The following is a 461,373-nucleotide window of genomic DNA, read 5'->3' as shown; positions in this document are numbered from 1 at the left end:
TTAATAAGTAGACATATATTGTTCGCGTTCCCATGGGTGAACTTGTGTGAGGAACATACTTCCTATCATAATTAGACATCATAACACAACATGAATACCTATTTATAAGCGTTTTTTGAAAACGTAGCAGCATAAGTAAAAGTAGAATGTGATGAATTGGTGGGCAAAATAAACACCATAAAACAACAAGGCACAGCATGTTTAAGAGGTGCTATCAACACGCTTATACTATCCCCCTACTCTAAATAGGAATATTCTAGGGGTCATAAGGAAGATTGAAGATATTGAACCAACACTATAAACTGAATATCTAAGGATGTGAAAAAGATGAACATTAGTATAGAAGTTCGTTTACACACAAAAGGAAATAATTTTTTACAAAGTGGTAGCTTCCCTGTTCCTAATTCCGAATTTAAGAAAGAGCCAGACTGGACTGCTGCAGTTGCGTCATATGAATGGATTCAGCAAATTAAAAGTAGCTATGCTGCTAGTAAGGATTTCCGAATAGATCAAGTGATTTATAATAATGATGTTGATATTACGGAGTTAGTTATGAAGGTTAGATCTATAATTTAAATCCTTTCTAACCAAAAACAAGCCCCTCTCACACGAGAAGGGCTTTCAGAGTGTAGACAAGCCCCTGGAAAGGAGTGTTTTGAATGACAAAACGAGGTACTGATGAGAGGTAAATTGGATAAGATAATATTTTTTTTGAAAAGTGTACGTATGATACATAAAAGTCAAGGCAAAAACAAAGTAAGACAACTATTAAGGTATTGACAGGGAAATGTAAAAAGTCATACATGGCTGTATTAAGAAAAGCCCTCATCGAAGAGGGCTTGAATTACTTATTTGACTAGTTTTTTTTATCAACATCACTATTCTTGAAATATAATAACAGTAAAATATTAACAAATATTATGCCTGCCAAAGAAAAAATCCCTTGCAATAAATATCTAATATTATAAAAAGCTTCAGTTCTATCTTCTTTAGCCAATGGATATATTGATTCTAGTAGACTAGGAATTTGCAAACTTCCAATAATTATGATTAGCATAAAAATTATAACTATATATTTTTTTTTCATTTAAACTTCCACCCTTTATTTATAGGTATATACTTTTTTATAAGATACACCATAAGCTTTTTTTGCCATGCCTGTTCCTTGTTTAGTCCAAGTAAAGGAATTCCATGGCATTTTATATACATCATATAGTTTAGTTTTATATACAGGATATGCTGTGAATTTTAATGATTTAACACTTTTCCCATTTACTTTACTCGGTACTGTAAATTGACCAATAATCGTTATAGCTGTTGTACCCGTAACACTATACCCTAGAGCCCCTGTTAGTGCAGCATTACTAGCACCAAAATTTGCACTAACTGTAGTAGCCACTGATTTTGTCTGACCAATATTTAATACTACTCCTACACCACCAATAGCAGTGGCAAGTCCGCTAGATCCTGTTACATCAGACCCTTTTCGTACATTTTGAACTTTATACTTATTAATTATAGCACGTGCGCTGGGGTTAGTGTCATTTTCGTTAACATTATCCTCTATTAATAACGACTCATCAAGAACAATTAACTCCTCTACATTTGGATCACTTAGATAATCATTAATAATGGAGTTTTGTTCACTAACTGTCATGGAATCATCTACAGTCAACACTGTACTTTCTGTACTCTCTGTACTCTCTGTATCATTGTCATTATAAATTGATTCATTTTTCTCTTGAGCATGTCCCACGCTCGGTAAGATTCCTCCAGCTAACATAACCACTGATAAAACCATTATCATAATCATTGATAATTTCTTAAACATTATGCTCCCCCTTTTTTTATAGTACATATGTATCACCTCTCTAACTATTAATAGCGCATATGTAATATATACTTAACTTTTTATGGTACATATGTAATACTATACTAAATATAAAAAAAGGGAAAGAGTTAAACGAAGAATGTTTGAGTTTTTTAGTGTGGTAGAATAATATTTTATATTGAACTTGATATTATTCATTCTAATTAAAATGCCCCTACTCAATGAACTGTGCCCCATTTTACGGACAGTATAAAAAAGTGCCTAAGCGGCTAATAAGTGGTCCCGGTATTGTACCGGGGCCATTTTCTTTAGCCCCCATTGATAACGATGTTCATTATATTCTTCAATAACTCGATCAATTTCTTCCTTCACATCCGTTAAATTAGTAGATGTTTTATATTCTGCCAAATCCTTAAAGTGGCCAAAGAAACTTTCCATTGGCGCATTATCCCAACAGTTTCCCTTGCGGGACATGGATTGGGTTATCCCAAGTTCCTTCACTTTGCGTTGAAATAGCGGATGGGTGTAATGGAACCCCTGGTCAGAATGAAGGATTGCACTCGGATGGAACTCGTGACACACAGCCTGCTTTAGCTTATTTAAAGTCTCGTAAACGATATCCATTTCTAATGAAGTAGATAAATGGTACGTAACGATTTCTTTTGTGGCGGCATCTTTTACGCAGGATAAATACGCTTTTTGGCCTTTCCCATAATAAAGATAGGTAATGTCAGTAAGCAGGACCTTCCCTGGCACCTCCTGATTGAATTCACGATTAAGGAGGTTTGGACAAGTAAGGTGCTCCTTGGTTGCCTTGGCCATCTTCCGATACGGGTTGGCCCTTCTGATTTTCGCTAGGAGATTATATTTTGTCATCAACCGTCTGATTTTCTTATGATTCATTACGGCCGAGTAGTCATTCTCCATAATCATTTTGATTTGGAGGGCGCCTACTTTTTCCTTTTTACTGATGAAAATATTTCTGATCAATTCTATGTCCAATTCATCCTCTTCTTCACGAAGCTCACGGTAAGGAGCTGCCTTTAACCAATCATAGTAGCCACTTCGACTTACACCAGCCAATTTGCATAGATAAGAAACAGCCTTCTTTAATTGGTGTATTCTGATCGTCCTTTCAATCAGATAGAACTTCTCAGCAGCAGTTAGAATCATTTCTTTTTCAGAGCCTGCCTTTCTAGCTCTTCCAGCTTTTTTAGGAAGTCATTTTCTGCTTCAAGGAATTTGATTCTCGCCTCGGCCTTCCTAAGTTGATCCTCTACAGACTGTGGCTTGGAAGTGGGGCGTCCTGTACTTCCTTTTCCACGGCGTTCCGTAAGGAAGCCTTCCTCACCAAACCTTTCAAAGGTACTACGCCAGCGCTGTAGACAACGTTTGGGTTGTTTCTTTCCAATTATTTCGAGATTAATTCCCTGGTCAATGAAAATTTGAGAGGGGGCTTTCCCCTTTTTATATTCCTTAACAGCTTTTGTCTTAAACTCCGGACTATAGGAAATAGATCGCTCGGAAGCACTAATGATATTTGGATTCTTTTCAAGTTCTTTAATCTGAAATTCAGTATATATATTCTTACTCATATAAACCCTCCGTCCATACTCATTACATCTATTGAAACATAAAAAAACCCGGATAAGGGACACTTTTTTATGTGTGTCCGTTATCCGGGGTATAGTTCACAAAAAGAGTAAGGGCTTTTTTAAATCACATATCAAAGCTCCAAGAAGATTTAACTCCTAGAAGATTAAAAAATTCTAATTCGCTGGTGACTGTATGTTTCTTTATTGTTTTTGTTCCAGCAGGATAGTTCATATAGAACTCGTGGTTTGGTGCCTTATCAAGTTCCCCACTTGCACTGAAACTTTTTGGCTTCATAATTGCTAAGTAATAATAATCGATTTTAGGGTAGTATTTAGCTAAAGGAATACCAACGGCATGATTAACTGACCAAGATAATTTTGAAGAAGTCACACTATATTTGGACATAGTTATACCTGATTCACTAGCTGTTCCAAGTGATTTAGTGCTTGTACATGCACTAGTGGTACAACTATGACTTTCATTTACATCTTTATATAAAGTTAAAGCTGTAGGATTCTTGAACATTGCGTATACTTGTGACTCAGTTCTATATTTATCACTGTATGTTGCGAACCCTCTATTATCACCTTTCAGATAATTTTCACCACTAAAAGGGTTTTTGTTTTTAACAGATTTAAAAGGTATGAAAGTTCTGTAATCAAAGCTAAACTCGTTTGAACTTGGAAGAGCTCTTTGCATACTTTTACTTTCAACTATTGGATCCATAATAGCATCATTTTTCAACGATTCTTCTGTATTTTCAGGTATAGCTACTAAAGTAGCTATAGTACCATCATAAGTCTGTATTTCTTCCATTTCCTGTTTTGATATTTTTAGATTTTGAGCATCTGCTTTCGCTTCTAATTCTTTTTGAGCCTCTGGAGATACTTTATTTTCAACCTGTACTGTATATGTATATTCATCACCTGGTTTTATATTTTCATCTACAAATTTTAACTCAGTTGTCTCACCAATTTTCTACATCTTTAAATATCTCATAAACTTTATCTTCGTCTGGAACTTCAGGCCAATATAAAGTTACTGAATTTTCTTCAACAATAGTATCTAACTTTGTATTTTGAACAGTATCATTTACAAAGTCTTCTTGATTCCCGACTGAAAAAGATCTAGTTTTTGGTAAATCCTTTCTATCTGAAACCTTTAAAGCTATTACTTTGTCTAATTTATTATTATTGTAAATTCCCACCTTATACTTTTCAATGTCGGATTCTAAACTTTCACTAAAAGTATTGCTATTACCCTCATAAACTAAAACATTATCTTTATAAAATTTATAAGTATCCCCCTTTTCTTGAACATTAAGTATTACTTTTCCATTTTCCTTTTCAATTTTTACAGAATCACTAGAATTTGCATACGATGTAATAGGTAATACGATGGATAAACCCATTACTAGTGCAAATCCGCCAAAAAACTTTTTCATACTATTTCCTCCCTTTTTTCAGTTGCTATTATTTGGTAACATAATATTTAGAAAGGGGAAGATAAAAACGAGAAAAATTTCAATAAACTCCTATTTTTTGAAGAGATACATAACTTGTCTAGTTCTTTCAGCAATTTCCGTTTCATTTTTAACTATTTTATTAACAAAAGGAATTTCCTTTTTGGATGTATTGACTATTGTATTTGTATCATCATATGCTTTTATACTCTATCTAATCTTTGCTTCACCATTACAGTTTTTTCTAAACAAAAACCCTAAAAAGTTCAACATTCTATTCCTAATTATTTATTTACTCTTTTCTTTTTTGTTAATATTCATTTTATTTTTATTTACCAATAACGACACAGGTCCACTGTTCATAAGTAATTATTATATTGTTTCAGCTACTACAGGAATTGTATTTTGGGTATTCGATTCCATTTTCTTACAAGATGAAACATTCTTGAAACAAGAATTTTAATTAATTTTAGCCATCCAAATTGGTTTAAAGAATAAAAAGCCCATCTCAATAGAGAAGGGCTTTTAACAATGGAGGAGTACCATTAGGGAATAGTACAATAATATAATTGCCTCCACCTCAATTTCTTTTTATTCATCCTCTTTCATCAAACAATGCAGTGAAGGTGCCTTTACCGGCTTTCTTATCAGCAGAAATTCTCCGTGCCTTTTGGAACTTATACAAAGCCGACTCAGTATTTTTACCAAATTCCGAATCAAGTGAACCAGAGTTAAATCCTTTAGCATAAAGTGCAGCCAGTAGAATCCATGTAAGATTGCCTTTTGCACCTTTTTTGACAGTGACGATAGCAGCCTTAGTCTTAGCTCCCCATTTACCATCTATAACAAGCTTTTTATTGAACTGCATATTAAGTTCTGTTTGTAAAGCTTTGATTAGTGCAGTTTGAGTTTTAGGGCCATTAAATCCATCCACAAAAAGACCAGCTTTATAACGGCTATTTAAGGTTTTATGTATGGATCTTATTTTTTCATCTGAACAAGTATCAGTTTGAACAATAACGTCTTTAGCAATTCCAAAATTGATTTTCTGACCAATTTTTAATTTAGTTGGATCTATGCAAGGATTAGCTTTAATTAAATCTTTAACTTGGATGCCACCCGTTCCATCCTTATGTGCAATGCTCCATAAGGTATCTCCTTCTTGGATGGTGTTTGTGTCAGGTGCTGGAGACGGTGTAACGGGAGTTGTTGATCCCTGCCATTTAATAAGTTTACGATAATCATATAGACAGCATGCTTTCCAGCTATAGCCCGGCATCTCACTGTGAGATGTATCATTTTTACCAATGTTGTCTTTTACAAGTGCAGAATGAAGGTCTGCAAATGAAGCTATTGTTGCATCGTCCATAGTGTCATACCGATAATCACCAGCAACACAGATTCCAAGCGAGAATTGATTGCTATTCCCTACATGGTAGGTCCGACGATCAATATCATGTGCATATACAATCCTAGCTCTTTTACCATTTGGAGTATTAATCACATTCTTAGGCTCAATAATAAATGTATATCCTACTCCCGGCCAACCTAACGTATTTACATGGTAGTCTACGAAACTCCCAGCCTCAGATCCCGCCAAATGTTTTTTTGTTAAGGAATGGTGCCATACCCGGTGAGTGATTGTTTTCGTTCTCTTTGAATAAGTGCCCTTTGATTTTAGTTTCCCTCTCATATCGACTAATTTTTTGAGGAAGTTTAGTAAAGTTCATTTTTCATCGTCTCCTTTTTGTTTTAATTTCATAATAAAAGCCACCCAATGGGCAGCTTATTTTAATCCTTGTTTTTTCAATGCTTCTTCTTGTTTCTGTGCATTCTTAGTTACTAAATATTTATTCTTATACACCCCGTATAACGCAAAACCAAGGGGAACAATCGCTGTTAGGAAGTTAGTGAATGAATTTATCGTATCTTCATTGAACCATTCAACCTGATAACCGAGTGATTGTAAAAATAAAACCAGTGCCCCTAGAGCACCGCCAATCATTGCCTCCTAAATTTAGTGCTTTGCCGAAATGACGGAAACTACATGCCTAAAACAAGCCTTTTTAATTCATTTGCTCGTATCTTAAAAAAAGCTGGAATTCCACCTTTACCTATTCACTCAACACGTCATACTCGTGCAGTATTACAGTTAGAAGCAGGAGCAAGCATGAAATATATACAAGAACGTTTAGGACATTGCAGTATGCAAATTACAGCGGACGTATAGTAAAAAAATAGATAAGGACACTATGGGTAAATTTGAGGAGCATATGAAAAATGTCCTTGAATAATTTTTTTGTTTTTTTTCGGGCAATAATCGGGCAGTTGGTATATCCATTAGAATTAATGAATAGATGCCCGAAAAACAAAGAACCCTCAACACAAATGGCGTCAAGGGTTTCAAAGCTTATTTTGATATTAATAAGTAGACATATATTGTTCGCGTTCCCATGGGTGAACTTGTGTACGGAACATATCCCACTCAATTTCTTTTGCTTCGATGAAGTGTTCAAGTAAGTGATCACCAAGAGCTTCTTTGATGATTTCATTGGATTTTAATGTTTCCAATGCAGCATATAAAGTAGCTGGTAGATCTACGATTCCTACTTCTTCACGTTCTTCTTTATTCATTACATAAATGTTACGGTCAACTGGAGCTGGAGGAGTTAGGTTGTTTTTGATACCGTCAAGACCAGCTTTCAATATTACAGCAAGTGCCAAGTATGGATTGGCTGCTGGATCGACACTACGTACCTCAACACGAGTACTAACACCGCGTGAAGCTGGGATACGAATTAATGGGCTACGGTTTTTAGCAGACCAAGCAACATAACAAGGAGCTTCGTAACCAGGCACTAGACGTTTGTATGAGTTAACAGTTGGGTTTGTTACCGCTGTGAAGCTAGGAGCATGCTTAATGATACCTGCGATAAATTGCTCTGCTGTTTTACTTAGTTCTAATTTTCCTTCTGTATCGTAAAAGGCATTTTGGCTTCCTTTGAATAAAGAAACGTTACAGTGCATACCTGATCCATTAACACCGAACAATGGTTTAGGCATGAATGTTGCGTGTAAACCATGTTTACGGGCAATCGTTTTAACGACCAATTTGAAAGTTTGGATGTTATCACATGCTGAAATTGCATCTGCATATTTAAAGTCAATTTCGTGTTGTCCTGGAGCTACTTCATGGTGGGATGCTTCAATTTCAAATCCCATTTCTTCAAGTTCAAGAACGATATCGCGACGGCAGTTTTCTCCTAGGTCAGTAGGTGCAAGGTCAAAGTATCCGCCTTTATCATTCAATTCTAGAGTTGGCTCTCCAGCTGCATCTAGTTTGAATAAGAAGAATTCTGGTTCAGGTCCAAGATTAAAATCAGTGAAGCCCATTTCTCTTGCTTCTGCAAGGACGCGTTTTAAGTTAGTACGAGGGTCTCCATCAAAAGGTGCTCCATCTGTATTATAAATATCACAAATTAGACGAGCAACTTTACCTTTTTCAGAAGTCCAAGGGAAGATAACCCATGTATTTAAATCAGGATATAGGTACATATCAGATTCTTCGATACGTACGAACCCTTCAATAGAAGATCCGTCAAACATCATTTTGTTATCAAGAGCTTTTTCTAATTGACTAACTGGGATTTCAACGTTTTTAATCGTTCCTAAAATGTCAGTAAACTGTAAACGGATGTACTTAACATTTTCTTCTTTTGCTAAACGAGTGATGTCTTCACGTGTGAACTTTGCCAATTTTAATTCCCCCTAAATAATAATTCATAAATCATATTTTTATTGGAAAAAACGGGACATATCCCCTTGTCGAAGAGATGTTCGATGCTTACTGCCTTGTAATAGCTCAGCACGTAGAAGCTTACGAAGCTCCTCGTCACTAAGGTCGTGTCTTATCTTTTCCGCTTGTTCTAAATCTTGAGTCTTAGGTAAGTTCTGTTCCTTTACAGTGAAAATTTTTTTTATGCCGGCCAGATTGACTCCTTGTTCGATTAAGTCTTTAATCTCAAGTAGTCGATCAATATCGTTTAAAGAAAAAACCCGACGATTTCCATCTGTTCTCATAGGAGTAATTAGTTGATGCTCTTCGTAGTATCGAATTTGACGCGCAGACAACTCAGTTAGCTGCATTACAATTCCGATGGAAAAAAGAGGCATCGAACGCCGAATGTTGTTGCCACTCATTCTTAGCATCCTCCTTTTTTTATCTGATATAATCATATTATATGTTATTAAACTTGTCAAGATGATGTTACATTTTATGACATGTTTTTTTAGAAAAGCAAAATGATTTGTAACTTATCAAATATTATGACTATTATTTTTTCTGTGAATCCAGTTAAACTGGATTCTGAAACGAAAACTGGAAAAATTCAGCTAGTATTCTTATTACAATTGGATCAGTTTTTTATCCAGTAAAGAATTCACAGCAGACAACACGGCGATTTTAACATGAGCATATGTTAATCCACCTTGAACATAGGCGACATAAGGAGCTCTTGTCGGACCATCTGCTGTCAGTTCAATGCTTGCTCCCTGAATAAAGGTTCCTGCTGCCATGATCACATCGTCTTCATAGCCAGGCATATATGCAGGATATGGTGTCACATGCGAATTGATTGGTGATGCATATTGAATGGCCTGACAAAAGGCAACCATTTTATCCCGGTCATCAAATTGGACAGATTGAATTAAATCGGTGCGTTTCGCATCCCATCTAGGATACGTATTCATACCGATTTTTTCCAAAAAGGCAGCAGTGAACATGGCACCTTTAACGGCTTGTCCAACGACGTGGGGCGCAAGAAAGAATCCTTGATACATTTCCTGCAAACTATAAAGCGAGGCACCAGCTTCCGCACCAATTCCTGGTGATGTTAAACGATAAGAGCAAGCTTCGACCAATTCTTTTTTACCGACAATGTATCCACCTGTCTTTACTATTCCGCCACCTGGGTTTTTAATGAGAGAACCCGCCATTAAATCTGCCCCTACATGACACGGCTCTTGAGTTTCAACAAACTCCCCATAACAATTGTCTACGAACACGACGATTTCTGGGTTTATCTCTTTAACGAAAGAAATCATCTCTTTAATTTCATCAATCGTAAAGGAAGGACGTGTAGCATACCCTTTTGAGCGTTGGATTCCGATCATTTTCGTATTCGGTTGAATTGCCTGTTTAACGGCTTCAAAATCAACTGTTCCATGTCCCGATAACGGAACAGCCTTATAACTAATTTGAAAATCACGCAAAGATCCGATACCCGAGCCTCGGATACCGACAATCTCTTCCAATGTATCATATGGCTTTCCAGTTATGTACAGCAATTCATCCCCTGGACGTAATATGCCGAACAGAGCAGTTGAAATCGCATGTGTACCCGAAATTATTTGTGAACGGACCAATCCCGCTTCTGCACCAAAGACATCGGCATAAATCAATTCAAGAGTGTCGCGGCCGATATCATCATATCCGTACCCTGTCGTAGGGATGAAATGAGAATCACTCACTCGATGCGCTTGATAACTTTGTAATACACGAAATTGATTTTCTTCAATTCGTTCATCAACTTGTTTATGTAACGGAGAAATCATTGCTTCTACTTCCTGGGCAATGTTTTTTAACACTTCTCCATGTGTTAACTGCTGATACATCTAAATTCCCCTTTATAATGAATATTTCTCTAGCTGGCCGGTTAATGGATGATCAGCTAGACAAAAACCTTTGCATTCATATCTTTCCGATTCTTCATTAAAGGAGAGAGTGCGCAATATGGTTTCATTTTTCAGCTGTGATAATAGTTTACCCTCACTTGAAGGCAGGAAAACATTATACGGGATCATTTCATCAATCACGTACTTTTCAATTTCTTCCATGATTTGATTCAGGTCTGAATGATCATAGGCACTTATTAATAATGAAGCACTACTAGATGACCTTACAAAGTCAGTGTGAATCCTATCTTTCTTATTATACAACGTTAGCTGTGGAATGGAAGGGACTTCTAAGTCATTTAGCAAATCGTGTACCGTTTTCTCGTGATTAAAGTAATCCGAACTTGAGGAGTCGACAACATGGAGCAATAAATCAGCTTCCTTCACTTCTTCGAGTGTCGAGCGAAATGCTGCGATTAAAGAAGTCGGCAAATCTTGTATAAAGCCAACAGTATCCGTCAGTAGCACGGTAAATCCGCTAGGAAGAATGGCTTTTCTAGTCATCGGATCAAGTGTAGCAAACAACTGGTTCTCCTCGAAAGAATCTGCCTCAGTTAAACGGTTGAACAGCGTTGATTTACCCGCATTCGTGTATCCGACCAGGGCAATTTGAAAGGTTTTATTTCGTTTCCTTCTGTCGCGATACCGTTCACGATGCTTAACTATCCCGCTTAATTGTTGTTTGATTTCATCAATTTTCCCACGAATGTGGCGGCGGTCGCTTTCTAACTTCGTTTCTCCAGGTCCTCTTGTGCCGATTCCGCCTCCAAGCCTGGACATTGCCGTACCCTGCCCCACCAAACGCGGCAATAAATATTGGAGCTGAGCCAGTTCAACCTGCAGCTTCCCTTCTCTTGAGCGCGCTCGCTGAGCAAAAATATCTAAAATAAGCTGTGTCCGATCTATGATCCTTGCTTGCAAATATTTAGAAAGATTACGAATCTGACTTGGAGATAATTCATCATTAAAGATAAATAGATCCGGCTCCAACTCTTCTTCTAAATTCTGAAGTTCCTCCACTTTTCCTTTACCTATATATGTAGACGGATCAACCCTTTCCCTTTTCTGAGTGATTGTCATTAGCACCTCGCCATTCGCCGTCTTCGCTAACGAAGCCAGCTCATCCAACGAATATTCAAAACGTTCGTTAGCCTCTGTTGTTTGGCATCCTATTAATACAGCCGTTTCCTTCATTGATTCATCCAAATCGCGCACCACCTTTATGAAAGATTTCAGTTAATCATAACAAAAAAAATTAAACTTATAAAACTTTCGTAAAAACAAAGATTTTAACCATTTTAAATTATTCGATAACATGCTAAAATCAAATTTGACTTTAACATCAAATTGAAAAGACATAGAGGGAAAAACATATGACATGGGAAGTATTAAGCTTCATAGGTACAATTGCATTTGCTATAAGCGGGACCATTATTGCCATGGAAGAAGAGTATGATATTTTAGGCGTTTATATTTTAGGTATCGTAACCGCTTTTGGTGGAGGAGCAATCCGAAATTTATTGATTGGTGTACCTGTATCAACATTATGGGATCAAAGTTTCTATTTTATCATTGCATTAGTATCTATCACCATCGTTTTTGTTTTTCCTACCATTCTATCAAAGCATTGGGACAGATGGGGGAACTTAAGTGATGCGATTGGTCTTTCTGCCTTTGCTATACAAGGGGCCATGTATGCGGTTGATCTGAATCATCCCATAAGCGCCATTATTGTTTCAGCTGCGTTAACCGGATGCGGCGGCGGGGTAGTCCGTGACGTGCTGGCCGGAAGAAAACCATTAGTCTTTAGAAAAGAAATCTACGCAGTCTGGGCCATCATTGCAGGCTTAGCGTTAGGCAGCGGAGTCTTATCTCAGTCATGGCAGCTATATACGCTCTTTACCGCTATCACTATATTGCGCGTCCTTTCCTACACATATAACTGGCACCTTCCTAATAAAAAATGGGTACCAAAAACATAAATCTGAAAGCCCGCCATTTTTGGTGGGCTTTCGTTTGTCATTCTTTCTCATCATCCTCAAAAATTAAATCTTGGCTGGTTAAAGTGAGTAAATCGACTTTTTCAAACGAATCTTCTATTAATAGCCGCATTGCCTGCGCCCTAATCGACTTTTCAAGAACATTTCGGATATAGCGGCCGTTAGAAAATGATATAGGTCCGCGAAACGAACGTAATATGATTAAATGATCTTTTAATTTTCTCTCAGCATCCCGGTTCATAATATATTCACGTTCCTGAAGCATTCGATCAGATATTTCCATCAACTGATCAATCGTATAATCTGGAAAATCGACAACAAGCGGGAACCTGGAATGAAGGCCAGGATTTAGACTGAGAAAATAATCCATTTCTCGTGAGTATCCTGCAAGAATTAAAATGAATTCGTGTTGTCGGTCCTCCATATGTTTCACGAGCGTATCTATGGCTTCTTTGCCAAAGTCCTTTTCGCCTCCTCTCCCCAAGGAATAGGCCTCATCAATAAATAATATCCCGCCAATGGCCTTTTTAATTAAATCACGCGTTTTTTGGGCCGTATGACCAATATATTCTCCGACCAAATCTGCCCTCTCCGCTTCAATTAAATGCCCCTTCGAGAGTACATTCATTTTTTGAAACAACTTTCCAATTAAACGTGCAACCGTGGTCTTCCCTGTTCCAGGATTTCCTTTAAACATCATATGGAGCGCTTGACGACCAGTCTTCAGCCCTCTTGTTTCCCGTTGCTTGTTGATGTAGATCCAGGCATATATTTCTTTTATCATCCGTTTCATTTCTTCCATGCCAACTAGCGCTTTTAATTCATCTTCAATTTCCTTTAATGCTACATGCTGGTGGGGAATTTCTTGCACCAAAATTTCTTTTTCTTTTATAGGTAGATCCTTTTGTAGCGCTTTTCTATTTTCCGCATTAAACACAATGTTGATTTGCCCGTTATTTTTCATACGGATCGGTTGTTCCAATGCATTCACCTCTCCATCTTGGACCCCTGACGCCACAATTTTCATTCGATTTATGATGGCCATATGCCGTAATGAGCACAGCCTTTAAACTATACCAATCGGGAAATTCCCTTATTACTTTTCATGAATTCCTAAGCTTTTAGAATAATTAGCTAATTTCCTCTTCAAACGGCGACTTAATTAAACAGGATTCTCACCTCTAGAATATAAATACGACAATTTTATCTCCATTTCATCAATTCTTTTTTTGAAAATGTCATTTCCTGCGCTTTCCCGGAAAATAATCCGTCCCTTAATATATATTCAAAACGTGTGCGTAAAATAATCGAATCCTTGAAAAAGATACAAGAGTAGGCTCAAAAAAAAAAACAGGTCGCTATAAGCGAAGCCTGTCTTTTTGATCCATTTATATGATTATTCCTTCACTTCGTAATCAATTTGAACATTACGTTGTGGAGCGAATGTAGAAATCGCATGTTTATAGACTAATTGCTGCTTGCCCTCTGATTCAAACAAAACGGTAAAATTATCGAACCCTTTAACCTGTCCTCTAATTTGGAAACCGTTTAATAAAAATACCGTCACATACGTACCATCTTTTCGTAATTGATTAAGAAACTGATCTTGAATATTTACTGATTGTTTCATGTATTAGTCCTCCTCTTTTCTCTCTAAATTTATGTATTCGCCTTTATTGAAAAGCTTTCCTGCTATAAACCCAGATATTTCATGTATTTTTTTTGAAAAATCTTCTAGATTGGTCATATCAAACCAAATTACATCCATTTTATTCCGGAACCAAGTCAATTGCCTTTTAGCATATCGGCGAGAATTTTGCTTTAAAGCCTCTATTGCTTCCTCTAATGATGCTCTTTCATCAATATAATCATAGATCTCTTTATAGCCAATAGCCTGTATTGATTGGCAATCCCTCAAACCTTGTTCATAAAATGACTGAACCTCTTGAATCAGCCCTTCTTCTATCATCCCGTCGACGCGCTGATCAATACGCTGATATAATTTTTCCCGATCCATTGTCAAACCAATTATGCACGTATCATATTTCATTTCTGTCGGCTGTTCATCCAACTGCTCACTCATCGTTTTTCCTGTACAATGAAAAATCTCAAGTGCTCTGATTACCCTTCTTACATTATTAGGATGAATACGATTTGCACTTTCCGGGTCAACACTCCGTAATTGTTCAAAAACAGGATCGATTCCTAATTCCTTAACTTGTTTTTCCAACATACCCCTGTAACTGGGATCAGATGGCGCTTCTGAAAATTGATAATCATAAATGACCGATTGTATGTATAGACCTGTACCACCGACGATAATAGGGAGTTTTCCTCTGTTTTGGATATCCTCGATACATGCATTAGCACGCTCCTGGAACTCAGCCGCGCTAAATGGTTCATCCGGTTCCTTAATATCAAGCAAATAATGAGGAATTCCCTCTGTTTCTTCTCTCTTGATTTTCGCAGTCCCTATATCCATCCCTTTATAAACCTGCATGGAATCTCCGCTGATAATTTCACCATTAAATTGTTTAGCCAACTCAATGCTCATTTTCGTCTTACCAACAGCAGTCGGTCCGATGATAACGAGAAGTTTTCTTTTTTGTTGTTTCAACATTCTCACTGCCTTATATGATTTTTCCCTATCTTATCATAATCTCGGGGAAAGCAGCCAAACATCTATCCATTATGTCCAAAAGCTATTAGTTTATTCACATCTTCTATCGAAACCACCCTGAATAATATTCACTAAAACAAGGCGATTAATATTTTTTTAAGTGATGCTACTTTTTTCATTAAAAAGGTTTATTTAGACGATAAAGGTGCTTTTCTCTCTGGGGAAAAGATGACTACGCACCCTAAAAGGAGTCGAGAAAAATGATTTATGAAGAAACATACCATTATCTATTATTTAATGTATCCTCTACTGAATTCGATACTTGCTTATATTCGCTATTACATATCGACAGGGAGGGAGTTGTTCAGCGTTCTTTACATCAAATGGCTCAAGGAATAGGCACAACAAAAAAAGATTTATATCAAACACTTAAAAAACTTTCGAACAAACAACATAAGGTTTTCATTCCCGTTGAAAGTAATGGTGAAAAGAAATATATATTCAAACTTGCATGACCGGCCATCTTGACTTCAAAGTAAAACAGACCTCTATTGTAAAAAATATAGTTTCTTCTATAGTAGTGTGTTTCGTAATTTACCAATCCATTCGAAAAGGTTACTGATAATGTCCGCTTATCGGATGACTGTATTTTTCATAAGTAATCTTTCGTAAGGCCAGTCGTATCAAGGGTCCTAGCAAAATAGTTATTAAAGGTACTAAAAGAAGGTTCTGAATGAATGGGATACAAATTATTATGAATAAGGGAATGAAACTTGAGGGATTAAATAAGAGATAAACCATTTTATTAACCACCTAAATCTGTATGTAATGCATTCAATAATAAAAATAGAAAAATAGACCGTATCAAACCGGTCTATTTACTTTCCTATCATTAAATTCTCTATTACAAAAGGAACTAGCTCATTCCTCTATATACAGGTATCATCATCGTAACGGTGGTTCCTGTCTCATTAGACTTTACGGTAATGTCACCATCATACCTGTTAACTAAGTCTTTTACGATAAACAGGCCTTGTCCTCTAACCTTCCCCTTTTGTGCCTTTTTGGTAGAAAAGCCGCTGACAAAAATATTTTCCCGATCTATAGTAGAAATCATTGGTCCGGTATTGGTAACCTCAAACGTATACTTTTCTTCGTTGGCTTTACAGATTATATTCATTCGGCGTTCTTGCTCAGGTAATTCAGTCGTTGCCTCAATAGCATTGTCGATTACATTCGACAACATTTTAATCAAGTCAATTGTTTTGACCATGTTGAAAGAATTAGGAGAAACATGAAGTGTAATATCGATGTTATAATTCTGGGCTGAGAGCTTTTTCGTCTCTAAAAGTACAGATAAGCCAGGGTGATTCACATCCAATTTCATCGATTCAATCGATTGCACTTCTTTTGAGAGACCGGTTGAATAATCTAATGCTTTACCATTTTCACCAAGCTTGAGAAGTCCATGTATAACTTGAATATGATTTGAAAAATCATGTCTTAATGAGCGGACAGAAGCGATAAGTGATTGAAATTCTGATTGATACGTATCCTCAGTATCCCCCACTTCCCGTTTCAATTCTTTTTGATACCATTTTTGAATCACAAAAAAGGTAACTAACAGCATAATAACAAAGCCCCCATTATAAACGAGGATGGCAATACTGCTTTTTAATACCTTTCCGTTAATGGTATTAATATCCTCTGCACTCACATCAATACCTAAAAAACCAATAATGGCACCTTCATGATCTTTTATTGGCACCCCTACAGTCAAATATTCGCCATATACTGGATCCTCCAGTATTCCAGTAATAAAGCTTTTTCCTTCATAGGCTTGTTTGACCTGCTTTTTAGGAACCGTGCACACCCCTCCAATAGGAAATTCCTTTTTAGAATCTTTAGAAAACCCGGTAATCATAGCTCTCGATTCTTTCGGATTATCCACCATCAGGGTATATACATACAAAGCCCCAATTTTTTCCCGTGCATCCTCTAAGTAGGTTTCTATATCCGTATATTCTTGGCTCTTTACTGGGTTATTGAGGAAACGTTTATACGCCTCTATATCCATTGAGTCTGCAATAGACTTAGCAGCTACCAAGTTTTGATTCGCAACAGATTTCTGAACAGAATTTTTAATACTTAAATAAGTAGAAAACATGTTTAGAAGAATAAATAGTATTAATAAAATAATGGTCAAATAAAGAAATGCCCTTAACTTTTTATTTTTCATAGCATTAAATTTACCTCATCTCTAGCAGTTAAAAGTTAACGAACCCATTCTGAGTTTACTATATAAAGGGACAAAGAAATAGAGAAAAATCAAATTACCTCTATAATAGCAGGCTTATAAGACTATATTTAATCAAATAATTACCAGATAATTCACTTCGTTCTTTTGAATTTTTCTCAACTTGCTTTGATCCTGAAACTCTTTACATTTCAAACTACTTTAAATCCAATATAAACTAAAAAAACCATTCCAATTCCTCATATTTTACAAATGAACTAATAAAATCCAACATCTAACTATACGTTCCCCCACCTAAACTATGTTATTAACATTCAAAAAAGCCAATAATATTCTATTGCCTCTTGAAATAAATAATTTTACCCTTTATATGAAAATATTTCAAGAATGAAAAGGTTTTATAAGTACAATACATACCAATTTTCACATTATTTCATTCACCTTTTAGTAACATATTATCTAGATCAACCAAAAACAGACTGTTTCACTCTTGCTGGCACTATTGAACTACTTATAGATTATGAAAAAATCAAATTGAATTTGGCCAGTTCCTTAAGAATGAAGATAGAAACATTTGAAAGAGAACACCAAAAGTTCCCACTCATAGTCGTAGCTCACACCAGAAAAAACATCTGGATTCAATATCTTAATATCAAACAAGAAGGAATCAGAGAATAAGCGTCTGATTCCTTCTTGATACCCACCTTATTCTATTTAATCGTACTAATAACTGCCCGCTCATACATTCTCTTAGTTGCTTGGTAATATAGTAGCTGAAAAAGAAAATACGTACCGATAACTATAGCCGAATAGCCGAGCAAATTAGAACCCAATAAATTACTTAATGCGACGAATGCAAATATCGCATGAACCACCCCAATTACAAAAGGCACAAAAAATAGAATGCGTATCTCAGCACTTAGGATTTTGCGAATTTCTTTTCGTGTTAACCCCATTCGATCAAGAGCATTAATTTGGATTTTTTTATCTTCCAAATTCGTAAATACACGAAGATACATCATGCTTCCTTGGACGATAAAGAATAATAAACTGACAAACAGGCCGATAAAGAGTGTTAACATACTTCCTTGCCTCAATTTCTCATAAATCGGTGCTCTTGTTTGCAATTTATTCTGTTCCGGATTAATAGCTATTTTTTCGATTTTCTCAGATGTTTCTATTGCATCCTCCCAATCTTTAACTTCGTACCCGCGTACCCTTACCTTTTGTTTTAAAGGTACATTATCAGTAATATCGGTATACATCTTATCATCGACAACCATAAGAGTAGTTGCTGATCCGATTGGGGCAATTATGGTTTGATTTCGCTGCCCTACCATAGTTACTTGTATAATCTTTTTGCCATAATGAAGTTCCTTTTGATCCCCCTGTTGTACGAATTGAAAATTTAATGTCGCATAAGGATAAATAAATAACGCTTCTTCTCCCGACAATTGGACAGGGTCTAGTTTCCGAAATGCTGTGACTTTGTTATAGTCTCTTTCCGAGATTAATAATGACTGATTTTCACTAAGTTCTCCTGTACCCAAATTAGGCATCATCTGAGTAACCGGCACACCTGTCACATTGACTTTGTATGGGATCTTAAATCCATCTTTCTTTAAGGTTTTCTCTACTTCTGAAGGCTGAATGACGGAATAGACAGAAGCGTCATTTTCTATCCAGCCGATTGCTTGTGGAATGTTATCCATCCCCTGTTTCTTTAAATCTGCAGTGAACATAAAAAGCGTTCCAGCCGCTGTCAAAATGACAGCGGTAATAATTGAAGTCAAAAAGAATAATCTCGAATAATTCTTAATTTCAAAAATCAGGTTAGTTTGAGTAATTAAATTCGTCCCATTATATAAGCTTTCCTTCTTCCCATACAGCCTTCTGCACAAAGCAACAATACTCTGGCTGAATAAAAAATAAGTGCCTATCAGCACGAAAAATAGGATCGGCAGTACTCGTAGAAATGAATTGTTTAATGTCATAGTAACTGCCAAATAATAAGAAATACTTAAACAAATAACGGATAATGCAATTAACCACTTTGATACAAATGGCATCTTTTTTGGTTTTTGTTTATCTTTTAGTAAATCGACTACCTCTAAATTTTCGATTTGTAACAAAGATAGGAGCGATAATAACTGAAATAATAAAAAGAAACCAACAATCGTATAAACAAAAGCTTTAGGGACCAAGACAAATGCTAATGGTTCTTCGACCGCTAATAAAGACGAAACAATCATTAGAAACAACTTAGAGAATAAAAATCCCAATCCTACCCCTATCGCAATCGATACCAGAGACACAATTGTTTGCTCCATATAAATTAGTTTTCTAAGTTGAGATTTAGACATTCCAAATAGCGTGAGCAAACCAAACTCTTTTTTTCGTGGCTGTATAAAAGCAGCATTAGAATAAGCGATAAAGAAAACCGAAAAAACAATGATAACAATTTCAGCCGCAATAAGAGCAACACGCACAATCTGCCCGCCACTAATATTCGCATTGACAACGTCAGGATGAAAGATAAAGGATGCATAGATAAAAAAGATTGAAACGGAAAAGACAATGCTGAAAAAATAGGCAAGATAACGTTGGGTATTTCCTTGGATATTTCTCTTAGCGAGATGTCGAAGGTTCATGATAGCCACCTCCCAGTACACTCAACGTATCTAAAATCCGTTGATAGAAGCTCTGTCTTACCCCTCCATTGTGAACCTCTGAAAAGAACTTACCATCTTTAATAAATAGAATCCGATCACAAAAACTAGCAGCAGTTGGGTCATGGGTGACCATTAGTATGGATGCCCCTTTTTCCTTCTGAAGCGTTGTGAAGGTATCCATCACCTGCTTGGCAGATTTGGAATCTAAATTACCTGTCGGTTCGTCCGCTAAAATAATGGATGGTTCATGAATCATTGCTCTTGCACATGAGGTTCGTTGCTGTTGACCTCCAGAGATTTCAAAAGTCCGTTTATCTAAAATTCCCTCTATACTAAGAAGATGTGCCAACTGATTTACTCGATCTTCCATTTCTTGCTGTTTATAATGATCTAACGCTAAAGGAAGAAGAATATTTTCACGAACTGTGAGTGTATCAAGAAGGTTAAAATCTTGAAAAACAAAACCAATTTCCCTCCTGCGAAACAAAGCAAGATCACGGTTTTTCAATTCATTAGGGTTTTTTTCATTTAGAATGACTTTCCCAGAAGTGGGCCTATCAATGGTTGCCATTAGGTTCAGCAAAGTTGTTTTTCCGCTCCCAGATGGTCCCATCACCCCAACAAACTCCCCTTTTTGAACATCCATGGTAAAGTTGTCTAACGCTTTATGAAATAAATTTCCTTGCTTTTGAAAATAGGTTTTGGATAGTTGCTCTGTTTTTAATATCGCCATCTATATGACCTCCTCTTTCTAAATTAAAGTATAAAGAATAAAGCAGGAGGCTCACATCGATGTTTATTACATAACCGCCTAACAACCTTACAATTTTGTCATCTTTCATGTAAGGTATTTGTGTTAAAGAGAAATTGCACTGTAGATCCCTCAGAAACAGTCGATTGAATGCTAACCCTATGTCCAAGCCTGTTAACGATTTCCTTTACTAAGTATAATCCCATTCCCGTCGACTCTTGTTGTGTTCGTCCATTTTCTCCTGTAAAAAATGGATCAAACACTCGTTTTAAGTCATGAGGGGCAATTCCTATGCCTTGATCCGTAATGCAAAGGACAATATCACGATCTTTTTCTGTAATGCTGAACGTAATAGTATCCCCCACTCCCTGCCTTGAATACTTCAATGCATTAAAGACAACTTGACTGATGGCAAAGTGAAGCCACTTACGATCTGAATGCACTTGAAAATTCTCATTCTCAGTTTCAAGCTTGGGATAAATGGTCCGTTGAATGAATTGTTTTTTTTCCTCGTTAATTACTTGCTTGACTAAATTTATTAAATCAATCGGCTCGGCCTTTACATCTTCAGAAAAACGCTGTAGCCTTGCTCCGTGTAAAATAATTTCCAGCCCCCTGCGAAAACGGTCATTTTCCTCTCCAAGCTCTTTAAGAAAACCCTTCATCGACTCATCCGAAAATGTCCTTTTCCCTTCTTGAATTAGTAAAGAAATGACTGAAACAGGCGTCTTCATTTGATGAACCCATTGGTGAATCAAAAGCTCATATTGTTCCTTCATTTTTATTTGTTCTTGTAATTGCGTAATAGTAGCCTGGTTCATTTGCTGAAAAAGCTCAATCCATGTTTTTTGTTCCTTTGTCACAGGATTCATAAAGATTTCGACAAATTCAAAAGTCAAACTCGGTTCTTGCTTCATCCTTACTAACTGATTAAGAAAACGGTAATGCCTTATGTAATCAATCGCTAAAAATAGTAACAGCATAAAAATGGAGAGAACAATCATATAGAAGATATTAGATATCGATATCTGATTTCCCGCTTCTAGAATGACTAATACATATGTAAGAATAAGCAAACATCCTAATAGAATGGTATAAAATATAAAATAAAGACGGTCTTTTATAAAGGAAAGTAGATTCACTTATCTTCACCTTGCATTACCTTGAGCCGATAGCCTTTTCCTCTGCTGGTTGTTATGGCATGTTTGATGCCAATGTCTTCGAGTTTTCTCCGTACTCTTGTGACATTGACTGTCAAAGTATTATCATCAACAAATGAATCATCATTCCATAAGGCTTCAAGTAAATCTTCACGAGAAACTATGGTGTCGTAATGTCGAATTAAACAATTCAATAAACGAAACTCATTTTGGGTTAATATCGCCTGATTTTGCTGGTATTCAATCATCGCCTTTTCCGTATAAAGGGTTAATCCATCCATTTCTTTTACCTGTTGATGGAGTGATGATGTTCCCGCATACTCGCCATATGCCCGTCGAAGAGCACTCTTTATTTTCGCTAGTACGACTTCCAAATGGAATGGTTTTGTAATATAATCATCACCGCCATGTTCAATTGCCATGACTTGGTTCATTTCATCAGTCCTTGCTGAGATAAATAAAATGGGAACTTTTGAAATCGTCCTCATTTGGCGGCACCAATGGAAGCCATCAAAAAAAGGTAGATTAATATCCATTAAAACCAAATCAGGCTTCATCTCTTTAAACTCGACAAAGACATGGTCTAACCCCTTAGCTTCAGAAACTTCATACCCGTATCTTTTTAAATAATTGATTAAAATGGCAGCTATTTTGACATCGTCTTCAACCAAAAAGATTTTATACATCTTTTCCTCCTCTAACGAATAGTTCGAAATACCAAATTTCACAAGTCACGAAATTAATATACCTATTCGAAAATACATCTTTTGTTTATGTAATAATTTCCCTTCTACTCAGAAATCATATCAATCTGTTCTTTCTTTGTAAATTCACAATAAAAAACCTTGAAAGGTCAGAGCCAATCAAGGGGATTCAAATAAAATTAGATTTCCTCTGGGATCTTCAGTCCCTCAATGAAAGATTTAAAACTTTCTGCAACCTTATATATATTTTCATCCTGGCTTGATGGATCCGAATACCAACCCTGATCCCAGAAATAAACTCCTTTTTCCTCATCGTTATATATTAGCAAGATTTTACCAGCATACGTGTCATTACCTATGATAATACAATTCTTATGTAAGTCTTTTTTATTCTCCTCATGCCATTTCTGTAAATCAAGCTCTTTTTCCTCAAGATCCAATCCATATAATACATTTAAACAAACGAGAGTGTCTAACGCATCCACATAAAACTTGCAGTTTTGTACAGTAGTGGTACCACCATTATATTCAAGGAGAAATTGTTTATAATCCGCAGGGATTTCAAAACCCACATATTTTTCAAAGTTATTTACTGATTCTTGCGAGCCTTTTCCGTATCCAGTAATATTTACCATTCTATCAACTCCATTTCAATTTTATGTGTAGCAACAGTACTATGAATATATTGCTCTTCACTACATGCTAATCCTGATTCTTCAAAAAATATTCACTTCGAAATTTCAAATTAAGGGCTATTTTGAGGTTTTTTAACATTATAGGTATCTTACCTATTACCTTTCAGCCAAAATTCAGTCTTTTTGCTAAAATAAATAGCCAAGTTGATTATTCTTTACGATGATAATTCACGGAATAAGTCCTGGCGCCCATTAAAGCTTTGACAACGCCACCTAGCTCTTCCCTCGATGAGACCCTTGAAAAATACTTTTTTTAAATATATTAACATAATTTTACTAATCTTTTCAGTATTTTCTGATATTTTTTTATTACAATTCTATGTCAACTTAAGAACAAACGTTGTTAAAAAAGGATTTCTCCCCGCTTAGAGCGAATATAAATTTTGAAAAAATGTGTAGAAGAAGGTCTTAAAACTAGAACATAAAACAAAAGATTTAGTCTATATAGCAAGAATGAAAGAAGCAAAAACACAGGTATTGGTTTTCAACATTCAATTGCTGTATCCTATCCAAAATATCAATAATCACCACACCCCTATTAAAAGGTTGAATGTGACGATTTTATGGCGTGGCGACCAAATATAGACTATTCGAGATTTATATTTACATTATATATGGAGAACATATGAAAATAAAAGGAAGGCCCATATTAGGCGTATTAAATAAGTGCCTTCTTTAATTTATTTGTCATTTTACTAAAACCACAAGTTTGTTTAAGAATGGGGATTGCCGCAGCGCCCCCCCATTCTTAAACTCATGCTCCCGATAACTGAATAAACACCTTTGATTCTCAAATATGGAATTAATTAAATATTAGCTAATCTAATATGCATCTATTAAAACTGTTAATTGAATATATACCTTACAATAGCCATAAAGACTATTCCAGCTATTACTGTAACTGATAAACTCTTCGTCCATAAGGCTATAATTAGAGTTGGTACAATAACAGTAAGTACACTCCAATCAATTGATATTAGAGATTCATCTTCAATGATAATGCTGTCAACGACAAGTGCTGTAAGAATGCAAATAGGGATAAATGAAAGCCATTTAGTTATGGGCACTGGAAGAGTAATATTTCTTACAACCAAAAATGGAATAATTCTTGGAATAAGGGTTACAGTTGCACATCCCAAAATTACAAGAATAATGGTTAAGTTAAAACTCATTTGTCTCTCATCACCCCAATTGTTGCAACAATAATAGTCGCTAAAATAATAGCTATATGAGAAGGAACAAACATACATAGAAGGAACATTGTTATTACAACATACAGGACTAGAGATATGTAAAGCTTAAGTTTGCCTTCTTTAATACTTTGTAATTGTAAAACAAGTAATGTCAAAAACATTGCAGTTAAAGCGAAGTCTAATCCAAATATTTCCGGATTAGAAATCCATTTACCAAAGATCGCTCCTAAAACGCAGGATATGATCCAGGATATATAGGCTGTTATGTTTAATCCATTCATCCATTGATCATTAATCTTTTCACCTTTAATAATTTTGTTAATGGCAACACCAAATGATTCATCCGTAACAAGTGCTCCAATACCAATATTTTTCATTAAAGAATATTTAGTAAAGTGAGGAGCTAGGGTCATACTTAATAAAAAATTTCGTAAATTCACAATAAAAGTTGTTAATATAATGACTGAAATTGGACTTCCTGAAACTAATAATGCACAAATGATAAACTGAGATGCACCTGCATAAACTAATGTTGATAATAAAGCAATTTCTAAAATACTCAGATTTGAAGATACTCCAACAATTCCTGCTGCAATTCCAATACTGATGTATCCTATTAAGGTTGGAATGCAATCTTTTACCCCTTGATGAAATGTAAGAATGTTTTCTTCCATATCAATTACTTTTAACACTTCATTCATACCTCCTCGTTTGTTATATTGTACATTTGTATGTTATAATAAACAACAAAAAGTTTAATGGAGGATTATTTATGGAACCTATTGAAGAGATTATAGCCAATAATCTTGTCAATTTAAGAAAAAAACGAGGATTGAGTTTAGATAAAGTAGCTAATCTTACGGGAGTTAGCAAAGCGATGTTAGCTCAAATTGAAAAAGGGAAGTCTAGTCCAACCGTCACTACTCTATGGAAAATTGCAAATGGATTGCAAGTATCTTTTTCTGTTTTTATGAAGGAAGCTGTAAAGCCACAAATTGAAAAAATAAACATTAATCAACTACCTCCAGTAATTGATAATAATGGAAATTATCTTGTCTATTCTATCTTTCCATATCATCCAGAAAAAAAATTCGAAATTTTTACAGTAGACTTAAAGCCTGGATATAGTCATATATCAGAAAAGCATCTGGGTGAAGAATATATACTGATAAAAAGTGGTGAACTTACAATTGATATACATGGTAAGGAGTTTGTATTAACTACTAATGAAACAATTAACTTTAGTTCTAGTGCTGAGCATAGCTATATAAACTCTTCAAAAGAACTAGTTAGTTTTTACATACTTATCTATTATCCTGACGACATTCATTAATGAATTTCTAAAATAGACGAACGTATATGCTGCCCTTCATAGTTAGTGACTTATGGAATGAAGTATAAAACTTTTAATATTAATTAATCTAAGGTAGATAAAAAAATGCTCACATTTCACTTGAAATGCGGGCATTTTTGGGTTTAGAAGATGCTCATAAAGACTCATTCTTGTTCAATTACTCTTGTTTTCATCTTCAATATAATCCTAACATTAATATAGGAGCTAGCTTTCATGTCGCTTCTTGTATTAAATTATATGCTTTTTTACACCCGAAAGGATAGCTTGGAAACGCACTAAAACCATGAAATTCAACATCGATAGTTCTGGAATTGCTCAGTTTTTATAAGCTCTAAGACAAATAGAAAGACAGTTTAGTATAACAAAAGAGGATTTTTTGATTTTATTAGAGCCCACTTGTGGACATTATTCATATTTGGTTCAACAGGCTTTACTAAATGAAGGGTATGATTTGTTCCAAGTTGAAAATAAATCTGTTGGAGAATTTCGCAAAAATAATTTAGGGATCAATGAAACTCAGATTCAATGGGTGCAAAGGTAGTGTCTTTTAGGGATGGCATAAGCTATTACATCTTCATGCAAGGCGTTACCCCTATTAGACCACAAACGGTATTACAATCCCTATTTAGAACCGTTATGCGATATTGGTATTTAAATATTCAACTTACTCGAAGCAAAAATCAAGTTCAAAAATTATTATAGGTTACTCACCCAGTTTTGAACAAAGCTTTCAAGAAATTGGGTTTTCCTTCTGTTATGAAATGGTTTTAGAATATCCTATTGGGTTACACACGAAAGCATCGACTGAAGAGAAATTATACAAAGCTATATCAAAAGCAGGTGCAAAAAATGTTGCGAAGAAGGCTGCAGAAACACTAGTAGAAGTTATGCCCAATACTGAACATCTCGTTGGAAGGCAGCAGTGGATAATAAAGAGTGAAAACTTCGTTCTATTTATTCGTGTTCGTAGATATGAATGAATAGAACGAATTGGAGGAGGATAAATGAAAGCAATTGTGTATACAAAGTACGGTCCACCCGACGTTCTTCAGTTGAAAGAGGTAAAAAAACCTACTCCTAAGGAAAATGAAATACTGGTAAAAGTAAAAGCGACTACCGTAACAGTAGCAGATATTCGGTCAAGGAGTTTTACAGTTCCTCTTTCTGTTTGGCTGCCTGCTCGAATAACACTTGGTTTTAGACGTCCCAAAAAATCTATATTGGGTTTGGAGTTATCTGGGGAAGTTGAGTCAGTAGGTAAAGATGTCACGCAGTTTAAGGAAGGTGACCAGGTTTTTGCAGCTTCCCAAATTGGTTATGGTGCTTATGCCGAGTATAAGTGTCTACCTGAAAATGGACCAGTATCTATTAAACCCAACAATTTATCTTTTGAGGAAGCCGCTGCCATTCCAATTGGGGCACGAACAGCATTGTTTTATCTTAGAAAAGCTAACATTAAGAGTGGTCAAAAGGTTCTTGTCTATGGTGCTTCAGGAAGTGTAGGAAGTTATGCAGTACAGATTGCCAAGTATTTCGGAGCAGATGTTACAGGGGTATGCAGTACCACGAATTTAGAATTAGTAAAATCTCTGGGAGCCAATCAGGTAATTGATTACGCTAGAGAAGATTTTTCGAGTAAGGGCGAGACTTACGATGTTATTTTTGAAGCGGTAGACAAGAGTTCGTATTCAGCTTGTATGAAATCCCTAAAGAAGGACGGAACCTATATAAACGTCACTGTACCATTACCTGGTGTGCGAATGCTATGGACCAAATTGACAAGCAGCAGGAAATTAATTTTGGGTCAAAATTCACCTGAAAATTCCGAAGCTCTAAACTTCCTCAAAGAACTTGTTGAGACGGGGAAGTTAAAAGTGGTCATTGACAGATACTATGCGTTTGAAGAGATAGTTGAAGCTCATAGATATGTCGAGAAAGGACACAAGAAGGGAAATGTCGTCATAACTGTGGAACATAATAGCAAATCCTAATAAATGGAGCACTATTCTATCAATGATTAGGGCAATGGAATCTGTTTATGGGTTAGGAAACCATTGAAATACAAGAGTGAGTTTTCAATTAAGATAACATCAAGCTATCATTAAGCTAACGGGTGCTTTTCTTGAATAAACACCAATCCGAATCCTTTTCCCTTATTCATTAAGATGCAAAAAAATCCCTACTTTTTAATCGCAAACAGGGATTTTTTCTTTGTTTAAATATTGCGTTTTTCTCAAAGCACTAAACTACATTGAAGAAGAAAATACTTAAACTACTTTAATCGCTTCTTCAATTGTTTCAAATGGAATGATTCATTCACCAACGGTCCACACTTCCTCCAAACTACTTTATTTTTCCTTGGAGGATTTAACACAGTATGTTTAAATCAGCCTTATCCCTACCTCCGTCGAAAACCAAAGATGCTCCTACCCAAGTTTCTTATCCTAGATAGGCTTTAGCATCCACCATGCACCTAACTTCGGTATTTACCTCAAGTGGTCCCTCCTACTTTTAATTTCAGTTGGATTTGAATATACTCACTGAGCTCACTGCTTTAAATTGCCTAGATCCGTTTGAAGAACTTTAACCTCAGAGATTTTTTTGAAAAGTTTTCGTGTTTGAAAGCTTTTATACGCTTATGACACTCAAGATTAAACCAAAAGCACAAGGAAGTAAGTAATATCCACATTCGAAATTTAATTCCCTAGAAATGAAGCATAAACGATAATCCAAAATAAAAAACAATTTAATGAAGTAAAAATTATACTATCTACCTCATTCCTCTCACTTGCGGATCCAAGATTGCCGCAAAATGTATTTTTGATATTTAGAAATGCATTAATAGAATCCCTTTCCTGAATATATCAACGATAAAATAAGAAAAGAAAAAAACTTTATTAAGTAAGGATCTGTGCCTCATTTACTCAACTTTTAGTCTTAAACAACTGGTCAGCAAAAGCCGCAAGAAGTTCATGGTTCCTCTTTGACTTTTTTCTCATATGAACAAAATAATTAGTTTCTAAAAAATCCTGAATAACAACTATAAATTCTAGTAATCCTAATGACATGGAGGACACTTGAAAACGTCCAATTATTATTTGTTTGGTACTAACATTATTTCAAGGAAGTAAAGTGTCTCCTTCTTTTGGTGTTAAATCACAAAAATTGATGCAATAAAATGCTGTTACTGAGGAGGAGGAAGTCTATTTAAATCCCCATGGGAATAAGTGTTATACATAGAATACTTCTAATGTTTTCTTGAAATATTAAGATGAATAATAAATCCCAAATACTATCTTAAATTAATAACTTTAAAGTTATATTCATATCATAAAAAATATATTTGAAATTAAGTGTCTAGAGTCGTATGATAAGTAGTGAAGATTTAAATTTAATACAAAGCAAATTAAGTTTAACGTAAAGGGGAAATAGATATGGTAGATGTAGCTTCAAAAACAAAGCCTGAACAAGAATCATTTAATTTCACTGCAAATCAAGAACAACTGGATATTCTGGATCAGCTTTTAAAGCCTGAGGTTCAGGAATCATTGAATACTTTAGTTGAGCAATTGCCAAAATTGACTGAACTAGTTAGTATCTTGACAAAGTCTTATGATTTTGCTCAATCAGTAGCAACTGATGAAGTATTAAAAAAGGATACGGTTAGTGCGATTACAGAAATCGCTGTACCTGTAGTTGATTCAGTGAAAGGGCTTGCAGCTAATGCAATCGAGGCTAAAGATCGTGCAGAAGAAAACAATGATGTAATCGGTCTTTTCGGTTTGTTAAGAATGATGAAAGACCCACAAGCACAAAAGCTTTTCCGTTTCGCGAGTGCTTTTCTTGAAATTTCAGCAGAACGAAATAGTCTAAAAAAATAAATCTTTAAACTTTCAATTAGTAAGGACGGGGGATTAATATGTCAAAACAAATCGTCATTTTAGGTGCAGGCTATGCTGGATTGCTATCTGCATTAACTGTTCGTGAATATTTTAATAAAGATGAAGTCCAAGTAACAGTGGTGAACCAATACCCAACACACCAAATCATCACAGAACTTCACCGTCTTGCAGGCGGATCAATTTCTGAACCAGCTGTTTCTATACCTTTAGAGAAACTTTTCAAAGGAAAAGATATCGATCTTACCATTTCGAAAGTGGAATCTTTCTCAGTAGATAAAAAAGAAGTAAAACTTTCTAATGGTTCTACTTTATCATACGATGCTCTTGTTGTAGCTTTAGGTAGCCAAACAGGATTCTTTGGTATTCCAGGACTTGAAGAAAATAGCATGGTGCTAAAATCTGTAAATGATGCTAACAAAATTTACAAACATATCGAAGATCGTATTCGTGAATATGCACAAACAAAAAATGAAGCAGATGCAACGATTGTAATCGGCGGCGGTGGATTAACTGGCGTTGAGTTAGTTGGTGAAATCGTTGATCATTTCCCTAAAATCGCTAAACAATTTGGCGTAGACTTCAAAGACTTGAAAATCAAGCTTGTAGAAGCTGGTCCAAAAATCCTTCCAGTATTACCTGATCCTTTAATTGAACGTGCAGTGGTAAGCTTAGAAGCACGTGGCGTTGAATTCTTAACAGGTCTGCCTGTAACGGGTGTTAAAGGAAATGAAATTGCTTTGAAAGATGGACAAACTATCGTTGCTAATACGCTTGTTTGGACTGGTGGCGTTGCTGCTCTTCCTATCGTTGGTGAATCAGGTCTTGAAGTAGATCGTGGTAAAGCAACTGTTAATGAGTATCTACAATCTAAATCTCATAATGACGTATTTGTTGTAGGAGATAGTGCTGTTGCTTTCCCTCCAGAAGGTGGCCGCCCATACGCACCAACTGCACAAAATGCTTGGCAAATGGGAGAACTTGTTGGTTACAACCTATATGCAGCATTAGAAGGCAAAAAACTAGAAGAATTTTCACCTGTAAACTCAGGAACACTTGCTAGCCTTGGTCGTAAGGATGCTGTTGCTACAGTTGGAGCTAATAACACTCCACTTAAAGGTCTACCAGCTTCATTAATGAAAGAAGCAAGTAATGTTCGTTACCTGTCTCATATTAAGGCAATGTTCAGCCTTGCTTATTAAGTGAAATGTTGAACTAAAGAAATGTAATATTGCACTATGATTGAAAGCTTCCATTTTAAATGATTATTTTTAAATGGAAGCTTGGAAATCGAGTATTCCATGAACTGGAACAAGGGGAACGTGAAGTAAAATAAATGATTGCTTGATCGAGGGTCATACTCACAATAGCTATTCTAGATATTTTTTCTCAGTCCCGTGGTCCAGTTCATATAGATTATTAAGGATTTTTCATTGACACGTCTACAACTACACCAAAAACTTCATTAACCCAAGTCTCTTGGCTTTCCTCCCCTACTTCACAAATCCTGAACAGAAGATACCTACATAAAATAACCCCCAATTTAGAGAAATTCCATACATTATCTAAGGATAGAAAGAGACCATTCATCCTTGAGATGAATGGTCCCTTTTTGAAAGTCAATAAAATATAGAAACAATCTTTGCCCCTAAAAGAACCTACTAAATAACTTGGTTGATGCCAAATCTAAGGATAAAACCCTCTGGCAATCTTGCGTTTGTCAAAATCCCGGTTTCCTTTAAGCGATTACTATTATAGGAAGATACTTGCATCAAATCTTCATCCATATAAGCAGGATGAGTCATTATTTCCACACTTTGCCCATCGATTACCCGACCCTTGAGATTTTGAAAATAATCTTCAACCACCGTTTCTCCATAAAAATCATCAAGAAAAACATCTGTAACGGTTTGGACACCAGCAAAATGTTTTCCAGCATTACGCACAGGAAGTTGATATTTCTCTGTCAGATTTTTTACAACCGGCAGAAAATTTTCAATCCCGTGTACATGATGATGGCTGTCTAAATGAGACGGATAAAGACCAAATTCTAAAAATCTTTCAATCTGAGCTGACCATTCTCTTTCCAATTCAAGCAAAGAAATGTCGGCTGGTTCACCATATACCACCCCTTGTTTCTTGAAGTGTCCGGAATCGTCAATTAAACTCGGCACGTCGCTCAACAAAGGTGTCCCCCATGTCAATACCAAGTGTATACCGACTTTCAACGAGGGCGTCCTCTTTGCGATTTCAATCGCATGCTCCGTTGCTTTTGCATTCATCATGATCGTTGTTGAATTGACAATTCCATATTTGTGGCTATCCAAAATTCCGTAATTTACTGATTTAGTTAACCCGAAATCATCTGCATTTACAAGAACTTCAATCATGATAGGTTATCCTGCAATTCCTTTTTTTCAAAAAACTGTGGCAAGAAATCTTTATGCGCTTCAAGCATTTCGTCTAAAATAAGTTTCGCAACCCGGTCACTTGGAACGAGAGGATTAATCGTCATAGCAAGCAATGCAGTATCATAGTTACCTGAGATTGCCGCTTCGATGGACACTCTTTCAAATGACTTGATTTGCTGGATTAGACCACGAATCGCCACTGGAAGCTCTCCTACGTTAATTGGTTTCGGACCATCCTTAGTAATCACACAGCTAATTTCAATAGCCGAACCATACGGAATTCCCTCAATAGCCCCATGGTTGATAGTATTTACCGCTTGAATGTCACACTTATCCGAATGCATCGAGCAAATTAAACGCACTGCTGCATCGCTGTAGTAAGCGCCTCCTCGCTCTTCAAGCTGTGGTGGCTTAATAGCCAGCCCCTTGTCTTTGTATAGCTCGAATAATCCTTCTTCAAGCTTTTGAACCACCTCAGCGCGTGTTTCACCTTTTTCAGCATCCTTCAACTCTTGAGCAAGCACATCTCCTGTTTTGTAATAGTAATTGTGGTATGGACAAGGGAACAAATTTAAAGCTCTAAGGAATTCTGGCTCCCAGCCCATTGCGTGAATATTCTTCATTGTAACGGCTTTAGCTGGATCTGTTATCAGATTAATGATTTGATCTTTCACACTTTTCCCATCAACGAATACATCGAGGCCGTAAACCATATGGTTCAAACCTGCAAAGTCGATCCGCACTCTTGAGGGCTCCACGTTCATTAAATCCGCTACTCCACGCTCCATACCAATCGGTACATTGCAAAGTCCGATGACTTTGGTAATATTACTGTGACGTAACACAGCTTCCGTTACCATACCAGCAGGGTTTGTGAAGTTAATCAACCATGCATCCGGACAAACTTCCTCCATCTCACGAGCTATATCAAGAATAATAGGAATTGTTCTAAATGCCTTGAAAAGTCCACCTGGTCCGTTCGTCTCCTGTCCAATAACTCCGTGTTTCAGTGGAATCTTTTCATCAAGAGCCCTAGCAGCGAGCTGACCAACACGTAGCTGAGTTGTTACATAGTCAGCTCCTTTAAGCGCTTTCTTTCTGTCTAATGTTAGATGAACATCAATCTTTACACCAGCCTTTTCAACCATCCTTCTTGCTAAGTCCCCAACAATTTCAAGCTTTTCCTTTCCCGCTTCGATATCCACAAGCCAAATCTCGCTTACTGGAAGCTCTTCATGGTATTTAATGAAACCTTCAATCAGTTCCGGCGTATAGCTCGAGCCGCCGCCAATTGTGACAATTTTTAACCCCTTACTCATTCTGCTGTCCCCTCCTTCACAGCATCTGCATTTAAAAACTCTTCACGCAGATCAATCATTTCTATCGCAAGATCCCTTACCGTCATGGCTGTCATTAAATGATCCTGAGCATGCACGAGGAGAATTGGAAGGTCAAATTGGTCTCCGCCTGCTTCTGCATGGATTAATTGAGTTTGAAATTTATGGGCTTGTAATAATTCTGTTTCTGCCTCAGCGATTTTCAATCTAGCAGAATTAAATTCTTTTTTCTTCGCTTCTTGCATAGCTTCCATTGCAAAGCTTCTCGCATTTCCACTATATAAAATCAGTTGAAATGATAATTGGTATAATTCTTCTTTTTCCACTTTTATCACTACTTTCTTAAACGTTTAGCGTTTCTGAATCTTTTGTAAGCTCTGTTTTATTTTTTGTGTCTATCTTCACTTGGGCATAAACGAATGGTAAATAAATCACTGTTGAAATGACTAAATTTATAGCAGCTAATACCGCACCCGACATATGTCCCCCTGTAGCAAGAAATCCTCCAATAATCGGTGGTGTAACCCAAGGTATCTTAGCGACAATTGGAAAAACCATTCCGCTACTTACTGCTATATAAGAAATAACTGTTGTAATTACTGGACCGAGGACAAATGGTATGAACCACATTGGGTTCAGAACAATAGGCAATCCGAATAGAATGGGTTCGTTAATCTGGAACACCCCTGGTGCCCCTCCAAGTGCAATCATCTGTTTATAACGTTTTCGGCCGGCAATGATCATTGCAATGATCAGACCCAATGTTGCTCCAGATCCACCTAAATAAACAAATGCATCTAGGAAAGAACCTGCCAGTACTCCGTATTGGTCCATATCTTTGACACCTTGTGCGTATAAATCAATATTTTTCACCCCCGAACTTTCAAAAAGCGGTGTTGTAATTCCACCAAGGATATTTGGTCCGTGTAAACCAATCATCCATAATAAATGAACAAGAAATACTAGTAAAATGGCAAATGGCAGTGAATCTACAGCACTTTGTAAGGGGGAGACAATTACTTTACTAAGCCAGTCATTTAATACCTGTCCATCTGTAACTTTACGAAAAAGTAGTCCGAACACACCAGCAAAAAAGATTGTTGCCATTCCCGGCACTAACTTTGCAAATGAACGAGCTACTGCTGGTGGTACTCCATCAGGTAATTTAATGACTAAATATTTTACTCTTGAAAGTCTAACAAATATCTCTGTTGCTACAAGGGCAACGACTATTCCTGTAAATAAGGCTGTTGCATTAAAATAATTTACGCTGACGAATCCCCACGCTCCGCCTGTAACATCCTTATCATCGATGGTTAAAGTGACATTGCCGATTTGAGGCAATAATAAGAAAAAACAGGCTGCAGAAACCAACATTGCTTCAAAACCGTCATCCCCGTACGATCTTGCTAGTTTATAAGAAATACCGAACACAGCGAATACCGTCATAAACACAAAGGTTCCAAACCAAATATCACTGCCAAGCGTATTCCATGCTGGGCCGAAAATGGCCTCCATCATTCTTCCATAAGGCTTGATGACTTGCCCAAGGTTATTAAACAGGACAGCAAACGACCCGATCATTGTAATCGCTATCATTCCAATCAACGTATCACGAATTGCAAGTAAATGACGGTTATTCCCTACCCTTACAGCTCCAGGCATAATATACTTATCAATAAAAGTCATCATATCCTTATTCTCCTTTTATTAAAGTAGTGGCTTGTTTTAGTACTTCTTCACCATTACATAGACCATAGAACATTGGATTGATGGTTGCGACTGGAATTCCTTTTTCTTTTCCTGCTTCCTGTAACTTAGAAAGAAGATATCGAACCTGTGGACCTAATAAAATGACATCAGCCTTATCCATTTCGTTGTTCACTTCTGCAGAACCAACAGCCCATATTTTACAATCTACTCCTTGTTTCTTTGCACTGTCTTCCATCTTGGTAACTAGCAAACTTGTAGACATTCCGGCTGAACAACATAATAAGATATTCATTGAAATTACCCCCCTTTTTAATAATTGATTATTCTGTATTTTTACAATAAATGAAATCACACATTTTTTGCTCAACCAATGATTTGTCTTTTTCATATCACTCTCCTTAAAAGATAATTACTAAACTGGGTATTATTGCCTCTGTATTTATATTGTAGTTACAAATATAGAAAATATCAACACAAATTTTTATTTGTTACTACAAATTTATTATTTAATGTTGATTATTGAACTTATCCGAGATAATCTTAATGTATATATTGGAAAGAGTTTAGGAGGAATCACTTTGGAAACCATGAATAAAGAAGCGGCATTGCATTCCATAGTTAAGGAATCAATTATCAATCTAATAAAAAACGGCGAATATCAAACGAATACAAAATTACCAACTGAAGCGGAATTTTGTAAAATATACGGAGTAAGCAGGACAACAGTTCGCACTGCTTTACAGCAATTGACTGTCGAAGGCTATATCTATCGTGTTCAAGGCAAAGGGACTTTCGTTTCGGAAAATAAAGTGAAGCAATTTCTTACAAGCACGGTTGAAAAGTTCTCTGAGCAAGTCACGATGCAAGGGAAAAACCCCTCTACAAAGGTCATAAGCTTAAAGGTTATTGAAGCAAACGCTACCCTAGCCAATCTTTTCAAGCAAAACGTAGGTGATCCTGTCAACAAGCTAGAGCGTGTGCGTTACGTAAACGATGTCCCACTTCAATATGAAATAGCCTATCTCCCTTGGTACAAAACGCCTGGGCTGAATATTGAAGCCTGTGAAAAATCACTCTTTAATGTGCTTGAAACACAGTTTAGTTTAAAAGTAAAAAAAACAGTCGAACACTTGGAATTTTCCCTTGCCGATGACTCCATTTCAGATAAGTTAGAAGTCCCTAATGGTTCACCCTGTTTTTCGTTAGAAACATACACATATGAGAATGATGGATCGGTTATTGAATTCTCTAAGACCCTCTTTAGAGGCGACCGTGCACACTTTGTTATTGAACGAAACTATTAAAATATTTAAACACTAAAAAAAGACGGATACTTGCTTCAATAAGGCCATTCGTTTTTTTATATGTAATTCTCTTAATCTAAGGAATATAATATTCCCTATATTGTGCCATATGAAGTTTTCTCATTTTTAATTCATTTAAAAAGGTTAATTCAATATTTTATTTAATCATGGTTTTTCAAATACAAAAACACAGCAATCATTATAAGGATTGCTGTGGCTAATAATATAGACTTTACCAAGATTATTCTACAAAGCTTTAATATAAAAAGGTGTTTATTGCTGAACTCCAATTCATACTTATTTATGATTTCTCAATCCTTCGGAGATGTATACATTCAATTAATAGACTTGTCAGGATATTATCAAACACCGATTTGTTTAATATCGTTAGTCTTAATATTTTTCAAGCGCTTAATATCCAAGCGAATCAATATAGAGATGATCAAAGCAACCACGAAAAAACCTGTGAAAACGATTAAGCTTTGGGAATAGCTACCTGTTGTTTCTCTAATCCATGAAGCGAACATCGGTCCAACAAGACCTGCTGCTGCCCATGCCGTTAAAATATAACCATGAATAGCACCTAACTGCTTTGTTCCGAACAAATCACCGATATACGCTGGAATCGAAGCAAACCCTCCCCCATAGCAGGTATAAATAATCGCTAATAAAATTTGAAAAACAACTGGATTATCCGTAAATGTCAAGAGTGGGAATGCGATGACTTGTATGGAAAAAAATACGGAATACGTATTCGGGCGACCAATGAAATCTGACACAGATGCCCAACCTATACGTCCAAGGCCATTAAAAGCACCAAGAACCCCAACTAGGGCAGCTGCTGCAACGGCACTCAATCCAATACTTTCCTGAGCAAGTGGAGATGCTGCTGAAATGATAGCAATCCCACAGGTAATATTAATAAACAGCATGAGCCAGAGATAATAAAATCGTTTTGTCTTTACTGCCTCGTTTGCCGTTAGTTGCGAAAGATCCTGCAATGGCTTCACTTTTCCCATTTTAATTTTTTCTTTATACCCATCAGGTAGCCAGTCTTTCTCCGGAGGCTCCAAGTAAAGAGATGAAGCTATCATTATAATAAAGTAAGCGGTTCCAAGAGTGAAAAAGGTATTAGCAATTCCAATAGAACCAATCAAACTTTGAATGATTGGTGAGTTAATCAGTGCCGCAAATCCAAAGCCCATAATGGCTAGACCAGTCGCTAGCCCCCTACGATCTGGAAACCACTTCACTAAGGTCGATACAGGGGCGATATACCCTACGCCAAGTCCGATTCCACCGAAAACTCCATATGCAATATAAAGTAAAGGTAATGATTCCATGTTGATCGCTACACCAGCACCCGAAATACCTAAGCCAAAAAAAACGGCTGAGAGTATACCAGCTTTTCTAGGACCATACTTTTCAACAAAATGTCCAAGAAATGCCGCGGATAGGCCAAGAAACAAAATTGCAATACTAAATGTTAAGCTAATATCAGTCAAATCCCATCCGAATTCACTTGCGAGTGGTTTCGTAAATACGCTCCAAGCATACACAGAACCAATCGACAGGTGAATCCCAACTGCCGAGGCAGCAATCAGCCACCGATTCTTTGTTTTTCCCATTTCTCCATCATCCCCTTAACAAAATAAACCGCAAATGATTATCTACCAGTGACAGAATCTGCGGTTACCTACCAGCAGGATCACCGCTGTTTACATCCTCATATCAATGAAGTGCACTTTTACTGGTAAAGTAACAGATTTCTGCCCTAGATATAAAATATCACAATTAAGTGAACTTTCTACAAAAATAGTAATAAATAGATAAATTTCACAAGTTTTTTTGGAGTTTGGATAATTAAGGAGAAACTACCTTTCCTTCAATGCAAAATATCCATTTCGATTTGAAACTTTTTTATGAATAGTTTACCTTCCAAAAAGAGTTTTGTTTACTATAACAATTGATATATGACAAATTTCTCATAAGGATTATGCTCAGATAAATCTGGTAACATTACTTCTTCTTTCATTTCAAAAGCGGTTTGATTTTCTAAGAAAAAGATATAATCTTTTGATCCATAAAATAAAACCAATTCGATTTCCCGTGGTTCCTTTTCGAATGAAAGCAATATATTATTAATGATTTTCATGAAAATTTGCACGGAAAACGGATTAAAGAAATAAAAACGATTGTCTCGCAAATCAATCTCGTAATTTTCTGCCAAACAACAATGAAATTCTATATTATCTTTGTTTTTATTCGTTTTTTTCATATACCTATTTCGGTTTTCAATAGCTTCTATATAGAAAGTTCTATTCATTTCTACTCCAACAACAGAAGCTTGAAATAAGTAATGAATAAAGAAATTCAATCGCCCTTTACCACAACCAAAATCCACAATGCGATCACTACTTTTTAATTGATACTTCTTGAATAATTGTTCTAGTGCGCTATATGGCGTTGGCTCATAACGATGATAATGCAAAGACTTATTAAATTCCTTTTGTTCTCCTACTGTTTTGATGTTTAGCAATTCTTCATAATATGTTTCTTTCATTAATACACACCTGCTTAAATGGAATAGTGATTTTTCATGGATTATTATATAAAAAAATCAATTTAATAGTAAGCCCTGGTTTATGTCGAGGATTGTATTTTTTCATTATTCTTTTCATAAGATGCCTTCTAGCTAATGTTAAAAACCCCGAATAATGAAAGTGCTTATTCGGGGTAAAGTTTATTATATGAATATCTACTCTATCGTTATTTCGACTGTGCTTTTGCTACAAATTCATTGAAATCGGAGATACTTGGGTTGGCCATATAGTGGCCGCCTTCCACCTGGATCGTCTGTCCTGTAATGAATTTTGACTCATCAGATGCAAGGAATACAACGGTATATCCGATATCATCCGCTTCACCGTGGTTTGGCAATGCATTATACTTGGCAAATATATCGAGTACAGCTGGAGGAATATTATCCTTTGCTGCAGGAGTTAAAATAAGGCCTGGTGCCACTCCATTGCAACGAATATGATCTTTACCATATTGTGCAGCGATATAACGAGTCAGGTTCACAACACCTGCTTTTGACGCGCCATAAGCTGATCGTACGGCATCGCCCGCAAACCCAGCCATTGATGCAGTATTGATAATGGAACCTCCACCTGCTTTAATCATGTGTGGAATAGCAAATCTGCTTCCTAATAGTACACTTTTCAAGTTTACATCCATAAGTCGATCCCATTCATCCAAATCTAAATTCACTACATCAAGATCTTTATGTAAGTTAGTTAAGCCAACATTATTAACTAGTACTGTAATAGTTCCGTATTGTTCTATTGTAAAGTCAACAGCAGCCTTAATCGAATCTGCCTGTCCAGCATCTAAAAATACTCCGGTAGCTTCTCCACCTTGTTTTTTAATGCTTTCTGCCGCTTCCTTAGCTCCTGCTTCATTAAAATCAGCTATCACGACTTTTGCGCCTTCTTTAGCCATTAATGTGGATATAGATAATCCAATACCAGATGCTCCACCTGTCACTAACGCTACTTTACCTTGTACTCTCCCCATAATTCTCCACCTGCTTTTCAAAATATAACGTTCTTACTTTTTTTTATTTATGCCCAACATGTCTAGAATGCACCTGCAATAAGTAGATTACAAATAATTATACTCATTGTTCATTTTTCAATATATAAATAGGTGTAACTTGAAATAATGAAATAAAATTCCTGACTACCTTGATATCATTTCGAATAATTATTCTATATGTTTTCTCTATACTAGACTTTCCAAAACAGCAAAAAACAAGCTGAAGCATCAAAATATGCTTCAGCTTGTTTTTCATTTCTCTTCATCTGCATCCCATATGATCCAATCATGAACCTCAAGGATTTCCAAAAATTTCATTAACCGTGGTAGGGCTGGTTCTGCTTCCTCACCAAAATGTTCGCTCATAGCTTCAGAAATCTGATTAACATTTCTTTGGAATTCCATTTGTTGAATAGCAAATGCTCCAAATTTATCTAGCTTGATTCGGCGAACTGAAGGCTGTTTGAAAAAACGAATCGTTATTCTTTCCACAAAATTGGTCCGTTGAATGATCAAAAAGGTTGCTTCCGAAGAATCATGTTCCAAAGTGACGCGTCTTTCCAAATGAGGAACCATTGTTAACAGATTCCTCTTTTGTGATTTGCGTTTACGAAGCATCTTCTTTTTTCCCTTTGCTAGATATGAACCAGAGCAATCCAGCTAGAGCAAGGAATAGTAAGAATGGAATCAGATTGCTTGCTAATTTCGCAGCAGCTGGAACTTGAACTCCTGCTGCAATCAATATTGCAATAAACACACCAATTAATGATTCTCCTGCTATTAATCCAGATGCAAATAATGTACCTCTATCTACTCGTGCTTTTAGTGCTTCTTTTGTTTTCGCGAAGTATTCAACGAAGAAACGTACAAATCCACCAATCATAATTGGGGCACTAGTATGAACTGGCAAGTAAATACCTACTGCAACAACTAGTGAATTTAGACCGAAAAACTCTAAAGTGATGGCAATGGCCGCACCGATAAAGATAAGGGTCCAAGGTAAGTCTCCTCCAAGAACACCTTCAGCAAGTATTTTCATAAGTGCCGCTTTAGGTGCAGGAAGTTCTGCAGATCCCATTGTATAGGCATTATCCATTAGAACTAGGATAAACCCAATCACTGAAGCAGAAGCGACAACACCAATCATCATAGCAACTTGTTGTTTCCATGGCGTTCCACCTACGATATAACCTGTTTTTAAATCTTGAGAAACGTCACCTGAAACAGCAAGTGCTGTACAAATGATTGCAGCCACGGTTAAAGCGGCCACCATTCCAGTTGTACCTGTAAAACCAGTAGCTTTATAAACAATCGCTACAATTAATAGTGTGGCTATAGTCATTCCAGAAACAGGGGAAGAAGAACTTCCGACGATTCCAACAACCCTTGAAGCCACTGTTACGAATAAAAATCCAAAAATCGCAATTGCAATCGCACCGATGATTCCTACATCTGTTATAGGTGTGAAAGCAATGATTAAAATAACAATGATTGTTCCCAACCAAACGTATTTAGCTGGTATGTCTTTTTCAGTACGTATAGAACCAGATTTAAGTTGTCCTTTATTAGCTTTTACGCCTTTAAGAGTATCAAAAACTGAACTGAAAAGAATAGGTAATGTTTTAATTAAAGTGATTAATCCGCCAGTAGCAACTGCACCAGCTCCAATATAACGGATATAGTTATCCCATATTCCCCATGCGTCCAATTCACCGATTGGTACATCAGAAGGGAAAATAGCTGTTGTATTGGTGCTTCCAAAGAAACTAATTGCTGGTATAAGAACGACCCAGGCTAATAACCCTCCACCTAGCATTTGTCCAGCAACACGTGGTCCAATGATATAACCTACTCCCAAAAGTGAAGGAAAGGCATCAAGTCCAACTACTGCATTTTTAAAATTCGAAATTCCTGTTTCAACTTCTGTTTTGAAAAGCTTAAATCCATCACCAAGCGCTTTAACAACTCCACCGATTACTAATCCGGCTCCGATTAACTTGGCACTTGTACCACCTTTTTCACCTGACTTCAGTACTTCAGCACATGCCGTACCTTCAGGATAAGGTAATGTTTCATGTTCTCTCACAATTAAAAGTTGACGAAGGGGAACCATCATAAAGACTCCTAGGAATCCCCCCGTTAATACAACGAAAATGATAAATGCTTGACTCACTTCGATATCCCACATGAATAATGCTGGAATAGTAAATACAGCACCGGCGCCAATGGCCTCACCTGCTGTGGTCATCGTTTGCACAATATTGTTCTCTAAAATTGAATCCCTACGAAAAATCCCTCTTAAAATAGCCATGGAGATTACCGCCGCGGGTATTGAAGCAGAGACAGTTAATCCAATAAGTAGGCCTAAGTATGCATTTGCTGCCCCAAATACGACGGCAAGAATAATCCCTAGAATTATAGCTGTTACAGTTAATTCTGGTAGAGATTTAGATGCAGATACGTACGGGACGAATTTACTTTCTTTTGAATTGTTCGACAATTTAGCCACTTCCTATGTTAAACTTTTAAAATCATAGGAAACATTATATCACTGTAATTTCATAACACGCAATGGGAAAATTCTGCTTATTTAAAATTAGACTATAGTGAATATTCAGATAAGCTCATTTCATTTCAATATTATAGAAGAATAATGCTCAATTAATACCTTCTATCTTCTAGTGTTAAATACAAAACTAATATGGGTACCCATATCGTCAAACTCTGGCTAATCACTACAAAATTCTAATCGAAGTCAATGGTAAAACTGAATTGCTGTTTCTTTTTACGATTGATTTTCAGACTTGAGACGCAATAAATTTCAACAGCAGCTTAGGTTTATAGATCTATTTCTCAGGGACGAACAAAAATAAAGTATATGTCAACAGGCCATGATACGGATTAATGTTTTGGATTTTCACGGAGCTGTTTACCATAGAACAAAAATGGACTATATATCCAATTTCAACCGGAATTTATCCTAACTGGTCTAGTACCTTCCTAGTTCTAGCACAATAAAATTAAACATTACTATTTAATATAACCAATTAAACAGAGTTCAGACGTTTGAAATTATACGCCTGAACTTTTTATATTATTTAAATTAATAGTATTAAATTGAAGTAAAGATTGAGTTATACATGCCATCTTTATGCTTTTATTTTGTAAACACCTTAGGTGAATTAATTATTATATTACTCTTACATCGGATTCCCATTTGCATTTGTTACAAACTGTACAACAATTGATTTTTAACTAGGCTTTTGCACATTAAAATGAATATATACATATCCTGCATTAAACTACGATTTTTAAAAGGAATGATTTACCATGGTTTCATATATGGACTACACTTCACCATCAACACAATTCACTTTTGATATAAATAAAAGTCTCCTCGTAAAAAAAGATAATCAAAACTATATAAATGTATTAGGTGTCAAACAATTGAACACACTTGAAAATACGTCTTTACTAGATATTTTCCTGAGCGTCAACAATGTGGTGGAACCGCATTATCACCAAAATGCTGCAGAACTAGTTTACTGTATTTCTGGAGCTGCAACTGTTTCATTACTGAATCCTTTTACAAAACAAATACAGAATTATCCTATTACACCTGGTCAAGTAGCCAACGTTCCACAAGGTTGGTGGCATTATGAAGTGGCGACTCTTGATGACACACATCTACTTGCTATTTTTAATGCACCAACGCCCGAAGTAATTCTTGGTTCGGATATCTTGAAATTGACACCTCCGGATATTATGGCGCATACCTATTGCATGGATGAAAACCAATGGAAAAAAGCAATTTCACCAGTCAAACCAGCAACATTTATTGGTCCACCTGCTAACTGCAAAAGAGCTAGTGAAGGCGTTACACATCAATATCCGCAGCAGTATATAAATCACTATGAAAACCAAATGTATACAACTCCGGCATATAACTATCAAATTCCACCAAATCCTCAGTATTATTTTTACTAAAAGTTTACTCATCTTCTGATAATTTTTAAAAAAATTTGAAAGACAGGTTTAGAAAAATAAATAGGTGTTATTAAGTGATTTTTTCATTCAAAAAACAATGGAGAACCCTATATAAAAAGGGTTCTCCATTGCTATTAATTACATGACTCTTTTAAAAAGTCGATTTCATATATTTTCGCTACACCCCACTAAATTATAGAGAGGAATCAATTTTTAAATTCTCATATATTATAGAAGAAACTAGTCGGAATATGAAATTTGAAAAAGATAAATCCTAGTATTGAATAATCGTATCCAAGTATGTGCTGGATTTAATAATACTTATTTACACATTAGGTGACCACCATAATATGAATGACCACAAAAATGACCACAAATTTTCTATTCGGAAATGAAAAGTTATGAATACATAGGATTGATAAAATTAAGTAAATGAGTAAAAGTAACTTTATCACTAGATTTTATATTACGCTTCCAATCTCCTTGAATACATTCAAAAAAATCGCATGCTCTGTATTAAAATATACCCTAGCGTGCATTTAGGATTGACAGGATACAGTCTATTATCGGATAACAATATATGGTCTCATCATCTCATAATCCTCGTGCTCTAATATATGACAGTGCCAAACATACAATCCTGTATAGGGACCAAACTTCATGATAATTCGAGTTACTTGTTTAGGATTAGCTCTTACTGTATCCTTCCCTCCTCGTTCTTGTGGTTCGGGTGGCAACGCGGGGCCCGTATAATGGATAATTCTCTCCTTGTTATACTTTTCTACATCGAAATCTCTCCGGTCTAATATTTGAAAATCAATTAAGTGAAGATGAATAGGGTGTGTATCTGTAGTTAAGTTAATTAGATACCATATTTCGGTTGATCCCAATTTTGGATTTTCTGTAATAGGGGCATCCCACGGTTTATTATCTAATAACATGAATTCCCGTCCGTACTGATCCATATTATCATTTAAAGTTAAGTATCTCTCCTTTGAAGCTGACTGTTCAATTATCTTTGGAAAAGGCTCCATATACGACGGAATAACACTGGTATCAATACTTGTAAGAGGAAGAGCGACTCTAAATTCCATCACTATACCTACTGCATTTGCAGGATCTCCATCTGGAAAAGGTGCGGGGGCGTCATTTTTCACGATAATATTCTTTTCCTCAAGATTGGTAAAATCAATGATGACATCTGCTCTTTCTGCAGGTGCCAATATGATTTCTTTGACTCCTATCGGATATTCCATTAATCCTCCATCCGTTCCGATTTGATAAATAAGTTGTCCCGAATCAAGCTTGAACCTATAGAAACGGGTGTTAGATGCATTAAGCAGCCTAAATCGATATTTACGTGGTTCCACTTTTAAAAAGGGCCATACTTTGCCATTCACTAGGATTGTATTCCCAAAAAATTCAGGAACTATCGATGTTTCTAATTCCACAACTGGTTTTTCTGGCTTTCTTGGGTAATAAAGAGAACCATCATAATTAAAGGTTTTGTCTTGAATCATAAGAGGGATTTCGTATTGACCAGCTGGTAAATTTAATAAACTTTCCCGTTGCTCTCTTACAAAGTAAAATCCTGCCAATCCAGAATATACATTGAGTCTTGTGATACCAAGTGAATGATCATGATACCAGAGGTTGCAAGCCCGCATGTTATTATCATATTGATATATTTGCTTTCTAAAATATGGACCCACTTGTTTGAATCCTTTTGTAAACCAAGCCTCCGGGTAGCCATCACTTTCCGGTTCAACACTAGCGCCATGAACATGTACTACCGTTCGTACTTCCGGTACATCCAAATGGGCACCATGTACCGTATAGTCTACCGGCAAAAGATGTTTTTCTGGAAGATTGTTGATCCATTTGATAAACACTTTTTCTCCGCTCTCTACTTCAATTGTAGGTCCTGGATAGCTGCCTTCATAGCCCCATACAGTTGTATCATTTAACTCACTATGGAGTGATTGTTTAAATTCTGTCATATTCACTTCATAATAAGTATGAAATTGATCTTTCCATCGAGCTTTTAAAATAGGTGGGATAGGAAGTTCATCTACAAATTTAGAGAGAAGCATATTTCCGCTCCTTTCTGATCATAATTAACTTCTTTCTAAGGTTATAAAAATTACAAGCATTGTATGACAAATTCAAATTGATTCAATGAGATATTTCTCACAACATATTCAATATACTTAATACAGTAGGGGCTTTAGTAAGTTATTCCACTCCGTTCTGGGAAGGCTCAGTTTTTTTACAAATAGAACCCTCAATGGCTTTTCAATTTGGACTACCCATATTATTAGTAAGGGAAGATAATACTGACACAAATACTGGAATTTAGGCAGGAGGAATTGCCCCACTCAACACATTTATAGTTTGGGAGTCTAAAAATCAATCTGTTGATGAATTCTTTAGTAGTATTCAATGGAGAGAAGCCTTTGCTAATTGAAGTGCAGAGGTAAGAAATGGATATTTTAATCAGACAGAGCCTAAATTCAAGTACAGATGTAGTACACAGGATTAAAAAATTATTTGATTGGAGTACGCTTTTTCAAAGCAAGTCTATCATAATAAAAGAGTGATATAAAACAAGTTGAGATGATGTCTTTGTTTAGCGAACGGTGAACTGGCACTTTAGTACCAAATTGAACATTTTTAATAAGCCGAAAAAATACATATTTTCGGCGTATTTTACATACAAAAAAATATTTCCATAAACAGCATTTTTTAGTTTCCAAAACACTTTTCAAAAGCTCTAGGTAAAAAGAGCATGGGCCAATAAATGTGGTCATTTAGTGGTCATGTCACCAAAATAACGCTGGAGATTCCTTGTAAATAAAGGGTTCTCCAGCGTTTATAATTACATGACCCGCTTGAACATCTTCTCCATCTCATAAATCGAATATGAGATGATGATAGGTCTTCCGTGTGGGCAAGTGAATGGGTCTGTTGTTTGTCTTAGTTCATCTAATAGTGCTTGAATTTCGTCATTCCGCAGATGACGGTTTGCCTTTATAGAGGCTTTACAGCTCATCATGATCGCCGCTTCTTCGCGGAGTTTTTTGATGTCGACTTTTTTCATAGATAACAATTGTTCAATCATTTCTTCAAGGATTTCCTGTTCAATACCTTTAGGAAACCACTGAGGGTGTGACCGAACTATATAGGCATTATAGCCGAACTCCTCTAAATATACGCCAACTTTTTCCAGTTCATGCTGGTATTCATTGATTCGGATACATTGGTCGGTCGAGAACTCAAGAGTGATGGGAACCAGCATATCCTGTAGCTCGTTTTCGACACGTCCGACTTTTTCTTTAAAATACTCGTATTTTATCCGTTCCTGGGCAGCGTGCTGGTCGATGATATACAGGCCTTTTTCGTTTTGGGCGAAAATATACGTACCATGCATTTGCCCGATAGGGTACATGGGCGGGATGCGGCTTGCCGATTCATCGATTTCGATCTCTTCCTCTTGTTCGACTGTATATGTTGTATACCCTTTTGCGGATTCGAAATATGGTCTTCTTTCGCCTTCCGGAATGACCGGGATATACGTGTCTGCCATTTGCTGCTGTTCGTCACTACTGTAAACTAATTCCTCTATTGGTTCGATATTCACGATTTCTTCAACAGGATCTTGATAGTTCTTCTGTTCCTGATTTTCTCGAATCAAGGTATTCTTCAGGAGTGAGGCTTCTTTCTTTGCTTCTTCAAGGACCCGCTTCCCGCTTTCCACGACATGATCTAAATCTAGCGTAGTTTGCTCACTTTTTACCTGTTCCAGCTTTGGTGAGGGGGTATATCCACTTGGAATTAAAGACAGTTTTTTGAACGCAGATTTAATTGTTTCTGACACAAGACTGTACAATTCCTGTTCCTTACTAAGCCTTACCTCCATTTTAGATGGATGAACGTTGACATCGACCAAAATTGGATCCATTTCAATATTTAATAATGCAATCGGGAAACGGCCAATAGGAAGAAGGGTATGATACCCATCCAAGATTGCTTTCACAAGTGCATAGTTTTTTATAAACCGACCGTTTATCATCGTTGATATATAATTTCGTGAGGCACGAGTGACCTCGGGCATAACGATATATCCAGATAGAGTGAAGTCCAATGAACTTGCCTGAATTGGAATCATCTTTTTAGCGATATTCATACCGTAGATTGCTGCTAGTACTTGCCGCACATCCCCATTACCATTCGTATGCAGGATACGCTTATCATTGTGTGATAAACGAATCGAAACATCCGGGTGGGAAAGTGCCAGCCGGTTAGCGACATCCGTAATATTACCGAGTTCGGTATGAATCGTTTTCATATATTTCAACCGGGCAGGTGTATTATAAAACAAGTCGGAAACCATGATATCCGTACCTTTCCGACTGGAAGAAGCTTCGAGTTCCTTAACCATGCCCCCTTCAAGAAGTATACGTGTTCCTACTCCTTCACCGGTGCAGCTTTTCAGTTCGAAACGGGAAACTGAAGCGATACTCGGCATAGCTTCGCCTCTGAATCCAAGCGTCCTAATCCGGAATAGGTCATTCTCATCTTTTATTTTACTTGTAGCATGACGTTTAAAAGCTGCCTCAATATCATCAGCTAAGATCCCATCTCCATTGTCTACAATTCGGATAGAACCAAGTCCAGCCTCCACTAATTCAATCTCTATGATGGTACTGTTGGCATCAATGGCATTTTCCACAAGTTCCTTCACGACTGAGGCAGGGCGTTCAACAACTTCGCCAGCTGCGATTTTATTCGATAAAGCCTCGTCAAGCTGTATGATTTTTCCCAATTTCATCGCCTCACTTCAATAGTTCATTTTAGTTTCTTTTGCAATTTATAAAGCATATTCATCGCATCGAGCGGTGTCATTTCCAGAATATCAAGCGATTTAATGTCATCGAGCACCTTTTTTTCCTTAGGAGAAGAACTTATTTTTTCTTTAGGAGCCTCTTCTCTGAAAAAGGATAGCTGTGCCTCATTGACCTCCGCTTTAGGAACAGTTTCAGTAATTGATTCTTTTGAAACAACGGCTGGCTGTGCAGGCAATTCCTTTGCTTGGCCATTTTCATTTTCTAGCTGTGCTAAAATAGCTGCTGCACGGTCAATTAACTGTTTCGGCAAATCAGCAAGCTTAGCCACATGAATTCCATAACTTTTATCTGCTGGTCCTTCTTTTATTTTATGAAGGAAAACAACATTTCCATTTTGCTCAATTGCACTAACATGGATATTTTTCAATTTAGGTAGCTCCGATGCGAGTACAGTCAATTCATGATAGTGTGTTGAAAAGAGTGTCTTTGCTCCAATTTCTTCATGAATATATTCTATGATGGCCTGAGCAAGTGCCATACCATCGTAAGTGGAGGTCCCACGTCCAATTTCATCAAATAAAATCAGACTGTTTTCAGTCGCATTAGTGATCGCATTTCTTGCTTCGAGCATCTCGACCATAAACGTACTCTGGCCGGAAATCAGATCATCGGCCGCTCCAATCCTAGTAAACACTTTATCAAAAATAGGTAATTCAGCTGTAGTTGCTGATACGAAACAGCCAATCTGTGCCAGAATAGATGTTAGCGCAATCTGACGCATATACGTACTTTTCCCGGACATATTCGGACCTGTAATTAAGAGTAGTTCTCGTTCGCTATCCATAAAGCAGTCATTTGGGACATACTCCTGCGATTGAAGCACTTTTTCGACTACAGGATGTCGTCCTTCCTTCAAAACAATTCTTCGATTTTCTGAAAAGACCGGCTTCACATAATGACGCTCTTCGCTAATAGTCGCAAAGCACTGTAGAACGTCTAGCTCACTGACGCCTTTCGCTAGATCTTGTAAACGCGGGATATAGCTTTTTATCTCTTCGCGAAGATTGAGGAATAAGTCATATTCTAAACTGATGCTTTTTTCCTCGGCTTGTAAAATTAACGCTTCTTTTTCTTTTAATTCAGGTGTGATATAACGTTCAGCATTCGTTAAAGTCTGCTTCCGTTCATAGCGCCCCTCTTCAAGCAGATGCAGATTAGCCCGGGTGACTTCAATATAATAACCGAACACACGGTTATAACCGATTTTCAATGACCTAATCCCTGTGCGTTCCCGTTCCTCTCGTTCAAGCTGAGCAATCCAAGTTTTTCCGTTCCTACTGGCATCTCGGTATGTATCCAGCTCCGTGTGGAAACCATCTCGAATAATATTCCCTTCCTTAACGGACAACGGCGGGTTTTCAACAAGCGCAGTTTCGAGCAAATCTGTCACTTCTTCACATGGATCCAATTTATCGGCAAGAACAGAAATATCCTGATTAGAGGCCATTGACTTTACAATTTCACGGATGATAGGCACCTGTTGCAACGAACGTTTCAACTGGATCAAGTCTCGCGCGTTAACATTCCCAAAGGCGACCCGTCCGGCAAGCCGCTCCAAATCGTACACTTCCTTCAGGCGCTCACGGAGGTCTTGACGTTCGAAGTATTGACATTTCAGTGTTTCAACAAGACTTTGTCTCCGCTCAATTTGTTTTTTATTAATGAGTGGTCTGTCAATCCACTGCTTAAGCATACGTCCACCCATTGCTGTTTTCGTTTCATCAAGAAGCCATAATAATGATCCTTTTTTACCTTTGGAACGGATGGTTTCGGTCAATTCCAAATTTCGTTTGCTATAATAATCAATTTTCATAAAGTGTGACGTCTCATATGCAAGAACCGGCTGCAAATGATCAAGACTTCGTTTTTGGGTACGATATAAATAATTCAATAAACGAGAGGTCGTTGTCATCTGCTTTTCGTCCTTTAATAGATGCAGTAAAGGATCGAACGACTCACTATGTTCCAAATTGTCCTCTAATGATAAAGCGGCAGCGCCCCGTTCCTGAAGTTTCTTTTTCCATTCTTCATTAAAATCAGTAGCAATAACAACTTCGCTCGCACCAAGGATGGCAAATTCATTCAGTACCTCATCAAAGTTCTCAATCAAAGTGACCTTATTTTCACCTGTCGATAAATCGTTGTATCCAAAACCAAACTGGTCATTAGAAAAATGAGTGATCGTCGCAATGTAATTGTTTTCTTTTTCACGAAGACCCTTGCTATCCATTTTCGTTCCCGGCGTAATCAGCTGGACAACTTCCCTGCGTACTACCCCTTTGGCTTGCTTAGGATCTTCTGTCTGTTCACAAATCGCTACTTTAAATCCTTTTTCTATCAATATATCAATATAATTAGCCGCCGAATGATACGGAATCCCGCACATTGGAATTCGGTCTTCACTTCCACCTTCTCGGCTCGTTAATGTTATTTCTAGCTCCTGTGACGCATTCAGCGCGTCATCAAAAAACATTTCATAAAAATCGCCTAAACGAAAAAATAAAAAGGCATCCTGATACTCTGCCTTAATTTTTAAATATTGTTGAATCATCGGAGTATATCCAGCCATTCCTTCAAAACCTTTCCTAACTAAAATCTATTACTCACATATGTCTTTTATTATAACATATGGGAAAGCAACATTGCCTGTATTCGAAATTGCATGGTAAATCCCTGAACCTGTGAGTAAAGCTGATAAATTCACTATTCTCTACAGGTATTAACAAGTAAAACTTAACATTTTATCCGTAAACTTATTGGGACTGGTATATCAATATGCCTGCATAAAGCCTGTCCCTCTTCAAATTAAATAAAACCGGATGAAGGGAATGTCATCCGGTAGTGACTTTCTATATTCTATTCGTCTATTCGTCTTCGAATTCATCTAGGAAATCCGGATCTAAATCTTCGAATTCCTCATCATCGAAATCAGAGCCCCAGTCATCCTCACAGCGGCCATCTGGATTTACAGCGACACAAATTTTTGTTTCGCCGACGACTTCTACAAAGAATTCTCTTTCCACATGGACAATGATTTTTTGTCCACACGGGGAGATGCAAGCTTCTAAACAATTAGGCTGTTGGACAGCTTGTGCAACGATTTCATGGTCATCATGACAATCCGGATCACGGTATTTCAGCGAAATCACGTCGGTATATTGTACTTTTTCAGTAACAACTTCCGTCTTTGAATTATGGTTATAGGAATACCAAACGTTGATTTCGTAGCTGCCGTGAATTTCTACCTTTTTGCCGACTTTCTTTGCATCGTATTTATGGTTGATGATCCAACAACCTAGAATGCTAGAAGGATGATGAGCCGGGCAAATGGTGTGTGAGGACTTTGTGAATTTCCGTCCTTTTGCCACCACCGCTTTAGTAATTATCTCTCTATATTGTGACATGCTAGCGAACCCTCCTCATACAGTTTCCATTCATCCTATGCGTGGTAAAAGTCTAGTGTGCGTAGAATTTTTATTGTTTGAAAACTGCTGTATTGTTTTAAACCTAGGTTATTTTATGCGCATGTTTTGGGATATGTGTCACGAATGGGCACTGTATAAGGATTTACGAGTATAAAAAAGCCCTCCTGAAATCAGAAGGGTTTTAGAAAAGTTTATGAACAGCTTCCGCCGCCAGCCTGTACCTGCGAACCTGTTTCACCGCGAAGGATGTCTCCTTCGGTTGATTCAATAATTAAATCCGTCACCTTATTAGAAACTTGTGAGGAGACCATTTGTAAAAGATCATTTACATCAACTTGGGATTGTTTGAATTCTTGGACAATCGGAAGTTCGTCTAATTGTTTTTCAAGTGCATCAATTTTGGCCTGTACTTGGCCGTACGCTTTCTCTTTTCCATAATGTTGGAAGTTAACAGCCTGCTTTTGCAAGCTTTTGATGCTCGCGATCATTTCACGGATTTTTTGGTTTTCGTTGATGTGAGCTTCCGCCCGTTTAAAGAAATCGACTTCTTCTGTGCTGGCAATCATTTCAGCCAACTCTGCCGCTTTTGTTAAAATATCGTCTTTTGTATATTTCGTCATTTTACTCCACCTCAATCGCTGTAGCTTCTTCAACCATATCCCCATTTAATGACCATGTTTTCGTTCCAGTGATTTTCACCTTTACGATTTGGCCTATGGCAGATTTTGGTCCTTTGAAGTTCACAAGCTTATTTTTCGTTGTATAACCTGCTAACACATCCGGATTCTTCTTGCTTTCTCCTTCTACAAGGACTTCTACAATCTGTCCATCATACTCTTTCATTTTTAACGCACACGTTTCATTAACAAGCGCATTCAAGCGTTGCAGGCGTTCTTTTTTCACTTCCATCGGTACATTATCCTGCATTTTCGCGGCTGGTGTTCCCTCGCGTGGTGAATAAATGAAGGTATAAGCAGCGTCGAAACCAACTTCTCGGTATAAAGACATTGTTTCTTCAAAATGCTCTTCCGTTTCATTCGGATAGCCGACAATGATGTCTGTTGTTAAAGATGCAGTTGGGATCGCTTCTTTAATTTTTCTAACTAGCTCTAAATATTGTTCGCGCGTATATTTACGAGCCATAATCTTAAGCGTTTCCGTACTTCCTGATTGAACAGGAAGATGGATGTGGTCTACTAGATTACCACCTTTTGCCAGGACTTCAATTAAGTGATCATCAAAGTCACGTGGATGACTAGTTGTAAAACGAATACGCGGAATATCAATCTTGCGGATTTCATCCATCAAATCACCGAGACGGTATTTAATATCCGTAAAATCTTTACCATATGCATTCACATTTTGGCCAAGCAGTGTTATTTCTTTATATCCTTGTGCCGCTAAATGACGAACTTCCTGAATGATATCTTCCGGACGGCGGCTTCTTTCTTTTCCCCTCGTGAAAGGCACGATGCAGTAAGTACAAAATTTATCGCAGCCATACATGATATTGACCCATGCTTTCGTTTTGCCTTTACGCACTTTCGGAAGGTTTTCAATTACATCGCCTTCTTTAGACCAAACCTCAATGACCATTTCTTTTGAAAGATAAGCTTCATTTAGAATTTGGGGTAGACGATGAATGTTGTGAGTTCCGAAAATCATATCAACAAAATGATGTTTCTCAAGGATTCTTTTTACAACTGATTCTTCTTGAGACATACAACCACAAACACCAAGCAATAAATCAGGTCGTTCCAATTTTAATGATTTTAAATGGCCGAGTTCCCCGAACACTTTATTCTCTGCATTTTCCCGAATCGCACAAGTGTTAAGTAAAATGACGTTAGCATCATCTACCGTGTTTGTCGGTTGATAGCCTAGGGCCGTGAAGATACCAGCCATGACTTCTGTATCATGTTCATTCATTTGACAACCGTATGTACGAATGTAGAACTTTTTGCCTTCTCCCATTCCACGGAAATCTTCTGGAATCGCAAAATCATCATGATATTCGACTTCTTCTTTACCTCGTTTTTTCGCATCTTTTAAGGACGGCGGAATATAAACGGCCTGAAAGTACTTACTGTAGTCCTTGTCGGATTTTTTGTCCGCTGGATTTTCAGCGTGTACTTGTTGTGATTCTAATCGTTGTTTCTCGTTCATGTTAATCTCCTTTCAAAATAGTTAGTTTATTTGTTTCCCTAACTATTTCAAGACCTGTCTTGTTCTAAAGATTTTTATACGTATTTTCCTTATAAAATTACCAGTAAATATTAGCTTTTAAGTGTGATATATCCACATTAACATAGTATAAAGCTTTTACCAGCAAGAAACAATCATTCTGTCGTGCCTACTTCATTTGTAAGAAAAATTTCACAAACTCGGTAAAAATAATTACTAAAAAAGCTCAATTCACCACATTCCATGTGATGAACTAAGCCTCTTCTTAATAGTTAATTAAATAATTCCTAGTTCCTTTCCGGCTTTTTTTAAAGCATCTACTTCTTCTTTAAAATATTCAAAACCCTTCATTTCTCCTCCTTTTCAGTTGGCTAAGGTATTAAGAGTACCTTACCACACTGTCCCTTGATCATCAGTTCAAAACCCTTTTCAAAGTCACTTAGCGAAAAACGATGCGTAATCATCGGTGTGACATCAACTTTTCCACTCCCTAGCAGGCTCGAAACCTGCTGCCAGGTTGAGAACACTTTTCTTCCTGTTATTCCTTGGACAGTAAGACCCTTGAACACAATATCCTCCGTTATATTAAGCGTGACCGGTTGAGCTGGCAGGCTCAAAATTGATATCCTCCCGCCATTTGTAGCCATTTTAAACCCTTGATCGATGGCCGTAGGATTACCGCTCATTTCACAGACCACATCCACCCCATCCTTATCTGTGAGTCTTGCCGTGATTTCCAGAGGATTTTGCTTGATTGAATGAATTGTGTGCGAAGCCCCCATCTTTTTTGCCAGCTGAAGTCGATAATCATTAACATCAAGAGCGATAACTTTATCTGCACCTGCAGCCTTTGCTACAGCCACTGCCATAAGCCCAATTGGTCCGCAGCCAATGATCGCCACCGTTTTACCAAGCACTTCACCAGCAAGCACAGAATGGACGGCATTTCCCATCGGTTCTTGGATCGTAGCTATATCAAGTGGCATGTCAATCGGATTTTTCCAAAGATTCTTGGCTGGCAAAGCTACATATTCAGCAAAGCACCCTTGTGTATCGAGACCAATAATGTTTGTATTTTTACAAATGTGTAACTGTCCCGTTAAACATTGCCGGCATGTACCGCACACGATATGGGTTTCAGCGGAAACGTAATCACCAACTGAAACATTACTCACCTTCCCCCCTACCTCAATCACTTCTCCGGCAAATTCATGCCCAAATACATATGGTGGATTCACTCTTCCCTGCGACCATTTATCCCAGGTGAAAATGTGAATATCCGTCCCACAGATTGAAGCCATTTTGACTCGAATTAACACCTCATCTTCACGAATATCCGGAATGTCGACAGCTTGCAATTGTGCCCCATATCCTCGGTGATGTTTGACAACTGCTTTCATTTTCCCTTTCAACATATACACTCCCCCTGAAATAGGGCTACATTTTCCTGAATATATTAAAGGTATGAAAAACCGATTAAAAAAATACCAGTATTCCTAATGTACGGGCCATTTTACCTTTATTGACTAATCATAATCTTAGGGCTATCGTACATTTTCACTAATAAGGTCATGATCCCATAGCATCCTGTCCGCTCTTGAATAAGATATCTCGTACAACAAAAATAATTAAAGGAGTGACTTATATGTCATGTTCTGAAAATAATAATCGTCACCACCATGACAGGAATGAAGACGATTTCTGTCGTCGAGTGAGACGCTGTGATAGACGCGATCGTGACCGTGATCGTGATCGTGACCGTGATCGTGATCGTGACCGCGATCGTGACCGCGATTGTGATCGTCACCATCATCATCATCATCACAACAATGACCGTTGTTGTTGTAGAAGAAGGAATCGTTGCAATTTCTTCGGTTTCGGTGGCGGTTTCGGTTGCGGTTTTTAACCGTAACTTCGGCGGATGCCATAACGATTGTTAAGCTAAGCCAGTAATAAGCGTTCTAGCATGAAGCATAATTACTGGAGCGCTTAATTTTTCACAAAAAAGGTTCACCCCATCTATAGGGGTGAACCTTTTCACTTTTACATAAATTCTGCAACAAGTTTATCAAAATGAGCTTGATCTAGAGTTAGATCAGATTTATTTAACGCTTTTTCTGCATATCCTGGTACTAACTCCTGATAAGAAGGGCGTGAAGAATCTTGATAAATAATCCCTGTCACAAGGCTGTCATGCTTCATTAATGTTTGCATGGCCTGTTCTTTATTTGAAGAATCATATCCTTCAATCGTGTTTAATTTTGTTAAGTTTTGTTTGAACCAATCGTACGTATTAATCTTGTTATATGTTACGCATGGAGAGAAAACATTGATAAAGGAGAACCCTTTATGATTAATCCCTGCTTCAATGATAGCAGTCAAGTCTTTTAAGTCAGTCGAAAAGCTTTGTGCAACAAATGTAGCACCAGCCGATAACGCTAATTCCATTGGTGAAACAGCCTGCTCGATTGATCCTTCAGGAGTGGATTTTGTCTTAAATCCAACAGCTGATCGTGGAGAAGTCTGGCCTTTTGTCAAACCATAAATTTGGTTATCCATTACAATATACGTAATATCAATATTACGACGGATTGCATGAATAGTATGTCCCATCCCAATTGCAAAACCGTCTCCGTCTCCGCCTGAAGCTATTACAGTCAATTCACGGTTGGCCATTTTCACACCTTGGGCAATCGGTAGCGAGCGGCCATGAATTCCGTGGAAGCCATATGACTTGATGTAACCGGAAATACGTCCTGAACAGCCGATACCAGAAACAACAGCTAAGTTTTCCGGCTCCAATCCTACATTGGCTGCCGCACGCTGCATGGCAGCCTGAACGGAGAAATCTCCACAGCCAGGACACCAGTTAGGTTTAACATCATTACGAAACTCTTTAAACGTTGCCATATTCGAACATCTCCTTGCATTGTGTGTGAATTTCATGCGGGAGGAATGGGTTGCCATCATATTTTAGGATGCTTTTAATTTTATTAACATGTCCGACATTCATCTTGATAATATTAGCCAATTGTCCAGTCGCATTATTTTCGATTACTACTACTTTCTTAGCCGATTGTACTAAAGATAGAACTTCATCGGTTGGGAACGGATGAATCAAACGAATTTGCGCATGATTCACTTTTACCCCATCCGTTTCTAGTCTACCGATTGCTTCATCAATCGTACCACGGGTAGAGTTAAAACCAAGAATTAGTAAATCCGCTTCTTCATGCGGTGTGTTTTTGTATACAGGTGTATGGAAAGTGTTAGCTAAATTATTCAGCTTACGCATCCGTTTATCCATCTGCGCTTTTCGATTCACAGCCGTCTCAGAAGGTCTCCCTGTCTCATCATGTTCAACACCAGTAACATGGTGAATTCCATTTTTCATACCAGGAACAACACGAGGTGAAACGCCGTCTTCCGTTACTTTATAACGCTTGAAGTATGATTTATTTTCTGGTTCTTCAATTTCAAAATCTACCAATTTACCGCGTCTGATCTCTACTTTGCTGTAATCAAGCGGCTGAACCGTTTGTTTACCTAGCGATAGCTGTAAGTCGGATAAAATGATAACCGGACATTGATATTCCTCCGCGAGATTGAACGCTTCTGCCGTATCATAAAATGCTTCTTCAACAGTACTTGGGGCCATGACGATTTTTGGGATTTCACCGTGTGTACCATAAATCATGGCCATTAAATCAGATTGCTCTTGTTTCGTAGGAAGTCCAGTAGAAGGACCGCCACGTTGTGTATCAACAATGACAATAGGCGTCTCGGTAATACCCGCTAAGCCAATTGCCTCCATTTTTAAGGAAAGTCCTGGACCAGCAGAAGCTGTGATAGCACGAACACCACCGTAGTTTGCACCGATTGCCATTGTGGCTGCAGCTATTTCATCTTCTGTCTGAATGACAGTACCGCCCAATTGTGGAAGTTTTTTGATTAGATATTCCATAATTTCAGAGGCAGGAGTAATTGGGTATGCTGCCATGAAGCGACATCCACCTGCAACAGCTCCTAGAGCGATAGCATCGTTTCCGATCATGAATAAACGTTTCTGTCCGTCTGCTTTTTCTAGCTCCATTGCGCCAAGCTTTTCTCCAAGCAGTACTTCCATGGCTTTGTAGCCAGCAGTAATGGCATCCATATTCTTTTTAACGATTTCTTCGCCTTTACGACCGAAGATTTCATCAACAACATCGTTGAATACGGAAATTTCCATACCAAGTACAGCACATGTCGCACCGATAGCCACCATGTTTTTCATTAATGATGTGCCTAATTCTGCAGCGATTTCCGTAAATGGAACAATATATAATTCTGCCTTTGTATCTTCTGGGCAGACAGGTTTGAATTTTGCATCAGCGATTATGATGCCACCTTCATGTAATTCTTTATAATTGACGTCAATTGTTTCTTGGTCAAAAGCAACTAAGATGTCTAAATCATCAGAGATAGCACGAGTTTCGGTAGTACTTACACGAATTTTGTTATTCGTGTGTCCTCCCTTAATTCGGGATGAGAAATGACGGTAGCCATACAAGTAATAACCTAAGCGATTGAGGGCAATACAGAATATTTCTCCTGTACTTTCAATACCTTCACCTTGTTGTCCGCCAACTTTCCATGAAAGTTGATTGATCATGTCTTACACTCCTTTAGAACGTTCGTATATAAATGCATTTAACCGCACCTCTCGCCAGAACATTAGACTATGTATATAAATCGTTCTATTTAGGAAAGGTGTACTAAACGCTTTCAATTCTATCGGTTAAATCATTAAATTGCAACCTTTTTGCCTCCATTTTTTATATTTTCAGAATATTTATTCATATCTATATAGTCAGAATTAAATTTATCACCTTTTAACGTGGAAAATTCCGAGTGAAATTCTCAAAAAGGAGTCCTTTTACAAACCCAGAAGAATAAAGCCTGTTCAGCTCATTGATTAAGTTATGATAATCATTAAAGGATGCTAATTTGTCTACCATATGTTCTATTCCATCGAAGTCAGACCCAAACCCAATTTGTTTTTCCCCGCCCAAACTGCATATATGGTCTATATGGTTCAGGATATCTTTTATTGAAGCCGAATAACCACTGGATAGGAATTGTGGAACAAAGGTTACCCCTATCACACCATTTTTTTGTAAAAGGGCTTTTATCTGGCTGTCTTTTAAATTCCGCGGATGCGAACATAAATTATTAGCATTTGAATGGGATGCAATTGGAAAATCCGCTCTTTTTAATGTGTCCCAAAAACCAGCTTCAGATAAATGGGATAAATCACACCAAATCGATTGCTCGTTTAAAAGGGTCACAACCTCTGTTCCAAATCGTGTCAACCCACTTCCTCTTGTTTCTAATGCTCCATCAGCCACAAGGTTGGCATAATTCCATGTTAGCCCTACAGAAGAAACACCAAGATGAAGAAGTGTTTTTAGCTTCAATATATCATTTCCAATACAATCGCAGCCTTCCAATGTAAGCATAGCACCGATTTCTTTTTCCTTTAGATTATCGATGTCAGCCTTGCTCCGTATAAATTTCATTTCCGGTTCTGATAAAATCTTTTCATGAAAAATATCAACCATCGCTAAAGCTGACTGAAATCTCATATCTGGGTGGACTTTTTCTGGAATATAAATTGCAAAACATTGGACTTTTCCTCCTGCATCCAATAATCCCCGTTTTGTTATATGTAACTTATCACTGTCCAAAAAAGAAATATCTGGATCTATAAACATCTTCATTAACACATCACAATGCGCATCAAAAATCGCCAAAATAATCCTCCTCCCTTGCTTAACTTTCATAGCTAATATGATCTATTATAAAATGGCTAAGGTTTTTCGTCATTTGAATTTTAGTACAAAAAAGAACCTGCTCGCCAGCCGACAAACAGGGCACCCACATATGAAATTATCTTGGTTCAATGATTAGCTTAATCGCCGTTCTCTCTTCGCCATCAATAAGTATATCTGTAAAGGCAGGAATACAAATCAAGTCAACTCCACTAGGTGCGACAAACCCTCTTGCGATTGCTACTGCCTTGACGGCTTGATTTAACGCACCTGCACCGATTGCTTGAATTTCGGCTGCTCCTCTTTCTCTGAGCACTCCCGCTAGTGCGCCTGCTACAGAATTAGGATTAGATTTTGCTGAAACCTTTAATATTTCCATTCCTAGTCCTCCTTGTTTTCCCTGCCGATTATAACTTGGCTCAATAGTTATAACTCTTTCCACTGCTACTATATTCAGGAAGTAAAACTTGTATGACAAAGAAAACCGGGATTGTCCACCAATTCGATTTATTATTGAATAAAAAAATGGACAATCAGTCATTTGACTGTCTGTCCATTCAATTCATGTGTAAAGCGGATGATCTTCATTGATGAGTATTCGGTCTATCTTTTTAGCCATGCCCGTCTTATCATCAATATCTATGAGCACAGCACTTAATAGGGTACGCCCTTCTTTAGGCACTTCAAAACGAACAGGAAGGCTGGTCAAGAAGCGATGGATGACTGCCCCTCTCTCCATGCCGAGAATGCCATCATACGGGCCTGTCATACCTACATCTGATATATAAGCGGTCCCTTCGGGTAAAACCCGGTTATCGGCTGTCTGGACATGTGTGTGTGTACCTACAACGGCTGTCACTTTTCCATCTAAGAACCAACCCATCGCCTGCTTTTCACTTGTAGCCTCACCATGAAAATCGACAAAGATGATTGGTGTCCTTTTTTGAGCCTCCAACACGAGTTCTTCCGCTTTTTTGAACGGACAATCCAAATCAGGCATAAATGTCCTTGCTTGCAAATTGATGACCGCAATTTCCTGCTGGTTCAATTTAATAAATTTTATTCCTTCTCCGGGAGTTCCCTCTGGAAAATTCGCTGGACGGACGAGATATTTCGCTTCATCAATAAAATTGAAAATATCGCGATTATCCCATGTATGGTTCCCCATCGTTACTGCCTGTGCTCCCCACTGTAGAAAACTACGGTAAATCTTTTCCGTAATCCCCCTGCCACCTGCAGCATTTTCCCCATTAATAACCGTGATATGCGGTCTATACTTTTCTTTTAATTTCGGAAGGTATTCTTGGACCATATCACGGCCAGGAGACCCTACAACATCTCCAATAAATAGCAATTTCATAGTAAAACCCTTTCTAAATCCACATTTCTAATGATAAGAATATTCAATGTATGTATTGTAACATAATATGGAATTATAATTTTGTAAAAACACCCCATAATGGTTCTTTATAAGCAAAATGAAAACGAAGTGGTTTGCACCACTTCGTTTTCATTACCAAATATTATTTGGCATATTCTACTGCTCTTGTTTCACGGATAACCGTTACTTTTATATGACCTGGGTAATCGAGCTCTTCTTCAATCCTTTTCCGGATATCACGTGCGAGTCGATGTGCCGAAAGATCATCTATTTGTTCTGGTTTAACTAGAATCCGTACTTCACGTCCGGCTTGAATTGCAAATGATTTTTCCACTCCATCATAGGATTCGGAAATCTCTTCAAGTTTTTCGAGTCTTCTAATGTAATTTTCCAGCGTTTCACTTCTTGCACCTGGTCTTGCAGCTGATAACGCATCAGCGGCTGCCACAAGCACTGAAATAATGGAAGTTGGTTCTGTATCACCATGATGTGAAGCGATGCTGTTGATGACAGTTGGATGCTCTTTATACTTGGTTGCCAATTCCACGCCAATTTCAACGTGACTGCCTTCTACTTCATGATCAATTGCTTTCCCTATATCATGCAATAAACCTGCACGGCGGGCAAGAACTTCATCCTCACCAAGCTCAGCAGCAAGTAATCCTGAAAGCTGGGCCACTTCAATTGAATGCTTCAGCACGTTTTGACCGTAGCTGGTACGGAATTTCAAACGACCGAGTATTTTGATGAGATCTGGATGGAGCCCGTGAACACCAACTTCAAATGTTGTTTGTTCACCAATTTCACGAATATGTTCATCTACCTCACGTCTTGCTTTGTCAACCATTTCTTCAATACGTGCCGGGTGAATCCGACCGTCCTGAACTAGCTTTTCAAGAGCCAAGCGTGCCGTTTCCCGTCTGATTGGATCGAATCCAGATAAAATGACAGCTTCAGGAGTATCATCAATAATAAGGTCAATACCTGTTAGCGTTTCTAATGTCCGGATATTTCGGCCTTCACGTCCGATAATCCGGCCTTTCATTTCATCGTTTGGAAGATTTACTACAGAAACGGTGGTTTCTGCGACATGATCAGCCGCACAACGCTGAATGGCAAGAGAAAGAACTTCTTTTGCTTTTTTATCAGCTTCTTCTTTGGCACGGGTATCACTTTCTTTAATCATAAGCGCTACATCGTGAGCAAGCTCGTTTTCCATTCGGTCTATAATGATTGCTTTAGCTTCTTCACGAGTTAAGCCGGAAACACGTTCAAGCTCTGTTTGCTGCTTACGTACCATCTCGTCCACTTTGCTTTCCATCTCTTCAATATGCTGTTGTCTTTGGTTTAGAGAATCCTCTTTTTTCTCCAAAAGGCTTTCACGTTTGTCTAACGTTTCATCCTTCCGGTCAAGATTCTCTTCTCTTTGCAATAACCGATTTTCTTGTTTTTGTAATTCGCTTCTTCTTTCACGAGATTCTCGATCAGAATCAGAGCGAACTTTATGAATTTCATCTTTTGCTTCCAACAAGGCTTCTTTCTTAAGAGCATCCGCTTCACGTTTTGCATCCTCAAGGATTTGTTCTGCAGAGCCCTTTGCCCCTGCTATTTTACTCTCAAATTTTGATTTGTGAATAAAATAACCAACAACTGCACCGACGATTAGGCCAAGCAAAGTGAAGATGATTGTCATGGGTTCCATCGTTTCACCTCCCCTTGCTATGAACTTTTTACATAAAATGTTGAACTGTCGGCAAGTACATTGCACATAATTCAATATACAGCACTTAATTTTCAAAATTTTAGTTTGAAAAATTGTAAAATATACATATTAATTGTATAGTTGAGAATTTTTATTGTCAAGCGTTTGTCCCTTATGTATCAATGATTATTCAAGTTTTATTAATATCAATCGCTATTCTGTACAACATTATTATGGAAAAAGACTGTAAACCCGTTTTCACGACCGATAAATTCGCTGAAAATTTTGTACTTTTTTCATTTTACATGACTTCACAAGATATAGAAAAGACCTAAGCAAACAAGCTTAGGTCTTTTTCTATCATTAATCAAGTAATTCAAAATGTTCCTCTTCTGTCTCTTCTGGTAGTTCATGCTCTCCATCAAGGTTATAATGATCTCTGATTTTCTGTGAAATTTCCAGAGCAATATCCTGATTTTCTTTCAAGAACATTTTCGCATTTTCCCGTCCTTGTCCGACACGCTCTTCATTGTATGAATACCAAGAGCCGCTTTTAAGGACAATATCAAGATCTGCACCCATATCAATGATTTCACCTTCCTGAGAAATCCCTTGACCATACATAATGTCGACTTCTGCTTGACGGAATGGGGGAGCTACCTTATTTTTCACGATTTTAATTTTGGTTTTATTACCGACAATTTCATTACCTTGTTTCAATTGTTCAGCACGACGTACTTCAAGGCGAACAGTTGAATAGAATTTCAATGCACGGCCACCTGGAGTCGTTTCTGGATTTCCAAACATAACCCCGATTTTTTCACGGATTTGGTTAATGAATATAGCAATGGTATTTGATTTATTAATGGCACCAGACAGCTTTCTAAGCGCCTGTGACATCATCCGGGCTTGAAGACCCATATGGGAATCTCCCATTTCACCTTCGATTTCAGCTTTTGGAACAAGAGCCGCTACGGAGTCGATAACAATGATATCTACCGCGCCGCTTCGCACTAACGCCTCAGCAATCTCAAGTGCTTGTTCACCCGTATCAGGCTGAGAAAGCAGTAACTCATCAATATTCACACCAAGTTTTTCTGAATATGCTGGATCTAAAGCATGCTCAGCATCAATGAATGCAGCCGTACCTCCAGTCTTTTGTACTTCTGCAATTGCATGCAATGCAACAGTCGTTTTACCTGAGCTTTCAGGTCCGTATATCTCAATGACCCGGCCTCTTGGGTATCCGCCTACTCCCAATGCTACGTCCAATGCTAAAGAACCGCTTGAAATCGTTGAGATTCTTCGATCAGACTGTTCTCCAAGTTTCATAATAGAACCTTTACCAAATTGTTTTTCAATCTGTTTTAACGCCATATCTAAAGCCGCTTGACGATCACTCACTCAATTTCCTCCTCTATATTCAAATAATCGGCTGTCCGATTAAAGATGTTCTTACGTAAGCAATTAATTGAGAACAAGGTTTGTATCTTGTCTCAAAACCTATCTTTACTATATACTCTTTTTACTATTTTGCCAAGCAAAAAGTCGAACATTCATTCGTTTTTTTCTATTGAATTATTCTTTACAAAAAAGTATTTCTCCTGAATAAAATCATCATTTTCATTCAATAACGTCTTTGAAAAAGCATTTTTATAGAATTAACTGTTTTTTCTTTTCCCTTTTTTTACATGAAAGAAACTTCTTAAATCAAACAAAAACAGAGCCTTTAAAAAGCTCTGCTTCGTCTTTTATAAGTCCCTTAATAAATAATGACAGCCGTACTTCACGCTACGAACACGGTTTTGCGCCCTGCTTCCAGATAAATTCAACTCTTTAAAGTGAGTGTCTCCATCACGGTAAGAAATTCCAATGAAGACCGTACCTACTGGCTTGCCTTCTTGTTCATCAGGCCCTGCAACACCAGTAAAACTGATACCTACATCCGCATCGAACTTTTCCCTGGCATTAGAAGCCATTTCCATTGCACACTCACCACTGACTACGCCATTTTTCGAGATTGTCGCATCACTGATGCCCAAAACATTCGACTTCGCATCATTTGTATAACTGACAATACCACCCTTGAACACTTTTCCGGCGCCTGGTATCGTTGTAAGTTGCTCTTGAAACATACCGCCGGTCAAGCTTTCCGCTGCCGCTATTGAAAGCTTTCGGACCGTTAATTCTTTAACAAGTTCTTTTATGAGCGAAGTATTATCACTTCCATAATAAAACTTGCCGACCCTGTTTAAAATTTCTTTTTCCGCTTCTAAAATAAGCTCCTCACATTTTTCTTTAGAAGAGTCTTTAGCGGTAATCCTTAACGTTACTTCCCCTTCAGCAGCCAGTGGAGCGATTGTGGGATTCGTTTGATTGACAAGAAGATCTTCAATCACTGTTTCCAGTTCAGCTTCCCCTATCCCGTAAAACCGAAGAACCTTGGAGTCGATCCGTTCATGCTTTTCAAGTTTATTCATAATCGATTCATAACCATAGCTTAAAAACATTGGTTCCATTTCACTCGGAGGACCAGGAAGCAACATATACGTGATTCCGGATTTCGCCAAGATCATCCCCGGAGCCATGCCATGATCATTTGCCAAGACCTCGCTGCCTTCTAAGACGAGAGCCTGCTTTTTGTTGTTCTCCGTCATCGTCCGGCCGCGTTTTTCAAAGTATGCTTCAATGGATTGAAGTGCTTCATCATTAAAAACGAGTTTTTTTCCTATATGGCGAGCGATTGTTTCCTTCGTTAAATCATCTTTAGTAGGACCAAGTCCACCGGTAAATACAATCAAGTTAGCCCGGGATTCTGCGATTTCTATGGCTTGTTGTAATCGTCGGTCATTATCTCCGACGACAGTATGGTAAAAAACATTGACACCCATTTCGGCAAACTGTTGTGATAAAAATCTTCCATTTGTGTTATTAATTTGTCCCAAAAGAAGTTCAGAGCCTACTGCAATGATTTCTGCATCCATATTTTCAAAACCACCCATTCGTTTACTTAGAATTAACAAATACCTCTTTGTTTTTTATAAAATAATCCAAACCAGACCATATTGTAAAGATTAATGCAATCCATAAAGTGATATTAGCAAACGGCAGCGAAATGAGGGCAAATGGTAGGTTATGCAACAATAATGCTGAAATAGCTACTATTTGTGCCCATGTTTTGATTTTACCAAGCTGGTTCGCTGCAACTACTTCCCCTGTACCAGCTAATACCAATCGTAATCCAGTCACAGCAAATTCACGGCTAATGATAACGATAGCAATCCAAGACTGATCGTACATTAAATCTAGATCAACCAATACAATTAATGCAGCCGAAACCAGAAGTTTATCAGCCAATGGATCTAAAAATTTCCCTAAATCAGTAATCATATTATATTTTCTGGCAAAATGACCATCAATCCAATCCGTAGTAGAAGCGATAATAAAGAGAATAGCTCCCGCTAAATGCGCAACTGGTAATTTGTACTCTCCCCAGGTAAGCGTCCCCCATGAAAAAGGTACGAGCATGATGATTAAAAAAACTGGTATTAAACAGATTCTTGCTACTGTAATCTTATTAGGCAGATTCAAACTTTTAACCTCCAAAATTTACGCCTGCTTTTTGGGCAATGCGTTTTCAATCTAAATAATATGAGGCCTAAGGCCAAGATATTTCCTATGTATAATTTAACTCAAAACCCAATGTTATATGCCAGGCAAACCATTTTCAACCTTTGAAATATAAAGAGAAAAATAGTCATCTAAAGATGACTATTCGGCTTTCGTAAATTGTATCGTAACCAATTGCGTAGCCATTTCAGTCGGCGAAATAGAATACTCCAACTTCTCACCATTCACAAAAATTTCAGTTTCATACGCTCTACCTACATTAATGACAGCCTCTTTCTCATTAGTGAAATCAATTTCCTGGCTTTCGTTTTTATTAATTGTGCCCTGGAATAGTAATTTCCCTTCTCCGTTATTAATGCCAACCCACGGTGAGCCTTTAGAAGTCACCTTTAATTTAAAGGTATCTGTATTTTTCAATTCATACGTACTATTTTTACCGCTAGTGCTGACAACGGCAAGTTCCTGATCTGTCTTTTCATCTACAGCGTCATCTGCATCATCTTTTTTGTCAGATGTATCTTCTTTTTTTACATCTTGCTTTTTGTCTGCTTTTTCTTCTTCTTTATTAAACTCATCACTTTTATTGTATCCAACCGCTTCATTCTGTTTATCGTTCTTTTTATCGTCACTATCAGGCTTACTCATATTACTAGATACTAGCACCCAAATTAAAATAGCAACACCAATAACTAAAACGGCAACCAGGATTTTAGGTAACATTTCTACAACTTTGGAGTCCCCAGCAGGAATCGTTTTCCGGGATTGGACCCTCGAAAGTTGTTCAGGTAGTTCCTCACTATAAACTGAAGGCACTTCACTCTTGTACTGTTCAAAAATCTCTTCTGAATCCAGTCCGACCGCTTCACAATATTGCTTAATGAATGCCCGTACATAAAACTTTCCAGGCATCATACTGTAATTGCCCTCTTCAATTCCAATGAGGTAACGCTTTTGAATCTTCGTTAATTCTTGTAAATCTTCTAAGCTAAGCCCTTTGGCTTCCCTAGCTTCCTTTAATCGATTACCTAACTCAGTCAAATAAAACACCTGCCATTTTAAAAGTCAAAGGAACCAAATTCCGACCCTGAAAACTGGTCTTTTTGGTCGACAACTTCATATGTTATTTCTTCATCTGGATTGTTTCGCAATTCAATAATATAATCAAAGTCTTCGAGAGTATACTCCGTATTTTGTACAAAAACGTCAGGATGTTCGATGACTTTGACAGCATCAAGCCTCATGATTTCGCGGATTAGCTGCCAATGACGCTCATTTGCACGGCGAGTTGAAACAATCCCATCTAAAATAAACAAATTATCATTGTTATATTCATCTTCAATAAGCTGACTGCGAATAGTCTGCTTTAAAAGGGTGGATGACACAAATAACCATCTTTTATTAGCACATACACTCGAGGCTACGATAGATTCGGTTTTCCCTACGCGGGGCATGCCTCGAATCCCGATTAACTTATGACCTTCTTGTTTAAATAACTCGGCCAAGAAATCGACAAGCAACCCTAGTTCATCACGTACAAACCTGAACGTGTTTTTTTCATCAGCATCGCGCTGAATATAACGCCCATGCCTGACAGCAAGACGATCACGCAATTTAGGTTCCCTAAGCTTAATGACCTTTATCGTATCCATCGTATGGAGGATTGATTCGAATCTTTCTATATTCCGGCTATCTTCTGCCATTAGGAGTAAACCTCGCCTACCTTCATCGACACCGTTAATAGTGATGATATTGATGGATAGCATACCCAGCAGGGATGAAATATCCCCCAATAAACCTGGACGGTTGACTTGAATTTCATATTCAAAATACCATTCTTTTTTCTCCACGATAACACTCCTTAAGCCTAGAAGCTTTTACCCAACATTCGAGCAAAACTTATCCATCGTAAATTTCAAGGTCTGTAACCATTAATTATTATTGTCTAGCTTCTATAATATAGTATTTCGTGATAAGTTAAAAGGAAAAACCCTATAAAAGTGTTCATTTTTATATTAGAGGATAGATCAGGTAGTTATCTTCAAGCCAAAGGCCCTGTTATTTAAATAACAGGGCCTTTGGCTTGAAAATTTACTTTGTTCCATTGTTTCCTACTAACTTGACCATAACGCTTGCCATGGCATGTTTTTCATCATCGCTTGCAACCGACCAAAGGTCAGCAAGTACTTTCTCTTGATCGTTTTTAGGCTCAACCTGCTGAGAAAGGTAATCACCAATTTCGAAAGCTAAGTTGTTAACAGCACCTTCTGACAAACCTTGTTGTTCACCTTGATTTAATCTGTCGCCTAAGAAATTTTTCCATTGATCCCAATTGTCTAATACAGACATGAATGGTCACCCTTTCCTTCAAAATAGTACATAGATATTTTGTGAAGGAAACGAAGGAATTATACATGGTATTAAAAAAATCAGGTGTACCAGCCACCGTTTACTCCTAAGATTTGCCCAGTTATATAAGAGGCCTTGTCAGACAGTAAATAGAACACGGCCTCGGCTACTTCCTTCGAACTACCCATACGTCCCATAGGAATATCTCCTTTTATGATTTCCAAGTCTTCGGCACTGAAAGACTCAAGCATAGAAGTGGAAATCGCCCCGGGAGCAACTGCATTGACCCTAATTCCATTAAGGGATACTTCTTTGCTTAACGCCTTGATAAAAGCATTTTGACTGCCCTTGACCATTGAATATAGCACTTCACAAGATGCACCCGTCTGTCCCCAAATGGATGTGACGGCCACGATGGCAGCCTGTTCTTGATACATTAATTTTGGAAGTAGTTCCTTTGATAATTGGAAAGGACTCGTTACATGCAACTGAACCATTTCATTAACGATTTGCTCATCCATGTCGGATATGAGTCCATAATAGCTATTGCCACTGTTAAGAACGATGGCATGAAGGGCAAAAATATTTTGCGCCAGTTTCTTGTATCCGTCCGCCGCGGCTAAATCTGCTTGAATCGGAATAAGTTCAACCTGATATTGTTTAAGCTCTTCAATCAACTTCAGAATCGCTTCCTCGTTGCTGTTGTAATGTAGATAAAGTGAATAGTTCTCCTCGGCGAGCTTTAAAGCAATTTCCCTGCCTATTCCTCCACTAGCTCCCGTAATAAGGGCAAAACGCTTCCCCACATTTACGCCCCCTTTATATATTATTTTGGAAGTACCTGACAGACTGTCATCCGTTCATCGGATATAAATTCCTTGGCGACCTTCCCGATATCTTCAATCGTAAGTTTTTCCAATACCGATACCACATCAAACAAGTTCATATCATTGAAAGCATATCGGGTGAATTGATTCGCAATATATTCCGGTGAATTCAGAGAACGAAGGAAAGAACCGATTTTTTTCTTAATCGTCCTTTGCAGGCTTTCTTCACTCAAGCCGGTTCCAGATTTGGACTTTTGCAGAATTTCCAATAAAGACTCTGTTAGTTCTTCAGGTTTTGTACTATCCCCGCCAATTAATGCAAACCCAAAACCTTGTTCCTGTGTATAGTCATAAGAGAAGCTTTGATCAATCAAACCCTTCTCGTACATTGTTTCGTGCAGAGGAGAACTTTTGCCGAACAACATTTCTAAATAAATATTGGTCGCCAACTCCCTTTTCAATAGTTGTACACCGGATTGATAAACATCGGTAGCCTTGATTCCCACCATCACTTTCGGTGTCTGAACATTCATTTTTAATATTTCCTTATCTTTAGCAACCGTTTCCGGCTCCGCCTCAAATTTACGCTCTACTTCCGGCTGTTCCTGATATTCTTTATTATTTTGATTATCCCGAATCAACTTCATGGTACTTTCAGCATCAACCGGGCCTACAACGAATAACAGCATGTTGCTTGGATGATAAAACGTATTATAACATTCGTAAAGCATGTCTTTCGTAATACCAGCAATAGATTCCACCGTACCGGCAATATCAATTTTCACAGGATGTTGATGATACATGTTTGCAATCGTCCCGAAATATAATCGCCAATCAGAATTATCATCATACATATTAATTTCCTGCCCAATGATTCCTTTTTCCTTCTCTACAGTCTTTTCCGAAAAATAAGGGTCCTGAACAAAGTCGATCAACGTCGTTAAATTCCTTTCAAAGTCGGAAGTGCTTGAGAATAGATAAGCTGTCCGGGTAAACGAAGTGAAGGCATTTGCAGATGCTCCCTGCTTTGAGAATTGCTGAAAAACATCACCATCTTCTTTTTCAAAAAGCTTATGTTCTAGAAAATGTGCAATTCCATCAGGCACCTTCGTGAATTCCTTTTGATTCAATGGTTTAAAATGATTGTCGACTGAACCATACTTCGTTGTAAACGTCGCGAAGGATTTATTGAACTCTTTTTTCGGGAGAATATATACTTCAAGGCCATTCTCCAATTTTTCATGGAAAAGCTCTTCTTTCAATTGACTAAATACTATTTTCTCCATTACCCTTGCACCTCCGCTTCTGTTAGGAAATAGATCGTATCAAGCTGAATTTTTTGACCAACGGCGACGATTTCTTCCTTAGTCGTCTGCTCTGTTTTTGCAAACCATTCGTCGAGTGAGATATCATGGCCGGAAACCACATTATGATATAAAATTTCGACCAGACCTCTTGAAACGTCAATGGTTTCAAGAAGCTGATTTTTAATGACCGCTTTTGTCTGTGCCAGTTCTTCTTCAGAAAAATTCCCTTGCTTCATTTCATTCATTTGTTCATTAATAATATCTAGTGCTTGCTTATAGTTGGCATTTTCAATACCTGCCATAACCATTAGAAGGCCTTTATGGCTTTCGAGCCTAGAGGCTGCGTAATAGGCAAGGCTAGCTTTCTCCCGGACATTGATGAAAAGCTTTGAATGTGAAAAGCCACCAAAAATCCCATTGAATAGTTGTAGTGCATAATAATCCGAATCACCATACGCGACATAGGTTCGATAACCTATATTCAATTTTCCTTGTTTCACGTCAGAATTCTCAATGATTTCTTTTTCCTTACCTACTTCTTTACCTGTATTCCTCTGCAGCCTTGCCGGCACACGATCTGGAAGGAGGGAGACATAGTTGTCAGCTAAGACTTCAACTTCTGCTTCGTCGATATCTCCGATCACATATAAATCAATTTCATCCTCAGTTAATACTTTTTTATAATAGGTAAAAAGGGACTCAGGGGTAATCGTCTCCAAGTCTTGTAGATTCCCGCTCGCTTCTAGAGCATATGGTTCGTTTTTGCACATTTCTTCAACAAGACGTGTAGCAGAATACCGCATTTTATCATCGGAAATTGATTGAATCCGCTGTTTTAATGACCGAATTTCATTAGAGACCGTTTTGTGGTCAAAGGCTTCACCATTTTTCTTTGGATGAAATATCACTTCGGATAGCAACATAAAAGCCTTTTCAAGAAGCGGCGTCGGGTCACTTAGAAATTTTTCATTGACGATATCGATTGTAAAGCTTAGGATTTGGTATTCTCCTTTTTTAGCGACATCGACATAAAACCCTGCTCCATAAAGATCATCAAGATAAGATCGAAGCTCGGGTGTTGTAGGATATTTACTTGTATTGCTTTGTAGCACATATGGCAGTAATGCACGATATGTAACGTTCTCTTTTGTCAATGGTGCTTTCATTTTCAGAACGAGAGTATTCGTTTTATATTTATCCGTGCGGACCACGTGAAGCCTGTAGCCGCTTTTTTCCGTAATTGTATCGGAAGCAATAGACATGAATAATCCTCCTCAATATATAATTCAACTTTATTAGCTTATTGTTTGTAGATAGGTAACCTTTTAAACATCTACTTAAAATATACATGCGAAAGGAAAAATCATGCAAGTTACAGCTATTTTTTTTATTTCAACAAGGACTCCACATATTGCTTAAATCTTTCCTCTCTTTCACAAGGAAAAACCGGTCAGCACATAAAGCGGACCGGTTAATAACTTATCTTTTCCCTTTAATATATGGCTGGCCAGAAGCTTTTGGAGCATCAGCGCGGCCAATGAAGCCTGTTAATGCTATGATTGTTAGTACATAAGGCGCGATTAATAGGTAAACGGATGGGATGTCCTTGAAGAAAGGAAGGCTCGATCCTACAATGCTTAAACTCTGGGCTAATCCAAAGAATAGCGCTGCCCCCATCGCACCGATTGGATGCCATTTACCGAATATCATAGCGGCAATGGCCATAAATCCTTGACCATTAATTGTCGCATGATTAAATTCATTCGAAAAAATAGTAGCATAAATCGCACCGCCGATTCCACCAAATGCACCAGATAGCAGAACCGCTGCATAGCGGATTTTCGTAACATTGACACCCATCGTATCAGCAGCCATAGGATGCTCCCCTACTGCACGAATCCTTAAACCAAATGGGGTTTTATAAAGTACATACCATACGACAAAAGATATCAAAATGGCTATATAGACAATATAATATCCATTTGAAAAAAAGATAGGACCTATAAATGGAATATCACTTAATAAAGGAACATCAATCCTTGGGAATGTTTCTGTAATTCGATCTGTTTGGCCTTTGTCATAAATCAGCTTCACTAAAAACATAGTGAGGCCTACAGCCAATAAGTTGATTGCAACTCCACTTACCGTTTGATCAGCTCTAAAAGTTATACACGCCACAGCATGAAGAACTGAGAATAACAATCCAGCAATCATTGCCGCTAAAACAGCCAGCCATGGAGTCCATTCCCCGAAAACATCTGCAAACATTAAGTTAAAAACAATTCCTGTAAAGGCACCAATGACCATTAATCCTTCTAAACCAATGTTTATGACACCTGCTCGTTCAGAAAACACTCCTCCGAGTGAAGTGAATATAAGTGGAGCAGCTAGAGCAATCATAGATGGAATAATAATTTGTAATACTTGGTAAAAATCCACTTATTTCACCCCTTTCTTAAATCGAGCGGCAATCCAACGAATAAAATAACTGGATGCGACGAAGAAAATAATTAATGCTATGACAATATCCACAATTTCACTTGGTATGCCAGTTTCGAGCGGCATATTTAAGGCCCCTGCCTTCAGACCGCCAAATAATAAAGCAGCAAGAACTACTCCAATAGCCGTATTTGCTCCTAGTAAGGCTACTGCAATCCCATCAAAGCCCATACCTGTAAATCCACCTTTGACCGCAGCATAACCGAAGGTTCCTAAGCCTTCCATGGCACCAGCAAGGCCTGCAAATGCACCAGAAATAACCATGGAAAGAATGATGTTTTTATTAACGCTCATCCCTGCATACTCTGATGCGTGCTGATTGAATCCTACCGCTTTCAGTTCAAATCCCGTTTTTGTTCTTTCGAGAATGAACCACATGATGATTACACAAATAATGGCTACGACTATTCCCCAATGCATGCGGGAAAAATCCGTAATGCTCTCAAAGAAAGGAGACCGTAGTGATGCTGTATCAGCAATTCTTTCAGTTTTATCAAGCTTGTCTGTCATTACATTCCGAATTAAATAATTCGTTACATATAAAGCTGTATAGTTCAGCATAATAGAAACGATTACTTCGTGTACTCGAAACTTAGCTTTTAAATATCCCGGAATAAATGCCCACAAAGCACCTGCAGCTGCTCCCGCTAAGATCGCTAATGGCAAATGGATAATTCTTGGAAGATCAAAGGCAATCCCTACCCATACTGCGGCCAGCCAACCAACAATTAATTGCCCTTCGACTCCGATATTGAACAGACCAGTACGAAAAGCAAAGGCTACCGCCAAACCAGCGAGGATATAAGGAATAATTGTCCTGACGGATTCTCCTACATAATACGAATCTCCAACAATTCCACCAATCATGGAGCCATACCCTGCAATTGGATCATAGCCACTTACTAACATGATGATAGCCCCAACAATTAAGCCAAGGATAACCGCTATCACTGGACTTGTTAATTTAGAAAAATACTTAGACATTTTGTTTTCCACCTGCTTCCATACGCTTGCTGCCAGCCATAAGAAGACCAAGCTCCTGTTCAGTCGTTTCTTTAGGATTGACAATGGCGACGATTTCTCCTTCATAAATAACGGCAATTTTATCGCTCACATTCATGATTTCTTCTAATTCAAATGAAATGAGGAGTACCGCTTTTCCTGCATCACGCTGTTCAATCAGGCGTTTATGAATAAATTCAATCGCCCCAACATCGAGTCCGCGAGTTGGCTGCGCGGCAATCAATAGATCTGGGTTCCTATCAACTTCCCTTCCTATGATTGCCTTTTGCTGATTCCCGCCAGAAAGGGCCCTAGCTGGCGTAAATTCACTTGGAGTCCGAACATCGTAACTTTTAATCAATGAACGCGCTTTTTCAAAGATTCTCTTTGAATTCAAGATACCAGCTTTTGAATAGGGCTTTTGATAATATGTTTGCAAGACGATATTTTCTCCAATGCTATAATCGAGAACCAAGCCATGCTTATGCCTGTCTTCTGGAATATGACCCACGCCTGATTCAGTAATTTTGCGCGGCTTTAGATTCCTAATTTCTTTCCCATTTAATTTTATGGACCCTGCTGTCGTCTTCCTTAGGCCTGCTAATGCTTCAATTAATTCCGATTGACCATTGCCATCTACACCGGCAATCCCGACAATCTCCCCTGCACGAACCGTTAATTCCAAGTTCCGGACAGCTGAAACTCCCCGTGAATCCTTGACTTCTAGTCCGCTAACATCAAGAACAACATCAGAGGGGGAGGCTGCCGTTTTTTCCGTTTTAAATAGAACTTCCCGACCAACCATTAAGCTGGCCAATTCGTTAGGATTCGTTTCATTGACATTCACTGTCCCAATCCCCTGCCCCTTCCGGATGACAGTTACCCGATCACAAACCTCCATAATTTCCTTAAGTTTGTGAGTAATCAAAATGATTGATTTCCCCTCTTTGATCAAAGCCTTCATTATAAAAATCAGTTCCTTAATCTCTTGAGGAGTCAACACAGCTGTTGGCTCATCGAAAATCAGTATCTCTGCACCACGGTATAGCGTTTTTAGAATTTCGACACGCTGCTGCATCCCTATTGAAATATCTGCAATTTTTGCATAAGGGTCGACACGAAGCTGATATTGTTCTGATAGTTTCCTAACTTCCTCACTCGCTTCTTTTAAGTCGATTTTACCTCCTTTGGAAGGTTCTTTTCCTAAAATTATATTTTCTGTTACTGTAAAAGGGTCAACAAGCATAAAATGCTGATGCACCATCCCAATCCCTAATTCATTGGCAATGTTCGGACTGGTAATCTTGACTGGCTTGCCATTTACACGGATTTCTCCCTGCTCTGGCTGGTATAGGCCGAATAAAACATTCATCAATGTAGATTTACCCGCACCATTTTCACCTAATAATGCGTGAATCTCCCCTTTTTTCACTTGAAGGGTTACGTTATCATTAGCGACGATGCCTGGGAATTCCTTTCGGATATTGAGCATCTCAATTACATATTCCACGTATTATCAACTCCTAAAATGAGTGTAAATGATTCTTAATTAGAAAATTGCTGATCCTTACCAATTTGGTTTTCTTGAAAAAACCAAATGAAAAACTACGATTCTATCATAGTTTTTCATTCGATATTTTACAGTCTCCAGGAACTATATGTAGAAAAGAAAGAATAGAGGGCAATTTTGCCTCCCTACTCTCTCTAAAATCACAGCTTATAAACCAAGTTTTTTGAATTCTTTATCCGTACCTGGAACTACGAATTCACCTGATTTAATTTTCTCTGTCCATTCTTCAACCGCTTTTAAAGATTCTTCAGTTACGTTATCTTTTGTATCAGAAATGCCTACACCATTTTCTTTGATACCGTATTCGATAACTTCTCCACCTGGGAAGTTTCCTTCTTTGGCTTTCGTAGAAAGATCTTTAACTGCAACATCAACACGTTTTATCATAGAAGTTAAAGTAACGTTGTCGTCTGTTCCAGGAACAGCTCCTAATTTAGCTTGGTCACTGTCTACACCGATTACATAAATTTCTCTCTTAGGATCTTTTTGTTTTTGCTCGACTGCCTCAGTAAATACACCTTTTCCAGTTCCGCCAGCAGCATGATAAATGATATCAATACCTGAAGAATACATAGATCCTGCAGTAGATTTCCCGATGTCTGCTTTATTGAAATCTCCGGCATATTTAACTTCTACCTTCGCATCCGGATTTACAGATAAAACCCCAGCCTTAAAGCCAATTTCGAATTTCTTGATTAATTCAGATTCAACTCCACCGATAAAACCGACTTTGTTTGTTTTCGTTTGCAGACCGGCAATTACACCAACAAGGAATGATCCTTGCTGTTCTTTAAAATTAATGCTGGCTACATTCTTTTTATCTACAACTGTATCCACAATAGCAAATTGTGAATCTGGACGTTGGTCAGCCACTTCACCAACAGACTCGGCTAAAAGGAAACCGATACCGTAGATAAGTTTGTAATCTTCACGAACAAGCGTATTCAAGTTTTTAGCATAGTCAGCATCCGATTTAGATTGAAGATAGTTGTATCCATCTTTACCTTTTTCCAAATCATTTTCTTTACCGAATTCCTGAATTCCCTTCCAAGCTGATTGGTTGAACGATTCATCATCGACGCCGCCTGTATCGGTAACCATAGCTACTGTGAAGTTATCCTTCTTTTCTTTCCCATTTGTAGATTCTTTATCATCATTCTCTGAATTACCACATGCTCCTAAAAGCGTACCAGCAGCAAGAACAAGTGAAAGAGCTAGACCTAATTTGCGCTTTTTCAATTTTTTACCCCCTAAGATTTATAATTTTTCAGCAGGAATGTTCTGAAAAGTCATTCATGTTTGCGTTTTCACATCTCGGTAAATTTTTTTACATACGTTTGATCAATTTTTAAGAATCGAAACAAACGCTTGCATTCATCCGTATGTAAGAGTTTTGAACTAAACTCGCTTCCGAAGAACATGAAAACTAAACATATTGGCTTTAAAGTAGTTTACAGAATATAGGATAGGCTGGTCCCAATCATCCAGATGCATCTGCTTCAGAACGAGTAATGCGGCTTCTGACGAACATTTCAGGATAGGAGAAACTTTCTCATGATACCCGATCGGCTCAATTTCTGCTACGGCATGCGTAATTTTCCGATTCGCATCTCTTTCCAATATATCAAAAAGAGACTCATCATTACGGTCAAAATTTTCTGAAAGAATTGATTCAGGAATTTTGTCGACACAGTAGATAACCGGCTCGCCATCTGCTGTTCTTACACGTTCAATACTCACGATGCGTTCATCTGGTGAACAAGAAAACCTGCGGATATCCTCGTCTGTAGGTTCTTGAGCCGTCGAGCTTAAGAAAATCGTACCCGGCTTCATCCCTGCCTCTTCAATCATGTTCGTGACACTTTTTAATTGCTCGATACCAGAAGTAAACAGAGGTTTTGGATTGACAAAAGTTCCAACTCCATGGCGGCGAATGATAATGTTTTCTTCTTCTAAAATCCGCAGCGCTTCTCGAAGTGTCGCCCTACTCACTCCCAGTTTTTTGGCAAGATCAAATTCAGAAGGGAATTTTTCATTTTCCTGATAAACTCCTGCTTCAATATCCTGCTTCAGGTAATCAATGACCTGCAAATATAAATGTCGACTATCTGATTTAATTGACATACAGTTTCCCCCAGCTAGTTTCTTAAGACATCAGACCTCTGATGTTGAATCATTCCTACTAATCGAAAATAATATAACATTTTTTTCGATATAAATAAATAGTGTTTTACTATTTAACATAAAAGAATTTAGGATAAATTACCCTCCCCTGTGCCTTTTACTCTAGTAAAGGCCGTAGAAGTTGTACGATTATTCTCCTAAATCAGATAAAATAATTTTTTTATAAATGTAAAATGAAAATCGGTAGCTTTCTTTTCAAGATACTTTTTTCCTGTATAATAGTATTTATCTTCTTTGAAGGGATGAACACATGATGTTAAACATTACAGAATACAGCGTTGAAAAATTGAATGATCCATTCGGAATTTTATCCGGAGAGCGTTTCGAGTATTTCTTGGATATTGAAGTACCGGAAGAAGACGAGCTCTTTTCAGAGAATGGTTTATATATCCGGGTACTATTTGTTGTTGAAGAACAAGTAGGCAAGCTGATTAAATATGATATTTATGAAAAAGGGAACGACGAAGTACTCGATTTTGATTTAGAGGAAGAGGAAGAAGCAATGATTTCTGACTTCTGCCTTAAACATTTAGACGAAGCAACGAAGCAATGATCAATTAAAAAACCGGGCGCCTGCCCGGTTTTTTAATTACCTATGATAAATGAGCTTCATCCTGTTCATCTTTAGATAACAATACATTTCGTGGTTTGCTGCCCTCATATGGACCGACAATTCCTCTTGCTTCCATTTCATCAATTAATCTGGCAGCACGGGTATAGCCAATCCGGAAACGACGTTGCAGCATCGAGACAGATGCCGTCTGCATTTCTATAATTAAGGACACAGCATCCCCGTACAAACTATCTTCGACTTCACCGCTAGAAGTCTCTTGTATTTCATCCGGAATCATTTCTTCATTATACTGAGCTTTCTGTTGCGAAATAACATATGTGACGACTCCCTCGACTTCATGATCGGATAAAAAGGCACCTTGGACCCGAACCGGTTTCGAAGCTCCAGCAGGCAAGAATAGCATGTCACCTCGTCCTAACAGTTTTTCGGCTCCCCCCATATCCAGAATCGTTCTTGAATCTGTCATCGATGATACACTAAAAGCAATCCGGGATGGGATGTTCGCTTTTATGACCCCTGTTATAACATCGACAGACGGCCGCTGAGTGGCAATGATTAAATGGATACCAGCAGCCCGTGCCATTTGAGCAAGGCGTGTGATGGCATCCTCCACATCATTTGAGGCGACCATCATCAAGTCAGCCAATTCATCCACAATAACTACGATATAAGGCAGGAGCGGCTGCTTAGCATCTTCCTCAATATTATACCGATTAATATAATCGTTATAACCTTCAATATTACGCGTACCAGAATGGGAAAATAGCTCATAGCGACGTTCCATTTCACTGACCACTTTTTGCAAAGCCTGAGCAGCTTTTTTGGGATTTGTCACAACTGGGGCCAGTAAATGGGGAATTCCATTATATACATTAAGCTCCACCATTTTAGGATCAATCATCATCATCTTCACTTCATGTGGTTTTGCCCGCATCAAGATACTCGTGATAATACCGTTAATACAAACGGATTTCCCACTTCCTGTCGCTCCCGCTACAAGTAAATGCGGCATTTTATTAAGCTCCGCCTTAACCGCTTCACCCGAAATATTCCGTCCTAAACCGATTTGCAGTTTCGCATCAGGCTTGTCAACTTCTTTCGCCTCTAAAACTTCCCGTAGTGACACCATCGCCACCTCGGAGTTAGGGACTTCTATTCCAATCGCCGATTTACCGGGAATTGGTGCTTCTATACGGATATCTTTCGCTGCTAGAGCCAGGGCCAGATCATCGGAAAGACTGACAATTTTACTGACCTTGACACCCACATCCGGATGTACTTCATATTTGGTTACAGCTGGGCCTAAATGAACCTGTGTGACCCTTGCTTTAACTCCAAAGCTATGGAAAGTGCGTTCAAGCTTTGCCGCGTTTTCATGGATTAATTGATACTCCCCGCTTTGGTCTGTTTTTTTGGGCTGCAATAATAAAGAGAGCGGCGGTAAAAGATATTCTTTATTTTCTATTTCTGTAAAATTCATAGGCGGAACAGCATCATCCTGCTCCTCTGTACTTTCAACTGAAGGTGTCGCTTTAACCGGAAGTACTTCAGTTTCGTCGCCATAGGCTTTATCAGCAAAGCTTGAAATGATCCGTTCCGTTGCCATTTGCTGTGTTTCATCTTCCGACTGAATGGCCTGAACTGTTTCTTCCACCGATTCTTTTTCACGTTTTTTCTTTTTAACTGGATTTTTTTTCTTTTCCTTTTTGTCATCATTCCATGTTTTCATATCGTCTCTGAAAGCAGACCATTGTTTTATAAAAAAGCCTCCAAGACCCATGAAAAATTTACCGAGAGTTTCTCCTAACGTTTTGCCAGTCAATAACACGCCCCCTACAATGATAAAGAGGAATGAAACTATTTTTGACCCCGCTTCATCAAATAAGAAATAAGAAGCAGCAAATAAAATCGCACCGATCATTCCACCGCCAAGATCCTTGGTACTTGTCTTGCCGGTCACTTCCATCCAGAATAATTCCCATGTATTCGAAATGACGCTCGGCTTCGTAAATGGGCCTCCATCTGCAAGCATATTAAACAGAGTTACATGACTAAGTAACAGCATGCTCGCGACAAGGAAATACATTCCTATGAATTGTCGTTTCAGCAAGTAAGGGACTTCTCTTTTAATCATCAAATAGAATCCGGCTGCAATCGCTCCCAGTAAAAAGAGGATATACCATTCTCCCATAAAGAAGCGGATTAAAAAGACCGTCCCTTTTCCGACTGCCCCAAGCTTTGCAATTGCGATGACTGCCAACCCTATTAAAGTCAAGCCAATTAATTCATATTTCAGCGTAATTTTTAATTTCTCTGTACTTTTCTTTTTCCTGCGTTTCTTCTTTGCCATAACATCACCTGATTCTTCATGAAACTATTCTATCCATCCTATTCAACATCCTGTAGTGATTTCCCTTCACAAAACAAATGTTCGCTCACTAATTATACCAAATAAAAATGACCTTGTCCCTTGATACAGCTAAATTACAACTCATAATGACAATTCTTTCATATAATGAATAAAGCAGCCAAGCGGCTGCTAATTTTTTTCTTAGTATATCATAATTTACCTATATTAGCGTTTTTTCTAGCTTTTCAACTGGTCGAAAACATTGATGACAGCACCCGGCTGAATGTGAACATTCATATAATCTTCAGGGTTTGTGCTCACAATTCGATCGATACGAAACGTTCTCCCTCCGTCATGTTCAACCATCACATGAACCCCATTATATATCATTTCAATTAAATTCGCAGTCTTCTCATGATGATGAGGGAAAATGATTTCTTCAGGAACAATGGTGTAGAGTGTCATTGTAGAAGCCCCTCTTCCCCTGCTATTTTTGGCCTTCTCTCATCCATAAAGCTATTTAGTTTTCTCATGGCTTGACCGACTCCACCAACATCATCAATCATCCCAATTTCAACCGCCTCGGCACCAATCACATTCGTGCCAATATCTCGGGTTAGATTTCCTTTAGCGAACATTAGGTCTTTAAAACTTTCTTCCGTGACGTTGGAATGCCTCGTAACAAATTTAATAACTCGTTCTTGCATCTTATCCAAGTACTCAAAGGTTTGCGGCACTCCTATGACAAGACCTGTCAAACGTATAGGATGAATAGTCATAGTCGCTGTTTCAGCTATATAGGAATGGTCACAGGAAACAGCAATCGGAACGCCAATAGAATGGCCCCCGCCAAGTACAATCGACACGGACGGCTTGGATAGGGATGCCAACATCTCTGCAATGGCTAGTCCCGCTTCAACGTCTCCTCCTACTGTATTTAAAATAACTAGCAGTCCCTCAATATTAGGATTTTGTTCAATTGCCACAATTTGTGGAATAACATGTTCATATTTGGTCGTTTTATTCTGAGGCGGCAGCTGCATATGTCCTTCAATTTGTCCAATGATCGTCAAACAATGGATTTTTGAGTCCTGTGATAGTTGCGGGACGTTTGTAGTTCCCAGCTGCTGGATTTTTTCAATCAAAGTCGAATTTTTACCTTCCTGCCGGCCTTCATTTTCATTTGGTAATGGTGCATTATCCACTATGCCAACCCCTTTCTCTAAAGCCTATAGCTTTATTATGTCACGAGTCTCAGACTTCATTCTTCAAGATAAAGAGGTTTCACTTAGATAAAAAAAAACCTGACAATAATTTGTCAGGTTTTTTTTACTTAATACTCCATGATTATTGGTAAAATCATTGGACGGCGTTTCGTTTTTTCATAGAAGAATTGATTTAAGGCATCACGCATTTCCTGTTTCAGAGTAGACCAATCGAAAGGTTGGCGCGATCCATTTTTCTTCACGATTTCACTTACAATCTCAGTAGCTTCTCCAATCATTTTTTCTGATTCACGTACATATACGAAACCTCGTGAAATGATTTCCGGGCCAGCTGCAATACTTTTATCTTGACGGTTCAATGTGACAACGACGATTAAAATGCCATCCTGTGATAACAAGCGACGATCACGGAGTACGATATTACCCACATCTCCAACACCGCTCCCGTCAATTAAGATATTTCCTGCAGTGACTTTGCCGGATAGGCCCATTTTGTCACCTTTTAGTTCGATGACATCACCTTTTTCAGCAATCACGATATTTTCCCGTTTTATCCCTGCAGCAATTCCTACTTTTTGATGGGCATATAAATGACGGTATTCTCCATGTACTGGGATAAGGAATTTAGGATTCATCAAGTTAATCATCATTTTCAGTTCTTCTTGACTGCCATGACCCGTTACGTGCACTTTATATTTACTAGCAGATACTACCTCTGCACCTACCCGGTAAAGTAAGTCGACGGTTTTCGATAAAATAAGTTCGCCGCCCTGTAAGGGGGATGCACTTATCAAGACTGTATCTCCCTTTTTAATCGTTACCTGCTTATGAGTCTGTTTCGCCATTTTTTGAAGCGCTGCAATAGGCTCTCCTTGATGCCCAGTCGATAATACAACGATTTCACGATCATCATACTTGTTAATTTCATTGACCGGGATAATCAGCTCTTCCTCGACCTTTAAGTATCCAAGATTTAAGGCTGTTTCATAGACACGTTGCAAGCTTTTACCCACAACAGCCACTTTCCTTCGACTAGCCGCCGCTGCATTGAAGACATGCTGAATTCGATTAATATTTGAAGCAAAGCAAGCAACAATAATTCTTCCAGAAGCTGCATGGAAGGCTTCTGTAATATCCCTTGACACAACTGCTTCAGATGGCGTATAACCCGGTCTTTCCGCGCCTGTGCTATCAGATAGCAAGCAAAGGACACCCTCTTCTCCAATACTTGCCATTTTACCGATTTCTGGTTTATAAAGATCGGTTGCAGCTTGATCAAATTTGAAATCCCCTGTATAGACGATGGCTCCATCACGCGTATGGATTACAACTCCGACAGAATCGGGAATACTATGGTTTGTCCTGAAAAAGGACACGGCTGCTTGAGGGAAACTTAAAAGAGAATCTGAATCGATCTCAGTAAATGTTGCCCTGCCATTAAAGCCGTCTTCCTTTAATTTTGTTTTGATTAAAGCAAGTGTAAGCTTTGTACCGTAAACAGGTACCGGTAAATATTTTAATACATAAGCAAGCGCACCCATATGATCTTCATGACCATGGGTAATGAAAATACCCTGTACCCGTTCTTTATTATCCATCAAATAAGAAATGTCAGGAATTACCGCATCAATTCCCAACATTTCTTCTTCTGGCAGCATTAATCCTGCATCAAGAAGGTAGAGGTCTTCATTTACCTCAATGACGTACATATTTTTACCAAGTTCCCCTTGTCCTCCAAGAGAAATAACTTTTATTCCATTATTTTTATCTTTACCCAATCGAATATCCTCCTTAAAAAATCGCCGTTCATAATTTCCCAATGATTTCATTATAACCGATGTTCAAAAAACATGACAACACATACCATTTTCTAAGGAATTTTTTTACTTTATTTCCTATTTTAAAAATAGTCCTGCATTTATGTAGAAGGCATCCATTCCCTCTGCTAAGGGTGAACACATGACTTTTATCCTTTTCTAATCGAAAGATAATTAAAAGTATAAACTTTTATCCTATAACTGGAAAGAAAATCGTCTTTATTTTCCAAACAAATACATCTTTATGTAAAAACAAGCCAATCATAAATCGATCAGCTTGTTTAGAAACTATTTATTTTTTTAATACGGAGGCTAAAGATAGGCGCTCTTGTTCAGTCAATGGCACGATTGGCAGCCTGACTGAACCTACGTCAATTCCAAATAACTGAAGAGCTGTTTTAACTGGGGCAGGGCTAGGCGCTGCAAACAAGCTTTTAATAAGTGGTAACAGTTCCTGATGTAGCCTGGCCGCCTCGGCCGTATTCCCGCCGATAAAAGCTTCTATTATTTTTTGTAATTCATTACCGGCAATATGGGAAGCAACGGAAACTACTCCTGCTCCGCCAATCGCTAGTACTGGCAGCGTTAATGCGTCATCCCCGCTGTATAACGCAAAATCATCATCCGTTTCAGCAATGATTTGAGTCATCGCGTTTAAATCCCCGCTCGCTTCTTTTACTGCTACGATATTGGGAATTTTCGAAAGACGGATAATTGTTTCTGGTTCAATATTAACAGAAGCACGACCTGGGATGTTATATACCATTACAGGTAGCGTCGTACTTTCTGCAATTACTTTAAAATGTTGGTAAAGACCTTCTTGATTCGTTTTATTATAATACGGAGCAACAAGCATGATCGCATCTGCACCGTTTTGTTCTGCCTTTTTTGTCAACTCAATAGAAGCATACGTATTGTTGCTTCCCGTACCCATGATGACGGGTACCCGTTTTTCTACAACCTTCGAAACATGACGCAATAAGGCGATTTTTTCCTCCGAAGATAAAGTTGGAGACTCCCCAGTTGTGCCCGAAAGCACAAGTGAATCCGTTCCATTCGTTAATAAGTAATTGACCAATGAAGTCGTTTTTTGAAAATCAACATTTCCCTTGCTATCGAAAGGGGTGACCATTGCCGTTGATACTCTACCAAATATCATCATCTAACACCTCTTTAATTAATAAAACTTGTATGCTTATTATGCTTCACTTTCATGCAAATGAAATGCATAATGAAGTGAATTAACAGCTTCTACTAAATCTTCTTCTTTTACTAAAACCCAAATAGTCGTATGGCTGTCAGCAGATTGAAGAATAGCAATTTCTTTCTCAGAAAGCGCTGTGACAATCTTCGCTGCAACGCCTGGCACTCCGTTGATGCCCGCACCGACTACAGAAACTTTAGCACAATTCCGCTCAATTACAGGTTCATGACCAAGCTCGGCCAAAATAGAAAGAGCAAGTTCTGTCATCTCCTCCGAAACCGTATAAACAACGCCATTTGGATAAATATTGATAAAGTCAACGGAAATGGAGGCATTGGCCATCGCTTTAAAAACTTCTGCTTGTAAATTATATTGGTCTTTTTTCGCGCGTACTTTAATTTGGGTTATTTTAGAAACGTGAGCTATTCCTGTAACTAGTCTTTCCCGTATGTCACTACCCTGGCTTCCCTTATTTACACCTGTGACAAGTGTTCCTAATCCATCACTGTATGTTGATCGGATCCTGATCGGAACTTTTGCCTGCATGGCAATTTCAACAGCACGGGGATGAATGACCTTGGCACCTTGATAAGCCATGTTGCAAACTTCTGTATAAGAAACGACTGATAATGGACGAGCTTGCTCGGCAATACGTGGATCGGCAGTCATTATTCCTTCCACATCCGTAAAAATATCGACCCTTTCAGCTTGTAAAGCCGCACCTAATGCTGCAGCTGATGTGTCGCTTCCGCCACGGCCAATAGTCGTAATGTCTCCGTTTTTAGCTGCACCCTGGAACCCTGCAACAACGACAACGTCCTTCAATTCCAGTTCTTTCACGAGACGGTCACATTTCATTTCCATTATTTTGGCACTAGAATAGTCGGAATTAGTCAAAAATCCCGCCTGAGCCCCTGTATAAGCCACGGCATTAATACCATGTTCTAACAGCATGTTCGTAAATACGACAGAAGATATCGTTTCTCCTACTGACAAAAGTAAATCCTGTTCTCGTTTTGAAAGGCTGGCTTTCGCTCCATTTACTAGAGATAGTAAGGTATCTGTTGCATAGGGATCGCCTTTTCTTCCCATGGCTGAAACCACAACCACCACTTTGTAGCCTTCTTTGATTGCCTTTTCAATATGCCCTCTGGCAAATGAACGGCTTTCCTCATCACGGACAGATGTTCCTCCGTATTTCTGGACGATAATTTTCATAATCCATACACCCCAAATATAAGCCAGCTTCCCGGTTCGTTCGGGAAGCTGACAAAAACTCTCTATCATGTATTGTTCAGTTCTTTAAGAATATATAATTTCTTACTTAACTGTTACCAAACCTAATTTTAAAAGGCTTTCAGCGATTTGAACAGAGTTCCAAGCTGCTCCTTTTAATAGATTATCGGAAACCACCCATAAATGGAAGCCTTTATCTTCATCTAAATCTTTGCGAATCCGTCCAACGAATACATCATTCTTTCCGACAGATGAAGCAGGTGTTGGATAAACTTGTTGTTCCGGGTCATCTTCTAATACAATTCCAGGTGCTGTTTTCATCAAATCTTTGATTTGAGAAGCAGATATGCCTTCTTTTTCAACTTCAATATAAACAGACTCTGAATGACCTGTTACAACAGGAAGCCTTACACATGTTGCGGCTACAGGAAGTTCTTCCATGTGCATAATTTTCTTTGTTTCATTAATCATTTTCATTTCTTCAAAAGTGAATCCATTATCCTGGAATTTATCGATTTGGGGAATGACATTAAAAGCGATTTGATAATGCTTTTCATCTCCTTTTACCGGTAAAATTTTCGGATTGATTTCTTTCTCATCCAGCAAGTCGCGAGCTTGTTCTTTTAATTCGTTTATTGCTGCAACTCCTGCACCAGAAACAGCCTGATAAGTAGAAACAACAACTTTTGATAAGCCATAAGTCTGGCGGATAGGTTCTAAAGCCACAACCATTTGGATAGTTGAACAATTCGGGTTGGCAATGATCCCATTATGCTGTTTTAAGTCTTCTTCATTTACTTCCGGTACGACAAGCGGCACATTTTCATCCATACGGAATGCGCTCGTATTGTCTACTACTATTGCTCCGCGTTTCACTGCTTCTGGTGCCAATTCCTTAGACACGCTTCCTCCAGCACTGAATAAAGCGATATCGACACCTTCAAAGCTTTCAGGTTTTGCTTCCTGCACTTCGATTTCTTCGCCCTTAAATGAAAGTTTGATTCCTGCAGAACGAGCCGATGATAAAAAAATGATTTTCTTAATCGGTAGGTCCCGTTGTTCGAGTGTTGAAATCATTTGTTGTCCTACAGCTCCAGTTGCTCCCACAACTGCAATATGCAATCCCTGTGTCTCAGTCATTTGTCAATACTCCTTTTCTATCTCTAAAAGTTAGTTGGTTGTTAGATTTACTTCTTCTTGTTCAGAATATCATTTATTTTATCACATTAACATTCCAAAGGGTCGCACTTTAACAAAATATTCTGCATCTACCGCTACAAAGTTATGCATATATTACAGTTTTTAGGAACTGGGAGCTTTCTTAGAGCGCATGATCAGTTTAAATCATCCTTAAACCTTTCGACAATAACTGGTTGAATTTGTTCTCTCTCTATAGCTGCAATGATTGTATCCCGAATCATGCTCATTCTGGCAACCATGGAACTTGGTTTGCCTATGGGGTTATCCTGGCCGTAAGGAACAAAATAAATATCTTTTGCGGCCATTAGCCTCATTAAATTGACACCATTTAATCCAAGCGCATCATTTGTTGATATGGCGACCACAACAGGACGGTGATTTCTCATCGTTGCTTTTGCAGCCATAAGTACAGGCGAATCGGTAAGAGCATTAGCCATTTTACTCATTGAATTACCTGTCAAAGGAGCAATTACCATACAGTCGAGCGGTAATTTAGGTCCTAAAGGCTCTGCTTTGACGATTGTATCAACGACACGATTCCCCGTCAATTTTTCGATTCTTTCAACCCAGTCCTCGCCCTTTCCGAAGCGGGTTTCCGTGTTTTGAACTGTCGATGTTACGATTGGTATTACTTCCGCCCCTTCATTTACAATCTTTTCTATTTCTGGAAACACTTCATCATATGTGCAATGCGACCCTGTTAATCCGAAACCAATCCGTTTTCCTTGGAGACTCATATTTTTTTCCCCTTCCTTTTCATGAACTCACCTTGGATCAAAAGTCCAAGTGCATTCGCTAAGATCTGACCTGCTGTTTTTGGAGCAACTATCCCCGGTAGACTCGGTGCCAAAAGTGCCTTTATTCCCCTTTTTTCAGCATAACGAAAATCCGTCCCCCCCGGTTTTGAAGCAAGGTCGATAATTAATGTATGGACGGGCATGTTTGCAATTACTTTGGCCGTAATAATCGGAAAAGGGATCGTATTGATACATATATCAACATTTTTCATTTCTGTAGCAATATCATTTAAATGAAAGGGGGTTAACGCCATTTCACAAATCCTCGCAATATCTTCGCTTTTTCTTGCTCCAACCTTTACCTTTGCTCCAAGGGCTTGGAATGACCGGGCTACACTCATACCAACCCTACCCAGTCCGAGAACAGATACATTCGAGCCATGGATTGTGAAATCCGTATGCTGAATGGCCATCATGATTGCTCCTTCAACAGTAGGAATCGAATTGTAAATAGCCACATCATCACGTTCAAATAGTAGTACGAGTTTGCGGTCCGCTTTCTTAAATATTCCATCAAGGTAATCATTACTAATCCCTGAATAAAAAATGCAATGGGCTGGGGTCTTTTTTATCATTTCTTCGCTCAAAACAACTTCTTCACTGGAAAAAATCGTTTCCACCTTACCATTTGTATCAGTACCTCGGACTGGTAAAATAACCGAATCTAATTCGTTAAAATTTATATCCTCCATTTTTTCCTTAACCGCTCCTGTAAAAGCATGGTCGAGCTGTTCAAAACCTACTAATAATAGCTTTGCATCAAGCTCTGTCAGTTTACGGACAACTTCAAGTTGACGCGCATCTCCACCAATTACAGCGATTTGCATGCCTGTGAGCATTAAAACCGTCACCTTCTTTATATAAAAGATCCTAACATCCCTCGCCTCATGGTAAATATTCCTCAAGAAGCAATTCGGTTTTTGCTACATTCTCTAGTTACCATGCCATCTTATGTTTTTACTTAAAAAACGGTGATAAGAAAAGCAAAAACGCCTTAGCAAATGCCTGCTAAGGCGTTTATTATATTGATGAATAGTATCAGTAGTAACCATCTATGCTATAAATTGGTTTATCCGTCCATATGCTCGCCATCTTTAATGGGAAGTCCCTCCTGAAAATCGATGATGAGCATATCCGTTCCTATTTTTTTAATATGCTCCCATGGAACACGAATTTCACTGCCATTTCTTAAGAGTCCGAACCATTTAACTGAAGGAATAATCAACGTGGTAATTTGTCCAGTTTCATCTACTTCCAAATCTGTCTGACCAAGAACTCCTAATCTCTCCGCTCTGTTCACATCAACAATTTCTTTACCACTCAATTCACTCAATCTCAATACAAGCTCCCCCTTTTTTCACCTTCTATTCAATCTATATCCGAAAAAGGTGAACTTAGAAGGCATTTATCTAAAAATTGTACTTACCGAAGGGTCCTTGTATTTTCAAAAGCTTTTAAAAAAAAAAGCCTGCTCTTCTATATAATAAACAGAAGTTCAGGCTTGTGAATTTTTATTTGTCCCAATTTTCCAGCGGGCTCACCAATGACAAGGAATGTTCCTTGAAGATTTGGTTTGCCATTTCATTGACGCTATTCTCTGTCACTTCATCAATCTTGATAATGATATCATCAAGAGAACGGTGCTCACCCAGCATAAGCTCATTTTTCCCGTTACGGCTCATGCGGCTGTTCGTACTTTCAAGGCTTAGCATTAAGCTTCCTTTAAGTTGCTCTTTACTATTGCGCAATTCCTTTTCCGTGATACCGTCTTTTTTAAGTGTATCCAGTGTTTCCTGAATGGTTTCATACAAACTATCAAGCTGACTTGTGCCTGTCCCCCCATACACTGTCACCAAACCTGTATCCTGGTAGCTGGAATGGTAAGAGTAGACAGAATATGCAAGACCGCGTTGTTCCCTTACGTCCTGGAATAGACGGCTACTCATGCTTCCACCAAGAATATTATTCAAGGTAATCAAGCTGTATGTTTTGTCATTACCAATTTCTAACCCTTTAAAACCAAGGCAAAGATGGGCTTGCTCAGTTTCTTTTTTACGCGTGATCCTATTTTCATGAAATGCCGGCTTCACCAATTCAAGACGCTCTTCCCCTCCTTGGTACGAGCCAAAGTAGCTTTCGACTTCTTGAATCAATTTTTCATCCACATTTCCTGCAATGGAAACGACGACTTTATCAGGTGTGTACATATCGTGAACATATTTCTTTAATGTCTCACTATTGAATGTTTCAAGTGTACTTTCTGTACCTAGTATTGGATAGCCAAGGGGATGATTTTCGTATACCGCCTTGCTTAAGAGATCATGGACAATATCATCAGGTGTATCTTCATACATTTTAATCTCTTCGTAGACGACATTTTTTTCTTTTTTCAATTCTTCCTCATCAAAAGTGGAGTTGAAGAACATATCAGCAAGGATTTCAAGCGCATAGCTAGCATGGTTATCCATAACTTTTGCATAATAGCATGTGTACTCTTTTGAAGTAAATGCATTCACTTGTCCGCCAATACTGTCAAACGACTCGGCAATTTCACGTGCATTCCTCGTAGTTGTTCCTTTGAAAAACATATGTTCAAGGAAATGGGAAACCCCATTCAATTCTGGTGTTTCATTTCGTGAACCTGTTTTGATCCATACTCCAATTGCTGCTGAACGTACTGTTGGAATATTTTCTAATACAATTCTTACTCCATTTTGACAAGTGTATTTCTTAATCAACTAACATTCCTCCCAATCATTCTATGCTGCTATCGTAACCATAACGTTATGGATTCAACCGCTCTTCATCTACTGCTTCTGAAACGGTAACAACATCTAAGTCTTTCTTTTCTATATTAATAATTAACGTTTCCAATGATTTCGCGGTAGATTCTGTAGGATGCATTAAAATAAATGCTCCCGGGTGAACCTTAGAAAGCACCCTTTGTTGAAGTACTTCAGGACTTGGTTTTTGCCAGTCAATCGTATCCACACTCCACATAACAGTCTTCAAACCGAGAGAATCCGCGATTTTTACCGTTTCATCTCGGTAGCTTCCGCTTGGAGGGGCGAACCATTTCATCTTCACACCTGTCACCGCTTCAATGACTTCATTCGTTTTACGAATTTCCTCACGTGTAGCCTGAGAGGAAATATTTTGCATATTCGGATGTGAATAGGAGTGGTTTCCGATTTCGTGTCCCCCACCCTTAATCATCTTCGCCAATTCTGGGTTCTTCTTAGTCCAATTACCTTCAAGGAAAAATGTTGCCTTGACATTATGTTTTTTTAACACAGCCAACATATCCTGTAAGTATTCATTACCCCAGGCCACATTGATTAAAAATGATACGACTGGCTTTTCCGGATGGGCCCGGTAAATCGGAGCCGGGTCGAGATCCTTTAAATGAATCTTTGCTGGAACTTGTTGATATACCAGTTTATCCTTATCGAATCCGCCCTCCTTCTTCATAGCTTTATACGAATCATCAATATTTACCTTTAGGCCATTATATGCAGGAACGGTTTTCCAAACCGAATCTATTCGTGCATCCTGTGGTGCAATCTCATATTTTTTTGTTGATTCTTTTATTTGTAAAAGAAGCTCATCTTCCTGCTTCATTGACGCAACTGAATGATCTGTTAATTGGGTCAAATAAATATGTGTATATGGATTTTGCACTAATAACCATGATATACCTGCAATGGCACTTATCGCAACTATCTGCTTCCATTTATTATTCATTTTTTACGCCCCCTTCATACAAAAATGTATGAAGAAAACGGACAAGGTAGAACATTACATACTTTTATTGAGAATTTCCATATATAACGATGAATCCTTTAAAACAAAAAAGCATGCAGATTCACTAGGAACCGCATGCCGAATTTTCATTTCTATTATGACTGAGAAGGATTAGCTGCCTCTTTTTGTTCTTTAAGGACCGCTTTACGGGAAAGGTTAACCCTTCCTTGCTTATCAATCTCAGTAACTTTAACTAATAGCTCATCGCCAAGTGAAACGACATCTTCCACTTTACCGACTCTTTCTTCAGCCAGTTCAGAAATATGGACCAAACCATCTTTACCATTGAAGATTTCAACGAACGCTCCGAATTTTTCAATACGTTTAACTTTACCTAAGTATAGTTCGCCTACAACGACTTCACGCACGATATCTTCGATAATTTTCTTCGCTTTTTGAATCATTGCTTCATCTGTAGAAGAAATGAATACCGTTCCATCTTGTTCGATATCAATTTTTACGCCAGTTTCTTCAATGATTTTATTGATATGTTTACCGCTCGGTCCAATGACATCGCGGATTTTGTCTGGATTAATAGACATTGTAACGATTTTCGGAGCATATTTGGATAATTGCTCACGCGGTTGATTGATTGTTGCCATCATTGATTCCAAAATGTGCATCCGGCCATGTTTAGCTTGAAGTAATGCTTCTTCAAGAATTTCTCTTGAAAGACCCTCAATTTTAATATCCATTTGAAGGGCTGTAACACCTTTTGACGTTCCAGCAACTTTAAAGTCCATGTCTCCTAGATGATCTTCCATGCCTTGAATATCTGTTAAGATTGTGTAGTGCTCACCTGTTTTAACAAGACCCATTGCAATACCTGCAACTGGAGCTTTCAACGGAACACCAGCATCCATCATTGCTAGCGTACTTGCACAGATACTTGCTTGCGATGTTGAGCCATTAGATTCAAGAACTTCAGACACAAGTCTAATTGTATAAGGGAAGTCTTTATCATTCGGTATAACCGGTTCTAATGCTCTTTCACCAAGTGCACCATGTCCGATTTCACGACGTCCTGCACCACGAATCGGGCCTGTTTCACCTACACTGAAATGAGGGAAGTTATAATGATGCATGAAACGTTTCGACTCTTCAGTTCCAAGACCGTCCAAAATCTGTACATCGCCAAGGGCACCTAATGTACAGATAGAAAGTGCTTGAGTTTGTCCACGTGTGAACAAACCAGAACCGTGTGTACGAGGCAGAATAGTTACTTCAGATGATAATGGTCTAATCTCATCCGGGTTACGGCCATCTGGACGTACCTTTTCTTCCGTAATTAAACGACGGACTTCTGATTTAACCAATTTATTTAGGATTTCTTTGATTTGTTTTAGTTTAGCTTCATCAGTTTCTTCCTCATAATGAGCCAACACGCGATCTTTTACTTCTTTAATAGCATCTTCACGAGCATGTTTTTCCTGAACTTGTACAGCTTTGTTAAGGTCTGATTCACAATGACCTTTTACTTCTGCTTCTAGTTCTGCATCCACTTGGTATAGAGCGATTTGTAGCTTTTCCTTGCCGATTTCAGCAACAATTTTCTCTTGGAATGCAATAACCTTCTTGATTTCGTCATGACCGAACATAATTGCTTCAAGCATAGTTTCTTCTGGTACTTCATTTGCTCCAGCTTCAACCATGTTGATAGCATCTTTCGTACCGGCAACTGTCAAGTTAATGTCGCTTTTTGCAAGTTGGTCAACAGTAGGGTTAATAATGAATTCATTATTAATTCTTCCGACTACAACTCCAGCAATTGGACCTTCAAACGGAATATCGGAAACTGAAAGTGCAAGGGATGAACCAAGCATCGCTGCCATTTCAGAAGAACAATCTTGATCAACACTCATAACCATACTGATAATTTGAACATCGTTCCGGAAGCCATCTGCAAATAGCGGACGGATTGGACGGTCAATTAGTCGGCTTGCTAAAATTGCTCTTTCACTCGGTCTGCCTTCACGTTTGATGAAGCCACCTGGAATTTTACCGACTGCATACAGTCTTTCTTCGTAGTTGACTGTCAAAGGGAAGAAGTCGACATTTCTAGGTTCCTTTGAAGCTGTTGCTGTACTTAATACAGCTGTTTCTCCATAACGGACTAAAACTGCTCCGTTCGCTTGTTTGGCCAATTGGCCAATCTCTACCGTTACATTACGGCCGGCCCAGTCAAATGAATACGTATGTTTTTCCTGTCCCATTTATTAAACCCCTCTCTGAATCTTCACTTAGAGGCTTAGTTTACCTAAACCTGTATTGGATTAAATCATTATATGTGAAAGTAACTGAACTCAAGTTAAAACCAAACTATTCCTATTATGCACGAAAAAAACAAGCATTAACAGTAAAATGAATAAAATTTTCATTCATTCAATTATGTATATCCTAATCATTTATAAATAGAAAAAGACCCGGCTCCTGCCGAGTCCCAAGGACGAAGGCTTAGCCTAAAAATAGAACACGTCCAAATCATTTGATTAACATCAAAAAAGCGGGAAATTTCCCGCCTTCCTGAAAAAATTATCTACGTAGACCTAATTTGTTAATTAGTGTACGGTAACGAGTAACGTCTTTGTTACGTAGGTAAGTTAAAAGATTACGACGTTTACCTACCATTTTAAGAAGACCGCGACGTGAATGGTGGTCTTTTTTATGTGTGCGTAAGTGACCGTTCAAGTTGTTGATTTCTTCTGTTAATACTGCGATTTGAACTTCTGGAGATCCAGTGTCAGTATCGTGAGTTCTGAACTCAGCGATAAGTTCGTTTTTGCGTACTTGTGTAATAGCCATGTTATTATTCCTCCTAAAATTCTGTAAAATCACCTATTACCGAGCCAGCGTCGGAGTCTCGACTAGCCAAGCAATGGTTATTTTCATACATACAATAGAATACATGTTTTTCATTAAAATTGCAAGTATTGTCTATTGCTAACCGTTTATACTTTCAGTTTTGAAAAATAAACTAACGCATTTTGCTTATCTGTTTCAATCTGTGCGACTAACGCTTCAAGTCCAGAAAATTTCTGCTCACTTCTCAACCTAGTATGCCATTCAACCGAAACTTGATTGCCATAAATATCACCCGAGAACTCCAAAGCATGAACCTCTACGGTTGGATACTTCGGCTTTTCTTCATGGAACGTAGGTTTATAACCGACATTACAAACCCCATTATACCATTGGCCGTTTATATTAATCTTGACAGCATATACCCCAGCAGCTGGGAATATATAATCGTCACTTACTTCAATATTAGCAGTGGGGAAACCCAACTTCCTGCCTCGTTTTTCACCATGAACGACATGCCCTTTCGTTAAATAACGGCGGCCTGCCAAATGATAAAAGTCGGAAAAGTTACCGTTACTAAGTGTTTCTCTGATTCTGGTCGAACTTACCTTTTCATCTTCAAGTGTTTGTTTCGCAACAACCGTCTGCGTAAACCTTCCTTGTGCGTATACAGGCAAATCTTCCATCGATCCTTGACCGTAGCGGCCATATGAATAGTCAAAGCCGGCTACAACGTGACGGACATTCAGCCCGACAATATATTCGTCAACGAACTGTTCCGGCAACACCGAAGCAAATTCCTTGCTGAAATGAACGATAAACAGATAATCTATCTCCATCGATTCTATGATATCTATTTTATCTTCGAGTGGTGTAATATAGCGAATATTTTCCGTTTTCCTCCCCAATACTGCGGAAGGATGCGGGTCAAATGTCATGACTGCTGACTTAAGATTCATTTCATCGGCTTTTTGCTTGGCAGTTTGAATAACAATTTGATGCCCTTTATGTATGCCATCAAAAAATCCAAGCGCCATTACAAGCTCCGGAAAATCATCCGATTTAAATTGATGAGGATGCTCTATTGCGATCACTTTCACCTTTCAATCTCCTCTTTCCGACGGCAAAACGGTCTATAATTCTTGTGCCAAAACTTTTACAGGTTTAATTAATCCCTCTTTTGTCGGATGTATTTGATAAATGGCAATAGCCTTACCAGAAGGATCAACCATTACAAAAGGCTGACCTTTCTCAACAACAACATCCTTAGCCTGTTCCAATACCGCACCGTTAAGTACTTTCTTTGCTACTTTATCACTAATCTGAATTTTGGGCAAATGAAATAATCCTCGCTCTAAGGGCAGCAGAAACTCATCTGTTTGTCCGGTTTCCATGAATGCTTCCACCTCAGCGAATGTCATACAGTCTTCAAGCTTAAAACCAGCTGATTCAATCCGCGTTAGGTCTGACATATGTGCTGGAAATCCCAATTTTTCACCTATCATGACAGCAAGCGTTCTAATATATGTTCCTTTACTGCACTTAACACGAAAACGGAAAGAAATGGTTTCTCCTTTGAATTCAGAACGTTCATCGAGAAGGGTGATTTCGTAAATGGTAACCTCCCGTGTCGGTCGCTCCACTTCGATTCCGGCCCGAGCGTATTCATATAACTTTTTCCCGTTTACCTTAACAGCTGAAAACATCGGCGGAGTCTGTTCAATTTTCCCTGTTAATGATTCTAAAACTTCAAGAATTTGTTCACGCTGAATCACTTGAGTAATCCTTTTTTCAGCTACCTTATCGCCGCTTGCATCTTCCGTTGTCGTTGAAAAACCGAGGGTCACTTCCCCTTCATACGCTTTACCTGCTTCTGTCAAATATTCGGCGACTTTTGTTGCCCTACCGATACAAATCGGTAAAACCCCTGTGACATCAGGATCTAAAGTGCCTGTATGCCCAACCTTTTTTGTTTTTAATATCTTCCTTAATTTAAAAACACAATCATGGGATGTCAATCCCTTTGGTTTCCATAATGGTAGAATACCGTTCACACTTTCACCTCATTTTCTAAAAGCGGAAGCACCTCTGTTAACTTGCACAAACAATATGAACTTAAATTCGAAAGGTGTCTTTTGCTTTTTGCTACGTTTTCCTATCATTTCAAAAAAAAGAGATCGACTCCAAGAAGTGCAAAGCACTTATTGAGTCGACCTCCTTTTCTGCTTGCTTATTATTCGTCTTTTCCAGCCGGTTTTTCCTCTGAATTGATTTGTGAAATTAACGATTCGATTCGATTTCCGTAATCAACCGATTCATCAAATTCAAAAAACAGTTCCGGGGTTTTGCGAAGACGGATTCTTTGCCCAATTTCTGAACGCATAAATCCTTTTGCCTTTGCAAGGCCTTGAAGAGTTTTTTCCCGTTGTTCCTGATCACCCAACACGGAAATATAAACAGTTGCCTGTTGTAGATCGCCTGTAACGTCAACATCTGTTACTGTTACAAATCCGATTCTTGGATCTTTAATTTTTCGGCCGATAATTTCACTCAGCTCTTTTTTCATTTGTTCGCCAACACGATTTGCACGAAGGCTCATAATATCACCTCGCTAGCCTAAAGCCAGTCTATATCTGTTATTGTTCGCTCTATTTCCGGAAAAGAATCTAGAAATTTAAGGGCATTTTGAAGTTCTCTCTCAGTAGCCTTCCTTGAAGATGAAACGGTTACGATAGAAATCTTTGTTCGTTGCCATAGATCCTGAAAATCCGTTTCTGCTACCGATATATTGAACTTCTGTTTAAGCCGTGTCATAACACGCTGCAACACGGCTCGTTTTTCTTTCAAAGAATGGGTGTCATAGATGATGCACTCACATTGGACAGAGCCAACGATCATTTACGCTCTATCTCTTCCATTACATAAGCTTCAATTACGTCGCCTTCTTTAAGGTCATTGTAATTTTTAATGGTAATACCGCACTCATAGTTCGTTGCCACTTCTTTTACATCATCTTTAAAACGTTTCAATGCATCAATTTCACCTTCGTAAATGACGACACCTTCACGAATTAAGCGAATGCCGCTATCACGTGTGATTTTTCCTTCTGTAACATAAGAACCAGCGATCGTACCAACTTTAGATACTTTGAAAGTCGTACGAACTTCAGCCTGACCGATAATTTTTTCTTCAAATTCAGGGTCAAGCATCCCTTTCATAGCCGACTCGATCTCTTCGATAGCTTTATAAATGATACGGTGAAGGCGGACATCAACATTTTCTGATTCAGCCGCACGCTTCGCATTCACATCAGGACGGACGTTAAATCCGATGACGATTGCATTAGAAGCCGTAGCTAGGATAATGTCAGACTCTGTAATAGCCCCGACGCCAGTGTGAATAATTTTCACTTTTGCGCCTTCTACTTCTATTTTATTCAGGGAAGCGGCAACTGCTTCAGCAGAACCTTGAACATCCGCTTTTAAGATGATGTTCAATTCTTTAATTTCCCCTTCTTTCATTTGCTCGAACAATGTATCAAGCGTTACACGAGATTTTTCATTACGTTGTGAAGCAAGCTGTCTTTGCGCACGAACTTCCCCAACTTGACGGGCAGTTTTTTCATCTTCAAAGACGATGAAACGGTCCCCAGCCTGTGGAACTTCATTCAAACCTGTGATTTCAACCGGTGTAGAAGGACCTGCATCCTTAACACGACGGCCAAGGTCATTAAGCATTGCACGAACGCGGCCGAATGTATTACCAATAACGATTGGATCTCCGACTTTCAACGTTCCGTTTTGAATAAGCAACGTTGCTACAGAGCCGCGTCCTTTATCCAAACGTGCTTCGATAACCGTTCCGTTTGCTTTACGAGTTGGATTTGCTTTATATTCTTCTACTTCACTAACTAGTAGAATCATTTCCAACAAGCTATCGATTCCTTCGCCATTTTTAGCTGAAATAGGTACGAAAATTGTATCTCCGCCCCATGCTTCAGAAACTAAACCGTGCTCTGTCAATTCTTGCATAACGCGGTCTGGATTAGCGGCTTCTTTATCCATTTTATTAACAGCGACGATAATTGGAACCTCTGCTGCTTTAGCATGGTTAATCGCTTCAACCGTTTGAGGCATAACACCATCATCCGCTGCTACAACTAGGATTGTGATATCTGTAACCTGAGCTCCACGAGCACGCATTGTTGTAAACGCAGCATGTCCTGGTGTATCAAGGAATGTAATTTTTTTGTCGTTAACTTTAACTTGATAAGCACCGATATGCTGAGTGATTCCGCCTGCTTCGCCTTCAGTTACTTTCGTATGACGAATAGAATCAAGCAATGTCGTTTTACCATGGTCAACGTGTCCCATGATCGTTACAACAGCCGGACGTTCGATCAAATCTTCAGAAGCATCTTCAGTCACTAATGACTCAAGGTCAGTTAGATCAACACGAATCTCTTCTTCAGCCAATACACCGTATTCTGTACAGATTAATTCAATAGCATCTTTATCTAATGTTTGGTTAATTGTAGCCATCACACCAAGCATGAAAAGCTTTTTAATGATTTCAGACGGTTCACGGTGAAGTTTTTTACCAAGTTCCATAACAGTCAAAGACTCATAAAACGTAATTTTCTCTGGAAGTTCTCTTTCTTTACGTTTAGTAACAGGAGCCTGTGGTGCTTGTTGTCTTTGTTTATTATTTTTATTTCGGTTATTTCTACCTCTACTAAACTGTCCTGCTGGTTTTTTCGTACCTACAGGTTTAACGGGAGGTTTTTTCTTTAGCTTTTCTTTATTAACTGTACTCTTCTCATCTGCTTCAGCTTCGTATTTTGCAACCGTAGCGTTAGCTTTTGGTTCAGCAGCTGGGCTTTTATCTTCGCTTTTAGGCTTAATTGAATCGTTTAATTTATTTACAGTTGAATCGTCTAATGCTGTCATATGGTTTGTTACCTCTATATTCATTTCTTTAAGTTTAGTTATTACTTCCTTGCTTGAAACGTTCTTTTGTTTTGCATATTCATATACACGCAATTTTGTCATACGTTCACCCCCGTAAAATTTAATCGAGCAGCGTTCGGAGTTTTTGTGCAAAACCTTCATCCAGAACTGCGACGGCAACTCTAGCTTCCTTACCAATCGCATGGCCGAGCATAGACCTGCTTTCGACTCTTTTTAAAGGAACCTGATAAAATGCGCACTTATCAGATATTTTTTTTTCAGTGTTTTTTGAAGCGTCCGCGGATAAAATAACAACTTTGGCATTACCGCTTCTAATCTCTTTAACCACTAATTCTTCACCCGAAATTAGCTTGCGTGCTCGATTGGCCAAACCTAATAGAGACATCCATTGTTGTTGTTGGGTCATGGTGTTAGTATTTCTCCTTATTCACTAATTCAAGCAATTGTTCATAAAGGGAGGAATCGATTTGGGTACTAAGGTGATTAGCCAGCACATTTTTCTTTTTGGCCAGCTCGATAACATCCCGATCAAGAGTCAAATAAGCTCCCCTTCCCGATTTTTTTCCGGTCGGATCAAGGCTGACTTCCCCTTCTTTAGATCGAACGATACGTATGAGTTCTTTCTTCGGCTTCATTTCGCCTGTGGCCACACATTTACGCATCGGGATTTTTTTTCGGCTATTCATCTTTTTTCACCTCTAAATTTACTCGTTATCCTCTTCGAAATCTATATCCTCTTCATTCACATAGCTATCCCTGCTTAAAAGGAATTCCTGTTCTTCAACCGGGTAAATACCCGCTTCACGGGCTTCTGTTTCACTCTTGATATCAATTTTCCAACCAGTAAGTTTGGCAGCTAAGCGAGCATTTTGTCCACGCTTACCAATTGCAAGTGAAAGCTGATAGTCCGGAACGATTACAGTTGTCGCCTTTTCTTCTTCTTTTACGATAACTTCAAGTACTTTTGAAGGGCTTAAAGCATTCGCAACAAAGATAACCGGATTTTCCGACCATTTAACGATATCGATTTTTTCACCTTTTAATTCATTGACGATGGCCTGGACACGTTGTCCTTTTTGGCCTACGCAGGAACCGACCGGATCGACTTCTTCGTTTTCAGAGTGCACGGAGATTTTTGAACGGTCACCTGCTTCACGAGCAACTGACTTAATTTCTACTGTTCCATCAAAAATTTCAGGCACTTCGATTTCGAATAAACGTTTTAAAAGTCCAGGATGTGAACGGGATACAAAAATTTGCGGCCCCTTGGACGTCTTTTCAACTTTTGTGATAAAAACTTTAATACGATCATGAGGTTTATACTGCTCATTAGGCATTTGTTCATTGACTGGAAGCAATGCTTCGATTTTACCTAGACTCACATAGATAAATCGAGAATCCTGACGTTGAACAATCCCTGTCATGATATCCTCTTCGCGATCAATGAATTCAGCATAAATGATGCCGCGCTCTGCTTCACGCACTCTTTGAGTAACAACTTGCTTCGCTGTTTGTGCAGCAATGCGGCCGAAATCTTTTGGCGTTACTTCCATTTCGACAATATCCTCTAGCTGGTAGTTGGGATCAATCGCTCTTGCTTCTTCAACAGAAATTTCCAGACGTGAATCGAATACTTCATCTACAACGTCTTTTCTGGCAAATACACGCATTGTTCCTTTACCAAGATTCAAGTCGATACGCACATTTTGCGCTTGGTTAAAGTTACGACGATATGCCGATATAAGAGCAGCCTCAATCGCGTCGATTAAAACTTCCCTGGAAATTCCTTTTTCGTTTTCTAAAATATAGAGAGCATCCAATAACTCATTGCCCATGGTGATCCCCCTTACGGATATTTAATTATTGATTTGCTTGACTTAAGAGAAGGTAATCGCCAATCTTGCTTTAGCTACCTTTTCGTATGGAATGACGATTGTTTTCTTTCTTGTCTTGATTTTGATTTCAAGCGTCACTTCGTTCCCATCGAAGCTGGTTAAGATTCCTTCAAATTCTTTTTCATCTAAAATGGGCTCGTATGTTTTTATGTAAACATTTTTACCGATAGCATTAAGGAAATCTTTCTCTTTTTTCAGAGGCCTTTCAGCTCCGGGAGATGAAACTTCGAGAAAATAAATTTGTGGAATTGGATCAACTTCATCAAGCTTTTCACTGAGCTTTTCACTCGCTTTTCCGCAATCTTCAAGATCTACGCCTGTTTCTTTATCAATGTAAACTCGAAGGAACCAGCTTTTACCTTCCTTCACATACTCCACTTCAACTAATTCAAGCTGCAATTCTTCAAGAATTGGTAATGCTAATTCTTCTACAACTTCCGTTACCTTTTTACTCATTTGTTTCCTCCATACGTGCGTTGTATGCGCTTGGTTTCGGATTCAAAATAAATGGTCAATACAACACGAAAGAGTGGGTTTCCCCACTCTTGCCATTGGTTCCTCTTAGTATTTCCAATAAAAATATACCATAATCAAGATATTTATGCAAATATCATGTCTGTTTCTTCCTTTTTATCATCAGCTTCTCTTTTAAAATAAAGATAACTGATTTTGTTCAGGCAGAGACTCTAGACAGCCTTGTTTATCAAGGTATTCAAGAATCGTCTTGGATACTTTCCCTCGCTGTTGTAGGTCTTCTTTCGAAAGGAATTCTCCATTCTTACGTGCATTAACGATATTGATGGCCGCATTTGTTCCAAGACCTGGTATTGAATTGAATGGTGGAATCAACTTGTTACCTTCAATTATGAATTGGTCTGCACTAGATTTATACAAATCCACCTTAGCAAAGCTGTATCCGCGCTCACACATTTCTAAGGCAAGTTCAAGAACCGTCAATGTATTCTTTTCCTTAGTAGATGCATCCAATCCTTTTACATTGATTTCTTCAATCTTAGTTTTGATCGCCTGAGATCCCCGCGTCATCGCATCGATTTCAAAATCATCGGCACGAACTGTGAAATAAGCGGCATAATATAATAAAGGTAAATGCACTTTAAAATAAGCAATCCGGACAGCCATTAAAACATAAGCGGCAGCATGGGCTTTCGGGAACATGTATTTAATCTTTTTACATGAATCGATATACCATTCCGGCACCTCATTTTTTCTCATCTCTGCTTCGAATTCCTCGGAGAGCCCTTTCCCTTTACGTACTGATTCCATAATTTTAAACGCCAGAGAAGGATCGAGCCCTTGATAAATCAGATAGACCATAATATCATCCCGACAACCGATAACTTCGCTAAGTGTACATATTCGGTTGTGAATCAGCTCCTGAGCATTACTCAACCATACATCGGTACCATGAGATAATCCGGATATCTGGACAAGCTCGGAAAATGTTGTAGGTTTCGTGTCTTCAAGCATCTGCCTAACAAAACGCGTACCAAATTCGGGAATACCGAGCGTTCCAGTTTTACACATAATTTGATCTTCGGTTACTCCTAATGATTCGGTACTGCTGAATATTTTCATTACTTCAGGATCGTCTGTCGGAACCGTTTTTGGATCGATGCCGCTCAAATCCTGAAGCATTCTGATCACAGTCGGATCATCGTGACCAAGAATATCAAGTTTTAAAATATTATCGTGAATTGAATGGAAATCAAAGTGTGTCGTTTTCCACTCGGAAGTTCGGTCATCCGCTGGGAACTGAATAGGTGTGAAATCATAAATATCCATGTAATCCGGAACAACGATGATTCCACCTGGATGCTGTCCAGTAGTCCGTTTTACTCCTGTACATCCAGCAACAAGACGGTCAGTCTCAGCTCCCCGCATATGGATATTATTGTCGGTAGAATAACCTTTTACATAGCCATACGCCGTTTTTTCAGCTACCGTACCAATCGTTCCAGCGCGGTAAACATACTCTTCTCCAAACAAGACCTTAGTATAGTTATGTGCCTTCGGTTGATATTCACCGGAGAAGTTCAAGTCAATATCAGGAACCTTATCCCCTTTAAAGCCAAGGAAGGTTTCAAACGGGATATCATGTCCGTCTTTTGTATAAGCAATGCCGCAATCTGGACAGTCTTTATCTGGCAGGTCAAATCCAGAACCCACAGAACCGTCATTAAAGAATTCCGATTTTTTACACGTTGGACACACATAATGTGGCGGCAGCGGGTTTACCTCAGTAATTTCAGTCATCGTTGCAACGAACGAAGATCCCACCGACCCCCGTGATCCCACGAGATATCCATCATTCAAAGATTTTTTAACTAGTTTGTGAGAAATCAAATAAATAACGGCAAATCCATGGCCAATGATGCTTTTCAGTTCTTTTTCAAGACGGGCCTCTACGATTTCCGGCAGGTTCTCTCCGTATATCTTCCTTGCCATGCCGTAACTCATCTCACGCATCTCTTCTTCTGCGCCTTCAATTTTAGGCGTGTATAACTCATCCTTGATAGGCTTGATTTCATCTATCATATCAGCGATTTTATTCGTGTTAGTTACCACGACTTCTTTGGCTTTCTCAGAACCAAGGAATGAGAAGGCCCTCAGCATTTCATCAGTTGTCCGGAAATGTACATCCGGCAGCTTATGACGATTCAGCGGGTTCGCTCCACCTTGTGAATTCACAAGGATTTTACGGTAAATTTTGTCGTTTGGATCCAAATAATGAACATTCCCTGTGGCAACGACAGGCTTATCCAATTTCTCACCAAGCTTGACGATATTTGTGATGATTGTTTCTAACGATTTATCATCCCTGATATATTCAAGCTCAATCAAATGCTGGTATACTTCCTTCGGATGAATTTCAAGATAATCGTAAAATTCAGCGATATCTATGACTTCCTCAAAACCCTTTTGCATCATTCCTTCAAAAACTTCCCCTTTATCACATCCGGATCCAACGAGAATTCCTTCACGATACTTTTTAAGTTGGGAACGCGGTAACCGAGGTACACGATAATAATAATCAATATGTGATATCGAAATTAATTTAAAAAGGTTTTTTAAACCAGCCTGTGTTTGCGCAATCAGCGTACAATGGGACGGACGGGAACGCTGATAAGCATTTCCTTTACCCATATTGTCATTTAGCTGATCATGATGGGTAATGTCTTTTTCCATCGCATCCTTTAGCATCTTCAACATAAGGTAGCCTGTAGCTTCGGCATCATATATGGCCCTATGATGCTGGGTCAAATCGATATCGAACTTTTTACATAATGTATTTAAACGATGGTTTTTAAACTCCGGATATAAAAATCGGGCTAGTTCCAATGTGTCCAGAACTGGGTTCGCTGCCTTAGGATATCCCATGTTTTTATAACCTATATTCAAAAAGCCCATATCAAATGTCGCGTTATGAGCAACGAGTATGGCATCTCCTGCCCAATTTCTGAACTTTTCGAGTACTTCCGAGACTTCTGGAGCATTTTCTACAAGATCATCAGTGATTCCCGTCAAATCTATGGTCGTATTGGATAACGGATGATGAGGATTCGCAAATGACTCGAATCGATCAATAATGTCCCCGTCACGAATTTTTACTGCAGCAAATTCAATTATCGTATCATAAACGGCAGACAGGCCTGTCGTTTCTACATCAAACACGACATAGGTGGCATCAGCCAATGCAATATGCGCCTCATTATAGACAACCGGCACGCCGTCGTTTACAAGATTCACTTCGACGCCGTAAAGAATTTTAATGTCATTCTTTTTCCCGGCACTATAAGCTTCAGGGAATGATTGGGCACCTGCATGATCCGTGATGGCAACAGCCTTATGCCCCCACTTGGCTGCCTGGGCAATAAGGGCAGAAGTCGGTGTCACCGCATCCATAGAACTCATCGGAGTATGCATATGCAGTTCGACCCGCTTTTCCCCTTCAGGAGCCTTGTCCTGTCGACCCTGTTTAGAGATTTCATTTATATCATTTGCAATCATAACCAAATCCCGTACAAAGGTATCATTTTGAATGCTACCTTGAGCACGTACCCACATTCCCTTTTTCACACGGGCAAGAATTGCGGCATCTTCTTTATCACGTGAAAACATTTTGACTAATATTGAGCTGGTATAATCCGTGACTTTGAACGTCAGTAAGCTACGGCCACTGCGAAGCTCTCGGACTTCCGCATCAAATACGAAGCCCTCAATTGCAATTCTCCGCTCTTCATCGATAATCTGTTCAATTCTGCGGAAATCAGCATCTTCTTTAATCGTATAACCAATCTTAACAGGTCCTTCGTAGACGCCATCGTCTCCACCTTTTTCTGATTCTTTCTTCTGCATTTCCACTAGGGCAGCAAGTCCCTTTTCCGCGTCTTCCTTTTGTTTTTCTTCTAAAAACTTCTGATAATCAGGATTCGAAACTGTTTCCTTTACTTCCGCATCAAGAGTCAGTGGAGGGAAACCAAACGTTTGATAGATATTCGAAATGAGTCCAGAGTATTTTCGTTTCAACTGACTGGCCTCAGTATCATTTCGTGCACTTACGATAATTTTATATCCGTTTACTGTAGGCTCTTGCTCATTTAGTAGTGACAATAGAGCTGGAGACATGCCTTGAAGCTCGCCTATGCAGTTTTTCCAATACTCTTTAACTAATTGTTCGGTCACTTGCGGGTTAGCTACATTCAAAGTGAATGAGACCTTCGCAATATGGGCGAAGGTGCTTGCTAATTGAGTAGCAAGTCTTGTATGAACACTGCAAGGAATTAACGCAGGTATATTAAAGGCAAAATGCCATGTTTTGGACTCTCTGTCAATTGAGAGCTTATCAATTTCGGCACCAATGAAAAAGTTCACAAAGGCATCCTCAGTCAAGTCCATCTGCTGGAGCAAGAGTTGAAATCTCTCTCTACCGCTATTTGGATTTTGATCCATTTCCTCTCTCCCCTTATCTACTATCTCTTAAGATTTTATTCATTATTATTTCCACGCTAATATCAGTGGTTATTATAACATAACACGGACCTTTCACGAGTATCTAAATGTAGGAAAAGGAAAAGCATCATTCAATTGAATGATGCCTCCTTTCGCTATTTTTCAAAATAATTATCCTAATATTTCGCGAAGTTTTTGAGTTAGTTCAGCTCTTTCAATTTCAAGAACCTCACCAGTTTTACGGATTTTCACTTCGACAATTCCCTCTGAAGCCTTTTTACCGACTGTTACACGGACAGGAAGTCCAATTAAGTCTGAATCAGCAAATTTAACACCGGCACGTTCTTGACGATCATCCATCAGAACTTCCAAGCCTTGTATTTTAAAATCATTATACAATTCTTCTGAAAGTGCAGACTGCGCTTCATCCTTCATATTAATTGGAATCAAATGAACTTGGTATGGCGCTAAGTTCACTGGCCAAACCAATCCTTTTTCATCGTTGAATTGCTCGGCTACAGCTGCAAGTGTGCGAGATACACCAATTCCGTAACAACCCATGATCATCGGCTGTGATCGTCCATTTTCATCAAGGAAGGTCGCGTTCATCGCTTCGGAATATTTTGTCCCAAGCTTGAATACGTGACCAACCTCAATCCCTTTAGCAAATTGAATTTTTCCGTTTCCATCCGGTGATGGGTCACCCTCTTGAATAAAACGAAGATCCAAATAATTGGCTACATTAAAATCACGGTCTGGATTTACATTCACATAATGGTAGTCTTCATCATTTGCACCACAGATTCCATTGACCATTACTTCGATAGCAACATCCGCAATCACTTCTACGTCAGAAGTGACATTGATTGGTCCAAGAGAACCAATTGCACAGCCTAAAACCTCTTTCGTCTCGACTGGGTCTGCCATTTCTACGACTGATGCGTTATAGAAATTCTTCAACTTAATATCATTGACTTCATGATCACCGCGCACCAATACGAGCACATATTTTTCATCCACTTTAAACAACAACGATTTAATCAACTTCGTAGCATCCGTTTTTAAGAATGTTGCTACTTCCTCGATTGATTTTTGCCCAGGTGTATGAATTTTTTCAAGTGCACCCTGTGCTTCTGAACTTTTTTCATAGTTCACACTTACTGGTGCCATTTCAATATTAGCTGCATAATCAGACGTATCTGAATAGGCAATTGTATCTTCCCCTATTTCAGATAGGACCATGAATTCATGTGTATCTTTTCCACCCATCGCTCCTGAATCGGCAATGACCGCACGGAAATCAAGACCGCAGCGACTAAATACATTTGCATACGCCGCATATAATTTTTTATAAACAGCATCAAGGCTTTCTTGATTAGCATGGAAAGAATAAGCATCTTTCATGATAAATTCACGTCCACGCAACAATCCAAAGCGCGGCCTCTTTTCGTCACGGAATTTTGTTTGAATTTGGTATACTGTTAAAGGAAGACGCTTGTAAGACTTCACTTCATCACGAACTAGGCTTGTAATCACTTCTTCATGTGTGGCACCAAGCGCAAATTCACGGTTGTTGCGGTCCTTCAAACGCATCAACTCTGGACCATATGTATACCAGCGTCCAGATTCCTGCCAGAATTCCGCTTGTTGTAAAGCAGGCATTAATAGCTCAACTGCACCAGCATTATCCATCTCTTCCCGAACAATGGCTTCAACCTTTTGAAGCACCTTTTTCCCAAGCGGCATGAAACTATATACCCCACTGGAATTTTGTCTCATAAATCCTGCACGTAATAAAAGCTGATGACTTTTAATTTCTGCATCTGCAGGTACTTCTCTCAATGTAGGGATTAACGTCATACTTTGTTTCATATCTGCACCTCTTCAATAATTCCTTTAAATTAAACTGCCGCCACGGATAATTACATACCGTAGCTTTTATACGGTCATATAATACAAAAAAAGACTTTCTGAGATATTCAGAAAAGCTGATTTAATATACTCATTCTCGATTATACTTACGATTTACTTAGAAAACAAACTATTTCCCCAAAACGTTTAAAAAACTTAAGAAAATGGTGATTTCCATTCCCGTGATTAGAAACAGCCAACAGATAATTCTGCTGGCCTGTTATACCTTATTCGAACATGTTTTATAAGAAGAATCGCTGGATGTCATTCCAAGTAACGACAATCATTAACAACATCAGCAATGCAAACCCGATAAAGTGAACCATTCCTTCTTTTTGGCGGTCAATTGGTTTTCCTCTTAAGAATTCTACCACGAAGAATAGCAGTCTTCCTCCATCCAACGCTGGTAATGGAAGAAGGTTCATAATTCCTAGGTTAATGCTGAGCAGTCCTGCCCATTTCATCAACGTGAATATACCTTGTTTTGCAACTTCTTCTGTGGATTTATAGATTCCTACAGGGCCTGATAGACTGTCGATCGTAAAGCCGCCCGTTACAAGGTCACCAAGAATAATAAAGATCTGTTTTGTCCAAAAATATGTTTCGGTAAAACCGTATTGTATTGCTTTAATCGGTGCTTTTTCAACTGGAGGGTAGACACCGATAATTCCAATTTTCTTGCCATCTCTCTTCACTTCTTGAGGAACAACGGGTACTTCTAATGTTTTCCCGTCCCTATCAACGACAAACTCTATTTCTTGTCCAGGGTTTTTTTGTATGCTTTCCTGAACATCTCCCCAAGATGAGACTTCTGCTCCCTCAATCGATTGAATAACATCCCCAGATTTTAACCCGGCATTTATAGCCGAACCATCTGCAGTCAGTTCACCGAGTTTTGCTTCATCCACAACAACCCCTTGAAACAAACCAATCAACACAAAGATGACAAACGCCAAAACAAAGTTCATCGCTGGCCCAGCTACAATCGTAAGGAAGCGGTGTCCAAGCGACTTTGAGGCAAATTGTCGGTCATAAGGTGCAATCTGATTTTCTACACCATTTTCAACGATTACCGCTTCTTTATGAATGGTAAAGGTTTTTAACGTATCTTCCTCTCCCTCTTCATAACCTGTAAGAATCAGTTTGTGATCAAGGTCGATTACTTCTACTTCAACAAGCCGGATATCAGGATATTTATCTTTATTGTTCAAAATGATTTTTGTAACATACTCTTCATTATCAAAAATTAATCCAACGCGATAACCCGGCTTCAGCTCAATATTTTCAGCATCTTCGCCAGCCATACGCACATACCCACCTAGAGGAAGCAGGCGAATCGTATAAACGGTTTCCTTCTTTTTATACGTGAATACTTTTGGTCCGAAACCGATTGCGAACTCACGGCATAAAATTCCGGCACGCTTTGCAAACACTAAGTGTCCAAGCTCATGGAAAAATACAAGAGCACCGAAAATGATAATGAACGCTATAATCGTTTCTAAAGTCTGCATGTTCCGGTCACCTATCTTTCACTAAAGATTCTATATACTGCCTTGTCATTAAATCTACTTCCTGAATGGTTTCTAAATCCGGAAGTGTTATGACAGAATGCTGATTCAGCGCTTTTTCAATCAAAGTCTCAATTTCCAGGAATGATACCTTTCCAGATAAAAATGCAGCTACTGCTGCTTCATTGGCTGCATTCAACACCGTTGTCATTGTTCCGCCCATTTTACCTGCTTCATAGGCAAATTGCAAACAAGGATATCTGGTGAAATCCATATCGCTAAAATGAAGTTTCCCTGCATCAGCCAAGTTCAGACGTTTACGCCCCACGAGTGGCAGACGGTCTGGATAAGTAAGTGCATATTGAATCGGTACGCGCATATCGGGTGTGCCCAGTTGAGCAATCACACTGGAATCATGAAATTCAACCATGGAATGGATGATACTCTCCTTATGTAGCAATACATCAATTTTATCGTAAGGAAGATCGAATAGCCAGTGGGCTTCAATGACTTCCAACCCCTTATTCATCATCGAAGCGGAGTCTACCGTAATTTTAGCACCCATTGACCAGTTCGGATGGTTTAGGGCCTCTTCCACCGATACACCTTTCAATTCTTCTCGGGTACGATCCCGGAAGCTTCCGCCTGATGCAGTAATGACTAGACGTTCGATATTCTTTTCCTTTTCACCCTGTAACGCTTGGAAAATCGCTGAGTGCTCACTATCAACAGGGAGTAATCTAACTCCAGCTTTTTTAGCTTCATTTATGACCAAATGACCTGCAGTCACCAGTGTCTCCTTATTGGCGATTGCAATATCCTTTTTAGCCTTTATTGCCTGTAAAGTTGGATAGAGTCCTACGCTTCCGATGACGGCATTGACTAATATTGTAGCTTGATCATAAACAGCAACAGCGGTCAGTCCTTCATCTCCGTACATGAACTCGATATCTTTTTTGCTGAAGAATTCACTTTTTAAAACATGATAATCCTCTTTAGTCTGTACTGAAACAAGTTTCGGTTCAAACTCTTGTATGTAAGTTCTGACCAATTCTATATTTTTCCCAGCTGAAAGCGCCACTATTTTGAATTGATCAGGATGAGCCCTCACTACATCCGCTGTTTGTTGGCCAATCGAACCTGTTGCACCCAAAAGGCTGATATATTTCAAATTGTTCATCTCCTAATTTATATAACACTTGCCTATGCCTTTATTTGTATTATAATACATGCAATAAATGCAAAATCGGTAAAATAAATATCAAACTATCAAGCCTGTCCAAAATTCCTCCATGACCTGGAAGAAGCTTCCCTGAATCCTTTACCCCATAATGACGTTTATAAGCCGATTGAACGAGATCTCCCAATTGGCCGAAAATCGCAATGATTAAAGAAATCAATAACAATTGTAATAATGTATAGTCGAGGGAAGAGAAAACATAAAATAGCACACCCACTATCAACGCGGAGAATATCCCTCCGAAAAATCCCTCCACCGTTTTATTTGGACTGATTTCAGGCCATAACTTTCTTTTACCTAGTGACTTACCGATAAAGTATGCTCCTGAATCGGTTGCCCAAATCGTAAATAATGCAAGCAATATATATATCAGACCCAGACCCAACGAATCACGTGTTTCAAATAGATAGTAGAATCCCATGCCTAGGTATAGGATCGTGATCACTAAAAAGCCTGCGTCATCAAAAGTAAAACGATTTTTTGAAACGACTGTATAAAGAAGTAGCAGTAAAACGCCCATTAAGAAAATTTGGACTTTATCGTAATTAATATTGGCTAAAAAAGCGGTATTTTCATTGGGTAGTAAAAGTACCCACAACAAGATATGTGAAAGAATCGCTTCAAAAGAGACCACACGCATATTTTTCATTTTCATCAGTTCATACAAACCAATGGACGCTAGCAGATAAACCAGCAGTAAAAAGGGAATTCCCCCTAAAATAACTATTGGAATGAAGATAGCGGCAGCAACGACCGCCGTAATAATTCGCTGTTTCATTATTCCATTTTCCTCGCCTTCTACATTAAACGCCACCGAATCTTCGTGAACGCTTTTGATACTCCTCAACTGCCTGCAATAAATGCTCTTCACTAAAATCCGGCCATAATACATCTGTAAACCATAGCTCTGTATAAGCCGCCTGCCATAGCATGAAATTACTTAAACGGATTTCACCGCTTGTGCGAATCAGTAAATCTGGATCTGACAAATGCTTAGTCATTAAGTAACTTGTCAGTATTTCCTCCGAAACATTTTCCTTTATTATACCATTCTTAACATCATGAACGATGCTATTCACTGCGGTTACGATTTCTCCGCGGCTTCCGTAGTTTAGAGCAAAGTTTAAAATCATCCCATCATTATTCTTAGTATCTTCCATTGCCCGTTTAACGGCATTTTGAGTATGTGACGGGATGAGAGACAAGTCGCCAATCGTCTCTACTCTTACATTTTCAGAAATAAGCTCAGGTAAAAAGGTCCCGAGAAATTCCTGAGGAAGCTTCATTAAAAAGTCGACTTCACTTTTCGGACGTTTCCAATTTTCAGTGGAGAACGCATAGACGGTTAATGTTTTTACTCCTAATTTATTGGCTACTTTCGTAATTTTACGAACGGTTTTCATTCCTTCATGATGACCGGCCACGCGTGGCAGTGCACGCTTTTTGGCCCAACGGCCGTTTCCATCCATAATAATGGCAATATGTTGAGGAACATCAAACTTCTTAATATGCTGAATCCTATTTGTTACATCGGAAGAAGCATCTTTTTTAACGAAACGCTTCCATAGTGAATACATATGTTAGTCCCCCATTAGGTTGTACTTATCTCTCTACAAAGTTAAAAATATTCGCGCTCTATGTATATCAGCTTTCTGCGAAAAAGAACAGAATCTTTATTATAATATCAAAAAAAAACTTGTTCTCATATTATTATGAAAAAAAATTCTTAATTAGAAGTCAGAAGGGGAGAAATTATCACTTCTTTTTTCTAAATACAGTTTATCATTTGCAATGAAAAATACAAAAAAGGACCACCTCCAACGTTTGCATGCAGCTTACTAACTCAAGGCGTAATCATTATCGGAGAAACCTTATTATAACAGTTTTCTCTTTTTAGCACACCTATATGTTAGAACTAAGACATGACCAGTATGGATTCGGCCCTCTTTATTTTATATTTTAAGAAGAGATTATACTTCCAAAATTTCTTTTTCTTTATCTTTCGTAATCTCATCGATTTTCGTGATATTGCCATCAGTCATCTTTTGGATGTCATCAGCATAGCCGCGTAAATCATCTTCAGTGATTTCACCATTTTTTTCAAGTTTTTTCAAATCGTCATTACCATCGCGACGAACATTACGGACTGCTATTTTCGCTTCTTCCGCTTCTTTCTTGACAACCTTCACAAGCTCTTTTCTACGTTCTTCAGTTAACGCAGGAATGGCAATACGGATGATTGATCCATCATTGGAAGGATTTAAACCTAAGTCAGATTTCAAAATCGCTTTTTCAATCTCACCTAAGACGGTTTTGTCATAAGGCTGAATCACTAAAAGTCTAGCTTCCGGTACAGAAATACCAGCAACCTGATTAATCGGGGTTGGAGAACCATAATAATCAATAGATATTCTATCAAGCAACGAGGCATTCGCCCTGCCGGCACGGATGCTGGCTAATTCACGTGTGTAAGCTCCAATGGCTTTTTCCATTTTCGTTTTCGCATTTGAAATAACTTGTTTCGGCATCTTTTATTTCCCCCTTACAATTGTTCCAAGCGTTTCGCCTAAAACGGCTCGTTTAATATTACCTTTTTCCATAATCGAGAAGACAATCAATGGTATATCATTGTCCATGCAAAGTGAGGACGCAGTCGAATCCATTACTTCTAATCCCTCTTTAATCACATCAAGATAAGAAAGTTCATCATACTTCACAGCATTTTTGTCTTTAACCGGGTCAGCATTATAAACGCCATCCACATTATTCTTCGCCATCAAGATAACGTCAGCTTCAATTTCAGCTGCACGCAAGGCGGCAGTAGTATCCGTTGAAAAATAAGGATTACCTGTACCAGCTGCAAAAATTACAACTCTCTTTTTCTCAAGATGTCTGATCGCACGGCGTCTAATGTATGGTTCTGCCACTTGTCTCATCTCAATGGAAGTTTGGACGCGTGTTTCAATTCCAAGTTGATCAAGGCTATCTTGTAAAGCCAATGAGTTCATGACTGTAGCCAACATACCCATATAATCGGCATTAGCACGATCCATGCCCATTTCACTTCCGATTTTCCCGCGCCAAATGTTTCCGCCACCGACAACTACAGCAACTTCTACATCAAGTTCAGCTACTTCTTTAACTTGTTCAGCAATTGATTTAATTACTGCAGGGTTAATTCCAAATCCTTCGTCACCGGCTAATGCTTCGCCACTGAGTTTTAGTACAACACGTTTATATTTAGCGTTACTCATGAAAACCTCCAACTATGTAATCTTTTCGTTCGTTCATCCTGTTATTCTTGCTACCAAAAGTTCATGACATTTCAAAAAATAGGGAACACTAGAGTGTTCCCTATTCAATCATTTTCTTGCAATTAGTCTTTTTTAACTTGGTTCATTACTTCTTCAGCAAAGTTTTCTTGACGTTTTTCAAGACCTTCGCCTACTTCATAACGAACGAATGATTGGATTTTTCCACCTTTTGATTCTACGAATTGTCCAACTTTTTGATCTGGATTTTTAACGAAAGCTTGTTCGTTCACACAGATTTCTTCGTAGAATTTGTTGATACGTCCTTCAACCATTTTCGCAACGATTTTTTCTGGTTTGCCTTCATTAAGAGCTTGTTGTGTAAGAACTTCACGTTCGCGGTCTAGTTCGCTTGCATCCACTTGGTCACGTGAAATATATTTCGGGTTAATTGCAGCGATATGCATTGATACGCCTTTAGCTGCCTCTGCATCAGTTGTACCCTCAAGAACAGAAAGCACACTGATACGTCCACCCATGTGAAGGTATGCGCCAAATGCGTCATTATCTGTTTTTGTAACAACTTGGAAACGACGTAGAGTTAATTTTTCACCAATTTTAGCAACTGCTGCATTGATATGATCTGCAACTTTTGCTCCATTTTCCATTGTTTGCTCAAGAGCAATTTCAACGCTTTCAGGTTTGTTAGCAAGAAGGAATGCAGCCAATTCTTTAACAAGAGCTTGGAAGCCTTCGTTTTTAGCAACGAAATCTGTTTCTGAGTTCACTTCAAGGATAACTGCTTGGTTTCCTTCAACAACGATAGAAGTTAAACCTTCAGCAGCGATACGGTCTCCTTTATTAGCAGCTTTCGCAATTCCTTTTTCACGTAGGAAATCGATTGCTTTTTCCATATCACCTTCAGTTTGTACTAGCGCCTTTTTACAGTCCATCATGCCGGCACCAGTTTTTTCACGCAATTCTTTAACTAATTGTGCAGTGATTGCCATAATATTTATCCTCCTCAAATTAAATGCAGTTTATTCAGTCTTTACCCATTTTGCCAGATAATACCTGTTTTTATCAATAAAAACAACAAATTATAGCAAATTCTCAAAAAACCATCAACCGGTCAGTCTTATGGACAAAACCCTGATGTCATATTATCTTCATTCCCTGAAAATCAACCGTAACGTTTTTAAAAAAATTCGCACGGGATTTATGTATGCTTATTTAGTGCAAAAAAAAGGGATAAAAGGCATTATCCTCTTATCACCTTTTTTTCTTACTAATTAAGCAACCTTTTTTGCCTATTAAGCAGTTGTTGTTTCAGTTGCTGTTTCTTCGCCTTGTTTAGCTTCTAAGATAGCATCTGCCATTTTACCTGTTAATAATTTAACAGCACGGATTGCATCGTCATTCGCAGGAATAACTACATCGATTTCATCCGGATCACAGTTTGTATCAACGATACCAACAAGTGGAATGTGTAATTTGTGTGCTTCCGCAACAGCAATACGCTCTTTGCGAGGGTCGATAACGAAGATCGCATCTGGAAGAGTCTTCATATCTTTAATACCGCCTAAGAATTTCTCTAAGCGATCCCATTCTTTTTTAAGTTGGATAACTTCTTTTTTAGGAAGTACTTCGAAAGTTCCGTTTGCTTCCATTTTTTCGATATCTTTAAGACGAGTAATACGTTTTTGGATTGTTTCAAAGTTTGTTAAAGTTCCACCTAACCAACGTTGGTTTACATAGTACATACCAGAACGGATAGCTTCTTCTTTAACAGATTCTTGAGCTTGTTTTTTAGTACCAACGAAAAGAACAGTTCCACCGTTAGCAGCTAGTTCTTTAACGAAGTTATAAGCTTCCTCAACCTTTTTAACTGTTTTTTGAAGGTCGATGATGTAGATGCCGTTACGCTCAGTGAAGATATATTTCTTCATTTTCGGGTTCCAGCGACGTGTTTGGTGTCCGAAATGCACACCAGCTTCAAGCAATTGTTTCATAGAAATGACTGACATTTTAGTTCCTCCTAAATGGTTTTGTTTTTCCTCCGCACCGATCATTTTCATACAGAAACTGTCTAAACAGCACCATCTGCTAGAATCACGGGGCGTGTGTATTAACACCATTTCATAATATATCATAATGATACGACACAATCAAGCAAAAATTATCTATTCATGCGAAACTTTAATAAAAGTTCAATTTCTGTTTTGCCGCGATTTAATTTTTTTGCGATTTTTTCTATAGAATGGCCTTGATCCGCTAAAAATTCTACTTGTTCATTTAATGATAATTCATTTAATCCAACCTGTAACATGCCTGAAAATTCTTTTTCATACTCCTGGTTGGACAAAGAAGGGGCTTCTGAAGAAAGGTCCAATCTATCTTCCGATCTTAAGGGAAATCTATACTCCTCATTATCTTCTGGCTGTTTTTTATAGGCTTCGGCAGCTTGCTTTTTTGTTCCCATATGCCGCCCTTCTTTGTAATCGAGCAACATTTTTTTCTCTCGCTTGATTTCGTTATCTCTCGTGGAATTCTTCACTACCGCACGTTCTTGTTCTTCATGCTCACGCTTGGGTTTTAATGCAACTGAATTCGTAAAAGTCTTTACCAACGTCTCGTTATCTTCCTTCATTTCCATTAAATAACCAGACAAAAGTTCTTCCATCTCACTTATGATGGCTTTTTGGTCTTTTTCGAGCTTACTTAAACGATTTTGACGGAGATATAAAATGACAATGGCGAAAATGGTGAGTATGTTTAAAAGAAACAGTAGAAACATAAAAATTACTAACATGGTGCCTCCCCTTAACCCGAATAGTCAATCCTGATTCCTTTATACGGATGAGATTCTTTTTTCACTGTTGTTGTTTTTTTCTCTTATTTTCTTTCTGCCTATCTTTTTTAAGAAACTGCCATTTATCGGCATTCCCTTCTTTTTCATAAAAATGAGCGGGAAGCTTTTGTTCTTCACTTACTACAGTCTTTTGTTTCCGTTCTTGATTCTCTCGAACTTGATGGGCAGCATGATTTTGTTGGATTAAATTTTTTTGTTGATTTTGCTCTTGGATTTTCCCTGCATCTTGGGTTCTCGAAAGAGCAATTTGCATCTCGATCGCGTTAAAGCTCATGACAACCCACCCCTTTCTATAAAAACGGCATTTACAGTACTCTTTCTGACCCTATAACTCAAAATACTGAACAAGGAACTAGCAAGTATTATCGTCATCGTAACCAATTAAGTTGGATGGACCTGAACTGGGCAGTGGATTTTTTTATTGCTGGTTTACTCTACAATTGGGAGGCAAAACACAACTCAAACTACACTTTCAGGCACCAATATAGAATCCTATGTAATTTATATACCTTGTACAGGGTCTATTTTCGAACACATGACGATTTAATCTGGGTGATATTATTTATTATGCACTTAGGGAAGAAATCTTCAACCGTTTCCAGATTCCATCTCTCGGATAAAAAATGGAAAGGAACTCTTTAAAAGCATGATATGAAACCCTGCCTCCATGCCCCTTTACCCTCTCTATATTACTGCTTAATTCTTTTTATCCTGCATCGCGTTTCTTAGTTTATATATCGTCTTAGAATGGATCTGAGAAATCCGCGACGTAGATAGGCTCATTACTTGTCCAATTTCGGTTAAAGTAAGCTCTTCTTTATAAAAAAGTTGTAAAACCAACTGTTCCTTTTCATTAAATGTTTCTATAACTTTGGCTAATTCCACATACAGTTCTTCCCTTAACAGATGTTCCTCAGGTAGATTTGCTTTTTCATCTTTAATATGAAAGTTTGTGCCTTCTTTATCATCTTGCTCTTGAGGATTCTCATCCATTGATAAAACGTTGGCAAAGAAATTCTCATTTAATGCAGCAAATACATCATCTTCCGGAATTTTTAATTCAGATGCAATTTCATTTGGTGAAAGATTTCTCATATATTTCTGCTCTAATTTTTCGATCGCAGACTCAATTTTCTTGGCTTTATCTCTAGCACTTCGCGGGAGCCAATCTTCTTTCCTTAATCCATCTAGTATCGCGCCACGAATTCGAAATGAAGCATATGTGTCAAATTTCAGATCACGTTTTGGATCAAAACGTTCTAGGGCATTGAATAACCCCATCATCCCCAAACTCCTTATATCATCTCGGCTCACATTTTTAGGCAGGCTCACTGAAATGCGTTGGACATGATAAGATACAAGTGGGATATATTTCTTAACCAAAATGTCCCCGGCTTGTTGATCTCTGCAGTCAATCCAATTTTTCCAGCATAACTGTTCCTCTCCGATAGTCAGATTAGACATGGGACTTCCTCCTAACATTGTATACATTTTGTAATCAAAACGGCCCAAGAGGCTCTAGATGCAACAATATTTTGATTGCAAGTGTTCCTGTCTGTCATTTTCAAGTTGCACTTTTTTCTGACAAGTCGTAATCCCTTATTATATGTTTTTTGTCCCTTTATTCACGGTCCGGATATTTAACATACAATCTTTCGAATTAAATTCTATTGTTCTACCGCTATTCCCACCCACATCTTCAGCAACAACATGGATGTGCAAGTCTGCTAATTCTTTCCGGACGGCTTCCACATTTCTGGGCCCTATTCTCATGAAATCCCCTCCAGAGGCAAATTGAAACATTTGTGCCCCACCAGCCATCTTCGCTTTTAAAAAAATCAATCTTGCCCCTTCTTTTACTAAGCGCTGCACTAATTCCTTTACCGCCGTATCTGCAAATTTGGCAACGTTAATATGTCCCGATTTAGCGAGTGAAGAGTCAGGCAACATGACGTGAGCCAAACCGGCAATCTCTTTTTTTTCATCATAAATCACAACTCCAACACATGATCCTAGACCTGAAGTACGGATCGAATAGGGAGGTTTTACAATATTCATATCTGCTATGCCGACTTTTACAACCTTGACGTGTAATAATTCAGTCATTTGTTGTCACTCCTAAAGAGGAGAAAATGATATCAAAAGATTCAGGATCAGGTAACAGAAAGAAATGTCCGTCGATAGATTCCGCAAATAGCTGATCCTTTTCAAGTACAGTATCTATGACAATGGCCGTGTCACTTACTTGTGACAATTCCAATAATCCATAACTGATCGTTGCTCCTACCATGTCGATACTCAATGACGGAACAGATGGATATAAATTCAATTGGGTGAAATCTGATAGAGAAGTTAGATAGGATCCCGATAATATATTCCCTAATTCCTGAAGGCAAGAAAGCGCCAAATCAGTATATGGAGTGGCATCTATTGAAAAGGTTTCATCTCCTGTCATCTGTTGAATGAAGTATTCAGCCACAGGTAGAGAAAGGATGAAAAACATACTACCGGAAGCATCGCCTGCTATTCGCAAGAAAATGCTAGCAACAACTTGTTCAGCCCCACCAGCCATTTCCATCATTTCATCAAAGGAAACCACTTGAACATTAGGAACATTCATATCAATTTTCCTATTAAGAATTGCCGAAAGTGCAGTGGCTGCGTGCCCAGCGCCAATATTGCCAATTTCCTTCAAGATATCGAGCTGAAGGGGATTAATTTTCTCAATAAACGACATATGATTATCCTTCTTTTCTCATATTTTCATTTACTTCAAGACTTAAAGCCTTTTCCAAATTAATTAACACGAGCAGTCGTTTTTCAATTTTAGCCACGCCGCTAATGTATTCTGACGCTGAATGACCAACAACTTCCGGCTGCGGTTCGATACTATCAACTGGAATATCCAATACATCATTGGCAGAGTCTACTATTAACCCCACTTCCATATCATCTAAAATGACAACGATAATCCTTGTAGAGTCGTTGTATTCTAACTCTTCAAAACCAAAACGGACCCGTAAATCAATAATTGGGGTAATTACACCCCTTAGATTTATGACTCCCTTAACAAGCTGAACAGCCTTAGGAACTCTTGTTATATGCAAAAGTTTTTCAATTCCACTAACCTTATCTACTGGAATGGCATATTCTTTATCTTTAATTTGAAATACAATTACTTTCATATCTTGAACGAGATTTGTAGTCGACATCTATTCTCCTCCTCTTATTAAATTTATGATGATAGCAGAGAGTAGCCTTCACGACGCCTGAATGCGAACAACCACTTAAATCAGAACTCATCCGCCCATTGCATAACCACGGTTAAACCCTGCTGACCGTTTCCTCTCTATTTCTCTATCGATCAATGAATCAATGTGTTGCAATCAATGATCAAAGCAACTTGACCATCACCTAATATCGTTGCCCCAGATATCGCAAAAGCAGATGTTAAATAATTACCAAGAGATTTCAAGACGATTTCGAGTTGTCCAATAAATGAATCCACAACTAATCCTGCCAATTTATCGCCTTTTCTGACAATAACCACAGAGAGAAATTCCTCTTCTTCCTGATGCACAGGCACTTCAAAAATTTCCTTCAGGAACAAGAGCGGTAGAACATTCCCCCTGAAGTCAATAACTTGTTGATTATGAGCATTCATGATATCTTCTTTTTTTATAATCGCAGTCTCTATAATAGAAGAAAGTGGAATAGCATATTTTTCCTTTTGGATTTCAACCAGCATTACAGAAATTATCGATAATGTAAGGGGAAGTTGTATAAGGAATATAGATCCTTCGTTCTCTTTGGAATCTATCGTTACAGACCCACCCAATGACTCGATCGTATTTTTAACCACATCCAGCCCTACACCACGTCCTGATACATCTGAAATGGTATCAGCTGTCGAGAACCCTGAAGCAAAAATTAATTCATAGATTTGCTTATCTGTTAAAGTAGCAGCAGCTTCCTTTGTCAAAATTCCATTGGAAAAGGCCTTGTTTAAGACAAGATCTTTATTTATTCCCGCTCCATCATCGTCAATTTCAATGAAAACATGGTTGCCGCTGTGATACGCTTTTAAAAGGATTTTCCCTTCTTCATTCTTCCCTTTCGCTAGACGTTCTTCAGGTGTTTCAATTCCATGATCCATTGCATTTCTTAATAAATGGACGAGTGGATCACCAATTTCATCTATAACTGTACGATCAAGTTCTGTTTCAGCTCCGATGATTTCCAAATCTACTTTCTTATTCAAATCCCTTGCTAATTGACGAACCATTTTAGGGAAACGATTGAATACAGTTTCTACAGGAACCATCCGCATATTCAACACAATTGTTTGCAAATCGCTGGTTATCCGGGACATTCTTTCAACTGTTTCATGCAGTTCCTGGTTATCCAAATCGCTTGAAATTTGATCGAGTCTACCTCTATCAATTACAAGTTCCTCAAATAAATTCATTAATATATCAAGCCGCTCGATATTTACCCGAATAGTCTTACTTGAGGCCGGCTTAGCAGGTGCCTGCTTCTTAGTCTCCTTATTCTCACTTAAAAGCAAGGCGTTCCTTTCTTGGGCCTGGTTATCCACTGCAGCTTTTTTTTCCTCCTTAGCATTGGCAGTGTGTCGTAGATCGTCAAGATTAAGAGCATTTATATCAACTTTTTCCACTTCAGAAATCTTCATGATTTTTTTATGAAGCTCTTCACTCGATTCTTTTGTTACCACTGTAACTGTAAACTTCCGATCAAACTGTTCTTCTTCCAAAAGTTCAACTGGTGGATTGGACTTGATTACTTCACCTGATTTTTCAAGCACCTCATATACCATAAATACCCTTGCTGCTTTTAATAGACAGTCTTCACGCAAATCTATCGAAATTTCATAACTGTCGAATCCTTGTTCTTTGGACTGCTGCAGGACTGTCAATTCAAATTCATCGTACTCACCACTTGTCACTTCTTCCTTTTCATGAACAGTAGATGCAGCTGCAGTCTCTGCGATAGAAGAGAAAACAGGCGACTCCCCTTTTTCAATCAATTGCAGCTGACGAACAACATTCTTCACATCTCTTTTTCCATCGCCACCTTCAGCAATAGACATGACAATTGCTTCTAAATCATCAACGGCTAAAAATATCACATCAAACAATTCAGGGGTAAGAATAATTTGACTGTTTCGAATCGCATCCAACACATTTTCCATTTTGTGGGTCAAGTTCGCTAAATCCTCATACCCCATGGTGGCCGACATCCCTTTTAAAGTATGAGCGGAACGAAAGATTTCGTTAACAATTGAAAGGTCTTCCGGGTTTTTCTCAAGTACCAACAGCTGTTCACTGCACGTTTGAAGATGTTCTTTACTTTCTTCAATAAATACCTCTAGATACTGATTCATATCCATACAATCTCCACCTCCACGTGTTAACAATAGCTAATTATTGCGTTAGCTATTGTTTCTACATCCTCTATGCTATCTATCAAGTTGGTAGCAATCGCCGCTTTCGGCATTCCAAAAACGATTGATGTCTTCTGTGACTCTGCAATCGCTTTTAAAGGACCCGTTTGATTCAACTTAATAATCCCACTTGAACCATCCATCCCCATCCCGGTCATGATGACAGCTATTTTCGCAAAATCAGTAATTTCACTTACTGATTCAAACAGCACATCTACTGAAGGGCGGTGTCCGCTACGCAGTTCGGATTGATCCAAAAGTACTACAATGCTCATCCCAACTTTTCTCACTTTCAGGTGAAAACCTCCAGGGGCAATATAAGCAACTCCTTTTTGGATCAGTTCCCCATCCTCTGCTTCCTTCACTTGAATCCTACATAATGAATTTAGACGGTCAGCCAAGGATTTTGTAAAACCAGAGGGCATATGCTGGACAACAAGAATAGGTGCATCAATTGTTTCTGGGAGTCCCGTCAATACTGTTTGAAGAGCCCTTGGTCCTCCTGTCGATGTACCAATGACTATAATTTTTTTATTCCAATAGGACCATTTATTTATGTTTTTTTCATTTCCCAACATTTCTCTTGTATCTATTTTACTATATTTTCTCCAAAACGATGAATTCCCCTCAATATTCATTGCATTTTTTTGTAGTATGTGAACATTCTCACTGCTGGCTGCCATAACTTTTTCAAACCCGTTCTTTCTTAATTTTGTGCAAATCCAGTGAAATGCCACCTAAAGGTTTAGCCACAAAGTCAAAGGCTCTACTGTACACAGAAGCAAAGGTATTTTCCATTCCTTCTTTCATCGTGCTTGAAAACATGATTTCAGCAGTTGGACATTCATCCATAATCCGATTTAATGCTTCTCTTCCATTCATAACCTGCATCTCTACATCTAAGGTGTCGAACTTTCTCAAATACGCAGAATCATCCACAATCAGCACTTTAACTTTATCCATGTAAGGAGACCTACTTTCCAAGAAGATATCTCTTCATATTGCTAAGGAAGTTGCTTTTTTGTAAAGTCAATTCTCCACCAAATGAATGGCTTGTATATCTCGATGCAATATCCATAAGAGCTTTAGATACATTAGCTTCAGAATCAAAAAGGATAAAGGGTATTTGTCTTGAAACAGCTTTGGAAACAGTTCTATCGTCCGGCAGGTAACCAAGTGCTACACTTTCCAGACCCAAAAATTTCTTAAGTGCATTTTGAAGCCGCATAATCGTTTCTTTGCCTTCCTTATTTGTGAAAACTCTATTACAAACCAGAAAATATGGAATTTCTTTTTTGACGGAATGTATGTATTTCATTGTAGAGTAGGCATCCATTACGGAAGTCGGTTCAGGCGTCGTAATAACGATTAACTCATCAACACATAACAAAAATTTTGCCGAGTCCTGAGTTATACCTGCCCCCATATCAAACAAAATATAATCATAATCCTTCAACAGCAAACTAAATTCTTCATTAAACCGCATAAACTTGTTTTCATCGAGGGAAAAGAGGCTTGTCAGCCCTGTTCCACCCGTAATGATTGAAATACTCTCTGGGCCTGTCGTCATAATATCTATCAAGCTACGACCACTTTCAAAGAAATCAACGATACTGTAAGATGAATGTTCACCAATCAAAATATCTATATTTCCCATCCCGATATCCATATCGAACAACAGGACCTTTTTTCCTCGTTTAGATAAAGCGAGGGAAAAGTTCAAAGAAAAGTTAGATTTTCCGACTCCACCTTTACCACTTAAAATGGCAAGAGTTTTAGCCACTGATTGATTTTGGTGGGGTTCCAGTCTTCTTCGTAAGTTCTCAGCTTGATCTTTCATATTTTTTAGCCCCAAAAGCCATTTTCAATAGCTGTGATGATGTAGCTTTTTCAATATCATCTGGTACATTCTGTCCATTTGTAATATAAGCGGCTCCTAGTTTATGAGCGTGTATAAAATTAAATATAGCCCCGAAAGTAGATGTCTCGTCAGCTTTTGTAAAAATGATCTGTTTAATTGGTATGCTAGCAAACTGCCGATAAATATCTTCCATATCCTTTTGCTTAGAAGTTAATGACAAAACTAAATATGTTTCCATCTCATCTGTAAAATCAATAATTTCACTAAGGTCTTTAACATACTGCGGATTGCGGAAATTCCTTCCAGCAGTATCTATAAATACAAAGTCATAATGAGAAAACCGTTCCGTTGCTTTTTTAAAATCTTCCAAATTATACGCTACTTCAATCGGAACATTTAAAATCTTTGCATACGTCTTAAGCTGATCTATTGCTGCAATCCTGTATGTATCTGTCGTAATGAAAGCCACTTTTTTACCATGCCTAAGCATGGTCTCTGCTGCTACTTTAGCGAGGGTGGTTGTCTTACCAACTCCTGTTGGTCCAACAATATTAATATATTTTTTTTGCAGACCGGGTTTCCCGTTTTGAACCTTCTCCAATATTTCAAATAAGGCTTCTTCTAACCAACCTTGTACTTCTTCGTCAGTGGATTGTTGTTTGAGAGCAAACCATTTTCCAAGTAATTCATCCATGATTTGCGAGCGAAGCTGTACATCCACTTCCTGCTCTGTGAGATAATCATTGATTTTCTGCAGTTTTCCCGGATAGTGTCTATCAGATGTGATTTGTATAGTTTTAATCATATCTTTTAAACCTTCTAATTCTTTTAATAGATCCGTACTTTCATTGTTACCTTCCTGTGTAACAGTGCTGTTACTCGATATTTCTTGTTTCACAGGCAACTTCTTCGTTTTTTGTTTAGTTACCATTTGATTGGGCTGTGAAACTGGATCGATGGCTGCAATGACTTCGATATTCCGTTTTTTGAATAATCCTAGGAAACCACCAATGTAGACAGCTTTTGAACTTAATATAATCACATCACTGCCTAATTCTTCTCTTATTCGCTTCATAGCTTCGGCCATTGATGGTGCCATATATTTCTTTACTTTCAATCGATATTCACCACCCCTACACTTTGTACTTCTACATTCGATTCGAGTTCATTGTATGAAAGAATCGGTACATTAGGAAAATAACGTTCTGTTAACTGCCGGGTATACATCCGTACTGCTGGAGAACAAAGTAGGATTGGTTGATGTTCCATTAACGTCAGCTCATCCAATTTGGCCGCAATTGCCTCCAATATGGACTGAGATATATTTGGATCTAGTGATAAAAAGTTTCCATGTTCAGTTTGTTGTACTCCATCTGCAATGGTTTTTTCTACTTTTCCCGATAACGTGATGACTTTTATTCGATTTTCTTCTACGATAAAGGAATTAGTAATCTGCCTGGCTAAATTCTGCCGTACATATTCAGTAAGCAAATCTGTATCCGTCGACAACTTACCATAATCAGCAAGTGTTTCGAAAATGATTGATAAGTTCCTTATAGAAACTTTTTCCTTTAACAATTTTGCCAATACCTTTTGTACATCACCTATCGACAAAGGATTCGGGGTGACCTCTTCTACAAGAATTGGTGATGATTCACCAAGATAATCGATCAATTGTTTCGTTTCCTGCCTGCCCAAAAGCTCATGAGCATTCGCTTTTATGACTTCCGTTAAATGTGTGGATACAACACTTGGAGGATCTACAACTGTATAGCCCATCATCTCTGCATGCTCTTTCATATCATCTGTAATCCATTTAGCTGGTAGACCAAATGATGGTTCTATCGTATCGATTCCTTCTATTGATTCATCTTCTATTCCTGGACTCATTGCCAAAAAGTGATTCAGAAGCAATTCCCCTTTTGCAATTTCATTTCCCTTAATTTTTAGCCGATACTCATTAGGGTTCAACTGGATATTATCTCGTATTCTGACGACTGGAATGACAAGTCCCATTTCAATTGCCAGTTGTCGGCGGATCATGACGACACGGTCTAGTAAGTCTCCCCCTTGATTGGCATCAGCAAGTGGAATTAGTCCATATCCAAACTCGAATTCGATTGGATCGACACTCAAAAGGTTAACGACACTTTCTGGACTTTTCATTTCATCTGTTTCCAACACTTCTTCCATTTCTTGTATTTCACTTTCATTCGGCTGTGGTATCCTAGAAATCGTATACCCTCCTATGACTAATAACGCTGCAATTGGAATCGTAAATATATCTGAAATTGGCGTGAATAAACCTAGCAAAAAAATTGTTGTTGCAGTCAAGTAAAGCATCTTTGGATATTGAAATAACTGTTCAACAATATCTGATCCAAGATTACCATTCGAGGCTGCCCGGGTTACAACTATCCCTGTTGCTGTTGAAATCAATAAGGCAGGCACTTGACTGACAATTCCATCTCCAACTGATAACATGGAAAAATGAACAGCAGATTCTCCAAAACTCATATCCAATTGCATGACACCAATAATCATTCCAAAAATCAAATTGATGATGACAATGATAATACCGGCGATGGCGTCTCCTTTAACAAACTTACTCGCTCCGTCCATGGATCCATAAAAGTCAGCTTCATTGCTGATTTTTTCTCGTCTGGTACGTGCCTCATTTTCTGAGATCATCCCAGCATTCAAATCAGCATCAATGGCCATCTGTTTCCCAGGCATCGCATCTAGCGTAAATCTTGCTGCCACTTCTGACACCCGTTCAGAACCTTTCGTGATGACGATGAAATTGATGATAACCAAAATGATAAATACAACTAAACCTACAAGCACGTTCCCTCCGACTACAAACGAGCCAAAGGTTTCGACTACACCGCCAGCATCACCATAGGTCAAAATGGCACGTGTCGTCGACACATTCAACCCCAGCCTGAATAATGTCAGTAAAAGGAGCAAGGAAGGAAATATTGAAAATTCCAAAGGCTCTTTCATATTCATCGTAGTCAATAGAACCAACAGCGCAAGAGATATATTTAAAAGAAGTAAAATACTTAACAACCATGTTGGTAATGGAATGACCAACATGGCAACAATCATGATGACGCTCGATATGACAACTAAATCTCTTGCTCGCATGTTCTTCTCTCCTAACTAGCGGGTCACATTTTACTTCTTTACAGCTTACCTTTCGTTTTATAAACAAAGGCGAGTATTTCAGCGACAGCCTTAAAAAATTCCTCAGGAATCGCCTGGCCTATTTCCGCTTGATCATATAAAGACCTTGCCAAAGGACGGTTTTCCACCATGATCACATCGTTTTCTTTAGCAATATATTTAATTTTCTGAGCTACAAAATCAACGCCTTTTGCCACTACAAACGGAGCCTCCGCCTTATTTTCATCATATTTTAAAGCAATCGCAAAATGCGTCGGGTTTGTGATGACGACATCAGCATTTGGCACTTCCTGCATCATTCTCTGCGCTGCCATCTGCCTTTGCTTTTGCTTAATCTTTGATTTAATTAACGGGTCACCCTCAAAATTTTTATATTCATCCTTAATATCCTGTTTGGACATCCGGATGTTTTTTTCAAAGTCATATTTTTGATACAAATAGTCTAATAGAGCAATGAACAATAAAGCCACGGCAGCATAATACCCTACCTTTATCGTAATATCTGCCAATGTTGCCATTGCTTCTTCCACAGAAATCTGGGATAAAATCATAATCTCGTCCATACGCTGCCAAAGTACATAAAAGGCAACTAAACCTACAAATGATATTTTAAGAATGGATTTCAATAATTCAACAATTGCCCTCAAGGAAAAAATACGTTTGAATCCTTTAATAGGATCCAATTTTTCAAGTTTAAACTGAATTGACTCAGTAGAAAACATAAACCCAATTTGCATCACATTAGCCAAAATCCCTGCAATCACCGCTGCTGCAAAAACAGGACCGAGGACAAGCCCCATCTCCTTCAAAACCTCTATCATGGTAATTTGTATATTTTCCTCACTGAATCCTGCAATCGTAAAGTGTTGCAGATATTCTTTCATTAGACCGAGAAGATGATTGTACATATAAGGTCCCATCATCAATAGCACCGAAAACACAGCAATTAAATTCACAGAGGTATTTACATCCTGACTTTTAGCTACCTGTCCTTTTTTCTTCGAATCCTGACGTTTTTTTGGAGTCGCCTTTTCCGTCTTTTCACCAGCGAAAAACTGTAAATCCAGCTGAATCCACACCATGTTATACGCCTCCGATCAGCTGCATTAACTGACGCATCGTCACAAGTAAGAAATTAAAAAGTTGGGTAACAACCGTCATCATCATTCCCATGACTATCACTATAACCGCTAAACCTGCTATAATTTTCACTGGAATTCCGACAACAAATACATTTAATTGGGGAACTGTCCTTGCCAGAATTCCAAGCGTGACATCCACTAAAAAAATGCTGCCCACTACTGGAATTGACATTTGAAACGCAATCATGAATGTCTTACTAAATGCTTTGGCCAAGTACTCTATTAATGCCTGGTCCCCAAAGGGCACAAATAATTGATCAATCGGGATGAACTGATAGCTATAAAAAATTCCATCCAAAAGCAAATGATGACCGTTTGTACTTAAAAGAAATAATAAGGCAATCGTATATAGATATTGTCCCATTAATGGACTTTGAGCGCCTGTTTGCGGATCGATGACATTGGCAATTGAAAAACCCATTTGAAAGTCAATTAACCCACCTGCAACTTGAACCGCTGATAAAATCATATAGGCAGCAAACCCGATGAAAAGCCCTACAAATGCTTCCTTTATGATTAATAAATAAAATGTGACATCCAAAGCTAGAACCGGCGCTTCAATGGTATAGTACATAATCCAAGCAAGGAAAATCCCAAGACCGATTCGATGCTGTATCGGTATAGATCGATACGAAAAAATCGGCATTGCCACGAAAAAGGTTGTAACCCTTACCACTATTAATAAAAATGCAGGAAAGTACGGAAATATATCCTCCATTCTCTACCCTACAAATCGATTCAAGTTACCGAATATTTCATTTGCGTATGATAATAGATGACTTAGCATCCATGGAGCGAGTAAAATAAGTGCCAATAAGACAGCCACAATTTTCGGAACGAACGCCAAGGTTTGTTCCTGAATCTGTGTGGTCGCCTGAAAGATACTTACTAATAGTCCTACAACAAGAGCTATCAACATCAAGGGGCCAGCGATAATCAATACCATATAAATTCCTTTTTCTGCTACATCAATAACAAACTCTGCGCTCATTTTTTCTCACCTGCTTAAAAACTCTGTAATAAAGACTTCACTACTAAATACCAACCGTCAACAAGAATGAAGAGGAGGATTTTAAACGGCAAGGAAATCATGACTGGTGGTAACATCATCATCCCCATCGACATCAGGACACTTGCAACGACCATATCAATAACCAGAAATGGAATAAAAATCATAAAACCTATTTGGAAGGCTGTTTTGATTTCACTAATTGCAAAAGCTGGTACAAATGCGGTCAAGGGAATATCCTGTATCGTTTCCGGCTTATCGACCTTGGCATATTCTAGAAATAAGGCCAAGTCCTTCTGCCTTGTATGGGCACTCATAAATTCCTTAAAAGGTATCGCAGTCTGCTCATACGCCTCTTCTAAATCTATTTCTTCATTAAATAGAGGAGTTAATGCTTTTTCGTTCACTTCCTGAAAAGTCGGTGCCATTACAAAAAATGTCATAAAAAGAGCTAGACCAACGAGGACTTGATTCGGCGGCATCTGTTGTGTAGCAAGCGACGTTCTCACAAAACTGAGGACAATAATGATTCTTGTAAAGCATGTCATTAAAATCAAAATGCTTGGAGCAAGCGATAAAACAGTCATCAAGAGAACAAGTTTGACGGAAGTAGAGACATTAGTGGGATCGCTGTTATTAAAAAACTCCATGAACTCATTCATTGTCTCTTCCTTTCCTTTCAAGCTCATTAAACAGCTTCTTCCTACTATCAGACATTTGATCGAGCTGATTTTTGAACTCTGAGGAAAAACTATTAGTTTCGATTTCTCTTTTTTTCAGCCACTTATTTTTCAATTTCGTCGCAAATTCTCCTGGCTGAATCATTTGATCCATTTTTTCGTTGTAATCTTTCATTAACTGCTCATATTCCTCGGGATTATCTATTTCTTTCAAGAGCTGTATATTTTCGCCAACTCCGACTACTAATATTCTATCGCCCACTTTAACAAGCTGAACCGATCGATTTGCTCCAAGGCTTGTCCCGCCTAAATTCTCTACTGAATTTGCTTTTTGATACGATTTACTTTTTTTATTTATGAACTTTAATATGATATATAAAAGCCCTACCACAAAAATGGTCGCAAAGATCATCCTTAGAAACTCCCAAATAGTTATCCCCACTTGTTCGGGATTTGAAGCTTGTTTGGTAGTTTGGGAGTCTTTTGATTTATCCGTTTTCAAATCATCTGTCTGTTCATAAACATCCTTCACTGTTTTATCAAGATCTTCCGCACTCGCCTGAATGGCCCCTGAGAAGAAAACTGCTATCACAAGTGAGACCTGAAGCCATTTTTTAATAAAAAACAATATGAAGACACCCTCTTACTTCATTAACTTAATGCTTTGTTTATGGCTTCCAATACCCTGTCTGCCTGAAATGGTTTCACAATAAAGTCTTTTGCCCCTGCCTGGATTGCATCAATAACCATTGCTTGTTGCCCCATTGCAGAACACATTATGACCTTCGCTTGCGGATTTACCTTTTTAATTTCTTTTAATGCTGTGATTCCATCCATTTCAGGCATAGTAATATCCATCGTTACAAGATCCGGATGCGTTTCTCTATATTTCTCTACTGCCTGAGCACCATCTGCTGCTTCTCCAACAATTTCAAAACCATTTTTAGAAAGGATATCTTTTATCATCATTCTCATAAATGCTGCATCGTCAACAATTAAAATTTTATTTGCCATTTTTTTGTCCTCCAAAATTATCTAAGTTTTTTTAGTCGATCGCTCTGACTCATAATATCCGTAACACGAACTCCAAAGTTTTCATCAATCACAACAACCTCGCCTTTTGCAATTAAGCGGCTGTTTACCAGGATATCCACCGGTTCACCAGCTAATTTATCCAATTCAATTATAGAACCAGATGACAGCTCTAGAATTTCTTTGACAGAGCGCTTTGTTCTCCCAAGCTCTACGGTTACTTGCAATGGGATATCCATCAGCATGCTAAGATTTTTCGTTTCGGACTCTTGAAGCTGATACGGCTGAAAACTGGAAAAACTGGCTGGCTGAACATTTACCGGTTGTCCTGTTGGAACGGATGAAACTCCAAAATGTTGCGGTTCATTCGGTATTTTGTATGTCGGTTTTGTTTGGTAACCACTTTGTCCATAATTCTCATTTGTCGGCTGATTCGATACAGGATTTTGGAATGATACCGGCTCTTGAGGAGAATTACTCTGTGTTGGGTTGGTTTGTATCTGTTCCATTTTATTTTCATCGGCTTCACTTTCACTTGTTCCATTTAATAGTTCACTGACTAACCCTTTTGCAAATTCTAAAGGCAACAGTTGCATAATGTTGGAATCAATTAATGTACCCACTCGTAAACGGAAAGAAATTTTTGCAAATAAATCCTCATCCGGTATTGCATTTTCACCTTCACCATTTAAAAAGTTCAGTAAATCGATGCTTGGTGGTGAAATATCTACCTTTTTACTGAAAATGGTCGACATTGATGTAGCAGCCGAACCCATCATTTGGTTCATTGCTTCCTGGACCGCACTTAGTTGAATTTCTCCTAGCATCTCTGAAGTATTCAAACCATTACCGCCAAGCATCAAATCGGCAATGATCGCCGCATCACTTTGTTTGATGACAAGCATATTAATGCCTGTAAAACCTTCTGTATATTGCACTTGGATGGCTACATAGGGATGCGGGAATTCTTCCGCAATCTTACCCCTTTCAATTAATGTAACCGCCGGGGTAGTGATATCCACTTTCTGATTCAACAAAGTGGATAAAGCAGTGGCCGAACTCCCAAAAGAGATATTCCCAATTTCACCGAGCGCGTCCAGTTCCATCATTGATAAATAATCTTCTATCGAAAGAAAGTTCACCTCATCTTCTATATCACTCGTACCTTTTAAAAGGGCATCTATCTCGTCTTGTGAAAGCATTTCATCACTTATCATTTTCGTCTCCCCCTTTCAAAATATTAAGAATCTGGATGGCGTGTTTTTTACCTACTTTGCCTGGTTGTCCACTATATTTCGGAATCCCCCCTACTTTAATTGTTAAAGGCTTATCGATTGCATGATTTAAATCGATGACATCACCTACATCAAGCAGAAGGAAATCCTGGATAGCAATATCCGTAGTTCCTAATTCGGAAATAATTGAGAGATCTGCATTCCTAATACGATTTTCCAAAACCTTGATTTCCTCAGGAATTCTTTCTTTTTGAGAATTTTCCATCCAGTAGTGAGCAGATAACTTCGGTATGATTGGTTCTAAAACGACGTGAGGAATACAAATGTTAATCATTCCGCTCGTTTCACCGATTTGCGTATTTAGAGATATGACTACAACTGTGTCATTTGGTGAAACCAATTGTAAAAATTGCGGATTCACCTCAAACTCTGTCATTACCGGTTCGATATCAACAATCGTCCCCCAAGCTTCTTGTAAATTTTCAAAAGCCTTTTCAAATAGATTTGACATGATCTTTGTTTCTATTTCAGTTAAACTGTCGACTTTATTAACGCTGATACCCCGCCCTCCCAAAACTCTGTCCATCATGGAATAAGCGATATTCGGATTGACCTCAAGAATGATACGGCCATCCAGAGGCGGTACCTCAAACACATTCAAAATGGTCATCTTAGGTATTGAACGTATAAACTCTTCATATGGAATTTGATCTGCAGATGCTACGGATATTTGAACATATGTCCTCAGCTGAGCAGAGAAATAAGTTGTAAGCAATCTTGCAAAGTTCTCGTGTATCCTAGTCAAACTGCGGATTTGATCCTTTGAAAACCGAAGTGCTCTTTTAAAGTCGTACACCTTCACTCTTTTTTCTACTTCTTCTTTCTTTAGATCATCTGCATCCATTTCACCTGTAGAAATGGCCGATAACAAAGCATCGATTTCATTTTGCGATAATATTTCCCCGGACATTAGCACTCACCTCCAAAGCTTCCCCTTCTTATTTAATGAAGCAAGGATGTTCTTATTGAAGAATCGAGGAGGTTATATAAACCTTTTCAACTTTTCCTTCTTCCATTAATTCATTAATTCTAGTCTTTAACGTATCCTGAAGTTTTTCCTTGCCCTTTTTACCAGTTAGCTCTGTCGCTTTCATTTCGGACAGTTCGGCAATAATAATGTTTTTCACCTGAAAACTTCTTTTTTCCAACTCTTCTTTTGCTTTTTTATTTTCTGTTTGGACCATAAATGAGATTTTGATATAATCATTACTCGAGAGATTCGTTGTAATTTCAGGAATTTCAACAGATGATTTGATAATTTCATCTATGGAGGGTTTACCCTCTGCAGATGTGGGATCAGATAACTTTGTAACAACCACGACCGCTATTACGCCAACAAGAGTAATTGCCACCAGCATAATCAACATAATCGTCAATAGTTTTTTTTTCATAACCTTTCCTCCTCATCATCACGCAATCCCAGAACATTCACGGTACGATAAAATTGTATAATGGCTTGAATTATTTCTTCTTCCTTCTCGAGCACCACAATTTTCTTCCCATTTGTAAACGTAATAGTCGAATCCGGCAGCGATTCGACCGTATCTATGTACAATGCATTGATATGAAAGCTTTTGCCATTCAGCCTTGTGACTTTAATAATAATATTTAGGAGCCAGAGCAAATAAGCACCTGGCTCCTCCCTCCCTTAACTTATCGTTTTAAGTTAACCAGCTCTTGTAAAATTTCATCCGATGTCGTGATAATTCTTGAATTCGATTGGAATCCACGTTGCGCGACGATCATTTCCGTAAACTCTTCTGATAAATCGACGTTGGACATTTCCAAAGAACCTGATGCAATTGTTCCGCGTCCTTCACCTGCGACATTGATGTTTGCTGTACCAGAGTTTATTGATTCTTGGAATATATTGCCTCCTGTTTTAGTCAATCCGGATGCATTTGTAAACTTGGCAATAGCCAGTTGACCCAAAGTCACAATTTTCCCATTTGAGTAGATACCGCTAATTTCACCTGAAGGCCCAAAATTAAAGCTCTCCAGTTTCCCTTCTTTATTACCATTCGGGTTGACCATAGCTGTAGTTGTTCCTTTATCTTGGTTAAGAGTAGAGAAATCGAAATCTAATTTTATTTTTTTACTATCATCACTGTCATCACCTTTACTAATATCAATTGATAGGTTAACATCGCTTGTCACATCGCATTTACCATCCGTAAAACTAAGAGTAGTTAATGGCTCTAGTTCAGAGTCCGAAGTTGGATCCTGATCATAAACTCCCCAATTATTCTCACCATTTTTCTTGAAATAAATAGTTGTTGTTTGTTCTTTACCTTTTTCATCAACAACTTTTATTTGCTGGCTGAATACGGAACCCTCAATTGCGTCCGCTGCCAAGTTTTCACTTACGGTTACTTTTGTAGTTGTTACAGCAGGTAAAACCGCATTAACGTTTACAGATACATCTCCGATTGTTTTTGATAGTTTTCCGTTTGCATCAACCTTGTAGGCTTGCACTTTCATTCCATTAGAATTTACAAGCGTGCCATTATCATCTAAATAGAAGTTACCAGCACGTGTATAAGATAATACATCTCCTTCTTTGACGACGAAATAACCATCTCCAGATATACCCAAATCAAGATCGCGTCCAGTAGTTTGCAAGCTTGATTGAGTATGAATGGTGTCAATTGTTGCGATAGTTGACCCCAATCCAATCTGCTTAGAGTTGGTACCACCTTTATTTGCTGTCGCGGCACTAGCACCAGATATTGTTTGGTTCATCGTATCACTGAATGTTACACGACTTTTTTTGAAACCATAGGTGTTGACATTAGCCACATTATTCCCGATAACATCTAATTTTGTTTGTAAGTTCTTCAATCCGCTTATTCCTGAGTACATTGAACGAAGCATTAAAAGCTCCCCTTTCATATCGTGACTGCTTCTGTCATTCCACAGCCTAGGCTTCCTATACTAGGTCCGGCCTATTAATCTAATAGTATGGTACCATTGATATTCGTGAAAATTTGAGACGAGGCTTCCTCTCGATCCACAACAGTAATGACTTTGTTATTTTTAGTGCTGATTACGAGTGCCGCGTTATCGATAATAATAAGAGATTCTGTCACACCCATCTTTTTGGCCTCATTTGCTTTATCGGCTATTTTGTCCCAAGTTTGTTGCTCTATTACTATTTTCCTTTGATCCATCCGCATTTTTGCATGTTTACTAATTGTCAGCTTTTCATTAGTAGATATGGCTTCTTGAAAATGCTGTTGAAATCCTTGTTGGATCATTTGCCTTTGTCTCAAGGGAGTTTTTGTTAGTGGATTCATCTGAGCGGAATTTGCTTGAAAACCGAGTTTATCCATTTTTCCGCTCCTTAAGCACTAGCGATTTTGATCAATTGCTCTAATGATAGTTTTGTGCCGCTGTCATCATCCACTTCTATCTGCACCTTGCCTTTATTCATGGATACTGATGTAACAACGGCAGAAAGGTCTCCATTTTCTTCATCATTCCATGTGACACGTTTGCCTATTAATTCACTTGCATTAGTCAAACTGTTAGATGTCGTGCTTGATTGTTTCATTGCCGAAATATTTGCTGGTTGAAGTTTTGTGCCATCTTCTAAAATGAAATAAATATTGTCACCTTTATATTGAATCGATTCCACGATACCTACGCCTTCTTCTATCGCAAGGTTCTCACCGCTTTCATCCAATATATGCCAAGTTACTTCCTTACCAACGAATGAGTTATAGTTCATTAAACTATTTTGTTGGTTTAACCCAATTAGTTCATCTATTTGGGATCCTATATTCATCATTTGTTCCAAAGAAGAAAAAGTGGCCATTTGGGCTATAAATTCTGTATTGTCCATCGGACTGGAAGGATCTTGGTTTTGCAGCTGGGTAAGCAATAATTTCAGGAAATCATCTTTTCCGAGTGAATCGCCTGTTTTTCTGTCTGATTGATAGCTTGATAATAATAGTGACGTATCAATGGTCGTCATTTCTTCACCTACACTTCTAGATTTAACAGAGCTTCTGCAAAGGAGCCTGTAAATTCACTTTCTGTCTCATCATTGCTTTCCCTCTTATTCTCTTGTTGTCTATTTTGTTCATCCGCATCTTTCTGGCTGAATTTCTCTGAGTTGAAAGCATTGTACGCCTGAGATACTTCAATTTTTTCAATTTGGATATTTTGGCCGTTAAAGGCTTGCTTTAACCCGTGAATCTGTTTCTCCAGCATATCTTTTGCTTGCGCTGATGTGGCCAAAATTTTCGCTGTCATCATGCCATCCTTTTGAATCAACTCAATTCTAAGTGACCCTAAGTGTTCGGGATTCAATTTTATTAACAGTTTATTTACACCGTTAGCCCCTGTGAAATTTGCTTTACTCAAGATACTTTCAAACTGTTTAACAAACTCTTCCTGACTGACAGTTTGTCCACCCTTAGCAGCCGTCAAGACGAATTGTTCAAGCTTTGTCATTAGAAATGACATACCCGAACCTTGATAGTTACTACTATCCGCTGTTTTTAAAGTCAGACCGGTACTATTTGTTCCATCTTTACTTACCTTGTCGCTTCCAGTTAATTGTGAGAATGCGCTTTTCACAGTTTCCAATGTTTTATTTTGCCTTTTTTCCAAAAGAAGAGAAAAATCAAGGTTAGTATTTGTTTTATGATGCTGATTAGGCAGCCATTTTTCCAGTTTTCCTGATATCTCTTCAAGCAGATTTTTCATTTGCTTATGGATGGTTGCTTCATCTTGTGTCATATCTTTATTCTCTGATAAAAGATCGTGAAGTTTTACCAACTTTAATAGATTCGCTGTCCCCTCTAATGGGAGCTGTTTCCACTCTTCTTCACTCAACGAAGCAACCTGTTTTAGGATTGTATATAGTTCCATGACATTGGCTGATAACAGGCTTTGTGAATCCAACCTCAAGTCTTCCGGTTCTTGTTCTAAATTGATTTCCTCTATAGTCGTAAAGAATTCTGTAAGAGTCTCTTCATTATTACCGCTAAGCCTTTTTAGTAACTGGAATAGGTGGGTTCTAACATCCCCTTGATTGTTTACTAAAGGATCTTCAGCAACACTTTCTTCCTCAAGGTCACTTAGACTGTTAAGTTTCAAAATATCTAGTAAATCCTTTAGAGTTGACAACCCCTCATTGGAAAGACGCAAGGATTCAGTATCTAATGGACTGCCTGAATCTGCCCCTACGGAGGATTGAAGGACTGAACCAAACCCCAATTTCATCCCCTGGTTTTGCTTTAATTGAACAGTTTGACTTACTGATGCCAAGGGGAATAAAGAATTAATGGCCAAATTCATATATTATTCACCTCCTTTAAAGCTTCCCCTTAAGAACTTTGCTCCGTTAGCCTCTTCGTTAACCTGGCAGCATCTGCTGTTGTCATTTGCTCTAATACCTTCGCTAAAGTATCAGCTTTCATACTTGCCAAGATCTTAACAGCATCTTCATCACTCATTTCTGTAATGATAGGAGCTGACTTCTTTGGTGCCATGGTTTCATAAGTGCGTATTATATCTTTGAAAGCCTTTTTACTCCCATCCTCACTTTCTCTAAGCTGTTTCACTTCAGACTGAAGCTGCTGTTTTTCTGCTTCAGCCTTTTCAACGGCCTTGTCTCGTGTATCAATTATTCCTTCCAGCTTCTCTATCTCTTTTTCTTTGTTTTCTATTTCGGTTTCTAACTTCGCCAGTTTTCTTGAAACTTTCTCAGTGTCTTTGGCTGAGTTTTCTTTTACCTCATCCTTTTGAATCAGTTCGGCGAAGGGGATTTTAGCGGACATCTCCTTAGCCTTTTCCACTACATTAACCCCCGCAACTGAGAAAACTACCATGGCTACAGTTACCGCAAAGATTAGAGGGATGAAGATTACAAGAAACCATTGAAATTTGCTTATTTTATTTTCTTTTAATTCATCTAATCCAGTAGATTCAACTTTTTTACGCATTCTATCACCTAACGCCCTTTGCTAAAGAATTGCCGGATAGATATTTCATCCATTTGTTTATTCTCAGCTTCCTTTATGACATCCAGGAATTTAAGAAACTCATTTTCTTTCATTTTCTCGTACTTTTTGACTTCAATATTTCTTTCTAATAATACTTCCTGCAGGACATTCATTTTGTAACGGGCTTCAATGACTTCCTGTTGACAATGGCTTAAGAGCTTTTCCAGATTGTCCATAAATAACTGATGATGGCGAATTTCCTGAACGGATAATCCATTTCGGAGCTTTTCCTGCTGGAATTCCAGAAGGTCTTCTTTTTTCTTTAAGAGCTTATACAATTTTTCGGCTACTTTTTCAAAAGTTTTTAGAGCAGCATTATATTTAGAAAGTGCGTCCCTTTTTTCTTTTTCCTTGATGGTTAGGATCTTCTCAAATTTATATTGATAAATCATTGCTAATCACCTTTCTCCATCAATTTTACGAGGTTGATAATACTCTTATCTTTGGGTGCTTTTTCATGAGTGCCTTGCTTTAAAAATGAAACGATTTCCGGATATCGATTAATGGAGTTATCAATTTCCTTTGAAGAACCCTTTTTATAGGCACCTATATTAATCAAATCTTCAGACTCAATATAGGTTGATAAACTTGCCCGTAAGTTTTCTGCTGACTTTTTATGCCTTTCCTCAACAATATTATTCATGACACGACTTATACTCTTTAGAACATTGAGAGCCGGAAACTGTCCTTTATTTGCTAAGTTTCTGTCTAAGATGAAATGACCGTCCAATATTCCCCTGACTGCATCGGCGATTGGTTCATTCATATCATCACCGTCGACAAGAACCGTATAAAAAGCTGTAATGGATCCTAACTGATTTGTGCCTGTTCTTTCTAGCAGACTTGGAAGGATAGCGAAAACGGATGGCGTATAGCCTTTTGTGGTGGGTGGCTCTCCGACAGCAAGTCCGATTTCCCTTTGGGCCATCGCAACCCTTGTGACGGAGTCCATCATTAGCATCACGTTCAATCCTTTGTCACGAAAATATTCTGCAATGGCAGTAGCCGTCAAAGCACCTTTAATTCTCATCAACGCTGGCTGATCAGATGTCGCTACAACAACAATTGATCTGGCTAACCCTTCCGGACCAAGATCTTTCTCAATGAATTCACGGACTTCCCGACCACGTTCACCAACAAGGCCAATCACGTTTAAGTCAGCCGTGGTATTTCGTGCTACCATGCCAAGCAAAGTACTTTTTCCAACACCGCTCCCAGCAAAGATGCCAACACGTTGGCCTTTCCCTACTGTTAATAAACTATCAATCACACGTACACCTACATCAATCGGTTCATCAATCGGAGGCCTTTCCATGGGACTGGGTGGATCTTGATCCACCGGAACCGTAGCAAGTCCTTTTGGAAGCAGCGAATCGTCGATTGGATGTCCTAAAGGATTGACAACCTTACCTATTAATCCACTGCCTACCTTTATCTCAAGGCTTCGTCCGCTTCCTTCAACAATACATCCTGGTCCAATATCACTTACCGCTGTAAACGGCATTAAAATGACCATTTCATCACGAAAACCGACAACTTCCGCTAATATTTTCTTTTTCTTTTTTTGTATACCTGTATAGATATAACAAACGTCGCCTACAGAGCTTTCAGGGCCTTGGGATTCTATCATTAACCCTACGACACGTTTGACTCGTCCATAGTGTTTAAATGGATCGACTTCATCAACTAAGGGTAAGAGATCCTTCGCTTTCATCTTTACTCACCTTCCAGCAACTCAGTTAGTTTCATTTTAATTTCCTGTAGCTGACTATCAACGCTGGCATCTATTCTTCCATTCTCCGACTCGATGATACAACTACTTTCATTTAGATCATCATCCGGATAGATATACAATTCTGTATCTTTTGGAAAGATTGAAATCAACTCTTCCTTATGAGTAAGAATCGATTGGTATTGAATCGGATGAATATGCAGCTGCACTTCCCGATAATCCCTTGCTTCTTTAATGGCTTTCTTTATGATGGATAAAAAAGACTCTTCATCATTTTCAAGCTGGCGGCCAATAACTTTCCCCGCCACTTTCATAGCAAGATCCAAAATAACTGATTCAGATGATTCGATATGTTGCTGATAATCTTTTTTAGAGGACTCTACCACTTTCTTTGCAAAAGCGATCTCCCCTGCAACCTCGTTATAGCCCTTTTGGATTCCATCTTCGATTCCCTGCTGATACCCTTCTTTTTGAGCCTGTTCGATATACATTTTTTTTTCTTGCTTCTCCCAATGTTCGCGGGCTTGCTGGACTTCATCCGCAACCGCTTTGGCTTTTTGTTTTGCTTCTATTAATAGAGATTCTGCCTCCTGCTTGGCTTGGTTTAGACATTCATCTGATTGAAAATGATGAACGATTTGCCCTTCATCCTCTCTTTCTGCTTCAAGTGAGTCCAAACAGCGAATTTTTATCGTTATCTTATTGCTTTTCTCCTGATTTGCTTGGTGGGACTTAATAATTCTAGACAATAATATCATCCCCTCCGCCGCGGGCGATTACAATCTCACCCGTTTCTTCAAGGCGGCGAACAACAGCAACAATTCTGGATTGTGCTTCTTCTACATCCCGCAAACGTACAGGACCCATATATTCCATTTCTTCCTGGAACGTTTCGACCATTCGTTTCGACATGTTACGGAAAACGATTTCCTTCACTTCATCGCTTGCCACTTTAAGGGAAAGTTTGAGATCTTCATTTTCAGATTCCCGTACAACACGTTGAATGGCTCTTCCATCAAGAGTCACGATATCTTCAAAGACAAACATTCGTTTCTTGATTTCTTCTGCAAGTTCTGGATCTTGGGTTTCAAGTGCATCTAAGATAGTTCTTTCTGTTGAGCGATCAACTCCGTTCAATACATCAACAACCGCTTCGACTCCGCCAGTCTGGGTATAATCCTGGGTCACAGTTGCAGATAGTTTTCTTTCTAATATCTGCTCTACTTCATTAATGATTTCCGGCGAAGTGCTATCCATTAAAGCGATTCTTCTTGCAATATCGGCCTGCACCTCTTGGGGAAGTTCAGACAAAATATGGCCTGCCTGTGTTGGATCAAGATAAGATAAAATTAAGGCAATCGTCTGCGGATGCTCATTTTGGATAAAATTCAATATCTGTCCAGGATCTGCCTTTCTTGCAAAGTCGAATGGACGAACTTGTAAGGAAGATGTTAAGCGGTTTATGATTGCCGCCGCCTGATCAGTCCCTAACGCCTTTTCAAGAACCTGCTTCGCGTATCCAATCCCACCCTGTGATATGTAATCCTGTGCTAAAGCTATATTATGAAATTCCTCTAAAATTTCTTCTTTGTCCTGCGAATCTACTTTTCTAACTCCCGAAATTTCAAGAGTCAATCTCTCAATTTCCTCTTCAGAAAGATGCTTATATACGGATGCAGAAACATCCGGGCCTAAGGAAATAAGGAGGATGGCAGCTTTCTGTTTGCCAGTCAATCCGGCCTTTTTTTTTCTTTCTGTCACTTGCACAGCCTCCTAGTCTAATCTTCTGCTATCCAACTTCTTAATAATTTTGCAAATTCATCCGGCTTTTCTTTTGCCAGTTTCTCAAGTTGTTTTCTTTTTAACGATGCCTCTGTTTCCTTCTCTGTATTTAAATCTGGAACCTCGAATACGATTTCTTCCTCTTCCTCCACGTATTCCTCTTCCATTTCTGATCGCCTTCTTGACCGGAAAAATAAGAATAATAGAATGATAATGACTAATAATAATATTCCACCTACAATGTAAACCCAAATGGGCACTGAAGTTCTCGTTCCATCTTCTGTCATTGTCATTTTTCCGTTAAAAGGTTGAACGGAAATCGCTATCTTCTTATTTAGCTCATCGTCTGTAAGTTCTTCCCCTTCAGCTTTTTTCTCAATTGTCGTACGGATTATTGTGCTAAGGATTTGTGTAATATCATCTACACTCTGCTGAGATAAGGAGTTTGGATCATCTGCCGTAGGAGGCTCGACCATTACCTGGATACCTAAATCCTTTACTTTGTATGGACTTTCCACTATTTCTTTCTTTATTCGGTTCACTTCACTATTTATTGTTTCATCAACTTTTTCATAATCACCGGATCCGTTTGTTCCCTCTTTATAACTAGATCCTAATGAATCAGAGGAGTCCTCACTTTGCGGAATGCCACCAGCCCCAGCTGCATCCCCACTATACGATTCATTGATTCTTTGCGCAGAAATCTCAATTCCTGCCATATTTTCTTCATCCACCGGTTCAACTATATTCTCTTCCCTGTTTTCCTGAGTGAAATCAATGTCTGTTGTGACAGAAACGACAACTTTATCTCTGCCCATTATTGTTCCTAGCATATTTTGTACTTGTCTTTGAATATCGCGTTCAATTTCTTTTTTTATTTCGTTTTGAGTAACAAAAGCAGACGCGAAATTAGAATTTAGATTTTCAAGGTCATAATACTCAAAATCTTGGTTCATAATGACGATATTATCTGTAGGCAGGTTTGGAACACTTTTTGATACAAGATGATAAAGTGAATTAATTTGATTTTCTTCAAATTTATAGCCGGATTTCGTATTCAAAACAATTGATGCTGACGCTTCACCTGCTGTATCACTTACAAAAACCCCTTTATCAGGAAGTGTAATCATCACACTCGCATCTTCAACCCCGTCAATCTTCTTTATTAAATTGGCTAGTTCCGTCTGCATCGAGTCCAATTTAATAACATTGAATTCATTTTCGGTCATTCCGATACCAGCGCTCTGACTAAAAAATGAATAGTCGATGCTTCCTGAGTCCGGGATCCCTTCAGCTGCAAGCTCCACTTTAAGTGTATCCAATTTTTCTTCAGGAACTTTAATCGTTTTACCGTTGTCTGAAATTTCGTTCTTAATTCCTTGACTATCTAAATTCTCTTTAATACTTCCCGTTTCTGATGGCGTTAAATTAGAATATAAGGGTACCAGTGTTGTACGGGAGGCAAAAACCGAGACAACCATAATGACGATGATAATCAATGCGGTTGCACTAATCATGAGGACTTTTTGTTTTTTACTGCGACTAGTCCAGAAAGCAGTTATTTTATTTTTTAAATTCACTAGTACATCATTCATTTAAATCCCCCGGTCAGTCTATGAATTTATGAAAGGGGGAATTTTTTCCCCCTAGCCATTTTTCTTTATATAATGAGGTTTAAAAAATGAATGCTATATACTCATTCTCATCATTTCCTGATAGGCTTCAACCACCTTATTCCGGACCTCTAGTGTAGCCTGCATTGTAACACTGGCTTTTTGTGAAGCAATCATCACTGAATGAAGCTCAACATCTTCACCGTTAACCAGTTTAGTTGTCAGATTGTCTGATGCAACTTGAGTTTCATTAACTTTATTCAACGATTCTTTTAATACGGACGCAAAATTCCGTTGTGCTTCGTATGGTGTATTTGTATTACTCTGGTCATTTTTCAATACATTAAGTGTATTGCTCCCTGCCGAAAGAGAAATCCCCTCCATATCTCCACTCCCCATTCAAGTTTATTTGCCGATTTCCAATGCTTTCATCATCATTCCCTTTGATGCATTTAAAACTGTCACATTTGCTTCGTATGATCGTGTGACACTCATTAAGTCGACCATCTCCCTAAGCGGATCGACGTTTGGCATTTCCACATATCCATCATCATTGGCATCGGGGTGTTCTGGATTATAATCCAACTCAAAAGGCGTTTCATCTTTTACTATTTCCGTAACCTTTACACCGTTTCCAATCCCGCTTTTTTTCCCAGTGGCCGCGTTTAAAAAGCTTGAAAAACTGCCTTCCTTACTTTGTAGCACAACTGCTTTTCTCGAGTATGGTTTCCACTCCTTTGTTTCTGCATCATATTCCGCTCTGGTCGTATCTGCATTCGCCATATTGGAAGAGATCACATCCATCCTTAACCTTTGACTAGTTAGGCTTGAGCCAGTCGTATTTATACTTTGGAAAATCCCCATTACTTACCTCCCCTAATTACGGTTTCCAATGATTTGAATTTACCTGAAAGCCGATCGGATACTGCATTATAATAAATTTGGTTTGCAGCAAGGTCAGTCATTTCTTTATCAATGTCCACACTATTTCCATTATTGTTGTATTGCACATTCCTCTGCGTCACGATTGAAGAGGATTCACCGCCCTCTGATTTAAAACTTAGGTGTCTTTCATCGGTACGGTATGATTGGATGGAAGATTCTAACTCAGCTTGAAACGACTGTTTTTTGGAGACATCTTTAGCTTTATAATTCGGTGTATCAGAATTCGCAATATTCTGTGAAATAACTTTTTGTTTTGTATTAGAATAATTCAGAGCGTTTTCAAGTGATTGAAAAGTATTTGAAAATAATTCCATATTATCGCTCACCTCTTTCCATTTTAAACAGATAATAACTTAAGAAATAAATTAACCCAACGTATTCATGGTTTAATTCTAAAGAAACATTATAACTATGTCCACAAACATTTTTAAGACTTTAGACCTATTATTGTCGAAAAATGTCACAATTTGCTCAAATTCACTGCTTTTTTTAGTATTATTCCAGTTCAATTATTACGATTTATTACATTTTACATACTTTTTCGACATTTTAGTCAAAATTTATCTCTAGTTCCTTATTTATCATACCGAAAAACGAATCTATATACCTGATACTTTAGAACTAATTTATAATATTTTTTCATAAGTGATTTTATACAACATAGCTTTTTTAGCCTTATTTTATAACGGTTTCTTTAAAATTCTATATTAATATTTTTTTGAAAAAAATATTAATTTTTTAAAGTGAATTTATATTCGACAAATTCAGCATCTTATTTCATAATTAGGACTCTTAAAACCGCTACTAATATCAACAGATATTTTGTAACACTTTGATTAAGAAGGGAGGGAATTCATTACAAATTTTTTTCATTATCACTATAGTTATAGTAATATAATTACTCTTATTTTGAAGAATTTTACTATATTTCCAGTAGCACCAGAATAATATCTAAATACTCACATTTCAAATTTAAATTCTCAATTCGAATTGCCTTTTTTTCTTGCATAACGCATTTTTCATACCGATTAGCTTTGAAGTTCTTGCTAGCTTGTCGTTCAAATTACACACAAAAAAGGCAGCCCTCTTTAAAGGACTGCCTTTTTCTCTGTTAGTTATTTTTCAGTTTTTCTAGTTCAAGAAGGAATTTATCATTCAATACTTTGATATACGTACCTTTCATACCAAGTGAACGTGATTCGATAACCCCTGCACTTTCTAACTTTCTCAACGCATTTACGATTACCGAACGAGTGATACCAACACGGTCTGCAATTTTCGATGCTACAAGTAGACCTTCATTACCTTTAAGCTCTTCAAAAATATGTTCAATAGCTTCTAATTCGCTATATGATAATGAGGAAATGGCCATTTGAACGACCGCTTTACTACGTGCTTCTTCCTCGATTTCTTCGGATTTCTCACGAAGGATTTCCATACCGACTACCGTTGCACCATATTCAGCTAAGATTAAGTCGTCATCGTGGAATTTCTCTTGTAAACGAGCAAGAACCAATGTTCCTAAACGTTCTCCTCCACCCATAATCGGTACGATCGTTGTTAATCCAGTTGCAAAAAGCTCTTTGTTTTCTACTGGGAAAGCAGTGTACTCACTTTCGATATCCAGGTTAGAAGATGTTTCTGGAATATTAAATAAGTTTTTAGTATACACTTCAGGGAATTGCTTATCTTCTAACATTTTGTACATACGTTCATTCTCGATTTGCTGACTTACTGCTATGCCGAGTAATTTTCCACGTCGACTGACGACGAACACATTTGCTTCGATAACTTCACTTAAGCTTTCTGCCATTTCTTTGAAGTTAACTGCTTTTCCTGCTGCTTTTTGGAGCATTGCATTAATTTTTCTTGTTTTTGCTAATAAGTTCATTTGATTTGTTCCTCCTAAAAATACCATGGTTCAAAATAGACTATGAAGTTGTATTTCCGTAATTTTATGTTCATTGCATGGGCAAACATATTGCCATTTGTTTCATTCTTAAAGGATAAACTGGCTTAAATCTTTATTTCGGGCGATCGATCCCAGTTTTTCTTCGACATACTGAGGAGTGATTGTAATCTTCTCCATCGTGATTTCCGGAGCTTCAAACGACAAGTCTTCAAGAAGCCGTTCTAAAATAGTATGAAGTCGTCTTGCACCAATATTGTCTGTGTTCTGGTTTACCTCGAAGGCCACTTCAGCTATCTTACGAACAGCATCGTCAGAAAATTCAATTTCTATACCTTCAGTTTCTAACAAAGCTACATATTGTTTTAACAAAGCATTATCTGGTTCATGAAGAATCCGGACAAAGTCGTCTACAGTTAATTTGTTCAATTCTACACGGATTGGGAACCTTCCCTGTAATTCAGGAATAAGATCGGATGGTTTAGCCATATGGAAGGCCCCAGCCGCAATGAACAGCACATGATCCGTTTTAACCGAACCATATTTAGTCACAACTGTTGAACCCTCAACAATTGGTAGAATATCCCTTTGAACCCCTTCTCTCGACACATCCGCTGATGAACCCCCAGATTGCTTACTGGCGATTTTATCGATTTCATCGATGAAGATAATCCCGTTCTGCTCAGCACCGTACACAGCATCCGAAGTAACTTCATCCATATCAATCAATTTTGCCGCTTCTTCATTCGTTAAAACAATTCTCGCTTCACTGACCTTCAATTTGCGCTTCTTACTTTTCTTTGGCATCAAGCTTCCTAGCGCGTCTTGCATATTCATCCCCATTTGTTCCATTCCCGAACCTTGGAGCATATCAAACATTGAAGCGGCCTGTTCTTCCACTTCAACCGTGATCATTTCATTCTCTAACTCACCTTTAGCCAGTTTATCAGCTACAATGTTTCTTTTTTGCTGCAGATTTAAATCTTCGGAATTTTCATCCGGATCCTGCTCATCTTGATTGTTACTGCCTCCAAAAAAGACTTCAAGTGGATTCTTAAAATTGCTCTGTTTTTTTGTTGATGGCACTAATAATTCTATTAACCGGCGATTAGCATTTTCCTCTGCCCGTTCTTTTACGCTGGCCATCTTTTCTTCCTTCACGAGGCGGACAGATGTCTCTACCAAATCACGCACCATGGATTCTACATCCCGCCCGACATATCCAACTTCGGTAAATTTCGTTGCTTCAACTTTCACAAAAGGAGCACCAACCAATTTAGCCATTCTCCGAGCAATTTCTGTTTTCCCAACGCCGGTCGGTCCAATCATTAATATGTTTTTCGGAACGACTTCATCACGAAGTTGATCCGATAGAAGGGAACGGCGGTATCTATTCCGGAGAGCCACTGCCACTGCCCGTTTTGCCTCCCGCTGTCCCACGATATACTGATCCAGTTTTTCAACGATTTGCCTCGGTGTTAAATTAGCTTTTTTTGACATTATGCGCTCCTCCTTACAACTCTTCCACGATTATATTCGTATTCGTAAACACACAAATTTCCGCTGCAATTTGTAAAGATGATTGGGCGATTTCCTTGGCTGATAAATACTCACTAGAAAAACGCTTTAATGCCCTGCCGGCTGCCAGTGCATAATTTCCTCCTGATCCTATTGCAAGAATCCCGTCATCTGGTTCAATTACTTCTCCGGTACCAGAAACGAGAAGCAAATCATTTTTATCCATGACGATTAACATCGCTTCCAGCTTTCTCAGTACATTGTCACTTCGCCATTGCTTCGCCATTTCGACGGCAGCACGTTGAAGATTGCCATTATACTCTTCCAGCTTAGCTTCGAACATCTCAAATAAAGTGAATGCATCTGCAACCGAACCTGCAAAACCTGCAAGGACATTACCATTAAAGATCTTTCTTACTTTCCTTGCCGTATGCTTCATCACTACTGAATTTCCTAAAGTAACCTGCCCATCACCGGACATGGCACATTCACCTTTATGATGTACTGCAAATATCGTTGTCATAAAGAGTCCCCTTTCAACATTTAAGCTCGCGGATGTGATGCATTGTAGACTTTTTTTAATTGGTCTTTTGTAACATGCGTATACACTTGCGTTGATGAAATTTTTGAATGACCAAGCAATTCCTGTACTGTACGTATGTCCGCCCCATTATTTAATAGGTGTGTAGCAAAGGAATGCCTTAGCATATGGGGGTGAAGACTTCCCTCTGCGGCTGACTTTTTAATCAATTCATTTAAAATATAGCGAACTCCCCTAGCTGTCAGAGGGTCTCCACGAAAATTAACAAATAAATAAGCATGCGCCTTAGCGTCAGACGAAGTCATTTCCATCCTAGCTGTACGTATGTATAAATCTATCGCTTCCTGAGCATATCTTCCAACTGGAACGTAGCGATCTTTCTTCCCTTTTCCATGGACGAGTACTGTACCTAGAGACAAGTCGATATCCTGCAGTTTAACTTCACAGCACTCACTAACCCTAATGCCCGTAGCATACAGTAATTCCAATAGTGCAGTGTTCCTTATTCCTATCGGTGAATCTTTCTTTAAAGAAGAAAATAACTGATTCATTTCTTCCTCATAAAGAAAACGTGGCAGCTTTTGATCCTTTTTAGGTAAAGAAGCAAGAGAAAAAGGATTATCCTTCACATCACCTTCACGTAATAAAAATTTATAAAAGCTCCGCAGGCAAGATGTTTTTCTTGCCACAGTTCGCTTAGAATGTTTTTTCTCATATAAATTCGTTAAAAACAACCGGACATCAAAGTATTCGACAGACGTGACATCGGTAATCCCTTGTTCATTCAGGAACAAAAAAAATTCGTGAATATCCCGTTTGTAATTTTCAATGGTGTAATGTGAACTGTTTTTTTCTATTTGTAAATATTCGATGAAGGATGATAATGCCTTATTTTGATTAATCATGGAAACACCTCGCAAAGGCTAATAAATAGTATCATACTTTAAAACAGCAGGCAAATATTTTACAAAGTTTTCACAAAGTTCTGAATTGTGTCTAAAGCGCGTTTAGCATGCATTTCATTCCGATCTTTTTTCGCTTTGATTCTTACTTCAAGGTCTGGAAGCAGGCCAAAGTTGGCATTCATAGGCTGAAAACTCTTCCCATTAGTCGATGTAATGTACCTTGCCATACTACCCATTGTCGTTTCGGCAGGGAAAATGGCAGGCTCCAACCCTTGGATGATTCTCGCGGCATTGATACCCGCAACTAATCCTGATGCAGCTGATTCTACATATCCCTCGACACCCGTCATCTGACCGGCAAAGAATAAGTCATCGCGATTTTTGAACTGGTACGTAGGTTTTAGAACGTTAGGAGAGTTAATGAAAGTGTTGCGGTGCATTACTCCATAACGAACAATTTCAGCATTTTCCAATCCTGGTATAAGCTGCAGTACTTCTTTTTGCGGTCCCCATTTTAAATGTGTCTGAAAACCAACAATGTTGTAAAGAGTACCAGCTGCATCATCCTGTCGCAATTGGACTACAGCAAATGGTCGTTTTCCTGTTTTCGGATCTTCTAAACCAACTGGCTTCAATGGTCCGAATAACATCGTTTTCTTCCCACGTGATGCCATCACTTCAATTGGCATACACCCTTCGAAAAAGATTTCTTTTTCAAATTCTTTAAGAGGAACAGTTTCAGCAGAAATCAATGCTTCATAGAAACGGTCAAACTCTTCTTCCGTCATCGGACAATTCAAATAGGCTGCTTCCCCTTTATCATAACGGGATTTTAAATAAACCTTATCCATATTGATGCTTTCTTTTTCAAGAATTGGAGCAGCAGCATCATAGAAATATAAGTATTCTTCATCCATAATCTGCTTTAAGCTGTCAGATAGAGACTGACTTGTAAGCGGACCAGTGGCAATGACAGTAGGACCTTCAGGAATTTCTGTCACTTCTTCATTAATGACAGTAACATTTGGATGATTTTTCACCTTTTCCGTAACAAGACTGGCAAATTCATGACGATCGACAGCAAGTGCACCTCCGGCAGGAACAGCACAGGCGTCTGCTGCAGATATGATAACAGAATCCAAAATCCGCATTTCTTCTTTTAAAACACCTACAGCATTTGTTAAGGTATTTGCCCGAAGTGAATTGGAACAAACAAGTTCAGCGAATTTATCGGTATGATGTGCTGGTGTTTGTTTTACAGGCCGCATTTCGTATAAATCTACTTTAATTCCTCTTTTAGCTAATTGCCACGCCGCTTCACTTCCTGCAAGCCCAGCGCCGATTACACTTACTTTTGCTTCTTTCATTTTTCGAACCTCCATGTATAGATATGATAAGACAGGATCATTTATCATTAAAATTGCTTTTATAAAAGACTTCATTTTTAACGATATGTATGTATTTTACCCATAAAATACTCGTTCCTGCTGACAACAATTATAAACCCTATGCCATCAATCCTGCATTCTCCCTACAACCCAAGTTTCCTAAGATGGATAACGGACACAAAGAGGAATTATATCTTTAAGTTAATACACTTGTCCACTGAATTTTACATTACATGACCCAAATAAAAAAGTTTCAGGCTTTATCCAATTTCTTCTTGGAAATAAAATCCTCTTATTATGATGATAGCACACATCCATGAACATAAAGAAACTCGGCAGATGCCGAGTCCACATTTTATTCTGAGTTTCTCAATTGAACATAGAAATATGGGAGTAATTAGTCCACCTTTTCTAAGCTTGAGGTGTTTCTTTGAAATCACAATCCATACACTGTACCTGCACGCCTTTTTTGAGTTTTTTCTCAACAAGCGTACCTTCACATTTTGGACAACTACGAGGTAGAGGTTTGTCCCATGAAATGAAGTCACATCCTGGATAAGTATCACAACCGTAGAACAGTCGGCGTTTTTTACTTTTCCGCTCAATGATGTTGCCTTCTTTACATTTCGGACATTTCACTCCGATTTCTTTAACGATTGGTTTTGTGTTACGGCAATCCGGGAAATTACTGCAAGCCATAAACTTTCCATATCGACCCATTTTAAAGACCATTTCATGTCCGCATTCTACGCAATCTTCCCCTGCAGGCTCATCTTTGATTTCAATTTTCTCCATTTCGACTTCCGCTTTAGCCAAATGAATAGCGAAATCTTTGTAAAATTCATCAATGACCTTAATCCATTCAACGCTTCCTTCTTCGACACTATCAAATTCCTGTTCCATTTTGGCAGTGAATTCTGCATCTAGAATATCCGGAAAGAATTCACGTATCAATTCAAGGACAATTTCACCAAGCTCAGTCGGGATAAACCGCTTATTATCAAGCGTAACATAGCCTCGTTTTTGAATCGTATCCAATGTAGGAGCATATGTAGACGGCCGGCCTATGCCTAGTTCCTCTAGTGTTTTGACAAGACGCGCCTCTGTATAGCGTGGCGGTGGCTGTGTGAAATGCTGCTTCGGTTCGACATCTTTTGAAAAGAATTGATCTCCTTTTTTTACATCTGGAAGGGCATTTTCCTTTTCTTCCACTGAGTCATCCGAGCCTTCAACATATACCTTCATGAAACCTGGAAATTTAATTTTAGAACCATTTGCCCGGAAAATGACATCACCGTTGTGAAGGTCAATGCTCATTGTATCCATTACAGCCGAAGACATTTGACTTGAAACAAAGCGTTCCCAAATTAATTTATATAAACGGAATTGATCTCTAGATAAAAACTCTTTCACTAAACTTGGTTCACGTAATGTGCTTGTCGGTCTAACCGCTTCATGCGCGTCCTGAGCATTTGTCTGTTTTTTCTCCTTGCGCTGTTCAACCTGAACATAATCATCACCATAACTGTTTTGAATAAAGCTATGAGCTTCCTGCTTGGCAATATCCGAAATCCGGGTCGAATCCGTTCTCATATAAGTGATTAGCCCGACTGTACCTTCTTTTCCAAGCTCAATTCCTTCATAAAGTTGCTGAGCAAGCATCATGGTTTTCTTGGCACGGAAATTTAATTTCCGCGCAGCTTCTTGTTGCAAGGAAGAAGTCGTAAAAGGTGCAGCTGGATTACGCTTTCTTTCCTTTTTCGTCACGGTACCAATGGTGAATTCGCCGCCGCTTAAAGAAGCAAGTACTTTCTTGACATCTTCTTCTGTGTTTAATTCTTTCCGTTCACCACCAAGGCTGAAAAAGGAACCTTCAAACTGTTCATTTCCTTTAACAAAATCTGCCCTGATTGTCCAATACTCTTCCGGTACAAAGTCTTTGATTTCTTTCTCTCGGTCAATAATCATCCGAACAGCAACCGATTGAACTCGTCCTGCACTTAAGCCTTTTTTCACTTTTTTCCACAAAAGCGGGCTGATATTATATCCGACCAAACGATCCAATATTCTCCTTGCCTGCTGTGCGTCAACCAACTTCATATTAATTGGTCTTGGTGATTTAAATGATTCTTTGATCGCTTCCTTCGTAATCTCATTGAATACGACACGGCAATCTGAATTAATGTCGACATCGAGACTGTGAGCTAAATGCCAAGCAATCGCTTCACCTTCTCTGTCGGGGTCAGCTGCGAGATAGATTTTTTTTGCTTTTTTTGCTGCTGTTTTCAATTCTTTTAGAACCGGACCTTTGCCGCGGATAGTTATATATTTAGGCTCATATTCATTTTCAACATCGACACCCATTTGACTTTTAGGCAAATCGCGTACATGCCCCATGGAAGCCTTTACTTTATATTTTTTTCCTAAGTAACGTTCAATTGTTTTCGCCTTTGCGGGCGATTCCACAATCACTAAATATTCTGACATCCAATAAATCCTCCTCAAAGAGGTAATATAAATCTTCACTATTATTAATCATTCAAATTTCATTTGTCAACACCTCTTTATTTTTCAAAGCATGCTGATTTATTTAATTTTAGGTATTTTAACAAGAGGTGTCATTTGCAAAACTTATAACAGTTTTACAATATTTTCAACCTTTTTGACTAAAATTTCAACCTATTCATCTAAAAAAGCATCTTTTTTGCTATTTCCCCTTCAATTTTTCCGTATATCTTCTATATTATATTGTTCAAAATTCTTCCTCAATCTGTAACGAACTCAAAACAAGTTTGGCTCCATCTTGAATTAATTGATTGGCCCCTAATGATTCTGGGCTTAATACGTTACCTGGAAGCGCAAATACCTCTCTGCCATGATCAAGAGCTGCCTGTGCAGTTATTAGGGAACCGCTCTTTTCTTTAGCTTCTACCACAAATACTCCCTTGGATAATCCACTAATAATACGATTGCGCAGCGGAAACATCCAAGGTTCCGCCCTCATCGCCGGTGGAGTCTCAGAAAGCAATAACCCTTTATTGCTTATTTCTCTTGCAAGCGGGATATTCGATTTTGGATAAATTTGCAAAAGTCCCCCGCCCAAAACTCCAATCGTATTTCCACCTTCATCCAATGTTACTTTGTGTGCAGCCGCATCGATTCCAGCTGCCACTCCACTGATGATGACAAAGTTTTTCTGCACAAGTGGCGGTAAAATCGTTTTTAAGGCCTCCAGTCCATACCAGGTTGGCTTACGTGTTCCAACGACACCTAGAGTACTCTTCTTCTCTAGAAGCTGTTTATCGCCTTTAAAATAAAGCACCCACGGGGGATCAAATATCTGCTTCAGCAAAAACGGGTAATCTTCATCAAACATAGTCAGACATTTAATTTGGTTATATTCGTATTGCTTTACCATTTTAATCGTATTAAGAGAATGTAAATCTTTCAGAAAGAGATTTAATTTATTTGAAGGTATAGGAAGGATTTCAGCCCATTCGGTGTACGTGGTTGTGAAAAGAGAAGAAAGGGATGGATTATAGGCCATAATTGTTTGGATCGTTTTCCATCCTGCTCCACGGCAATGATGGAGGTGGATTAATTTTTCTTTCCTGTTCAATTAGAAGCACCCCTAATCGGAAATTTTTAAAAGTAGATTAATTGCGGTTGTTAAGATGTGTTTCGGGGAGATTGAAGTGAAATAAAGACCGACCCAAAAAACAGGTCGGCCCATCTTAGATTAGTGTGTTTTGCAAGGTTCATACATGTCTTTTTCTTTAAGGACAGAAATCAAAGTTTCGCCCATAACGGATGGAGTCTCGGCTACTTTAATACCGCATTCATTCATAACGCGGATTTTCTCATCAGCTGTTCCCTTACCGCCTGAAATAATAGCACCAGCATGTCCCATACGTTTACCGGCTGGAGCCGTGCGGCCACCAATAAACCCTACAACTGGCTTCGTCATATTTTCTTTCACCCAGATTGCTGCTTCTTCTTCTGCTGTACCACCGATTTCCCCAATCATGATCACCGCATGAGTTTCTGGATCTTCATTGAATGCCTTAAGTACATCAATAAAATCAGTTCCGTTAACAGGATCCCCACCGATACCGACAGCGGATGATTGTCCGATGCCTGCTTGTGATAATTGGTGAACGGCTTCATACGTCAAAGTTCCAGAACGAGAAACCACGCCTACATGACCTTTTTTATGGATATACCCTGGCATAATACCAATCTTACACTCTTCCGGACTAATAACACCCGGACAGTTTGGTCCGATTAAACGAGTTTTTTTGCCTTGCATATATCGCTTCACCTTAACCATGTCAAGGACAGGAATGTGCTCCGTGATACAAATTACAAGATCAAGTTCTGCATCAACCGCTTCAAGAATGGCATCCGCTGCAAATGGAGCAGGTACGTAGATAACAGATGCATTTGCTCCGGTTTCAGTGACAGCTTCGGAAACTGTATTAAATACAGGTACCCCTTCCGCTTCAGTTCCACCTTTACCCGGAGTTACTCCACCCACGATCTTCGTGCCGTATTCCAACATCTGTTTTGTATGAAATAATGCTGTTGAGCCAGTGATTCCCTGAACGATCACTTTCGTATCTTTATTAATATAAACGCTCATTATGTTCCCCCCTGCCTATTATCCTACAAGTGATACTATTTTTTGTGCTCCATCTGCCATTGATTCAGCAGCCGTAATATTTAAACCAGACTCTTTCAAAATCTTTTTCCCAAGATCCACATTCGTTCCTTCAAGACGGACAACAAGAGGGACATCCAAGCCTAGCTCTTTTGCAGCAGCTACGACACCTGTCGCGATGATGTCACACTTCATAATTCCTCCGAAGATATTTACAAAGATACCTTTTACTTTTTGATCAGATAGGATAATTTTGAAAGCCTCTTTAACTTTTTCCTCTGTAGCTCCGCCCCCAACGTCAAGGAAGTTAGCCGGGTCTCCCATATAGTGTTTAATGATGTCCATCGTTGCCATTGCAAGCCCCGCACCATTAACCATACAACCGATATTTCCGTCAAGCGATATGTAACTAAGACCGTGTTTGGATGCTTCAATTTCTTTAGCATCTTCTTCATCTAGATCACGGTACTCCGCAATGTCTTTATGGCGGTAAATCGCATTATCATCGAAATTCAATTTAGCATCTAGTGCCATTACATTGCCGTCGCCTGTCACAACTAATGGGTTGATTTCAGCAATTGAACAATCCTTTTCAACGAATGCTGTATATAAGTTGACCATCAGTTTAGACGCCTTATTTATTAGTGAAGCCGGAATGTTGATATTGAAAGCGATTCTTCGTGCCTGGAAGCCAGTTAAACCAACAACCGGATCGATCACTTCCTTGAAAATTTTCTCTGGAGTTTTTTCAGCAACTTCCTCAATTTCCGTTCCGCCTTCTTCAGAAGCCATCAATACCACACTATTTGTTGCACGGTCTAGGACCAGTCCAATATAATATTCCTTCGTAATGTCGCAGCCTTCTTCAATAAGTAAACGCTTAACTTCTTTACCTGAAGGTCCTGTTTGATGGGTCACCAGCGTTTTACCAAGAATCTCTTCTGCATATGTACGCGCTTCGTCAAGATTCTTTGCTACCTTAACTCCGCCGGCTTTCCCGCGGCCGCCCGCATGAATTTGAGCTTTGACGACAACAACATCTGTACCTAACTCCTTCGCTGCTTCTACTGCTTCATCAACAGTAAAGGCAACCCGGCCATTCGGAACAGATACCCCGTATTGTCTCAAAATCTCTTTCCCCTGATACTCATGGATATTCATTTCCCATCCTCCTTATCTACTAAAAAACAACTACCAAAAAACAACATTTAGATTTAATGCGTGTTTTCTCTATCATATTACAACAAAATTCTCCTTCGTGCATGATTTTCTTTCAGAATATTTCAAAAAAATTATTACGATATACTTCTAGGTCGGTGTATAAAATGGAAAAAACATAGTCCACTAATATGTTTATTTTTTAAAAATAGTATTTATTCCGGTCCGAAATCTCCATTCTAAAAATAGCCATTCCATTTTTCATTTAGTATAAACACTTTGTTTACAAGCCTTTTTTCATCATTTTATGCATCTATCTTTTTCTGAAACATTATAGTTATCTTTCTAAAAAATTCTAAATCTTCAGAAAAAGAAAAAGGACAAAGCCATAGCTTTACCCTTTTTCTGATAGTTTAGTATGTTTTTAATATAATAAAAATTTTTAAGTGCATTTCCTAAAATTCTACATAAACCAACCATAAATTCATATAAATCAACCCAAAAAATTTGAATCTTACCGATTCAAGTCCCGGTCAACTTTATAAACAAACGCAAATACCTCTGCAACCGCTTCATACAATTCTTCCGGAATCGTTTGATTAATATCCAATTGCCCCAAAAGGGAGATTAACGACACATCTTTTTGAACAGGGATATTCAGTTTCATTGCTTTATCTAGAATCTTTTCCGCAGTTTTACCTTTCCCCTTTGCCAAGATGACAGGGGATTTCGATATCTCCGGGTCATATTTTAAAGCGATCGCTTCTTTTCGTTTTTCATTCGTCATATCCGAATATCCACCCCACTATATGATTCTTTTTCTGAAAAAAGGGCGAATTTCAATTTCGTGTCAGTATTTTTTTTGCTCACTGGATTTTCAAATAAAACTCCGGATAATCTGTAATCCATTTTTTTCAGATTCGCCTTCAACAGTGTAAGATAATTGTCGGCGGCTGCTTCTATTGTTTTACTATACTCATTAATGACCGTCACTTTTATGACACGGTTTTGAACCTGCATGTCAATGAACGTTTCCTTAAGACGTTCTAACTCTAAATAAAACAGGATTCGACAATAATCGGGGTCTATCTTGCCATCTTTTTTTTCCTTCCGCTCAATTGCAACGTTAAGTCCGTTTGAGAAGACCCAAGATTAAGAGGCAATGTAAGGAGTAAGTTCTGCAAGGGGCCCGTTTCCTGTGAAAGAACCTGTTGAGCAGTAATTCGATTCAAAATTTGTTCTGCCAGTTCCTTAACGGATGCCGGATTTTGCTCGTTCAGAAGTTTAAGTAGCAACGGTTTGAGGGTCTCTAAATCCTTTGTTAAATCTTCCAAACCATCTCCAGGCATATTAGCAAGAGCATGTTCCAACTGTAGTCCAAGCATCTTCGTCCACTCTTTAAGTTGTTGTGCAACAGAGGCACCATTCGTGAAATCGATTGTTTGAAATTCAGTTTCCAGCACTTGTGTAAGCACTAGTTTCTCAGCATTCGTAACGGAGAGAGCCTCAGGACGTCGCTTAAGCGATTGAATCAGCAGTTCTGTCACTTTACCCTTCGACTCGGTAACTTTCTCTGTATCCTTATTTAAATGGGCTATTAGGTCATTTACCTCTATTTTGGCACCCGCTATTCTATTTCCGGCTGATGCTTCTGCAAACGTACGCTCAAGCAAGCGGGAAGCAAGAGCGGACAGTTCTTCTGTAGAAATGGTTTTTTGCTGAATTGATTTGATATCAGTAGACTTTTCTGCTTCTACATAATCAAGACCGTTCAATAACCGATTTAGACTATATTCGACCTTTTCAACTTTCCCCAACGTTCCATTTTTTGCATCAGATAGCATTTGCAGTCCCTGTTGTAGTTTATCAGTCACTGAGTTCTTAGTAGATCCTGATATTTCCGCCGATTCGACAACTAATTTCTCCAAAAAGCCAGCCTCAGTAATCCCCATTGGAACGAAACCAGTCTTTTGAAGCAGGGAGAATGCCCCGGTTTTCAATTCAGGTGATGCACTGGAATCGATCCAAGTGGTAACAAGTTTCTGTAGACCAGTTTGTTGAAGCTGATCCTGTTTAGCTACATGTAACGAGTCTAATACGCCTTTTAGTTTTACTGATGTTTCCGAAACACTGTCCTGTAATTGTTGCTGCAGGCCACTGAGCAATTTGTGAAAAGGTTCGCCTTTTGCTTGTGCCAACAGCGCTACAAATACATCTTCAACAAAAGGTAATTGCTGAAGGAACATTCTTTTGATGATAGACAGGCCATATTCTTCTGCATCAGCAGTTTTTACCCATTGCAAAGCAGACAAAAAAGTATCCTTTGTAATTGGGAGTTGATTTTTCAGTAAATATTCGGCAAGGCTGGCTGCCTCCGGTTCTGGAGATATGCCAAGATGAGAGAGCAATTGTGCAGCCGCTCCCTTTAAACTAGAAAAGTTCACATTCGGAGAATCTAGTACTTTTAACACAACCTTCCCCTCATTTGGCTGCTGTACTTGAAACCAATACATTTCTCCTGCCTGAAGTGGGATATCGAGTGTGGCAATCATTTTTTGATGGCCAATCTGCACTTCCGTTGTTTGGTTAGGATAAATCCTATTCACTTTTCCGAAAAGGATTTGTCCGTTTTTCAAACTCGTACTTCCCTTTATTTCAATGGGTGACGACACGGATTGACCGCTTGTTATCGATTGCATCTCTCTCACCCTCTCTCTTAGTCGTTCGTTCGTGCGGCGATTTCCTTTACAGGTGCAAAACTCCTCCTATGCCAAGGTGTAAGCCCGTGATTATCGAGTGCTTCTAAATGTTGTTTAGTCCCGTACCCCATATGCTTTTCAAATCCGTATTCTGGATACGCTTCCCCATATCCCTTCATCATCCTGTCACGTGTCACCTTAGCGATAATAGAGGCAGCAGAGATAGAAATACTTCTTGCATCTCCCTTTATGAGTGAAAGTTGAGGAATAGGCACTTCAAGTTCCATCGCATCAATCAGCAAATGATCCGGGAGTTCTGAAAGATTGTTCACCGCCGCAATCATGGCTTTTTTCGTAGCTTGATATATATTGATTTCATCAATTTCTTCGCTATGTACAATGCCCACCCCGATGGATACAGCTTCCTTTAAGATAGTCTCATAAAATAGTTCCCTCTTTGACTCAGGAATTTTCTTAGAATCATTTAGCCCTGGCAGATAAAAGGATTCAGGTAAAATAACTGCACTAGTCACAACCGGTCCCGCTAGCGGCCCACGCCTTATTTTACCTTTTTAACTCATGCATATATTGAGTGACTAGATCAAAGCGTATGACACCACAAAGTTTTACCTTACTCTATCAACTCATTTGTGTCTGAGTACGTTACTCGTAATGTGTCTAAGTATAACCACCTAAACTCAGGTTATTTTGAATGGTTTGTCATACTAATATGTATGACTTTGTTTATAGATATAATGAAGGTATATTTCTATTCTAACAAATGATTTAGTCTTTGTATTTCCAATCATAAAAGCTTTTTATTAATTTATATACGGAAAGCTCAATATTAAATTATTTATCTGGTCCATTAAGATATCATAAAAATCCCCTCACTATTAGTGACTTTAAATCATTCAATTCAGACCCATCACTAGATTGAAAATCCTTTTTTACCTTTAAGGAACTCAGCCTTACCGTTAGCTTCATAAAGAATAGAATCGCCATAGCCATCCCATCTTTTAAAAAAATTCCATTTAACTCAATCTGACTTTCATCCATAATACTATAGAGACTCCACCCATTGTATAGCTTTCTCATAATCATTAATTATTCCTTCTACTTCATTCGGTGGAGGGGTTAAAGCTGTATGAGCAATTTTATGTCTAAAAGTCTTTCTATGCGAATTAATTACGCTCCATAAATTTGAGTTATCTGTTACAAAAGAAAAAGAAGTCTTTGCCTTTAGTTGGTTATCACATCTTTGATAAAAGTTTGTTTCTGTTTTTGATAAATAAGCATCAATAACTGAGGTACTGTCACCATTCACTTTCATTTTTTCTATTATTTTATCTGCTACTGCTATTTCTAAAGCAGCGTTTGCTTCAATAACAGCCGATCTATACTCTCCCCTTTCTAATAAGTTCCTAGCAGTGATAATTAGCTCTTTTGTAGGATTAATTGTATAATGATGTACCAAACGATTCTTCAGTTCCTGTAACTCAATGGGTGAAATATTTGGCATCCATTGGCTATGGGTTATAATAGACGGTACTTTACCCGCGTGTTTATATTGTTCATACAAATTGTCATCAATATAAGTTTGAACAAAAGTCCCTTCTAAAGTATGAATTGTTAGAGGTTCAACGAAAAAATCGTTCCTAATATATCTATATTGGTCTATAAAAGTATTTAAAGCTTTATGATAAAGGAAAATAACCCCTGTTATTTTATTGAGTTCCCTCTTAACAACAACTTCTATTTTCATTTCATTTTTTTCTTCCTCAGATAAATCTACATAAATTTCCGTTGCCCTTTCATTTAGTTCTTCACCATATATATGGCTTCCTTTATTAATACCTTCTGAAATAAGAAAAGGTTTAATAACTTTTTCCTTAATTTCTTCTTCAGTTATTACCTTAGCCTTCGTCTCTGTAATTATTATATCTTTTTCCGTGGTGCAGGTTATATAACTTTTCAGCGGAGTAAAAGCATAAGTTTTAAGATTATGATCATTTATATATTTATTGAGTTCACTAACTAATCCATCTATGTATAAACCCTTACCGGGGTGGTCATCAAGATGTAAACGGTACATTTCATCTGTTAAAGTTAAATTAAATTCATATTCCTCATCATTAGAACCCCACTTAACCTTTACCTTATAATCTCCAGAAGGAAGATGTATCATAAACGGCATTTCATTTGAAAATACAGCTTTTAATTTCAAGAAATAACCCCACTTTTCTAAAGTGTTTTATAATCCCAATTTTTATAAATAGGATAATTTTTGAATACTATTATTGACTAAACTGTTTATTTATCTTTAAAACTACGTCTTTATTTACTTATTGAAATAACCTGAACATACATGAGTTAATCCTAGAAACACTAAGTAAAAACAGATAAGCCTATTTGAAAAAACTGCTCGTACCCATTATAACTGTTTACATTGAGTTTACCTTTATCAATTTATTACAAATTAAAAAATGAAATAAATATAGCCTGCCAACTGGCAGGCTTTTATAAGCCACTTTATAAAGTGGCCTATTTAGGGTCCTTATGTCCTCAATCCAAAAATCAGTGACACTTGTCCTTCCCCACAAAGACAACAAGGGTAGTTAAGAAAATCGGTGTTCCATTTAGTAGCATCCAAATCACTCCATAAAGTTTAATTAGTTCAAGTAAATTAGCGATATTGGTAGATAATAATCCTGCACATAGGACTCAGGCAAACCATCCTTTTCCACTTAAATGCATTGACAACGATTTGAGGAAGTGCGGTACTGCCCCACAACCAATAAATTGGCAATCTTAGTATTAATAAAGTAATACAAAATACAATTATTTTCAACAAATGAATTAAAGTTCTTCTTGATGATATTAAACATTAATTCAATTATAAAAAAATTACTTCCTATTATAATATCAAAAAAATATGGACAACGTTAGATATAATAAAAGACCCACCAAGAAGATGAAGTGATACCCTAATGGGGTTTTTTCAACATCTACTATGAGGGGTGCATTTCAGTGTCTAGCAAGGTAAATGTTTTACTATAAGCTATTCTATATACGTTAAAATTTGCTTACTATTCAATCGCGAAAAATGAAAATATTAATCACCCTAGCAATCATCTCACGAAAAACTTCTACTCTACCCCCAACGCTTTAAAAACAGCTTCTTGAGGCGTATTGTAAAATATGATGCTAAATGCACCTATTAATTCTGGAGGTACAGTTCCCATATCTACCGCAGATGTAATCGGAACCAGCACCTTTTTAGCCCCGCTATCAAGACATACCTGCAATATATTGGCAAACTCCTCTACTTTTAGGATTGTCCCGCTGATACTTATATCTCCTAGAACTGCCAAACTAGAAAGGGTTGGCTTTTGAAGTGCAGCTGAACATATGGCAATAAGTGTTGGAAGTGTCAATGTCTTCGTGATTCCAATACCATTTAAATCTTGATAATTGATAATATAATCCTTTGTCGTCGTACTTATGGCATTACTTATATTTTTGCCATTCGCTTTTAGATAATTGAACGCAATGTTTGTAGCTTCTTTTGCATCTCGATCTGTTCCAAGACCAGTACGTTCAAATTTACCATTCCCCGGAAGAACCTGTGTCTCTAAACGATACACACCAACCATGCCTGATTTACTTCTCGACACGGTATAAACATGCCCTGGGTTCGTCATTCCCTCAGGTATTAGTTTACCACCACCTTGCTCAGGCACAGGTACATAGTGTTCTTCAAAGGTTTCGGTATCGACATAGGAAAAATTGACATCATAAAATTCCATGCCACCTATTTTTTTAAGTTGCTCCTTCACACGACGTCTCAACTCTAGAGAAATTGTTAATATTTCAGCCATATCTTCTTTTGTATATTTACCATGAGGGTATAGAAGCTTTGTAAAGCCCGAAATCATTTTTCTCACGGCAATCACATCACGTTGGTTTAAATTCAATCCAAAATTAAAATACTTTTCACAAGCATCTCCAAATTGTTCTTTACGCATTTCTTTCATAAATTCCGAAAGATAATCTGTGATAAAAGCGTACTCATTGGTAAAAAAGTCTGGTCTATATTTAGGAATTTCCCAACCTGGGACATAGCAATGCATTCGATCAAGAAAAGCAGTATCATAAGCCATGACCTCTGGGAACGGTTCAAATAAATGCGATGTTTTTAAAAGTACATCGACACTTTGATTGATATTACCAACAAACACCATCGAAGCGCTCGCTGCCTTCTCTTCTTTTCCACGAGCAAAAGAGCCTGAAGCCATATAGTCTTTCATGATTTGAACGCCGTCTTTATCTTTAAAAGTGATACCTGCTACTTCATCAAAGGCTACGCAGTCCCACATCCCTACAAGTCCTACTGTTTTATTTGACATATTGTAAAATAAATTGGCAACAGTCGTTTGTCCACCCGAAACAAGGATACTGTTCGGAGAAATTTCTTTGTATATGTGTGATTTCCCTGTACTACGAGGTCCAAGTTCACAAAGATTGAAATTATTTTCTACCAACGGAATCATACGAGCAAGAAGTAACCATTTTTCACGGTTTGTAAACTTCTCTGCTTCCATTCCGGTTGAACGAATCAATACATTCAACCATTCATCTTTTGTAAATTCTTTTCTCGCTTCTTTGATTTCATCCAGTTCAATATGTGGCATTTGAATAGGTGTTAGCTTTCTTACACGAATGGGATGTGAACGTCTATCCTCTTCCATATATTCATATTCCAATTGAACAATACACCAGATTCCTCCACATAAAAGTCGATCGAATTCTGACACATGACTTGGGGCAAGTAGAATCTCTCTTACCCCAAGATTTGAAAATTCAGCCTCATATCGATCTTCCTTAATATTGAGTTTAGCTGTTATACGGTCGATTACTGTATAACTACCTCTCTCACGTAGAATAGATAGAACTTTCTGTGCTTCATCTGGACGAACAAAATTTTCTGCAAGAATTCTCTTTACGGTCTTTACGCCTTCTTCAATGATTTCGGGATCATCTGAACTACAGTATTGTCCTAGCAAGAATTCTAGAACATAAACAGGTACGTTAGCACCCTCTTTAATAGCTTTTGTTAAGTCTTTGCGAACAATCTTGCCATCAAAAAATTGTCTCAGTTTTTTATTCAATGCGGCATTATGATTATCCTCTTCTTCTAATCGGTAGTCGTCCATCAACTTGTTATCCCCCTCCCCTAAAGACTAAAATCCGAAATCATCGGAAAATGCCAGATCCATTTGCACCTCATGGCGAATGACTTCAAGTGCATTTTTTTCATCGTATGCCACTAAATAGTATTTTCTATGTTTATCATACTTCTTGTTTTTAAATGTAAACTTTAAACGGAATACACGTTTACTTGCATCTCTGTCCTTTTTATCTGCTACATAGATGTTTTCGCTCGATATTTTTTCATTATCATCGGAAATAAAGAATAATTTATACGTCGTTTCTTTATTCACATCTGTAACAGCTTCCATTTGAATAAAGTCTAAGTTCGTTGCTAAATTTGTAATCTTGCTCAATCCTGATACAAGGGCAATCGTGACAGACCTCGTTGCCGTATGGTATTTATTCGTTTTCACATCAAGTACCGGAATTAAAACCTCTTGAAGAGAAGCCCCACCATGCACATAGTTTTGGCCACCACCAGCGACTTTAAAGACATCGCTGCCAATTGGCACAGAAATTATTCTTTCGTCGGTATTGGCTAATATCTCACCTAATTGAATAGTACCCACACCATCCGTCTGTAAGCTTTCATCCGCAATCACATATCTTCTTCCAATAAATGCATTACTTTTTTCAAAACCACTAATCTTATCACTTTCTGCTAGTTTATCGCGTTTATAAATAAAACCATGATCCGCTGTCACGATGAATCGTGTATTATTTGCGCTAGTCAGCCTTTTAATCATCGTATGAATTTCTTCTAAAGCCTCTTCACAGGCATTGAACACCTCATTTTCCGTGTTCAGCTTATCGCCTCTCGCATCAATCTGATTATGATAAACATAGACCACTTCTTGACCCGTGAAAATATCCTTTAAATCAGCAACTTTCATCGTCTTAATATCATCAAACTGTACTGTACGACTGTTTTGTACCGTTTTCTGTAACACTTGTTCTCTTGTCTTTAAATCATCACATATTTTCCCATCAACAAGCACCTTGAAATCTTTACTCATCGAAAGCTCCTTATGGGGAAGTAACGCAGACATACCAAACCTTGTATAAGATGGTACAACACTTTGCATAGCATGGATAGTTGCCGTACATTTTTCATCAGCCATCAGTCGCTTCAGTAATGTTTGTCCTACTTCAAAGCGGAGGGCATCAGAAATGATAACGACCACACGCTCTTTTGTATGTCGCACAAAGGTTTGATAGAAATCTTGCTGCTTTATAAGCCCTGTATAGCCCTTACATTCCGAAAAAGCACGAATCCAGGATACTGATAGCGGATCGAGATAACGATTTGTATAAATGTTTTCTACAATATCACGTAAATTTTCATAAGGTGTATGATCAATTACTGTGTCATAGTGGTAATAGAAATAGCGATATTTCTGGTCAATCACATAGTCTGTTTCTATGTAACTCTTCCAAAGGTCTGTTGCAGACGTCTTTGTTTCAAAACGTGCTGCTACAATGAGATGATAGGCATTTTCTAAAATGTAATAATGTGAGTAAAACAGCTGACCATAGTGCATTTTCCGTCTCATTTTACATAGCTCCGGAATAGAATAGCCATTTAATTTTGCATCTGTATCCTCATTTTCAAGTCGTTCCAATAACCATTTCATCAAAAAGATATCTACCTTTTTGAAAATCTCAACTTCAGTTAAATCATTAACCTGTAGCTTGTTAAAAATCGTTTCTCCGTCCAATGTGCTAAATACCAAATCAGACAAGCGCTCAAAGCTACTTTTAAAAATGACACTATTCATCAAACCGTCCAAAAAGGCAATACTATTACCTGATTTGTATGAGTTATAAATTTTCCATACGTTAGGAAGCTCTGACTGAATCACTTTTGAGGTATATGTAATAAACAAGGTCGCAATCAGCTTAAATAGAGTTGGTGATACATCGGTATAACCAAAAGTCTCCTCACACATTTGCCAAAACGGTTGGACTAAATCATACTTTTCAAATTCTGCCATATACTTGTTATCTTCGAGGTTGTCATCCGTAATAACTGTACGAACAATTTCCTCAAAAGACACTACTTTCGTCTTACAGATGACACTCATGAGGGCCGTTTCAATGACAGTCTTATTAAAGTTTTCAATTTCTAGCTCATAAAATCGTTGTGTTCGATCCTTAGCACCAAAAAACTTCAGATATTGCTGCAACACAGGCTTATATTTTTCATCAATGCCCAAATCCAGAGCTAATAAAGAAGCCCTGTCAGCGAAAAACTCCTTTGAATAGCGCACCGTATCCGCCAAATGATTGTCCTTTAGGGCTGGTTCCGCAAAAGGAGCATAAATCAAATAATGAGTTGTCGTGTCCTCACGCTCTAAAAAATATTTCATATAAAATTGATTATCCTGCTCAAGCTTTAATACCTTAGCGTTCTCAAGCGCGATTGTATCGATATCCTGTATAAACTCAGCACCCGCATCGTACCAAAATACAAGCTTTCGCACATCCCCAACAAACTCGGAGTTCAGTTTATCTGTAATTTGTTTCAGATTAAGCTCTGCCATTTATATCCACTCTTTTGTCAAATTATAGTCTCGTCATTTCTTCGTTCATCAAAATTACACTACTTCTCCAAATTTTACGCACTTGTAGTAAATTTTCAGAAAAGGCATCATGAAGTGGCTGTAACCATTCAATTTGATGCCCTTTAGTAATTAAAATAAATCTAAATATTATCCTTTCTTTATTCATCCCTAAAAATTTACAATTGGGATTTAAATCTTCCCAAGGATATCAAGCTTCTTACCATCCTTCCCTGTTTGAACCTTTTCATAGTTCACTTTCACACCGTCGTCCAAGTCAATGGCGATTCGGCTAAGGGCTAGATGCGCCACCTTTTCATCATATTCTTTCGTTTCTTTAAGTTGCTTGATGAGCTTTTCTTTACGCTTTTCTGCCTCTGCTACTTCACGACCGTTATTACTATTCTCTGCCATGTCAGTCATACGGTCAATTTCACTCATATAGATTTTTTGCATTTTATGAAGATAATCGACACGGACTACACCTGTCGTATCTGCTGTATAGCGATGCATATAGACAAGCGACTTAAAGCCATTTTGTTTTCCACTATCATACAGCCAGTAAATAGGGCGTTTTTGATATGTTTTCACATGGTCTTTATAAAAATCCTTGATAAAATAGTTACGAATGATTTCTCTTGAAGTATCGCCCTTATTTCCCAGAGCCTGTGCAATAAAGTCAAGATTTTCTTCTAGCGTCTCCTCACCATAGACACTCTTCACAAACGCCACAAACCTCCCAACAATATCATCCTCAAAATACTCTTCATCTGTAATTGGAATACAATTATCCGCATCCGGAATAAAGGATTGATACTTACTCGCATCCCACTCACCACCAGCATAAGCAAGCCCCAGAACATCCAGCGAATAACGACCAAACATACAACCAACCGCATACGAAACAAAACTCTTTATATCATGCTGCAAATTAGCCTTACGCACCGTTACATCCTTATCTTCAACCTCAGGAGTCAACTCATCCTGAAGCCCATAAATCTCAATAAAAATCCGGTTCAATTCTTGTTCATTCGCTTTTAGCTGATTAAATCGATTGTCACATTCATGTTGCCAATTTACATAGGCAGACTGTATTGTTGTACCTTGTAATAAAGGATGTTTTATAAAATCCCATGATGTTTCAGTTGAATTCCAATCTTCTTTAGCATATTCCACACACGATTCAACCAAAGTATAAATTTTCTGTTTCTCTTTTTCGTCTATACAAATCGGTAAGGCGCCAATATTACCAGATTGAAATGAAATTGTAGGGTTGAGTAAACCCAGAATATATTCACAAACAATCGAATTCATCATCCCTAATATATAATTGAATAAATCATCTGGAATAAATGCTGAAGAACCTTTGTCATCAAAAAGATGTCCTAAATCTGACTTTCGACACGAAAATAAACCACTAGTGAGTGTTGCCCAAGTGATTGACTTTTTAAAATACAACCTTTCACTTCGGACACTTGCAATTTTTCTTCCATTATCAGTTGCCTTTTTTATTTGTTCACCATTATTTTCCCAAAAAACAATCATTTCGTTTAAACCATACCATTTTCGAAAACCTCCACCCTTGTTATACGGAAACCATTTCTTTTTTGAAGCTGTGGCGGTTAGAGCATCTGAGTAACCAATCCCCATATTGTGATAATCTACTTCACTCCACATACGAAGAAAACGATTGTTATCGCCGGTTGTCATTCCAGCTTTCGCTTCACCTATACTACTAATTGGTTTATATTTTTCGAAAACCTCAAAAATACGACTACTTGCCCAAAATGCAAAGGGTGAACCAGGGATCTTGGAGAAGTTTTCTTCGCTCGTTTCATAGAAGTATCCACATTCTTTATTGTTAAGTGCTTCTAGTACTTTTTGTTTTTGTATTTCCATGCCACCTTTGAAGTCAGAGAGTTTGAAGTAAAGTCCTTTTTCTGTTTCTCTACCGTTTTTTAATACAAATGAACAGATTGGAACAGTAGCTTCTTCAAATGCTGAGTATTCCATTTGTATTAAGGATATAATGGATTTTTCGTTGATGATATATTCTCTTAGTTGCTCATATTTTTTGATAAACATCCATACAAATGGTGTCATGAAGGCTGAGTATCCATTTGGTTTACAGTAGTCAAAGTTCTTGTACATAAATACAGAGAATAGATCCCCACTATGTGGTTTATATTTTTCTACAACGAATTTTTTTAGTTGCCCTTCTAACTTATTCATATACGGTGGATTTGTACAGACAAGTGTATATTTTTTTGACATGATGTTAGCTTGTTTTGCAAGCTTTTTCATAACAGGATATGTTTCTTGATACCAATAGTCGCTCTCCATTGTCATTTGACCCATTGGATTAATATTGTTTAGATATTCCAAGAAAGATGTATAATCGTTATTTACTATTGTAAGCAAGCTACCAATTTCTTTTGCATCTTTATATGCAGAGATAAGATATTCACCAACGTTATTTTGTTCTGCGTTATTCGTAACACCTTCACATGTAAAGACGTCTAAATTATTCGTCTCAATAATTCCTGAAACGTTCGGTTGCATTTCTCTTGTTAAAAATCTTCTATCGTAGCTTCGAGCTTTCATCATCACGGCAAAATAAGCAAGTTGATAAGCACGGTTATCTATATCAAGACCAAAAATGTTATTTTCAACAATTGCTTGAGCTGCCTCTCGATCAACATAACCGCTTTCTCTGTAAATTTCCATTAGGACATCAAAAGCATAGACAAGAATATGCCCACTACCCATACAAGGGTCAAAGAATGAAAGTTCTTCAGGTAACACCTTTTCTTCTACATATTGGATTTGTCCGTTTTTAGGTGTTACAAAATACTCTAGTTTCTCATGTAATTTACTTTGCGGGTTTCGTTCAATCCAGTATCTACCTAATGAGTTGTCTACCATATACCGAACAACCCAATCCGTTGTAAACAGCTGTGTGGCAGCAGGTATATCGTCTTTTTTCACTGTGCCTTTATATATATTGATAACTTCATTCTTGCGTTCTTCGTTGTAGTACTGATACAGCCACCCAATGATCTCAACAGCTTCTGTAAAGTCTTGTTCTTCAATGTCATGAATAAGGTGGCTGACGATACCGTCGCTGTCTGTGAATGAGATTGGTAGTAATAGCTCTGTGTAGTCGGCTGTTTTTTCAAATAGTGCTGGGAGTACTTCGTTTAGCTTGTTACATTGTTTAATAAAGAGCATGCGAAATAGCTCGTCTAGCTTGTTTTCATCTTTTAGCTGTAAGATGCGATCTGTTTCATAAGCCGAGAATTCCATATCTGTGTCAAACGGAGTTGTAACCATATCTGGCTCTGCTTTGCCAGCTGTTTCACTTGATAATACACGAATGCCTGAAGGTAAATAGTCATTAACCTCCATAAAGCGAATAGCAATCAGTCGGTTAAACCATGTATAGGCAACCTCTTCGATGACAAATTGGAATGCTATTTTGTAATCTGTAGTCGCTTCTTTTTCTTTGATGCGTTTAATAAGTGCCTCGCGCTGTTTAATTTCAGCATCCACTATTTCCGTCGGTTTGCCCGTGCCAATATCGAAAAACTGAATATTATCCGTTGAAGTGGAAAGAGGTTGTAAAATCCCCTTTTCACTGATTCCAATAAGCCCTGCTTTGTAGGTAATTTCACTAATGAGCTTTCGTCTTGCCCATACTGCGAATTTTTTAATTGCTATTTTGTTCATAATTTCCTCCTGTTAGAACTCCACATTTAGTATCGTATCGTCTTCAATGCGCTGTTTTAACTTTCGCTTTAATGCTTCTACATAGCGCTCAATATCCTCTTCTGTCTCGATACGCCATGTTGCTTCTGTATTAATGGACTTAATGCTTACTGTTTTCTGTGCTTTTGTCTTTGGCTTCGGTGGCTCTACTACAGTTGTTGATTCCTTCGCCACAATCGTTGATGGCGTTTTTGGCTGTTTTGCCGCTTGCAGTCGTGCCTCCTCCGCTAGTATTTCATTGAGTAAACGGACCTTTAGCGCATCCGCCTCCACTTTAATATTTTGTAAGGTCGCTACATTGTTACACGTTTCTGCTTTTTGCTGGATCTCCTCAAATCGATTGATGACTTTTGGAGAGAACTGCTCTTTACATTCCTTTCCTTCAAGTTCTTCGATTACACGTTTTCTTGCTTCCTGAATAGCTGTATAAATCGGCTTTGCCATTTCCGTTAAAATATTTCCATATAAATTTGTAAACATATCGAGCATATCTGGCATTTTTCGAATGTCTGAATATGGTACAGCCTTCTTCATAATACCTTTGATTTGCTCTATCACCATTTCAATTTCATTGTTAACAATAAAAGTCTTACTTTCATTGTAAATTTTCAATAATTTTAAGGCACGGTTCCAAATTGCCAGCTGATCACCATCAAAAAAATCTTGAATTGGCTCTACATCTTCGGCAAAATCTAATAGCTCATCCTTTTTATGATCGACTGTTTTAAAAAACTCTGTCGCATATTGAATCGCTAACATTTCAAGCAGTAGCGCTTTTCCTTCCTTGACAATGCGTTCGCCCGGATAGCTTGGTTCATTGCGATAATGGATTTCAAGTTTTTCTAGATCATTTTTTAAGTTAGTAGCATATTGCTGGAAACTCTTGACGATGGCATCATCTTCATCAGAAGATGGCGTTGTTTTAAAGAGCGCCTTCATTACTTCTCTCACTGTTTTTTTCTGCTTGTCGTTTGCTTTTTCTCTTTTTTCGATTAACAGCTTTTCAAGAAATTCTTTTCGACTTAAATAGCGGTATAGTTCATCAGCAGATTTTGACAAAAGCGTCACAGCATCATTGTTGACAAAGAACCCCAGGTCACCGTCTTTAAAAAGCTTTGTCACTAACCATTGCACATCGTCCTCCACAAATCCGTATGGTGGCTTTGTAAAACGTTCCATCACTGATTTTAATGATGTTTTCGCATACCTTTGTGAATTTAAGCTGATAGAATCAAGCACATCATTTAGCGCTAATTTATTTGGCGTGGCCGTTGCCGCTTCAAATGAAATCTGGCCACTATTTGAATCCTTTAGCAGTGACTTAATTTGCAACTCGCCCATAGCTGTATCGATATAATTTAGCTTATGATAGATGGAGTTCACCAGTTTACCCATCGCCTCATGTATGCGTGTAGTTATATCTTTTGCAGCAATTTGCAGTTTGTCTCCGTTTACATAAATCGAAGCGTTTCTTAATGCTTGTTCCAGAAAAATTCTTGCATGTTCACTTCTATCACGCATTTCAGTACGTTTCGCATCTTTGATTTGCTCAAATTTTGTAATCGTGTTTGCAGTGTTCAGTCGTAAATACTTTTCAATTTTTAACATGCTTCTGATTTCATCCATAAACGCTTTATCATCAGGAAGTGCTACTAAGACACTTGGCGTCTGTCCGCTCATTAAACGTAATGTCGTTTCATCTGTGCCCATTTCATAGTTAGGTGTCAGTATTTTGAGTGAAATCGCATTGTTTTGATTTGCCTTATAAGGTCTGTCATCTACCATTTGGTTGAAGGCAAATGTATAACGGCCGTTAAACGCTGGATAACGATATTTCTTTTCATCATATAGACCATCAAATATTAACTCTGATACTTTGCTAATGACTTCTGAAATTTCAACATGCTGGCTGTCAATTTCACGATTGATTTCCTGTTCTTCATCTGTTAGGAATACGTACACATCGCCATTTTTTTGAATTAATGTTTGGCGAATGAGACGTTTTAAAGCGTCCTCTACCTTCGTTTTCAAGGCAATTCGATCATCATCAATATGAGAAACCATGAGACTTGTAATATTTTCAAGGTTGGCCACTACTTCTTTGACGTATTTAATCATAAATAACGTTTTTAATACATCCACATCAAAGCAGTCCTCTGATTTCTCAGGATTTAAGTAGTCATTGTCATAGGCACGGATAATCACACCCTTATGACTATGATCTAAAAATTGTTCAAGCTCATCATAAAATACATTAAATGGCACAAGGGTACCTTCTGATTTGTCCATAATTTTGACGACGGATTCCTTAAACAATGCCAGCATCGAGCGCTCACCCTCTGCCAAGTGCTTTCCACTAGCTCCATGTGTTCGAATCGATGTCAGCACGCTCGCTAGGAGGTTAAACTGATACGGTACAAATGGGTACACCTCTGAAAAATTGTCTCGATCTGCATAGAGCTTTTTTTCAATACCATCATTAAATAGAATGAGGTTTTTTATAATCGTATCTTTGTCGTCATACAGTAAGCCTAATGTTTGTCTTCCACTTTCTGTTTTTTCAAGTATTCTTTTACGAATAACTTCATCTACATTGGCCGAGGATAGCGATAGTCTTGTATCAAAACGACCTTGAATTTTCGAAAAGTCATTGCCCTTCGTTTTCGTGATGCTATCGATATCCTGTTGACTTGTGACCACTACCCATGCCTTACCTTCACACGCTGAGCCCAAATCCTCTGTCACGGTTTGAAGGTTTAACATAAGCCTCGAATCTTCACCGATATATTGACCAATTTCGTCTACTAAAAAGACGACATGATGGTTATTGCCTTTTTTGTTGATGTATTGCTTCACCATTTCAGCAAATGAAGCAACGTCTATGTTATATGTACCTGTAGAACTCTCACACCAATTTTTTGCCGATTCCATGCTCATATAATTGATTTGTACGAGTGCCTTACAAACATGGTCTTGAATAAAACGGAATTGATGTCTGGAATCTTCCCACTCTTTCCCGCGAATTTCAGTGAAAGCCTTTTTAAAATCTTCATATTTTCCTTCAACGGAAAGATGTCTTTCTAAATCTGCTAAGAAAGGATTAGCGCCGTAAAAGCCTAAGTGCTGATTAAATACCTTTAGGAACACAGAAAGAATCGCTTCTTTATTATTTTGTGAATCGGCCATTCCGCTTTTTGAGTCAATATTAAACAGGATAATATCACTTGAAACACTAGCAGCTAGCTTCATATCTGCAAGGACCACTTCATCTTTAATTTTTCGGTCCTCTATAAAATAATCGATTGCCGTTTTGCCATCTACTACTCGATTTTCTAAAAGATACGACAGGATTTTTAAAAAGTGAGATTTACCGCTTCCGAAGAAACCTGAAATCCAAACACCCATCTTGTCTGTATGACTAATGATGCCTTTTTTATAACTAGCAAAAAAGTCAGCAAAATGCTTTTGAAGCTCTCTTGTGACAACATACTCTTCAAGTTCTTGTTTAACATTTTCATCATCGTCCTGACCAACCTTGATAACACCTTTAATGTCACGATCAACTGGCTTTGAAAACATATTTTTTACAAACATTGATTCTCCCCCTCTTAATCTACTAGTTTGAATGCTCTGTAATAATTATCATCTTTAATTTCTGAGAAAAGCATTAAGGATTGCCCATCATATTTTCCTGGGAAAAACATTACCACGGGGACATCATCTACAAACTGGTGTAAGTTGTTTAAAATTTTATGAGAGCGCATAATTGGGAAGCACTTACCTACCCCCGTTAAAAAAACGATAGCATTTTTGGGTGTATTATTTTTGATATATGCTAACAGTTCATTGCTCTGATTGTCTTCTTCCATTCGAAGCATTTCATTGACTGCTTTCGTAATTTCAGAAAAGCCCTTCGTTTTTTCAAACTCCATACATAATTCTAAAAAACCTTCCTGAACCAAAATGTCCATAATAATGTCATACAAATCAAACACGACTAACGGAAAGTCATAGTGATTCGTTGTGTACTTTGATTTCAAATAATGGATACGCTCTCTTACAAGTAGTTCTTGCTCTTCTGGATAATCAAAAACATAATAACCAACTTCATTTCCCAAACCTTTATTTTTTCTGAAGTTCGGTTGTTTTATCTTATCTTCCAACTTATTTAATCTATTTTCCAAATCCACCATTTAACTATCCCCCGTGATCGCCTTAATCAATTGTGTCTCATTAATGTCTATTAAATAATTTTCGAGTGTAATATCTAAAATGGCTGGAGTTATTAATTTGCGTTTATCACTATTCGTTAATAGTCCAGCATCCGTTAAAAAATTCATATAGGAACTACGCAATCTTTTTAATGTTACGTCTGTCCATTTATTAATTGTTTCATCTTGAGCTTGTTTATTTTTAAAGAATATGTTGATATCGCTAGCAGTGAGTTCTTCCACGCCAATCACAACTTTTTCTCGATATACCTCATATAAAAATTCAAAAAACAATTTATTCTTCCTTGATATTGCAAAAATGTTAATAATCTTTTGCGTTTTTAAATCTGCCCCCAAAAAAGTCTGTATAAGTCTTTCATCAAGAACATTTATCCTATTTTTTAGATATCCAAAAATACGATTTGCTCTATATGGTTTTGAAATACCAAGTAGATTTTCGTTTAAGCATAGGAGGCTTATTTCTTCCCATGATTTTCCTTCGTTTCTTAGTTTTATTAGTTGCTTAAATTCAACAAACCAAAAAGATTCAGCAACCAGTCCTGAGCTATACTTTTCCATAGGTCACACTCCAAATAAGTACTTACAATTGCGGAACAAAAAAACAGAATGAAAACATTACTCTGTTTTTTTAACAATCTCGACAATATCCCCAATATCACAATCAAGTGTTTTACAGATTTTAATCAGCACATCAAGAGATACAAATTTCGTTTTTTTTGAGTTTTGTAAATGTCGCAGGACTAATTTTTGCTGCCTTTCGCACTTCCACATTTGTCATGTCTTTATCAATAATTAATTTCCATAGTTTTTTGTAACTTACTCCCATAATGAACACCTCTTAATGGCTAGATAACTTTAATTTACAGCCTTAGCAATATACAAATTATACAATTACTAATTCATTGTTACTAGATAATCATTCAAAATCTCAAAAAAAGGAATAAAATCACATGAATACACAGCACTGATGTTAGTCGACATTAGTAATAACCGTACTTTAATCAACAGAAGGTAAATACTCTCTTGCAGCAGCCCTTGAAAGAATGGACTCTTCAGAAACATCCAGTGTTAGAGAGCTGACATTCAATGGTTCTTCAAACTGCTTTACCACCGTTTTCTTTAACGTCGCTTTTTTTGCCATTAAAACAACTCCAATTGTTTCTCTAATAACTTGCGAATGGGCGCATTTGTTTTTCGATGGATAGGGCAAGGTCCATATTCCTGTAATGCCATCATATGATCTTTTGTTAGATAACCTTTGTGCTTGTCAAAACCATATTGGGGATAAATTTGATGTAACTCCCTTATTACTTTATCCCGTTCGACTTTAGCTAAAATAGAAGCTGCACTGATAGCTGGAATCAAATCATCACCCTTCACAATGGCCTCTGCCGGAATATCGATGTTAGGTAATTTATTCCCATCGACAAGTACTTTATTAGGTTTTATATGCAACCCTTCTACGGCCCTTTTCATGCCAAGAAGTGTTGCGTTCAGGACATTAAGTGTTTCTACTTCCTCAAGGGATGCTATTTCGATCCTCCAGCTAAGAGCTTTATGTTTAATTTCTTCAGCCAGTTCTTCCCGTCGTTTAGCAGAAAGTTTTTTCGAATCTCTTAAACCCTCAATGGGTTTGTCGGGATCAAGAATACACGCTGAAACCCATACCCCTGAAATTGCCGAACCTCGCCTTATTTTACTTTTCAAATTCATACATACTGCCTTCACCAATTGGGTAACGTATAGAATTTTGAAAGATAAAAAAGCCAATTCCCCCGTATTTCCAGCGAGGAATTTGGCTTTTGATATTCAACATTCGCGCCCGTTTTAATTAAACAGTTAAATTTAATCATAAAAAAGAGCGAGGACCACTGTACGCCTCTCGGCCTTTCTTATGTTTGTTCAAAATATTATGCTCATTTTGAGTCCCTTATATGAGACTAAAGGTCAATCTATTTGTTTGAATTGCTTCTCCTTGTTCACTATAACTAACAACAGATAAATAAGGATTATTGCAAAATCCTTCTTCAAAAAGAATGTCATATTTTTCTTTTGTAACACTTTCGTAGTTTCGGCCAGCAAAGGCTCCCGTTAAATAGTCTGGAATTCTATTCAAGTCATCATACCACAATTGTTTTGTGCCTTCTTCGTATGCACCAACGGAGATTGAAGGTGCTTCATTTTGAGTAACCTCTTCCATAGAACACATTCCATGATAATTAGCCTGAAGTAGGTCATATATTATTCCATCAATCCATTCCACTATGCTATCGCGATCTGAAAACCAACATATATTTTCAATTTTATAATCGCATTCTTTTGTTATTGTAGTCATTAAGTAAGCCACAATCATTTGAACAAAACCAATGTACCTAAATAAAGTCAAATTAAAAGATTTACTTTCTGCTTTTTGCTTCAACTGCTTTAACTTTTTTATGACTTTCTCATAGTAATCTTTGTTCCTTGGAGTATTACTAATCCATAATTTATATTGATTAATTAAAACGTCAATTTGCTCCATGCAATTTTCTTTAGTAAGGGGAAAGAATTTTTTGGTATTCTTTTCCATAACTACTGTAACATTAAAACAATATCCTGATTTAATAAATTTACAAAAACGTTGGTCAATTTCAGCAGTTTTCTTTAAATCTTTAGGGGCTATCTCACCCATAACGGCCATTAACTCTTTTATATCATCGATGTAAGGTACAATCGTAAAAGTGATTGAATCATAAAGTTTATTGCTATCTTTCAGACAGTAATCACTCAAAATAAACCACTTGGAAACCTTTATTTCCTTATAAGGTTTAAGGAAACGTTTGAAATCGTCTAAACTTGATTGTTGAAAAGTTGTGTCAAACCAATTAATTGCTCCATAATTGTTTTTTATTTTATCTTTATCGCTCAAGGCACTCTCCCCATTTCTCTTCATATTTTTTAAATTACCAACCTATCTATAAGTTCTATTACCATGTAGATAATTGTACCAAATGACTTTGTGTTAATACCAACATAGATGTTGACTCTTTTTCTTATAATCAAGGCAAAGGATATAATCAAGGAAGTGGGAAGGTTACATGGCCGAAAGGATACCTTTAAATTTGGGATTCCTTAGCAATTACTGAAGATTAATCCCATTGTGTAACATATTAGATCAATTTACTTTGATAAAGGAATGTACAAAAAAAGTCGGGTACTAATACTTTCAAAAATCACTAGATGAGTTAGTGAATTTTTTGATTTTTCCCATAAGGGTTATGCTTAATACATAAAAATGAACAGTTTTTAACAACTGTTCATTAATCAAAAGTCCCATATTGATCTTTCTCGTTTACAAGTTTCCTGATTGCCTCCCTTACCTTAATGGAAACCGGCAATTTTATTGCAGCTAATCGGTATACCTCCCACCCTTTATTTCTTTACCCCTTTTCACTAAGCGGTCAATTACCAACCTTGCCCTTCGGATTTGGTAAGAAGGTACATCTTCCTTCACCTTGGAAAGGTAATCCACAGTGCTGAAAACTTACCACTGTCAAAAACTCTTTATTTTAAAGTACATTCTTTCAATAAATGAAACATTTTTGTTGCGCAGTATTTAGTCTACTACGAAATTAGGGTTACTCTACAATCGGGCCCAATTTTTAAAGACAGTTCTTTTTAAAATAAGGTGAAATAAATAAAGCCTGCCAAAGGCAGGCTTGTTTAATCCACTTTATGGAGTGGAATATTTATGGCCCTTGTGTCCTCAATCCAAAAATTGATGACACTTGTCCTTCCTCACGAAGACAACAAGGGTAGTTAAGAATATCGGTGTTCCATTTAGTAGCATCCAAATCACTCCAGAAAGTTTTGTTAGTTCAAGTAAATTAGCGATATTGGTAGATAATAAGCCAGCCCATAGGACTCCGGCAAACCATCCTTTTCCACTTAAATGCATTGACATCGATTTGAGGAAGTGTGGTACCGCCCCACAACCAATAAATTGGCAATCATGGTAATAATAGAGTAATATAAAACACAATTATATTCAACAAATAAATTAAAATACTTCTTAATGATTATTAAGCATTAATACAATCATTTAAAAGGAATCTAGATCCATTTTACCTCCACGGAAAAAGGTATCATCCTAACAACACACGTATCTTTTCTGCAAGTATTGATTTTCTTGCCTCATAAAACTTTTCGAAGTCTTCTATTTCAAGTGATACATCTTGCGAAATCATAGCCTGTTTATAAAATTCCACCTTTTGTTCATCGTTCATATCGTTGTAATAATCCACTAGTCGCATATCATTTTTGCTACCATTACTTCTGCCTTCTAGCAAATGTAGATTAGGTAGTCGATTTCGCATTCCATGCCATCTTTTCCAATCTACTACACTAACAGATACTGGCTTACTTCCGATGAACCTGTTGTCAGGGTGAAGATGATCTTGTTCATATTTATAGTTCTTACTTGTCCAGTCAAGATTCAAATAATACAGAACCTCTCCTGCAACTCTGCTACCTTTGTCCGAGTTGAGTACATCTTCAATTTTACCATCTGTAACTCTCAAGTCATTCATCTGGTCGAGCATTTCAATTGTAATTTCATAGTCAAAGCTATTGATGTTACTTTTCATCTGTTGCAGCTTACCTGTAGTGCCGGATTGGAAATAAGTAAAGAATATTGCCCTAAGTAAATAAGCGAGAACACCCTTGATGTTTTTGCCGTAATCATCAGGATTATAATAAATGTAATAAATAATCGGCAACAGAACGTTCCAGCTACTTGAAAAACGGGTTAAATCAATATTCATTTCCTTCAGAAGACTTTCTGTATTTGTCAGTGCTTTCTTGAATCCGTTCCAATCGTTTTTCAATTCCTCTGCAATCTTTTTGTTAATGTTGGATTTTACAACATCACCATATAGCATTAAAGCTGCTCTAATAATAAAGTCCGTATCAAAACGGGCATACGAGTCAACGAGAATTTTCCCAAACTCAGTTTTCGCACTTGGCCAGTATGCCTCCAGAATTGACATCGTTATTTCAGATTTACGCAGTGCCTTTCCACCACTATTGAACCTTACAAACATCTCAAGAGCATCGTCTTGTTTCATGTCAATAATTTCAGTATATCTTACCAGTTTTTCAACAAAAACCTTATTATACAACTTTTGTAGGATGTTTCGCGCATAATCCTTGCTGTCTGCTGGAACATTAACAATGGCTTCTTCAATTGCTTTTTCTCTTGTAGTTTCATTTTGGAATTTCTCATCAAGAATGTTTTTTATCTCAAATTGGGTTGGACTCAATCTTCCAATCTTATCACTAAACTTAATATCAAATTTCTTACTATTATACTCTTCTTCAACGACAGATATTTTATTCTTGTTCAATTCTATAAGTAATTTAGTTAAAATCCTATCTCCGGATTTCTTTCTAGCATAATTCGGACGTATGTATGCTTCCCCAAACAACGATAAAAACAATGATGTTAGCCTTTGCTGTCCATCCAATACAGCCGTATCAGTATCCTTAACATTTATACCTGTTAACTCGTAATTAACACTATCAGCTTGTTTTCTACTGTCAAACGTAACTTCTGATAAAAAATTGCAAAAATAGGTATCCCATGTCACATTTGAATCATCTACACGCCAAAATAGAAATGTAGCAATAGGGTAATCCAACAAAATAGAATCCCACAGTTTTTCAATCTGCTCCATACCCCATACAAATTGTCTTTGAAATGCTGGCATTACATATTTTCCGTCTTTGATGTTTTGTAAAGCCTCATATATTGATATACTATTGTCTATTAATCTGCTCATTATTGCACCCCTCAATTACAAAAACTCAATTTCTATTTTTTTATAGTGTGTCTTCCACCTCGTGCTATATCATTACCTTTCCATAATATACTTTATTTGCATCTTCAGTGTGCTTAACTGCTGCTCTTGGATAGAAAAGCATATTTATTTCAATATTTTGAACATTCAAGAAAGATAGCCGTTTTTGTCTCCAAATCAAGCGGTTAAATATCGTTTATTAAACCCCATTCAAAGCGTGAACGATGGCGGCCCTAATTCAAGTTCCTGTTTAATTATGCCATTTTGCAATTGGTTTTTTTCAAATTCTGAGAATATTGTAGATTTTTTTGGAATCGTAAAGCGACTATAAAAATATTACTTTTAATAGCAGTAATCCGTGTAAATTACTTTTTGAATTTTTTTGTAATTAATAATACTACAGGCGATACTGCAGCCAAACCAGCCCCAATTTTCCCGATAATATTGCCATTCTTAGACTTACAATAAGAACAAAAAACCTTATTTGAATCTTTTGGAAGTGGTCTTCCACAGCTAGTGCATTTGTCCATCGCCCTTTTCCCCCTTTGATAATAATAATTCTCCTGTTAATTCAATTTCAATATAGTCCGTTTTATTTGATGTTAGTTGACTAAAACTGGTATCAATCTTTTCCAATGTCTTTTCTGGATATTTAAACCATGACTTTTCATTTTCAAATTTTGGATTATAGGGTAAAAATTCAGCAACCAGTTCCAATTTTTCAGAGTAATCTATTATACATTTCTTTAAAGGCAATAGTGACTCCTGTAAAGAGCTAATCTCTCCTAATTCTTCATATGCCAAAGCTATATAACTGGAAGAAGAAATGATATTATCAAATATTCTTTGTGTTTCAAGAAACTGCTTTTGGATTTTATTAGTATCAATCTTTTGGAATAAAGAATATAGAATTAGTTTAAAGTTAGACTTAGGAAGATCCTGAATAAACTTCGTTTTTGTTTCCAATGACTCGATTAGTTGGCTACGTCCTTTGTTTAATTCAGATATTGCTTGTGTCAGTAATTGCTTTCTAATATTCAAATCTTTTGCTAAAAGAGCCTGTTTGTAAGTTTCTTCAGCCCCCTTAATTGTTCCTATACGATCAGTGAACTGTCCCTCTATTACATCTGCAACTTGTTCATTAAGATATTCTAATTGTTCTAATACAGCAGCCATTGTTGATTGTAAAGCAATGTTATTTACAGCACTGAAATTAGCTGGGTCTGTCTCTTCCAGCCTTGCTTGACAAATAAATGACCCATTTTGATCTTTTATTACAGGAAGTTGTTTTCCAGCTTTATCATAATTCCATTGAGCTGAACCATCTTCCAATTTACGGCTAATATTTTTTGGAATTATTACTTTATAAATACTATCTTTATTAATATTTTCTTTAGCCTCCAAAAAAGAGGGTAAATTTCTAAAACCATTAATTATCTTACCTAGATTCACATTAATCCGTTCATCAAGTTGAGACTTTGATAATTCCATTGTTTTATTGCCAAAAGCCTCTTGGGGTTTAATATTACCTTTGACTTTTATTACTTGTGTTTGACTCATATCCCTTCCCTTTCTCTTATTCAATAATTTCAATAAGTTTATATAGTCAAATTCCCGCGAAAATATTAATTATTAAAGACAACAAACAATAAAAATAATATGGAATGTTTTTATAAGCAAAAAAGATATTTCTTAAAGTGAACCCTTTTTCATAAATATTAACTAACTGTTTTTCAATTTTGTTTTTGTAACCTTGCACATCCTTATGGTTTAATAAGGGTATAATGAAAATTAGTCCTAATATTACAACTAATATAAAGCCAATGAATTTAATAAAATCAGGCATAAAAACTACTAAAGTTATACCTGATATAAAAAAAGGAAGATATGCCGCTTTAAAATACTTGATATAAACATTTGAAAAAGTATCTAGAATTTTTCCAGTATTATCATAGAATATATAAATTATATATAATACACCACCAACAATTGAGATAGCCAGTACAATATTAACAATATCAATTTTATTAATAAAGATTTCTGTTATTCCAAAATAAGTAAAGTACCCTTTTTGAAATGAATAGGCTAGAAAATACCCAATAGCAGTTATGAATCCTATTATTAATCCAGTATCAAGCCAATTAAACATACTTAATTCCTTCTTCTCTACATTCTGTGTAGCATTGTATTTATTTTTATTTTGCACAAGATGTCTCACTCTTTTTCTCCTATAACTACTCCTCATCCCAATCTCCTTTTTATGTTTTAAACTATTATTTTCTATTTTACCAAAAAATTGAAAGTTGCAATGATTTTTTCAGTACTACTTACCAACTAGTTTTATTTAGTTTGTTCTATGCTCTAAACCCTTGTAAAATCAGCGAGATAATGGGATGTACTGTAATTATTCCATTTGATGGGACCAGCACAGCGTAAATCGGCTGTATTCAATATTATGACTAAGCCTATTCTGAATTATGAGCAAGATGAACGGTATCAAGTAAAGGTTGAAGAGATCGAGAGCAATAAAGCGAGATAAAAATTTTAAAGAAATAGGAGCTAGCACGATTTTTACGCACCGCTGATTCAGAAGGCTTAGAAATGGATTCTTTAATTTTTGTCACACTTGCCTATACTGGTTTGCGAATTGGAGAATTACTTGCCCTAAAGTGGACTGATTTTGATGAAGAAAAAGGGTCATTGCGTATTACTAAGACTTTTACATTCCAAGTAATAATAATATTGAAGAAAATAAAAAAAGTGAAAGTTTAAATAGAATTCTGTATCAGATGGGTTTTCCTCTTAAAATATTCAACAAATATAAGAAACTGGCATTTCTTAATTGAACGATTCTAAAGCAAAATGATTGTAAGTTCGGTCAGCCCGTGCCTTGGCAATATCCTGCTCACGCCGGAATTCCGCTACCTTTAGCTTGTTGATTTTTTCGGCTTCGGCTATTTCGGTTGCCCTTTCAAGTTCGGCTCGCTTGATTCGCGTTTCTTTCTCTGCATCGGCGGTAGCTATATCGGCATCCCTCTTCACCTGGGCAATCCTTGGCTTTCCTAGCGACTCAAGATATCCATTTTTGTCTTTTTTAGTTAACCAATTTATGTCCATGATTTATGTACACGAAATAAATCTTATATACCTTACGTAAACGATATATACAATAGTGTATTTGACAACGCGAAAGCCTTTCGAGAACCAACCATTGTTGTTGTTTTTAATATAAGTAAATAGACCTTAACTAATGAAGGTCTATTTATTACTCAATACTTCTTCAAATTTTTTCATCTTAATTTTCTCTTGGTATAACATCTGGGTTTTCAAGATGTACCAGGAGTACCTAATTGCTCATATTATATGGTGTTGCAAAGCATTAAACTTAATAACTTAATCAAATATTATTAAAACTCCATATTTGTTTTGCAATACCTGCAAGGTATTTACTTCTATTTAAAATTTCATCGAAATCCCACTTCTTTTTCTTACATAGTTCTTTTGTTAATAAAATATTGGACTGACCATATCTCTGTTTTTTTTCTGCGAATGGATTATTTGACGCCCCAATATTCAATTCACTTCCCAAAAGAGTTAGGTTTCCAATACGATTAACAAATAGTTGATGCTCAGAAGCTCTTGACCCTAACTCTTTTTCCCAGGTGCTAACACTTACTTTTGATCTCTTTCGCAACTCCCGTGGCATTATATGTTCTATATGGACATCTGTTCTCGAACTAATCATTTTCTCTTTTGTATTGTTTGTTAAAGCATTTTCAATGATTTCCAATATATATTTTGTCTGTGGTGACCTTGTGAAGTCCCTACTTTGGAAACTCAAATAGAACTCTGTATCACTTGGGGTTCTCTTTTTCAGGTACCCAATTATATAGTTTATGGGATCTTCTTTATCGAATGCTTCCAAAGCCAAGTGATTGTAAATCCTGTCGATGTCCCTAGTAGAAATATTGCATATACTTCTTCTAAGTGTGAACACTTCTATTGCTTTTAGAATTTTTAATAATTGCTCATTCCTAAGGTCCATCGAAACACATTTTATAAGCAATGGATAGCAAGTTGTAGCCTCAATACGAACTAAGGTATTTAATCTTTCATCAACTTCTTTTACACCTAAAATTCCATTATACAACTTTACGTATACTTCCGATTTAAGCCATATATCCTCAACAAGATTTAAGATATTGTCTGTATTATCAATAAGTTTTTGAAATCTTGAATACAATTTTGGAATTGGAACTATACCGTACTCAATTGAAAATAAATAATGCCTAAAAAATCGGACCTTATCATGCCGGACAGATTCTATCTCCTCTATATTCTCAATAATTCTATCCCATATCTCTATGCATTCTTCCAACATTGATTCATTAGAAGCGATCGTACTTAGAAGGTAGTTTTTTATTAAATCCACTGAAGATAGAGATAATCCTCGATTATTTAGTGTTTCAAATAGTCTAAATGCATCGTAGTAGGAGTCCGTTACCATTATAACAAGATCAAACGACTCCAATAATCTCGTATACACATTCTGCCATTGTATACCATTTTCTTGAAGTTTTTCTTTAAAAAAGTAATATGCTTGAATTATTTTTTCTGTTTTAGCCTCTTCCTTTGTTATACGTTTCTCCACTAATCTTTTGAATACCTTATTGTCTTTTCTACCCAGAATGAGTTTAGCTTCTTGTTCATCTATTGTTGAACTCTTTAAAAAGTAGGTATTTATATATCCAGCTCGGTCTTTATCTATTTCCTCTGCAAGATCTCTTATGGCCGTTAGCATAATTAAAGTAGTAGTAATGCGTTGCTGACCATCGACTACTTCAAAATAACTAAACCCTTTTTTGCGTTCCGAACCAATGGTAATAACAGACCCTAGAAAATGCGTTTCTTCTCCTTCAAGCTTAATCAAATCTTCCCATAAATCATTCCATTGATCCTTTCCCCAATTATAGGTTCTTTGATAAAGGGGTATCCGGTAAACTTCATTAACACTTCCGAGCATTTTACCAATACTTAATCTCTTTGTATCAATTGACATATTTCCCTCACTCCTAAAGTTGGAACAAATAACAATAAATACATTATGTGCATTCACGCACGTTTTTAAACGTTTTTCGAGCGTTTGCGCTTTTTTTATTTTTTTTCGAAAAATTTTTGTTATGATTATTCCAAAAATATAAATAGGAAAATTCTATTAACTATGGAGAGGTTTTAATAATGTTAGATATAGGGGAAAAATTAAAGACTTTAAGGCAAGAAAAGGGCTATTCACCAATCGATTTAGAAGAATTGTCGGGTGTTCATAGAACTACTATAATTAGAATAGAAAATAATACACAATCTCCATCGATTGAAACCTTATTAAAGCTTTGTAATTCTTTAGAAACCTCCATTCCTTACTTTTTTGACAGTGAGGATATTTCAGCAGATATGATGAACTTAATTGACACAGCAAAAAAGTTATCACCAAACCAGAGACAAAAAATCACTGAAATGATTGAATCCTTTATAACGGGAAAGCAGTGAGAAAATTATTAATATTAACAAATACTTTTTAGTCTAAAAAATCTCAGAATGGTTATCTATATTTAGGAAATGTTCTTTTATAGTGCTATAAATCAAGTTAAGGCCATTTTTACTGTTCTCCAAAGACCAGCTGAATAAAGATTGCTTTTATTGCTCCACTAATATCGGCTAAGACTGTTGCCGCAGCTCATATTCCTAAAGATGTTTTATCCAATAAAAAACGGTGTTATTAAACTGTAATAAAATCAGAATATTTAACAGAAGATATTTGTGTAAGAGAAGAAGATATAATTAAGGTAAAAGAAGTTTTAAATCCCAAAGGACCACTTTTGTTTGTTTTGTCAAAAGTGGTCCTCAACTTTTTTCTGATCAGCTGTTAAAAATATGACAAGTTATCAGTTTAGTAGGGTAAATACAGGTTGCATTTTTTTGGTATTATTTGGATATTTGTTAGCATTTTAAATATATACCTTTAAGCCAGTCTTCCTTATTTAAAAATTGAATGTATAACTTATCACTCGCTATTCCAAATTGAACTAAATCTGAAATCGGTTAATACGGCTACAATTTCGCTTGTTTTTACTCGGGTTTGGCGAAGGTCTGATTCTCCTGTGTTTCCTCGTCCACTTTCTCTTCCAAAGCCAGTAGACAATAATATGAGAATTTTTCATTTCCTCTTTTTTAATACGCCCTTCAAAATCTGTTTCATTGAAGTAAATTCGCCAGGTTCCATTAGAAAATTATTGATCCCCCTATAGGCTTTGTAGACGTCAAAAACCATAGCAATTAACAATTAATCTATTTGAAAAAAAGATGCGAAAGTAAAAACCCCCTTACTCTTCATAAAAATACTCTGGAGAATATCTCATCCCCAAAGTATTTTTATACTAGTTAACTATTAATTTGATTAAAGTTGACTATCTACTTCTATATTCCTCGCCTAAAATTCCAAGATTTAATGAATCCTTATTATTGACATAACTTGTATAGTTTAATGCTGCCGCTTCAAAAATATCATCATCATCTATCCATTCCATAATTTCAAAGAATGTCTCGTTCGCTGTACGGGATTCAGGGCCAAACTCACCAATATAAATAACCCATGCATTATCTGGATCTGATACAATCCTATAATATTCTTGAACAATTGTTGAAGCCATTGGTCCATCGTATGGCCATGAAATAATTAAAACACTGCTATTCATACCGTAATTTTTAATTGCAGTTAATGCATCCTCCTGTTTTATTTTAAAGACAGGATAGATATCTTTATCTATGTTAAACTTTTCTCGAGTCGCTTCATCTTGGCAATCATCACTCTCAAATAAAGAATAATCATCAGATGCTATGATGTTAATATTTTGTTCGGATAATGCTTTGGCTAAAAAACCTCTTCCAGCTAAAACCTCTAAACATTGCTTGTCGCCTATCCAATCAGCTAAGGGTTTAACCCAATCTAATGATACATAAGCAAACATACCTTTACCTATCCACTCGTACTTAAAATTAATTTCATGCTCTTGATCTTCAAAGCTTGGCATTGTTTCTGGAATTGTAAACGGTTCTATTATCATATTATCCCCCGCTAAATTTTATTTTATTTTCACAATCCAATGAGGAATTGTCAGGATTGCAGAAAGCAGATTATACCCATACAAAAAATAATTTGAATTTCCAATAAGATAGGGAAGGCCAAATTAACCTCTAAAACGTTTAACATTGACCGTGATTTCTTGGGATATGGTAATATCAAAATTAGTTTTCGATTTTTCGATTACCTCTTTTTAGCACACACATCGTTGTAGGAAAGGTTGTCTATGCAAATAGTTTTGCCCCATATCTCTAACCGGCCCGTATAAGTACTCAAACTTGAGAACAGGCTTTCCACCTTCATGCCAAATTAAAGGATTGTCTTCTTTAGAAGGAGTCAAGTTAAATACCTCAGTCAATAGTGCTGAGGGATAGCTAAGTATACTCTGATTTATGAATTCGCCAATACCTCCGGCCTTAAAGAAATGGTATGTCATAATTTTGAGGTTCATATGTGCGGCCATTCATTGTTGTTTTTTTTCCAATCCCTAATAACCTATATCTTTTGTCCCGTAAAATGGAGTTTAATACTACCTCAACATCGGTAGCCGAAGAAAATGTTTGTAGCACTGCACCCAACACAACTTCATATTCAGACAAACCTGCATGTATATGCGGAAGAAACTGTTCTTTAATTAACTTTTTATTACCAGAAAGCCTTTCTAAATCTTCATCTATTACCCAAGCATCCATATTTGCCAATGGTGACGGACTTTGAAGTAACACAAAAGGTTCATCTGAAGTCAAAAGGGCCTGTGCGAGTGCCACTTTTGGGTCCTATTGACCACTCATACCAGTATGGGTCACCTTTACCTGCAGTAGGATTTTGATCATTCGTTGTCATTTGTGTCACCCCCAATAAAATTTGTAAACTCAAATTGATTAAGTCATTAATTTGATATTAAGCGCGTTAAAGTATTACTCATACCATTCTACCGGTATTAATTTTTTTCCATTTCTCCATATATCCACTTCATGAACCCCTTCTATATCTCCATAAATGGTATTGTCCGCATGGTCTAAAACAATACTTTGCCACTTACCTTTTTGAGATAAAATTGATTTTGAAAGTGTCTTAAAAATTTTCTTTACTGCATCCACATCTTCATCCTCAAATTTCGGGTCATATTCATTCTCATTACTATCTCGCTTTAACTTTGGAAAATATACTTGGCTGGGTTGATCAAAAATAACAAAACTAGGCACAGATGACCCTTCCAGTTCTAAAAAATATTCTTGCAATGAGCACATTAAAGCAATATGGAAAGACACCCAATTGGATGCACTTCCAACTTCCGCCATAAAATGCCAATGATTATCATTACTTAGAACCGATATATGTAAATCCTTAACACTAAATCTTGGAGCTATTTTCCTATACTTATCCTCCACATCCAAACCTTGTAGATGCTTTAGAATACCTTGAGAAATAATTGTTGTCGCTGTTTCAATACGCCTTTTTACAGTTTTAGGATCAACTAATTTAAGTAGTCCCTCATATTCCTCTTTCAATTTTTCAAGTTCTTTTTGGTAATCACCACCATCAGTTAGTTTCTCAAATGTTTCCATAGTTGCTTGTAGATGACCCAGAAATAAAAACATATTTTTCTTACTCTGGAACTCAGCCTGCGCTTCTTTATTACGTGCTATCATTAAATCAAACCGTTTTTGATGTTTTTCTTTTTCTTCTAATAGTCCCTCTAATTCTAATTTAATGCGTTCTTCTTCTCTTGAAAAGGAAGTAGGAACTTCCGCAACACTTTTTGCTTGTTCTTCATATTTTTTGAATGCATTAGAAATTTTAAAAAGTTCAGATTGGGTCTTAGGATGTTCTGTACTTCCACAGGTTGGACAGTTTTGTGCTTCTAAAGCTATATCTTCTAACCACTGTGAAATATGTAATCTCTCGACTCTCTTTCGAATAGTTCCACCGTAATCTATAAATCCTGTTTTCAATCGTTTAACATTGCTGAGTCTTTTCTTAACTAAAGCAATACTATTACTAATGAGTGCTTCATCTTCCTCTAGTTTTAAAATTTCATTATTAGCAGTTTCAATATTATTAAATTTTGTATTAGAATGGTCGGGTATAACTTCTAGAATTTGCTTTGCTATCTCTAATAATTCTTCCGGCGTGGTTGATTCGGTAACATCTTCTCCAATTATTCCATATTCTTTAGCGACTTTTATATGACCAAACATATTATTCATCCAGGAGTCTGAGATTGCCTTGACCTTGTCAAATTCTCGTGTTATTTGTTTAAGACTTTTTTCAACTTTTTGAAGACGCTGTCTGGCAGCAAGTATATCAATTGTCTCTGCTCCCAATATATAAGGAAACCAATTCCGTAATCGCTCTCGATGTTCATGAGCATGAGTTTTATAAAAGAGTATATTTTGATTCGCTACAATATCTTGATTTTGAAAAACAAATGCCATTAAATCTCTAAAACCCAACCGTGATTGGTAACCCTCTCTTTCATCCTCGCTACCCAAATTAAAGTAAGGTACATTAGTAATAGCATTAAGAATGTGCTTTACGCCCTCACTATTTTCGTTTGCCTCAACTATTATTGGAGGAATACTAACGATAGATCCACGAGACAAATAAAACTCATTAGATACCTTATTACCAACAGGTACTTTTCTAGAGATTAATATCTGTTCCGATTCTGTTTGAAACACAACGCCATACCATGATGCATAGTCACGAATTGTATCTATAGGTATAAAACAATCACTAGAAGCTAGACAATAGTCAATTATTGGAATTATCGCAGATTTCCCCGTTCGCGATGCTCCAGTTATTACGTTTACTTTTCCTGGTTCAAATTGAATAATTCTAGGTGCAAATTGCTTATTCTTGGGCCATATAATTAATTTTACTAATTGAAAATCCATTAAAATACCACCTTTAGATAGGCTGCAATAGTCGTGATATCATGTTTAGAAAACCACTTACCAAGTATCTCAGCCTTCTCCCCTTCACTTTTAATTTTACTTTTTAAAGCTTTGCCTCTCCTAGGTTGATTTTTTAAATCACAAGGATACAATTTGCCACTATCCGTATCCCAAATTATCAGTCCCTGAGTAATCGCAATATCAATAGCCCTCAATGTATATTCTCGTTTATCAATTACCCTCTCTTGTATAGTAAGCAATAAATCTGAGTCTTTATTATCTTCAAAACTACGCACATAGGATTGCAAAGAATCACGCCTATTACTTACTGGCTTTATAAGCCTTTCATTAGTTAAGATAGCAATAGCAACAAAATGTAAAATACCAACTGGAGCATCCCCATTTGGGTGCCCCTTACAATATCCATGAGTGAATTTCCAAAGTAGATATGCACCGATAATTGGAGTGTTCCAAATTTTTACTTCCTCTACCAATTTTCCCATGCTCAGCCCCCCTTTTTCACAAAAATTTCCTCCCAATTTGGATGCCATCCAAGGGCTAGTTCATCAGCTAAAGCATGATAGGTACCTGCAACAGTTGAATCTGGAGGATCCATATCTCTAATTGTAACTTGCCTTAACTTACATTCTAGTAACAACATTTGACCTAGTTCTTTTTCATTCAACTCCCCTTTTTTAGTAAGCAATATTAATTTACTTTTGTTCTTCCAAAATGATTTAAGTTTGTCTTCAAATTCTTCTGCTACACCTGTATCAATAATTTCACTTTCTATCCATTTCTCTCTATTTGTATCTGCTCTCATATAATCAACAACAGCTTCAATTATTTCATCTTCAGGTAAACCAATCTCTTCGAGTTGAATTAAATATAATGGACGAGTTTTAATTTGTGTTTTAATTATTTCCTTTCCATATGATTCCTGTAGTGTAAAATCAATCAACTCACGCCTACGTGCACGATCAAATTGAACTATAAATTGCTTATCAAATTCTTTCCAACTAATGATTGCATGTTCTCTAGCCGAAATTTTCTCAATGACTTCTTGGAATAACCAGCCACTAAGATTATTCGAAATAAATCCTATTTGACTTTTCGGAACATGCTGCCTAAGAAGCTCCTTATGAACTTCATCATATCCGGTACCATTTCCTATTTGAACTTCAAATCTCTCTACTAATTTAATTAGTAATTTTTCATTTTTATTTATAACGAAATCATAATACTCCCAAATATCATGATCTGATTTTATACCTTTTAATTTGTTTTTTGCATAATCAATTGCTGCCTGAGCCTCTACTCTATTTTGGGCAGAACTAAATTTACTAGCAATCCCTTTTCTACCGCTTTGATTGCTATACAAAATAAACTTAGAATTTAATATATTGAGGTCGCCGCTGATATTCGCTTTTATCCAATTCGATAGTGTCTTCCATAAATCTGTTGACTTATCAGTAATTGGATTACCATTTATAGATGATTTATCTTCTTCAGTAATCAACCCACCTTCTGCATTCAAAATAGCAACATCACCTAAAACTTCTATACAAACTGATTCATCTGGACTGCATTTTAGTAGGTGGTATAATGCACGGGGAAACTGAAGCGAATAACCTAATAATTGACCAGGCGCATTAGAATTCATTCACAACCTCCAATCTTCGTATCAAGAGATATAATTTAACAACACATGTTGTAAATAGAAAAATAAAACATTATTATTAATTTTTGGTATATTACTACACAACTATTTTACCATTAAGACAAACTAACCAACAGTCTTGCTCGACAAAAAATATGTAAAAAAAAGAGAACTAATGTCCTCTCACTAAAAATTAGTACTCTAATATAAAGGCTGTGTTCATAAAGATTGTTGTTTTTGCCTAAATTAAATTTACAACAAAAAAGCAAAATTTAACCAAAGGAAAAGATTCAGCTACTTGCTTTGAGAGTCTTGGAGCAGAGAGTCCACCTACATCTGTAATTACCCATCCTGGACAGACCACGTTTATTCATCTGCAGCTTCTCCATTACCAAATAAAGATGCCAGTGGAATACTACACAACCAAATATACTCGCAATAAGGGCTTTTTCAGGATCAAAGTACAAAAAAGAATGACCCAAAGTACGGACTAATAGACCAAATAAGTGCTAATAAAGTTATAGGTAACCAAGCAAACACAGTAATTTTATTTCGTTCAAAATATACGAAACTACAATTAATAAAATGAAAAAACTTATCCCAATTATATTATCACCCAAAGTAATGCGATAAATCATTAAACCAATAATTATAACTCCAGCTATTAGGTTAAATATAAGGGATTTATTCATCGTTTATGGCTGCTCATTTCTCCATCAAATCCTTGAAATTGATAATCGAGAATTAATTTGTTTCCTTCTTTAGAAATATTATTCACTTTAATCATCAAATCTGTGCGTTTACGGCCTTTCTATATTACGTAAGGATATTGAAGCACTAACAATTTTTAACTTCGCTGTAAAATGACATAATAAGGAAATGTAGCCCTCTGAGAAAATCGGTTAAAATTTCCTTATCAACCCTCTACCTTTTTAAAATTTTGTGTAAGCCATAAAGGATTCTATGAGGTGTGTAAGTTTCTCCGACATTTTCATACTCAAATCCTGTCCTCATTTCATCAACAACATTTCCTAAATCTCGATCAAGAGCACTACTTTTGGTTGGCATTAAAGCTTCAATTTCATCAGCTCTTTTTTTCACTTCTGATTTAATTTCTTCTGTTAGTCAAACATCTTCTTTACCTTCGTCAAAATTGGGTCATTTTCGTCAGCATTTCGAGATTTGTAGAAGTAATCGCTATTGAGAATCTTGTCAAAATACTCGAAATTGTCTTTAACCACTTTTTGGAGCTCTGGAGTGATAGCTGCTTATCGAGCATCTATTCTATCTTGGTTAGAAACTTTGATAAATTCTTCAAGTTCGTCATTTTTCTTACCTCCAGCTTGGTATGAGTATCCAGTCAGTTCTCCTTTACCTTCGCTTATTGCTATATTAAGGTCATTTAACAAGCCTTTCATGTAATTGATAGTTTGTTTCATTCTCTTAGTCGGTGGATTCCAATACTTTTGATCATCATATTCTGAGGGATGTCTTTTTGGTAAGGTAACCCCATCTAAAACTTTGGCTTGTTCGCCTTTAATTATGAATGATAGGGACTCTATATTTTTGAAGTCTTTTTCTATGAATTCACCTTCGACCTTTATAGGTAAATCTAGTAGAGAGTAATCTAGAGATGTAGTTGCCTCATAGTTAATTATTCCTGTAGTTGTCTGGTATTTTAAATGGCAAGTAACAAGCTAAGCTATATAAGCTTTCCTATAGATTTGAAGAACCTAAGTAGACATTACTTTAAGGTGTCTTGGGTGTTATTTAACTTCCATTCGTTATGCTTTTAGTAGGGGAAGTTTATAATTGAGATATACTTACACTCCCAAAATCTATAAACCTTAAATAAAAACCCTCTCAAACGATAATTTTTGAGAGGGTTTTATTTAACTTGTTCCTCAAAATGCTCTGTTAGTACATTTTTGAACTAATCTGTCCCTTTTGTGGAACAATCAAAATCCTATATCAACAACGGGTTTTAATCAAACTTTTTTATAATATACAGTGATATATCGCTGGCCAAGAATCCCCATCATAAGAGTTGATATCACCGTTTACGCATTAACAATTGATCACAATCTACAATATTATTACAAAGTGAGAAGCCTATACTATTAAAGAAATTACTTGCCTCTATATCAAAGGGATCTGCTACGATTTCTTCTGTAGAAGCCTTAGATATTGCAAACTCAACTAATTCCTTCCCAATTCCTTTTTTTCGATAATTGGGATGAACAAATAATACACCTATTAACGTAAAAAAAGAATTAGCAAAATTATCTATACTCTCAAAAAGATAATCAACGGTCTCTTCAGAAAATCGGATCAATCCAACCAATTCGCCAGTATTATCAAAGTAGCCGTATACATTTATTTCATCATCTTCGTAATCATCAATGAACTGGTGGATAGTATCCATAATTACCTCATCACTTATAGAAAATTCATCAGTACTCATTTTGTCTTCAAACATATAAAACTCTTGTTTTTTTACAATTCTAATCATTATAAACTTTACCTTTCTATTCGCGTTTTAGTTTAAAATCAAAAAAGTTATCGTAAGTTTCTCAAACTCACAAAATTGGGTAACATTTCAACCGGATTTCCTCATCCTGCAGTCTGTGATGGGAGTATATTATAAGTATCTAATTCATTCAAGATGACGAAGAAAAACATGGACGATAATTACTTACTTCCTTAAAAGTTTAAATTTGGTCATAAACAAATAACCACTTTTCTCACGACCAAGATAAGAATTGATATTCAACTTGCGGAAGCTTTATGCAAAGCACTAGAAGCTCTTTTGAAGTAGGTATTATCTAATTCGAAACCAATAAAGTTCCGATTTAGATTTATAGCCGCCTGTCCTGTTGATCCTGAACCCATAAAACAATCTAATACTGTTTCACCTTTATTGGTATGGGTTGCAATGATTTTTTCGAGTACAGGAACTGGCTTTTGACAAGGGTGAAATCTCACTTTCCCACTAACTATAGGTGCTTCATAAGAAGCCCTATCATAATAAGAATTAAACGTTCTTTTTGTCCCTTTAGTATAGGAAATAAAACACTCTCTTGAATTTGACAAATAATTTACTTTCGCATTAATTGGTACCGGATTGGTTTTTTCCCAAAACCCTATTCTTTTTTGTTTCAGCTTCAGCTTTTCTGCAACTAGTGATATATCGCTCATTTTAAAAATATCGTAAAAAATGACCATTGTTCCACCCGGAACGAGTACTCTTTTAAATTCTTGTAAAAGGGAAAACCAATTTAATCTATTCTCTTCTAAATCCCATTTACCAAATTCCATTGAAATAGAACCATATTTTTTTTGGTCACCGCCACCCCTTTTAAAATTCGTCTTTCTAGATATAAAATATGGTGGATCCGTACAGATTAAATGAACAGAATTACTATCAATCTTTTTAATTTCATTAAAGACATCACCATTTATTAATTTCAATTCTCCTGCTGATTTACCTAGAGTCATTTTATTTATCCCCAATCTTGATTTAATTCTCATAGTTGACTAAGTGTTTGAATTAAATTCTATTTATCTAAAAAAAACTAGGGGAGACTTGATCTTTTTTAATAAATTAATTATTTTCTCCAAAAATATCGTATGAATAGCCTAATTAGGGCGTTTTATTTCTTTATAACTTTTCTAAATGAAAAAGCCACCATTAAATGGCAGCTTAATCTAAAAACAATATATCCTAAATGGGAATAAAGTAAGGATATTAAATTATGTCGAATTTATAGTAATTTGTTGGTTTTCACAATTCTAGCCTGAAATTTTTTTTGTTCGAAAGTTAAACGTGTATTCAGGATATTTATTTAGATTTGGAGTCCGGATAAGTATGTGGCATCCGGTATTTTCCATGCTAAAAGGGTGAACAAGAATTTTCAGATAGCAGAAATTCAAAATTCATATATTGGTGGGTTAGAACATGTCGAGAGGAACATTTATTAAAAAAACAAAGGCTTTTCTCCATCTAATTTTTTTATCAATAGTTCCAGCATCCCCCTAATGCAATGTTTTAACGCGTATTGGTGACCCCCAAAACCTTTATTCGTGAAGATTCTCGCTCCTAATTCTATTAAAAAATGATGACAGTATCTCTCTGATTGATCTGCTAATTTTAGATAATCATTAATTTCATTAATCATTTGATTATCAACATCAATCCCGTATAGTTTCTTTCTTAATACCGAAATGCTCAGTAAAAGACTTAAAGAAGTGGAGTAGATAGGGAAAACTTCAAATTTAGACGTGATTGAACAAGCAGGTCTTTCATCAAGTACGCCTGTTATTATTCCTTCGGGCCTTCCATCTGTTAAGGAAGTATCGCTTAAAAGAAAGGTAAGCGACGGAACGATAATCTCTGTTCAACTTGCTCAATAAATATATTTAAGAGCATAGTGACTTATTGTGATCTAGGCTTCTATAAAAGTTTTTTCACTCTCTACAAGAACAGATCGAAACGGGAACTATAGATTTGAGCAAACCACTCAAAAAGGGGTAACACTAGTAGATGTTACCTCTTTTTGTCTTACATTTTTATTTAGAGGCTGAGTAGTTACGATTTACCTGAGCCAGACACCCCAAGAGATATATTAAGATTGACATTTTTTAAATTATTCTCATGAGCTCCACGAATCACAATCGAATCATCCATCTTATGACCAACTTTTAGTAACCTGGGCAGATTTCATTTGGACATGAAAAAAATACCCCTCCCGTACGGAAACGTATTTTTTTTACATTTGAAAAGCTTGTTTTCCAACGTGATCTGCCTCTTTTATGATTAAGCCCAGCCTCTGAAACATGAAGCCTCTGCAAGCTTTTTGATTCCCACCATATAAGCAGCAAGACGCATATCCACTTTATGTGTTTTTGATATTATGTACACATTTTCAAAAGAATCAACCATAATCTTTTTCAGCTTTTTGTCCACTTCTTCTTCCGTCCAGTAGTAGCCTTGATTATTTTGTACCCATTCAAAATAGGATACCGTCACACCGCCGGCATTGGATAGAATGTCCGGAACAAGAAAAACACCCCGTTCATTTAAAACCTTAGTTGCTTCAAGGGTTGTTGGGCCATTTGCTGCTTCAACTACAATCGATGCTTTAATATCATATGCATTTTGCTCGGTTATTTGGTTCGAAATTGCAGCAGGAACTAAAATATCACAATCTAATGCGAAAAGTACTTTGTTGGAAATGGTATTGTTAAAAAGCTTAGAGAATGTTCCAAAGCTGTCTCTGCGATCGAGCAGGTAATCAATATCCAGTCCATTCGGATCGGCAATTGCCCCGTAAACATCAGATACGCCTACAACCTTTGCCCCGGCATTATGCATAAATTTGGCCAAGTAGCTTCCAGCATTTCCAAAACCTTGAATAACCACGCGAGCATCTTTTAGGTCAATTCCTTTTTTCTTAGCTGCCTCCTCAATGACAATAGCTACACCACGGGCAGTTGCCGTTTCACGCCCTTTTGAGCCACCCAAGACGATTGGTTTACCAGTAATAAATCCTGGTGAGTCAAACTCGCGCAAATGGCTGTATTCATCCATCATCCACGCCATGATTTGCGAGTTGGTGTATACATCTGGTGCAGGGATATCTTTATTGGGACCAACGATCTGGCTGATTGCACGAACATAACCTCGGCTTAAGGATTCAAGCTCTCTCACTGACATTTGACGCGGGTCACAAATGATTCCACCTTTACCACCACCAAATGGAAGATTGGTAATTCCACATTTTAAGCTCATCCATATCGATAACGCTTTTACTTCGGCTGCATCTGCTTCCGGATGGAAGCGAATGCCTCCTTTAGTCGGACCAACAGAATCATTATGCTGTGAACGATAGCCTGTAAATACTTTAACGGTTCCATCATCCATTCTTACTGGGATGCGAACCTCCAAAAACCGTAATGGTTCTTTTAACAACTCGTACATTTGTTGTCCAAAGCCTAATCTTTCTAAGGCTTCATGAATAACCCTCTGCGTAGAGTGATACATTTCTAAAGATTCTTGTTCCTCTTGTTGTTGTTTTTTAATTTCGTTTAAAACAGCACCTACAGCCATTGGTGACACCTCTTACTATTTATTATTTAAAGCATGAAGCTTAGCCCGAGGTACATTTTTTCAGCTTTAAATTCTTTTTTTGACCAACTGAACATCGCATGTCAAACTTTCAATCGTAACCGAAACCAATCCATTGATATAATCATCCTGAATATTTTCGCGGATAATAATTTCAGGCAGATGTTCTCTTGGGATGATTTCCAGGCAACCATTAAAAATATCCTCCAGCATGTCCGACTTAACCAGTTCCCCTGTTAACGCGATGGTGGCAGGGTTAATAACTGCAATTACTGATGTAATTATTTTTACAACCAGCGGTACAAGACGACCATCCTTGTTAAGCTCATAAACTAATTGTTCCTGTGGAACATCCAGTGGCAGATAAGATACTTCCCCGGCAAAGTTCGTATTGCCTTTTACAACATGACCGCCAACGATGACTCCGGACCCTATACATTTGTCTTTTGGAAAATTAATCACCGCTATATTTTGGTCAGGATCATAATTTTGTTTTCGATAGAACCCTAATGCTTTTAAATTCATATCGTTTTCAACGATAATCTTCTTGTCAAAAACTATTTTGAGTTCTTTCTCCAAAGGGAAATTAGTAAGATTCTTAATATCACATTCACCAACGACCACACCTTCATAAACCACTGCAGGAACACCAATACCAATCGCCTTAATAATCTTGTAATTTGCAATCAACCTATCAATGTGATGAACTATTGATTGATACGTTATGTTATCTACGGTAACGGAATCTTCTTCGATTATTTCCCCAACAAGATTTGTTACTGCGTAAGCAATCTTATAGATCCCTTGTTGATAACTAAGATCAATACAAGCAACATATGAGTAGTTGGCATTATACATAAAACGTCTTGCAGGCCGTCCCCCACTCGGCTGTTCCAAGTCGATTTCAATAACTTCTCCACTTTCGATCAGTTCATTTAGGATATTCCCGCAGGTTGCCACACTTAGTCCAGTTATATTAGATATTGACTGTTTAGTCCCATATACCAATTCAATTAACGCATCTTTTACTAATTCAACGTTAATCTGTTTAATCCTAGTGGTATTGCTGATAACTTGATTCATGCTTTTCCTCTCCAAGTCTTTCGCTAAACACAATTAAAAGCGTCTACTCAGGATCAATACACTTTTTATAGGCTTACCTTGGTATTGCCTAATTTCGAGAAAATTTTATCCATTTTCTCAAGAGTTATAGCTACATCATCCACTGTGTGTTGGGACGTAATACCATAATGAGCTGGTGATTTAGGGCCTGCCGTATCATGGAAGAATAACCCGTTTGGTAAACACTCAGCTATGAATCTTTTGTAAAGATTTCGATCCATTTTCTCAGCAACTTTTCTGAAATCAAAATCGTCTTCGGGGTTTTCAACTCCAAAATAAATGGCAAATCTAGCTCCTATTCCTCTAACATGACCAGGGACTCCATGTTTTTCAAAAAGCTTGTTCATGCCACCATATAAAGCATTTCCCACTTCTTCTATATGATTATAAAAACCTGGTTCCATAGCCATATTTAGGCACTCGATTGTTGCTAATACCGGCATAAGCGCACCCGAATATGTACCGCTCATAACCGTTTTTCCTAAAGGATTCAGGCAGTTCATAATTTCTTCCTTACCAAGAATAACCGAGATTGGGAAACCGCCACCGATTGCTTTCGCTGCAGTAGTAAGATCCGGAGTAACTCCATAATATAATTGTGCGCTTCCTGGACTCATGCGAAGCCCAGTAATGACTTCATCAAAAATCAGGACAATTCCTTCTCTGTCGCATAATTCACGGACTTGCTCTAAATATTCTTTTCTTGTTGCATAGCATCCACAGTTAAAGCTAATTGGCTCAAGAATAATCGCAGCTAAGTTGTCCTTATATTTCTTAACGGCATGTTCTAATGCATCAATATCATTAAACACCACATTTTTTACAACTTCTTTTGAAACGTCAGGGAATCCTAAAGAATCAGGTACCGATTCAACTTCTCCGTATTGATCAATTTTTGCTGTAGTGTTGTGATTGTACCAAATCATTTCATGCATTCCATGAAAATGTCCTTCAAACTTAATGACTATGTCTTTTCCAGTATAGCTTCTTGCCAAACGGATTGCTCCGAGAGTCGCCTCTGTACCTGTGTTGCAAAGACGCATTTTTTCAGCACTTGGAAAAATCTTACGGAACAATTTCGCTAATTCTATATGATATTCCGTATCGAAGTTCATGAAAAAACCCTTTTCCACTGCCTTGTCTATAGCGGCTCTTAGCCTTGGATGTTCGTATCCAAATAATGCTGCACCTGCACATGCATAATAATCAATATATTCATTACCATCAACATCGTATAGTCTGGATCCGGATGCTCTGTCCAAATAAAGCGGCTGTCCGAAAATACCATGATATCTGCCGCCCGCTGAAACTCCTCCAGGCATGTACTTTTTGGCTTCTTCATATAAACCATGCTGTTTATTCGCTCCAACTTGACCCATTTCAATTCCTCCTTTTTACACTAAGAATAAATGATCTTATGGTTTTCTTGATTCAAAATAAGATTCCTCCCCTTTTCCTAAAGAAAAAGGGAGGAAACAGCTTATTGAAATATGTTCGCTTTATAGTTTTAATTTAAACCGTAGCTGCTATTAAAGAACTTATTTATTTATTAGCTCATTAGCCAGTTTCTTAACTTCAGATGTGTATCTGTCAAAATCCAGGAAGTCTCCCATGCCGTCTTCGTGATTGAATAGCTTCTCTTTCGGAGAAACATCACAGAAGCCATAGGTCTTCAGTCTGGAGAATTCAGCACAAGTGTATCCGCCACCTTCATAACCGATACCGGTCTGCTTTGTGCCGCCGAACGGCTGATCATTATGTCTTAAAGCGCTGGAGCCGTTAACCCAAACAGCAGAAGACTCGATGCGCTCTGCGAAATAGTAGGATTTCTTCAGATCCTTTGTAACAACAGAAGCACTCAAACCATACTTGGACTGGTTAGCAATTTCAATGGCCTCTTCATCCGTTTCAAATGTGATGATCGGAATAATAGGTCCGAAGACTTCCATGTCTTTGGCAATATCCATATCCTTGGTTACGTTGTCAAGAATGGTAACGTCCATGGCACTACCGTCGCGTTTGCCGCCATAGATAATGTTTGCGCCCTGCTCAACAGTGTGCTTGATCTGAGCCTCAACTCTCTCAGCAGCTTTAACAGTGACAAGACGGGTCAGATCAGCTGTTGGATCTGTAGCATGACCGCGCTTCAGGCCTTCACAGAACTTAATTAGGCACTTAACGAAGGCATCTTTGGCTCTCTTATGAACGATTGTTCTCTTCGGAGAAGCACAAACTTGACCATTGTTTTCGATAATGCGACCCCAGCCCAAACATTCAATAGCTTTTACCATCTGTTCCGGATCATCAGCAACTTCTTCAGTAATGATCAGCGGGTCATTACCACCGAGCTCCAGATGAACATTTTTGATGGTAGGAGCAGCATAACGCATCATATCAGAACCAGAATCTGTACTACCAGTCATAGCAATGGCTGCAACCTTCGGGTTAGTCAGCAGGTTTTTAGTGGTATCTTCCTTGCTAGCAGTAATGAAATGAAGAGCCTCTTTCGGAACGCCAGCCTCGTAAGCCAAGTCAATCAGGAGCTTTACATTACAGGCTGCATGATTATCAGCTTTAACAATACAGGTATTGCCCATCAGCAGTGCGGGAACAATTTTCTGCATTGTCAGTTCAACAGGGTAGTTGAACGGAATTATGCAGGCAATTACGCCCAGAGCCTCACGTTTTGTGAATATGACGTGATTTTCATAACCTTCACTGCTGTCGCACAAAACCTGGCCGTACAGGTGCTTGCCAACTTCAATGTTGGCTCTGCCGATTTCAGCGGCATAGGTGGTTTCTGCTCTTGACTGTGTGATCGGCTTACCCATCTCTTTGGACATGAACATGGCGATTTCTTCTCTATGCTCATCAACGAGGTCGCTAAACTTATACAGAATTTTACCTTTTTCAAAGAGCGGTACATTTTCCCATCTAGGCTGAATCGCGTAAGCAACATCAACCATCTCTGCAATTTCTTCTCCGTTATAGTATGGAACGGTACCAACTACTTTACCGTTTGACTCATCAATAACTTCCAACGTTTTCATATTTGTCACAGTAGATGCCATGATTGAATTCCTCCTGATTAAATTGTTTTTTTGTTTACCAATATTTTTGTTACTGTTATCTTTTGCTACTTGATAGAGTTGTTTTTTAAAGTAATAGTCAAAATGTATGTAACTCTATTTTTCCTCCTATCGAAGTTTTAACAACACTTTCGTTAAGTGTTATCGTATGTCTTATGTTATCACCCGTTTTTTAAGGTGTCAACAAAAAAACTAAATTTTTTCAATTTTATTTACACTTCTTTTTTATGTATTTTTTAAGTCTTCGTTTTTTCAATCTCAGGCAGATTTTATTTGTTCATAAAAAGTTGAAGAAATGAAATTTCTATAAGTGAGGAATTAAAAGTGAAATATTTCAGAAAGAGAAAGGCTGCAACCAAAGATCAGAGAAAGGCCAAACAATTAGCATTCAAATTGTTTGAATACAGGTAAAGAAGTCAACATAACCAGCTGAAATCACGACAAAAAAGGATAAAAGAGAGTTGAATGCTAACAACTTTCTTTTATCCTTTTCTTGTTTTTCCCTTAAAAAATTCTTTTTTTCACAAGCTGAACGTCACATGCTAAACTTTCAATCGTAACTGAAACTAAACCATTAATATAATCATCATGGATATTTTCTCGTACAATGATTTCTGGCATATGTCCTTTTGGTACGATTTTACTACAACCGGAGATAATATCTCCCATCATGTCGGATTTAACCAATTCACCTGTTAACGCTATTGTGGCAGGGTTAATAACTGTGATAATCGATGTAATGATTTTTACAGCCAGCCGTAAGAACTGGTCATCTTTTTCAAGTTCTTTAATTAAATCATCCTGAGATAAACCGAGAGGCAAATAGGATACCTCGCCGGCAAAGTTCGTATTCCCTTTGATAATATGTCCGTCGACAATTATCCCAGATCCGATACAGTTGTCTTTTGGAAAATTAATAACCGCTATACTTTTACTATTATGAAAATTTTGTTTTCTATAAAACCCTAACGCTTGTAGATTCATATCATTTTCAACGATAATTTCTATTGGAAATAGTTTTTTAAGCTGTTTCTGCAAGGGCAGATTGCTAAGCTCCTTAATATCACAATTTCCAACGACATCACCTTCACAAACCACGGCAGGAACACCAATACCAATTGCCTTAATGATCTCATATTTTGCAACTAATTTTTCAATAAGGCTAACAATTGATTCATAACTTATACTATCTACTATAACAGAATCTTCCTCTATTATTTCACTGACAAGGTTGGTTACAGCGTGAGTTATCTTATTGACACCTTTTTCATAACTTACATAAATGCAAGCAACATAACAGTAGTTAGCATTATACATAAAACGTCTTGCTGGACGTCCGCCACTCGGCTGTTCTAAGTCAACTTCAATAACTTCTCCACTCTCGACCAGCTCATTTAGGATGTTTCCACAGGTTGCAACACTTAAGCCCGTTTCACTGGATATAGTTTGTTTTGTACCATATTTCAATTCAATTAACGCATCTTTAACCATTTCAACGTTAATCTGTTTTATTTTTGTGGTGTTGCTGATAACTTGATTCATTTTTTCCCTCTCCATGTCTTTTGATACTACTTATTATATGTATATTTTATATCAAGGGCAAGTATTTGATAATCTTGAATACTAAAAACGGGTAGCGAAGAAATTTAAATGGAACAGGGAAACAGTCTCCATTTTAATTTTCGATCACCACCCTAGTATATAACTAGTATTGTTAATGCTGTCTTTCAAACATCTCTGCTTCTGTATATCATACTTGAGAACAGCATAACAAATCTTTAATTCTACTCTACGAATGAAACCTTCAAAGACGGTTTTCCTATGGCGATAACTTTAATACGTGTCTCCACATATGTGTCTTCGGTATTTGAAGTAAAAGCCTCTGTGTAGATGTCTTCGCGATTCTGAAGAACATTAACATTATAAGAATTACTCATGGCCCCTTTCACTGTTGCCGCCACATATTTTTTCGCACCGGAGATAGCGTATTCTACGGAAGATTCCAAATCATTGAAACTTTCTCTAGACCATGGAGCATGAACAATGAAGCATGTTGTAACCTGATCTGGCCTTATTAAAACTTCAACAGTTTCCATAACTTGCCCTACTGCTGCACCCACTGCATTGGCGACTTCTGAATGTTCCGGAATCATCAACGAAGTATTAAGTTTTTCACTAACCTTATGCATCCATGCTGAAACTGGAGCCCCAACGGCTACTATTGGCTTTTTTAATGTATTCTTTACCAATACCCCAAATTGATCTTTATTTCTTAAATATGTTGGGCCCGTTTTATCGATAAAATTAATACTCTGATTTTCAAATTCAGAAAGACTTAGTAAACAGGCGTAACACAATTTGTTCGTTATGAATTCATTGGCCATGTCTAAAAATTTCCGAATCGACTGATTTAATCGCTCTGCAAATATGTTAACACCTATTTCAGCAATTCTCTTATCCCATTTATTATATCTTCCTTCTGCATGCAAAATATCAGTAGGTGTTAACGAAATACGGGCGATAACACCCGTATCTACCAAAGGCTGCAACTCTAAATGATCTGGGTTTTTATCTAACTTATGAGCTATATACAAAAGGCTATGCGGTCGTTCCTCCAAAATTTTAATGATCTCCATTTCAAGCTGACCTAATTCTAGCTTTCCTGGCTTTTTAACAAGCATGAAACAATCAGTTTTCTGTGCAGAACATAATTGATACTCTTCTTTTTTTCTAAACGTTTCTAACTCTTCAGATAAGTGAGGATATCTTTTACCCAAAACACAAAGCGGCCAAACTTTTTGAGGTCCAATTTCAAGTTGACCTTCCATATTAATATGTAAATAACTGTCTCCACCTATTCCAAAAGTAAATATTTCCGCCGCCTCCACCCTGGTTAGCCAGCCACCTACTTGTGCTCCTTCCCTTCTTTTTCTTACAACACCTTCCATCAAAATTGCGATATCTGTGGTAGTTCCTCCCATGTCCATGATGATTGCATCATTTTGATCTGTTAAAAAGATCCCTCCAATGATGCTGGCCGCCGGTCCTGAAAGAATAGTTTCTATTGGCTTCTCAGTAGCCAAAGATTCATGCATTAAACTGCCGTCACCTTTAACAATCATTATTGGAACATTAATTTTGTATTTTTGAAGAACAGTCTTAGTAGCATTAATTAAATCCATAATAATCGGTATTAAACTGGCATTTAAAATGGATGTTACTGTTCTTTCATAAAACCCAAGAGAAGACGTTAGCTCATGTCCACAAGCAACCGGTATGTTCAGCATTTCCCTAACCTTGCTTTTTACATATAATTCATGCTCAGGGTTTCGTACGCTGGCATATCCCGAAATAGCTATGGCATCAACTTTACCTCTGAATTGTTCAATTGCATCTCCAACTTGTTGCCCCTCGAGATTTTTTATAACTCTACCCTTTATATCAAATTTTCCATCTAAAAGGACAATATTATCGGATGGGAGCTTTCCCTTAGGCCAATCACCAATTAAAATAACTCCAGTTTTACACCCTTTCCCCTCCACAATCGCATTCGTTGCTAAAGTTGTAGATAATGATACTAAGGAAATATTTCCAAAATCTCTAAAATTAAGGTTTCTCATGCATTTTTCTATACCTATTGTTAGATCTTCTCTAGTAGTTAAAGACTTGGCCTTATGCAATATTTTCTTATCTCCATATTCCACAATTACTCCATCAGTGTAAGTGCCACCCGTATCAATCCCCAATATCAATGACATAATTTCCCTCCTATTTATAAACCCCATGCCATTTAAAAGACATGGGGTTTATATGGAATTACATACTTAAATTTAATCCAACTATAAGAAATCAAAACATGGTGCAGAATAACGAAGGTATTCCCATAATGTAATATGTTTATAAGTTTTTTTAAATGGAAGAGTACTTACGGGATGAATCTAATTGTTTGACTAAATGACAAATATGAACCAAATCATTCGATGCATGGATTCCCATTTCAATTAATTTATCTGTTACATCTACTGGTTCTGTATTCCCAGGTAACATGGCATTTAACATACCGCCCATAAATATATGGTATTCCTTACCTCGGTCTTTTGCCAATTTCAGAATCTGTTTACCGTAATCAAGAGCTTGTCCACAATGGATACTAATTAGAATTAGATTTGTACCTTCTTCATCTGCTAAATCCAGCACTGATGAAGGTTCCATATCAACTCCTCCATTCACTACCGTTGCATCTAACTCGCTTAATACATTATCAACCAAAAGTAATCCATAACTGTGTCCATCTGCGGAAACAGCCACAACTTTACAATCTTTTAGCGTATCTTTGTTATTGATTAAGAAGGTTTTAACAATTCTTTCTTTTTCATTCATAGTTTGTCTTCCTAGAACACTAGGATGGTATGGTGTAAATGTACCTTTTTCTTCAATGCTTGGATGGAATATTTCTTCAAATTTAACTGGATTTATACGTTTTAGCATAACAATCATCTGAAGGGGATCTTCAATATCTACTCCTGCTTCCTTAAAACCATCTAATACATTGTTAAAAAAAATAGTGCCTTTTTCTATTAACTCATCTCTCATTTTCTCTAAGGGGCTAAAATCCATTAATGGAAGCCATTCTTTTGCTTTTTCTTCCGCTCTTCTTCCTGCTGCTGCAATATCAAATAATTCCTGAAGTGTTGGTACTCGGAGCTTTTCTGTTACAGAAACAGGACTGATAGCTGTATGCATCTTATATTTTAATTCTACTAGTATCTCTATGAGCATTTCCTGAACACCTGTACCGAAATTGGCATTAATGTCGTGATCCCACTGATCAATTGTTCCCCCATTATAATAAGATAGAATAGGTTCGTCCTCAGAACCCAACAGTTTGTGCATAGCCATTCCAAAAGCCATCCTTGGTTGTATTTCTGTTAATAAACCGCCATAACTGATTGACATTTTTGCCCCGCACAGTTTTTCAGTAATATAGTGTTCCACTAACGTATAGCCTACATAAGAAGCTACATCAAGAAAATATCCGGGTAACCCATCTTCAGGATATGTATCAGCAGTTATAAAATCATCTCGTTTGGAAGCTATAATCCCCAAGGATCTGACCATATCTGAAAACCGATTTTCTTCGTCCTTATATCCTGGGTAGTCCCAAATCAATTGGGAAAATGTGCCAATTCTAGGTGATCCTGCTTTTAATGCATATATAGTATTTTTCAAATTGTTAGGACTTGATAAATGCCAGTCTTGCCAAATAACTGCAATTGGTGCCGCATCAGAATGGTCAAACCAGTCCTTCTCTACTTTCATTAAATAACTGGTAGGTTTAGGTGCATTTTCCCAATATTCATGAGGAAGCGCCACTAACATACTAGGTATTGACTGTATAGTTCTTATATCTAGCCCTGTACGATTTGAAAATTCATCTAATTCCTTAATCGCGTCTAATTCTTCCTCCAATGAAGATAATCCAAGTAAAAGTTGCCAAATCATTTTACCCTTGGAAACACAGTCCTTCCGATATTCTAAATAGTTTTTATACCCATACTTCTGTAAAAATTTATTTCTACCCAATTCGAAACTATTACCTATTTCTATTCCTTCTTTAACTAAGTCCCTTCCATCCGGGAAACCCTTAGGAATTAAACTAGCTATATACTCTTTTATTGCTGCATTCATTTCTTTTCCTGCCTCTCTTAAAATAGAATAATCAATCGCTATTAAATCATTTATTCTCGTTTTAATTTTCTTCTTGAAATGACTGCTGTGTTTGTAAAACAATACAAAAAACTTCTTTAAACAGGGTATATCTTCAATTTCTCTACCAATTTTGCGACCCGGTGTTTTCCTTTAATAATTTCGTTAAGTATTATCGTATGTATTAAGTTAATACCCGCTTTAATGGCTGTCAATAATGAATATTAAATTTTATTTATATATTCTAAATTTTATAAATACAAAAATAGGATATCTGATGTCTTGTCTAAAAAATCCATATCCACCTTGTTTAAATCAAAATGAACAGTATGAAATAACTGTTAAGCTACTTAAAAATAGTAGATACTTTTAATCTTGTGTTTTGCATATAAAGGGTGTCCCAAAAAACTTTGTGACACCCTTATTCATTTGTACTTACTCTTTGAATTCTTTTTTTACATGCTACACAGGTAGTTTACACAAGCCCATTCTTCTTTTCTTCGTCAGCTGCGGTCACGGTGTATGTCAGTGTTTTATGATCTCCTTCGAAGTCACTTCATAGGCGAATGAAGACACAAGTTGAGATACCCTTGCGTGGCACAAGTCATTAATAAGATCATGATGCCCATCCCTAATCTCAATAGCATGTCCTGACGGTATGCGCCTAGCCCATTTTCTCGCCATTGTCGGAGGTGCGATTGGATCCACCTCACCATTCAAGAAAAAAACAGGAAATGACCATGTATCAATTTTCGAAGAAATGACATCTTGAGCGCGAGCCAAACTCTTGTTCAATTGAGAAAAGTCAATTTCTTCATGCGGAATTAATGGGTCTACGCTCAACTCATCTAAATATCCTGGGTCCAGTGACATGTCTATTGAGTTTAGATCACCTAGTTCGGGTATTGGATCCAAAGGGGTTCCTGATAGGACTAGCCCCTGTATTGATAGCGATTTTTCTTCACTTACAAGTAAACTCGCTGTAACTCCTCCTAATGAATGACCCATAAGAACTATCGGTAAATTATCTTGAGACTGGACGATTTGCAAAAGTTGACTTGCATTTTTAGCCAAACCGAACACATCGTACGCTTCCTCCAAACGACCAGGTGTATGACCGTGGCCAGTATGGTCTATAGCCCATACCCGATACCCCTGTGAATTCTGTGAATGAGCAAACCTATGATATAAACCACTATGCTCTCCAATTCCGTGAAGGAATACGATATTCGCATTTGGGCGTTCATTATCCCAAACCCGATAGTAGATTGGTCTCTTCTGATTGTAAATAAAAGGCATTTCATTACCTCCTTTCTTCTCTTTAGATCTTACTCGTCAGTACTAAAAATCTTTTTTCCTAAGAGAATATCCAAGTCTATATCTGCACTTGGGTAACCCGCAACGATAATAGCGTTAGCATGAATACTATAATCTCCAGTCTGAATTACTGCTTTGCACCTATTTCGTGCTTCATAAAGATCTGGAGCGTATAAAATCGTGTAGACTTTATCTTCGCTAAAAAGATCTGTCAACAAATTGAAATGCTTTGGATTTGCTAGTGGCATATCCTTAGCCACAATGGCAGCCTCGAAATCACCTGCGGCAACCAGTGTTGAGACCACATCATCAAAACACGGTGATCCAGTGACAACTCCAAGATCAAGATATTCAACTTCAGGTGCAAGAGGAATAATAGATTTGCTAGATGTCCCACTTCCTGCATCTGCAACATAAATCATCTCTCCATGTCTAAGGGTTGCAACGATGGACGCCAACCTTTCATTCAATATTCTCTTTTTTTCAGACATTCTTCCTCATTTCCTTTCTGCAGTTATTATATATAATAAAGGCTTATACTGCGGCCTCATCAATAATAGATGTTTACTTTCCAGATTCAACATACTTTTGGATAGCTTCAGTTGAGTGAACTAAATCAGTATCAATTTCTTCAAGCATACACTGAGAATGGTTCTTTAAACCTAGTGTGGAGATAACCATAAGCAATCCAAGTCCGGCTGCAAACAAGGAAAGCATAATCCCGCTTCTATTAGATGCACCAAAAATGATAGCGGCTACAGTCGGACCAAAACCTCCACCGATTGCACCACCAACTGCAAATGCCACTCCAAATCCTGTGTAACGGATTCGTGCTGGAAATTGTTCTGCTAGGAATGTCAGCATCCCACCATACATTACTGTCGTAGTCACTGCTACGGCAATGGTGAGAATATAAACAACCATAGGTGCAGATCCAGGTACTATCATGAAAAACGCAGTCATTGTGCAAATATTCAGAATAGAACCGATACACATTAATGCTTTCCGATTCCAATTATCAGAAATCATAGCCATAACGGGTACTAGAGGAACAATAACGACTTGGTATAATATCTGAGCAAACATTGTCACATGATCAGAGAAACCTACACTTTTAAGGTAGGTCAAAAAGTATATGGCTCCTAGCATTGCAAATGCCATGTATCCTATTTCAACGCCTACAACTTTTAGGAATGTCAGCTTATAGTTTCGGAAAACCTCTCCTAAAGGAAAACTTGCAATCTCACTTTGCTGCTCCTTCTTCTCAAACTCTATCTTCTCTTGTTCAACAACCCCTCTTCGTGCAAGGAAAACAAATACAAGAATTACGGCACCAAATAGAAATGGAATTCTCCAAGCCCATTCCTGGAATGCTCTTTCCCCAAATACTTCACTTATAGTGAAAAATATAATTACCCCAGTTAAAGCACCAATTCCAGAACCCATGGATGTGAAACTACCATAGAGTGCCCGTTTATTGTCTGGCGCTGATTCCAATCCGAAGATAGCAGACCCCGACATCTCTCCTCCGGCAGCAATTCCCTGGACTACGCGCAAGAATAACAGACTAATTGGGGCCCAAATCCCAATAGTGGAATAGTTAGGTACAAGACCTATACCAACGGTCACCCCCCCCAACAAAATCATTGTTATGAACAGAGAGCGTGCTCGTCCATGTTTGTCACCAATATGACTAAAAAGAATAGATCCAAGAGGCTGTGCTAAAAACCCTGAACCAAATGTAGCTAATGAAAGCACAATTGCTAGTGCTGGTGTTACGTTCGGGAAGAATTGATGATTGAAAATTAGTGCCGCTGCCAACCCGTATAGTGAATAATTATAGTACTCAAGGATAGAACCTCCGAGTGTAATCATTATTACTTTGCGACGAGAATATTTCGTTTTTCGAAACCCCGATTTCATATCCATATCCAATATTTCTCTCCTTTAATTTAATGGTCCTTTATTTTACAGTAACTATTTTGTCAATTAATTTATCTGCAGCTCTAAATGCATATTTCAGTTTATAGAAACTACAAAGATGTCTGTAAATCATTTTGTTCAGCTTTGATTTACTGATTTGAAGACGTAAATAGTAACTTAGGAGAAAATATCTTGGATGTATTTTCAATTTCACCCTAAAAGTGAAAGCTTAGAAAATTTAATTTTAATGAATAACTTTCATAAGGCGGTTTTTTTGATTATAGGACATTTTTTATGTTCTAAATAGTTTAAAGAATTAATTATAGTTTAATCTGCTTTTCTTATGAAGAGCCCTTTTTCTACTGCCTTAACAAAGTGGCTCTTAGCCAAGGATAAGCGTTTTCAATGAGGTATAATAATCAATATTTCATTAACTTAAACATCGAATAGTCTGATCCTACAGGATCTGTCTAAATACGGATTGTCCAAGTATGTACCAATAAATCTGTTATCTACCAATACTCAGGCATATATTTATTGGCTTCTTTATATAAAGCCTTTAATAGACTATTTTCAACTTGTTACTGGCTCATTTATTAAATCTTAGATTCTCGCCAAGCCCGGTCCCTGCCAGATTATAAATTGTTATTAACATAAACCGGGGGATAAAGTATATAAACCTTGTATTAAGAGAAGTGGATTACTCCTTTGCAATGGCTGTGGCTGTCTCGCCTTCTGCTAGTTTTATAGGAGTGCTTACTTTGTTTCTCATTATCAGGTAGTAGAGTACCGCTGGGACAAGTAAACCTACAGCCCAGGTAATATCTGCCCCACCCAGGGCCTTCAGAACAAATCCTTGATAGAACGAAAAGCCCATAAATGGAATTGCTACAATAACCGAAATTAGATAACAGGTTAGAGAAGTCCAATTATACTTACCATATATGCCTTTTTCATCATATATATCCGGTACAATATATTGCCCTTTACGTATTAAGTAGAAATCTACTAGATTAATGGCAGTCCATGGAAGTAAAACGTACATTTGCCCCACCATAAGGTCTGCGAAGTATGCGTTGAAATTATGTTGTGTCCCAATTGCTATTGCTGTTGCAGCTACGATGCACCCGAGCATAATTCCAAATTTGAATTTTGAACTTATTCCAGTACTTTTGTAGGCAATCATAGTCACCCAGGACATGTATGCACTATAAAGATTGAGCGTATTGAGTAATAGAATCCCAAGAAAGATCGTTAGGTAGGCAAAACCGGCAAATGGACCAAACATTTTTGCAATACTAGAACTTACCGTATTCGTAAAGTTGGGGATACCCGCTGCCAAAAGAGCGCCTAAAAGCATCATCCATGTAGCACCAAGCACATTCCCTGCATAACTGTACAAAAATGTTTTTGATGTTGGTGTACTACAGGGAAGATACCGAGAGTAGTCTGCTACATAAGGGCCAAATCCAAGTTCCCATGAAGCAGCAAAGCTAATGACCAGCATAAATGTTACAAAGTGAAACCCTTCATTAGGTGACCAAGAGCCCGCTGGAAAATCTAGTTGGAAGACTAGAATAGTTGCAATCAAAAAAATGATTGACGATAAAACCGTTAAAAACTTTCCGATTTTGTGAATAAAGTCATATCCAAGGAAGCTAACAATCAATGTAAGAACACCGAATACGATGAACCCCAAATTATCAGACATAGGAATAGCAGCTTGGATAGAATCTTTTACAATTAAAGCATTCGCACCGGTAAACAAAATGTATGAGCAAAAGACTATGAAAATCGGAAACACTGCGCCTTTAACACCGAATTGTGCACGACTTGAAATCATCTGAGGAATACCAATGTGCGGTCCTTGGGCTGAGTGAGAGGCCATAAAAATGCCTCCAATCAAGTTTCCTATAATAAGGGCAACAAAGGTCCAAAAAAGATTTAAGCCTAACATAATACCTAATGCACCGTTTATAGCAGTTGAAATTTGCATGTTTGCACTAAACCATATAGTAAACAAGCTTTTTACGCTACCGTGCCTCTCTTCCTCTGGAACAAATTCAATACTACGCCTTTCAATGTTCATAATATTCCTCCTTACTATAACAATCACACCACAGTGGGTGGATTTGTTAAACCTCAAATTTTTTTGGGTTTATCAATGATTTAGGGGTTGTAATCAGTTATACATAGTTTTTTTGTCGAATCCATAAACTCGTTATGTTTTCTAATTTACTTTTTATAAGAGTTAATTAAAGAGGTAGTTTATAGACCAAAATATTATCGCTTGATAAAACTTTTGGGTAGATGTTCTAACTTACATTATTAGTAATGTTACAAGATACCTCGCATACAAGTAAACGCTTTCTTTAAAAAGAAGAAAAATGAAGGCTTTCTTGGTGCTGCTTTATGCAGTGTAGTATAGAACTCCTTTTTTCGTTATTCTACTCAGAAAGTATCATTATTAAATTGAACTTTAATTCATTTGAAATTTAACCTAAATAAAATATTATGAATATTATGCTAGTGGAACTCTTAGAGGCGTTATGTCCTTTAGGCTACTGTCAGCTATAAATTTTAAAGTATCTTCGATCATGAAAGGATACAAGGGTTGAATCATTAACGCCGCCGTAAACTTTTTTATTTTTCCAAGTTCAACCAGCTCCTTAACATCACGCCTAAGGGTATTTTTGGGAACAGTAAAAAGTTCATCTAAAGAAGCTGATTGGTTTTCGAAAACATAATCTTTCATTTGAAAAATCAGTTTTTTCTTAATCAAAATCTCCCTATATATGTACTTCTTTTTACTCAGGTTAAGGGAATGTCTTTTTTCTCTTAAAAAGCATTCCCCCTTAATTAGGCCCTATGGCTTGACTTAAATATTCTCATTTTTTCTTTAACGGTTGCAATGATTGCTTTTGTACCAGGTGTGAGTATTTTCTGCGGGTCAAAAACATCGCTGTCGCTTGCTAAAACCTGGCGAACAGCATTTGTCCATGCTTGTAAGCATTCCGTATTCACATTAATCTTTGCATGTCCAAGTTCAATGGCTTTCTGAATCTGATAATCAGGAATGCCCGAACCACCGTGTAAAACGAGTGGGATATCTGTCAACTCGGAAATATACTTCATTTCAGCAAAGCCTAATTTAGGTTCTCCTTGATAGAGACCGTGAACAGAACCGAGAGCAGCCGCTAAAGCGTCAATACCGGTTTCACTTACAATTCGTAAACATTCCTTAGGATCAGCATATTTGATGCCGCCAACAAGGCCGTCTTCATTACCACCAACGGTTCCAACTTCTGCTTCAACCGATACACCATGAGGCCATGCGTAATCAACAACCTGTTTTGTCATCGAGATATTCTCATCAATCGGAGAATGGGATCCATCAATCATAACCGAACTAAAACCGGCATCTATCGCTTGTTTACATCTTTCCACATTCATTCCATGGTCCAAATGTAGTGCAACCGGAACGGTGATTAGCATCTCTTCGATAAGCCCCTTAATCATCCCAGCAATGGTATGAAAACCACCTAAAAAATCAACAAGTCGATCGGAGGCCGCTAAAATGACTGGAGAACGTTCTTCTTCAGCAGCCTGTAAGATCGCTTGGGCCCATTGTAAACTGTTAATATTGAATTGTCCTACAGCATACTTCCCTTCTTTACCCTTAAAAAGCATTTCCTTCATTGATACTAAACTTGCTTCTTTCTTAGAAACTATAGCCATTTTATTAAACCTCCCTTTGTCCCCATGATGATGTCCTTGCTATTTAAGATCTTTAGACGATTAATTTCTCAATTTCTTCTACTGTTGGCATCGCTTCTGAAGAACTATGCTTGCTAACGACGATTGCGGCCGAGGCACTGCCATATTTTATTGCAGATTCAATATCTTTACCTGAGATTAAAGAGAATAAGAATGCGGAAGCATAGGAATCCCCAGCGCCAAATGTCTTTAACACTTTAGTTTTATAAGCATTAGCTCTGAATGTTTCTCCTGATTTCGTATACGCAAAGGATCCTTCTACACCGTGCTTTATAACAATTAATTCAGGAGTTTGTTTAAATAAATAGGTAATTGTCGCTTCGTTATTACCTTCTGCCACGTTTTCCATAACATTAAATTCATCACGGGTACCAATTACAATATCGGACTGCTCTGCTACCGCTGAATAATAAACAGATGTTTCCTCTGGTGATGCCCATGTGTAGCCGCGATAGTCTATTTCAAAGACGACCTTCACATCGTTTTTCTTTGCCAAGTGTATCGCTTTTAAAACAGCTTCACGTGATGGGCTTTTAGCTAGAGCGGTACCTGAAACAAGCAGAACCTTTGCTTTTTTAATATAATCTTCATTTACCTCAGATGGATATAAATAAAGATCAGCAACTTCATCTCGATACATTAATATACTGCACTCTTCAGGACTTTTGATTTCTGTAAACGCTAAACCTGTCTTATGTCCTTCTTGATCAACGACCATATGAGATGTATCTACGCCAAGACCACGCATATATTGCTCGATAAAACGTCCATGTTGGTCGTCAGCAAGTTTTCCGATAAACCCTGCTTTTAAGCCCAATTTAGATGCACCAATCGCAATATTTGCCGGTGAACCTCCTACATATTTTTTAAATGTCATTGTTTCTTCCATCGAGCGATTATATTCAACGGCGTTTAAGTCCACACATGCTCGTCCAATTGCAATTAGGTCAAATTCTTTATTCTCTTTAAATTGAATTTTCATTTTTGTTTTCACTCCTAAGATAGGTATATAATAGCTATTATCCCAGCTGAATTCACTAGAATAATAGCTATTATCGAACTTATTCAAATGATGGCGCTTTATAATTTGCTGTAACGACTTTTTTATGAGTGTAGAATTCAACGCCGTCTTTTCCGTTTGCAGGTAATGTTCCGTAGAAGGAAGATTTCCATCCTGAGAATGGGAAGAAAGCCATTGGCGCCGGAACACCCAAGTTAATTCCGAGCATACCTGCATCGATATTTTCACGGAAGTAACGAATTGCTGAAGCGTTTGAAGTATATAGGCATGCACCATTTGCAAATTCCGATTTATTCGCTGTTTCAACAGCCTCTTTTAAATTTTTAACACGAACGATTGATAAGACTGGAGCAAAAATTTCATCTTTCCAGATTGTCATATCGGTTGTAACATCATCGAAAATAGTTGGTCCTACAAAATATCCCTCTTCTTGTGCATTTTCACGGCCATCACATACTAATTTTGCACCTTCTTCAATTCCTTTTTGGATATATCCCAATGTACGTTGTTGATTTTGTTCGCGGATAACTGGACCTAAGAATACTCCCTCATCCAATCCGTGGCCCATTTTTACTTCTTTTGCCATTTCTACTAAATTATCAAGAAATGCATCTGCAATTCCTTCTTCTACTGTTACAACAGAGCATGCCATGCAGCGTTCACCGGCTGAACCAAAAGCTGAAGCAATAATGTTTGTAGTGGCAAGTTCTAAATCGGCATCATTTAAAACAATGGAATGGTTTTTAGCACCTGTTAAAGCTTGGACGCGTTTTAGGTTTTGGCTTCCACGCTTATAGACATATTCTCCAACTGGTTGTGAGCCAACAAATGAAATAGCTTTTACTTCAGGGTGGTCTAAAAGTCCATTTACAACATCATGTGCACCATGAACAACATTGAATACACCCTTTGGAAGACCAGCTTCGTCAAATAGTTCAGCTAATTTTTGAGCTAATAATGGTGTTCTTTCAGATGGTTTAAGAACGAATGTATTACCTACCGCAATGGCCATTGGGAACATCCAGCATGGCACCATCATTGGGAAGTTAAATGGTGTAATGCCCCCAACAACACCAATTGGGTAGCGATAATTTGTGATCTCAACATCTGTTGCAATCGTAGTAAGAGAATCTCCCATCATAAGCATAGGTGCTCCTGCAGCAAACTCCACATTTTCTATTCCGCGTCCTACTTCACCTAAAGCTTCGGAAAGATTTTTACCATTTTCAACCGTAATGATTCGAGCTAATTCTTCTTTATTGTTTTGTAATAATTGTTGGAAATTGAATAAAATTCTCGCACGTTTTTGGACAGGTACGTCTTTCCAACTTTCAAATGCCTTTGCTGCCACTTCTACTGCATAATCTACCTCTTCTTTGGTTGAAAGGGGAACCTGAGCAATGACTTCTTTTTTAGCTGGATCGTAGACATCCTCAAATTGTGTCGTTTTACTTTCAAGCCATTCACCGTTTATGTAGTTTTTTAGTTTCACTACATTCAACAATACCTTTGACATATATTTTTCCTCCTTAGTAATTATCTTTTTGTGATTTTATAGGTGAAATTTTTAAAACTCTTTTTAATGTTCTTAAGAGAATTTGAATAGGAAAATTTTTAGGAGTGTTATCACCTCTGCTTTTTTTTATAATCAAATACATTTAAAAGAGATTTAAAAGAATATAATTAATAATACTTATTACAAGAGTTGTTAAAAATGACATAACCGTTTTTCACCTTATTAATTTTTTGACTTTTAAATAAAGGTTTATACTAAAAAACGGATGTTGAAGGTTTCAAAAATACTTGTTATAAGAGTTATTAATAATATTTTTATAATCTTATATTAATGTTTCCAGAGTTTTCAGTCAACTACTTTTATAATTTTTTCCAAAGTTTCAATACGGATACTGCAAACGAGACCCCCTTTTGAAATGGACAGATTTTTGCGTTTAGCAATAATCCGTCTGCCCTTCATCTAATTGAATATTTAGCTGAAGCTGCCCGGATTTATTATTAAATTCCTTAAAATATTTGTTTTCTATTGGGCAAGAATTCCAGCCCAATAGAATTTTATTAAAACGCATTCCACAATTTTTTGTTGAACAAATAGATTGGACTATCCAGCTTAGAATCGGAAAGTAGTGTTTTCTCACTCTAGGAATAGATAAATCAAAATCATTCTCGTTTTACACATATTAGCTAAAGAATATACTAATATAATAACACCCCTGAAACGGTGTTTTATTCTAATTGTTATGTTCATGGTTAAAGACATGAGTTGTCAATTTTTTTCACAAGATGGATACCCCGATGTCTTCAGGAGGTTTAAAGCAGCAACAACACCATTTAGCTTAAGGTACCTTTATGCAAAGCATTCGAAGCTTTGTTAAAGTAGGTATTATCTAATTCGAAACCAATAAAGTTCCGGTTTAGATTTATAGCAGCTTGTCCTGTTGATCCCGAACCCATAAAACAATCTAATACTGTTTCACCTTCATTAGAATGGGTTGCAATTATTTTTTCGAGAACATCAACTGGCTTTTGACAAGGGTGAAATCTCACTTTTCCACTAACTATAGGTGCTTCATAAGAAGCCCTATCATAATAAGAATTAAACGTTCTTTTCGTCCCTTTAGTATAGGAAATAAAATATTCTCTTGAGTTTGACAAATAATTTACTTTCGCATTTATGGGGACCGGATTCGTTTTTTCCCAAATTCCTATTCTTTGTTGTTTTAACTTCAGCTTTTCTGCAACTTTTGATATATCACTTATTTTAAAAATATCGTAAAAAATTACCATTGTCCCACCTGGAACTAGTACTCTTTTAAATTCTTGTAATAGAGAAAACCAATTTAAACTATTCTCTTCTAAATCCCATTCACCAAATTCCATTGAAATTGAACCATATTTTTTTTGGTCACCGCCACTACTTTTAAAATTCGTCTTTCTAGAAATAAAATATGGCGGATCCGTACAGATTAAATGAATAGAATTACTATCAATTTTTTTAATTTCATTAAAGACATCACCATTTATTAATTTCAATTCTCCTTCTGATTTACTTACAGTCATTTTATTTATCCCCAATCTTGATTTAATTCTCTTAGTTGCCTAAGGTGTTTGAATTAAATTAGATTTGTCTATTAAAAAACAAGGGGAGACTGGGTCTTTTATAAATAAAATATTTTTTCATCTCTATACATCAGCTTAATTAGGGCATTTTTAGATTTACTAACTTATCTCTAGGATAAATCCATAGAAAAAAAGCTGCCAAGATGGCAGCTTAAAAGGTAAAAAGAGGTGATAACAATTCACTCTGCTTATACAGTTTTTTCACTCCTTTACATTAAAGTTATTTATTTTTCCTTTTCCTCACCTATAAATTTTCCTTCTGTAAGAAAAAGCTATTATTTATGGAGTTTTAGAGATATTATGTTCGCTTTGTTGATCCCTGAACTACAATCATTATTATTTTTCTAATGCTTTGAATATTTCTTCGTTAAGAGGATCATCAAGAACATCTAATAATCCATTATGAAAATAACGATTTACCAAATGGACATAGTGTTTATATGTTGTATCTATATTCTCATGCCCCATCCATTCACGCAATTCAGCATCTATTACTGCATTATAAACATAAGCTTTTCCTAGTATATTATATTGTTTTAAACTATCCAAAATAAAGTATGTTGCAAAAGCATGTCTAAACATATATGGAGTAATTTTCTTCTCTGGACACCTAGAATCTTGTGCTACTTTGTTAAAGTTATCTCGGAGCATTTTGGATGTAACTACCGACCCATTCTTAGATAAAAACAACGCATTATTTGGCGGCATTTTACCGTTATTTTTTTCCTGGTATCTTGCAGCACGTTTAACCCGTTCGGGCATCCATTTTCTGCATATAACAGCCCAAACATCGGCTGGAAACTTGATGTCCCTATCTTTTCCTTTTGATTCAAACCGAAACAAGATTTCTTTTAGATCTGATAACTCTTCGTCACGATAACGTTTCAACCCGGCATTTAACCCTGTACCCATATAGGGTAACTGGAATAACTCTTTAGGTCTTAACGCTGTTTTCCATAGAACAAGAACAATGAAGGCGTATACAACATCATCAAGTAATTCCACGATTCTGGGTATATTTTCTCTGCGAATAAACTTATCTCCCTCACGATCAACATGCGTAGTTGACCCATTTCCTATACGTGTTCGCTTTTCTACTTGTTTTTGCGTTTTAACCATTGCAGAGCTACCCTTAATATGAACGGTAACTTTCTTTAAATCCATTTTCCAATAATGTTTATATCCTTTTTCTGTTGCCCATTTAAAAAAGTAACTTAATGTAGCTATATAACCCTCAATAGTTTTATTACTTGGTCTTCCTTTAATGTCTTTATTATTTATTAAATATCCGATATAAGCGTTTATTACATCTTCATCCGTCAATTGCCAATTAGTTGCTTTAACCCCTTTATCATCTCTCCATTGAAGGAATCTTGCTAAAACTGTTGTGTATTGCTTTAGAGTTTCTGTGCTTCTGGACCTTTTTTGCGCTAATGCAATTGCCCAATAGCTCGGCCCTTCTATAACTCGAAAGTCATCATCTAAAATGATTGGAATAGTATCTCTAGGATATACATCAGTATTTTTCAAGCCATCAGTATTAAAAAGATGCATATTACCCTCCTATACTTTTTTAACATTTTAGCCTTATGAGAAAATATAAGCAGTACCTAAAATGGATTAATCCAATCTTTCCAATTCCAATTCGTATAAGTTAATCATCTTTTCAACCATATCCATACTATCTCTTAGTTTCATTAATTTTTCGTCATAAGACTTAACAAACTCTTTTTTGTTAGGATAATTAAGATCTTCAAGCTGCAATGTTTTATTTCTTAAGACCCCTTGTTGCAGTAACTCCATCTCAAGGTTTTTTAACATATCTTTAAGCAATGGATTTTGTCTCAACGCACTTTTACTAAAGCCACACTCTTCACATATAAGTGTTCGTCTTAACTTTTCTTTACTAGGGTTAAGAAACTTGAACCAATCGTCTTGGTGATTGTGTAGCTTAATGAATTCATCAAATGCCTTTACGTTGTTAGCTCCTTTAATCCGTCCCGATATAGACATCACTCGCCCTCCCGATGACAATTTCATTGAATCCTTCATTTACCGAAACCTCTTCAAATTTGTCATCAAACCTAATAATTAACTCACTAGGAATAGTAGTTTTAAGTCTAATCCTGCTCTTATTTACATTTCTTTCTAAACACTCTTTCGTATCACAAAAAATTCTTACACACACAATCTTGCAATCAGATTTTAGGTTTCTTATATACTTCAATATAATTCTCCTTATCGATTGAGTATGATTTGTTCCATCAAAGTATACTACGGAACCTACATTGTGTGGTTTGTGATCTGCAATCCAAGAAGATTTTCCACTTGCAAAGTTTCCGCATAATACATAAACAACATTAGGTGGATAACTTTTTTGAAACAGGCTATTAAAATTCAATAAAGCTTCGTATGTTAGCTCAAGTAAATCCATATTACTTATGTTTTCTCTTTGAGTTTCCGAGTACACGTCAATTATTTCTTTTTTCACAAAGGGAATCATATTGGTATTACGACCTGAATCAATTTTTAGTCTTTTAATCTCTGCTTCATAGAATTCACAACGATCTTTTAGTTCTTTTAACTCGATAAGAGTATTGGTTTCTCTTTCTATTTGTTCAGGAGTTTTTTTTGCTAGGTACATATATTTATGAAGTTCATCAAGGAGTTTCTTGAATACATTGTCAGCCTGCCCACTTATAAAATCCAAGTTTTCTTGGCAAATTCTCAATTCATTTTCAAGTCGTTGAGCTTCTATTTGCCACTTGGTTTGTTCATAATTTTTTGTTGAAGCTAATTTGAGACGTGAAGAGGGCTTATTGTTTTTTATGACATCACGTACTTCAACCCAATCGGGGTGTTGCGAGTAAATGGTTGCACGACTAACTTCAGAGACTTCAGCTACCTCTGTAATAGTTATTTTTTCCTTACCACTATCGCGTAACGATGCAATCACGGAATAAACTAGTTTGAGTGCTTCATCATGTTTTAATATCTTGTTTGCCATAATTATGCCCCCATGCTTCCGAAATCAGGAAATTCCCTCTTACAAGATCAGGAAAACACATTTTTACGTAATCCATTCCTTTTAATTCATACAACCTTTCAATACAATCCCTTATAGTTTTGTTCGAAAAACGCTTCTGCCCCTCACTACAATGATCATCTTTTATAAAATTAGCATGAAATTTGATTGTATCTTTAAGGTCTTCTATTGAATTGAAGGTGAATACAGACCAATTGCAATCCGTTACATTGCAATTACAAGATTCCGGCGCTAGATGAACTAATCCAGAATGAGTATTTGTACAAATTGCTCCGAAAGACGTTCGATGTAAAATGTTTAAACCGTCCTGTAGTAAGATTTGAATATACTGCTCAAGCCCCTCCCAACCGTCATCATTCAATTTTGCCTTAAATATCGTTGATTCATCAACTAATCTTTTAATCCTGTTTCCTGCTATACCGCCAATACATTTTTTGTCTAAAGCCTCTAGTAATTCACTAAGCAACTCTTTATTTCTTTCAATAATAGCTAGTTTCATTTCTTCAGCCATACCGGGCATTTTCACGATATATGAGAGCGTCATTGCTAGACTCTTGTGGGAAAATAATCTCCTAATAACAGTGATGTTGTTCGGATTTTGGTAAATTGCAAACATAGCAATTGTTTTACGAAACTGATGAGGATGAATGTGTTCTATTCCAAGATTTTCACACCAACGGCCAAGAAACTGATTGATACTTCGAGCAAGAATCTCTTTTCCGAAGTTTGAAGTAGGACTAACCATCAACTTCTTTGATTTTCCCCATATACGAGCCTTCTCTGTTAGAGCTTCTAAACATTTAAACGCTTTATACGCTATTGCCGGTACTGGAAGAACTATCGAATCACCTGTAGAACCTTCGGATGTTTTAGAAACTGTTATTCTAATTCGAAAATCATCTTCAGACCCTTTAACTTGCCAACAATTACCGGCTTCAAGAAGGTACATTTCACTATTTCTCATTCCCGTAACCAAAAAGAGAATGACAACGCATGAATTTCTTAATTCCGTTACAAGTTCCATAGCTTTTATCTTAATTTTAAATACATCATATACAATAGCAATGTCTACACTCTCTAATTCAATCCCTAATTCCAAAGCTATATCTACTACTTCGCTTTGCTTTAATCTCCAAATATTAGAAGTGAATATTGAATTATTCTTATTCCACTCAGGATGATTCTTAACGGCAGTTCTAAGTTTGTTATTTAAGTCACTGCTCATAGTAACTTGACTATAATCCGTGAATTTATAGCTTTGAACTTCTAATAGTTCCAAATCCATTTTCAATAAATCGTAAATAGCCTTCCCCCATTCGAAGGACTGGATTTTAGCACTTTCCCCACCAGCAATAATGGGCCAAAGGACAGCGTAGAGCTCTAGAACTTTAACAGATTTTTTTTCAATATTATTTATGCAATAAGCAACTAACTCCGAAAGCGCATCAATTGAAATAGGCAAATACTCGCCCTTATTATCTTCTGCATTTTTAGCCAGTTTTGAATACATATCGTCATCGAATGGTTTAAAATTAAGGCGATAATCCACTGGAATCAACTTGCTTTTAGATAGTCCCGCCCAATGTTTAACTTGTTTAACGAAGTTATATATAGCACCAGGATCCTTCAAATCATTATTGATAAAATCTGAAAAATGTTCTTTTGTTAAGTAAAAAGTGTTAGTAAAAGACCCATTTCCTTGAATATCAATAAAAAGCCTATGTTTATAAAGAAACTTCCCTAAACTTTGAAGTTGCTTTAAAATTGTTTTTGATGTATTAAAAGATTTTATATTTTGTAAACAAGCATTTTGAGGTAAGGAATAAAATGCTATCATCTTGAGCAAACGACATAGGTATTTGTTTTCAATTGCAAGTAGCGAAACACCACCCGAAATTTCTTTGTCCCAAGAAAAAAAACAATCATCTTTATAAATTGGGCTTCCTTCTTGTCTCCAATCCCAAAGAATATCTTTAAAGGCGCTTAGTTTACTAACCTTAAAATCTTGTATTTGGTCAAATGGGATTTCTGAAAGGCTATAGAAATTAACAGAGACTTCATCTAACTTTTCTTCCTCAACTTGGGGATTAACGTCGTCTATTTCTTCATCCATAAGTTCTGCCTTGTATTTTTCTGTTATTTGGTCAATAGCTAGATCATACAGATTTTTCCCCATTCTACACACCTCTCATTATCTGTGGTAAAACTACAAAACCCATCCTAGCCAATTCCCATGCATCTTTTACTTGGTCCTCATTGTTCCAATATTCTAAAATTTGATTCCATGCATCATACTCATCACCGTATTTAAGTACCCAATCAGAAGAACTATGTGATTTTTTTAACTTATCCAAATCTAGAATTCTCCGGGCGATATATGGCAGGGCTTCGGGGAATACAATAGCTTGTTTACAAAGGGAGCACTTGTTAAAATATCTACATTTTTTACCTTCACCAACATAATCATTCCACCCCGGCCACGATGGGTTCATAGCGTCTTCACAAGCGAGAATATATTTTTGCGAACCTGCATCTAGCAAGTGTATAATCGTTTTTTCATCCAAGTAATGTTTTACTGCTTCTTTTTTTATTAGTTTCAACTTCTCTTGCTCCGTCTTTGCATCATTGATGGCGTTACGGAGGGATCGAAGTGATGTTGACTTCACTACCCGAACTTTCAAATTAGTCAGATCTTCAACAAATTGTTTTTGAATCTCTTTTATCGTTAAATCAAGTATAAGGTTGGTACTTTCATCAGATATATAATGATCGATGGACCCTACGTCATTCTGACTTAGATCTTCACCGAGTTCTCGTTCAGTTTCACCCAAAAGTTGTTTAATTGAAACATACCCAGATCGAACCTTTGGATGAGAAACACCGGTTGTATCTGAAAAATATTTAAAGTTATGACGCTCGATAAATCTTTTACTAACACCTGTAAAGATTGGGTGTTCATTGAATGATGAAATAATTTCTTTTTGAGATTCGGGTATAGTAAATTGCCATAAACACCCCATCCTGTAGTAAGGGCTATCCTTATATTGGGTAATTATGCTTTCAACATATTTCAGTAGCTGATAAGTGTCTAACATCTTGTTTTTGTTCGAGCGACGTGTAACTTTTAAGAATTCCTTATCATTTGAACCGCGTATTTTTCTTCCGTGAATTATTACATAATTTTCGGGATCTATTAGATCCGGCGTTATATGTGCATCCACATCATCACTTATTGAGAGTAGACTTTCAACATTCCATCCCGTATTTATTAGGGCAAGAAGGAAAAATGGATATAAAGTATCGCTTACAAAGTGTTTCGCGGCGTAAACCGCCATTTTCCCCAAAGTTCCGTCCATGAATTTGATTTTACGACAACTATAAGATACAGCACTGTTAACCTTGAATGCCAATGGATATTTAGCCTTTAAAATTGTAGAGTTATCAAGATGCTTGCTATTTAACAAATCCTTAGCTTCATCAATAGGCAAATAATAAGGGAAAAGTGGGAACCGTTTCTTTAATGTGCCTAAAGCTAAATTGAATTGTGATATGGCTCTGTCTTGATCAGGACGTTGAGCAATTCGGGTCGCAAACGGAGATCGTCCACAGGAAGCTAGTTCCAATCCTCTTTGTATATATAAATCTTGTATCTGCTCGATTGTGTACCCTAGTTCCGCCATTCCTTTCTGAGCATTTGGAGCGTTACGTATAAGCCTTTTAATCCAACCTCTTTTAGATTGCTTTTGCTTTATACGGCTTTCCTCGTTCCTCATCATGCCATAATGAAGAAAACACATAAGATTCTCTAAATTCCAATCTTCAGTTACAAGCTCTTCATCAAGTCTTAGATACGCCTGATGAAAACTCTTGATATGCTTTATATCCTGTTTACAGGCATTAATTAGCTCTTTCATTTCTCTAGGATGATATCCCTCAATTGTACCCTCGCTTTTCCCCGGACCATGCGGCCAAGTAAAACCCACTCCTATTGATGGATCTTTAGGAAATAGCTCTTGTAATCGTTGCACAATTCGTTTAATTGCTGAAAACCATTTGCGATAACGACTATCCTTGGGATAGGTACTCAGTAAGTAATTAGAAAATGATTTAGCTACTAATATGTTAATGTCATTTACATTGGATACATAATTATTACTCAAATTATATTGACTATTAAGAAACTCAAGAAAGACTATTACTCCTTTAGCAATACCTTTAATAGTTGTTCGGCTACAATTCGGTACTATAATTTCGTTCATTCCTGCTATAAGTTGCTCAATTAAGGCCTTGTTTTTTGGATATTTACGTACTAATTCAGAGAAATCAACTGTATAGTTAACCTCTTTTCCTCTATCCTTTACGTGATAATAATTTACGTATGTTACAGAAGGCACATACTCTCTTGCAGCAGACCTTGAAATAATGGACTCCTTAGAAACATCCAGTGTTAGAGCGCCGTCATTTGATGGTTCTTCAACCTGCTTTACCACCGTTTTCTTTAACAACGCTTTTTTTGCCATTAGAACAACTCCAATTGTTTCTCTAATAACTTGCGAATGGGGGCATATGTTTTTCGATGGATAGGGCAAGGTCCATATTCTTGTAACGCTAACATATGACCTTTTGTTAGATAACCTTTGTGCTTGTCAAAACCATATTGGGGATAAATCTGGTGCAACTCCCTTATTACTTTATCCCGTTCGACTTTAGCTAAAATAGAAGCTGCACTGATGGCAGGAATCAAATCATCACCCTTCACAATAGCCTCAGCTGGAATATCGATGTTAGGTAATTGATTCCCATCGACAAGTACTTTATTAGGCATAATATGCAACCCTTCTATGGCCCTTCTCATGGCAAGAAGTGTTGCGTTCAGAACATTAAGTGCTTCTACTTCCTCAAGGGATGCTATGTCGATACTCCAGCTAAGAGCTTTATGTTTAATTTCTTCAGCCAGCTCTTCACGTCGTTTAGCAGAAAGTTTCTTCGAATCTCTTAAACCCTCAATAGGTTTGTCGGGATCAAGAATACACGCTGAAACCCATATCCCTGAAATTGCCGAACCTCTACCTGTTTCATCTACTCCACATACGATCATCCTCATTACTCCCCTTTTAACTGCTTAAACCTATTTTAAATCCAATATGAATTTATGGATTTTATTCTATGTAGCTCCTTCATTCGCACTTATATATGAAGTATCAGATTTATCCAGTTATAGCTTTCTACCTTTACTACAAATAAAACCACATTTCTTTCAAGATAGCTTTGTTGCACAAGGAACTAGGTAAGATCTACATTCCAATAAATAATAATAAAATCACAATAGAATCAATATCTATCACTAATATAATAATTAGTTCTACTCCCCATGAACCTAAAGCACAACCCCACTGAATAAAAAAAATCACCTTTACAGGTGATGCTTAACTATATTCATTCTAGATAAATATCTATAGTTAGTCAAACGAATTTTTGGTAATATATTTCTGAGTTAGACACTCTTTTCTAAAGTCATATAACTCTTCCTACTTCATCGATACCGGCAAGAACTGAAAATCCCTGTTTTCGCAACTCCCGTTCAAACTCCGTCATTTTCATAAAATTATTCTTTACCTGTAGCTCTTTTTCATAGGCTCTTTGCCATTTACTTACTAAGTCTGTTACTCCCTTTCGTCCATCCTCCTGACATTCTTTTAAGAACGAATCTTCTGGCTCGCTTACTGTTTTTAACTTTGAAGAGATTTCTTTTATACTCATGGCAGTTTTCATCATTTATCACCTATCATTTTAATTATCGGCAGTCGTGTTTCATTTCTACAGCTTAAACAAAAATACGGAGCGGAAAAGAGACATCAAAAAGGGAAAAAAACCTTTTGATATCTACCTCCAGCTCCGTATCAACCCTATACACAGACATTCCTTTTAAAAATCATGTCTATGTTCTCTAACCTCAAAAGAAGTTATTCGGGGGTATTTTCTTCTTCTTTTTCTATCGGTAGCTCAAACGTGAGCGGCCCCATCTTTTCAGAACGGATTTCTCGAACGACCAATTCTGCGGTTTTATCATAATCAATAAAGCCCCCAGATGCTAGACAACCTCTGAACTTTCCAACTGCATCAAATAGTTCAAGCGTTTCTTGAGGAATTACATCCAGATTATAACGGGATTTCAAACGATCCGGATATTCTCTTTCCAAAAAGCGAAGGCCGTATAAAGAAACTTCATGCAAGTTTAAAATCGTATCTTTGATTGCTCCTGTTAGTGCTAGTCTTAAGCCAACTTCCTGATCCTCAAATTTAGGCCAAAGGATCCCCGGAGTATCCAGAAGTTCTAATTCCTTTCCTACTTTTATCCATTGCTGTGCTTTCGTAACACCAGGTGTATTCCCTGTTTTGGCAATGTTTTTTTTAGCAAGACGATTGATTAAAGTCGATTTCCCTACGTTCGGAATACCGACAATCATAGCACGAATCGCACGCGGCTTAATTCCTCTTGATTCCATCCGATCATACTTTTCTTTCAAAAGTTTCTTAGAGGCAGCTGTAATCTGGTTTAAGCCATTTCCTGCCTGTGAGTTAATAGCGATTGCCGTTTTACCTTGTGATTTATAATACTCAAGCCACTCATTGGTTTTTACCGGATCAGCCATATCAGCCTTATTCAAAAGGATAACCCTTGGTTTATGCTGTATGATTTCATCGATCATCGGATTTCGTGAAGATGCAGGAATCCGGGCATCCACAAGTTCAAAGATGATATCGATCAGTTTTAATTTTTCTGTTACTTCCCTTCTTGCTTTGGCCATATGGCCAGGGAACCACTGTATTGTCAATGGAATCAACCTTCCTACTATTCCGCCAATCTAAAATCTTCAATCGGCCAATAAACTAATTTAGTTTTACCTAACACCTTATTGTAAGGAACAACACCAACGCCAATATGGCGGCTGTCCTTACTAAAACGGCGATTATCTCCTAAGACAAATAGATGGTCTTCAGGCACGGTTTCTTGTTCTATGACATCACTTAATGTAAATGGTTCTGTCAAAGCTCCGCCATCAATCAACTGCTTTTTATATTCATCCAAGTATGGCTCTGCATAGGCTTTTCCATTCACGTAAAGCGTATCATCTTTATATTCTATTTTTTCGCCTGGCAACCCAATGACCCGTTTTATATAATCCTTGCCTTCAGGGGCTTCAAAAACAATAATATCGAATCTTTTCGGTTCACTAATTGAATAGGAGATTTTATTTACGAGCATGCGGTCCGTGTCCTTTAATGTCGGCATCATGGAATTGCCGTCCACGACAATAGGAGCCAGGAGGAAATAACGAATCAGCGTGGCTGCTATAACCGCGATTATGACCGCCTTAGTCCATTCCCACAATTCATTTTTCTTTTTCGTCATCCTTACCCACCCTTTTAGAAAGCATATCAACAATTATTTTAACATGTTGCGGACGCTATAGCGAGCAGGATTCTTTATAGTCTTCACCCTGATGAGCGATTATTTTTTCTTCAAGTGCAAAAAAAGGAGCCTGTTAAACAAGCTCCTTTTTTGCATAATACTGTTTGGTTATTCACCATATGTGAATCATGGCAAACCCGCATAGAGATATTCGAAGAATTAACGACGAATTTCTTTAATACGTGCTTTTTTACCACGAAGTTCGCGTAGGTAATAAAGTTTCGCACGACGTACTTTACCGTGACGGATAACTTCTAATTGCGCAATTTTTGGTGTGTGAAGAGGGAAAGCACGTTCCACTCCAACGCCGTAAGAAATCTTACGTACTGTGAAAGTTTCACTAACTCCGCCGCCACGACGTTTGATTACAACGCCTTCAAACAACTGGATACGTTCGCGAGTTCCTTCAATAACCTTTACGTGTACACGTACTGTGTCACCAGGTCTGAATGATGGAAGATCTGTGCGAAGTTGTTCTTTTGTGATATCGTTAATAAGATTTTGCATCGATTTCAACTCCTCCTGGACGCTCTTACAAATACTAATTGTTTGCAGCGGAACATCGTTATAAGACTGAGCATTTTGCCCAAGTCACAAGGTATATCCTATCATACTCTAGATGCTGATGCAATAGACATCAGTCTTCTTTTTGAATCTCTGACAATAATTTTTTTTCAACGTCCGAAAGTTCATAGCTTTCGAGCAAATCCGGTCGTCGATTCCACGTCCTGCGTAATGACTCTTTCATCCGCCATTCATCGATTTTTTTATGATTACCGGATATAAGCTGATCAGGAACTTTCATTCCCCTGAAATCTGCAGGTCTAGTATAATGGGGATGCTCTAACAAACCAGAAGAATATGAATCAAGAATCGGGGAGTCTACATTTCCTAACACGCCCGGAAGCAAGCGAACAACGCTGTCTATAATAACCATAGCACCCAATTCACCACCTGTAAGCACAAAGTCACCTATTGATATTTCATCTGTGACAATATGCTCCCGGATGCGCTCATCATACCCTTCATAATGTCCGCAAATAAAAATAAGATGATCTTCTTTCGCAAACTCTTCAGCTTTTCTCTGCGTGTAACGCTCTCCCTGTGGACATAGCAAGACAACTCGTGGCGTTTGCTCAGCGTGCCCTTTAAGGGCTTCTACGGCGTCAAAAATGGGTTGTGCCTTCAATACCATCCCTGCACCGCCACCATACGGATAATCATCTACTGTCGAATGCTTATTGTCTGCATAATCACGAAAATTGGTCACATTGTAGCTGACAGCCTGTTTTTCTGCGGCCTTTTTTAAAATTGACGAGCCAAATACCCCTTCGAACATTTCTGGAAATAGCGAAAGTACATCGATTTTCATCAGTCTAAAAGCCCTTCCATCGGTGTGATGATAACTTTTTTAGCAGATATATCTACTTCTTTCACAATTTGATCAATATATGGAATTAAAATATCCTTACTGCCAGCTTTCTTAATGACCCAAACATCATTGGCGCCCGGCGTTAGAACCTCAATGATTTCCCCTATTTCTACACCTTCATCTGTAAACACCGAACAGCCGATGATTTCATGGAAGTAGAATTCACCTTCATCCAATTTACCTAGCTGAGCTTCCTTAATTTTCAAGACTCCATTCCGGAAAGCCTCGACCTGACCGACGTTGTAGTAGTTTTCAAACGTCAATAAGTTAAAGTTTTTATGGTTGCGATGCGACCTGATAATAAGTGGCAAAGGCTTTTTCTCTGTTTCTCTAAATAAATACAGCGTATTGCCTACTTTGAAACGCTTTTCCGGAAAGTCTGTTGATGAAATAACACGGACTTCACCTAAAAGACCATGTGTGTTGACAATTTTACCTACATTAAACCAATTTTCCATTCTTTCACCTCTAACGAATTTCCGAGACGATTCCATCTTTAATGACAATAGTCTTCGTTGTCATAAGTTCGTCCCAATCTGCCCCAATTTCTACCTCAATGATACTTTGAACTTCCCGTTCCTTCAGTTCGCTTCCAGTAGGAAGGATTTCCAACTGTTCCATTTGAAATTCAAGCAGTTTGATTTTTTCTTGCCTTTGGTTTATTTCTTTTTCAAAATGAGCACGGAGACTAGCGGGCTGAAGGTTCCTAGTTTTTTCAAGTTTTTTCAGTTCAAAACGAAGCTGTTCACTCTCTTTTTGAAGCTGTAGACGTTTTGATTTGTACTTCTCGAGGAGCTGATTCTTGCTGGATTCCGTTAATACTTGGTTAACGATTACATTTTGGAGAATTTTCATTCCAGCACCTCCTATTATCTATGATTTCTTATTTCATTCAAAAAATATGTATGATAGGGTAATCTTTTTGAAAAATGGGGGTCATTCTCTTAAGTATAACGTAAATCGGTAAAAGATGCGTCTTAAAAAGGCGTAAAGTTTAAACTCCGAGTCGTATTTGAATATGATTAAAGTCGGAATTCAACTTTCTTGAAGTACAAAAAAAGGAGGGGTATTAGCCCTCCTTATTCGGAAATCTCCAAATAGATTTTCTTCTGCTGTGAGGATCCTGCTGCATATACCACAGTCCGAACCGCCTTAGCAACACGCCCTTGTTTACCGATGACCTTGCCCATGTCTTCTTTATGAACGGAGAGGACATAAACAATTCGGTCGGACTCTTCCTTCGAAGTCACGATGACTTCTTCCGGATAATCCACAAGTGCTGAAACAATTGTTTCAATTAAAGCTTTCATCAACTACCGTCGATTACTTGCTGTTTTTTGCAACATGGAATTTTTCCATGATGCCTTGTGTTGAGAATAAGTTACGAACTGTATCAGATGGTTTAGCTCCATCTTGTAACCATTTAAGAGCAAGCTCTTCGTTGATGTCAACTTTAGCTGGTTGAGTCACCGGGTTATAAGTTCCTACAACTTCAATGTAACGTCCGTCACGTGGTGAACGAGAATCTGCAACTACAATACGATAGAAAGGAGATTTTTTAGCTCCCATACGTTTTAAGCGAATTTTTACTGCCATTTTAAATAAGCACCTCCGAATAGTTTCACACAAGATAGTATAATATCAAATGTCTTGTATGTTTGTAAAGGTTTTTTTCTTAACAGGTAAAAAAAGTGTTGAAATACATGGCTTCAGCCTGTATTTACGCCTCGTTTCGACCTAAAATAAACCTTACATGAACGGGAATTTGAATCCCTTTTTCTTCCCTTTTTGCATGTTTGTAACCTGTTTCATCATCTTTTTCATTTCTTCAAATTGCTTTAGTAAACGGTTCACTTCTTGAATAGATCTGCCGCTTCCTTTGGCAATCCGTTTTTTGCGGGACGCATTCATGGTTTCTGGATGTTCCTTTTCCTGCGTTGTCATTGAACGGATGATAGCTTCAACATGACCGATCTGTTTCTCATCGATTTGAAGGTTATCCATCCCTTTCATCTTGTTCGCACCAGGAATCATTTTCAAAATGTCATCAAGCGGTCCCATATTACGCACCTGACCAAGCTGCTCAAGGAAATCATCAAAGGTAAAAGTAGCGGTACGCATCTTTTTCTCTAATTCTTTCGCTTTTTCTTCATCTACATTGGCCTGTGCTTTTTCGATAAGGGTTAATACATCACCCATACCGAGGATTCTTGAAGCCATCCGTTCTGGATGGAATGCTTCAAGTGCATCCAATTTTTCACCCATACCGACGAATTTAATCGGCGTGTTGGTAACTGAACGAATCGAAAGTGCCGCACCACCACGTGTATCCCCATCAAGTTTCGTTAATACGACCCCAGTCAGGCCAAGCTGCTCATTAAAGCTTTGGGCCACATTGACAGCATCCTGCCCGGTCATCGCATCAACAACGAGGAAGATTTCATCCGGTTTGGTCAATTCTTTGATATCTTTCAGTTCGCCCATCAGGTTTTCATCAACATGAAGACGACCTGCGGTATCAATCAACACATAATCATGATGTTCTTCCTTCGCTTTTTCGATCGCCTGTTTGGCAATTTCTACAGGACTGACCTGATCCCCAAGGGAAAAAACAGGCATGCTTAATTGTTTGCCAAGTGTTTCAAGCTGCTTAATCGCCGCCGGACGGTAAATATCAGCCGCAACGAGCAATGGCGTGCGGTTGTATTTTTTTCTAAGAAGATTGGCAAGCTTTCCGGTGGTTGTCGTTTTACCTGCCCCTTGAAGCCCTACCATCATAATGACAGTCGGTGGTTTCGAGGCAACGGCTATCTTGCTCTGTTCGCCGCCCATCAGCTCCGTCAATTCTTCCTTAACTACTTTAATTACCTGTTGACCGGGGGTTAAGCTTTTTAGCACTTCCTGGCCTACCGAACGTTCACTTACACGCTTTACAAATTCCTTCACGACTTTAAAGTTAACGTCCGCTTCAAGTAGGGCCAATCGAACTTCACGCATCATTTCTTTAACGTCTGCTTCGTTGACCTTCCCTTTTCCGCGGATCTTTTGCATCGTGCTCTGCAGTCGGTCGGCCAATCCTTCAAATGCCATATTGCCGCCTCCTAATCCAACTTCTCAAGCGTTGTGATTGCGTCAAGCAGCTTCTCTTTTGAAAAGGATTCCTTTTCTATGAGTTCCTTCATATTCGCAATCCACTGGTTACGCTCTTGAAATTTTTGAAATAACAATAGCTTTGCTTCGTATTCCTCAAGCATTGCTTCTGTTCTTTTTATATTATCATAGACTGCCTGTCTACTCACTTCGTATTCATCGGCAATCTCCCCAAGAGAGTAATCATCCAGATAGTAGAGGGACATATAGCTCTGCTGCTTCTCTGTTAACAACGATTGGTAAAAGTCATACAAATAGTTAATCCGCGTTGTCTTTTCAAGCATCTTAGCAAGCCTCCCTGCTGTTAAGTGAAAACCCTTTACAAGTTTATATTGTATAGCGTTGCCTATTTGATGTCAAGCTAAACTCCTTACCACTTGTTTGGAAAGCATTATTTTTTTCGTTTTCTCGCTTCCAGAAGGCGTTTCATCTGGCTCTCTCGTTCTGATTCGGATAATTTCTTTTCAGGTTGGTTCTGTTTCATGCGTTCTGTCACTGGTCTTACAGATTGATTATTAGACTCTGATTTCAGGTTTGCCTTTCCTGTTATACGTGTTTTATGTGTCGCTTCTTGCACAGTTTTCAGTTTCTTGACTGTTTCAGCCGATTTTAATGATTTACTTCCTGTCTTTTTAGGAATTCCTGCAAATAGGTGCATAACTCTATGCAAGCCAAAACGCCGTATTGTAATTTCTACAAATAAAAGTAGGAACGCCGTTAAGAGAAGCCAATGGCTAATGCTTTGCTTTTGTCTGGATGTGGTCTGTAAATCACGGAATGCCTGAGCCTCCGTTTTCAACTCCTGGCCACCCGAAACAGCCAACAATTCCTTGATAAGCGACTTGTTTAGACCTTGCTGCAGGTACTCTTCTGAATAGGGCACAGTGAAACCTGTTTGATACAGGTTCGTACCACCCTCATTGTTTTCCTGTTTTACACTGATATAATACATACCAGACTGCTTCGGAATAATAATTTCATATTTCCCGGGAGCAACGAGTTTTGTATTCGCATCAACTATTTGTCCATTTTCCGAAACCACATTTGCAGATAAAGGCAGGTTGTTTTGTGAGGCTGATTCTAGCATAATCACGGTTTCTTCACCACTATTTTCCTGTGTAAGAGTATATGGCTCACTTTCGAATTTAGGAAGCGTGATTGTGACCAATTGATTGAGGAAAGAGCCCCACTTACCCCAAGCAGGCCAATCGCCAGACCATTTGCCACTTAGATCCGAGGTGAAGGCCACCGTCGTCCCCATTCCATATTGCCATTGAGCGAGGACTGGATCATCTTTTTCACTGACCAACGGCAGGAAAGCACGCTGTTTCGTCGTTGTCGCGATGTATGCATTCATCTTAGGTACTCCATCATTAAACAAGCCATTCCATTCAGGAGTATCCTGTATGGATGGATAAAACGGATTGTCCTCGATATATGTACGGCTCGCCATCACCGTTTCACGTGATAAAATGCTTGGAATTAAGGAGGCATCCGTGACATCGTAAAAACGCCCCGTTCCGAATTCAGCCAAGTCCTCGAGCAAGTTCTTATCGGCATCGCTGCCAATGGACACCGTTGAAAGTGTTATGTTCTTTTCCTTCCCGTCTTCGATTAATGCTTCATAATCGCTAGAAGTATTTGACTGACCGTCCGTCAACAAAATAATATGCTTACGCTGTAACTTTTCATCCATTAACTTGTTATACGCCATCTCAAGAGAACTGTAGATTTCCGTACCACCTCCTGGAGCAAGCGAACGGATTTTCCCCATGGCTTCTTCCTTATCCGTGAGTGGACCGGCTTCGATAATTTCCCAAGGGCGGTCATCAAAGGCAATGAACCCGAAGGTATCTTTCTCACGTAAAAGCTCTACGGACCGGGCCGCGGCTTCTTTTGCTAATGAAAGCTTGTTGCCAACCATACTGCCTGACCTGTCGAGAACAATCATTAATCCGAGCGAAGGCATTTCTTTTTTTCCTTTGATATCCATGTCCACTGGTAGCAGATGCTCAATTGGAGTCTTGAAATACCCTCCAAGTCCGAAACTATTTTCTCCTCCAGTCATCACGAACCCATTGCCGAATTCCTTGACGGATTGTTCGATTAATTTCATCTGATTTTCCGAGACAGAGGTTGCGGAAACATTGTTAAACACAATCGATTGATACTGTAAAAAGCCAGATAATGTAGTCGGCAACTTTTCTGGTACGGTCGTCTCAACAATCAGTCCGCTTCCTTTCAGAATTTTTTCAATCCGACCGGTCCCTTCTGCCTCGACAATAAGAATTTTTGGCGTCCCTTTTACTTTCGTAATCGCCTGTAGCTGATTATTTTCCGTAAAGGTGTCCTTTTCGGCAATGATTTCAGCTTTGTATACCTGTAAACCTGTATCATCTGCAGTATGGTTAAATGTGTATAAATTGGACCCTTCCTTTACATCCACGTTTTTTTTGATAATTTCCTGATCGTTCAGTGAAATACGAACCGTCGCTTTTTTTGCTGAATTACTATCCACTTCTAAAGAGAGCTCCGTTTTTTCTCCTTGATATAAGGAAGGAGGTATCGTTAAATTCCTGAGAGCAATGTCCTCGCCAGCCTCCTCAATTAAAGGGACCACATCGAGTTCGATGTTTTTGTTCTTTAGTAATTTTGCCCCTTCCACGGCATTGCCGGAAGTTTCATTGCCATCCGAAAAAAGCACAATCCTGCCGCTTGAGTGACTCGGAATAAGCGATGAGGCAAACTGAATTCCAGACTCTAAACGGCTTGCATCTTCATCAACTTTGCCACTATATTGAGTAATGGATGAATGTTTTGTCGTCATTGCCTGCTCGGCAACAGCACTGTCACCAAATGCAGCCACCGCAAACGAATCATCTTTATCCATTTCCTCCGTGCTTTTTTCAATCCAGGCGAGCGTTTTAGCTTCCGAATCTTTGACACTTGCAGAACGATCGACTAAAAAAACCACAGTTGATCCCTTAAGAGGCAATAATATTTGCGGAACTGTCAGAGCTAAGATGATGAGTAAAAAGATCAAGGACCGCAGTACCGCTACCACCGTCGTTTCCTTTTGCTTAGCCTGATTGCGTGATTTAAGGAGATAAAAATAAATAAGTCCTGCACAGGGAATGAGTAATAAAAAAATAAGCGGATAGGTAAACTCAACGCCCACGACGATACACCTCCCATTCGAACATCAACAGTAGAAGGGCAGCACATGCTAGCCAATACCATAAATAATCCTGTTTATTATCGGATGCCTCTTTCATATCGGTCGATTTTGTATTTATACTGAATGAAGGAGCAGAGACAATGCTTTTTTCACGTTCGTCAAGCAACACGGAAAAGTAAAACACTTGATCTCCTGATATAGCTTCGTATGTACTAGGCTTTCTTGGAGCCTTAAAACCTTCTTTCTGTAAGTCTACGGAATTGAGATTATTTCCAGACTCTGAGAAAATAGCTAGTTTTTGTGTATCTTTCCCAAGGTTCAACCACTTTTCTTCACCAGGCTGGTAGTACCCCAGAAAATTCGTTTGCTGTGTCAGCCATTGAAACGAGTTATATAAAAAGATTGGAAAACCCGGCTGCAACGGCCAATCACTATCAGCAACAGAAAAGTTCAAGGCAATGATTGGTTGGCCTTGATATGTTCCTTTTTGAATGAGTGGAAAGTCGCCGCTTACGAGTACATTTGTCCATTGTTTATTGATAGGAGGGGATGTTGATTCAATATAAATTTTCTCTGTTTGAACATACTCCATCAAGGGATCATCCGTTCCTAAAAGCTTTTCTGTTAATTTTTGTTTTCCTTTTTTAGCCTCGTTCACAAATAGCAGCGGATATGAACCAAGTTCTTCTAGTTCCATCCCTTGAGCAATCACAACCCCATCCTTTCTAACTTTTTCTTTATCTTCAAGTTGGATGACGTCAAGCCCTATTGTTTCAAGAGCATTAATGAGAAAAGCATTCACATTTCCGACTGCATAAACCTTTTCATAAATCGCCGATTGAATAGCCGTCATTTCGTTGTCAGCGGAATAATTATCATTCGCATTGATGGAAGCCGTGTAATAAGGCTTTTCTTTGAGTACTGGAATATCGACCGTTTTCTCACTATTAGCTTTAACAGACAGTTTTTTGGTAAAAAGAACTTCTTTTCCATTCGTAACTTGGAATTCGAGGGTTTTATCCTTCTTGGTTTGATTTTCAACGACAGCCACTCCGGTAATGCCTTCTTTGCGGTTGGCCGTACCAAATGAAAGTAATGACAGATTGTCATTATGACTACTGAAATTATGTACATCAATCGGTATATTTTCAGATAGCCCGCTAAGGTCATCTTTCACAACCCTATCAGAAAAAAGATGGATGACCGTTTCTTTTCCGTTGGAAAGTGAGTCCGCTAATTTCAGTGCTTTATCAATATTTTCATGATCATACGTTAACTCTAATGCTTCAGTTTGTTTTTTCAGTACAGCGTGGTTAATCTCATGATTAGCACGGATGATGGGCTTTTGACCAGCTTCTATGATAGTCACTTCTTGATTATCTACTTCTTTAAGCATCTCCATCAATTCTTGTTTAGCCTTCTCAAAACGGGTAAGTTCCCCATCTTTTGCACTCATTGTAGCGGATGTGTCGACTATAAGGATAAGGTGATCGCCCGGAATTCCTTTTTGAAACCAAAAGGGACGGACTAACGAAAACATGAGGAGAAGAAGCACAAGAATCTGTAGCCAGAATAAAAGGTTATGCTGCAATTTATGAAGCCATGGGGAAGCTTGCCATTCATTCAGGACCTGCTCCCATAATAAATTGGATGAAATCGTTGTCGTTTCATATTGCTTCCGGAAAAAATAGAACAAAATCACGGCAGCGATAAAGATTATTAATAGAAAAAAGAGCGGATTAGAAATATGCATATCTTCACCTCAATTCATTAGCCCATGGCGTGGAAAGTCTTGAAATAAAATCGTCTGTATATCAGTTTCAGCACTGATAAGAATATAATGGCAGCCAAAACTCCGGCATACCCCTTCAAGCTTTTGGTTATGTTCGTTAAGACGAGTCTGATAGTTTCCAATGAGCGAAGGATGGATGCTTACGTTGACTGCTGTATCCATTTCGCTGTCGACCAGTTTTAAGTCTCCGTTAAAAGCAGGATTTAGTTCCTCTTTTCCCAACAGTTGAATGAACCAGATTTCTTGTTTTGCAGAACGCATTTTCCTCAAGGTCGCCTCCACTTTATCAAGGGGCTCAAGACCGTCGGAAATAATGATTGACAGCTGATGATTCTTCAACATTACCTTGCCCAACTGATCATAAAAATGACCACTTTTCTCGGTATCTTCTAATCTAGCAATCTCCCGAAAAACGCCTTTTCGGTGAACCGCTCCCTTTCGGCGAATCGGATGGGCAGTCTTGGACGCAACTGGAATAAAGGCCAGCCGGTCCTCACCAGCAAGGACGACAAAACTTAACGAAGCTGCAAGCTGGCGTGCCAGCTCCCATTTATCCGGGAGAGCACGCATCGACGAGGTCACATCCAAATATATAGCTACGGACAACTCTTGTTCATCGAGGAACCGTTTAATATAATGCTTTTGTGTTCGTCCATAGACATTCCAATCTATTTGCCTCACGTCATCTCCTGGTTGATAGGCCCGGAAATCGGAAAATTCAAGGGAGGTGCCAAACGCACTCGATTTCCTTGAACCTTTATGCATCCCACGTTTCCGTGTTTTCACAAGTAATCTTTTTTTCTGCAATCTTTCTAAAAAAGCATAAGAACCCATCACACTGACAGTCCTTTACCTAATTTGTACGCCGATTCAACGACTTCAGCAATGATGGAATCGGCCAGCACCCCGCTTGCTTCCGCTTCAAAGTTGAGTAAAAGTCGATGCCTTAATACAGGATAAGCCGTTTGCTTTAAGTCTCCGGCAGAAACATGATAGCGTCCTGCAAACAGAGCTCTTGCCTTTGCCATTTTTATTAAGCTTTGCAGTCCACGGGGGCCACTTCCAAATTGCACATACTTTTGGACTACTTCCGGAGATTCCTCTGTATTTGGATGAGTACTGGCAATAATGGAAACCGCATAATCTAGCATTTCATCTGAGACAAGTACCACTTTTACTAGTTGCTGCAAAAATATGACATCCTCAATTGAAGCTGCTTTTTCAATCCTAATGGTTTCTTTGCCTGTCGTTCTAAGAACAATCTGCTTCAATTCCTCCTTTGATGGGTAACTGACATGAATTTTGCAGATAAACCGGTCCATCTGTGCTTCAGGAAGTGGATATGTCCCCTCCATATCAATCGGATTCTGGGTCGCAAGCACAAAGAACGGCTGTTCAAGCTGTTTCGTTTCTCCCATCACCGTCACAGTTTTCTCACCCATTGCCTCAAGTAGCGAGCTTTGGGTCTTTGGTGTCGCCCGGTTGATTTCATCAGCAAGGACGATATGCGAAAATAGCGGCCCCTCATGGAAAATAAATTGTTGCTTCCCGTCTTCATCAGGCTGTAACAACATCGTTCCCGTAATATCGGATGGCATTAGATCCGGTGTGAATTGAATCCTAGAAAACTCTAAATCCATGCATTCTGATATCGTCCGAACAAGCATCGTTTTTCCGAGTCCCGGTAGCCCTTCAAGCAGCACATGGCCGCCAGCAAAAATACTCCATAAAACTTGCTCGGTCACTTCCTCCTGTCCAACGATGAAACGGGAAATCTCCCGCTTGACCTTATCAATCAGCACTGCTGCTTCATTAAATTGCTGTTCTTTCTCGTTCATTTTCCCACTACCTTTCCGGATCAAGCTTGTTAAAATAATTTTTGACAAGATTATTTAAATCTGACGGCAGTCTGAGCCTCTCAGTACTTTGGCGATAGGAATTCTCATACTGCTGATAGACCTCTTCATAATTTCGAAGATTCCCCTTTAATACAGGGCCATCTGCCTCCTCTTCCTCGCCACTTCCCTCACCAAGCTGGCCGTTATCGGTTTCTGTATTCTGTTTCCCATCAGTCATTTCGGGAATTGTCAGCATTTCCCTCGGTCCTTGACCCTTTCCGCCTTTAGTGCCTCCTTTCCCGCCACCGCCATTACCGCCTTGTCCTGATTGTTGGCCTTGTCCGACGCCTTGTTGTCCTCCTTGCCCCCCTTGTTGTCCTTGTCCGCCTTGACCCTGTTGATTTGGAGCCGAGTTACCTGACTGTAAATTATGCTGCCCGTTTGGAGAAGCTGAAGTTAAGGGCTGACCTAATGGTTGGTTGGCAGCCTTGTTCCCCTGTGCTCCCTTGTTATTAGTAAAGGCTAGTTGAGAAGAAGGCATTCCATTTTGACTCAGTTGATTCTGAAGTTGCGTTCCCGCTTGGTGGACCGCTTGGTTGACCTCAGCTAGCTGCTTTACAAGCTCGGCTGACTTCATTGCTTCCTCCAACTGTTTGATTAGTGCCTCTAATTCTTCTTCGCTTAATGGATTTTCCTGCTCTGTCAAACTCTCGAGTGCCTGTTTTTGCTCATCAGGAAGCTCATCCCACTTTTCATTCAACTTTTGCAGTTCCTTTTCAACCTTAGACATATCTTTTTGTGCAAGTGCCTTTTCAAGCTCGGAAAATCCTGATTTTTTCGTCAGTTCCTGCCATTCTTCAAGGAGTTTTTGCTTTTCTTTTTGCTTCATCTCTTTTAATTGCAGCTCACTTGATTGTTTAGCGAGGGCCTCAAGCGCCTTTTCGCCATCTTTCTCAAGGGCCATTTTTTTCTTTACCTCTTTCAATGCCTTTTCAACTGCCGGTTCTTTAGAATCGTTCGCTTTTTTTTCAAGCTCTTTTTTCACTTCTTCAACAATCTTCACTTCTTTTTCCAACTTCTGTGCTTCTTTCATTTCCTTGTTTGGATAAAAAATGAACAGAAGCACACATACCGCTAAGCACAATGCTGACGTCAACCATTTAGGATAGAACCACCTTTTCTTCCGGCTTAGTACTTTCTCTTGATGGATTTTCATATGACGGATTGCATCTCGAAGTTGCAGCGTTTCAAGTTCACCAGCGTTTCCTAAAAAAGCAAACCCTGTTACGACTCTGTCATCCGGAACAAATTTATTAAACAACAATGCTGCCATCTTTTTGTCTGGCTTCCGTTTTACGACTCTATATAGAAAAAATACTAACAAACATATTAAACCTATGAAAAAGTAACGTAAAATAAATGGAATTACCATTATGCGAGCTATAAACAACAGCAAAAATGACCAAACAGCCACAGCAAGGAGCAGAAGCTGCCCCTCTTTCAGCAACAACTGTATTAAAAGTTGCTGTAGAATTGGCTTTAGAAGTTTGAGAAACTGACTTTCATCACTTATTTTTTCCTTTTTCATCGTCTAGCCTTCATACCGACCCGAAGTTTCTTTACGCTAAGTAAAACGGCGCCGATTAACAGTAAGGTATAGCAGATCAAATGTGCCGCCCAAAGGGGGAAATCAATGCCCGCTAACTTCTGGATTTCCTCGGAGTATGTAGGTTCGATGAAACCGATCATGACAATTGGTGTATTAAGCATGGCCGCTATATAAGGCAGAGGGTTTGTTGTAGGTGTAACAGAATTCCCCTGCAATCCTAAAGCCATGCTGGAGAAAAGCAAAATCAATAGGGCTGTTCCCCCGACTAAAAACAATGTGACCCCATAAGTGGTTACCATCGCGGCTATTGTTTTACGTACGAGTGTAGAGAAAAGTACGCCTATGCTGCCATACACGATGACAGTAAAAACATTGAACCCTAATACCATTAAAAGTTGTGCGGGTGAAATTCCGCCAAATAAAAACACGATGCTATATAGCGGCAAACTAGCAACCACTAACAATAACAAATAGGAAATGGATGAAATTAACTTCCCAAAAATAATACCCGTGGAGCTTTGCGACGTCGTCAATAGAATATTCAAGGTCTGTCGCTCTCGCTCACTAGAAATGACCCCGGCTGTCAGCCCTGGTGTAATGAAAAGAATCAAAGCTAACTGAACTACCGCTAAAAATATGAACATCGACCGGCTTGAATCAGGATCAATATGCCCCCCTATATTGGATAGCGATTGGATAAAGATCATGCCAATGACGATAGCTCCAATAGCAAGAACATAAAATAAAACACCTAAAAAACTTTTGAAAGAGCGAAACCGCAGTTTAAATTCTTTATTTAAGACAGGATTCATCAGCCAGCTTTTCATGACAGTTCGACCCCTTTCGTAATTTCCATAAATACGTCCTCAAGATCCGTCTCAATTTCAGCAAATGAGACAATGGGCAAATCCTGTAACATACAAGACTTCAACAGTTTTTGTTGGGCAAATGCATCTCCTTTGAATAAAAACTGAATCGTTTCCCCATCAAGATGGACGCTGATTTGACTAATGTCAGGATTGTCTTCAAAAAAAGCAATGGAACGCTCAACATCCTGATGTACTTTTACGATAAGACTCTTTTCGCCTTGAAGTTTATGCTGAATTTCTACAACAGTTCCTTGCGCTTTCAATTTCCCTTGATCGATAATGCCAAGTACATCACACATCTCAGCAAGCTCCGGTAAAATATGGGATGAAATCAAAATCGTTTTCCCCATATTCTTTAACTCTTTTAATATCTCACGCATTTCCACCCGAGCACGTGGATCAAGGCCCGACGCCGGTTCATCAAGAATAAGTACCTCCGGGTCATGGATCAGGCTCCGTGCCAAACATAGTCGCTGCTTCATTCCACGCGAAAGCAAGTCAACATAAGACTCACGTTTATCGGATAAATTAACGAGTTCAAGCAACTGAGGAATCAGTTTACTCCGTTCCGACAGGGGAATTCCATAGCTAGCACCATAAAAGTCCAAATACTCCTCAGCTTTCAATTGATCGTACACCCCAAAGAAATCAGGCATATAACCGATTTGGCTGCGTACTTGTTTTGGCTCCTTCGAAATATTGTAGCCATTAATATAGGCGGTACCTGACGTTGGAGCAAGAAGGGTTGCCAAGATGGAAAAGGTCGTTGACTTTCCGGCACCATTTTGTCCGACGAATCCAAACACGGTTCCTTTGTCAATTTGCAGGTCCAGGTGATCCAATGCGGTGAAATTGCCATACTTCTTCGTTAACTGTAAAATCTCTATCATTTCGTCACTTCTCCCTTCACATTGATTTCCGGCACCCTTAAACTTGAATCGTCTTCGCTTTCTTTAATTATCTTAATTTGAATATCTCCTTCTTTTGAAATATAAGAAGAGATCTCTTCTTGTCCTTCAATCGAAATAGACCGTTCTTCAGCAGGTATAGGTTCATATTTTTCAGTTGAAAAGTTATAGAGTTCATATTGAATTTTTTGTTTACTGAACTTAATCGACAATTGCTTCGCTTTAAACGAATGATCTTTCATGATTAAAGGAACTTGACTGAAATATTCATATTCGCCTATTTCAAACCAATGTTCTCCGATTCCTGCTTCTTCATCATAAGAACCGCGGATGACATCCACCCAGCTTTTGAACATTTCTTTCGACAGGGTTACATCACCAGAAAAAATTGTTTCTGGTTCGAAAGTTTGAAAAATAAGGTTATCTATATTCTTTTTTGGCTTTTTCGATACTTTAATATCGACGATTGAATCACTGGTCACCCCAGCAATGACAGGGTCGGTACCGGCATTTACCCCGCTAAAGAAAAAAGTTTCCGTTACATAAAGCAATTGATCTCTTCGGATTTTATCGAGGTCTATTTTTTGTCCTGCGTTCCAGTTATTCATCGGTCCTGATGTCACAGCATAAGGCTCAATCAAGAAGTCTCCCTTCAACTTTTCTTTAACCGTTAACGTTTCCCCTTTTTTTAACTTACCAAGATTAATTCTTTCTTGGCCTGACATAATTAGCAATTCTTTAAAGTCATATGGTGTTTCATTATGAATCGTTCCGGTCAAGGTTTTATTTTCAACTGTCAAATCAGTCTTGAATTGACCAACATTCCCTTTATAAACTTTTCCAAGTAATGACCGAGTTGACCAATATTCAACGTTTGGAAAGATAAGTTCCGTATCTATCGCTTTTTCCTCAAGGATTGGTGACCGTTTAATGTTTCCTCCTAAGCTTTCCTGCGTCATTGGCAAAGCAGTCATCTCATTTTTTGGGAAAGACAGTGCATAATCCCCACCTTTATTGGAAAGGAGGACATCAGATTGAAGTCCGACAAGTTGACCATCCTTAGAATGATAGATTCCGAGTTGATTCAGTTGCGGCTGAGCAAGACGGTCTTTCGCCCCGACAGTAAAAGTCAAGACTGACGTGATACAGGCAATCAAAGGAATAATCCACCATGCATGCTCTCTTTTGTCGATTTTTTTCAAAACTACATATAAAATAGGTACAATAATTACGATGTAAGCACACAGTAGAAATAATAATTGTCCAATCGATAAGGTAGTATCATCAAAATAGCTATTAGGCTCATTCAATTCCCATTGCGCCTGCTCCAAGAAATTTTCCGTTGAAGAAAATGAGTTTATGTCTGCCTGATTTAAAATCTTTTCAAGCCAGGTACCATACCCTTTCCATGAAGCTAGCGGCTGGTCTCCAAGTGAAAAGCCTGTTTGAACAATTACTCCGTTGCCGTACTGTTTTTTCACAACTGCCGGAAATTCACCGCTTTTTGTGAGAATTTCCGCTCCCTTCTCTACATCACCAATAAAGCCAGGTATATAGCTAAAGGAAGGCCTATCCTTTTCCTTTTTGGCAAAAAGGGCAGTTTCAAGCTTAACCTCTTTATCCATTTTCATCGGTAGAAGATCATAAATAGATCCATATTGCTGTGCTCCATTTGGCGATGCTCCAGCAATTAAAATACCCCCGGATTTGATCCAGCCTTTTAACGCTTCTTGCTGCGCTGCATCCAAAGCAGCAATTCCATATTCGTCAATAATCAAATAACTTAACATTTCAAGGCCCATAGAACGACTTGGTAGTTCTTCCTTTGTCAGTTCAATCATCGTGGAGTCTGTTGATGGCAAAACCCTTAATTCAGTCAACCGGTCGTACTTTTGACTTAATACACCAATTATGTCCTGACTTTCATCATAATATTTCGGTGTTAATATCTTTGGACCTGAATAGTCTACTTCTTTACCATTCTGCCAATCTCCCTCATAGAGATAAATCGACTTATTCAATACGTTTCCATTGTAATTATCATCCGTGTAGCCCGGAAGTGAAATCGAATAGGTTTTCGAACTTCCCTTTGGCAACTCTACTTTTAGGGCCTGTGCCCCACCGTACTCATAAGTGGGTTGAAATTGAAACATAAGCGTACCGCTAAAGGCCTCTCCCTTATTTTCAATTTGCACTTTCATTGGCATTGCCATTGAACGCTTTATGTATCCATCAAAACCTGGTTCAATCGATATTTTAATCTTCGGGTCAGCTGCTTCTGCCTGTGGCGCCAACATATGTAAAAATATGCTGAAAAGTAATAAACAAGCAGCTATTCCCTGTATTTTTCTGAACAACCTGACTCCCCCTTTTCTTTAATTAAATAGACGACCAAATACTGAAAAAGTATACAGCATTTGGGAAAAAAGTAAAGAGAATTTCGAAAAGTAATGGAGATGCGCAAAAAAATTGACAAAAAAATCCGGAAGAGAAAATCCCTTCCGGACTACCAAAAAATATTAAGTTTCTTCTTTATCAATGATATCAGCAAAGAGGCCGTATACATATTTCTCAGCATCGAATTCCTGAAGATCGTCCATTTTTTCACCAAGCCCGACAAATTTAACGGGAATAGATAGCTCATTGCGGATTGCCAAGACAATTCCACCTTTCGCTGTGCCATCAAGCTTCGTTAAGACTATTCCAGAAACATTGGTCGCTTCCTTGAACGTCTTCGCTTGAATAAGTGCATTTTGTCCTGTTGTTGCATCAAGAGCAAGTAACACTTCATGTGGTGCACCAGGTATTTCACGTTCAATTACACGTTTCACCTTTTCCAATTCCTTCATTAAATTCACTTTATTTTGCAAACGACCAGCTGTATCACAAATCAGGATATCCGCCTTACGTGCCTTAGCAGCCTGAATGGCATCGAACATAACCGCGGCAGGATCAGAACCTTCTCCTTGCTTGATTACACTGACACCAACACGTTCTCCCCATACCTCGAGCTGTTCAATTGCTCCGGCACGGAATGTATCACCAGCTGCTAATACAACCGATTTACCTTCTGCCTTAAACTTATGAGCAAGTTTACCAATTGTCGTTGTTTTACCTACCCCATTCACTCCGACAAACAGAATGACAGTTAAACCATCTTCTTGTATGTTCAGGCTTGATGTCTCTTCCTCATCACCTTGATAGATTTCGACAAGTTTTTCGGAAATAACAGATTGCACTTCTCTCGTATCAGAGATATTTCGGAGTTTCACTTCCATTTTTAATTGATCGATTAATTCCATTACCGTATCAAAGCCTACGTCAGCCTGGATGAGGATTTCCTCAAGTTCTTCAAAAAAGTCTTCATCCACTTTCCGGTAACGGGCAACGAGTTCATTAACCCGTCCAGTAAAGGAATTCCTCGTCTTAGTTAAACCTTGCTTAAATTTTTCGCCAATGGATACTTCTACTTCTTTTTCTTCCTGGGTCGTAAATTTTTCTTTTAGCTTCTTGAAAAAACTCATTGTCCCACTTCCTCTAATTCATGAATTTATACTTCTACAAAGTTCTCTGATTCTTCCATGCGGACGGAAACGAGTTTGGAGACACCTGACTCCTGCATCGTAATGCCATAGAGGACATCTGCCTCCTCCATCGTACCTTTACGATGAGTAATCACGATAAACTGTGTTTCCCTACTGAATTTCTTTAAAAATTGGCTGAAACGTACTACGTTCGCCTCATCAAGAGCTGCCTCGACTTCATCAAGGATACAGAAAGGCACTGGTCGAACTTTTAAAATGGAGAATAAAAGTGCAATCGCGGTCAACGCTCGTTCTCCACCGGATAAGAGACTTAAATTCTGCAGTTTTTTCCCCGGTGGCTGAGCAATGATATCTACTCCCGTATTAAGTAAATCATCTTGATTTGTCAGCTTCAACTCAGCTCTACCCCCGCCAAACAACGCTTTAAAGACTTGCTCAAACTCTTCACGAATTGCATAGAAGGTATCCGCAAAGCGGCGTTTCATTTCATCATCCATCTCATCGATAACTTGGAATAATGTATCTTTCGCCTGCTGAAGATCTTCCTTTTGGCTAAGAAGGAACTCATAGCGTTCGGCCACACGCGCGTATTCCTCAATCGCCCCTAAATTAACCGTCCCTAATTCCTCGATGGCAAGTTTGATGAGCTTCACCTTCTTTTGAGCTTCTTCTACAGGCATCACCAATGGATACTGTTCTTTAGCCCCTTCAAAGGATAGCGTATATTCTTCGCGTAAATGGTCTAGTCGATTTTCTAATTCCACATCGAGTCGGGTTAGTTTAACCTCTTCATCCTTAATCACTTCAACAATACCCTTATAAAGGCGGCTTTCCTCTTTTAAGGATATTTCAAACGCTTCAACCTGCGATTGCATTTCGGCTTTTTCTTGTTTTTTCACGGAAATTTCTTCAATTGCTCTATTTTTATCAAGCAATTTCTGCTGTGCCATATCCTCAAGTGTTTCTTCTCCACTCGAACTGTCAGTCATTTCATTAGTCAAGAGTCCCAAATCATCCTTATTTTCAGCAAGTCTGCTTGTTTCTTTTGCAAGATCCGATTCAAGGCGCTCCATCTTTTCTTTTTGGTTTTGTAGCTGTCCACGTTTAGAGGCCAATGTAACTCTTAACTCATTTGTTTCTTCAGAAAGGCTCTCTTTAGAGGTTTGTTGAGATTGTTTTTGTTTCGTCATATCAGCAATCAATCGGTCAAGCTCTTCAATTTCAGTTTTACATGAATCCAAGAGCTCTTCCAATTCTTCCAGTCTAGCTGTTTTTTGCTGTTGTTCTTCTAAATATGAATTTTTATCCAAATCATAAAGATGCAGACGATCATTCACATTTCTTTCCTGCAGCTCCACTTCACGAAGTTCACCTTTTAGGGATTGTTCTTGTAAACGAAGGGTTTCACCTGCTTTTCTGGTTTGTTCAAGCGTTTGCTCTTGAACACCAACATCCACTTTAAACTGTTTGACCTGCTTTTCAAGCTGGTTCGTTTTCGATTCCATGGCGGCAAGTTTTTGGTGCAGTTCTTCCAATTCAGTTTTCCTTGAAAGCAGAGAGGTTGTTTTTTGCTTTAGCGCTCCACCTGTCATTGAACCACCTGGATTGACGACATCCCCTTCAAGCGTTACAAAGCGGAAACGGTGCTGTACCATTTTTGCCAGGTCATTAGCACCCTTTAAATCTGTCGTGATAATGACGGTGCCAAGTAGGTTTGCCGCGATTGCTGCATGTCTTTCATCATATTGGATTAATGATGAACCAGTCCCGACAAAAGCAGCATGGTTTTTCAGCATCGATAATTGGTTCGGTGAAATCTCTCTTCCTTTTATGACTGATAAAGGCAAGAAAGTCGCTCGGCCGTACCGATTTTTCTTCAGGAAGGAGATGGCTTCACGTGCATGCTCTTCGCGCTCTACAACCACATGCTGCATCGCTCCACCCAGTGCCGTTTCAATGGCCGTTTCATATTCCTTTGGAACCTTAATTAATTCTGCAACTGCCCCTTCAATGCCTCGAAGGGTTTCTTTCGCTTTTAAAACTTCTTTAACACCTTGAAAAAAGCCTGCATAATCCTCTTCCATTTCTTCAAGCAGCTCTTTGCGTGATTTTGCTTGTTGTAGGAATTGATAGGCCTTATATAGTGTAGTTTCTTGTTTTTGATACGTATCTTTTGCTGCATTTAGTTTATTCTGCTGATTTCGGAAAAAAGAAACATGGTCTTCAAGCTGCTTGGTCACCTTTTCCATCAGCTGTGTATATTCCTTTTTTTTTGCGGTGATATCTGTTCTTTCCTTTAAAAACTTTTCGTTTTCCTGATCAAGCTTGGCATTTTTATGTTCCTGCTGTGTAAGCTGCTGAAGCAGGTATTGCTTTTCATTTTTTGCCGATGCCTGCTTGTTCAACCACTCGATGTAGTCACTCTTTTTCACTTCGATCATGGCTTCAATATCGCTATTGAATAGGCCTAGGCTTTTTTGCTTTTCATGTAAAATTTCTTGTATGCCCTTTACTTCGGAGTTGAGTGCATTTAGAATTTCCGTTTCTCTTTCCTTTTGTAAAGACAAACGCTCAACCGCTGCTTCGCCTTCTACGATCGCTTTTTCAAGCTGTGACTTATTTTGGGCAGCATTTTTTTTTCGTTCTTTCAATACTTCTTTACGGCCTTCAAGCTTTTCAAGCTCTTCACTTGCATTCAACAGTATTTCCTGAAGTCCATTAATTGATGTCTCAAGTGTGGCTAGATTGCCCCGGACATTTTTGAGATGCTCTTCCCGCTCATGAAGCTGGCCACCCATTTGTTGCTCCATCTCATTATGTTTTTCAAGTTCTTGGGACAAGCTTTCCCATTTTGCATAAAGTTCTTCTATTTCAAAAACGGTTAAAGCTACTTCTATTTGTTCAAGCTCCTCTTTCTTCTCCAAATATTCCTTGGCGAGAGAAGATTGAATTTTTAACGGTTCCACTTGGCCCTCTAATTCATGGAGAATATCATGGACCCGGTTTAAGTTATCCTGTGTTTCCGTTAGCTTCGATTCAGCTTTACGTTTTCTTGTTTTATATTTTAAGACGCCGGCTGCTTCTTCAAAGATAACACGTCTTTCTTCTGCCTTACTGCTTAGGATTTCTTCTACTTTCCCTTGGCTAATGATAGAAAATGCTTCGCGACCAAGACCAGAATCCATAAACAATTCAATGATATCTTTCAGTCGGCAACCTTGATTATTAATGAAAAATTCACTTTCACCCGATCGATACACCCGTCTTGTTACACTGACTTCATGAAAGTCAATCGGCAGGGTATTGGTCTCGTTATCAAGGGTCAAGGAAACCTCTGCAAAATTTAACGCTTTTCTCGTGTCACTTCCTGAAAAGATGATATCTTCCATTTTTGCACCACGCAGCGATTTTGCAGACTGCTCTCCAAGTACCCATCGGACTGCGTCGGTCACATTACTTTTACCGCTTCCGTTTGGTCCAACCACTGCCGTGACACCAGGTACAAAATCAATCGAAATTTTATCTGCGAAAGATTTAAATCCTACAACGTCCAAGCGTTTGAGGAACATGACCTTTCCTCCTCTACTGTTCAACTATCTTGTTGAGCTTTTTTCTTTTAAAACGATCAATGCGTGCTCGGCAGCATGCTGCTCCGCTTCTTTTTTCGATTTTCCTACTCCAGAACCCAAATCTTCTCCATTCAAAGAGACAGTCGAAACAAATTCACGATTATGGGCCGGCCCTTTTTCATGCAAAATTTTATATTGCAGGACACCGATAGCATCTCTCTGTATGAGCTCTTGAAGCTGGCTCTTATAATCCATCACATGAGAAAAAGCACCCTCGTCTATCTTCGGAAATACAACATTTTTCAAAAACTGCACAACTGGCTCTAATCCTTGATCGAGGTACAAAGCCCCTATATAAGCTTCAAATACATCCGCAAGCATGGCAGGACGTTCTCTTCCGCCTGTCATTTCTTCCCCTTTTCCAAGTAATACATATTCCCCGTAAGAAAGACTATTGGCAAAGGCAACAAGTGATGGCTCACAGACAATGGCTGCCCTTAATTTTGTAAGCTCCCCTTCACTCATCATCGGATATTTTTGATACAAGTATTTAGATATAGTCAGTTCAAGTACAGCGTCTCCTAAGAATTCAAGCCTTTCGTTATCTTCATAAGGCTTACGGCGATGCTCATTCACATAAGATGAATGTGTAAAAGCTTGTTTCAATAAATTTTCATCTTGAAAATAGAAACCTAAACTTTCTTGTAACTGTTTAAATTTATTATCTTTGATTGATGGTTTACGATTATTTCCGTTCCTACGTATCACACAAAACCCTCCACAACGGTTCAAAAAAACATATTTTTCCAATATATAAAAAGAAACTTGGCAGGAATTCCTGTCAAGCCTTCCTATGTACCATCATACAGTATAATCCGCTTAATGAAAACTAGCCGGCCGGCTTACAGCTAGGCAGACGGAGGCTCAGTTGGATGTATACTTATTCCCTTAAAATCAGCCGCTGCTTCAGGCTTCTTTAAGTATAAGAGAAAGCTCCGTTAAAAAACGGAGCTTTTAGTCAAAGGACATTTCATTACATAGTGCTTTTTATGTAATTCACAGCATCACCTACTGTGGCGATTTTTTCAGCATCATCGTCCGAAATTTCCATATCAAACTCGTCTTCAAATTCCATAACTAGTTCGACTACATCTAGGGAATCGGCACCAAGATCTTCTTTGAAAGAAGCTTCAAGTTTCACTTCTGATTCTTCAACGTTCAAACGATCTACAACGATTTTAGTTACTCTTTCTAATACATCTGCCAATGTTTTCACCTCCCCTCAAAACATTATAAATTAATTTTGAAAAAAATCAAAGAAAATCTACATAACCATGCCGCCATCAACATGAAGAGTTTGTCCAGTCATATATTTGCTTGCATCTGAAGCCAGGAAAGACGTCACTGCAGCTATGTCTTTAGGGTCACCAAAACGGGCCAGTGGAATTTGATCCAGCATCGCTTTTTGGACATCTTCAGGCAATTCCCCTGTCATATCCGTCGAGATAAAGCCTGGAGCAATCGCATTGACCGTAATCCCTCTTGATGCAAGTTCCTTGGCTGTAGTTTTAGTCAAGCCGATCACACCAGCTTTGGCCGCTACATAATTAGCCTGCCCTGCATTTCCGCTAACGCCGACGATTGATGCCATATTAATGATCCTTCCGCTACGTTGCTTCATCATTTGTCTAGTTACTGCTTTTGTGCAAAGGAACACACCTTTTAAATTTGTATTAATGACTGAATCCCATTCTTCTTCTTTCATCCGCATCAGTAGGTTATCACGTGTGATACCAGCATTATTAACTAGAATATCTACTCGGCCAAACTGTTCGACGACCTCTTTGATCATGCTTGTTACCGATTCACTATTTGCAACATCACATTGAATCGCAAATGCTTTACGGCCCAATGCCTTGATTTCACCTACCACTTCATTGGCTTTCGATTCGCTACCAGCATAATTGATAGCAACATCTGCTCCCTGTCGAGCAAGTTCTAAAGCAACTTCCCTGCCAATACCACGGGACGCTCCAGTTACAAGTGCTTTTTTACCTTCTAAGATCATGCTTATGCCCCCTTCAATGCTTCAACTGTTTTAGTTAGAGTATCTAGATCAGAAACTGAGTAAATGTTAACAGAACGATCAATTTTCTTTATTAATCCGCCTAATACTTTTCCAGGGCCTACTTCGATGAACGTATCAACACCTAATTCAAGTAGTTTTTTAACGCAATCTTCCCAAAGTACTGGTGAGTACAGCTGTTCAATTAATTTTTCTTTAATTTCTGCCGGAGCGGTAATAGGGCTTGCCGTTACATTTGAAATCACTGGTATTTCCGCTTGTTGAAAGCTCACTTCATCAAGTACTTTCTGTAATTTTTCAGCCGCTGGTTTCATCAATTCTGAATGAAACGGCCCGCTTACTTCAAGTGGAAGTGCCCGCTTTGCTCCATTTTCCTTTGCTTTTGCACTAGCCAGCTTTACGCCTTCTGTAGTCCCTGAAATGACGATTTGTCCCGGACAATTTATATTAGCTAATTGAACAGATTCCCCTGTTGCAGTAATTTCAGCAGTTACTTCAGTAAGTGCTTCACGGTCCATTCCTAGAATCGCAGCCATTGAGCCTTGACCATTCGGTACCGCAGCTTCCATGAATTCGCCACGCTTACGGACAGTATAAACGGCATCTTCAAAAGAAATTGCACCTGACGCTACTAATGCAGTATATTCTCCTAAACTATGTCCTGCCGTAAAATCGGGTTTGATGCCTTCTTCTTCTAACGCCCTAACAAAGGCATAACTTGTAGTCAATAATGCGGGTTGCGCATTGTAGGTTACCGTTAATTCTTGTTGTGGTCCATTAAAGATAAGCTCAGAAAGTGGAAAATCAAGTTTTTCATCCGCTGTTCGGAAAATTTGCTGAGCTCGTTCGTTTTCCTGAAATAAGTTCTGACCCATTCCTATTGACTGTGAACCTTGTCCTGGAAAGACAAAAGCAATTTTACCCATCAGTTAATCCCCTACCTCTATAAATTATTGATCTTTTTCTATCGTCTTCGCAATGGTCGGAATGACGTCATGGCTAACCATATCACGTGTCTGGCGGATTGCATTATAGACAGCGTTCGCATCGGAAGATCCATGCGCCTTAATGACAGGTGCCTTCAAACCGAATAAGCCGGCACCACCATACTCCGAGTAATCCATTTTATTTTTAATGCCTTTTAGTTCCGGTTTCACTAGTGCTGCAGCAATCTTACTCTTCAGATTGCTCATCAACGCTGTTTTTACCATTTTAAAGACACTCATAGCCGTACCTTCAAGGGTCTTCAATACCATATTGCCAGTGAAGCCGTCCGTTACGACTACATCTGCAGGTCCGTTAAGGAGATCCCTTGCTTCTACATTACCGATAAAGGAAATTTCTGATGATTGCTGCAGCAATGTGAAAGCATGCTTCGTCAGTTCATTTCCTTTTTTTTCTTCAGTCCCGATATTCAAAAGTCCGACGCGGGGCTTTTCAATACCGCGTACTTTTTTTGCATATACAGAACCCATTATGGCAAATTGAAGCAGATGCTCCGGTTTCGCATCGGAATTCGCACCTACATCAAGAAGAACAAAACCTTTTCCATCGATTGTCGGTAAAGTCGGAGCCAATGCAGGACGTTCAATTCCTTCTATTCTACCGACAACAAACAAGCCTGCAGCCATTAATGCACCTGTATTACCGGAAGAAATGCATGCATCTGCCTCTCCGTCAGCCACCTGTTGAGCTGCCAATACCATCGAAGCACTTTTCTTGCGGCGAACTGCACGAACTGGTTCATCGGTACTTAAAATCTTTTCTTCTGTATGTATAACACTTATCCGGTCATGTTCCGTTAAGTATGGGCTAATTTCAGCTTTATTGCCTACCAAGGTTATTTCTACATCGGAAAAGGCCTCGACAGCTTTCATTGCCCCTAACACCTGTGCCTTGGGAGCATTATCGCCACCCATTGCATCTATCGTTATTTTCATGTTCTTTCATCCTTTTCTTGAAAGTTAAGAGCGATACATATCGAACTCGCCTTTAAAAACCAGTTCATTTCCCACGTAGCTTCTAACTTCCACCACGGAACGATCTGTAGTGTGGTCCACGTTTTTAACTTTCGCTTTAGCTACCACTCTTTCATTTTCTTTAACAGAACGAGTAAATAAAATGGATGCTTTCGCTGTTAATGCCAGTTCATCATTGATAACCGCGACAGCTAAAGAATTTGCTTGGGCAAAAAGGTGATGTCCCCTTGCAATTCCATTCCGCTTAAAGACATGCTCTTTTTTTATATCTAAAATAGAAATTGCATTTTCATCTAAATTAAGATCAATTACTTCCCCGATGATTTCATCCAAAGGCAAAGCTCTAATTTCGTCACTGAATTTTTTCTCGGCCACGTTTTTAATACGTTCTCGAAGCTCCGGTATCGATAATTCAAGACGGTCGAGCCTAATTGTTTGGACGCTCACCGAATACTTTTCAGCCAGCTCCTCATCCGTTACAAAAGGATTCTGTTTAATCGTTTCGATTAATAATTGCTGGCGTTCCTTCTTGTTTCTTCGCATTTGAAGGTCACCATCCGTAGTATTATGACTAGGTACTAATAGTAGTATATATATTTTAAAAACAGATTGCAAGATATTGTAGAAATTCTCGCAATCTGTTAATGGATTTCTTTATTATTCATTAATCCAGCTTTTCTCCAGTTAATACGCCTGTTCTCTCTAAATAAGCCCTTAGAGGTGCATATTCTGGTGAATGCCAAAAGCTTTGGGAGGCAATCAATTTTGCGGCATCTGTCCTAGCAACTTCTAGGGTCCGGTAATCGTGGACCATGTCGGCTACTTTGAACTCAGGAAGCCCGCTTTGTTTTTTGCCGAAAAAGTCCCCGGGGCCTCGAAGTTCTAAATCTTTCTCGGATAGGACAAAGCCATCATTTGTCTCTGTCATGATTTTCATTCGTTCTTTGCCGACTTCTGTCTTAGGATCAGCAAGAAGAATGCAAAAAGACTGATCACTTCCCCGTCCTACTCGCCCTCGCAACTGATGTAGCTGGGATAGACCAAAGCGTTCAGCATCATAAATAACCATCACCGTTGCATTAGGGACATTTACGCCAACTTCGACAACCGTTGTCGAGACAAGAATTTGCACTTCATTGGAACTAAATTGCTGCATTACTTCGTCTTTTTCATCCGCTGGCAAACGCCCATGCATAAGCCCTACTTTATAACGGTTCGCAAAGTACTGTGTCATCATTGCATGAACATCAAGAACATTTTGTAAAGAATCAAGCTTTTCCGACTCCTCAATTAAAGGACAAATGACGTATGCCTGTCTACCCTGCTTAAGTTCCTTTTCCACAAAAGTTAAAATCCGATCAAGCATTTGGTGCTTCGCCCAATACGTTTCAATAGCTTTGCGTCCAGCCGGCATTTCGTCAATGGTCGAAGCGTCCATCTCTCCAAACACAGTAATCGCAAGCGTACGCGGAATTGGTGTTGCCGTCATAAATAGAACATCTGGATTTTCGCCTTTTTCACGAAGGATACGACGCTGCTCCACCCCGAAACGATGTTGTTCATCGGTTATGACAAGACCGAGGTTCCTAAAATTCACTTCATCCTGGATTAATGCATGAGTTCCTATCAAAAGGTCTAGTTCCCCTGATTCAAGATTCTGTAATAGTTCTCTGCGCTTCTTGCCTTTCACCGAACTCGTCAACAAGGCTACCTTTACTCCGATGGGTTCTAGCATTGCCTTCAATGATTGAGTGTGCTGCTCAGCCAAAATTTCAGTTGGGACCATAAGTGCGCCTTGGAAACCAGCTGAAATCGTTGCATTTAGGCAAACAGCGGCAACCACCGTTTTTCCTGACCCAACATCCCCTTGAAGCAAACGGTTCATCCGGTAAGGAGATTTCATGTCATTTAAAATTTCTTCAACGACCCTATTTTGAGCGTTTGTTAAAGGAAAAGGTAGGGTTTTTATGAATGTATTCACTTGCTCTCCCTCAATGTCCTGGCCAGTTCCTTTTGACTGCTCACGCTGTATTTTACGAAGCGCCTGCATTTTCAATTGAAAGAATAAAAATTCTTCATACACAAAACGGCGTCGGGCCTGTTTGACATCATTAGCCGATATAGGAAAATGCATCATGCGAAGAGCTTCTTTACGCGGCATCAGTTTGTATGTGGCCAAGAGCTGTGGTGGCAAATTTTCTTCAATCATGGCCCCATATTGAGAAAAAGCATTGGCGATAAAGCGACGCATCCCTTTTACAGTAATATTTCCTTTTACTGAATACACGGGTTCGAACTCTTTTTCCCGACTATGGTCCCCGACATGACATTCGGAACCAGTAATGGTTTGGCGATGTCGGTCCCACTTTCCAGTCACCGTGACGGTTTCGCCAATCGTAAGCTTCGGTTTCAGATAAGGTTGATTAAAAAAAATGACATTTATCAAATATCTGCCTGTAAGTAATTTGATCGTCAGCCTGGATTTTTTCTTCCCAAAGTAACCTAAAGTCGGAACCGTATGAATCTTCCCTTCTACAGTAACCCTCTCATCATGTTCAACCGTTTCTAAATCTCTCAATCGATAATCTTCATAGCGATAGGGAAGATGTTCAAGGAGATCTACGACGGTATGGATCTCCATTTCCTGCAAGGCCGCAGCCGTTTCACCCCCAATGCCTTTAACTGCTGTTATGGGTTCCTGTAAAGCAACGTTCACTTTTTATTTAGCGGCAAGCCAAAGATCTTTGCTTCCAACTCCCGTCCAGTCGGTGTAGCCGCTAAACCTCCTTGTGCTGTTTCTCTCAGAGCTGACGGCATCGTTTGTCCGATTTTGTACATCGCATCGATGACTTCATCACACGGTATCCGGCTTGTAATCCCTGCTAACGCCATATCAGCGGCAACCATTGCATTTGCTGCACCCATTGCATTTCGCTTCACACACGGTACTTCCACGAGCCCAGCAACCGGGTCGCACACAAGACCAAGCATATTCTTTAGAGTAATTGCCATCGCTTCTGCACTTTGTGCTGGCGTCCCTCCCGCCAATTCAACGATAGCTGCAGCCGCCATACCCGAAGCCGAGCCGACTTCCGCCTGGCAACCTCCTGCCGCTCCAGAGATGGATGCGTTATTCGCTACAACAAAACCAAACGCACCTGCTGTAAATAAAAACTCAATTTTCTGTTCCCGATTCGGTTTTAATTTATTTTGCAAAGCAAAAAGGGTGCCAGGTACCACACCAGCAGAACCTGCAGTGGGTGTTGCACAGATAGTCCCCATAGCTGCGTTCACTTCGTTTGTTGCCACAGCTTTGCTGACCGCATCCAACAACAGTTCACCTGATAAAGCATTTCCAGATTTAATGTAATTCTGAAGAAGAACTGCATCTCCACCTGTAAGGCCTGAAACAGAACGTACACCTTGCAGTCCCTTTTCAACAGCCTGTTCCATCACATCCAAGTTAACTCCCATTTGATCGATAATTTGATCACGGCTTTTACCCGTTACTTCCATTTCCTGTTCAATCATGAGAGTTGATATTTTTTTCTGCTTTGATTCTGCTAATTCTACTAATTCCGCTACATTTCGAAACATATTATCCTCTCCTTCCTAAGTGGAAACGATTGCCCTATTAATCGACAATCCTTGCCACTTGAGTAATGTTAGGGAGTGCTGCAATTTCATCGATGACAAGGTCTTCTAGATTATGATCCACTTCTATGGTCATCAAAGCCATCTTCCCTTTCTCTTTGCGGGACACTTCCATCTGGCCAATATTAATTTGATGCTTAGCTAAAATGTTTGAAACATTGGCAATTGCACCAAAGCGGTCATCATGAACAACCAGTATTGCAGGGTTATGGCCAGAAAGCCTCAATTTAAACCCATTCAATTCGATAATCTCGATCTTACCCCCACCAATCGATATTCCGACAAGCTCAAGCTCACCATCATCATCTCCCACCGTTATTTTCGCAGTATTAGGATGTTCCGGGACGGCTTCTTCTTCCCGAAAAGTAATTTTCATTTTCTTTTTACGAGCTATTTCAAGAGATTCTTTGATTCTCTCGTCAAATGTATCAAAATCAAGCAGGCCTCCTACAATGGCTACATCTGTTCCGTGGCCTTTATAGGTTTGGGCAAATGAACCATAAAAGGAAATAAGGGCCCATTTTGGTTCTCTGTTGAATAAATTCCTGGCTACCCTACCGATTCTTGCAGCTCCTGCTGTATGAGAGCTAGAAGGACCAATCATTACTGGGCCAATGATATCAAATACACTTCTAAATTTCATGATCTACTCCTCCTTCTTTAGAACTGAACTCAAAGGAACACGCTGGGAGTTATTTATATAGTACCCAAATTTACAGTCGCTCCATCAAAGCTGTTTATTATCCTTAATATCGCAAAAATAAACTGCATAGCCTAATGACATATGCAGTTTATTGCCTTTTATTCTTACAGTATCATAACAAAGCGACGGATCAGTCCCTTATTTTAATGATGCCTTAATTATTCAATTGAAAAAATGAAAGAATATAACGGTTGTTTTCCGTTATGGACTTCAACTTCAACGTCTTCAAAATTATCATTACAAAATGCAACAAGGTCCTCTACTTCTTCTTTAGTTGCATCCTCTCCATATAAAATGGTCAGGATTTCGGAATCTTCATTGATCATCTCAGAAAGAAGGTCCTTTGCTGCCTGAGATTTGTCTTTATCTTTCACTTTGATAGTTCCTTCATCGATTCCCATGAAGTCTCCGGTCTTGATTGTAAGGCCATCAATGTTCGTATCCCGGACAGCATAAGTAATCTGACCCGTTTTCACATGTGAAAGGGCTTCAATCATCGCCTTTTTATTCTCAGAAGCATCTTGTGATGGATTAAAAGCCAACAATGCAGCCATGCCCTGTGGCACTGTCTTCGTAGGAATAACAGTCACATAATCTCCCAGAACATCTGCAGCTTGATTGGCAGCCATAATAATATTTTTATTATTAGGTAAGATGATGACATGTTCGGCATGCGCCTCTTCGACTGCTTTAACAATGTCTTCTGTGCTAGGGTTCATCGTTTGTCCGCCTTCAATAACCGATTTAGCACCGATGCTTTTGAATAGCTCGCTGATACCTGTGCCCATAGCTACCGACACAACACCGTATTTTTCTTTCGATTTTGGCTTCATTTGAAGCGACGCATTCGTTTCACCAACAATCGCTGTATGCTGTTCGCGCATATTATCGATTTTCATCTTGATTAAACTACCATATTGCTGTCCATAATTAAGACAGTTACCAGGCTGTTCTGAGTGAATATGTACTTTTACAACTTCATCATCAGAGATGACTAATAATGAATCTCCGTATTCACTTAAATCGTTGCGGAACTTTTCTTCATCAAACGATTTGTTAGCCAGCTTGTCACTTTCCAATCGGACCATGAATTCTGTGCAATAGCCAAACACGATATCTTCAGTGTTCATATGTCCTTGTACGTTCATGTGATGCTCGGCACTGACCAAATCATCCATGCTTGGACCGTTTGCTGATCGGACAGGAAGAGCTTCACCTTTCAATACAGCAAGGAAGCCTTCATACACGAAAACCAACCCTTGTCCGCCACTGTCAACAACTCCCACTTCTTTTAATACAGGAAGAAGATCAGGTGTGCGTTTTAGTGAAGCATTTGCCTCAGTTACGATTTCCTCCATTACCTGAATAAGGTCCTGGTGCTTAGCTGCTGATGAAACCGCTTGCTTGGCAGCATCTTTCGCAACCGTTAAAATGGTACCTTCAACAGGCTTCATAACGGCTTTATACGCTGTCTGAACACCTGCATCAAAAGCTTGGGCAAATTCTTCACTATTAATTTCCGATTTATGTTCAATCGCTTTAGCAAAACCTCGGAAAAGTTGTGAAAGGATAACCCCAGAATTACCGCGTGCACCCATTAATAGGCCTCTTGAAAGAGAAGTACCCACTTTCCCGATATGTTCCTGCACATTATTTTGTACTTCCTTCGCTCCGGAAGTCATTGATAAATTCATATTTGTTCCAGTATCACCATCCGGAACAGGGAAAACATTCAATGCATCAACCATTTGGGCATTAGCTGCTAAATGATTGGCTCCTTGAATGATCATTTCTGCAAAGCGCTTTCCGTTTAAACTTGTAATTGACACAAAACTTTCCTCCTATTGCTTAAGGGTTCGTCACACGAACTCCCTGTACAAAAATGTTAACGGATTCAACAGCTAATCCGACCGTTTTGTCCAGAGTGTATTTTACCTTTGATTGCACATTATGTGCAACTTCCGAGATTTTAGTTCCATAACTCACGATAATATACATATCGATATGAACTTCTTCCTCTACTTGACGCACTATTACACCCTTTGTAAAGTTTTCTTTTCTTAAAATTTCGGCAATGCCGTCTTTAAATTGTTTTTTGGAAGCCATTCCTATAATTCCGTAGCAATCCACAGCTGCGCCGCCGGCTACAGTAGCGATCACATCATTAGAGATATCAATTTGTCCATATTTTGTTTGTAATTCGATAGACATTTTCTTTTCCCTCCCAAAAATCAAATCAACTAAAGACATTTTACTATAATGTCTATTGTTTTAAAAGTAAATGTCTTACGGTTCTTATTATAATTCAATTTTAAAGTATGTATGTCAAGGTATTTTTCTTGAAAGTAATTAACTGAAGTATTGCATTCTCACGGTAGGTATGATAAATTATTAAAGTATTTTACAAAGACTTAAGACGACTTTGAAAAACTTAAGCTTGTTGTAGTTAGGAGGGAATTTAACATGGCACGTAAATGTGTAATCACTGGAAGAAGAACTCGTTCTGGTAACAGCCGCTCTCACGCAATGAACGCTAGCAAGCGTACATGGGGCGCTAACCTTCAAAAAGTACGTATTTTAGTTGACGGTAAACCTAAACGTGTATACGTTTCTGCAAGAGCTCTTAAATCGGGCAAAGTAGAACGCGTATAATGTTACGGCATCCTCTCAGGATGCCTTTTTATTTGAAATGGCTGCATTTTTAATGGGTATGCTTTATTTGATCTGGCCTAGTCCTCATTCAAAAAAGTCATCACCCATTAATGGCTTGCCTATTCTTTTCATTGTCCTCCAATAATTCCGAAAAAATAACACCCCCCAAAATAGAGAGGTGTTATGGAGATAAGTATCAGCCTTTTTTAAACGCTCCGAGCATAGCCCTTACCAAACTGCCCAGAACTTTTGGCAATTTAATCGTATAAAATTTCATCATGCCCCTCCTCTTTGCATCCCACAAATAAGATGAAGTGGAATTTTTTCTATTACAACATAAGCTTTTAAGCGGATATAGGATGATCGTATATATCCGAATCTGCTCTAAGCATGAATTTTAATCACTGCTTCTTATCACCATTAATATGCCTTCCTCAAATGAAACATTCCCACAATCAGAAATTAGTTCATTGCTAATGCAGAGTGTCGACCCTATCTCTAGCCTTGCGTCAATTAGCGGATATTTGAAGCCTGAGAGTGTAATGCCGGTGATTTCTGCTGTAACAGGGAGTAGAGACACATACTTCTTGTCTTTCAAGGCAGTGACCTTATAAGAGCCCGGTGTCTTTACTGAAAATATATTTTGTTTATCAACTATGTACATATCTATTTCCTTATGAACAGGAAGGATGCTTTCTTTCTGAAGTAACTGGATATTACCAAGAAAATGATCCAATCTCCCTCCTGTAGCACCCAATATATGAATTTCACTTGGTTTTTGTTCTACAGCCCATTTAAAAGCAATTTCTAGATCCGTTTCATCCTTCTCAGAAGGATATAGATTGATATGTTCCAGTCTTTGATTAATACTCATATATTCATCTTCTGAAACTGAATCAAAATCGCCGAATACGTACCCAGGCTCTATATCATTTTCAAGCAGCGCCCACACTCCCCTATCGACTCCAACCCATAAATCTGTCATCTCTTTATATACTGTTAAATCCGGCCACAAATACTCAGGGCCTCCAGCCATTATACTAATAATCATGAAATCATCCTTCTTCATAAAATATTCTTATCGCTCATATCGTTACAGAAACATCGTTTTTATTAGCACATACTTTCTGTGTAAAAAAAGCCGATCACTATCATACGAATATGATAATGTCGGCTTTTTTCTTTTAGTTTCCACGAATCCTTTGAATAGCTGCACGGCGATCTTCTTGATTATATATGGCAGATCCGGCCACAAGCACGGTTGCCCCTTGCTCGATACAAAGTTTAGCCGTTTCTTCATTTACTCCGCCATCAATCTCAATTTCAAGCTTTGGATTATATTTGTCTGCCATCGCCTTCACTTCAGCAATTTTCGGTAGTACGGATGCGATGAACTTTTGCCCGCCAAACCCCGGGTTAACAGTCATTAACAACACCATGTCAATATCTTCGATGATAGGCTGAATTAAGGAAGCCGGAGTAGCCGGATTAAGCACAACGCCTGCATTCACACCAAAAGATTTAATTAACTGAATCGTGCGATGCAAATGCGTGCATGCCTCAACATGTACAGTTATATAATCAGCCCCCGCTTTCGCGAATGCTTCGATATAACGATCAGGGTGTTCAATCATCAAATGGACGTCAAGTGGAAGCCTTGTCACCGGTCGGATAGCATCGACAATTAATGAGCCTATCGTAATATTGGGTACGAAATGACCATCCATGACATCCACATGGATAAAGTCCGCACCGCCCCTTTCTACATCCAGAATCTCTTCTCCAAGTTTTGCAAAATCAGCTGATAAAATAGATGGTGCAATTTTAACCATTCTAATACCTCGGCTTTCTATCTCTAATTTCCTCTAAAAACTGCATATAGTGCTCATAACGATACCGTGGAATCTCCCCTGTATCAACCGCTTCCTTCACAGCACACTTCGGCTCTTTGTCATGCAAGCAAGCCCGGAATTTACAGTCTTCTCCATGCTTATGCATTTCTGGGAAGCAATAGGATAAGCGTTCTGCTTCCATTTCCATAAATTCAAGTGAACTGAATCCAGGTGTATCCGCAACAAGTCCAGAACCAATATGAATCAATTCCACATGACGAGTGGTGTGCTTTCCACGTCCTAAGTGGGACGATATATCATCTGTCTTTAAAGCCAATTCAGGATTGATTGCATTCAGCAATGAAGATTTCCCAACCCCTGACTGACCGGCAAATACACTTGTTTTTCCTTCTATATAAGGAACAAGCTCTTCAATACCACCAGTGGAAACTGACGAAGTCTCCAGCACTGTATAGCCCAACTTCTGATAGTCTTTGATATACTGAGACAATTTCTCTTGGCTCTCAGCAGTCACTAAGTCCATCTTCGTTACAACGATAATGGGTTCGATTTCGTTATCTTCAATAAGAACGAGAAATCTATCAAGCAAGGCTGGGCTGAAATCAGGTTCAACGGCCGAAAACACAAGAATGGCTTGATCTACATTTGATATCTGAGGACGAATCAATTCATTCTTACGTGGCTTTATTTCGGTTACAGTCCCATCTGTTTTATTATCCGCCTGATAAACCACATAATCACCAACAAGAGGTGTTACCTTATTTTTCCGGAATACTCCACGGCCTCGGCATTGAAAAACCTCTTCTCCATCAAGAACATAATAAAATCCACTTAATGCTTTAATAATTTTTCCTTCGGGCATAGCCACACTCCTAATTTAATATATTTAATTTGGATAAGAGACGGCTTCGTCGATAATGACCTGATTGTCCCGCATGACTTTATATCCGGCTTTCTTATCTGGAGATACCATTAGATCAATCTTTCGTTTTTCCGTTTCTACGATTAAAAATGATTCTTGAGGCTCCGTCATGCTATTGTTGATATCTTCAATGAAAATTTGGATCTCTTGCGCTTTGCCTGGCTCTACTGGATCATACTCAATCGTAATTTCCTCTGTTACCTTTTTTGGGGGGATTTCTTCTTTCCCTTTTGAAAGGACTACTTTCACCGTACTACCTTGCTCGACTCTAGTAGCCGGTTCAGGTGACTGTGATATGACAAGCCCCTCTGCAATGGAATCATTATAGACTTTATCTTCCACCTCAATCTTTATTCCACTGTCATTAGAGTAATCATTTAGGCCAGCTTGATTGAAACCGGTTAGGTTCTTTAAGCTTAATCGATCTGCACCTTTACTTATAGTAAACTCTAGTTCCCTTTCGGATGGTACGATTTGGGTACCTCCCGAAGGAGTTTGTTTTATTATCGTACCTGCTGCACTGTCATCATACTCTTCGGTCACGACAATGTCCTTGAACCCCATTTTTTCAAGGAAGGATTCGACATCTGAATACTTTCTGCCTTCATAGCTAGACAACGAAATCGTTTCTTTACCAATACTCTGGTAAATATCAATTTTCGCACCTACCTTGACCGTCTTGCCTTGCTTAGGGTTCGTTTTAATCACTAGGTCTTTTTCGACCTCTTCATCTTCAATCTCAATCGTATTTCCAACAACCAGTTTCAAATTAACCAATTCAGTAATAGCATCATCCAACTCTTTCCCTTTAAGATCAGGGATGGTAACTTCCTTCGAATCAAGCATCGTCGGTGCAAGAGTTATAGATAAAACAGCAAGCAGGGCAAGAACTAAAAAGATGGTAACTAAAATGGTAGACAATTTTTTTCGTTTTTTATCTTTTTGTTTTGACTTTGTTTTTTGTTTTTTCTGTTTCTTTTTTGTTTTAGTGTCCGCTTCTGACTCACTATCCTCATCATCCGCATAGACTAGAGTGTTTTTCTCCGGGCCCCTTACTATTGTCTCATCAATACTTGAAAGTTGATCATCCGTGATGATTGGTATGGCCTTTGTTGCATCATGATCTTCAGGAATAGCAAAAGGAGATTCATTTAAACGCTCTGGATTAAGCGACGTTCGAATATCATCTTCCATTGAATCTACACTTTCATAGCGGTAATATGAATCTTTTGCTGTCGCTTTTAAGATAATATTTTCCACACTTTGTGGTATTTCAGAGTTCCAGCGTTTTGGCGAAGGAGTTTCTGATTGTAAATGTTTAAGAGCTATCGAAACGGCAGATTCACCTGAAAAGGGTAATCTCCCCGTTAGCAATTCAAACATGACGATACCAAGTGAATAAATATCAGATTTCTTATTGGCCATTCCGCCTCTAGCCTGTTCTGGAGATAAATAATGAACAGAGCCTAAGACTGCGTTCGTCTGAGTTATATTCGTTGCACTTAGGGCCAATGCAATACCAAAGTCCGTAATTTTGACGGTTCCTTCTTTATCAATCAAAATATTCTGTGGCTTGATGTCCCGATGGATAATCCCGTTATGATGGGCATGGGAAATCGCTGCCGTAATTTGCTTCATGATATCCAAGGCTTTTTCAACTGGAATCGGATAATATTTTTGTATGTATTGCTTTAGTGTAAAACCGGCCACATATTCCATGACAATATAATAGATAGCATCTTCTTCACCAACATCATAAATACTTACAATATTCGGATGAGCTAGACTTGTTGCTGATTGTGCTTCACGATTAAAACGCTTGATGAACTCCTCGTCATTATTAAAATCCATACGAAGGATTTTCAACGCTACATCACGGTCCAAAATCATATCCCTTGCAAGGTAAACATTCGCCATACCGCCGCCACCGACCATCTCGATCAGTTTATAACGGCCGTTGATTCTTCTACCAATCAACATTGAGTTCACCTGCTTTCGCTTTCATCGATAAATTGAACAAGCACAAGGGTGATATTATCTTCTCCACCATAGTGATTGGCCTTATCTATTAACGAATTCGCCTTTTCTTCAAGTGGTTGCTCATTGGTAACTGTTTCTTCAAGTTCCTGTTCACTCACTTTATTCGTTAAACCGTCCGAGCAAAGCAAAAGTAAATCACTTTCTTCAAAAATGACCGTCGTAATGTCCATTTCCACTTGCATTTCTGTACCTAAGGCTCGTAATAAAACATTTTTCCGTGGATGATTCTCGGCGTCTTCCTTAGAAATCTGGCCTGAACGGACTAATTCGTTAACAAGCGAATGATCTTCAGTGACCTGCTTAAAACCACTTTCATTATACAAATAACATCGGCTGTCCCCGATGTTGGCAATAGTTGAAAATTTATCAGTACAAATGGCTGCAACAATGGTTGTCCCCATGCCCTTGCATTCTGTATTCGCCTCGGCATGTTCAAAAAGCAATTGATTAACCAAGAAAATTTTCTTTCTCAGCCAATCCTCTGCATCATTTGCTGTATCAATCCCGTTGGATTCCTCCCAGCCCTTTTTCAAAAGGTCGATCGTCATTGCACTTGCTACATCTCCGGCTCGGTGGCCGCCCATACCATCTGCAACGATGGCAAGGCGAACGCCTTCCGAATTCTTAAAGATTCCGCCATTATCTTCATTATGCTGGCGGACTTTTCCACGGTCAGTTTTAAATATTGCCCTCATAGGGTCACCTCGTCTCTTCTTTGCGCTCCTTGGCCCGAAGCTGGCCGCAGGCTGCATCAATATCACTGCCTTGTTCCCTTCGGATCGTTACATTAATACCACGCTTTTTCAATGTTTTTTCAAACTCAAAAATTTGGTCCCGAGGTGTACGTACATAGTCGCGTTCCGGTACATAGTTAACCGGAATTAAGTTGACATGGCATTTAATGTCTTTTATTAAATCGGCTAATTCTTCGGCGTGTTTCACTGAATCATTTTCGCCTCCGAATAGACCATATTCAAAACTGACCCGGCGCCCTGTTTTTTCTGTATAGTATTTGATGGCTTCAATCAAGTCTGGCAGTTTATAGGCCTTGTTGATTGGCATCAATTTACTTCTCAATTCTGTATTAGGGGCATGAAGGGAAACCGCAAAATTGATTTGCATGCTCTCTTCAGCAAACTTATAAATTTTTGGAATGATACCACTTGTTGAAACGGTAATATGACGTGCTCCAATGTTTAAGCCTTTTTCATGATTTATATTCTTCAAGAAAGACATCATATTATCATAGTTATCAAACGGTTCACCGATTCCCATAATTACGACTGAGCTAACGCGTTCTTCCACTTCATCAAGTGCCTGTTGTACCTTAACGACCTGGGCAACGATTTCTCCTGATTCAAGGTTTCGTTTTAAGCCGCCAAGAGTTGATGCACAGAATGTACAACCAATCCTACAACCCACCTGTGTTGTAACACAGATAGAGTTTCCATATTCATGGCGCATTAATACCGTTTCAATTGAATATCCATCATGCAGTTCAAATAAAAACTTCATGGTCCCGTCATTTGACGTTTGCTGAATCAATGTTTTTAATGTAGTGAATGTGAACTGTTCTTCCAGTTTATCGCGTAAAGATTTCGAAAGGTTGGACATATCTTCAAAACTAGAAATACGCTTTTTGTAAAGCCAGTCATAAATTTGATCTGCACGGAATGCCTTCTCGCCGTTTTCAACCAGCCATTCTTTAATTTGGTGAAGCTCTAATGAATAAATCGATGGTTTTTCTGGTGTTGTGTCTTTTTTTACTCTTGATGATTTAGTAATCTCTGCCATTTACAGCACCTTCTTTCTAAAACTCGCAATAAAGAATCCATCACTGCTAAAATATTGCGGGAACACTTGCAACGTATGGCCTTCAATAAATGGCTGAACACTTTCAGGCATTCTTGTGGCCAATGTCGTATCACTTTCAAAATCCGGATGGTTTTCCAAAAATGCTGCAGCAACTTTATCATTTTCTTCTTTATCCACCGTACATGTACTATATACTAACCGTCCGCCTTGTTTTACTAGCGGGGCAGCTGATTCCAATAACTGTTTTTGTATACTTGAGAGTTTCATTATATCATCTTTTGTTTTTGTGTACTTTACATCCGGCTTCCGGCGCATGACACCTAATCCTGAACATGGTGCATCTATAAGAATCCGGTCAAACCCTTCTTTATTAAAGTGTTCTTGGACGTTTCTGCTATCAAGGGCCATTGTCTTAATGTTGTTTCTTAGCTTTAGCCGCTCTGCCTGCTCTTTGATGAGTTTAACCTTATGCTCATGAAGATCAAGGGCATATACTTGTCCTGTGGTTAAGCCTTCTGCGATATGGGTTGTCTTACCTCCAGGTGCAGCACAGCAATCGAGAACAGCATCATTTTCATTGGCTCCTAACGCATGAGCGACTAGCATCGAACTTTCGTCTTGAATCGATAGATACCCCAATTTATAGCTTTCTGAATGAGCAAGATTTCCCTTATAGCTAACAATTGCTTCTGGAACAACATCACTTGCTTCAACATCATAGCCTTCTTCTGTCAAAATGCTGATTAGTTCACTGCGAGAAATCTGCTTTAAATTAACCCTTCCCGTCTGCAGTGGAGCTGTTAAGTTAATTTCACACATTTCCTTGGTTTTCTCATAGCCAAATTGCTCTACCCAACGCTTGACTAACCAAGCAGGATGACTTACCTCGATTGAGAGGCGCTCAAGCTCATCTTTGATATCATCAATAGGAGCTACACCATTTCTTTGAATATTACGAAGCACACCATTGACCATTGAAGACGTTCCCTTATGGCCACGCTTTTTCGAGATTTCGACAGCTTCAAAAATAATCGCGTGATCTGGTACTTTATCTAAATAAATCATTTGATAAACGGAGAGCCTAAGTAGGTTGATGACCCAGCTTAGCGTTTTTTTCGGTTGCTTAATAAATGGCTTCAAATAGTAATCCAAAGTCATTTTCCGCTGAATCGTACCGTAGCTTATTTCTGTTAGCAACCCACTATCCACACCGGATAACTGGTGCTTTTTAATCAAGTTGTTAAGTAAAAGGTTGCTGTAGGATTGGTTTTTTTCTACAGATTCCAAAATATCGAGAGCAATTTCACGTACTCCCTTTTTAGTTTGCTTCATTCTGTTCTCCTAACTTCATGCCTGCTTTAATGAACGACCCGGCTCCGCGCAAGTAATCTTTCGCCGGCATTTTTTTCTTTCCTGAAGTCTGCAGTTCCGTAACTAGTATAGCCGTCTCATTGCCTGTCGAAACGACGAAACCATCGTTACGTACATCAATAATCGTCCCCGGCACTGCCTGATTGTTATGTTCAAGCTTGTTTGCCTGCCAAATTTTTAAAATGGATTCATTTAAGAGTGTATAGGCAACAGGCCATGGATTCAGGCCACGTACATGGTTATAGATGTCTTCCCCTGTTTTCGACCAGTCGATTTTTTCCTCCGACCGCCTAATGTTAGGTGCGAAAGTTGCTTTATCTTCATCTTGCTTAATCGCATTTAACTCATCATTTATAAGCTTTGGCAATGTTTCTGCAAGTAAATCCGAACCGACCTTGCTTAATTTATCATGTAGAGTGCCGACATTGTCTTCTTCTTCTATGGTAACTTCTTCCTGCGTTAATATATCCCCAGCATCCAGTTTCTCGGCCATATACATGATAGTTATTCCTGTCTTTTCTTTCCCCTGTAATATGGAATAATGGATAGGTGCTCCTCCACGTAGTTCAGGAAGCAGGGAGGCATGTACATTAATACATCCGTATTTTGGAGCTTCCAACAATTCATTCGGTAGAATTTGTCCGAAAGCAGCCGTCACCACTAAGTCAGGTTTCAATGCAATGATTTTTTCTAGATCTTCTTTTTCACGGATTTTTTCGGGTTGATAAACGGGAATTCCCTGTTTTTCAGCCTCAACCTTAACAGGCGGAGGTGTTAGCACCTTTTTGCGCCCCACTGGACGGTCAGGCTGTGTAACAACCGCAATCACGTCATAGCCTTCGTCAAGGATTCTTTTAAGTACCGGTACTGAAAAGTCCGGTGTTCCCATAAAAATAATTTTTGTCATTCTTCTTCAAACCTTTCTAACTCTTCTTCCGTAATATAGCGTGAAACCTTACTTGTAAATAACACTCCATGCAAATGATCTATTTCGTGCTGGAGAGCTCTAGCCAGGAAATCCTCCGCTTCTATTTCGAAAAAGGATCCTTTTCGGTCCTGTGCCCGCACCTTGACGCGGTATGGGCGCGATACTTCCCCGTATATACTTGGAAAACTCAAACAGCCTTCAACGGCTGTCTGTTCGCCTTCCACTTCTAGCACTTCTGGATTAATCAGTTCGATTACACCAGATCCTTCATCTATTTCAACGACCGCGACTTGCTTTTTCACGCCAACCTGAGGTGCAGCAAGGCCAACGCCATCAGCTTCAACCATCGTTTCGTACATGTTATTTAACAGCTTAGCCAATTTTTTATCAAAACTTGTTATTTTATCGCATTTTTGTTGTAAAATTTTTTCAGGAAACAAGACAATCGGTAAAATAGCCAAAATTAAAGGTACCCTCCTAAATATAAAAACCAAAACTTCACTATATAAAAACGCAAGCTAGAACAGCTCGCGGTAATCATCCAACGCTAAAACAATTACATCATAATCTGCGGATTTAAATCTATTGAAATCTGCAGATGATTTTGGGCCGTTTCTTTTTGATAATGCTCTAAAAGTGTTCGTAAATGCTGATAAAGATCCGGCTCTCGTTTGTATTTTATCAGACATTGGTAGCGATATCTATTGTTGATTCGACTAATGGGCGAAGCAACAGGACCGAGTACGATAGAATCCCGATTCAATCGTGAACTTAAATAATTGGTGATTTTATCCGTGACACTCACTGTTTTCATTAAGTCTTCATGTGAAACAGTTATAAGCACAACATAATAATAGGGAGGGTAATGACTTTGCCTGCGGAGATACATCTCTCGCTCAAAAAAGAAATCATAATCCTGCATAGCTGAAAGCTCGATGCTGTAATGCTCAGGCGTATAGGTTTGAATGACTACCTCTCCTGGGAGTTGGTGACGTCCCGCTCTTCCACTTACTTGTGTCAGCAGTTGGAACGTTTTTTCCGATGAACGGAAATCGGGCAAATGGAGCATTGTGTCAGCTGAAAGGACTCCAACTAAAGTGATATTGGGAAAATCAAGTCCCTTGGCAATCATTTGGGTGCCGAGTAATATATCAGCCTTTCCCTCACCAAAGGCATTCAGCAACCGCTCATGTGAACCTTTTTTACTTGTTGTATCGACATCCATTCGTATTACTCGTGCATCTGGGAGAATTTTTGCAAGTTCTTCCTCCACTTTTTGCGTACCTGTACCGAAGAATCGGATATGTTCACTAGCACATTCAGGACAATCAGAAGGCATTCCTTCCTCAAATCCACAATAATGGCATTTCATTATATCATTAAAGCGATGATAGGTGAGTGAAATGTCACAATTTGGACAGTTGATGACTAATCCACAGCTTCGACACATCACGAAGGAGGAATGTCCTCGTTTATTTAGCATCAACACCGCCTGTTGCCCCTTTTCAAGCCGGTCTTTCAACTTCGTAAAGAGCAGCTCTGAAAACATCGATCGATTTCCCGTCCTTAATTCTTCCCTCATATCAACAATATCCACTGCCGGCAACGCATTTTTATTCATCCGCTGACTAAGAGTCAATAACTGATAGACGTTTTTCTTGGCACGTGCAAAGGATTCAAGAGTCGGAGTGGCGCTACCAAGAATGACCGGACATGAATATGATTTCGCTCTTTGAATTGCAACGTCCCTCGCATGATAGCGGGGCGTTTCTTCTTGCTTATAACTGGATTCATGCTCCTCATCAATGATGACTAGGCCCAAGTTTTCAAAAGGCGCAAATACGGCTGAACGGGCCCCTACCACTACTTTTACTTCCTTTCGGTGGATTTTCCGCCACTCATCATATTTTTCGCCCACAGACAAACCACTATGCATGACCGCTACCTGCTCACCAAAGCGCTCCTTAAATCTTTTCACCGTTTGTGGCGTCAAGGAGATTTCGGGAACCAGCATAATGGCTTCCTTACCTTTATCCATGACAGAGGCAATCGCCTGCAAATACACTTCAGTCTTCCCGCTTCCTGTTACACCATATAAAAGGAAAACTTCATGTTCGTCATGTTTTATTTTCTCCTGAATGGGCTTCAAGGCAACTGCTTGTTCATCCGTTAAAGTAAAGGGATTGGATTTTTCAAACACACGATTTTCATAGGGGTCGCGGTATATTTCCTGATCCAGTTCCACTAAAGCCCCTTTTGATACAAGGGACTTTACCGTGCCGCTTGAGGCATTAACCATTTCAAGCAGTTCCTTAAGCGAGACTGGTTCTGGATGTTCAATAAAGTATTGAAGAAGTTCTTGTTGTTTTTTTGCATTACCGGAAAGTGTAGAAGCCATTTCTTTCAATTCCTCTGGGGAAAGTAACGGTTTAATGATACGGACCGTCTTCTTATTGAGGCGGTTTTTCACATAATACATTAGCTCTAAATTGCCTTTTTGTACTTCTTTTTGAAAAAGGGAGGCATGCTCACCTTCAATCACATCTTTCCAGGATAATGAATCATGTTTTCCGAAAAGCTTTTGAATGAGAGGTGGAAGTTGCTCCTTTTTATCTTCAATGATATTGATCACTTTTTCATATTTTGCTTTCATTGCAGCAGGAAGCATTGCCTGAAGCGCTGAAATTTTAAAACACATGGCCTCTTTGGTCAACCAGTCACCCAGCTTAAGCAATTCATCATTTAGAATTGGCTCCAAATCCATTGGTTCTTTGATATTGCGTAATTTCGCAAAATCACTTTTGGATTTTAATCCGGTCACGAATCCCTGTACCATTCTCGGGCCAAATGGGACAATGACGCGCATTCCAGGCTTGATGACTTGTTTCCATTTTTCAGGGATACGATAGTCAAATTCTCGATCTGTTTGTTTTGCAGGTACATCCACAATAACGGATGCAATATCCATAAGACATCATTCCTTTTGCATGCGAGATACTTCTGACAGAATGCTTTTGGCTATATCCGCTTTACTCATTTTAGGAAGGTCGGTAGCACGTCCATCTTTATTGAAAATCGTCACAATATTTGTATCCGTGCCAAAGCCTGCCCCGGCAACGGTAACATTATTGGCAACAATCATATCTGCTTTCTTTTTCGCTAATTTCCCTCTTGCATACTCTTCAACATTATTCGTTTCCGCTGCAAATCCTACCAATATCTGATGGGTTTTATTCTCACCTAGTTCCTTAAGGATATCCTTTGTCCGTTCAAATTCAATCACATTTTCTCCCGGCTGCTTTTTCATTTTCTGAGCATGATATAATTTCGGTTTATAGTCTGCCACTGCGGCCGTCATGATCACGACATCACTAGTATCATATTGTTCAAAAACCGCATCATACATATCTGCTGCTGATTCCACATGGATGACCTTGACCTTTGAAGGAGGTGTCAAGCTTACGGGGCCGGTAATCAATGTCACCTCAGCCCCCTGCTCAGTTGCCTGCTCAGCAAGGGCATAGCCCATTTTCCCGCTGGAATGATTCGTCACATAACGAACCGGATCGATTGCTTCACGAGTCGGTCCAGCAGTTATCAAATATTTCTTTCCTTTAAGAGGTTGTAATTTTCTTTCACCGAAATATAGATTGAGGTGTTTTACAATCGTTTCCGGTTCCTCCAATCTACCCTTCCCAACATATCCGCAAGCCAAATAACCTTCACCTGGTTCAATGAATTGATACCCGAACGTACGAAGTGTCTCTATATTTTTTTGGACCGCTGGGTGTGCGTACATATGGACATTCATTGCGGGTGCCACCCAAACAGGAGCCTCCGTTGCTAAAATTGTCGTCGTGACCATATCATCTGCGATTCCATTGGCTATCTTGCCAATAACATTTGCCGTAGCTGGAGCCACAAGGATGATATCTGCCCAATCAGCCAGGTCAATGTGGGCAATAACTGAAGAATCTTTTTCATCAAATGTATCAGTATAAACATCATGTCTCGAAAGTGCTTGAAAGGTAAGCGGCGTCACAAATTGACGTGCCGAATCACTCATGATTACTTTAACTTGGGCACCTGCCTGTGTAAGTTTACTGGTCAGGGCAGCAGCCTTATATACAGCAATTCCGCCGGTGACACAAAGAAGAACTTTTTTATCGATAAGCATGCAAATTTCCCCTAACTATATATTCTATTTTTCTTAATTATGAAGGATTACAAAAGAAATTTCATTTGATATGCGCAGCAACATATAGATTTTTGCATTATTGGGATGTCTATACCTGCTTTTTCAATGCTTTCCGTCTACTTAAGGAGCATTTATAAAAATCAAAACAAACAGGCCTGACACCTTGGCCGCAGGAAGGAAGCAACTTTCAAATGTAACGCATCCTGTTTGCTTTAGGGTGTCAGGCCCGATAGGTCAAGCTTATGTGTTCGCTTAGTTTTCCTCGTAAGAATTATCGTAAGTCAATTTACCAGAATGAATTTCTTCAAGGGCACGACCAACAGATTTATGAGAAACTGGTTTATTAATGAGGCAATTATCTTTAATTTGCATTTCTCTGGCACGTTTAGCTGCCACTGATACAAGTGAGTATTTTGAATCGATTTTTAGTAATAGAGAATCAATTGATGGATATAACATAGTTTATTCCGCCTCCAACATTTTTTTATATAAAACAGCAACTCTTTCCCGACGGCAATGCTCGGCAATTACAATTGCATTAATTCTAGCACAAGCAGCATCCACATGATCATTTTCAACGACATAATCATACAGATCCATAAGTTCTATTTCTTCTTTAGCTACTTTCATCCGCCCTTTAATCGCTTCCTCTGTCTCGGTACCGCGTGTTACAATTCGGCTTTCGAGTTCAGTCAAGCTTGGGGGTGCAAGAAAAATGAAAAGCCCTTCAGGAAATTTCTCCCTGACCTGTTTGGCTCCTTGAACTTCGATTTCCAGAAAAACATCTTTTCCAGAGTCGATTGTTTCACGAACATAATCCACAGGTGTTCCATAATAATTGCCGACGAACTCAGCATATTCAAGCAGTTTACCTTCTTCAATTAACGCTTCGAATTCCTCACGTTTTTTAAAGAAATAGTCTACTCCGTCCACTTCACCATGGCGTGGCAGTCGTGTCGTCATCGAAATTGAATATTCAAATGCCGTACCAGGCTGAGAAAAGATCGCCTTCCTTACTGTTCCTTTACCAACACCGGATGGACCGGACAAAACGATTAATAAACCTTTTTCTCTCATATTCTTTTAGTTACCCCTCTTCTACGCTGTCATCTCTATCTTGAAGCCTTGCTGCAACCGTTTCTGGCTGAACCGCTGATAAGATAACATGGTCGCTGTCTGTAATAATAACGGCCCTTGTTCTTCTACCGTATGTAGCATCTATTAAGGATCCGCGATCTCGAGCATCCTGGATAATCCTTTTAATCGGAGCTGATTCAGGACTCACGATGGATACGATCCGGTTTGCGGAAACGATATTCCCAAATCCAATATTAATGAGCTTTATTGACATTTTTGTCCCCCATTCATATTCTATTGTCACCTTGATAGGTTCATCATAAACCGACTACTCGATATTTTGAACCTGTTCCTTTAATTTTTCAAGCAGACTTTTCATTTCAACCACTTCTTTAGTAATGGTCGAATCATTTGCCTTTGATCCAATTGTATTGACTTCTCGATTCATCTCCTGAACAAGGAAGTCAAGTTTTCTACCGATTGGTTCACCATGTGTAAGCGTTTCTGAAAATTGCTGTACATGACTTTCAAGTCTCGTCAGCTCTTCATTTATATCACATTTATCAGCAAAAATGGCCGCTTCTGTCACAATACGGCTATCCTCAATCAATCCTTCTGTCAACTCAGCTAGCTTGATTGCCAACCGTTCTTTATATTTCTCGACAACTGAAGGCGCATAGTTTTTAACCCCCACTACAATCTCACCAAACTTTTTCAGCTGATGTTGCAGATCCTGGGCCAGCTCCTGACCTTCCTGAGTCCGCATTTTTTTCAAGTTTTCCAATGCCCCCGAAACAGCCCCCATGAGCAAGGCTTCCAAATCGGTGGGAACAATCGGTACTTCTTCCGTCACGAAAATTGATTCAAGTTGTAGCATATCCTGTAATGTAACGGAACTTTCCAGGTTGTATTTCCCTTTAACCTTATCCATCAAACTCACATACTGATCAGCAAGATCCCAATCGATCTTGACCTTTTTGGAAACTAGGCTATCACCTTCTACTGTAATGAAGATTTCCACCCGTCCCCTTCTTATGTATTGATTCGCCTTTTTCTTCACTTTTTCTTCCAAAACCAAAAGTTGGCGCGGCATTCGAATCGTATATTCACAAAAACGATGGTTCACCGTCTTGATTTCGGCAAAAATCTTGACCTGTTCGTTTGCTGCTTCTTCTCTTCCATAGCCCGTCATACTGGTAACCATGGCTTCACTTCCTATCAAGCATAATGTAGTAACTTGGCGTTTACATTAATTATATATCAGCTTCAGCACGAACGCTTGAGCTTATAAATAAAAGGCTATAAAAATAAAAAGGTAATAGAGCAAGACTCTACCACCTTAAAGATTATATCATATTTCATTGTGCTTTTCTTGCTAAAAAAGTTCCTGCTAGTAAAAAAGTTGGGATGGACGACATTCCTATTACTAAAAGCCAATCCCTCCCGGAAATTGGAACGGTATGGAATATCGCTTGCAAGGGCTGAACATACATGACGGCGAGCATTAACAAAAGGGAAGACAGCACAGCTCCTACTAAATATAGATTACCAAATGGATTTCTCGAAAAGATTGATCGTTCACTTCTACAATCGAAAACGTGGATTAGTTGAGCAAGAACAAGGGTAGCAAATGCGATAGTTTGTGCATAAGTCAGATTATCAGGGTTCGCTCGATATACCACGTAAAACGCTATCAGTGTTGAAATTCCAATTAGAAAACCACGAGAGATAATTTTCCATCCAAGTCCTCTGCCGAATACACCTTCATTTGCATTTCTAGGATTTCTCTTCATCACATCGTCTTCTGGCGCATCAAGCCCCAAAGCCATCGCAGGAAGACCGTCCGTAACGAGGTTCACGAATAGAATTTGGATCGGGATTAATGGTAAAGGCAAGCCGCATAGCATCGCAAAAAACATAACCAAAATCTCTCCAACATTGGATGCGAGCAAATAACGAATAAACTTTCGGATATTTTCATAGATATTTCTGCCTTCTTTAATGGCTGATTTTATTGTTGCAAAATTATCATCAACCAATATCAAAGAGGAAGCCTCTTTGGCAACATCTGTCCCGGTGATTCCCATAGATATACCAATATCCGCTGATTTTATTGCTGGTGCATCATTAACTCCATCACCTGTCATCGCTACTACATGTCCTTTATTTTGCAATGCCTTTACGATTTTTAACTTATGTTCCGGGGAAACGCGAGCAAACACCGAAACACTTTCTACTATTTCCTCAAGCTCTCCGACTTCCATATCTGATAATTGTCTGCCTTCTAGTACGAGGTCTTTCCCTTTTAAAATACCAAGTTCTTTAGCTATCGCCTTTGCGGTTATTACATGGTCACCAGTGATCATGACGGTTTTGATTCCCGCATCACGGCACTCTTTAACCGCCTGCTTCACCTCTGGACGCGGAGGGTCAATCATGCCCTGCAGTCCCATGAAGGTCAAATTGCGCTCAGCTTCTGTTTCATGGAGCAGAATTGTTCCTTTCGAAAGGGGCTTATAACCAACGGCAATCATCCGCAGTGCCTGTGAAGCTAACTCACTCATGTCTTGTTGAACTCTTTCCTTACTTTCCCGATTCAGCGGGCCCGACTTCCCTTCCCATAGAATCGTGTCGCACTGGGCGAGCAATACATCAGGGGCCCCTTTTACGATGACGAAATGATTCTCTTTATCATCCTTCACTATAACGCTCATCATTTTCCGGCCCGAGTCAAATGGAAACTCCTTCACTATCGTGAACCGAGTAGATAAGTATTCCCTTGTCAAACCTGCCTTCATTGCGGCAACCAACATCGCCCCTTCTGTCGGATCTCCATCAAGGACATATTGTTTTCCTTTCTCGTTTAGTTCAGCTTTGTTACAGAGCAGTCCAAATGTCATCATTTGAAGCAAAGCTTTGTGGTTTTTCGGAGCAACGGAAACTCCACCTAATGAAAACTCCCCAATCGGATTATATCCAGTCCCGCTGACATCCCAGGTTTTACCTCCACTCCAAATTTTAGTCACCGTCATTTTGTTTTGCGTCAGTGTACCTGTTTTATCTGAGCAAATCACTGTTGCGCAACCAAGTGTTTCGACCGCTGGAAGCTTACGTACGATCGCTTTTTGTTTGATCATACGCTGAACGCCTAACGACAAGGCTACAGTCACAATTGCTGGCAATCCTTCCGGAATCGCCGCAACTGCTAAAGAAACGCCTGCTAAAAACATTGTATAGAGATCATGTCCTTGAATGACTCCAGTCAGTACGACGATCACCGTTAATATCAACGCCGTGACGATTAAAATTTTACCTAGCTGCTCTAAACGGCGCTGTAAAGGTGTTTCTTTTGTTTCAGCTGTCTGAAGCAAGTCGGCAATCTTCCCCATCGCAGTATTCATGCCTGTAGCGACAACAATACCTACTCCATTCCCTCTTGTAACCATGGTTCCCATAAAAGCCATATTTTCCTGATCACCGATACCTTCTAACTCATTAATTATTGGATCAGAACATTTAACAGCCGGGAGCGACTCACCGGTAAGTGCCGACTCTTCAATCTCAAGGCTTGAATTATCAACAATCCGTAAATCGGCGCCAATTCTATCCCCGCTCGAAAATTTCAAGATATCCCCCACTACGACTTCTCTAGATGGAATCTTCAGCCAGTGACCATTCCTAAGAACATGGACTTGTGGCGCTGACATTTCCTTCAGGGCATCCAAAGATTTTTCGGCCTTTCGTTCTTGAAAAAAACCTAGCACTCCATTCAAAAAAACAATCGCCATGATGGCAATCGCATCGATATATTCACCCAAAATACCGGAGACCAAGGTCGCCGCAAGTAAAACAATGACCATAAAATCTTTAAATTGTGCGAAAAATAAAAGGATGGCTGACTGTTTTTCTCCTTCTTTTAATTCGTTAAAACCATGCTTATGCAGCCTGTCCTTTACTTCATCATCGTCCAAACCGTGTGTAACGTTTGTTTGAAGCGCTCTCTCCATTTCTTGCTTATTCATTTCCTTGAACTCCATCAAGTATCACACATCCCTTTGAATAGAATGAAATAGGCCCCTGTATACAACCAAACAGGCGCTCTAGATCTGCTCATCCAACACCTGTCCGCATACTAAATACATAAAACAACCTGCTCTTCTTCCATGATTATTCAGACTCGTCCAAAAAAATGCTATAATTAAACAGAAATGCGAAAGATGAACGAACCTTATCCCAAATTGGACGAACAACTGCGTATAAAAATAGGCCACCATAAAAGGTAAACTTTGGCTAGTTTAAACTAGGTACATATAAGAATTGATCAATTCTTATATGTACCTGAACATTTTAAAGCTCGCTTCATCGAGTTTTTCTAAACTTGCAAATGCCACTTTTGCAAGTTAATTATAGGACGAAAAACTCTCTGTAGCTAACATCAATTAAAATCAATGGAGTCATAGAAAATCTTATGTAAAGGAAGTAAAAATAGAATGTCATTTGATGGATTATTTACGAAAGCGATGACGGAAGAAATCGCTTCTATACTAAAAGGTGGACGCATCAATAAAGTTCATCAGCCTTATAAAAATGAAGTTATCCTGGTTGTTCGCGCTGGAGGTAAGAACCATAAACTCTTATTATCAGCCCATCCAAGCTATTCAAGAGTACAGTTGACAGAAGAAAGCTATGAAAATCCAAAAGAGCCGCCAATGTTCTGTATGCTGCTTCGAAAGCATCTCGAAGGCTATACGATTGAAGATATTTATCAATATGAACTAGATCGGATGATTATTTTTGAGGTGAAGGGTCGTAACGAGCTTGGTGATGTCTCGCAAAAGCAGTTAATCGTGGAAATCATGGGTCGTCACAGTAATATTGTTTTAGTTGATAAAGAACGGAATATGATATTAGACAGCATTAAGCATGTCTCCTACGCTGTGAACAGCTATCGGGCGATATTACCTGGGCAGGAATACAAAGTGCCCCCCGCACAAGAAAAGCATAACCCCTTTGATGCTACTGAGGATGATATAAGGAAAAATATCGACTTTAATGCGGGAAAACTCGATCGTCAACTTGTTGCCCAATTTTCTGGAGTTTCTCCGTTAGTTGCAAAGGAGGCCGTTTATCGGGCAGGGTTGGCCAACAGTACCACTCTTCCATCTGCCTTTTCAAGTCTTATCAAGGAAATATCGGAACAAAAATATTCCGCAACTATAAAACAAGACGGCAACAAAGAAGTGTTTTATATGCTTTCGCTAGAGCACCTGACTGGAAAATACCGAACATTTTCTTCCTTAAGCGAGATGCTTGATCGGTATTACTTTGGAAAGGCAGAGCGAGATCGGGTAAAGCAAAAGAGTCAGGATGTAGACCGTTTCATTGCGAATGAAATTGAAAAGAACTCTAAAAAGATCGGCAAACTCGAACGAACATTAAAGGAAACGGAACGCGGAGAACAATACCAATTGTTCGGTGAACTGCTGACAGCTAACTTATATCAAATGAAAAAAGGCATGAAGGAAATTGAAGTGGTCAATTATTATGATGATGAACAAAGTATGGTCATAATCCCTCTTGACCCATTAAAAAACCCATCTGATAATGCGCAAAAGTACTTCTCTAGATACCAAAAGTCCAAAAATGCAGTCGGTGTCGTACAAGAGCAAATCGAGAAAGCAAAATTGGAATTAGCCTACTTTGAAGCGTTGCATCAGCAACTCCAATCGGCTTCACCTAAAGATATTGAGGAAATACGCGAGGAACTTCAGGAAGAAGGATATATTCGTCAAAAAAAGAAAAAAGGCATGAAAAAGCCTGCCAATGCAAAACCACAACTTGAAACATATTATTCCACAGATGGAGATCTCATTTTTGTCGGGAAAAACAATAAACAAAATGATTATTTAACGAATAAATTTGCACGTCGCGATGAAATTTGGCTTCATACAAAAGACATCCCTGGGTCACATGTTGTGATTCGGAATGAATCACCGAGTGAAGAAACCATAAAAGAAGCAGCAGTTTTAGCAGCCTTCTTCAGTAAAGCAAAGCAATCGAGTTCGGTGCCCGTAGACTTTACACAAGTTCGCCATGTAAAGAAGCCGAATGGCTCGAAGCCCGGCTTTGTCATCTATGAACAGCAGCAAACCGTATATATTACACCAGATGCAGATACAGTCATTCGCTTAAAAGAAGCAGAAGCTGTAAAGGATTGATTTAAATACAAAAATATAAGTGTGTCCCAATCTACAAGATTGGGACACACTTTTTTATGCTAAAATCCACGCTGTATCTTCTGGGTTTTCCCGCCATTTTTTCAACTTTTCCAGTTCGCCTTCTGTGATGTAGCCTTTTTCGTTAGCGACTTTGATTAAGGTAGAATAGTCACTTAATGAATAGTTCGTAATGCCTTCAGCAAGGAACTTTTCTTTTCCCTTTTCCAGTTCGTAAGAAAAGATAGAAACGACCCCAAGGACATCACAGCCAGCTTCCTTAAGCGCGTTAACAGCCGTAATTACACTTCCACCGGTTGAAATCAAATCTTCCACAACCACAACTTTTTGTCCTGGAACAGCGCGACCTTCGATTTGATTGCCCTTACCGTGCTCCTTCGCTTTGGAGCGAACATAGCACATTGGTGCATCTAATTTTTCACTCACCCAAGCCGCATGCGGAATGCCAGCCGTTGCAGTACCGGCAATCAATTCAGCCTCAGGGAAATGCTGTTCAATTAATACTTTCAATCCTTCTGCTATTTCCTTGCGAACCTCAGGGTAAGAAAGGGTTAAGCGGTTATCGCAGTATATAGGGGATTTAATTCCAGATGCCCATGTGAATGGTTCATTCGGCTGTAGGTACACTGCTTTAATTTCTAATAGGTGTTCGGCTATAGTTTGGTTTAACATGATATTCCCTCCCAGGCTGCTTTCATATCTAAGTATGCTGTTAATGGATCTTTCGCCCCAGTTATCGCTCTACCTACAACGATGGCATCAGCTCCAAAATTTCTTGCCTGTTCAGGCGTGGCAATTCTTTCTTGATCGTGTGTTTGGCCACCTGCATTACGGATACCAGGTGTGACCGTTAAAAATTCCGGGCTAATACGTTCATGAATTGTCTTTACTTCATGCGACGAACAAACAACGCCGTCTAATCCGGCCTGCTGAGTAAGCTTTGCATAATGAAGCACCGAATCCTCTAGAGAGCCGGCAATGTTTTGGTCAAGATTCATTTGTTCCTGTGACGTGCTTGTCAGCTGTGTAACCCCTATACATAACGGACGTTTTTTTCCTGCAGCTGTTCCACTATCTAGACCTTCCAGAGCTGCTTCCATCATATTTTGGCCACCTGCTGCATGGACATTTACCATGTCAGCGCCTAAAGCTGCCAGACCTGTCATTGCCTTTTTGACTGTGTTCGGAATATCATGAAGCTTTAAGTCTAAAAACACATCGTGGCCTTGCTCTTTTACGTAAGAAATGATTGACGGTCCATTCTGATAAAATAATTCCATTCCCACTTTTACAGCTAGTTTTTCAGATGAAAACTGTTTTAAAAATTGTTCTGTTTGAATTAGGTTGGGAAAATCAAGCGCGATAATTAGCGACTGCTTCATTCTGCTTCCAGCTCCTTCCGGTACATTGTGAAATATGATCAAATCCTAGCTCATCCAGCAGATTGGGTAATTCTTCAATTATGGTTGGGCATACAAACGGATCCACGAAGTTAGCGGTTCCCACTGCAACAGCGCTAGCACCTGCGTAGAAAAACTCAATGACATCTTCCGCTGTAGCTATTCCACCCATTCCAATGATTGGAATCGATACTTGCTGGCTTACCTCATATATCATCCGGAGAGCAACTGGTTTAATCGCAGGACCCGATAACCCACCAGTTTTGTTCGAAAGAATCGGTCGACCTGTTTTCAAATCCAAACGCATACCGACTAATGTATTGATCATTGTCAGCCCGTCGGCACCGCCTTCTTCAACTGCTTTGGCCATATCCACAATATTGCTGACATTTGGAGAAAGCTTCACATAAACAGGCACCGAGGAGACTTCCTTGACTGCCTTGGTTACCGCTTTGGCAACTTCCGGAACAGTACCAAAAGCGATACCACCTTCTTTTACATTTGGACAAGAGATATTCAACTCAAGAGCCTTTACATTGCCCACCTTACTTATGTTACTAGCAACCTTTACATAATCTGCTATTTGGGATCCCGCAACGTTAGCTATGATAGGTACATCATATCCACTTAGCCAGTTCAGTTCCTCATTGATGACTTTAGTCAAACCTGGATTTTGTAAACCAATCGCGTTCAGCATTCCCGAAGAAGTTTCCGCAACACGCGGGGTTGGATTACCGAACCGCGGCTCAGGGGTTGTTGCTTTAATCATAATTGCTCCCAGTACATCCAAGTTGAAAAACTGGCTGTATTCACGACCAAATCCAAAGCAACCAGATGCTGGCATGACCGGATTTTTCAGGTGTAATCCTGGTAACTCAACTGAAAGTCTGCTCATAATACCACCTCTCCTGCCCGGAATACGGGTCCGTCGCTGCATACTTTTTTGTAACTGAAACCATTTGGATCATCTCCTGTATGACACACGCAGGCAAAGCATGCACCGATGCCGCACCCCATTCTTTCCTCGAGGGATAGGTAAAGCTTTTTCTCACGATAGCCCGCTTCCAACGCTTTTAGCATTGGGGTCGGCCCGCATGAAAAGATCGTTGCAAACTCCTGCTCAAGGTTGTCAATCACAGTCGTCACAAATCCTTTTGTCCCATATGAACCATCCACTGTGGCAATATAGGTATCACCTAATTCACTAAACTCTTCTTCGTAAAAGATGGCTGACTTCGTTTGGAAGCCTAGCACATGTATTACCCTAACACCTTTAGCAACCAACATCTGCGATAGCTGATACAGAGGTGGGACACCAATCCCACCACCAACCAACAGAGCTGTTTCTCCCTTATTCGCTTCATGAACTGGAAAGCCATTGCCAAGCGGACCGAGGATATCTACACCTTCTGACTGCTTACACTGTGACAACAGCGTCGTTCCTTTCCCTTCAGCCCGGTATATCATCGTGAATTGTTTTTCACTATTATTATAAGAAGAAATCGAAATCGGGCGTCTTAACAAAGGCTCGTTGCCTTCAGTTGTCTTTACGTGTACAAACTGGCCCGGTTGCTTCATTTCTGAAACTAAATCACCTTGTAAGGTAAGTTCAAATATGGATGGAGCCAGTTCTTTATGAGTCAACACCTTCATCGTTTCCTTCTTGATCATGTATAGCTCACCTCACGACTTTTTTCCGTTTTCCCCATGGCTTCTGCCGAAAAGGTCATTGATTCAATCACTCTTAAAATGGCTTCTGCTGTATCCAGGGATGTCAGACATGTCACTCCATTTTCAACAGATTCGCGACGTATTCTAAAACCATCTCGTTCCGGCTGTTTCCCTTTCGTCAAAGTGTTGATGACGAATTGTGCGTCCCCATTTCGGATAACATCCAAAAGGTTTCTTCCCTCTTCACCAATCTTACCAACAACCGCAGTTGGGATACCAGATTGCTCCAACAGGGCGGCGGTTCCGCTTGTGGCAATCAACTTGAAACCAATATTATGAAAACGTCTTGCCAGCAATAGTGCTTCTTTCTTATCTTTATCCGATATCGTTAACAAGACTGAACCGTGACCTTGAATTTTGAAGCCGGAAGCAACAAGCCCTTTGTATAAAGCCTTTTCAAGTGTACTGTCTTTCCCCATTACTTCACCAGTCGATTTCATTTCAGGTCCGAGTGAAATGTCCACACCTCTTAATTTTGCAAAGGAGAAGACCGGCACTTTTACAAAGACTCCGCTTTGTTCCGGAACTAAACCGGATTGGTAACCCTGGCTTTCAAGAGTGTGTCCTAAAATGACCTTCGTGGCCAAGTTCGCCATCGGCACATTCGTGATCTTACTTAAGAATGGAACCGTACGGCTAGAACGCGGATTTACTTCAATGACATACACTTCGTCATTACTGATGACATATTGAATGTTCAAGAGTCCGATAATATTCAAGCCTTTTGCCAATCTAGTCGTGTAATCGATGATCACTTCTTTTTGTTTTTCCGTTAAGCTTTGCGGAGGGTAGACGGCAATCGAATCACCGGAGTGGACGCCTGCGCGCTCGATGTGCTCCATGATTCCAGGAATAACGACCGTTTCGCCATCAGAAATCCCGTCGACTTCGACCTCTTTCCCCGTTAAGTAACGGTCAATCAGGACAGGATGATCCGGATTGATTTTCACCGCATTTTTCATGTAATGCAGCAATTCTTCTTGCTTATAGACGATTTCCATTGCTCTTCCTCCGAGAACATATGAAGGTCTTACTAAAACGGGATAGCCGATATCTTCAGCTATGACGATAGCTTCATTGACAGATGTAGCAGTTTTACCTTTTGGTTGCGGAATGCCTAAATCCTTAAGAGCACTTTCGAATTTATTACGATTCTCCGCACGATCCAAGTCTTCTAGGGAAGTACCTAGGATCTTCACTCCTCTTTCAACCAGACCATCTGCAAGATTGATTGCAGTCTGGCCACCAAATTGGACGATAACACCTTCTGGTTTTTCCAAATCGATAACATGCATCACATCTTCAAGTGTTAATGGCTCGAAATAAAGCTTGTCAGATATACTGAAATCCGTCGAAACCGTTTCCGGATTGTTGTTGATAATAATTGCTTCATAGCCTGCCTCTTTGATGGCCCAGACAGAATGGACCGTCGCGTAGTCAAACTCTACCCCCTGTCCAATCCGTATTGGACCTGATCCTAGCACAATGACACTTTTCTTATCTGTAACAATTGATTCATTTTCGTCTTCGTATGTTCCGTAAAAATATGGTGTTTCCGATTCGAATTCCGCTGCGCATGTATCTACCATTTTATAAACCGGCACGATTCCTTGTTGTTTCCGATATTCATAAATTTTCTTTTCAGAAACTTCCCATATATCTGCAATCGTTTTATCAGAAAAGCCAAGTTCCTTAGCCTTCTGCAGGACTTCACAATCGAATGAATGTTCTCGAAGTTCTTTTTCAAAGTCGATAATCTTTTTCAGCTTATGGAGGAAGAATAAATCGATTTGGCTCCATTCGTGAATGGTTTCGATTGTTTTGCCTCTTCTTAGTGCCTCACCGATATAAAATAACCGCTCATCTCCAGCTTTCCTAATCCTTTTTTCTATTTTTTCGTCCTCGAACTCGTCGTTCAACTCGAGATGATAAAGTCCTGCTTCAAGGGAGCGCACAGCTTTTAATATTGATTCTTCAAATGTACGACCGATTGCCATGACTTCTCCAGTCGCTTTCATTTGTGTACCCAGTCTACGGTTGGCGCTTTCGAACTTATCAAAAGGCCAGCGTGGAATTTTCGTGACAACATAGTCAAGCGCGGGTTCAAAGCTGGCATATGTTTTGCCTGTAACAGGGTTCATCATTTCATCGAGCGTCAAACCAACCGCTATCTTAGCCGCAAGCTTTGCAATCGGATATCCTGTCGCTTTTGAAGCAAGTGCTGACGAACGGCTGACCCTTGGGTTAACTTCAATAACATAATACTGATAGCTGTTTGGATCTAGCGCAAGCTGAACATTACATCCACCTTCAATTTTCAAGGCGCGGATAATCTTCAAAGACGTATTTCTAAGCATTTGATACTCTCTGTCACTTAACGTTTGGCTTGGTGCCGCAACAATAGAGTCACCTGTATGTACCCCTACAGGATCAAAGTTTTCCATATTACAAACGACAATCGCATTGTCATTGGAATCACGCATCACTTCATATTCCACTTCTTTGAAACCGGCAATACTCTTCTCAAGCAGACATTGATGAACTGGGCTGCTTTTTAGGCCACCTTCAACAATCTCGATTAATTGCTCCTCGTTATCACAAATCCCGCCGCCTGTTCCACCTAGTGTAAAGGCTGGGCGTACGATAACTGGATAACCTACTCGTTCCACGAACGTATAAGCATCATCCAAATTATGAATAATGTCGCTGTCAGGAACTGGCTCCCCAAGGTCGTTCATCAGGGTCCGGAACAAATCACGGTCTTCTGCTTGTTGGATAGCGGAAAGTTTCGTACCAAGAATCTGCACATTGCATTCTTCCAAAATCCCTGCATCGGCCAGTTCAACAGCCATGTTCAAGCCAGTTTGTCCTCCTAGAGTCGGAAGCAGAGCATCAGGACGCTCTTTACGGATGATTTTGCTGACAAATTCCAGTGTGATCGGCTCGATATATACCGCATCCGCCATTTCGCTATCTGTCATGATTGTGGCAGGGTTTGAGTTAATTAGGATTACTCGGTAACCCTCTTCCTTTAAGGCAATACATGCTTGAGTTCCTGCATAATCGAACTCAGCAGCCTGGCCGATTACGATTGGACCAGAACCAATTACTAGGATGCTTTTTATATCTGTGCGTTTTGGCATGTTTTTTCCCCCTTCGTAGGTGCAGCTTCAATCATTTGTAAAAATTCATTGAATAAGTAGTTGGCGTCTTCCGGACCAGGTGAAGCCTCCGGGTGATATTGAACTGTGAAAGCCGGATATTTTTTATGGCGTAAGCCTTCAATTGTATCGTCATTTAATGCTGTATGTGTCACAACAAGGTCAGTGTTTTCAATAGAAAGCTCCTCGACTGTATATCCATGATTTTGAGAAGTGATGGATACTTTTCCAGTTCGAAGGTCTTTAACCGGATGGTTAGATCCTCGATGACCAAATTTCAATTTTTCTGTATCTGCCCCGTTAGCCAGCGCGAATAATTGATGACCCAGGCAAATTCCAAATAACGGTACTTCTTTCTGCACTATACGAATCATTTCAAGCGTTTCCTGAACACTTTTCGGATCTCCAGGACCGTTTGAAAGCATCACTCCATCTGGATGATATTGCAGCACTTCCTCTGCCGTAACGTTATAAGGTACAACCACTACATCACAACCACGCTTAGTCAACTCGCGTAAAATACCATGCTTCATGCCATAGTCAACAAGAACGACTCGCGGGCCTCTTCCAGGACTTGAGTAGGCAGCTTTTGTTGAAACCTGCTTCACTTGATTAGAAGGAATCACTGTTGCTTTTAGCTGGGAAACAATCTCTTCAGCATCTTTATTGATATTGCAGAGCGCTCCTTTAAGTGCACCTGATTTCCTGATGATTCTTGTTAGCTTTCTCGTATCGATTCCACTTATGCCAGGTATGTTCTTCATTTTCAAATATTCATCAAGAGATAATTGGTTGCGCCAGTTGGAAGGAAGATCAGCTGTTTCCTTAACGACGAACCCTGATATCGCTGGATTGATAGATTCAAAGTCATCTCGGTTTATTCCGTAGTTTCCTATTAGCGGGTAAGTTAGCGTAACTATTTGGCCGCAATAAGATGGATCAGATAAAATCTCCTGATATCCTGTCATTCCTGTGTTAAAAACAACTTCACCTATTTTTTCTACGTCCCCTCCGAATGCTTCGCCGATGAATACCGTTCCATCTTCTAAAATAAGCTGTCTTTTCATCCTTGAACACTTCCTTTTTCCCAAGCTGTTTTTCCTTCTGCAATCGTCATAACTGGCCAGCCATAGCATTTCTTTTCATTAAAAGGTGTATTCTTTCCTTTTGAAGCAAACTCTCCGATATTAATTTCTTTTTCCGTATCCAAATCAATTAATACGATATCAGCAGTAGCACCTTCCTTTAGCTCTCCATAAGGAAGTGAGAAACTTTCAGATGGTTTGATGGTCATGAAGTCGATCAATTGCTTTAAGGTGATTACATCCTTTTTGACTAATTCTGTGTAAAGCAGCGGGAAGGCCGTTTCTAGTCCCACAATTCCAAAAGGAGCTAGCTGCATCCCTTGAGCTTTTTCCTCAGCCGTATGCGGAGCATGATCTGTAGCAATAAAGTCGATTGTTCCGTCCAGCAGGCCTTCTATCAAAGCGTCACGATCTTCTCGTCCTCTTAAAGGCGGGTTCATTTTATAATTCGTATCAAGTCCTGGGATATCATCTTCACAAAGCAATAAGTGATGAGGTGTAACTTCCGCTGTGACCCGGATACCTGCACGTTTGGCGTCTCTTACAGTTCTCACCGATTCTTTCGTAGAAATGTGGCAGACATGATAATGGCAGTCCGCTGCTTCCGCAAGAAGGATATCCCTGGCTATATGTACAGCTTCGCATACAGATGGGATTCCATTGATTCCTTGTTCTTTGGAGTATCTTCCTTCATGTACAGAGCCTTTATTGATTAAGCTATTATCTTCACAATGAGCAACAATGGCCATATCTTGAGCGGCAGCCTGTTTCATCGCAGCCAGCATCATCCCGGCTTCTTGGATTCCGACGCCGTCGTCTGTAAAAGCGAAAGCCCCAGCTTGTTTTAAAGAAGAAAAGTCAGTCAATTCTTTGCCAGCCTCTCTAATCGTGATGGATGCATAAGGCAATACACGAACATGTGCTGTTTCTTCAATTTTCCGGTTAAGTGCTTCGAGATTTTCTATTGTATCAGGAACAGGTCTTGTATTAGGCATCGCCGCCACAGTCGTAAAACCGCCTCTTGCTGCTGCAAGCGTTCCAGTTGCTATTGTTTCTTTATGCTCACCGCCTGGCTCGCGTAAATGGATATGCAAGTCAATAAATCCTGGTGTAATAAGTAATCCTTTAGCATCTACTACCATACAATTTTCCGTTGCCAGGTTCTCTCCGATTTTCGTGATGATTTTTCCTTCTATTTCAATATCTGCTTTCTTGAATGAATTTTGATTATCTAGCAATACTCCATTTTTGATGACAGTTTTCATGGATGATTCCTCCCTCAAATTGTTCTAGCACATTTTTTAATACGGCCATTCTAATAAACACACCATTTTGCATTTGTTTAAAAATTCTTGAACGGCTACATTCGACTAAATCACTGTCAATTTCAACGCCGCGGTTTATTGGTGCAGGATGCATGATGATTGCACCCGGTTTCATATTTTTTTCACGTTTTTTGGTTAAACCGAATCTTTCCAAATAATCCCCATTTTCCTGATCGTATTTTTCATTATGTCTTTCGTGCTGAATTCGAAGTAGCATAACCACATCCGATGTCGCTATCGCTTGATCGATGTCTTCATATCTCCCTAAGCTGTTGTTTCTGTCAAACCATTCAGGCGGACCTGAAAATACTACATTCGCTCCTAGACGAGTTAAGGCTTCTGCATTCGATTTTGCAACTCGACTATGCCTCACATCCCCGATTATCGCAATCTTCAGACCTTTGAAATCTTTAAACTCTTGTTTTATCGTCAATAAGTCCAGTAATGACTGGGTTGGATGATTTCCGCATCCATCCCCTGCATTGATTATTGGAATCCTGATCTTCTCCTTCAATTCGTCAAAATAATTATCCTGCTCATGTCGGATGATCAAGGCATTGACACCTATTGCTTCTAACGTTTTAACAGTGTCATATAAGGTTTCCCCTTTTAACACGGATGATGTACCCGCATCAAAAGGAATGACCTCAAGGCCCAGTTTTCTTTCAGCCATTTCAAAGCTTGATTTTGTACGTGTGCTTGGTTCAAAGAATAGATTGGCAACCATGGTCTGCTGTTTAGGGTTCCAGCTCGTTCCATTGGCAAATCCCTCTGCCTCTTGTAGAATTTTTTCAATTTCAGTTATGGTCAATTCATTCATCGTCAATAATTTTTTCATTGGTCCTGCTCCTTTCACAATTTGTTGTGATGCGGGGTAAAAAAACACCCCGCCATTAAGGACAGGGTGTAGGTAATAAAGACTTGCAAGAACTTGGGCTGTTTATTTCCCGTTCTCATTTGTCTTTACAGCAACACCCTTTCAAGCCTCTCTGGACTTCTTTTAAAAGGTGATATATTGTGTGATACAGTTTGACTTATTTTTCAAAGATGTCTCCGGAAATTTTTTCTCTGTCCGGTAATATCAAGTTAAGCAAGATTCCAACAATCGCTGAAAGTGCCATTCCAGATAGCGATACCTTATCCGATAATTGTACAAACGCTCCGCCGATTCCAAGTACCAGGATGACTGAAGCTATCATCATGTTGCGTTTTTTATCAAAATCAACTTTATTATCAATCAGCATCCTTAATCCGCTTGAAGCGATGATACCGAAAAGTAAGATTGATATTCCACCCATCACAGCTGTAGGAATCGAGCTGATGACTGCTGAAATCTTACCGTTAAAGCCAAAGACGATTGCAGTTAAAGCAGCTCCGCCGATGATATACACGCTAAATGCCTTTGTCATCGTCAGGACCCCGATATTTTCACCATATGATGTTAGTGGTGGCCCACCGATGAGGGAACCAATCATGATTCCGGCTCCATCCCCTAGGATGGATCGATGTAAACCGGGCTTTTCCAAAAAGTTTCTGCCAACTACTTTACTCAGTACCATCTGGTGGCCGATATGTTCTGATAATGTGACGACAGCCACAGGGACCATGATAGCAATGACTTCCCATGAGAAGATTGGTGTATAGGTTATATAAGGAAACATGAATTTCGGCATTTCCCACCATTGTGCAGATTTAATTGGTTCATAATCTATAATTCCCGCAACTGCTGAACAGCTGTAGCCAACTATAATCCCCATTAAAATGGGAATCAAGTTAATGAATCCTTTAAAGAAAACGTTACAGATAATGGTTACCGCTAAAGTTATTAGCGCTATTATAATATATGTGACACTGTATTTATCTTGCGGATCATACATCGCCATGTCTACAGCCGTTCCAGCGAGGCTTAACCCGATTACAATGATAACTGGTCCAACCACAACCGGAGGCAGCAAATTCATTAACCAGCGTAAACCGACTTTTTGGATAATCAAGGCTACTATTCCATATATGAGTCCTGCTGCAAAGCAGCCAATCATGGCCGCTTCCGGTCCGCCCAACCCCTTTGCCAAAATTATTGGCGTGATGAAGGCGAAGGATGAACCGAGATAAGCAGGTATTTGACCTCTGGTAATCAACAAGTAGGATAATGTTCCTAAGCCGCTTGAAACCAAAGCTACAGCCGGACTTAACCCTACTAGGAATGGCACTAACACCGTTGCACCAAACATTGCGAATAGGTGCTGGATACTTAATGTTATCCACTGGCCAACTCTAGGTACGTCTTCAACATCAAGTACGACGTCACTTTTTATTTCTTCCATTTTCATATCCCCCTCATGAAAATTGCATCAAAACTGCAAAAACCCTCTTTGCAGTATTACACAAAGAGGGTTTCTCAGAAGGTCATTACCTATACATAGGCATAGATCTCCCAATTCACTCCCCTTTGCCAGCCTCTCTGGACTGTCTTTAAAAGGGTTTTATTTAATTTTCATGTTGTTGTTTATTTTTCTAGTATAGTGACTTGATCTACTTCATCTACTTCTGTTAAAGTAACGGTGATTTTTTCCGATTGTGATGTTGGAACGTTCTTCCCAACGAAATCTGCACGGATCGGCAACTCTCTATGTCCTCTGTCAACTAATACTGCGAGCTGGATTTGTGAAGGTCTTCCCAGATCCACAAGTGCATCCATTGCCGCCCTAACGGTTCTACCGGTAAAAAGAACATCATCTACTAAAATCACTTTCTTATCGCTTATATTGACTGGAATGTCTGAACCTTTTACGACCGGTTCACCATCATTCGTATTTTTCGATAGGTCATCGCGGTAAAGTGTAATATCTAGTTCACCTAGCTGAATTTCTTTACCTTCTATTTGATTGATGCGCTTTGCAAGTCGGTCAGCCAAGAAAATCCCGCGTGTACGAATCCCAATTAAGACGCAATCCTCAATCCCCTTATTTTTCTCAATAATCTCATGGGCAATTCTCGTCAAGGCTCTGCTAATGGCCTGTTCATCAAGTACTATTGCTTTCTCATTCAACATATTGGCCACCCCGAATTCTTTCATCTGATTGGTCCCCTTTAACAAAAAATCCTCACACCCAGAAGGCGTGAGGATTTCATCGCTATGGGTACAATTATCCCATTTAGCGTATCCGTTTCCTTCTCAGTCTCTCTGGACTGTGTTAAAGGTTCTCATTAAGTTATTATTATAATATATCATAAAAACTTTATTGTCAATCCTTACTTCTACGTAATTGATTAATAAGATTTTCGAACTCTTCCGGAACTGGTGCTTCGAATTCCATATACTCATTTGTACGAGGATGAACGAAACCAAGCAAACCGGCATGCAATGCTTGTCCATCTAACTTCAACGTCTTCTTCGGACCATATTTTGGATCTCCTGCAAGCGGGAATCCGATATATTTCATATGAACACGGATTTGATGAGTTCTTCCTGTTTCAAGCTGACATTCCACCAAAGTAAAAGCAGTGAAACGTTCGATGACACGGAAATGAGTTACAGCATTTTTGGAATTAGAGTCTGTCACCGTCATGCTTTGGCGTTCTTTTTTATCACGGCCAATTGGAGCGTCAATCGTTCCGAAGTCATGTGGGATAACCCCATGAACAACAGCTTGGTACTTACGGGTAACAGTTTTATCAACCAGTTGCTGAACAAGCTTTTCATGCGCCATATCATTTTTAGCAACCATTAATAAACCTGATGTATCTTTATCGATTCGGTGGACGATACCTGGACGCATTACACCGTTGATTCCAGAAAGATCCTTGCAGTGAGCCATCAATCCATTTACAAGTGTACCAGATACATGTCCTGGCGCTGGGTGGACAACCATACCGCTCGGTTTATTAACAACCAGCACATCTGCATCTTCATAATAGATGTCCAAATTCATTTCTTCAGCGACTGCATCCAATTCCTCAAGTTCAGGAATCGTTACTTCAATTGTATCGCCTGTAATACATTTGTAATTCGTTTTTATTGCAGACCCATTAACTAAAACATGGTCATCTTTAATCCATTGCTGGACTTGAGTACGTGACCATTCCTCATTTAATGTAGAAAGAGCCTTATCAATCCTAACGCCTTTTAGTGTTTCATCGATGCTGTATAACCTTTTATCCATTATCTTACTCCTTAGCGTTTTTTTCTTCTAAAAACATATGAATCACGAGCAGTCCGACACCAATTGAAAGCGCAGCATCAGCAACATTAAATACTGGGAAACTATAGCTGAATATATAGGTATGAACGAAATCGACTACTTCCTGACGAACAACGCGGTCGATAAAATTACCAATCGCACCGCCTAGCATGAGCGCAAGTGAAACTCCAAGCAAACGGCTTTCCTTCGCCATTTTCTGAATATAATAGACAAGTCCAATAATGACAGCGATGGTGATGATGTAGAAAAACCACATTTGACCTTGTAGAATTCCCCATGCGGCCCCACGGTTACGATGCGAGGTGATATATAGAAGGTTTTCAATAATTTCAATGCTTTCTCCGTACTCCATTTTTTTCACAATCATCCATTTTGTCAGCTGATCGAAAGCTATGACCAAAAGGGCAATTAAGTAATAAAACACATTTTTTCCCCCAAACTAATCAAATCTTCACTTTTGAATTGTAGCATAAACTAGAAATAATGACTAATACGAAAAACAGAAGACCTCAATCAGCACGTGGAGAATATAAGCTTGGGCTGATAAGGTGCTCTTTTCCTTTTTTTTAGGAAACAATTTATTTTCGCAAATGATTTTGGCTGTTTCACACACTAGATACCATTTCCCATGAAAAAGGCCGGTCCCCTCATCTAATGGGAACCGGCCCTCCTTTTAAATTATTGATTCACATAATGCTCTTTCACTACAGTTGCACAGCGTGGGCAAAGTGTTGAATGTTCTTCCACTTGGCCTACTTCTTTTGAAACATTCCAGCAACGTTCACACGTTTCACCTTCTGCTTTTGTTACAAGAATAGCAATATCCTCAAGTTTCACCGCTTCTGCTGGGGCACTTGCCACATCGCCAGCGATTACAAACTCGGATACGATGAATAACTGTTCAAAGCTCTCTTCGATGCTATCAAGCAGATTCTTTGTTTCTTCATTTACATATACCATCACTTTTGCGTTAAGTGATTTTCCGATAACTTTCTGATTACGAGCTTCTTCCAATGCTTTTAAGACATTATCACGGACATCCATAAATGCCGTCCATTTTTCTTCAATGGCTTCAGCATTATCGATTGAAATTGCTTCGGGCATCAATGTCAATTGTACACTTTCTTCCGTTACACCTGGAATGAACGCCCATACTTCATCAGCTGTATGAGAAAGAATTGGTGACACCAATTTCGTTAAGCTGACCAATGATTCGTAAAGAACCGTTTGGATCGCCATACGATCTTTACCGTTAGGTGCTTCACAATATAAAATATCTTTCGCATAATCAAGGTAGAACGAACTTAAGTCCTGCGTACAGAAGTTATTGACCATATTATAAATTGTAGCAAACTCATAATTCTCATAGCCTTGTTTCGATTGAGTAATCAGCTTATTCAATTTTACTAGCATATATTGATCGACTTCACGTAATTCTTGGAATGCCACTTTATCAGTATCAGGATTAAAGCCATCCAAATTACCTAACAGGAAGCGGAATGTATTGCGGATTTTGCGATACACTTCAGAAACTTGTTTTAAAATCGGATCTGAAACTCTTACATCTGATTGGTAATCCACAGAAGCAACCCAAAGGCGTAAAATATCTGCGCCAAGTTGGTTCATGACTTTAGATGGAAGTACAACGTTCCCAATCGATTTACTCATTTTACGGCCTTCACCATCCAAAGCGAACCCGTGGCTTAACACACCTTTATATGGCGCTTTTCCTGTTACAGCCACACTTGTTGAAAGCGATGAGTTAAACCAACCGCGGTATTGATCCGAACCTTCTAAATAAAGGTCAGCCGGACGCTGCAGATCATCTCTTTCTTCAAGTACTGCTTGATGGGAAGAACCTGAGTCAAACCATACATCCATGATATCCGTTTCCTTCGTGAAGATACCGTTCGGGCTGCCTTCATGGGTAAACCCTTCTGGAAGAAGATCTTTCGCTTCCTGTTCGAACCAGATGTTTGACCCTTGTTCGCGGAATAATTCTGAAATATGGTTGATTGTTTCATCCGTGATGATTGGTTCACCATTTTCTGCATAAAATACTGGAATTGGCACGCCCCATGCACGCTGACGGGAAATACACCAATCTCCGCGGTCACGGACCATATTAAACAGGCGTGTTTCACCCCATGCCGGTACCCATTTCGTTTCTTCAATCGCTTTTAGCAGTTCACCACGGAAGTCTTTGATTGACGCGAACCATTGCGCCGTTGCACGGAAAATAGTCGGTTTCTTCGTCCGCCAGTCATGTGGATAAGAATGGGTAATGAACGTCAAATTCAATAGTGCGCCCACTTCTGTTAATTTTTCCGTAATTGGTTTGTTTGCTTGATCATAAAATAATCCTGCAAATTCCCCTGCTTCTTCTGTCATGACACCTTTTTCATCTACAGGACAAAGAACATCCAAGCCATATTTTTGCCCGACGATAAAGTCATCTTCCCCGTGTCCAGGTGCAGTATGAACACAACCAGTACCAGCCTCAGTTGTTACGTGCTCGCCCAACATCACTAATGATTCCCGGTCATAAAGAGGGTGTTTAGCAACGGCACGGTCCAGTTCGCTACCTTTTACCGATTTCAAAATAGTTGGGTTATCCCAGCCTAGAGATTCTGTAACTGATTCAAGAAGAGCTTCAGCTACTAAATATTTTTCATTTTCGACAGATACCACCACATAATTTAATTGTGGATGCAATGAGATTCCAAGGTTAGCTGGAATCGTCCAAGGTGTTGTTGTCCAAATAATGATTTTTACGCCTTCTTCAATTACACCTTTTCCATCTGTGACTTCAAAAGCAACATAGATAGATGCAGAACGTTTGTCTTGATATTCAATTTCAGCTTCCGCTAGGGCTGATTCACTTGAAGGAGACCAATAAACAGGTTTTTTTCCTTTGTAGATATAGCCTTTTTTCGCCATTTCACCAAAAACCTTGATCTGTTGTGCTTCATATTCAGGTTTTAGGGTAATATAAGGATTCTCCCAATCTCCGCGAACCCCAATACGTTTAAACTGCTCACGTTGATTGTTGATCTGTACGTACGCATACTCTTCACATAGCTTTCTGAATTCAGCTACGCTCATTTCTTTCCGCTTTACACCTTTTTTAGTTAGTGCCGTTTCAATCGGTAGTCCGTGCGTATCCCAGCCCGGTACATATGGTGCTTGAAAACCGCTCATTGATTTAAAGCGGACAATGAAATCCTTTAAAACTTTATTCATTGCATGGCCCATATGGATATCGCCGTTTGCATATGGAGGTCCATCATGCAAAATGAATAAAGGGCGTCCTTCAGTTTGTTCTTGCACTTTTTTATAAATGTCCATCTCTTTCCACTTTTCCTGGATTTCTGGCTCACGTTTCGGCAAATTACCGCGCATTGGAAATTCAGTTTTAGGCATCAATAAGGTATCTTTGTATTCCATTATAAAATCCTCCATCCGTCTTTTAAACAAATTCATTCGAACCGATGACTTGATATCCGGACAAAATAAAAAGCCCTCTCATCCCTAAAAAAGGGACGAGAAAGCTTTGCTTCCCGCGGTACCACCCTGGCTAGAAAGATTCACAATAAAGCGAATCCTTCCTCTCGAGCATTCGTAACGTGAATGAAACGCATCGTTTACTTACTGCAACAGCAGGTTCAACTCAGAACTCAAGGGTGATATTCAAATTCTTCGCTTATTCCGGGCTTGCACCATCCCCGGCTCGCTAAATATAAGTGTTTGAAGAATCTACTGTCCCTGTCATCGTCTAATGTCATCATGAATAGTATTGTTAAAAAATTATATGCGAAAAAAGTGTTTAAAGTCAAGGAAACCTTTAAATTTCCTCTTCCACTCTTTCATTTAGTTCTATTTCAGTCGCATCTACTTCATAATCAAGAAGATGATCCCAATCGTCATTGTCCAGCAAATCAAGCTGTGCTCCGACAAGCATTTTAAAACGTGTCCGGAATACTTTTGACTGCTTTTTCAAATCCTCAATATCCATCGCTATTTTTCTTGCTTTCACAAGCGACTCATTGACGATCCGATCAGCATTTTTCTCAGCTTCCTTAATGATCAGCTTGGCTTCTTTTTGAGCATTGCGCTTTAATTCTTCTGCTGCTTCCTGTGCGACAATAATCGACTTATTAAGTGTACCCTCAATGGTCGTAAAATGTCCTAAACGATCATAAGTTTCGTTTAATTTTTCTTCAAGTTCTTTTTTCTCTCTCAAAATCAGTTCATAATCTTTAATGACCTGGTCGAGAAACTCATTTACTTCATCTTCATCATACCCTCGAAATACTTTACCAAATTCTTTGTTATGTATATCTATCGGGGTTAAGGGCATTACGGCACCTCCAGAACGGTTTCTACTCTAGTATGTTAAAACTCTATATTCGACAATAAATGTATGAATCCTGCTTGCGATTGAATTATTTTTGTCTGCCTAAGGAGATTCTCCACTTATCCTTTTTGGTTTTTCCATCTATTGAGGCTAATTTACATCTACCAAAACCTCTGATAGAAAGTGTATCACCCTCGCGGCATTCTTCCGAAACATTATCTGTTTGCTTAAAATTCACCTTTACTTTTCCCGACGTTATCAGCACTTGAGTTTTTTGACGAGAAATATTCAAGACGGACGATAACACACTGTCAAGCCTTAAAGAACTAACAGTAGTTACTTGCTCTTCCCAATTTTCTTTCAACTCGATGATATTCTCGATGGGAAGCCTTTTAATCGTAACGGAAGCGCTACCGATTTTTTCTAGGTTTCCTACGAGATATAAATCCATCTCTTCGGCCGCGATAAATTGAATTTGCTCCTCTGTCACTATTATATCACCAAATTTTTCACGTTTTACCCCCAGAGACATCAAGGTTCCAAGTATTTGCCTGTGCTCTAATGTAACAAATTTTTTTGGATAGGAGATATCGTATAAGGAGATATTGAAATCTGATGGTTCAGGAGAGTAATAATCAGGGTAAATGAGCACACGTCTTCGTTCAACGAAATCACTCCCGCCATAAAATTGCAGCTTTGCATCCGAATCATTCCCTAATAAGGAAGAAAGGATTTCCTGCTGACGCGGATCGAGAAAATCAGAAAGTTTTGGAGCATAAGAATTTTTCACCTGGTCAATCCAATTCACTGCCTGATCGATAAAATCCTTTTCCTCCGGCCTGAAATGCTGATAAATACTCATGATTGAATAAATGCTCCTTACTTGTCTCATTAATGGTCGGTCATCAGGATATAAATAATGACTTCTTCGTTGCGCTACTACACAGTGGAGCATTATCCAACTGTGTAGTAAGAAATACGCATTTTCAGATTAAAAGTTAATCACCCGATTAAAGTTTGCAGATAATAGATTCCATATCCGCTGGCAAAGTTAAGAACCAACAAGGCCACAAGCGGTGAAAGGTCGATCATGCCAAGGGGTGGTATAAATTTTCTGAACGGTTCTAAATAAGGTTCGCAAATCTTTTCCAGGAATTGGCCAATCGATGTTTCCCGAGCATTAGGGAACCATGACATTAATATGTAACCGATTAATGCCATTGAATAAATTTCAATTAAATAATATAAACCTTGAAGCACTAAACCCATTAACCATTACCACCTCGCTTCTTCATACTCCTCATCGGCGGCGAAACCGGTAATATTACCCGAAACATCGACGTTATCAGGAGTACATAAGAATATATCTGTTCCAATTTTTTGGATATCCCCGCTGATTGCATAGACAGTTCCACTTAAAAAATCAATGATTCGCTTTCCTTGGTCATGTTGAATCCGCTGAAGGTTCACAACAACGGCACGACGGTTTTTCAAATGGTCCGCAACTTCTTGGGCTTCTGCATAAGCACGAGGTTCCAACAATACTACTTTAGAAGATTTCTGTACGCTTTGCAAACTTACGATATTCTTATTGGAGTTATTTCCTGTAGAAGCGGGCTGCTGTTGTTTACCTGATTTCACGACTTTTTGTTCAGCCTCCTCTTCTTCCACCACTTCTTCCTTGTACTCATACTCATCATCCAGCGCGAAATAAGATTTAAATTTTGATACGAACGTCATCTATGCGTACCTCCTTATAATTCTTCGCCTACCAGTGCTGTACCAATCCGAATCATTGTAGCGCCTTCCTCAATCGCAATCGTAAAATCATTGGACATCCCCATGGACAATTCAGTGCATGGAGCATGTCTTAAGCCAGCTTTTTGGATTTCCACCTGAAGTCCCTTTAATTTTCGGAAGCATCTGCGCAATAACTGTTCATCATCTGTCAAAGGCGCCATTGTCATTAATCCAGCAACATTTACCTTATCTAAAGTCGATAGCCCTTTTATAAAATCAAGTGCCGTTTCAGGATCTATTCCATGTTTAGATTCTTCACCTGAAACGTTAACCTGGACTAAACAGTTTATCGGCTCATTTGCCCGTTTTTGTATTTCCTCTGCCAAAGAAATACGATCCAATGAATGAATATACGAAATTTTATCAATGACATTCTTTACTTTGCGTGTTTGCATGGAGCCAATATAATGCCAGTTTGGCTCATCCTTCAGCACTTCATATTTATTCAATAAACCCTCATCTCGATTTTCACCTAAATCGAATATGCCTGCTTCCAAGGCCTCTTTTGCTCTCTCAATGGAAACATATTTCGTCACCGCGATTAACTTTATCTCATCACGGTTCCTGCCACTAATTTCACATGCTTTATTTATCTTTTCTTCGATGTTTTTTAAATTATCTACTACTTTCACTGCTTTCCTAAATCCTCCTTCCAACCAATAAAACTCATCAATCTACCTGTCTTCCCGTTATCACGGCGATGCGAAAAAAACAAGTCATGATTACAGCTTGTACAATATGATGTCACGTCAATCTGACTTTTTGGAATTCCCGATTTTTGAAGAACCATTGCATTAAGCTGTTTAAGGTCTAAATGATATTGTCCTTCGCTGATTAAATTATAGGGCTTTTCGTCATTATCTTCCAGCAAATTCTGCACCAAATCTATCACTTTATCATCAACAACATAGCACTTTGAACAAATCGATGGTCCAATTACAGCAAATATCTCCGTTGACTTTATACCCTTACTCTGCCAAGCTTCAACCATTTTTCGTGCAATTCCATTAACGGTACCCTTCCAGCCAGCATGCGCCACTCCAATCATACCATGTGCTGGAGCCAGAAAATATAAGGGCACGCAGTCAGCATAGCAAAGGGTCAATAAAACATTTTTCTCCTTCGTATAAAACCCGTCAGTAGCCTTAAAGCTTGAAGCATAATCTGCTGCGCCTTTCCCGGCATCGAGACTGGTCACTTGCTGGATATATGTTTCATGCGTTTGCTCGGCTCCTATCCATTCATCGAGCGGAAAAGATAGCTTTTCTGCTAAAATTCGGCGGTTTTCCTGGACATCATCTAGCTTATCCCCTACATGAAAACCGGTATTCAACGTTTTAAAGTTTCCAGAACTAACTCCCCCATCTTTCGTGGAGAAGCCCGCTACAAGCTGGAGGTTTTGATGTCTCCAGCTGTCAATGAGCAAATATTGGTCTTCTATTAAAACAAATGGTTCTTTCATGATTTAAACCTCTTTATTTTTAGTCTAGTGTATCATAAATTTGCACCCTGCACCCTCTAAAACCTTTCATCTTTCAGTTCTGCTTGAAATACTGTCTGATGTTCAACAAGAATGACATCCGCACCGATTTTTTTTATTTTCCGCCAAGGAATCACGATGTCCTGTTCCCTCCCGAAAAACCCCATTAACCTGGTGCCATTGGAGACTATAATCGCTTCAATCTTCCCTGTAGCTGTATTGATTTCAAGATCTGACATATTACCCAACTTCTTCCCATCCGCTATATTGACGATATCCTTAATTTGAAATTCAGAAATTCTAGTCATTTCACTCAGCTCCTCAAATTTTCATCATATATGAAGGTCCTATTTCTATGTATATGACATGATTCACTTAAGGATGAAGATTACAATAAATAAACGTACCTTCATGGTGTTTGTGAAGTATACTTCTTCAGAGTTTTTTAAACATAATAAAAAAGCCGCTATGGATAAGTTGCTGATAAGCGGGTAGTTGGACGTTTTGTCCCTACCCGCTTCAGCCAACTTTTTCTCATGCTCAGCTTCTACTGTTGGATATTTTTATTCATTTGCTTAATTGCTGCTTTTTCCAATCGGGAGACCTGCGCTTGTGAAATGCCGATTTCCTCAGCTACCTCCATTTGCGTCTTCCCTTGGAAAAACCGTTTTCGAAGAATCATTTTTTCCCGGTCATTCAACCGTCTCATGCCTTCATTTATTGCTATTTCATCAATCCAAGTACTATCTTTGTTTTTCTCATCACTCAGCTGGTCGAGTACATAAATCGGATCCCCGCCATCATTATAAATCGGTTCAAAAAGGGAAACTGGATCTTGTATTGCATCTAATGCAAAAACAATTTCTTCATGAGGTACCTCCAACACTTTGGCGATTTCTTCAGCTGTCGGCTCTCGAAGAGTTTGGCTAATGAGCTTTTCTTTAACCTGCAAAGCTTTGTAAGCAATGTCTCTTAAAGAACGGGAAACTCGAATCGGATTATTGTCACGGAGATATCTTCTGATTTCTCCAATAATCATTGGTACAGCATACGTTGAAAACCTAACATTTTGACCTAAGTCAAAGTTATCTATCGACTTCATCAACCCTATACAGCCTACCTGAAATAGATCATCTACATACTCTCCCCGATTGTTAAAGCGCTGAATAACGCTTAAAACGAGTCGAAGATTCCCGTTTACCAGTTTCTCTCTTGCTGAAATATCGCCATCTTGCAGTTCTTTAAAGAGTTTTCTCATTTCTTCATTCTTTAAAACCGGTAATTTTGATGTATCCACACCGCAGATTTCAACCTTATTACGAGACAAAATTATTCCCTCCTCACAGGAGCGCTGTACAAAAAACAGTATTTCCGCGGGAGAAAAAAATATGCACAAGGCTTGAACAGAAAATCACCATTATTTTTCATTATTGCATTCAAAGCATTGATTTAATTGGTATTTGCGCCCATCATTTTTTTTACACCATTTTATTAAATTCTTTTCGAAGCCTCTTAATAATTCTTTTTTCCAAACGTGAAATATAAGATTGGGAAATTCCCAACATATCGGCAACATCTTTTTGGGTTTTTTCTTCTCCACCTGCAAGTCCAAAACGAAGCTCCATTATCTGTTTTTCACGTTCGGAGAGCTGCGTTAGAGCCTTCGTTAGCAGCTTGCGGTCCACATTTGCCTCCAGGTCCTTCGTAATTATGTCATCGTCAGTACCAAGGACATCCGATAGCAGGAGCTCATTTCCATCCCAGTCAATATTCAGTGGTTCATCAAAAGACACTTCAGAACGTATTTTGTTATTCCTTCGTAAATACATTAAAATTTCATTCTCTATGCATCTAGAGGCATATGTAGCTAATTTAATTTTTTTCTCGGGGTTGAATGTATTTACAGCCTTAATTAAACCTATGGTACCGATACTGATTAAGTCTTCTATATTGATGCCTGTATTTTCAAATTTCCTTGCAATATAGACAACAAGCCTTAAATTTCGTTCGATTAAAATCGATCGTGCAGCTTCATCGCCCTTAGGCAATTTATTAATCAGTATTGCCTCTTCTTCTTTTGAAAGCGGCGGCGGCAGCGCCTCACTCCCTCCTATATAAAATATTTCGTCCGTTTTCAATCCGAGCTTGAACAATAGTTTGTACCAAAAATAGGTGAGTCGAAGAATGAATTTCTTCAAAATAATTCTCCCTTCTAAATAAACGGTTAATGGGTAAAATTTTTGAATGAATCAGTGGTTCAGGAGGCATTTTGCACCGGTATGCCGGTTAACATTTTTGGATGAACAATAGATTGATAGCTATTGTCGGGAGAAAGTTGCTGAAAGGTAAACGAAACGAGTCCCTGCTTGACATGATACTCTTTTTCACCTTGAACGATTTTAATAAAATCCGGCTTAATCGCAGTTAACAATTGATGTTCATGACCGACAACTTTATAAGGGATAACTCGCATTCGTCCAGTCCACGAATACTCAGGCTGTTCCTCCTGCTGAACCAGGTTATCAGGGTTTTTAAACAGGTCTAGCATATCTGCTGGGATTCCTTCTTCCCCCCCTGAAAGGGAGATAATCATTACTGGAGAGCGGGTAATCGGATCATATAACTGATTGCCACTATCCACCAGCCCATTAAATGTTCCTTCAAAGTCTGAAATTTTAACCGATACTGAAACCATTTGTTCATGTGTAAGCTTTGTCATCTCCATCCCCTCGAGTGTGCGCTTGGAAAATTGCCAAGCAAGCGGGAACCCAATCATCACAAATATCCAGCTGACAGGGTCACCAAAACGATTGATTCCAGCATATTGGCTAGGATCCTTGGAAACTATTTGAAATTCAAACAAATAGTGAAGGCCAAGAAGGATTCCTCCCGATAAAAACGTCACAAAATATAAAGTAGCCACCGACTTCATGAAAAGGTTGAACCTATTAAACCCAAAGGTAGCCAGAACCATAAATAGAGAAACTAAAATCTTCATGTAAACTCGGTCGGCAATTGCATAAAAAGGAGTGAACGCCAATACGATAATGAAGGAACCAATCAGCCCACCGACACAAACCCGCCATAGAGCAACCCTTCGTTTGAGAATAATTGCAGTCCAATATAAAAGGAGGCAGTCAAATGACCAATTCAACAACCAGATCACATCTAAATATAAGGTCAAACACCCTCCCCTCCTTTTAGGAACTAACCTTCCACTTGCAAAAAGTATAGCGTACCTTCCCTTAGAAAGTGTGTCACTTTTTGTACTGAAAACTTAAGAGTTTTTCAGTCATTTTTTCCCTTTTTGTAGAAAAACAGCTATTGATATTTTCAATTAAGTCATAGAGACTATCCTGCTCCCTTTTATTGCTGTCGATTTATGTTTCAAAAGATAAAGAATTTCTTCCCGCCCGTTATCTTTTTCTCCTTAAGATGATGAAAGTTCAAAATACAAATAGAACGTCTGCTCGGAAACGTTCTTCACCTATTTTTTAAATGAGAATGTCTAGTTGTTTTTATAAAATAGGGCATTGAGTGCAATGAATAACCCTAAGCCACTTCTCAGTTTACTCTTAGTTAGAAATCCATTAGTCAGATACAGAAGCTTTTGATAGTACCTCTTTGAGACCATAGAGTATTTAATTCGCTTATCTGATGATTTCAACCAAAATTCAGCTTTTCAGCAGAGATTTTTTTAAAACACAAAAAACCGTTCCCATTGGGAACGGCTCATTATGGTTAAGAAATTAACGCCTTCTATTACGGTTACGAAGGAAGGTTGGAATATCCAGAGCCTCATCACCTTGATTAGTATTACGCACAGGCTGCTCATTGACTTCTTCTCTCTTCACTTCACGCTTAACATTTGACTGTGGCGTTTGTTGTGTCTGAGGTCTAGGTTGCTGCTGTTGTCCAAGTGTTGGACGTCCAGCAGGCCGTATTGAAGATTCAACCTCGTTAAACCCAGTTGCAATAACTGTAACGACGATTTCATCTTTAAGATTTTCATTAATAACCGAACCGAAAATCATGTTTACGTCTTGATCGGATGCAGTAGCCACGATATCGGCTGCTTCCTGAACTTCAAAAAGACTTAGGTTCGTTCCACCAGTAATATTCATCAGGACGCCTTGAGCACCATCAATGGATGTTTCAAGGAGCGGACTGGAAATAGCTTTCTTCGCTGCTTCTGCTGCTCGGTTTTCCCCTGAGGAAATCCCAATGCCCATAAGAGCTGAACCTTTGTTGGACATGATTGTCTTAACATCGGCAAAGTCTAAGTTAATAAGACCAGGGACGGCAATTAGATCTGAAATCCCTTGTACACCTTGACGAAGAACATTATCCGCTTCACGGAATGCTTCAAGCATTGGCGTACTTTTATCAACAATTTCGAGGAGACGGTCGTTTGGAATGACGATTAGTGTGTCAACCGATTCCTTCATGGAAGAAATACCGCCTTGTGCCTGAGTTGCACGTTTTCGGCCTTCGAATGTGAATGGACGTGTGACTACACCTACTGTAAGTGCTCCTAAATCTTTAGCAATACCAGCAATAACCGGCGCAGCTCCTGTACCTGTTCCGCCACCCATTCCAGCAGTTACGAAAACCATATCGGCACCTTTAAGCGCTTCTTCAATTTGTTCTTTGCTTTCTTCTGCGGCTTTCTTTCCTACCTCCGGGTTGGCACCAGCACCCAATCCACGTGTAAGCTTACCACCGATTTGCATTTTGATTTCTGCTTTTGATAGATTAAGAGCCTGCGCGTCAGTATTGACTGAAATAAACTCAACACCTTGTACGCCATGCTCGATCATTCTGTTTACCGCATTGTTTCCGCCGCCGCCAACACCTATTACTTTTATCGTTGCTAATTGTTCTAAATTAGAATCAAACTCCAACATGACAATCCTCCTATTTTGACGAAATTCCCGATTCTTTATGATTGTTATTCAAAAAAGTAACCCAGGATTTTTTTGAATTTAGATTCACCTTTTTCACCTTGTTTTTTAGCCGTGTTCTCTTTACTTTTCTGAGAAACTTTTTGACTGCGCTGGTCATTATTTTCTTGTGCTTGTCCAGCTGCTACAGGAGTTTTATTAGCGGTGTTTTTTTGCATTCTCTCTTTCTTGCATGCGTGTTTAATCAGACCAACAGCTGTCGTGTATTGAGGCTCTCTAACTCCGATATAATTCGGTTCTGCCGTCCTCACACGATTTTGGAACACATATTGAGCAAGCTCCAGGACTCCTGGCATCTTGACGACACCACCGGTCAACACGAAACCTCCCGGGACATCCTGGAAGCCAAGTCTCCTCAAATCATCTTGAATCAGCTCAAATATTTCGGTCACCCTTGCTTCAATAATATCTGAAAGCATTAACTGATTGCAGGGCTGCTGCTGGTCGCTGCCGATGATTGGTATTTGGAATACTTCATCTTCAGACGCGTCATCATAATAGGCATGTCCATGCTTAACTTTAATTTTTTCAGCTTCTTCCATCGTTGTCCTTAGAACGATGGAAAGATCTTTTGTAAGAGTCTCCCCGCCTATAGGAATCACAGACGTATATTGTAAATAGCCTTGTTCGAAAATTGCCAGAGTTGTAGAACCTCCGCCAATATCGACAAGTGCCACACCAAGTTCTTTTTCATCCTTGGATAATACAAGGGCACCTGCTGCTAAGGGCTGAAGAGCAATATCGGTTATTTCTAACCCAGCTCTTTCCACACACCTCAGAGTATTATGTAAGATTGTCCGCAGACCCGTGATTAATATCCCTCTCATTTCCAAACGAACACCTATCATGCCCCTTGGATCACTGATTTCATCGAGTTCATCAACCTTGTAATGAATCGGTACCACGTCGATAATTTCCCTGTCGGATGGTATCGTTATTAACTCCGCTGCTTCTCTAACACGGAAAACGTCATGCTCAGTAATTTCTTTATTGTCACTGGATACTGCTACCACCCCATGACAAGGTTGAAGCGTGACGTGATTTCCACTGATACCGACGATTACTTTTTTTATCTCCATCCCAATCATTCGCTCAGCTTGCTCTACAGCTTTTTGAATAGATTGGACGGTTTCATCTATATCGACGATCGAACCCTTTTTGAGCCCTTCTGATTTAACATTCCCTACGCCGATTATGTTTAATGTGTCATTGACCATTTCCCCAATGATAACTTTTACACTGGATGTACCGATGTCAAGACTTACGTAAATTTCGTTGCTGTTCATTCCATGGCACCTCCTTCGGTTTTATACATGTATTAGTAGAATAACATTTTTATATTGAAAGACCTATTCATAATTGAATAACAAACCTAATTGCAACTCGCTAATATGATAATAAACTAGATTATCTCATATGTTTTGGATAAAACTCGTAGGTTTAGCTCTTTATGATGGTTATTGTTCGCTTCTCAAAAAAACGGATATCATTTCCAAACTAGATACTGCCTTAAACTATTCGTCATTTATCACGTAATTCCCTTTAAAATTATAGATTTTTTTTCTGTTTTTTCCGTGAAATAGACCATTTATCAATTAATATTCTTCTAATCTGTGCGATATTTTGAAAGAGTCTAACGCCAAACACAAAGATTGCGGCTAAATACAAGTCTACACCAAGATGTACACCTAGAAAAGCCAAACCTGCGGCTAAAACAATATTAAAGAAGAATCCCGTTACAAATACAACTTCATCATAAAGATTTTGCAAATGTGCCCGTATTCCTCCAAATAAGGTATCAAAAGCAGCAAGGACGGCAATGGAAAGATAATTTGAATATTCATGAGGAATATCAAAATCCACCAAAAAGCCTAGGGTAATCCCAATTAACAGTCCAAAAACTGGAAGCCACATTACGATTCCCCTCCATCTATAATGGGCTCCATGTGTTCCACATTAATCGTATTTTGATATGCTGGCAATGTCAGTTCACTAGATGGAGTTGTAATTTGAACTTCAAAATTATCTATAAAGAAATCATCCATTAGTTCAGAACCTTGAATACGCTGTTTTAGTTTTTTGGGATTAACGGTTAGGACTTGTATTTCAAGCGGGTAATCAGTGAGCGAATATCCGTCTACTTTTGGCTTCCCATTAATATCACGAATAACTGATGTAGAAATGTACCGTTGTCCCGAAATGGAAATTTCATCTGCTCCAAACATATACATTTCATTAATGAGCCTTCTTAATAATACAGGGGAAATATACTCTATCTTCTCACCAAGTAGGAGACCTTCTTTTATAGGTTGGACAGACACACTGACTCCTTTTCCCGTTATCTCAGTCAAACCTGCGTCAGTCTTAAATTCAGACAGCGTTTCACGCAATAATTCTTCTTTACTTTCATTTTTCTTTGTTTCATAGGATGCAATTTTCTCCTCAAGCTTACTAATACTCTCTAATAATTCAACCTGGGACTGCTGTTCTTTTAATAAATCATTTTTCAGTTGCCACATATCTCTGGTATCAGAAACTACTGGCTGATTTACCAAATTGAATTGAATAGCAAGCATGAAGCCAGCAATCAAAGTAATCAAACTAAAAGATAGCTTTTTTCTCATTTCCAGTGTTTCACCAATCTTTCATCGAATCCGGCGATTATTCACCCTCCAATAATTGGATCAAAAATGATTTTCTTTTGCTTTTCCATAGTAAAAATAACATTTTCATTAACCAACTGTTCCTTTATACCACCTGGTATATCTAAGGAAGCCTCTAAGATATCGGGGTCCCCAATCGCCGAAATGATAAATGGAGCAGGATACTGATGACCATCGATTGTAATCACAGGTCCATTACAGACTATATACGAATCATGATCTAGCCTCTGACCGTTAATCGCGACAGCCTCTGCCCCTGATATGTATAATTCATTGACAACCTTGAAGACGTGCTGTTCATGAACCAGGTAATTATTCACATTGGCTTCAGAATCCATATCGGAACCATCTTCAAGTGTTACCTGAAGGCCCGTACCTTTCACTTTCACTTTTCCAAGGTACATCCGATATTTCTCGGTATCCTTTGCTAGATTGAAAAACAGCTGCTTTTCCTGTGCTAAATCTTTTTCTATGTTGGATACTTTTGCTTGCTTTTGAAGGAGTTCCTTCTGTAGTTCCCGGTTCTGCTTCTCTTGCTCTATTAATTGCTGCCTGAGTTCAAATTCTTGATCCCATGCTTTATCTTTCACTGCTCCTTGACCATCTTTCGTTAAATTGTAAGAAAAGGCAATCATAAATCCTAGAACAACACTAACAAGGGATAAAATCACCTGTTTGCTATTAATTTTCCTCATTAGTGTCTTCCTTTTGTTCAGCGGGTTTATAGGCTTTGAAATAAGAACCGACTTCTAGATCAATGACACCCTTTACCTTCGGATCCAACTGACTGACAATCGATGGATAGTGAATCATTTTTTCGGATAAAGTTCGGCTTGTTGCACTTACTTCATATCCATCATTCATAAACATTACGATATGGTAACCATCAGTTTTAGTTGGAGCATGATGGATTTCCGATATAGCATTCTGAATCTCGACAGGAAGCTTGTCCAACTCCTCTAAAAGCAACTTTAATGCTTTACCCTCTTTGAAGCCAATTAAAACCGGGGCAAATACTGGAATTTCACCAGTTGCTAACTCTTCCAAAACAGAACCATTTTCCAAAATAGGTGAAAACTTCCCATCATTGGATAGATACGCCATTCTATTATGTTCAGAAACTGTAATTTTTATAGAATTGGGAAATATAGGTGTAACCTTAACACTTGCTATTTCCGGGTTTTTTTTAATATTTGCAACTGTTGATCCTGTATCAACCTTCCAAATACTTCGATCTTTCTTTATTTTACTTAATTTAACAATTTGCTTAGAAGTAATATAACGATTCCCTTCTACCTGCACGGATTGAACATAGCTCAAAGGGGATAAGAAATATAACACACAAGCAATCAGAATGAAGAAAAGGGAAAGCAAAAGAACAAGTCGTCTGTTTGCTTTACTTTTTCTTAATTGTTTTAGTTTCGGGATGCGGTTCTCAATAGAAACGATTTTCCCCTTTTCCATCCCTTTCACCTCTTCCTGAAAAAATGGATGGTTTTTGACACTATATTAAATCATGACAAATTTAAGAAAAACTTATTACTATACTTTTCAGGTAACACATTATACCACAATATTTGGATATAAAAAATAAATCTTCTTTTATTTCCGTCCGATTATTTCCACTTCGGTTTCCAATTCAATTTCAAACTTGTCATACACAGTGTCCTTCACGTGCTGTATCAATGCTTGAACATCTGCTGCACTTCCATTTCCTGTGTTAACGATAAAGTTCCCATGCATAGGAGAAATCTGTGCTCCACCAATCGAGTGTCCCTTTAGGCCAGCATTCTCCACTAATTTCCCTGCATGATGTGGCAGCGGATTTCTAAATATGCTCCCGGCACATGGTAGATTATACGGCTGGGTATCCTTACGATAGTTTTTGTTATTCTGCATTCTTTCTACTATTTCAGTTTTATTTCCCTCAGTTAATTGAAAAATGGCTTCGAGTACGATTCCTGGTTTTTTCTTTTGAAGTATTGAAGTTCGATAAGAAAACTCCATTTCCTCCTTAGAAAGCCAGGCCAACGTACCATCTTCAAACAGAACATGCGCCTCCTTTAGAATTTCACTCATATCGGAACCGTGTGCACCAGCGTTCATATATACCGCTCCACCAATTGAGCCAGGAATTCCACTGGCAAATTCCAGACCTGCATATCCTTTTTTGCTAATTTGTACAGACAAGCTAACAAGAGACACACCAGCTCCTGCTTTAATCTCCGGGCCATTTATCTCAAGATGGTCAAGCCCTTTGCCCAATTTCAGCACTACACCTTCAATTCCGCCATCGCTGACTAAGAGGTTCGAGCCCCTACCAATCGCTCTCCAAGGTGTGGCATGTTCCTTGATGACCTGCATCGTTTTTTCTATATTTTCAATGGATGATGGCACGATGAATAAATCAGCCGGTCCCCCAATTTTCATAGTTGTATGATTCGCAAGTGGTTCCTGTTCAAGAACTTTGCCGATTTGCAGTTCTGTTAATTGTTTTATCATTTTATTCATGATAAACCTCCTTGTTGTTCCAAAAATTCCAAATTATAATTTTCATATCCTCACCCTACGAGGTCTCTTATTATACAAAAATAATAACACCTTTTATTTAAAATCAGAAATATGAGCAGAAGTAAGCGCCAGTGCGGCCTAACCCTCTTATACTATAGTCTAAACAAAGCCGTATTGCCAATATTTATTGTAGAATCCCTAACATTCATTCATGGTAATTTTTATGTAGCATTTCAGATATTTCTAAATTGCATCAATGTACCCGCTACTATATTCCCCACAACGGTTTTCAGCTAAAGAATAAAAAAGGAAGCCTACTGTTTGTGAACTGTGCCCCATTTTACGGACAGTATAAAAAAGTGCCTAAGCGGCTAATAAGTGGTCCCGGTATTGTACCGGGGCCATTTTCTTTAGCCCCCATTGATAACGATGTTCATTATATTCTTCAATAACTCGATCAATTTCTTCCTTCACATCCGTTAAATTAGTAGATGTTTTATATTCTGCCAAATCCTTAAAGTGGCCAAAGAAACTTTCCATTGGCGCATTATCCCAACAGTTTCCCTTGCGGGACATGGATTGGGTTATCCCAAGTTCCTTCACTTTGCGTTGAAATAGCGGATGGGTGTAATGGAACCCCTGGTCAGAATGAAGGATTGCACTCGGATGGAACTCGTGACACACAGCCTGCTTTAGCTTATTTAAAGTCTCGTAAACGATATCCATTTCTAATGAAGTAGATAAATGGTACGTAACGATTTCTTTTGTGGCGGCATCTTTTACGCAGGATAAATACGCTTTTTGGCCTTTCCCATAATAAAGATAGGTAATGTCAGTAAGCAGGACCTTCCCTGGCACCTCCTGATTGAATTCACGATTAAGGAGGTTTGGACAAGTAAGGTGCTCCTTGGTTGCCTTGGCCATCTTCCGATACGGGTTGGCCCTTCTGATTTTCGCTAGGAGATTATATTTTGTCATCAACCGTCTGATTTTCTTATGATTCATTACGGCCGAGTAGTCATTCTCCATAATCATTTTGATTTGGAGGGCGCCTACTTTTTCCTTTTTACTGATGAAAATATTTCTGATCAATTCTATGTCCAATTCATCCTCTTCTTCACGAAGCTCACGGTAAGGAGCTGCCTTTAACCAATCATAGTAGCCACTTCGACTTACACCAGCCAATTTGCATAGATAAGAAACAGCCTTCTTTAATTGGTGTATTCTGATCGTCCTTTCAATCAGATAGAACTTCTCAGCAGCAGTTAGAATCATTTCTTTTTCAGAGCCTGCCTTTCTAGCTCTTCCAGCTTTTTTAGGAAGTCATTTTCTGCTTCAAGGAATTTGATTCTCGCCTCGGCCTTCCTAAGTTGATCCTCTACAGACTGTGGCTTGGAAGTGGGGCGTCCTGTACTTCCTTTTCCACGGCGTTCCGTAAGGAAGCCTTCCTCACCAAACCTTTCAAAGGTACTACGCCAGCGCTGTAGACAACGTTTGGGTTGTTTCTTTCCAATTATTTCGAGATTAATTCCCTGGTCAATGAAAATTTGAGAGGGGGCTTTCCCCTTTTTATATTCCTTAACAGCTTTTGTCTTAAACTCCGGACTATAGGAAATAGATCGCTCGGAAGCACTAATGATATTTGGATTCTTTTCAAGTTCTTTAATCTGAAATTCAGTATATATATTCTTACTCATATAAACCCTCCGTCCATACTCATTACATCTATTGAAACATAAAAAAACCCGGATAAGGGACACTTTTTTATGTGTGTCCGTTATCCGGGGTATAGTTCATTTGAACAGGGCTTCCTTTTGATATAACACATGTTTTATTGTGGTTAGAACCTTGAATAGCGGCTAATATTCAGTAGTACACCGATGGCCATCAACATGAGCGTTAGGGATGAACCCCCATAACTTAAAAGCGGCAAGGTGATTCCAGTAACAGGCATCAAACCAGTGACAACACCTATATTGATCATCACTTGAATGGCGACCATCGCAATGATCCCCACCGCTACAAGGCTCCCATACAAATCTGGTGCACCAAGAGCGATTCGAATGCCCCGCCAGAGCATAAGCGAAAATAACAAGATAATCATCGAGCCTCCGATGAAGCCAAGTTCCTCAGAAAGTATTGCGAAAATAAAATCGGTCTGTGGTTCTGGTAAATAGAAAAACTTCTGCCGGCTTTGGCCCAAACCGAGACCAAACAATCCCCCGGGTCCGATTGCATAAAACGATTGAATCATTTGAAAGCCGCTCCCCAAAGGGTCTTCCCATGGATCCAGAAACGAAGTGATCCTTTTTATCCGGTACGGAGCCGACAAAATCAGACCAACAAAACCTAGTACCCCGATTAACCCTAAGCCAACAAAATGGCTGATTTTTGCCCCTGAAATAAAAATCATCACGATACATGTTCCAACCATGACCGTTCCCGTCCCAAGATCGGGCTGTAACATAATTAGTCCAAATGCCAAAAATACTAGGCCCAAAGATGGGAGCATCCCTTTTTTAAAGGAGGTGATCAACTTTTGCCGTTCAGATAAAAACTTAGCTAAAAAAGCAATCATCGCTAGCTTCATGAACTCTGATGGTTGAACCGAAAAGGCCCCTACACCAATCCAGCTCCTAGAACCATTTCTCGCCATTCCGATACCAGGAACCAGGACAGCCAGTAGCATAATGAAACAAATGATGATTAGGATTTTGGCCCAAGTTCTCCACGTCCAGTAATCCACATTCATGATGAAAAACATTGCTATAACCCCAACACAGGCAAACAGCAGCTGTCTTTTTGCAAAATAAAAGGAATCATCAAATTTATAAGTCGCCCAAATGGCACTCGCGCTGTAAACCATGATTAAACCTACGGTCAAGAGACTTAAGGTGACGATAATGAGAATGAGATCAGGATTGGATTTTTTTAATGGCACGGACATCCACCTCTAGGAAGTTTTTCGAGCCTGTACGAATATAAAACATGTATGCTGATTGCTTGTCAGCACTTTAGTCAAAAAAAAAGCGATAACGGCTCATTATCGCTTTTTTCCAAGGTGTCAACGTAGAAGCAGGTTCACTTCCTTCTGCGAAAGCTCTTATTTCAGTTTATGCACGGCCTCCATAAACATGTCTCCTCTTTGCTCAAAAGTTTTATATTGATCCCAGCTTGCACAAGCCGGGGAGAGGAGAATACAGTCGCCTTCATTTGATAATTCAAAAGCAGCCGGTACGGCCTTTTCTACATTATCGACACGTTTTATATTCGTTATTCCTATTTCTTTGGCTATCCGTTCAATTTTTTCTGCCGTTTCACCAAACGTAATCACGGCTTTGACATTTTTCATAGCAGGTTTTAACTCGTCAAATTCATTTCCACGATCCAACCCGCCTGCCAATAAGATTACAGGTTCTGTAAATGATGTTAGAGCTTTGGAGGCAGCAAGAATGTTTGTGGCTTTCGAATCATTATAAAATTTACGATTTTCAACCGTCGCCACAAACTGCAGACGATGCTCTACACCATAAAACGTTTTTAATACTTTTTGAATAGCTTCGTTAGCAACACCCTTAAGTTTGGCCGCTGAAATTGCCGCGAGCACATTTTCCAGATTGTGTTTTCCAGGAAGGGCGATATCTGAAACATCAATCACTTTTTCCCCTCTGAAAAAGACAGCAAAATCTTCGACATATGCTCCATTCTCATGCTTTACTTCAGTTGAAAATGGTACAAGCTCGGCCTTGGACTTATTTGCCATAGCCAAAACAGCATCTTGATCTGCATTAAAGATCATGAAATCTGAAGCTATTTGTTTTTTCGTAATCGCAGCCTTTGCTTCAGCATATTCCTGCTTGGAGCTATGATAATCCAGATGCGCATCATATAAATTCGTCACGATTGAGATTTCAGGACGGAATTCCTCAATCCCCATCAGCTGGAAAGATGATAATTCAATGACAATCGCGTCATCAGATTTTGCTTTCTCAGCAACACCAGAGGCAACCGTCCCAATATTCCCCGCAATAAGTGGTGATTTTTCACCGGTCTTCAACATTTCAAAAATCAACGTTGTCGTTGTCGTTTTCCCATTTGTACCCGTGATGCCTATGAAAGGAGCCTCACTGATCTGATAGGCAAGTTCAACTTCCGTGATAACCGGAATCCCTTTTTCCAAAGCACCTTTAACAAGTGGATTCCGATAGGGAATTCCTGGATTTTTTACAATCAGTTCAAATCCTTCATCAAGCAGTTCGATCGGATGGCTACCGCAAATGACTTTGATTCCCTGTTCAAGAAGCCCCTGCGCCTCCGGATTTTCTGATAATGGCTTCATGTCATTAACCGTCACGAAAGCACCTAATTTATGTAGAAGCGAAGCTGCCATCACTCCGCTTTTCGCCAATCCTAATACCAATACTTTTTTCTCTGAATACTTTACAGTCTCTTTCAATTATATCCACACCTCTAAATAGATTCCAAGTACCGCACACAGTAGCCCTACTGTCCAGAAAGTCACGACGACGCGCCATTCCGACCAGCCAGAAAGCTCATAATGATGGTGAAGCGGACTCATTTTAAAAATACGCTTTCCAGTGGTTTTAAACGATCCTACTTGTAAAATGACCGATAGCGTTTCAATGACGAAGACGCCACCAATGATTACCAGCAGTATTTCAAGTTTAGTTAACAGGGCAATGGTAGCAATCGCTCCCCCAAGAGCTAAGGACCCTGTATCCCCCATAAATACCTTTGCAGGATGTGCATTGAAGACAAGGAAACCTAAAACAGCACCGACAACTGCTACAGAAAATATAGCAACATCATATTGTGACTGACTCCAAGCTAGTACTGCAAAAGCACCAAAAGCAATAGCAGACGTACCTGAGACAAGTCCATCAAGCCCATCCGTCAAATTGACGGCATTAGAAAAACCGACTAGCCAGAAAATCACGATAAAGAGATAAAACCAGCCAAAATCAATCGCAAAATCAGTACCAGGAATCGTCAATTCCGGATTAAAACGGTCTGTCTGCTTAAAGACGAAGTAAAAAATGACTGATATCACGATTTGGCCCAATAGTTTTTGCTTCGAAGTCAAGCCTAGATTCCGCTTCATGACCACTTTGATAAAATCGTCCAAGAAACCTAATAAACCAAATCCTAAAGTAACGAATAATAATAAATACGTTTCGGTAGATGGTACCGAAAATTTAAAAGTCATTATTAATGTAGCGATGGTAACCGATAATAATATAACCAGTCCGCCCATAGTAGGTGTTCCTGTTTTCTTTTGATGCGATTGTGGGCCTTCTTCCCGAATACTTTGCCCGAATTTCAATCTTCTTAAAAACGGGATAAAAATCGGCGATAGAAGAACGGTTACTAAAAACGCCACCAAAATTGTATAAAAAATTACTTGTTCCAACATTCCTTACTCCCTCATTCCTAACACAATTCAAATATAAATTCTACTTGTTGTCGTTTCATGTTTGCCCGGTGGGTCAAATATCTATGATTCAGACTGAACCCAACCTTCTTTGAATCGCTTTTTCTGCTTCTTCACGGTCATCAAAGTGCAGCACTTCATCACCGACTAATTGATATGTTTCATGTCCCTTTCCTGCTATTAAGATAACGTCGCCTGCTTTGGCTTTGGAAACAGCATAATCGATTGCCTCTCTGCGATCTTCGATAACCGTATATTCTTTACCAGCTACACCAGCTTCCATATCCCGCAGGATTTGGGCGGCATTTTCACTACGAGGATTATCTGAAGTGAATATTGGGTCAGACGCCAATCTGCAAGCAATTTCGGCCATAATTGGACGCTTTGTTTTATCACGGTCCCCACCGCAGCCAACTATTACAAAAATTTTCTTTTCAGCAAATTCCCCGACTGTCTTCAAAACATTTTCTAGACTGTCCGGAGTATGAGCATAGTCAACAATGACTGGGAAATCCTGATTCGCCGAAATAAGCTCAAAACGGCCGGCAACACCTTTTATTTCCTCAATTGATTTTATGGTCTCATCCAGATCGTTCCCGGCGCATAGAGCAGCAGAAATGGCTGCTAGAACATTATAGACGCTGAATTTACCAATTAGCTGCAGTTGAACTTCACGCTCTTCTTTACCTGCAGTCAAGGTGAATGCTGTGCCCTTTGCATCAATCTTTATATCCTTGGCGCTAATATCAGCTTCTTTGTCAATTCCATATGTAACAACTGTAGCAGCGGTCACCTTGATGAAATCTTCTGTTGCAGCATCATCAGCATTAAGCACAGCATATTTGGGACGATTTTCTATGTAGGCATTGCCAAGCTGGGAGAAAAATAATGATTTTGCCTGCCTATATCTGTCCATGGTTTTATGGAAATCTAAATGATCCTGCGTTAAATTTGTAAAAACGGCAATATCATAATCACATCCGTGGACGCGCCCAAGCTCAAGCGCATGGGAAGAAACTTCCATGATAGCCGTTGAGACATCTGCTTCGGTCATTTCATGAAAAGCCTTCTGCAATGTAACGCTATCTGGCGTCGTATTCTTAGTTTCATACACCTTGTCAGCAACTTTTGTATACATAGTGCCAATCAATCCTGTTTTTTCCTTTTGATCCTCGAAAATCTTTTCAAGTAAATGACTGGTCGTCGTTTTGCCGTTCGTACCTGTAATTCCAATCAAGCGCACCTTTTGGGTCGGATGGCCGAAAAATGCATCGGCAAGGACCGCTTGGGCTCTGCTTGAATCACGAACAACAATTACTGGAACATTCAAGTCAAGCGGCCGTTCGGCGATCACTGCCGAAGCTCCATGTTCGACAGCTGATTGGGCAAAATCATGACCATCGACTGTATAACCTTTTATACAAACAAATAAACTTCCGTCTTTGACTTTACGGTTATCATTTTCAATGGAGGTGATCTCAGGATTTTCTCCTTCATACTTAAATAAGGAGTGTAAATAAGATAGTAATTTGTGAAGCTTCATTTTTCCATCCCTCTCAACTTAATTTGAGGATTCATTATATGTGATTAACTTTGGCTTGTCGAGAAACCAATTTTTATTATACGGGGTTTACACGACTCCGTAAACAAAGCGGCTGATGATTCTTCAGCCGCCTTAACTAATCATATATTATTTTATACTTATTCTGTATTTTCGCCAAGATAAATTCTTATTGTAGAGCCTTCTTTTACTTTAACCCCTGCATCCGGAGCTTGATTTATGACTTTATCCCCATTACCGGCAATATCAAGTTTAAGATCGATGAGCTGGGTTTGCAACTCTTTTCTGCTCATACCCACAACATTAGGCACCTCGATCATAACAGGATCCGTCCAGAGTGCTTCCTTTTCAATCTGGTTTTTCCTCGGCTTTACACCCATAGCCCTTAATGAATCTTCCATGATATTTCCGACGATTGGTGCGGCAACGACGCCACCGAATTGAACCGTTCCTTTAGGATTATCCACTGCTATATAGACAACGATTTGCGGATCATCCGCCGGAGCGACTCCAATAAATGAGAGTATAAAATTATTTTCTAAATATCGGCCATTTTCCGCTTTTTGAGCTGTACCCGTTTTCCCACCGACCCGGTACGACTCCACGAATGCTCCTTTACCGCTTCCTTTCGCAACAACGGATTCAAGTGCTTCACGGACCTTCTTGGAAGTTTCTTCTGAAATCACCCTTTTTTTCGCCTGGGGGGTCTTTCTCATTAGTACATCACCATTTTTTGGATCAACCAGTTCCTTTGCAATGTAAGGTGTATATAATGTTCCTCCATTAACTGCTGCCGAAACCGCTGTGACCTGCTGAATAGGTGTTACAGCAACACCTTGTCCAAACGCAGTTGTTGCCTGCTCAACTGGACCTACCCGATCCATATTAAACATGATTCCTTTTCCTTCTCCTGTTAAATCAATTCCAGTTTTTTGTCCAAAACCGAAATCATTAATATATTTAAACAGCTTATCTTTGCCAAGACGGTTACCAAGCTCTACAAAACCAGGGTTACATGAGTTCTCAACAACTTCTAGAAAAGTTTGGTCTCCATGTCCTCCCCTTTTCCAACAATGCAGCGTGGACCCTGAGACTTCCACATGCCCGGAATCGTAAAAGTGTTCATTTTGTAAGTCGACCTTCCCTTCCTCAAGCGCTGCAGCAAGGGTGATGATTTTAAAAGTCGAACCCGGTTCATAAATACTCCAAACTGGTAAATTGCGATTATACACTTCAGAGGGTACATTTTGAAAATTAGCTGGGTCAAAAGTCGGCCTGCTCGACATCGCCAATATTTCCCCGGTATTCGGATCCATCGCAATGGCAATAAGACCATCAGGATTATAAGTCGCCTCTGCATTATCGAGCTCCCGTTCGACTATTGTCTGAATTCTGCTATCAATCGTCAGTTTCAAGTTATCTCCATCAACAGGCGGCTTATAGTCATCTGCCATATTCTCAAGCCTTTTCCCTTTGGCATCCGAATAAAATTTCACAAATCCTTTTTCCCCACTTAGCTCCTTATCATAGGATAATTCAATTCCCATCAATCCCTGGTTATCTGAACCCGTAAAGCCAAGCACATGAGAGAGGTATTCCCCAAATGGGTAATGACGCTTTGAATCTTCGGCGATATACACGCCTTTTATCCCTAATGCTTTAATTTCTTTCGCCTTTTCATGAGATATCTTTCTACCTTCAGGAATTCTGACACTCATCGCCTGTTTCGTTAACCATTGATAAGCTTTTTCCTTCGTCATATCTAATATTGAAGCCAGCTGTTCCGCCGTCTCACCGGGGTTCTCAATCTGTCTCGGGATGACATATACTGTTGGTGCTGATATATTCGTTGCCAGTTCGACACCATTCCGATCTAAAATCTCACCACGTTTGGCCTCGAAAGGAATATTCCTGCTCCAGGAATCCTTAGCCAAACCGGTCAACTTGTCCCCAAGATAAAATTGAACAATCCCTAAGCGGATATCAATGATAAAAAACACAATGAGACCTACTGCCAATGCGATTGCCAGCCTTTTTCGGACCGTAACATTTGAAACACGCAAAAACAGGCACCTCCATTTCATACATGCTTCAATATATATGCTTGTCTACTCAATGCTAGACTAAGAAAACAATCAAAAAAAATAAAGAGGGTGATCTATTAGGATCACCCTCTTTTTTAAAATATCTATATTTTTAATCAGACCCTTTATTCTCATTACTTGATAAATTATCGGCAGCGCCTTCTGGTTGGGACAATTCAACATTGAAAGAGTCCCCTTCCTTAACCTTTTTACCTACCTTGATATTCTGTTTACTCACATAACCTGTTCCTGAAGTTTGGAGATCCAGCTTCGCAACCTTAGCTAATTTCATTACATCACGTAAGGACCATCCTTTCATATCAGGAACTTTCATATCACCTTCTGTTCGAAGGATTATTTTTTCACCCTGTAAGAGGGTGCTCCCTGCTTTAGGTGATTGATCGAGAACTTTCCGACCGCTTCCGATCGTACTAACTTCATATCCTAACTGTTCCAGCTCCTTAACAGAAGAACTCTCAGATTGATTAGTATAGTCTTCAATTTTATTGGCTGTTTGTTTTTTCACATCAGAAGGCTTAATATTTAAATATTGCAGGCTATTTTGCATGACAGGATTAAATATCTCAGACAATGGATCCGCTCCTACATAAGTGGCACCTAAGTTTGGCTTTTTGACTGCCACATAGATGACCAGTTGTGGGTCATCTTTTGGAGCCATACCTAAAAAGGAGAATACATAGTTATTCTTCCCTTCTAAATATCGGCCTGTTGGACCGGCTATCTGAGCTGTACCAGTTTTCCCTGCTACTTCGTATCCTTCAATGGCATATTTTTTCCCTGTTCCTTTTTTCGCAGAGATTACCGTTTCCAAATAGTCACGTACTTGTTTAGCAGTCTCTGATGAAATCGGTTCACCTGATACTTTTGGTTTTGTCGTTTTCAATACTTTTCCGGTATCCTGATCGGAAATACTTTTAATCACATATGGTTGCATCATTTTTCCATCATTGGCAATTGCCGAAGCTGCTTGGATCTGTTGAATCGGTGTAACGGTTGAACCTTGCCCAAAGGAAGTTGTAACCTTTTCAAGCTTATACTTATATTGAATTTTACCAGTTATCTCATTTGGCAGATCAATCCCCGTCTTATTATCGAAACCAAACTTCGTCAAATATTCTCGGAAGGTATCTGCACCGATTTTATCCATTGCCAATGTCGCAAAAGCGACATTGGAAGAACGTTGTACACCTTCAAGAAAGGTCATACTTTTTCCTCTTTCGATTCCGCTGTGATCACCGATGGAGCCCGCTCCCGTCTTGTAAGTGCCGGCAGTAAAACTTTCATTGGGATTAAAGACCCCTTCTTCCACAGCAGCTGCAAGGGTGAACGTTTTCATGGTTGAGCCTGGTTCGAATGATTCTTCGATAGCAAGGTTACGCCACGTATCCGTAAGCCCCTCTTTCGTTGTCGGATGGAAGGTAGGTCTTTGCCCCATCGCTACAATTTCCCCCGTTTTGGGATTGGATACAATCGCTATGATTTGCTCGGGATCATACTTTTCTTGCACTTTACTCAACGAATCTTCCAAGAAAGTTTGTATTTTCTTGTCGATGGTCAGCATTACATCATTACCATTATCCGGAGCTACCACCTTTTCCTTCGTATCCGGTAAAAGAATTCCCCATTTGTCACTGTCATATGTCAGCTTTCCATCTGTTTCCTGCAATTCTTTATTGAGGTACTTTTCAATTCCGAACTTACCAGCCATTTCTCCGGTTTCCTCATCTTTTTCTACATAGCCAATTAGATGGGATGCGAAGATTCCATTCGGATAAAAGCGTTTATTCGTTCTTCCAAATGTAATTCCCGGCAGTTCCAATTTTTCTATTTTCTGTTTGACAACCTGAGTCAAATCCTTGCCGGCCTTTCCAAACTCCACCTGGTATGCCCCTTTTTTCGTAAGGCGCTCATAGATGTCCTGCTCATCCATATCTATATATTTAGCAAGTTTAGCAGCCGTCATTTCTGGGTCTTTGACATGCTCAGTTTCCTTTTCACTAAGTACAGCCCTTAAAATATAGGAAGAAGTATCCTCGGCAATGACTTCACCCTTTGTATCGAGAATACTTCCCCTTTTAGCTTCTATGACCTGTTCTCTTTCATATTTCTTGTCGATTTTCGAAGCTAGTACCTCACCACCGGCTGTGCCTGTCACCTGAATATACAAAAAGCGGCAGATTAATACAAAAAAGAGCAGGCCGAATAAGAAGAATAATCCGGCTGCTCCATGCTTCATATTTTTTTGTTTCTGCATTATCACTGCACACCCTTCACATTATTCTTATTTAACTTGAACCCTAGCTCTTCAGCTTTTTTCCAAATTCTTTCGTATGTACTAAGTTCATCAACCTGCACTTTCAAATCTTCGTTCACTTTACTCTGTTTATCAATTGATACTTCGACTTGCTGGATCTCTTTATTCGTTTCATAAATGGCCGCTTGGTTAGAAACTATTTTCACTCCCAAAAAGGTAACCATAATAGCAAGGGCACATAGTAAGATTACTTCACCAATGGATATCTTCGCTTTACGGATGACCACTGTTTGATGTGTCTGTTGTTGCCGTTGGTCTTCATATTGCTGTTCTTGTATTTTTTTGGCTATGGAACTCATTCATGCTCCCCCTTACTGATTTTTCTATATTTATTGTTTCTCGGCAATTCTTAACTTAGCTGAACGGGAACGATTATTCCCTTCCAATTCTTCTTCTGAAGGTAAGATTGGTTTTCTCGTGATTAATTTCATAGGCGGTTTAAATTCATCAGGAATAACTGGAAGTCCATGCGGAAGGTCAGGCAAGGCACTGGCTTTTTTAAATACTGTTTTACAAATTCTATCTTCTAGTGAATGGAATGTAATGACAGATATTCTTCCTTCTATATCCAATAGGGAAATAGCTTGCTCTAAAGAATCTTCAAAGACACCAAGTTCATCATTTACAGCAATTCGTATTGCTTGAAATACTCGTTTCGCGGGGTGTCCACCTTTTCTTCTTGCCGGTGCAGGAATTCCATCTTTAATTAGCTCTACAAGCTCAAACGTTGTTTCAATCGGTTTTATTTCACGAGCTGCTTCAATTTTCCTGGCAATTTGCTTAGAAAATTTTTCTTCTCCATATTGAAAGAAGATTCTCATCAATTCATGGAATGACCAAGTATTCACAACATCATATGCAGAAATAGCAGCACTCTGATCCATCCTCATATCCAGCGGCGCATCATGGTTATAACTGAATCCTCGCTCCGGTGTATCCAATTGTGGAGATGACACACCTAAATCATAAAGAATCCCATCCACTTTCTCGATTCCCCGGGCATTCAATTCTTCTTTTAAGTATTTAAAATTATTAGGAACGAGTACAATACGGTCTCCATAGCTTTCTAATTTAGCCTTAGCATTCTGAATCGCCGTCTCGTCCTGATCAAAAGCATAAAGTCTGCCCTTGTCAGATAGCTGTGAGAGCAAGTATTCACTGTGACCTGCCCCTCCTAAAGTACAATCTACATAAATTCCATCAGGTTTGATGTTTAATCCATCAACCGTCTCTTTTAATAACACTGTTGTATGTTGAAACATGCTAGACATCCTTCCAATCGGTTATTGAGTAACTCTATTTCTGAGGGCAGCCTTAAATATCAAAGCCAATCATATTTTCTGCTATCTCAGCGAAAGAATCCTCTGAAGCTGAAAAATAGTTTTCCCAAAGGGATTTGCTCCAAATCTCAATACGATTGGTAACACCAAGAATTACACATTCTTTTTCCAATTGGCCATATGAAGTAAGCGGCGTGGGAATATTTATTCGCCCTTGTTTATCTATTTCGCATTCTGTTGCTGCCGAAAAGAAAAAACGGGTAAAGGCTCGGGCATCTTTTTTTGTTAAAGGCAGGGCTTTCAGCTTCTCTTCAAGCAGCTTCCACTCTTCCATAGGGTAACCAAATAAACATTGATCAAGTCCACGGGTCAGTACAAATTGTTCCCCAAGGTTGTCCCTGAATTTAACTGGGACAATCAGACGGCCTTTTATATCGATGTTATGATGGTACTCTCCCATGAACATACCCACAACCCCCACATTCTAATCTCAATGTACCACATTCCCCCACCTTTCTCCACTTGTTTTTACTTTCTCCTTAAAAGTAAAAATTCCCTTCTTTTCTCCTTAAGTTTATTTAGCCAATTTATTTAAAGACAACACCATTTCGCTCGAATTAACGCACACTAAGACACAGTCACACTAATACTGTCGAAGGCTTTCATGCCAAATGGCCACCAACAAAAAAAAGACAGGCTGGCCGCCTGTCTTTCTGCTGATTTTTATAGTCCCATTCTTCCTAATGGTAGGTGAGTCTCTTTGTTCAAAATCATTGATCCACCACTCTCATCCAATCAGGTGAGTTTTTCTACAAAAAAATCAATTTGTGCTGGTTATTGAACTGGTAATCCAGTTTCATAATTTCCCGAACAAAATCTGGTCCATATTGATTCAAGTAATAAAAAACATTCCAAATCCTCTCCTGTGGTGATTCCAGAGGATACAGAGAATTTGCTATCCGTTCAAACTTTTTCAATACAACCGAGTGGCGTTCCTTAGTACGGTCACCAATTTTCCCATACATGAAATCCAATTGCTTTTGGATGAATTCGATATTTTTATTCAACATCGGCTCAAGACCTCTATCTAACGAAACAGCGTGCACTGATAGCTTTTCATGATTATCTTCAAGTTGCGATTTCAACTGCCCGAATAATTGATCAATCGTCTCATCCTTCACAGTATCAAGGTAACATCGAACAGCATTCGTGGTTCCTTCAGTCAACACGGTCTCCAACTCGAGTTCTGTTTCCTCAAGATCAGTTTGAACGCCACGCTCTACAAGCGTGATGTTTAACCTCGGAACGATTGGCGGCATCTTCATTGAAAACAACTCAAACGCCTGTTTCAATTCTGCCCAATAAGCAATTTCCCCCGGTCCAGAAATAAAAGCTAATACCGGGAAAAGCATTTCCTGCATAAGCGGACGAGTAATGACATTATTGCTTAGTTGTTCTGGATGACCTTTGGCTATCTGCAAGAGTTCCTGCTCAGAAAATGAAACCTCTCCGTTCTTCCCGCTGAACATACCATCTACCCGTTCGAGCAAACATCGATCTTTTTTATCTGTATCATAATAAAATAAATTTGCTGCCTGTTTATCCATTTCTATCATTTTTGCATAGCCTTGAGCATGCATATATGATTGTTGCTCCACGACAACTTCTGCAATCCGTTCACTTTTTTTAATCATCGATTCAAAGAAGCCTGTTTCAATTTCCCTTAGTTTCGGATCACCAGCATCGACAAGTAAAAGGCCATATTCATGGAACCATTCGTGAATCAGACGGGCAAAAAAGTCGACGAATGTGTTCGATTGCTCGATTGTTTCTTTAATATCAATAAGAAGTTTATTCGTAAAGGCTGTTTCTCCGTAAGTTTCAATGATTTCTTCGAACCACTTCTCTGCCTTTTCCGTATCAAGCTCCACATCCGAAACCATTGTTTTATATGGCTGATATGAAGGGTATGTTTTTTTATTAGGTTTACTGTTTTTCATCACATAAACATGATTGACTTCAGCTAAATCATGATCTTCACCAGCTATCCAAAAAACAGGAATTACAGACTTCCCTAGTTCTTTTTCTTGTTCTTCTGCAAGCTTAATGATTGATATCACTTTATGAATCGTATAAAGCGGACCTGACAATAACCCAGCCTGCTGCCCGCCAATCACGACCACTGAATCGTTACTGCGCAACCTTTCAATATTTCCATTAACAGCATCACTGCTTGGAAAACGAGACATGTATTGTTGTATGTAATCTGATAACTCCCCTCGTAAAAACGAACGGTTCATCAATTCAAGGTATCTATTACGATATATGTCCGGATTGGACAGGTCATAGTGAAAATACTCCTCAGTTTCAAGACGGTTTTGTAAATAGTCCGATGCAAAACGATTTAAAGATGGTAACGCGAGATCTTTCATCTCCATTTCTGTTCTCCCTTTCTCTGCAACTACAATTCTTTTTAGAGTATAACATTCTGTTTTAAGAAAACAAAAGAAGTTGCCCAGCAGCAGAAAATTGATGCTATGTTCTATGTTATGTAGTCAATATCTTCGTAATACTTGTAATCAAGCCAATGGAAAATAATAGTAGGTAAGCGCAGAAAAAGAAGGCAAAATTCACTCTCCAAAAACCTTTTAAAACCTTATGAAAAATGATTTCTTCTTTCACCTTATAATGGACAAGAACAACAACAAATGCGTTGACAATCATGATCAGCATGATCACCCAAAGAATATGTATATCCCAAATTGTAATAATTAAATAATGGACTGATAAAACGAAAAGCAATGTACTCATATCCATCGCAAATTGAACGGATCGTCTATGGTTTCCAGTGAATTGTTTAGCACCGATAAAAAATAGAATATACCCTATAAAGGGCAAGGTAATAAATATCGCAGCAAGACTTGATACAAAGTTCGGCACACCCTCATCCCCCCTGAAACTCTTTTCCTTTAACCATCTTATATAGAGAAGCCGTTACGCAATCACTTTTCTCTTTCCTCTTTGCCTCCGAGAGGATATACCCCAAAATAGCATCGATTTCCGTTTTCCTGCCATTATCTATGTCTTTAAGCATGGAAGATCGGTTTTCTGCTGTTGCAAAGCATACGGATTTTACATGTTCAAATGACCCCATCTTATTTGGTAATTCTAAAATAGCAGAAATTTCCTCGAAAAGAGCCTGAAACAGCTGATAATAAAAGGGATTACTGATTAATTTTCCATTTTCCACAGATAGTATCGCTGTTAATGGATTAATAACTGCATTAACGACCAGCTTATCTATCAGCATAGAGTGATAGTTCTCACTCTTAGAAAAAGGAAAACGATTGATTTTTTCATCTAATAACGACAGCTGATCAAGACTTCCTTTGAAGGATGCCACCCGCGTGATACCGAGTCCCGTATGCTCCACAGTATTCTGGTCATGTTTCAGTGCCCCATGCTCCACTACCCCAACATAGATTACTGGTGATTGCAGCTGTTTCAAATAAGATATATGTCCATAGCCATTCTGCAAGAATAGCAACGGAACTTGTATTCGTTCAATGACGGGTAAGATTTGCGAAAGGTGATATTGCTTAACAGTTATTATGATAAGATCTTCACTCGAAATACCTTCTTCCATAGCTTTCGAAACTACCCCTGTCAGCAACCGGTTTTCCCCATTCTCAATAAGACACAGACCATCACGATTTATAATGGATGCTTGTTCCATTGTACGAGTATAAAGAGTAACACTATGATTCCCACTCAAACGAGATGCGAATAACAAACCGATTGCTCCGCCCCCAATGATTCCAATTCTCATAATAACCTTCCTTACTTTTTGATATATATTTACTATTTTAACACATTTTCTTTTTTATCCTGCTGCGATTCCTCCCCCTCGATCGAAGAAACCCATGCACCGCTATCCCCATGCTCTTTTCCGCTCGCAAATAAAAATAAGGGGAGCGAATTATAAATACGACAGCCAAAGTTTTATTTCCTTCTTTATGAGATAAATTAATGGTATATTAGATATAAAAGCCGAGCCATTTTTTTGACTTTATAGGAGCAAAAGATACCTCCAATCTTAAGCCGACGAGAAATCGAAGGAAAAAGGACGGGGGATACACGGCTGTAAGCATTTAGTCAGCAAGGATGAATCGATTGATGCCACACTAGATTTATGCCTTAAGCTGGAATTCCACATGATAACTTAGCATTGAGGTACTTTCAAAAGGTATTGTTGGAAGAGGTTTATCAGAATTAAGGGGGAGCTTTTTTATGGAATACAAGGTGGAGAGATTACTTGTAAATTTTAAAACGCTTGAGGAATTCAAAAAATTCAAAGAATACGGGATACAGGAACTGTCAATGCTCGATGATTTAGAAGGTAACATCATTGAAAATGACAGCCAATCACCTTTTTACGGTATCTTTTATGGTGACAAACTTGTAGCAAGGATGAGTCTGTACAAAAAAAGTGCTAATTTTGACCAGTATTTTGATAATACAAGAGACTTCCTCGTTCTTTGGAAACTTGAAGTCTTGCCTAACTATCAGAAAAAAGGTTATGGAAGAGCTTTAGTTGAATTCGCTAAAAGTCTGAACATGCCAATCAAAACGAACCCAAGAGTTCATTCACAAGACTTTTGGAAAAAAATGGATTTCTCTGCTGTTTCCTATGATATGGACCGGGACCTTGGAGAAAACCCGCTAATTTGGAGCCCATTTGTCAAACAAGAAGAGAACATAAACATAGATACACAAGAATAAGGTGATAAAAAAAGCGGGCGGATATTTCCACCCGCTTTTTTTATTTATTAACCCTTTCCAAATTTCCGTTTTTATCCATTTGGAAACTCACTTTCGGATTCGCCTTTTCGTCTTCTAGCACACTGAGCTTTCTAGCCCGCTCCATAATTTGCATTAACGCACGATAATCTTCCTCTACCACTTTCAAGTTTTCTTTCAGCAGTCTATTTTCATCCTGTAAACGATCATTTTCCTGTTCAAGTAAAAGTGAGTGCTCAGAAATTCGTTCTTTTTCCTTACTATCAAGTTGGATTAATTCATCCATTTTCGTTAAATATAATATAACTTCCTGAAGGGTAATAGATTCATTTTCCCTTTCCTCGTTTGTCTTTTGTTCAATAGTCTTGAATTCTGCTACTACAGTTTCCGTTTCAAAATCGGTTTCCTTTACAGCCTGTTCTTTCCTTTGCTTTTTGGCCAGCTCAATTCCTGATTTATATTGCTTTCTTACAAAAGAATTCCAACGAAATCCACAAGCGGCTGATGTTCTCGATACCTGCTTCCCTACTTCTTCAAATGCCCTTAACTGTGTACTGCCTTCTCGAATATGCCTTAATACCACTTCAACCAGCAACAAATCCTCATCCTGTGTCCATGCATCTTGTCTCGTAAGTGACATCTCTCTACCTCCCAGCAAGTTTTACTTCATAATATGCACATGCTAGGAAAGATAGAAGAAATATAGAGGGTGTAACATTTATTTTTTCTTGTTTAAAAACCGATCGACTGCAGCATGATGTGCATCAGTCGCCCATAGTTTAGCACATTCACGAATTTCCGCTTCCATTCTTCCTTTAATCCCGCTATCCTTCCATTTCTTGACCAATAATTTTTTATAAGCCATCAGTACTCCTGTCTCATGACGAAGTAAATCTTCTACAAATTCTTCCCATCCATTCGTATTTTCTTCGATTATCTTATCTACGAAACCAAATTCCCTGGCTTCTTCAGCTTTATGTATTTTTGCATCCAACAATAGTTTCAGCGCTTTTTGCTCTGGTATTTTCTCAAGTAAAAGCGAAGCACCGCCCCATCCTGTCGTAATCCCAAGTGTCCCCTGTACAAAACCAAGTTTCACTCCACTTTTTGCCAATCTAAAATCACAAGCAGTCGCTATTTCACACCCGCCACCGACAGCACTCCCATTAAGAAGTGCTAGTGTAGGTTTTGGAAAAACCGCTAGTGTATAAAGAATCTTACCCATTTTTGATAACATGGTAAAGGCCTCTTCCTCTGTGTAGAGGTCATGAAACTCGCTTAAATCCCCACCTGAACAGAATGCCTGAGAGCCTGCCCCTGTCAGGACCAGCATCTTTACTTCGTCGTCGTTTGCCGCTTTTGACAAAACCGCCTCAAGTTCGTCCATTAATTGATAATTCACAGCATTCCTTTTTTCCGGTCTATTAAATAAAATCTTCATGTAACCGCGTACATCCTTTTCAACAATTAGCACCTGATTCATGTAAACACCTTCTTCAATAAATGTCTGTCAAGCTGCAAAAAATTCTAAATATTCTGCCAAAAATCTTGGTAAAAAAAGCACAGAGAAATATCTCTGTGCTTTGATTAGCGTGTTGCATCAAGAAAGCAAAGCTTTCAAGTAGGTCAAGAAATTATTTTGCGACAACTTCTTTTCCTTTGTATGTTCCACATTCTTTACAAACGTGATGTGAAAGAGTCATTCCACCACAGCTTGGGCATTCTACCATACCAGGTACTTGAAGCTTGAAGTGTGTACGACGTTTTCTTTTTACAGTTTTCGACGTTCTTCTAAAAGGTACAGCCATTATTCCCACCTCCTTAAAAAATATAAAAAAGCTGGAAAAATCGAATTAACGATTTTTCGTTCCAATCAAGATTCTTTATTGTTGTCAAAAAAGTCGGCAAGCTTTGCAAATCTCGGATCAACCTTATGTTTACTTTCTTCTTCAGAAATAACAGCCCAGTCTTTCCCAGATTGAGGAGCAGCTTCGTTCGAATCGACATCCTCACAAAAAACCTGCATCGGAATTTCTAGCAATAAATTTTCTTTAATTACCGGTATAAGGTCTACAACATCGCCTTCCACAACAGTGACATCATCTCCGTAGAAATCAGTGTCGTCTGCCTTTAAAAGAAAGGTTTCCTTTGTATCAATATCAATCGGATATTTCACGTCTACCAGTGTACGGGAGCATGGTAATGTTAATTCACCTGAAAGATGCAAGTGAAAAGTAATCTCGGTCGAGTTGATATCAGCTCTTCCTGCTACTCTAATCGGAGAAACATCGCGAATTTGCGGGTCTCTTTCCTTAATGTCTAAGACATCCACTAGTTCATCAAACCGTAAATCTTTGTCCCGAATTTTTTGAAGTTGACTAATCGTCCATTTCAAATGAAATCACCTCAAGGCAACAAAAATAATTATAGCTTTCAATTATAAGTTTGTCAATATTTTTTCTTTACACTATAATGTAGTCATCCTAACTGATTATCCAAGTTTATGATTCATTTTAAACAAAAAATCACGAAGAATCATTATAGTAATTTTACTTGAAATACTATTTTAGCACTAAGTTGAAAAAATACAAAGTTTTTCTCTGAGGTGAAGGAATGAAAGCTTGCGGTTTAGTAGTCGAATATAACCCTTTTCATAATGGACATGTTTTACATGCTAGAGAAAGTAGAGAAAATACAGAGGCAGATGTCGTGGTAGCGGTTATGAGCGGACCATTCTTACAGCGCGGTGAACCTGCTATTGTCAGTAAATGGGCAAGGGCGGAAATGGCTTTACGCGGCGGCATTGACCTTGTCATCGAGCTTCCCTATGCCTTTGCAACCCAGAAGGCGGAGATCTTTGCAAAAGGCTCGATTTCTCTTTTGGAATACCTTGGCTGCGACTCTTTTTGCTTTGGAAGCGAGGATGGCCGAATTGAACCATTCATAACGGCTCATAAAATTCTTTCTGACAATTCTGTAGCATTCGATGCAGCCATTAAATCGGCCATGGATGCCGGTAACAGCTATCCGACAAGTGCCTCCCTGGCTTTTCAATCAATAATCCAAAATGATGATGTGCTGGATTTGACGAAGCCAAATAATATTCTTGGTAAAGAATATGTTAGTGTTGCCCTAAAAAACAGTTTTTCAATTCAACCCTATACGATTCAACGGGTTGCGGCCGGATACCATGAAACACAGTTGTCTTCCGAGTCGATAGCAAGTGCAACAGGAATCCGGAAAGCCATCATGGAACAAAAACAGGAATTGGAGCCTGTTGCTGGCTATATTCCACAATCAACAAGAATCGGCCTTGAGCATTATTTATCGACCTACCGTACCTTACATGACTGGGAAATGTATTGGCCTATGTTGAAATACCGGATTCTATCCTCTTCACTAATGGAGTTGGCAGAAATTTACGAAATCGAAGAAGGCATTGAGCACCGATTTAAGGAAATGGCAAAACAAGCTACAACCTTTTCAGACTTCATGGCCGCAATGAAGACAAAGCGCTATACCTGGACACGACTCCAGCGGATGTGCGTCCATATTTTCACACATACCTTAAAGGGAAAAATGATACACAATGATCTACCTTCTTATATCAGACTCCTTGGCATGAATGCCCGGGGGCAGGAGTACCTTCGCACCGTCAAGAAAGACTTGCCGGTTCCGCTCATCTCTAAACTATCAGCATATCAAAAGCATGGCATTGAAACGGACTTACGGGCGGCACAGGTATATGCATTGGGCTTACCTGAACCAAATCAAGCCGCCTTAATGAAACGAGAATACGAATCACCAATTATTATTAAATAAAGAAAATACCGGTTAACCTAGGCCACCAAGTCCCACCAGTTTCTTTCGCCGTGAAATTCAGCAGTGTTTTTGACATCGAAATTTAACAAAAAAAAGCGCAAACAGATGAACTGCTTGCGCTTTTTTTATTCTTCTTTTTCCTTTAATTTCGTTAGGTAATCCAACGCATCTTCAAAATTGTCAACCGGGACAATTTTCATTTTTGTTTCAATGTCCTTTGCTACAACCAATGCGTCTTCATAATTCGAACCAGCTGCTCCGTTTTCATTTGGCGCAAAGAAAATTTCCGCTCCGGATTTATCGGCAGCGACAATTTTCTGCTGAATCCCTCCTATTGGGCCGACTGTTCCATCATCTGACATCGTTCCTGTCCCCGCAATATCGTAGCCTTTTGTGAGATCTCCCTCTGTTAATTGATTATAAATTTCCAAAGAAAACATCAATCCAGCTGAAGGACCACCTATTTGTTCAGAATCTATGGCGATGGCAGGTTTCGTTATGACCCTTCGATTATCATCGAGAGAAATGCCTATCCCAACCCTACTTGGATCATCTTTAAAAGACTGCAACGAGAGATGAGCTGTTTTCTCTGTCTCTTCCCTCTTATACACTAATTCAACTTCGTCTCCAGCCTTTTTCCCATTAATGTAATCCATGAATTCCTCTGCGGACTTAAATTTCACATTATCCACCTGAATGATTTGGTCGCCCGCCTTCAGTTCTTTAGCAGCTGGCATTCCTTTTAGCACGTCCAAAACATATACACCTAAGTATTCGTAATCCACTTCTTTCCCTGCTTTTTCATAAGCTATTTGGATTGCATTATTTTTAGAACCGTCCATTAAATGCAACTGCCTAATATTATATTCTTCATCGGTTTCATCCTCGCTACGAATCGATGTCTCCGGATAAATTTCCTGATAATCACTCCACTTTGCCAGCATATAGGAATAAATATTAGCCTTGCCCATCCTTACCGTGGTCAGCATAAAGCTACCTTCCGCTTCATCACCGCCGGAAACCTCAATAATTGGCTCTAATTCTTTAGCCATTCCTGGTTTTGACACATAATAAGGTAGGGAATAAAGAGCAGATGCTATCAGTAGTATAGCGGCCACCAGGAAAGTGCGTACATACATTTTACGGCTCATCTTCAAATGACTCCTTCCAAGTAACAATGCTTTGCTTAATTTGATCGATCTTTCCTCTTGCAGCTTCTTCTCCAATACTAATTATCTCCTGTATGTTTGTAAATGATTTCGAGCTGTATTTCTCAACCCTAGGACGGATCATGACGTCTGAGGCAAACTCCCTGCTTTTAACCAATTCCATTTGAAGGATATCGAGGCTTTGCATGATAACATCATAGATAGAGTTTATCTCCATATCTTGTTTAACATGAGCGACATCTACTCCTATTATGATATCCGCTCCCATATCCTTCACTACAGAAACAGGAACCCTGTCAACAACGCCTCCATCAACAAGAAGTCTATTTCCGATTTTTTCCGGAATGAAGATGCCAGGAATTGAGATGCTTGCTCTGACAGCAGGGGCAATAGGACCTTCCTGAAAAATGACTTTTTCTCCAGTTTTTATATCCGTAGCAACCACTGCTACAGGAATATCAAGTTCTTCAAATTTCTTTCCATATGTAAATACTCTAATTAAATCTTTTGTCCGTTTACCTGAAATGAAACCCATTTTAGGTATCGTAAAGTCTAAATAATATTTTCGTTTAAAAGCCCTCGACAGCTTATAGAGCCTCTCAATATCTGAACCTGCGCCATAAAAGGCAGCAACCATCGCCCCCATGCTGCTTCCAGCAATCATATCTATCGGAATGCCTTCTTGCTTCAACACCTTTATCACGCCAATATGGGCAAAGCCTCTTGCTCCTCCAGACCCAAGTGCAAGCCCAATCTTTGGTTTTGACAAAGAAATCCCCCCTCTCTGTAAGAAGTTCAAAATATTGAAATAACACTCATACAAAGTTATGGTCTTAAACAGATTTATAGAAGCATATTGTTTATATTGACAGTGAAACAAGCATGGTAGCACGAACAAAGACTCCCAATGTAATGAAATTGAAATATTACAGCCATTTCTAGTACCTAGTATCTTCATTTTATCATGTTTTTACAATCGATAACCCATACTGTGCATTACTTTTCGAGAAAAGGAAGTTCGTATTTTATATATACGAAACGAACTGCCCTTATTTAGTATCCCTTCAAGAGGAGGCTGAACTTTGCTTAAATCAAAATCTAAAACAGTATTATTAGCTCTCACCGTCACGATGATGACAATTGGCTTAATCATTTTCCCCCAGGAATCTTTTGAAGCTTCCAAAGGTGGGCTGAATATGTGGTGGAAAATTGTTTTTCCTTCTCTCCTACCCTTCTTAATTTTCTCAGAGTTATTAATTAGTTTTGGTGTTGTCAGATTCATTGGAGTCATACTCGAGCCGTTCATGCGCCCTTTATTTCGAGTCCCCGGAGTGGGCGGTTTTGTCTGGGCGATGGGACTTGCCTCTGGGTTTCCAGCCGGAGCCAAATTCACCGTAAGGCTTCGTCAAGAGAAACAGGTGACCCGCATTGAGGCTGAAAGACTTGTTTGCTTTACCAATTCATCAAATCCATTATTCCTGTTTGTTGCCGTTGCTGTAGGGTTCTTCCATAATCCTCAATTAGGTATCATCCTTGCACTCTCCCATTACCTAGGAAATTTTTGTGTAGGAATATTAATGCGCTTTTACCGTTGGAAAGAGGAAAAGTCCCAGTCGAAAGGAATCACCAAACTACCTTCCATTAGACAAGCCTTTAGCCAGATGCATCGAACCCGGCTAAAAGAAACGAGACCATTTGGAAGTTTGCTTGGAGATGCTGTTCTATCCTCCATCCAAACTCTTCTAATGATTGGTGGATTCATCATTCTTTTTTCGGTAGTCAATAAACTTTTATTTCATATGAATATTACCGGACTGCTAGCCTCGTGGGTCGGAGGAATATTACATATAATGAATTTCCCTGATTCTTTAAGCCTCCCGTTCATTTCAGGGTTGTTTGAAATGACTCTTGGCTCAAAATTAACCAGTTCAGTCGAAAATGCGAGCCTCCTTCAGCAGACTGTAATGACAAGTTTCATCCTAGCTTTCAATGGATTCAGCATTCAAGCGCAAGTAGCCAGTATTATAGCCGCATCAGACATTCGGTTCATGCCATTTTTTCTAGCTAGAATTGCACATGGTTTTCTTGCATCCATTTTCACTGTATTGCTTTGGGGGCCATTCTATAAAGGCAATAATTACAGCGGCAACCCATTCAATGCCTTCCCAGTCAGCGGATCGACAGGTGAACGTGCAAGCTCTCTTTATCAGAATATGCTTGATTTTGGTCCGTTGTTAACCCTCGCTTTTTTAACCCTTTACATCATGATATTCGCCAAACGACTATTCAAAGGACTTTCTTAAATAGAAAAAAGAGCATTGCCTAGGTCGGCAATGCTCTTTTTTCTATTCTTTTTGTTGCTCATACTTCTTAGTCAAGGCTTTTTGGACGACAGGAGGCACTAGTTCAGAAATATCACCGCCATATTTCGCAACCTCTTTCACGATACTTGAGCTCAAGAAAGAATATTGATTTTTCGTCATGATAAAGAACGATTCTATGTTATTGTTCAGGAAACGGTTCATTGAAGTTCCCTGCATTTCATATTCAAAGTCAGAAGTCGCCCGTAATCCTCGGATAATCGCATTCGCGGAAACGCTTTCAGCATAGTCGACCGTCAGTCCCTGATAGAAATCCACCTTAACATTTGGCATATGAGCCGTTGCTTCTGTAATTAACTCCAGCCTTTCTTCTACCGTAAACAATGAATTTTTTGCTGAATTGTTCACAATGACCACATATACCTCATCAAACACATTCGCTCCCCTCTGAATGATATCAAGATGACCAAATGTGATTGGATCAAAACTTCCCGGACAAATCGCTATTTTTGACATTCATAGTTCCCCCTGTTCGTTTACGTTCCCCCAATGATAAATCGTAACAGCAATGACACCATAAACTTCTTTTCTCTTAACAGTAAAGTCGCCAACTTGCTCAGGCAATGTAACATCATGGCCATGCTCACAAACAATATACCCCGTATTGCTTAGCAATCGGTTTTTATGTATTTCTTCAAGTAAATCCACAAGCTTTTGTTTCTTATAAGGTGGATCAAGAAAGATTAATTGAAAAGTTATTTCCCTTTTCACCAAAGCTTTCAATGCACGTTCTGAATCATTTTTGTAAACCTCTGCACGGTCTGAAAACTTACATATCTCCAAATTTGCCTTAACCGTTTGATTTGCTTTAAAGTCTCGGTCTACAAATATGGCTTTATCCATTCCCCTGCTTAATGCTTCAATTCCTAGTCCACCGCTACCAGCAAACAAGTCAAGTACGAGCCCACCTTCGAAATAAGGACCAATCATATTAAAAATGGATTCTTTAACTTTATCCGTAGTCGGCCGGGTTCCTGTTCCCGGTACAGCCTTTAGTGGTCTTCCTTTACAAATTCCAGAAACGACCCTCATCATTCTCACCACATTTTATGACAAATTTCTGTTACTTTCCTATCCTAACATATTAGAAAAAGCTAGCCAATAATAAAAGCCAATTCCTTCTTCCTAGAACAACATCAAATTAAATTTTCCTACACCCAATTACAACACCTATTCTTCATCCATTCTTTTTATAAATCTCTTACATTTTGAATATTTAAGTTGTATTTGGCAATAATGTGAATAACAACATTCCTTATTAGGTGTTGTTGCCAACCGCGGAGAAGGCTTACGTTTCCCCATAAGTTCTTCCTCCGGTTTCTCCTCTCCCTTTGCCTTCTAGTCCTAAGTTAGACATAGAAGGACCCTGCAGATTTTTGCAGGGCTTTTTTTTTTGATAAACCTCCATTACTCGTGGGGCTTTGTCATGATTAGACAATGAAATTGTCCTTCTCTTTTAAAGGAGATAATGATAAAGTAATGAATAATAAGTTAGTTAGGAGAGGTTTAATTGATTCAACGTTTTATTGAACTTGGACAAGGATATTCTGATATATATGAGCTGCTTGAAGTAGGACGCAATCAAAAGCATCGTGTTGCAAGGCTTTTAGCTCTACACACTACGATAAATGATAAAACGGTAACTTCATTAGTTATTGTCATGCAACCTACAGATCCAGGGAAATTCCAGCCGCTTTATATTTGCCGTGAAGGAATTCCGAACCCTCATGTTACCGTAAACAAACGCTATGAGCTTTTTGAGAAATTAGCAGAGGAACTAGATAAATCCATTATTGAAATCGATGTAAAATCTTCGGTCCTCTTTGCAGAAATCGAGTTATACTATCAGCATTTGATTGGTATATTACGAATGAACAGATATCTGCCTCCATTAGGTTGAAGAAAAATAGATGTCCCGAAATAAAAAAGCTGACTCCGCATGAGTCAGCTTTTTTTAAATTCCCATCTTATAATCATATTCTTTCGCTTTATCTGGTTTGGAGTTTTCAAATTCCACTTTCAAAAAAGGCTTATAAGATAGGTCCACTTTTTTTACAAACGAATAATTATTCAGCTTTTCTACCAATGGTTCGACTTCATCCATGTTTGTATAAAGGACTACATATTTCAATTTTTTTGAAACATAATGGATATTCCCGAATTTCCTAAGCATTTTGGCTTGTTTTAATGTATGTAAATAGACGATAATTCCTTGTCTCGCTCCAAGCATATCAATAACTCCCTTTTATAAAGGTTTTAATTAAGTTTAGCATAGCAGAATCTGTACTTTCAACCAAGAAAAAAAGATTATAAACTAAATTCTCTTACTATTATGAATATAGATAATAAGAAAGGAGCCGAAAAAGAGATGGATTTAGACCAAATCTGGAATCAATTTATCGGACATCTATTAGATAATGAAGAGATAAGCCAAGCCTCGCTAAAGAAAATTACGGGCATTCCATTTATATATATTCATTATCCTCAGAAGGATAAGGAAAACGAAAAAAATAATCTCTTTCTCTTAATAAAAAAAGCAGCAAGCCGTTCAATGCGAGGCAAGCAACTCCATTGCGAAACCATTTTCGTCCGGCAGGAAATCCAATTATTTGTATTCCGCCACCGTTTTTATGTACCACAACAAAAGATGTTTTGCTGTGGGAATCTCTGTCCGGACTGCATCTTGTTTAGAAGTTAACACTGCTATAAAAAAAAAGCCTGGAAGGACCAGGCTTTTTCCTATTAAGCAGAGCACCCACAACTCCCACCAGTACCGCAACTTCCGGTTGAGCACCCACCTGAAGATACAAAAAATGGATTTCCCGCAGGGGTTTTAACCTGCTCAGAAACTGCCCGGCCAATTCGTCCGCTGATTTCGTCAAGAACGGATTGCAATTCCGTCTCTGCCCTCTTAAACTGGGCAACGGTAGAATGCATATCCATATCTCGTTTAGCTTCTCTAGTCTCTAAATTGATACGTTTGTAGTCCGGATGATATTTACCGAACCTTTGAACATCTTCAAACAGATCCTTTAAAGAGGTAAACTTTGAAATCTTCTGCTGTGCCTCTTTGTCGCTCTGTAATTTATATAAACTAAGGAGATATTCTTCTCCTATTTCAGAATGAAGGATTATTTCAGCTAATCCGTCAGCCTGTTGTAAAATGTCGATAATTTCCATAGTAGCAAGCATAAACAAGCTCACCTCCACCACCATTTTAACATTTCTTCCTATCAGATGCTAATGGTTTGATTAAATAGAGGAAGTGATATGTACCTCAAACTCTTTTTGTAATCCTGTTTTTTTACCTGAACCATTTAAGATCTCCAGCTTAATCTTATGCATGCCATTTGGAACATCCTTTAAGATAAAAGCCGCTGTCCGCATAACTTTTTTCTTTTGATTATCAATAGATACCGACACAGTTGCCAATTGTTTAGGATTTGTTTCAGAAAAACCATACTCCTTTAGGTAGCATTCAACATATACAGAGTTCCCTTTCACAAAAGTTTTCACCTGAAAGTCCTCATCCAAATTTTGGACGGTTGATACAGTGGTGGCAGCTTTTAAGTTAGAAACATTTTGTAGAGCTGCTCCTAAATTTTCAGGTTCCGGTATTTTCTTTCCACAACCTGTCGCTGCCATCAACACTGTTAGAACCATAATGAATCTTCTCATATCATCGTCCCCCTTTTGCCTTTATTGTTCGCCAAAAGGAGTAATTTACTCTTTTTTTCTTCATTCGCCTGGAGTATTCATCGCTTGAAACATATGAAGCATCATGGAAGCAACCTGAACGCTTTCTGAAAATTTAGAAACCCGATGTGGTATCGACTTCTCAAAATAGTATTTCGCTTCCGTTTCGAATACGTCCACTTCATGAGGATTCCGCATTAACCTTTTGTACCATGCAGGTTGAACCCTCAAGTAATTACGCATATCTTCATTTGTTTGAATGAATTCATATACATTCTGGCGCATGAAAAGCCCTCCCCTCTTCACTACTTAATCTTTGTTAAATATGAATGGATTCGCTCTCTGCCCTTTATCCTTCGGGGGCGGATTGGAATCACCACCTGATTTATTCCCTTGGAAAGCCGATAGCACTCCCTGTATTGCCCCAATTGCCTGATTGGCATTTGTAATATATTGTTGTATCTGACCCATATCCATATTTTTAACTGCACTCATTAACGAACCTATCAACTCCGTACTTTGATCTCCCTTTTCTACCGGCTGTGATTGAGGTTCAGACTTCACTATAGATTCATTCACACTGCCGTCAGCCTGCCAGCGTGAATGATCTTCTCCGAGTAAGTACCATTCTTCAAAAAGTTCCTGCCATGTTGCTTGCTTGTTTCTCACTTCATTTACTAAATAAGGATGCTCCTTGACAAACTCCCGAAATCCATCGACGGAGGGGCGCTTTTTTTTTGCCATTACTCTCACCTCACACTAAGACATCGCCTATGTTCACCATATGCTAAAATGAAATAAAAAGTGCATGGCATTTCTATTCCGAATTTAATTGTATTTCCTTATAGTATAATATTAGAAAATGAGGGGGTATTTTCATGATAGATTTCAGGGATTTAGTCGAAGACTTTCAAAAACTGGCAAAGTCAGCAGATGAAACAGAGTTAGCCGTTTTATCGGGAATAATCTCAGGAATACAAGTAAAAAGAGAACAAAAGAAGTATTCCTATATTTCAAGCCTATTGCAGTTAAATAAGGATGTACGCCAACAGGATACCTCACTTACAATGACCATGCCTAACACACCACTTGTACATAATGAATTGAACATTACCCACGGCGGAATGATTGCTACCTTGATAGATTCGTGCATGGGAATCATTGCCAACTCAACAGTTCCAGAAGGGTACGCTACAGTAACGACAGATATACAAGTTCGGTATGTAAAACCCGCTATTGGTGATCATTTAACATGTAAGTGTGAGTTAATACATAGAGGCAATAAAACGATTATCGTCGAAGGAAAGGTATACCGCGATGATGGCGAACTTTGCGCGGTATCGACAGGCAACTTTTTCATCTTGAAAATATAATAATTAGAAAATAAAAACGGATCCCATAAGGGATCCATTTTTATTTTCTTATGAAATTCTGTGTATAATACTTTTTATAAACCCCAACACCCAAGCCTGTAAAGTCCTCATTCAGCATCGCATCCCGATGGCCCTTACTATTTAGCCAGCCTTCCATGACTGCCGCTGCATCCACATAATCTTTAGCAATATTTTCACCTGCTGCGCTGTATTTAACGTGACCTGCGTTCAGACGCTTTTCCAAATCCCCTTTTGTTTCAGGGACGTTTGTTCCTTCAGGAATATCTTTCATTTCACGGCTATGAAGGCAAGCAACTTCGGCTGCAGAATCATCCCATTCTAGAGGCTTCAAATCAAATCTGCTACGCATGATATTCGTAATATCGAATATTTGCTGTTCGTTGCCTTCCTCCACCTTTTCCCAGTCTTTCTCAGAAAGATCCTTAACCTTCACAAGCTTACCATGGTAGGTCAACTCATAAGGCTGTTGTTTTAAAAGGGTAGAATCATTCAAAAACCGAACACTTGAAACCGTTCCTGAGAATTTATCTAAATACAACTGTACATGAATATCCCCAAGTTCAATCAAAGGCCTCATGTTCATATCTTCCTCAGACAATTCAAAACGATAGGAACTATCTCCAACCTCAATATCAACAGTTGGTTCTACATACAAACTAGAATAGATGGCATCAATGGATTGTCCGATTTTAAATGGCGCAACATTAACCTTATCACCTATACCATATGCAGATATCACTTTTTCATTTTCAACGGCTAATTGAAAATAATTACTATAATCTTTTTTATAAACCCACCAATCATAGCCATAAGCGGACATGTCAATTCGATCAGGTTCTCCGAATTCTTTTTCTATCTCTTTCGTATTTTTCCCAATTGTAACTGCCAAACCTTCTGTAGCTTCAGTCACCTCTTTTTCAGAAGAAGTACTTTTCTCATTTATATGTTCATTAGGGTTAACACCTTTGTTACCATCAATTAGGGGATTACCTTCATCTTCACCGCCGATATTAAGATAAATACCGATTACAAAAAAGATAATAATTAATACCGTTACCTTACCTAACCCGCGCAGAGGAACACTCCCTCTCTCTATCTAATTTATGTATACAATGCTCACATCTTTCTTTCCTGATTATATCATTGTTCAATCATAATTTTCTAATTTACAATGGAATGCCACTTCATTTAATTTATTATTAAAAAGTGTAACTTTTGTGAATGATGAAAATACCATGTTTGAGTTCATTGCAACTTCCACCATTTCGTACTATTATAAAATATAGGATAAAATGGTATATTATAAACATACTGGAGAATTATTTAAATATTTTATGTACATAACATTTTCCTGGTATGTCATTTTAATTCTCAAATGTAAACATAGGAGGTACTACTCGTGAAATTTGAAAGCTTTGGAATCGAGAACATCACAGCCGACTTAAACCGACTAGATGACCTAATGCCGCAATATGGTTTAATACGTGCAGAACAATGGGATTACGAAAGAGTTAGTTACGATCGTAAATTTGAAATAAAAGAAGGCACGTTCTATCTGCGAATACTTGGCTTTGCTACAGAAGGCGATGTAGGCGCTCACAGAGCCGTCATCAAACTAATGGTTCCTCTATTAGGAAAACACTATTATCCACACGGCGTTGAATACGGCGAAGGAGAGGACTTCCCTGCTTCATTAGTGAAGCAAAGTGAAAAAATCCTTGCTCAGATCAAAGAAGAACTCACACAATTTAATGGCCTGTAAAAGCCTTTAGCAAAAAATACAGTAAAAAAAGAGGGTGTCTATAGATGCTCTCTCTTTTTTAAATACCTATAACAAAAGCCTGATGCTTTTTTGCACCAGGCTTTTTCTTTGTTTTAAAACCCTAGAATTGCCTTTATTAAAGATGTTGTTTCTCCACCGTGATAAATGACATAAAGCAGAATATAAACGGCTACTCCAGTGATTCCAGTGAAAAACCAAATAATACTTGTCGTAGGCCCAATTTTTTTATGGATGGCAAAATTGCCTTTAAACCCAGTGGTAAGCATAATAATTCCAAGAACAGCTCCTGTCGTAGCAAGCGTTATGTGGAAAATCAAAAAAATCGTATAGTAAATTTTAATGTCATCAGGTCCACCAAATGACGTACTACCAATAAAGACTGTTCGTGAAAGGTAGATAGTGAAAAAGATTACCGCAAAAACCGCAGCTACCATCATTGTCTTCTTATGGGTCTCGATTTTGCGCTGTTTAATTTGATACCAGCCTATTGCAACAGTGATGGCACTTAATACAATGAAAGCTGTACTTATCGTTGGAAGGATTGGTAAAGACATAAGAATTGTAGTCCTCTCTATATTTATTAATCAACTACCATTTTATAAGAGGTAATCATAAAATACAATAAAATCAAGGATTATTAACAGAATGCTCACTTTTATAGAAAAGCTAAGACTAATCACTAGCTTTTACGATTTATAAAAAGGATGGCCTCTTTTCCCTATTAAAGTCTTCGTTAGGCAGCACCGTAATGGCGATGACATCATAAAAAACTTGTCCGTTACTAGACAAGTCCTTTATGATACGACTATTCTACAGTCTGAAATTCTGAAGGAATCGGATCGATCCCATTTTGCTCTCCATTTTCCTTTTTGAACCATGCAAAGAAAATGACTCCTAAAACATATCCTAAAACGATTTCTTGAATAACCTTCATAAGTACCCCGCCAAGCTGCTGGTCTTCAAGCAACGGCAGCCCATTAAACATTTCTGGACCACTGAGTGATAAATTGGACAATGCTGAAGCAGGCACGCAAAGCTCCATCGCACTGGCCCATGATTCAGCATTCGTAAACGTATCATACATCGGATAATTAGCAAAAATGATTAATGCACAAGCTGGTGTCATTAAAATACCACTGCCAAAAATATAAGCTACTTTTTTAACACCTGATAGACTTTCTTGTTCTGGAAGTTGATTAACAAGAGGAAACCACATCAGAACTGCTGTCGTAAATAAGATCGCCGTGTAGCCAGCATGAAACCACATCCCCGTTTTAATAAAGTCAAAAACTAACGGGATATGGTACAACGAGAAAAGGACATTAAATAGTAAAAGAGCCACGAGGGGTTTCGTGAAATACTGAAATAACGGTTTCACTCCCCTTGAACCTATGAAAGATCTCCAGAACCAGTCTGGTATCGCAATGATAAATAATGGCGGAATCACCAAGTAAAGCAGAGCCATTTGAAACATATGGGCACTGAACATGATATGACTCAATAAATCCAGCGGGGAACCCTTTACCATATAAAGCAGGAACATTGCTAATAAGAAATAAGTTACCTGCTTTACGGAAAGCGATGAACTACCCGGAAACTTCCATCTGTATTTTGTCACCAACCAAAAATATCCAACCGTTATAAGTACGAGGGCGGCAAAATAGTATGGACTCCACAAAGCACGAAAGCCGAAAATATCAATAGACAAAAAATCACCTCGTCATAAACTTTTTCTTACTTCCATTATACCTAAAATAAAACTTAGTAACAAATATAGATAAACTTGGATTATTTTCCTAACAAATGAACAAGACATAAGAAAACCGGCTATTAAACAATAGCCGATTTTCTTTATAGTTTATAACCAAACAATCGTTGTGAAAACAAGAACAGTTATTAAGCCGACTGCAAGGCCAGAGAATAAAAACAATGCAATAGTACCATGCCCTTTATGCTTCATATGCATAAAATAATACAATTGGAAAACCACTTGAACGACTGCCAGTAGCAAAATGACTGGTTTAATGAACCAATGTGAAAATCCTTCAATTCCTACTGCAGCAAAAGCAATTAATGTAAAGAAAATCATAAGTGTAAATGATATCACTTGATGTTTCATCTCTTCAGCATTTTTCTTACGGCGATATTTTAAATCGACATTCGGGTTCGCTGAATTTGATTGTTCATTCGCCATCAGTTATCCCACCATTCCCATTAAGTATACGACTGTAAAGATAAACACCCAGACTACGTCAATGAAATGCCAATATAGACTCGCAACATAAAATTTAGGAGCATTATATAAATTCAAGCCCCTTCTTGCATTACGAACCATCAGCGAAATGATCCACATCAAACCGAAAGCAACGTGTCCTCCGTGAAAGCCGACTAACGTATAGAAAGCGGAGCCGAACGCACTACTCGTAAAAGTATGATGATATTCATGAACATAGTGATTAAATTCATAAATCTCAAGACCTAGGAAAGCAAAACCAAGTGCAACCGTAATCACAAGCCAAGCCTGCATTTGTTTAAAGTGATTATTTTTCATATGATACATTGCATACACACTAGTTAATGAACTAGTCAATAACAGCATAGTCGCAACAAAAGTAAGTGGTAACTCGAATAAATCTTTTGCTAGCGCTGCATCACCATTTGGAACTTTATCCTTTAAAGCAAGGTAAGTTGCAAATAGTGAGGCGAATAATACCGTCTCTCCACCAAGAAACAACCAGAATCCCAAATACTTATTTTTACCTTCTAAAGTCGCTTTCTCGGGAGAAGCAGGCCAAGTAGCATCCGTGAATCTTTCATCTGATTGCATTATGCCTTACCTCCCTTATCTTTATCGTCCATAAGGTCTTCTTTATGAATATGGTATCCATGATCGTCTTTAACGGAACGGATTAACATTGAACCAAATGTAATCAAAAGTCCAACAATGATTATAGGTAGGGTCCATGTCTTATCATCCATATTATATAAAGCACCGAATGCGGCTACAAATAAACCGAAAGCAATCGTTAGAGGAAGAATAGATGAATTTGGCATATGGATATCCCCAAGTGGTTCTGCAGGAGTCATTTCCGTTTTCCCTTCCATTTTTTCAACCCAGTAAGGATCTAAACCACGCACAAGCGGAAGTTGTTTGAAATTATAAAATGGCGGTGGTGATGGAATAGCCCATTCAAGCGTACGACCATCTCCCCATGGATCATTGCCTACTTTTTCATTTTTCACAGATGTAATGATTATATTGATGACCATTACCAAGACACCAAATGCCATTAAGAAGGCTCCAACGGTACTAATCATATTACCTGTATTGAGACCTTGATTGTCCAAGAATGTAAATACGCGACGAGGCATCCCCATCAGCCCTAAGAAATGTTGAATAAAGAATGTTAGATGGAAACCAATCAAGAACGTCCAAAATGTGATTTGTCCCAATTTTTCATTTAACATAGTTCCAAACATCTTCGGCCAATAGAAATTGATTCCAGCCAATAAACCTAATACAACCCCACCGACAATTACATAGTGGAAATGGGCAACAACGAAATAACTATCATGGTATTGATAATCAGCAGGTGCGGATGCGAGCATGATACCTGTTACGCCACCCATGGTAAATGTAGGAATAAAGGCAACTGCATAAAGCATTGGAACCGTGAACTTGACGCTTCCTCCCCACATCGTAAAAATCCAGTTGAATATCTTAATACCTGTTGGTACAGCGATAGCCATGGTAGCCACCGCAAAGATTGCATTTGCGATAGGACCTAAACCAGTGGTAAACATATGATGGGCCCAAACCATGAAACCTAAGAAACCGATTAAAACGGTTGCAAATACCATCGATGAATAACCAAATAATCTTTTTCTAGAGAATGTCGCAAAAATTTCAGAAAAAATACCAAACGCCGGAAGAATCAGAATATATACTTCTGGGTGACCGAATATCCAGAATAAATGCTCCCAAATAATCGTATTACCTCCAGCTGCTACATCAAAGAAATTCGAGCCAAACATCCGGTCAAACATCATTAACACTAATCCTACAGTAAGTGGAGGAAAAGCAAATAATATTAATGCAGAAACAACAAACGTTGACCATGTAAACAGCGGCATACGCATGTAGGTCATACCAGGCGTACGCATATTTATAATGGTTACAAGGAAGTTGATCCCTGCAATTAATGTTCCCAGTCCGGATATCTGTAATCCTAGGACGTAAAAATCAATACCATGGCCTTCAGAGTGCAGAGAAAGTGATGCATACGATGTCCAGCCTGCATCAGGTGCTCCTCCTAGAAACCATGAAAGATTTAAGAATATACCCCCAAAGAAAAATAACCAAAAACCTAATGAGTTTAAAAATGGGAACGCAACATCACGAGCCCCTATTTGTAATGGCACAACTGCATTCATAACAGCGAATACTAATGGCATGGCTGCCAGGAAAATCATCGTCGTGCCGTGCATGGTCAAAATTTCATTATAAAATCCGGCACTTACGAAGTCATTATTTGGGATTGCAAGCTGGATACGAATAAACATCGCTTCCAAACCGCCGATCACAAAGAACAATCCGCCAGAAATAAGATATAAGATGGCGATTTTCTTATGGTCTACCGTTGTCAGATAATCCCAGATCGTAGCGCCAAATCCTTTTTTATTAGCGTACGTACTCACGATTTAACCTCCTTAATCAATGTTCTATTTTCCTTCCACCTTCAGCTGTAAAAGATAAGCTGCTAGTGCATTAATTTGTGAATCTGAAAGTTCACCGTAAGTACCGGTCATCGTGTTACCCGGTTTATACTTCTCAGGATCCTTGATCCAATTTTTCACATTTTGTTCAGTATGATCCAAAACTCCAGCTACTTTCTCACGTTCACCAAATGTAGCCAGATTCGGAGCTTGACGGGCAGCCTCAGGTCTACTGTCATTAGGTGTAACCGCATGACAACCGATACAGCTTTGGTTAAAGACGTCTTCACCCTGTTTTGCTAAATCACCAGTAACAGCGGGTTCTTTTGCAGACTTCATATCTTTAGTCCATGCTTCAAAGTCGGATTTAGATTTTGCTACCACCTTAAAATCCATCAAAGCATGGGAAGGTCCGCAAAGCTCAGCGCATTTCCCGTAAAATAAATTGTTCGAATCTTCTGCCTTTTTACTATCGAATTCTAAGAAAAACTGATTAACTCCATCTGTATTTGTATCCATCTTTCCTCCGGCAGCCGGTACCCAGAATGAATGCTTAACATCTGAAGCAGTTAAATTGAAATACACTTTTTGGTCAGTTGGTACGACCAAATCCTGACTTGTAACAACACCAAGGTCTGGATATTCAAACTCCCACCAATAAAGGTTCGCCCTAACATTTACTACAAGTGCGTCCTTCGTCTTTCCATCCTTATCTTTCTTATCCATTGCTTTTGTGTCAGCTAAGTCAAAAGTTGTGACGACAGTTGGAACAGCCAGAACAATTAAAAGAAGGATAGGAATAACAGTCCAGATAATTTCAAGTTTATGACTTCCTTCAATTTGTTTCGGTATTGTTTCGTCGCCTTCCTTTCGGCGGAAGCGCAGTAACACTACAACGAACAAAATAACCACAACAATAATAACCAGTACCATGATTAACGTACTCAATATCAGTAAATCATACTGAGATTGCGCAACATTGCCAGCTGGCTTCAGCGCGGATAGGAATGGTTCGCCGCAGCCCGAAAGGACAAGTCCTACAATACCCAGCAAAGCAATTAGGCGCCATTTGTGCAGCCTTTTTTTCATAGCTTCAGAAACCCCTCTTTCGTCAAAATTTTCTCACAAAAATAAAAATGGGCGCAATTGCGAATATTCTCTCTATGTTAATTTCTAAAAAAAGAAAGAATCCCTAATCTAAGGAATTATTAAAATGGCTCATGTAACCGCTCTTATGAAGTACTCTCTTGATGCGTTCTAAGTTTATATGTATGGTTGGCGGTTAGTGGACAATTATTGATAAGTAAGCTGCAGCCTGTCAAAGAACAGGCTGCAATATACATTATTTAACTAATACTAAATGAGTGTGACAATAACCATCGCTACAAATAAAATGGTCATATAGTTTAAAGAATATACAAACATGGATGTTGCCCATTTAACATCATCTTTCTTTCTATACCCTTTTATTCCCAAAACAAGCCAACCTGTGCTCAATAAAGCAGCCAGAACAACTAACGGAGTACCTAAAGGTGTTAAAAAGAAAGGAATAAACATTAATACAATAATCCATAACATAATCGATCTTTTTGCGGCCTTGAACCCTTTTACAACTGGAAGCATTGGCACTCCCGCTGCACGGTATTCTTCGACACGTCTCATTGCAAGCGCATAAAAATGAGGAGGCTGCCACAAAAACATAATAGCGAACAAAACCCACGCTATAGTATCAAGACCAGGATCAACGGCAGCCCAACCAATAAGTGGAGGAACTGCACCGGAAATGCTGCCTATAATTGTATTTGAGACAAATCTCCGCTTAAAAACCATAGTATATAAGACAACATAGGCAAATACGCCAAATGCACCGATTATGGCAGTTGTCATATTAGTCAAAGCGAGTAAAATTAGTCCAGCAGCAATCAAGCCAAAGCTTAACACCAATACCTTTGAAGGCTGTACTTTTCCAGTTACTGTTGGCCGATTTTTCGTTCTTTCCATTAAATGATCGATATCACGATCATAGTAATTATTAAAACTGCAAGATCCAGCCATAATGAGCGCCGAGCCTGCAAGCGTATAAAACACTACATCAAGATTACTTAAGAAGCTAAGCCCTGAAAAATGAAGGGCTAACCATACTCCGGTAAAAGCTGTAATTATATTTGAATTGACAATCCCCACTTTAATAAGTGAGAGAAAATCCTTCCAAACTGTTGTTTCTGGTATATCCGATTGAAGGGCGGCTTTACTGTCCTTCATGACAGCTTCTGACATACCCCTTGTTTCTGACATTTGTTTTCCTCCTTTAAATCATTCACCAAAGACGCAAATGTAAAAAAAGTTACTTACGATACTATAGAACATTATTTCATACTTTTCGATATTTGTAACCAAGGAAGCGTAAACAAAAAGTAAACTATTTACCAATGACCGTTGTCAATGGAATCCTTTGAGAGCTTTTATTCTTTATATCATGCTTAATAACAGTAAAATTTAGTAAAATCATTTCTTCAATATATTAAAACACATTTTTGGAAGCTTTTGTGAAATTTTTTCGGATAATTTTTGACCAATTTGTGTCGCATGAATTTTACTGTGTTTGCTGGTGTTTCATGTCTTTTATTAATAACATACATAGTCAGTTATTATCATCATCTCCTAGGCTATATCTCTATTTTGCTCCTACTTAAAGATTTACACTCCCTTTATTTCTATCAAAGTCTCTTGTAACTTTCAACTATTTCAGGCGTTTTATTTAATAGGTATAATATTAACTGAACTTGTAAAATCATTCTATTTTGTGTAATATCAAGAAAGTTCGACAAATATTTATGCAATATCTTATGCTATTATTAAAGTATGAAATTTATGGAACTAACTAATTTGGCTCCAGAGAAAAAGGTGGGACTTCTAGTGAAATCGTCTCTTAAATGGTTTGCTGTTTTAACTACGATTGTAATGCTTTTCATCTTACTTGGTGGAGCTTTAGTCACTAAGACGGATTCCGGCATGGGATGTGGCAGGTCCTGGCCATTATGTAATGGCCAATTGATCCCTGACAAAATTACGCTTGAATTAGTTATTGAGTTTTCCCATCGACTTGTTTCAGGTGCTGGAGGATTCATGGTTTTAATTTTATCTTATATGTCTTGGAGAAAAATAGGGCATATTCGTGAAGCACGCTTTTTATCTGTTATTTCTTTTAGTTTTCTAGTTCTTCAAGGGCTTATTGGAGCAGCAGCGGTTCTTTGGTCACAATCTGATTTCGTTCTGGCTCTCCATTTTGGTATATCACTAATCTCCTTTGCTTCTGTCTTTTTATTAACACTTTTGATTTTTGAAGTAGACAAGAAGTTCGAAGCTGAAAAACTTATAGTTGATAAGCGGATGAGATTTCATATTATTGGCTTACTAATTTACAGCCTAATAGTCGTATATACGGGTGCACTTGTGAGACATACAGAATCTAGTTTAGTCTGTAAGGATTGGCCTTTATGTGTAAATGACAGCCTTGCACTCCCTTCAAACCTTTATGAATGGGTTCAGATGGGTCACAGGGCCATTGCTGGGGCAATATTCATTTGGGTATCTTACGTGGCATTTATTGCACATAAATATTACAAACATCAAAAAGTAATATATGGCGGTTGGATTGCTGCATTCATTCTCGTTTTTTTACAAGTTACCGCTGGAGCCTTTATTATTTTTTCACGACAGAATTTATATATTGCATTGGCACATGCACTATTCATAGCTTGCTTTTTTGGCGTAATGAGCTATTTAATGCTGCTGACTTCTAGAAGCAAAAAAAATGCATTAGCCATTAAAAAAGGGAGTGCAACACATACCGTCAACGGACAGGATGAACAAGAAATAACACCAACCATACCCGCTCGTTAATGTCTGATTGTTCAATTAATAGATTCAAAAAAAGCCATCATTCCTCAGAATGATGGCTTTTTTGTATAAGAAAGACAAATTCGATGTAACCAGCTTAACCCAAAGGAGGGCATACAGCAGCTTGAAATCTCAAGGGTACTAATATGCCCAACTTCGATAACAATATCCTTAGTCAGTGGTATTACTTAGTTATTTCAATCAACAAATCACCAGTACTAATCGCTTCACCATCTTTAACATAGATGTCTTTAATAGTCCCAGAGAATGGCGCCTGCACGGTTGTTTCCATTTTCATGGCTTCCGTAATTATTAGGTGATCACCCTGCTTAACTTGATCCCCTTTTTCGACGACAACACGAATTACCGTACCAGGCATTGTTGCACCGATTTGCTCTTTATTTTTTGAGTCTGCTTTCACTTTGGATTGAACAGAAGATTTAATGTTTTCATCCTTAATGATTACTTCACGAGATTGACCATTCAATTCAAAATACACAACTCGAGTTCCATCAGCCAATGGTTGACCGATTGATACTAATTTAACGATAAGCGTTTTACCCTTTTCAATTTCAACTTCGATTTCTTCCCCTAATCTCATGCCATATAAGAAAGTGGCCGTATCAAGGTTTGAAACATCGCCGAACAATTCAATAGTTTTATTGTAATCCAAGAATACTTTTGGATATAGAGCATATGCAAGTACATCGAAGTCTGTGACAGCACGTCCCAATTCATTGAACAATTCTTCTTTTAAAGCGCCAAAATCTACGTCTTCCAACAATTCACCTGGTCTTACAGTAATAGGTTTTTTGCCTTTCAGGATAACTTCCTGAAGCTCTTTTGGGAATCCTCCAACCGGTTGTCCTAAATAGCCTTCGAATAACTCTATTACGGAATCAGGGAAATCAATGGTTTGGCCTTTTGTAAGGACATCTTCTTCAGATAGGTTATTTTGCACCATAAATAAGGCCATGTCTCCTACAACTTTAGAAGACGGCGTTACTTTAACGATATCTCCGAACATTGCATTAACGCGCTGATACATTTCTTTAACTTCATGCCAGCGTTCTCCTAGTCCTACAGCCTTAGCCTGCTGCTGCAAATTACTGTATTGACCTCCAGGCATTTCATGTTTGTATACTTCAGTATGAGGTGCATTCATACCACTTTCGAAGTCATGATAAAATTTCCTGACTTCTCCCCAGTATTCGCCTAACCGCTCTAGTGAATCAACTTCCAATTTAGGCTGTCTGCTTGAGCCTTCTAATGCATATTGAAGCGTTTGTACACTTGGTTGTGAAGTCAATCCTGCTAGAGATCCAATCGCCGTATCAACAATATCCACGCCAGCTTCAATCGCTTTTGAATACATGTAAATTCCATTTCCGCTCGTATCATGAGAATGCAGATGGATTGGAAGGGAAGTTGTTTCTTTCAATTCTGATACCAGACGGTAAGCAGCCTCCGGTTTAAGAAGTCCTGCCATATCCTTGATAGCTATAATATGAGCACCGGCATGTTCCAACTCCATCGCCATATTTTTATAGTACTCGATATTATATTTGCTACGTGACGGATCATTTAAATCCCCAGTGTAACAGATGGCCGCTTCAGCAATTTTACCCGATTGACGGACTGCATCTATTGCCACTTCCATACCTTTTACCCAGTTTAAACTGTCGAAGATCCGGAAAACATCAATTCCTGCATCCGCTGATTTCTCAACGAATTCGCGAATGACATTGTCTGGGTAATTTTTATAACCCACTGCATTTGAAGCCCTTAATAGCATTTGTAAAAGCACATTCGGTGCTTTTTTTCTAAAGCTTAATAGACGGTCCCATGGATCTTCTTTCAAGAACCGATAAGCTACATCGAAAGTTGCCCCGCCCCACATTTCCATAGAAAACAAATTAGGAAGAAGTTTCGCCGTAGGCTCAGCGATATCAAGAATATCTTTCGACCTAATTCTCGTTGCCAATAAAGATTGATGTGCGTCACGGAAAGTCGTATCAGTAATCAATACCTCTTTCTGATCTTTAATCCAATTAACAAGCCCCTCTGCACCTTGTTGTTCCAGAATATTCTTCGTACCCGAGATAAGCGGAAGTCCGCCAACATTTGGAATTGGCGCTAAATCGAAAACAGGTTTTTTCTTTTTTTCCACTCCCGGGAATCCATTTACCGTAACATTACCGATATATGAAAGCATTTTTGTCCCACGGTCTTTTCTGACTGGGAAGGTAAATAGTTCCGGTGTTGAATCAATAAAGGAAGTATCGTATTCACCACTAATGAAATTCTCATGTTTTACAACATTTTCAAGGAATGGAATATTCGTTTTAATTCCACGAATCCTGAATTCTTTAAGGTTACGAACCATTTTTGATGCAGCCTGTTCAAATGAAAGCGCATGTGTCGAAAGTTTAACGAGAAGTGAATCATAATATGGTGTGATAACAGCCCCTTGGAACCCATTACCAGCGTCCAAACGAACACCAAAACCTCCACCAGAACGATACACCATCATTTTTCCAGTATCCGGCATAAAATTATTCAATGGATCCTCAGTTGTTACCCGTGACTGTATTGCAAAACCATGTGTTTTAATACCAGCTTGTTCAGGAATCCCAATCTTTTTACCATGAAGTTCATGTCCTTCAGCAATCATGATTTGTGATTGAACAATATCGATACCTGTAATCATTTCAGTAATGGTATGCTCAACCTGTACCCTTGGATTGACTTCAATAAAGTAAAATTCACCATTTGCAACAAGGAATTCGACAGTACCCGCGTTGACATAGTCAATATTTTTTGACAATTTGACTGCTGCCTCACAAATTCTTTCACGTAAGTCTTCAGAAAGCGAAACAGAAGGTGCCACTTCTACAACTTTTTGATGACGTCTCTGAACAGAACAGTCACGTTCGTATAAATGCACGATATTCCCGTGAGTATCAGCCAAAATTTGAACTTCAATATGTTTTGGATTTTGAATAAATCTTTCTACATAGACTTCATCATTACCAAAGGCTGCTTTGGCTTCAGATTTTGCGCGATCATAAGCCTCTTCAACATCTTCAACTTTCTCAACGATTCGCATTCCGCGCCCGCCGCCGCCTAGAGACGCTTTTATAATAATTGGAAAACCGTATTGTTCACCAAATTCTTTCACTTCTACCACACTTGTTACAGGACCTTCGCTACCCGGGATGACCGGAATATCAGCTAGTTCTGCTTGTGTTCTTGCTTTTACTTTGTCTCCAAACATATCTAGGTGCCTTGATTCTGGTCCGATGAAGATAATGCCTTCTTCTTCACAACGTTTAGCAAAATCAATGTTTTCTGAAAGGAAACCATAACCAGGATGAATCGCATCGACTCCGCTCATCTTAGCAATTGCAATAATACCTTCAATATCCAGGTATGCATCAATCGGCTTTTTGCCTTCCCCAACTAGGTATGCTTCATCCGCCTTATATCGATGGTAAGATCCATAATCTTCTTTTGAATAGATTGCAACTGTACTAATATCTAATTCCGTACACGCCCGAAAAATCCGAATCGCTATTTCTCCACGATTTGCCGCAAGTACTTTTTCTATACGTTTCACCATTGCTACCACCCTAATCAATATGTATTTTTATTGAATATATAGAAAAAAAGCGTGATAAACTTCACAACTTTTTATTCACACGTTTATTTCTCCAACAAAGGAGACAGTCCTATTAAAATCGTTGTTCCTCAACATAATTATATTTCGATATATTTTTCAGTTATGCATTTATACGTTTCTGAAAAATAAATACACAAAAATAGAAACTTTGCCAATTAGTTAAAATACATTGAAATTATTATAATATACTATCAATATGTTAACTTTGTATTTTTTCAACAATTAATATAACCATAATACTAAAATAAACTGAATACAATAAAAAAATAAAAAATTATGTATATTCGTATAAAAGCACAAGGATTTTCCGTCTTTTGCCCCCTCAATATCTATAGTTCTAGAACTAAAGATTCAATACTGATTGAAGATCATCTGACAATCTGCACAAGTTTACTCCATTTTTCTATTTATGAAAAAAGAGTTCATCAACTAAAATGCGAATTCGAATATGTGGTGATAGATTTTCCCGAAATTATTTCTATTAACATTCCATACCCAATAAAAAAAGCTCATTTTGAGCTTCAATCGCACTAATTAGTATAACACTATTGAATTATAGTATAACACTATTACCTATTATTGTATATAAATAAAAAACTCAAACAATCATCGAGATTTGTTTGAGTTAGTATGTTTTGTATATTATTTTTTTAATGATGCTTCATGCAAAACTGACAATTGCTTTTCAAGAGTTTCCAAAAGGGACTTGCCCTCTGTATCCTCTACTAAGCCTAAACGTACGGCGAAATCAATTTCTCGTGATAGACCGAACATTTGTGTATCAAGTACCTCTTCGTATAAAGGACATTGAGGCATAGTGAGATTCTCCATTTGAACTTTTATCAGTTTTAGAATCTTGTCAGCATCTGCTTTTAATAAAGCATAAGCTTTTTCTCGATGATTGACAAGCATATCAGATGCCATGTTAAATCCCCCCGCTCAGAGCGATTATATCTTAACTTATCTTATCATTAAATTCTACCTTTTGTTGTATGAAAAAGCAAGGACATTGACAAACAAATTGAATAATCCAAACACTGAAATAACACAATCTGCCTCTATACTCATAAACCCGGCAGTAGATATAATCGCTATCCTAGATAATGTGACATTTCTTATATAATTGATTATACTTATATAAGAATGTGAGCAACAGAAAGGAATGAGATATTTGGAACCCATCGTGTTTATTAATGGAAAAGTGAAATATCCAATTACTCTAGATCCTGGAGTGTGGATTTTTGATGACCGTAAAATTGAAATCGATACATACTTCAATGCTGAGAGAGTTCAAGTCAATGAATTAGAAGAGTATACAATTGCAGCGTCCAAACATTGGCAAAAGGAAATTCAAGAGGGCGCTACCATGCCTCCTACATTAAAAACGGAACGAAAGTTTGAGAAGCAAAGATTGATGGAGGGGACTTTTGGCATTCCTTTTGAACCTTTTTTGAAAAACGCCGAACCTGAAATAGGTGTAACAGAAGTTATTGTTACAACTGATGAAAAAGAACTAACTTTTCCATTCGAAGTAGCGCTAGAATTTTTCCTTGGCTTTTCCAAGGATGGAAAACCAATTAAAGTAACCGAGGGCGGACCTATGGAAATTTATTTTGGAGATGCCTCTAATATCAATAATCCAATTAAAAATGTACGCTCTTTCACTGTTAAATAAAAGAACATTCACCATGTTTTAGTAGCCTGAATACATTATTTAAAACGACAAGGGAACTTTCCCTTGCCGTTTTTTTTATAAAAGTGTAGCAGCAAGCTGAGCTAAACCGGATCGTTCTCCTTTTATCAGTTTAACATGGCCGGCAATACGCTCGGTCTTAAATTTCTCTACAACGTAGGTCAAACCATTATTATATTCATCTAAATAAGGATGGTCGATTTGTTCCGGATCCCCCATCAAAACAATTTTACTTCGTTCCCCTACTCTTGTTAATATAGTCTTCACCTCATGTTTCGTTAAATTCTGCGCTTCATCTATGATGATGAACTGATCCGGAATACTCCTGCCTCTGATATAGGTTAAAGCTTCTACTTCAATCGAACTCATGCCAGCTAGAATAGCGTCCAATTCCCCTGGTTTTTTCGTATTGAACAAATATTGCAGATTATCAAAAATAGGTTGCATCCAAGGTCTAAGCTTCTCTTCTTTTTCCCCGGGTAAATAACCAATATCTTTACCGACCGGAACAATAGGCCTAGCTACTAGAAGCTTCTTATATTGAGATAAATCTTCTGTTTGCATCAATCCTGTTGCCAATGCCAATAGCGTTTTTCCTGTCCCAGCCTTACCAATAAGCGTCACAAGCTGAATGTCAGAACGAAGTAACAAATCAAGGGCCATCGTCTGTTGAACGTTTCTCGGCTTAATTCCCCAAATATGTTCTCCTTCATACATTAGTTTCTTAACATATCTGCAGTTCTCATCTACAATCCCAATCGCTGAGGCTGAACTTCCCAATGTATCCTTCATCAGCAAGAATTGATTAGGGTAGTATAAATCTTTTGTCAGTTCTTCAAGCTTAAGATGACTTTTTTCATAAAACTTATTCAGATTGTCAATCGACACAAAAACTTCTTTATGCCCCCCATATATATGGTCCATTTCAACAACACGATCATTTAAAAAATCCTCTGCCTCAAGCCCTATCGCATCAGCTTTTACACGCACTAGAGTATCTTTACTGACAAGAATGACCGTCTTCCCATCTTCCTTCGTTTCTTCCTCTAAGGATAAATTTTTTGCAACTGCTAATATTCGATTATCATTTGTTTTCTCCACGAAAATTTCCTGAAGTTTATGAAATGAACGATGATTAAGTTCAATTCTTAAGCTACCTCCATTATGAAGCTGAACGCTTTGATGAAGCTTTCCTTTTTCACGAAAGCTATCGATCAATTTTGATACCTGCCTGGCATTTCTTCCGATTTCATCCATATACCTTTTTTTCGAATCCAATTCTTCTAAAACAACTGCTGGAATGACTACTTCATTATCTTCGAATGAGTAAATCGCATACGGATCCTGCAACAGGACATTCGTATCTAAAACATAGATTTTTTTCCCCAATATGACGCCTCCTGCCTGCTCTTTATCGGATATGTCTTACCATTGACTGCACTCAGCAGTTATGTAGCGGACGAGACTGTTGATAAAATATATGTTCCTTTGCATAAAGATAGAAGAACATTTACAGACTATAAAGAAAACTTCCTGCAAAGTGAGCTTTGATCATATGGAACACAGCAGGTTTACTGCAATTTATGCATCAGACTTAGTTGGAGTGGACAGGCTGTAATTAACGGAAAGGTAATTTCCTAAAAGGAGGATGGACATTTGCGGAAACTTATTTTATCTCTTGCTACTGTTCTGTTAATGACAGGCTGCTCGATGAATAATGATAATGAAGAGTCACAAGATAACACAAAAAGTAATCTAACTAAAGTTAATAATTCGTCTGTTCAGGAAACGGATAGAAAAACTGGTCAGCAAACAGCAAAAAGACTCACTGGTCTGGCTAAATCTATTCCCGAGGTGAATGATGCCACTGCAGTCGTTCTTGGCAAATATGCCATAGTCGGAATTGATATTGACCAAGACATTGAACGTTCACAGGTAGGAACGATTAAATACTCGGTTGGTGAAAGCTTAAAAAATGATCCAAACGGAGCAAATGCTATCATCGTCGCTGATCCTGATATAAATGAACGAATTAGGGAGGTGGCTAAGGATATTAACAACGGTAAACCTGTAAGAGGAATACTAAATGAACTGGCTGACATCACAAGTCGAGTCATTCCTGAGGTTCCAGGTGATATTTTGACCCCAACGCCCACAAAGATCATTGAAAACGAAAAGGCTAAACTTAATGATAACAAGGAAAGAAAACAGCTTGATGAGGAGCAAAATGATCAATCTAATCACTATAAAGAGTAAATAACCCCAACCCGAAGAGACCTTCGGGTTTTTGTCTTTTATAAAGTCATAACCTTAATAATGATTAGTCACTCACATGTAAGTTTCACTTTATCCTCGTTTTACCATAAAAATATTGGTATACTTAAAAGCATATTGAAATTGAAGTGAGGTTCAAATAATATGAAGGTTAAATGTGTAATATGTGATCAAATTGAATCTATACCAGACGATAGTCCAGAAGCAAAGAAACTTCGTAACCGTCCTATACATACCTATATGTGCAATACATGCAATCAACGCATAGAAGAGCGTACAAACGAACGGATTGCCACTGGGAATTTCCGTCTTTACCGCACTATCAAAAATGAAGATGAATGGTAAAACATTAAAAAAGGTGTGTTTGATTGGTCCTGATTAATGGGATCATGCTCGGCTTCTTAATGAAGTGGATGGAAATGTATTCAGGAAAACAAGTGTATCAGCTTTTATTAAATGTAGATTTCCTTCCAGTAATCGGGGCAATCCCCTGGAGTGAGGCAACGTTGTTCCTTTTCCATCTCCTTGTCTCACTTACAATTACTTTTAGTTATGTATATATCCTTCATACTTGGAGCATATTTCGCAAATGGAAAACATACACACTTGCTATTTGCATCATCACTCCTGCGATCCTGCTTTATTTTCCATTATCCTTGCTTTCACAAACGGAAGTTGCCCATCCATTCGATCTGGCTGCTTTCTTTTTGTGGTCTCTCTTACATCTTATTTACGCGCTATTTCTTCCAAAAGCAATATAAAAAGAACCGTGCGAAATTCGCACGGTTCTTTTTATCATCACTCGATATTTTTATACTTATCTGGTTCTAGTTGTATTTGATCCAACATAATATCAATCAATTCAATAGGAAAACGTTGCTTTTTCATTTCGTCTCCTATTAGAAACTCAACGAAATAAAAAGGTTCTATTTTTGAAACGGAATCAATGATTACTTGATGATCATTTTTCAGCATCTGCATGAAAAACATTTCTGTATCGCGCGCAGCTGAATCATCAGGTCTTGCATCACAGACAACTCTAATCGTCAACCAATTGTATAAAGCATCTTGTAATGATTTCATCATCTTATGCCTGTTCTTCTTTTCTCGAATTATGAAGACGAATTCTATAAATCCCTAGAACAAGCGATGCGATGACTAATGCTTCCCCCATTGGCAGAAACACTGCAAAGAAAGAAAGAAGGGTACACCCAAGTGCCATTACCGCGTAAATAATCACATTTTTTAGCAAAGGTAACTTTTTGGCAAAACCTAGCTGATAGACAAGGATGCATAATCCAAAAATCGTTAAATATAAATACCACATTCCTGCTTCAGGATTTTCATCCACTCTGTACAAAGCTGCAAAAAATGATAATCGCTCTTGGATATCCAATCTTTTCTCCTCCTCTTGCTATTTATTTTTCTTCAACAGCAACTTTTTTTCTTTTAGCTGCTCTTTCACGTTCGTTTTTATCAAGAATCTTTTTACGAAGACGGATTGATTCCGGAGTTACTTCACAGTACTCATCGTCGTTCAAATACTCTAGAGCTTCTTCAAGAGACATAATTCTTGGTTTTTTCATTGAAGAAGTTTGGTCTTTATTAGCTGAACGCATATTTGTCATTTGTTTCGCTTTTACGATATTAACAGTCAAATCGCTATCACGGTTATGTTCTCCGACAATCATACCTTCATAAATATCCGTACCTGGCTCAATGAAAATGACACCGCGGTCTTCTACTTGCATCGTACCATATTGTGTAGTTTTTCCAGATTCCATTGATACAAGTACACCTTGACGTCTTCCACCGACTTGACCTTGGGCCATTGGTTGGTAGCTGTCAAATGAGTGGTTCATGATACCATAACCACGTGTAATTGTTAAGAACTCAGTAGAATAACCAATAAGTCCACGAGCTGGGATCGTGAATAGTAAACGAACTTGACCACTTCCGCTATTAATCATATCTAACAATTCGCCTTTACGAGCTCCCATGGATTCCATGATAGAACCAGTGTGCTCTTCAGGTACATCGATTTGAACACGTTCAACTGGCTCACAACGCACTCCATCAATCAAACGTACGATAACTTCAGGTTTAGAAACTTGCAGTTCATAACCTTCACGTCTCATGTTTTCAATTAAGATAGAAAGGTGAAGCTCTCCACGACCTGAAACAATCCAGACATCTGGAGAATCTGTATTTTCAACTCTTAAGCTAACATCAGTTTGCAATTGGCTTTTCAAACGCTCTTCAATTTTACGAGCTGTTACGAATTTACCTTCACGGCCTGCGAATGGGCTGTTGTTTACAAGGAAAGTCATTTGTAATGTTGGCTCATCGATACGTAGAATTGGAAGGGCATCAGGATGTTCAATAGGACAAACTGTTTCCCCAACGTTAATATCTTCCATACCAGAAACAGCAATTAAATCACCGGCAACAGCTTCTTGGATTTCAACTTTTTTCAAGCCAATATAACCAAAGATTTTCGTTACACGGAATTGCTTAACCGATCCATCAAGTTTCATTAATGAAACTTGTTGACCTACATGCATTTTCCCACGGAATACACGGCCAACACCAATACGTCCTACATAATCATTGTAATCAAGTAAAGCCACTTGGAATTGAAGTGGTTCATCAGTGTTATCAATTGGTGCAGGGATCGTTTCGACGATTGTTTCGAATAATGGGGTCATGTCTTTTTCTTGTTTGGTAGGATCTGAATCCAAGCTTGCTGTACCAGCAATACCTGAAGTAAAGACAACAGGGAATTCTAATTGTTCTTCTTCAGCTCCAAGTTCGATGAATAAGTCAATTACTTCGTCCACAACTTCGTTTGGACGGGCAGAGTCTTTATCAATTTTATTCACGACAACGATTGGCGTGATTTTTTGTTCCAATGCTTTTTTCAACACGAAACGAGTTTGCGGCATACATCCTTCATATGCATCAACAACAAGTAAAACACCATCAACCATTTTCATGATCCGTTCTACTTCACCACCAAAGTCGGCATGACCAGGTGTATCCAAAATATTGATTCTTGTATCTTGGTATTGAACTGCTGTATTTTTCGCAAGAATCGTAATTCCGCGTTCTTTTTCAATAGCATTAGAATCCATCGCACGTTCTTCCACATGTTCATTTTCACGAAATGTACCAGATTGCTTAAGCAACTGATCCACTAAAGTTGTTTTCCCATGGTCAACGTGGGCAATGATGGCTATATTACGAATATTTTCTCTTAATTTCAAAAAATTCACTCCTAAAAAAGTTTGTGTATAACGTATCACTAGTATTAACTTACATATTATATCACAAACATAGTAGAAACAAATACAGAAATTATGTACAATAGATATATTAGGGGTGATATTAATGAATATTAAATGGAATTTCTTAATATTAGCGATACTAGCAGCATCCAGTATTGGCTCTATAGGCATCTTTATTGCTGAAAAAAGCTTACTTGGAATTTTAGCTGCAATCGTTGTACTTTGCGGGATTATGGGGTTTGGCTTCACTCAAAAGAAAAAATTACGCGAAGCAGGAAAGTTATAATATAAAAAACTCGCTGTAAAAAGCGAGTTTTTTTTTGCTAATTTTTTCAAGTGAAATATATTCTCCACTCTCCTGAGTCTTTGGTCTCACTTTGTCCATTTTAATATCCTTTTTGAACATTACCAATGACTTAGGTCAGGGGTATTAAAGGCTAGTATTACCTGTTAAATATTTCTCGAAAACCTCTTTGTGCAGTCCAGGCTTAGAGACAAATAATGAATCTCCCTCTAAAAAATCCAATTTTTTATCAGTTATATTGCTTACTTCTCCGCCCACTTCCTCAACCAGTAAAACTCCACCGGCAAAGTCCCAAGGCATAAGCCGCATAGTTATATAAGCATCTAGCCTGCCTGCAGCCACGTATGCTAACTCCAATGCTGCTGAGCCATACGAACGGGTCCCGCGCGCATCCCGCACAAGCGGGGCTAGAAGACTCGGATCAATCCGGCGATTTTCCGTTACCCAGCTTGCATTCATGGAAAGGATGGCTTTGCTAACCGATACCTCTTTCAGCGGAGAGAGTCTTTGATCGTTCATAAATGCCCCCTCCCCTTTAATTACATGGTACAGTTCATCATTTACGACATCATAAACCATACCAATTTTCCCGATACCATCCTCATAAATCCCAAGAGAAATCGCAAAATTCCGCTGTTGATGAATAAAGTTCAATGTTCCATCAATTGGATCAAGAATCCACACCGTTCCTTTTAAATCTTTTATCTCATTACCCATTCCCTCTTCCCCAAATATACGATGTTCGGGAAAAGTTTCGGTAATTTTATCGCAAAAAAACGTTTCTATTGCCTTATCCATATTGGTAACCAAATCATTAGGATTCGTTTTAATTTCAATATTCAGCTTGGTTTCAAAGGACGCTCTCAGCTTCGACCCTGCTTCTTTCATCCATAATTTCGCATATGTATCCATTTCCTTAACCGATGCCATTATAATATCCCCGTCCTTTGTAATCAGAAACTACACTAACATGCTCTACTAAAGATTAAAGCAAATATATCAAGTCTTCAAGTTTTTAACATCATAAATTTACCAATTTTTATAATACCTTTGAAAAATAAGGGTTATTTAATTCACGATTCTTCACTCCATTTAAGCTTATAAGCTAATTATCCTCATGCATAAAAATTTTTTTGTATACTTTTGATAATTTTTTTCCTAATTAACAGGAAAGTAGTCCATTTTAAAAGTCAAAGACCAGCTTTTACTACTATTTTGTTCATTTAACGAAAAACGGACACATTATTTTTTATAAATAAGTGTCCGTTCATCATCTATAATAGAATTTCTTGTATTGAATTTGATTCATTTCGTTCATTAATTCTCCTTCACGATCTCTGCAGCTTTATCATTTTACAAGGCTTTAAGTTTTAGCAATTCTAACCGGATACGCTCAAGCCTTTGCTTGCATTGTGACCTCTTTTGATCATTCTCTTCACTAATTGCTTCAAAAAGGGTTGCTAATTCATAGTCCATTTCCATTCTTAACACTGCAGCTCTATGTCTTTCAACTTCTTTAGCTTTTAATGCTTGGTTCATGACTTGTTTCATAATTAACATTCTCCCTTCGTTAATTAACTTAATTTTCTGAATTTATTTTATTTTATCATATGTCTTCCTACCACAAATAGCAACTAATTTGTTCTTTAAACTTAAAGGAATTTTTCGATAATGAACTAAATCGTTATTTTTTAATTATTACTTTTACTTATGCTACAATATGTGCAGATATTACGGTAGGAGAGATGATAATGAATATAGCAAGTTTTTCAGCTGATGATTTTAACGTTTTTAAAATTGATGGATTGGAACCGCGAATGGATGCTTTAAAAGAGCAGATCCAACCCAAGCTACAAGCACTTGGTGAGCACTTTTCACAACAATTATCTGTGATGACCGGTGAAGAGATGTTCCCTCATGTTGCTAAGCATGCTAGAAGGAAAGTAAACCCTCCTAACGACACTTGGGTTGCCTTTGCTGCCAACAGCCGAGGTTATAAAATGATGCCACATTTCCAAATTGGTTTGTGGGAAACACATATGTTCATTTGGTTCGCAGTCATTTATGAAGCTCCTAATAAAGTTGAAATCGGGAGGCATCTAGAGCAAAAAGCGAAGCAATTCATAAAAAATATTCCCTCTCATTATGTTTGGTCGATGGATCATACGAAACCTGAAGTAATCCCTCATGATGGCCTTTCGGTTGATGATTTGAATTCAATGTTTAATCGTTTACAGACCGTAAAGAAAGCTGAAATTCTTTGCGGGATAAGAATTTCTCGCGAAGAAGCCATTCAATTAAATGAAGATGATTTCATTAAAACCATTAATGATGCTTTTGAGCATCTTTTACCCTTATATAAATTAAAATAAACCACATATTCCACGTATTGCATTGGAATTAGTAGATGAATAGAGCATTCATACTTAAATATAAATAAAGAAAAGGGAGAGCCATTAAGGCTCTCCTTTTCTTATTTTTGCACCAATTCTTTACTTGCTTGTATCAATTCACTTATTTGATTTTCTTTACCCGCTTCAAAGCATTCGATTATCTTGCTTCCGACGATGACACCATCGCAGGATTGTACCGTATTGCGGACATGATCTGGAGTAGAGATGCCAAATCCGGCAAGAACAGGAACAGGGCTTAGGTCTTTTACCTGTTTTAAATAGCCTCCGAGTTCTCCTCCAAAGGCATCACGGGTCCCCGTAATGCCCTTAACAGTCACAGCATAGATAAAACCCTCTGCCCCTGCCGTAATCTGAGTAATCCGTTCTCTAGAAGACGTGAGCGTCACGAGACGGATCAGTACAATCCCTGCAGTTTTTATAGTTGAAAAGACAGCTTCTTCTTCAATTGGCAAATCAGGGATGATACATCCGGCGATTCCTGCCTGAAGACAATCTTCTGTGAATTCTTTAAGGCCATATGCCATAATAGAATTTGCATACCCCATTAAAATGATTGGAATGTTTACATCGCCTTTGATTTCAGTCACTTTTTTTAGGATATCTTTTAAAGTTGTACCATTCTCCAAAGAACGGATTCCCGCCTGTTGGATAACCGGTCCATCAGCAACAGGGTCAGAGAATGGGATACCTAATTCGACAGCTGTTGCCCCGCTTTTTTCAAGGAATATAAGTTGGCTCTTTAGCCGTTCAAGACCGCCATCTCCTGCCATAATGTAAGGAATAAATGCTTTTTCTCCCCTAGATTCACATTCCTGCAGCGCTTTTGTTAATTTATTCATGTTCGCTACCCCCTAATATAGATTGGACCGTTTCAACATCCTTATCGCCACGACCAGATAAGCAAATCACCAAGCCTGTCCCTTTCTCCATTTCTTTGGCAAGTTTTAAACCGTAGGAGATGGCATGTGAACTTTCCAATGCAGGTATGATCCCTTCTTCCTTTGAAAGCAATACGAGAGCTTCTAGGGCTTCTTGATCGGTAACTGAAGTATATGTCACACGATTTGTATCTTTTAGAAAACTGTGTTCCGGTCCAACCCCCGGATAATCTAACCCTGCTGAAATCGAATGTGCCTCCTGAATCTGGCCGTCTTCGTTCTGCAATACATACATGAATGCCCCATGAAGCACCCCTGGCTTTCCTTTTGTTAAGCTTGAAGCATGTAACGGTGTATCAAGACCATGACCTGCTGCTTCTACTCCATATAATTTAACCGTTTCATCCTCAATGAATGGATAAAACATACCCATTGCATTGCTGCCACCTCCTATGCAAGCGACTATGGCATCAGGAAGGGCATGTACCACTTCGGAATACTGACGCTTCGTTTCCTTGCCAATCACGCTTTGAAAATCGCGTACAATAACAGGGAATGGATGAGGCCCAAGGACTGACCCCATAATATAATGAGTGTCTTCCACATTAGCTACCCAGTACCGTAACGCCTCATTGACTGCATCCTTTAGTGTCCCGCTTCCTTGTGATACAGATATGACCTTGGCACCCAGAAGTTCCATCCGGAAAACATTTAATTTCTGTCTCCTGATATCTTCCTCTCCCATAAAAATGATGCACTCTAACTTCAGCAAAGCACAAACTGTCGCCGTTGCCACTCCATGCTGTCCTGCACCTGTTTCGGCAATGACTTTTTTCTTGCCCATTTTTTGTGTCAACAAAGCCTGACCAATCGTATTATTGATTTTATGGGCACCCGTATGATTTAGGTCCTCACGCTTCAGATAAATATCGGCACCACCAGCAAGTTTCGTTAAATTTTCTGAAAAATAAAGGGGCGTTTCACGACCAATATATTGAGTAAGGTAGTAATTCAGTTGCTTTTGGAATTCTGGATCTTTTTTTGATTGTTCATATACTTCTTCAAGCTCTGTTATTGCCGCCATTAAGGTTTCCGGAACAAAACGGCCACCATATGCTCCAAAATGACCAGTTTGGTCGGGCTGTGTATAAGTACTCATCTATTTATTCCTCTTTTCCGGCTGTATTTTTCGCCTTAGTAATAAAAGCTTTTATTTTTGCAGCATCCTTTAATCCATTTGTTTCGACACCACTCGCTACGTCAACTGCGAATGGTGATACGGCAGTAATCGCTTTTCCGACATTTTCTGAAGTCAATCCTCCAGCTAGAAAAATTTTCTCCTTTGGTAAGCCCGCTTTACGAAGCATATCCCAATCCAAAGTCATTCCCTTACCAGAATTTCCTTTAAGAAGATCTACTAATAGAAAATCAGCCGGATAATCGTGAAGGCTTTCAAGATCTTTCTCTGACTGGATGGCAAAGGCCTTAATAACCGGGAGAGGCATACTCTCAGCAAAACTGGCAGACTCGTTACCATGCAGCTGAATATAATCCAATCCGGCAATTTCAGCACTTCGTATCACTTCTTGTTCGGTTTGATTAGCAAACACTCCGACTTTTTTTACGTGTGCAGGGAGATTCCCAGCTATTTCACATACTATTTCCGGATGAACTTTCCGGCTACTTTCCGCAAAAATGAACCCAATAAAGTCTGCACCGAATGTTACAGCTGTCTGAGCCGCTGCTAATGTCTTTATCCCACAAATTTTTACAAACATATTAATCTCCTTATAAACTCATTTGCAGTTCTGCCATCGTATTTGAAAGGTTAGGTGATATCATTAATGTTTCTCCAACTAAAATGCCCCTCGCCCCTGCTTCCCTCACACGCTGTACGTCTTCTTTTGTCTTGATTCCACTTTCGCTGATAATGATGTGGCGTTTTGGATCAAGTAGCTTCGCAAGTCGTTCCGTAACCGCCAAATCCACTTCGAATGTTTTTAAATTTCGATTGTTAATACCTATCAGCTCTGCATTAAGCTCAAGTGCTTGTTTTAACTCGGCTTCATCATGGACTTCCGTTAATACATCAAGCCCTTTATGTTTTGCATATTGATATAAATCATGAAGGCGTTCTTTTGAAAGAGCTGCCACAATTAATAGAATGATAGTCGCACCAGCTTGATAGGCACGGTCGATTTGGATTTCATCAATGATGAAATCTTTACATAACCTTGGAATTTGTATAGCCTGGCTCACGTTTTTTAAATCGGCAATTGACCCTTTAAAGAAAACCTCATCCGTCAATATCGATATGGCTGCGGCTCCGCCTTTTTCGTAAGAAAGAGCCTGCTCGATTGGATCGACATTCATTTTAATGTCTCCTTTTGATGGGGATGCGCGTTTAATTTCCGCGATAACCGCGATTGATTTCGCCGTTTTCAATTTTTCTACAAGAGAAGGTCTGACTGTATTGATCATTTCCACATCATCTAAACCCATTTCTTTTAACTGTGCTACTTCTACTTTTTTCTGTTCAATAATTTTCGTTAAAATATTATCCATTTACATTACCACCTTATTTCTGTTGCCATAGGCAATTAGATTTTCTAATTTTTTAAGAGCCGATCCGCTGTCCAGACTTTCTTCAGCCATGGTAATTCCTTTTTTGATCGTTGCTGCCGTTCCATGGGCGTATAAACCCAAACCTGCATTCAATAAAACGGTGTCACGATATGCACCTTTTTCTCCTTTTAAGAGGCGGAGCATAATATCAGCATTTTCTTTTGCATCACCGCCACGGATTGCGTCATTTCCGTAAATCGGCAAATCCACTTCCTCAGGATGGAGTGTAAAAGGGATAATATCCCCTTGCTCCAGAAGCACGAGTGAATTTTCTCCCTGTAGGCTGGCTTCATCCATAAAACCTGCACCATTGATGACAACCGCACGTGTTCTGCCTAATTTATGAAGTACTTCTGCAAATAGCTCGAGCATATCACGGCGGTTAATACCTAATAATTGTGTATCAAGCTGAACGGGATTCGTTAATGGTCCTATCAGATTAAATATTGTCGGGATTTTCAATTCTTTTCTCACTTTCATGATTCGGGCAATATTAGGGTGAACAGAAGGGGCAAATAAGAAAGTGATTCCATTTTCCTCTAACAGTTCTTTCATCATTTCTGGTTCTAAGAACAAATTAACCCCAAGCTCTTCCAAAACATCTGCACTTCCTGTTTTACTTGAAATGCTGCGGTTTCCATGTTTGGCAACCTTAACACCTGCACCAGCCAGCACGAAGGCTGAAGCGGTACTAATATTGAAGCTTTGTGAGCCATCTCCACCAGTTCCGCAATTATCCATCACATTAAGGCAGTTTGTTTTCACACTTCTTGCTTCTTTTCTCATGACTCGGACAAGGCTTGCAATTTCACCTGCCGTTTCACCTTTTGCTTTTAGAGCAATAATGAAAGCCGCCATCTCGCTTTCCGTAATATCTGTAGAAAATAACGCTTGGGCTGCTATACTCATCTCATCTTCCGTCAATGTTTGACGCTCTGCTAACTTTTCTAAATACTCCTTCACTACAAACTCCCCCAATTGTTTTTTGTGATTATAAAATGGATTCTTTCTTCTCTAATTGATATGTCTCGGCAATCTTATAAAATTCATGTAATAGTTCCTTACCGATTTTCGTTCCAATAGATTCAGGGTGGAATTGTAAACCGTAAAGCGGATAATCTTGATGTTTTAAAGCCATGATTTCTCCATCATCCACTGCGCTCGCCGTCACAGTTAATTCATTAGGTAAGCTTTCCCTTTCAACTACTAAGGAATGGTAACGCATCACTGGAAATTGTGGATTCTGATTGACAAATACCCCTGTTCCGTCATGTTCGATAACCGATGTTTTGCCGTGCATGATATATTTGGCCCCAATCACATTTGCCCCAAAGGTTGCACCAATAGCCTGATGCCCAAGGCAAATACCTAAAAGCGGAAGCTTCTTATAAAAAGAACGTATGATTTCCATGCTAATTCCAGCATCTTCTGGACGGCCTGGCCCTGGTGAAATAACGATTGCCTTTGGATTCATTTCCTCAATTTCAGCAATGGTGATTTCGTCATTTCTTTTCACGATGATTTCTTTTTCTACTTCCCCTAAATATTGATAAAGGTTATAAGTAAACGAGTCATAGTTATCAATTAATAAAATCATTTTGTGTTAACCTCCATGAGCGCTCGTGCTTTATTTTGTGTTTCCTCATATTCTGTTTTTGGATCTGAATCATATACAATTCCTGCTCCGGCCTGTACATACGCACTGCCATCTTTTATGATCATCGTCCGGATTGCAAGAGCCATATCCAAATCTCCACCAAAACCGATATATCCTATCGCCCCTGAATAGATCCCGCGTTTACAATTTTCAAGTTCGTTAATCAACTCCATTGCCCTAATTTTAGGGGCTCCTGAGACAGTACCTGCAGGAAGACATACCGTTAATGCATCTAAACTAGTGAATCCTTCCTTAAGTTCTCCGCTAATCTTTGAGGCAATATGCATGACATGTTGATATCTTTGAATTTCCATTTCCTCGGTAAGGTGGATTGAGCCTATTTCACAAACCCTCCCAAGATCATTTCTTCCGAGGTCAACAAGCATTCTATGTTCAGCTAGTTCTTTTTCATCCATAAGCAGGCTTTTTTCCATGCCTTTATCTTCTTCATCCGTCTTCCCTCTTGGTCGTGTACCGGCAATGGGGTTAACATGAACCATTCCTGCTGAAACACTGATCAAACTTTCAGGGGAGGAACCTATAATTGTATAGTCACCAAATTCGATATAAAACATATAGGGAGATGGGTTGGCTAAGCGGAGACGGCGGTAAGCATCGAAAGGCTCTCCATCAAAGTCGGCCTGAAACCTTTGTGACAAGACGACTTGGAAAACTTCACCTGCTACAATCGCTTCCTTTACTTCAAGTACCATTTTCTCGAATTCATCCTGGCTGAAATTAGAATTAAATTCTAAATATTCTGACGATATATCCTTTGACGGTTTACTTTGCCGATTGATTTTCTCCTTCATTCCCATTAAGCTTTTTTCGCTTTCCTCTTCCGCAGTCAAAAGATGAATTTTTTGAAGTACATGATCAAATATATACAGTTCCTTAAAGAAAAGGAAATGAGCATCCGGCATTTGAAGAGAATCAGGTGGCACCGGACCGATGTTTTCATAAAGACGAATAATATCATAGCCCATATACCCGATTGCCCCACCATTAAATGGCGGAAGATGAACTGGGGAATCTTCTATTTCTACCAACAATTGATTTTTCAGAAATTCAATGATATTGATGTTCCTTACGAGTTTCTCACCTGTATTAGAATCCTTCACATATACTTGATTACCTAATGACGTCACCTCCAAATATGGGTTTGATCCTAGATAGGAGTAGCGACCATTATCATGATGTGAATTCGAACTTTCCAATAAAAACTTCTTTTCATCATCCAATTTTTGAAAAATGGCAATCGGTGTATGAATATCCCCTTCAATCGTTTCCATTTTGAAACGGAGTATCTTTTTTTCATCCAAATGATTCATCTAATATTACCTCCTAATTTTCAATCCAATAATGAAAACTTCCGATTGCTATACCTTTAGGCAAACATATTCGGAGTTGTGTTTATATTTTTTCTCTAAAATCTTTCTCCAGTTCATCTTCACAAAAATTGTAAATGCATAAAAAAAGCCCCCTGCAAACACAAATTATGTGTCTGCAGAGGACGGTATACCGCGGTGCCACCTCAAGTTGGAAAAACATATTATTTTTCCCTCTCAAGCAAGAAATTAGACATTTCTTGCCAAACCCATTAACGGTGGAAGCCGAGTTTCCCTACTTATTTCAAGAAACCACTCATAAGTCCATTCACCTTCTTATATCGTACCGGTTTCCACCTGTTCCGGCTCTCTGTGACGACTCTAAAAAGATTACTACTCTTAATCATAGATTTAATTATCCATTTTAAAAAAACACAAAAAGGGCCCTCATCCAAAGGACGAGGAACCCGTGGTACCACCTTAATTAGCTTAATAAGCTCACTTTACGGCATTATAAATATTATATGCCTATCTCCATTAACGATGAGATAATCGCCAAAGCCTACTCCGTCAATCCGTTTCGGTTTGGGGCTCGGAAGTCCATTCGCTTAAATTTGTTCACCAGTTTTCAGCAACCACTGGCTCTCTGCAGAACAGCATTAAGGTACTCTTCTTCGTCATTGCCTTTATCATTTCTTGATTATTATGTTAAAACAATCTATTCATGAAGTCAATGGAGTTTTCTAAAAATAATATTTTTATTATTTCATTCGTATCCAGTCATCGTCTTCGATTTCTTTTGCTTTCTTAATAACAAGATATGCAGAATAGTCGCTGACAGACTCAAACTCATCCGTATATTTTTTTTCATCCGCTTTGCCGGGAACTATTTCCTTAAACCTTCGATATGCTTTCATAAAAGCTTCTTTTTGTATTTTACTTTCATATGCCTTTTCGACTGCTTCAAAAAATTTAATAACATCGACGATTTCTTCCGTTGACCAATCAAGATCCATTGGATATTGATAATCCATGCTTACACGCTCCTTCTAGATAGTTATTCCTGTTGCTTGGGAGACTATTATCAGTCTGCCCATTTTGAGCGAATTGCCTCTGCTTGGCTGATAATCCGACTGAATAGCTCAGCCGTCGTTGGTACATCATGAATCAGACCCATTACTTGTCCAGCCCAAGCATATCCTTCACCTTCAACTCCATCATGGATATAACGCTGGTTTGCTTTTCCACTTATGTAATTCTGCAGTTGCTCATAGCCGCCGTCTTCCTTTTCTATTTCAAGAATTTTATCAGTCCAACCATTTGCAATAACACGGGCTGGTGCACCAATAGACCGCTTAATGACAACGGTATCATTTTCTGTACCGGAAACCAAGGCATTTTTGTATAATTCATGGGCATGAACACATTCTTTTACTGCAATGAACCTGGTGCCCATTTCAATCCCTTCGGCTCCAAGTGCCAACGCCGCCATCAACCCGCGCCCATCACCGAAACCACCTGAGGCGATGACTGGAATTTTCACGGAGTCTACCACTTGAGGAATTAATACAGAGGTTCCGATATCATCGCGTCCTAAATGTCCTCCGCCCTCCTGACCAACTACCATCACTGCGTCTGCACCCAGCTGCTCAGCCTTGATTGCCTGCCTTCTTGCTGCAACTAGCACAAGTTTTTTCACCGGAGTATCTTTAACATAATCGATAAATGGCGCTGGATTCCCACCAGTTACAGAAACAACGGCAATCTCCTCTTTTAGTGCTGCTTCAAGCATATGTTCATATGGTCTTCCGTGCTGACCAATTGCAAAATTAACGCCAAACGGTTTGTCCGTCAATGATTTTGTTTTTCGTATTTCCTCTACCAATTGATCAGGGTTATCCAACGACATCGCTGTTACCTGCCCTAGGCCCCCTGCATTCGAAACAGCCGCAGCTAGTTCTGCATAAGCTAAATGCGCCAATCCTCCTTGCACAATCGGGTATTGAATCCCTAACAAATCAGTCACACGAGTTTTCCAATTCAAAATCTTCATCCCCCTTTTACTTCTGAGTGAGTTTTATTAATGAACACTCTCTATTACACCTTTATTATGGCAAATATTGTTTTTCCATTCAATTTTAAAACTCATAGTTCAAATTGTTTTTGATTTTAAAGAAAAACTCTTGAATTGGTAAATGTTCCTTCCTGCTATTACGAGGTATGTACAATAGAACTCAAGCTGTTATTTTTTACATTAAACTCTCGCTAGGCATTTATATGTAAGACGTGCTATAATTCATTTGTTTTATGTCTATCCACAAGAGCTTACTAACCGTTTTTAGAGGTTACTCCAAATAGGAGAAACATACGACTGTAAATAGAAAGGGAGTATATTTCCCTGGATATTTCGTACCTATTATATTGAAAAGGGGCCACAAAGAATTGTCACAGAATGAAACACCATTATATACTGCCTTATTACAGCATGCCAAAAAAAATCCCGTTCAATTTCATATTCCAGGTCATAAAAAAGGAAAAGGAATGGACGCTGATTTTCGTGACTTTATTGGAGAAAATGCACTATCTATAGATTTAATCAATATCGCACCACTCGATGATCTCCATCAGCCAAAGGGAATCATTAAAAGAGCCCAGGACCTTGCTGCTGAAGCATTTGGGGCCGACCATACATTCTTTTCCGTTCAGGGAACAAGCGGTGCAATCATGACGATGGTCATGGCAGTCTGCGGTCCTGGGGATAAAATCATCGTCCCGAGGAACGTACATAAATCTGTTATGTCTGCTATTGTATTTTCAGGAGCGGTTCCTATTTTCATCAATCCTGAAATTGACAAAGACTTGGGAATCTCACATGGAATTACCATTGATGCTGTTGAAAAAACATTAAAGGAACACAGCGATGCAAAAGGCTTACTCGTAATAAACCCGACCTATTTCGGCATTTCTGCTGATTTGCAGAAAATTGTAGAAGTTGCTCATTCCTACCAAATACCTGTACTGGTTGATGAAGCCCATGGTGTTCATATTCACTTCCACGAAGACTTGCCTATGTCCGCTATGCAAGCTGGAGCTGATATGGCCGCTACGAGTGTTCATAAACTGGGTGGATCACTAACAGGAAGTTCCATTTTAAATGTTAAGAATGGTTTAATTTCTGCCAATCGGGTCCAGGCAATTTTGAGTATGCTCACTACTACCTCAACTTCCTATATTCTTCTTGCTTCTCTCGATACAGCAAGAAGACAACTTGCCACCGTTGGCAGAGAAATGATAGATGGTGCTATCAAGCTTGCAGAGTATACACGGACAGCTATTAATGAGATTCCTTATTTATACTGTGTTGGAAGCGAAATTTTAGGTAGTAAGGCAACCTATAGTTATGATCCGACAAAACTAATCATCTCCATTAAAGAATTGAATATTACTGGATACGACGTTGAGAAATGGCTTCGAGAAAAACATAATATTGAAGTAGAACTTTCTGATTTGTATAACATCCTTTGCCTAATCACACCAGGGGACTCTAAAACAGAAGCAGATTTGTTAATCACTGCCCTTAAAGACTTATCGGATGAGTTTAAAGAAATGGCTGCTGATCATGAAAAAATCGAAGTCCTGCTTCCCGATACACCACCTCTTGCTTTATCACCGAGAGATGCATTTTACGCAGAAACTGAAGTGGTTCCTATCGAGGAATCTGTTGGCAAAATCAGTGCTGAATTCATCATGGTCTATCCGCCAGGGATTCCGATTTTTATACCTGGTGAACTGATAACAGAAGATAATATCACTTACATTCAGAAAAATATCGAGGTTGGTCTACCAGTTCAAGGTCCAGAGGATCCAGAAATTAAATATTTACGAATTATTAAAAACTGATTGTATATCAAAAACCAGAGCATAAACAAACTGCTCTGGTTTTTTTATGCTTATTATGATGTTTTAATCGTAAAAGAGCGTTTCTCCTCTTCGCCTTCCTAACCGACTTTATCAAAGCTTCCATATTTCTCTTGAACAAATAACAAAGCGCAAGCCCCCAAAATGCTCGGGATGGAGAACCAGATGAAGGCTGACTTCGGATCAAATCCTGATGACAGGATCAAGGATATAAGCTCGGTGCTATAATCGCACCAATCCGACCGGGCTAATAGAGACGGTTTATAGTAGAGGTAATTCCTTATCAGAAGTTTATCTCCTTTACGGTTTTTGCATATTGTGAAAGGAAACGTCATTACAACATATCAGAGGATTTAGGTTGCTTTAGCAACCGTTAAGCAGGCTCGATGCCTGCTTTCATCAAGAAAAAACGAATGTTTTTTCCTCCATCCGTATCTTTACCGGCTTGAGAAGCCAGCCGGTAAAGATTGTCTTATATAGGTAAAATCGGTGTTTTTTTAGTTTATCAATACGCAATAGGTAAAAATTTTGATGTCATCTCCATCTTTCCCCCTGCGCCGCACCGTACGAGCGCCTTTCAACGCAGACGGCGGTCCATCTTATTCTTTTAGACTAAAGCAACTAAATTACACACTTTACGAAACGCGTTTAATTTCTTCAATTGTTTACCATCCAACTGAAGAATAGCCCTATAATAATCAATCGTTTGTTTCTTTTTAGCATGAATTAATCTGTGGACATATTTGTGAACTATTCTTAGGTTACCAAACTCATCTGTTCCACCGAATTTTTTAGGCAATTTATGATGACAATGTACTTCATTAGCTGTTAAAAATTCACCTGTAACCTCACATTTACCTAATTGCATAGAATATCTGAAAATTCTGTTGTCTGCATATTCTAAACTGTCCCATATTTTCTTAATTATTCAAAAAAAGATTGCAATTGAAATTTGCAATCCTAGGGTAAAGTTATAAGATTCTGTCGTTCTAACTTACGGGAAAGTGCCGAGTAACGAGTTTTCCATTCTTCCGCAGCTTGGGGGTACCGGCCCTTACCTATGAACAAAGTTTATTTAAAAATTGTAATGTCCGTTCATGCCCTGTATGTTCAAAAATTTGTTGAGGTGTTCCTTCTTCAACGATTACACCTTTATCAATAAATACGACTTTATCCGCTGCTTCACGCGCAAAATTCATTTCATGTGTCACTACAACCATGGTCATTCCTTCTTTAGCAAGTTCTTTCATGACCTTTAGAACCTCACCAACTAACTCAGGATCTAACGCGGAAGTTGGTTCATCAAAAAGCAGAACTTCAGGTTCCATTGCCATCGCCCGTGCAATTCCTACACGTTGTTGTTGTCCACCGGATATCTGGGATGGATAGTGGTTCGCCCGTTCCGATAATCCTACCTTTTCGAGCAATTGAAGAGCCTTCGTACGAGCGGCTTCCTTGTCTTGTTTACGAACGTAAACAAGACCTTCCATAACATTTTCAAGTGCAGTCATATGAGGGAACAAATTGTAACCTTGGAAAACCATACCCGTTTGTTGACGGAACTTAATCACCTTATCTTTTGGAACTGGTTTTTTATCCTGAAAATCCAAAGAAAACTTTCCAAGCTTAATGGTCCCTTTTGTAGGCGTTTCCAATAAATTCAGGCAACGTAACAAGGTTGTTTTCCCTGAACCTGATGGCCCAATAATACAAACTGTATTGCCTTCCTCAATTTTTAGATCGATTCCCTTTAAAACCTCTGTTTGTCCAAATTGTTTATGCAGGTTCTTTATTTCAATCATGTATATTTCCCCCTATCAAATTAGCCCGTCACATAACGATCGAGTCGTTTTTCCATCTGTCCTTGTGCATTCGAAAGAACGGTACTGAAAATCAAATAAATAAATCCTGCTAGACAATAGAGTACCAATGGTTCATAGGTTGTTGCGGTAATTTGCTGAGCAACTCTAAACATTTCAGTCACCGTAATGGTAGCGGCCAACGATGTATCCTTTACCAAGCTAATAAAACTGTTTGCCAAAGGCGGGACAGATACCCTTGTTGCCTGAGGGAGAATAATTCTTTTTAATGCCTGCGGATAGCTCATCCCAATAGAATAAGCCGCCTCCCATTGACCTTTGGAAATGGAGAGTATAGCCGCACGAATAATCTCTGAGTTGTAGGCGCCAACGCTAAGAGTAAAACCGATAATAGCCGACGGTAACGGGCCAATCGTTATACCAATACTTGGAAGTCCATAGAAAATAATAAACAACTGAACAAGCAGCGGTGTTCCTCTAACCACCCATACATAAAATCTTGCAATAGCGTCCAGAAGTTTAATTCCCGAGATTCGAGCTAATGCTGTAAGTAAAGCAAGAAGGAGTCCCAGAAAAAAGGATACTAATGTCAAGGGAACCGTAAACGCAATCCCAGCTTTTAACATCGGGAAAAAGGAATTTACAATGATGTCAACAATTTGGTCCATTCTTTCGTCAGCAAACATGTAGAACCCTCCCTATTTTGAAACATCTTTTCCAAAGTATTTTTGTGAAATACTTAAATATTTACCATCCTTCATCATGTCAGAAAGCGCTTTATTTACGGCCTCTACCAATTCTTTATTTCCTTTTCTCATCATGACTCCCATTTTTGCCGGTTCATCAAGTTCTGCGACGGATTTAACTGGTGCATCAGGCTTTTGCTTTTTGAAATCAAGGTAGGATAGTCCGTCATTTACAGCCGCATCCGCACGTTTTGAAAGTAATAAATCAATGGATTGATTAAAACCTTCTACTCCAACGATCTCAGCACCATAAGATGCTGCTATTTCTTTATAGTTACTAGTTAATGTCTGAGCCGATTTTTTTCCTTTCAAATCTTCAAATGATTTAATCGTATTATTGTCCTTGTGAACAATTAAGAAAGGTTTTGACATAATATACGGCTCTGAAAAATCGTATTTTTTCTGGCGGTCAGGAGTAATTCCTACATTATTAGCAATAATATCGAACCGCTTTGAATCGAGTCCTGCGAACATACCGTCCCATTGGGTTTCAATGAATTCTGGTTTCACACCAACTCTTTTTGCTACTTCCTCCGCGATTTCAACATCAAAACCGGTTAACTTCCCTGAAGAATCATGGTAACTAAAAGGTGCAAAGGTTCCTTCTGTTCCAATTTTAATGGTCCCATTCGATTTAATTTGCTCTAGCAAATCCTTACCCTCATCTGCCTGTTTGCCTGGTTGACTTGCTGCCTGATTTTCGGGCTTTCCGCATGCAGATAATAGAAGTGCTACGAGTATCGAAAAAGCGATTATGATGAAACTCTTTTTCATAAATAATTCCCCCCTATATTTTTAAAAAAATGGATGATTTGCAGATTATTAGTTTCACTATTCTGTATAATTCTAATATTCTGTAAATTTTATCTATATTTTTCAAACGGACTCCACCTCCTCCTTTTCGTTATCATATTATGCAAGTGTTATGCCAAAATAAAATCCTTGTTAATTCAACATTCCTACTATCGAACTAGTTGAGAAATTCCCATTTCCGCGACGAATATAGTGATAACCTAACGCTCCGTACTGTTTTTCGGTTCCCAAATTTGAAAAAAATATTTCCAAATATTCGAAATATCCCCCACGGAGACGAAAAAAGATTGCAAATAAAATTTGCAATCTTAGGTAAAGTGATCAAACTTTTAGATTGTATCGTTCTAGCTTACGATAAAGTGTCGATAAACTAAATTTCAATTCTTCCGCTACTTTTTCCTTATCTTTTCGATCTTGACCACCTAAGAAGAAACTTTGGATAATGGATTTTTCATATTCGGCCACCATCTCATCTAAACTTAACCCTCCGGTATGAATAGGTGCTTGAAATTGGTACAAATAATCCGGAAGATCATGAAAGCCAAGTACATCTGATTCTGCCATATTCACCATATACCCCACAACATTTTCCGTCACAGCTTTATAGAACATGGATTTAATTCTTTACAAGACTGATAGATCATTTCAAAAAGGCGATCTAGATCGTTTAATTCAACACAAGAAAAGGCAATCCGAAGGTCCGTCTTTGCAAGGGAGATCGTTCCTACTCCATACTGATTGAGCAAATGGACCCTTAGTGTTTCAGCATCGGAATGCTTGATGCGAAGGCATACGAAATATCCTGAGTTGAAGGGATAGGGTTCAAATTCATCCGCAAATTTCCCGTCTGCTAAAATTTCTTTGACCCGTTTGGCCCTGTCTTTCATTACTGTATTTCTCTCGTTGCGCTGCATTTCGAATTCGGGATTTAATAAGGCATCCAAAATGATTGTTTGGGAAAGGTGCGGACTGCATGAGATCGTACTTCGAATAGAACCCATCGCCTTTTTCTCCAACGCTTCTAAAACCAGAGGATCTTGAATTCCAAATGTGAGAAACCCAACACGAAAGCCCCAAGCATACTCTTCTTTCGTTGCCCCATCAATTTTAATCGGGAGGACACGCGGGTGTAATTCTACTAAACGAGCAAATATAGATTCCTTGATTGAATCTTCGTAATATAATCCAAAATAAGCATCATCCATAACAGCAACAATATTAACCCCAAGATCCGCTGCCTGCTTAATGGTTTCAAGAATTCCTTCTGCCTCTTTCTCCGTTGGAGTATATCCGGTGGGATTATGCGGAAAATTAAGCACAAGAATCGCTTTACCATTTTTGCAGGATAAAAGGGCCTCCAGCAACCCTTCTACATTAAATTCGTTAGCTTTCGTAAATAAAGGATAAGTCACGGTCTCGCTGCCATGGCGGACGTTGAAGAGAATCTGATAATTATCCCAATATTTATCCGGCAAGATAATCGAATCGCCTTTTTCCACAAAAAGGTCGGATACAATACTCAAGCCATGGGTCAGCCCGCTCGTCACAATCGGGATGCCGAATACCTTTCCTTCAAGTGAAGGATTATCCTTTAGAAGCTTTTTTCTCCAAACCTCACGCAGCTCCGGTTTTCCTGCAGGCGGTGCATAGGGATACAGATCTTTCGGATCGTAGGCGGAGAGGTTTTTATGAATCACATCTATATAAATGGGGTGTCCACCCTCTGTAGCCATCCCGATTGTTGCATTGAAAGTGTCCGCTTTCCCCCTTGCTTCTCCTGCTTGGCTGACAATTCCTTTTGGGAAATACAAGGATTTTCCTAACAATGAAAACATCTCATATACTGGTTTATTCCGTTCTTCAATAACATGATTTAATCCTAAAGCCAATGGGTTTAGCATTTTATACACCCTCTTTTTCTAGTTGGATTTTTCCAGATCATATTTAACCTAAACGCTCAACAAATCTCCCGGTTTAATCCTATCCCCGGCTTGATTACTCCCGCCCGACCGGTACCCCAGAAGCCGCACCGTTATTCTAATGCCATTTCGAGATCCTTCCATATATCTTCTACATCTTCAATTCCAACCGAAAAACGAACGAGTCCATCATAGAGACCTGCTTTTTCTCTTTCTTCTTTAGGGATTATCGCATGTGTCATCGAAGCTGGATGTTGAATTAATGTACCTACATCCCCTAGGGAAACTGCTAAAGTACTCAATTTTACTGAATTCATAAGTTTAACGCCTGTTTCGTATCCCCCCTTCAAGACAAAAGAAATCATTGCTCCAGGACCTTTCATTTGTTTCTCCATGATATTTTTATCTTCAAAACTTGCTAGTCCTGGAAAATAAACCTTCTCTATTGCCTTATGTTTTTCCAAGCGTTCAGCCAAAATTTGTGCATTTTCTTGTGAGCGGTCCATGCGAATGTGCAATGTACGTATCCCTTGAAAGAGAAGCCAGGCATCCATAGGGGCCAAATTTGCTCCCATAGTCTTCTGCACTTCTTTTCTCATCGGATCAATAATTTCCTTGTTGGAAATCACTAGTCCGCCAATAAGATATCCATGACCCGACAAATATTTCGTTGCACTGTGGACAACAATATCAATGCCGCATAGCATAGGATTTTGTAAATATGGGGACAAAAACGTATTATCAACAATAGTCAAGATACCCTTTTGCTTAGCGATCGCCGCTACACTCTTCATATCCACTAAGGAAAGCGTGGGATTAGAAGGAGTTTCAAAGTAGACCACTTTCGTTCTATCTGTAATGTGTGGTTCAAGCTCTTCCCCTGTCTTAAACGGTACAAATGTTACATCAATTCCAAATTTCTTTACTGTTTTGGATAGAAATGCGTGCGTCGCCCCATACAACGCTGTGTGTGCAACAACGTGATCTCCTGCCTGCAAAACACCTAAAAGGCAGCCAGTTATGGCAGCCATTCCAGATGAGAAAGCCAAACATCCTTCACCAAATTCCAATGCCGCTACCTTCTCTTCCAGTTCTCTTACATTTGGATTTCCCAGGCGTGAATACATAAATCCTGGATCTTCTCCTGCGAAGCGTTGTGCTCCTACTTCTGCATTATCAAAAACAAATGTTGAAGTCATATAAACAGGGGAGATGTGTGAGCCATGCCCTGGATCTTTATTTACTTTTACTAGTTTTGATGAATAGTTCATTATTATTATGCCTCCTAATTTTAGTAATCTGAAATGCTACCGTTTTTATTTCTTCCTTTAAGTTGTATACAAATCTTTATATGCAAAAGTTATGCCAATTCTGTAAACCTTATAAAATCAACAGTTTTAATATTAAAATTCTTTATTTATTTTCATTTTTGCCAAGGTGCACTGCAAAACATAGTAATTATCGACTTCCCACTTTAGCAATATTGATAATATTTTACTAAAATTGGAAAGATTTTAGCTACCCTTCTAACTTCTTGGTATTTCATTTTGCAGACAAGTCACTGTTCCTTCTCCTGCACTACCTAAGAAAAAGAACCTTGCTCAAATATTGAACTGTGCCCCATTTTACGGACAGTATAAAAAAGTGCCTAAGCGGCTTCCACTTGCATTATAGTTCTCTTTTGTTCCATCTGTTTGCGTAATGGTGTAGGTTCCATCTCCATTTTTCTCAAGTGTTAAATAATCACCACCAGCAGCTACATACCCCCCACCTATCTTTTGTCCAAAGATGTGTCGCGTATTATCATCATCGATCAGTGTAATGGGACCAGTTCCACCATCCACAAGTCTCTTTTCAACATTACTAGTCCATCCATAACCAAACATTCCAGTAACATGGGATTTTCGATTGTTATACGTACGAGTCATACTTACTGGTATGCCACGTCCTGGAATCGATAAATCATTTTTCTGATAAACTAAATTTCCATTTACAGGATTTACACCATCCTTCGTAAGACCCCAATAATTTTCTATACCAATGGGATCAACCGTATAATTAATAGTTAATTGTGGAGTATTAGTTCCATTGTTTACGATGTCGTTTCGTTCTGTTGTTTTAGCATGAATCCATAGTTTGGAACGACTCCGTTATACCAATCCTTTACCAATTGTGTAATCGACCACTGCCAATAAGCATTGGATGTATTACTGGTTACGGTATCTTCTGGTGTCGACTGGATAGTAGGCTGTGGATTCCATGTTACAGAACTAGTCCAACTGCTGGTAATCCGATTTAAATCGACCGACACATTGGTAGCATCTACTTGAGTCTGATAGGCTTTAAACGTAGCACTAGAAATCTTGCTATCACTTGGTAAACTAGGTAAGTAAAATTGAACAAGACCACGAGTAGAGACAAAATAACTGTTATATCCTGTATCCATGTAAGTATTACTAGAATAGATGGAGGTTGGGAACGAGCTAGTGACAAAGTTATTTCGTTGAACATCCCATGTATCAATGGATGGATCAATAGTAACTGGATATTTGATATACATTCCAATCACTGAGGCAAAAATGCCACCAAGGGAGTACCCCTAGCATCATGCCTACCAAAGAATAACTGGCAATAGCTCCTGCTTGAATCGAGCTCAGATCCCACTCTTCCATCATCCATGGCAAGCCGACCCCATACATCGCGATGTCGTACGTACCCATCAAAAGCTATGGCATAAAAACACCAAAGGAAAACAAATAAATGAAAGCGGTTAAATTTACTTGCAGCGACCACTTCAGAAGCATTGACACTACGCATACTATTCCCCCATTTCACATCTAATCTTCCCTAGAAAGTAAACAAAATACCAATGTTCGTCTATATAGAACTTTGAAATTTTTAGAATTTTATTTCCCCTTTTAGATTGCATAAAAAAAAGGTGCCTCAGGTTAAAGCTCCTGAAACACCCTCGACTTCTATTATTATCAGAGATTATCTTTTTTATTATTTCTCAGAGGCAGCTGTATCACAGCTGTGGCAGTTGTGATTGTGTGTATAAAGTACACTTACTTTTTCATCTTCAAAATGATCAATCGTGCTATTGCATGTTTGACAAACGATAGTTCCCATTTTTACAACCCCTTCCTCTATATTGTATGCATTAATGATTAAATGTAACCGCTTTATATGCATTATAATATAACACATTTATAATTTCAAGCTATAAAGTATAACATATATATTTTTCCCATAAATTCATTTAATTTAATGCCTTTGATTTATTTCTCTCTGGATTGCAGCCCGCTTAAAATTGTTAGTAGGACGGAGTCTCCAAGCTGCACGGTAGGCTGATTCATTTTATCATGAAGCATTCAAACGTCTCTTCCATGCTCCATATAAAACTAGCTGGATAAAGGTCAGGGTATTCGAAGTCGTTTAGCTTGTTCTACTATCTTAAAGGTATATAACCACCATACAAAGGATTATGAGCAGATACCGCTACCAGTTTGCCAAATAGGATCATCAATGTTTCATGTGACTCCAGTTCATACAGTTTTTTCATGATAGCATCTATAGGCTGCCTTGCCTATTCCTCCGTAAACAACAAACTCTTTCGGTTCAAGATTATACATAGGATTCTAATAGCCGCTTCTTGGACCCCACCCAGCCCATTGCGTGCAGCCGTGGCCCTTGGTAATTCATCATTCTTCTTTGTCCATTTGGGATCTTTTTCACCCTAAATATAAACTCATGCTTTTACTTGCATCAGTTCAGCAAAGTCGTAAGTCTTCGACTAAAAAGGGTGACCACCTCTTTATTAAATATGATTGATTTATTGCTAAATCTTTACCGGTAAGCAACATCCCTTACACCCCTTTAAAAAAACATAAAGGGGCTGTATCGCTTTATATAAAGTGATACAGCCCCTTTTTTTGTAAAACATGAATATGTTCTTTAAATTTTAAAATCAAGCTTCCCACCTCTTATTAACTATCATCTGTATAAATTTTACATCAAAATAAAAACTGGAAGTCAACACACTTTAACAATTTTTCATCATATTACCAAACTAACCCAGAAGAGTGAAAAAGGAATTTTACCTTTAAATTTACATATAGATAAGTATATAAAACAACCATAAAATGTTAAAATACAATTAAAATCAATAGAGCTAAGGGGGATTCAAATGATTGAAAATGCCTATATCAAGCTCGTTCCTGAGTCCGTGAAAGAAGCCGTAACCATTGAAGACGTGAAGGAATTGCTCACATATTACCAAATGATCACCGCTAAAACTGGAAAACAACTCAATTGGGATTATGATAAGAAGGCCTTTCCTTATGAAATGAAAGAGCCTGAAAAGATGAAAGATAAAGTAATTTATCTCCAATCCAATGTGGACAGATATCACATGATACTAATCGGAGTCGACCAAGAAATCGTTCAGGACGAAGATGGACTAGAGAGAATTCAATCTTATATCCAATTCACCCTCCCAGAAACGGCAACATTCGGTGATAAAGGGAAAGCTAATGAATTATGCAAATTCCTTGCAAAGAAGTTACGAGCACAGCTCCATCTCTTTAACAAGCGAGTGATGTATTACTATCCAAGAAAATAAAAAACTGATAGTGGCCGTAACTTCAAATCATTCAGGCGTTTCAATTAATTTTGGGTCAAGAATCTTATATCCTTTTGTATGAAAACACTTTAGTGAAAGGCCATACTTAAATAAGCCCACCATATTCTAATTTTTTTGAAGGACGTAAATGTACTATGTCGTTATTTTAACTGGTTATGCAGTTTTTTGTTCTGATGGATCGATTGTATAGCCTTTCTTTTTTAGGTATTCGATCATTTTTAATTCTTTGTTCATTTGTTTTTCTTCAAGGTAATTTGAGCCTAGTTCATGATAGGGTTCTCCGGTTTTTAAGATGTTGTAAGCAATCGTCAATAGTAAATGAGCAGAAGCAATTCGTCCCTTCATTTTCCCCTGTCGTTTGGTAATCCTTTTTCGATGTGAAGCAATTCGATTATTTTGCCTTGAGGTTGCCAGTACACACTCTACGGCCATCGTTTTTAATGCTTTGTTTCCTTCTGTGGTTTTACTTGTTTTTTTTTACCAGCACTTTCATAATTTCCGGGACTCACGCCAGCCCATGAGGCAAGATGTTTAGCCGACTTAAATACGGTCATATTAACGCCCATCTCTGCGATAAAAGTTGCTGCGGCTGCTTTGTTCACACCAGGTATACCATCCAATAATTCTACTTCCTTACGATATGGGGACAGGAGTTGATCGATTTGTTTTTCCAATTCTTCTATGGCTTCTTCTAAATAACCCATATGTCCCCAATGGTAACGCAACATATCACGATGATGACGGCGAATACGACCATTAATTGCACTGGAAATGTCCGTAATACTAGCTTTTGTTCGCCTATCCACCATTTTTCGAAGACCATCGGTCTCTATTTTTTCACCGTTTAGAATCGCTTCAAGGATACGGCGTCCCGATACACCAAAAATGTCTGATAGAACGGATGTTAGCTTGATATTAGCATCTTGAAGAATTTTATGAATGCGATTCTGCTCTGAGGTGCGATGATGAATCAATTTTTTTCGATAACGAGTAAGATCTCGTAAATCACGAATATCCTCCGGTGGAACAAAATTGCTTTCAATAAGTCCGCATCTTAGAAGCTTGGCAAGCCATTCGGCATCTTTCACATCAGTTTTACGCCCTGGAACATTTTTGACATGTCTGGCATTGGCAAGAACAAGGTGAAAAGAATCTTCGAGTATATTCCATATTGGTTTCCAGTAGACTCCAGTACTTTCCATTACAACATCGGATACCTGAAGGGTAGTTAACCAATCACTTAAAGCCAAGAGTCCTGTTGTTGTAGTTGAAAACGTTTCAATAGAGGTATTTGGCTTTTTATCTAATGGACCAAATAATACACAGGCTACTACTGTTTCTTGGTGTACATCTAGGCCAGCACACCGTTCAATCATTGCTTCCATAGGAGAATCACCTCAATAAAAGATTAACAATACATATGACAGGAGATTTGTTACAAAAATTTTTGTATACGTACTTGTAGTACACTAAATGGTTCTTCAATACTGTCACAACCAGTTTCTTATACAGGGTATCTTCCTTAAGATCCACCAAAAAAGATTCAGCCTGGTTGTATTGTTATCATCCATTATTGTCAAGGGTTTAATGGGTTAGACTTTATCTTGGGTAAAGAGCAGGTTTTCGTGGTAGATGGTGGCGGCGAGAATCGCCGCCATAGAAGTTTCTTATGAAAATCTTTCACAATATCCTCTATCGCTTCTCTCGTCCATTTTCGGTCGTGCATCAGTAAACTGGCTCCATTGGATAAATAAGGGCTGTTCAACATGATCTCTGTCAATGCTTTTTTATCTTGATATTCCTTTTCCCAATCATATCCATATGTCCAATTCATGACCAGCATTTTTTCATTTGCAGCAACTTCGGTATTAGATCCAAAAGGCGCCCTAAAATACTTAGGGCGTTCCCCGATAATGCCTTCCACCAAATTATTCAATTTTACGATTTACCGATGGAAAAGCCCATATCATGAATTTCTTTTAACATCGATTTCTTTTCATCACTTTCAAGAAAATGTCCATTTACAAAAAATATCGCCGGCACTTGAAGTTTTTGAAGTGTTTTTGCAATTTCTAACGAGTACTTATCAGGTGCATCATCGAACGTCAACAAGACAACCTTAGGTTCTGCATCCTGAATTGGTTCAAATGACCAATTCTCTTTGTTCAACCGGTACTCGGCCTGAAAATTTTCTTTCTCTGAATTCCTAATTGTTTTTGATGCTTCTTCTTTCATATCTTGTTCTTGTTTGGTTTCTTCTTGGATAGTGGTAGTTGTTTCAACACTTTTTGGTTCTTTTTTTTCAGTTTGATTGGAACCTGAATTATTACAACCAATTAATAAAAGTGAAGCAAATACAAACATAACTACTACTTTGGTGATCATGTTTCCTCCGTGTTTTTCATGTGTCATTGTAAAGATTCAAAATTCAATAAATGGGTACTAACGTTTCCAAAAGAATTTGCATTACACCGTAACATAGTAAACTGATTATGGTAACAAGCATTGTCCGCTTGTTGGATTTTAAAATCATTTTACCAATGTAAATGGCCAAATAAGAAAAAACCAGAAACATAAATACCTTAAAAACAAAACGATCATTAACAGAAAGCCATTCAACCAATGTATATCCGCTCCAAACGATTAGTTGAAAGAGGATTACCAGATAATTTTTCAAGTGATCCACCCCATTTAAAATGAATAATCAGCCACTTTGTTTAATCGGCAGCCTTATTCTTCAGTACATCGCTCTTCCTATTTTTTTTCCTCTTTTACTCAATTTAAACCTTTTATAGAAAAATAGTATGAAGACCTTTGTATAGCTTATGCCCATTTTGCACTTTTCATTTAAATTGAGTAAAGAAAATATCCTAATTTGGGAGAAGACATTAAATTTGTACCAGTTTTAATTTATTTTTTATTTATAAAAACCAAAAAAGCGTACTGCAAATGGCAGCACGCTTTTTTTGGTATCAATTATTTAATAATATGAATTGGAGTTCCTAGGGCTACTTCAGCAGCTTCCATAGTGATTTCTCCTAAAGTTGGATGTGCATGGATTGTCATCGCGATATCTTCAGCAGTCATTCCTGCTTCGATAGCTAAACCAAGTTCTGCAATCATATCAGAAGCATTTGGTCCTGCGATTTGGGCTCCAATAACCAATCCGTCTTCTTTGCGAGTGATTAGCTTCACAAATCCGTCCGTATTGTTCAATGAAAGAGCACGTCCATTTGCAGCGAATGGGAACTTAGAAGCAAGCGCTTCGATTCCAGCTTCCTTCGCTTCTTTTTCATTATATCCGACAGAAGCAAGTTCTGGTTCAGAGAATACAACGGCCGGAATAGCAAGATAGTCGATTTCTGATGAATGTCCTGCAATGGCTTCAGCTGCAATTTTACCTTCATAAGAAGCTTTATGAGCCAATTGAGGTCCAGAAACGATATCACCGATTGCGTAAATGTTTTTCACGCTTGTACGGCATTGTTTATCAGTTTCGATTAAACCACGGTCAGTCATTTTGATTCCGACTTGTTCAAGACCAATTTCTGAAGTGTTCGGACGACGACCTACTGTTACTAAAACGTAATCGGCTTCGACTTTTTTCTCTTCGCCTTTTACTTCATAAGTAACGGTAACGCCTGTTTCAGTTTCTTCCACACCTTTAGCATTTGCTTTAGTAACAATTTCAGCACCTTTGTTTTTAAGGTTACGTTTAACAAGTGCTGCCATTTGTTTTTCAAAGCCTGCAGAAAGAATCTCTTCCGTACCTTCAAGAATAGTCACTTTAGTTCCAAAGCTGGCGAATGCGCCGCCAAGCTCTGTACCAATGTAACCTCCACCGATTACTACGATAGAACTTGGAACTTCTTCCAAAGCAAGAGCTCCAGTAGAATTAAGTACACGTTTCGTATATTTAAAGGACGGAATCTCGATTGGTGATGAACCAGTAGCGATGATTGCGTTTTTAAATGTATATGTTTGAGCTGAGTCATCATTCATAACACGGATGCTGTTTTCATCAACGAAATAAGCTTCGCCTGTTACAACCTCAACGTTATTACCTTTTAACAGGCTGCTTACGCCGCCAGTTAATTTTTTTACAACAGTACCTTTCCAAGCTTGTACTTTAGAAAAATCAACAGTAACTTTTTCTGCAAAGATACCCATGTCTTCTGAATGTTGAGCTTCATGGAAACGGTGTCCCGCTGAAATTAAAGCTTTTGATGGGATACAGCCTACATTCAAACAAACTCCGCCAATTGTTCCTTTTTCAACGACCGTTACTTTCTGTCCAAGCTGTGCTGCGCGAATTGCCGCAACATATCCCCCTGGGCCTGAACCGATCACTAAAGTATCTGTTTCGATTGGAAAATCTCCTACTACCATTGTTTACGCCTCCATTAGCAATAATTCTGGGTCGTTCAATAACTTTTTGATGTGATTCAATGCATGCTGAGCAGTAGCCCCGTCAATCATGCGGTGATCAAAACTCAGTGATAATGCCAGAACTGGAGCGGCGATAATTTCCCCGTCGCGTACAATTGCTTTTTCGGCAATGCGTCCAATCCCTAGAATGGCAACTTCTGGATGATTGATTACAGGTGTGAACCACTGACCGCCTGCGGAACCGATATTCGTGATGGAACATGAAGCACCTTTCATTTCGTTAGGAGCCAATTTTCCGTCACGAGCTTTCGTAGCTAATTCATTAATTTCTTGTGAAATAGCAAAAGTTGATTTACGATCTGCATCTTTTACAACTGGAACGAGCAGTCCTTTGTCTGTGTCTGCCGCAATTCCGATATTGTAATAGTGTTTATGGATAATCTCACTTGCCTCATCATCAAACGATGTGTTAAGCATAGGGAATTCACGCAATGCACTTGTTAACGCTTTAACAACATAAGGTAGGAATGTAAGCTTAATTCCTTTTTCTGCAGCAATTTCCTTGAATTTCTTACGATGAGCAACTAGTAGCGTCACATCGACTTCATCCATTAATGTTACATGTGGAGCTGTCTGTTTGGATTTAACCATTGCTTTGGCGATCGCTTTTCTCATACCGCTCATTTTCTCGCGAGTTTCAGGATATTGCCCTTCTGGAATTGAAACTTTTTGTATTTCGGTTGTTTCCGTATCGTTTTGTTGTGAAGCTTCACTTTGAGCTGCTGGTTGCTGTGGAGCCGTTTTGCCGTTTTTGAAAGCATCGATATCTTCTTTCATGATGCGGCCATTATCCCCAGAACCAGAAATCTCACGAATATTTACCCCTTGTTCGCGTGCATATTTCCTAACAGAAGGCATGGCGATAATACGTCGTGAAGGATCCGCCTCAACCTGTGGTTGTGATCCCGCGCCCGTTTCTGCACTATTTTCTTGAACCGGAGCAGCCTCTTTCTTGACTTCCTGTCCAGCTTCAGCCGTAGCTTGAACCTGGGCCTCCGTATTCTTCTCACCTTCTGCCTTCGCTTCTTCTCCATGATCCCCTTTAAACTGAAGATCTTCATAACCTGGAGCATCGAATGTTACAAGTACATCACCGACAACGGCAACCGTTCCTTCTTGAACAAGGATTTCTTCCACGGTACCTTCCACTGGTGATGGAATTTCAACAACGGCTTTATCGTTTTGAACCTCGCAAAGCACGTCATCTTCTTGGATCTTATCTCCTGGTTTAACAAACCATTTCACTATTTCACCTTCGTGTATACCTTCTCCGATATCAGGGAGTCTAAATTGGAATGCCACTGAGTTCAACCTCCTATATTAAATCATACTTAGTGCTTTGAATAAAGTCCTTTATCTTGTAATTCTTCTAATGCGAATTACTTCCTCAAGCAGTTACTACCATTCCGAATACTCAAGATAGTTAAAACTTCAAGACTTTAGTCGCCGTTTCAATAATGTCTTTATAATTAGGGAGCCATACTGTTTCAGCTTGAGAAAACGGGAATACTGTATCAGCAGCAGCCACTCGTAGTACTGGTGCATCCAAGCTCAAAATAGCACGTTCGTTAATTTCCGCGACAACATTCGCTGCTATGCCAGCTTGCTTTTGTGCTTCTTGAACAACGATAGCGCGTCCAGTTTTTTCTACTGAAGCAATGATTGTATCAATATCCAATGGAGATACAGTTCGTAAGTCAACAACTTCAACCGAATGACCTTCCTTAGCCAATTCTTCAGCTGCCTTGATTGATTCCTGTACCATCGCACCATACGTAATAATGGATAAATCCGTTCCTTCTCTTTTCACATCCGCTTTTCCTAATGGAATTGTATATTCTTCCTCAGGAACTTCCTGACGGAAAGAGCGGTACAATTTCATGTGCTCAAGGAAAATGACAGGGTCATTATCACGAATCGCTGAAATCAATAAGCCTTTAGCATCGTAAGGAGTGGAAGGGATAACTACCTTTAACCCTGGTTGCTGAGCCATTAAACCTTCTAAGCTATCAGCATGCATTTCCGGAGTATGCACTCCGCCTCCAAAAGGTGAGCGAATTGTAACCGGCGCACTGTAACGTCCGCCTGAACGGTAGCGCATACGAGCAAGCTGACCGCTTACGGAATCCATTACTTCATAGATAAAACCGAAGAATTGAATTTCAGGAACAGGACGGAAACCTTGTAAAGAAAGACCGACCGCTAATCCACCGATTCCAGATTCAGCAAGAGGTGTATCGAATACACGATCTTCTCCGAATTCTTTTTGAAGATTTTCCGTTGCACGGAAAACTCCACCATTAAGACCAACATCTTCTCCAAAAACGAGTACATTCTCGTCATTTTTAAGTTCTGTACGTAATGCTTCTGTAATTGCTTGAATCATCGTCAATTGAGCCATGGCTTACTTCGACTCCTTCTCTTTATAAATTTCATATTGTTCTTTTAAGTTATAAGGCATTTCTTCAAACATGTTTTCCATAAGGTCTGTTACCTTTTGCTTAGGTTCTGCATCTGCCTTTTTGATTGCTTCTTTAATATCGTCTTTTGCTTTTTCTATTGTTTCGTTCTCTAATTCTTCATTCCAGAGTTTTTTGTTTTCCAAGAACTTGCGGAAACGAACCAATGGATCTTTCAATTCCCACTCATTATCCATATCAGAAGTACGGTAACGTGTCGGGTCATCTCCAGCCATCGTATGTGGTCCATAACGGTAAGTTAATGTTTCAATCAATGTAGGGCCCTCGCCATTAATCGCACGTTCACGCGCTTCTTTAGTAGCTGTATAAACGGCTAACGCATCCATACCATCAACCTGAATACCAGGGATACCTGCAGCCACACCCTTTTGGGCTAATGTTTTCGATGCTGATTGCAATTCAACAGGTGTTGAGATTGCAAAACGGTTATTTTGTACGATGAAAATAGCTGGTGCTTTAAATGCACCTGCAAAGTTGATTCCTTCGTAGAAGTCCCCTTGTGATGTACCACCGTCACCCGTATATGTGATTGCTACTGCTTTTTTACCGCGTTTTTTCATACCTAAAGCTACACCTGCAGCCTGAATATACTGAGCACCGATAATAATTTGCGGTGAAATTACATTAACATCTTCCGGGATTTGATTCCCTTTAAAATGTCCCCTTGAGAATAAGAATGCTTGCCAAAGCGGCAGACCATGCCAAACAATTTGCGGCACATCACGATAACCTGGAAGAATGAAATCTTCTTTCTCCAATGCATACTGGGAAGCGATTTGCGAGGCTTCTTGACCGGCAGTCGGTGCATAGAACCCTAATCTCCCTTGACGGTTCAATGAAATTGAACGTTGATCCAAGATACGCGTATAAACCATGCGGCGCATTAATTCTTGTAGTTGTTCATCACTTAAATCAGGCATTGCCGCTTCGTTAACGACTTCTCCTTCTTCATTTATAATTTGAAAAGTTTCAAATTGTTCTTCCACTTTCTTAAGCTGATTCTGTACATTAAATTTAGCTTGTTTAGTTTTTTGAGCCATTTGGCACCTCGTCCTTTCATTAAAAAGGTTTGCTATTATTATTCTATAAGCAAAAATATTTTGCTTTATAGTTTCTTCAACAATTCATTCTTTTATTTTTCCCTTAAGCCTAATCCCTCAAACGTGGATATGGTTAATATGTCTCAATCTTATTCTGTACCATAAAAAAAATCAAGAAAAATGATACAAGAACTTTTATAAATTTAGTTTACAAGATGCATTCACGTCAAGTCAATCACTTGTATTTCCTTATTTTTTAGATTTAATCGAAGTTTTAACACCAATTCTTCATCACTGTAATAGTTTTCATTTTATAACTGTACTATAAAATTTCACCTATTTATTAATTTATAGATACTGAAGTATAATATTTCACTTCTATTGACTATCCTATCGATTCCCAAATTGCTTTAACTAAAGGCATTTGAGACTTTAAAATAATATTTCGAGAAAATTTTTAAACGCTTTCATTTCATTCTGCTGTTAGATTTTCTATTTTAGAATTTTTTTAGTACAGTTTCTTCATTTTTTATATTTAGGAGTTCTTTTATATATTGAATAAAAAAATTATTCTAGAATTTTTTAGTTAATACACTAATTGAATGCATAAAAAATAGGCTATGGGTATTACCCACAGCCCATTAAATAATTATTATTTGGTTGAATCTGCCATTTCTATACCTGAACTGTTGTAAAAACTTTCTTTTTTCTGATTAGATTTTTCAGTTAATTCATTAAATTGGCTATTCGTTTTCAACACTTTTGTATATGAGGTATTGATTTTCTTGATTTGGCCTTGTAACTCATCCATTTTCAAATCTTCTTTTTTAAATAGTTCATACAATTCACGATCATACTTTAAGCTTTGCTGATAAGCTTCATATAGATTATCGTACGTGCTATATCGTTCACTCATTATCTTATTCATTTCAGTAGCTTCTTTTTTTACCTTCTTATCTTCTATTTTCCCAATTTGTTCTTCTATCTTATTAAATTGTTTTTTTGAGGCCTGCATACTGTTATGTTCTTTTTCAATAATAGCCTCGCGTTCATCAATATTCTTAGTTGCTTCATCTGAAAGTTCAACAATTTGTTCATATTCATTCATTCCAAGTTTAATAATTTTATCATATTGCTCTTTTTCTTTATTCTCCAATTTATTAAGTGGCTCTTGATGCTCGGTAAAATCACTTTCCTTCTCCGTAGTTTTTTCAAGAATTTTATGGATTTTTTCTTCCGGTGAACTACTAAAACAACCGGTCATAATTGTTAAGGAAAGAAGTAAAACAAAATATAGACGAAAACGTTTCAACATCGACAGCTCCTCCTGATAGTTCTTTGAAGTAGGATATTTTTCTACTCATCTGTTTTAGAAGATTGCAGACTCTCGTACTAATCATATTCTAAGCAGGAATTTTCCATTACTGGGCTTTAGCCTACACCCTTTAAACCGTACTGCATAGGCTGTAGGGACCGTTTCAACTTAGAGTGGTCAATACTTTAACAATATAAAAACGGAGGTATAAAATTATGTATGGAGGTTACACCCAGGATTGTTGTTATCCGGTTTCCGCTGCACCCAGCTATGGTTATGGTGGACATTGTGGAGGTGGGGGCGGCTTTGGATCCGGCTTTGCTCTAATCATCGTCCTTTTCATCCTGCTTATCATTGTCGGCGCCTGCTTCTGCTAAACAGATAATTACTACTACCTTTACCCGAATATATTATCTATTTACCCTGATTTCACAAAAAAATGAATGATTTTAAAAAAAAGATCACAATCGGTTTATACAATCATGATAGGGATAGGGATTTGAGTATTGATCCTATCCCTATCATGTTCTCTTTTATCAATCCAAAAGCCAATGTACACAGTCCATTAACTTTTCGCATTTTTTTTGTTAAAATAACCCTATACATATTTAAGAAATTTTTAATGGGGTGAAAGATTATGCTTACCATGGATGATTTTGTTAACGAAGACGATCCAATATTAAGGAAAGTCGCATCGGAAGTACCACTGCCGGCTTCTGATGAAGATAAGCAACTTTTAACCAGCTTGATGGAATATGTCCAAAATAGCCAGAATCCAGAAATTGCTGCTCAATATGGTTTAAGAGCTGGGATAGGCTTGGCCGCACCACAGGTAAATGTTTCAAAACGGATGATTGCCGTTCATTTGAAAGATAAAAATGGCGAACTGTATAGCTACGCTCTTTTCAATCCTAAACTCATTAGCCATTCAGTGGAGAAAGCCTACTTAACGACAGGTGAAGGTTGTCTTTCCGTTAATCGTCCAATCTCTGGTTATGTACCGCGTTATGCTCGAATAATGGTATCAGGTACGACCCTGGATGGAACACTGGTTCAGCTCCGCTTAAAAGGCACCGCAGCCATTTGCTTTCAACATGAAATCGACCATCTGAACGGAATCTTGTTTTATGATCATATTAATTCAAAAGATCCCTTTACCATTCCAGAAAATTCCCTTGCAGTAGAAAGATGAGCTAACTAAGTGATAAAAAACTCCCATCAGTTGACGGGAGTTTTTAAGTTCTAGATTAGATCAAGTTCTTTTAATCCGTAAAGTATACCATCATTATCGACATCCTTCGTTACAAAGTCGGCCTCCTGCTTCAAAAGCTGACTGGCATTCCCCATTGCCACGCCATATCCTGCTACTTTTAACATCTCTATATCATTTAACCCATCCCCGAATGCATAAACGTCCTCAAGGCCAAATCCGACTTTTTCCATTAATATCTTTATACCTTCTGCCTTTGACCCACCGAATGGAAGTACATCCGTCGAATACGTATGCCATCTAATAAAATGAAATTTATCATACTGACCAAGGAAATTCCCTTCTTCATCCTCAGAGCAAAATAATAAGGCTTGGTATATGTCATGATCTTCGTAAAAATCGGCATGAAGTTCTGGATGTGGAAACTTCAGACTGCTTAATGCCTCTTCAATTCTGCTATGATGCGGTACACTAGATTTCATTGTCTCTTCATTCATAAATACAATTGGTATATTATTTTTTTCAGAATGTTCGTGAAGCCTTTTTATTTCAGACAAACTTAAAGGATTTTTGTAAATGACTTCACCTTCAAAAACAACATATTGTCCATTAAAACTTACGAATGTATCGATGCCAAGCTCTTCCCGTAAAGATTCAAACATGAACGGAGCCCTACCTGTAGCAATCGCAACAAAAACCCCATTGTCCTGTAATTGCTTAATAGCTTTTTTCGTTGAGGCAGGTAACTTTTTTTCATGATCTAGCAATGTTCCATCAATATCAAAGAATACGATTTTCACTAACTCTTCACTTCCAATTCATTCAGTTTTCCTTTTTTAATATGTACCCATTTAATAATTGTCATAAAGATAAGTCAAGTAACTCACCTGTCAATTAACATTTATTGCTACGTTTTTTATTTACAAATGAGCATATACTACTGTAAATAAAATTCATTAAAGCTCAACTTATTCTTCCTACTCTCTCCTCCCAAATCTGCACCTTTACTATATTACCTCTAAAAGCCTATTTACCTACTGGGTATTACGCCTTTTTTTACAAAAATGGGCCAAGTACTTGTAAAGACATATTTACTTTATTGAATAATCCTATACAATAATAATTAAGGGAGTGTGATCGCCATGTTAAAAAAGCTTCGTAAAAAGCTTGTAAAACAGTGGAATGATCTTTTAAGAAAAAAATCAATCGCATGAACTGCCGTACCTATTGTGCCTTGGCCGTCATCCAAATGCGAGTTTTTTTCGTACAGCCCTTCAAAAACTTGCGGAGGGCTTCTTCCTTGTTGTAAAGTTCTTGTTAAGCCTTCTTCTATCTTGGCTTTGAAAATTTCAAGCAAGTACATATTGCATTCGGAATATGAAGCGTTGTCTCTTAATGGAACGCTGTACTAAGGGTTAGACACTTTAAGCAAGAAATCGGTTGCGAAAAAAGACTTCGTAACACAATAGAATAAACGCAGTCAAACTGATTTCCACCCTAAAAAAGTTGACCAAAAACTTTTCTTTATCGATTTAAGTTTTACACATAGTAAAAACGGATAGGATAAAAGAATAGAGAAGGCCGCAATGAATTGAATACCTGATTCGGCTGACTATTTTTTATATACTTTTAAGACATTGGTATAATCAGTTAACTAAAACCCCTTCCGTTTTTATGGCGGAGCTGGGTTTATTTTTACATGATGTTGAAAAACATGAAAAAATTGTTGTTTTTATATATAATGAAAAAAGCAATGCAAACAAGTGAGGAGAGATTAAAATGGTATTTAAGGTATACTATCAAGTAACCATAGCAGAGGTTCCCATCAGGGAGAATACTAAAACAATGTTTGTCGAAGGTGAATCCGTTCGTGACGTTCGTTTAAAATTAAAAAAAGAACCTTATAACGTAGAATTCGTAACAGCAGTAACTGGAGCATATTTAGAATATGAAAAACAAAATGAAGATTATAAAGTATTGGAGCTATAATTTATGAAATTTGTAAAAAATGATCAAACAGCTGTATTCGCCTTGGGCGGTTTAGGCGAAATCGGTAAGAACACATATGCTGTTCAATTTCAAGACGAAATCATCGTTATTGATGCTGGAATTAAATTTCCGGAAGACGAGCTTCTCGGAATTGACTATGTGATTCCTGACTACAGTTATTTAGAGAAAAATGTAGATAAAATTAAAGGTGTCTTCATCACTCATGGCCATGAAGACCACATTGGCGGGATTCCTTATTTATTAAGAAAAGTGAATGTTCCTGTATATGGCGGTAAGCTAGCACTTGGATTACTTCGTAATAAATTGGAAGAACACGGTCTTTTACGTCAAACAACCATGATCGAAATCAGTGAAGATGAAGTGATTAAATTTCGGAAAACTTCCGTCTCTTTCTTCCGCACAACTCACAGCATCCCGGATTCTTATGGAATCGTTGTAAAAACACCGCCTGGACAAATTGTTCATACTGGTGATTTTAAATTCGACTTTACACCTGTAGGCGAACCTGCAAACTTAACTAAGATGGCGGAAATCGGTAAAGAAGGAGTATTGTGCTTACTTTCAGACAGTACGAATAGTGAAGTACAGAACTTCACGATGTCTGAAAGCCGCGTTGGCGATACCATTCAAGACATTTTCCGCAAAGTGGACGGACGGATTATATTTGCAACATTTGCATCAAACATCCATCGTCTTCAACAAGTAGTAGAAGCTGCTGTAGCAAACGGCCGTAAAATTGCTGTTTTCGGCCGTAGCATGGATTCAGCTATTGCTATTGGGCAAGACCTTGGTTATATTGTAGCTCCTAAAGATACATTTATTGATGTACAGCAATTAAATCGGATGCCTGCTAACAAAGTAACCATCCTTTGTACAGGTAGCCAAGGTGAACCAATGGCAGCCCTTTCGCGGATTGCGAACGGTACTCACCGTCAAATTCAAATTATACCTGGTGATACAGTTGTGTTTTCTTCTTCACCTATTCCAGGTAACACAATCAGTGTTTCTAGAACAATTAATCAATTATATCGTGCAGGCGCAGACGTAATTTCAGGTCCATTGAATGATATTCATACATCAGGGCATGGCGGCCAACAAGAACAAAAACTTATGCTTCGTTTAATTAAGCCAAAATTCTTCATGCCAATTCATGGTGAATATCGGATGCAGAAACTTCATGCCCGCCATGCAGTTGATTGCGGAGTTCCTGAAGAAAATTGCTTTATCATGGATAATGGTGAAGTGCTTTCGTTAAGTGAAAACACAGCACAAATCGCTGGGAAAATCCCTTCAGGTTCTGTTTATATTGATGGAAGCGGCATCGGCGATATCGGAAACATCGTTTTACGCGACCGTCGGATTCTTTCTGAAGAAGGTCTTGTCGTTGTCGTTGTCAGCATTAATATGAAGGAATTCAAAATTGCATCCGGTCCGGACATCATCTCACGTGGATTTGTCTATATGAGAGAATCTGGAGACCTTATTAGCGATGCTCAGTCCTTAATCACTAAGCACCTGAATAAAGTAATGGATCGCAAAACTACTCAATGGTCCGAAATTAAAAATGAAATTACAGATACATTGTCTCCATTCTTATATGAAAAAACAAAACGCCGTCCGATGATCCTACCGATTATCATGGAGGTTCAATAAACTAAAAAAAGCCTCCAGCCATTACCCTGGCTGGGGCTTTTTTTAGTTTAATACTATTTCCTTACATCCTACGTACACTATAGGTTAAAAGCTTCCTAAACAAGTGAGCCTGTTCGATATGGAAGAGGTCTCAATTTCATTCTACAATCTTTTTCTCAAAACGATTGATGTCGGAATCTGCTCCAATAACTATCAATATATCGCCTTTATGAATTAAATCGTTTGCTTGTGGAGAGACATTGATTTCATTTCCTCTTTTAATAGCGACAATATTTAGCCCGTAGTGAGCGCGGATATCAAGATCAAATATTGAATTCCCATTCATCTTTTGGCTCGCTACAATTTCAACAATGGAGTGTTCATCAGAAAGCTCCAAATAGTCGAGAATATTATTAGACCCGATATTATGGGCAATCCTTCTCCCCATATCTCGTTCCGGGTGCACAACAAAGTCAGCACCGATTTTACGTAGTACCTTCTCATGATAATCATTCTGCGCCTTTACCGTAACATTGCTGACACCCAACTCTTTAAGCATAAGCGTCGTCAAGATGCTCGCCTGAATATTTTCACCGATCGCTACAATGACGTGATCAAAATTACGAATTCCAATATTTCTGAGGACACTTTCATCAGTCGTATCCCCTACTACGCTATGTGAAGCAATTCTAGCAAATTCATTGACACGATCTTCATTTGCATCGATAGCCAGAACTCCTAAACCTTCTTCAGCTAGCGTCCTGACTATACTGCCGCCAAAACGACCAAGTCCAATCACTGCAAATTCCTTTTTCACAGTAAGCCCTCCAACATCTTTCATTCTATTAGGATATACAGCGTCTCGCTCCTTAAAGCACACTTCCTATCCTAGTACGGAAAAGCAATTAAGCTTTATTCCCTTTAAACGTTATATAATTTGTTAAATGATTGATGGCAAGTTCAATTGCTTTTTCATCCGGAGTTAACTTAGCGTGGTGTAAACCGTATTCGGATGAAACCCCTAGCCAGAACATGAAACCTGGAATTTCCTTTAGCATGTACCCAAAATCTTCACCAGTCATCGCTTCGGTACAGCGATATAAATCGACCTCTGATGACTGCTCCGTATATTCCATAAATTCCTGTGTCAACTGCTCCTCATTATATACCTGATGGTACATCGCGCCATAGTCAATCTCTGCAACGCATTCAAAACCCGCTTGAATACCATCTACAAGTGCTTTAATCCGTGACTTAACCTTTACCATTGATTCAGGATTCAGCGTGCGTATTGTCCCTTCTAAGCGCGCTGTCTCAGCAATGATATTTTGGACGGTGCCTCCGGTAATCTTTCCAACAGTTATGACAGCTGAATCAAGCGGATTCACATTTCGGGAAACGATAGTTTGCAGTTGCCCGACAAGTGAGCAGGCAGCGATGACCATGTCATTTGTATGATGAGGGTAAGCTGCATGCCCACCTTTCCCTTTCAGGTCAATAAATAATTCAGATGTGTTGGCAAATAAAAGACCTTCTTTAACGGCAATCGTTCCAACCGGATACTCTGGAGCTATATGCAAAGCAAGAATCATATCCGGTTTCCATTTTTTCATCGTTTCGGATTTCAGCATTGGTTCAGCTCCACCAGGCCCCTCTTCCGCCGGCTGAAAAATAAATAGTAAGTCATCATCAATCGGGTTTTCTACAAAATATGTCAAAACTCCTAGACCAATGCTCATATGAAAATCATGGCCACAAGCATGCATATAATCTTCATGATTAGAAGTAAAAGGTAATCCAGTTTCCTCTTTAATCGGTAGACCGTCTATATCTGCACGATAGCCAATTATTTTTCGGGGGTTCCGTCCCTTTATTTTCACAAATATCCCTGTTCGCCAAGTCTCTATTTCCATTCGCTCTGACGCCAATTTCGTTATGTAATTCAGTAGATATTGCTGCGTTTTAAATTCTTGAAAACCTATCTCCGGTATTTTATGCAAATCACGCCGGATAGCGGCAAACGGACTTGTTTCCATCTTATTCCCTCCCTATACAGAAAGCGTGGATATAGTTATCCACGCTCTTGACACCTATTTACTTTAGAAATTAAAGTTGACGAAGTTCTTGCATGATTTCAGTTTTAGATTTAGTTTTTTCGTCAATTTGTTTAATCACTTTAGCTGGAATACCAGCAGCCACCGAGTATGGAGGAACGTCTTTCGTTACAATTGCGCCTGCCGCTACAACTGAACCTTGACCGATTTTTACACCTTCAAGAACAACTGCGTTAGCTCCGATTAATACATCGTCTTCTAATATAACTGGTTGCGCGGAAGGAGGCTCAATAACACCTGCTAAAACAGCGCCTGCACCTACGTGACAGTTTTTACCCACTGTTGCACGTCCGCCAAGTATTGCGTTCATGTCAATCATTGTGCCTTCACCAATAACAGATCCAATATTGATCGATGCACCCATCATGATCACTGCGTTATCTCCGATTGACACTTGGTCACGGATAATTGCGCCAGGCTCGATACGAGCTTTGATGCCTTTTAAGTCCAATAAAGGGATAGCAGAATTACGACGGTCGTTTTCAACTACATAATCCTCAATTTTTGTTCCAGCTGTCTCAATAGCCACTTCAACTTCAGACCACTCACCGAATACAACTCCGGTATTACCTGTAATGAAAGTTTTAGAAGCTTGACCAAAATCTATGCCTTCTAATTCACCTTTGATATATACCTTTACAGGTGTTGATTTTTTACTATTTGAGATAAAAGAAATAATTTCGTTTGCATCCATTTTATTCATTCTCGAAAAACCTCCTAAATATGTATCATTACTCGTCTTTAATTTACCAGACAACTGACGGCAAGACAAGTTGAATGTCATTGATATATATTATTCTACCCCATTGACATTTTCAGCAAATGAACTATAACATTCCTTGTTCCCGAATATGCTCTTTCACTACTTCTGTGAATGCTTGGACCTGCTTAAGCTGAAAAGCAGAATCATAGCCACAAAGCCATGTATCTCGTTCAATTGAATGATTATGTCCATCTAAAAGGGGGATTTTGAATATATTTGTATCTTTATCATGTAAAGTGATTGCTGGGAGAATAGCATATCCTATCCCATTAAACACCATTTGTTTGCATGTTTCGATTTGATCGACCACGATGGTGTTTTTGGGGGTCGTTTTAAATTGCCGGTGCCACCAGTCCTGAATTTCCTGATAATAGTTTGAATCGCTTTTAAACTGAATGAATGGCCGGTCTGTTTCGAATACTTGGTTCAGTTCCTTCATTTCAGTGTCGACCAAATAAAGCATATCCGTAAATAAATGCTGTTTTACCCCTTTCCAATCTGGTGCTCCCCTAATGATACCAATATGTACTTGGCCTTCATACAAGGACTTTAAAATCTCACTGCTCCAGCCCGTGATTAAAGAGATTTTGGCATACGGATATTTTTGGACAAACTTTTTCAAAACTTGAGGCAGCCAATTCTGTCCTACTATCGAGGCACAGGCAATTTTCAAAGTACCATATACTTCATGATCCATCGCCTGGATACTTTCTCTAACCTTTTCTTCTTTTTCTAAAACTTCATTGGCCAAACGAATAACTGCTTCTCCAGCAGGTGTCAACGAAAGACCTTTTTGCGAACGGAGAAACAGTTTTGAGCCCCATTCCTTTTCAATCGTTTGTAAACGCTGAGATAAAGCAGGTTGGGAAACAAATAACCGTTCAGCTGCTTTTCTCATATTCATTTCCTGAGCAAGTACGGATAATAAATGAAATTCTGAAAATGACATACACACCAGCCTCTTGATAATTAATTCTTATCTTGTTGATTTAATTTATTTAAATTTAATTATCAACAAAGTCCGCTTATAATACAAGAGAAAAGAAACGGAGTGGTACCCATGACGATCATTTTATTGCTGATTATCAGTTTTGCAGCATCCTTTATAGGCACATTGGCCGGAAGCGGCGGATTAATTGGTATACCTTCACTTCTTTTGATTTGACAGTTACTTTGATTATGAATTTCATTTCTTAACACATAGCAGCCTCTTTAGTTAGACTGCCACAGGTCTACTGTTTCTTGCGTAGTCTCGTCAGTAATATGAAGCTAATTACAGAAAAGACTAAGACAATGAGATAAATCGTGTGTAGCGACAATGTAAGTCCTTCCTGTAAAACCTTCACAACATTTTCAGGAAGCAAAGCCCTTTCTTTACTGTTCAATAGCTTATTTGCGGTGTCAATTGTTACTCCCGAATTGACTGGTGCATGCTCGTTTAAATATGCTTGAAGCCTCGTATTCATAATTCCCCCTAGCAAAGCCGCTCCAACCGTATTTCCTAAATTACGCATGAACATATTCGAAGCAGTCGCAATCCCTCTACGTTCCCAACTGACCGTTTTCTGAATAACAACAATGAAGGAAGTCGAGGTCAAGCCCATCCCCACACCAACAAAGAAGGATCCCATCGCAGCGATAAGCGGCCCTGCCTCAGGCTTCATCAATACTAAGATTGAACTTCCGAGGATTAGCGAACACCCTCCAAGAAGCGAAGTTGTTTTAAAACCTATTTTCAACAACAGCCTACCTGAAACCATAGATGCAATCGGCCAGCCAATTGACATGGCGGTTAGTGTAAAACCTGCTACTGTTGGAGAACGTTCCATCACTCCCTGAACAAATGTCGGAAGAAAACTCGATAATCCAATCATCATCAACCCTGTTGTCAAGGAAACAAGATTTGCGATTAAGATGGAGCGCTCCTGCCAGATTTCAAATGGCATCATCGGTTCGGATGCCCTCTTTTCTTGTACAATAAACAAGACAAAGGCTATAACAGCCACTATTACAAGGGAGACAACCGGTGTGGAAGCCCAAGACCACTTTACGCCTCCTTGTACGAGAACCACCATAAGGGTGGATATCGATAACGTCAATAGCGTTGCACCCAAGTAATCAATATCACGTTTTTTCTTTTCGATATTTTCATGAAGGAAGAACCAAATCCCTACAAAAGAAAGTAAGCCAAGAGGAATGTTGACCCAGAATACAAGCTTCCATGTAAGTGATTCAACGATCAAGCCCCCCAGTGCCGGTCCTATTACTGCTGAAATGCCCCATACACTTGATAAATACCCTTGAACACGGGCCCTCTCTTCATTTTTATAAATATCCCCCACAATTGTTGAAGCAACAGGTGCTACTGCCCCCGCCCCAAAACCCTGTACAAAGCGATAAATAATGAGCTCCGTCATCGAATTGGAGAAACCGCAGAGAATGGAACCAATTAAGAAGACAAGAATTCCAAATAATAAAACAGGTTTTCTTCCAAGAATATCGGATAGCTTTCCATAAATTAAGACTGTCACGGCGTTCATTAGCAAATATCCAGAAAACACCCAGCTATATAGAGAAAAACCACCCAAATCACTGACAATAGCCGGCATTGCCGTCGAAACGATAGTTCCTTCAATTGCATTCATAAACATAGCCATCATGATCGCAGCTAGGATGAATGGACGTTTCAATTTTTTATTCTGTACTTCCGAAGTATTTACTGCTTGTACCAATTTCCGCATCCTTTCCTAAATATGTAATAGCTCTTTCTAGGGTTTACCGCCCTATATATAGAATATGTAGAAAACAAGAAAACTCGCCAATTGGCGAGTTTTAGGTAAACTGTACTGTTTAGCGTTGACATATTTATTCAGGTAATGTATTTTGTTTAAATACTTTTTTCAAGATAGCTCTTCTCGTTAGGATTCCTTCAAAAAGGTGTTCATCATTCTCTACACAGACAAACGGATGGTCAATTAACAATTCTACACCTTTAGTCAGGGTATCTTCAATGTGCAGGCGAGGTATGTCTATATTCATAATTTCGGAAACTTTTTTATTCTCTAGATTATCAAATTCAATTCGTTCCAGTCCCAAAATCGAGTCAAGAATGACTGGTGTGCTAATTAAGCCATGCAGTTTATACATCGGATCTAACACAGGAATGGCCGTATAACCGCTCTTTGTTAATACCAATAGTGCATGTTCTAAATTATTGGTTACCTGCACGTGGGCCACGCGTTCAGAAGAAATCATTAAGTCTTTCACGCTGGATTCCAATAAATCCCCATCATGAGTACCGATCATGTTAAAACCCCTTACCATATGTTTTTATATACAGCTCTTTTTCTAGTTTAACATATGTAAGCAGAAAAGACTCATTCCAATACCTATAAAATCCCAAACTGAGGATTCTCTAAAGAAATACTTAGCCTTTACTAGTTTTAATGTTAACCTGTTTAAACCCGCATTCCGGGCATTGATATATTACATTTTGGTTGGACTGTGCCGTCAATACATCTGCCATTTCCCTTTCCTCACCGCAAGCAGGGCATATTACCATAGGATTTTTCATTTACATCCCTCCAATTATTAAGGTGTCGTAAAAATCCCTTCTTCATACACGAAGTAAAAAGTGAGTTGATTTTCCAATAATAAAAAGCCGTATTCCCAAAAGGAATGCGGCTTTTTTCGTAATCTTTTTAAGATTGAAGAAGATCAAAGATTTCAATGGTAATCATATCAATATTATCGAACTGATATTTTGATGATTTCCCTTTATCACTGTATACTTCAAGCTCGAACATTTCTGTTTTGCTGAAATATGTAACCTGGCATTTTTTCACGCCATCTATTTCAAAAAAACGCTGAGCAGATTCAGATTCCTTTGCTTGCTCTTGAAGACTTTTTAATCTGGTAAGAATGCCCTGTAATTGAGACATACTCACTCTCCTTTCTGAATAAAACCTTTTCGATAGGTTTCACTATACCATACTTTTCTATCCAGTAGCCACGCTGAAATAAATTCAGAATAATTTAAAACTTCATTCTTTACATGACACTATTAACAGAATAAAATAAGGATTGGATTTTGTACATAAAAAATTTCCTGGAGGTAGATTCTATTGCAAAACTTTAGTGAACTTGGTTATCGGATTTATTTAATCGATGGTTTTGATTTGAATAGAAAGAATCGGACAGGTACATATGTAATTGCCGATAAGGACATAACTTTAGTTGAAACGTCCGCCAGCCCATCTATCCCCCATTTATTAAAGGGACTTGATGACCTGGGAATCGCCCCCGAGGATATTACATATATCATTCTTACCCATATTCACTTGGACCATGCAGGGGGAGCTGGACTTTTTTTACAGCATTGCCCGAATGCCAAAGTAATTGTTCATCCAAAAGGAGCACGACATCTAGAAGACCCGACAAGATTAATTGCTGGAGCTAAAGCAGTCTATGGTGAAGAATTCAACAAGCTTTTTGACCCGATTTTGCCTATACCGCACGATAAAATGATTATTAAACAAGATAGGGAATCTCTTCAAACGAGCGACTTGTCTACATTGACCTTTTATGACACTCCAGGGCATGCCAATCACCACTTCAGCATATTCGATTCTGTTTCAAAAGGTATGTTTTCCGGTGATACGGTAGGTATTTACTATCGTGAGCTAAATGAAGATGGCATTGAATTTTATCTACCTTCCACATCACCAAATCAATTTAATCCTGAAGCGATGCTTGCTGCAGCAGACCTGTATGCGAGTATTGGAGTGGAACGGATATATTTTGGCCATTACGGCGTATCGGAAAATCCACACGAAGTTTATAAGCAACTTCATTACTGGTTGCCTATTTTTGTTGAGACAGCAGAAACAGCCTTCAAAGAATACACAAGCTTTAAGGAGCAGGTCGCCGCAACCAGCAAAAATATTTTCAATACAGTCGCTACTCATTTAGGAGAAAAGGGCATCACAAAGGATCATTCCGTTTTTGAAATAATTCGCCTGGACCTTAAGGTCTGTTCTATGGGTTTGATTGACTACTTGGAAAAACGCGAAAAGAATAAATAGGCAGACATATAATGTATATCTCTATTCAAATGGAAGGGTATTCTCTATAATGAGAAAGTACTCACTTTAAGCATACCTGGAGGAATGAAATGAAAGAAGTTACCCTTTATACCCAACCGGATTGCCCTCCCTGCAAGATCATGAAAATGTTCTTTGATGATAACAATATCGAATATAAAGAAAAAGATATTAAAGCAGATGGGAATGCACGTAAGGAACTAACAAATAAATATGGCGCTTATTCCACGCCAACTGTCGTAATTGATGGAAAAGCTATTATCGGCTTTGAACTTGACGAAATCAAAAAAGAACTGAATATTTAACAACAAAAAGTCTAAAGAAGGCCTGAACCTCCTTTAGACTTTTTCCTACTTTATATTCCCCCTTCTTCTTCAAATAGTTTAGGCGACTACAAAAGAAGCTTTTGTTTGGTGTGCTCTTTATTTTAGATTTTCACTTTCATACCTCACGTCCGCTACCTTCCATTCATTATTCACTTTTTTCAAAGTAACAGATTCAACATGTTTACCCGTTGAAACAGGTCCATCCTCTGATACTGGGAATTCTTCCTGAACATAAATGAATTCACCGCTCTTCCCATATACGACTTTTGTATTCTCATCGTAACTAAAAAACGGGATATAATAGGGAGCAAAATCAGATCCATATGCAGTAAACCCTCCATTAACTTTCACCACATTCGCTTCGACAAACTTCTCGATGAAATCCTCGGAGAAATGGGTATCCAATTTCTCTTTAATCGCTTTTTTCGTGCGTACTTCCTCACTGATTGATCCTTGATTTACCAGTGCCTCCTGTACAAAAGAGAGCACTTCCTCTCTATGTAAGCCCTCCGCAGAAACTGTGAACCCACCCCCTAAAAAAAGAAAAGCACCCGCCATGCACGCAACTAAATATTTCCTCATACTATCATCTCCTAGTTATAGATTGTCTTCGAATGGATATGTTTATTGTCTATGCTTTACAATACCCGAACAGAACAAAGCCAAACTACAAAAAATACTAGATCAAAGAGCATTCTGAAACCTAATTAAACGTGTCTTACTTTTTTGTATTAAAAAAAGAAGATTTCATTGTACTGAAATCCCCTTCTCACTCTTTTATTGAAATGCATAGTAAAAAATAAAACCGGCAATTAAAATTGTTCCAATGAAGAGAGAAACAAAAACCGGGTTCCTTAAATAAGGATGTTCTTTAACAGATTCATCGATACTTGAATCATATCTCCCTTTTACTTTCTGTGTCTTTGCTACAGAATATGTATAAAAGAGCAGATATAACGCCATGATTATTACGACTATGAGTAGAATCCAGATATACGTGCTCAAAACATGTCTCCTCCAAGCGCATTATTTTTGCTTATCGTTACACATTTTGAGCAATTATATACACTAGTTGTTTTTATAACAAGGCTTCATTTTCGTAAAGATAGCTATATGATAGATCAAAAAATATGTATTCCTTATTATTCAAGGGATAAGAAAAGGTTCGAATGGTTTCTCCTGTTTCAATATCACTGTATAAATCAGAAAGAATTCCTATTTTTTCATTGCGCATCTTGACAATATTTTCTAGAAAATAAGGTCGCCAGCTCCAATTTTTATTCATATAATTAGGCTGGACTATCCATTGCCCATCCTTATTAAGAATATTAGGGGATTTTTGATATCCCTCTTCATCACAAATATAAAGACGGAATCCTACTGAATCTAATTTTTTTGCCAATATCCCTAGAAATTCTTCATGTGAGCCACCCCGCTTTTGCTGTTTTAAAAAGGTTTGCATATTTTCGTTGAATTGCAAAGTCTTTTGATAAACAGCTTCCAGCTTTTTTGTTTCCAATGAAATAAAGGACTGGCATTCTTGATGGAATTTTTCACGAAGTAAATCTTTATTAATGAACTCGCCGTCCGGTTTAGCCAAAAAATAACCTTGATAATAACGGCCTCCGTTCTTCCAAGCAAAGCGGAGCTGGTACTCAGACTCAATGTTCTCAAACAATAAATTGGCGCCGATTTTACGAGCAAGCATGCTTAGAGAAAAAAGGATGACCTGGTACGCATCTCCACCTGAAATACGGAGTTGGTTTAAGTTAACTTTTAAAATATTCGGAGAAATCTGTGCAATTTGATCAAGCTGGGTATCTTTCCCTAAATGATCGAAAGCTATTTTGATACCATATGTTTTAAAGTAAGCGAGAACATGCTGTAAAGGATCAAAGTTTTCCGCACTGATAGTGTCTGATAATTCCAGAACAATCCGATGCATTTCTTCAGGTTGAAAATGACGATGCAAAATCTCCATGAACTCTTCTCCATGATCTAGCATAAGCATATTTGGATCTCTGTTAATAAAGATAAGAAAGTCTTCCCCATAGTCTTTTATTCTTTCAAGGGCTATTTCTAGAACGTAATTATCCACTTCTACTCTATACTCTTCCGGCACAGAAGAATCGTGAAAAAACGTGCCAAGACTTTTATATTCTGACTGTTCCTCATAGCGTCCTAAAATTTCATACCCGATAACTTGATGCTGATCTGCGCTGAAAATCGGTTGAAAGAATGGTGTCACCCTGTCTAAATTCTTTAATATTTTTTCTGCATCCATGATGTATTCCTCCTAATTACGAAACACCAATATGCAAAAATTATACCATTAGTTTCTATTGTTGATAATAAATAATTTTAATTCCTACCCAATAACTCCTTTTTATTTTAGTAATATTTTCAGCCTCCTAGTTGTTTTCAAATAAAAAAAAGATTCCAATGAAAAAAGGCATTGTCCATTTACAGAACAATGCCTTATGCATTAAAACGGAAAAAACCATGGAATCGTGATGACCATAATAACACCGATAAAGACTTGTATGGAAATCCCAATCAGGATAAAGTCCTTATACTTATAATCGCCTGCTGTCATGACAAGGGCATTTGTCGTAGCAACCCTTGGAGTGGATAACGACAGACTGCCTGCAACAGCAAGACATAGAAACACAGGAACAGGATCAATTCCTTGATTCACCGCGGACGTTAAAGCAATAGGTGCCATGATCACTGTCGCTGCTCCATACGGGATAAACTGGCTTAAAATTAAAGTCAGGAGATAAAAAACAGCTAATACACCATGTGCACCGATATTACTGAATAGCACTGCCAGCCAATCACTTATCATTCTCACGCCACCAGTATTGTCCAATGCAGCTGCTATTCCAAACATAGCTGCAATTAATAGAACAGGCTCCCAATTTATCTTTTGATAGGCATCTTCCATAGAACGGACACAGCCGGTGACTACCATCAACAAAGCAGCCGTCAATACCGATAGAACAGCAGGAATAGACTCTATCGACAAAAGAATGACCATTAGTGCAGTAATGCATAAAGCAATCCATGCTTTAGCCTTAGATTCGACTGTTAATCCATCTTCTGAGGTGCTGCCTATAACAATAACATCCTGTAAATCCGAGGAGATCCTCTCGATGTTTTCCCATTCTCCATGTATCAGAATTGCATCGCCAGGTTTTAGCCGTTCAGTACCAACATCCGCTTGAATATATTCACCATTCCGATTAATTGCCAATACATTACATTGATATTTTTCACGAAAATGAACGTCAATTAGTGTCTGATTCTCATAATCCGAATTCGGAACAATCAAAATTTCAGTCAATCCAAATCTACTGCTCAGAAAATGTTTTTTTATTTGTTCAGTATTAAAGTGTTTAAACTCTAGTTCATAGTTAAGCGCCAATCTCTCAACAGATTCTTCTTCTCCAAACACCAGAATAATATCATCAGGATGAAGTACTTCATCCGCTCTGGCCGATATCGTTAGTTGTTTTTGCAACAGCGGCAATTGCTTATCTTTTGGTTTCCGCTGAATTTCTATCAAAGTTAATTCATACTGAATAGGAAGCTGTAGGTCGGACAACCTTTCTCCAACAATATCGGAAGTAGCAGGTATGTGCAGATAGTGCAAACGGTCATACACTTTGTACATACCAGCAAGTTCCCCTGCAGACAACCCTTTTACACTATTGTTGGCTGCAATTGTTTTTTCCGGGAGTAACAGACGGCCAAGCGTTAACATAAAGAATAGACCCGATGCAAAAGCGATTAAGCCTATTGGTGTAAAATCAAAGAAAGATAAAGTTTCTATACCGTTTTGCTTTAATACATCAGCTACAATCATATTGGAGGGTGTTCCAGTCAGTGTTAGCAGCCCACCAATACTGCATGCATAGGCAAGTGGCAATAAATACCTTGTCGGGCTAGTTTTTTGTTGTAAAGCCATACTCATTACGAGCGGGAGCAAAATGGAAACAATACCTGCGCCACTTAAAAACGCACTTAAAATTCCTGCCGTCACCATGACAATTAACAGCGATTTCCATTCACTTCCACCACAAAAGCCTAACAGCTTATTTCCCGCTTTCTCTACAATTCCTGTATTTAACAGACCAGCCCCTACGATAAATAATCCCGCAAGCATTATTACGACTTGATTCGCAAACCCAGCTATAAGTTCATCCAATGTAAGTATTCCCAGTAATCCCAATATTGCTAGTGCACCAAGTGCAATTAAATCCGCGCGAAATTTTCCTTGTATAAAAAGCGCAATTGCGCATAGAAGTATAATCAGTGTAATAAACATTGGTTCGATCATCATGTTACCTCCGTGTAGATGTTCAATTTAAAACCGGATATTCTTAAACTCCAGTTTACATGTTTTTCATATGCGTATAGAAGATATTTTCTTCATTTTATGTATATTGTTTGTTAATATGAGGAAGTAACATTTTAAAATTAGATAGGTTGATTAATTTGAGTGAATTCATTTCCCGAAGAACATTCTTAAAAAAAGGCCTTCGCACTTTGGCTACCGTAACCGGATTAAGTATTGGCGGAGGGTATTATGCCCACAATGTGGAACCAAAATGGTTAGAAATCAAGCATAACATTATCAGCCACCCTCTTATCCCAAAAGGTTTTCATGGTATGAAAATGATTCAATTCAGTGACACTCATTTAGGCTTTCAATTTCAGCTTAATGATTTACAAGCAATTGTCAATAAGATAAACCAATTAGATCCGGATGTTATTTTATTTACCGGAGATTTAATGGACGAGCCTAATAAATACAATGCTCAACAGAAAATCCCGCCTGTTTTAAATCAGCTCAAAGCGCCTCTTGGAAAGTTCTGCATCTACGGTAACCATGATCATGGGGGATATGGCTCTGAGATATACAGCGATATCATGAAGAAATCCCATTTTACCATGTTGCAAAATACCTCTACTAAGATTTCATTACTAACGGCTGAAGAAATTTACATAGCCGGGGTAGATGATGCGATGCTTGGACAACCAGATTTTGAAAAAGCCCTTTCAGGAATTCCAGAAGAAGTGTACGTCATTATGCTTTCGCATGCTCCTGACCTTGCTGACATATCAAGTAAGTACAACATCAAATATCAAATAAGCGGTCACAGTCATGGAGGCCAAGTACAAATTCCTTTTGCAGGAGCCCTTGTCACTCCTCCATATGCAGAAAAGTATCGTGAAGGCACGTATGAAATTGATTCATTAACGTTACATGTTAATAGAGGGCTTGGCACAACTCGGCTTCCGTATCGTTTTCTTTCACGTCCTGAGTTAACAATTTATGAATTCCAGGCAGAATAGTGAGATGAAAAGTTCACAGAGGAAAGTCGCCAGACTTATTAACAAAACCTGTGCGAAGAAAACAACTGGTTACTCTTAATTATTCCTAATGTATCCTTTAGAATTATAGCATTAGAAGAATAATTGAAAAACCAGGATTTTTTTACCAGAAAGACATGGAGTAAACAAAATAAAAAGTTATATCATACTTAAATAACCACATAGGAAAGTACCAATACAACCTAAAACCGACACTGTTACATAGATAAGACTTTCTATGTAACGGTGTTTTCTCATAAGTTCGAGCGTTTCCATACTGAATGTGGAAAATGTCGTAAATGCTCCTAAAAAACCAATTGTAAGAAAAGCTTGCAACGATAAAGCCCAATCTTCTTTATTAGGAAAGATGATTCCTAAACCAAAAGAGCCTATAAGATTAATCAGTAAAATACTAATAGGGATGGAGCCTATTGGCAACAGCTTATTAAAAATAATTTGTAATACATACCTCGAGGCAGCACCCAAAAAACCTCCAATAAAAACTGAAAGAACCTGAATCAAACGGTCTCACCTCTTCGTCTATCAAAAAAGCTCAGTCCCAGAAAACCTGCAATTAAACCAAATAAAACCGTGGCTCCCAGATACATTCCTGTATAAATCAAGGATATCTGCAAAAGATTCACTATTTCCTGTGAAAATGTGGACATCGTGGTGAATCCCCCACATAGCCCACTGCCCAAGGCTAAAAAAACAAGCGAATTTTTCTTTGTGGCAAAATAGCCGTTTAACAATCCAAGTATAAAGCTTCCTACTATATTAATTAAGAGGGTTCCAAATGGGAAGAAGGAATGGGCAGTTGTCAAGATAACTAAATAACGCAGCAACGCTCCGACTGCTCCTCCAAAACCTACGGCCAAAACACTTTTAAACCGTAACATTGTAATCACCTCAAATTTTTTCTCACAAGTAGATTCATTATAACAGATTAAGATGATACAGGCTCTTTTCTGAAAAAAAACCATACTATGTAAAGAATTTGAGAAAAGGAGGCTATTTATGCAAACACAGTATTTTCCTTACTACCCCTATCCACAAACTATAATGCTACAGAATGAATACCGAAATGCATACACGAATGAATACGGAAATGAATATGGACCTGAACATTGGAATGACGAACGATTCTTTCCTTTCTTTCCTTTATTAGCGCCTGTTGCTTTTGTTGCAGGATTAGCAATAGGCCCCTTACTATTCAACAACCGTCCGTACTACCCGCCATATCCTCCTCCCTATCCGCCCGCTTATCCTCCTTATCCTGCTTATCAAGGTTTTCAGGGCTATCCGCAACAATTTGGAGCACAGGCTGGCTATCCGCAACAATTTGGCGCACAGGCTGGAGTGTCTGAAAATATTAATATATATACTCATTAACCATTGCACAGAAGGCGTCATGAAACGCCTTCTTTTTTCTTTTCCATATAGTTGGTACAACCTGTTTCTCTAGTCCCCATTCTTAATGAATGATTGGTGTGAAATAGAATTTTACTTCCTTATATATTTTGAAGTGGTATAATATGAAAGGCATAGATGGTAAAGTGTTGGGAATGGATTGTCATCCCCTAGAGATGTAAATGCATTTATTTCATATTATAATCAGGCTCTTAGGCACCGTCTCTACTTATTATTACTATAAAAGCAGGAAATTATTGAAGGAAGCCTGTTTCTTTCCTTCTCACCTTATGAAGAAAAGGAGTTTCTATAATGAACCACACGAAAGGACATTCTGAAATGGATGAGTTTTCGATTAACTCCCTTGCCCAGGCCGTGTTTATTGTAAATAAACATGCGAAGACTGCATTGGAACCTAAAAATTTATATAATTTAAAACGGCTTGCATTAAACAAGCTAATGCAAGAAGGAAAAGCGAAGAAGATTGGACTTCATTTCTCTGATAACCCTCGCTTTGCCGCACAACAATCCGACGTAATTGTCGAATGCGGATCATATGTTTTTCACCTACCTCCTACTAAGGAAGACTTGAAAAATCTACCCCACCTCGGCAGCCGGGCAGCATCCATACGGAACCCTAAAGCCTCCTTGTCATTATCCAAGGCAAAGCAAATCTTACAATCTTACGTTGGACAAGCAGGTGAAAAGCAGCCGAACTCTACCAATACTGAGAAAAGGCCTTACGGACGGGGCCCGGTCAAGCAGCCATTTCATAATCCATTCCCCTCCTCTTTTTTAGGAAAAGGTTCCAAGTATTAAAGGGTAAAAATTGGATAATAAAAACGGGACGAGAGGTTATACACCCTCGGCCCGTTTTCCAATGCTATAAAGCAAATTTGTCTATCAAATCTATTAGAGCAGCGATTTCAGGTTTGCTGATTTGTGCATCAGCCCTGACGACTTGCCCTTTATGGCGCAGGCTATCCGTAATCAATGAGGAGAAAATAATGACTGGCAATACAGTAAGTTCGCTATTTTCCTTGATTCTTCTAGTTAGATGATGACCGTCCATTTGAGGCATCTCAATATCAGTAATCACCAATTGCACTTCTTCAACAACCTGCTTTCCTGATTCGATCAAACTCTCTAAATAATTTAATGCATCTAGCCCATTTTCATAAAACACTAGGTGTTTAAACCCCGCTTCTGACAATGTATCAAACAGTAGCTTTCTCAGTAATGGAGAGTCCTCTGCAATAAGTATTCTCTTTTCTGAATTTTGCCGGTGACCCAGCTTTTTAACCTGCTGGACGCTGATTCCTGAATCCGGATTGATTTCAACCACTACTTTTTCAAAATCAAGTAACAAAATCATTTCACTGTTTAATTTTATTACACCGATAATCTGACTTTCCAATCCCTGATACATATCGGAAGGCTTTTCAATTTGAGTCCATGAGATGCGGTGTATCTGTGTCACCGTATGGACATGGAACACCACTTTTTGCTGATTGAATTCAGCGACTATGAATTTATCTTGCTCTGGTGTTCCCGATGCTGGAAATCCTAGGGCATCCGCTACATTTACAACCGGTAGTACCTCCCCGCGAAGCTCAATAATTCCTTCAACATTTGGATGTGAATGAGGAACAAGTGTTATATGTACTGGATTAATGATTTCCTTTACCTTAATTACATTAATGCCAAATTTATTCTTTCCTATGCCGAATTCAACAATCTCTAGCTCATTCGTTCCACTTTCTAGTAAAATCCCTTTATTTGCTTCCATTGCTTTACCTCGCCCTCCCTTACTTTTTCATATATATACCATCATCTAAAATAATATTTTTTTGGTCAAATAGTCCCTACGATGATATTTTAAATGAACTCATACCTAATAATTCGGTTTCTTTCGTCTTTTGTTTAGTGCAATGGTAGGAAAAATAGAATCAAGAAGAGATTATCTATTTAAGCCCAACAAAAAAAGGGAGCTCATATCAGAGTCCCTTTTTTCCATGATCATTTTTTGACTACTACCGTTCCTGCAATCATATCGTGAAGTGCCTGTTTTTTCGATGTAAACCCTGCCATGATATAGCCGATATAAAAGATCATCCCTGATATGATCGTCGCAAAATAACGCCCTGTAGCTCTACCAAACCCTATTCGTCCTCCATTTAAATCCGTCACTTTAATATTTAGGAGTATTTTTCCGACGCTGCCCTGCCATTTCGAGGAATGTAATAAAGTATAATAAAGAAAGCTTATAAGTAAAGATAAAAATAGAATGATAATTGCTCCTGCCATGAAAACGAAAATATCACTCAATGATGCCTCGTAATTAGGATCGATTGTCGATTCCTGTAATTCCATCATCGCGCCACTCCAAAAAATACTTACAAAAACCGATATGATTCCGGTAGGGATCCCGATTATAATACCATCAATAATATTCGCGCCAAAGCGCAGCCAAAATCCAGCATACTCTCCTCTTTCCACTGGGCTTTCAACAACCCCAACTTCCATTTAAACACCTCATATTCATAAATTTGGTATTTTATTCTTTTTTTAATTATATCAAAATAAAGTATCAAATTAATATAGATTTCATTGAAAAAAGCAGATTAGCTGGATATTTTTAGCTCTTTCTTGATCTTTTTCTAGGATTCAGCCAACCTTTTTTAACAAAGTATAAAAACATCATCAGCGCAATTCCCCCCATCATTCCGAGGACCAGGAAATAGCCATAGTGCCAGTTTAATTCGGGCATATATTGAAAGTTCATCCCATACACACCTACTATAAAAGTCAGCGGCATGAAAATGGTAGTAATGACAGTCAAAGTCATCATCGTCGAATTCATATTATTAGAGTTAACAGACAAATAGCTATCCCGGATATCAGATGAAAAATCCCGGTATGATTCCAACATTTCGGTTAATTTAAGTAGGTGATCGTAAACATCATTAAAATACAGATGCTGATCTTTTAAATAATTAAGCCGCTCGGACGAAATCATCCTGTAAAGTAAATCACGCATCGGTAGTATAGTCCGGCGAAGTTTTGACATATCCGTACGTAAATCAAATAACTGATCCATCAAGTCTGTAATGGTTTCATTTTCGGTATTATCCTCGATACTACTTAATTCGCTTTCCATTTTATATACAGGTGGAAAAAATTCATCGACGATCCGATCAATCAATCTATGCATTAGAAAAAAAGGACCCTGCTTTAGCATGTTATTTTGATGGACTTCCTTCCACACCGTCTCAAGTTCAAGCAACTCCTCCTTATGAAATGTGACTAACCATTTTTCGCCCACAAACATATCAAGTTCGACAGCTCTAAAGACCTTTTGCCTGAGAGCATGTATAACAATAAATTGGTACCCCTCATAAAAATCCATTTTTGGACGCTGGTTAAAGTCATCCAGACAGTCTTCAATAGCCAGCGGATGAAAGTGAAAATGACTCGATAAAAGTTCAATTTCCTTTTCTGTAGGATTTGAAAAATCTACCCAATACCACTCAATATCCGGATTATTCATTTCCACTAGTGGCAAATCAAAATTGACTTCCTGATCTGAAGTTATAGCACAAGTCCTTATCATATGTATCAACCCTCAAAATTTTCTTAATTCTCATTATACCTTTATTTCATTAATCTCAAAAAGTATTTCTCCCCCATCCAAACTAAATGATAAAATAGAGTGAATCCGTCAAACATAGTACATAATCTCATGAAGTATGAAAAGGGAGGATATTCATAGATGGAGCATTTAGTAAACCCTCTAGTAAAAGAAGTTCAAATATCAGGAATCCGTAAATTTTACAATATGGTCGCTGATATCGAAGGAACCATTTCCTTAACGATAGGACAGCCAGATTTTCCAACCCCGCTGCATATTAAAGAAGCGGCCAAACAAGCTATTGATACTGATTATACGGTTTATACTCATAATGCCGGTTATTTAGAATTAAGGGAAGCCGCATCTGAATATGTAAAAGATAAATACCAGCTTACCTATGATCCAGCAAATGAAGTCATAGTGACTTCAGGTGCAAGCGAGGGTATCGACGTTACATTCCGGACTATTCTCACCCCCGGGAATGAAGTGATACTCCCTGGCCCTGTATATCCAGGCTATGAACCGATTATCAAAATGTGTGGAGCAGCCCCTATCTATGCGGATACAACCAAAAATGGATTTCGTTTAACTGCAGATATCATTGAACAATACATAACTGATAATACACGTTGCATCGTTCTGCCGTATCCTTCAAATCCAACTGGAGTCACATTGTCTGCTGACGAATTAAAGGATATCGCCGAGCTCGTACGGGGCAAAGATATCTTCATTTTGGCGGATGAGATATACAGCGAGCTCGTATTTGATCAAAAACATGTATCGATTGCCACTTATTTAAAGGACCAAACCATCGTCTTAAACGGTTTATCCAAGTCTCATTCGATGACCGGTTGGAGAATAGGCCTTCTATTTGCGCCTGTAGCTATCTCTCAGCATATTCTAAAGGTCCATCAATATAATGTGACCTGTGCCTCTTCCATTTCTCAAAGAGCTGCTTTGGCTGCTTTAACAGCAGGCAAGGATGATGCCCTTCCCATGAAGTCCGAGTATGCCCTGAGAAGAGAATACGTATACAACCGCTTACAAGCAATGAATTTAGAAATAGTCAAACCAAATGGTGCCTTTTACTTCTTTGTGAAGCTGCCTGAAGGTTTCACTTCTTCACTTGAATTCTGTCTCAAACTTGTGAAACAGGAAAAAGTGGCTGTAGTCCCCGGTGATGCTTTTTCTTCACTAGGTGAAGGGTACTTTAGGATTTCATATGCGTATTCAATGGAAACTCTGAAAATGGCTTTAGACCGTATTGAAGCTTTTTTACTTAAGAATAATTGAACAAAAAAGTGGCCTTCAAATGATTGAACTATTGAAGGCCACTTTCCTATTCTTAAAAATTTTCATGCTACTAACAATTCTCCACAAAACTTATTATTTGGTTAATATAATCTCCGTATAAACCGAATTTCGCGATAACCTTCTTCCTTATTTGTTGTCGTAAGGCTCACCTCAACGATCGATCCAAGTAAATCTGCCATCACTTCTTCAAATTCCTTTGCGGAGCGCGGCTTCGAATGACCTAAACTTTTTAACTCACGCATCAGAATCTGGAAACCGGCATTTGTTTCAATATGGCTGAATTTCACCGGCAGAATTAGTGGACTTTCATTCATTAATTTTAACTCCCATCGAATGGGCTTTGTTTGGTTAATGGTTTTTTCGCGTTTAAAACCTTCAATCCGGACAATGTATCGGCCATCTTCTAATTCTTGAAATTTCATGTTAATGTCATCGAATTCGCCCATAAACGATCGCTCCTTTTTGTAAAGGCTGTCGCTTTCAGCTTATTCAAAAGAAAGAGAAGGTAGCACTTTAATTATTATAGTGTTTATATAAAGCCTGAGTACCGCTATTTTCCTCGCCCGTTTCTGCAAGGTTCTCATATAAGGATTTGCTCAAGGTTAATCCAGGAGCATCCATTCCCATTCTTTCCGCTTCATCAAGTGCAATTTTCATATCTTTAATAAAATGCTTGATATAAAAACCAGGTTCAAAATCACCTTTGACCATTCGAGGTACAAGGTTAGACAGTGACCAGCTTCCGGCAGCCCCCGATGATATGCTCAGCAGAACGCGGTCTGGATCCAAACCGGCCTTTTTGGCATAAGAGATCGCTTCAGTAACCCCGATCATATTAGATGCAATTGCAATTTGATTACACATTTTCGTGTGCTGTCCCGATCCCGCTGGACCTTGATAGACAACATTGCTGCCGATGATATCAAAAATTGTCTGAATAGCTTCGAAGGCCTTAATGTCTCCGCCGACCATAATGGTAAGTTTTGCATCCCGTGCACCGATATCCCCTCCAGAAACGGGGGCATCAAGTGCTTCCATGCCTTTTTTCTTCGCTTCTTCAGCTATTCTTACGGCCAAAGAAGGCGTGGACGTAGTCATATCAATTAAATAGGTACCCTTTTTTCCATTCTCGATAAGCCCATGTTCACCAAGATATATTTCTTCGACATCGCTTGGGTATCCAACCATGGAGATAATTACGTTAGTTTGCTGTGCGATTTCCTTAGGTGTTGTTGCCCATTTTGCCCCCTGAGAGATTAGATCGCTTGCCTTTTCTTTCGTCCTAGTATAGACATATACCTCATATCCTGCCTTTAGTAGATTGCCGGCCATGCTTTTTCCCATTACTCCTATACCAATAAATCCGATTACTGTGTTCATTTTCGTCAAGACCAATCTCCTCAATTCTACTTATATTAATTACTTTATTAAATAGACTTTACCATGCCTCCATCAACTAAATAGGACTGGCCAGTTAAGTATGTATTAGCCCCTGAGACAAGGAAAGTAACGAATCTCGCAAATTCCTCAGGTTCCCCATAACGGCCAAGAGGGATTTTATTTATCGATTTTTCAGTAATTTCTTCAGTAGTGACTCCCTGTTTCTCTGCATTAAATTGATCAAGATGCTGAATGCGGTCTGTTGCGATTCTACCCGGACCAACCGTATTGATTAATATCTGGTCTGGAGCTAACTCAGAAGCTAACGTTTTTGATAATCCAACAATTGCAGTCCGGAATGTATTCGATAATACAAGTCCTGGAATCGGCTCCTTAATAGACGAAGAAGCAATATTAACAATTTTACCACCTTGTTTTTTTAGATGTGGCAGGCTCTCTCGAATCGTCCGAATGAAGCTCAGTAAATTCAGTTCGAAAGATTGTTGCCATTCTTCATCATTGAAATCAGAAAATGCACCCCCTGGAGGACCTCCAGCGTTATTAATAAGGATATCAATACCCCCAAACTCTACTGCAGTTTGCTCAACTAAGGTTTTAATATCTTCAGGTTTTGTTATATCCGTTACCATATAAGCCACTTTGCCTGCCCCAAGCTGTGATAATTCTCTTTGCACAGCCGCAAGTTTTTTTTCATCACGGCTGGCAAGCATGACATTGGCTCCTTCTTTAACTAGTTCTGCCGCTATTGCCTTCCCCAATCCTTGGCTTGAAGCCAAAATCAAAGCATTTTTCTTTTGCAAATGTAAGTCCATTCCAAATCCCCCATTTTCATTAAAATATACTTTCATTATATCGTTTCATTTGAAAAGTGAAAAATCTGAATAATCATTTTTCGTGTGTTTTTTTGAAGTTCTCTTAAAACACACAAAAAATTGCCGGTTGGGAAGCCCAACCGGCGTCAAAGGGGGAAATGAGAATGTCAGCTGCTCTAATCGAGCTAAACAACTGTGCTTGCTTTTATATACCCACATGGTGTTTCATTAAACATTTTTTTAAAAAAAGTAATATAAAATTTTACAGCACTCCATCCGAGGATTTCTCTGTGGATGAAGTGCTGACTTTTTTGATTATATATTTACTGCTTTAAGTACAGCTTCTTTCACTTTATCATTTGTATCCATCACCAAAACATCCTGAGACAGTTTTTTCATGTCATCAAGCGAAAGTTGGCTAATCAAGGAGCGTGCTTTTAGAATCGAAGTGGCACTCATGGAAAATTCGTCGAGACCCATTCCGATTAAAATTGGAATAGCTACTTCATCTCCTGCCATCTCGCCACACATTCCAGCCCATTTTCCTTCTTTATGAGCTGCATCAATGACCATTTTAACCATGCGTAGAATCGCTGGATTATATGGCTGATATAAATAAGAAACTCTCTCATTCATTCTATCAGCAGCCATTGTATACTGAATCAGGTCGTTCGTGCCTATGCTAAAGAAATCGACTTCCTTAGCAAAAATGTCTGCCATAACCGCAGTTGATGGAATTTCAACCATGATTCCGACCTCAATTTTCTCAGCAACTTGGACACCATTATCAAGTAATTCTTGCTTCACTTCTGCCAAGATGGCTTTAGCCTCCCGGAATTCAGATAATGTAGCAATCATCGGAAACATGATCTTTAAGTCTCCGTAGATACTTGCCCGAAGCAGGGCACGAAGCTGGGTCCTGAAAATCTCTTGCTCATTTAAACAGAGACGAATCGCGCGGTATCCAAGGAATGGATTCATTTCCTTAGGAAGCTGTAAATATGGCAACTCTTTGTCTCCGCCTATATCAAGCGTTCTGACGACAACAGACTTTCCTGCCATACCTTCCAGTACAGTTTTGTATGCTTCGAACTGCTCTTCTTCACTTGGAAAGTCATTTCTGCCCATATAAAGAAACTCCGTCCGATATAAGCCGATTCCTTCACCGCCATTTTGGCGAACACCTTCTAGGTCCTTAGGCGTGCCGATATTGGCAGCCAGTTCAACATGATGACCGTCTTGTGTAGCCGTTTGTTCATGAACTAGCTTCGCCCACTCAGCTTTTTGTGAAGCATAGGCTTCCTGGGACTCTTCATAGCGTTTCACGAGTTCAGGGGTAGGATTAATATGCACTTCACCCTTCAATCCATCTACAATGATCAAATCGCCATTTACAATGGAATCGGTTACCGATTTAGCCCCAACAACAGCTGGGATTTCTAATGAACGTGCCATAATTGCTGAATGAGATGTACGTCCACCGATATCGGTCGTAAATCCTTTAACGTAAACTGGGTTCAATTGAGCTGTATCAGAAGGCGTCAAATCCTCAGCAATGATGATCACTTCTTCAGCAATCATGCTAGGATTCGGAATATGTACGCCTAAAAGATGCGACAGCACCCGTTTCGTAACGTCACGAATATCTGCAGCACGTTCCTTCATATATTCATTATCCATTTGTTCAAACATAGTAATGAACATGCTTGCAGTTTCATGTAAAGAAAACTCAGCATTGACGTTTTCCGATTGAATTTTATCCTGAATTGGAGTTATAAGTTCCGGATCAGCCAATACAAGTAGGTGTGCGTCAAAAATGGCAGCCTTATCTGCTCCTAAATCCTGTTCGGCTTTATCCCTTATTACTTTTAATTCAACTGTTGATTTTTGAATAGCTTCCTTAAAACGGGATATTTCCGCCTCGACATCTTCTATGCTTCTTTTTTCAACTGATAATTCTGGTTCAATTAGTCGATAGGCTTTAGCGATGGCTATTCCGTTAGAAGCTGCTATTCCACTTATCAAAGTGGACATTATTCTGCTAATCCTTCTCTGTTCAATGTGTCAGTTAGTGTTTTAAGAGCATCATTTTCATCGCTTCCTTCAGCAGAAATAGTAATTTCTGCTCCTTTACCAATACCTAGAGACATTACACCCATAATAGACTTAAGGTTCACTTTTTTCTCTTTATGTGCAAGGTTAATTTCTGAATCAAACTTTCCGGCAGCTTGTACAAGCAATGTAGCTGGACGAGCATGTATACCTGTTTCTGCAGTTACTGTAAATGTTTTTTCTACCATATAAATCAATCTCCTTTAAGATAAAATAACAAAAAATAGGTTATGTAAGCGGTATTCCCTATTCAGTTAGAAAAAGTAACGAAAAAAGAAATGCCCTCTTCCTTTTCAGAATAGCATTATCATACCCAACAAACAAACCAAAACTATCTAGTACCTAAAAAATAGTACAAAAATATGGATAGAACTGCAACTATTACTTTTCAGGTTCTTTAATGTTTAAATGGATAGCTGTGCATTTTTGGTAAAAAAAGCTCTAAAACTCAGCATAATGAAAAGAATCACAGTTAACGAAACACTGCCGAGAATACCAATCAGTATGGCAATTTGGTACTCAATTGCGATGAGTGGACTGATCCCCGACAGAATTTGCCCTGTCATCATTCCTGGAAGGAAAATAATTCCCATACCGAGCATATTGTTCAGGGTGGGCAGCACGGCTGAATCAAATGCTGTATCGACATATTTTTTGACCGCTTTTGCTGGAGTGGCTCCAAGCATCAACATTGCTTCTACCTTTTCACGATTACTAGTAATCCCGTCATGCAGGTTTTTTAACGCTAATGTAACTCCAGTCATCGCATTCCCGACAATCATTCCTGCAATCGGGATAAAATACCGCGGCTCATACCATGGAGTGAAATGAATGACGACTAGATTAAAATAAAACAAAGCGGCCAAGGGTCCTGTCAGCATACTAAGAATAACCATTCGTTTGATTTTCTTATTAAGCGTAAATGATATTTGCTTAAAAATATTATGGATTGAGAAAAGGGACATCGCACATAAAAACCCTATAGAAAGTAATGGGTTTGGATTTTCAAATATATAAGTTAATACATAACCGGCGAGAATGAGTTGGACCGTCATCCGAACCGTAGCGAGAATGATTTGCTTTTCCCGTGAAATGCCGCGCCACTTCACGATAATAAGAAGCAGCACAACAAATAGATAGGCCGCACATAGACGCCAGAACTCAATATCTATTATCCCGTTACTGTCCATTAATAGTCCCCCTCCTTCGTCTTTTTCAGAATGATCATCTTTTCAGCACATATGTCCGCAAGTTGTTTGGAATGGGTAATCATGATGACCGTTCCTTTTCCTCGCTTCACTTCTGCTAAAAATCTGCTCATGACCTTCAATTCTGTTTCCTCATCAAGCCCTGCTGTCGGCTCATCCAGCAAATACACTTCGGGTTTTAACAAAAGTAATCTTGCCAGTGCCAGCCTTTGTTTCTCACCGCCAGACAGAATCTCCGCATCATCGGATAAAGACTTCTGCAATAGAACTGTATCAAGGGCTTTCACGAACTCTGCCTTCGCTTTCTTTTCTCTATCTGTCAATTCTAGACCCAATTGAAGATTTTCTTCAATCGTGCCCGGTATAGTGAAAGGTGTCTGAGACAGCATCGTGACTTTACGACGATGCTCTATCGGATTGAGGGTATCTAGCAGCTGATCTTGATAAAAGACCGAGCCGCTGTCCGGTTCATTCATTCTGTTCAATAATCGGAGCAGTGAAGTTTTTCCGGCTCCACTTTCTCCAGTCAAACAAGTAACCCTATTTGCTGAAATTTTCATACATTCAATATTTAAAATACCTTTATATCTAATCTTTTCTAGCCTAAACATACTTTTTCAAGCCTACCTTTCATTATCCACGATTTTATTATAAGAAACATTCGTCATCGTAGATAGTAAAGTTTGTAAAAACTTGATGAGTTTTCATTTTCTTTCCCATTTTAATAGGTTAGTATTATTCCTGCCCACATATCCATGACTACATGGAAAATATCTTTGAACTGGAGGCTTAATAATGAACCGTAATTCCTTTTCTCATTCTTATCTGCATGTGCTTCTCCTGATTGCCATCTGCATGATCACTTTAGTTGGCTGCCAGGAGGTATCAGATAACTTAACTAATGAATCAACTAATCAAGAGGATTCGACGTCCAATTCAGACACAAAATCCAGCAGCGATTCTTCAAATGAAGAAAAAGGCAAGACGTTCACTGCCAAGATTGTCAGGGTCATCGACGGAGATACAGTAAAAATTAAACTGCCGAGTGGAAATGAAGAAACGGTCAGGCTTCTATTAATAGATACACCAGAAACCGTACATCCCTCCAAGCCTGTTCAGCCTTTTGGACCTGAAGCAAGCAAGTTCACCAAAGAGTTAATGCCTGCAGGCTCGGAAGTCGAAGTAGAAACCGGCATCAGTGAGAGAGATAAATATGGACGGCTGCTGGCCTATTTTTATGTAGATGGAAAAATGGTGAATAAACTCCTGCTTGAAAAAGGACTAGCCCGTGTCGCCTATGTTTATGCCCCGAACACAAAATATATTGATGAATTAGAGGGTATTCAGAAACAAGCCCAAAAAGAAGAGATAGGCATCTGGTCGATAGAAAACTATGCAACCTCAAAAGGATTTGATGATTCGAATACTGAAGTAGTAACAGAGAAAAAAAACGCTAAAAGCTCATCCTGCAGTAAACCTGAAATTAAAGGTAATATAAATTCTAAGGGCGATAAAATCTATCACATACCTACTGGCCAATATTACGAAATAACTAAACCAGAAGAACTTTTTTGTACCGAACAAGACGCTCTAAATGCTGGATTCCGTAAATCGCAGCGTTAACAAAATACATCACCCTGAATTATTTTTGCTAGATCTCACATAAAATACAAAAGGTGAAATGGGTACATATCTGTTCTTAGTATTAGTTCCCGCTAGGTAAAATTCCAGACTAATCTTCAACTTATCGAGAAAGTCGACCTCTATCTATTACTAACTTTTATAATTAATAGTGATGACATTAAACTGCGTGAGAAAATTATCTGGTAAAAGAAAAGAACAGCTCCATATGTTTACGGCTTTACTTTGAATGAAGATGAAAAGTCATCAACCAGATCTGAAAACCTGTCGGAAAATGAATTAGTAAATTTATTTAACACATCCAAGCATTTGGATGTGTTTTTTATTATTTGATCATCCCGAACATACAAAAATCCTTACAATACTTCTAAATTTCACTTTTCACTTGATTAAATTACTATTTAAAGTCATAAAACTCATCTTTTATTTCATCCATTTTACCATTAGGCTATTTCGCTATTGCTGGGAGAATTACTTAAGGTAAAAGCACCCGGGAATACATGTAAAGTGCACTTTTCCAAAGGTGTAGCCTAATGGAAGATTTCTCAGTTGTAACGGTTGAATTCACCCCGATGATTCATCACATTATCCGCTCTCTCTCAATCTATAAAAATAAGGATGATTTTTTCCAAATTGGTTTGATTGCCTTATGGGAGTCATATGAGAAGTTCAATGAAGAAAACGGAAAATTCTCGAACTTTGCTTATACCGTAATAAAAGGCAGAATCATTAACGAGCTAAAGCGTCATCATAAATATGAAACACATACCAGGCCATTTGATTCCGCTATCCTTGAAATTAAGGACCGTTTTACCATGAATGAAGAGGCTTTCGTTTTAGAAAATATCTTAATCTATACGGAAACCTTGACACTAAACCAGCAACGGCGGCTACTCCATACATTTATTGGGAATAAAACCATATCCGAAATTGCTGATATGTATCAGGTAACCACTGCAGCCGTTAAATCATGGCGCAAATCCGCCCTCCTTAAATTAAGGAAAAAAACGGATTTTTCTTGGTAAATAGGACAAGGGGTGGCTCATCATACTGAGCCACCCCTAATATCCATTCCCTTAACTTCTCGCTTCTTCTAAATAAGTATAAATTATTTCACCGGTATGCTGGGCATTTCCTCGAAAATGTTTAAAGTCTTCTCTTTTCACAAGCACTTCACGAAAACCTAAAAAGTCTTCCTTTTTTATCCTGAATTCATCCATTTCACGGTTTGCCAATTTATCAAGTACATCTTTCGCTTCTTGAGCATCCATTCTAATATCCTCCTTAATTTTTAATCGTTTCAATAATAATCAGACAGGAGAAATTCCGTTTCTATTTTAACATAAGCCTAACTCCAAATATAAATCAGATTTTTTTGTTCCTTACTTTACTACATTATTCTTTACGAATCACCCAAAATAGTGCAAACTGTATAGTAAAATATCATAATGTAAATTGATTGGCATTTTAAATACCATCTATTTACATAAAGGTTGGCATAGCTGCGCTTACATAAGATACCAAAATATGCCATATCATTACTACTGCTTTATTCAATTTTTACTTTCTTTAAAAGTTCAACCTACTGCTCTGCCGACCGAAGAGATATCTAATTCTCTTACTTGCACTCCCCAGGTCAAAATCTAAACGGCAAGATGTTCGAATAATCCAATTACTCCATAGTTACTTTTTGATCATTGAAAATGAAATGGGAAAGGATGATTACCATGAAGAAAGCGGAAGTCGGAAATATCATTGAATTTAGAGAAGGCTTACAAGGAATCGTCGAGAAAGTGAACGAGAACTCAGTAATCGTGGACGTCACGTATATGGAAAATTACCGTGATTTAGAACTTGAACAGAAAACGGTCGTCAATCATAAGAACTATAAAATCATAGGGTAATTTAATGTAATCAAACGGAATGGTTTCTCAAACCATTCCGTTTTCACTTTAGTTAATTAATAATTCGTTCAAATCTGTTATTTTTTGTAACTTTTTTCATTTCATACCGTCTATATATAAAAGTTGATTCATCACCAGACCTTTGGAAGGCATGAAATCACTTAACACACATTAGAAAACATTCCAGAAAGTTGAGGAAAAAAGATGACTAATTGGACACCTTATTTAGGTGGAGCCACATTGGCTGCATTTCTGCTGACTGGCTGTGGGACAACCACAGATGATAAGACGGCTGAGCCACAGGAAGATTCAGTGAAGGAAGAGAACAAAGGCGGTGCTTCTTATGGCAATGATAGCAATTCCGACCATAACAACAAAGTAAGACTAATGGAACAAAATCTGCAATATACAAGTAATGGGGAGGCTAAAGAAGAAACAGCTTTCTTAAAAAATAGCGATAATCAACCATTCAGCCTCTATGTTCTGCAGCAATATAAGTTAAGTGCTGAGGAGCCAGGTAAAGATATAGTATTCCTGACTACAGATGACTCCATTTTTATGAGAATTGAATTATTAACGGGTGATGTTAATTGGGATGAAGTCGAAGAAAATGTCCAAACCCAACTGAAAAGTCTTTCAGAAACAATTGAGGATCCAGCACTTGACGTTGATAACGGGTCGGGGTTTGAAGTCGTAAGAGGGGATGATGTGATTACATCCATTTTGCTCAAAGGTGAAAAATCCCCTGTCCGCTTAACAATGTTCACTAAGAGGAATCAAGATTACCGAGATGCCTTTCTAGAGATGGCTAAAACGCTGATGAGAAAATAATAATTCATTGACTCCAGACGGAGGGAAAAGCCCATACCTTCTTTTCCCTCCATTTTTCATTTCTCCTTCCCTGCCTTGCTTTTCCAGACCAGCATTAAAAAAAGCAGACTTATGTATCCAAATACTGGATAGATATATCCTAATAGCCTTCCATATCCGTATTCACTGATGATCAAAGCTATTAAAAAAATAATAGCTATGATTAGCATGCTTGGTACTTTAAAATAGCTGCTAATTTGCCTTTGTAATCCATAAATATTCCCAATAACCGAAGTGAAGATTTCCCCGTAAATCACCAAAATAAACATCCAATATAACTGCCCAGCTGCAGTTCTCATAATAACCGCCGAGGGAATTTCATAGCTAGTTACATCTGGAAGTGTCATAAGTGAAAAATGCCCAGTTAGTAAGATTATTGTGAGAAAGATACCGCCAAGGATGGCCCCATGCTTAATAATCTTTTCGTCGCGGACTTCATTGGCAACCGGAACCAGAACGGCCTGCGCTAAAGCCAGGTTAAAGGCTGTATATGCAAATGGGGAGAAAATCATTTTCAAGGAAATCCCTTCATCAGGAACTTGCGTAAGAAAAGACAAAAAGTCACCATTTCCCAAAGTAGAGAAAAAGAGAATCAAACTAAAACAGATCATGATTGGAACAACAAAAGAATTGACTGTAAAAACGCCGCGCATCCCCATCATCAGAACTAATGATGCCAAGATGATGGTAGACCAGCTTCCCACACTTTTAGGAACGCCAAGTTGTTCCTCGAAAACTGCCCCTGAACCCGAAATCATGACGGCCGTCACACCTAACAGCATGATAAGGAAAAAGATATTGATGATTCCTGCTAACTTCTTACCGAATAAAAATTGATTGAACTCTTCATAAGAAGTAGCTCTTATCCTTGTAGAAATAAGCATGATCTTCGTTCCGGTAAAAATAAAAATATAACCTGCTATTAAAATCCCGATAAAGCCATAAATGCCATAACGGGTAAAAAACTCGACAATCTCTCTTCCAGTTGCAAAACCAGCTCCAACGACTGTACCTACATAAACGGCTGCAATCTGAAAAATCCCTGACCACCTTGACAGCATACTTTCCCCTCCTCCCTACATTTATATGTCAGGTGGAGGCATTTAAGACAAGCCAAGTAATATTCCCTATTGATTTAGGCTCTGTAAAATAATCTTGTTGATATTAAACTCTTTCAAACAATATATAAAGTAGACTTATTTTAGAGATGCCCCTTTTAAACTTTCTAAGAACATTAACCTTAAACACAGGACTGAGTAAATGAGAAATGAATAGTATCTAATAGCCCAAAACAATAGATACATGTTAGTTCACTTGGCAGGGAACGTAAAGAAAACGCTTAAGGAAAAATATCCTCAAGCGTTTTAACACAACGATTAAGTTGTGGCTCATCATGGAATTTATTGTGATACTTACAAAAAATATTTCCACTTAAAACTCAGCACATCACCTTTTATAATGTTTGATCATCGACAGAGGAAAGCCATTCATCGATCACCTTGACCACGGACTGAACTGTCCCATCAGCAAATGGTGACTTCAGATTCGCCGATTCTACGAGACCAAGGAAAGACTTGCTGCCTCCAAGTTGGCACAGATTCAAATAATCTTCCCAAGCCGCCACATCCCCCTCTACTGATCTTTTCCAAAATTGGAAGGCGCAGATTTGAGCCAATGCATAGTCGATATAATAAAATGGAGACTGATAGATATGGCTCTGACGCTGCCAATATCCTCCATTTTCTAAAAATTCATTTCCTTCATAATCACGGTGAGGCAAATAATCCTTCTCGATTTTACGCCACGCCTGTCTTCTTTCAAGTGGAGAGGCGTCGGGAGTTTCATAGACGAAGTGCTGAAATTCATCCACAGCTACCCCATATGGCAGGAATACAAGTGAGCTACTTAAATGAGAGAACTTATACTTTTCTGTATCTTCTTTAAAAAACAGCTCCATCCATGGCCATGTAAGAAATTCCATACTCATCGAATGGATCTCACAAGCCTCATATGTAGGCCAGTAATATTCCGGAATATCGTGGTTACGGCTCCGGTATACTTGGAATGCATGACCCGCCTCATGTGTTAATACATCTATATCTCCGGAGGTCCCATTGAAATTTGAAAAGATAAATGGAGCTTTGTAATCTTCTATGAAGGTACAGTAACCACCACTTTCTTTTCCCTTCTTCGCCACAAGGTCCATCAAATTGTTATCTATCATAAAATTAAAAAACTCATTCGTTTCAGGTGAAAGTTCACGGTACATCGTTTTGCCATTTTCGATGATCCACTCAGCATCACCTTTAGGGATCGCATTCCCCGTTCTAAATTGAAAATTTTCATCAAAATAGCATAGATTCTCCAATCCAAGCCGTTCACGCTGACGTTCCTTCAATCGGGTAACAAGCGGTACCACATCCTCTCTCACCTGCTTACGGAATGCAGCAGCCATCTCCGCATTATAATCAGTCCTTGTCATTCGATTATATCCGAGCTCGACGAAATTTTCATACCCTAGCATAGTCGCAATTTCATGCCGTACTTTCACAAGTTCATCAAATATTCGATCCAATTCTGCCTGTTGTTTTTCAAAGAAGCTGTAATATGCTTCACTTGCATTTTTTCTTAACTCACGGTCCGCTGACTCCATAAAAGGCTGAAGCTGTGCAAGTGTACGCTCCTCTCCTTCAAATTCAATTTTTGCAGAGGCGATTAACTGTGAATATTCGCTTGATAGTTTATTTTCTTTTTGCAGATGCGGAATAATCTCAGGTGAAAACGTTTTGAGTTGGGCCTCTGCCAGGTCAAATAGTTGTTTCCCCCATTTCATCTCAAGCTCCCGACGAAACTTCGACCGAACAAGCTCAGTATAAAATATGGAAGTCAGCTCCTCCATTTCAGGAGAGAATTCATCTAAATAGTCGTTCTCAGCTTTATAAAATTCATCATTTGTATCAATGGAATGTCGAATATAGACCAAATTTAACATGGTACCTACATAATTTCGAATTTCATTTATTTCTTCCATCGCTTTCACTTGAATGTCTATTTCTTGTGCATCCCTAAACTTCTCCAAAACTTTCGTGAACTTCGATTTGATTTCATCCATTTCAGGACGTTTATATTCATACTCATTAAATTTCATATGTACACTCCTTTTTATACATTTTATCTAAGACATTTGCCTAAATACCACAATTACCATCAATAGAAGCCGTCTTATACATCCTCCTTTTAATGGTTATCGTGATATAGTTAAATTCGCCACAGTAAAAAGAAAAACCTGCCTATACCTAGAAACAAATACGGATTTCCCTAGCCATGTTCCCCCTTGTATGTGCTAACCAAACCAGGTAAACCCACAGGTTTATTTGTGCGAGAAAATCGATAAAACGACCAAAAAAAACCAGCACCTAATTTATTAATTAAAGGTGCTGGTTTAATAAGCTACTTTTGAGCGGAATAACCAATTTTTTTAAGTAATTCTATCACAGTAGCCTTTTCCTCTTTTGTGAGAACACTCATGATATCATCGATTCTTTTTTCATGCTCAGGAAATACTCCTTCAATAAAGGCCTTTCCCTTATCCGTTATTTTGGCAAAAGTTACACGGCGGTCTTCTTTACATGCTATCCGCTGTAGATATTCCTTTTGTTCGAGCTTATCCACGACATATGTTATACTACCGCTCGCGAGCAGGATTTTTCCACCTATTTGCTGAAGAGGTTGATCACCTTTATGATAAAGCAATTCTAGTACTGCAAACTCTGTTGGATTCAAACCCTCTTCAGCTATATGTTTATTTACAACATCATTAATGGACCGATGAGCTCTCGACATCACAATAAACAGCTTTAAAGACTGTTGGATGTTATTATTCTCCATAACTTCACAACCTTAAAATTTTTAATTAAAATATCTTGAATTAAAAGTTATTATATGACATTACGGCTTCTTTGTCAATTTGACTAATCAGTATGTACTATTGTTTAATCATACAGTTTGATATACTAGAAAAAAAAGTTAAAGTAGTGACAATCATGAAAACTAGGCATAAATTTACCACATATCTGCTTATTGTTATTTTACCATTAATTATTCTATCTATCATTTTTTGGATGTACTTAGAACAATCCATCCATAAAGAGCGACAAGATCAAGCTGAATGGGTTGGATCAGTTTGTCAAGAATACATAGACGAAGTTATCAGTGAAACGAAAGAAAATCTGGAACTGCTAAGTCTTAGCAGTTCTGTTCTATATATGGAGGATAAAAAAACAAAACTCCTTATGAACTGGATTAAAGATACAGATCCGAGGTACGCAGGAGTATATTGGCTAAATCAAGATGGCATTTCTATTTCAGGGACAAATAAGGATTTCCTCCATTACTTTTTAATTGAACAGGATGATATAGACAAGGCAGTTGAAACCCAAAAAGCCGTTGTTGTTGGGAAGAGGGAGCTAAATAACTCGAGTTTTAATTATTTTACCATTTTCGCCCCTATTTTGGATAACGACAAAAAGGTTCAAGGTTTTTTATTGGCACATATTAGGTTGGATTATATAGAAAACGGTTTAAAAATGCTTCTCCCTAATCAATCGGTGAAACTAGAAACGAGCAATAAAACTCGCATTCTGGAGATAAATGCCGAAGGAGTTACTGGAAATTCAACATGGGTGAATGTCCCTTTGACTGAAGTAGGTTGGACTTTTTCCGTTAAAATGCCCGACCGGCTTAACACCATCAACATGAATGTTTTTTTAATTTTTGTCTTTTTCACATTCTTTATTACTCACATGATATATACAGTTGTGGAGGAACAAATCGTTCGTAGAGAGAAGAAAAAACAAGAGCAATTAAACGAAATGCAGAAAATTGATTTTGTCGGTACACTGGCGGCTAGTACTGCACATGAAATAAAAAATCCCCTCACCGGCATTAAGGGACTAGTCCAATTACTTGTTGAAAAACACCCTGAAGAACAAGACCAGTTTTATTATTCTGTCATCATGAAAGAAATTGAACGAATAAATAGCATTGTCAGCGAGTTTTTAATTTTAGGAAAACCCATAGTACATACTTTATCCTTATACGATATTCGCAGTATTATTGCTGAATTAAGACCAATAATAGAATCCGAAGCACGTTACTTAAATATTGAGGTGAAATGGAACATCGTAAAGGAACCAATCATGGTTTATTGTACAAAGGACCAACTCAAACAAGTCATTCTTAATATTACCAAAAATGGCCTGGAGGCAATGGAACTTGGCAAAAAGCTAACCATACAAATTTACAGAGAAAATGAAAAGGCAAAAATAGAAATCATCGACACTGGGCATGGGCTGAATGAAAAAGACATCAGTAAAGTGTTCGAGCCATTCTACACGTCCAAAAAAGAAGGAACTGGATTAGGTCTTTTCGTGTGCAAGCGAATTATTGAACTTTTTAATGGAACGATCGAGCTTACAAGTAAACCTTTAAAAGGTACAACAGTTATTATTAGTTTACCCCTATTAAATGACAACTTGGAGTAATACGATCATTTATGAGTTTATTTCTCATATGCTGGGCAATACGAACACTAACAATTGATTTAGACAAGGGTGTAATACATACAGAGCACACATGCGAACGAATGATTGGAATATGTAAGATTCTTATTTTAGAAAGAAGGAAATATACATATGGCAAGTATCACAGCAATTAAACCAGAACCGCAAAAAAAAGATATGACACTGAAGATCATGATTATCATAGGAATATGTCATTTAATGAATGATTCCCTTCAGGCCGTTGTACCGGCCATGTTTCCCATTCTTGAAAAATCAATGTCTCTAACGTATACACAGCTAGGGATGATTGCATTCTGCTTGAATATCGTCTCATCGCTTCTCCAACCTGCTGTTGGCTTTTATACAGATAAAAAGCCCCTTCCCTATGCATTACCTATTGGATTGACCAGCACTTTAATCGGGGTCATCGTTCTCGCACTTGCACCAAACTATACTATAATCCTTGGTGCAGTCATTCTAATGGGCTTTGGGTCAGCCATTTTCCATCCGGAAGGCTCCCGGGTTGCATACATGGCTGGAGGTCCTAGGAGAGGCCTGGCACAATCAATTTATCAGGTTGGTGGGAATAGCGGGCAAGCTCTCGCCCCTCTCATTACTGCCATCGTACTTGTTCCATTTGGTCAAAAAGGTGCACTTTGGTTTGCCTTAGTTGCATTTACAGCCGTTATGCTATTACTGTATATTGCCAAATGGTATTCTCAAAAGCTGGTGCACTTCAAGCCGAAAAAGGTTGCAGCTAAAGTAATTAATAAAGAGCGCTCCCATAAAGTGGCCAAAGCTCTGGTCTTAATTTTATTCATTATTTTTGCCCGTTCCTGGTATGTCTCTTGCATGACGAACTTTTACAGTTTTTATTTAATCGAGCAGCATTTATTCACGATAAAATCCGCACAGATCTTCCTATTCGCCTTTTTAGCTGCTGGGGCTGTAGGAACGTTTTTCGGAGGACCTCTTGCGGACCGGTTCGGCCGTAAAAACGTGATTTTCTTTTCTTTCGCTGCCAGTACGCCTATAACCGCTCTGTTGCCATTCGTCCCGCCTACAGCCGCCTTTATCCTATTATTGATCGCGGGATTTATTATTATGAGCAGCTTTTCAGTTACCGTAATCTACGCACAGGAATTAGTTCCAGGCAAAGTAGGAACAATGGCTGGCTTGACCGTCGGCCTAGCATTTGGAATGGGCGCCATAGGATCTGTTTCATTGGGGGCAATTGCAGATGTCATCGGAATCGCATCCATGATTAAGCTTGTAGGATTCTTGCCTTTGTTAGGAATCATCAGTTTGTTGCTACCAACTGATCTCACTCTAAAAAAATGGTATGCCGAAGAATAAAACACATAAAGAATTACAGTACTACCAAATGAGTTTTTCCTGGAACCTATTTTTATCATCTCAATACAATAAATTATTGTTTCACTCAGAAAACACACAAAAGTAACGATAAGTACCATACAAAGGAGAAATTTATGAGTGGAGTTTTATTAGGCAGCATCCTATCTGCTATGTCTACAGGGGCCGGTGCGTTACCCATCTTGTTCATTCAAGGTTCAATCACACATCGCTTTAGAGACACGCTTCTGGCATTTACTGCCGGTATTATGGTGGCTGCTTCGTTACTGAGCCTGATTCCCGAGTCTTTAGCCACTGGGGGGTATATTCAGCTTGTTATTGGGGTTTTTCTCGGGGTCATGACATTAACAATTATGGAGAAAAACATTCCACATATCGATCTCAGTCATACGAAAAGTGGCATTCAATTCGATGAAAAGGCTTTGCTTATCATTACAGCCATTACACTGCATAATATCCCGGAAGGTCTCTCTGTTGGGGTCAGTTACGCCTCAGATGCGGCTGATACGGGCAATTTAATTGCTTTAGCTATCGGTCTGCAAAATGCTCCGGAAGGTTTGCTTGTCGCCTTGTTTTTAATCAATCAAAAAATCGGAAAGTTTACGGCGTTCATCATAGCCACATTAACCGGTACCATCGAAATAATCACAGGCTTAATAGGTTTTTATTTAACTTCTTACATTGGTTTTTTAGTTCCATACGGCCTCGCTTTCGCCGCTGGTGCTATGCTTTTCATCGTCTATAAAGAATTAATCCCTGAAAGCCATGGGGATGGAAATGAGCGCACATCCACCTATTCCTTCATTGTCGGCCTATTGTTTATGGTTATATTATTGGAAATTTTATAATTCTCGTGCATTCATGGCTGGCCCTTTAAAATGAGTCAGCCTTTAGTTTTTGCATCTCAGACTAAAGTTGTCATTTAAGCCAGATACACCTATGAAGCTGCCTTCATACAAGTAACCACCTATAATTTTCTGTATATTTAGAAAGTGGTATAGTTATTGAACCCCTCAATCATAAAAGAATACTATGTACCTCTGTTGAGTTAACTTACTCCGACATATAAACCTAACACTCTAATTTCCCAACTAATTGAACTTTTCCTGCAACACAAAGAATGTCCTCAGAGCCTTCCTCTGTTCACTCCTCTGCAAGTTGTCCAAACTAAGAGAAAAATAAATATAAACTATCCCCTTATTTTTAATGATCTTTGTATCAAATCTTTTGAAATCATATAAGCTGACAGCACATCACAACGTCCATCAATCTCTTAAAACAAAGCAGCCCTGCTTCTCTCTCCGCATTTAAATATTTGTATATATTCCATCCTTGTTCTTATGTTTCCTTAGTTCATTACTAACAGGATTGAAAAAAAATATATAAACCATATGAGAGTTTACTCCCCTTTATTTTTTTCCATTTCTAATATACAAAGTCATTTCATTCAGATCCATTTAAAATGTAAAATCATCATTAAAGGGCTTCTGTACAATAACAACCATTTCTTCTCGTTTATTTCTCACTTCAACTGACGAATGATGTTGAAGGATTAAATACTCATTTATCAGTTTATCAAGTTGCTCGCTTTGGCGAAGGGTATACTCATGACTCATCCCATACATTTTTGCCAACTCCATCATTTCCCAACGCTTCATTCGAATTTCAGAACAAATTTCCGTAGTACTCCTAGAATTCATAACAACACTCACTACTCCTGCCCTTTTAAAGTTACATTATAATAATGAAGTATTACAAAATATGCCTTATATGTAAATAGATTCGCAAAAAAAGACAAAACTTCTTAAATTGCGATAAAGCCTGACCCTTCAGCGGACATGATATGACGGGAATTTCTTATCATAATCTACTTGTTTTGATTTAGGATCCTAAGTCTTAAATCGTTTTTACATACTACTAACTCTGAACCCCGAGCCAATATTATTCATATTTAATTTTCACTGTTTTGCTACTTGCTAAAATACTTCGACAGTTTACCACCATAGCAAACTAGAACGAAATTATCAATAAGTAATAAGTTAATAGAGTGCCTTAAAGAGATTCATTCACCTCAAGGAAAGATAGAACTTCATTAACAAAATGGCAAGCAATAACCGTTGGATTTTACATTAAACCTGTAAATCTCAATTAGATTCTAAATTTGAATCCTCCGTTAATTTCAATGAAATTAGCGTTGAGGTATAAAATTCAAAAAAGGAATCCATCGAAGAGGGATTCCTTCTTAACATTCAGACTTACTTATGCTTTCTGAAAAAATAACAAAATAGGGGAAGAAAATTCATCTGCTACTCTTCAAATTGCAAGCTACCTATCTTCATCCTCCTGTTTAACTCTCGAATGGTAAATATATATGAAAGCTAGTCCCCTTCTCAACTTTACTCTCCACTTCGATATAGCCCTTATGTTCCTCAATAATTTTATAGCTAACCATAAGCCCCAGCCCTGTCCCTCTATCCTTTGTCGTATAAAAAGGTTCACCCAACTTTTTCAGCATTTCCGTCGAGATTCCCATCCCTTGATCGATAATTGATATACAAACGTACTTCTCGGAAAATCTTCTCGTCTTAATACGAACAGAACCACCATCCGGCATGACTTCCAATGCATTTTTAATAATATTAATAAATACTTGTTTTAGCTGATTTGCTTCGCAGAAAACAGTAAACTTTTCTTCTTCAAAGTTCGTCTCAAATTGAATATTTTCCAGTAGAGCTTGAGCGGCAAGCAACTCAAGCGTCTCCTTCAGAATTGTATGAACATCTTGTTTGAAAAATTTAAGTGCTTGAGGCTTTGCCAACACCAAAAATTCAGTGATTATGGTTTCAATCCGCTTAATTTCAGAGGTAATAACATGAAAATATGTAGAGAAATCACCCTTGACACCATCCTCAAGCAATTGGATGAATCCTTTTAAAGCCGTCATTGGATTCCTAATTTCATGGGCAATCCCTGCAGCCAGTTCACCAACAACATTTAAGGTATCTGATTTCCGAATTTGCTCCTGCATTTCAAGATTTTTACTCACATCACGAAAAATGGTTAAATGCAGGCTCGAATATAAATTTTCTCTAGTTAAAAATTCAATATGCTTAACTCTTCCATTTTCAAACATTATCGGGATGATAGATGAGTAAACCCCATGTTTGTAGACTTTTTCAATATGAGCGTTCAGATCAGCTGCATTCCCAGGTATTTTTTCAATAAACTCCTTAACAGTTAAAGAAAGAAGTTTATCCTTCGAAATCCCCAAAATTCCCTGTCCCGCCTCATTAATGTCTGTAAACCCTTTATCATTCCATAAAATCAAGCCATCTAATGTTCCCTCAAAAATTTTCCTGAATTTCTTTTCACTATCCCGTAATTCTTTCTCAATCAGCCAGCGCTCGCTGACATTCCGAAAGATTGTCACATTATAACCATCACCTTCATGTTTTTTTGCAGTTAATTCAAGTAATTTAATTTGATGATTCGGCATTTTATAAATCAGTTCACCCCTGACCTGGGTGTCTCTTTCAAACGTATCCATCATCTGATTAAAATGTTGATTATTGCTGTAGACATATTTCCAAATATAACTGCCTATCAAGTCTTCCCTACTAGACTCAAATATTTTACAGGCTGAATGATTTACTCGAAAAATGATACCGTCATCATTCCAAAATATTATCGCATCCATTGACTGGTCAAATAATTCTGCAAAAATCCTTTCGCTCGTCTCTAACTTCTTTTCCATTAAATTCGATTCAGTAAGCTTTCGAAACACCGACATATATAATTCATTTCCGACTGTCGAACTAAGTGAAAAAACAAATGGATGTGGCTCATCATGAACTATTATCTCTACCTCTCCTCTGAAGTTCGACTCACTGAAGACTCTTCGAATACTTTCTTCCCAATATGACTTATATTTTTGGGAAATGAGATCCGTCATATTTTTTCCGACAATATCCTTTTTCGGAATGCCCAGGACATGGATAAATGCATGATTCACTTCTATGATTATTCCTGAGCTATCAAAAAGCACGATGCTCTCAATGGCTGTATCAAAAATGTCCAAAAACATCTGCCGTGACATTAATGTTTCCCGGGAGGATGAAACATCCAATGTCACATCCTCCAAACGATAAATTTGCTGTCCTTCGGAAGGCGCTCCAATACGCAAAAATTCAATTTGCTTTAGCGCTCCTGTATGAAGCTGAATCATTTTCTTTTCTCTTTCCTCGCTACTACTTTGTGAGCCGAATTCTTCTTGAGTCAAAGGGATGACCTGAAGAAAATCAGTTAATTTCAGTAATTTCAGCTGCTCTCTCGGTGTTTCCAACAGAGTACAAGCTGCCTCATTCACATAAGTGAACCTTAGTTCCTCATCTACCCAAATATAGGGCTCTAACATGGAATTGAAAATTTCGTTATATCTTTCAATCTGTTTATTTAATTTTATAATTTTTTGTTTATATCCCGTTTCATTCTCATAACCTATATTCATATTTACACCCCTTATTCAAAGACCAATACTTACCCAACTTTATTCGACAACTATCTTAAATCTCCTCGGTATTTTCAAAAATCAGTAAAATCATATTACCATTCAAAATCCAAAATTTTACTTTATTTTAAATTATAGTATGTTGAATCGACTAATACTTAGAGTTAAGCTTATTTTAAGAATGATTTAATAAAATTACTAATATGAGATTTAATTCTATGGATTAAGGGTATATAAATAACAATGCTTTCTAGCTACCTTAAAATTTATTAATGGAGGCAAATATGAAACAACGTGATTTTTTCTTTGATAACGCCAAGTTCATTCTCATGGCCTTTGTCGTCTTTGGACATTTACTAAATACGTATATACACGACAGTGAAACAATTTACGCTCTATATAAAACCATTTATTCCTTTCACATGCCTGCTTTTATCCTTGTTTCAGGGTTCTTTGCAAAAGGTTTTTATCAAAAAGGGTATTTAGCTAAAATTACAAAAAAATTAATTTTACCTTACATTATTTTCCAATTGATATATACCGTTTACTATTATTTCTTATATGAACGTACTGCCATCACAGTAGACTTGCTTGATCCTCAATGGTCGCTTTGGTTCTTGATCAGTTTATTCTGTTGGAACATCATGCTACTTGGTTTTTCAAAGCTAAAGCCTTCAGTAGGCATAGGTTTATCTATTTTAATCGCTTTATTAATTGGGTATATTGACAATATCTCCAATTACCTTAGTCTCTCAAGGACATTCGTTTTTTTCCCGATGTTTTTAATCGGTTACCATTTAAGCAAAGATCATTTAAAAAAGTTATTCACACCCAAAGTTCGTTTGGCTTCACTTGGTGTCATGTTAGTGATTTTTATCGGCTTTTATTTAAATACCGATATCAATTATAAATGGCTGCTCGGTTCGAAACCCTATGCCGAGCTTGAAGATGCGACAATCGTGTCCATGTTTAAGCGACTGGGATTTTATGGTTTGAGCATAATTTCAGTGTTTAGCTTTCTATCCTTCATCCCACGCGGACAATATTTCTTTACCAATTGGGGTAAACAAACTTTATATGTGTATCTGCTGCACGGCTTCTTCATTCGTTTCTTCCGTGAAAGCACCATACAGGACTACTTCAGTAATACAGAGAGTTTTATCATGCTTGCCGGCCTCTCATTCTTGATCACTGTGTTATTGTCAAGCCAAATGATTGCTACAATGGCTCAGCCAATTATCGAATTGAAAGCAACCAAAACAAAACGTTTCATGACTAAAACAAAAGAGTATATTAAACAAGCATTTTGAAAAAAACGGATAAAGCAGTTTCTGCTTTATCCGTTTTTTCAAACATAATTCCATACCAACTTACAAGCCAAAAGCAAAGGCAATAGATTCTCCTTCATTAATAATAACGCATTTTTCAAATCGAGCAGGCTATGGTAAAATTACTCGTTAGTGCTTGTTGGCTTAAAAAGACATGTACACGAAAGGAGCCAGGCGTTTCTTTTACGCCCTTTAACATGAATATAATAATCAGTACTCTTAACGCAAAATACATCCATACATCGCTATCCATCCGATATTTAAAAGCTTATGCTCAGCCAGATTATGATGTACAGCTGGCAGAATATACGATAAAAGACCCGATTATGAACATCGTAGGCGACCTTTATTCCAAAAAACCTGATGTCATCGGGTTCAGCTGCTATATTTGGAACATCGAGGAAACAATGAAAGTCGTGGCAATGCTGAAAAAAATCAATCCTGAATTGGTTATCATTCTCGGCGGACCTGAAGTCACATATGATGTTGGTGAATGGCTTGACCAGATTCCCGGAGCTGATTTTATCGTAATTGGCGAAGGAGAAGTTACTTTCAAAGCACTTTTATCTGAAATTGAAGGTGCTAACGATTATAAAAAAGTCGGTGGGATTGCCTATCGACAGGATGGAAAAAAAGTTATTCAGCCACAGAATGGCAAGGTGGATTTGAAATCCCTCCCTACCCCTTATCGATTGGAAGAAGACCGCCACGAGCTATCCAAACGTGTCACCTATATCGAAACAAGCCGTGGTTGTCCGTTTAGCTGTCAATTTTGTCTTTCATCTATCGAAGTAGGTGTCCGGTATTTTGATCGGGAAAATATCAAAGAAGATATTAGGTACCTTATGGAAAATGGTGCAAAAACTATTAAGTTCGTTGACCGTACCTTCAATATCAGCCGGAGTTATGCAATGGATATGTTTCAATTTTTAATTGACGAACATCATCCTGGAGTGGTTTTCCAATTCGAAATCACAGCGGACATCATGCGTCCGGAAGTTATCCAGTTTTTGAATGATCATGCACCAGCAGGGTTGTTCCGATTTGAAATCGGCGTACAATCGACGAATGATCATACAAATGATTTGGTCATGAGAAGACAAAATTTCGAAAAACTAACACGGACAGTCACCATGGTCAAAGACGGTCAAAAAATTGATCAGCATCTTGACTTGATTGCTGGTTTGCCTGAGGAAGACTATCATTCATTCAGGAAGACCTTCAATGATGTTTTCGAACTAAGGCCCGAAGAAATGCAGCTTGGTTTCTTAAAAATGCTGCGTGGTACAGGCCTACGGATACGTGCCAATGATCACGACTATATTTACAGTGATCATGCTCCTTATGAAATTCTTGGGAATAATGTTTTGTCCTTTGACGACATTGTCCGTATTAAACAAGTTGAAGATGTGCTTGAAAAATACTGGAACGATCACAGAATGGATCATACGACAGAGTTTCTGGTTGAATCGGTGTTTAATTCACCATTCGACTTTTTCCAAGAATTTGGTACCTTCTGGGATGAACAAGGCTGGTCTCGAATCGGACATCAACTTGAAGACTTGTTCCGTCGATTACAGCAGTTTTTATCTTCCAGAGAATCAGCTGATTTAAAAACCATTATCGGACTCATGAAATTGGATTATTTCATGAATCAAAAATACAAACCACGTAAACCATGGTGGGATGCTTCTCTTGATAAACAAGGGCGCAAAGAGATTTATGAAGAAATTCTAAACAAACCTGAACATCTTGGATCTTCTTTCATTGCCTTGGGACTAAATGAAAAAGAAATTCACAAACACACATTACTTGAAGAACTTCCCTTTGATTTAGAAACATATTTAGCAGATGGAACAATTGTTAATAAATCATCGATTATGCTTGCTTATTTTGATCCTAGCGGAAAAGGCTCATCCATTTTTTCTCTTTCAAAATCTGATAGCATCATTTTATAATGAATAAAGGACGGATCCCAAAAAGGATCCGTCCTTTATTCTCTATTTATTTTCACGTTTTTTATTTTCTGTAGACAATATTTCATAGATCTTGGATGCATTCATATCACCACTGAATTCCATTCCAAATTCCGTTCGTACAATTTCTTCAACCCGTTTTTCTTGAGAGTTGCGTTTGTTTTTATCCATTAACTTCTACCTTTTCTGCCTTGCTTTGAATTACGGTTGGCACCTTTCATGGCGTTTTCTTCAACTGCGAATTCATTTGAATATTCCTCTACTGCTTGGTTTTTCTTTGGCGTCGTACTTGCTTTGATTGCTCCATCTACATTGGCTTTCCGTTTCATGTTCATTCCACCTTTTTTAAAAAGTTTTACCTTTTTAGAATGGGGTAATTCCGCTTAAAATTATTCAGGGATAATATATGGGTAGTCGAGTAAAATAACCCTAAAACGAAAGGGAGATACTTTATGAAAAGAAAATTGGATAATCCAATAATGGATGATACCCAACCTCACCAAATTAACGCACCGAGCTTTAAAGGTACCGGGATAAAACCGCAAGCTCCTTTTGTTAATGAGTATGGAGTCGTCATTGGGGACAGCAAATATGCATCAGAAAACTCACCACTCGAAAATTGGAGCGAAGATACAGACCCAGAAATCATGGCTGGAGACGAATGGATACACCCAACTAATGATATTGGATGGAACTCAACTGAAAACCGCGAACTGTTAGAGGCAAAAAGAGCCCCACATGCCCCTTTCATGCATCCTGATAAAGATGTGAGTATTAAAACGGATTAAATGACTCACAAGTCATATAGCCAAAATTCACTAGTAATACCCACATAAAATAAGGGTGTCCCCGGTAAGTCCGGTACACCCTCCTTCCTTATTTAACCTGCAAAATCAACTTTCCTTTTGTTTGGCGGGAGTTCATTTCTTCATGTACATCAGCAGCCTGTTCAAACGGATAAATACCTCCGATAGTCAGCGTTAGCTTACCTGACGCTACGTAAGAAAAGAGCTCTTTGATGCTTGGTAGCAGCAAATCTGGTTTTTTCATAATCTGCGGCAGGAAAAAACCTACCACAGATTGATTACGGCGCATTAAAACCTGTGGGTTCATCGTATATGCCTCACGGCTAGCATTACCAAAAACAACAAGTCGGCCAAATGGAGCCAAACATTTCAGTGTTTTATTGAATATGTCTCCACCAACCATTTCCAGTGCGACGTCGACACCCTTTCCTCCAGTGGCTTCACGCACTTCCTGCTCCCAACCTTCATTGGTGTAATTGATTAGAATATCGGCCCCCAGCTTTTTAGCTAGCGCCAGCTTTTCCTCAGTACTTGCGGTGGCAATTACTTTTCCAGCCCCGAAGATTTTGGCAAGCTGGACCGCAATCGTTCCAACGCCACCTGCAGCTGCATGGACAAGCACCGTTTCACCCTGTTGCAGGCGTCCCATCGTTTTTATAATGTGATAGGCACTTAACCCTTGGAGCGGTAAGGCAACAGCTTCATGGAACTGAATCACATCAGGAAGAGGAATTGCAGAGAATTCATCCGATAAGGCATATTCGGCATACCCTCCCGCTTCAATCAGACTCACGACCCTTGTCCCCGGTTTGATTTTGGTTACTTCTTCACCAACCTCCACCACCACTCCAGCTATTTCCGCACCTGGTATGAAAGGTAGTGGTGTAGGAACCACATATTGCCCTTCCCTTCTCGCTGTATCGGCATAATTAACGCCGACACAGTCAATTTCAATCAGCACTTCATGTCCAGTTGGCACCGGCTTTTCTTTATCAGTCATTTTCAGTACTTCCGGTCCACCGTATTCTTCAAATTGAATGGCTTTCATCACTGTCCCCCCTTGTTAGTTTCCAGTAAATTCAGGTTTACGCTTTTCTTTGAATGCCGCAACTCCTTCTAGATGATCTTCTGTAGACGCCATCAAGGTTTGGGTAATTCGTTCCTGTTCGAGCATTTCATCTAGTGTAGCCGTAAATGAATGACTAACGAGTTTTTTCATCATTCCAAATGCCTTTGTCGGTCCATTGGCAAGGTTGTCAGCAAGTTTCAACGTTTCTTCTTCTAGTTGATTTAGTGGAAATAAATAATTAATGACACCTAACTGATATAAGCGCTCGGCCGAAATCGGTTCAGCCGAAAAGAAGAGCTGCTTTGCAAGATGAGGACCTACTAATTTTGGTAAAAAGTACGAACCTCCTCCGTCTGAAATCAAGCCCACCTGTGAAAAACTCATAGCAAATTGACTATCATCCGAGGCCACAATTAAATCGCATGCGAGTGCCAAATTGAAACCAGCTCCTGCCGCAAATCCATGAACTGCAGCAATAATAGGAACCTCAGAAGAATCCATCGCCAAAATGCAATCATTCATTTTACCAACATGATCATACAATTGTCCTGCCGAGGCTTGCCCCATCGACTTAACGTCTCCTCCTGCAGTAAAAGAACGTCCAGCCCCTTTGATGACAACGGCCCTTATATGAGGCTTGTGCTTAACATCGGTAATCGTTTTCGTTAAGTTTGAGATCATATCTGGGCTAAAGGCATTCAAGCTTTCAGGACGATTCAAAGTCACGATTAATACATTATTATTTACTTCTGTTAATAAGTGTTCTTTTAACATTTACCCATCCCCTTTTCTACTTAATCAACCAGCCGCCGTCGACCAAAATGTCGGTTCCTGTCATATAGGAAGCTTCCGGCGAAGCAGCAAACGTAATGACATTACTAATTTCCTCCGCTTTACCCACTCTTTCCAGGGCCGTGTTCCGTTGAATGGACTTTACGAATTTTTCATTCTGCAGACCATCCTCTGTTAAGGGTGTTTCAATAAACCCAGGTGATACGGAATTGACACGTATGCCAACTCCAGCTAATTCCAGTGCTAGAGATTTAGTCAAACTGATTACTCCTGCTTTAGCGGAGCTGTAATGTGGGATAAATGCTCCAGCTTGATGTCCTGAGAGTGAAGCAACATTCACGATTGCCCGGTTAACGGAGTCACCATTCCCATTTCTAGCACCTTCTTCCATCACTTTTCCTAAGTACTTCGAAACAAGAAAGACACTTTTTAAATTGACATCTTGAATCATATTCCAATCATCTGTAGAGGTATCCAAAAGCTTCGAGGATTTCGATCCACCTGCGTTGTTGATTAAAATATGAAGATCCCGATATTGTTCTTTTACATACAGCGCCAACTCTTTTATATCTTCCTCCTCCGTCACATCTGCAGGAAAAATATCGGCCACTGGAATTGTGTGCCGGGCATTGATTTCAGCAGCTACTCCCTTCAGCTTTCCTTTCGTCCGGCCCACTAATAAAACCTTTGCCCCTTCGTCTGATAAGCGCATTGCTGTAGCCTTTCCAATTCCAGATCCTGCACCTGTTACCACCGCTATTGACTGTAAAAACCTCATTCCTTCACCTCTTCAACTGGATTTGATAACATGTTATTACGTTTCCTGCCTTTTCAATTCAGCTTCGATTCTCCCATCTATCAACTCAGGAACAAGATTTATCGAACCTTTTTGAGAAGCCAATTTCAAATCATCAATCAAGTCATGTTTATCAAACAGCTGCCCGACATGTGATGATTGCAGAATATCAAAAGTATTGTCGGCATTCGTCTGATAAAAAGTGCAAGCAGCAATTGCTGCATCATTCAGACTGAACGTTCCTTGTGCTCCAGTAATCAAGCACTCTATCAAATGACCTGCTCCGTAAAAGTCTTCCAAACTAAATTCACCCGAATTCCCCGAACAAACGATAATAATCGTTTCGGTCTGATGATCTTTTTTTATTTTTTCAGCAACAGAGGGATTATTTAACAAGGACGCTATATACACCTTTTTGGCTGCAGCAGAGTTTCTCAGTGCAACCGTCCCATTAGTCGTAGATAATACAAGCGTTTTATTGAGAACTAATTTACTCAAAAGCGTCGGACTCGGATACATGAATCCATCAACCGGCTTAGCCTTAAGTTCTCCTGCCAATAAATAATCCTCATGATCCAATTCCTTGCTTCTCAATAGGGCGTCTACAGGGTTAAGGACAGGAATTACTTGTCGGGCTCCATTATGAAGAGATGAAATGATAGTTGTAGTCGCTAATAAAACATCCAGGATGATGGCCACTTTCTCTCCTTCTAAAAGCTTTTCCCTATCTATCTCTTCTTTTTTTAATAGCAAATGTATGTTTTGTATATGTCCCATATTCTCAAGCTTCCTTCGCCGCAACATGAGCTGCATGGGTGATTAAGCTTTTGACCGTTGTTCCAAGTTTAGAAAAGCGGAGATCATTGGTCTGTCCTTTTTTATAACGGTAATAGATTTGCTGAAGGATGACAGCTAACTTAAAGTATCCAAAAGTTAAATAAAAATCGATGTTGGAAACATTCCTGCCACTTCTCACTGCATAGGCTTCAATAAATTCTTGTCGGGTCAGAAAACCATCCAAGGTTGTAACTGACGCTTGTCCCAAACCAAATTTAATCAATTCTGGGTCACTGCTTTCAGTCCAATAGCTCAAAGCAACTCCTAAATCTGCCAGCGGATCGCCAACGGTGGCCATTTCCCAATCAAATAATCCTACCATTTCGCTTAGGTTTTGGTTAAACATGGCATTATTAATCTTGTAGTCATAATGGATAATGGAAGTTTGGCTATACTGAGGTATATTCTTTTGCAAATAATCGATAAGTGGCCCTACTTCTTTGATTTCATCTGTCTTTGCCCGCTCATATCGGGAAATCCAACCGTGTACTTGTCGCTCGATAAACCCTTCAGGCTTGGAGATTTGCGCTAATCCCGTTTTCTCATATGGAATTGAATGGAGGTCAGCAAGCTGATTAACCATGACATAAGAAAGCTGACGACACCTCTCTGAAGTCGGTTCGACTCCTTCGGGAAACTTAGAATCTATTACAACTCCATGTTTTCTTTCCATTAGAAAAAAGGGAGATCCGACGATTGAATCATCATCCGAAAACAGTATAGGTTCAGGAGCTGCTTGAAAATACGGGTTGATTGATGAAAGAATATGGTGTTCCCGTTTCATATCATGTGCCTTTGGAGCAACAGGACCAAGCGGCGGTCTCCTTAATACAGCTTCCCACTCTCCCATCTTCAACTGATAGGTCAAATTGGAATACCCTGTAGAAAACTGTTGCAGTTCTAACGGTTCATTTGGTAGGTCCAAGACATTTTTCCTCAGAAAATCTTCTAATGTACTTAAATTCAGTTCCTCACCGGAACGAACAGGAATCGTATCATCAACCAATTTCCTTCACTCCTTTATACTTTAGTGAATCTAGGTATGAACAAGATGTGAGATAAGCGTATCTTTTATCATTACAGGAATAGGTTCACTTTTCTGTTCAGTAAAATTGAAACAAACTAAGACCGCACTCCCCTTTGCAATGGCCTCTCCAGTTTGTGAACAATAGATGTCATGGACCATTTCACAGCTTTTCGTGCCTACCTTTGTCAAATATGTCCGAATAGTTAAAAGTTGGTTAAAATACCCCTGAGAAATAAAATCGCATTTTGTGGAAGCAAGCAAAAAGTTCCACTTTTCGACATTTGTTGCTAATCCCAACGCTTCAAAAAATTTCATGCGGGCTTCTTCGAGGTAAATAAAATAACTTGTGTTATTGATATGGCCCAAGGCATCCGTTTCTGAAAAGCGGACGTTAACTTTTAATTCATGCATTATGTCCCTCCTTGTTTTATCGATGTAAGAAAGCAGGTTTCCGCTTATCTAAGAATGCTGAAACTCCTTCTTTCACATCTTCAGTTTGGAAGATTTCTTCAAAAAGATTTGTTTCAATCTCTAATCCTTGTTCAAGTGTCGATTCGCTTCCTTCATTTATAGCCTTTTTAATTCTCGAAAGCGCCTGAAGTGAATGTCTCGTCATACGTGAGGCTAAATTTTTTGCCTCTGTTAACCCGCATCCCTGCTCGACGACTTTATTGACGAGCCCTATCTTTTCTGCTTCTTTTGCATTAAGTGAATCACCGGTAAAAATAATTTCCTTTGCTTTTGCATTCCCAACAAGTCTAGACAAACGCTGTGTACCCCCAGCTCCTGGAAATAAGCCTAATTTCACTTCCGGCAGGCCGATTTGCACCTGTGCTTCGGCTACCCGCAAATCGCAGGCCAGAGCTAGTTCGCATCCGCCTCCTAAAGTCATACCGTTTAAGACAGCAATCGTCGGTTTAGGAAAATGATCAATTTTATTTAAGATTGCATGACTTTCCCTTACAGTTTCTTTCATATTCGGATTTCCCATCATTTGTGGAAATTCTTTTATATCCGCACCTGCAGCAAATGCAATATCGCCTGCACCAGTAATGAGTACTGCTACCGTTTCATTATCTTCTTCAAGCTCAGTAAATACTTCCAACAAACCCTTAAATACATTTTTACTGATTACGTTTAATGGAGGATTATCAATGGTTACAATAGCAAGCTTATTTTCCTTTTCCACTCTCACAAAATTTCTCATTTTTTCACTCCTTTGTTTGGATAGTCATACCAGCCCTTACCTGTTTTCCGTCCTAGATGTCCTTGTTTCACCTTTTCTTCAATACAAACATTTGGTTTATCTTCAGGATTTCCAGTTTCGTCATATCGCTGTTGCATGACGAAATAACTTACATCAATACCTGATAAGTCCATCAGTTCAAACGGGCCGATTGGATGGCTTAATGCTTTTCGACAAATTAAATCGATATCCTTGTAATCAACGATTCCTTCTTCATACAGAAATAAGGCTTCACGCTGTAGTGCACCTAAAATTCGATTGGCAACAAAACCTGATATTTCTTTCCGTAATAAAATGCCTGTCCTGTTCATTTTCTGAGTTACTTCCATTGCAAGCTTTGCTGTTTCTTCAGATGTTTGATCACTCATGACAACTTCAACACAATCCATTACTAAAGGTGGAAAAAAGAAATGCATATTAATAAACTTATCTGGACGATTTGTCACACCCGAAAGGAGACTATTGACGATAGTCGAACTATTAGTCGCAAAAATTGTTTCTGCTGGTGCCAACTCCTCTAGTTTGGCGAAGACTTCCTGTTTCACATCAAGCTTTTCTACAATCGCTTCGATGATAAGATCCGCCCGGCTTGCCGCCTTTTCCAAATTGGTAGTATATTGAAGGCGACTGAAGGCTGCCAGTTTACGATCTTCAGTCAATTTTCCTTTTTGGACCCACTTAGCCAAAATATCTTCCAATTTTTCCTTAGCTGTTATTAAAGCATTTTCTTGAACATCCTGGAGAACTGTCTCGAATCCTCCAAGTGCTGCAAGCATCGCAATCTGATGCCCCATCTGGCCGGCTCCAATTACGGTTATAGAATTAATTTGCTTGTTCGGCATAACGTCATTCCCCCTTCTACTAACTAGTTAGTATGTAATTTATCTTCCTGCTTCAATTCCCTGTAAAATCATTCCCATAAAAATCCTTGCCACTTCCTGATCTGTTTTTTCCCCATCTGGATCAAACCAATGATAGCTCCAATTGGCCACACCCAAAATCGCAAACGAGATGATAGAAGTATCGAGATTGGAGCGAAACTCTCCGCTCTCGATACCTTCTTTAAGCAACTGCTCAATTCTATTACGGAATTCATCACGCTTAGGAAGGATCTGAGCCAGTTTTTCTTCACTTAGATTTTTCATTTCACGAAAAAAGACCGTAGCGCTTGATTTTTTTGTTTTGATACTCTTTAAAAGCATATAAACCATTTCGAAAAGCTTATCTTTGCAGCTTTTTTCAAGAATCTGAATGATTTTTCCCTGCTCATTTAGGAGCTCATCTATGTAAGCCAGATGAATATCCATAAGCAACTGTTCTTTGCTCGTAAAGTAATAATAAAACGTTCCCTTCGTCACACCAATCGATTCAACAATATCCTGAATAGACGTCTCACTAAAGCCCTTCTTTTCGAATAAACGTATGCTATTTTCTGTCATTTTTTCTTTCATGTAAGCATCCTCGCATTCTGTTTAAAATTTCAGGTGAATTGATATCATACGCTTTCGTATTATCAAGCTAGATTATTTTTTAGAAAATTCTTCTCTTAAAGCTCGCCTTAAAATCTTTCCTACATTTGTTTTCGGAAGCTCTTCACGAAATTCTACAAGTTGCGGGACCTTATAGGCCGATAGGTTTGCACGGCAATAATCGATGATTTCCTGTTCGCTTGCCTTCTGATTACTTTTAAGAACAAGCACTGCTTTAACGGACTCTCCTCTATAGGTATCCGGAACTCCGATAACAACCGCTTCCTGAACAGCTGGATGTTCATAAAGCACTTCTTCTACATCACGCGGATAAATATTATAGCCACTTGCAATAATCAAATCTTTTTTCCTGTCGACAATATAGAGATACCCGCCTTCATCAACCTTGGCAATATCACCTGTATAAAGCCAGCCATCCTTCAGAGTCACCGCCGTTTCCTCAGGCATATTCCAATAACCTTTCATAACTTGCGGTCCTTTGATAATTAACTCTCCCATTTCACCCGTAGCTACTTCCTTTGTTCCGTCTCCTAGATCCACCACTTTATAATCAGTGGAAGGGAAACCAATCCCGACACTACCGGGCTTTCTTTCAGCAAATATAGGGTTACAATGCGTTGTTGGGGAAGCTTCCGAAAGACCATAGCCTTCCATTATTTTCGCCCCTGATTTTCGTTCAAACTCACGAAGCAGTTCCATCGGCATCGGGGCACTCCCGCTGTTACAGACCCGAATCGAACCCATACCGTATTCTTCAGCCTTAGGGTGGTTCGTTAACGCGACGTACATAGTAGGTACACCAGGGAAAATGGTAGGCTGTTCACGCTTAATTGTTACTAATACTTCCTCTATTTCAAACCGTGGCAGCATAATTGAATCACCCGCAATATACACCGATAAATTCATTGCAGACGTCATTCCAAACACATGAAAAAGTGGTATGACCGTCAACGTTCGTTCACAACCTATTTTTAGTTCATGCTTGAAGAACTCATAAGATTGAACTACGTTAGCCAGAATATTGCTGTGTGTCAACATTGCACCCTTCGAACGTCCCGTTGTGCCTCCTGTATACTGAAGTACGGCTATATCATTTCCCGGATCAATTGTTACTGGAGTAATGTTGCCATCGCCTGTTTTTATAAATTGATCAAATGTAATATCAGGTTGGAAATCTGCATCAGATGGTTGGAGGCTGACTACAATAATATTTTTCACATTTACATTCTTTTGCACACTTTTCACTTTTGGATATAGTCCGTCTAACACTACAATTGTTTCGGCACCAGAGTCCTGTAAAATATGCTGCAACTCTCTTTCAACCAACATTGGATTGATTTGTGTAATAATGGCACCTGTAGTCAATGAGCCGTAGTAAGCTATGACGTATTGCGGACAGTTAGGGAGCATTATTGCTACACGATCACCCTTTTGGACACTCATTTGTTGAAGAGCTGAAGCGAAAGCTTGTGATGCAAAGAAAAGCTCCTGATAAGAAATCTTTCGACCATAAAAAGTAATTGCTGTATTGTTTGGATAGGACTGAAATGTGTTTTTAAGGATCTGCTGCATCGGAAACTCAGGAACTTTTATTTCCTTAGGTATTGAATCAGGATACATTGACAGCCACTTTTTTTCATTCATCATTACATACCCTCCAGCCATATTTAATTACTTTTCATTACATTGCATGCGAACCCCCATCAACAATTAAGATATTCCCGGTCACATAATCGGAGGCTTTCGAGGCTAGGAAAATCGCAGCCCCTTTTAAATCATCATCACTCCCTAACCTTTTAAGCGGAGTGGATTCCAAGATAGGATTTTTCCCTTTTTCAAGAACACCTCTGGTCATTTTTGTCGGAAAGAATCCAGGTGCTATCGCATTTACATTAATATTATGCTGGCCCCATTTAACGGCTAAATCCTTTGTTAAGGTAATTACCGCCCCTTTGCTCGTATTATAGCCGACTGTATCAAGGACCCTTGGATCCGTCCCGCCCAGTCCCGCGACAGAAGCAATGTTTATGATTTTTCCATACCCCTGTTCGATCATGATCCTACCTACAGTCTGACTCATGATGAAGGTTCCAGTCACATTTACATTCATTACCTTCTGCCAGGCTTCAAGGGGCATTTCAACGGCAGGAGCTCCCCAGGATGCCCCGCTATTATTTACTAAAATATCTATAGATCCGAATGCTCTGTAAGTTACGTTCACTACTTCCTGTACATCTACCGGGTTGGTAATATCACATTTGATGGAAAGCGCCCTCACTCCCAGCTTCACGATATGCGATGCAACTTCATCACATGCCTCCTTTTTTCTGGAACAAAGAACCACATTGGCCCCTGCTTCGGCAAAGCCTGTCGCTATTTGTTCTCCAAGCCCTCTTCCTCCACCTGTAATAATCGCTGTCTTTCCGGTTAAATCAAATAGGTCAGTCGCTTTCATATTTTCACCTCGTGCTTTTGGTGTTTGCGAAGTTCAATTTTAGCGATTTGCGAACGGTGTACCTCATCCGGACCATCGGCAAGCCTCAATGTCCTGGCATTTGCCCAATGAGCCGCAAAAGGGAAATCATCAGATATACCTGCTGCGCCAAACCCTTGGATGGCACGATCCAGCACTTTTAATGCCATGTTAGGTGCAACCACTTTTATCATGGCAATTTCCGCCTTCGCTTCCTTGTTTCCTACAGTATCCATCATATAGGCAGCTTTTAAAGTCAAAAGCCTGGCTTGCTCAATTTCAATACGGGAATCTGCCACCCATTCCATAATCACACCTTGTCTCGCCAAAGGTTTTCCAAAAGCGACACGATTTTGAATGCGCTTACATAATTCTTCAAGCGCTCTTTCTGCAGCTCCGATAAGCCTCATACAGTGATGTATTCTTCCAGGTCCGAGCCTTCCTTGAGCAATAGCAAACCCTTTCCCTTCACCCAAAAGAATATTCTCGCTTGAGACCCTCACGTTTTCAAAAGTTATTTCAGCATGTCCATGAGGTGCATGATCATAACCGAAAACAGGGAGCATTCTCTCAATTTTGACTCCCGGTGTATCCAGCGGTACGAGAATCATAGATTGTTGTTCATGCTTAGAGGCGTCTGGATCGGTCTTACCCATAACAATAGCAATTTTACATCGTGGATCACCAGCTCCAGAAGACCACCATTTCCGACCGTTTATTACATATTCACTACCGCTTTTTTCAATTCGGCACTCAATATTGGTTGCATCAGAAGATGCCACTTCTGGCTCTGTCATTGAAAAGCATGAGCGGATTTCCCCAGCAAGCAACGGCTTCAACCAGCGCTCTTTATGTTCATCAGTACCATAACGAACCAATACTTCCATATTCCCAGTGTCAGGCGCATTACAGTTAAAAATTTCGGGTCCTATCATCGATCTTCCCATAATTTCACAAAGCGGCGCATATTCAAGATTGGTTAAACCGGCTCCATAATTGCTTTCCGGTAAAAATAAATTCCAGAGTCCTTCTTCCTTTGCTTTCGCAGTTAATTCAGATAAAACCGGCGGTATTTCACTCCAGCGGCTTTTCTGTTTTTCGAGCTGCTTATGATACACCGATTCATTTGGGTATACGTATTTCTCCATAAATTCTGTTAACTTCTTTTCTAGATTTTTTACTTTTTGTGTATGTTCAAAGTTCAAATTAATTCCTCCCTTTCAACTCACTAACCGGTTAGTATGTTAA

431 protein-coding genes, 8 pseudogenes and 2 other annotated features are annotated in these 461,373 nt (G+C 38.5%); of the genes and pseudogenes, 55 read left to right on the top strand and 384 right to left on the bottom strand.

The annotated features are described in order from the left end of the window. Positions 1-327: 327 nt before the first annotated feature. Positions 328-576: a hypothetical protein gene (locus NST21_RS09690; protein WP_340888838.1), complete on the top strand. Its 249-nt coding sequence runs from the start codon at positions 328-330 to the stop codon at positions 574-576. A 280-nt stretch (positions 577-856) separates the two neighbouring features. Here NST21_RS09690 and NST21_RS09685 read toward each other — a convergent pair whose 3' ends face one another. The 5 genes from NST21_RS09685 to NST21_RS09665 form a co-directional block, all read right to left on the bottom strand. Then, positions 857-1,087, bottom strand: coding sequence for a hypothetical protein (locus NST21_RS09685; RefSeq protein ID WP_340888835.1), 231 nt, complete (start codon positions 1,085-1,087; stop codon positions 857-859). A gap of 15 nt (positions 1,088-1,102) precedes the next feature. Continuing rightward, positions 1,103-1,831, bottom strand: coding sequence for a hypothetical protein (locus NST21_RS09680; protein WP_340888834.1), 729 nt, complete (start codon positions 1,829-1,831; stop codon positions 1,103-1,105). Positions 1,832-2,092: 261 nt separating this feature from the next. After that, a protein-coding gene (locus NST21_RS09675; RefSeq protein ID WP_340888657.1) for an IS3 family transposase occupies positions 2,093-3,426 on the bottom strand; the annotation gives its coding sequence in 2 pieces (ribosomal slippage) (positions 2,093-3,054 and positions 3,054-3,426; 1,335 coding nt in all). Between the two features lie 124 nt (positions 3,427-3,550). Next, positions 3,551-4,243 carry a hypothetical protein gene (locus NST21_RS09670; protein WP_340888833.1) on the bottom strand — a complete coding sequence of 231 codons (693 nt, stop codon included), beginning with the start codon at positions 4,241-4,243 and terminating at the stop codon, positions 3,551-3,553. Positions 4,244-4,394: 151 nt separating this feature from the next. Further along, positions 4,395-4,871, bottom strand: coding sequence for a hypothetical protein (locus tag NST21_RS09665; protein WP_340888832.1), 477 nt, complete (start codon positions 4,869-4,871; stop codon positions 4,395-4,397). Between NST21_RS09665 and NST21_RS28745 the strand changes: the two genes are divergently transcribed. Beyond that, on the top strand, positions 4,825-5,352 hold the full coding sequence (locus NST21_RS28745) for a UPF0715 family protein (protein WP_445670497.1): 528 nt from the start codon (positions 4,825-4,827) through the stop codon (positions 5,350-5,352). The genes NST21_RS09665 and NST21_RS28745 overlap by 47 nt on opposite strands. A 132-nt stretch (positions 5,353-5,484) precedes the next feature. Here the strand turns inward: NST21_RS28745 and NST21_RS09660 are convergent, their stop codons facing one another. Beyond that, a complete protein-coding gene (locus NST21_RS09660; RefSeq protein ID WP_340888831.1) occupies positions 5,485-6,582 on the bottom strand; it encodes a peptidoglycan-binding protein in 1,098 nt (365 codons plus the stop codon). A 93-nt stretch (positions 6,583-6,675) separates the two neighbouring features. Further along, on the bottom strand, positions 6,676-6,894 hold the full coding sequence (locus NST21_RS09655) for a phage holin (protein WP_340888830.1): 219 nt from the start codon (positions 6,892-6,894) through the stop codon (positions 6,676-6,678). Between the two features lie 42 nt (positions 6,895-6,936). On the opposite strand from NST21_RS09655, the gene NST21_RS09650 reads away from it, so the two are divergent. Beyond that, a complete protein-coding gene (locus NST21_RS09650; protein WP_340888829.1) occupies positions 6,937-7,119 on the top strand; it encodes a tyrosine-type recombinase/integrase in 183 nt (60 codons plus the stop codon). A 191-nt stretch (positions 7,120-7,310) separates the two neighbouring features. Here the strand turns inward: NST21_RS09650 and glnA are convergent, their stop codons facing one another. The 4 genes from glnA to hflX form a co-directional block, all read right to left on the bottom strand. After that, positions 7,311-8,645 (bottom strand): type I glutamate--ammonia ligase, encoded by a 1,335-nt coding sequence (glnA, locus tag NST21_RS09645; RefSeq protein ID WP_053345435.1) that lies wholly within the window; start codon positions 8,643-8,645, stop codon positions 7,311-7,313. Between the two features lie 39 nt (positions 8,646-8,684). Continuing rightward, positions 8,685-9,089 (bottom strand): MerR family transcriptional regulator, encoded by a 405-nt coding sequence (locus NST21_RS09640; protein ID WP_061142355.1) that lies wholly within the window; start codon positions 9,087-9,089, stop codon positions 8,685-8,687. 204 nt (positions 9,090-9,293) lie between these two features. Then, positions 9,294-10,562 carry a methionine gamma-lyase family protein gene (locus NST21_RS09635; protein WP_340888827.1) on the bottom strand — a complete coding sequence of 423 codons (1,269 nt, stop codon included), beginning with the start codon at positions 10,560-10,562 and terminating at the stop codon, positions 9,294-9,296. Positions 10,563-10,574: 12 nt separating this feature from the next. After that, positions 10,575-11,816 (bottom strand): GTPase HflX, encoded by a 1,242-nt coding sequence (hflX, locus tag NST21_RS09630; protein WP_340892486.1) that lies wholly within the window; start codon positions 11,814-11,816, stop codon positions 10,575-10,577. A gap of 179 nt (positions 11,817-11,995) precedes the next feature. Between hflX and NST21_RS09625 the strand changes: the two genes are divergently transcribed. After that, complete coding sequence (locus NST21_RS09625) at positions 11,996-12,604, top strand: trimeric intracellular cation channel family protein (protein ID WP_340888826.1); 609 nt, start codon at positions 11,996-11,998, stop codon at positions 12,602-12,604. Between the two features lie 37 nt (positions 12,605-12,641). Here the strand turns inward: NST21_RS09625 and spoVK are convergent, their stop codons facing one another. The 3 genes from spoVK to miaA all read right to left on the bottom strand — a co-directional run bounded on the left by spoVK (position 12,642) and on the right by miaA (position 15,242). Next, positions 12,642-13,604 (bottom strand): stage V sporulation protein K, encoded by a 963-nt coding sequence (gene spoVK / locus NST21_RS09620; protein ID WP_053348021.1) that lies wholly within the window; start codon positions 13,602-13,604, stop codon positions 12,642-12,644. 414 nt (positions 13,605-14,018) lie between these two features. Next, positions 14,019-14,252, bottom strand: coding sequence for an RNA chaperone Hfq (gene hfq, locus NST21_RS09615; protein WP_034313436.1), 234 nt, complete (start codon positions 14,250-14,252; stop codon positions 14,019-14,021). Positions 14,253-14,255: 3 nt separating this feature from the next. Continuing rightward, complete coding sequence (gene miaA / locus NST21_RS09610) at positions 14,256-15,242, bottom strand: tRNA (adenosine(37)-N6)-dimethylallyltransferase MiaA (protein WP_340888824.1); 987 nt, start codon at positions 15,240-15,242, stop codon at positions 14,256-14,258. A 260-nt stretch (positions 15,243-15,502) separates the two neighbouring features. Between miaA and NST21_RS09605 the strand changes: the two genes are divergently transcribed. Further along, complete coding sequence (locus NST21_RS09605) at positions 15,503-15,757, top strand: hypothetical protein (protein ID WP_340888822.1); 255 nt, start codon at positions 15,503-15,505, stop codon at positions 15,755-15,757. Between the two features lie 401 nt (positions 15,758-16,158). Here NST21_RS09605 and NST21_RS09600 read toward each other — a convergent pair whose 3' ends face one another. The 8 genes from NST21_RS09600 to NST21_RS09565 form a co-directional block, all read right to left on the bottom strand. Beyond that, positions 16,159-17,481, bottom strand: a complete 1,323-nt coding sequence (locus NST21_RS09600) for an ATP-binding protein (protein ID WP_340888820.1) — start codon at positions 17,479-17,481, stop codon at positions 16,159-16,161. Positions 17,482-18,209: 728 nt separating this feature from the next. Then, on the bottom strand, positions 18,210-20,150 hold the full coding sequence (locus tag NST21_RS09595) for an ABC transporter permease (RefSeq protein WP_340888817.1): 1,941 nt from the start codon (positions 20,148-20,150) through the stop codon (positions 18,210-18,212). Continuing rightward, positions 20,128-20,904 (bottom strand): ABC transporter ATP-binding protein, encoded by a 777-nt coding sequence (locus tag NST21_RS09590; RefSeq protein ID WP_053345427.1) that lies wholly within the window; start codon positions 20,902-20,904, stop codon positions 20,128-20,130. Before NST21_RS09590 ends, NST21_RS09595 begins: the two co-directional genes overlap by 23 nt. A 98-nt stretch (positions 20,905-21,002) precedes the next feature. After that, entirely contained in the window at positions 21,003-22,064 is a 1,062-nt protein-coding gene (locus tag NST21_RS09585) for a sensor histidine kinase (RefSeq protein WP_340454233.1), read from the bottom strand. Then, positions 22,061-22,768, bottom strand: coding sequence for a response regulator transcription factor (locus NST21_RS09580; protein ID WP_340888816.1), 708 nt, complete (start codon positions 22,766-22,768; stop codon positions 22,061-22,063). The genes NST21_RS09585 and NST21_RS09580 overlap by 4 nt, the downstream gene beginning before the upstream one ends. A 197-nt stretch (positions 22,769-22,965) precedes the next feature. Further along, entirely contained in the window at positions 22,966-23,421 is a 456-nt protein-coding gene (locus NST21_RS09575) for an SMI1/KNR4 family protein (RefSeq protein ID WP_340888815.1), read from the bottom strand. Positions 23,422-24,326: 905 nt separating this feature from the next. Then, positions 24,327-24,653, bottom strand: a complete 327-nt coding sequence (locus NST21_RS09570; RefSeq protein WP_340888814.1) for an AzlD domain-containing protein — start codon at positions 24,651-24,653, stop codon at positions 24,327-24,329. Further along, positions 24,650-25,375, bottom strand: coding sequence for an AzlC family ABC transporter permease (locus NST21_RS09565; protein ID WP_340888813.1), 726 nt, complete (start codon positions 25,373-25,375; stop codon positions 24,650-24,652). Before NST21_RS09565 ends, NST21_RS09570 begins: the two co-directional genes overlap by 4 nt. Positions 25,376-25,446: 71 nt before the next feature. Between NST21_RS09565 and NST21_RS09560 the strand changes: the two genes are divergently transcribed. The 5 genes and pseudogenes from NST21_RS09560 (at position 25,447) to NST21_RS09545 (ending at position 31,129) form a co-directional block, all read left to right on the top strand. Further along, on the top strand, positions 25,447-26,007 hold the full coding sequence (locus NST21_RS09560; protein WP_340888812.1) for a helix-turn-helix domain-containing protein: 561 nt from the start codon (positions 25,447-25,449) through the stop codon (positions 26,005-26,007). A gap of 212 nt (positions 26,008-26,219) precedes the next feature. Further along, a pseudogene (locus NST21_RS28740) lies at positions 26,220-26,963 on the top strand (IS110 family transposase); the annotation flags it as partial. A 69-nt stretch (positions 26,964-27,032) separates the two neighbouring features. Continuing rightward, positions 27,033-28,019: an NAD(P)-dependent alcohol dehydrogenase gene (locus NST21_RS09555; protein ID WP_340888811.1), complete on the top strand. Its 987-nt coding sequence runs from the start codon at positions 27,033-27,035 to the stop codon at positions 28,017-28,019. 1,443 nt (positions 28,020-29,462) lie between these two features. After that, positions 29,463-29,909 carry a DUF1641 domain-containing protein gene (locus NST21_RS09550; protein WP_053345419.1) on the top strand — a complete coding sequence of 149 codons (447 nt, stop codon included), beginning with the start codon at positions 29,463-29,465 and terminating at the stop codon, positions 29,907-29,909. A gap of 38 nt (positions 29,910-29,947) precedes the next feature. Beyond that, on the top strand, positions 29,948-31,129 hold the full coding sequence (locus NST21_RS09545; RefSeq protein ID WP_053345418.1) for an NAD(P)/FAD-dependent oxidoreductase: 1,182 nt from the start codon (positions 29,948-29,950) through the stop codon (positions 31,127-31,129). Positions 31,130-31,588: 459 nt separating this feature from the next. Here the strand turns inward: NST21_RS09545 and chbG are convergent, their stop codons facing one another. From chbG to NST21_RS09520, 5 genes are read right to left on the bottom strand one after another with little or no spacing between them, the layout of a single operon-like run. Beyond that, positions 31,589-32,317, bottom strand: coding sequence for a chitin disaccharide deacetylase (gene chbG, locus NST21_RS09540; protein ID WP_340888810.1), 729 nt, complete (start codon positions 32,315-32,317; stop codon positions 31,589-31,591). Beyond that, positions 32,314-33,657 carry a 6-phospho-beta-glucosidase gene (locus NST21_RS09535; protein ID WP_053345416.1) on the bottom strand — a complete coding sequence of 448 codons (1,344 nt, stop codon included), beginning with the start codon at positions 33,655-33,657 and terminating at the stop codon, positions 32,314-32,316. The genes chbG and NST21_RS09535 overlap by 4 nt, the downstream gene beginning before the upstream one ends. Then, positions 33,654-34,001, bottom strand: a complete 348-nt coding sequence (locus tag NST21_RS09530) for a PTS lactose/cellobiose transporter subunit IIA (RefSeq protein ID WP_340888809.1) — start codon at positions 33,999-34,001, stop codon at positions 33,654-33,656. Before NST21_RS09530 ends, NST21_RS09535 begins: the two co-directional genes overlap by 4 nt. A gap of 16 nt (positions 34,002-34,017) precedes the next feature. Then, complete coding sequence (locus NST21_RS09525) at positions 34,018-35,367, bottom strand: PTS sugar transporter subunit IIC (RefSeq protein ID WP_340888808.1); 1,350 nt, start codon at positions 35,365-35,367, stop codon at positions 34,018-34,020. 4 nt (positions 35,368-35,371) lie between these two features. Next, on the bottom strand, positions 35,372-35,680 hold the full coding sequence (locus tag NST21_RS09520) for a PTS sugar transporter subunit IIB (RefSeq protein ID WP_053348020.1): 309 nt from the start codon (positions 35,678-35,680) through the stop codon (positions 35,372-35,374). Positions 35,681-35,975: 295 nt separating this feature from the next. Here NST21_RS09520 and NST21_RS09515 point away from each other — a divergent pair, with 295 nt between their 5' ends. Further along, positions 35,976-36,692, top strand: coding sequence for a GntR family transcriptional regulator (locus NST21_RS09515; protein WP_340892485.1), 717 nt, complete (start codon positions 35,976-35,978; stop codon positions 36,690-36,692). A gap of 362 nt (positions 36,693-37,054) precedes the next feature. On the opposite strand, the gene NST21_RS09510 is transcribed toward NST21_RS09515, so the two are convergent. From NST21_RS09510 to NST21_RS09490, 5 genes are all read right to left on the bottom strand, one after another. Then, positions 37,055-38,320 (bottom strand): L-lactate MFS transporter, encoded by a 1,266-nt coding sequence (locus NST21_RS09510; RefSeq protein ID WP_340888807.1) that lies wholly within the window; start codon positions 38,318-38,320, stop codon positions 37,055-37,057. Positions 38,321-38,649: 329 nt separating this feature from the next. After that, positions 38,650-39,255 carry a methyltransferase gene (locus NST21_RS09505; RefSeq protein WP_340888806.1) on the bottom strand — a complete coding sequence of 202 codons (606 nt, stop codon included), beginning with the start codon at positions 39,253-39,255 and terminating at the stop codon, positions 38,650-38,652. Between the two features lie 206 nt (positions 39,256-39,461). Next, positions 39,462-40,271 (bottom strand): SDR family NAD(P)-dependent oxidoreductase, encoded by an 810-nt coding sequence (locus tag NST21_RS09500; RefSeq protein ID WP_340888805.1) that lies wholly within the window; start codon positions 40,269-40,271, stop codon positions 39,462-39,464. A 273-nt stretch (positions 40,272-40,544) separates the two neighbouring features. Next, a complete protein-coding gene (locus NST21_RS09495) occupies positions 40,545-40,910 on the bottom strand; it encodes a PqqD family protein (protein WP_053345410.1) in 366 nt (121 codons plus the stop codon). Then, positions 40,900-42,792, bottom strand: a complete 1,893-nt coding sequence (locus NST21_RS09490) for an OPT family oligopeptide transporter (RefSeq protein ID WP_053345409.1) — start codon at positions 42,790-42,792, stop codon at positions 40,900-40,902. The genes NST21_RS09495 and NST21_RS09490 overlap by 11 nt, the downstream gene beginning before the upstream one ends. A gap of 830 nt (positions 42,793-43,622) precedes the next feature. On the opposite strand from NST21_RS09490, the gene NST21_RS09485 reads away from it, so the two are divergent. Beyond that, positions 43,623-44,279 carry a cupin domain-containing protein gene (locus NST21_RS09485; RefSeq protein ID WP_340888804.1) on the top strand — a complete coding sequence of 219 codons (657 nt, stop codon included), beginning with the start codon at positions 43,623-43,625 and terminating at the stop codon, positions 44,277-44,279. Positions 44,280-44,842: 563 nt separating this feature from the next. Here NST21_RS09485 and NST21_RS09480 read toward each other — a convergent pair. Continuing rightward, on the bottom strand, positions 44,843-46,372 hold the full coding sequence (locus NST21_RS09480; protein ID WP_340888803.1) for a multicopper oxidase family protein: 1,530 nt from the start codon (positions 46,370-46,372) through the stop codon (positions 44,843-44,845). A 146-nt stretch (positions 46,373-46,518) separates the two neighbouring features. Here NST21_RS09480 and NST21_RS09475 point away from each other — a divergent pair. Continuing rightward, positions 46,519-46,821 (top strand): annotated as a pseudogene (locus tag NST21_RS09475) (hypothetical protein); the annotation flags it as partial. A 336-nt stretch (positions 46,822-47,157) separates the two neighbouring features. On the opposite strand, the gene mutL reads toward NST21_RS09475, so the two are convergent. From mutL to tdh, 6 genes are all read right to left on the bottom strand, one after another. Next, on the bottom strand, positions 47,158-49,104 hold the full coding sequence (gene mutL / locus NST21_RS09470) for a DNA mismatch repair endonuclease MutL (protein WP_340888802.1): 1,947 nt from the start codon (positions 49,102-49,104) through the stop codon (positions 47,158-47,160). A 23-nt stretch (positions 49,105-49,127) separates the two neighbouring features. Continuing rightward, positions 49,128-51,755: a DNA mismatch repair protein MutS gene (mutS, locus tag NST21_RS09465; protein ID WP_340888801.1), complete on the bottom strand. Its 2,628-nt coding sequence runs from the start codon at positions 51,753-51,755 to the stop codon at positions 49,128-49,130. 295 nt (positions 51,756-52,050) lie between these two features. Next, on the bottom strand, positions 52,051-52,590 hold the full coding sequence (locus NST21_RS09460) for an outer spore coat protein CotE (protein WP_056526911.1): 540 nt from the start codon (positions 52,588-52,590) through the stop codon (positions 52,051-52,053). 212 nt (positions 52,591-52,802) lie between these two features. Continuing rightward, positions 52,803-53,231 (bottom strand): RicAFT regulatory complex protein RicA family protein, encoded by a 429-nt coding sequence (locus tag NST21_RS09455; protein WP_053345401.1) that lies wholly within the window; start codon positions 53,229-53,231, stop codon positions 52,803-52,805. 1 nt (position 53,232) lies between these two features. Beyond that, positions 53,233-54,777 (bottom strand): tRNA (N6-isopentenyl adenosine(37)-C2)-methylthiotransferase MiaB, encoded by a 1,545-nt coding sequence (miaB, locus tag NST21_RS09450; RefSeq protein WP_053345400.1) that lies wholly within the window; start codon positions 54,775-54,777, stop codon positions 53,233-53,235. A gap of 389 nt (positions 54,778-55,166) precedes the next feature. After that, complete coding sequence (tdh, locus tag NST21_RS09445; RefSeq protein WP_340892484.1) at positions 55,167-56,207, bottom strand: L-threonine 3-dehydrogenase; 1,041 nt, start codon at positions 56,205-56,207, stop codon at positions 55,167-55,169. 309 nt (positions 56,208-56,516) lie between these two features. Here tdh and NST21_RS09440 point away from each other — a divergent pair, with 309 nt between their 5' ends. Continuing rightward, positions 56,517-56,735: a hypothetical protein gene (locus tag NST21_RS09440; RefSeq protein ID WP_340888800.1), complete on the top strand. Its 219-nt coding sequence runs from the start codon at positions 56,517-56,519 to the stop codon at positions 56,733-56,735. Between the two features lie 103 nt (positions 56,736-56,838). On the opposite strand, the gene NST21_RS09435 is transcribed toward NST21_RS09440, so the two are convergent. The 20 genes from NST21_RS09435 to NST21_RS09340 form a co-directional block, all read right to left on the bottom strand. Continuing rightward, positions 56,839-57,705 (bottom strand): 2-oxoacid:ferredoxin oxidoreductase subunit beta, encoded by an 867-nt coding sequence (locus NST21_RS09435; RefSeq protein WP_056526905.1) that lies wholly within the window; start codon positions 57,703-57,705, stop codon positions 56,839-56,841. Further along, a complete protein-coding gene (locus NST21_RS09430) occupies positions 57,692-59,449 on the bottom strand; it encodes a 2-oxoacid:acceptor oxidoreductase subunit alpha (protein WP_056526902.1) in 1,758 nt (585 codons plus the stop codon). The genes NST21_RS09435 and NST21_RS09430 overlap by 14 nt, the downstream gene beginning before the upstream one ends. A gap of 220 nt (positions 59,450-59,669) precedes the next feature. Continuing rightward, the gene (locus tag NST21_RS09425) at positions 59,670-60,590 is read right to left on the bottom strand and encodes a dipeptidase (RefSeq protein ID WP_340888798.1); all 921 of its coding nucleotides are present in this window, start codon (positions 60,588-60,590) and stop codon (positions 59,670-59,672) included. A 136-nt stretch (positions 60,591-60,726) separates the two neighbouring features. After that, positions 60,727-60,987, bottom strand: coding sequence for a stage V sporulation protein SpoVS (gene spoVS / locus NST21_RS09420; protein WP_029281188.1), 261 nt, complete (start codon positions 60,985-60,987; stop codon positions 60,727-60,729). 183 nt (positions 60,988-61,170) lie between these two features. After that, on the bottom strand, positions 61,171-61,968 hold the full coding sequence (locus tag NST21_RS09415) for a TIGR00282 family metallophosphoesterase (RefSeq protein ID WP_201181374.1): 798 nt from the start codon (positions 61,966-61,968) through the stop codon (positions 61,171-61,173). Positions 61,969-62,131: 163 nt separating this feature from the next. Next, a complete protein-coding gene (gene rny / locus NST21_RS09410; RefSeq protein WP_056526893.1) occupies positions 62,132-63,691 on the bottom strand; it encodes a ribonuclease Y in 1,560 nt (519 codons plus the stop codon). Positions 63,692-64,054: 363 nt separating this feature from the next. Beyond that, positions 64,055-65,095: a recombinase RecA gene (gene recA / locus NST21_RS09405; protein ID WP_053345392.1), complete on the bottom strand. Its 1,041-nt coding sequence runs from the start codon at positions 65,093-65,095 to the stop codon at positions 64,055-64,057. Positions 65,096-65,442: 347 nt separating this feature from the next. Then, the gene (locus tag NST21_RS09400) at positions 65,443-66,675 is read right to left on the bottom strand and encodes a competence/damage-inducible protein A (RefSeq protein ID WP_340888795.1); all 1,233 of its coding nucleotides are present in this window, start codon (positions 66,673-66,675) and stop codon (positions 65,443-65,445) included. A 22-nt stretch (positions 66,676-66,697) separates the two neighbouring features. Next, entirely contained in the window at positions 66,698-67,282 is a 585-nt protein-coding gene (gene pgsA / locus NST21_RS09395; RefSeq protein ID WP_053345391.1) for a CDP-diacylglycerol--glycerol-3-phosphate 3-phosphatidyltransferase, read from the bottom strand. A 180-nt stretch (positions 67,283-67,462) separates the two neighbouring features. Beyond that, on the bottom strand, positions 67,463-68,368 hold the full coding sequence (locus NST21_RS09390) for a helix-turn-helix domain-containing protein (RefSeq protein WP_340888794.1): 906 nt from the start codon (positions 68,366-68,368) through the stop codon (positions 67,463-67,465). 8 nt (positions 68,369-68,376) lie between these two features. Further along, complete coding sequence (locus NST21_RS09385) at positions 68,377-69,168, bottom strand: DUF3388 domain-containing protein (protein WP_201181378.1); 792 nt, start codon at positions 69,166-69,168, stop codon at positions 68,377-68,379. Positions 69,169-69,409: 241 nt separating this feature from the next. Then, positions 69,410-69,667 (bottom strand): DUF3243 domain-containing protein, encoded by a 258-nt coding sequence (locus NST21_RS09380; protein WP_340888792.1) that lies wholly within the window; start codon positions 69,665-69,667, stop codon positions 69,410-69,412. 80 nt (positions 69,668-69,747) lie between these two features. Further along, positions 69,748-70,473: an elongation factor P 5-aminopentanone reductase gene (gene ymfI / locus NST21_RS09375; protein WP_201181380.1), complete on the bottom strand. Its 726-nt coding sequence runs from the start codon at positions 70,471-70,473 to the stop codon at positions 69,748-69,750. Between the two features lie 20 nt (positions 70,474-70,493). Further along, positions 70,494-71,780, bottom strand: coding sequence for an EF-P 5-aminopentanol modification-associated protein YfmH (gene yfmH / locus NST21_RS09370; RefSeq protein ID WP_053345386.1), 1,287 nt, complete (start codon positions 71,778-71,780; stop codon positions 70,494-70,496). Next, a complete protein-coding gene (gene yfmF / locus NST21_RS09365) occupies positions 71,780-73,063 on the bottom strand; it encodes an EF-P 5-aminopentanol modification-associated protein YfmF (RefSeq protein WP_340888791.1) in 1,284 nt (427 codons plus the stop codon). Before yfmF ends, yfmH begins: the two co-directional genes overlap by 1 nt. Positions 73,064-73,280: 217 nt before the next feature. Beyond that, positions 73,281-74,240 (bottom strand): ABC transporter permease, encoded by a 960-nt coding sequence (locus NST21_RS09360; protein WP_252430744.1) that lies wholly within the window; start codon positions 74,238-74,240, stop codon positions 73,281-73,283. Further along, complete coding sequence (locus NST21_RS09355; RefSeq protein ID WP_056526880.1) at positions 74,241-75,284, bottom strand: ABC transporter permease; 1,044 nt, start codon at positions 75,282-75,284, stop codon at positions 74,241-74,243. It lies immediately after the preceding gene. Further along, positions 75,277-76,812: an ABC transporter ATP-binding protein gene (locus NST21_RS09350; RefSeq protein WP_340888789.1), complete on the bottom strand. Its 1,536-nt coding sequence runs from the start codon at positions 76,810-76,812 to the stop codon at positions 75,277-75,279. The genes NST21_RS09355 and NST21_RS09350 overlap by 8 nt, the downstream gene beginning before the upstream one ends. Before the next feature lie 207 nt (positions 76,813-77,019). After that, positions 77,020-78,111, bottom strand: a complete 1,092-nt coding sequence (locus NST21_RS09345; RefSeq protein WP_340888787.1) for a BMP family lipoprotein — start codon at positions 78,109-78,111, stop codon at positions 77,020-77,022. A gap of 159 nt (positions 78,112-78,270) precedes the next feature. Then, complete coding sequence (locus tag NST21_RS09340; protein WP_340888785.1) at positions 78,271-78,996, bottom strand: GntR family transcriptional regulator; 726 nt, start codon at positions 78,994-78,996, stop codon at positions 78,271-78,273. A gap of 313 nt (positions 78,997-79,309) precedes the next feature. Here NST21_RS09340 and NST21_RS09335 point away from each other — a divergent pair, with 313 nt between their 5' ends. Further along, positions 79,310-79,609, top strand: a complete 300-nt coding sequence (locus NST21_RS09335) for a DUF6509 family protein (RefSeq protein ID WP_056527104.1) — start codon at positions 79,310-79,312, stop codon at positions 79,607-79,609. A gap of 40 nt (positions 79,610-79,649) precedes the next feature. Here NST21_RS09335 and NST21_RS09330 read toward each other — a convergent pair whose 3' ends face one another. The 96 genes and pseudogenes from NST21_RS09330 to NST21_RS08855 all read right to left on the bottom strand — a co-directional run bounded on the left by NST21_RS09330 (position 79,650) and on the right by NST21_RS08855 (position 185,047). Beyond that, positions 79,650-81,980 (bottom strand): DNA translocase FtsK, encoded by a 2,331-nt coding sequence (locus NST21_RS09330; RefSeq protein WP_340888783.1) that lies wholly within the window; start codon positions 81,978-81,980, stop codon positions 79,650-79,652. Positions 81,981-82,217: 237 nt separating this feature from the next. After that, positions 82,218-82,445: a YlzJ-like family protein gene (locus tag NST21_RS09325; RefSeq protein ID WP_056526871.1), complete on the bottom strand. Its 228-nt coding sequence runs from the start codon at positions 82,443-82,445 to the stop codon at positions 82,218-82,220. Next, positions 82,442-83,188, bottom strand: coding sequence for a ClpP family protease (locus NST21_RS09320; protein ID WP_180319959.1), 747 nt, complete (start codon positions 83,186-83,188; stop codon positions 82,442-82,444). Before NST21_RS09320 ends, NST21_RS09325 begins: the two co-directional genes overlap by 4 nt. Before the next feature lie 125 nt (positions 83,189-83,313). Next, on the bottom strand, positions 83,314-85,035 hold the full coding sequence (locus NST21_RS09315) for a ribonuclease J (RefSeq protein ID WP_217993343.1): 1,722 nt from the start codon (positions 85,033-85,035) through the stop codon (positions 83,314-83,316). A gap of 280 nt (positions 85,036-85,315) precedes the next feature. Further along, the gene (dapA, locus tag NST21_RS09310; RefSeq protein WP_053345376.1) at positions 85,316-86,185 is read right to left on the bottom strand and encodes a 4-hydroxy-tetrahydrodipicolinate synthase; all 870 of its coding nucleotides are present in this window, start codon (positions 86,183-86,185) and stop codon (positions 85,316-85,318) included. 36 nt (positions 86,186-86,221) lie between these two features. Next, positions 86,222-87,445 carry an aspartate kinase gene (gene dapG, locus NST21_RS09305; RefSeq protein WP_053345375.1) on the bottom strand — a complete coding sequence of 408 codons (1,224 nt, stop codon included), beginning with the start codon at positions 87,443-87,445 and terminating at the stop codon, positions 86,222-86,224. Between the two features lie 102 nt (positions 87,446-87,547). After that, positions 87,548-88,603 (bottom strand): aspartate-semialdehyde dehydrogenase, encoded by a 1,056-nt coding sequence (asd, locus tag NST21_RS09300; RefSeq protein WP_340888782.1) that lies wholly within the window; start codon positions 88,601-88,603, stop codon positions 87,548-87,550. Between the two features lie 194 nt (positions 88,604-88,797). Next, positions 88,798-89,400 (bottom strand): dipicolinate synthase subunit B, encoded by a 603-nt coding sequence (locus NST21_RS09295; protein ID WP_053345373.1) that lies wholly within the window; start codon positions 89,398-89,400, stop codon positions 88,798-88,800. Further along, positions 89,397-90,299, bottom strand: a complete 903-nt coding sequence (gene dpaA / locus NST21_RS09290; protein ID WP_340888781.1) for a dipicolinic acid synthetase subunit A — start codon at positions 90,297-90,299, stop codon at positions 89,397-89,399. The genes NST21_RS09295 and dpaA overlap by 4 nt, the downstream gene beginning before the upstream one ends. Positions 90,300-90,529: 230 nt before the next feature. Then, complete coding sequence (locus NST21_RS09285; protein WP_053345371.1) at positions 90,530-90,799, bottom strand: YlmC/YmxH family sporulation protein; 270 nt, start codon at positions 90,797-90,799, stop codon at positions 90,530-90,532. Between the two features lie 172 nt (positions 90,800-90,971). After that, the gene (locus NST21_RS09280) at positions 90,972-92,198 is read right to left on the bottom strand and encodes a M16 family metallopeptidase (protein WP_053345370.1); all 1,227 of its coding nucleotides are present in this window, start codon (positions 92,196-92,198) and stop codon (positions 90,972-90,974) included. A 46-nt stretch (positions 92,199-92,244) separates the two neighbouring features. Next, the gene (locus tag NST21_RS09275) at positions 92,245-93,204 is read right to left on the bottom strand and encodes a polysaccharide deacetylase family protein (RefSeq protein WP_053345369.1); all 960 of its coding nucleotides are present in this window, start codon (positions 93,202-93,204) and stop codon (positions 92,245-92,247) included. A 155-nt stretch (positions 93,205-93,359) separates the two neighbouring features. Further along, a complete protein-coding gene (pnp, locus tag NST21_RS09270) occupies positions 93,360-95,477 on the bottom strand; it encodes a polyribonucleotide nucleotidyltransferase (RefSeq protein WP_053345368.1) in 2,118 nt (705 codons plus the stop codon). A 319-nt stretch (positions 95,478-95,796) separates the two neighbouring features. After that, positions 95,797-96,066: a 30S ribosomal protein S15 gene (gene rpsO / locus NST21_RS09265; protein WP_053345367.1), complete on the bottom strand. Its 270-nt coding sequence runs from the start codon at positions 96,064-96,066 to the stop codon at positions 95,797-95,799. 146 nt (positions 96,067-96,212) lie between these two features. After that, positions 96,213-97,163, bottom strand: coding sequence for a bifunctional riboflavin kinase/FAD synthetase (gene ribF, locus NST21_RS09260; RefSeq protein WP_340888780.1), 951 nt, complete (start codon positions 97,161-97,163; stop codon positions 96,213-96,215). Positions 97,164-97,196: 33 nt separating this feature from the next. Next, on the bottom strand, positions 97,197-98,117 hold the full coding sequence (gene truB / locus NST21_RS09255; protein ID WP_340888779.1) for a tRNA pseudouridine(55) synthase TruB: 921 nt from the start codon (positions 98,115-98,117) through the stop codon (positions 97,197-97,199). Positions 98,118-98,296: 179 nt separating this feature from the next. Beyond that, positions 98,297-98,662, bottom strand: a complete 366-nt coding sequence (gene rbfA, locus NST21_RS09250; RefSeq protein ID WP_053345364.1) for a 30S ribosome-binding factor RbfA — start codon at positions 98,660-98,662, stop codon at positions 98,297-98,299. A 17-nt stretch (positions 98,663-98,679) separates the two neighbouring features. Continuing rightward, positions 98,680-98,961, bottom strand: a complete 282-nt coding sequence (locus tag NST21_RS09245) for a DUF503 domain-containing protein (RefSeq protein WP_053345363.1) — start codon at positions 98,959-98,961, stop codon at positions 98,680-98,682. Further along, a complete protein-coding gene (gene infB / locus NST21_RS09240; RefSeq protein WP_056526848.1) occupies positions 98,958-101,114 on the bottom strand; it encodes a translation initiation factor IF-2 in 2,157 nt (718 codons plus the stop codon). Before infB ends, NST21_RS09245 begins: the two co-directional genes overlap by 4 nt. Before the next feature lie 19 nt (positions 101,115-101,133). Continuing rightward, positions 101,134-101,439, bottom strand: a complete 306-nt coding sequence (locus NST21_RS09235; protein WP_056526846.1) for a YlxQ family RNA-binding protein — start codon at positions 101,437-101,439, stop codon at positions 101,134-101,136. Positions 101,440-101,443: 4 nt separating this feature from the next. After that, positions 101,444-101,719, bottom strand: coding sequence for an RNase P modulator RnpM (gene rnpM / locus NST21_RS09230; RefSeq protein WP_053345360.1), 276 nt, complete (start codon positions 101,717-101,719; stop codon positions 101,444-101,446). Between the two features lie 18 nt (positions 101,720-101,737). After that, positions 101,738-102,868 carry a transcription termination factor NusA gene (nusA, locus tag NST21_RS09225; protein ID WP_053345359.1) on the bottom strand — a complete coding sequence of 377 codons (1,131 nt, stop codon included), beginning with the start codon at positions 102,866-102,868 and terminating at the stop codon, positions 101,738-101,740. 42 nt (positions 102,869-102,910) lie between these two features. Next, the gene (rimP, locus tag NST21_RS09220) at positions 102,911-103,384 is read right to left on the bottom strand and encodes a ribosome maturation factor RimP (protein WP_053345358.1); all 474 of its coding nucleotides are present in this window, start codon (positions 103,382-103,384) and stop codon (positions 102,911-102,913) included. Between the two features lie 192 nt (positions 103,385-103,576). Further along, complete coding sequence (locus tag NST21_RS09215) at positions 103,577-107,899, bottom strand: PolC-type DNA polymerase III (RefSeq protein WP_340888778.1); 4,323 nt, start codon at positions 107,897-107,899, stop codon at positions 103,577-103,579. A 171-nt stretch (positions 107,900-108,070) separates the two neighbouring features. Further along, complete coding sequence (locus NST21_RS09210; RefSeq protein ID WP_340888777.1) at positions 108,071-109,771, bottom strand: proline--tRNA ligase; 1,701 nt, start codon at positions 109,769-109,771, stop codon at positions 108,071-108,073. Between the two features lie 281 nt (positions 109,772-110,052). Next, positions 110,053-111,321 (bottom strand): RIP metalloprotease RseP, encoded by a 1,269-nt coding sequence (rseP, locus tag NST21_RS09205; protein ID WP_201181405.1) that lies wholly within the window; start codon positions 111,319-111,321, stop codon positions 110,053-110,055. 7 nt (positions 111,322-111,328) lie between these two features. Beyond that, on the bottom strand, positions 111,329-112,489 hold the full coding sequence (dxr, locus tag NST21_RS09200; protein ID WP_340888776.1) for a 1-deoxy-D-xylulose-5-phosphate reductoisomerase: 1,161 nt from the start codon (positions 112,487-112,489) through the stop codon (positions 111,329-111,331). 49 nt (positions 112,490-112,538) lie between these two features. Next, complete coding sequence (locus tag NST21_RS09195; RefSeq protein ID WP_056527103.1) at positions 112,539-113,336, bottom strand: phosphatidate cytidylyltransferase; 798 nt, start codon at positions 113,334-113,336, stop codon at positions 112,539-112,541. A gap of 25 nt (positions 113,337-113,361) precedes the next feature. Next, positions 113,362-114,135, bottom strand: coding sequence for an isoprenyl transferase (locus NST21_RS09190; RefSeq protein ID WP_056526832.1), 774 nt, complete (start codon positions 114,133-114,135; stop codon positions 113,362-113,364). A gap of 393 nt (positions 114,136-114,528) precedes the next feature. Next, positions 114,529-115,086 carry a ribosome recycling factor gene (gene frr, locus NST21_RS09185; RefSeq protein WP_053345352.1) on the bottom strand — a complete coding sequence of 186 codons (558 nt, stop codon included), beginning with the start codon at positions 115,084-115,086 and terminating at the stop codon, positions 114,529-114,531. A gap of 3 nt (positions 115,087-115,089) precedes the next feature. Further along, positions 115,090-115,812, bottom strand: a complete 723-nt coding sequence (gene pyrH, locus NST21_RS09180; RefSeq protein WP_053345351.1) for a UMP kinase — start codon at positions 115,810-115,812, stop codon at positions 115,090-115,092. Positions 115,813-115,934: 122 nt separating this feature from the next. Beyond that, the gene (gene tsf / locus NST21_RS09175; protein WP_056526827.1) at positions 115,935-116,819 is read right to left on the bottom strand and encodes a translation elongation factor Ts; all 885 of its coding nucleotides are present in this window, start codon (positions 116,817-116,819) and stop codon (positions 115,935-115,937) included. A gap of 303 nt (positions 116,820-117,122) precedes the next feature. Next, complete coding sequence (gene rpsB, locus NST21_RS09170; RefSeq protein WP_056526825.1) at positions 117,123-117,836, bottom strand: 30S ribosomal protein S2; 714 nt, start codon at positions 117,834-117,836, stop codon at positions 117,123-117,125. A 152-nt stretch (positions 117,837-117,988) separates the two neighbouring features. Next, complete coding sequence (locus tag NST21_RS09165; RefSeq protein WP_340888775.1) at positions 117,989-118,621, bottom strand: hypothetical protein; 633 nt, start codon at positions 118,619-118,621, stop codon at positions 117,989-117,991. 61 nt (positions 118,622-118,682) lie between these two features. After that, positions 118,683-118,955, bottom strand: coding sequence for a hypothetical protein (locus NST21_RS09160; protein WP_340888774.1), 273 nt, complete (start codon positions 118,953-118,955; stop codon positions 118,683-118,685). 422 nt (positions 118,956-119,377) lie between these two features. Next, on the bottom strand, positions 119,378-120,145 hold the full coding sequence (locus tag NST21_RS09155; RefSeq protein ID WP_340888773.1) for a FliA/WhiG family RNA polymerase sigma factor: 768 nt from the start codon (positions 120,143-120,145) through the stop codon (positions 119,378-119,380). Positions 120,146-120,283: 138 nt separating this feature from the next. Further along, on the bottom strand, positions 120,284-120,787 hold the full coding sequence (locus tag NST21_RS09150; protein ID WP_340888772.1) for a chemotaxis protein CheD: 504 nt from the start codon (positions 120,785-120,787) through the stop codon (positions 120,284-120,286). Further along, positions 120,780-121,418 carry a chemotaxis protein CheC gene (locus NST21_RS09145; RefSeq protein WP_340888771.1) on the bottom strand — a complete coding sequence of 213 codons (639 nt, stop codon included), beginning with the start codon at positions 121,416-121,418 and terminating at the stop codon, positions 120,780-120,782. The genes NST21_RS09150 and NST21_RS09145 overlap by 8 nt, the downstream gene beginning before the upstream one ends. Before the next feature lie 4 nt (positions 121,419-121,422). Then, positions 121,423-121,893 carry a chemotaxis protein CheW gene (locus tag NST21_RS09140; RefSeq protein ID WP_057213641.1) on the bottom strand — a complete coding sequence of 157 codons (471 nt, stop codon included), beginning with the start codon at positions 121,891-121,893 and terminating at the stop codon, positions 121,423-121,425. 152 nt (positions 121,894-122,045) lie between these two features. Then, entirely contained in the window at positions 122,046-124,091 is a 2,046-nt protein-coding gene (locus NST21_RS09135; RefSeq protein WP_340888770.1) for a chemotaxis protein CheA, read from the bottom strand. 20 nt (positions 124,092-124,111) lie between these two features. Then, positions 124,112-125,108, bottom strand: a pseudogene (gene cheB, locus NST21_RS09130) (chemotaxis-specific protein-glutamate methyltransferase CheB). A gap of 10 nt (positions 125,109-125,118) precedes the next feature. Next, positions 125,119-125,985, bottom strand: a complete 867-nt coding sequence (locus tag NST21_RS09125; RefSeq protein WP_056526804.1) for a MinD/ParA family protein — start codon at positions 125,983-125,985, stop codon at positions 125,119-125,121. Further along, the gene (flhF, locus tag NST21_RS09120) at positions 125,969-127,123 is read right to left on the bottom strand and encodes a flagellar biosynthesis protein FlhF (protein ID WP_340888769.1); all 1,155 of its coding nucleotides are present in this window, start codon (positions 127,121-127,123) and stop codon (positions 125,969-125,971) included. Before flhF ends, NST21_RS09125 begins: the two co-directional genes overlap by 17 nt. Beyond that, the gene (gene flhA, locus NST21_RS09115; protein WP_340888768.1) at positions 127,120-129,156 is read right to left on the bottom strand and encodes a flagellar biosynthesis protein FlhA; all 2,037 of its coding nucleotides are present in this window, start codon (positions 129,154-129,156) and stop codon (positions 127,120-127,122) included. The genes flhF and flhA overlap by 4 nt, the downstream gene beginning before the upstream one ends. Before the next feature lie 38 nt (positions 129,157-129,194). Next, positions 129,195-130,277 (bottom strand): flagellar biosynthesis protein FlhB, encoded by a 1,083-nt coding sequence (flhB, locus tag NST21_RS09110; RefSeq protein ID WP_340888767.1) that lies wholly within the window; start codon positions 130,275-130,277, stop codon positions 129,195-129,197. Between the two features lies 1 nt (position 130,278). After that, positions 130,279-131,055 (bottom strand): flagellar biosynthetic protein FliR, encoded by a 777-nt coding sequence (gene fliR / locus NST21_RS09105; RefSeq protein ID WP_057213627.1) that lies wholly within the window; start codon positions 131,053-131,055, stop codon positions 130,279-130,281. Between the two features lie 3 nt (positions 131,056-131,058). Next, positions 131,059-131,328, bottom strand: coding sequence for a flagellar biosynthesis protein FliQ (gene fliQ, locus NST21_RS09100; RefSeq protein WP_056526792.1), 270 nt, complete (start codon positions 131,326-131,328; stop codon positions 131,059-131,061). 14 nt (positions 131,329-131,342) lie between these two features. Beyond that, on the bottom strand, positions 131,343-132,008 hold the full coding sequence (gene fliP, locus NST21_RS09095; RefSeq protein ID WP_053348014.1) for a flagellar type III secretion system pore protein FliP: 666 nt from the start codon (positions 132,006-132,008) through the stop codon (positions 131,343-131,345). Further along, a complete protein-coding gene (locus NST21_RS09090; RefSeq protein ID WP_340888766.1) occupies positions 132,001-132,654 on the bottom strand; it encodes a flagellar biosynthetic protein FliO in 654 nt (217 codons plus the stop codon). Before NST21_RS09090 ends, fliP begins: the two co-directional genes overlap by 8 nt. 23 nt (positions 132,655-132,677) lie before the next feature. After that, a complete protein-coding gene (locus NST21_RS09085) occupies positions 132,678-133,040 on the bottom strand; it encodes a response regulator (RefSeq protein ID WP_053345335.1) in 363 nt (120 codons plus the stop codon). Between the two features lie 17 nt (positions 133,041-133,057). After that, positions 133,058-134,275 (bottom strand): flagellar motor switch phosphatase FliY, encoded by a 1,218-nt coding sequence (gene fliY, locus NST21_RS09080; protein ID WP_340888765.1) that lies wholly within the window; start codon positions 134,273-134,275, stop codon positions 133,058-133,060. After that, positions 134,265-135,263, bottom strand: coding sequence for a flagellar motor switch protein FliM (gene fliM, locus NST21_RS09075; protein ID WP_053345333.1), 999 nt, complete (start codon positions 135,261-135,263; stop codon positions 134,265-134,267). The genes fliY and fliM overlap by 11 nt, the downstream gene beginning before the upstream one ends. A gap of 52 nt (positions 135,264-135,315) precedes the next feature. Beyond that, a complete protein-coding gene (fliL, locus tag NST21_RS09070) occupies positions 135,316-135,744 on the bottom strand; it encodes a flagellar basal body-associated protein FliL (RefSeq protein ID WP_056526779.1) in 429 nt (142 codons plus the stop codon). Beyond that, entirely contained in the window at positions 135,741-135,956 is a 216-nt protein-coding gene (locus NST21_RS09065) for a flagellar FlbD family protein (protein ID WP_053348013.1), read from the bottom strand. Before NST21_RS09065 ends, fliL begins: the two co-directional genes overlap by 4 nt. Before the next feature lie 50 nt (positions 135,957-136,006). Next, complete coding sequence (locus NST21_RS09060; RefSeq protein ID WP_340888764.1) at positions 136,007-137,227, bottom strand: flagellar hook protein FlgE; 1,221 nt, start codon at positions 137,225-137,227, stop codon at positions 136,007-136,009. 74 nt (positions 137,228-137,301) lie between these two features. Next, positions 137,302-137,685, bottom strand: coding sequence for a TIGR02530 family flagellar biosynthesis protein (locus NST21_RS09055; RefSeq protein WP_340888762.1), 384 nt, complete (start codon positions 137,683-137,685; stop codon positions 137,302-137,304). A gap of 11 nt (positions 137,686-137,696) precedes the next feature. Next, positions 137,697-138,329, bottom strand: a complete 633-nt coding sequence (gene flgD, locus NST21_RS09050; RefSeq protein ID WP_340888761.1) for a flagellar hook assembly protein FlgD — start codon at positions 138,327-138,329, stop codon at positions 137,697-137,699. 8 nt (positions 138,330-138,337) lie between these two features. Further along, the gene (locus NST21_RS09045) at positions 138,338-139,660 is read right to left on the bottom strand and encodes a flagellar hook-length control protein FliK (protein ID WP_340888760.1); all 1,323 of its coding nucleotides are present in this window, start codon (positions 139,658-139,660) and stop codon (positions 138,338-138,340) included. Positions 139,661-139,689: 29 nt separating this feature from the next. Further along, the gene (locus NST21_RS09040; protein WP_340888759.1) at positions 139,690-140,307 is read right to left on the bottom strand and encodes a MotE family protein; all 618 of its coding nucleotides are present in this window, start codon (positions 140,305-140,307) and stop codon (positions 139,690-139,692) included. Between the two features lie 8 nt (positions 140,308-140,315). After that, entirely contained in the window at positions 140,316-140,759 is a 444-nt protein-coding gene (fliJ, locus tag NST21_RS09035) for a flagellar export protein FliJ (RefSeq protein ID WP_252430701.1), read from the bottom strand. A gap of 2 nt (positions 140,760-140,761) precedes the next feature. Beyond that, positions 140,762-142,081 carry a flagellar protein export ATPase FliI gene (fliI, locus tag NST21_RS09030; RefSeq protein ID WP_340888757.1) on the bottom strand — a complete coding sequence of 440 codons (1,320 nt, stop codon included), beginning with the start codon at positions 142,079-142,081 and terminating at the stop codon, positions 140,762-140,764. 2 nt (positions 142,082-142,083) lie between these two features. After that, the gene (gene fliH, locus NST21_RS09025; protein ID WP_340888756.1) at positions 142,084-142,848 is read right to left on the bottom strand and encodes a flagellar assembly protein FliH; all 765 of its coding nucleotides are present in this window, start codon (positions 142,846-142,848) and stop codon (positions 142,084-142,086) included. Continuing rightward, the gene (fliG, locus tag NST21_RS09020; protein ID WP_053345323.1) at positions 142,841-143,860 is read right to left on the bottom strand and encodes a flagellar motor switch protein FliG; all 1,020 of its coding nucleotides are present in this window, start codon (positions 143,858-143,860) and stop codon (positions 142,841-142,843) included. Before fliG ends, fliH begins: the two co-directional genes overlap by 8 nt. Positions 143,861-143,877: 17 nt before the next feature. Next, positions 143,878-145,476, bottom strand: coding sequence for a flagellar basal-body MS-ring/collar protein FliF (gene fliF / locus NST21_RS09015; RefSeq protein ID WP_340888754.1), 1,599 nt, complete (start codon positions 145,474-145,476; stop codon positions 143,878-143,880). A 93-nt stretch (positions 145,477-145,569) separates the two neighbouring features. Continuing rightward, positions 145,570-145,878 carry a flagellar hook-basal body complex protein FliE gene (gene fliE / locus NST21_RS09010; RefSeq protein WP_340888753.1) on the bottom strand — a complete coding sequence of 103 codons (309 nt, stop codon included), beginning with the start codon at positions 145,876-145,878 and terminating at the stop codon, positions 145,570-145,572. 21 nt (positions 145,879-145,899) lie between these two features. Further along, entirely contained in the window at positions 145,900-146,358 is a 459-nt protein-coding gene (flgC, locus tag NST21_RS09005; protein ID WP_340888752.1) for a flagellar basal body rod protein FlgC, read from the bottom strand. Continuing rightward, positions 146,358-146,753, bottom strand: a complete 396-nt coding sequence (flgB, locus tag NST21_RS09000) for a flagellar basal body rod protein FlgB (RefSeq protein ID WP_056526746.1) — start codon at positions 146,751-146,753, stop codon at positions 146,358-146,360. The genes flgC and flgB overlap by 1 nt, the downstream gene beginning before the upstream one ends. 797 nt (positions 146,754-147,550) lie before the next feature. Then, on the bottom strand, positions 147,551-148,330 hold the full coding sequence (gene codY / locus NST21_RS08995) for a GTP-sensing pleiotropic transcriptional regulator CodY (protein ID WP_053345318.1): 780 nt from the start codon (positions 148,328-148,330) through the stop codon (positions 147,551-147,553). A gap of 108 nt (positions 148,331-148,438) precedes the next feature. Next, positions 148,439-149,848: an HslU--HslV peptidase ATPase subunit gene (gene hslU / locus NST21_RS08990; protein WP_056526744.1), complete on the bottom strand. Its 1,410-nt coding sequence runs from the start codon at positions 149,846-149,848 to the stop codon at positions 148,439-148,441. Positions 149,849-149,861: 13 nt separating this feature from the next. Further along, positions 149,862-150,389 (bottom strand): HslVU peptidase proteolytic subunit, encoded by a 528-nt coding sequence (hslV, locus tag NST21_RS08985; RefSeq protein ID WP_056526739.1) that lies wholly within the window; start codon positions 150,387-150,389, stop codon positions 149,862-149,864. 20 nt (positions 150,390-150,409) lie between these two features. Beyond that, a complete protein-coding gene (gene xerC / locus NST21_RS08980) occupies positions 150,410-151,312 on the bottom strand; it encodes a tyrosine recombinase XerC (RefSeq protein WP_340888750.1) in 903 nt (300 codons plus the stop codon). Between the two features lie 59 nt (positions 151,313-151,371). Then, entirely contained in the window at positions 151,372-152,694 is a 1,323-nt protein-coding gene (gene trmFO, locus NST21_RS08975) for an FADH(2)-oxidizing methylenetetrahydrofolate--tRNA-(uracil(54)-C(5))-methyltransferase TrmFO (RefSeq protein ID WP_328114025.1), read from the bottom strand. A gap of 417 nt (positions 152,695-153,111) precedes the next feature. After that, positions 153,112-155,187, bottom strand: a complete 2,076-nt coding sequence (topA, locus tag NST21_RS08970) for a type I DNA topoisomerase (protein ID WP_053345313.1) — start codon at positions 155,185-155,187, stop codon at positions 153,112-153,114. Positions 155,188-155,452: 265 nt separating this feature from the next. After that, positions 155,453-156,319, bottom strand: a complete 867-nt coding sequence (gene dprA / locus NST21_RS08965; protein WP_340888749.1) for a DNA-processing protein DprA — start codon at positions 156,317-156,319, stop codon at positions 155,453-155,455. A gap of 120 nt (positions 156,320-156,439) precedes the next feature. Further along, positions 156,440-157,342: a succinate--CoA ligase subunit alpha gene (gene sucD / locus NST21_RS08960; protein ID WP_053345311.1), complete on the bottom strand. Its 903-nt coding sequence runs from the start codon at positions 157,340-157,342 to the stop codon at positions 156,440-156,442. Between the two features lie 18 nt (positions 157,343-157,360). Continuing rightward, a complete protein-coding gene (sucC, locus tag NST21_RS08955) occupies positions 157,361-158,521 on the bottom strand; it encodes an ADP-forming succinate--CoA ligase subunit beta (protein WP_053345310.1) in 1,161 nt (386 codons plus the stop codon). Positions 158,522-159,032: 511 nt separating this feature from the next. Further along, positions 159,033-159,305 (bottom strand): EscU/YscU/HrcU family type III secretion system export apparatus switch protein, encoded by a 273-nt coding sequence (locus tag NST21_RS08950; RefSeq protein ID WP_340888747.1) that lies wholly within the window; start codon positions 159,303-159,305, stop codon positions 159,033-159,035. Next, complete coding sequence (locus NST21_RS08945; protein ID WP_340888746.1) at positions 159,302-159,538, bottom strand: hypothetical protein; 237 nt, start codon at positions 159,536-159,538, stop codon at positions 159,302-159,304. Before NST21_RS08945 ends, NST21_RS08950 begins: the two co-directional genes overlap by 4 nt. Before the next feature lie 65 nt (positions 159,539-159,603). After that, positions 159,604-161,217, bottom strand: a complete 1,614-nt coding sequence (locus tag NST21_RS08940) for a hypothetical protein (protein WP_340888745.1) — start codon at positions 161,215-161,217, stop codon at positions 159,604-159,606. A gap of 17 nt (positions 161,218-161,234) precedes the next feature. Further along, positions 161,235-161,783 (bottom strand): annotated as a pseudogene (locus NST21_RS08935) (ribonuclease HII); the annotation flags it as partial. Positions 161,784-162,093: 310 nt separating this feature from the next. Next, a complete protein-coding gene (locus tag NST21_RS08930; protein WP_340888744.1) occupies positions 162,094-162,276 on the bottom strand; it encodes a hypothetical protein in 183 nt (60 codons plus the stop codon). Between the two features lie 4 nt (positions 162,277-162,280). After that, positions 162,281-163,444: a hypothetical protein gene (locus tag NST21_RS08925; RefSeq protein WP_340888742.1), complete on the bottom strand. Its 1,164-nt coding sequence runs from the start codon at positions 163,442-163,444 to the stop codon at positions 162,281-162,283. A gap of 922 nt (positions 163,445-164,366) precedes the next feature. Then, positions 164,367-166,433 carry a protease Lon-related BREX system protein BrxL gene (gene brxL, locus NST21_RS08920; RefSeq protein WP_340892483.1) on the bottom strand — a complete coding sequence of 689 codons (2,067 nt, stop codon included), beginning with the start codon at positions 166,431-166,433 and terminating at the stop codon, positions 164,367-164,369. Positions 166,434-166,460: 27 nt separating this feature from the next. After that, positions 166,461-168,974 carry a BREX-1 system phosphatase PglZ type A gene (gene pglZ, locus NST21_RS08915; RefSeq protein WP_340888740.1) on the bottom strand — a complete coding sequence of 838 codons (2,514 nt, stop codon included), beginning with the start codon at positions 168,972-168,974 and terminating at the stop codon, positions 166,461-166,463. Between the two features lie 210 nt (positions 168,975-169,184). Then, positions 169,185-172,721 (bottom strand): BREX-1 system adenine-specific DNA-methyltransferase PglX, encoded by a 3,537-nt coding sequence (gene pglX / locus NST21_RS08910; protein ID WP_340888738.1) that lies wholly within the window; start codon positions 172,719-172,721, stop codon positions 169,185-169,187. A gap of 12 nt (positions 172,722-172,733) precedes the next feature. Further along, on the bottom strand, positions 172,734-176,354 hold the full coding sequence (brxC, locus tag NST21_RS08905) for a BREX system P-loop protein BrxC (protein WP_340888736.1): 3,621 nt from the start codon (positions 176,352-176,354) through the stop codon (positions 172,734-172,736). A 14-nt stretch (positions 176,355-176,368) separates the two neighbouring features. Further along, positions 176,369-176,953: a DUF1788 domain-containing protein gene (locus NST21_RS08900; RefSeq protein ID WP_340888734.1), complete on the bottom strand. Its 585-nt coding sequence runs from the start codon at positions 176,951-176,953 to the stop codon at positions 176,369-176,371. Continuing rightward, positions 176,954-177,550: a DUF1819 family protein gene (locus NST21_RS08895; RefSeq protein ID WP_340888733.1), complete on the bottom strand. Its 597-nt coding sequence runs from the start codon at positions 177,548-177,550 to the stop codon at positions 176,954-176,956. A 57-nt stretch (positions 177,551-177,607) separates the two neighbouring features. Continuing rightward, positions 177,608-177,770 (bottom strand): annotated as a pseudogene (locus tag NST21_RS08890) (helix-turn-helix domain-containing protein). A 219-nt stretch (positions 177,771-177,989) separates the two neighbouring features. Continuing rightward, complete coding sequence (locus tag NST21_RS08885; protein WP_340888732.1) at positions 177,990-178,133, bottom strand: hypothetical protein; 144 nt, start codon at positions 178,131-178,133, stop codon at positions 177,990-177,992. Continuing rightward, positions 178,133-178,705, bottom strand: coding sequence for a ribonuclease HII (locus tag NST21_RS08880; protein WP_340888731.1), 573 nt, complete (start codon positions 178,703-178,705; stop codon positions 178,133-178,135). Before NST21_RS08880 ends, NST21_RS08885 begins: the two co-directional genes overlap by 1 nt. A gap of 217 nt (positions 178,706-178,922) precedes the next feature. Further along, entirely contained in the window at positions 178,923-179,900 is a 978-nt protein-coding gene (locus tag NST21_RS08875) for a hypothetical protein (protein ID WP_340888730.1), read from the bottom strand. A gap of 1,216 nt (positions 179,901-181,116) precedes the next feature. Beyond that, a complete protein-coding gene (locus NST21_RS08870) occupies positions 181,117-182,811 on the bottom strand; it encodes a DUF262 domain-containing protein (RefSeq protein WP_340888728.1) in 1,695 nt (564 codons plus the stop codon). Positions 182,812-183,194: 383 nt separating this feature from the next. Next, complete coding sequence (locus NST21_RS08865) at positions 183,195-183,359, bottom strand: hypothetical protein (RefSeq protein ID WP_340888727.1); 165 nt, start codon at positions 183,357-183,359, stop codon at positions 183,195-183,197. After that, positions 183,343-184,389 (bottom strand): hypothetical protein, encoded by a 1,047-nt coding sequence (locus tag NST21_RS08860; RefSeq protein WP_340888726.1) that lies wholly within the window; start codon positions 184,387-184,389, stop codon positions 183,343-183,345. Before NST21_RS08860 ends, NST21_RS08865 begins: the two co-directional genes overlap by 17 nt. Before the next feature lie 46 nt (positions 184,390-184,435). Further along, positions 184,436-185,047 (bottom strand): hypothetical protein, encoded by a 612-nt coding sequence (locus NST21_RS08855; RefSeq protein WP_340888725.1) that lies wholly within the window; start codon positions 185,045-185,047, stop codon positions 184,436-184,438. 353 nt (positions 185,048-185,400) lie between these two features. Between NST21_RS08855 and NST21_RS08850 the strand changes: the two are divergent. Next, positions 185,401-185,601 (top strand): annotated as a pseudogene (locus NST21_RS08850) (hypothetical protein); the annotation flags it as partial. A gap of 93 nt (positions 185,602-185,694) precedes the next feature. Here NST21_RS08850 and NST21_RS08845 read toward each other — a convergent pair. Together NST21_RS08845 and NST21_RS08840 are read right to left on the bottom strand one after the other, a co-directional pair. Further along, positions 185,695-185,922: pseudogene (locus NST21_RS08845) on the bottom strand (flotillin family protein); the annotation flags it as partial. A 304-nt stretch (positions 185,923-186,226) separates the two neighbouring features. Continuing rightward, a complete protein-coding gene (locus tag NST21_RS08840; RefSeq protein ID WP_340888724.1) occupies positions 186,227-187,888 on the bottom strand; it encodes a DUF262 domain-containing protein in 1,662 nt (553 codons plus the stop codon). Between the two features lie 179 nt (positions 187,889-188,067). Here NST21_RS08840 and NST21_RS08835 point away from each other — a divergent pair, with 179 nt between their 5' ends. Then, entirely contained in the window at positions 188,068-188,376 is a 309-nt protein-coding gene (locus tag NST21_RS08835; protein WP_340888723.1) for a helix-turn-helix domain-containing protein, read from the top strand. A gap of 917 nt (positions 188,377-189,293) precedes the next feature. Here NST21_RS08835 and NST21_RS08830 read toward each other — a convergent pair. From NST21_RS08830 to NST21_RS08520, 63 genes are all read right to left on the bottom strand, one after another. After that, on the bottom strand, positions 189,294-189,950 hold the full coding sequence (locus tag NST21_RS08830; protein WP_340888722.1) for a hypothetical protein: 657 nt from the start codon (positions 189,948-189,950) through the stop codon (positions 189,294-189,296). Positions 189,951-190,383: 433 nt separating this feature from the next. After that, the gene (locus NST21_RS08825; RefSeq protein ID WP_340888721.1) at positions 190,384-190,734 is read right to left on the bottom strand and encodes a hypothetical protein; all 351 of its coding nucleotides are present in this window, start codon (positions 190,732-190,734) and stop codon (positions 190,384-190,386) included. 150 nt (positions 190,735-190,884) lie between these two features. Next, positions 190,885-192,867, bottom strand: coding sequence for a DUF3732 domain-containing protein (locus NST21_RS08820; protein WP_340888720.1), 1,983 nt, complete (start codon positions 192,865-192,867; stop codon positions 190,885-190,887). Beyond that, on the bottom strand, positions 192,867-193,370 hold the full coding sequence (locus NST21_RS08815; protein ID WP_340888719.1) for a three component ABC system middle component: 504 nt from the start codon (positions 193,368-193,370) through the stop codon (positions 192,867-192,869). Before NST21_RS08815 ends, NST21_RS08820 begins: the two co-directional genes overlap by 1 nt. Before the next feature lie 2 nt (positions 193,371-193,372). Next, positions 193,373-194,530, bottom strand: coding sequence for an ABC-three component system protein (locus NST21_RS08810; protein ID WP_340888718.1), 1,158 nt, complete (start codon positions 194,528-194,530; stop codon positions 193,373-193,375). Between the two features lie 921 nt (positions 194,531-195,451). Then, a complete protein-coding gene (locus tag NST21_RS08805; RefSeq protein WP_340888717.1) occupies positions 195,452-195,628 on the bottom strand; it encodes a hypothetical protein in 177 nt (58 codons plus the stop codon). Positions 195,629-195,795: 167 nt separating this feature from the next. Continuing rightward, positions 195,796-195,966 carry a hypothetical protein gene (locus NST21_RS08800; protein ID WP_340888715.1) on the bottom strand — a complete coding sequence of 57 codons (171 nt, stop codon included), beginning with the start codon at positions 195,964-195,966 and terminating at the stop codon, positions 195,796-195,798. A 614-nt stretch (positions 195,967-196,580) separates the two neighbouring features. Further along, a complete protein-coding gene (locus NST21_RS08795) occupies positions 196,581-197,039 on the bottom strand; it encodes a GNAT family N-acetyltransferase (protein WP_340888714.1) in 459 nt (152 codons plus the stop codon). 257 nt (positions 197,040-197,296) lie between these two features. Next, entirely contained in the window at positions 197,297-198,025 is a 729-nt protein-coding gene (locus NST21_RS08790) for a DNA-methyltransferase (RefSeq protein WP_340888713.1), read from the bottom strand. Between the two features lie 1,318 nt (positions 198,026-199,343). After that, positions 199,344-200,570, bottom strand: coding sequence for a Glu/Leu/Phe/Val family dehydrogenase (locus NST21_RS08785; RefSeq protein ID WP_340892482.1), 1,227 nt, complete (start codon positions 200,568-200,570; stop codon positions 199,344-199,346). Between the two features lie 132 nt (positions 200,571-200,702). Further along, on the bottom strand, positions 200,703-201,737 hold the full coding sequence (locus NST21_RS08780) for an ROK family protein (RefSeq protein ID WP_340888712.1): 1,035 nt from the start codon (positions 201,735-201,737) through the stop codon (positions 200,703-200,705). A gap of 65 nt (positions 201,738-201,802) precedes the next feature. Further along, positions 201,803-203,155, bottom strand: coding sequence for an aspartate aminotransferase family protein (locus NST21_RS08775; protein ID WP_340888711.1), 1,353 nt, complete (start codon positions 203,153-203,155; stop codon positions 201,803-201,805). A gap of 159 nt (positions 203,156-203,314) precedes the next feature. Beyond that, complete coding sequence (locus NST21_RS08770) at positions 203,315-204,847, bottom strand: aldehyde dehydrogenase family protein (protein ID WP_340888710.1); 1,533 nt, start codon at positions 204,845-204,847, stop codon at positions 203,315-203,317. A 522-nt stretch (positions 204,848-205,369) separates the two neighbouring features. Next, positions 205,370-206,407, bottom strand: coding sequence for an ROK family protein (locus tag NST21_RS08765; RefSeq protein WP_340888709.1), 1,038 nt, complete (start codon positions 206,405-206,407; stop codon positions 205,370-205,372). Positions 206,408-206,649: 242 nt separating this feature from the next. Next, on the bottom strand, positions 206,650-208,617 hold the full coding sequence (locus tag NST21_RS08760) for a hydantoinase/oxoprolinase family protein (RefSeq protein WP_340888708.1): 1,968 nt from the start codon (positions 208,615-208,617) through the stop codon (positions 206,650-206,652). 157 nt (positions 208,618-208,774) lie between these two features. Further along, positions 208,775-210,655, bottom strand: coding sequence for a cobalamin B12-binding domain-containing protein (locus tag NST21_RS08755; RefSeq protein WP_340888707.1), 1,881 nt, complete (start codon positions 210,653-210,655; stop codon positions 208,775-208,777). A 441-nt stretch (positions 210,656-211,096) separates the two neighbouring features. Next, a complete protein-coding gene (locus tag NST21_RS08750) occupies positions 211,097-211,870 on the bottom strand; it encodes an alpha/beta hydrolase (RefSeq protein ID WP_340888706.1) in 774 nt (257 codons plus the stop codon). A gap of 29 nt (positions 211,871-211,899) precedes the next feature. Continuing rightward, positions 211,900-212,358, bottom strand: a complete 459-nt coding sequence (locus NST21_RS08745) for an RbsD/FucU domain-containing protein (protein ID WP_340888705.1) — start codon at positions 212,356-212,358, stop codon at positions 211,900-211,902. Positions 212,359-212,452: 94 nt separating this feature from the next. Further along, complete coding sequence (locus NST21_RS08740; RefSeq protein ID WP_340892481.1) at positions 212,453-213,817, bottom strand: MFS transporter; 1,365 nt, start codon at positions 213,815-213,817, stop codon at positions 212,453-212,455. A gap of 694 nt (positions 213,818-214,511) precedes the next feature. Next, positions 214,512-215,900: a purine-cytosine permease family protein gene (locus tag NST21_RS08735; RefSeq protein WP_340888704.1), complete on the bottom strand. Its 1,389-nt coding sequence runs from the start codon at positions 215,898-215,900 to the stop codon at positions 214,512-214,514. A gap of 432 nt (positions 215,901-216,332) precedes the next feature. After that, complete coding sequence (locus NST21_RS08730) at positions 216,333-216,593, bottom strand: DeoR family transcriptional regulator (RefSeq protein WP_445670495.1); 261 nt, start codon at positions 216,591-216,593, stop codon at positions 216,333-216,335. 77 nt (positions 216,594-216,670) lie between these two features. Beyond that, positions 216,671-217,549 carry a class II fructose-1,6-bisphosphate aldolase gene (gene fba / locus NST21_RS08725; RefSeq protein WP_340888703.1) on the bottom strand — a complete coding sequence of 293 codons (879 nt, stop codon included), beginning with the start codon at positions 217,547-217,549 and terminating at the stop codon, positions 216,671-216,673. A gap of 52 nt (positions 217,550-217,601) precedes the next feature. Continuing rightward, on the bottom strand, positions 217,602-218,570 hold the full coding sequence (iolC, locus tag NST21_RS08720) for a 5-dehydro-2-deoxygluconokinase (protein ID WP_340888701.1): 969 nt from the start codon (positions 218,568-218,570) through the stop codon (positions 217,602-217,604). Between the two features lie 79 nt (positions 218,571-218,649). Continuing rightward, entirely contained in the window at positions 218,650-220,125 is a 1,476-nt protein-coding gene (locus NST21_RS08715; protein ID WP_445670494.1) for a CoA-acylating methylmalonate-semialdehyde dehydrogenase, read from the bottom strand. A gap of 830 nt (positions 220,126-220,955) precedes the next feature. After that, positions 220,956-221,684, bottom strand: a complete 729-nt coding sequence (locus NST21_RS08710; RefSeq protein WP_340888699.1) for a DNA-methyltransferase — start codon at positions 221,682-221,684, stop codon at positions 220,956-220,958. Positions 221,685-222,080: 396 nt separating this feature from the next. Beyond that, positions 222,081-223,298: a tyrosine-type recombinase/integrase gene (locus NST21_RS08705; RefSeq protein WP_340888698.1), complete on the bottom strand. Its 1,218-nt coding sequence runs from the start codon at positions 223,296-223,298 to the stop codon at positions 222,081-222,083. Between the two features lie 66 nt (positions 223,299-223,364). Then, a complete protein-coding gene (locus NST21_RS08700) occupies positions 223,365-223,757 on the bottom strand; it encodes a hypothetical protein (RefSeq protein WP_340888697.1) in 393 nt (130 codons plus the stop codon). Further along, positions 223,735-224,751 carry a hypothetical protein gene (locus NST21_RS08695; protein WP_340888696.1) on the bottom strand — a complete coding sequence of 339 codons (1,017 nt, stop codon included), beginning with the start codon at positions 224,749-224,751 and terminating at the stop codon, positions 223,735-223,737. The genes NST21_RS08700 and NST21_RS08695 overlap by 23 nt, the downstream gene beginning before the upstream one ends. Continuing rightward, entirely contained in the window at positions 224,726-226,966 is a 2,241-nt protein-coding gene (locus NST21_RS08690; protein WP_340888695.1) for a tyrosine-type recombinase/integrase, read from the bottom strand. The genes NST21_RS08695 and NST21_RS08690 overlap by 26 nt, the downstream gene beginning before the upstream one ends. 1 nt (position 226,967) lies before the next feature. Further along, positions 226,968-229,310 (bottom strand): hypothetical protein, encoded by a 2,343-nt coding sequence (locus tag NST21_RS08685; protein WP_340888694.1) that lies wholly within the window; start codon positions 229,308-229,310, stop codon positions 226,968-226,970. Further along, positions 229,310-229,888, bottom strand: a complete 579-nt coding sequence (gene rnhB / locus NST21_RS08680; protein ID WP_340888693.1) for a ribonuclease HII — start codon at positions 229,886-229,888, stop codon at positions 229,310-229,312. The genes NST21_RS08685 and rnhB overlap by 1 nt, the downstream gene beginning before the upstream one ends. Positions 229,889-230,304: 416 nt before the next feature. Next, entirely contained in the window at positions 230,305-230,562 is a 258-nt protein-coding gene (locus NST21_RS08675; RefSeq protein WP_340888692.1) for a hypothetical protein, read from the bottom strand. Positions 230,563-230,753: 191 nt separating this feature from the next. Next, the gene (ylqF, locus tag NST21_RS08670) at positions 230,754-231,626 is read right to left on the bottom strand and encodes a ribosome biogenesis GTPase YlqF (RefSeq protein WP_053345306.1); all 873 of its coding nucleotides are present in this window, start codon (positions 231,624-231,626) and stop codon (positions 230,754-230,756) included. A 17-nt stretch (positions 231,627-231,643) separates the two neighbouring features. Next, positions 231,644-232,204 carry a signal peptidase I gene (gene lepB / locus NST21_RS08665; protein WP_053345305.1) on the bottom strand — a complete coding sequence of 187 codons (561 nt, stop codon included), beginning with the start codon at positions 232,202-232,204 and terminating at the stop codon, positions 231,644-231,646. Between the two features lie 219 nt (positions 232,205-232,423). Beyond that, entirely contained in the window at positions 232,424-232,771 is a 348-nt protein-coding gene (rplS, locus tag NST21_RS08660) for a 50S ribosomal protein L19 (protein ID WP_053345304.1), read from the bottom strand. A gap of 130 nt (positions 232,772-232,901) precedes the next feature. After that, positions 232,902-233,636 (bottom strand): tRNA (guanosine(37)-N1)-methyltransferase TrmD, encoded by a 735-nt coding sequence (trmD, locus tag NST21_RS08655; RefSeq protein ID WP_056526714.1) that lies wholly within the window; start codon positions 233,634-233,636, stop codon positions 232,902-232,904. Next, positions 233,636-234,154, bottom strand: coding sequence for a ribosome maturation factor RimM (rimM, locus tag NST21_RS08650; RefSeq protein WP_053345302.1), 519 nt, complete (start codon positions 234,152-234,154; stop codon positions 233,636-233,638). The genes trmD and rimM overlap by 1 nt, the downstream gene beginning before the upstream one ends. Before the next feature lie 10 nt (positions 234,155-234,164). Then, positions 234,165-234,551, bottom strand: coding sequence for a YlqD family protein (locus tag NST21_RS08645; RefSeq protein ID WP_053345301.1), 387 nt, complete (start codon positions 234,549-234,551; stop codon positions 234,165-234,167). 224 nt (positions 234,552-234,775) lie between these two features. Next, a complete protein-coding gene (locus NST21_RS08640; protein ID WP_053345300.1) occupies positions 234,776-235,006 on the bottom strand; it encodes a KH domain-containing protein in 231 nt (76 codons plus the stop codon). A gap of 13 nt (positions 235,007-235,019) precedes the next feature. Next, positions 235,020-235,292 carry a 30S ribosomal protein S16 gene (rpsP, locus tag NST21_RS08635; RefSeq protein WP_053345299.1) on the bottom strand — a complete coding sequence of 91 codons (273 nt, stop codon included), beginning with the start codon at positions 235,290-235,292 and terminating at the stop codon, positions 235,020-235,022. Positions 235,293-235,445: 153 nt separating this feature from the next. After that, entirely contained in the window at positions 235,446-236,786 is a 1,341-nt protein-coding gene (ffh, locus tag NST21_RS08630; RefSeq protein WP_053345298.1) for a signal recognition particle protein, read from the bottom strand. An 11-nt stretch (positions 236,787-236,797) separates the two neighbouring features. After that, complete coding sequence (locus NST21_RS08625) at positions 236,798-237,130, bottom strand: putative DNA-binding protein (protein WP_056526708.1); 333 nt, start codon at positions 237,128-237,130, stop codon at positions 236,798-236,800. 107 nt (positions 237,131-237,237) lie between these two features. After that, the gene (locus NST21_RS08620; RefSeq protein WP_340888691.1) at positions 237,238-240,024 is read right to left on the bottom strand and encodes a VWA domain-containing protein; all 2,787 of its coding nucleotides are present in this window, start codon (positions 240,022-240,024) and stop codon (positions 237,238-237,240) included. Next, on the bottom strand, positions 240,014-241,777 hold the full coding sequence (locus tag NST21_RS08615; protein WP_340888690.1) for a BatA and WFA domain-containing protein: 1,764 nt from the start codon (positions 241,775-241,777) through the stop codon (positions 240,014-240,016). The genes NST21_RS08620 and NST21_RS08615 overlap by 11 nt, the downstream gene beginning before the upstream one ends. A 9-nt stretch (positions 241,778-241,786) precedes the next feature. Next, positions 241,787-242,650: a DUF58 domain-containing protein gene (locus NST21_RS08610; RefSeq protein WP_057213576.1), complete on the bottom strand. Its 864-nt coding sequence runs from the start codon at positions 242,648-242,650 to the stop codon at positions 241,787-241,789. After that, a complete protein-coding gene (locus NST21_RS08605) occupies positions 242,650-243,654 on the bottom strand; it encodes an AAA family ATPase (protein ID WP_340888688.1) in 1,005 nt (334 codons plus the stop codon). The genes NST21_RS08610 and NST21_RS08605 overlap by 1 nt, the downstream gene beginning before the upstream one ends. A 7-nt stretch (positions 243,655-243,661) precedes the next feature. Continuing rightward, the gene (locus NST21_RS08600) at positions 243,662-245,242 is read right to left on the bottom strand and encodes a hypothetical protein (RefSeq protein ID WP_340888687.1); all 1,581 of its coding nucleotides are present in this window, start codon (positions 245,240-245,242) and stop codon (positions 243,662-243,664) included. Beyond that, a complete protein-coding gene (locus tag NST21_RS08595; protein ID WP_340888686.1) occupies positions 245,239-246,090 on the bottom strand; it encodes an ABC transporter permease in 852 nt (283 codons plus the stop codon). Before NST21_RS08595 ends, NST21_RS08600 begins: the two co-directional genes overlap by 4 nt. Beyond that, on the bottom strand, positions 246,087-247,022 hold the full coding sequence (locus NST21_RS08590) for an ABC transporter ATP-binding protein (protein ID WP_340888685.1): 936 nt from the start codon (positions 247,020-247,022) through the stop codon (positions 246,087-246,089). Before NST21_RS08590 ends, NST21_RS08595 begins: the two co-directional genes overlap by 4 nt. Continuing rightward, entirely contained in the window at positions 247,019-249,397 is a 2,379-nt protein-coding gene (locus NST21_RS08585) for a hypothetical protein (RefSeq protein WP_340888683.1), read from the bottom strand. Before NST21_RS08585 ends, NST21_RS08590 begins: the two co-directional genes overlap by 4 nt. A gap of 162 nt (positions 249,398-249,559) precedes the next feature. Next, positions 249,560-250,564, bottom strand: a complete 1,005-nt coding sequence (gene ftsY / locus NST21_RS08580; protein ID WP_056526680.1) for a signal recognition particle-docking protein FtsY — start codon at positions 250,562-250,564, stop codon at positions 249,560-249,562. 26 nt (positions 250,565-250,590) lie between these two features. After that, positions 250,591-254,154: a chromosome segregation protein SMC gene (smc, locus tag NST21_RS08575; protein WP_340888682.1), complete on the bottom strand. Its 3,564-nt coding sequence runs from the start codon at positions 254,152-254,154 to the stop codon at positions 250,591-250,593. A gap of 24 nt (positions 254,155-254,178) precedes the next feature. Then, the gene (gene rnc / locus NST21_RS08570; RefSeq protein ID WP_053348012.1) at positions 254,179-254,919 is read right to left on the bottom strand and encodes a ribonuclease III; all 741 of its coding nucleotides are present in this window, start codon (positions 254,917-254,919) and stop codon (positions 254,179-254,181) included. A 268-nt stretch (positions 254,920-255,187) separates the two neighbouring features. Next, on the bottom strand, positions 255,188-255,421 hold the full coding sequence (locus NST21_RS08565) for an acyl carrier protein (protein ID WP_053345291.1): 234 nt from the start codon (positions 255,419-255,421) through the stop codon (positions 255,188-255,190). Between the two features lie 57 nt (positions 255,422-255,478). Continuing rightward, positions 255,479-256,222: a 3-oxoacyl-[acyl-carrier-protein] reductase gene (fabG, locus tag NST21_RS08560; RefSeq protein ID WP_056526674.1), complete on the bottom strand. Its 744-nt coding sequence runs from the start codon at positions 256,220-256,222 to the stop codon at positions 255,479-255,481. A gap of 2 nt (positions 256,223-256,224) precedes the next feature. Then, positions 256,225-257,166 (bottom strand): ACP S-malonyltransferase, encoded by a 942-nt coding sequence (gene fabD / locus NST21_RS08555; RefSeq protein ID WP_340888681.1) that lies wholly within the window; start codon positions 257,164-257,166, stop codon positions 256,225-256,227. Positions 257,167-257,190: 24 nt separating this feature from the next. Continuing rightward, on the bottom strand, positions 257,191-258,180 hold the full coding sequence (plsX, locus tag NST21_RS08550; RefSeq protein WP_056526668.1) for a phosphate acyltransferase PlsX: 990 nt from the start codon (positions 258,178-258,180) through the stop codon (positions 257,191-257,193). A 24-nt stretch (positions 258,181-258,204) separates the two neighbouring features. Continuing rightward, positions 258,205-258,762 carry a transcription factor FapR gene (gene fapR, locus NST21_RS08545; RefSeq protein ID WP_340888680.1) on the bottom strand — a complete coding sequence of 186 codons (558 nt, stop codon included), beginning with the start codon at positions 258,760-258,762 and terminating at the stop codon, positions 258,205-258,207. A gap of 121 nt (positions 258,763-258,883) precedes the next feature. Further along, the gene (gene recG, locus NST21_RS08540; protein WP_340888679.1) at positions 258,884-260,935 is read right to left on the bottom strand and encodes an ATP-dependent DNA helicase RecG; all 2,052 of its coding nucleotides are present in this window, start codon (positions 260,933-260,935) and stop codon (positions 258,884-258,886) included. Continuing rightward, complete coding sequence (gene sdaAA, locus NST21_RS08535) at positions 260,932-261,816, bottom strand: L-serine ammonia-lyase, iron-sulfur-dependent, subunit alpha (protein ID WP_053345285.1); 885 nt, start codon at positions 261,814-261,816, stop codon at positions 260,932-260,934. Before sdaAA ends, recG begins: the two co-directional genes overlap by 4 nt. 37 nt (positions 261,817-261,853) lie before the next feature. Then, a complete protein-coding gene (sdaAB, locus tag NST21_RS08530) occupies positions 261,854-262,516 on the bottom strand; it encodes an L-serine ammonia-lyase, iron-sulfur-dependent subunit beta (protein ID WP_056526660.1) in 663 nt (220 codons plus the stop codon). 218 nt (positions 262,517-262,734) lie between these two features. Next, entirely contained in the window at positions 262,735-264,405 is a 1,671-nt protein-coding gene (locus NST21_RS08525; RefSeq protein ID WP_056526657.1) for a DAK2 domain-containing protein, read from the bottom strand. A gap of 19 nt (positions 264,406-264,424) precedes the next feature. Then, positions 264,425-264,787, bottom strand: coding sequence for an Asp23/Gls24 family envelope stress response protein (locus NST21_RS08520; protein WP_053345282.1), 363 nt, complete (start codon positions 264,785-264,787; stop codon positions 264,425-264,427). Positions 264,788-265,039: 252 nt separating this feature from the next. Here NST21_RS08520 and rpmB point away from each other — a divergent pair, with 252 nt between their 5' ends. After that, positions 265,040-265,228, top strand: a complete 189-nt coding sequence (gene rpmB / locus NST21_RS08515) for a 50S ribosomal protein L28 (protein WP_034313767.1) — start codon at positions 265,040-265,042, stop codon at positions 265,226-265,228. A gap of 196 nt (positions 265,229-265,424) precedes the next feature. Here the strand turns inward: rpmB and spoVM are convergent, their stop codons facing one another. The 17 genes from spoVM to NST21_RS08430 all read right to left on the bottom strand — a co-directional run bounded on the left by spoVM (position 265,425) and on the right by NST21_RS08430 (position 283,469). Continuing rightward, positions 265,425-265,505, bottom strand: coding sequence for a stage V sporulation protein SpoVM (spoVM, locus tag NST21_RS08510; RefSeq protein ID WP_034313769.1), 81 nt, complete (start codon positions 265,503-265,505; stop codon positions 265,425-265,427). A gap of 120 nt (positions 265,506-265,625) precedes the next feature. Next, positions 265,626-266,279: a thiamine diphosphokinase gene (locus tag NST21_RS08505; RefSeq protein ID WP_056526654.1), complete on the bottom strand. Its 654-nt coding sequence runs from the start codon at positions 266,277-266,279 to the stop codon at positions 265,626-265,628. Positions 266,280-266,412: 133 nt separating this feature from the next. Next, positions 266,413-267,060, bottom strand: a complete 648-nt coding sequence (gene rpe / locus NST21_RS08500; protein WP_340888678.1) for a ribulose-phosphate 3-epimerase — start codon at positions 267,058-267,060, stop codon at positions 266,413-266,415. Position 267,061: 1 nt separating this feature from the next. Beyond that, complete coding sequence (gene rsgA, locus NST21_RS08495) at positions 267,062-267,943, bottom strand: ribosome small subunit-dependent GTPase A (protein WP_053345279.1); 882 nt, start codon at positions 267,941-267,943, stop codon at positions 267,062-267,064. A gap of 24 nt (positions 267,944-267,967) precedes the next feature. Beyond that, positions 267,968-269,983 (bottom strand): Stk1 family PASTA domain-containing Ser/Thr kinase, encoded by a 2,016-nt coding sequence (gene pknB / locus NST21_RS08490; protein WP_340888677.1) that lies wholly within the window; start codon positions 269,981-269,983, stop codon positions 267,968-267,970. 5 nt (positions 269,984-269,988) lie between these two features. Next, entirely contained in the window at positions 269,989-270,738 is a 750-nt protein-coding gene (locus tag NST21_RS08485) for a Stp1/IreP family PP2C-type Ser/Thr phosphatase (protein ID WP_053345277.1), read from the bottom strand. Positions 270,739-270,742: 4 nt separating this feature from the next. After that, positions 270,743-271,837, bottom strand: a complete 1,095-nt coding sequence (gene rlmN / locus NST21_RS08480; protein WP_056526641.1) for a 23S rRNA (adenine(2503)-C(2))-methyltransferase RlmN — start codon at positions 271,835-271,837, stop codon at positions 270,743-270,745. Then, on the bottom strand, positions 271,838-273,190 hold the full coding sequence (gene rsmB, locus NST21_RS08475; RefSeq protein ID WP_056526639.1) for a 16S rRNA (cytosine(967)-C(5))-methyltransferase RsmB: 1,353 nt from the start codon (positions 273,188-273,190) through the stop codon (positions 271,838-271,840). Further along, a complete protein-coding gene (fmt, locus tag NST21_RS08470) occupies positions 273,177-274,136 on the bottom strand; it encodes a methionyl-tRNA formyltransferase (RefSeq protein ID WP_340888676.1) in 960 nt (319 codons plus the stop codon). The genes rsmB and fmt overlap by 14 nt, the downstream gene beginning before the upstream one ends. Next, entirely contained in the window at positions 274,133-274,618 is a 486-nt protein-coding gene (gene def / locus NST21_RS08465; RefSeq protein ID WP_098175385.1) for a peptide deformylase, read from the bottom strand. The genes fmt and def (NST21_RS08465) overlap by 4 nt, the downstream gene beginning before the upstream one ends. A gap of 95 nt (positions 274,619-274,713) precedes the next feature. Further along, positions 274,714-277,125 (bottom strand): primosomal protein N', encoded by a 2,412-nt coding sequence (gene priA / locus NST21_RS08460; RefSeq protein WP_340888675.1) that lies wholly within the window; start codon positions 277,123-277,125, stop codon positions 274,714-274,716. 6 nt (positions 277,126-277,131) lie between these two features. Continuing rightward, positions 277,132-278,334, bottom strand: coding sequence for a bifunctional phosphopantothenoylcysteine decarboxylase/phosphopantothenate--cysteine ligase CoaBC (gene coaBC, locus NST21_RS08455; RefSeq protein ID WP_340888674.1), 1,203 nt, complete (start codon positions 278,332-278,334; stop codon positions 277,132-277,134). 273 nt (positions 278,335-278,607) lie between these two features. Continuing rightward, positions 278,608-278,814, bottom strand: coding sequence for a DNA-directed RNA polymerase subunit omega (gene rpoZ / locus NST21_RS08450; protein ID WP_056526628.1), 207 nt, complete (start codon positions 278,812-278,814; stop codon positions 278,608-278,610). 3 nt (positions 278,815-278,817) lie between these two features. Then, on the bottom strand, positions 278,818-279,432 hold the full coding sequence (gene gmk / locus NST21_RS08445; RefSeq protein ID WP_034313809.1) for a guanylate kinase: 615 nt from the start codon (positions 279,430-279,432) through the stop codon (positions 278,818-278,820). Positions 279,433-279,442: 10 nt separating this feature from the next. Continuing rightward, positions 279,443-279,706 (bottom strand): extracellular matrix/biofilm regulator RemA, encoded by a 264-nt coding sequence (remA, locus tag NST21_RS08440; protein WP_034313813.1) that lies wholly within the window; start codon positions 279,704-279,706, stop codon positions 279,443-279,445. Positions 279,707-279,760: 54 nt separating this feature from the next. After that, positions 279,761-280,636: a YicC/YloC family endoribonuclease gene (locus tag NST21_RS08435; RefSeq protein ID WP_340888673.1), complete on the bottom strand. Its 876-nt coding sequence runs from the start codon at positions 280,634-280,636 to the stop codon at positions 279,761-279,763. A gap of 154 nt (positions 280,637-280,790) precedes the next feature. Next, complete coding sequence (locus tag NST21_RS08430) at positions 280,791-283,469, bottom strand: calcium-translocating P-type ATPase, SERCA-type (RefSeq protein WP_098175389.1); 2,679 nt, start codon at positions 283,467-283,469, stop codon at positions 280,791-280,793. Positions 283,470-283,922: 453 nt separating this feature from the next. Here NST21_RS08430 and NST21_RS08425 point away from each other — a divergent pair, with 453 nt between their 5' ends. Further along, positions 283,923-285,650, top strand: coding sequence for an Rqc2 family fibronectin-binding protein (locus NST21_RS08425; protein WP_340888672.1), 1,728 nt, complete (start codon positions 283,923-283,925; stop codon positions 285,648-285,650). Between the two features lie 54 nt (positions 285,651-285,704). Here NST21_RS08425 and pyrE read toward each other — a convergent pair whose 3' ends face one another. From pyrE to NST21_RS08210, 43 genes are all read right to left on the bottom strand, one after another. After that, a complete protein-coding gene (gene pyrE, locus NST21_RS08420) occupies positions 285,705-286,340 on the bottom strand; it encodes an orotate phosphoribosyltransferase (protein WP_056526619.1) in 636 nt (211 codons plus the stop codon). Continuing rightward, positions 286,334-287,050: an orotidine-5'-phosphate decarboxylase gene (pyrF, locus tag NST21_RS08415; RefSeq protein WP_056526616.1), complete on the bottom strand. Its 717-nt coding sequence runs from the start codon at positions 287,048-287,050 to the stop codon at positions 286,334-286,336. The genes pyrE and pyrF overlap by 7 nt, the downstream gene beginning before the upstream one ends. Beyond that, a complete protein-coding gene (locus tag NST21_RS08410; RefSeq protein ID WP_340888671.1) occupies positions 287,022-287,963 on the bottom strand; it encodes a dihydroorotate dehydrogenase in 942 nt (313 codons plus the stop codon). The genes pyrF and NST21_RS08410 overlap by 29 nt, the downstream gene beginning before the upstream one ends. Beyond that, a complete protein-coding gene (locus tag NST21_RS08405) occupies positions 287,960-288,739 on the bottom strand; it encodes a dihydroorotate dehydrogenase electron transfer subunit (RefSeq protein ID WP_057213535.1) in 780 nt (259 codons plus the stop codon). Before NST21_RS08405 ends, NST21_RS08410 begins: the two co-directional genes overlap by 4 nt. After that, positions 288,736-291,942, bottom strand: a complete 3,207-nt coding sequence (gene carB / locus NST21_RS08400; RefSeq protein ID WP_340888670.1) for a carbamoyl-phosphate synthase large subunit — start codon at positions 291,940-291,942, stop codon at positions 288,736-288,738. Before carB ends, NST21_RS08405 begins: the two co-directional genes overlap by 4 nt. After that, a complete protein-coding gene (locus tag NST21_RS08395) occupies positions 291,921-293,027 on the bottom strand; it encodes a carbamoyl phosphate synthase small subunit (protein WP_340888669.1) in 1,107 nt (368 codons plus the stop codon). The genes carB and NST21_RS08395 overlap by 22 nt, the downstream gene beginning before the upstream one ends. Next, positions 293,024-294,310: a dihydroorotase gene (locus NST21_RS08390; RefSeq protein WP_340888668.1), complete on the bottom strand. Its 1,287-nt coding sequence runs from the start codon at positions 294,308-294,310 to the stop codon at positions 293,024-293,026. Before NST21_RS08390 ends, NST21_RS08395 begins: the two co-directional genes overlap by 4 nt. Next, the gene (locus NST21_RS08385) at positions 294,273-295,208 is read right to left on the bottom strand and encodes an aspartate carbamoyltransferase catalytic subunit (protein ID WP_340888667.1); all 936 of its coding nucleotides are present in this window, start codon (positions 295,206-295,208) and stop codon (positions 294,273-294,275) included. The genes NST21_RS08390 and NST21_RS08385 overlap by 38 nt, the downstream gene beginning before the upstream one ends. Before the next feature lie 196 nt (positions 295,209-295,404). Then, positions 295,405-296,694, bottom strand: a complete 1,290-nt coding sequence (locus NST21_RS08380; protein ID WP_340888666.1) for a solute carrier family 23 protein — start codon at positions 296,692-296,694, stop codon at positions 295,405-295,407. Between the two features lie 182 nt (positions 296,695-296,876). Then, entirely contained in the window at positions 296,877-297,422 is a 546-nt protein-coding gene (gene pyrR, locus NST21_RS08375; RefSeq protein WP_056527097.1) for a bifunctional pyr operon transcriptional regulator/uracil phosphoribosyltransferase PyrR, read from the bottom strand. A 193-nt stretch (positions 297,423-297,615) separates the two neighbouring features. Further along, a complete protein-coding gene (locus NST21_RS08370; protein ID WP_056526595.1) occupies positions 297,616-298,533 on the bottom strand; it encodes an RluA family pseudouridine synthase in 918 nt (305 codons plus the stop codon). A 4-nt stretch (positions 298,534-298,537) separates the two neighbouring features. Then, positions 298,538-298,996, bottom strand: coding sequence for a signal peptidase II (lspA, locus tag NST21_RS08365; protein ID WP_053345257.1), 459 nt, complete (start codon positions 298,994-298,996; stop codon positions 298,538-298,540). A 254-nt stretch (positions 298,997-299,250) separates the two neighbouring features. Next, on the bottom strand, positions 299,251-302,019 hold the full coding sequence (ileS, locus tag NST21_RS08360; protein WP_098175399.1) for an isoleucine--tRNA ligase: 2,769 nt from the start codon (positions 302,017-302,019) through the stop codon (positions 299,251-299,253). A 397-nt stretch (positions 302,020-302,416) separates the two neighbouring features. Next, on the bottom strand, positions 302,417-302,932 hold the full coding sequence (locus NST21_RS08355) for a DivIVA domain-containing protein (protein ID WP_053345255.1): 516 nt from the start codon (positions 302,930-302,932) through the stop codon (positions 302,417-302,419). An 85-nt stretch (positions 302,933-303,017) separates the two neighbouring features. Next, positions 303,018-303,791 carry a YlmH family RNA-binding protein gene (locus NST21_RS08350; protein WP_340888664.1) on the bottom strand — a complete coding sequence of 258 codons (774 nt, stop codon included), beginning with the start codon at positions 303,789-303,791 and terminating at the stop codon, positions 303,018-303,020. Between the two features lie 140 nt (positions 303,792-303,931). Continuing rightward, positions 303,932-304,198, bottom strand: coding sequence for a YggT family protein (locus NST21_RS08345; protein WP_053345253.1), 267 nt, complete (start codon positions 304,196-304,198; stop codon positions 303,932-303,934). A 6-nt stretch (positions 304,199-304,204) separates the two neighbouring features. Next, positions 304,205-304,669 carry a cell division protein SepF gene (locus NST21_RS08340; protein ID WP_340888663.1) on the bottom strand — a complete coding sequence of 155 codons (465 nt, stop codon included), beginning with the start codon at positions 304,667-304,669 and terminating at the stop codon, positions 304,205-304,207. Positions 304,670-304,683: 14 nt separating this feature from the next. Then, entirely contained in the window at positions 304,684-305,361 is a 678-nt protein-coding gene (locus NST21_RS08335; protein WP_340888662.1) for a YggS family pyridoxal phosphate-dependent enzyme, read from the bottom strand. Next, entirely contained in the window at positions 305,358-306,191 is an 834-nt protein-coding gene (pgeF, locus tag NST21_RS08330; RefSeq protein WP_340888661.1) for a peptidoglycan editing factor PgeF, read from the bottom strand. Before pgeF ends, NST21_RS08335 begins: the two co-directional genes overlap by 4 nt. Before the next feature lie 56 nt (positions 306,192-306,247). Further along, positions 306,248-306,517, bottom strand: coding sequence for a YlmC/YmxH family sporulation protein (locus tag NST21_RS08325; RefSeq protein WP_053345249.1), 270 nt, complete (start codon positions 306,515-306,517; stop codon positions 306,248-306,250). 239 nt (positions 306,518-306,756) lie between these two features. Further along, positions 306,757-307,536 carry an RNA polymerase sporulation sigma factor SigG gene (gene sigG / locus NST21_RS08320; RefSeq protein ID WP_053345248.1) on the bottom strand — a complete coding sequence of 260 codons (780 nt, stop codon included), beginning with the start codon at positions 307,534-307,536 and terminating at the stop codon, positions 306,757-306,759. Between the two features lie 151 nt (positions 307,537-307,687). After that, the gene (gene sigE / locus NST21_RS08315) at positions 307,688-308,407 is read right to left on the bottom strand and encodes an RNA polymerase sporulation sigma factor SigE (protein WP_053345247.1); all 720 of its coding nucleotides are present in this window, start codon (positions 308,405-308,407) and stop codon (positions 307,688-307,690) included. Between the two features lie 59 nt (positions 308,408-308,466). Then, positions 308,467-309,393, bottom strand: coding sequence for a sigma-E processing peptidase SpoIIGA (gene spoIIGA, locus NST21_RS08310; RefSeq protein ID WP_056526577.1), 927 nt, complete (start codon positions 309,391-309,393; stop codon positions 308,467-308,469). 565 nt (positions 309,394-309,958) lie between these two features. Continuing rightward, on the bottom strand, positions 309,959-311,116 hold the full coding sequence (gene ftsZ / locus NST21_RS08305) for a cell division protein FtsZ (protein ID WP_053345245.1): 1,158 nt from the start codon (positions 311,114-311,116) through the stop codon (positions 309,959-309,961). A gap of 44 nt (positions 311,117-311,160) precedes the next feature. After that, a complete protein-coding gene (gene ftsA, locus NST21_RS08300) occupies positions 311,161-312,459 on the bottom strand; it encodes a cell division protein FtsA (protein WP_201181525.1) in 1,299 nt (432 codons plus the stop codon). 262 nt (positions 312,460-312,721) lie between these two features. Beyond that, positions 312,722-313,087 carry a small basic family protein gene (locus NST21_RS08295; RefSeq protein ID WP_053345243.1) on the bottom strand — a complete coding sequence of 122 codons (366 nt, stop codon included), beginning with the start codon at positions 313,085-313,087 and terminating at the stop codon, positions 312,722-312,724. Continuing rightward, positions 313,087-313,797: a DUF881 domain-containing protein gene (locus tag NST21_RS08290; protein WP_340888659.1), complete on the bottom strand. Its 711-nt coding sequence runs from the start codon at positions 313,795-313,797 to the stop codon at positions 313,087-313,089. Before NST21_RS08290 ends, NST21_RS08295 begins: the two co-directional genes overlap by 1 nt. Before the next feature lie 41 nt (positions 313,798-313,838). Beyond that, entirely contained in the window at positions 313,839-314,531 is a 693-nt protein-coding gene (locus tag NST21_RS08285) for a DUF881 domain-containing protein (RefSeq protein ID WP_340888658.1), read from the bottom strand. Continuing rightward, entirely contained in the window at positions 314,518-315,300 is a 783-nt protein-coding gene (locus NST21_RS08280; protein WP_056526571.1) for a cell division protein FtsQ/DivIB, read from the bottom strand. The genes NST21_RS08285 and NST21_RS08280 overlap by 14 nt, the downstream gene beginning before the upstream one ends. Positions 315,301-315,438: 138 nt before the next feature. Next, a complete protein-coding gene (gene murB / locus NST21_RS08275; RefSeq protein WP_116821762.1) occupies positions 315,439-316,347 on the bottom strand; it encodes a UDP-N-acetylmuramate dehydrogenase in 909 nt (302 codons plus the stop codon). 363 nt (positions 316,348-316,710) lie between these two features. Continuing rightward, positions 316,711-318,044 (bottom strand): IS3 family transposase gene (locus tag NST21_RS08270; protein WP_340888657.1). Its coding sequence is split into 2 segments (ribosomal slippage): positions 316,711-317,672 and positions 317,672-318,044, totalling 1,335 coding nucleotides; the frame shifts between segments, so codons are not numbered across the junction. A 143-nt stretch (positions 318,045-318,187) separates the two neighbouring features. Continuing rightward, complete coding sequence (gene spoVE / locus NST21_RS08265; protein WP_083450687.1) at positions 318,188-319,294, bottom strand: stage V sporulation protein E; 1,107 nt, start codon at positions 319,292-319,294, stop codon at positions 318,188-318,190. A 156-nt stretch (positions 319,295-319,450) separates the two neighbouring features. Then, complete coding sequence (murD, locus tag NST21_RS08260) at positions 319,451-320,803, bottom strand: UDP-N-acetylmuramoyl-L-alanine--D-glutamate ligase (protein ID WP_340888656.1); 1,353 nt, start codon at positions 320,801-320,803, stop codon at positions 319,451-319,453. Continuing rightward, positions 320,804-321,781, bottom strand: coding sequence for a phospho-N-acetylmuramoyl-pentapeptide-transferase (gene mraY / locus NST21_RS08255; protein WP_053345236.1), 978 nt, complete (start codon positions 321,779-321,781; stop codon positions 320,804-320,806). It lies immediately after the preceding gene. A gap of 88 nt (positions 321,782-321,869) precedes the next feature. Next, on the bottom strand, positions 321,870-323,342 hold the full coding sequence (locus tag NST21_RS08250) for a UDP-N-acetylmuramoyl-L-alanyl-D-glutamate--2,6-diaminopimelate ligase (RefSeq protein WP_340888655.1): 1,473 nt from the start codon (positions 323,340-323,342) through the stop codon (positions 321,870-321,872). Between the two features lie 158 nt (positions 323,343-323,500). Continuing rightward, positions 323,501-325,423: a stage V sporulation protein D gene (locus tag NST21_RS08245; protein WP_056526557.1), complete on the bottom strand. Its 1,923-nt coding sequence runs from the start codon at positions 325,421-325,423 to the stop codon at positions 323,501-323,503. 133 nt (positions 325,424-325,556) lie between these two features. Then, the gene (locus NST21_RS08240; protein ID WP_340888654.1) at positions 325,557-327,719 is read right to left on the bottom strand and encodes a penicillin-binding protein; all 2,163 of its coding nucleotides are present in this window, start codon (positions 327,717-327,719) and stop codon (positions 325,557-325,559) included. A gap of 2 nt (positions 327,720-327,721) precedes the next feature. Next, positions 327,722-328,078 (bottom strand): cell division protein FtsL, encoded by a 357-nt coding sequence (gene ftsL / locus NST21_RS08235; protein WP_056526551.1) that lies wholly within the window; start codon positions 328,076-328,078, stop codon positions 327,722-327,724. 30 nt (positions 328,079-328,108) lie between these two features. Next, positions 328,109-329,041 (bottom strand): 16S rRNA (cytosine(1402)-N(4))-methyltransferase RsmH, encoded by a 933-nt coding sequence (gene rsmH, locus NST21_RS08230; protein ID WP_053345230.1) that lies wholly within the window; start codon positions 329,039-329,041, stop codon positions 328,109-328,111. Between the two features lie 52 nt (positions 329,042-329,093). Continuing rightward, entirely contained in the window at positions 329,094-329,525 is a 432-nt protein-coding gene (mraZ, locus tag NST21_RS08225) for a division/cell wall cluster transcriptional repressor MraZ (protein WP_053345229.1), read from the bottom strand. 343 nt (positions 329,526-329,868) lie between these two features. After that, positions 329,869-331,497: a bacillithiol biosynthesis cysteine-adding enzyme BshC gene (bshC, locus tag NST21_RS08220; protein WP_340888653.1), complete on the bottom strand. Its 1,629-nt coding sequence runs from the start codon at positions 331,495-331,497 to the stop codon at positions 329,869-329,871. 109 nt (positions 331,498-331,606) lie between these two features. Next, entirely contained in the window at positions 331,607-331,999 is a 393-nt protein-coding gene (locus tag NST21_RS08215; protein WP_053345227.1) for a DUF3397 domain-containing protein, read from the bottom strand. A gap of 4 nt (positions 332,000-332,003) precedes the next feature. Beyond that, positions 332,004-332,888 (bottom strand): 2-dehydropantoate 2-reductase, encoded by an 885-nt coding sequence (locus NST21_RS08210; protein WP_340888652.1) that lies wholly within the window; start codon positions 332,886-332,888, stop codon positions 332,004-332,006. A 461-nt stretch (positions 332,889-333,349) separates the two neighbouring features. Between NST21_RS08210 and NST21_RS08205 the strand changes: the two genes are divergently transcribed. Next, entirely contained in the window at positions 333,350-333,841 is a 492-nt protein-coding gene (locus NST21_RS08205; RefSeq protein ID WP_053345225.1) for an N-acetyltransferase, read from the top strand. Positions 333,842-333,881: 40 nt separating this feature from the next. Here the strand turns inward: NST21_RS08205 and NST21_RS08200 are convergent, their stop codons facing one another. The 4 genes from NST21_RS08200 to NST21_RS08185 all read right to left on the bottom strand — a co-directional run bounded on the left by NST21_RS08200 (position 333,882) and on the right by NST21_RS08185 (position 336,254). Further along, the gene (locus tag NST21_RS08200) at positions 333,882-334,499 is read right to left on the bottom strand and encodes an RsfA family transcriptional regulator (RefSeq protein ID WP_098175417.1); all 618 of its coding nucleotides are present in this window, start codon (positions 334,497-334,499) and stop codon (positions 333,882-333,884) included. Between the two features lie 78 nt (positions 334,500-334,577). Beyond that, positions 334,578-335,342, bottom strand: a complete 765-nt coding sequence (locus NST21_RS08195; protein ID WP_340888649.1) for an enoyl-CoA hydratase/isomerase family protein — start codon at positions 335,340-335,342, stop codon at positions 334,578-334,580. A gap of 151 nt (positions 335,343-335,493) precedes the next feature. Next, complete coding sequence (gene rpmF / locus NST21_RS08190; RefSeq protein WP_034313929.1) at positions 335,494-335,667, bottom strand: 50S ribosomal protein L32; 174 nt, start codon at positions 335,665-335,667, stop codon at positions 335,494-335,496. A 65-nt stretch (positions 335,668-335,732) separates the two neighbouring features. Next, entirely contained in the window at positions 335,733-336,254 is a 522-nt protein-coding gene (locus NST21_RS08185) for a YceD family protein (protein WP_053345222.1), read from the bottom strand. A gap of 218 nt (positions 336,255-336,472) precedes the next feature. Between NST21_RS08185 and NST21_RS08180 the strand changes: the two genes are divergently transcribed. Continuing rightward, on the top strand, positions 336,473-337,681 hold the full coding sequence (locus NST21_RS08180; protein ID WP_340888648.1) for a nucleotidyltransferase: 1,209 nt from the start codon (positions 336,473-336,475) through the stop codon (positions 337,679-337,681). 125 nt (positions 337,682-337,806) lie between these two features. Here the strand turns inward: NST21_RS08180 and NST21_RS08175 are convergent, their stop codons facing one another. After that, positions 337,807-338,832: a SepM family pheromone-processing serine protease gene (locus tag NST21_RS08175; RefSeq protein ID WP_056526530.1), complete on the bottom strand. Its 1,026-nt coding sequence runs from the start codon at positions 338,830-338,832 to the stop codon at positions 337,807-337,809. After that, positions 338,822-339,619: a patatin-like phospholipase family protein gene (locus NST21_RS08170; RefSeq protein WP_053345219.1), complete on the bottom strand. Its 798-nt coding sequence runs from the start codon at positions 339,617-339,619 to the stop codon at positions 338,822-338,824. The genes NST21_RS08175 and NST21_RS08170 overlap by 11 nt, the downstream gene beginning before the upstream one ends. A gap of 313 nt (positions 339,620-339,932) precedes the next feature. Between NST21_RS08170 and ylbJ the strand changes: the two genes are divergently transcribed. Beyond that, on the top strand, positions 339,933-341,153 hold the full coding sequence (ylbJ, locus tag NST21_RS08165; RefSeq protein WP_053345218.1) for a sporulation integral membrane protein YlbJ: 1,221 nt from the start codon (positions 339,933-339,935) through the stop codon (positions 341,151-341,153). Positions 341,154-341,195: 42 nt separating this feature from the next. Here the strand turns inward: ylbJ and coaD are convergent, their stop codons facing one another. Both coaD and rsmD read right to left on the bottom strand, forming a co-directional pair. Continuing rightward, a complete protein-coding gene (gene coaD, locus NST21_RS08160; RefSeq protein WP_053345217.1) occupies positions 341,196-341,687 on the bottom strand; it encodes a pantetheine-phosphate adenylyltransferase in 492 nt (163 codons plus the stop codon). Continuing rightward, entirely contained in the window at positions 341,688-342,263 is a 576-nt protein-coding gene (rsmD, locus tag NST21_RS08155) for a 16S rRNA (guanine(966)-N(2))-methyltransferase RsmD (protein WP_053345216.1), read from the bottom strand. 478 nt (positions 342,264-342,741) lie between these two features. On the opposite strand from rsmD, the gene NST21_RS08150 reads away from it, so the two are divergent. Then, entirely contained in the window at positions 342,742-343,131 is a 390-nt protein-coding gene (locus NST21_RS08150) for a DUF7147 family protein (RefSeq protein ID WP_340888646.1), read from the top strand. A 54-nt stretch (positions 343,132-343,185) separates the two neighbouring features. On the opposite strand, the gene NST21_RS08145 is transcribed toward NST21_RS08150, so the two are convergent. Then, positions 343,186-343,461, bottom strand: coding sequence for a YlbG family protein (locus NST21_RS08145; protein WP_048684554.1), 276 nt, complete (start codon positions 343,459-343,461; stop codon positions 343,186-343,188). 138 nt (positions 343,462-343,599) lie between these two features. Here NST21_RS08145 and NST21_RS08140 point away from each other — a divergent pair, with 138 nt between their 5' ends. Continuing rightward, on the top strand, positions 343,600-343,929 hold the full coding sequence (locus NST21_RS08140; protein WP_340888644.1) for a hypothetical protein: 330 nt from the start codon (positions 343,600-343,602) through the stop codon (positions 343,927-343,929). A gap of 44 nt (positions 343,930-343,973) precedes the next feature. Here NST21_RS08140 and NST21_RS08135 read toward each other — a convergent pair whose 3' ends face one another. The 4 genes from NST21_RS08135 to NST21_RS08120 are packed head-to-tail and all read right to left on the bottom strand — an operon-like array spanning position 343,974 to position 345,671. Beyond that, positions 343,974-344,423: a YlbF family regulator gene (locus NST21_RS08135; protein ID WP_201181569.1), complete on the bottom strand. Its 450-nt coding sequence runs from the start codon at positions 344,421-344,423 to the stop codon at positions 343,974-343,976. A 60-nt stretch (positions 344,424-344,483) separates the two neighbouring features. After that, positions 344,484-344,909: a hypothetical protein gene (locus tag NST21_RS08130; RefSeq protein WP_340888643.1), complete on the bottom strand. Its 426-nt coding sequence runs from the start codon at positions 344,907-344,909 to the stop codon at positions 344,484-344,486. Between the two features lie 60 nt (positions 344,910-344,969). Continuing rightward, positions 344,970-345,212: a YlbE-like family protein gene (locus NST21_RS08125; protein WP_053345212.1), complete on the bottom strand. Its 243-nt coding sequence runs from the start codon at positions 345,210-345,212 to the stop codon at positions 344,970-344,972. A gap of 24 nt (positions 345,213-345,236) precedes the next feature. Further along, positions 345,237-345,671, bottom strand: coding sequence for a YlbD family protein (locus tag NST21_RS08120; protein WP_201181573.1), 435 nt, complete (start codon positions 345,669-345,671; stop codon positions 345,237-345,239). Positions 345,672-345,805: 134 nt separating this feature from the next. On the opposite strand from NST21_RS08120, the gene NST21_RS08115 reads away from it, so the two are divergent. After that, entirely contained in the window at positions 345,806-346,300 is a 495-nt protein-coding gene (locus NST21_RS08115) for a PaaI family thioesterase (RefSeq protein ID WP_340888642.1), read from the top strand. Between the two features lie 40 nt (positions 346,301-346,340). Here NST21_RS08115 and NST21_RS08110 read toward each other — a convergent pair whose 3' ends face one another. Beyond that, positions 346,341-347,210, bottom strand: a complete 870-nt coding sequence (locus tag NST21_RS08110; protein ID WP_340888641.1) for a CAP domain-containing protein — start codon at positions 347,208-347,210, stop codon at positions 346,341-346,343. Positions 347,211-347,720: 510 nt separating this feature from the next. On the opposite strand from NST21_RS08110, the gene NST21_RS08105 reads away from it, so the two are divergent. Next, the gene (locus NST21_RS08105) at positions 347,721-348,083 is read left to right on the top strand and encodes a YugN family protein (RefSeq protein ID WP_053345208.1); all 363 of its coding nucleotides are present in this window, start codon (positions 347,721-347,723) and stop codon (positions 348,081-348,083) included. 113 nt (positions 348,084-348,196) lie between these two features. Here NST21_RS08105 and NST21_RS08100 read toward each other — a convergent pair whose 3' ends face one another. The 7 genes from NST21_RS08100 to cyoE all read right to left on the bottom strand — a co-directional run bounded on the left by NST21_RS08100 (position 348,197) and on the right by cyoE (position 355,115). Further along, on the bottom strand, positions 348,197-348,658 hold the full coding sequence (locus NST21_RS08100; RefSeq protein ID WP_053345207.1) for a DUF420 domain-containing protein: 462 nt from the start codon (positions 348,656-348,658) through the stop codon (positions 348,197-348,199). Positions 348,659-348,909: 251 nt separating this feature from the next. Next, positions 348,910-349,812: a cytochrome c oxidase assembly factor CtaG gene (gene ctaG / locus NST21_RS08095; protein WP_340888640.1), complete on the bottom strand. Its 903-nt coding sequence runs from the start codon at positions 349,810-349,812 to the stop codon at positions 348,910-348,912. 150 nt (positions 349,813-349,962) lie between these two features. Next, on the bottom strand, positions 349,963-350,298 hold the full coding sequence (gene ctaF, locus NST21_RS08090; RefSeq protein ID WP_056526510.1) for a cytochrome c oxidase subunit IVB: 336 nt from the start codon (positions 350,296-350,298) through the stop codon (positions 349,963-349,965). A 3-nt stretch (positions 350,299-350,301) separates the two neighbouring features. After that, positions 350,302-350,931, bottom strand: coding sequence for a cytochrome (ubi)quinol oxidase subunit III (locus tag NST21_RS08085; protein WP_053345204.1), 630 nt, complete (start codon positions 350,929-350,931; stop codon positions 350,302-350,304). Next, complete coding sequence (ctaD, locus tag NST21_RS08080) at positions 350,931-352,802, bottom strand: cytochrome c oxidase subunit I (protein ID WP_053345203.1); 1,872 nt, start codon at positions 352,800-352,802, stop codon at positions 350,931-350,933. The genes NST21_RS08085 and ctaD overlap by 1 nt, the downstream gene beginning before the upstream one ends. A gap of 24 nt (positions 352,803-352,826) precedes the next feature. Then, entirely contained in the window at positions 352,827-353,909 is a 1,083-nt protein-coding gene (gene coxB / locus NST21_RS08075; protein WP_340888639.1) for a cytochrome c oxidase subunit II, read from the bottom strand. Positions 353,910-354,176: 267 nt separating this feature from the next. Continuing rightward, positions 354,177-355,115: a heme o synthase gene (gene cyoE / locus NST21_RS08070; protein WP_340888638.1), complete on the bottom strand. Its 939-nt coding sequence runs from the start codon at positions 355,113-355,115 to the stop codon at positions 354,177-354,179. A 621-nt stretch (positions 355,116-355,736) separates the two neighbouring features. On the opposite strand from cyoE, the gene NST21_RS08065 reads away from it, so the two are divergent. Then, positions 355,737-356,723, top strand: a complete 987-nt coding sequence (locus tag NST21_RS08065) for a COX15/CtaA family protein (protein WP_340888637.1) — start codon at positions 355,737-355,739, stop codon at positions 356,721-356,723. 181 nt (positions 356,724-356,904) lie between these two features. On the opposite strand, the gene pyc is transcribed toward NST21_RS08065, so the two are convergent. Then, on the bottom strand, positions 356,905-360,342 hold the full coding sequence (gene pyc, locus NST21_RS08060; protein ID WP_340888636.1) for a pyruvate carboxylase: 3,438 nt from the start codon (positions 360,340-360,342) through the stop codon (positions 356,905-356,907). A gap of 702 nt (positions 360,343-361,044) precedes the next feature. Continuing rightward, positions 361,045-361,326 (bottom strand): YlaN family protein, encoded by a 282-nt coding sequence (locus NST21_RS08055; RefSeq protein WP_053345198.1) that lies wholly within the window; start codon positions 361,324-361,326, stop codon positions 361,045-361,047. 247 nt (positions 361,327-361,573) lie between these two features. On the opposite strand from NST21_RS08055, the gene NST21_RS08050 reads away from it, so the two are divergent. Then, on the top strand, positions 361,574-362,077 hold the full coding sequence (locus NST21_RS08050; RefSeq protein ID WP_082612544.1) for a hypothetical protein: 504 nt from the start codon (positions 361,574-361,576) through the stop codon (positions 362,075-362,077). A gap of 75 nt (positions 362,078-362,152) precedes the next feature. Here the strand turns inward: NST21_RS08050 and NST21_RS08045 are convergent, their stop codons facing one another. Continuing rightward, entirely contained in the window at positions 362,153-363,484 is a 1,332-nt protein-coding gene (locus tag NST21_RS08045) for a PhoH family protein (protein WP_056526498.1), read from the bottom strand. A 267-nt stretch (positions 363,485-363,751) separates the two neighbouring features. On the opposite strand from NST21_RS08045, the gene NST21_RS08040 reads away from it, so the two are divergent. The 3 genes from NST21_RS08040 to NST21_RS08030 all read left to right on the top strand — a co-directional run bounded on the left by NST21_RS08040 (position 363,752) and on the right by NST21_RS08030 (position 365,130). Beyond that, complete coding sequence (locus tag NST21_RS08040; RefSeq protein WP_340888633.1) at positions 363,752-364,351, top strand: YhcN/YlaJ family sporulation lipoprotein; 600 nt, start codon at positions 363,752-363,754, stop codon at positions 364,349-364,351. Positions 364,352-364,513: 162 nt separating this feature from the next. Further along, the gene (locus NST21_RS08035; protein WP_072272690.1) at positions 364,514-364,714 is read left to right on the top strand and encodes a YlaI family protein; all 201 of its coding nucleotides are present in this window, start codon (positions 364,514-364,516) and stop codon (positions 364,712-364,714) included. A gap of 23 nt (positions 364,715-364,737) precedes the next feature. Then, complete coding sequence (locus NST21_RS08030) at positions 364,738-365,130, top strand: hypothetical protein (protein ID WP_340888632.1); 393 nt, start codon at positions 364,738-364,740, stop codon at positions 365,128-365,130. Positions 365,131-365,167: 37 nt separating this feature from the next. Here the strand turns inward: NST21_RS08030 and NST21_RS08025 are convergent, their stop codons facing one another. The 3 genes from NST21_RS08025 to typA are packed head-to-tail and all read right to left on the bottom strand — an operon-like array spanning position 365,168 to position 367,635. After that, on the bottom strand, positions 365,168-365,452 hold the full coding sequence (locus NST21_RS08025; protein ID WP_056527091.1) for a hypothetical protein: 285 nt from the start codon (positions 365,450-365,452) through the stop codon (positions 365,168-365,170). 4 nt (positions 365,453-365,456) lie between these two features. Further along, positions 365,457-365,765: a YlaH-like family protein gene (locus tag NST21_RS08020; RefSeq protein ID WP_053345193.1), complete on the bottom strand. Its 309-nt coding sequence runs from the start codon at positions 365,763-365,765 to the stop codon at positions 365,457-365,459. Between the two features lie 22 nt (positions 365,766-365,787). Beyond that, complete coding sequence (gene typA, locus NST21_RS08015; RefSeq protein WP_056526487.1) at positions 365,788-367,635, bottom strand: translational GTPase TypA; 1,848 nt, start codon at positions 367,633-367,635, stop codon at positions 365,788-365,790. A gap of 124 nt (positions 367,636-367,759) precedes the next feature. On the opposite strand from typA, the gene NST21_RS08010 reads away from it, so the two are divergent. After that, positions 367,760-367,942 carry a YlaF family protein gene (locus NST21_RS08010; protein WP_053345191.1) on the top strand — a complete coding sequence of 61 codons (183 nt, stop codon included), beginning with the start codon at positions 367,760-367,762 and terminating at the stop codon, positions 367,940-367,942. 144 nt (positions 367,943-368,086) lie between these two features. On the opposite strand, the gene NST21_RS08005 is transcribed toward NST21_RS08010, so the two are convergent. Then, the gene (locus tag NST21_RS08005) at positions 368,087-368,890 is read right to left on the bottom strand and encodes an inositol monophosphatase family protein (protein ID WP_056526485.1); all 804 of its coding nucleotides are present in this window, start codon (positions 368,888-368,890) and stop codon (positions 368,087-368,089) included. A 423-nt stretch (positions 368,891-369,313) separates the two neighbouring features. Beyond that, positions 369,314-369,511 (bottom strand): hypothetical protein, encoded by a 198-nt coding sequence (locus NST21_RS08000; protein WP_053345189.1) that lies wholly within the window; start codon positions 369,509-369,511, stop codon positions 369,314-369,316. 200 nt (positions 369,512-369,711) lie between these two features. Here NST21_RS08000 and NST21_RS07995 point away from each other — a divergent pair, with 200 nt between their 5' ends. After that, the gene (locus NST21_RS07995) at positions 369,712-370,332 is read left to right on the top strand and encodes a YktB family protein (protein WP_340888631.1); all 621 of its coding nucleotides are present in this window, start codon (positions 369,712-369,714) and stop codon (positions 370,330-370,332) included. A gap of 101 nt (positions 370,333-370,433) precedes the next feature. Here NST21_RS07995 and trpA read toward each other — a convergent pair whose 3' ends face one another. The 9 genes from trpA to NST21_RS07950 form a co-directional block, all read right to left on the bottom strand. After that, positions 370,434-371,213, bottom strand: coding sequence for a tryptophan synthase subunit alpha (gene trpA, locus NST21_RS07990; RefSeq protein WP_053345187.1), 780 nt, complete (start codon positions 371,211-371,213; stop codon positions 370,434-370,436). Beyond that, on the bottom strand, positions 371,206-372,411 hold the full coding sequence (gene trpB, locus NST21_RS07985; RefSeq protein ID WP_053345186.1) for a tryptophan synthase subunit beta: 1,206 nt from the start codon (positions 372,409-372,411) through the stop codon (positions 371,206-371,208). Before trpB ends, trpA begins: the two co-directional genes overlap by 8 nt. 4 nt (positions 372,412-372,415) lie before the next feature. After that, positions 372,416-373,030 (bottom strand): phosphoribosylanthranilate isomerase, encoded by a 615-nt coding sequence (locus NST21_RS07980; protein ID WP_340888629.1) that lies wholly within the window; start codon positions 373,028-373,030, stop codon positions 372,416-372,418. Positions 373,031-373,040: 10 nt separating this feature from the next. Next, positions 373,041-373,817: an indole-3-glycerol phosphate synthase TrpC gene (gene trpC, locus NST21_RS07975; RefSeq protein WP_056530518.1), complete on the bottom strand. Its 777-nt coding sequence runs from the start codon at positions 373,815-373,817 to the stop codon at positions 373,041-373,043. Beyond that, entirely contained in the window at positions 373,818-374,840 is a 1,023-nt protein-coding gene (gene trpD / locus NST21_RS07970; protein ID WP_056530521.1) for an anthranilate phosphoribosyltransferase, read from the bottom strand. It lies immediately after the preceding gene. Between the two features lie 28 nt (positions 374,841-374,868). Next, a complete protein-coding gene (locus NST21_RS07965; protein WP_201181598.1) occupies positions 374,869-375,474 on the bottom strand; it encodes an anthranilate synthase component II in 606 nt (201 codons plus the stop codon). Continuing rightward, positions 375,471-376,865, bottom strand: a complete 1,395-nt coding sequence (gene trpE, locus NST21_RS07960; protein WP_340888626.1) for an anthranilate synthase component I — start codon at positions 376,863-376,865, stop codon at positions 375,471-375,473. The genes NST21_RS07965 and trpE overlap by 4 nt, the downstream gene beginning before the upstream one ends. Positions 376,866-377,040: 175 nt before the next feature. Then, positions 377,041-377,278, bottom strand: a binding site (T-box leader). A gap of 35 nt (positions 377,279-377,313) precedes the next feature. Next, positions 377,314-377,552, bottom strand: a binding site (T-box leader). Between the two features lie 71 nt (positions 377,553-377,623). Next, a complete protein-coding gene (locus NST21_RS07955; RefSeq protein WP_053345180.1) occupies positions 377,624-377,896 on the bottom strand; it encodes a UPF0223 family protein in 273 nt (90 codons plus the stop codon). Between the two features lie 50 nt (positions 377,897-377,946). After that, positions 377,947-378,906 (bottom strand): NAD(P)H-dependent flavin oxidoreductase, encoded by a 960-nt coding sequence (locus NST21_RS07950; protein WP_053345179.1) that lies wholly within the window; start codon positions 378,904-378,906, stop codon positions 377,947-377,949. Between the two features lie 398 nt (positions 378,907-379,304). Between NST21_RS07950 and NST21_RS07945 the strand changes: the two genes are divergently transcribed. Further along, positions 379,305-380,762 carry an aminotransferase class I/II-fold pyridoxal phosphate-dependent enzyme gene (locus NST21_RS07945; RefSeq protein ID WP_056530531.1) on the top strand — a complete coding sequence of 486 codons (1,458 nt, stop codon included), beginning with the start codon at positions 379,305-379,307 and terminating at the stop codon, positions 380,760-380,762. Between the two features lie 625 nt (positions 380,763-381,387). On the opposite strand, the pseudogene NST21_RS07940 reads toward NST21_RS07945, so the two are convergent. The 11 genes and pseudogenes from NST21_RS07940 to NST21_RS07890 form a co-directional block, all read right to left on the bottom strand. Continuing rightward, positions 381,388-381,690: pseudogene (locus NST21_RS07940) on the bottom strand (HNH endonuclease signature motif containing protein); the annotation flags it as partial. Positions 381,691-381,838: 148 nt separating this feature from the next. After that, complete coding sequence (locus NST21_RS07935; RefSeq protein ID WP_056530532.1) at positions 381,839-382,582, bottom strand: amino acid ABC transporter ATP-binding protein; 744 nt, start codon at positions 382,580-382,582, stop codon at positions 381,839-381,841. A 20-nt stretch (positions 382,583-382,602) separates the two neighbouring features. Continuing rightward, positions 382,603-383,286 carry an amino acid ABC transporter permease gene (locus NST21_RS07930; RefSeq protein ID WP_056530533.1) on the bottom strand — a complete coding sequence of 228 codons (684 nt, stop codon included), beginning with the start codon at positions 383,284-383,286 and terminating at the stop codon, positions 382,603-382,605. Positions 383,287-383,298: 12 nt separating this feature from the next. Beyond that, entirely contained in the window at positions 383,299-384,120 is an 822-nt protein-coding gene (locus NST21_RS07925; protein ID WP_340888621.1) for an amino acid ABC transporter substrate-binding protein, read from the bottom strand. Between the two features lie 360 nt (positions 384,121-384,480). Next, positions 384,481-384,771 (bottom strand): hypothetical protein, encoded by a 291-nt coding sequence (locus NST21_RS07920; protein ID WP_340888620.1) that lies wholly within the window; start codon positions 384,769-384,771, stop codon positions 384,481-384,483. After that, on the bottom strand, positions 384,753-386,060 hold the full coding sequence (locus NST21_RS07915) for an aminotransferase class I/II-fold pyridoxal phosphate-dependent enzyme (RefSeq protein WP_340888618.1): 1,308 nt from the start codon (positions 386,058-386,060) through the stop codon (positions 384,753-384,755). The genes NST21_RS07920 and NST21_RS07915 overlap by 19 nt, the downstream gene beginning before the upstream one ends. A 131-nt stretch (positions 386,061-386,191) precedes the next feature. Further along, the gene (locus tag NST21_RS07910; RefSeq protein ID WP_340888617.1) at positions 386,192-387,349 is read right to left on the bottom strand and encodes a trans-sulfuration enzyme family protein; all 1,158 of its coding nucleotides are present in this window, start codon (positions 387,347-387,349) and stop codon (positions 386,192-386,194) included. A gap of 354 nt (positions 387,350-387,703) precedes the next feature. Beyond that, complete coding sequence (locus tag NST21_RS07905; protein ID WP_340892479.1) at positions 387,704-388,033, bottom strand: DUF6531 domain-containing protein; 330 nt, start codon at positions 388,031-388,033, stop codon at positions 387,704-387,706. Between the two features lie 137 nt (positions 388,034-388,170). Then, positions 388,171-388,638 (bottom strand): DNRLRE domain-containing protein, encoded by a 468-nt coding sequence (locus NST21_RS07900; protein WP_340892478.1) that lies wholly within the window; start codon positions 388,636-388,638, stop codon positions 388,171-388,173. 5 nt (positions 388,639-388,643) lie between these two features. Then, positions 388,644-388,895 (bottom strand): hypothetical protein, encoded by a 252-nt coding sequence (locus NST21_RS07895; RefSeq protein WP_057213441.1) that lies wholly within the window; start codon positions 388,893-388,895, stop codon positions 388,644-388,646. Positions 388,896-389,081: 186 nt separating this feature from the next. Beyond that, positions 389,082-389,207 (bottom strand): GapA-binding peptide SR1P, encoded by a 126-nt coding sequence (locus NST21_RS07890; RefSeq protein WP_082527744.1) that lies wholly within the window; start codon positions 389,205-389,207, stop codon positions 389,082-389,084. Positions 389,208-390,264: 1,057 nt separating this feature from the next. Here NST21_RS07890 and NST21_RS07885 point away from each other — a divergent pair. Continuing rightward, a complete protein-coding gene (locus NST21_RS07885; protein ID WP_053345171.1) occupies positions 390,265-390,699 on the top strand; it encodes a DUF1885 family protein in 435 nt (144 codons plus the stop codon). Positions 390,700-390,873: 174 nt separating this feature from the next. Here NST21_RS07885 and NST21_RS07880 read toward each other — a convergent pair whose 3' ends face one another. The 10 genes from NST21_RS07880 to NST21_RS07835 form a co-directional block, all read right to left on the bottom strand. Beyond that, positions 390,874-391,152 (bottom strand): hypothetical protein, encoded by a 279-nt coding sequence (locus NST21_RS07880; protein ID WP_340888220.1) that lies wholly within the window; start codon positions 391,150-391,152, stop codon positions 390,874-390,876. 5 nt (positions 391,153-391,157) lie between these two features. Then, positions 391,158-392,105 carry an IS110 family transposase gene (locus NST21_RS07875; protein WP_340888221.1) on the bottom strand — a complete coding sequence of 316 codons (948 nt, stop codon included), beginning with the start codon at positions 392,103-392,105 and terminating at the stop codon, positions 391,158-391,160. A gap of 191 nt (positions 392,106-392,296) precedes the next feature. Next, on the bottom strand, positions 392,297-392,656 hold the full coding sequence (locus NST21_RS07870) for a hypothetical protein (protein ID WP_340888613.1): 360 nt from the start codon (positions 392,654-392,656) through the stop codon (positions 392,297-392,299). 2 nt (positions 392,657-392,658) lie between these two features. After that, on the bottom strand, positions 392,659-393,105 hold the full coding sequence (locus NST21_RS07865; protein ID WP_340888612.1) for a polysaccharide deacetylase family protein: 447 nt from the start codon (positions 393,103-393,105) through the stop codon (positions 392,659-392,661). A gap of 43 nt (positions 393,106-393,148) precedes the next feature. After that, positions 393,149-393,406, bottom strand: coding sequence for a hypothetical protein (locus tag NST21_RS07860; protein WP_309446312.1), 258 nt, complete (start codon positions 393,404-393,406; stop codon positions 393,149-393,151). Positions 393,407-393,696: 290 nt separating this feature from the next. Then, the gene (gene lpdA, locus NST21_RS07855) at positions 393,697-395,109 is read right to left on the bottom strand and encodes a dihydrolipoyl dehydrogenase (protein ID WP_053345168.1); all 1,413 of its coding nucleotides are present in this window, start codon (positions 395,107-395,109) and stop codon (positions 393,697-393,699) included. Between the two features lie 3 nt (positions 395,110-395,112). After that, positions 395,113-396,471, bottom strand: a complete 1,359-nt coding sequence (locus tag NST21_RS07850) for a dihydrolipoamide acetyltransferase family protein (RefSeq protein WP_340888609.1) — start codon at positions 396,469-396,471, stop codon at positions 395,113-395,115. A gap of 121 nt (positions 396,472-396,592) precedes the next feature. Next, positions 396,593-397,570 carry an alpha-ketoacid dehydrogenase subunit beta gene (locus tag NST21_RS07845; protein WP_053345166.1) on the bottom strand — a complete coding sequence of 326 codons (978 nt, stop codon included), beginning with the start codon at positions 397,568-397,570 and terminating at the stop codon, positions 396,593-396,595. A gap of 3 nt (positions 397,571-397,573) precedes the next feature. Continuing rightward, the gene (pdhA, locus tag NST21_RS07840) at positions 397,574-398,689 is read right to left on the bottom strand and encodes a pyruvate dehydrogenase (acetyl-transferring) E1 component subunit alpha (protein ID WP_340888607.1); all 1,116 of its coding nucleotides are present in this window, start codon (positions 398,687-398,689) and stop codon (positions 397,574-397,576) included. A gap of 652 nt (positions 398,690-399,341) precedes the next feature. Further along, positions 399,342-400,004 (bottom strand): YkyA family protein, encoded by a 663-nt coding sequence (locus NST21_RS07835; RefSeq protein WP_340888606.1) that lies wholly within the window; start codon positions 400,002-400,004, stop codon positions 399,342-399,344. Between the two features lie 215 nt (positions 400,005-400,219). Here NST21_RS07835 and NST21_RS07830 point away from each other — a divergent pair, with 215 nt between their 5' ends. Both NST21_RS07830 and def (NST21_RS07825) read left to right on the top strand, forming a co-directional pair. Further along, the gene (locus tag NST21_RS07830) at positions 400,220-400,381 is read left to right on the top strand and encodes a YjcZ family sporulation protein (RefSeq protein WP_082527745.1); all 162 of its coding nucleotides are present in this window, start codon (positions 400,220-400,222) and stop codon (positions 400,379-400,381) included. Between the two features lie 260 nt (positions 400,382-400,641). After that, entirely contained in the window at positions 400,642-401,196 is a 555-nt protein-coding gene (gene def, locus NST21_RS07825; RefSeq protein ID WP_056530569.1) for a peptide deformylase, read from the top strand. A 50-nt stretch (positions 401,197-401,246) separates the two neighbouring features. On the opposite strand, the gene NST21_RS07820 is transcribed toward def (NST21_RS07825), so the two are convergent. Further along, complete coding sequence (locus NST21_RS07820) at positions 401,247-402,014, bottom strand: Cof-type HAD-IIB family hydrolase (protein WP_235566155.1); 768 nt, start codon at positions 402,012-402,014, stop codon at positions 401,247-401,249. A gap of 979 nt (positions 402,015-402,993) precedes the next feature. On the opposite strand from NST21_RS07820, the gene NST21_RS07815 reads away from it, so the two are divergent. Both NST21_RS07815 and rnjA read left to right on the top strand, forming a co-directional pair. Next, complete coding sequence (locus NST21_RS07815; RefSeq protein ID WP_053345160.1) at positions 402,994-403,203, top strand: DNA-dependent RNA polymerase subunit epsilon; 210 nt, start codon at positions 402,994-402,996, stop codon at positions 403,201-403,203. Between the two features lie 3 nt (positions 403,204-403,206). After that, on the top strand, positions 403,207-404,877 hold the full coding sequence (gene rnjA / locus NST21_RS07810) for a ribonuclease J1 (RefSeq protein ID WP_053345159.1): 1,671 nt from the start codon (positions 403,207-403,209) through the stop codon (positions 404,875-404,877). Between the two features lie 136 nt (positions 404,878-405,013). Here rnjA and NST21_RS07805 read toward each other — a convergent pair whose 3' ends face one another. From NST21_RS07805 to NST21_RS07770, 8 genes are all read right to left on the bottom strand, one after another. After that, the gene (locus NST21_RS07805) at positions 405,014-405,673 is read right to left on the bottom strand and encodes a potassium channel family protein (protein WP_157444071.1); all 660 of its coding nucleotides are present in this window, start codon (positions 405,671-405,673) and stop codon (positions 405,014-405,016) included. 88 nt (positions 405,674-405,761) lie between these two features. Beyond that, a complete protein-coding gene (locus NST21_RS07800) occupies positions 405,762-406,892 on the bottom strand; it encodes an N-acetyldiaminopimelate deacetylase (protein WP_340888601.1) in 1,131 nt (376 codons plus the stop codon). A 70-nt stretch (positions 406,893-406,962) separates the two neighbouring features. After that, positions 406,963-407,673 (bottom strand): 2,3,4,5-tetrahydropyridine-2,6-dicarboxylate N-acetyltransferase, encoded by a 711-nt coding sequence (gene dapD / locus NST21_RS07795; RefSeq protein ID WP_053345156.1) that lies wholly within the window; start codon positions 407,671-407,673, stop codon positions 406,963-406,965. 124 nt (positions 407,674-407,797) lie between these two features. Beyond that, positions 407,798-408,682, bottom strand: a complete 885-nt coding sequence (locus NST21_RS07790; RefSeq protein ID WP_340888599.1) for a LysR family transcriptional regulator — start codon at positions 408,680-408,682, stop codon at positions 407,798-407,800. Between the two features lie 283 nt (positions 408,683-408,965). Further along, positions 408,966-410,474: an MDR family MFS transporter gene (locus NST21_RS07785; protein WP_445670488.1), complete on the bottom strand. Its 1,509-nt coding sequence runs from the start codon at positions 410,472-410,474 to the stop codon at positions 408,966-408,968. A gap of 124 nt (positions 410,475-410,598) precedes the next feature. Further along, positions 410,599-411,039 carry a cyclic-di-AMP-binding protein CbpB gene (gene cbpB / locus NST21_RS07780; RefSeq protein WP_053345153.1) on the bottom strand — a complete coding sequence of 147 codons (441 nt, stop codon included), beginning with the start codon at positions 411,037-411,039 and terminating at the stop codon, positions 410,599-410,601. A gap of 121 nt (positions 411,040-411,160) precedes the next feature. Then, positions 411,161-411,307, bottom strand: coding sequence for a hypothetical protein (locus NST21_RS07775; RefSeq protein WP_169787513.1), 147 nt, complete (start codon positions 411,305-411,307; stop codon positions 411,161-411,163). Between the two features lie 127 nt (positions 411,308-411,434). Beyond that, positions 411,435-411,674 (bottom strand): YkuJ family protein, encoded by a 240-nt coding sequence (locus tag NST21_RS07770; protein ID WP_034314086.1) that lies wholly within the window; start codon positions 411,672-411,674, stop codon positions 411,435-411,437. A gap of 183 nt (positions 411,675-411,857) precedes the next feature. On the opposite strand from NST21_RS07770, the gene NST21_RS07765 reads away from it, so the two are divergent. Together NST21_RS07765 and NST21_RS07760 are read left to right on the top strand one after the other, a co-directional pair. Further along, a complete protein-coding gene (locus NST21_RS07765) occupies positions 411,858-412,817 on the top strand; it encodes an MBL fold metallo-hydrolase (RefSeq protein ID WP_057213429.1) in 960 nt (319 codons plus the stop codon). An 89-nt stretch (positions 412,818-412,906) separates the two neighbouring features. Then, on the top strand, positions 412,907-413,140 hold the full coding sequence (locus NST21_RS07760) for a glutaredoxin family protein (RefSeq protein WP_056530580.1): 234 nt from the start codon (positions 412,907-412,909) through the stop codon (positions 413,138-413,140). A gap of 117 nt (positions 413,141-413,257) precedes the next feature. Here NST21_RS07760 and NST21_RS07755 read toward each other — a convergent pair whose 3' ends face one another. The 4 genes from NST21_RS07755 to NST21_RS07740 form a co-directional block, all read right to left on the bottom strand. Continuing rightward, positions 413,258-413,743 (bottom strand): DUF3993 domain-containing protein, encoded by a 486-nt coding sequence (locus tag NST21_RS07755; protein WP_056530584.1) that lies wholly within the window; start codon positions 413,741-413,743, stop codon positions 413,258-413,260. Between the two features lie 195 nt (positions 413,744-413,938). After that, complete coding sequence (locus NST21_RS07750) at positions 413,939-414,166, bottom strand: hypothetical protein (RefSeq protein WP_053345149.1); 228 nt, start codon at positions 414,164-414,166, stop codon at positions 413,939-413,941. 73 nt (positions 414,167-414,239) lie between these two features. Next, on the bottom strand, positions 414,240-415,445 hold the full coding sequence (locus NST21_RS07745; RefSeq protein WP_340888590.1) for an EAL domain-containing protein: 1,206 nt from the start codon (positions 415,443-415,445) through the stop codon (positions 414,240-414,242). A gap of 201 nt (positions 415,446-415,646) precedes the next feature. Then, positions 415,647-417,503, bottom strand: coding sequence for an SLC13 family permease (locus NST21_RS07740; RefSeq protein ID WP_340888589.1), 1,857 nt, complete (start codon positions 417,501-417,503; stop codon positions 415,647-415,649). A gap of 158 nt (positions 417,504-417,661) precedes the next feature. On the opposite strand from NST21_RS07740, the gene NST21_RS07735 reads away from it, so the two are divergent. After that, a complete protein-coding gene (locus NST21_RS07735; protein WP_340888588.1) occupies positions 417,662-418,522 on the top strand; it encodes a metallophosphoesterase in 861 nt (286 codons plus the stop codon). A 177-nt stretch (positions 418,523-418,699) separates the two neighbouring features. Here the strand turns inward: NST21_RS07735 and crcB are convergent, their stop codons facing one another. Then, entirely contained in the window at positions 418,700-419,062 is a 363-nt protein-coding gene (gene crcB / locus NST21_RS07730; RefSeq protein ID WP_056530597.1) for a fluoride efflux transporter CrcB, read from the bottom strand. Continuing rightward, a complete protein-coding gene (locus NST21_RS07725) occupies positions 419,059-419,439 on the bottom strand; it encodes a fluoride efflux transporter FluC (RefSeq protein WP_056530599.1) in 381 nt (126 codons plus the stop codon). The genes crcB and NST21_RS07725 overlap by 4 nt, the downstream gene beginning before the upstream one ends. 163 nt (positions 419,440-419,602) lie before the next feature. Here NST21_RS07725 and NST21_RS07720 point away from each other — a divergent pair, with 163 nt between their 5' ends. After that, the gene (locus tag NST21_RS07720; RefSeq protein ID WP_377372455.1) at positions 419,603-419,932 is read left to right on the top strand and encodes a hypothetical protein; all 330 of its coding nucleotides are present in this window, start codon (positions 419,603-419,605) and stop codon (positions 419,930-419,932) included. Positions 419,933-420,262: 330 nt separating this feature from the next. Next, positions 420,263-420,769, top strand: coding sequence for a YkyB family protein (locus NST21_RS07715; RefSeq protein WP_056530603.1), 507 nt, complete (start codon positions 420,263-420,265; stop codon positions 420,767-420,769). 64 nt (positions 420,770-420,833) lie between these two features. On the opposite strand, the gene NST21_RS07710 is transcribed toward NST21_RS07715, so the two are convergent. The 3 genes from NST21_RS07710 to corA all read right to left on the bottom strand — a co-directional run bounded on the left by NST21_RS07710 (position 420,834) and on the right by corA (position 423,563). Continuing rightward, a complete protein-coding gene (locus tag NST21_RS07710) occupies positions 420,834-421,739 on the bottom strand; it encodes a chemotaxis protein (RefSeq protein WP_057213426.1) in 906 nt (301 codons plus the stop codon). 230 nt (positions 421,740-421,969) lie between these two features. Further along, positions 421,970-422,476 (bottom strand): RDD family protein, encoded by a 507-nt coding sequence (locus tag NST21_RS07705; RefSeq protein WP_056530606.1) that lies wholly within the window; start codon positions 422,474-422,476, stop codon positions 421,970-421,972. A gap of 112 nt (positions 422,477-422,588) precedes the next feature. Beyond that, complete coding sequence (gene corA, locus NST21_RS07700) at positions 422,589-423,563, bottom strand: magnesium/cobalt transporter CorA (RefSeq protein WP_053345141.1); 975 nt, start codon at positions 423,561-423,563, stop codon at positions 422,589-422,591. A gap of 159 nt (positions 423,564-423,722) precedes the next feature. On the opposite strand from corA, the gene NST21_RS07695 reads away from it, so the two are divergent. Next, complete coding sequence (locus tag NST21_RS07695) at positions 423,723-424,874, top strand: aminotransferase A (protein WP_340888584.1); 1,152 nt, start codon at positions 423,723-423,725, stop codon at positions 424,872-424,874. A gap of 101 nt (positions 424,875-424,975) precedes the next feature. Here the strand turns inward: NST21_RS07695 and NST21_RS07690 are convergent, their stop codons facing one another. The 7 genes from NST21_RS07690 to NST21_RS07660 all read right to left on the bottom strand — a co-directional run bounded on the left by NST21_RS07690 (position 424,976) and on the right by NST21_RS07660 (position 430,988). Beyond that, the gene (locus NST21_RS07690; RefSeq protein WP_056530615.1) at positions 424,976-425,341 is read right to left on the bottom strand and encodes a hypothetical protein; all 366 of its coding nucleotides are present in this window, start codon (positions 425,339-425,341) and stop codon (positions 424,976-424,978) included. A gap of 67 nt (positions 425,342-425,408) precedes the next feature. Beyond that, positions 425,409-426,275, bottom strand: a complete 867-nt coding sequence (locus NST21_RS07685) for an NAD(P)-dependent oxidoreductase (RefSeq protein ID WP_056530852.1) — start codon at positions 426,273-426,275, stop codon at positions 425,409-425,411. 47 nt (positions 426,276-426,322) lie between these two features. After that, positions 426,323-427,108 carry an SDR family oxidoreductase gene (locus tag NST21_RS07680; protein WP_116821748.1) on the bottom strand — a complete coding sequence of 262 codons (786 nt, stop codon included), beginning with the start codon at positions 427,106-427,108 and terminating at the stop codon, positions 426,323-426,325. Positions 427,109-427,423: 315 nt separating this feature from the next. Then, positions 427,424-429,142 carry a phosphoenolpyruvate--protein phosphotransferase gene (gene ptsP, locus NST21_RS07675; RefSeq protein WP_340888578.1) on the bottom strand — a complete coding sequence of 573 codons (1,719 nt, stop codon included), beginning with the start codon at positions 429,140-429,142 and terminating at the stop codon, positions 427,424-427,426. Beyond that, a complete protein-coding gene (locus NST21_RS07670) occupies positions 429,142-429,408 on the bottom strand; it encodes a phosphocarrier protein HPr (RefSeq protein WP_053345137.1) in 267 nt (88 codons plus the stop codon). Before NST21_RS07670 ends, ptsP begins: the two co-directional genes overlap by 1 nt. 216 nt (positions 429,409-429,624) lie before the next feature. Further along, entirely contained in the window at positions 429,625-430,410 is a 786-nt protein-coding gene (locus NST21_RS07665; RefSeq protein WP_340888576.1) for an ABC transporter permease, read from the bottom strand. After that, the gene (locus NST21_RS07660) at positions 430,410-430,988 is read right to left on the bottom strand and encodes an ABC transporter ATP-binding protein (protein ID WP_340892477.1); all 579 of its coding nucleotides are present in this window, start codon (positions 430,986-430,988) and stop codon (positions 430,410-430,412) included. Before NST21_RS07660 ends, NST21_RS07665 begins: the two co-directional genes overlap by 1 nt. Positions 430,989-431,223: 235 nt before the next feature. Here NST21_RS07660 and NST21_RS07655 point away from each other — a divergent pair, with 235 nt between their 5' ends. After that, positions 431,224-432,051 carry a thermonuclease family protein gene (locus tag NST21_RS07655; protein ID WP_056530624.1) on the top strand — a complete coding sequence of 276 codons (828 nt, stop codon included), beginning with the start codon at positions 431,224-431,226 and terminating at the stop codon, positions 432,049-432,051. Between the two features lie 551 nt (positions 432,052-432,602). Next, on the top strand, positions 432,603-433,094 hold the full coding sequence (locus NST21_RS07650) for a sigma-70 family RNA polymerase sigma factor (protein WP_340888575.1): 492 nt from the start codon (positions 432,603-432,605) through the stop codon (positions 433,092-433,094). Between the two features lie 51 nt (positions 433,095-433,145). On the opposite strand, the gene NST21_RS07645 is transcribed toward NST21_RS07650, so the two are convergent. Next, positions 433,146-433,340 carry a hypothetical protein gene (locus tag NST21_RS07645; RefSeq protein WP_340888574.1) on the bottom strand — a complete coding sequence of 65 codons (195 nt, stop codon included), beginning with the start codon at positions 433,338-433,340 and terminating at the stop codon, positions 433,146-433,148. Positions 433,341-433,796: 456 nt separating this feature from the next. On the opposite strand from NST21_RS07645, the gene NST21_RS07640 reads away from it, so the two are divergent. Together NST21_RS07640 and NST21_RS07635 are read left to right on the top strand one after the other, a co-directional pair. Beyond that, positions 433,797-433,973, top strand: a complete 177-nt coding sequence (locus NST21_RS07640; RefSeq protein WP_082527747.1) for a YkvS family protein — start codon at positions 433,797-433,799, stop codon at positions 433,971-433,973. 204 nt (positions 433,974-434,177) lie between these two features. After that, positions 434,178-434,804 carry a hypothetical protein gene (locus tag NST21_RS07635; RefSeq protein ID WP_056530635.1) on the top strand — a complete coding sequence of 209 codons (627 nt, stop codon included), beginning with the start codon at positions 434,178-434,180 and terminating at the stop codon, positions 434,802-434,804. 56 nt (positions 434,805-434,860) lie between these two features. On the opposite strand, the gene NST21_RS07630 is transcribed toward NST21_RS07635, so the two are convergent. The 3 genes from NST21_RS07630 to NST21_RS07620 form a co-directional block, all read right to left on the bottom strand. Beyond that, positions 434,861-435,904: a YkvI family membrane protein gene (locus NST21_RS07630; RefSeq protein WP_340888572.1), complete on the bottom strand. Its 1,044-nt coding sequence runs from the start codon at positions 435,902-435,904 to the stop codon at positions 434,861-434,863. Between the two features lie 392 nt (positions 435,905-436,296). Beyond that, on the bottom strand, positions 436,297-437,991 hold the full coding sequence (locus NST21_RS07625; RefSeq protein WP_340888571.1) for a M3 family oligoendopeptidase: 1,695 nt from the start codon (positions 437,989-437,991) through the stop codon (positions 436,297-436,299). A gap of 302 nt (positions 437,992-438,293) precedes the next feature. Then, positions 438,294-438,731, bottom strand: a complete 438-nt coding sequence (locus tag NST21_RS07620; protein ID WP_053345129.1) for a MarR family winged helix-turn-helix transcriptional regulator — start codon at positions 438,729-438,731, stop codon at positions 438,294-438,296. Positions 438,732-438,886: 155 nt separating this feature from the next. On the opposite strand from NST21_RS07620, the gene NST21_RS07615 reads away from it, so the two are divergent. From NST21_RS07615 to NST21_RS07605, 3 genes are all read left to right on the top strand, one after another. After that, a complete protein-coding gene (locus tag NST21_RS07615; protein WP_340888570.1) occupies positions 438,887-440,386 on the top strand; it encodes an ATP-binding protein in 1,500 nt (499 codons plus the stop codon). Positions 440,387-440,536: 150 nt separating this feature from the next. Next, positions 440,537-441,760 carry an MFS transporter gene (locus NST21_RS07610; RefSeq protein ID WP_056530645.1) on the top strand — a complete coding sequence of 408 codons (1,224 nt, stop codon included), beginning with the start codon at positions 440,537-440,539 and terminating at the stop codon, positions 441,758-441,760. A 134-nt stretch (positions 441,761-441,894) separates the two neighbouring features. After that, on the top strand, positions 441,895-442,626 hold the full coding sequence (locus NST21_RS07605; RefSeq protein WP_340888568.1) for a ZIP family metal transporter: 732 nt from the start codon (positions 441,895-441,897) through the stop codon (positions 442,624-442,626). Between the two features lie 609 nt (positions 442,627-443,235). Here the strand turns inward: NST21_RS07605 and NST21_RS07600 are convergent. Together NST21_RS07600 and NST21_RS07595 are read right to left on the bottom strand one after the other, a co-directional pair. Beyond that, complete coding sequence (locus NST21_RS07600) at positions 443,236-443,478, bottom strand: aspartyl-phosphate phosphatase Spo0E family protein (RefSeq protein WP_053345125.1); 243 nt, start codon at positions 443,476-443,478, stop codon at positions 443,236-443,238. 647 nt (positions 443,479-444,125) lie between these two features. Then, positions 444,126-446,285 carry a PAS domain S-box protein gene (locus NST21_RS07595; RefSeq protein ID WP_340888566.1) on the bottom strand — a complete coding sequence of 720 codons (2,160 nt, stop codon included), beginning with the start codon at positions 446,283-446,285 and terminating at the stop codon, positions 444,126-444,128. A gap of 284 nt (positions 446,286-446,569) precedes the next feature. On the opposite strand from NST21_RS07595, the gene NST21_RS07590 reads away from it, so the two are divergent. Then, positions 446,570-447,595, top strand: a complete 1,026-nt coding sequence (locus NST21_RS07590; RefSeq protein WP_340888565.1) for an acyltransferase family protein — start codon at positions 446,570-446,572, stop codon at positions 447,593-447,595. A gap of 215 nt (positions 447,596-447,810) precedes the next feature. After that, on the top strand, positions 447,811-449,571 hold the full coding sequence (locus NST21_RS07585; RefSeq protein ID WP_340892476.1) for a B12-binding domain-containing radical SAM protein: 1,761 nt from the start codon (positions 447,811-447,813) through the stop codon (positions 449,569-449,571). Positions 449,572-449,613: 42 nt separating this feature from the next. On the opposite strand, the gene NST21_RS07580 is transcribed toward NST21_RS07585, so the two are convergent. Then, positions 449,614-449,760, bottom strand: coding sequence for a hypothetical protein (locus tag NST21_RS07580; protein ID WP_169787512.1), 147 nt, complete (start codon positions 449,758-449,760; stop codon positions 449,614-449,616). Beyond that, on the bottom strand, positions 449,760-449,918 hold the full coding sequence (locus NST21_RS07575; protein WP_056530653.1) for a hypothetical protein: 159 nt from the start codon (positions 449,916-449,918) through the stop codon (positions 449,760-449,762). Before NST21_RS07575 ends, NST21_RS07580 begins: the two co-directional genes overlap by 1 nt. 123 nt (positions 449,919-450,041) lie before the next feature. Between NST21_RS07575 and NST21_RS07570 the strand changes: the two genes are divergently transcribed. Then, a complete protein-coding gene (locus NST21_RS07570; RefSeq protein ID WP_056530656.1) occupies positions 450,042-450,377 on the top strand; it encodes a DUF3905 domain-containing protein in 336 nt (111 codons plus the stop codon). An 88-nt stretch (positions 450,378-450,465) separates the two neighbouring features. Here NST21_RS07570 and NST21_RS07565 read toward each other — a convergent pair whose 3' ends face one another. From NST21_RS07565 to NST21_RS07510, 12 genes are all read right to left on the bottom strand, one after another. Then, positions 450,466-451,443, bottom strand: coding sequence for a quinone oxidoreductase family protein (locus NST21_RS07565; RefSeq protein WP_056530659.1), 978 nt, complete (start codon positions 451,441-451,443; stop codon positions 450,466-450,468). A gap of 15 nt (positions 451,444-451,458) precedes the next feature. Then, entirely contained in the window at positions 451,459-452,238 is a 780-nt protein-coding gene (locus tag NST21_RS07560) for an enoyl-CoA hydratase/isomerase family protein (protein ID WP_201181663.1), read from the bottom strand. Positions 452,239-452,254: 16 nt separating this feature from the next. Continuing rightward, entirely contained in the window at positions 452,255-453,034 is a 780-nt protein-coding gene (locus tag NST21_RS07555; RefSeq protein WP_340888562.1) for an SDR family NAD(P)-dependent oxidoreductase, read from the bottom strand. A 36-nt stretch (positions 453,035-453,070) separates the two neighbouring features. After that, on the bottom strand, positions 453,071-453,829 hold the full coding sequence (locus NST21_RS07550; protein WP_340888561.1) for a 2-phosphosulfolactate phosphatase: 759 nt from the start codon (positions 453,827-453,829) through the stop codon (positions 453,071-453,073). Positions 453,830-453,833: 4 nt separating this feature from the next. Then, entirely contained in the window at positions 453,834-454,895 is a 1,062-nt protein-coding gene (locus tag NST21_RS07545) for a phosphotransferase family protein (protein ID WP_340888560.1), read from the bottom strand. A gap of 30 nt (positions 454,896-454,925) precedes the next feature. Continuing rightward, a complete protein-coding gene (locus NST21_RS07540; RefSeq protein ID WP_340888559.1) occupies positions 454,926-455,327 on the bottom strand; it encodes an acyl-CoA thioesterase in 402 nt (133 codons plus the stop codon). Between the two features lie 16 nt (positions 455,328-455,343). Then, positions 455,344-456,123: an enoyl-CoA hydratase/isomerase family protein gene (locus NST21_RS07535; protein WP_340888558.1), complete on the bottom strand. Its 780-nt coding sequence runs from the start codon at positions 456,121-456,123 to the stop codon at positions 455,344-455,346. Beyond that, positions 456,120-457,004 (bottom strand): 3-hydroxyacyl-CoA dehydrogenase family protein, encoded by an 885-nt coding sequence (locus NST21_RS07530; protein ID WP_340888557.1) that lies wholly within the window; start codon positions 457,002-457,004, stop codon positions 456,120-456,122. Before NST21_RS07530 ends, NST21_RS07535 begins: the two co-directional genes overlap by 4 nt. Positions 457,005-457,043: 39 nt before the next feature. After that, positions 457,044-457,613: a TetR/AcrR family transcriptional regulator gene (locus NST21_RS07525; RefSeq protein WP_340888556.1), complete on the bottom strand. Its 570-nt coding sequence runs from the start codon at positions 457,611-457,613 to the stop codon at positions 457,044-457,046. A gap of 72 nt (positions 457,614-457,685) precedes the next feature. Beyond that, a complete protein-coding gene (locus NST21_RS07520; protein ID WP_340892475.1) occupies positions 457,686-459,296 on the bottom strand; it encodes a long-chain-fatty-acid--CoA ligase in 1,611 nt (536 codons plus the stop codon). A gap of 37 nt (positions 459,297-459,333) precedes the next feature. Continuing rightward, positions 459,334-460,107 (bottom strand): SDR family oxidoreductase, encoded by a 774-nt coding sequence (locus NST21_RS07515; RefSeq protein ID WP_340888553.1) that lies wholly within the window; start codon positions 460,105-460,107, stop codon positions 459,334-459,336. Beyond that, complete coding sequence (locus NST21_RS07510) at positions 460,104-461,330, bottom strand: acyl-CoA dehydrogenase (RefSeq protein WP_057213375.1); 1,227 nt, start codon at positions 461,328-461,330, stop codon at positions 460,104-460,106. Before NST21_RS07510 ends, NST21_RS07515 begins: the two co-directional genes overlap by 4 nt. Positions 461,331-461,373: the final 43 nt, after the last annotated feature.

This window comes from Peribacillus sp. FSL K6-1552 (assembly GCF_038005205.1).
Taxonomy (GTDB): Bacteria; Bacillota; Bacilli; order Bacillales; family DSM-1321; genus Peribacillus; species Peribacillus butanolivorans.
Note: the sequence above shows the minus strand (reverse complement) of the source record. Positions and strands in the feature narration are given on the sequence as shown.

Bases quoted from the DNA above. Each gene is read 5' to 3' on its own strand.
- NST21_RS09690 (WP_340888838.1), top strand. From the start codon at position 328: ATGAACATTAGTATAGAAGTTCGTTTACACACAAAAGGAAATAATTTT.
- NST21_RS09685 (WP_340888835.1), bottom strand. From the start codon at position 1,087: ATGAAAAAAAAATATATAGTTATAATTTTTATGCTAATCATAATTATT.
- NST21_RS09680 (WP_340888834.1), bottom strand. From the start codon at position 1,831: ATGTTTAAGAAATTATCAATGATTATGATAATGGTTTTATCAGTGGTT.
- NST21_RS09670 (WP_340888833.1), bottom strand. From the start codon at position 4,243: ATGGAAGAAATACAGACTTATGATGGTACTATAGCTACTTTAGTAGCT.
- NST21_RS28745 (WP_445670497.1), top strand. From the start codon at position 4,825: ATGGATAAACCCATTACTAGTGCAAATCCGCCAAAAAACTTTTTCATA.
- NST21_RS09665 (WP_340888832.1), bottom strand. From the start codon at position 4,871: ATGAAAAAGTTTTTTGGCGGATTTGCACTAGTAATGGGTTTATCCATC.
- NST21_RS09660 (WP_340888831.1), bottom strand. From the start codon at position 6,582: ATGAGAGGGAAACTAAAATCAAAGGGCACTTATTCAAAGAGAACGAAA.
- NST21_RS09655 (WP_340888830.1), bottom strand. From the start codon at position 6,894: ATGATTGGCGGTGCTCTAGGGGCACTGGTTTTATTTTTACAATCACTC.
- NST21_RS09650 (WP_340888829.1), top strand. From the start codon at position 6,937: ATGCCTAAAACAAGCCTTTTTAATTCATTTGCTCGTATCTTAAAAAAA.
- NST21_RS09640 (WP_061142355.1), bottom strand. From the start codon at position 9,089: ATGAGTGGCAACAACATTCGGCGTTCGATGCCTCTTTTTTCCATCGGA.
- NST21_RS09635 (WP_340888827.1), bottom strand. From the start codon at position 10,562: ATGTATCAGCAGTTAACACATGGAGAAGTGTTAAAAAACATTGCCCAG.
- hflX (WP_340892486.1), bottom strand. From the start codon at position 11,816: ATGAAGGAAACGGCTGTATTAATAGGATGCCAAACAACAGAGGCTAAC.
- NST21_RS09625 (WP_340888826.1), top strand. From the start codon at position 11,996: ATGACATGGGAAGTATTAAGCTTCATAGGTACAATTGCATTTGCTATA.
- hfq (WP_034313436.1), bottom strand. From the start codon at position 14,252: ATGAAACAATCAGTAAATATTCAAGATCAGTTTCTTAATCAATTACGA.
- miaA (WP_340888824.1), bottom strand. From the start codon at position 15,242: ATGTTGAAACAACAAAAAAGAAAACTTCTCGTTATCATCGGACCGACT.
- NST21_RS09605 (WP_340888822.1), top strand. From the start codon at position 15,503: ATGATTTATGAAGAAACATACCATTATCTATTATTTAATGTATCCTCT.
- NST21_RS09600 (WP_340888820.1), bottom strand. From the start codon at position 17,481: ATGAAAAATAAAAAGTTAAGGGCATTTCTTTATTTGACCATTATTTTA.
- NST21_RS09595 (WP_340888817.1), bottom strand. From the start codon at position 20,150: ATGAACCTTCGACATCTCGCTAAGAGAAATATCCAAGGAAATACCCAA.
- NST21_RS09590 (WP_053345427.1), bottom strand. From the start codon at position 20,904: ATGGCGATATTAAAAACAGAGCAACTATCCAAAACCTATTTTCAAAAG.
- NST21_RS09580 (WP_340888816.1), bottom strand. From the start codon at position 22,768: ATGTATAAAATCTTTTTGGTTGAAGACGATGTCAAAATAGCTGCCATT.
- NST21_RS09575 (WP_340888815.1), bottom strand. From the start codon at position 23,421: ATGGTAAATATTACTGGATACGGAAAAGGCTCGCAAGAATCAGTAAAT.
- NST21_RS09570 (WP_340888814.1), bottom strand. From the start codon at position 24,653: ATGAGTTTTAACTTAACCATTATTCTTGTAATTTTGGGATGTGCAACT.
- NST21_RS09565 (WP_340888813.1), bottom strand. From the start codon at position 25,375: ATGAATGAAGTGTTAAAAGTAATTGATATGGAAGAAAACATTCTTACA.
- NST21_RS09560 (WP_340888812.1), top strand. From the start codon at position 25,447: ATGGAACCTATTGAAGAGATTATAGCCAATAATCTTGTCAATTTAAGA.
- NST21_RS09555 (WP_340888811.1), top strand. From the start codon at position 27,033: ATGAAAGCAATTGTGTATACAAAGTACGGTCCACCCGACGTTCTTCAG.
- NST21_RS09550 (WP_053345419.1), top strand. From the start codon at position 29,463: ATGGTAGATGTAGCTTCAAAAACAAAGCCTGAACAAGAATCATTTAAT.
- NST21_RS09545 (WP_053345418.1), top strand. From the start codon at position 29,948: ATGTCAAAACAAATCGTCATTTTAGGTGCAGGCTATGCTGGATTGCTA.
- chbG (WP_340888810.1), bottom strand. From the start codon at position 32,317: ATGATTGAAGTTCTTGTAAATGCAGATGATTTCGGGTTAACTAAATCA.
- NST21_RS09535 (WP_053345416.1), bottom strand. From the start codon at position 33,657: ATGAGTAAGGGGTTAAAAATTGTCACAATTGGCGGCGGCTCGAGCTAT.
- NST21_RS09525 (WP_340888808.1), bottom strand. From the start codon at position 35,367: ATGATGACTTTTATTGATAAGTATATTATGCCTGGAGCTGTAAGGGTA.
- NST21_RS09520 (WP_053348020.1), bottom strand. From the start codon at position 35,680: ATGAATATCTTATTATGTTGTTCAGCCGGAATGTCTACAAGTTTGCTA.
- NST21_RS09515 (WP_340892485.1), top strand. From the start codon at position 35,976: ATGAATAAAGAAGCGGCATTGCATTCCATAGTTAAGGAATCAATTATC.
- NST21_RS09510 (WP_340888807.1), bottom strand. From the start codon at position 38,320: ATGGGAAAAACAAAGAATCGGTGGCTGATTGCTGCCTCGGCAGTTGGG.
- NST21_RS09505 (WP_340888806.1), bottom strand. From the start codon at position 39,255: ATGAAAGAAACATATTATGAAGAATTGCTAAACATCAAAACAGTAGGA.
- NST21_RS09500 (WP_340888805.1), bottom strand. From the start codon at position 40,271: ATGGGGAGAGTACAAGGTAAAGTAGCGTTAGTGACAGGTGGAGCATCT.
- NST21_RS09495 (WP_053345410.1), bottom strand. From the start codon at position 40,910: ATGCTTCGTAAACGCAAATCACAAAAGAGGAATCTGTTAACAATGGTT.
- NST21_RS09485 (WP_340888804.1), top strand. From the start codon at position 43,623: ATGGTTTCATATATGGACTACACTTCACCATCAACACAATTCACTTTT.
- NST21_RS09480 (WP_340888803.1), bottom strand. From the start codon at position 46,372: ATGCTTCTCTCTAAATTTGTAGATGAACTTCCTATCCCACCTATTTTA.
- mutS (WP_340888801.1), bottom strand. From the start codon at position 51,755: ATGGCTGGATATACTCCGATGATTCAACAATATTTAAAAATTAAGGCA.
- NST21_RS09460 (WP_056526911.1), bottom strand. From the start codon at position 52,590: ATGTCACAATATAGAGAGATAATTACTAAAGCGGTGGTGGCAAAAGGA.
- NST21_RS09455 (WP_053345401.1), bottom strand. From the start codon at position 53,231: ATGACGAAATATACAAAAGACGATATTTTAACAAAAGCGGCAGAGTTG.
- miaB (WP_053345400.1), bottom strand. From the start codon at position 54,777: ATGAACGAGAAACAACGATTAGAATCACAACAAGTACACGCTGAAAAT.
- NST21_RS09435 (WP_056526905.1), bottom strand. From the start codon at position 57,705: ATGGCAACGTTTAAAGAGTTTCGTAATGATGTTAAACCTAACTGGTGT.
- NST21_RS09430 (WP_056526902.1), bottom strand. From the start codon at position 59,449: ATGATCAATCAACTTTCATGGAAAGTTGGCGGACAACAAGGTGAAGGT.
- spoVS (WP_029281188.1), bottom strand. From the start codon at position 60,987: ATGGAAATATTAAAGGTTTCAGCAAAATCTAATCCTAATTCTGTAGCA.
- NST21_RS09415 (WP_201181374.1), bottom strand. From the start codon at position 61,968: ATGAAATTGCTATTTATTGGAGATGTTGTAGGGTCTCCTGGCCGTGAT.
- rny (WP_056526893.1), bottom strand. From the start codon at position 63,691: ATGGAACCCATGACAATCATCTTCACTTTGCTTGGCCTAATCGTCGGT.
- NST21_RS09400 (WP_340888795.1), bottom strand. From the start codon at position 66,675: ATGGATGCAGAAATCATTGCAGTAGGCTCTGAACTTCTTTTGGGACAA.
- NST21_RS09380 (WP_340888792.1), bottom strand. From the start codon at position 69,667: ATGTCTGTATTAGACAATTGGGATCAATGGAAAAATTTCTTAGGCGAC.
- yfmH (WP_053345386.1), bottom strand. From the start codon at position 71,780: ATGGAGAAAATAGTATTTAGTCAATTGAAAGAAGAGCTTTTCCATGAA.
- yfmF (WP_340888791.1), bottom strand. From the start codon at position 73,063: ATGTCTATTGCTTCCGATACAATTACGGAAAAAAGCGGCTACAGGCTT.
- NST21_RS09355 (WP_056526880.1), bottom strand. From the start codon at position 75,284: ATGTCTAAGTATTTTTCTAAATTAACAAGTCCAGTGATAGCGGTTATC.
- NST21_RS09340 (WP_340888785.1), bottom strand. From the start codon at position 78,996: ATGTCAATTAAATCAGATAGTCGACATTTATATTTGCAGGTCATTGAT.
- NST21_RS09335 (WP_056527104.1), top strand. From the start codon at position 79,310: ATGTTAAACATTACAGAATACAGCGTTGAAAAATTGAATGATCCATTC.
- NST21_RS09330 (WP_340888783.1), bottom strand. From the start codon at position 81,980: ATGGCAAAGAAGAAACGCAGGAAAAAGAAAAGTACAGAGAAATTAAAA.
- NST21_RS09325 (WP_056526871.1), bottom strand. From the start codon at position 82,445: ATGACACTCTACACCATTGTTCCTGAAGAAATCATTTTCCCTCATCAT.
- NST21_RS09315 (WP_217993343.1), bottom strand. From the start codon at position 85,035: ATGAAATCATTGGGAAATTATGAACGGCGATTTTTTAAGGAGGATATT.
- dapA (WP_053345376.1), bottom strand. From the start codon at position 86,185: ATGATGATATTTGGTAGAGTATCAACGGCAATGGTCACCCCTTTCGAT.
- dapG (WP_053345375.1), bottom strand. From the start codon at position 87,445: ATGAAAATTATCGTCCAGAAATACGGAGGAACATCTGTCCGTGATGAG.
- asd (WP_340888782.1), bottom strand. From the start codon at position 88,603: ATGACTGAGACACAGGGATTGCATATTGCAGTTGTGGGAGCAACTGGA.
- NST21_RS09295 (WP_053345373.1), bottom strand. From the start codon at position 89,400: ATGAGTCTCCAAGGAAAACGGATTGGTTTCGGATTAACAGGGTCGCAT.
- dpaA (WP_340888781.1), bottom strand. From the start codon at position 90,299: ATGCTCACAGGCATGCAAATCGCTGTAATTGGTGGAGATGCGCGTCAA.
- NST21_RS09275 (WP_053345369.1), bottom strand. From the start codon at position 93,204: ATGAATAATAAATGGAAGCAGATAGTTGCGATAAGTGCCATTGCAGGT.
- pnp (WP_053345368.1), bottom strand. From the start codon at position 95,477: ATGGGACAGGAAAAACATACGTATTCATTTGACTGGGCCGGCCGTAAT.
- rpsO (WP_053345367.1), bottom strand. From the start codon at position 96,066: ATGGCTATTACACAAGTACGCAAAAACGAACTTATCGCTGAGTTCAGA.
- rbfA (WP_053345364.1), bottom strand. From the start codon at position 98,662: ATGAGCCTTCGTGCAAATCGTGTTGGCGAACAAATGAAAAAAGAGCTG.
- NST21_RS09245 (WP_053345363.1), bottom strand. From the start codon at position 98,961: ATGATCGTTGGCTCTGTCCAATGTGAGTGCATCATCTATGACACCCAT.
- infB (WP_056526848.1), bottom strand. From the start codon at position 101,114: ATGACAAAATTGCGTGTATATGAATATGCAAAACAAAAGAACGTTTCA.
- NST21_RS09235 (WP_056526846.1), bottom strand. From the start codon at position 101,439: ATGACCCAACAACAACAATGGATGTCTCTATTAGGTTTGGCCAATCGA.
- rnpM (WP_053345360.1), bottom strand. From the start codon at position 101,719: ATGAATAGCCGAAAAAAAATCCCGATGCGTAAATGTGTGGCCACAGGC.
- nusA (WP_053345359.1), bottom strand. From the start codon at position 102,868: ATGGGCAATGAGTTATTGGATGCTCTCTATATTTTAGAAAACGAAAAA.
- rimP (WP_053345358.1), bottom strand. From the start codon at position 103,384: ATGAGTAAAAAGGTAACGGAAGTTGTAGAAGAATTAGCATTACCAATT.
- NST21_RS09215 (WP_340888778.1), bottom strand. From the start codon at position 107,899: ATGGATCAAAATCCAAATAGCGGTAGAGAGAGATTTCAACTCTTGCTC.
- NST21_RS09210 (WP_340888777.1), bottom strand. From the start codon at position 109,771: ATGAAACAAAGTATGACGTTAATCCCTACATTGAGAGAAGTACCTGCA.
- rseP (WP_201181405.1), bottom strand. From the start codon at position 111,321: ATGCAGACTTTAGAAACGATTATAGCGTTCATTATCATTTTCGGTGCT.
- NST21_RS09195 (WP_056527103.1), bottom strand. From the start codon at position 113,336: ATGAAACAGCGAATTATTACGGCGGTCGTTGCTGCCGCTATCTTCATT.
- NST21_RS09190 (WP_056526832.1), bottom strand. From the start codon at position 114,135: ATGTATTCACTATGGAAGCGTTTCGTTAAAAAAGATGCTTCTTCCGAT.
- frr (WP_053345352.1), bottom strand. From the start codon at position 115,086: ATGCCGAAACAAGTTATTTCAAATGCGAAAACGAAAATGGAAAAAGCC.
- pyrH (WP_053345351.1), bottom strand. From the start codon at position 115,812: ATGAGTAACGCTAAATATAAACGTGTTGTACTAAAACTCAGTGGCGAA.
- tsf (WP_056526827.1), bottom strand. From the start codon at position 116,819: ATGGCAATCACTGCACAATTAGTTAAAGAATTGCGTGAAAAAACTGGT.
- rpsB (WP_056526825.1), bottom strand. From the start codon at position 117,836: ATGTCAGTCATTTCTATGAAACAATTGCTTGAAGCTGGTGTGCATTTC.
- NST21_RS09165 (WP_340888775.1), bottom strand. From the start codon at position 118,621: ATGTTAGTAATTTTTATGTTTCTACTGTTTCTTTTAAACATACTCACC.
- NST21_RS09160 (WP_340888774.1), bottom strand. From the start codon at position 118,955: ATGAGCTTTAACGCGATCGAGATGCAAATTGCTCTTTCGAGAACCCAA.
- NST21_RS09155 (WP_340888773.1), bottom strand. From the start codon at position 120,145: ATGTCTAATCTGACTATCGGAGAGGAACAGTTATGCTGGAAAAATTGG.
- NST21_RS09150 (WP_340888772.1), bottom strand. From the start codon at position 120,787: ATGACTGAATTATTACACGTCAAGGTTGTAAAAGTCGGCATAGCAGAT.
- NST21_RS09145 (WP_340888771.1), bottom strand. From the start codon at position 121,418: ATGTCGTTTATTGAGAAAATTAATCCCCTTCAGCTCGATATCTTGAAG.
- NST21_RS09140 (WP_057213641.1), bottom strand. From the start codon at position 121,893: ATGTCGACTACAAATCTCGTTCAAGATATGAAAGTAATTGTATTTCAA.
- NST21_RS09135 (WP_340888770.1), bottom strand. From the start codon at position 124,091: ATGGATATGAATCAGTATCTAGAGGTATTTATTGAAGAAAGTAAAGAA.
- NST21_RS09125 (WP_056526804.1), bottom strand. From the start codon at position 125,985: ATGAAAGATCAAGCTGAGAACTTACGAAGAAGACTGGAACCCCACCAA.
- flhA (WP_340888768.1), bottom strand. From the start codon at position 129,156: ATGCGAGCAAGAGATTTAGTTGTCATATCGAGCGTCATCATGATTGTT.
- flhB (WP_340888767.1), bottom strand. From the start codon at position 130,277: ATGGTGTGGATTCAGCTGGATTTACAGTTTTTCGCTGGTGAAAAGACG.
- fliR (WP_057213627.1), bottom strand. From the start codon at position 131,055: ATGGAGGATATATTTCCGTACTTTCCTGCATTTTTATTAATAGTGGTA.
- fliQ (WP_056526792.1), bottom strand. From the start codon at position 131,328: ATGAGCGCAGAGTTTGTTATTGATGTAGCAGAAAAAGGAATTTATATG.
- fliP (WP_053348014.1), bottom strand. From the start codon at position 132,008: ATGAATGAGTTCATGGAGTTTTTTAATAACAGCGATCCCACTAATGTC.
- NST21_RS09085 (WP_053345335.1), bottom strand. From the start codon at position 133,040: ATGGCAAATAAAATTTTAATTGTTGACGATGCAGCATTTATGAGAATG.
- fliY (WP_340888765.1), bottom strand. From the start codon at position 134,275: ATGATAAGTGATGAAATGCTTTCACAAGACGAGATAGATGCCCTTTTA.
- fliM (WP_053345333.1), bottom strand. From the start codon at position 135,263: ATGTCCGGGGAAATATTATCGCAAAATGAAATCGATGCTTTGTTATCG.
- fliL (WP_056526779.1), bottom strand. From the start codon at position 135,744: ATGAAAAAAAAACTATTGACGATTATGTTGATTATGCTGGTGGCAATT.
- NST21_RS09060 (WP_340888764.1), bottom strand. From the start codon at position 137,227: ATGCTTCGTTCAATGTACTCAGGAATAAGCGGATTGAAGAACTTACAA.
- NST21_RS09055 (WP_340888762.1), bottom strand. From the start codon at position 137,685: ATGGATAAACTCGGTTTTCAAGCAAATTCCGCTCAGATGAATCCACTA.
- flgD (WP_340888761.1), bottom strand. From the start codon at position 138,329: ATGACGACCATTGATACGTCACTATTATTATCAAGCTATCAATCAGAC.
- NST21_RS09045 (WP_340888760.1), bottom strand. From the start codon at position 139,660: ATGAATTTGGCCATTAATTCTTTATTCCCCTTGGCATCAGTAAGTCAA.
- NST21_RS09040 (WP_340888759.1), bottom strand. From the start codon at position 140,307: ATGCGTAAAAAAGTTGAATCTACTGGATTAGATGAATTAAAAGAAAAT.
- fliJ (WP_252430701.1), bottom strand. From the start codon at position 140,759: ATGATTTATCAATATAAATTTGAGAAGATCCTAACCATCAAGGAAAAA.
- fliI (WP_340888757.1), bottom strand. From the start codon at position 142,081: ATGAAAGCGAAGGATCTCTTACCCTTAGTTGATGAAGTCGATCCATTT.
- fliF (WP_340888754.1), bottom strand. From the start codon at position 145,476: ATGAATGATGTACTAGTGAATTTAAAAAATAAAATAACTGCTTTCTGG.
- fliE (WP_340888753.1), bottom strand. From the start codon at position 145,878: ATGGAGGGGATTTCTCTTTCGGCAGGGAGCAATACACTTAATGTATTG.
- flgC (WP_340888752.1), bottom strand. From the start codon at position 146,358: ATGGGGATTTTCCAAAGTATAAATACGACTGGCTCAAGCCTAACTAGT.
- flgB (WP_056526746.1), bottom strand. From the start codon at position 146,753: ATGGAATTATTTTCAAATACTTTTCAATCACTTGAAAACGCTCTGAAT.
- codY (WP_053345318.1), bottom strand. From the start codon at position 148,330: ATGAACTTATTAGCAAAAACAAGAAAAATTAATGCAATGCTCCAAAAA.
- hslU (WP_056526744.1), bottom strand. From the start codon at position 149,848: ATGTCAAAAAAAGCTAATTTAACACCGAGGCAAATCGTTGAAAAACTG.
- hslV (WP_056526739.1), bottom strand. From the start codon at position 150,389: ATGACAACGATATTTGCAGTACATCATAAAGGTGAATGTGCCATGTCC.
- xerC (WP_340888750.1), bottom strand. From the start codon at position 151,312: ATGATTAATCAAAATAAGGCATTATCATCCTTCATCGAATATTTACAA.
- trmFO (WP_328114025.1), bottom strand. From the start codon at position 152,694: ATGGAGGTTCGAAAAATGAAAGAAGCAAAAGTAAGTGTAATCGGCGCT.
- topA (WP_053345313.1), bottom strand. From the start codon at position 155,187: ATGTCAGAATATTTAGTGATTGTGGAATCGCCCGCAAAGGCGAAAACA.
- sucD (WP_053345311.1), bottom strand. From the start codon at position 157,342: ATGAGCGTTTATATTAATAAAGATACGAAAGTGATCGTTCAGGGAATC.
- sucC (WP_053345310.1), bottom strand. From the start codon at position 158,521: ATGAATATCCATGAGTATCAGGGGAAAGAGATTTTGAGACAATACGGG.
- NST21_RS08950 (WP_340888747.1), bottom strand. From the start codon at position 159,305: ATGACGAATGAAAAACGAAAAGAAGCGATCGCTTTAAAATATGACCCG.
- NST21_RS08945 (WP_340888746.1), bottom strand. From the start codon at position 159,538: ATGCAGGTTCAAAACCGTGTCATAAAAGTGACGGTCATTAATGAGTAT.
- NST21_RS08940 (WP_340888745.1), bottom strand. From the start codon at position 161,217: ATGCAATCGATAACAAGCGGTCAATCCGTGTCGTCACCCATTGAAATA.
- NST21_RS08930 (WP_340888744.1), bottom strand. From the start codon at position 162,276: ATGGATGAAAGTCAGATTGAGTTAAATGGAATTTTTTTAAAAGATGGG.
- brxL (WP_340892483.1), bottom strand. From the start codon at position 166,433: ATGGACGACTACCGATTAGAAGAAGAGGATAATCATAATGCCGCATTG.
- pglZ (WP_340888740.1), bottom strand. From the start codon at position 168,974: ATGGCAGAGCTTAATCTGAAACAAATTACAGATAAACTGAACTCCGAG.
- pglX (WP_340888738.1), bottom strand. From the start codon at position 172,721: ATGAACAAAATAGCAATTAAAAAATTCGCAGTATGGGCAAGACGAAAG.
- brxC (WP_340888736.1), bottom strand. From the start codon at position 176,354: ATGTTTGTAAAAAATATGTTTTCAAAGCCAGTTGATCGTGACATTAAA.
- NST21_RS08900 (WP_340888734.1), bottom strand. From the start codon at position 176,953: ATGGTGGATTTGGAAAATAGATTAAATAAGTTGGAAGATAAGATAAAA.
- NST21_RS08895 (WP_340888733.1), bottom strand. From the start codon at position 177,550: ATGGAAAAGTATAGCTCAGGACTGGTTGCTGAATCTTTTTGGTTTGTT.
- NST21_RS08885 (WP_340888732.1), bottom strand. From the start codon at position 178,133: ATGGCAAAAAAAGCGACGTTAAAGAAAACGGTGGTAAAGCAGTTTGAA.
- NST21_RS08880 (WP_340888731.1), bottom strand. From the start codon at position 178,705: ATGAATTTGAAAAGTAAAATAAGGCGAGGTTCGGCAATTTCAGGGGTA.
- NST21_RS08870 (WP_340888728.1), bottom strand. From the start codon at position 182,811: ATGAGCAGATTAATAGACAATAGTATATCAATATATGAGGCTTTACAA.
- NST21_RS08865 (WP_340888727.1), bottom strand. From the start codon at position 183,359: ATGGACAAATGCACTAGCTGTGGAAGACCACTTCCAAAAGATTCAAAT.
- NST21_RS08860 (WP_340888726.1), bottom strand. From the start codon at position 184,389: ATGAGTCAAACACAAGTAATAAAAGTCAAAGGTAATATTAAACCCCAA.
- NST21_RS08840 (WP_340888724.1), bottom strand. From the start codon at position 187,888: ATGTCAATTGATACAAAGAGATTAAGTATTGGTAAAATGCTCGGAAGT.
- NST21_RS08835 (WP_340888723.1), top strand. From the start codon at position 188,068: ATGTTAGATATAGGGGAAAAATTAAAGACTTTAAGGCAAGAAAAGGGC.
- NST21_RS08830 (WP_340888722.1), bottom strand. From the start codon at position 189,950: ATGATAATAGAACCGTTTACAATTCCAGAAACAATGCCAAGCTTTGAA.
- NST21_RS08820 (WP_340888720.1), bottom strand. From the start codon at position 192,867: ATGGATTTTCAATTAGTAAAATTAATTATATGGCCCAAGAATAAGCAA.
- NST21_RS08815 (WP_340888719.1), bottom strand. From the start codon at position 193,370: ATGGGAAAATTGGTAGAGGAAGTAAAAATTTGGAACACTCCAATTATC.
- NST21_RS08810 (WP_340888718.1), bottom strand. From the start codon at position 194,530: ATGAATTCTAATGCGCCTGGTCAATTATTAGGTTATTCGCTTCAGTTT.
- NST21_RS08800 (WP_340888715.1), bottom strand. From the start codon at position 195,966: ATGAAACAAACTATCAATTACATGAAAGGCTTGTTAAATGACCTTAAT.
- NST21_RS08795 (WP_340888714.1), bottom strand. From the start codon at position 197,039: ATGATTAGAATTGTAAAAAAACAAGAGTTTTATATGTTTGAAGACAAA.
- NST21_RS08790 (WP_340888713.1), bottom strand. From the start codon at position 198,025: ATGACTCTAGGTAAATCAGCAGGAGAATTGAAATTAATAAATGGTGAT.
- NST21_RS08785 (WP_340892482.1), bottom strand. From the start codon at position 200,570: ATGTATCACTCTACGCAGAGGGTTATTCATGAAGCCTTAGAAAGATTA.
- NST21_RS08780 (WP_340888712.1), bottom strand. From the start codon at position 201,737: ATGAATCAAGTTATCAGCAATACCACTAGGATTAAACAGATTAACGTT.
- NST21_RS08775 (WP_340888711.1), bottom strand. From the start codon at position 203,155: ATGGGTCAAGTTGGAGCGAATAAACAGCATGGTTTATATGAAGAAGCC.
- NST21_RS08770 (WP_340888710.1), bottom strand. From the start codon at position 204,847: ATGGCATCTACTGTGACAAATATGAAAACGTTGGAAGTTATTGATGAG.
- NST21_RS08765 (WP_340888709.1), bottom strand. From the start codon at position 206,407: ATGAATCAAGTTATCAGCAACACCACAAAAATAAAACAGATTAACGTT.
- NST21_RS08750 (WP_340888706.1), bottom strand. From the start codon at position 211,870: ATGCCTTTTATTTACAATCAGAAGAGACCAATCTACTATCGGGTTTGG.
- NST21_RS08740 (WP_340892481.1), bottom strand. From the start codon at position 213,817: ATGGATATGAAATCGGGGTTTCGAAAAACGAAATATTCTCGTCGCAAA.
- NST21_RS08735 (WP_340888704.1), bottom strand. From the start codon at position 215,900: ATGAACATTGAAAGGCGTAGTATTGAATTTGTTCCAGAGGAAGAGAGG.
- fba (WP_340888703.1), bottom strand. From the start codon at position 217,549: ATGGCTATAGTTTCTAAGAAAGAAGCAAGTTTAGTATCAATGAAGGAA.
- iolC (WP_340888701.1), bottom strand. From the start codon at position 218,570: ATGAAAATTCAATTTAAAGAGAATAAAGAATTTGACCTAATTGCAATT.
- NST21_RS08715 (WP_445670494.1), bottom strand. From the start codon at position 220,125: ATGTCAAAGGTATTGTTGAATGTAGTGAAACTAAAAAACTACATAAAC.
- NST21_RS08710 (WP_340888699.1), bottom strand. From the start codon at position 221,684: ATGACTGTAAGTAAATCAGAAGGAGAATTGAAATTAATAAATGGTGAT.
- NST21_RS08705 (WP_340888698.1), bottom strand. From the start codon at position 223,298: ATGCATCTTTTTAATACTGATGGCTTGAAAAATACTGATGTATATCCT.
- NST21_RS08700 (WP_340888697.1), bottom strand. From the start codon at position 223,757: ATGTCTATATCGGGACGGATTAAAGGAGCTAACAACGTAAAGGCATTT.
- NST21_RS08695 (WP_340888696.1), bottom strand. From the start codon at position 224,751: ATGGCAAACAAGATATTAAAACATGATGAAGCACTCAAACTAGTTTAT.
- NST21_RS08690 (WP_340888695.1), bottom strand. From the start codon at position 226,966: ATGGGGAAAAATCTGTATGATCTAGCTATTGACCAAATAACAGAAAAA.
- NST21_RS08685 (WP_340888694.1), bottom strand. From the start codon at position 229,310: ATGGCAAAAAAAGCGTTGTTAAAGAAAACGGTGGTAAAGCAGGTTGAA.
- rnhB (WP_340888693.1), bottom strand. From the start codon at position 229,888: ATGATCGTATGTGGAGTAGATGAAACAGGTAGAGGTTCGGCAATTTCA.
- NST21_RS08675 (WP_340888692.1), bottom strand. From the start codon at position 230,562: ATGAAAACTGCCATGAGTATAAAAGAAATCTCTTCAAAGTTAAAAACA.
- lepB (WP_053345305.1), bottom strand. From the start codon at position 232,204: ATGACGAAAAAGAAAAATGAATTGTGGGAATGGACTAAGGCGGTCATA.
- rplS (WP_053345304.1), bottom strand. From the start codon at position 232,771: ATGCAAAATCTTATTAACGATATCACAAAAGAACAACTTCGCACAGAT.
- trmD (WP_056526714.1), bottom strand. From the start codon at position 233,636: ATGAAAATCGATGTACTTTCGCTATTTCCAGAAATGTTCGAAGGGGTA.
- rimM (WP_053345302.1), bottom strand. From the start codon at position 234,154: ATGGAAAATTGGTTTAATGTAGGTAAAATTGTCAACACACATGGTCTT.
- NST21_RS08645 (WP_053345301.1), bottom strand. From the start codon at position 234,551: ATGAAAATTCTCCAAAATGTAATCGTTAACCAAGTATTAACGGAATCC.
- NST21_RS08640 (WP_053345300.1), bottom strand. From the start codon at position 235,006: ATGAAAGCTTTAATTGAAACAATTGTTTCAGCACTTGTGGATTATCCG.
- rpsP (WP_053345299.1), bottom strand. From the start codon at position 235,292: ATGGCAGTAAAAATTCGCTTAAAACGTATGGGAGCTAAAAAATCTCCT.
- ffh (WP_053345298.1), bottom strand. From the start codon at position 236,786: ATGGCATTTGAAGGATTGGCCGACCGACTGCAGAGCACGATGCAAAAG.
- NST21_RS08625 (WP_056526708.1), bottom strand. From the start codon at position 237,130: ATGCTTGAAAAGACAACGCGGATTAACTATTTGTATGACTTTTACCAA.
- NST21_RS08615 (WP_340888690.1), bottom strand. From the start codon at position 241,777: ATGCATATTTCTAATCCGCTCTTTTTTCTATTAATAATCTTTATCGCT.
- NST21_RS08610 (WP_057213576.1), bottom strand. From the start codon at position 242,650: ATGGGTTCTTATGCTTTTTTAGAAAGATTGCAGAAAAAAAGATTACTT.
- NST21_RS08605 (WP_340888688.1), bottom strand. From the start codon at position 243,654: ATGAACGAGAAAGAACAGCAATTTAATGAAGCAGCAGTGCTGATTGAT.
- NST21_RS08600 (WP_340888687.1), bottom strand. From the start codon at position 245,242: ATGAAAAAGGAAAAAATAAGTGATGAAAGTCAGTTTCTCAAACTTCTA.
- NST21_RS08595 (WP_340888686.1), bottom strand. From the start codon at position 246,090: ATGAAAAGCTGGCTGATGAATCCTGTCTTAAATAAAGAATTTAAACTG.
- NST21_RS08590 (WP_340888685.1), bottom strand. From the start codon at position 247,022: ATGATAGAGATTTTACAGTTAACGAAGAAGTATGGCAATTTCACCGCA.
- ftsY (WP_056526680.1), bottom strand. From the start codon at position 250,564: ATGAGTTTTTTCAAGAAGCTAAAAGAAAAATTTACGACCCAGGAAGAA.
- smc (WP_340888682.1), bottom strand. From the start codon at position 254,154: ATGTTCCTCAAACGCTTGGACGTTGTAGGATTTAAATCTTTCGCAGAT.
- fabG (WP_056526674.1), bottom strand. From the start codon at position 256,222: ATGATCTTAGAAGGTAAAAAAGCACTTGTAACTGGAGCGTCCCGTGGT.
- fabD (WP_340888681.1), bottom strand. From the start codon at position 257,166: ATGGGTAAAATTGCTTTTGTCTTTCCAGGACAAGGTTCACAGTCAATA.
- plsX (WP_056526668.1), bottom strand. From the start codon at position 258,180: ATGAAAATAACGATAGATGCAATGGGTGGCGATAATGCTCCCAAGGCA.
- fapR (WP_340888680.1), bottom strand. From the start codon at position 258,762: ATGCGAAGAAACAAGAAGGAACGCCAGCAATTATTAATCGAAACGATT.
- sdaAA (WP_053345285.1), bottom strand. From the start codon at position 261,816: ATGTTTCGAAATGTAGCGGAATTAGTAGAATTAGCAGAATCAAAGCAG.
- sdaAB (WP_056526660.1), bottom strand. From the start codon at position 262,516: ATGAAATTTAGAAGTGTATTTGATATCATTGGCCCAGTAATGATTGGT.
- NST21_RS08520 (WP_053345282.1), bottom strand. From the start codon at position 264,787: ATGTCTATCGAATTACAAACAAAATATGGACAAATTGATATCTCTAAT.
- rpmB (WP_034313767.1), top strand. From the start codon at position 265,040: ATGGCACGTAAATGTGTAATCACTGGAAGAAGAACTCGTTCTGGTAAC.
- spoVM (WP_034313769.1), bottom strand. From the start codon at position 265,505: ATGAAATTTTATACGATTAAATTGCCAAAAGTTCTGGGCAGTTTGGTA.
- NST21_RS08505 (WP_056526654.1), bottom strand. From the start codon at position 266,279: ATGATTATTAGTATAATGGCTGGAGGCCCTGAGTATTTGTGGCCGGAT.
- rpe (WP_340888678.1), bottom strand. From the start codon at position 267,060: ATGGTTAAAATTGCACCATCTATTTTATCAGCTGATTTTGCAAAACTT.
- rsgA (WP_053345279.1), bottom strand. From the start codon at position 267,943: ATGCCCGAAGGAAAAATTATTAAAGCATTAAGTGGATTTTATTATGTT.
- pknB (WP_340888677.1), bottom strand. From the start codon at position 269,983: ATGTTGATTGGTAGAAGAATCAACGGCCGTTATAAACTGATCGAGATG.
- NST21_RS08485 (WP_053345277.1), bottom strand. From the start codon at position 270,738: ATGAGGGCAATATTTAAAACTGACCGTGGAAAAGTCCGCCAGCATAAT.
- rlmN (WP_056526641.1), bottom strand. From the start codon at position 271,837: ATGGCAGAGATTACTAAATCATCAAGAGTAAAAAAAGACACAACACCA.
- rsmB (WP_056526639.1), bottom strand. From the start codon at position 273,190: ATGAAGCAAACTAAAAAGGGAGTACGTGAAATTGCTCTCGATATTTTG.
- fmt (WP_340888676.1), bottom strand. From the start codon at position 274,136: ATGACAAAAATTATTTTTATGGGAACACCGGACTTTTCAGTACCGGTA.
- priA (WP_340888675.1), bottom strand. From the start codon at position 277,125: ATGGATATTGCATCCGTTATTGTGGATGTACCTGCAAAACAAACAGAT.
- coaBC (WP_340888674.1), bottom strand. From the start codon at position 278,334: ATGCTTATCGATAAAAAAGTTCTTCTTTGTGTCACCGGCGGAATTGCT.
- rpoZ (WP_056526628.1), bottom strand. From the start codon at position 278,814: ATGTTATATCCATCAATTGATTCTCTATTACTAAAAATCGATTCAAAA.
- gmk (WP_034313809.1), bottom strand. From the start codon at position 279,432: ATGAGAGAAAAAGGTTTATTAATCGTTTTGTCCGGTCCATCCGGTGTT.
- remA (WP_034313813.1), bottom strand. From the start codon at position 279,706: ATGTCAATAAAGCTCATTAATATTGGATTTGGGAATATCGTTTCCGCA.
- NST21_RS08435 (WP_340888673.1), bottom strand. From the start codon at position 280,636: ATGGTTACCAGTATGACGGGCTATGGAAGAGAAGAAGCAGCAAACGAA.
- NST21_RS08430 (WP_098175389.1), bottom strand. From the start codon at position 283,469: ATGGAGTTCAAGGAAATGAATAAGCAAGAAATGGAGAGAGCGCTTCAA.
- NST21_RS08425 (WP_340888672.1), top strand. From the start codon at position 283,923: ATGTCATTTGATGGATTATTTACGAAAGCGATGACGGAAGAAATCGCT.
- pyrE (WP_056526619.1), bottom strand. From the start codon at position 286,340: ATGTTAAACCAAACTATAGCCGAACACCTATTAGAAATTAAAGCAGTG.
- pyrF (WP_056526616.1), bottom strand. From the start codon at position 287,050: ATGAAGCAGTCGCTAATTATCGCGCTTGATTTTCCCAACCTAATTCAA.
- NST21_RS08410 (WP_340888671.1), bottom strand. From the start codon at position 287,963: ATGAGCAGACTTTCAGTTGAGTTACCAGGATTACACCTGAAAAATCCG.
- NST21_RS08405 (WP_057213535.1), bottom strand. From the start codon at position 288,739: ATGATCAAGAAGGAAACGATGAAGGTGTTGACTCATAAAGAACTGGCT.
- carB (WP_340888670.1), bottom strand. From the start codon at position 291,942: ATGCCAAAACGCACAGATATAAAAAGCATCCTAGTAATTGGTTCTGGT.
- NST21_RS08395 (WP_340888669.1), bottom strand. From the start codon at position 293,027: ATGAAAAGACAGCTTATTTTAGAAGATGGAACGGTATTCATCGGCGAA.
- NST21_RS08390 (WP_340888668.1), bottom strand. From the start codon at position 294,310: ATGAAAACTGTCATCAAAAATGGAGTATTGCTAGATAATCAAAATTCA.
- NST21_RS08385 (WP_340888667.1), bottom strand. From the start codon at position 295,208: ATGAAAAAATTATTGACGATGAATGAATTGACCATAACTGAAATTGAA.
- NST21_RS08380 (WP_340888666.1), bottom strand. From the start codon at position 296,694: ATGGAAGAAATAAAAAGTGACGTCGTACTTGATGTTGAAGACGTACCT.
- pyrR (WP_056527097.1), bottom strand. From the start codon at position 297,422: ATGTTGAATGAGAAAGCAATAGTACTTGATGAACAGGCCATTAGCAGA.
- NST21_RS08370 (WP_056526595.1), bottom strand. From the start codon at position 298,533: ATGGATAAAAGGTTATACAGCATCGATGAAACACTAAAAGGCGTTAGG.
- ileS (WP_098175399.1), bottom strand. From the start codon at position 302,019: ATGGAATACAAAGATACCTTATTGATGCCTAAAACTGAATTTCCAATG.
- NST21_RS08355 (WP_053345255.1), bottom strand. From the start codon at position 302,932: ATGCCCTTAACCCCGATAGATATACATAACAAAGAATTTGGTAAAGTA.
- NST21_RS08350 (WP_340888664.1), bottom strand. From the start codon at position 303,791: ATGAGTATTTATCAGCATTTCAGGCCGGAGGAAAAGGATTTTATCGAT.
- NST21_RS08345 (WP_053345253.1), bottom strand. From the start codon at position 304,198: ATGGGTTTAGTGCTTCAAGGTTTATATTATTTAATTGAAATTTATTCA.
- NST21_RS08340 (WP_340888663.1), bottom strand. From the start codon at position 304,669: ATGACGTTCGTATCAAAATTTAAATCTTATTTCGCGCTGGATGATGAG.
- pgeF (WP_340888661.1), bottom strand. From the start codon at position 306,191: ATGAAAGAACCATTTGTTTTAATAGAAGACCAATATTTGCTCATTGAC.
- NST21_RS08325 (WP_053345249.1), bottom strand. From the start codon at position 306,517: ATGACTAGAATTTCTGAATTTCAAATTAAGGATATCGTCAATATAGCG.
- ftsZ (WP_053345245.1), bottom strand. From the start codon at position 311,116: ATGTTGGAGTTTGATTCTAATTTAGAACAATTAGCAACGATAAAAGTA.
- ftsA (WP_201181525.1), bottom strand. From the start codon at position 312,459: ATGAACAGCAACGAAATTTACGTAAGTCTTGACATCGGTACATCCAGT.
- NST21_RS08295 (WP_053345243.1), bottom strand. From the start codon at position 313,087: ATGTGGCTTCCAGTTTTTGGACTGTTAATTGGGATTACCCTAGGCTTT.
- NST21_RS08290 (WP_340888659.1), bottom strand. From the start codon at position 313,797: ATGAGAAAAAAGCTATCTTTTAGTTTGATTACTTTGATTGCTGGCTTC.
- NST21_RS08285 (WP_340888658.1), bottom strand. From the start codon at position 314,531: ATGAGGAAAATTAATAGCAAACAGGTGATTTTATCCCTTGTTAGTGTT.
- NST21_RS08280 (WP_056526571.1), bottom strand. From the start codon at position 315,300: ATGGAAAAGGGGAAAATCGTTTCTATTGAGAACCGCATCCCGAAACTA.
- murB (WP_116821762.1), bottom strand. From the start codon at position 316,347: ATGAATAAAATGATAAAACAATTAACAGAACTGCAAATCGGCAAAGTT.
- spoVE (WP_083450687.1), bottom strand. From the start codon at position 319,294: ATGTCCGTGCCATTAAAAAAATCCAATCCTGATCTCATTCTCATTATC.
- mraY (WP_053345236.1), bottom strand. From the start codon at position 321,781: ATGTTGGAACAAGTAATTTTTTATACAATTTTGGTGGCGTTTTTAGTA.
- NST21_RS08250 (WP_340888655.1), bottom strand. From the start codon at position 323,342: ATGAAGCTTCACAAATTACTATCTTATTTACACTCCTTATTTAAGTAT.
- NST21_RS08240 (WP_340888654.1), bottom strand. From the start codon at position 327,719: ATGCAGAAACAAAAAAATATGAAGCATGGAGCAGCCGGATTATTCTTC.
- ftsL (WP_056526551.1), bottom strand. From the start codon at position 328,078: ATGAGTTCCATAGCCAAAAAAATACAAGAACAGCAATATGAAGACCAA.
- rsmH (WP_053345230.1), bottom strand. From the start codon at position 329,041: ATGTTTCAACATACAACAGTGTTATTAAAAGAGACGGTTGATGGATTA.
- mraZ (WP_053345229.1), bottom strand. From the start codon at position 329,525: ATGTTCATGGGAGAGTACCATCATAACATCGATATAAAAGGCCGTCTG.
- bshC (WP_340888653.1), bottom strand. From the start codon at position 331,497: ATGGAGATGAAAGATCTCGCGTTACCATCTTTAAATCGTTTTGCATCG.
- NST21_RS08210 (WP_340888652.1), bottom strand. From the start codon at position 332,888: ATGAGAATTGGAATCATTGGGGGCGGAGCAATCGGTTTGTTATTCGCA.
- NST21_RS08205 (WP_053345225.1), top strand. From the start codon at position 333,350: ATGGAATACAAGGTGGAGAGATTACTTGTAAATTTTAAAACGCTTGAG.
- NST21_RS08200 (WP_098175417.1), bottom strand. From the start codon at position 334,499: ATGTCACTTACGAGACAAGATGCATGGACACAGGATGAGGATTTGTTG.
- NST21_RS08195 (WP_340888649.1), bottom strand. From the start codon at position 335,342: ATGAATCAGGTGCTAATTGTTGAAAAGGATGTACGCGGTTACATGAAG.
- rpmF (WP_034313929.1), bottom strand. From the start codon at position 335,667: ATGGCTGTACCTTTTAGAAGAACGTCGAAAACTGTAAAAAGAAAACGT.
- NST21_RS08180 (WP_340888648.1), top strand. From the start codon at position 336,473: ATGAAAGCTTGCGGTTTAGTAGTCGAATATAACCCTTTTCATAATGGA.
- NST21_RS08175 (WP_056526530.1), bottom strand. From the start codon at position 338,832: ATGAGCCGTAAAATGTATGTACGCACTTTCCTGGTGGCCGCTATACTA.
- coaD (WP_053345217.1), bottom strand. From the start codon at position 341,687: ATGTCAAAAATAGCGATTTGTCCGGGAAGTTTTGATCCAATCACATTT.
- rsmD (WP_053345216.1), bottom strand. From the start codon at position 342,263: ATGAGGGTCGTTTCTGGAATTTGTAAAGGAAGACCACTAAAGGCTGTA.
- NST21_RS08145 (WP_048684554.1), bottom strand. From the start codon at position 343,461: ATGCTTGGAGCGAGACAAGGAATTATCGTCTATTTACATACATTAAAA.
- NST21_RS08140 (WP_340888644.1), top strand. From the start codon at position 343,600: ATGGATTTAGACCAAATCTGGAATCAATTTATCGGACATCTATTAGAT.
- NST21_RS08135 (WP_201181569.1), bottom strand. From the start codon at position 344,423: ATGCTTGCTACTATGGAAATTATCGACATTTTACAACAGGCTGACGGA.
- NST21_RS08130 (WP_340888643.1), bottom strand. From the start codon at position 344,909: ATGAGAAGATTCATTATGGTTCTAACAGTGTTGATGGCAGCGACAGGT.
- NST21_RS08125 (WP_053345212.1), bottom strand. From the start codon at position 345,212: ATGCGCCAGAATGTATATGAATTCATTCAAACAAATGAAGATATGCGT.
- NST21_RS08120 (WP_201181573.1), bottom strand. From the start codon at position 345,671: ATGGCAAAAAAAAAGCGCCCCTCCGTCGATGGATTTCGGGAGTTTGTC.
- NST21_RS08115 (WP_340888642.1), top strand. From the start codon at position 345,806: ATGATAGATTTCAGGGATTTAGTCGAAGACTTTCAAAAACTGGCAAAG.
- NST21_RS08100 (WP_053345207.1), bottom strand. From the start codon at position 348,658: ATGTCTTTACCAATCCTTCCAACGATAAGTACAGCTTTCATTGTATTA.
- ctaF (WP_056526510.1), bottom strand. From the start codon at position 350,298: ATGGCGAATGAACAATCAAATTCAGCGAACCCGAATGTCGATTTAAAA.
- NST21_RS08085 (WP_053345204.1), bottom strand. From the start codon at position 350,931: ATGCAATCAGATGAAAGATTCACGGATGCTACTTGGCCTGCTTCTCCC.
- coxB (WP_340888639.1), bottom strand. From the start codon at position 353,909: ATGAAAAAAAGGCTGCACAAATGGCGCCTAATTGCTTTGCTGGGTATT.
- cyoE (WP_340888638.1), bottom strand. From the start codon at position 355,115: ATGTCAGAAACAAGGGGTATGTCAGAAGCTGTCATGAAGGACAGTAAA.
- pyc (WP_340888636.1), bottom strand. From the start codon at position 360,342: ATGGTGAAACGTATAGAAAAAGTACTTGCGGCAAATCGTGGAGAAATA.
- NST21_RS08055 (WP_053345198.1), bottom strand. From the start codon at position 361,326: ATGGCATCTGATATGCTTGTCAATCATCGAGAAAAAGCTTATGCTTTA.
- NST21_RS08035 (WP_072272690.1), top strand. From the start codon at position 364,514: ATGAAGGTTAAATGTGTAATATGTGATCAAATTGAATCTATACCAGAC.
- NST21_RS08025 (WP_056527091.1), bottom strand. From the start codon at position 365,452: ATGAAATCATTACAAGATGCTTTATACAATTGGTTGACGATTAGAGTT.
- NST21_RS08010 (WP_053345191.1), top strand. From the start codon at position 367,760: ATGAATATTAAATGGAATTTCTTAATATTAGCGATACTAGCAGCATCC.
- NST21_RS08005 (WP_056526485.1), bottom strand. From the start codon at position 368,890: ATGGCATCGGTTAAGGAAATGGATACATATGCGAAATTATGGATGAAA.
- NST21_RS08000 (WP_053345189.1), bottom strand. From the start codon at position 369,511: ATGAAACAAGTCATGAACCAAGCATTAAAAGCTAAAGAAGTTGAAAGA.
- NST21_RS07995 (WP_340888631.1), top strand. From the start codon at position 369,712: ATGAATATAGCAAGTTTTTCAGCTGATGATTTTAACGTTTTTAAAATT.
- trpA (WP_053345187.1), bottom strand. From the start codon at position 371,213: ATGAATAAATTAACAAAAGCGCTGCAGGAATGTGAATCTAGGGGAGAA.
- trpB (WP_053345186.1), bottom strand. From the start codon at position 372,411: ATGAGTACTTATACACAGCCCGACCAAACTGGTCATTTTGGAGCATAT.
- NST21_RS07980 (WP_340888629.1), bottom strand. From the start codon at position 373,030: ATGTTTGTAAAAATTTGTGGGATAAAGACATTAGCAGCGGCTCAGACA.
- trpC (WP_056530518.1), bottom strand. From the start codon at position 373,817: ATGGATAATATTTTAACGAAAATTATTGAACAGAAAAAAGTAGAAGTA.
- NST21_RS07965 (WP_201181598.1), bottom strand. From the start codon at position 375,474: ATGATTTTATTAATTGATAACTATGACTCGTTTACTTATAACCTTTAT.
- trpE (WP_340888626.1), bottom strand. From the start codon at position 376,865: ATGAATCATTTGGATGAAAAAAAGATACTCCGTTTCAAAATGGAAACG.
- NST21_RS07955 (WP_053345180.1), bottom strand. From the start codon at position 377,896: ATGGATTATCAATATCCAATGGATCTTGATTGGTCAACGGAAGAAATC.
- NST21_RS07935 (WP_056530532.1), bottom strand. From the start codon at position 382,582: ATGATTGAAATAAAGAACCTGCATAAACAATTTGGACAAACAGAGGTT.
- NST21_RS07930 (WP_056530533.1), bottom strand. From the start codon at position 383,286: ATGTTTGCTGACGAAAGAATGGACCAAATTGTTGACATCATTGTAAAT.
- NST21_RS07925 (WP_340888621.1), bottom strand. From the start codon at position 384,120: ATGAAAAAGAGTTTCATCATAATCGCTTTTTCGATACTCGTAGCACTT.
- NST21_RS07920 (WP_340888620.1), bottom strand. From the start codon at position 384,771: ATGTTCTATAAAGCTGTGACGGAAAATGTTGTGGGGTATATGGTGAAT.
- NST21_RS07915 (WP_340888618.1), bottom strand. From the start codon at position 386,060: ATGCTAAACCCATTGGCTTTAGGATTAAATCATGTTATTGAAGAACGG.
- NST21_RS07910 (WP_340888617.1), bottom strand. From the start codon at position 387,349: ATGAACTATTCATCAAAACTAGTAAAAGTAAATAAAGATCCAGGGCAT.
- NST21_RS07900 (WP_340892478.1), bottom strand. From the start codon at position 388,638: ATGTATATCAAATATCCAGTTACTATTGATCCATCCATTGATACATGG.
- NST21_RS07895 (WP_057213441.1), bottom strand. From the start codon at position 388,895: ATGCGTAGTGTCAATGCTTCTGAAGTGGTCGCTGCAAGTAAATTTAAC.
- NST21_RS07890 (WP_082527744.1), bottom strand. From the start codon at position 389,207: ATGGGAACTATCGTTTGTCAAACATGCAATAGCACGATTGATCATTTT.
- NST21_RS07885 (WP_053345171.1), top strand. From the start codon at position 390,265: ATGATTGAAAATGCCTATATCAAGCTCGTTCCTGAGTCCGTGAAAGAA.
- NST21_RS07880 (WP_340888220.1), bottom strand. From the start codon at position 391,152: ATGGCCGTAGAGTGTGTACTGGCAACCTCAAGGCAAAATAATCGAATT.
- NST21_RS07875 (WP_340888221.1), bottom strand. From the start codon at position 392,105: ATGGAAGCAATGATTGAACGGTGTGCTGGCCTAGATGTACACCAAGAA.
- NST21_RS07865 (WP_340888612.1), bottom strand. From the start codon at position 393,105: ATGATCACCAAAGTAGTAGTTATGTTTGTATTTGCTTCACTTTTATTA.
- lpdA (WP_053345168.1), bottom strand. From the start codon at position 395,109: ATGGTAGTAGGAGATTTTCCAATCGAAACAGATACTTTAGTGATCGGT.
- NST21_RS07845 (WP_053345166.1), bottom strand. From the start codon at position 397,570: ATGGCTCAATTGACGATGATTCAAGCAATTACAGAAGCATTACGTACA.
- pdhA (WP_340888607.1), bottom strand. From the start codon at position 398,689: ATGGCTCAAAAAACTAAACAAGCTAAATTTAATGTACAGAATCAGCTT.
- NST21_RS07835 (WP_340888606.1), bottom strand. From the start codon at position 400,004: ATGTTGAAACGTTTTCGTCTATATTTTGTTTTACTTCTTTCCTTAACA.
- NST21_RS07830 (WP_082527745.1), top strand. From the start codon at position 400,220: ATGTATGGAGGTTACACCCAGGATTGTTGTTATCCGGTTTCCGCTGCA.
- def (WP_056530569.1), top strand. From the start codon at position 400,642: ATGCTTACCATGGATGATTTTGTTAACGAAGACGATCCAATATTAAGG.
- NST21_RS07815 (WP_053345160.1), top strand. From the start codon at position 402,994: ATGGTATTTAAGGTATACTATCAAGTAACCATAGCAGAGGTTCCCATC.
- rnjA (WP_053345159.1), top strand. From the start codon at position 403,207: ATGAAATTTGTAAAAAATGATCAAACAGCTGTATTCGCCTTGGGCGGT.
- NST21_RS07800 (WP_340888601.1), bottom strand. From the start codon at position 406,892: ATGGAAACAAGTCCGTTTGCCGCTATCCGGCGTGATTTGCATAAAATA.
- dapD (WP_053345156.1), bottom strand. From the start codon at position 407,673: ATGAATAAAATGGATGCAAACGAAATTATTTCTTTTATCTCAAATAGT.
- NST21_RS07790 (WP_340888599.1), bottom strand. From the start codon at position 408,682: ATGTCATTTTCAGAATTTCATTTATTATCCGTACTTGCTCAGGAAATG.
- NST21_RS07785 (WP_445670488.1), bottom strand. From the start codon at position 410,474: ATGCGGAAATTGGTACAAGCAGTAAATACTTCGGAAGTACAGAATAAA.
- cbpB (WP_053345153.1), bottom strand. From the start codon at position 411,039: ATGATCGGTACTCATGATGGGGATTTATTGGAATCCAGCGTGAAAGAC.
- NST21_RS07775 (WP_169787513.1), bottom strand. From the start codon at position 411,307: ATGAAAAATCCTATGGTAATATGCCCTGCTTGCGGTGAGGAAAGGGAA.
- NST21_RS07770 (WP_034314086.1), bottom strand. From the start codon at position 411,674: ATGTCTCAATTACAGGGCATTCTTACCAGATTAAAAAGTCTTCAAGAG.
- NST21_RS07760 (WP_056530580.1), top strand. From the start codon at position 412,907: ATGAAAGAAGTTACCCTTTATACCCAACCGGATTGCCCTCCCTGCAAG.
- NST21_RS07755 (WP_056530584.1), bottom strand. From the start codon at position 413,743: ATGAGGAAATATTTAGTTGCGTGCATGGCGGGTGCTTTTCTTTTTTTA.
- NST21_RS07745 (WP_340888590.1), bottom strand. From the start codon at position 415,445: ATGGATGCAGAAAAAATATTAAAGAATTTAGACAGGGTGACACCATTC.
- NST21_RS07740 (WP_340888589.1), bottom strand. From the start codon at position 417,503: ATGATCGAACCAATGTTTATTACACTGATTATACTTCTATGCGCAATT.
- NST21_RS07725 (WP_056530599.1), bottom strand. From the start codon at position 419,439: ATGTTACGGTTTAAAAGTGTTTTGGCCGTAGGTTTTGGAGGAGCAGTC.
- NST21_RS07720 (WP_377372455.1), top strand. From the start codon at position 419,603: ATGCTACAGAATGAATACCGAAATGCATACACGAATGAATACGGAAAT.
- NST21_RS07715 (WP_056530603.1), top strand. From the start codon at position 420,263: ATGAACCACACGAAAGGACATTCTGAAATGGATGAGTTTTCGATTAAC.
- NST21_RS07710 (WP_057213426.1), bottom strand. From the start codon at position 421,739: ATGGAAGCAAATAAAGGGATTTTACTAGAAAGTGGAACGAATGAGCTA.
- NST21_RS07705 (WP_056530606.1), bottom strand. From the start codon at position 422,476: ATGGAAGTTGGGGTTGTTGAAAGCCCAGTGGAAAGAGGAGAGTATGCT.
- corA (WP_053345141.1), bottom strand. From the start codon at position 423,563: ATGATAAGGACTTGTGCTATAACTTCAGATCAGGAAGTCAATTTTGAT.
- NST21_RS07695 (WP_340888584.1), top strand. From the start codon at position 423,723: ATGGAGCATTTAGTAAACCCTCTAGTAAAAGAAGTTCAAATATCAGGA.
- NST21_RS07690 (WP_056530615.1), bottom strand. From the start codon at position 425,341: ATGGGCGAATTCGATGACATTAACATGAAATTTCAAGAATTAGAAGAT.
- NST21_RS07685 (WP_056530852.1), bottom strand. From the start codon at position 426,275: ATGAACACAGTAATCGGATTTATTGGTATAGGAGTAATGGGAAAAAGC.
- NST21_RS07680 (WP_116821748.1), bottom strand. From the start codon at position 427,108: ATGGACTTACATTTGCAAAAGAAAAATGCTTTGATTTTGGCTTCAAGC.
- ptsP (WP_340888578.1), bottom strand. From the start codon at position 429,142: ATGTCCACTTTGATAAGTGGAATAGCAGCTTCTAACGGAATAGCCATC.
- NST21_RS07670 (WP_053345137.1), bottom strand. From the start codon at position 429,408: ATGGTAGAAAAAACATTTACAGTAACTGCAGAAACAGGTATACATGCT.
- NST21_RS07665 (WP_340888576.1), bottom strand. From the start codon at position 430,410: ATGGACAGTAACGGGATAATAGATATTGAGTTCTGGCGTCTATGTGCG.
- NST21_RS07660 (WP_340892477.1), bottom strand. From the start codon at position 430,988: ATGAAAATTTCAGCAAATAGGGTTACTTGTTTGACTGGAGAAAGTGGA.
- NST21_RS07655 (WP_056530624.1), top strand. From the start codon at position 431,224: ATGAACCGTAATTCCTTTTCTCATTCTTATCTGCATGTGCTTCTCCTG.
- NST21_RS07650 (WP_340888575.1), top strand. From the start codon at position 432,603: ATGGAAGATTTCTCAGTTGTAACGGTTGAATTCACCCCGATGATTCAT.
- NST21_RS07645 (WP_340888574.1), bottom strand. From the start codon at position 433,340: ATGGATGCTCAAGAAGCGAAAGATGTACTTGATAAATTGGCAAACCGT.
- NST21_RS07640 (WP_082527747.1), top strand. From the start codon at position 433,797: ATGAAGAAAGCGGAAGTCGGAAATATCATTGAATTTAGAGAAGGCTTA.
- NST21_RS07635 (WP_056530635.1), top strand. From the start codon at position 434,178: ATGACTAATTGGACACCTTATTTAGGTGGAGCCACATTGGCTGCATTT.
- NST21_RS07630 (WP_340888572.1), bottom strand. From the start codon at position 435,904: ATGCTGTCAAGGTGGTCAGGGATTTTTCAGATTGCAGCCGTTTATGTA.
- NST21_RS07625 (WP_340888571.1), bottom strand. From the start codon at position 437,991: ATGAAATTTAATGAGTATGAATATAAACGTCCTGAAATGGATGAAATC.
- NST21_RS07620 (WP_053345129.1), bottom strand. From the start codon at position 438,731: ATGGAGAATAATAACATCCAACAGTCTTTAAAGCTGTTTATTGTGATG.
- NST21_RS07615 (WP_340888570.1), top strand. From the start codon at position 438,887: ATGAAAACTAGGCATAAATTTACCACATATCTGCTTATTGTTATTTTA.
- NST21_RS07610 (WP_056530645.1), top strand. From the start codon at position 440,537: ATGGCAAGTATCACAGCAATTAAACCAGAACCGCAAAAAAAAGATATG.
- NST21_RS07605 (WP_340888568.1), top strand. From the start codon at position 441,895: ATGAGTGGAGTTTTATTAGGCAGCATCCTATCTGCTATGTCTACAGGG.
- NST21_RS07600 (WP_053345125.1), bottom strand. From the start codon at position 443,478: ATGAATTCTAGGAGTACTACGGAAATTTGTTCTGAAATTCGAATGAAG.
- NST21_RS07595 (WP_340888566.1), bottom strand. From the start codon at position 446,285: ATGAATATAGGTTATGAGAATGAAACGGGATATAAACAAAAAATTATA.
- NST21_RS07590 (WP_340888565.1), top strand. From the start codon at position 446,570: ATGAAACAACGTGATTTTTTCTTTGATAACGCCAAGTTCATTCTCATG.
- NST21_RS07585 (WP_340892476.1), top strand. From the start codon at position 447,811: ATGAATATAATAATCAGTACTCTTAACGCAAAATACATCCATACATCG.
- NST21_RS07580 (WP_169787512.1), bottom strand. From the start codon at position 449,760: ATGGATAAAAACAAACGCAACTCTCAAGAAAAACGGGTTGAAGAAATT.
- NST21_RS07575 (WP_056530653.1), bottom strand. From the start codon at position 449,918: ATGAAACGGAAAGCCAATGTAGATGGAGCAATCAAAGCAAGTACGACG.
- NST21_RS07570 (WP_056530656.1), top strand. From the start codon at position 450,042: ATGAAAAGAAAATTGGATAATCCAATAATGGATGATACCCAACCTCAC.
- NST21_RS07565 (WP_056530659.1), bottom strand. From the start codon at position 451,443: ATGAAAGCCATTCAATTTGAAGAATACGGTGGACCGGAAGTACTGAAA.
- NST21_RS07560 (WP_201181663.1), bottom strand. From the start codon at position 452,238: ATGTTAAAAGAACACTTATTAACAGAAGTAAATAATAATGTATTAATC.
- NST21_RS07555 (WP_340888562.1), bottom strand. From the start codon at position 453,034: ATGAGGTTTTTACAGTCAATAGCGGTGGTAACAGGTGCAGGATCTGGA.
- NST21_RS07550 (WP_340888561.1), bottom strand. From the start codon at position 453,829: ATGGGACATATACAAAACATACATTTGCTATTAAAAAAAGAAGAGATA.
- NST21_RS07540 (WP_340888559.1), bottom strand. From the start codon at position 455,327: ATGCATGAATTAAAAGTTAACGTCCGCTTTTCAGAAACGGATGCCTTG.
- NST21_RS07535 (WP_340888558.1), bottom strand. From the start codon at position 456,123: ATGAGAAATTTTGTGAGAGTGGAAAAGGAAAATAAGCTTGCTATTGTA.
- NST21_RS07530 (WP_340888557.1), bottom strand. From the start codon at position 457,004: ATGCCGAACAAGCAAATTAATTCTATAACCGTAATTGGAGCCGGCCAG.
- NST21_RS07525 (WP_340888556.1), bottom strand. From the start codon at position 457,613: ATGAAAGAAAAAATGACAGAAAATAGCATACGTTTATTCGAAAAGAAG.
- NST21_RS07520 (WP_340892475.1), bottom strand. From the start codon at position 459,296: ATGAATGAAAAAAAGTGGCTGTCAATGTATCCTGATTCAATACCTAAG.
- NST21_RS07515 (WP_340888553.1), bottom strand. From the start codon at position 460,107: ATGAAAGCGACTGACCTATTTGATTTAACCGGAAAGACAGCGATTATT.